Source organism: Micromonospora eburnea (genome assembly GCF_900090225.1).
In the GTDB taxonomy this organism is placed as follows: domain Bacteria; phylum Actinomycetota; class Actinomycetes; order Mycobacteriales; family Micromonosporaceae; genus Micromonospora; species Micromonospora eburnea.
Window position 1 is genome coordinate 2,677,034 of the sequence record NZ_FMHY01000002.1, and the last position, 461,373, is coordinate 3,138,406.

The 461,373-nt window shown below is 72.7% G+C and carries 342 protein-coding genes, 5 tRNA genes, 6 pseudogenes and 3 riboswitches (2 of these 356 only partly in view); of the genes and pseudogenes, 188 read left to right on the plus strand and 165 right to left on the minus strand.

The annotated features are described in order from the left end of the window. Window positions 1-1,177 carry the 3' portion of a beta-ketoacyl synthase N-terminal-like domain-containing protein gene (locus tag GA0070604_RS12590; RefSeq protein ID WP_091118127.1) on the plus strand. It extends 68 nt beyond the left edge of the window, so only the last 1,177 of its 1,245 coding nucleotides appear in the window; its start codon lies off the left edge, out of view; the stop codon is at window positions 1,175-1,177. Between the two features lie 12 nt (window positions 1,178-1,189). Here GA0070604_RS12590 and GA0070604_RS12595 read toward each other — a convergent pair whose 3' ends face one another. Both GA0070604_RS12595 and GA0070604_RS12600 read right to left on the minus strand, forming a co-directional pair. Continuing rightward, window positions 1,190-1,642 carry a hypothetical protein gene (locus tag GA0070604_RS12595; RefSeq protein WP_091118128.1) on the minus strand — a complete coding sequence of 151 codons (453 nt, stop codon included), beginning with the start codon at window positions 1,640-1,642 and terminating at the stop codon, window positions 1,190-1,192. A 116-nt stretch (window positions 1,643-1,758) separates the two neighbouring features. Continuing rightward, entirely contained in the window at window positions 1,759-2,160 is a 402-nt protein-coding gene (locus GA0070604_RS12600; RefSeq protein WP_091118129.1) for an MmcQ/YjbR family DNA-binding protein, read from the minus strand. Between the two features lie 120 nt (window positions 2,161-2,280). Here GA0070604_RS12600 and GA0070604_RS12605 point away from each other — a divergent pair, with 120 nt between their 5' ends. Together GA0070604_RS12605 and GA0070604_RS12610 are read left to right on the plus strand one after the other, a co-directional pair. Continuing rightward, the gene (locus GA0070604_RS12605; RefSeq protein ID WP_091118130.1) at window positions 2,281-2,832 is read left to right on the plus strand and encodes a dihydrofolate reductase family protein; all 552 of its coding nucleotides are present in this window, start codon (window positions 2,281-2,283) and stop codon (window positions 2,830-2,832) included. Window positions 2,833-2,900: 68 nt separating this feature from the next. Beyond that, window positions 2,901-3,155, plus strand: a complete 255-nt coding sequence (locus tag GA0070604_RS12610; protein WP_091118131.1) for a hypothetical protein — start codon at window positions 2,901-2,903, stop codon at window positions 3,153-3,155. 126 nt (window positions 3,156-3,281) lie between these two features. Here the strand turns inward: GA0070604_RS12610 and GA0070604_RS12615 are convergent, their stop codons facing one another. After that, window positions 3,282-4,718 (minus strand): glycine hydroxymethyltransferase, encoded by a 1,437-nt coding sequence (locus tag GA0070604_RS12615; protein WP_091118132.1) that lies wholly within the window; start codon window positions 4,716-4,718, stop codon window positions 3,282-3,284. An 18-nt stretch (window positions 4,719-4,736) separates the two neighbouring features. Then, window positions 4,737-4,825: riboswitch (ZMP/ZTP riboswitch) on the minus strand. A gap of 121 nt (window positions 4,826-4,946) precedes the next feature. After that, a complete protein-coding gene (locus tag GA0070604_RS12620) occupies window positions 4,947-6,431 on the minus strand; it encodes a S8 family peptidase (protein ID WP_091118133.1) in 1,485 nt (494 codons plus the stop codon). Between the two features lie 268 nt (window positions 6,432-6,699). Here GA0070604_RS12620 and GA0070604_RS12625 point away from each other — a divergent pair, with 268 nt between their 5' ends. The 3 genes from GA0070604_RS12625 to GA0070604_RS12635 all read left to right on the plus strand — a co-directional run bounded on the left by GA0070604_RS12625 (window position 6,700) and on the right by GA0070604_RS12635 (window position 8,394). Next, window positions 6,700-6,930 (plus strand): hypothetical protein, encoded by a 231-nt coding sequence (locus tag GA0070604_RS12625; RefSeq protein ID WP_091127066.1) that lies wholly within the window; start codon window positions 6,700-6,702, stop codon window positions 6,928-6,930. A gap of 104 nt (window positions 6,931-7,034) precedes the next feature. Beyond that, window positions 7,035-7,361, plus strand: coding sequence for a hypothetical protein (locus tag GA0070604_RS12630; protein WP_091127067.1), 327 nt, complete (start codon window positions 7,035-7,037; stop codon window positions 7,359-7,361). A 58-nt stretch (window positions 7,362-7,419) separates the two neighbouring features. Beyond that, on the plus strand, window positions 7,420-8,394 hold the full coding sequence (locus GA0070604_RS12635) for a DNA polymerase domain-containing protein (RefSeq protein ID WP_091118134.1): 975 nt from the start codon (window positions 7,420-7,422) through the stop codon (window positions 8,392-8,394). 3 nt (window positions 8,395-8,397) lie between these two features. Here the strand turns inward: GA0070604_RS12635 and GA0070604_RS12640 are convergent, their stop codons facing one another. After that, entirely contained in the window at window positions 8,398-8,904 is a 507-nt protein-coding gene (locus tag GA0070604_RS12640) for an Lrp/AsnC family transcriptional regulator (RefSeq protein WP_091118135.1), read from the minus strand. A 72-nt stretch (window positions 8,905-8,976) separates the two neighbouring features. Between GA0070604_RS12640 and pdhA the strand changes: the two genes are divergently transcribed. The 6 genes from pdhA (at window position 8,977) to GA0070604_RS12670 (ending at window position 16,361) form a co-directional block, all read left to right on the plus strand. Beyond that, window positions 8,977-10,176, plus strand: a complete 1,200-nt coding sequence (gene pdhA, locus GA0070604_RS12645; RefSeq protein ID WP_208602266.1) for a pyruvate dehydrogenase (acetyl-transferring) E1 component subunit alpha — start codon at window positions 8,977-8,979, stop codon at window positions 10,174-10,176. Further along, window positions 10,176-11,180, plus strand: coding sequence for an alpha-ketoacid dehydrogenase subunit beta (locus GA0070604_RS12650; protein WP_091118137.1), 1,005 nt, complete (start codon window positions 10,176-10,178; stop codon window positions 11,178-11,180). The genes pdhA and GA0070604_RS12650 overlap by 1 nt, the downstream gene beginning before the upstream one ends. Beyond that, window positions 11,177-12,574, plus strand: a complete 1,398-nt coding sequence (locus GA0070604_RS12655; RefSeq protein ID WP_091118138.1) for a dihydrolipoamide acetyltransferase family protein — start codon at window positions 11,177-11,179, stop codon at window positions 12,572-12,574. The genes GA0070604_RS12650 and GA0070604_RS12655 overlap by 4 nt, the downstream gene beginning before the upstream one ends. A gap of 97 nt (window positions 12,575-12,671) precedes the next feature. Continuing rightward, window positions 12,672-14,351: a right-handed parallel beta-helix repeat-containing protein gene (locus GA0070604_RS12660; RefSeq protein ID WP_091118139.1), complete on the plus strand. Its 1,680-nt coding sequence runs from the start codon at window positions 12,672-12,674 to the stop codon at window positions 14,349-14,351. Between the two features lie 198 nt (window positions 14,352-14,549). Beyond that, window positions 14,550-15,815, plus strand: coding sequence for a L,D-transpeptidase (locus GA0070604_RS12665; protein ID WP_091118140.1), 1,266 nt, complete (start codon window positions 14,550-14,552; stop codon window positions 15,813-15,815). Window positions 15,816-15,995: 180 nt separating this feature from the next. Beyond that, window positions 15,996-16,361 (plus strand): STAS domain-containing protein, encoded by a 366-nt coding sequence (locus tag GA0070604_RS12670; RefSeq protein WP_091118141.1) that lies wholly within the window; start codon window positions 15,996-15,998, stop codon window positions 16,359-16,361. 55 nt (window positions 16,362-16,416) lie between these two features. Here the strand turns inward: GA0070604_RS12670 and GA0070604_RS12675 are convergent, their stop codons facing one another. Then, complete coding sequence (locus GA0070604_RS12675) at window positions 16,417-16,785, minus strand: FKBP-type peptidyl-prolyl cis-trans isomerase (RefSeq protein ID WP_091118142.1); 369 nt, start codon at window positions 16,783-16,785, stop codon at window positions 16,417-16,419. Between the two features lie 170 nt (window positions 16,786-16,955). Further along, complete coding sequence (locus GA0070604_RS12680; protein ID WP_377592907.1) at window positions 16,956-17,531, minus strand: hypothetical protein; 576 nt, start codon at window positions 17,529-17,531, stop codon at window positions 16,956-16,958. Window positions 17,532-17,750: 219 nt separating this feature from the next. On the opposite strand from GA0070604_RS12680, the gene GA0070604_RS12685 reads away from it, so the two are divergent. After that, window positions 17,751-18,449, plus strand: a complete 699-nt coding sequence (locus GA0070604_RS12685; protein WP_091127069.1) for a CBS domain-containing protein — start codon at window positions 17,751-17,753, stop codon at window positions 18,447-18,449. A gap of 60 nt (window positions 18,450-18,509) precedes the next feature. On the opposite strand, the gene GA0070604_RS12690 is transcribed toward GA0070604_RS12685, so the two are convergent. The 4 genes from GA0070604_RS12690 to GA0070604_RS12705 are packed head-to-tail and all read right to left on the minus strand — an operon-like array spanning window position 18,510 to window position 20,334. Then, the gene (locus tag GA0070604_RS12690; protein WP_091118143.1) at window positions 18,510-19,103 is read right to left on the minus strand and encodes a hypothetical protein; all 594 of its coding nucleotides are present in this window, start codon (window positions 19,101-19,103) and stop codon (window positions 18,510-18,512) included. After that, window positions 19,100-19,618 (minus strand): DUF6286 domain-containing protein, encoded by a 519-nt coding sequence (locus GA0070604_RS12695; RefSeq protein WP_091118144.1) that lies wholly within the window; start codon window positions 19,616-19,618, stop codon window positions 19,100-19,102. The genes GA0070604_RS12690 and GA0070604_RS12695 overlap by 4 nt, the downstream gene beginning before the upstream one ends. A 21-nt stretch (window positions 19,619-19,639) precedes the next feature. After that, window positions 19,640-20,137, minus strand: coding sequence for an Asp23/Gls24 family envelope stress response protein (locus tag GA0070604_RS12700; RefSeq protein ID WP_091118145.1), 498 nt, complete (start codon window positions 20,135-20,137; stop codon window positions 19,640-19,642). Between the two features lie 14 nt (window positions 20,138-20,151). Then, window positions 20,152-20,334 (minus strand): hypothetical protein, encoded by a 183-nt coding sequence (locus GA0070604_RS12705; protein WP_091118146.1) that lies wholly within the window; start codon window positions 20,332-20,334, stop codon window positions 20,152-20,154. Between the two features lie 401 nt (window positions 20,335-20,735). Here GA0070604_RS12705 and GA0070604_RS12710 point away from each other — a divergent pair, with 401 nt between their 5' ends. Then, the gene (locus GA0070604_RS12710) at window positions 20,736-21,617 is read left to right on the plus strand and encodes a PDDEXK family nuclease (RefSeq protein WP_244161861.1); all 882 of its coding nucleotides are present in this window, start codon (window positions 20,736-20,738) and stop codon (window positions 21,615-21,617) included. A gap of 83 nt (window positions 21,618-21,700) precedes the next feature. On the opposite strand, the gene GA0070604_RS12715 is transcribed toward GA0070604_RS12710, so the two are convergent. Both GA0070604_RS12715 and GA0070604_RS12720 read right to left on the minus strand, forming a co-directional pair. Next, entirely contained in the window at window positions 21,701-22,948 is a 1,248-nt protein-coding gene (locus GA0070604_RS12715; RefSeq protein ID WP_091118147.1) for an MDR family MFS transporter, read from the minus strand. Window positions 22,949-23,185: 237 nt separating this feature from the next. Continuing rightward, on the minus strand, window positions 23,186-23,533 hold the full coding sequence (locus GA0070604_RS12720; protein WP_091127071.1) for a histone-like nucleoid-structuring protein Lsr2: 348 nt from the start codon (window positions 23,531-23,533) through the stop codon (window positions 23,186-23,188). A gap of 246 nt (window positions 23,534-23,779) precedes the next feature. On the opposite strand from GA0070604_RS12720, the gene lon reads away from it, so the two are divergent. Further along, a complete protein-coding gene (gene lon, locus GA0070604_RS12725) occupies window positions 23,780-26,116 on the plus strand; it encodes an endopeptidase La (RefSeq protein WP_091118148.1) in 2,337 nt (778 codons plus the stop codon). A gap of 146 nt (window positions 26,117-26,262) precedes the next feature. On the opposite strand, the gene GA0070604_RS12730 is transcribed toward lon, so the two are convergent. Together GA0070604_RS12730 and GA0070604_RS12735 are read right to left on the minus strand one after the other, a co-directional pair. Further along, window positions 26,263-27,984, minus strand: coding sequence for a DEAD/DEAH box helicase (locus GA0070604_RS12730; protein WP_091118149.1), 1,722 nt, complete (start codon window positions 27,982-27,984; stop codon window positions 26,263-26,265). Between the two features lie 82 nt (window positions 27,985-28,066). Beyond that, window positions 28,067-28,495: a nucleoside deaminase gene (locus tag GA0070604_RS12735; RefSeq protein WP_244161862.1), complete on the minus strand. Its 429-nt coding sequence runs from the start codon at window positions 28,493-28,495 to the stop codon at window positions 28,067-28,069. Window positions 28,496-28,712: 217 nt separating this feature from the next. Here GA0070604_RS12735 and GA0070604_RS12740 point away from each other — a divergent pair, with 217 nt between their 5' ends. From GA0070604_RS12740 to GA0070604_RS12775, 8 genes are all read left to right on the plus strand, one after another. Continuing rightward, on the plus strand, window positions 28,713-29,246 hold the full coding sequence (locus GA0070604_RS12740) for a 2'-5' RNA ligase family protein (RefSeq protein ID WP_091118150.1): 534 nt from the start codon (window positions 28,713-28,715) through the stop codon (window positions 29,244-29,246). Window positions 29,247-29,287: 41 nt separating this feature from the next. Next, on the plus strand, window positions 29,288-30,028 hold the full coding sequence (locus GA0070604_RS12745) for an ArsR/SmtB family transcription factor (RefSeq protein ID WP_091118151.1): 741 nt from the start codon (window positions 29,288-29,290) through the stop codon (window positions 30,026-30,028). 197 nt (window positions 30,029-30,225) lie between these two features. Beyond that, complete coding sequence (locus GA0070604_RS12750; protein WP_244161863.1) at window positions 30,226-31,278, plus strand: cytochrome P450; 1,053 nt, start codon at window positions 30,226-30,228, stop codon at window positions 31,276-31,278. Then, the gene (locus GA0070604_RS12755; RefSeq protein ID WP_091118153.1) at window positions 31,275-32,069 is read left to right on the plus strand and encodes an isocitrate lyase/PEP mutase family protein; all 795 of its coding nucleotides are present in this window, start codon (window positions 31,275-31,277) and stop codon (window positions 32,067-32,069) included. The genes GA0070604_RS12750 and GA0070604_RS12755 overlap by 4 nt, the downstream gene beginning before the upstream one ends. Window positions 32,070-32,200: 131 nt before the next feature. Then, window positions 32,201-33,166: a hypothetical protein gene (locus GA0070604_RS12760; RefSeq protein WP_091118154.1), complete on the plus strand. Its 966-nt coding sequence runs from the start codon at window positions 32,201-32,203 to the stop codon at window positions 33,164-33,166. A gap of 53 nt (window positions 33,167-33,219) precedes the next feature. Then, window positions 33,220-34,044 (plus strand): MerR family transcriptional regulator, encoded by an 825-nt coding sequence (locus GA0070604_RS12765; RefSeq protein WP_091118155.1) that lies wholly within the window; start codon window positions 33,220-33,222, stop codon window positions 34,042-34,044. Between the two features lie 64 nt (window positions 34,045-34,108). Continuing rightward, the gene (locus GA0070604_RS12770; protein ID WP_244161864.1) at window positions 34,109-34,588 is read left to right on the plus strand and encodes a DUF1203 domain-containing protein; all 480 of its coding nucleotides are present in this window, start codon (window positions 34,109-34,111) and stop codon (window positions 34,586-34,588) included. A 40-nt stretch (window positions 34,589-34,628) separates the two neighbouring features. Next, on the plus strand, window positions 34,629-35,561 hold the full coding sequence (locus GA0070604_RS12775) for a PfkB family carbohydrate kinase (RefSeq protein ID WP_244161865.1): 933 nt from the start codon (window positions 34,629-34,631) through the stop codon (window positions 35,559-35,561). A 78-nt stretch (window positions 35,562-35,639) separates the two neighbouring features. Here GA0070604_RS12775 and GA0070604_RS12780 read toward each other — a convergent pair whose 3' ends face one another. Continuing rightward, window positions 35,640-36,338 (minus strand): class I SAM-dependent methyltransferase, encoded by a 699-nt coding sequence (locus tag GA0070604_RS12780; RefSeq protein ID WP_244161866.1) that lies wholly within the window; start codon window positions 36,336-36,338, stop codon window positions 35,640-35,642. Window positions 36,339-36,558: 220 nt separating this feature from the next. Between GA0070604_RS12780 and GA0070604_RS12785 the strand changes: the two genes are divergently transcribed. The 4 genes from GA0070604_RS12785 to GA0070604_RS12800 all read left to right on the plus strand — a co-directional run bounded on the left by GA0070604_RS12785 (window position 36,559) and on the right by GA0070604_RS12800 (window position 41,870). After that, window positions 36,559-37,788, plus strand: a complete 1,230-nt coding sequence (locus tag GA0070604_RS12785; protein WP_091118157.1) for a sensor histidine kinase — start codon at window positions 36,559-36,561, stop codon at window positions 37,786-37,788. Beyond that, window positions 37,785-38,450: a response regulator gene (locus GA0070604_RS12790; protein WP_091118158.1), complete on the plus strand. Its 666-nt coding sequence runs from the start codon at window positions 37,785-37,787 to the stop codon at window positions 38,448-38,450. Before GA0070604_RS12785 ends, GA0070604_RS12790 begins: the two co-directional genes overlap by 4 nt. A 148-nt stretch (window positions 38,451-38,598) precedes the next feature. Then, window positions 38,599-39,384, plus strand: coding sequence for an ABC transporter ATP-binding protein (locus tag GA0070604_RS12795; RefSeq protein ID WP_091118159.1), 786 nt, complete (start codon window positions 38,599-38,601; stop codon window positions 39,382-39,384). 5 nt (window positions 39,385-39,389) lie between these two features. Next, window positions 39,390-41,870 (plus strand): ABC transporter permease, encoded by a 2,481-nt coding sequence (locus tag GA0070604_RS12800; protein WP_091127075.1) that lies wholly within the window; start codon window positions 39,390-39,392, stop codon window positions 41,868-41,870. A gap of 46 nt (window positions 41,871-41,916) precedes the next feature. Here GA0070604_RS12800 and GA0070604_RS12805 read toward each other — a convergent pair whose 3' ends face one another. Further along, on the minus strand, window positions 41,917-43,179 hold the full coding sequence (locus tag GA0070604_RS12805) for a nucleotide sugar dehydrogenase (protein ID WP_091118160.1): 1,263 nt from the start codon (window positions 43,177-43,179) through the stop codon (window positions 41,917-41,919). A gap of 117 nt (window positions 43,180-43,296) precedes the next feature. Continuing rightward, entirely contained in the window at window positions 43,297-44,673 is a 1,377-nt protein-coding gene (locus GA0070604_RS12810) for a serine/threonine-protein kinase (RefSeq protein WP_091118161.1), read from the minus strand. Window positions 44,674-45,207: 534 nt separating this feature from the next. On the opposite strand from GA0070604_RS12810, the gene GA0070604_RS12815 reads away from it, so the two are divergent. From GA0070604_RS12815 to GA0070604_RS34275, 9 genes and pseudogenes are all read left to right on the plus strand, one after another. Continuing rightward, window positions 45,208-45,849: an RNA polymerase sigma factor gene (locus tag GA0070604_RS12815; protein WP_091118162.1), complete on the plus strand. Its 642-nt coding sequence runs from the start codon at window positions 45,208-45,210 to the stop codon at window positions 45,847-45,849. Window positions 45,850-45,865: 16 nt separating this feature from the next. Beyond that, window positions 45,866-46,624 carry a hypothetical protein gene (locus tag GA0070604_RS12820; protein ID WP_091118163.1) on the plus strand — a complete coding sequence of 253 codons (759 nt, stop codon included), beginning with the start codon at window positions 45,866-45,868 and terminating at the stop codon, window positions 46,622-46,624. A 152-nt stretch (window positions 46,625-46,776) separates the two neighbouring features. Further along, window positions 46,777-48,012: an ergothioneine biosynthesis glutamate--cysteine ligase EgtA gene (egtA, locus tag GA0070604_RS12825; protein ID WP_091118164.1), complete on the plus strand. Its 1,236-nt coding sequence runs from the start codon at window positions 46,777-46,779 to the stop codon at window positions 48,010-48,012. Continuing rightward, entirely contained in the window at window positions 48,009-49,346 is a 1,338-nt protein-coding gene (egtB, locus tag GA0070604_RS12830; protein WP_091118165.1) for an ergothioneine biosynthesis protein EgtB, read from the plus strand. Before egtA ends, egtB begins: the two co-directional genes overlap by 4 nt. Window positions 49,347-49,362: 16 nt before the next feature. Next, a pseudogene (egtC, locus tag GA0070604_RS12835) lies at window positions 49,363-50,085 on the plus strand (ergothioneine biosynthesis protein EgtC); the annotation flags it as partial. 61 nt (window positions 50,086-50,146) lie between these two features. Next, on the plus strand, window positions 50,147-51,112 hold the full coding sequence (gene egtD / locus GA0070604_RS12840) for an L-histidine N(alpha)-methyltransferase (protein ID WP_091118166.1): 966 nt from the start codon (window positions 50,147-50,149) through the stop codon (window positions 51,110-51,112). A gap of 231 nt (window positions 51,113-51,343) precedes the next feature. Continuing rightward, window positions 51,344-51,931 (plus strand): TMEM165/GDT1 family protein, encoded by a 588-nt coding sequence (locus GA0070604_RS12845; protein WP_091118167.1) that lies wholly within the window; start codon window positions 51,344-51,346, stop codon window positions 51,929-51,931. 230 nt (window positions 51,932-52,161) lie between these two features. Next, entirely contained in the window at window positions 52,162-52,377 is a 216-nt protein-coding gene (locus tag GA0070604_RS12850; RefSeq protein ID WP_091118168.1) for a hypothetical protein, read from the plus strand. A gap of 91 nt (window positions 52,378-52,468) precedes the next feature. Further along, window positions 52,469-52,633 carry a zinc ribbon domain-containing protein gene (locus GA0070604_RS34275; protein ID WP_208602267.1) on the plus strand — a complete coding sequence of 55 codons (165 nt, stop codon included), beginning with the start codon at window positions 52,469-52,471 and terminating at the stop codon, window positions 52,631-52,633. 133 nt (window positions 52,634-52,766) lie between these two features. On the opposite strand, the gene nhaA is transcribed toward GA0070604_RS34275, so the two are convergent. After that, window positions 52,767-54,116 (minus strand): Na+/H+ antiporter NhaA, encoded by a 1,350-nt coding sequence (nhaA, locus tag GA0070604_RS12860; protein ID WP_091118169.1) that lies wholly within the window; start codon window positions 54,114-54,116, stop codon window positions 52,767-52,769. A 145-nt stretch (window positions 54,117-54,261) separates the two neighbouring features. Beyond that, window positions 54,262-56,118 (minus strand): nucleoside-diphosphate sugar epimerase/dehydratase, encoded by a 1,857-nt coding sequence (locus GA0070604_RS12865; protein ID WP_091118170.1) that lies wholly within the window; start codon window positions 56,116-56,118, stop codon window positions 54,262-54,264. A gap of 187 nt (window positions 56,119-56,305) precedes the next feature. Between GA0070604_RS12865 and GA0070604_RS12870 the strand changes: the two genes are divergently transcribed. After that, a complete protein-coding gene (locus GA0070604_RS12870; protein ID WP_091118171.1) occupies window positions 56,306-57,757 on the plus strand; it encodes a tyrosine-protein kinase domain-containing protein in 1,452 nt (483 codons plus the stop codon). Here GA0070604_RS12870 and GA0070604_RS12875 read toward each other — a convergent pair. After that, window positions 57,738-58,292 carry an arsenate reductase/protein-tyrosine-phosphatase family protein gene (locus GA0070604_RS12875; RefSeq protein ID WP_091127076.1) on the minus strand — a complete coding sequence of 185 codons (555 nt, stop codon included), beginning with the start codon at window positions 58,290-58,292 and terminating at the stop codon, window positions 57,738-57,740. The two genes, GA0070604_RS12870 and GA0070604_RS12875, sit on opposite strands and share 20 nt — an antisense overlap. A gap of 144 nt (window positions 58,293-58,436) precedes the next feature. Between GA0070604_RS12875 and GA0070604_RS12880 the strand changes: the two genes are divergently transcribed. From GA0070604_RS12880 to GA0070604_RS12910, 7 genes are all read left to right on the plus strand, one after another. Further along, window positions 58,437-59,666, plus strand: coding sequence for a glycosyltransferase family 4 protein (locus tag GA0070604_RS12880; protein ID WP_091127077.1), 1,230 nt, complete (start codon window positions 58,437-58,439; stop codon window positions 59,664-59,666). 158 nt (window positions 59,667-59,824) lie between these two features. Then, the gene (locus GA0070604_RS12885; protein ID WP_091118172.1) at window positions 59,825-60,244 is read left to right on the plus strand and encodes a protein-tyrosine phosphatase family protein; all 420 of its coding nucleotides are present in this window, start codon (window positions 59,825-59,827) and stop codon (window positions 60,242-60,244) included. A gap of 100 nt (window positions 60,245-60,344) precedes the next feature. After that, complete coding sequence (locus GA0070604_RS12890) at window positions 60,345-61,643, plus strand: D-alanyl-D-alanine carboxypeptidase family protein (protein WP_091118173.1); 1,299 nt, start codon at window positions 60,345-60,347, stop codon at window positions 61,641-61,643. A gap of 166 nt (window positions 61,644-61,809) precedes the next feature. Beyond that, the gene (locus tag GA0070604_RS12895; RefSeq protein WP_091118174.1) at window positions 61,810-63,570 is read left to right on the plus strand and encodes a lysylphosphatidylglycerol synthase transmembrane domain-containing protein; all 1,761 of its coding nucleotides are present in this window, start codon (window positions 61,810-61,812) and stop codon (window positions 63,568-63,570) included. A 45-nt stretch (window positions 63,571-63,615) separates the two neighbouring features. After that, window positions 63,616-64,833: an MGDG synthase family glycosyltransferase gene (locus GA0070604_RS12900; protein ID WP_091127078.1), complete on the plus strand. Its 1,218-nt coding sequence runs from the start codon at window positions 63,616-63,618 to the stop codon at window positions 64,831-64,833. Next, window positions 64,830-65,558, plus strand: coding sequence for a polysaccharide deacetylase family protein (locus GA0070604_RS12905; RefSeq protein ID WP_091127079.1), 729 nt, complete (start codon window positions 64,830-64,832; stop codon window positions 65,556-65,558). Before GA0070604_RS12900 ends, GA0070604_RS12905 begins: the two co-directional genes overlap by 4 nt. An 11-nt stretch (window positions 65,559-65,569) precedes the next feature. Beyond that, window positions 65,570-66,400, plus strand: a complete 831-nt coding sequence (locus GA0070604_RS12910; protein WP_141721281.1) for a DMT family transporter — start codon at window positions 65,570-65,572, stop codon at window positions 66,398-66,400. Between the two features lie 119 nt (window positions 66,401-66,519). Here the strand turns inward: GA0070604_RS12910 and GA0070604_RS12915 are convergent, their stop codons facing one another. After that, window positions 66,520-67,602 (minus strand): sensor histidine kinase, encoded by a 1,083-nt coding sequence (locus GA0070604_RS12915; RefSeq protein WP_091118176.1) that lies wholly within the window; start codon window positions 67,600-67,602, stop codon window positions 66,520-66,522. Then, window positions 67,583-68,236, minus strand: a complete 654-nt coding sequence (locus GA0070604_RS12920; protein WP_244161867.1) for a response regulator transcription factor — start codon at window positions 68,234-68,236, stop codon at window positions 67,583-67,585. The genes GA0070604_RS12915 and GA0070604_RS12920 overlap by 20 nt, the downstream gene beginning before the upstream one ends. A 259-nt stretch (window positions 68,237-68,495) precedes the next feature. Between GA0070604_RS12920 and GA0070604_RS12925 the strand changes: the two genes are divergently transcribed. From GA0070604_RS12925 to GA0070604_RS12950, 6 genes are read left to right on the plus strand one after another with little or no spacing between them, the layout of a single operon-like run. Further along, a complete protein-coding gene (locus tag GA0070604_RS12925; RefSeq protein ID WP_091118178.1) occupies window positions 68,496-73,721 on the plus strand; it encodes an IPT/TIG domain-containing protein in 5,226 nt (1,741 codons plus the stop codon). Window positions 73,722-73,731: 10 nt separating this feature from the next. Beyond that, on the plus strand, window positions 73,732-74,991 hold the full coding sequence (locus tag GA0070604_RS12930) for a multicopper oxidase domain-containing protein (protein WP_208602031.1): 1,260 nt from the start codon (window positions 73,732-73,734) through the stop codon (window positions 74,989-74,991). A 13-nt stretch (window positions 74,992-75,004) separates the two neighbouring features. Continuing rightward, window positions 75,005-76,306: a multicopper oxidase domain-containing protein gene (locus tag GA0070604_RS12935; protein WP_167363443.1), complete on the plus strand. Its 1,302-nt coding sequence runs from the start codon at window positions 75,005-75,007 to the stop codon at window positions 76,304-76,306. A 20-nt stretch (window positions 76,307-76,326) separates the two neighbouring features. Further along, window positions 76,327-79,296 (plus strand): multicopper oxidase domain-containing protein, encoded by a 2,970-nt coding sequence (locus GA0070604_RS12940; RefSeq protein WP_167363444.1) that lies wholly within the window; start codon window positions 76,327-76,329, stop codon window positions 79,294-79,296. Between the two features lie 58 nt (window positions 79,297-79,354). Then, window positions 79,355-79,822: a hypothetical protein gene (locus tag GA0070604_RS12945; RefSeq protein WP_091118181.1), complete on the plus strand. Its 468-nt coding sequence runs from the start codon at window positions 79,355-79,357 to the stop codon at window positions 79,820-79,822. Window positions 79,823-79,827: 5 nt separating this feature from the next. Beyond that, window positions 79,828-81,813: a copper resistance CopC/CopD family protein gene (locus GA0070604_RS12950; protein ID WP_141721282.1), complete on the plus strand. Its 1,986-nt coding sequence runs from the start codon at window positions 79,828-79,830 to the stop codon at window positions 81,811-81,813. A gap of 82 nt (window positions 81,814-81,895) precedes the next feature. Here the strand turns inward: GA0070604_RS12950 and GA0070604_RS12955 are convergent, their stop codons facing one another. Further along, window positions 81,896-82,915, minus strand: a complete 1,020-nt coding sequence (locus GA0070604_RS12955; protein WP_091118183.1) for a LacI family DNA-binding transcriptional regulator — start codon at window positions 82,913-82,915, stop codon at window positions 81,896-81,898. 298 nt (window positions 82,916-83,213) lie between these two features. Between GA0070604_RS12955 and GA0070604_RS12960 the strand changes: the two genes are divergently transcribed. The 13 genes from GA0070604_RS12960 (at window position 83,214) to GA0070604_RS13015 (ending at window position 91,171) form a co-directional block, all read left to right on the plus strand. Beyond that, entirely contained in the window at window positions 83,214-84,179 is a 966-nt protein-coding gene (locus GA0070604_RS12960) for an acetylxylan esterase (protein WP_091118184.1), read from the plus strand. 76 nt (window positions 84,180-84,255) lie between these two features. Beyond that, entirely contained in the window at window positions 84,256-85,110 is an 855-nt protein-coding gene (locus GA0070604_RS12965) for a M15 family metallopeptidase (protein ID WP_091118185.1), read from the plus strand. A gap of 103 nt (window positions 85,111-85,213) precedes the next feature. Continuing rightward, on the plus strand, window positions 85,214-86,272 hold the full coding sequence (locus tag GA0070604_RS12970; protein ID WP_091118186.1) for a zinc-dependent alcohol dehydrogenase family protein: 1,059 nt from the start codon (window positions 85,214-85,216) through the stop codon (window positions 86,270-86,272). 363 nt (window positions 86,273-86,635) lie between these two features. Next, window positions 86,636-87,025, plus strand: coding sequence for a hypothetical protein (locus tag GA0070604_RS12975; RefSeq protein ID WP_091118187.1), 390 nt, complete (start codon window positions 86,636-86,638; stop codon window positions 87,023-87,025). A 500-nt stretch (window positions 87,026-87,525) separates the two neighbouring features. Continuing rightward, complete coding sequence (locus tag GA0070604_RS12980; RefSeq protein ID WP_091118188.1) at window positions 87,526-88,521, plus strand: urea transporter; 996 nt, start codon at window positions 87,526-87,528, stop codon at window positions 88,519-88,521. A 177-nt stretch (window positions 88,522-88,698) separates the two neighbouring features. Beyond that, complete coding sequence (locus tag GA0070604_RS33915) at window positions 88,699-88,821, plus strand: hypothetical protein (protein ID WP_279615685.1); 123 nt, start codon at window positions 88,699-88,701, stop codon at window positions 88,819-88,821. Window positions 88,822-88,894: 73 nt separating this feature from the next. Beyond that, window positions 88,895-88,966, plus strand: a tRNA-Trp gene (locus GA0070604_RS12985). 207 nt (window positions 88,967-89,173) lie between these two features. Then, window positions 89,174-89,246, plus strand: a tRNA-Glu gene (locus GA0070604_RS12990). Between the two features lie 25 nt (window positions 89,247-89,271). Further along, window positions 89,272-89,345: transfer RNA gene (locus GA0070604_RS12995), tRNA-Gly, on the plus strand. Window positions 89,346-89,375: 30 nt separating this feature from the next. Further along, window positions 89,376-90,575, plus strand: a complete 1,200-nt coding sequence (locus GA0070604_RS13000; RefSeq protein WP_091118189.1) for an RtcB family protein — start codon at window positions 89,376-89,378, stop codon at window positions 90,573-90,575. A gap of 41 nt (window positions 90,576-90,616) precedes the next feature. After that, a tRNA-Arg gene (locus tag GA0070604_RS13005) sits at window positions 90,617-90,689 on the plus strand. 24 nt (window positions 90,690-90,713) lie between these two features. Then, window positions 90,714-90,786: transfer RNA gene (locus GA0070604_RS13010), tRNA-Gln, on the plus strand. 169 nt (window positions 90,787-90,955) lie between these two features. Continuing rightward, window positions 90,956-91,171, plus strand: coding sequence for a hypothetical protein (locus GA0070604_RS13015; protein WP_091118190.1), 216 nt, complete (start codon window positions 90,956-90,958; stop codon window positions 91,169-91,171). An 8-nt stretch (window positions 91,172-91,179) separates the two neighbouring features. Here the strand turns inward: GA0070604_RS13015 and GA0070604_RS33920 are convergent, their stop codons facing one another. From GA0070604_RS33920 to GA0070604_RS13040, 5 genes are all read right to left on the minus strand, one after another. Next, entirely contained in the window at window positions 91,180-92,082 is a 903-nt protein-coding gene (locus tag GA0070604_RS33920; protein WP_091118191.1) for a Gmad2 immunoglobulin-like domain-containing protein, read from the minus strand. After that, window positions 92,070-93,464, minus strand: a complete 1,395-nt coding sequence (locus GA0070604_RS13025; RefSeq protein ID WP_091118192.1) for a sensor histidine kinase — start codon at window positions 93,462-93,464, stop codon at window positions 92,070-92,072. The genes GA0070604_RS33920 and GA0070604_RS13025 overlap by 13 nt, the downstream gene beginning before the upstream one ends. 7 nt (window positions 93,465-93,471) lie before the next feature. Continuing rightward, window positions 93,472-94,152, minus strand: a complete 681-nt coding sequence (locus GA0070604_RS13030; RefSeq protein WP_091118193.1) for a response regulator transcription factor — start codon at window positions 94,150-94,152, stop codon at window positions 93,472-93,474. A 94-nt stretch (window positions 94,153-94,246) separates the two neighbouring features. After that, a complete protein-coding gene (locus GA0070604_RS13035; RefSeq protein ID WP_091118194.1) occupies window positions 94,247-94,801 on the minus strand; it encodes an AMIN-like domain-containing (lipo)protein in 555 nt (184 codons plus the stop codon). A gap of 117 nt (window positions 94,802-94,918) precedes the next feature. Beyond that, entirely contained in the window at window positions 94,919-96,220 is a 1,302-nt protein-coding gene (locus GA0070604_RS13040) for an MFS transporter (protein WP_091118195.1), read from the minus strand. A 67-nt stretch (window positions 96,221-96,287) separates the two neighbouring features. Between GA0070604_RS13040 and GA0070604_RS13045 the strand changes: the two genes are divergently transcribed. Beyond that, entirely contained in the window at window positions 96,288-97,295 is a 1,008-nt protein-coding gene (locus GA0070604_RS13045; protein ID WP_244161868.1) for a DUF5937 family protein, read from the plus strand. A 4-nt stretch (window positions 97,296-97,299) separates the two neighbouring features. Continuing rightward, window positions 97,300-97,728, plus strand: a complete 429-nt coding sequence (locus GA0070604_RS13050; RefSeq protein ID WP_244161869.1) for an NUDIX domain-containing protein — start codon at window positions 97,300-97,302, stop codon at window positions 97,726-97,728. A gap of 127 nt (window positions 97,729-97,855) precedes the next feature. Here the strand turns inward: GA0070604_RS13050 and GA0070604_RS13055 are convergent, their stop codons facing one another. Continuing rightward, a complete protein-coding gene (locus tag GA0070604_RS13055) occupies window positions 97,856-98,176 on the minus strand; it encodes a TraR/DksA family transcriptional regulator (RefSeq protein ID WP_091118197.1) in 321 nt (106 codons plus the stop codon). Window positions 98,177-98,246: 70 nt separating this feature from the next. After that, window positions 98,247-99,071: a rod shape-determining protein gene (locus GA0070604_RS13060; protein ID WP_091118198.1), complete on the minus strand. Its 825-nt coding sequence runs from the start codon at window positions 99,069-99,071 to the stop codon at window positions 98,247-98,249. A gap of 416 nt (window positions 99,072-99,487) precedes the next feature. Here GA0070604_RS13060 and GA0070604_RS13065 point away from each other — a divergent pair, with 416 nt between their 5' ends. Together GA0070604_RS13065 and GA0070604_RS13070 are read left to right on the plus strand one after the other, a co-directional pair. Then, window positions 99,488-99,685: a hypothetical protein gene (locus tag GA0070604_RS13065; RefSeq protein ID WP_091118199.1), complete on the plus strand. Its 198-nt coding sequence runs from the start codon at window positions 99,488-99,490 to the stop codon at window positions 99,683-99,685. 130 nt (window positions 99,686-99,815) lie between these two features. Then, window positions 99,816-100,052, plus strand: a complete 237-nt coding sequence (locus tag GA0070604_RS13070; RefSeq protein ID WP_091118200.1) for a cation:proton antiporter regulatory subunit — start codon at window positions 99,816-99,818, stop codon at window positions 100,050-100,052. A gap of 14 nt (window positions 100,053-100,066) precedes the next feature. On the opposite strand, the gene GA0070604_RS13075 is transcribed toward GA0070604_RS13070, so the two are convergent. Beyond that, a complete protein-coding gene (locus GA0070604_RS13075) occupies window positions 100,067-101,311 on the minus strand; it encodes a PucR family transcriptional regulator (protein ID WP_091118201.1) in 1,245 nt (414 codons plus the stop codon). Between the two features lie 58 nt (window positions 101,312-101,369). Then, a complete protein-coding gene (locus tag GA0070604_RS13080; protein WP_141721283.1) occupies window positions 101,370-102,446 on the minus strand; it encodes an ArsR/SmtB family transcription factor in 1,077 nt (358 codons plus the stop codon). Between the two features lie 113 nt (window positions 102,447-102,559). Between GA0070604_RS13080 and GA0070604_RS13085 the strand changes: the two genes are divergently transcribed. After that, a complete protein-coding gene (locus GA0070604_RS13085) occupies window positions 102,560-103,066 on the plus strand; it encodes a tetratricopeptide repeat protein (protein WP_091118202.1) in 507 nt (168 codons plus the stop codon). A 9-nt stretch (window positions 103,067-103,075) separates the two neighbouring features. On the opposite strand, the gene GA0070604_RS13090 is transcribed toward GA0070604_RS13085, so the two are convergent. Together GA0070604_RS13090 and GA0070604_RS13095 are read right to left on the minus strand one after the other, a co-directional pair. After that, window positions 103,076-103,792, minus strand: coding sequence for a methyltransferase (locus GA0070604_RS13090; RefSeq protein ID WP_091118203.1), 717 nt, complete (start codon window positions 103,790-103,792; stop codon window positions 103,076-103,078). 101 nt (window positions 103,793-103,893) lie between these two features. After that, complete coding sequence (locus GA0070604_RS13095; RefSeq protein ID WP_091118204.1) at window positions 103,894-104,490, minus strand: helix-turn-helix domain-containing protein; 597 nt, start codon at window positions 104,488-104,490, stop codon at window positions 103,894-103,896. Window positions 104,491-104,569: 79 nt separating this feature from the next. Here GA0070604_RS13095 and GA0070604_RS13100 point away from each other — a divergent pair, with 79 nt between their 5' ends. Continuing rightward, window positions 104,570-105,586: an NAD(P)/FAD-dependent oxidoreductase gene (locus tag GA0070604_RS13100; protein WP_091118205.1), complete on the plus strand. Its 1,017-nt coding sequence runs from the start codon at window positions 104,570-104,572 to the stop codon at window positions 105,584-105,586. 189 nt (window positions 105,587-105,775) lie between these two features. Here the strand turns inward: GA0070604_RS13100 and GA0070604_RS13105 are convergent, their stop codons facing one another. The 3 genes from GA0070604_RS13105 to GA0070604_RS13115 all read right to left on the minus strand — a co-directional run bounded on the left by GA0070604_RS13105 (window position 105,776) and on the right by GA0070604_RS13115 (window position 109,438). Then, complete coding sequence (locus GA0070604_RS13105; RefSeq protein WP_091118206.1) at window positions 105,776-107,011, minus strand: glycoside hydrolase family 16 protein; 1,236 nt, start codon at window positions 107,009-107,011, stop codon at window positions 105,776-105,778. Between the two features lie 382 nt (window positions 107,012-107,393). Next, window positions 107,394-107,879 carry an SsrA-binding protein SmpB gene (smpB, locus tag GA0070604_RS13110; protein WP_091127082.1) on the minus strand — a complete coding sequence of 162 codons (486 nt, stop codon included), beginning with the start codon at window positions 107,877-107,879 and terminating at the stop codon, window positions 107,394-107,396. A gap of 125 nt (window positions 107,880-108,004) precedes the next feature. Continuing rightward, window positions 108,005-109,438 (minus strand): glycoside hydrolase family 62 protein, encoded by a 1,434-nt coding sequence (locus GA0070604_RS13115; protein ID WP_091118207.1) that lies wholly within the window; start codon window positions 109,436-109,438, stop codon window positions 108,005-108,007. A gap of 485 nt (window positions 109,439-109,923) precedes the next feature. On the opposite strand from GA0070604_RS13115, the gene GA0070604_RS13120 reads away from it, so the two are divergent. The 9 genes from GA0070604_RS13120 (at window position 109,924) to GA0070604_RS13160 (ending at window position 121,082) form a co-directional block, all read left to right on the plus strand. Further along, window positions 109,924-110,247, plus strand: coding sequence for an NADH-quinone oxidoreductase subunit A (locus GA0070604_RS13120; protein ID WP_208602268.1), 324 nt, complete (start codon window positions 109,924-109,926; stop codon window positions 110,245-110,247). Then, on the plus strand, window positions 110,238-111,266 hold the full coding sequence (locus GA0070604_RS13125) for a hypothetical protein (RefSeq protein ID WP_091118209.1): 1,029 nt from the start codon (window positions 110,238-110,240) through the stop codon (window positions 111,264-111,266). Before GA0070604_RS13120 ends, GA0070604_RS13125 begins: the two co-directional genes overlap by 10 nt. Beyond that, window positions 111,259-112,197 (plus strand): complex I subunit 1 family protein, encoded by a 939-nt coding sequence (locus tag GA0070604_RS13130; protein WP_091118210.1) that lies wholly within the window; start codon window positions 111,259-111,261, stop codon window positions 112,195-112,197. Before GA0070604_RS13125 ends, GA0070604_RS13130 begins: the two co-directional genes overlap by 8 nt. Window positions 112,198-112,199: 2 nt before the next feature. Then, entirely contained in the window at window positions 112,200-112,763 is a 564-nt protein-coding gene (locus tag GA0070604_RS13135; protein WP_091118211.1) for an NADH-quinone oxidoreductase subunit J, read from the plus strand. Continuing rightward, window positions 112,760-113,062, plus strand: a complete 303-nt coding sequence (locus GA0070604_RS13140) for an NADH-quinone oxidoreductase subunit NuoK (protein ID WP_091118212.1) — start codon at window positions 112,760-112,762, stop codon at window positions 113,060-113,062. Before GA0070604_RS13135 ends, GA0070604_RS13140 begins: the two co-directional genes overlap by 4 nt. Next, window positions 113,059-115,029 carry a proton-conducting transporter transmembrane domain-containing protein gene (locus tag GA0070604_RS13145; RefSeq protein ID WP_091118213.1) on the plus strand — a complete coding sequence of 657 codons (1,971 nt, stop codon included), beginning with the start codon at window positions 113,059-113,061 and terminating at the stop codon, window positions 115,027-115,029. The genes GA0070604_RS13140 and GA0070604_RS13145 overlap by 4 nt, the downstream gene beginning before the upstream one ends. 3 nt (window positions 115,030-115,032) lie before the next feature. After that, window positions 115,033-116,523, plus strand: coding sequence for a complex I subunit 4 family protein (locus GA0070604_RS13150; protein ID WP_091118214.1), 1,491 nt, complete (start codon window positions 115,033-115,035; stop codon window positions 116,521-116,523). 15 nt (window positions 116,524-116,538) lie between these two features. After that, window positions 116,539-117,957: an NADH-quinone oxidoreductase subunit N gene (locus tag GA0070604_RS13155; RefSeq protein ID WP_091118215.1), complete on the plus strand. Its 1,419-nt coding sequence runs from the start codon at window positions 116,539-116,541 to the stop codon at window positions 117,955-117,957. 473 nt (window positions 117,958-118,430) lie between these two features. After that, window positions 118,431-121,082 (plus strand): M36 family metallopeptidase, encoded by a 2,652-nt coding sequence (locus GA0070604_RS13160; protein WP_244161870.1) that lies wholly within the window; start codon window positions 118,431-118,433, stop codon window positions 121,080-121,082. Between the two features lie 68 nt (window positions 121,083-121,150). On the opposite strand, the gene GA0070604_RS13165 is transcribed toward GA0070604_RS13160, so the two are convergent. After that, a complete protein-coding gene (locus GA0070604_RS13165) occupies window positions 121,151-122,767 on the minus strand; it encodes an ADP-ribosyltransferase domain-containing protein (RefSeq protein ID WP_208602032.1) in 1,617 nt (538 codons plus the stop codon). Window positions 122,768-123,010: 243 nt separating this feature from the next. Here GA0070604_RS13165 and GA0070604_RS13170 point away from each other — a divergent pair, with 243 nt between their 5' ends. Next, window positions 123,011-123,688 (plus strand): macro domain-containing protein, encoded by a 678-nt coding sequence (locus tag GA0070604_RS13170; RefSeq protein WP_091118217.1) that lies wholly within the window; start codon window positions 123,011-123,013, stop codon window positions 123,686-123,688. 71 nt (window positions 123,689-123,759) lie between these two features. On the opposite strand, the gene GA0070604_RS13175 is transcribed toward GA0070604_RS13170, so the two are convergent. The 6 genes from GA0070604_RS13175 to GA0070604_RS13200 form a co-directional block, all read right to left on the minus strand. Beyond that, window positions 123,760-124,383 carry a LysE family translocator gene (locus GA0070604_RS13175; protein ID WP_091118218.1) on the minus strand — a complete coding sequence of 208 codons (624 nt, stop codon included), beginning with the start codon at window positions 124,381-124,383 and terminating at the stop codon, window positions 123,760-123,762. Between the two features lie 4 nt (window positions 124,384-124,387). Next, window positions 124,388-124,900, minus strand: coding sequence for an acyl-CoA thioesterase (locus GA0070604_RS13180; RefSeq protein ID WP_091118219.1), 513 nt, complete (start codon window positions 124,898-124,900; stop codon window positions 124,388-124,390). Between the two features lie 34 nt (window positions 124,901-124,934). Continuing rightward, window positions 124,935-125,930, minus strand: a complete 996-nt coding sequence (locus tag GA0070604_RS13185; protein WP_091127084.1) for a ribonucleotide-diphosphate reductase subunit beta — start codon at window positions 125,928-125,930, stop codon at window positions 124,935-124,937. Window positions 125,931-125,965: 35 nt separating this feature from the next. Next, window positions 125,966-128,338: a ribonucleoside-diphosphate reductase subunit alpha gene (locus GA0070604_RS13190; RefSeq protein WP_377592960.1), complete on the minus strand. Its 2,373-nt coding sequence runs from the start codon at window positions 128,336-128,338 to the stop codon at window positions 125,966-125,968. A 171-nt stretch (window positions 128,339-128,509) separates the two neighbouring features. Next, window positions 128,510-128,725, minus strand: a riboswitch (cobalamin riboswitch). Between the two features lie 105 nt (window positions 128,726-128,830). Continuing rightward, the gene (locus GA0070604_RS13195; RefSeq protein WP_091118220.1) at window positions 128,831-130,255 is read right to left on the minus strand and encodes a M1 family metallopeptidase; all 1,425 of its coding nucleotides are present in this window, start codon (window positions 130,253-130,255) and stop codon (window positions 128,831-128,833) included. A gap of 133 nt (window positions 130,256-130,388) precedes the next feature. After that, window positions 130,389-130,784 (minus strand): nuclear transport factor 2 family protein, encoded by a 396-nt coding sequence (locus GA0070604_RS13200; protein WP_091127086.1) that lies wholly within the window; start codon window positions 130,782-130,784, stop codon window positions 130,389-130,391. A gap of 127 nt (window positions 130,785-130,911) precedes the next feature. Here GA0070604_RS13200 and GA0070604_RS13205 point away from each other — a divergent pair, with 127 nt between their 5' ends. Further along, the gene (locus GA0070604_RS13205) at window positions 130,912-131,754 is read left to right on the plus strand and encodes a helix-turn-helix transcriptional regulator (RefSeq protein ID WP_091118221.1); all 843 of its coding nucleotides are present in this window, start codon (window positions 130,912-130,914) and stop codon (window positions 131,752-131,754) included. A gap of 70 nt (window positions 131,755-131,824) precedes the next feature. Here the strand turns inward: GA0070604_RS13205 and GA0070604_RS13210 are convergent, their stop codons facing one another. Continuing rightward, on the minus strand, window positions 131,825-133,087 hold the full coding sequence (locus tag GA0070604_RS13210) for an NAD(P)/FAD-dependent oxidoreductase (RefSeq protein WP_091118222.1): 1,263 nt from the start codon (window positions 133,085-133,087) through the stop codon (window positions 131,825-131,827). Window positions 133,088-133,217: 130 nt separating this feature from the next. Between GA0070604_RS13210 and GA0070604_RS13215 the strand changes: the two genes are divergently transcribed. Further along, the gene (locus tag GA0070604_RS13215) at window positions 133,218-134,774 is read left to right on the plus strand and encodes a helix-turn-helix domain-containing protein (RefSeq protein ID WP_091118223.1); all 1,557 of its coding nucleotides are present in this window, start codon (window positions 133,218-133,220) and stop codon (window positions 134,772-134,774) included. Window positions 134,775-134,918: 144 nt separating this feature from the next. Next, on the plus strand, window positions 134,919-135,806 hold the full coding sequence (locus GA0070604_RS13220) for a DMT family transporter (protein WP_091118224.1): 888 nt from the start codon (window positions 134,919-134,921) through the stop codon (window positions 135,804-135,806). A 144-nt stretch (window positions 135,807-135,950) separates the two neighbouring features. On the opposite strand, the gene GA0070604_RS13225 is transcribed toward GA0070604_RS13220, so the two are convergent. Together GA0070604_RS13225 and GA0070604_RS13230 are read right to left on the minus strand one after the other, a co-directional pair. Then, entirely contained in the window at window positions 135,951-138,557 is a 2,607-nt protein-coding gene (locus GA0070604_RS13225) for a tetratricopeptide repeat protein (protein WP_091118225.1), read from the minus strand. A gap of 203 nt (window positions 138,558-138,760) precedes the next feature. After that, window positions 138,761-139,714 (minus strand): ion transporter, encoded by a 954-nt coding sequence (locus GA0070604_RS13230; protein WP_091118226.1) that lies wholly within the window; start codon window positions 139,712-139,714, stop codon window positions 138,761-138,763. 325 nt (window positions 139,715-140,039) lie between these two features. On the opposite strand from GA0070604_RS13230, the gene GA0070604_RS13235 reads away from it, so the two are divergent. Next, entirely contained in the window at window positions 140,040-140,687 is a 648-nt protein-coding gene (locus tag GA0070604_RS13235) for a DUF305 domain-containing protein (RefSeq protein ID WP_167363446.1), read from the plus strand. Between the two features lie 79 nt (window positions 140,688-140,766). Here the strand turns inward: GA0070604_RS13235 and GA0070604_RS13240 are convergent, their stop codons facing one another. Then, window positions 140,767-142,485, minus strand: coding sequence for an LVIVD repeat-containing protein (locus GA0070604_RS13240; protein WP_091127087.1), 1,719 nt, complete (start codon window positions 142,483-142,485; stop codon window positions 140,767-140,769). 650 nt (window positions 142,486-143,135) lie between these two features. Between GA0070604_RS13240 and GA0070604_RS13245 the strand changes: the two genes are divergently transcribed. Next, window positions 143,136-145,952, plus strand: a complete 2,817-nt coding sequence (locus GA0070604_RS13245; RefSeq protein WP_244161872.1) for a M36 family metallopeptidase — start codon at window positions 143,136-143,138, stop codon at window positions 145,950-145,952. A gap of 279 nt (window positions 145,953-146,231) precedes the next feature. Beyond that, complete coding sequence (locus GA0070604_RS13250) at window positions 146,232-147,542, plus strand: cation:proton antiporter domain-containing protein (protein WP_208602033.1); 1,311 nt, start codon at window positions 146,232-146,234, stop codon at window positions 147,540-147,542. Between the two features lie 450 nt (window positions 147,543-147,992). Here GA0070604_RS13250 and GA0070604_RS13255 read toward each other — a convergent pair whose 3' ends face one another. Both GA0070604_RS13255 and GA0070604_RS13260 read right to left on the minus strand, forming a co-directional pair. Then, window positions 147,993-148,427, minus strand: coding sequence for an MmcQ/YjbR family DNA-binding protein (locus tag GA0070604_RS13255; RefSeq protein WP_091127089.1), 435 nt, complete (start codon window positions 148,425-148,427; stop codon window positions 147,993-147,995). Window positions 148,428-148,683: 256 nt separating this feature from the next. Then, complete coding sequence (locus tag GA0070604_RS13260; protein ID WP_091118229.1) at window positions 148,684-150,972, minus strand: hypothetical protein; 2,289 nt, start codon at window positions 150,970-150,972, stop codon at window positions 148,684-148,686. Between the two features lie 147 nt (window positions 150,973-151,119). On the opposite strand from GA0070604_RS13260, the gene GA0070604_RS13265 reads away from it, so the two are divergent. From GA0070604_RS13265 to hypF, 5 genes are read left to right on the plus strand one after another with little or no spacing between them, the layout of a single operon-like run. Continuing rightward, entirely contained in the window at window positions 151,120-151,497 is a 378-nt protein-coding gene (locus GA0070604_RS13265; RefSeq protein ID WP_091118230.1) for a helix-turn-helix transcriptional regulator, read from the plus strand. Between the two features lie 10 nt (window positions 151,498-151,507). Next, complete coding sequence (locus GA0070604_RS13270; RefSeq protein WP_091118231.1) at window positions 151,508-152,122, plus strand: D-sedoheptulose-7-phosphate isomerase; 615 nt, start codon at window positions 151,508-151,510, stop codon at window positions 152,120-152,122. After that, window positions 152,119-152,352, plus strand: coding sequence for a HypC/HybG/HupF family hydrogenase formation chaperone (locus tag GA0070604_RS13275; protein ID WP_208602034.1), 234 nt, complete (start codon window positions 152,119-152,121; stop codon window positions 152,350-152,352). Before GA0070604_RS13270 ends, GA0070604_RS13275 begins: the two co-directional genes overlap by 4 nt. Continuing rightward, a complete protein-coding gene (locus tag GA0070604_RS13280; protein ID WP_091118233.1) occupies window positions 152,349-153,014 on the plus strand; it encodes a D-sedoheptulose-7-phosphate isomerase in 666 nt (221 codons plus the stop codon). Before GA0070604_RS13275 ends, GA0070604_RS13280 begins: the two co-directional genes overlap by 4 nt. A gap of 9 nt (window positions 153,015-153,023) precedes the next feature. Further along, window positions 153,024-155,351: a carbamoyltransferase HypF gene (gene hypF, locus GA0070604_RS13285; RefSeq protein ID WP_208602035.1), complete on the plus strand. Its 2,328-nt coding sequence runs from the start codon at window positions 153,024-153,026 to the stop codon at window positions 155,349-155,351. Between the two features lie 21 nt (window positions 155,352-155,372). On the opposite strand, the gene hypE is transcribed toward hypF, so the two are convergent. From hypE to GA0070604_RS13345, 13 genes are read right to left on the minus strand one after another with little or no spacing between them, the layout of a single operon-like run. Further along, window positions 155,373-156,524 (minus strand): hydrogenase expression/formation protein HypE, encoded by a 1,152-nt coding sequence (hypE, locus tag GA0070604_RS13290; protein WP_279615686.1) that lies wholly within the window; start codon window positions 156,522-156,524, stop codon window positions 155,373-155,375. Then, the gene (gene hypD / locus GA0070604_RS13295) at window positions 156,521-157,648 is read right to left on the minus strand and encodes a hydrogenase formation protein HypD (protein ID WP_091118234.1); all 1,128 of its coding nucleotides are present in this window, start codon (window positions 157,646-157,648) and stop codon (window positions 156,521-156,523) included. The genes hypE and hypD overlap by 4 nt, the downstream gene beginning before the upstream one ends. Window positions 157,649-157,660: 12 nt before the next feature. Continuing rightward, on the minus strand, window positions 157,661-157,933 hold the full coding sequence (locus GA0070604_RS13300; protein WP_091118235.1) for a HypC/HybG/HupF family hydrogenase formation chaperone: 273 nt from the start codon (window positions 157,931-157,933) through the stop codon (window positions 157,661-157,663). A gap of 21 nt (window positions 157,934-157,954) precedes the next feature. After that, a complete protein-coding gene (locus GA0070604_RS34280; protein ID WP_377592864.1) occupies window positions 157,955-158,056 on the minus strand; it encodes a DUF6893 family small protein in 102 nt (33 codons plus the stop codon). Window positions 158,057-158,093: 37 nt separating this feature from the next. Then, window positions 158,094-158,297, minus strand: coding sequence for a hypothetical protein (locus tag GA0070604_RS13305; RefSeq protein ID WP_091118236.1), 204 nt, complete (start codon window positions 158,295-158,297; stop codon window positions 158,094-158,096). Between the two features lie 14 nt (window positions 158,298-158,311). Next, window positions 158,312-158,923 (minus strand): DUF5947 family protein, encoded by a 612-nt coding sequence (locus tag GA0070604_RS13310; RefSeq protein WP_091118237.1) that lies wholly within the window; start codon window positions 158,921-158,923, stop codon window positions 158,312-158,314. After that, window positions 158,920-159,531 carry a hypothetical protein gene (locus GA0070604_RS13315; RefSeq protein WP_208602036.1) on the minus strand — a complete coding sequence of 204 codons (612 nt, stop codon included), beginning with the start codon at window positions 159,529-159,531 and terminating at the stop codon, window positions 158,920-158,922. Before GA0070604_RS13315 ends, GA0070604_RS13310 begins: the two co-directional genes overlap by 4 nt. Further along, complete coding sequence (locus GA0070604_RS13320; protein ID WP_244161873.1) at window positions 159,524-161,323, minus strand: nickel-dependent hydrogenase large subunit; 1,800 nt, start codon at window positions 161,321-161,323, stop codon at window positions 159,524-159,526. The genes GA0070604_RS13315 and GA0070604_RS13320 overlap by 8 nt, the downstream gene beginning before the upstream one ends. Next, a complete protein-coding gene (locus GA0070604_RS13325) occupies window positions 161,320-162,441 on the minus strand; it encodes an NADH-quinone oxidoreductase subunit B family protein (protein WP_091118238.1) in 1,122 nt (373 codons plus the stop codon). The genes GA0070604_RS13320 and GA0070604_RS13325 overlap by 4 nt, the downstream gene beginning before the upstream one ends. Next, a complete protein-coding gene (locus tag GA0070604_RS13330) occupies window positions 162,438-162,977 on the minus strand; it encodes a hemerythrin domain-containing protein (protein ID WP_091118239.1) in 540 nt (179 codons plus the stop codon). Before GA0070604_RS13330 ends, GA0070604_RS13325 begins: the two co-directional genes overlap by 4 nt. After that, the gene (locus GA0070604_RS13335) at window positions 162,977-163,333 is read right to left on the minus strand and encodes a hydrogenase maturation nickel metallochaperone HypA (RefSeq protein ID WP_208602037.1); all 357 of its coding nucleotides are present in this window, start codon (window positions 163,331-163,333) and stop codon (window positions 162,977-162,979) included. The genes GA0070604_RS13330 and GA0070604_RS13335 overlap by 1 nt, the downstream gene beginning before the upstream one ends. Beyond that, window positions 163,326-163,910 (minus strand): hydrogenase maturation protease, encoded by a 585-nt coding sequence (locus tag GA0070604_RS13340; RefSeq protein ID WP_091118240.1) that lies wholly within the window; start codon window positions 163,908-163,910, stop codon window positions 163,326-163,328. Before GA0070604_RS13340 ends, GA0070604_RS13335 begins: the two co-directional genes overlap by 8 nt. Then, window positions 163,907-165,355, minus strand: a complete 1,449-nt coding sequence (locus GA0070604_RS13345) for an NADPH-dependent FMN reductase family protein (RefSeq protein ID WP_091118241.1) — start codon at window positions 165,353-165,355, stop codon at window positions 163,907-163,909. The genes GA0070604_RS13340 and GA0070604_RS13345 overlap by 4 nt, the downstream gene beginning before the upstream one ends. Before the next feature lie 252 nt (window positions 165,356-165,607). Here GA0070604_RS13345 and GA0070604_RS13350 point away from each other — a divergent pair, with 252 nt between their 5' ends. Beyond that, window positions 165,608-166,450, plus strand: a complete 843-nt coding sequence (locus tag GA0070604_RS13350; RefSeq protein WP_091118242.1) for a S1 family peptidase — start codon at window positions 165,608-165,610, stop codon at window positions 166,448-166,450. A gap of 6 nt (window positions 166,451-166,456) precedes the next feature. Here GA0070604_RS13350 and recD2 read toward each other — a convergent pair whose 3' ends face one another. Together recD2 and GA0070604_RS13360 are read right to left on the minus strand one after the other, a co-directional pair. After that, window positions 166,457-168,661 (minus strand): SF1B family DNA helicase RecD2, encoded by a 2,205-nt coding sequence (gene recD2, locus GA0070604_RS13355; protein WP_091118243.1) that lies wholly within the window; start codon window positions 168,659-168,661, stop codon window positions 166,457-166,459. 64 nt (window positions 168,662-168,725) lie between these two features. Beyond that, the gene (locus tag GA0070604_RS13360; protein ID WP_091118244.1) at window positions 168,726-169,148 is read right to left on the minus strand and encodes an acyl-CoA thioesterase; all 423 of its coding nucleotides are present in this window, start codon (window positions 169,146-169,148) and stop codon (window positions 168,726-168,728) included. A 120-nt stretch (window positions 169,149-169,268) separates the two neighbouring features. On the opposite strand from GA0070604_RS13360, the gene GA0070604_RS13365 reads away from it, so the two are divergent. Both GA0070604_RS13365 and GA0070604_RS13370 read left to right on the plus strand, forming a co-directional pair. Further along, window positions 169,269-170,519 carry a D-alanyl-D-alanine carboxypeptidase family protein gene (locus GA0070604_RS13365; protein ID WP_091118245.1) on the plus strand — a complete coding sequence of 417 codons (1,251 nt, stop codon included), beginning with the start codon at window positions 169,269-169,271 and terminating at the stop codon, window positions 170,517-170,519. Between the two features lie 176 nt (window positions 170,520-170,695). Beyond that, a complete protein-coding gene (locus GA0070604_RS13370) occupies window positions 170,696-171,877 on the plus strand; it encodes a YncE family protein (RefSeq protein WP_167363448.1) in 1,182 nt (393 codons plus the stop codon). Between the two features lie 418 nt (window positions 171,878-172,295). Here the strand turns inward: GA0070604_RS13370 and GA0070604_RS34285 are convergent. After that, a pseudogene (locus GA0070604_RS34285) lies at window positions 172,296-172,835 on the minus strand (alpha-L-fucosidase); the annotation flags it as partial. A 188-nt stretch (window positions 172,836-173,023) separates the two neighbouring features. Between GA0070604_RS34285 and GA0070604_RS13380 the strand changes: the two are divergent. After that, on the plus strand, window positions 173,024-175,948 hold the full coding sequence (locus tag GA0070604_RS13380; protein WP_091127094.1) for an FAD-binding and (Fe-S)-binding domain-containing protein: 2,925 nt from the start codon (window positions 173,024-173,026) through the stop codon (window positions 175,946-175,948). A 106-nt stretch (window positions 175,949-176,054) separates the two neighbouring features. Then, entirely contained in the window at window positions 176,055-177,140 is a 1,086-nt protein-coding gene (locus GA0070604_RS13385) for a prenyltransferase (protein WP_167363449.1), read from the plus strand. A gap of 100 nt (window positions 177,141-177,240) precedes the next feature. Here GA0070604_RS13385 and GA0070604_RS13390 read toward each other — a convergent pair whose 3' ends face one another. Further along, complete coding sequence (locus GA0070604_RS13390) at window positions 177,241-178,758, minus strand: APC family permease (RefSeq protein WP_091118247.1); 1,518 nt, start codon at window positions 178,756-178,758, stop codon at window positions 177,241-177,243. Between the two features lie 195 nt (window positions 178,759-178,953). Between GA0070604_RS13390 and GA0070604_RS13395 the strand changes: the two genes are divergently transcribed. Continuing rightward, on the plus strand, window positions 178,954-179,607 hold the full coding sequence (locus GA0070604_RS13395) for a GOLPH3/VPS74 family protein (RefSeq protein ID WP_091118248.1): 654 nt from the start codon (window positions 178,954-178,956) through the stop codon (window positions 179,605-179,607). A gap of 72 nt (window positions 179,608-179,679) precedes the next feature. Here GA0070604_RS13395 and GA0070604_RS13400 read toward each other — a convergent pair whose 3' ends face one another. Then, the gene (locus GA0070604_RS13400; protein WP_091118249.1) at window positions 179,680-180,678 is read right to left on the minus strand and encodes a helix-turn-helix transcriptional regulator; all 999 of its coding nucleotides are present in this window, start codon (window positions 180,676-180,678) and stop codon (window positions 179,680-179,682) included. Window positions 180,679-180,801: 123 nt separating this feature from the next. Here GA0070604_RS13400 and GA0070604_RS13405 point away from each other — a divergent pair, with 123 nt between their 5' ends. Then, window positions 180,802-184,167 (plus strand): S8 family peptidase, encoded by a 3,366-nt coding sequence (locus GA0070604_RS13405; protein WP_141721285.1) that lies wholly within the window; start codon window positions 180,802-180,804, stop codon window positions 184,165-184,167. A gap of 177 nt (window positions 184,168-184,344) precedes the next feature. On the opposite strand, the gene GA0070604_RS13410 is transcribed toward GA0070604_RS13405, so the two are convergent. Together GA0070604_RS13410 and GA0070604_RS34290 are read right to left on the minus strand one after the other, a co-directional pair. Further along, window positions 184,345-184,620 carry a hypothetical protein gene (locus GA0070604_RS13410; protein ID WP_091118251.1) on the minus strand — a complete coding sequence of 92 codons (276 nt, stop codon included), beginning with the start codon at window positions 184,618-184,620 and terminating at the stop codon, window positions 184,345-184,347. 144 nt (window positions 184,621-184,764) lie between these two features. Continuing rightward, complete coding sequence (locus GA0070604_RS34290) at window positions 184,765-185,061, minus strand: DUF5919 domain-containing protein (RefSeq protein WP_091118252.1); 297 nt, start codon at window positions 185,059-185,061, stop codon at window positions 184,765-184,767. 97 nt (window positions 185,062-185,158) lie between these two features. Between GA0070604_RS34290 and GA0070604_RS13420 the strand changes: the two genes are divergently transcribed. Then, window positions 185,159-185,785, plus strand: a complete 627-nt coding sequence (locus GA0070604_RS13420) for a hypothetical protein (protein ID WP_091118253.1) — start codon at window positions 185,159-185,161, stop codon at window positions 185,783-185,785. A 44-nt stretch (window positions 185,786-185,829) separates the two neighbouring features. Here the strand turns inward: GA0070604_RS13420 and GA0070604_RS13425 are convergent, their stop codons facing one another. Both GA0070604_RS13425 and GA0070604_RS13430 read right to left on the minus strand, forming a co-directional pair. After that, window positions 185,830-186,432 carry a GNAT family N-acetyltransferase gene (locus GA0070604_RS13425; RefSeq protein WP_091118254.1) on the minus strand — a complete coding sequence of 201 codons (603 nt, stop codon included), beginning with the start codon at window positions 186,430-186,432 and terminating at the stop codon, window positions 185,830-185,832. Between the two features lie 143 nt (window positions 186,433-186,575). Further along, on the minus strand, window positions 186,576-187,553 hold the full coding sequence (locus tag GA0070604_RS13430) for a helix-turn-helix domain-containing protein (RefSeq protein WP_167363450.1): 978 nt from the start codon (window positions 187,551-187,553) through the stop codon (window positions 186,576-186,578). A 220-nt stretch (window positions 187,554-187,773) separates the two neighbouring features. Between GA0070604_RS13430 and GA0070604_RS13435 the strand changes: the two genes are divergently transcribed. Beyond that, window positions 187,774-188,733, plus strand: coding sequence for an MBL fold metallo-hydrolase (locus GA0070604_RS13435; protein ID WP_244161874.1), 960 nt, complete (start codon window positions 187,774-187,776; stop codon window positions 188,731-188,733). 29 nt (window positions 188,734-188,762) lie between these two features. On the opposite strand, the gene GA0070604_RS13440 is transcribed toward GA0070604_RS13435, so the two are convergent. Next, entirely contained in the window at window positions 188,763-189,626 is an 864-nt protein-coding gene (locus GA0070604_RS13440; RefSeq protein ID WP_091118256.1) for an SAM-dependent methyltransferase, read from the minus strand. A 289-nt stretch (window positions 189,627-189,915) separates the two neighbouring features. Between GA0070604_RS13440 and GA0070604_RS13445 the strand changes: the two genes are divergently transcribed. The 8 genes from GA0070604_RS13445 (at window position 189,916) to hpnH (ending at window position 200,245) form a co-directional block, all read left to right on the plus strand. Beyond that, the gene (locus tag GA0070604_RS13445) at window positions 189,916-191,382 is read left to right on the plus strand and encodes an MFS transporter (RefSeq protein ID WP_167363451.1); all 1,467 of its coding nucleotides are present in this window, start codon (window positions 189,916-189,918) and stop codon (window positions 191,380-191,382) included. 271 nt (window positions 191,383-191,653) lie between these two features. Continuing rightward, complete coding sequence (gene hpnC / locus GA0070604_RS13450; protein WP_091127096.1) at window positions 191,654-192,511, plus strand: squalene synthase HpnC; 858 nt, start codon at window positions 191,654-191,656, stop codon at window positions 192,509-192,511. Then, window positions 192,508-193,377: a presqualene diphosphate synthase HpnD gene (gene hpnD / locus GA0070604_RS13455; RefSeq protein WP_091118258.1), complete on the plus strand. Its 870-nt coding sequence runs from the start codon at window positions 192,508-192,510 to the stop codon at window positions 193,375-193,377. The genes hpnC and hpnD overlap by 4 nt, the downstream gene beginning before the upstream one ends. Then, on the plus strand, window positions 193,374-194,741 hold the full coding sequence (hpnE, locus tag GA0070604_RS13460; RefSeq protein WP_091118259.1) for a hydroxysqualene dehydroxylase HpnE: 1,368 nt from the start codon (window positions 193,374-193,376) through the stop codon (window positions 194,739-194,741). Before hpnD ends, hpnE begins: the two co-directional genes overlap by 4 nt. Further along, window positions 194,738-195,745: a polyprenyl synthetase family protein gene (locus tag GA0070604_RS13465; protein WP_091118260.1), complete on the plus strand. Its 1,008-nt coding sequence runs from the start codon at window positions 194,738-194,740 to the stop codon at window positions 195,743-195,745. Before hpnE ends, GA0070604_RS13465 begins: the two co-directional genes overlap by 4 nt. Next, entirely contained in the window at window positions 195,745-197,697 is a 1,953-nt protein-coding gene (shc, locus tag GA0070604_RS13470) for a squalene--hopene cyclase (RefSeq protein ID WP_091118261.1), read from the plus strand. Before GA0070604_RS13465 ends, shc begins: the two co-directional genes overlap by 1 nt. Continuing rightward, window positions 197,694-199,247 carry a 4-hydroxy-3-methylbut-2-enyl diphosphate reductase gene (gene ispH, locus GA0070604_RS34150; RefSeq protein WP_208602038.1) on the plus strand — a complete coding sequence of 518 codons (1,554 nt, stop codon included), beginning with the start codon at window positions 197,694-197,696 and terminating at the stop codon, window positions 199,245-199,247. The genes shc and ispH overlap by 4 nt, the downstream gene beginning before the upstream one ends. A 2-nt stretch (window positions 199,248-199,249) precedes the next feature. Next, complete coding sequence (gene hpnH, locus GA0070604_RS13480; RefSeq protein ID WP_244162192.1) at window positions 199,250-200,245, plus strand: adenosyl-hopene transferase HpnH; 996 nt, start codon at window positions 199,250-199,252, stop codon at window positions 200,243-200,245. 37 nt (window positions 200,246-200,282) lie between these two features. Here hpnH and GA0070604_RS13485 read toward each other — a convergent pair whose 3' ends face one another. Further along, window positions 200,283-201,032 carry an SDR family NAD(P)-dependent oxidoreductase gene (locus GA0070604_RS13485; protein WP_091118263.1) on the minus strand — a complete coding sequence of 250 codons (750 nt, stop codon included), beginning with the start codon at window positions 201,030-201,032 and terminating at the stop codon, window positions 200,283-200,285. Beyond that, on the minus strand, window positions 201,023-203,659 hold the full coding sequence (locus GA0070604_RS13490) for a wax ester/triacylglycerol synthase domain-containing protein (RefSeq protein ID WP_167363452.1): 2,637 nt from the start codon (window positions 203,657-203,659) through the stop codon (window positions 201,023-201,025). Before GA0070604_RS13490 ends, GA0070604_RS13485 begins: the two co-directional genes overlap by 10 nt. Before the next feature lie 201 nt (window positions 203,660-203,860). On the opposite strand from GA0070604_RS13490, the gene GA0070604_RS13495 reads away from it, so the two are divergent. From GA0070604_RS13495 to GA0070604_RS13510, 4 genes are all read left to right on the plus strand, one after another. After that, window positions 203,861-204,514 carry a phosphatase PAP2 family protein gene (locus GA0070604_RS13495; protein WP_244161875.1) on the plus strand — a complete coding sequence of 218 codons (654 nt, stop codon included), beginning with the start codon at window positions 203,861-203,863 and terminating at the stop codon, window positions 204,512-204,514. A 133-nt stretch (window positions 204,515-204,647) separates the two neighbouring features. Next, complete coding sequence (locus tag GA0070604_RS13500) at window positions 204,648-205,517, plus strand: DMT family transporter (RefSeq protein ID WP_167363453.1); 870 nt, start codon at window positions 204,648-204,650, stop codon at window positions 205,515-205,517. Window positions 205,518-205,624: 107 nt separating this feature from the next. Continuing rightward, entirely contained in the window at window positions 205,625-206,173 is a 549-nt protein-coding gene (locus GA0070604_RS13505; protein ID WP_244161876.1) for a DUF6194 family protein, read from the plus strand. A gap of 82 nt (window positions 206,174-206,255) precedes the next feature. Then, on the plus strand, window positions 206,256-206,705 hold the full coding sequence (locus GA0070604_RS13510; RefSeq protein WP_091118267.1) for a VOC family protein: 450 nt from the start codon (window positions 206,256-206,258) through the stop codon (window positions 206,703-206,705). 21 nt (window positions 206,706-206,726) lie between these two features. Here GA0070604_RS13510 and GA0070604_RS13515 read toward each other — a convergent pair whose 3' ends face one another. Further along, on the minus strand, window positions 206,727-207,980 hold the full coding sequence (locus GA0070604_RS13515) for a YncE family protein (protein WP_244161877.1): 1,254 nt from the start codon (window positions 207,978-207,980) through the stop codon (window positions 206,727-206,729). A 244-nt stretch (window positions 207,981-208,224) separates the two neighbouring features. Between GA0070604_RS13515 and GA0070604_RS13520 the strand changes: the two genes are divergently transcribed. Together GA0070604_RS13520 and GA0070604_RS13525 are read left to right on the plus strand one after the other, a co-directional pair. Next, window positions 208,225-208,680 carry an RNA polymerase sigma factor gene (locus GA0070604_RS13520; RefSeq protein ID WP_244161878.1) on the plus strand — a complete coding sequence of 152 codons (456 nt, stop codon included), beginning with the start codon at window positions 208,225-208,227 and terminating at the stop codon, window positions 208,678-208,680. After that, complete coding sequence (locus GA0070604_RS13525) at window positions 208,673-209,389, plus strand: hypothetical protein (protein ID WP_091118269.1); 717 nt, start codon at window positions 208,673-208,675, stop codon at window positions 209,387-209,389. The genes GA0070604_RS13520 and GA0070604_RS13525 overlap by 8 nt, the downstream gene beginning before the upstream one ends. On the opposite strand, the gene GA0070604_RS13530 is transcribed toward GA0070604_RS13525, so the two are convergent. The 5 genes and pseudogenes from GA0070604_RS13530 to GA0070604_RS13550 form a co-directional block, all read right to left on the minus strand. Next, entirely contained in the window at window positions 209,346-209,831 is a 486-nt protein-coding gene (locus GA0070604_RS13530; protein ID WP_141721286.1) for a hypothetical protein, read from the minus strand. The two genes, GA0070604_RS13525 and GA0070604_RS13530, sit on opposite strands and share 44 nt — an antisense overlap. Window positions 209,832-209,960: 129 nt before the next feature. Beyond that, window positions 209,961-210,245 carry a BON domain-containing protein gene (locus tag GA0070604_RS13535; protein WP_091118271.1) on the minus strand — a complete coding sequence of 95 codons (285 nt, stop codon included), beginning with the start codon at window positions 210,243-210,245 and terminating at the stop codon, window positions 209,961-209,963. Between the two features lie 155 nt (window positions 210,246-210,400). Further along, a pseudogene (locus GA0070604_RS13540) lies at window positions 210,401-210,946 on the minus strand (STAS domain-containing protein); the annotation flags it as partial. Window positions 210,947-211,012: 66 nt separating this feature from the next. Then, the gene (locus GA0070604_RS13545) at window positions 211,013-211,291 is read right to left on the minus strand and encodes a hypothetical protein (RefSeq protein ID WP_091118273.1); all 279 of its coding nucleotides are present in this window, start codon (window positions 211,289-211,291) and stop codon (window positions 211,013-211,015) included. 31 nt (window positions 211,292-211,322) lie between these two features. Then, complete coding sequence (locus GA0070604_RS13550) at window positions 211,323-211,730, minus strand: STAS domain-containing protein (RefSeq protein ID WP_091118274.1); 408 nt, start codon at window positions 211,728-211,730, stop codon at window positions 211,323-211,325. A gap of 152 nt (window positions 211,731-211,882) precedes the next feature. Here GA0070604_RS13550 and GA0070604_RS13555 point away from each other — a divergent pair, with 152 nt between their 5' ends. From GA0070604_RS13555 to GA0070604_RS13565, 3 genes are read left to right on the plus strand one after another with little or no spacing between them, the layout of a single operon-like run. Further along, on the plus strand, window positions 211,883-212,557 hold the full coding sequence (locus GA0070604_RS13555) for a response regulator transcription factor (protein WP_091118275.1): 675 nt from the start codon (window positions 211,883-211,885) through the stop codon (window positions 212,555-212,557). Then, window positions 212,554-213,906, plus strand: a complete 1,353-nt coding sequence (locus GA0070604_RS13560; RefSeq protein ID WP_091118276.1) for a sensor histidine kinase — start codon at window positions 212,554-212,556, stop codon at window positions 213,904-213,906. Before GA0070604_RS13555 ends, GA0070604_RS13560 begins: the two co-directional genes overlap by 4 nt. After that, window positions 213,903-214,466, plus strand: coding sequence for a GerMN domain-containing protein (locus tag GA0070604_RS13565; protein ID WP_091127100.1), 564 nt, complete (start codon window positions 213,903-213,905; stop codon window positions 214,464-214,466). The genes GA0070604_RS13560 and GA0070604_RS13565 overlap by 4 nt, the downstream gene beginning before the upstream one ends. Window positions 214,467-214,529: 63 nt before the next feature. On the opposite strand, the gene GA0070604_RS32360 is transcribed toward GA0070604_RS13565, so the two are convergent. Further along, a complete protein-coding gene (locus tag GA0070604_RS32360; protein WP_167363454.1) occupies window positions 214,530-214,688 on the minus strand; it encodes a hypothetical protein in 159 nt (52 codons plus the stop codon). 437 nt (window positions 214,689-215,125) lie between these two features. Between GA0070604_RS32360 and GA0070604_RS13570 the strand changes: the two genes are divergently transcribed. Continuing rightward, on the plus strand, window positions 215,126-215,569 hold the full coding sequence (locus tag GA0070604_RS13570) for a PPC domain-containing DNA-binding protein (RefSeq protein ID WP_091127101.1): 444 nt from the start codon (window positions 215,126-215,128) through the stop codon (window positions 215,567-215,569). A gap of 39 nt (window positions 215,570-215,608) precedes the next feature. Here GA0070604_RS13570 and GA0070604_RS13575 read toward each other — a convergent pair whose 3' ends face one another. Then, the gene (locus GA0070604_RS13575; RefSeq protein WP_091118277.1) at window positions 215,609-215,998 is read right to left on the minus strand and encodes a DUF2267 domain-containing protein; all 390 of its coding nucleotides are present in this window, start codon (window positions 215,996-215,998) and stop codon (window positions 215,609-215,611) included. A 163-nt stretch (window positions 215,999-216,161) separates the two neighbouring features. Here GA0070604_RS13575 and GA0070604_RS13580 point away from each other — a divergent pair, with 163 nt between their 5' ends. The 5 genes from GA0070604_RS13580 to GA0070604_RS13600 all read left to right on the plus strand — a co-directional run bounded on the left by GA0070604_RS13580 (window position 216,162) and on the right by GA0070604_RS13600 (window position 221,850). Then, entirely contained in the window at window positions 216,162-217,043 is an 882-nt protein-coding gene (locus GA0070604_RS13580) for an NAD(P)-dependent oxidoreductase (protein WP_167363455.1), read from the plus strand. A 268-nt stretch (window positions 217,044-217,311) separates the two neighbouring features. Further along, on the plus strand, window positions 217,312-219,594 hold the full coding sequence (locus GA0070604_RS13585) for an FAD-dependent monooxygenase (protein WP_091118279.1): 2,283 nt from the start codon (window positions 217,312-217,314) through the stop codon (window positions 219,592-219,594). Then, the gene (locus tag GA0070604_RS13590; protein ID WP_091118280.1) at window positions 219,591-219,905 is read left to right on the plus strand and encodes a putative quinol monooxygenase; all 315 of its coding nucleotides are present in this window, start codon (window positions 219,591-219,593) and stop codon (window positions 219,903-219,905) included. Before GA0070604_RS13585 ends, GA0070604_RS13590 begins: the two co-directional genes overlap by 4 nt. A gap of 2 nt (window positions 219,906-219,907) precedes the next feature. Then, the gene (locus GA0070604_RS13595) at window positions 219,908-221,206 is read left to right on the plus strand and encodes a cytochrome P450 family protein (RefSeq protein WP_091118281.1); all 1,299 of its coding nucleotides are present in this window, start codon (window positions 219,908-219,910) and stop codon (window positions 221,204-221,206) included. After that, window positions 221,188-221,850, plus strand: a complete 663-nt coding sequence (locus GA0070604_RS13600) for a TcmI family type II polyketide cyclase (protein ID WP_091118282.1) — start codon at window positions 221,188-221,190, stop codon at window positions 221,848-221,850. The genes GA0070604_RS13595 and GA0070604_RS13600 overlap by 19 nt, the downstream gene beginning before the upstream one ends. A 128-nt stretch (window positions 221,851-221,978) precedes the next feature. On the opposite strand, the gene GA0070604_RS13605 is transcribed toward GA0070604_RS13600, so the two are convergent. Further along, window positions 221,979-222,386 carry a nuclear transport factor 2 family protein gene (locus GA0070604_RS13605; RefSeq protein ID WP_091118283.1) on the minus strand — a complete coding sequence of 136 codons (408 nt, stop codon included), beginning with the start codon at window positions 222,384-222,386 and terminating at the stop codon, window positions 221,979-221,981. Window positions 222,387-222,961: 575 nt separating this feature from the next. On the opposite strand from GA0070604_RS13605, the gene GA0070604_RS13610 reads away from it, so the two are divergent. Beyond that, a complete protein-coding gene (locus GA0070604_RS13610; RefSeq protein WP_208602039.1) occupies window positions 222,962-224,500 on the plus strand; it encodes a vanadium-dependent haloperoxidase in 1,539 nt (512 codons plus the stop codon). Here GA0070604_RS13610 and GA0070604_RS13615 read toward each other — a convergent pair. Genes GA0070604_RS13615 through GA0070604_RS13640 form a run of 6 tightly spaced genes read right to left on the minus strand, consistent with a single transcriptional unit; the run spans window position 224,466 to window position 230,825 of the window. Further along, the gene (locus tag GA0070604_RS13615; RefSeq protein ID WP_091118284.1) at window positions 224,466-224,948 is read right to left on the minus strand and encodes an SRPBCC family protein; all 483 of its coding nucleotides are present in this window, start codon (window positions 224,946-224,948) and stop codon (window positions 224,466-224,468) included. The two genes, GA0070604_RS13610 and GA0070604_RS13615, sit on opposite strands and share 35 nt — an antisense overlap. Further along, the gene (locus tag GA0070604_RS13620) at window positions 224,945-225,877 is read right to left on the minus strand and encodes a TauD/TfdA family dioxygenase (protein WP_208602040.1); all 933 of its coding nucleotides are present in this window, start codon (window positions 225,875-225,877) and stop codon (window positions 224,945-224,947) included. Before GA0070604_RS13620 ends, GA0070604_RS13615 begins: the two co-directional genes overlap by 4 nt. After that, window positions 225,874-227,502, minus strand: coding sequence for an AMP-binding protein (locus GA0070604_RS13625; protein ID WP_091118286.1), 1,629 nt, complete (start codon window positions 227,500-227,502; stop codon window positions 225,874-225,876). The genes GA0070604_RS13620 and GA0070604_RS13625 overlap by 4 nt, the downstream gene beginning before the upstream one ends. Beyond that, window positions 227,492-228,202 carry a thermostable hemolysin gene (locus tag GA0070604_RS13630; RefSeq protein ID WP_091118287.1) on the minus strand — a complete coding sequence of 237 codons (711 nt, stop codon included), beginning with the start codon at window positions 228,200-228,202 and terminating at the stop codon, window positions 227,492-227,494. The genes GA0070604_RS13625 and GA0070604_RS13630 overlap by 11 nt, the downstream gene beginning before the upstream one ends. After that, window positions 228,199-229,578, minus strand: a complete 1,380-nt coding sequence (locus GA0070604_RS13635) for a class-III pyridoxal-phosphate-dependent aminotransferase (protein WP_091118288.1) — start codon at window positions 229,576-229,578, stop codon at window positions 228,199-228,201. The genes GA0070604_RS13630 and GA0070604_RS13635 overlap by 4 nt, the downstream gene beginning before the upstream one ends. Further along, window positions 229,575-230,825, minus strand: coding sequence for an aminotransferase class III-fold pyridoxal phosphate-dependent enzyme (locus tag GA0070604_RS13640; protein WP_167363456.1), 1,251 nt, complete (start codon window positions 230,823-230,825; stop codon window positions 229,575-229,577). The genes GA0070604_RS13635 and GA0070604_RS13640 overlap by 4 nt, the downstream gene beginning before the upstream one ends. 423 nt (window positions 230,826-231,248) lie before the next feature. Between GA0070604_RS13640 and GA0070604_RS13645 the strand changes: the two genes are divergently transcribed. From GA0070604_RS13645 to GA0070604_RS13705, 13 genes are all read left to right on the plus strand, one after another. Further along, window positions 231,249-232,598 carry an FAD-binding oxidoreductase gene (locus GA0070604_RS13645; protein ID WP_208602041.1) on the plus strand — a complete coding sequence of 450 codons (1,350 nt, stop codon included), beginning with the start codon at window positions 231,249-231,251 and terminating at the stop codon, window positions 232,596-232,598. 608 nt (window positions 232,599-233,206) lie between these two features. Then, a complete protein-coding gene (locus tag GA0070604_RS13650) occupies window positions 233,207-235,162 on the plus strand; it encodes an AfsR/SARP family transcriptional regulator (protein WP_244161879.1) in 1,956 nt (651 codons plus the stop codon). A gap of 152 nt (window positions 235,163-235,314) precedes the next feature. Then, window positions 235,315-236,679, plus strand: a complete 1,365-nt coding sequence (locus GA0070604_RS13655; protein ID WP_244162193.1) for an FAD-dependent monooxygenase family protein — start codon at window positions 235,315-235,317, stop codon at window positions 236,677-236,679. A gap of 96 nt (window positions 236,680-236,775) precedes the next feature. Next, complete coding sequence (locus tag GA0070604_RS13660) at window positions 236,776-238,107, plus strand: MFS transporter (RefSeq protein ID WP_167363457.1); 1,332 nt, start codon at window positions 236,776-236,778, stop codon at window positions 238,105-238,107. A 629-nt stretch (window positions 238,108-238,736) separates the two neighbouring features. After that, a complete protein-coding gene (locus GA0070604_RS13665; RefSeq protein ID WP_091118292.1) occupies window positions 238,737-240,014 on the plus strand; it encodes an NAD(P)/FAD-dependent oxidoreductase in 1,278 nt (425 codons plus the stop codon). A gap of 65 nt (window positions 240,015-240,079) precedes the next feature. Then, the gene (locus GA0070604_RS13670; protein ID WP_091118293.1) at window positions 240,080-241,339 is read left to right on the plus strand and encodes a cation:proton antiporter domain-containing protein; all 1,260 of its coding nucleotides are present in this window, start codon (window positions 240,080-240,082) and stop codon (window positions 241,337-241,339) included. An 11-nt stretch (window positions 241,340-241,350) separates the two neighbouring features. Continuing rightward, window positions 241,351-244,149 carry an AAA family ATPase gene (locus GA0070604_RS13675; protein WP_091118294.1) on the plus strand — a complete coding sequence of 933 codons (2,799 nt, stop codon included), beginning with the start codon at window positions 241,351-241,353 and terminating at the stop codon, window positions 244,147-244,149. A 49-nt stretch (window positions 244,150-244,198) separates the two neighbouring features. After that, window positions 244,199-245,869, plus strand: coding sequence for an NAD(P)/FAD-dependent oxidoreductase (locus GA0070604_RS13680; RefSeq protein WP_244161880.1), 1,671 nt, complete (start codon window positions 244,199-244,201; stop codon window positions 245,867-245,869). A 308-nt stretch (window positions 245,870-246,177) separates the two neighbouring features. Then, window positions 246,178-252,462: a type I polyketide synthase gene (locus GA0070604_RS13685; protein WP_091118295.1), complete on the plus strand. Its 6,285-nt coding sequence runs from the start codon at window positions 246,178-246,180 to the stop codon at window positions 252,460-252,462. 38 nt (window positions 252,463-252,500) lie between these two features. Further along, window positions 252,501-261,926 carry a type I polyketide synthase gene (locus GA0070604_RS13690; protein WP_167363458.1) on the plus strand — a complete coding sequence of 3,142 codons (9,426 nt, stop codon included), beginning with the start codon at window positions 252,501-252,503 and terminating at the stop codon, window positions 261,924-261,926. Window positions 261,927-261,937: 11 nt separating this feature from the next. Then, window positions 261,938-264,346: a type I polyketide synthase gene (locus GA0070604_RS13695; protein WP_091127105.1), complete on the plus strand. Its 2,409-nt coding sequence runs from the start codon at window positions 261,938-261,940 to the stop codon at window positions 264,344-264,346. Between the two features lie 4 nt (window positions 264,347-264,350). Continuing rightward, on the plus strand, window positions 264,351-265,145 hold the full coding sequence (locus GA0070604_RS13700; RefSeq protein WP_091118297.1) for a thioesterase II family protein: 795 nt from the start codon (window positions 264,351-264,353) through the stop codon (window positions 265,143-265,145). Beyond that, complete coding sequence (locus tag GA0070604_RS13705; protein ID WP_091118298.1) at window positions 265,142-265,723, plus strand: flavin reductase family protein; 582 nt, start codon at window positions 265,142-265,144, stop codon at window positions 265,721-265,723. The genes GA0070604_RS13700 and GA0070604_RS13705 overlap by 4 nt, the downstream gene beginning before the upstream one ends. Window positions 265,724-265,955: 232 nt before the next feature. Here the strand turns inward: GA0070604_RS13705 and GA0070604_RS13710 are convergent, their stop codons facing one another. After that, complete coding sequence (locus GA0070604_RS13710; protein ID WP_091118299.1) at window positions 265,956-269,993, minus strand: non-ribosomal peptide synthetase; 4,038 nt, start codon at window positions 269,991-269,993, stop codon at window positions 265,956-265,958. A gap of 397 nt (window positions 269,994-270,390) precedes the next feature. Here GA0070604_RS13710 and GA0070604_RS13715 point away from each other — a divergent pair, with 397 nt between their 5' ends. Both GA0070604_RS13715 and GA0070604_RS13720 read left to right on the plus strand, forming a co-directional pair. Then, window positions 270,391-271,845, plus strand: coding sequence for a SagB family peptide dehydrogenase (locus GA0070604_RS13715; RefSeq protein ID WP_091118300.1), 1,455 nt, complete (start codon window positions 270,391-270,393; stop codon window positions 271,843-271,845). A 176-nt stretch (window positions 271,846-272,021) separates the two neighbouring features. After that, a complete protein-coding gene (locus GA0070604_RS13720; RefSeq protein ID WP_091118301.1) occupies window positions 272,022-275,291 on the plus strand; it encodes an AfsR/SARP family transcriptional regulator in 3,270 nt (1,089 codons plus the stop codon). Here the strand turns inward: GA0070604_RS13720 and GA0070604_RS13725 are convergent. The 7 genes from GA0070604_RS13725 to GA0070604_RS13755 all read right to left on the minus strand — a co-directional run bounded on the left by GA0070604_RS13725 (window position 275,273) and on the right by GA0070604_RS13755 (window position 286,099). After that, window positions 275,273-276,094, minus strand: coding sequence for an ABC transporter permease (locus tag GA0070604_RS13725; protein WP_244161881.1), 822 nt, complete (start codon window positions 276,092-276,094; stop codon window positions 275,273-275,275). The two genes, GA0070604_RS13720 and GA0070604_RS13725, sit on opposite strands and share 19 nt — an antisense overlap. Continuing rightward, on the minus strand, window positions 276,091-277,056 hold the full coding sequence (locus tag GA0070604_RS13730; RefSeq protein ID WP_091118302.1) for an ATP-binding cassette domain-containing protein: 966 nt from the start codon (window positions 277,054-277,056) through the stop codon (window positions 276,091-276,093). Before GA0070604_RS13730 ends, GA0070604_RS13725 begins: the two co-directional genes overlap by 4 nt. A 156-nt stretch (window positions 277,057-277,212) precedes the next feature. After that, the gene (locus GA0070604_RS13735; protein ID WP_091118303.1) at window positions 277,213-278,835 is read right to left on the minus strand and encodes an ABC transporter permease; all 1,623 of its coding nucleotides are present in this window, start codon (window positions 278,833-278,835) and stop codon (window positions 277,213-277,215) included. Continuing rightward, window positions 278,832-279,749 (minus strand): ABC transporter ATP-binding protein, encoded by a 918-nt coding sequence (locus GA0070604_RS13740; RefSeq protein ID WP_091118304.1) that lies wholly within the window; start codon window positions 279,747-279,749, stop codon window positions 278,832-278,834. Before GA0070604_RS13740 ends, GA0070604_RS13735 begins: the two co-directional genes overlap by 4 nt. Before the next feature lie 64 nt (window positions 279,750-279,813). Further along, entirely contained in the window at window positions 279,814-281,334 is a 1,521-nt protein-coding gene (locus GA0070604_RS13745; protein WP_091118305.1) for a GMC family oxidoreductase, read from the minus strand. Window positions 281,335-281,389: 55 nt separating this feature from the next. Continuing rightward, entirely contained in the window at window positions 281,390-284,791 is a 3,402-nt protein-coding gene (locus GA0070604_RS13750) for a non-ribosomal peptide synthetase (RefSeq protein WP_091118306.1), read from the minus strand. 102 nt (window positions 284,792-284,893) lie between these two features. Continuing rightward, window positions 284,894-286,099: an NAD(P)/FAD-dependent oxidoreductase gene (locus tag GA0070604_RS13755; RefSeq protein WP_091118307.1), complete on the minus strand. Its 1,206-nt coding sequence runs from the start codon at window positions 286,097-286,099 to the stop codon at window positions 284,894-284,896. Between the two features lie 300 nt (window positions 286,100-286,399). Between GA0070604_RS13755 and GA0070604_RS13760 the strand changes: the two genes are divergently transcribed. Together GA0070604_RS13760 and GA0070604_RS13765 are read left to right on the plus strand one after the other, a co-directional pair. Then, window positions 286,400-287,287, plus strand: a complete 888-nt coding sequence (locus GA0070604_RS13760) for a helix-turn-helix domain-containing protein (RefSeq protein WP_091118308.1) — start codon at window positions 286,400-286,402, stop codon at window positions 287,285-287,287. Window positions 287,288-287,582: 295 nt separating this feature from the next. Beyond that, complete coding sequence (locus GA0070604_RS13765; protein ID WP_167363459.1) at window positions 287,583-288,005, plus strand: cellulose binding domain-containing protein; 423 nt, start codon at window positions 287,583-287,585, stop codon at window positions 288,003-288,005. Between the two features lie 48 nt (window positions 288,006-288,053). Here GA0070604_RS13765 and GA0070604_RS13770 read toward each other — a convergent pair whose 3' ends face one another. The 7 genes from GA0070604_RS13770 to GA0070604_RS13800 form a co-directional block, all read right to left on the minus strand. Next, entirely contained in the window at window positions 288,054-290,444 is a 2,391-nt protein-coding gene (locus tag GA0070604_RS13770) for an ATP-binding cassette domain-containing protein (protein WP_091118310.1), read from the minus strand. 193 nt (window positions 290,445-290,637) lie between these two features. After that, a complete protein-coding gene (locus GA0070604_RS13775) occupies window positions 290,638-290,961 on the minus strand; it encodes a VOC family protein (protein WP_244161882.1) in 324 nt (107 codons plus the stop codon). 178 nt (window positions 290,962-291,139) lie between these two features. Then, on the minus strand, window positions 291,140-292,564 hold the full coding sequence (locus GA0070604_RS13780; RefSeq protein ID WP_091118312.1) for an MFS transporter: 1,425 nt from the start codon (window positions 292,562-292,564) through the stop codon (window positions 291,140-291,142). Between the two features lie 108 nt (window positions 292,565-292,672). Further along, window positions 292,673-296,860: a non-ribosomal peptide synthetase gene (locus GA0070604_RS13785; RefSeq protein WP_141721287.1), complete on the minus strand. Its 4,188-nt coding sequence runs from the start codon at window positions 296,858-296,860 to the stop codon at window positions 292,673-292,675. 35 nt (window positions 296,861-296,895) lie between these two features. Further along, a complete protein-coding gene (locus GA0070604_RS32975; RefSeq protein ID WP_482194129.1) occupies window positions 296,896-307,677 on the minus strand; it encodes an SDR family NAD(P)-dependent oxidoreductase in 10,782 nt (3,593 codons plus the stop codon). Window positions 307,678-307,723: 46 nt separating this feature from the next. Continuing rightward, window positions 307,724-325,435, minus strand: a complete 17,712-nt coding sequence (locus GA0070604_RS13795; RefSeq protein WP_091118315.1) for a type I polyketide synthase — start codon at window positions 325,433-325,435, stop codon at window positions 307,724-307,726. Next, window positions 325,425-339,293, minus strand: coding sequence for a type I polyketide synthase (locus tag GA0070604_RS13800; protein WP_208602043.1), 13,869 nt, complete (start codon window positions 339,291-339,293; stop codon window positions 325,425-325,427). Before GA0070604_RS13800 ends, GA0070604_RS13795 begins: the two co-directional genes overlap by 11 nt. A 527-nt stretch (window positions 339,294-339,820) precedes the next feature. Between GA0070604_RS13800 and GA0070604_RS13805 the strand changes: the two genes are divergently transcribed. After that, on the plus strand, window positions 339,821-340,471 hold the full coding sequence (locus GA0070604_RS13805; protein ID WP_167363460.1) for a DUF1579 family protein: 651 nt from the start codon (window positions 339,821-339,823) through the stop codon (window positions 340,469-340,471). Window positions 340,472-340,620: 149 nt separating this feature from the next. On the opposite strand, the gene GA0070604_RS13810 is transcribed toward GA0070604_RS13805, so the two are convergent. Beyond that, on the minus strand, window positions 340,621-341,052 hold the full coding sequence (locus tag GA0070604_RS13810; RefSeq protein WP_091118318.1) for a DUF2000 domain-containing protein: 432 nt from the start codon (window positions 341,050-341,052) through the stop codon (window positions 340,621-340,623). A gap of 48 nt (window positions 341,053-341,100) precedes the next feature. Here GA0070604_RS13810 and GA0070604_RS13815 point away from each other — a divergent pair, with 48 nt between their 5' ends. Continuing rightward, window positions 341,101-341,919 (plus strand): helix-turn-helix transcriptional regulator, encoded by an 819-nt coding sequence (locus tag GA0070604_RS13815; protein ID WP_244161883.1) that lies wholly within the window; start codon window positions 341,101-341,103, stop codon window positions 341,917-341,919. Here the strand turns inward: GA0070604_RS13815 and GA0070604_RS13820 are convergent. After that, the gene (locus GA0070604_RS13820; protein ID WP_091118319.1) at window positions 341,916-342,647 is read right to left on the minus strand and encodes a helix-turn-helix domain-containing protein; all 732 of its coding nucleotides are present in this window, start codon (window positions 342,645-342,647) and stop codon (window positions 341,916-341,918) included. The two genes, GA0070604_RS13815 and GA0070604_RS13820, sit on opposite strands and share 4 nt — an antisense overlap. Before the next feature lie 383 nt (window positions 342,648-343,030). Further along, window positions 343,031-343,339, minus strand: coding sequence for a DUF5988 family protein (locus GA0070604_RS13825; RefSeq protein ID WP_244161884.1), 309 nt, complete (start codon window positions 343,337-343,339; stop codon window positions 343,031-343,033). A gap of 175 nt (window positions 343,340-343,514) precedes the next feature. Between GA0070604_RS13825 and GA0070604_RS13830 the strand changes: the two genes are divergently transcribed. After that, on the plus strand, window positions 343,515-344,273 hold the full coding sequence (locus GA0070604_RS13830; protein WP_341845339.1) for a thioesterase II family protein: 759 nt from the start codon (window positions 343,515-343,517) through the stop codon (window positions 344,271-344,273). Between the two features lie 190 nt (window positions 344,274-344,463). On the opposite strand, the gene GA0070604_RS13835 is transcribed toward GA0070604_RS13830, so the two are convergent. Then, on the minus strand, window positions 344,464-345,897 hold the full coding sequence (locus tag GA0070604_RS13835; protein ID WP_091118322.1) for an acyl-CoA carboxylase subunit beta: 1,434 nt from the start codon (window positions 345,895-345,897) through the stop codon (window positions 344,464-344,466). 303 nt (window positions 345,898-346,200) lie between these two features. On the opposite strand from GA0070604_RS13835, the gene GA0070604_RS13840 reads away from it, so the two are divergent. Next, entirely contained in the window at window positions 346,201-348,066 is a 1,866-nt protein-coding gene (locus GA0070604_RS13840; protein ID WP_091118323.1) for a 2-oxoacid:acceptor oxidoreductase subunit alpha, read from the plus strand. Further along, a complete protein-coding gene (locus GA0070604_RS13845) occupies window positions 348,059-349,093 on the plus strand; it encodes a 2-oxoacid:ferredoxin oxidoreductase subunit beta (RefSeq protein ID WP_091118324.1) in 1,035 nt (344 codons plus the stop codon). Before GA0070604_RS13840 ends, GA0070604_RS13845 begins: the two co-directional genes overlap by 8 nt. 39 nt (window positions 349,094-349,132) lie before the next feature. Here the strand turns inward: GA0070604_RS13845 and GA0070604_RS13850 are convergent, their stop codons facing one another. Beyond that, the gene (locus tag GA0070604_RS13850) at window positions 349,133-350,530 is read right to left on the minus strand and encodes an acyl-CoA synthetase (RefSeq protein WP_091118325.1); all 1,398 of its coding nucleotides are present in this window, start codon (window positions 350,528-350,530) and stop codon (window positions 349,133-349,135) included. 252 nt (window positions 350,531-350,782) lie between these two features. Continuing rightward, window positions 350,783-350,950: a hypothetical protein gene (locus GA0070604_RS32370; protein ID WP_167363462.1), complete on the minus strand. Its 168-nt coding sequence runs from the start codon at window positions 350,948-350,950 to the stop codon at window positions 350,783-350,785. Window positions 350,951-351,288: 338 nt separating this feature from the next. Between GA0070604_RS32370 and GA0070604_RS13855 the strand changes: the two genes are divergently transcribed. The 6 genes from GA0070604_RS13855 (at window position 351,289) to GA0070604_RS13880 (ending at window position 355,246) form a co-directional block, all read left to right on the plus strand. Continuing rightward, a complete protein-coding gene (locus GA0070604_RS13855; RefSeq protein WP_091118326.1) occupies window positions 351,289-351,657 on the plus strand; it encodes a DUF1622 domain-containing protein in 369 nt (122 codons plus the stop codon). 133 nt (window positions 351,658-351,790) lie between these two features. Continuing rightward, window positions 351,791-352,192, plus strand: a complete 402-nt coding sequence (locus tag GA0070604_RS13860) for a TOBE domain-containing protein (protein WP_091118327.1) — start codon at window positions 351,791-351,793, stop codon at window positions 352,190-352,192. Further along, the gene (gene modA / locus GA0070604_RS13865) at window positions 352,189-352,977 is read left to right on the plus strand and encodes a molybdate ABC transporter substrate-binding protein (protein WP_091118328.1); all 789 of its coding nucleotides are present in this window, start codon (window positions 352,189-352,191) and stop codon (window positions 352,975-352,977) included. The genes GA0070604_RS13860 and modA overlap by 4 nt, the downstream gene beginning before the upstream one ends. After that, window positions 352,974-353,768, plus strand: coding sequence for an ABC transporter permease (locus GA0070604_RS13870; protein WP_091118329.1), 795 nt, complete (start codon window positions 352,974-352,976; stop codon window positions 353,766-353,768). Before modA ends, GA0070604_RS13870 begins: the two co-directional genes overlap by 4 nt. After that, complete coding sequence (locus tag GA0070604_RS13875) at window positions 353,750-354,826, plus strand: ABC transporter ATP-binding protein (RefSeq protein WP_091118330.1); 1,077 nt, start codon at window positions 353,750-353,752, stop codon at window positions 354,824-354,826. The genes GA0070604_RS13870 and GA0070604_RS13875 overlap by 19 nt, the downstream gene beginning before the upstream one ends. A 150-nt stretch (window positions 354,827-354,976) precedes the next feature. Continuing rightward, a complete protein-coding gene (locus GA0070604_RS13880; protein WP_091118331.1) occupies window positions 354,977-355,246 on the plus strand; it encodes a hypothetical protein in 270 nt (89 codons plus the stop codon). On the opposite strand, the gene GA0070604_RS13885 is transcribed toward GA0070604_RS13880, so the two are convergent. Beyond that, complete coding sequence (locus GA0070604_RS13885; RefSeq protein WP_244161885.1) at window positions 355,152-356,027, minus strand: CDP-alcohol phosphatidyltransferase family protein; 876 nt, start codon at window positions 356,025-356,027, stop codon at window positions 355,152-355,154. The two genes, GA0070604_RS13880 and GA0070604_RS13885, sit on opposite strands and share 95 nt — an antisense overlap. An 89-nt stretch (window positions 356,028-356,116) precedes the next feature. Between GA0070604_RS13885 and GA0070604_RS13890 the strand changes: the two genes are divergently transcribed. From GA0070604_RS13890 to GA0070604_RS13910, 5 genes are all read left to right on the plus strand, one after another. After that, window positions 356,117-357,094: a zinc-dependent alcohol dehydrogenase gene (locus GA0070604_RS13890; protein ID WP_091118333.1), complete on the plus strand. Its 978-nt coding sequence runs from the start codon at window positions 356,117-356,119 to the stop codon at window positions 357,092-357,094. Between the two features lie 3 nt (window positions 357,095-357,097). Then, window positions 357,098-357,496 carry a 6-pyruvoyl trahydropterin synthase family protein gene (locus GA0070604_RS13895; protein ID WP_091118334.1) on the plus strand — a complete coding sequence of 133 codons (399 nt, stop codon included), beginning with the start codon at window positions 357,098-357,100 and terminating at the stop codon, window positions 357,494-357,496. A gap of 4 nt (window positions 357,497-357,500) precedes the next feature. After that, a complete protein-coding gene (locus GA0070604_RS13900; protein WP_091118335.1) occupies window positions 357,501-358,535 on the plus strand; it encodes a glycosyltransferase family 4 protein in 1,035 nt (344 codons plus the stop codon). A 233-nt stretch (window positions 358,536-358,768) separates the two neighbouring features. Beyond that, window positions 358,769-359,419: a GTP cyclohydrolase II gene (locus tag GA0070604_RS13905; RefSeq protein WP_091118336.1), complete on the plus strand. Its 651-nt coding sequence runs from the start codon at window positions 358,769-358,771 to the stop codon at window positions 359,417-359,419. Next, window positions 359,416-360,108, plus strand: coding sequence for a RibD family protein (locus tag GA0070604_RS13910; protein WP_091118337.1), 693 nt, complete (start codon window positions 359,416-359,418; stop codon window positions 360,106-360,108). The genes GA0070604_RS13905 and GA0070604_RS13910 overlap by 4 nt, the downstream gene beginning before the upstream one ends. Window positions 360,109-360,151: 43 nt before the next feature. Here GA0070604_RS13910 and GA0070604_RS13915 read toward each other — a convergent pair whose 3' ends face one another. The 4 genes from GA0070604_RS13915 to GA0070604_RS33925 all read right to left on the minus strand — a co-directional run bounded on the left by GA0070604_RS13915 (window position 360,152) and on the right by GA0070604_RS33925 (window position 362,813). Beyond that, a complete protein-coding gene (locus tag GA0070604_RS13915) occupies window positions 360,152-360,895 on the minus strand; it encodes an amino acid ABC transporter ATP-binding protein (RefSeq protein ID WP_091118338.1) in 744 nt (247 codons plus the stop codon). Further along, entirely contained in the window at window positions 360,892-361,677 is a 786-nt protein-coding gene (locus GA0070604_RS13920) for an amino acid ABC transporter permease (protein WP_091118339.1), read from the minus strand. The genes GA0070604_RS13915 and GA0070604_RS13920 overlap by 4 nt, the downstream gene beginning before the upstream one ends. A 42-nt stretch (window positions 361,678-361,719) precedes the next feature. After that, complete coding sequence (locus GA0070604_RS13925) at window positions 361,720-362,577, minus strand: ABC transporter substrate-binding protein (protein WP_091118340.1); 858 nt, start codon at window positions 362,575-362,577, stop codon at window positions 361,720-361,722. Window positions 362,578-362,681: 104 nt separating this feature from the next. Continuing rightward, window positions 362,682-362,813 (minus strand): hypothetical protein, encoded by a 132-nt coding sequence (locus GA0070604_RS33925; protein WP_279615687.1) that lies wholly within the window; start codon window positions 362,811-362,813, stop codon window positions 362,682-362,684. Between the two features lie 32 nt (window positions 362,814-362,845). Continuing rightward, a riboswitch (SAM riboswitch) is annotated at window positions 362,846-362,957 on the minus strand. Between the two features lie 104 nt (window positions 362,958-363,061). Between GA0070604_RS33925 and GA0070604_RS13930 the strand changes: the two genes are divergently transcribed. From GA0070604_RS13930 to GA0070604_RS13945, 4 genes are all read left to right on the plus strand, one after another. Next, window positions 363,062-363,604, plus strand: coding sequence for a GNAT family N-acetyltransferase (locus GA0070604_RS13930; RefSeq protein ID WP_091118341.1), 543 nt, complete (start codon window positions 363,062-363,064; stop codon window positions 363,602-363,604). Window positions 363,605-363,676: 72 nt separating this feature from the next. After that, a complete protein-coding gene (locus GA0070604_RS13935; protein WP_091118342.1) occupies window positions 363,677-364,087 on the plus strand; it encodes a hypothetical protein in 411 nt (136 codons plus the stop codon). A 79-nt stretch (window positions 364,088-364,166) separates the two neighbouring features. Beyond that, window positions 364,167-365,273 carry a transporter substrate-binding domain-containing protein gene (locus GA0070604_RS13940; protein WP_244161886.1) on the plus strand — a complete coding sequence of 369 codons (1,107 nt, stop codon included), beginning with the start codon at window positions 364,167-364,169 and terminating at the stop codon, window positions 365,271-365,273. Window positions 365,274-365,293: 20 nt separating this feature from the next. After that, entirely contained in the window at window positions 365,294-366,250 is a 957-nt protein-coding gene (locus tag GA0070604_RS13945; protein WP_244161887.1) for a hypothetical protein, read from the plus strand. Between the two features lie 68 nt (window positions 366,251-366,318). On the opposite strand, the gene pgi is transcribed toward GA0070604_RS13945, so the two are convergent. From pgi to GA0070604_RS13965, 4 genes are all read right to left on the minus strand, one after another. Then, window positions 366,319-367,953, minus strand: coding sequence for a glucose-6-phosphate isomerase (gene pgi / locus GA0070604_RS13950; RefSeq protein ID WP_091127109.1), 1,635 nt, complete (start codon window positions 367,951-367,953; stop codon window positions 366,319-366,321). Between the two features lie 191 nt (window positions 367,954-368,144). After that, entirely contained in the window at window positions 368,145-368,642 is a 498-nt protein-coding gene (locus GA0070604_RS13955) for a YcxB family protein (RefSeq protein WP_091118344.1), read from the minus strand. A gap of 140 nt (window positions 368,643-368,782) precedes the next feature. Then, window positions 368,783-369,367: a hypothetical protein gene (locus tag GA0070604_RS13960; protein ID WP_141721288.1), complete on the minus strand. Its 585-nt coding sequence runs from the start codon at window positions 369,365-369,367 to the stop codon at window positions 368,783-368,785. 418 nt (window positions 369,368-369,785) lie between these two features. Further along, complete coding sequence (locus tag GA0070604_RS13965) at window positions 369,786-370,301, minus strand: SigE family RNA polymerase sigma factor (RefSeq protein ID WP_244161888.1); 516 nt, start codon at window positions 370,299-370,301, stop codon at window positions 369,786-369,788. 111 nt (window positions 370,302-370,412) lie between these two features. Here GA0070604_RS13965 and GA0070604_RS13970 point away from each other — a divergent pair, with 111 nt between their 5' ends. Together GA0070604_RS13970 and GA0070604_RS13975 are read left to right on the plus strand one after the other, a co-directional pair. Further along, window positions 370,413-370,754, plus strand: a complete 342-nt coding sequence (locus tag GA0070604_RS13970; protein ID WP_208602044.1) for an alpha/beta fold hydrolase — start codon at window positions 370,413-370,415, stop codon at window positions 370,752-370,754. Between the two features lie 364 nt (window positions 370,755-371,118). Continuing rightward, complete coding sequence (locus GA0070604_RS13975; protein ID WP_091127110.1) at window positions 371,119-372,261, plus strand: IS110 family RNA-guided transposase; 1,143 nt, start codon at window positions 371,119-371,121, stop codon at window positions 372,259-372,261. Window positions 372,262-372,347: 86 nt separating this feature from the next. Here the strand turns inward: GA0070604_RS13975 and GA0070604_RS13980 are convergent, their stop codons facing one another. Both GA0070604_RS13980 and GA0070604_RS13985 read right to left on the minus strand, forming a co-directional pair. Further along, a complete protein-coding gene (locus GA0070604_RS13980) occupies window positions 372,348-373,577 on the minus strand; it encodes an IS110 family RNA-guided transposase (protein WP_091118348.1) in 1,230 nt (409 codons plus the stop codon). Between the two features lie 751 nt (window positions 373,578-374,328). Next, window positions 374,329-374,886, minus strand: coding sequence for a dihydrofolate reductase family protein (locus GA0070604_RS13985; RefSeq protein ID WP_091118349.1), 558 nt, complete (start codon window positions 374,884-374,886; stop codon window positions 374,329-374,331). A gap of 1,354 nt (window positions 374,887-376,240) precedes the next feature. Between GA0070604_RS13985 and GA0070604_RS13990 the strand changes: the two genes are divergently transcribed. The 3 genes from GA0070604_RS13990 (at window position 376,241) to GA0070604_RS14000 (ending at window position 378,676) form a co-directional block, all read left to right on the plus strand. Continuing rightward, the gene (locus GA0070604_RS13990; protein ID WP_244161890.1) at window positions 376,241-376,789 is read left to right on the plus strand and encodes a nucleotidyltransferase family protein; all 549 of its coding nucleotides are present in this window, start codon (window positions 376,241-376,243) and stop codon (window positions 376,787-376,789) included. Window positions 376,790-376,921: 132 nt separating this feature from the next. Then, complete coding sequence (locus GA0070604_RS13995) at window positions 376,922-377,971, plus strand: aldo/keto reductase (protein ID WP_091118350.1); 1,050 nt, start codon at window positions 376,922-376,924, stop codon at window positions 377,969-377,971. Between the two features lie 162 nt (window positions 377,972-378,133). Further along, a complete protein-coding gene (locus GA0070604_RS14000) occupies window positions 378,134-378,676 on the plus strand; it encodes an RNA 2'-phosphotransferase (RefSeq protein ID WP_091127112.1) in 543 nt (180 codons plus the stop codon). 27 nt (window positions 378,677-378,703) lie between these two features. On the opposite strand, the gene GA0070604_RS14005 is transcribed toward GA0070604_RS14000, so the two are convergent. The 7 genes from GA0070604_RS14005 to GA0070604_RS14035 all read right to left on the minus strand — a co-directional run bounded on the left by GA0070604_RS14005 (window position 378,704) and on the right by GA0070604_RS14035 (window position 385,720). Continuing rightward, complete coding sequence (locus GA0070604_RS14005; protein ID WP_091118351.1) at window positions 378,704-379,342, minus strand: hypothetical protein; 639 nt, start codon at window positions 379,340-379,342, stop codon at window positions 378,704-378,706. Beyond that, window positions 379,339-380,745 (minus strand): selenium-binding family protein, encoded by a 1,407-nt coding sequence (locus GA0070604_RS14010; protein WP_091118352.1) that lies wholly within the window; start codon window positions 380,743-380,745, stop codon window positions 379,339-379,341. Before GA0070604_RS14010 ends, GA0070604_RS14005 begins: the two co-directional genes overlap by 4 nt. 160 nt (window positions 380,746-380,905) lie before the next feature. Continuing rightward, window positions 380,906-381,421 carry an NUDIX domain-containing protein gene (locus GA0070604_RS14015; RefSeq protein WP_091118353.1) on the minus strand — a complete coding sequence of 172 codons (516 nt, stop codon included), beginning with the start codon at window positions 381,419-381,421 and terminating at the stop codon, window positions 380,906-380,908. A gap of 122 nt (window positions 381,422-381,543) precedes the next feature. Further along, window positions 381,544-382,134 carry an NADAR family protein gene (locus GA0070604_RS14020; protein WP_091118354.1) on the minus strand — a complete coding sequence of 197 codons (591 nt, stop codon included), beginning with the start codon at window positions 382,132-382,134 and terminating at the stop codon, window positions 381,544-381,546. Window positions 382,135-382,374: 240 nt separating this feature from the next. After that, window positions 382,375-383,046, minus strand: a complete 672-nt coding sequence (locus GA0070604_RS14025) for a peptidoglycan recognition protein family protein (protein ID WP_091118355.1) — start codon at window positions 383,044-383,046, stop codon at window positions 382,375-382,377. Window positions 383,047-383,164: 118 nt separating this feature from the next. Beyond that, complete coding sequence (locus GA0070604_RS14030) at window positions 383,165-383,911, minus strand: lysozyme (RefSeq protein ID WP_091118356.1); 747 nt, start codon at window positions 383,909-383,911, stop codon at window positions 383,165-383,167. Between the two features lie 318 nt (window positions 383,912-384,229). Then, complete coding sequence (locus tag GA0070604_RS14035; RefSeq protein WP_091127113.1) at window positions 384,230-385,720, minus strand: long-chain-fatty-acid--CoA ligase; 1,491 nt, start codon at window positions 385,718-385,720, stop codon at window positions 384,230-384,232. A 330-nt stretch (window positions 385,721-386,050) separates the two neighbouring features. On the opposite strand from GA0070604_RS14035, the gene GA0070604_RS32980 reads away from it, so the two are divergent. Continuing rightward, window positions 386,051-386,737 (plus strand): VOC family protein, encoded by a 687-nt coding sequence (locus tag GA0070604_RS32980; protein ID WP_091118357.1) that lies wholly within the window; start codon window positions 386,051-386,053, stop codon window positions 386,735-386,737. A 6-nt stretch (window positions 386,738-386,743) separates the two neighbouring features. On the opposite strand, the gene GA0070604_RS14045 is transcribed toward GA0070604_RS32980, so the two are convergent. Both GA0070604_RS14045 and rox (GA0070604_RS14050) read right to left on the minus strand, forming a co-directional pair. Beyond that, entirely contained in the window at window positions 386,744-387,772 is a 1,029-nt protein-coding gene (locus GA0070604_RS14045) for a hypothetical protein (protein ID WP_208602045.1), read from the minus strand. Window positions 387,773-387,968: 196 nt separating this feature from the next. Beyond that, window positions 387,969-389,396: a rifampin monooxygenase gene (gene rox / locus GA0070604_RS14050; RefSeq protein ID WP_091118358.1), complete on the minus strand. Its 1,428-nt coding sequence runs from the start codon at window positions 389,394-389,396 to the stop codon at window positions 387,969-387,971. A 380-nt stretch (window positions 389,397-389,776) separates the two neighbouring features. Here rox (GA0070604_RS14050) and GA0070604_RS14055 point away from each other — a divergent pair, with 380 nt between their 5' ends. Continuing rightward, window positions 389,777-390,445 (plus strand): MgtC/SapB family protein, encoded by a 669-nt coding sequence (locus GA0070604_RS14055; RefSeq protein WP_244161892.1) that lies wholly within the window; start codon window positions 389,777-389,779, stop codon window positions 390,443-390,445. A 124-nt stretch (window positions 390,446-390,569) separates the two neighbouring features. On the opposite strand, the gene GA0070604_RS14060 is transcribed toward GA0070604_RS14055, so the two are convergent. After that, entirely contained in the window at window positions 390,570-391,472 is a 903-nt protein-coding gene (locus tag GA0070604_RS14060; RefSeq protein WP_244161893.1) for a LysR family transcriptional regulator, read from the minus strand. A 109-nt stretch (window positions 391,473-391,581) separates the two neighbouring features. Here GA0070604_RS14060 and GA0070604_RS14065 point away from each other — a divergent pair, with 109 nt between their 5' ends. Then, complete coding sequence (locus tag GA0070604_RS14065) at window positions 391,582-392,544, plus strand: FAD-dependent oxidoreductase (RefSeq protein WP_208602046.1); 963 nt, start codon at window positions 391,582-391,584, stop codon at window positions 392,542-392,544. Window positions 392,545-392,595: 51 nt separating this feature from the next. Here GA0070604_RS14065 and GA0070604_RS14070 read toward each other — a convergent pair whose 3' ends face one another. The 4 genes from GA0070604_RS14070 to GA0070604_RS14085 are packed head-to-tail and all read right to left on the minus strand — an operon-like array spanning window position 392,596 to window position 397,902. After that, complete coding sequence (locus GA0070604_RS14070; protein WP_091118362.1) at window positions 392,596-394,431, minus strand: IucA/IucC family protein; 1,836 nt, start codon at window positions 394,429-394,431, stop codon at window positions 392,596-392,598. Continuing rightward, window positions 394,428-395,030, minus strand: coding sequence for a GNAT family N-acetyltransferase (locus GA0070604_RS14075; RefSeq protein ID WP_091118363.1), 603 nt, complete (start codon window positions 395,028-395,030; stop codon window positions 394,428-394,430). Before GA0070604_RS14075 ends, GA0070604_RS14070 begins: the two co-directional genes overlap by 4 nt. After that, complete coding sequence (locus GA0070604_RS14080; RefSeq protein ID WP_091118364.1) at window positions 395,027-396,322, minus strand: lysine N(6)-hydroxylase/L-ornithine N(5)-oxygenase family protein; 1,296 nt, start codon at window positions 396,320-396,322, stop codon at window positions 395,027-395,029. The genes GA0070604_RS14075 and GA0070604_RS14080 overlap by 4 nt, the downstream gene beginning before the upstream one ends. Before the next feature lie 47 nt (window positions 396,323-396,369). After that, window positions 396,370-397,902 carry a pyridoxal phosphate-dependent decarboxylase family protein gene (locus GA0070604_RS14085; protein WP_091118365.1) on the minus strand — a complete coding sequence of 511 codons (1,533 nt, stop codon included), beginning with the start codon at window positions 397,900-397,902 and terminating at the stop codon, window positions 396,370-396,372. Between the two features lie 210 nt (window positions 397,903-398,112). On the opposite strand from GA0070604_RS14085, the gene GA0070604_RS14090 reads away from it, so the two are divergent. Both GA0070604_RS14090 and GA0070604_RS14095 read left to right on the plus strand, forming a co-directional pair. Next, on the plus strand, window positions 398,113-400,161 hold the full coding sequence (locus tag GA0070604_RS14090; RefSeq protein ID WP_091127114.1) for a penicillin acylase family protein: 2,049 nt from the start codon (window positions 398,113-398,115) through the stop codon (window positions 400,159-400,161). Then, window positions 400,145-400,693, plus strand: a complete 549-nt coding sequence (locus GA0070604_RS14095; protein WP_091118366.1) for a GNAT family N-acetyltransferase — start codon at window positions 400,145-400,147, stop codon at window positions 400,691-400,693. Before GA0070604_RS14090 ends, GA0070604_RS14095 begins: the two co-directional genes overlap by 17 nt. A 58-nt stretch (window positions 400,694-400,751) precedes the next feature. Here GA0070604_RS14095 and GA0070604_RS14100 read toward each other — a convergent pair whose 3' ends face one another. The 5 genes from GA0070604_RS14100 to GA0070604_RS14120 all read right to left on the minus strand — a co-directional run bounded on the left by GA0070604_RS14100 (window position 400,752) and on the right by GA0070604_RS14120 (window position 406,127). After that, window positions 400,752-401,675, minus strand: a complete 924-nt coding sequence (locus GA0070604_RS14100; protein WP_091118367.1) for a siderophore-interacting protein — start codon at window positions 401,673-401,675, stop codon at window positions 400,752-400,754. Between the two features lie 61 nt (window positions 401,676-401,736). Then, window positions 401,737-403,845, minus strand: coding sequence for an iron ABC transporter permease (locus tag GA0070604_RS14105; protein WP_091118368.1), 2,109 nt, complete (start codon window positions 403,843-403,845; stop codon window positions 401,737-401,739). Further along, window positions 403,842-404,825, minus strand: coding sequence for an ABC transporter substrate-binding protein (locus GA0070604_RS14110; protein WP_091118369.1), 984 nt, complete (start codon window positions 404,823-404,825; stop codon window positions 403,842-403,844). Before GA0070604_RS14110 ends, GA0070604_RS14105 begins: the two co-directional genes overlap by 4 nt. Before the next feature lie 35 nt (window positions 404,826-404,860). Continuing rightward, the gene (locus GA0070604_RS14115; protein WP_091118370.1) at window positions 404,861-405,685 is read right to left on the minus strand and encodes an ABC transporter ATP-binding protein; all 825 of its coding nucleotides are present in this window, start codon (window positions 405,683-405,685) and stop codon (window positions 404,861-404,863) included. Between the two features lie 97 nt (window positions 405,686-405,782). Continuing rightward, window positions 405,783-406,127: an ArsR/SmtB family transcription factor gene (locus tag GA0070604_RS14120; RefSeq protein WP_091118371.1), complete on the minus strand. Its 345-nt coding sequence runs from the start codon at window positions 406,125-406,127 to the stop codon at window positions 405,783-405,785. 729 nt (window positions 406,128-406,856) lie between these two features. On the opposite strand from GA0070604_RS14120, the gene rox (GA0070604_RS14130) reads away from it, so the two are divergent. Then, complete coding sequence (gene rox / locus GA0070604_RS14130; protein WP_091118373.1) at window positions 406,857-408,401, plus strand: rifampin monooxygenase; 1,545 nt, start codon at window positions 406,857-406,859, stop codon at window positions 408,399-408,401. A 212-nt stretch (window positions 408,402-408,613) separates the two neighbouring features. Continuing rightward, window positions 408,614-409,531 carry an aminoglycoside phosphotransferase family protein gene (locus GA0070604_RS14135; protein WP_141721291.1) on the plus strand — a complete coding sequence of 306 codons (918 nt, stop codon included), beginning with the start codon at window positions 408,614-408,616 and terminating at the stop codon, window positions 409,529-409,531. Window positions 409,532-409,705: 174 nt separating this feature from the next. Here the strand turns inward: GA0070604_RS14135 and GA0070604_RS14140 are convergent, their stop codons facing one another. The 6 genes from GA0070604_RS14140 to GA0070604_RS14170 form a co-directional block, all read right to left on the minus strand. Next, window positions 409,706-410,017 (minus strand): hypothetical protein, encoded by a 312-nt coding sequence (locus GA0070604_RS14140; RefSeq protein ID WP_091118375.1) that lies wholly within the window; start codon window positions 410,015-410,017, stop codon window positions 409,706-409,708. Window positions 410,018-410,050: 33 nt separating this feature from the next. Further along, window positions 410,051-411,691 carry a SulP family inorganic anion transporter gene (locus tag GA0070604_RS14145; protein ID WP_091127115.1) on the minus strand — a complete coding sequence of 547 codons (1,641 nt, stop codon included), beginning with the start codon at window positions 411,689-411,691 and terminating at the stop codon, window positions 410,051-410,053. A gap of 74 nt (window positions 411,692-411,765) precedes the next feature. Continuing rightward, window positions 411,766-412,128, minus strand: coding sequence for an ArsR/SmtB family transcription factor (locus GA0070604_RS14150; protein WP_091118376.1), 363 nt, complete (start codon window positions 412,126-412,128; stop codon window positions 411,766-411,768). A 220-nt stretch (window positions 412,129-412,348) separates the two neighbouring features. After that, a complete protein-coding gene (locus tag GA0070604_RS14155; protein ID WP_091118377.1) occupies window positions 412,349-412,894 on the minus strand; it encodes a YciI family protein in 546 nt (181 codons plus the stop codon). A gap of 500 nt (window positions 412,895-413,394) precedes the next feature. Then, complete coding sequence (locus GA0070604_RS14165) at window positions 413,395-416,283, minus strand: ComEC/Rec2 family competence protein (RefSeq protein WP_141721292.1); 2,889 nt, start codon at window positions 416,281-416,283, stop codon at window positions 413,395-413,397. A gap of 355 nt (window positions 416,284-416,638) precedes the next feature. Next, complete coding sequence (locus GA0070604_RS14170; RefSeq protein ID WP_091118379.1) at window positions 416,639-417,445, minus strand: SDR family NAD(P)-dependent oxidoreductase; 807 nt, start codon at window positions 417,443-417,445, stop codon at window positions 416,639-416,641. 304 nt (window positions 417,446-417,749) lie between these two features. Between GA0070604_RS14170 and GA0070604_RS14175 the strand changes: the two genes are divergently transcribed. The 9 genes from GA0070604_RS14175 to GA0070604_RS14215 all read left to right on the plus strand — a co-directional run bounded on the left by GA0070604_RS14175 (window position 417,750) and on the right by GA0070604_RS14215 (window position 427,435). Next, the gene (locus tag GA0070604_RS14175; protein ID WP_208602047.1) at window positions 417,750-418,934 is read left to right on the plus strand and encodes an ABC transporter substrate-binding protein; all 1,185 of its coding nucleotides are present in this window, start codon (window positions 417,750-417,752) and stop codon (window positions 418,932-418,934) included. Window positions 418,935-418,937: 3 nt separating this feature from the next. Further along, window positions 418,938-419,900 carry a carbohydrate ABC transporter permease gene (locus GA0070604_RS14180; protein ID WP_208602048.1) on the plus strand — a complete coding sequence of 321 codons (963 nt, stop codon included), beginning with the start codon at window positions 418,938-418,940 and terminating at the stop codon, window positions 419,898-419,900. A 1-nt stretch (window position 419,901) separates the two neighbouring features. After that, entirely contained in the window at window positions 419,902-420,804 is a 903-nt protein-coding gene (locus GA0070604_RS14185) for a carbohydrate ABC transporter permease (RefSeq protein WP_091118381.1), read from the plus strand. Further along, window positions 420,801-421,865, plus strand: coding sequence for a Gfo/Idh/MocA family protein (locus GA0070604_RS14190; protein WP_167363463.1), 1,065 nt, complete (start codon window positions 420,801-420,803; stop codon window positions 421,863-421,865). Before GA0070604_RS14185 ends, GA0070604_RS14190 begins: the two co-directional genes overlap by 4 nt. Next, window positions 421,865-422,689, plus strand: a complete 825-nt coding sequence (locus tag GA0070604_RS14195; RefSeq protein ID WP_091118383.1) for an MBL fold metallo-hydrolase — start codon at window positions 421,865-421,867, stop codon at window positions 422,687-422,689. Before GA0070604_RS14190 ends, GA0070604_RS14195 begins: the two co-directional genes overlap by 1 nt. Further along, window positions 422,686-424,314: an N-acyl-D-amino-acid deacylase family protein gene (locus GA0070604_RS14200; RefSeq protein WP_091118384.1), complete on the plus strand. Its 1,629-nt coding sequence runs from the start codon at window positions 422,686-422,688 to the stop codon at window positions 424,312-424,314. Before GA0070604_RS14195 ends, GA0070604_RS14200 begins: the two co-directional genes overlap by 4 nt. A 5-nt stretch (window positions 424,315-424,319) precedes the next feature. After that, window positions 424,320-425,291 (plus strand): alcohol dehydrogenase catalytic domain-containing protein, encoded by a 972-nt coding sequence (locus tag GA0070604_RS14205; protein WP_091118385.1) that lies wholly within the window; start codon window positions 424,320-424,322, stop codon window positions 425,289-425,291. Between the two features lie 64 nt (window positions 425,292-425,355). Then, window positions 425,356-426,201, plus strand: a complete 846-nt coding sequence (locus GA0070604_RS14210) for an IclR family transcriptional regulator (protein ID WP_091118386.1) — start codon at window positions 425,356-425,358, stop codon at window positions 426,199-426,201. Window positions 426,202-426,292: 91 nt separating this feature from the next. Beyond that, window positions 426,293-427,435 (plus strand): alanine racemase, encoded by a 1,143-nt coding sequence (locus GA0070604_RS14215; RefSeq protein WP_091118387.1) that lies wholly within the window; start codon window positions 426,293-426,295, stop codon window positions 427,433-427,435. Window positions 427,436-427,622: 187 nt separating this feature from the next. Here GA0070604_RS14215 and GA0070604_RS14220 read toward each other — a convergent pair whose 3' ends face one another. From GA0070604_RS14220 to GA0070604_RS14255, 8 genes are all read right to left on the minus strand, one after another. Then, window positions 427,623-428,237, minus strand: coding sequence for a LutC/YkgG family protein (locus GA0070604_RS14220; RefSeq protein WP_091118388.1), 615 nt, complete (start codon window positions 428,235-428,237; stop codon window positions 427,623-427,625). Then, window positions 428,224-429,678, minus strand: a complete 1,455-nt coding sequence (locus tag GA0070604_RS14225) for a LutB/LldF family L-lactate oxidation iron-sulfur protein (RefSeq protein ID WP_091118389.1) — start codon at window positions 429,676-429,678, stop codon at window positions 428,224-428,226. Before GA0070604_RS14225 ends, GA0070604_RS14220 begins: the two co-directional genes overlap by 14 nt. Beyond that, window positions 429,675-430,400 (minus strand): (Fe-S)-binding protein, encoded by a 726-nt coding sequence (locus GA0070604_RS14230; protein WP_091118390.1) that lies wholly within the window; start codon window positions 430,398-430,400, stop codon window positions 429,675-429,677. Before GA0070604_RS14230 ends, GA0070604_RS14225 begins: the two co-directional genes overlap by 4 nt. A 40-nt stretch (window positions 430,401-430,440) precedes the next feature. Further along, complete coding sequence (locus GA0070604_RS14235; RefSeq protein ID WP_208602049.1) at window positions 430,441-430,845, minus strand: RidA family protein; 405 nt, start codon at window positions 430,843-430,845, stop codon at window positions 430,441-430,443. Further along, the gene (locus GA0070604_RS14240; protein WP_091118391.1) at window positions 430,842-432,095 is read right to left on the minus strand and encodes a glycoside hydrolase family 18 protein; all 1,254 of its coding nucleotides are present in this window, start codon (window positions 432,093-432,095) and stop codon (window positions 430,842-430,844) included. Before GA0070604_RS14240 ends, GA0070604_RS14235 begins: the two co-directional genes overlap by 4 nt. Window positions 432,096-432,137: 42 nt before the next feature. Beyond that, the gene (locus GA0070604_RS14245) at window positions 432,138-432,971 is read right to left on the minus strand and encodes an amidohydrolase family protein (RefSeq protein WP_091118392.1); all 834 of its coding nucleotides are present in this window, start codon (window positions 432,969-432,971) and stop codon (window positions 432,138-432,140) included. Between the two features lie 68 nt (window positions 432,972-433,039). Beyond that, a complete protein-coding gene (locus GA0070604_RS14250; RefSeq protein ID WP_091118393.1) occupies window positions 433,040-433,846 on the minus strand; it encodes an IclR family transcriptional regulator in 807 nt (268 codons plus the stop codon). Window positions 433,847-433,865: 19 nt separating this feature from the next. Further along, the gene (locus GA0070604_RS14255; RefSeq protein ID WP_167363464.1) at window positions 433,866-434,339 is read right to left on the minus strand and encodes a RidA family protein; all 474 of its coding nucleotides are present in this window, start codon (window positions 434,337-434,339) and stop codon (window positions 433,866-433,868) included. Window positions 434,340-434,520: 181 nt separating this feature from the next. Here GA0070604_RS14255 and GA0070604_RS14260 point away from each other — a divergent pair, with 181 nt between their 5' ends. After that, complete coding sequence (locus tag GA0070604_RS14260; RefSeq protein ID WP_091118395.1) at window positions 434,521-435,849, plus strand: aspartate aminotransferase family protein; 1,329 nt, start codon at window positions 434,521-434,523, stop codon at window positions 435,847-435,849. 78 nt (window positions 435,850-435,927) lie between these two features. Then, a complete protein-coding gene (locus tag GA0070604_RS14265; protein WP_341845340.1) occupies window positions 435,928-436,761 on the plus strand; it encodes a fumarylacetoacetate hydrolase family protein in 834 nt (277 codons plus the stop codon). A gap of 177 nt (window positions 436,762-436,938) precedes the next feature. Here GA0070604_RS14265 and GA0070604_RS14270 read toward each other — a convergent pair whose 3' ends face one another. The 5 genes and pseudogenes from GA0070604_RS14270 to GA0070604_RS32375 form a co-directional block, all read right to left on the minus strand. Continuing rightward, a complete protein-coding gene (locus tag GA0070604_RS14270; protein WP_091118397.1) occupies window positions 436,939-438,162 on the minus strand; it encodes an MFS transporter in 1,224 nt (407 codons plus the stop codon). A 331-nt stretch (window positions 438,163-438,493) separates the two neighbouring features. Beyond that, a complete protein-coding gene (locus tag GA0070604_RS14275; RefSeq protein WP_091118398.1) occupies window positions 438,494-439,165 on the minus strand; it encodes a type 1 glutamine amidotransferase domain-containing protein in 672 nt (223 codons plus the stop codon). A 122-nt stretch (window positions 439,166-439,287) separates the two neighbouring features. Further along, window positions 439,288-439,836, minus strand: coding sequence for a substrate-binding domain-containing protein (locus GA0070604_RS14280; protein ID WP_091118399.1), 549 nt, complete (start codon window positions 439,834-439,836; stop codon window positions 439,288-439,290). 211 nt (window positions 439,837-440,047) lie between these two features. Beyond that, window positions 440,048-440,182, minus strand: a pseudogene (locus tag GA0070604_RS14285) (LysR family transcriptional regulator); the annotation flags it as partial. 27 nt (window positions 440,183-440,209) lie between these two features. Further along, the gene (locus GA0070604_RS32375; RefSeq protein WP_167363465.1) at window positions 440,210-440,350 is read right to left on the minus strand and encodes a hypothetical protein; all 141 of its coding nucleotides are present in this window, start codon (window positions 440,348-440,350) and stop codon (window positions 440,210-440,212) included. 574 nt (window positions 440,351-440,924) lie between these two features. On the opposite strand from GA0070604_RS32375, the pseudogene GA0070604_RS14290 reads away from it, so the two are divergent. Beyond that, window positions 440,925-441,410: pseudogene (locus GA0070604_RS14290) on the plus strand (O-methyltransferase); the annotation flags it as partial. Here GA0070604_RS14290 and GA0070604_RS14295 read toward each other — a convergent pair. Genes GA0070604_RS14295 through GA0070604_RS14310 form a run of 4 tightly spaced genes read right to left on the minus strand, consistent with a single transcriptional unit; the run spans window position 441,351 to window position 444,838 of the window. Continuing rightward, entirely contained in the window at window positions 441,351-442,574 is a 1,224-nt protein-coding gene (locus tag GA0070604_RS14295; RefSeq protein WP_244161894.1) for an HAD-IIIC family phosphatase, read from the minus strand. The pseudogene GA0070604_RS14290 and the gene GA0070604_RS14295 sit on opposite strands and share 60 nt — an antisense overlap. A 20-nt stretch (window positions 442,575-442,594) precedes the next feature. Continuing rightward, the gene (locus tag GA0070604_RS14300; RefSeq protein ID WP_091118401.1) at window positions 442,595-443,701 is read right to left on the minus strand and encodes an acyl-CoA dehydrogenase family protein; all 1,107 of its coding nucleotides are present in this window, start codon (window positions 443,699-443,701) and stop codon (window positions 442,595-442,597) included. Beyond that, window positions 443,691-443,981, minus strand: coding sequence for an acyl carrier protein (locus tag GA0070604_RS14305; RefSeq protein WP_208602050.1), 291 nt, complete (start codon window positions 443,979-443,981; stop codon window positions 443,691-443,693). Before GA0070604_RS14305 ends, GA0070604_RS14300 begins: the two co-directional genes overlap by 11 nt. Then, window positions 443,978-444,838 (minus strand): 3-hydroxyacyl-CoA dehydrogenase family protein, encoded by an 861-nt coding sequence (locus tag GA0070604_RS14310; RefSeq protein ID WP_244161895.1) that lies wholly within the window; start codon window positions 444,836-444,838, stop codon window positions 443,978-443,980. The genes GA0070604_RS14305 and GA0070604_RS14310 overlap by 4 nt, the downstream gene beginning before the upstream one ends. Window positions 444,839-445,037: 199 nt before the next feature. Here GA0070604_RS14310 and GA0070604_RS14315 point away from each other — a divergent pair, with 199 nt between their 5' ends. The 4 genes and pseudogenes from GA0070604_RS14315 to GA0070604_RS32985 all read left to right on the plus strand — a co-directional run. Beyond that, complete coding sequence (locus tag GA0070604_RS14315; RefSeq protein WP_091118402.1) at window positions 445,038-446,813, plus strand: AfsR/SARP family transcriptional regulator; 1,776 nt, start codon at window positions 445,038-445,040, stop codon at window positions 446,811-446,813. Between the two features lie 33 nt (window positions 446,814-446,846). Then, a complete protein-coding gene (locus tag GA0070604_RS14320; RefSeq protein ID WP_091118403.1) occupies window positions 446,847-447,233 on the plus strand; it encodes a VOC family protein in 387 nt (128 codons plus the stop codon). Between the two features lie 23 nt (window positions 447,234-447,256). Then, on the plus strand, window positions 447,257-460,798 hold the full coding sequence (locus GA0070604_RS14325; protein WP_091118404.1) for a type I polyketide synthase: 13,542 nt from the start codon (window positions 447,257-447,259) through the stop codon (window positions 460,796-460,798). A gap of 58 nt (window positions 460,799-460,856) precedes the next feature. After that, a pseudogene (locus GA0070604_RS32985) lies at window positions 460,857-461,373 on the plus strand (type I polyketide synthase) (its annotated part continues 9,587 nt past the right edge of the window); the annotation flags it as partial.

Consider the following 461,373-nt stretch of genomic DNA (forward strand, 5'->3'; position numbering starts at 1 on the left):
CTGGGCCGCCGTGCTGGCCGGCACCCGGCGTACCAGGACGATCACCCTCTTCGACCCGGCCGGCTACCCCACCCGCGTTGCCGGGGAGGTGCCCGACTTCGACTCCGCCGGATACGCCGACACCCGGCAGCGGGTGCAGACCGACCGGTGGACCCATCTCGGGTTCGCCGCCACCCGGCTGGCCCTGGCCGACGCCGGACTGCCCGAGCGGGCCCCCGACCCGTACCGGTGGGCGGTCACCCTGGCCAGTTCCTCGGGTGGGAACCTGTTCGGGCAGCGGGAGCTGCAACGGCTCTGGGGCGGCCCGACCCGGACCGTCGGGGCGTACCAGTCGATCGCCTGGTTCTACGCGGCCAGCGTCGGGCAGCTCTCGATCCACCACCAGCTCAAGGGGCCGTGCGGGGTGACCGTCTCCGAGGCGGCCGGCGGGCTGGACAGCCTCGCCCACGCGGTGCGGACCGTCCGCCGGGGCACCCCGCTGGTGGTCGCCGGTGCGACCGAGTGCCCGCTCAGCCCGTACGCGTTGGCCTGCCAGCTCCGCTCCGGGCTGCTCAGCGACGTCGCCGATCCGCAGCGGGCGTACCGGCCGTTCGACGTCGGCGCCGGCGGCTACGTGCCGGCCGAGGGCGGCGCCGTCTTCGTGGTGGAGGAGCTGGTTCACGCGCTGGACCGGGGTGCCCGGATCTACGGTGAGATCACCGGCTGGGCGGCCACCCACGACGCCGCGCCCACCGATCCGGTCGCCGGTCCGGATCCGGTCCACTACGCCCGCGCGCTGCGGCTGGCCCTGGACCGGGCCGGCGTACGCCCGCACGACGTGGACGTGATCTGGCCGGACGCGCTCGGCGTGCCCGCGTACGACCGGGCGGAGGCGGCCGCCCTGCGCGCCGTGTTCGGCGACCGCACCCCGCCGGTCACCACCCAGAAGCCGCTCACCGGCCGGGCCCACCAGGGCGGATCGGCGTTGGACGCGGCGACCGCGCTGCTCGCCTTCCACCACGGCCTGCTGCCCGCCTCGGCCGGCCCGGAGCGGCCTGCGGAGGGGTGCGAGCTGACCTTCCTGCGCGCGCCCCGCCGACCGCGCAGCCGGATCGCGCTGGTCGGGGCGCGCGGTTTCGACGGCTTCAACAGCGCGCTGGTGCTGCGCGGCGCCGCGCCACCTCCGCCGCCGGAATAGCGCGTCGGGCGTTCAGGTGTCGTATTCGCCGCTGTCCCAGGGCTCGGTGAAGGCCATGTAGTCGCCCGGGTGCAGCTCCACCCACCAGGAGTCGTCCTCGTCCTCGGGCGGGGAGGGGAGCAGGCCGAAGGTGGTGCCGAACCGCTCGACCGCGAACGGCGCCACCTCGATGCGGTCGTACGTCACCGGCCCCAGCTCCGCCAGCCGCTGCTCGTACGTCCGTCGCCGGGCGTCGCGGTCCATCTGGTCGCGCGGGCCGAACGCGTCGATCGTGGCGTCGAGCAGCCGACCCGAGGCGTCGAAGAGATAGCGGGCGACGAACTCGGCGCCCCCGCCGGTCTCCGGGTCACCGGGCTCGAACGGCGTGGTGAGGAAGAACTGCCGGCCGTCGGCGGTGTGCCCGACGTGTTCGGCGTGGTAGTCGTCGTGGTTGATCGCGATGAGCTGCGGCGGCCCGTCGGTCATCGTGTCCTCCCTGCTGCCACCGGCCGGCGCCGACGGGCCCGCGGAGAATATCGGCCCGCACCGACACTCCGGCCGGCCGCCGGGATGGAGCCGCATCGACCGGGCCGGTCAGTCGATCAAGCACGTTCACCCCGTGCCGACCGGAACGTGGCGGCGAGCCGTTTCGGGGCACGGGCGTACCACGCCTCGGTGACCAGCTCGGTCAGCTCGGCGATCCCGATCCGGTCGAGGCGGACCAGCACCGCCGGATACCCGTCGAGGTGCGGGACGGTGAAGTAGACCTCGGGGGCGTCGGCGAGCAGCGCCTCCTTGACGCCCAGGTCGGGCACCCGGACGCCGAGAATCGGGCCGTCCGGGGTGGCGTCGCCGAGGGCCGCCCGGTCGGCGGGGCGCAGCGGACGGTCCCAGACGAAGGACTTGTCCCGGACCCGCCAGGCCGGCAGGTCGTCGTACGAGCCGCGCTCGGTCGTCTCGGGCAGGGCGAGCGCGATACGGCGTACGTCGTCCCAGGTCGCCATGCGGCGACGATACGCCCGCGGCGGGTCAGCGGCGCGGCGGGCGCACGGGTTGCCCGGCCTGCGGCCAGGCCGCACCCCTGGCAGACTGGCCTCTCACCCGCTGACCGGATTGGGGTGCGCGTGCGCAAGGTCATCGTCTGGATGTCGATCTCCCTCGACGGCTTCTTCGAAGGGCCCGGGGGCAACCTGAGCTGGCACCGGGTCGACGACGAGCTGCATCAGCACTTCAACGACGAGCTGCGCGGGATGAGCGCCTTCCTCCACGGTCGCCGCACCTACGAGCTGATGGCGGACTTCTGGCCGACCGCCGACCGCGACCCGGCCAGCACCGCTCCGATGCGGGAGTACGCCGGCATCTGGCGGGACATGCCGAAGATCGTCTACTCGCGGTCGCTGGACCGCGTCGCGTGGAACTCCACGCTGGTGCCGGAGGTCGTACCGGAGCAGGTGCGAGCGCTCAAGGAGCAGCCCGGCGGCGACCTGACCCTCGGCGGCGCGGAGCTGGCGGCCGCCTTCGCGCGGCACGGCCTGGTCGACGAGTGGCGGCTCTACCTGCACCCGGTCGTCGTCGGCGGTGGCCGGTCGCTCTTTCCCGCCGGCACGACACTCGACCTGGAACTGACGGAGACCCGCCGGTTCGGCAACGGGGTGACGCTGCTGCACTACCGGTGACGCCGCAGGGTCGCCGTTCCGCCACCCCCTGTGCTCCCGGTCGTCGGTCGACTGTAGATAATGGACGGATGGTTGCCTGGGAGTACGCGTTGCTGGTCCGCCGCTATCAGGGGCAGGGCCGCAATTTCACCGTCTCGTTCGTCTGGTACGGCCCGGACGGGTCGCGCACCGATGTGACCCCGTACGGAGACACCGCGGTCTCGCACCTCAACCGGGTCGGCCGGGAGGGCTGGGAGCTGGTCAACGCCGCCGAGGACGTGAACAACGTGCAGGGCAGCACCGAGGTCCACCGCTACTACCTCAAGCGCCCGCTGGGCCGCTGACCAGCCGGTGGAGCGAGCCCAGCGGTGGTGATCAAGAAGTTTGCGTCCGCAACTCCACTGAGGCGGACGCAAACTTCTTGATCAACGTGGGTGTGCGCCCAGGCGGGCGCGGGGAGCGCGGGTTGGTCAGGCGAGGTTGACGGAGGGGTAGAGGGGGAAGCCGGTCAGCAGGTCGCTGGCCTGCTTGCTCACCTTGTCGGCCAGCGTCGGGTCGAGCACGTACTTGGCCTTGGACGGGGTGCCGTCCGGGTTCGACCCCGGGGTGGTCTGGGTGAGCACGGTGTGGATCAGCTCGGCGGTGGCGTCCATCTCGGCGGTGCCGAGGCCCCGGGTGGTCAGCGCCGGGGTGCCGATCCGGATGCCGGAGGTGTACCAGGCGCCGTTCGGGTCCTGCGGGACGGCGTTGCGGTTGGTGACGATGCCCGAGTCGAGCAGCGCCTGCTCGGCCTGCCGGCCGGTGAGCCCGTAGCCGGAGACGTCGATCAGGACGAGGTGGTTGTCGGTGCCGCCGGTGACCAGCTTCGCGCCGCGGCGCAGCAGCCCCTCGGCGAGGGCCTGGGCGTTGGCGACGATGCGGGACGCGTAGTCGGCGAAATCGGGGCGGCGGGCCTCCGCGAGGGCGACCGCCTTGGCGGCCATCACGTGCGGCAGCGGGCCGCCGAGCACCATCGGGCAGCCCCGGTCGACCTGGTCGGCCAGCTCCGGGCCGCAGAGCACCATGCCGCCGCGCGGGCCGCGCAGCGACTTGTGGGTGGTGGTGGTGACGATGTGCGCGTGCGGCACCGGGTCGAAATCACCGGTGAAGACCTTGCCGGCGACCAGGCCGGCGAAGTGCGCCATGTCGACCATGAAGGTCGCGCCGACGGAGTCGGCGATCTCCCGCATGATCCGGAAGTTGACCTTCCGGGGGTATGCCGAGTAGCCGGCGACCAGGATCAGCGGCTTGAACTCGCGGGCCGCCTCGGCGACCTTGTCGTAGTCGACCAGACCGGTGGCCGGGTCGGTGCCGTAGCTGCGCTGGTCGAACATCTTGCCGGAGATGTTCGGGCGGAAGCCGTGGGTCAGGTGGCCGCCCGCGTCCAGCGACATGCCGAGCATCCGCTGGTTGCCCAGCTCGCGGCGCAGCGCGAACCAGTCCGCCTCGGTCAGCTCGTTGACCTGGCGTACCTGGGCCTTCTTCAGGGCGGGGGACTCCACCCGGTCGGCCAGGATCGCCCAGAACGCGACCAGGTTGGCGTCGATGCCGGAGTGCGGCTGCACGTACGCGTGCGCGGCGCCGAACAGCTCCCGGGCGTGCTCGGCGGCGAGCGCCTCGACCGTGTCGACGTTCTGGCAGCCGGCGTAGAAGCGCCGGCCGACGGTCCCCTCGGCGTACTTGTCGCTGAGCCAGTTGCCCATCGCCAGCAGGGTGGCGGGGGAGGCGTAGTTCTCGCTGGCGATCAACTTGAGCGACTCGCGCTGGTCGGCCAGCTCCGCCCCGATGGCATCCGCCACCCGCGGCTCGACGGCGCGGATCACCTCCAGCGCGCTGCGGAAGGCGGTGGATTCGGCGTTCAGCGACATGCGACCTCCTGATGACGTGCGGAAGGCCCAGGCGCTCGGCATGCGTCCTCGTGACGGGACCGCTCCCCGATGGTGCTCCATCCCACGCGCCAGTCACGGCCCGCGCCGATCCTACCGGGTACGCCGGGACCGGCCCGGCCGACCTCCGCCGGACGGGGCGATCGCGCCTGGGAAAACGGGTGGGGCCCGGCGATCACTCGCCGGGCCCCACCACAGGTGGCGCGATCGTTACTTCACCACGTTGTACGCGTCGACCATGCCGAAGCCGTAGAACCCGTTACGCGCGCCGCCGGAGCAGGTCGCCTCGTAGGTGTTCGCGTTGCCCGGCCACAGCGGCGTCGGGTTGTAGACGCCCTTCGGGCAGGGCATCCCGACCGCCGTGCGCTCCAGGAACGACGACAGCTGGCCCGGGGTCATCCCCGGGTGCGCCGAGAGGGCCAGCGCCGCGACGCCGGTGGCGTGCGGGCCGGACATCGACGTGCCCTGCTTGTACCCCCACCCGTTGGTGCGGGTGGCGGTGTTGAAGGTGGTCGACAGGATGGCGTCGGTGCTGGTCGAGCGCGCACCCTGGGTGCCGACCCGGCTGTCGCCGCCCGGCGCCGTCACGTTGATCACGCCCTGGCCGTACGAGGAGTAGTAGCTCTTCTCCCCGGTCGGGCCCACGGCCGAGACGGTCACCACGCCCGGCGCCTCGGCCGGCAGGTCGAGGCAGGCGTTGGTGAGGTTCTCGCGGTTCTCCGGCGTCCCGTTGTTCGGGCTGCCGGTGTCGGTGTTCTTGTGAGCGAGGTCGTAGTTTGAGTTACCCGCGGACGCGATGTTGAGCACGCCCTTGGACTGCGAGTAACGGATCGCTCGCTGCACGGCCTGCCACACCGGACGCTGGCGTGCGTCGTTGCGGCAGTTCAGCTCCCACGGGTCGATGTAGTAGCTGTTGTTGGTGAGCTGGAACCCGTGGTCGGCGGCCCACATGAACCCGCAGACCGCGGCCTCCGGGTAGATGTAGCCGTCGTTGTTGACGACCTTGACCGCCGCGACCTTCACCCCCGGCGCGATGCCGGTCACGCCGACGCCGTTGACGGCGGCGGCGATGGTGCCGGCCACGTGGGTGCCGTGGTCGGAGGTGGTCGGGTTCCAGGCCGCCTCGGTGGTGTCGGTGACACCGCCGATGCAGGACACGCTCTTGTCCTTGGCGATCTGGGTGGCCAGGTCGGGGTGGGTGCTGGAGATGCCGCTGTCCAGCACGCCGACGACCACGTTCGGGCTACCGGCGTTGACCGCGTGGGCCTGCGGGACGTGGATCATGTCCATGTCCCACTGCTGGGCGTACATCGGCTCCTTGGTCGGGTCACCGGTGGCTTCGGCGACGTCGGCCGCGGAGACCTCCACGGTCTCGCCCTCGTCGAGGGCGGTGCCCAGGCCGGCGGTGGACGCGACCGCGTCGACGCCCGCCCCCGCCACCGCGGTGGCGAAGTTCGGGTTGGTCGACCGGACGACGAGCACGCCGATCTGGTCGTAGCTGGCGACCACGGTGCCGTTGGCGGCCGCCACGCGGGCGGCGGCCTTGTCGGTCTTGCCGCCCTGCGGGGCGAGGACCAGGAACGTGGTCTCCGGCCCGGCGGCCACGGCCGGCGCCAGCCCGCCGATGGCGGCGAGGCCGATGCCGAGCGTCACCACGGACGCGGCGGCGAGTGTCTTGCGACGCAGGTTCTTCACACAGACTCCCAGGGGCTGATCGAGCCGGCCCCACTGCCTGGCGGGAAGCGGACCGGCGGCAAACGAGCAGGTTGCTCGCTTTCCGGGGGTCAGCGTAGGGATGGGGTGTTGTGTTACACACAGCCGAACGGATGAACAACAGCCGTCAGACGGTGACCGACGAGTGACGTAACCGCCCATTTCCAATCCGACGGCGGCGTGAACCGACGGCGGGCGGGTAAGCGCTGACGCGACCGGAGCCGAGACAGGGAGGTGTGTCGTGGCGACCATGACCAAGGAACAGATGAGCCCGGTGCGGGACAAGAACTACGACCTGATCCACACCGTGCAGATGTCGTTGGAGAACATCTACCGGATGGACACGTACATCGCCGACGCGGACGCGCGGGGCGACACGGAACTCGCCAACTGGTTCCGCAAGATCCAGGAGAACAACCGCAAGGCGGGTGACCAGGGCAAGCAGATGCTCATGACGCGCATGCAGCAGGAAGGGCGCTGAGCGCCCGGACCGTCAGGCCGACCGGCCGCTGCCCGACAGGGGCAGCGGCCGGACCCGTCGATGGCGCAGAATGTCTCCTCCGACGCGGCGGGATGGAGCCATCGATGACGGTTCTCAAGGGTCTGCGGGAAGCCCTGGTGCTGTTCGTGATCGCGCTGGTGCTGGTCGCGATCGTCGCCGGCATCTGGGTCGCGGTGTCCGGCGGGGAGTTCGTCACCCGGCTCGGCTTCGCTCTGATCGTGGTGGGGGCGCTGCTCGGGGTCACCGGTGACCTGACCCTCAGCCGGGTCGGCATGCTCGGCGCCCGGTCCGCCTTCGGGCTCGCGCCCGAGCAGGAGACCGGCGGTGGAGGCCGGATCCTCACCGGCGTCGGAGTCTTCCTGTTCGTCGGGCTGCCGCTGGTCGTCGTGGGCGTCCTGCTGATCTCCTGACCGGCCCGCCGGGTCGCCCACAGCCCGCGACCGCCCGTCGGCGGATACGGTGTGAGGCGTGGCGACCACGGCGGCCGAGGAGATCCGGGTGGGGGAGCGGCTGGTCCGCGTCTCCAGCCCCGACAAGCCGTACTTCCCCGAGCGCGGGCTGACCAAGCTGGACGTGGTTCGCTACTTCCTCGCCGTCGGCGACGGCATCCTGCGCGCGCTGCGGGACCGGCCGACCATGTTGGAGCGGTGGCCGCGCGGAGTGTTCGAGGGCGCGAAGATCGCCACCCGGCAGAGCAACCGCGGCGACGCGTTCTACCAGAAGCGGCTGCCGGCCGGGGCGCCCGACTGGGTACGCACCGCGCACATCACCTTCCCCAGCGGCCGGACCGCCGACGAGGTGGCCCCGAGCGAGCTGGCCGTGGTGGCCTGGGCGGTCAACCTGGGCACCCTGCGTTTCCACCCGTGGCCGGTCTCGGCCGGCGACGTGGAGCACCCCGACCAGCTTCGCATCGACCTCGACCCGATGCCCGGAGTGGACTTCGCCCAGGTGGTGCCGGTCGCCCACGAGGTCCGGGCCTTCCTGGACGAGCTGGGGCTGGTCGGCTACCCGAAGACCACCGGCGGCCGGGGCCTGCACGTCTACCTGTCCATCGAGCCGAGGTGGAGCTTCGGCGAGTGCCGGCGGGCGGTGCTGGCACTGGGGCGGGAGATGCAGCGCCGACGGCCCGACCTGGTCACCACCACCTGGTGGCGGGAGCAGCGGGACCGACCGGTCTTCGTCGACTACAACCAGATGGCCCGCGACCACACCATGACGTCGGCGTACTCGATCCGACCCACCCCGCGCGCCCTGGTCTCCGCCCCGCTCGACTGGTCGGAGCTGGACGACGTCCGGCCGGAGGACTTCGACGTGGTGAGCCTGCCGGCCCGGTTCGCCGAGCGGGGCGACCGGCACGCGGGCCTGGACGACCGCCGGTTCTCCCTGGATCCGCTGCTGGAGCTGGCCGACCGGGAGGGCCTCGCGGCGCCGCCGGAACGCTGAACGTCAATGCCAGGGGCTCTGCGTCCCGTCGAACTCCTCGAAGACCAGCCAGCTGCGCGTCGACAGCACCCCGGCGATGCTCTGCACCCGGTCGAGCACCACGTCCCGCAGGGTGGCGTTGTCCGGCGCGCGGACCAGGGCCAGCACGTCGTGCTCGCCGCTGAGCAGCGCCACGTGCTCGACGTAGCGCACCCGGGCCAGCTCGGCCGACACCTCGCGCCAGGTGTTCTGCTCGATGGTCAACGCGATGTACGCCGACGTACCCAGTCCGGCCGGTTCCGGTGCCACCCGCGCCCGAAACCCGGTGATCACGCCGTCCCGCAGCAGGCGCTCCACCCGGGCGTACGCGTTGGTGCGCGAGACGTGCACCCGTTCGGCCAGCGTACGGATGGAGAGCCGGCCGTCGTCGACCAGTTCGCGCAGGATCCGCCGGTCCACCTCGTCGAGCGGACCGGCCGAACGTCCCGTTCCGCCCGCCGCGCCCGGTACGGCGTTGGTCTCCTGGCTCATGAACCGCTCCTTATCCTGCCATTCGTCCCACGTTCAACCGCGAACTTGAGTCAATCATCCGAGGGCGTGAGCATAGGACCACCACAAGTCCAGGAGGTCCTCGCCGTGACGACCACACCCCAGGCGGTCCGCAGGGCATCCCCCCGCACTCGCCGGAAGGCCAATCCGGCCGTTCCCGACCCGTCGGCCGGCCTGCTGCCGCGTCCCGAGCCGGTTCGGCTGCTGAACCCGGACGGCACCGCGCTGCCGGCCCGCGACGACTACCCGGAGCCGCCTGTCGAGGCGCTGCGCGAGATGTACCGGCGGATGGTCGTCGGCCGCCGCTTCGACGTCCAGGCCACCGCCCTGACCAAGCAGGGCCGCCTCGCCGTCTACCCGTCCTCCCGGGGGCAGGAGGCATGCCAGGTGGGCGGGGTCCTGGCGCTGCGCGACACCGACTGGGTCTTCCCGACCTACCGCGAGTCGATGGCGCTGACCGCCCGGGGCATCGACCCGGTCGAGGTGCTCACCCTGCTGCGTGGCGACTGGCACTGCGGGTACGACCCGGCCGCCCGGCGCACCGCGCCGCAGTGCACCCCGCTCGCCACCCAGTGTGTGCACGCCGCCGGCCTGGCCTACGGCGAGTCGCACCAGGGGCGGGACACCGTGGCGCTGGCCTTCATCGGCGACGGCGCGACCAGCGAGGGCGACTTCCACGAGGGGGTCAACTTCGCCGCCGTGTTCAAGGCCCCGGTCGTCTACTTCGTGCAGAACAACAAGTACGCGATCAGCGTCCCACTGTCCCGGCAGACCGCCGCGCCGAGCCTGGCGTACAAGGGTGTCGGCTACGGCGTGCCGAGCGAGCAGGTCGACGGCAACGACCCGGTGGCCGTGCTCGCGGTGCTCACCCGAGCGGTGGAGCACGCCCGATCCGGCAAGGGGCCGTTCCTGGTCGAGGCGCACACCTACCGGATGGAGCCGCACACCAACGCCGACGACCAGACCCGCTACCGGGACGCCGAGGAGGTCGAGGCGTGGCGGGACCGTGACCCGATCGCCCGGCTGGAGGCGTACCTGCGCAGCCAGGGGGTGTTGGACGACGCGGCCGTCGCCGCGATCGCGGACGAGGCCGAGGCGTACGCCGGCGCACTGCGCGACCGGATGAACGCCCAGCCCACGGTTGACCCGCTGAGCCTCTTCGACCACGTGTACGCGGAGCCGACCCCGCAGCTGGTCGAGCAGCGTGAGCAGGTCCGCGCGGAGCTGGCCGCCGCCCAGGAGGGGGACGCCTGATGGCCACCATGACCATGGCGAAGGCGCTCAACGCCGCGCTCGCCGACGCGATGCTCGCCGACGAGCGGGTGGTCGTCTTCGGCGAGGACGTCGGGCAGCTCGGCGGCGTCTTCCGGATCACCGACGGCCTCCAGGCCCGGTTCGGCGACAAGCGCTGCTTCGACACGCCCCTCGCCGAGGCCGGCATCGTCGGGTTCGCCGTCGGTCTGGCCATGTCCGGGCTGCGGCCGGTGGTCGAGATGCAGTTCGACGCGTTCGCGTACCCGGCGTTCGAACAGATCGCCTCGCACGTGGCGAAGCTGCGCAACCGCACCCGCGGCGCGCTCAGCGTGCCGATCGTCATCCGGGTGCCCTACGCCGGTGGCATCGGCGGCGTGGAACACCACTGCGACTCCTCCGAGGCGTACTACGCGCACACCCCGGGCCTGAAGGTGGTCACACCGGCCACCGTCGAGGACGCGTACTCGCTGCTGCGTGAGGCGATCGACGACCCGGACCCGGTCGTGTTCATGGAGCCGAAGAAGCTCTACTTCTCCAGCGCCGAGGCGGAGCTGCCGGCCCGTACCGCGCCGTTCGGCCAGGCCGTCGTGCGTCGGGCCGGCACCGACGCCACCCTGGTCGCGTACGGCCCGGCCGTCCCGGTCGCCATGGAGGCGGCCGAAGCCGCCCGCGAGGAGGGCTGGGACCTGGAGGTCGTCGACGTACGCACCATCGTGCCGTTCGACGACGCCACGATCACCGCCTCGGTCCGCCGGACCGGCCGGTGCGTGGTGATCCAGGAGGCGCAGGGCTTCGCCGGGGTCGGCGCGGAGATCGCCGCCCGGGTGCAGGAGCGCTGCTTCCACGCGCTGCACGCCCCGGTGCTGCGGGTGTCCGGCCTGGACATCCCGTACCCGGCGCCGATGCTGGAGCACACCCACCTGCCCTCGGTGGACCGGGTGCTGGACACCGTGGCCCGCCTCCAGTGGGACGACCAGCCCGACGCGCGCTGGGTGGCGGCATGACGACCGCGCAGCAGACCCGGGACTTCCTCCTGCCCGACCTCGGGGAGGGGCTGAGCGAGGCGGAGATCGTCGAGTGGCGGGTCGCCGTCGGTGACGTGGTCACCGTGGACCAGACCGTGGTCGAGGTGGAGACCGCCAAGGCTGTCGTCGACGTGCCCTGCCCGTACGCCGGGCTGGTCGTCGCCCTGCACGGCGCGGCGGGCGAGGTCCGCCCGGTCGGCCAGCCGCTGATCACCATCGCGCCGCTGGACGGCGCGGACGGGGGCGACCCGCACGCCACCTACCGCGAGGAGGAGCGCGCCGGCTCCGGCAACGTCCTGATCGGGTACGGCACCGGCCACGGCGGCTCCGGCCGGCGGCGCCGCCGGCCCCGGCTGGCCCTCGCCCCGGAGCCCACCACCGCTGCGCCGGCTGCCGCCGGCCCGGCCCAGACCGCCGGGGCGTCGGCCGCCGGAGGCACCCCGGCGGCCGGCGGTCCGGCCGGCACCGACGGGCGCCCGGGTGCGGCCGTCCTGGTCATCTCGCCGATCGTCCGGCGTCTGGCCAGGGAACGCGGGGTGGACCTGGCGTCGCTGCGGGGCACCGGGCCCGGCGGGGTGATCCGCCGCGCCGACGTGGAGTCGGCCTCGGCTGCCCCGGCGGCCCTCGCCGCCGTGCCGGCTGCCCCGGCGGCGCACGTCGGGCTCGCCCCGACCGACGGCGGTGACGTGGTCATCCCGCTCACCGGCATCCGCAAGGCGATCGCCGACAAGCTCTCCCGCAGCCGGCGGGAGATCCCCGAGGTCACCATCTGGGTGGACGTGGACGCCACCGGGCTGCTGGAGACCCGGGCCGCCATCAACGCGGCCACTCCGGAGTCGCCGGTCAGCATCCTGGCCCTGCTGGCCCGCATCTGCCTCAGCGGGCTGCGGAAGTACCCGCAGCTCAACGCGCACGTGGACGCCGAAGGGCAGCGGATCGTCCAGTCGGCCGGGGTGCATCTGGGCATCGCCGCGCAGACCGACCGGGGCCTGATCGTCCCGGTGCTCCGCGACGCCCAGCGGCTGACCACCCGGGAACTGGCCGCCGCGCTGGTGGAGACCACCACCGCCGCCCGGGCCGGCACCCTCCCGCCGGCGCGGCTGACCGGCGGCACCTTCACCCTCAACAACTACGGGGTGTTCGGGGTGGACGGCTCCACTCCGATCATCAACCATCCGGAGGCGGCGCTGCTCGGCGTCGGCCGGATCGTGGACAAGCCCTGGGTGGTCGATGGTCAGCTCGCGGTCCGTAAGGTGACCCAGCTCAGCCTCACCTTCGACCACCGGGTCTGTGACGGTGGCGTGGCGGGCGGCTTCCTGCGCCACGTCGCGGATTGCGTCGAGCAGCCCGCGCTGCTGGTGGCGAACGTCTGACCTTCGGCCCGGGCCCTGCCTCCGCCCAAGGCCGTCCCGCCGTTTCTCCTCCGGCGGACCGGGAAAGCGAGCCCGGTCCGCCGAGGGGAGGAGACGGATGAGCTACCCGTACATGCCCTCCGCGGGCAAGGTGCCCCCGCACCCGGTCGCCGGGGCGCCGCTGCTGTGCAACGCGCGGGAGCATGGGTTGATCGGGGACGGGGCGACCAACGACCAACCGGCGTTCGCCGCGCTGGTGGACCAACTGGGGGACGCGTTCGCGGCCGACGGGCGGGTCCGGGTGATCTACTGCCCACCGGGGGTGTACTCGATCCGGGACGCCGGTACGGTCTGGCGCAGCGGATTCTCCCTGATCGGCGCCGGTCCCGGCGCGACCCGGTTCGTGCTGAGCAACTCCGGCAACCGGGCCGATCCCACCCCGCTGGCCTTCTACACGGCGGCGCTGCACGGCGCGGACCGAGAACGCTACCTCGCGGACTGCACCTTCGCCGATTTCGAGATCGACGGCTCCGGGGTGCCCTCGGCGGACTACAGCCCGCTGGCCAAGGGGCTGGGCGTGCAGTACGTCGTGCGGGGGGTGTTCCGGAATCTCTACATCCACCACACCGGCGCCACCGGCCTGGGCTGTGACTTCCTACAGGACTGCCTGATCGACGGGGTGCTGGTGGTGGGGTGCGGGCGGCTGGACAACGGCACCGAGATGGGCGGGGCGGGGATCGGCATCGGGGTCGGCGGGTGGGGCAGCGTCGAGCGGGCGAACATCATCAACTGCTCGGCGTTCAGCAACGGCACCCACGGGATCTTCCTGGAACTGCAAGAGGCCGGGGAGCTGCGGCCGCGCGGGTTCCGGGTCATCGGCTGTCATGCCCAGGGCAACCAGTGCGGCATCTCCGACTGGGGCGCCAACGGCCTGATCGTCTCCGCCTGCACGATGACCGGCAACCTGGAGGCAGGCTTCCACGTCTCGGCCAGGGGCACCACGGGCACCGCTGGTAAGGGCGGCATCCTCACCGACTGCGTGATCGACGGCAACGTGCGGGACGGGGTGAGCATCGGCAACACCCCCGGGCCGTACACCATCCGGGGCAACCGGATCAGTGGCAACGGCCAGCACGGATACCACCAGCACAGCCAGGACGGCACGGAGCCGGAGTGCGTCCGGGAGATCGTCATCGACAGCAACGACTTCTATGGCAACAGCCTGGACGCGATCCGGATCGACGAGCCGATCACCGACGCGATCATCGTGAACAACCGGATCCGAGGCAACGGCCGGCGGTGCGGCGCGGTCGCCCAGGGCCGAGGCGAGTCGGTGCGGTACAGCGCGAAGCAGGTGATCGACCGGCGGGCGGAGTGGCAGAACGACGAGCACCGGGGCAAGGTGGTCCGGGTCGGCGACCGCTTCGCCCAGGTGGCGGCGAACGACTCCACGACCCTCACCCTGGCCCCGATCCGCCCCGACGAGTTCACCGGCTGGAGCGCGGACGTCCCGACGCCCGGCACCCCGTATGAGCTGCCGGCGGCGCCCCCGATCCGGGCCGGCATCACCGTGAACGTCGCTCTCGACTCGGCCAGCATCCGAGGCAACAGGATCTGGGACGGCCGGCGGCCGGCCGCCCAGACCCACGGCTTCTGGATCACCGAGCGGGGCAGCTGCGTGGACTGCCGGGTCGAGGACAACGACCTGGCCGGGAATGCCGAAGGGCCCACCCGGCTGGACACCCCGCCGATCGGCGGCCGGTGGGAACGCAACCACGGCGACCAGGACTGGGACTGACCCGCCCTCTCCGGCATGCCGGTGTACGCCGGCCCAGCCGGCGGGCCGATCCGGGACATTCCCGCGGTGACGGACCTGGGCGGCGCGTCGACGACCAAATGGCCCGGGTTTCGCCAGCATTTATCGGGGAAGAGCGCCTGGGCCGGAGAAGTGCCGTACAGAATGTGGGCGAGAGGGAGTGGAAATGGGGGGCCGAATATGGACGTGAGGCGACGATTCACGCTATTGGCGGTAACCATGGCTACCACACCATTGGTTGTCGCCGGCTGCACGGCCGGGCCGAAGGCGATGAAGTCGGGCCAGGAGAAGAAGCCCCCGTCGCTGACCGTGACACCGGCGAACAGCACGAAGGACGTGCCGATCAGCGCCGAGGTGGGTGCCACCGTCAGCAACGGGAAGATCACCGCGGTCCGGCTCACCGACGACAAGGGCGCGCAGGTACCGGCCGAACCACGGGAGGACGGTTCGAGCTGGGTGCCCACCAAGCCGTTGCAGAATTCGCGGACGTACACCGCGGAGGTGACCGCCACCGGCGATTCCGGGAAGACGACCACAGAGAAGACGACGTTCACCACGTCGGCGCCGTCGAACAAGTCGCCGATCACCAGCACGCTCTACTTCACCGACAATGAGACGTACGGGACGGCGATGCCGGTGGCCGTCAAGTTCGACCCGGCGATTCCAAAGGAGGCCAGGGCGGACGTACAGCGAAGATTGTTCGTGAAGACGGACCCGCCGCAGCCGGGTACCTGGTCCTGGATTGCGGACGGCACTCAGGTCGAATACCGGGCCCCCGATTTCTGGAAGCCTGGTACGAAGATCAGCGTGCGCAGCGCCCTGCAGGGGCTGCCGATCGGCAAGGACGCCATCGGGGACGCGGACCACACCGCGACCTCGAAGATCGGCCGGCAGGTCTCGCTCGACATCGACAACGCCACCAAGCAGATGTCGGTCTACCAGGACGGCAAGCTGCTCCGGAAGATTCCGGTGAGCCTCGGCAAGGAGAGCACGCCCACCTCCAGCGGCAACATGGTGATCATGGAGAAGTTCGACCGGACCACCTTCGACACCCGGGGTGACCCGAACGGGGGCTACGTGGTCGACGTCGACGACGCGCAGCGCCTCACCTGGGGCGGCGAGTTCATCCACTCGGCGCCGTGGTCCGAGGGGGAGCAGGGCAGCGTCAACACCTCACACGGCTGCACCAACGTCTCGGCCGATGCCGCGCACTGGCTGATGGGCATCACCCAGGTCGGCGACCTGGTGACGGTCAAGGGCACCGAGGTGAAGCTGGACCAGGGCAACGGCTTCACCGCGTGGAACGTCACCTGGGACGATTTCGCCAAGGGCAGCGCGCTGCCGGTGCCGGCCGGGCTCAAGCCCACGCAGAGCGCGACGCCGCACCCGGGCGCGGTCGCCGGTGGCTCGGCGCCCGCACCCGCACCGTCGATCAGCGGCGGCTGAGGGACCTGGGGGGAACCACCGAGGGACGGCTTGCCATCGAGGTGGCGGGCCGTCCCCGCCGTGCTGGGGCGGGGCGCCTCGGGGGGTCACCCTGAGTCTCTCGGGGTCCTACCCGGGACGTTCCCCGATTACGGGTCTGAGCAGGCGAAAATGTCGGTCCCGACCGATAGGTTTGCCGGCATGGGGCAGCACAGCGACCGTTTCCACGTGCAGATCAGCGTCGGTGACCACGTGGTGGACGTCCGTGCCGTTGGCGAGATCGACATCGCCACGGTCGGGGCGTTCCGGGCCGCGCTCTGGGCCGCCCCGGCCCGGCCGGTGCTGCGGTTGGACCTCTCCGGCGTCCGGGTGCTCTCCGCCGCCGGGGTGCGGGCGCTGGTCGCGGCGCACCTGCGGATCCGGGCCCGCGGCGGCGAGCTGGCGCTGGTCGACCCCGATCCGGTGGTGGCGCGGGTGCTGCGCGCCACCGGCCTGCACCGGGTGCTGCCGATCCACGAGTCGGCGCGGGCGGGCGTGTCGGGGCTGGCCGAGCTGGCGGCGGTCTGACCCGACGGGCGGGGCCGCCGGTCCGACCGACGGCCCCGGGTGGATCAGTGGCGATTCAGCGGACGCCGAGCAGGTCGACCACGAAGACCAGCGTCTCGCCCGGCTTGATGAGGCCGCCGGCGCCCCGGTCTCCGTAGCCCAGGTGCGGCGGGATGGTCAGCTTGCGCCGGCCGCCCACCTTCATGCCGACCACGCCCTGGTCCCAGCCGGCGATGACGCGCCCGCCGCCGAGCGGGAACTCGAACGCCTCGCCCCGGTTCCACGACGCGTCGAACTCGCGGCCGGTCGAGTGGGCCACGCCGACGTAGTGCACCGTGGCGAGCTGGCCGGGGCGGGCCTCCGGGCCCTCGCCGACCGTGATGTCCTCGATGACGAGATCGGCGGGCGGCGCGCCCTCGATCGGGCCAACCTCGGGCTTCTCCATGAGCGGATCTCCTCAGTGGTTTCGGATGTGGTCCCCGTCGATCCTGCCGGATCGCGACCGGCCGATACGCGTCGGTCCCCGCCCGGCAAGGCGGGGACCGGTGGACGGACGAGGGGGCGGGCGCCACCTCCGGTGACGCCCGCCCGATGGGTGCTGCCGGCTCGTTCACCTCACCTGAGCCAGGGGAGCCGCTGGACGAGGGGGAGCTTCGCCCAGGCCCGGCCGAGCCCAAGGGTGTTGCCGGCGCCGACCAGGGCCAGGCCGGCCAGCAGACCCGCGTAAATGAGGTGGTCGTCGAGGAAGGGGTTGTTCGCCGGGGGCAGCACGGCCGTCCACATCATGACCAGCAGTACCCCGCCGGCGACCGCGGCGACCCGCATCCCGATGCCGAGGACCAGGGCGATACCGATGCCCACCAGCCCGGTCATGAACAGCCAGTCTGCCCAGGCCGCCCCGGCGATGCCGTGATAGAAGCCTTCGAGCGGGCCCTTGGTGCCGAAGGCCAGGAAGCCCTTGGTGGGGCTGCCGCCGTTGATCCAGGCGTTCTTCGCCGCGGTCTCGTGTCCCAGGCCGAACATCTTGTCCAGAAAGGCCCAGAGGAAGATCCAGCCGAGGGCGATCCGCAGTCCGGCGAAGACGTACCGGGCGGCCCGCTGCCGGACGGTCTCGACGTCGCGGGTGGTTCGAACCGCCGGAGCGATGGTGTTGGTGGTGATCCGCTCGATCGTCGCGGTCATGGTCTCCACGTCCCTTCTGGTGGTTCGTACCGCGCCTTTCCGGTGACACCTTCATTCCACCTCCACGGCCTGCCCGCCGGCAGGGCCGACCGGGCCGCCCCGGACCGGGACCTTGGACCCCTCCGGGTCCGGTCCGGTCGGCCTCCCCCGGCCTGCCGACCGCCTCTGACCACGGTGGTCTCTGCCGCCATAGCGTCGGCGGTGGAACAGCGGGCCGAGGAGGTCGTGATGCGTACATGGCAGGTGGGCGACGTGATGACCAAGGACGTCGCGACGGTGGGGGAGGAGACCCCGTACCGGCAGATCGTCGACGTGCTGATCCGGCGGGGCATCAGCGCGGTGCCGGTGGTGGACGACTTCCGCCGGGTGCTGGGCGTGGTCTCCGAGGCGGACCTGCTGCACAAGGTGGAACGGGCCGGGCAGCCCGACGAGCGGCGGGTCTTCGAGGGCCGGCGCCGGCGTACCGCCCGCGAGAAGGCGGGCGCGCTGGTCGCGAAGGACCTGATGACCGCCCCGGCGGTGACCACCTATCCGGAGGCGGCGCTGCCGGCGGCGGCCCGGCTGATGGAACGCGACGCGGTCAAGCGGCTGCCGGTGCTGGACGACCTCGGCCGGCTGGTCGGCATCGTGACCCGAAGCGATCTGCTCCGGGTGCATCTGCGCACCGACGCGGAGATCCGCGAGGACGTGGTACAGGAGGTGCTGCGCCGGGTGCTGGCGGTGCGGGACGGCCTGGTCACCGTCCAGGTCCGGGACGGCGCGGTCACTCTGGACGGCCGGTTGGACCGACGCAGCGCCGTCGAACTCGCCGGCCGGCTCGCCGCCCAGGTCAGCGGCGTCGTGCAGGTCCACAACGCGGTCGGGTACGACGTGGACGACACCACGCTGAGGGAGATGGACCCGGTGCACGCCACGCCGGTCGTCTGACCGTCGGTGCCGGCCGGCCCCGCCCCCGGGCCGGCCGGCGGCGTGGCCGGCCGGTCCGGTTCAGGTGCCGGCCCGGGCCGCGCGCGACCGGTACGCCGGACCGGCCGGGGGCGTCTCGTCCACCACCGCGGTCACGTCCAGGTGCGCCGGGCGGCAGCCGAGCGTCGCAGCGAACCGCCGGACCGCGGCGTCCACCTGGGCGCGGGCCACATCGAGACCGGCGGAGGGGTCCAGGCCCACCTCGACCCAGACGTCCGGCCGGGTGACCGGCCCGGTGAGCAGCACCCGGGCCCGGTGCACGCCCGGGGCGCGGAGCAGGTCCCGTTCCAGCGCGCCGGTGAGCACCTCGCTCGCCACCCGGGTACGCCCACCACCGTCCCCGGGATGCGTCAGGGTGCCGGTGAGCCGGCCCGGCACCCGCAGCCCGGCGGCGAGCAGCCGCTGCCCGAGCAGGGCCAGCAGCATCCCGCCGGCCGCCACCGCGAGGACGCTCCACGGCGTACCGGCCCGCCACCAGGTGACCGGCCCGGCCCCGAGCAACGGGCTGCCGCCGCCGGGGAGCCAACCCAGCCCGACCGCGGACCCGGTCGCGCCCGCCGCGATGAGCAGCAGGGCGAGCACCGTCCAGAGCAGCCGATGGGCGGCGTTGCTCACGTGGCCCGCCGATCGGGTAGGAGCCGGACCTCGATCGGGTCGCGGCGCGGGGCGGCCAGCCGATCGAGTTCCCAGCGCAGCGCGAACTCGACGTCGGCCCGGGCCGCCGGGTCGCCGGTCGCGGTCACCCGGGGCCGCCAGGTGTCCCCGCGCCGACGGAGGCGTACCCGGGCCCGGCGGACGCTCGGCACGGTCCGCGCCGTACGGGCCAGCCGCCGTTCGAGCGAGCGACGGTGCAGGTGCCAGCCGTCGTCCTCGGCGAGGCGCAGGCGGGCGGGGTGCCACCGGCGCAGCTCCGCGACGAGCAGGACCAGGCCGAGCAGGGTGACGCCGGCGGCGACCGCCCGGACCGGGGCGTCCTGCCAGCGGGTGGTGGTCAGGATGGCGTACCACCGGTGGGCCAGCGGGCCGGGATGGCCGGCCGCGGCGAGCAGGGCCTCGACCGCGACGAGCGCCCCGCCGGCGAGCAGGGCGACGGCGAGCAGCAGGGTGGCGACCCGGTTGACCGTCCGCACCTCAGCCTCCGACCGCCGGGCTCACGTCGCCTTCCAGGCGTCCGCGTCCGCGCTCGGCGCGTGGTACGCGGGGTCCGCCGGGTCGGGCAGGCACAGGTCCGCCACCGTGACGGTGGTCCCCTCGACGGTGAGCCCGGTCTCCGCCCCGACCCGGACGCCGATCCGGCGGCGTACCGCCTCGGCGACCGTCGGCAGGTGGGTGCCGTGGTCGACGACCAGGTCCAGGTCGACCCGGGCGACACCGCCGTGCACCCGGACGGTCGCCGCGGCGTCGCGGGCGGCCGGCGTGCGTCTCGCCGCGTCCTCGACCAGCCGGGCGATCCGGTCCTCCGTCCACGGCCGGACCGGGGCAACGGCCTCGCGCGCGGTGGCGGGCGGGGTCGCGGAGGCGGCCTCAGGCGTCGCCGTGGCCTTGGGCTGGGGCGTGGCGGGGGCCTCGGGCGTGCCCGCAGACCGGCGCGTGGCTGCGGGTACGGATTCGGGCGCGGCCGGGCCGCGCCGCGGCAGGATTCCGGTCATCGTCGTGCCCCCGCTCACCGGCGCCGGTCCGCGCGGTCGGCGAACCCGGGCGCGGTCACGTCGCCGTCGAGGACCCGGACCAGGAGCCAGCCGACCAGTCCGGCCAGGGCGGCTGCTGCTGCGGCGCCGATTCCGCCGAGCGCCCAGACCGCCACCAGCAGGAACCCGGCGAGGAACCCGAACTGTTGCCGCGTCATGTCCACCTCCGCTCAGCGGCGACTCGACCGGACGGGCGGGTACCCGTTCCCACGCCGCGCAGTCATCGCGCCCCACCGGCAGCGGTCGCTCACGTCGGAGCCGGGCATTCTTCCACCTCCATTCGGCGCAACTGGCGGTAACCGGACCCGGCGAGACCGCCAGAATCCCGCACCTGGAGTCGAGCATGGTCCAGCCGGGGACAAGGCGGGCAGGCCCGGAAGGAGCCCTGCGACCGGCCGCCCAGACAGCCGCGGAAAGGCGACGAACGGCACGACCCCCGGCCAGCCCGGATCGGAATGGAACAACCGGCCGGTGACGGTCCGAACCGGTCGGTTCCAGCACACCGGGTGCGCGCCGTCCATGATCGACCGCCTACACTCGGGCGTCGATCGAGCGACGGATGGGTCTGGCGAAGATGACGAGCAGCGGCAGCGTGGCGGCTTCCTGGCTGCGTCCGGTGACGGCGGGGAACGCCCCGCTCCGCACCCGCGCCGGTCATCTCGCGTACGCCTCGCGACGGCTGGGTGAGCTGGTGCAGGGGCGGCCGCCGGGTGTGACCGGGCACCAGTGGAGCACTGCCCTGCGGGAGGGCTTCGACCAGGTGGTCTGCGCGGCCGACACCGGCCGTCCGGTCTTCGCCGTGCAGGTCTCCCCGCCGGCGCCCGCCGGTTCCGCCGCCCGCCGCGCCGAGCGGATGACCAGTGTGGTCTGCGCCGCCGTCGGCCTGCCGCTGCTGCGGGTCGAGTCGTCGACGCTGCGCGGTGCCGAACACGCCCGGCGTCTCGCCGAGTACGTCATCGACGCGCGGAGCTACGCCGCCGGCTCGGGGCCGGAGAGCGGGGACGCCGTCGGGTTCCGGGAGATCGTCGGCCGGCTGCCCGACGGGCGCAGCGGGCCGGTGAACGACCTCGGGGCGCTGGCTCGGGCCGCCGCGGTCGACGCGTACGTCGAGCGACGCCTCGCCGACCCGATCGTGCGCGGCCTGCACGTGCGGTGGACGGGCGGCGCGGCCGAGGGGTGGAGCTGGATCGAGGTGCGGCCCGGCCGGTGCCTGGTCGAACGGGTCGAACTCTACGTGCAGCGGTTCTCCTGCGGGGTGGACCCGGGCCGGCTCGCCGAGGACCTGGCCGCCGTGGCGGTGGGGGAACGGCTACGTGACCTCGACGCCGTCGAGCCGTCGCTGGTCGACCGGGACGAGCTGCGCCAGCGTATCCGGGGGCTGGCCGCCCGGCGCGACGAGCTGGACGGCGGCTTCGCCTTCGACCACCTCTGGGCGGACTGAGCCACCGCGCGGGCTGACCCGGGGCGCGGACGTCCGGCTGGGTGGCCCGGCCCTTCCCGGCTGGCCCTTCCCGGCGGGGCGGGTCACACCGGCGCGGGCACCGGTCGGGCCGGGTCCGGCGCGGGCGCCCGCAGCCCCTCGATCTGTCGGGTACGCGCCGGACCGGCGAGCAGGTTGCCCAACGCCACCAGCAGGGCCAGCCCACCCAGCCCGAGCCAGAGCACGGTGTCGCCGAACCGGCTGGTGACCAGGCCGCCCACGGTCGGGCCGGCGAAGCTGGCGAAGGCGTAGCCGAGTGAGTAGACGCCCTGGTAACGGCCGCGTTGCGCGGCCGGGGAGAGGTCGGCGGTGAGCGCCGAGTTGGCGGGCGTCATCATCATCTCGCCGAGGGTCCAGACCAGCACGCTGAGGCCGTAGAGCAGGATGGTGTCGGCCATGGCGGTGACCGCGAACCCGGCGCCGATCACCACCGCCGCCACCGCGATGGTGCGGGAGCGGTCGAAGCGGGCGATCAGCCGAGGCACGAACAGCTGGCCCGCCACGATCATCAGCCCGTTCACCGCGATGACCGGCCCGTACGCCGACGCGGGCAGTCCGTCGGCCCGCAACGCCACCGGCAGCATGGCGTTCGCCTCGATGCAGAGCCAGATCAACCCGGTCAGCGCGGTGAAGGTGAGGAAGACCCGGTCGCGCAGCACCGTGCCGAGGCCGCCCCGGTCGGCTCGGTCGCGTTGCCCGACCGTCTCCGGCGCGGGCCGGGACTCGGGCACCTTGAGCGCGATCAGGGCGGCGGTGCCGAGCAGCACGGCCGCGTTGAGCACGAAGAGCAGCAGCGGCTCGGCCCGGATCAGCACGCCGGCGACGGTCGCGGCCACCGAGAACCCGATGTTGATCGCCCAGTAGTTCAGGGTCAGCGCCCGCAGCCGGTCGCGCTCGCCGACCACGTCGATGATGGTGGCGGTGAACGCCGGCCGGGCCACGCCGAGGAAGAGCCCGAGGGTCAGGGTGAGCGCCGCGATGGCGACCGGTCGGTCGGTCAGTCCCAGCCCGAGCGCGGTCGCCGCCGCGGCGACGTTGCCGGAAAGCATCGCCGGCCGCCGCCCCCACCGGTCCGCGACGATGCCGCCGAGCAGCGTGCCGAGCGCGCTGCCCGCCCCGTGCAACCCGATCACCATCCCGGCGTACGACGGGTCGAAGTGGCGCACCGAGACCAGGTAGACGCCGAGGTAGATGGCGACGAAGCTGCCCAGCCGGTTGATCAGGGTGGAGGCCCAGAGATACCAGAACGTGCGGGGCAGGCCGCCTCCGGTCTGTCGCCACCAGCCTGCCATGCGCTACCCCCGTGCTTGCTTGTGTAATGACCACTGGCCATGCCGGTCATTACAACCTAGAGGTACGACACGAGGTCGGTCTCGGGGTGATGATGGTGGCGCCGCTCACTGTGCGACTGCGGCAATGGATGCCGGCGAGCATGTCATCGATGAAAATTGTGAACGACGAAAAAGCCAACCGGGGCCCCGCTGATTTCTCAGCGTGACCCCGGCGTGCCCGACGGTGAACCGGGAGGCTCAGCGGTTCTTGTACGCCTCCACCACCGAGACGGGGATCCGGCCCCGCTCGGAAATCTCGTAGCCGTTCTTCGTGGCCCATTCCCGGATGGCGCGGTTCTGCTCCCGGTCCATTCCGGAGGTGGCCGCGCGGGCCGTGCGGCGCGCCGTGCGTACGCTCTCCACCGGTCCGCGACCGATCCGCCTGCCAGCGCTGATGTACGGGTCCAGGGCCTTGCGCAGGACGCCGGCGTTCTCGTCGGAGACGTCGATCGTGTAGGCCACGCCGTCCAGACCGAACTCGACGGTCCGATCCGCCTTTCCGCCGTCGAGGTCGTCGGTCAGAACAGTGATTACTTTCCTTGCCATCGCCATTGCTCCCTGAGTCGGGCGGGGTGTGGCTAAGAGTTTGACCTACGGTGCGGCAAATTCGCAACAATATCCGCCGGATCGCCATTCGGCGGGTCGGCTAATCCATAGCCCGGAATGGTGGGCCAACGCGTGGCGCGGCGCTCTCGGGCGGTTGGGGAGTGGTGTGAGTCACAACCCGGAACAAGGGCCACGCCTTGTTACTTGAGTCTGACACGCTCAACTCAAGATGATGGCAGGTGTTCGATGGCAACTCTTCCGGTACTTCCGCTGACCGACGCCGTCCTGCTGCCCGGCATGGTCATCCCGGTGACCCTCGACCCGACCACCCAGGCCGCGGTCGACGCGGCCCGCGCCAGCGGCGACAAGGAGCTCCTCGCCGTTCCCCGCATCGACGGCGACTACGGCCCCGTCGGCGTGATCGCCACGATCGAGAAGGTGGGCCGGCTGCCCAGCGGCGAGCCCGCCGCCGTGATCCGCGGCCTCACCCGCGCCCGGATCGGTTCCGGCGTGCCCGGACCCGGCGCCGCGCTCTGGGTCGAGGCGACCGAACTCGACGAACCATCCCCGGCCGGCCGGGCCCGGGAACTCGCCCGCGAGTACCGCGCGCTGATGACGTCCGTCCTCCAGCAGCGCGGCGCCTGGCAGGTCATCGACGCCATGGAACGGATGACCGACCTCTCCGAACTGGCCGACGCCGCCGGCTACGCGCCCTGGCTCAGCCTGGCGCAGAAGACCGAACTGCTCGCCGCGCCGGACGTCACCGCCCGGCTGGAGCTGCTGGTCGGCTGGGTGAAGGAGCACCTGGCCGAGCAGGAGGTCACCGAACGGATCAACAGTGACGTCCGCGAGGGGCTGGAGAAGTCGCAGCGGGAGTTCCTGCTCCGCCAGCAGCTCGCCGCGATCCGCAAGGAGCTCGGCGAGGACGAGCCCGAGGGCTCCGCCGACTACCGGTCCCGCGTCGAGTCCGCCGACCTGCCCGAGAAGGTCCGCGAGGCGGCCCTGCGCGAGGTCGGCAAGCTGGAGCGGGCCAGCGACGCCTCGCCCGAGGCGGGCTGGATCCGTACCTGGCTCGACACCGTCCTCGAGATGCCGTGGAACACGCGTACCGAGGACAACACCGACCTGGCCGCGGCCCGCGCCGTGCTCGACGCCGACCACGCCGGCCTGGCCGACGTGAAGGACCGCATCCTGGAATACCTGGCGGTGCGCAACCGGCGCGCGGAACGCAACCTCGGCGTGGTCGGCGGCCGCGGCTCCGGCGCGGTGCTCGCCCTCGCCGGCCCACCCGGCGTCGGCAAGACCAGCCTCGGCGAGTCCGTCGCCCGGGCGCTGGGCCGCAACTTCGTCCGGGTCTCCCTCGGCGGCGTCCGCGACGAGGCGGAGATCCGCGGTCACCGGCGCACCTACGTCGGCGCGCTGCCCGGCCGGATCGTCCGCGCGCTGCTCGAGGCGGGTTCGATGAACCCGGTCGTGCTCCTCGACGAGGTCGACAAGCTGGCCGCCGGCTACTCCGGCGACCCGGCCGCAGCCCTGCTGGAGGTGCTCGACCCGGCGCAGAACCACACCTTCCGCGACCACTACCTCGAGGTCGACCTCGACCTGTCCGACGTGCTCTTCCTGGCCACCGCCAACGTGGTGGAGGCCATCCCCGGCCCGCTGCTGGACCGGATGGAGCTGGTCGCCCTCGACGGCTACACCGAGGACGAGAAGGTGGCCATCGCCCGGGACCACCTGCTGCCCCGGCAGCGGGAGCGGGCCGGGCTGACCGCCGACGAGGTGACCGTCACCGACGAGGCGCTGGCCCGGATCGCGGGGGAACACACCCGGGAGGCCGGCGTACGGCAGCTCGAACGGGCCCTCGCCAAGATCCTGCGCAAGGTCGCCGTGGCCCTGGCCACCGACCCGGCACCGGTCCGGGTGGACGACGACAACCTGACCCGCTACCTGGGCCGGCCGAAGTTCACCCCGGAATCGGCGGAGCGGACCGCGGTGCCCGGCGTGGCCACCGGACTGGCGGTCACCGGCGCCGGCGGCGACGTGCTCTTCATCGAGGCGACCAGCATGGCGGGCGAACCGGGCCTGACCCTGACCGGCCAGCTCGGCGACGTGATGAAGGAGTCCGCGCACATCGCGTGGTCGTACCTGCGGTCGAACGGGCGGCGGTTCGGGCTGGACCCGAACGCCCTCGCCGGGCGGCGGATCCACCTGCACGTCCCGGCCGGCGCGGTGCCGAAGGACGGCCCGAGTGCCGGCATCACCATGGTGACCGCGCTGGCCTCCCTGGTTACCGGCCGGCCGGTGCGCCCCGAGTTCGGGATGACCGGCGAGGTGACCCTCTCCGGCCGGGTGCTGCCCATCGGCGGCGTGAAGCAGAAGCTGCTCGCCGCCCACCGGGCCGGCCTGACCGAGGTGATCATCCCGAAGCGCAACGAGCCGGACCTCGACGACCTGCCCACCGAGGTACGCGAGGCGTTGACCATCCACACCCTCGCCGACGTCGCCGACGTGCTCGCCCTGGCGCTGCGCCCGGCCGACGTCGACGCGGAGACGCTCGGCGGCCAGCCCCTCACCGCGGCCTGAGGTGTAAGGAGGGGCCCCCTGTTAACGCCTGGTGCAGAGCAGGGGGCCCCTCTTAACCACGCTCATGGAGCACCCGGTCCAGGTGTGGCCCAGAGTGTTAAGAAGGGGCCCTTCCTCTACCGAATGCGTTAAGAAGGGGCCCTTCCTTACCGGCGGTCGCGGCCGTCGCCGTCCCGATCCCGGCGTACGGTCGCCTTGCGGCCCTTGATGGTGCTGCCGCGCAGCCCCCGGATCACCTCGTCGGCGACCGCGTACGGGACCTCCACCAGGGAGAACCGGTCGGCGATCTCGATCGAGCCGATGTCCCGCCCGCTGACCTGGGTCTCCCCGGTGATCGCCCCGACCAGATCCTGCGGGCGCACCCCGGCCCGCCGGCCCAGGCCGATGAACACCTGGGTCGTACCGCCGGGGCGGGGGCGTCCCGCGGGGCGTCGCTCCCGGCCCTCGTACCCGCGCTGCTCCCGCGGCGGGCGGACCGTGACCTGCGGGATCTCCTCCTCCTCGTCGGCTGTGCCGGGGAGGGTCGCCTCGTGGGCCAGCCGCACCGCGGCGAGCGCGACCTCCATCATGTCGAACTCGTCGGTCAGAGACTCCACGATCGCCCGGAACGGCTCCAGGTCGTCCTCCAGCAGCGACTCCCGCAGCGCCGCCTGGGTCAGCTCCAGCCGCCGGGTCCGCAGATCCGCCACCGTCGGGATCTTGTCGACCGTGATCCGCTGGCCGGTGACCCGCTCGATGGTCTTGAGCATCCGATGCTCGCGCGGCTCCGCGAGGGTGATCGCCACGCCCTCCCGGCCGGCCCGGCCCACTCGGCCGATCCGGTGCACGTACGACTCCGGCGCCGAGGGGACGTCGTAGTTGACGACGTGGCTGAGCTGCTCGACGTCCAGCCCGCGGGCCGCCACGTCGGTGGCCACCAGCAGGTCGGCGGTGCCCGAGCGCAGCCGGCCCATCACCCGGTCCCGCTGCTCCTGGCTCATCCCGCCGTGCAGCGCCTCGGCCCGGTAGCCCCGGCCGTTCATCGTCTCGGTGAGTCGGTCCACCTCCTCCCGGCTGCGGCAGAACACGATCGCCGCGGTCGGCGACTCCACGTCCAGCACCCGGCCCAGCGCGGCCGGTTTGTGCGCCCGCGCCACGATGTACGCGCTCTGCCGCACCCGGGGTGCCTCGCCGGCCACCGGCTGCTCGCGTTCGATCTGGATGCGCACCGGGTCGGTCAGGTGCTGGCGGGCCAGTCCGTCGATACGCGTCGGCATGGTCGCCGAGAAGAGCACCGTCTGCCGTTCGGCGGGGGCGTGCTCCAGGATCGCCTCGATGTCCTCGGCGAAACCCATGTCGAGCATCTCGTCGGCCTCGTCCAGCACCACCGTGGCCAGCGAACCCAGCCGCAGGGTGCCCCGCGCGATATGGTCCAGCGCCCGGCCCGGCGTCGCCACCACCACGTCCACACCCAGGTCGAGGGCGCGCAACTGCCGGCCGATCGGCTGGCCGCCGTAGATCGGCAGGACCCGGGTGCCGAGGTCCTTGCCGTACCGGTGGAACGCCTCGGAGACCTGCACCGCCAGCTCCCGGGTAGGCACCAGCACCAGCGACGTCGGATCCCCGCCCGTGCGTTCGTCGGGCATCCGCTGTAGCAACGGCAGGGCGAAGGCGGCCGTCTTGCCCGTGCCCGTCGCCGCCTGCCCAAGCAGGTCCCGGCCGGCGAGCAGGGGTGGGATCGCCTCCCGCTGGATCGGGGTGGGCTCCTCGTAGCCGAGCGCGGACAGCGCGCCCAGCAGTTCGGCGCGCAGCCCGAGATCCGCGAAGGCGGGCGCCGCGTCGGCGTCGTCGGGGATGGTGGCGTCGGTGGGCGTTGGTGCGGAACTCATGCGCCAAGCCTTTCATCACCGCCGGCGGGCGGTCGCGGCGACCGGCACAACCGTCGGCCCGGCCACGTTCCGGGGGCTGGGGTCAGCCCGCCTCGAACGGTACGCGGGCCTCGGCGAGCAGCGCCGGACCGGCGTACGCGACCGGGGTGGGCGCCGGTGCCGGACGCAGCGCCGCCAGTTGCTCGGTGCTGAGCGCGTACACCACCCGGCCCAGGCCGGAGCGCTCGATCGCCGTCGCACACATGCCGCACGGCTGGCAGCTCGTGTACATGGTGGCGACCGCGGCCGCCTCGGCGCCCAGTTCCCGGGCCGCCCAGCGGGCCAGCTTCAGTTCCGGATGCGCGGAGATGTCGTCGTCGGTGCGCTCGGTGTTGACCTCCTCGGCCAGCACCCGCCCCTCGGCGTCGACCAGCAGCGACCCGAACGGGCCATCCCCCGCTTCCCCGGCGACGGCGGCCAGTTCGATGGCCCGGCGCAGGTGGCGTTCGTCGGTCTCGGTCAGCACGCTCATGCCGTCACCTCGCTGCGCTCGGCGTCGTCATGAGGCATTACCGCGCTGTGTTGATGATTCGCTCGCTGACGCTCGCTCATGCCGTCGCCTCGCTGCGCTCGGCGTCGTCATGAGGCATTACCGCGCTGTGTTGATGATTCGCTCGCTGACGCTCGCTCATGCCGAGAGCATCCCCCATGGGGCGTCGTGGCGCACCTGTGACGATTAGCCTGGCGTCGTGCGTACGGTCGAACTGCTCTGCTCGCCGGAGCTGGAGGGGACGGTACGGGCCGCCTGGCACCGGCTGGCCGAGGCGGGGCTGCCCAGCCTGGCGCGCAACGCCCACCCCACCAACCGCCCGCACCTGACCCTTGCCTCGGTCGACGAGTTTCCGCCCGGGGCCGAGCAGCGCCTCGCCGACCTCTGCGCCGCGGTGCTGCCCCTGCCCGTCCGGGTCGACCGGGTGGCGGTGCTCGACGGGAGCGCCCCGCTGGTCTGGCTGGTCCGGCCCGCGCCGCAGCTGATAGCCCTGCACGGCGCGGTCTGGGACGTGCTCGCCGAGGCACCCGGCCCGCGCCCGTGGCACCTGCCGGGGCGCTGGATTCCGCACCTGAGCCTGGCCCTGCGGTTCCGGGACGGCGACCGGCGCAGAGCCCGGGCGGTGGCCGGGCTCGACCGCCCCGCCGGGGAGTTCGTCGCGGCGCGCAGCTACGACAGCGACACCCGGACGGTCAGCGACCTGGCCCCGGCGGGCCCTCTCCTGCCCAGCTGATCCGGCCGGCCCGCGCCGTTCGTCGCGTGCCACCATGGGGCATGACCACGACCGGCACCGACGGCCGCTCGCTGGCCGGGCTCGCCGCGCTGCTCGCCGACCGTACCCGCGCCAGCTTCTGCCTGGCGCTGCTGGACGGGCGGGCCTGGACGGCGGGGGAGCTGGCCCGGTCCGCCGGAGTCGCCCCGTCGACCGCGAGTGACCACCTCACCCGGCTGGTGCGCGGCGGGCTGCTGGTGGAGGAGCGGCAGGGCCGGCACCGGTACGTCCGCCTTGCCGGCCCGTCGGTCGCCCAGCTCGTCGAGGATCTGGCCGGCCACGCTCCCGCCCCGCCGGCCCCACCCCGCACGTTGCGCGCCGTGTCGGCCGCCGCCGCCCTGGCGTACGCCCGGACCTGCTACGACCACCTGGCCGGCCGGCTCGGCGTGCTGGTGTACGACACGCTGCTGGCTCGGGGTGTGCTGGACCGGACGGGCGGGCCGGCGGTCACGCCGGACGGGGTGGCGTGGCTGGCCGGGATCGGCGTGCCGGTCGAGCCGCTGCGGGCCGGTCGGCGACCCCTGGTCCGCGAGTGCCTGGACTGGACCGAGCGACGCCCGCACCTGGCCGGGGCGCTCGGCGCGGCACTGTGCCAGCGCTTTCTCGATCTTGGCTGGACGGTACGTGGCACCGGCCGCGCGATCCGCCTCACCCCGGCCGGCCGCCCCGCCCTGGCCGCCGCCCTCGGCATCGCCCCGGCCGAGCTGGCCCCGCCCCGCGACACCGCGGCCCATCGCGCCTGACGCCCACCGCCACCACACCTGGCCGCCTTTGGTCGGCTTCGGGCGATGATCGACTCCGCTTCCCGCAGATGGCGGTCACCGGGCCGACCGAGACGACCACATGCCGCACACGGCGGCGATCAAGCCGGACCACCCCGGTGGCGGTGGGTCGGGACAGTTCGGCCGGGGCCGAAGGAAATGGGGCCTACGGTCGGGCGATGAGTTGGCCGTCGATAGCTGCCCCGCCCGACACGCCCGCGTGCGGACCGCCCGTACCCGTCGACGGCGGCTGGGTGGTCACCCGGCACGCCGACGTGCGTGCGGTGCTCACCGACCCGCGTTGCGTGGTGCCCGCCGCGTCCGGCGGGCCGCCCGGGACCCTCGCCTGGCTGCGCGGGACGGTCAGCCGGTTCAGCGACCCGGACCGGCACCCCGCCCGCCGGGCGATCGGCACCGCCGCGCTGGCCGGCCTCGATCCGGACGAACTGCGCGCGGCGGCCGCCCGGATGGCCGAGGAGTCGCTGAACGGCCTCACCATCCCGCCGGGCGGACCGGACAGCGCGGCGGATCAGCCCGCATCGGCCCGGGTCGACGTGATGGCCCGGCTGGCGCGGCGCGTACCCCTTGAGGTGCTGGCGGCGCGGCTGGGGCTGGCCGATCCGACGGCGGCCGGGCCGGCGGTGGTGACGGTGGCCGCTGCCTACCACCCCGGCGCGGACCCGGCGGCGGTGGCGCGTGCCGACGGGGCGGTGGCAACGCTGCTGGCGATGTCGCCACCGGCCCCGCCGGAGGTCGCCGCGAACCGGATCGGGCTGCTGGTCCAGGCCTGCGACGCCACGGCCGGTCTGATCGGTGCCGCCGCCCGGCACCTGCCCGCCGCGCCGGCGAGCGTGTCCACCGGCGACCTGCTGGCCGAGGTGCTGCGCCTCGACCCGCCCGTGCGGGCCACCCGGCGGGTCGCCACCGCCGCGCTATGTCTCGGCGAACGGGGGATCGAACCCGACGCCGCGCTGCTGCTTCACTTCGGCGCGGCCAACCGCGATCCGGTCGTGTTCGCCGAGCCGGACCGCTTCCGGCCCGGCCGCTCCGGCGGGTCACTGACCTTCGGCACCGGACCCCGCGGCTGTCCGGGCGAGCGGCACGCCCTGGCCCTGGCCGGCGGCGTGGTCGACGTGCTGCGCCGCCGCTGCCACCCCACCGCGGCCACGATCGAGTACGCGCCGCACCCCACCCTCCGCATCCCCACCAGCATCGAGGTGACCGTCCGATGACCGAGCGCGCCGCCGCGTTCCACGCCCTGCACCGGCCGGGCGAGCCGTTGCTGCTGCCCAACGCCTGGGACCACGCCTCCGCCGCAGCCCTCACCGCGCAGGGGCACCCGGCGGTCGGCACCACCAGTCTCGGGGTCGCCGCGGCCGACGGGAAGCCGGACGCGGCCGGAGCCACCCGGGCCGAGAACCTCGATCTCGCCCGGCGGCTCCGCGACCTGCCCGTCCTGCTGACCGTCGATGTCGAGGGCGGCTTCAGCGACGAGCCGGCAGCGGTGGCCGACTACGTCGGCGAGTTGGCCGCGCTCGGTGTGGTGGGGGTGAACCTGGAGGACGGCCGTCCGGACGGCTCCCTCGCGCCTCCGGAGCTGACCGCTGCCAAAATCGCCGCGATGAAGACCGTCGTGCCGGGTCTCTTCGTCAACGCCCGTACCGACGCCTGGTGGCTCGGGGTGCCCGAGCCGCTGGACGATGCCCTGCTCCGGGCTCGGGCGTACCGGGAGGCAGGGGCCGACGGCCTGTTCGTTCCCGGTGCGCCGGACGACACCGTCGGGCTGCTCGCCGCGGAGGCCGGCCGGCCGTTGAACGTGTTGTACCGCCCGGGTGGGCCCGGCCTGGCCGAGTTGGGCCGGCTCGGGGTGGCCCGGGTCAGCACCGGTTCCCTGCTGTTCCGGGCTGCCCTCGGCGCGGTGCTGGCGGTCGCGGACGCGGTGCGCGCGGACCGGCCCGGCGACCTGCCCGCCGTGCCCTCGTACGGGTGGGTGCAGGAGTTGACGGGGCGATTCGGTAGCTGACGCTCTGGATAAGGCGGCCTGTCTTCCTTAGGGGGGAATAGGAGGATTGTTCGGGGAACTGCCAATCTTGATGGTTACGGTGTGTCCAGGTTTAAGTCACGCCGTGTCCTGCCGGGAGAGGGGACCCGACCATGCGAGTGCCCAGCGGAGGCTCTGGCCCGCAGTCCGGGCCCGCCGTCGCGTCCACCGCTCCCAGCCGCCGGTTGCCCTCGGCCGCCGGCCGTCGTCCGGGCCCCGCGGCACCCGACCTGGCCGCCTACCGGGCGGCGGTGGCGGAGCTGCTGGTCGAGCTCGGTGCCCTGGCGGATGCCCCGTCGACCACCGCCCGTCAGGTGCTGCTCGACCAACGGCTGCGCGAGCCGGCCATCGCCGCCGTCCTCGACGCCACCCCGCAGGGGCTCGTCGGCGCCCGGGAGACCCTGCTGTTGGAGCTGGCCCGCCACCAACTCGACGCTCACGGCGCGGCGCACGACCTCACCGCGCTGGTCCGCATCTACCTGCTCTCCCGTATCGACGCGATGTGGTGGCGGGACACCCCGGCCCTCCTCACCGACCAGCAGGTCGACAGCAGCGTCGACCTGGTCGACCTGGAGTGGCTGCGCCGGCGCGGCCTGCTCGCCTTCTGCTACCAGGAGCAACCCGTGACCCTCGCCGGCCGTGGGCTGCGCGCGGTCCGGCGGAGGCTGCTGCCGGGCGCGACCCCGCGCACCGCCGGGCTGAGGTTCCGCCGGGCCCGGCGCGAGGTGGTGGCGCTGCTCAACGACATCGGTCGGGAGTTCGCCCTGGCCACCCCGCCGGCCACCCCGCCGCTGTGGGTCACCAGCCTGGCTCGCAGCGCCGAGCACCAGCTCCGGCTGCGCCGCCTCGGGTACGCGAGCATGGTGCCCAGCAGCCACTGCCTCGGCTGGGCGGCCGACCTGGAACTGACCTGGTTCCGCCGCTTCGGCACCCGCGACACCCTGGCCGACCTGCTGCTGGCCCGGCAGGAGGCCGGTGAGATCAACGTGGTCGACGAGGGCCAATACTGGCACGTCTGCCTCGCGCCCGCCGCCCGTCGCCGGTTCCGCCGGGCGTACGAGGCCGAGCTGGGGGTGTGAGGAGCCGCCGCGCTTGACTCTGACACCGTGTCAGGGACGAGCGTGAGGGGGCCATGTTCACCATCGGAGAGTTCGCCGCACTCGGCCGGGTGTCGGTCCGGATGCTTCGGCACTACGACGGCATCGCGCTGCTCCGCCCGGCCGTCGTCGACCCGCACACCGGTTACCGGTACTACCGGGCAGCGCAGTTGGGCCGGCTCAACCGGGCGATCGCCCTGAAGGACCTGGGGCTCACCCTGGACCAGGTCCGGGCCGTCCTCGACGACGAGGTCGACTCCGCCGAGCTGCGCGGAATGCTGCGGTTGCGCCGAGCCCAGCTCGCGGCGCAGGTCGCCGCCGACACCGCCCGGCTGGCCAGGATCGAGGCGAGGCTCCGGATGCTCGAAACGGAGGATCGGATGACCACCGAGGACGTCGTACTGAAGGAGATTCCGGCGGTGCGGATCGCGGAGCTGACGGCCGTCGCCGCCAGCTACCAGCCGACCGACATCGGCCCGGCGATCCAACCGCTCTACCCGGAACTGTTCCGCCGGCTCGACGAGGCGCACGTCCGCCCGACCGGACCGGCCATCGCCTGGTACGAACCCGAGGGCGGCGGGGAGATGGTCGTCGTGCACGCCGGGGCGACCGTCAGCGTCGACTCGGGAGCCGCCCGGGACTTCGCCATCGTCGACCTGCCGGCGGTCCCCACCGCCGCGACCCTCGTGCACCACGGGTCGATGGACGAGGTCGAGGCCAGCATGCAGGTGCTCGCCCGCTGGATCGAGGAGAACGGCTGGCGGGCCGAGGGGTACGCCCGCGAGGTCTACCTCGAATACTGCCAGGGGGAGCCGGAGAAGGGCGTGACGGAACTCCAGATCCCGGTCTCCCGCCGCTGACGCCGGGAACGCGAGGTCCGATCGCCGCCAGCACCCGCCGGGGGAGGCGGGCCAGGCTGGACGTGTGACGACGCGAGACGGGTACCTGATCCAGCCGATGCCGGCCGCGGCGTTGGCCGCGGTGCGACACGCCGGCCGTGATGTGTCCGGCCAGCCGCCGCAGCGGTTCACCGCCGAAGGGGGTGAACCACTGCGCTGCTGCCTGCGCGACGGCGTCGTGGGCGAGCCGCTGCTCCTCTTCGGGTACGCCCCGCCGCTCCCGGCCGGCCCGTACCGGGAGGTGGGGCCGGTCTTCGCCCACGACGCCGACTGTCCCGGTCCGGCCCACGGCACGGGGTATCCGCCCGAATGGCGGGGGCGACCCCAGGTGCTCCGGGCGTACGACCACCGGGGCCGGATCGTGGGCGGCCGGCTCCACGACGGCGGCGACCCGGAGGCCGTCATCGGCGAGCTGTTGGCCGATCCGGCGGTCGATCGCCTGCACAGCCGCAACGTGGTGTACGGCTGCTTCATGTTCGCCGTGCTGCGGACGGGAGGCCGGTGAGTGGGGGCGTGACCGGCGGTGGCCCGGGTATCAGCCGGGCGTGAGCGGACTGGACGCGCTCGTGGTGGGGCAGGTGTGCCGGGATCTCGTCCTGCTGGTGGACGAGGTGCCCGGCCCCTCCCGTACGACACCGGTGCGCCGCCGGCGGGAACTGCTCGGCGGCAAGGGGGCCAACCAGGCCGTCGGGCTCGCCCAGCTCGGCGTACGGGTCGGTCTGCTCGGCGTGGTCGGGGAGGACGAGGTCGGCGACCGGCTGCTGGGCCAGGCCCGCAGCGACGGGATCGACGTCGCCCCGGTGCTGCGCCGGCCCGGCACCCCCAGCGCGCTGATCGTCGACGTGGTGGACGCCCGGGCCCGGTGGCGCTACCTGGAGGACATCCCCGAGGCGACCCTGCTGACCGAGACGGACGTGACCGGGGCGGCCGAGGCGCTGGGCGCCGCTCGGGCCGTACTCGTGCAGCTTCAGCAGCCGCTACCGGCGGCGCTCGCGGCGGCCCGGTATGCCCGTGCGGCGGGCCGGCTGGTGGTGCTGGACGGCGCGCCGGACGACCCGGGCGGCGGCGCGGAGCTGCTCGCCCTGGCCGACGTGCTGCGTGCCGACGCCCGGGAGGCGGGCCTGCTCGTGGGCGACCCGCCGAAGGACGCCGAGTCCGGCCTGCGGGCGGGCCGGAAGCTGCTCGCCCGGGGCCCCTCGCTGGTCGCGGTCGAGGTGGCGGGGGTGGGGAACGCCTTCGTCTGGCCGGACGACGAGGTCTTCGTGCCGCTGAGCGACACGCCCACCGTGGACACCACCGGCGCCGGGGACGCCTTCGTCGCGGCGCTCACCGTCGGCCTGCTTCGCGGCGACCCGCACGAGCACGTCGCCCGGTACGCGGTCGCGGCGGCCGGGGCGACCGTCGGCCATCCCGGCGGGCGGCCCGCCCTCACCGCCGAGGCGATCGACGCGCAACTGGCCCGCCTCCCCGCCCGCTGATCCGGACGCGGCCCTCGCGATGCCCTGACGGGCCCGGCATCGCCCGGCCGTGTCGGTGGCGTCGGTGGGAACGGGAACTCAGCTCGCTTCGAGGACAAAGAAGATGAAGCACAGAAACGCCGTCCGGTCGCCGAGCTCGGGCGGGAAGAGCTCGCGCGGCGCGTCGGGGGAGACGGGCGGTTCACTGATGACCGAGATACGGAAGCCCGCCTCGGTGAACGCGTCCGTCATAGCGTGCAACGGTCGATGCCAGAACGTCAGGACCGCGTTCTGGCCATTGAAGGTGTATTCCTCGGAATACTGTGCGGTGTCGAAGTAGTCGGAATTCGGAAACGCCACCTCGTAGACGAGGGGATGGTTTACCGACAGAATGAGGCGGCCGCCTGGCTTCAGAACGCGCCGCAACTCGGCCAGGGGTGCCGCCCAGTCCCGCAGGTAATGCAGAACGAGGGATGCGACGACGTCATCGAACGCGCCGTCGGGGAATGGGAGTGGCTGGCTGAGGTCGGCCACGTGCAGCGCCGCGTTCTCGCCCAGCCGCTGCCGCGCCAGCTCGATCATCGCCGGGCTGGAGTCGAAGCCGGTCACGATGGCGCCCTTCGCGCGCAGCGCCGCGGACAGGGGCCCGGAGCCACATCCGGCGTCGAGGATTCGATGACCGTTGACGTCCCCGGCAAGATTGATCATCGCCGGGCGTTCGTAGTAGCCGTTAATGAGGTTGGACTCGTTATCCGTTGAGTAGCTTTCCGCGAAACTGTCATAGTGGTCGGCCTTCACCGCAACATCGTTACCGATGACGCTGGCAATGACAACAATTACTTGACGTTCTCCCGGCGGCATGAATGGCTGGGCCTGCCCAGCTGGGAGTGCTCTTTACGCCCGCACCACGGACGTTCGAGCCGCGTTACCGGCGGATCATCGCCGGCATCAGGGGGCGCGTCGTCGCCGGGCCGGCGGCCACGGGAGGCATCGAAGACCAGAACGCGCCGTACGCTGGGTGACCGTGGACCGCAGGATCTTTGGTCGGCCGCTACGCAGCGTCGCCTTCGACGTCGCCGTCTCCGGGCTGGTGGCGCTCTTCGCCGTCGCCGGGGTCGTCGCCCAGCCCGGCGGCTGGAATGCCACCCTGGTCGGGATCGGGATGGCGCTGGCCCTGCTGTTCCGGCGTACCCACCCGACGGCGGTGGCGGCGGTGGTGGGCGCCATGGCGCTCTCCCAGGTGATCCTCCGCTGGGGCCCGCTCGGCTTCGACATCGCCGTGCTGATCGCCCTCTACAGCGTCATCAAGTACGCCGACCGGCTGCGGGACGGGGTGATCGCCGGAGCCGTGGCCGCGGTCGGGGTGGTGCTGGCCGCGCTCCAGATGCGCGGGCCGGGGCTCTGGTGGGCCAACGCGATCTGGTTCGGGACGGTCACCGGCGTGGTGTGGCTGATGGGGCTGAACGTGCGGACCCGCCGGCTCTACGTGCTGAGCCTGGAGGAGCGGGCGGCCACCCTCGAACGCGAACGGGAGGCGGAGGCCCGGGCGGCGGTGGCCGAGGAGCGTACCCGGATCGCCAGGGAGCTGCACGACGTGGTCGCGCACAGCATGGCGGTGATGATCGTGCAGGCCGACGGGGTCCGGTTCACCATGGACCGCGATCCGGCCACCGCGCGGGAGGCGGCCAAGGTGGTGGCGGACACCGGCCGGCAGGCGCTGGAGGAGATGCGCCGGCTGGTGGGCGTACTGCGGGAGCCGAGCCGGCCGGAGCCGGTGGCCGCGCCGGACGCGGTGGCCGACCCCGACGAGCCGGCGCACCGCCGGCCGGCGCTGGTGGAGCTGCCCGCCCTGCTGGACCGCTTCCGCGCCGCCGGCCTGCGGGTCGGCCACGCCACCAAGGGCGACCCGGTGCCCCTGCCGCCGGGCCTGGAACTGACCGTCTACCGCGTGGTGCAGGAGTCGTTGACCAACGCGCTCAAGCACGCCGGGGTGGGCGCGTCGGTCGAGCTGAGCCTGGACTGGTCCGCGACCACCGTCGTGGTCCGGGCCGTGGACGACGGGCGCGGCCGCCCGGTGGTCCGGCCGGCGCCGTCCGGCGGGCACGGCCTGGTCGGCATGCGCGAGCGGGTCGGGGTGTACGACGGCACCCTCACCGCCGGCCCCACGCTGGCCGGGGGCTGGCGGGTCGAGGCGCGGCTGCCGCTACCGTCGGTGCCGGACACCGAGCAGGGGGAGGCGGCAGCATGACGGTCCGCGTGGTGATCGTCGACGATCAGGCGCTGGTCCGCGCCGGGTTCCGCATGGTGCTGGACTCCCAGCCGGACCTGGCGGTGGTCGGCGAGGCGATCGACGGCGCCGACGCGCTGCGGGTGCTCGACCGGGTCGAGGCCGACGTGGTGGTGATGGATCTGCGGATGCCGACCATGGACGGGGTGGAGGCGACCCGGCGGATCTGCGCACGACCGCCCGCCGGCCGTCCCCGGGTGCTGGTGCTCACCACCTTCGACACCGAGGCGGACGCGTTCGCCGCGCTCCAGGCGGGGGCCAGCGGATTCCTGCTCAAGAACGTCCCGCCGGAGGAACTGCTCGTCGCGATCCGGGTGGTCGCCGAGGGCGACTCGGTGGTGGCCCCGTCGATCACCCGGCGGCTGCTGGACCGGTTCGCCGGCCAGCTCGGCCCCGGCCCCACCGAGGACCCCCGGTTGGCGCAGCTCACCGAGCGGGAACGGGAGGTGCTGCTGCTCGTCGCGCAGGGGCTGTCCAACGCGGAGATCGCCGTCCGGGTGCACGTCGCGGAGGCGACGGTGAAGACGCATGTCGGCCGGATCCTGGCGAAGCTACAGCTCCGCGACCGGGTGCAGGCGGTGGTGCTGGCGTACGAGAGCGGCCTGGTCACCCCGGGCGGCTGACCCGGGGTACGACCTGGGTCGTACGGGTTCACCCGGTCGGGGGCGACCCGGGGCGTACCGAGGTCGAGCGCGCAGGTGGATCTCGATCACGGGTGCCGCCCATAGCGTCGGAGACGTCCGCTGAACGTTTCGAGACGGGGAGCACCACGTGTCCGTCGCACCCACCACGAGCACCGCCACCGGCGTCGCCGTAACCGCCCGTGCGCTGCGCAAGGAGTACGGCTCCGGGCAGTCCCGGGTCGTCGCCCTCGACGGCGTCGACCTCGACCTGGCCGCCGGCCGGTTCACCGCCGTCATGGGGCCGTCCGGTTCCGGCAAGTCGACCCTCCTGCACTGCCTCGCCGGCCTGGACCGGCCCTCGGCCGGCACGGTCCGGATCGGCGACGCCGACCTGGCCCGGCTCGACGACCGCCGGCTGACCCTGCTGCGCCGGGACCGGGTCGGTTTCGTCTTCCAGAAGTTCAACCTGCTGCCGACCCTCACCGCCGAGGAGAACATCGTGCTGCCGTCGGCCATCGCCGGCCGGCGGCCCGACCGGGCCTGGCTGCGGCAGGTGGTGGCCGCGGTCGGCCTCAGCGACCGGCTCGGGCACCGCCCGGCCGAACTTTCCGGTGGCCAGCAGCAGCGGGTCGCGGTGGCCCGGGCGCTGATCACCCGCCCGTGGGTGATCTTCGCCGACGAGCCGACCGGAAACCTGGACTCCCGCTCCGGGGCGGAGGTGCTGCGGCTGCTCCGCGAGGCGGTCGACACCCTCGGCCAGACCGTGGTCATGGTGACCCACGACCCGGTCGCCGCCGCGTACGCCGACCGGGTGGTCTTCCTCGCCGACGGCCGGATGGCCGACGAGTTGCACGCGCCGACCGCCGCGCAGGTCCTCGACACGCTCACCCGTCTCGAACCGGCCCGTGCCGGCGCGCCGCTGGTGGGGCGGTGACCGGCATGCTGCGCCTGACCCTGCGCCAGGTCCGCGCCGACGGGCTGCGCCTGCTCTTCTCCTGCCTCGCAGTCGTGCTCGGCGTCGCCTTCGTCGCCGGCACCCTGATCTTCACCGACGGTATGCGCGCCGGGGCGTACGCCCGGGCCGGCACCTTCGACCGGCACACCGACCTGGCCGCGTACGCCGGGAAGACGCTGCTGCCACCCGACCTGGTCGAGCGGGTGCGCGCGGTCGACGGGGTGGCCGCCGCCGACGGGGAACTGACCGGGACGGCCGGGGTGGTCGGCGCCGACGGCAAGCCGGTGCTCGGCTACGGGGTGCTGGCCGCGATCCCCGCCGACCCGGCCCTCCAGTCGTACGACGTGGTGGCCGGTCGGCTTCCCCGGCAGCCGGGCGAGCTGGTGCTCGACGCCGAGACCGTCGCCGATCAGGGCTTCTCCCTCGGCACACCGGTACGGGTCGGCGGGTCCGCGGGAGCGGCCCGGCCGTACACCCTGGTCGGCACGCTGGACGTGGCCGGCACCTCGCGCGACGTCGGCGGCCCGTACATCGGTCTGGTCGGTGCGGACGCGCTGGCCGTCGCCGGTGTGCCCGGCTACGACCGGATCATGGTGGCCGCCCGGCCCGGGATGGATCGGCAGGCGCTGGCCGACCGGGTCCGCGCGGTCGTCGAACCGGGCGTGACGGTCAAGGACCGGCAGACCATCCTGGACGAGGCCGTCGAGGACGCCGTCCGCGACGGGCGGCAGTTCGGGCTGTTCCTGCTGACCTTCGCCGCGGTGGCGGTGATCGTGGCCGGCTTCGTGATCGCCAACACCTTCGCCATCGTGCTCGCCCAGCGGACCCGGCGTACGGCCCTGCTGCGGATGGTCGGGGCCACCCGGGGCCAGGTCTTCCGGGCGACCCTGGCGGAAGCGGCGTTGACCGGGCTGCTCGCCTCGGCGTTGGGCGTACTGGCCGGCGTCGGGTTGGCCGCGGGCCTCGGCGCGCTGCTGTCCGCGCTGGACGCCCCGGTCGGCGGCGAGTTCTCCGTCACCGCCCGTACGGTGTCGCTCTGCCTCGGCCTCGGCGTGCTGCTCACGATGGTGTCGGCCGCCGTACCGGCGTGGCAGGGCACCCGGGTCGCGCCGGTGGCCGCGCTGACCGACGCCGCCGTGCAGCCCGCCCGGCGGGCCGGCCGGGTACGTCTCGCGGCCGGCGGGGTGCTCCTCGCCGCCGGGGTGGCGGCGCTGGTCGGCGCCGGCGCCACCGGACAGGTGCCGCTGGTCGCCGCCGGTGGGGTGCTGGCCTTCCTGGGCATCGTGCTGTTCGGACCGCTGCTGGTGCCGGCGCTGGTCCGGGTGCTCGGCTGGCCGGCCCGTCGGCTGTTCGGCGCCACCGCCGGGCTGGCCGTGGCGAACGCCGTGCGCAACCCGCGTCGGGCCGCCGCCACCGCCACCGCCATGGTGATCGGGATCGGCCTGGTGTCCGCGTTCGTGGTCGGCGCGGCGAGCGCGAAGGCCGGCATCGAGCGCGCGGTGGACCAGGAGATCGGGGTGGACTTCCTGGTCACCGGGATCGGCACGGAGCTGCCGGCGCCGCTCGCCGGTGAGCTGGCCGCCCGCCCGGAGCTGGGCATCGTGCACGAGCAGCGCAGCCACGTGGTCGACGGCGTCGAGCTGCGGGCCGCCCACCCGGCGCTGGTCCGCCGGACGCTGTCCGCGGTGGACGCGGGCGACCCGGCCGGGCTGGCGCCGGGGACGGTGCTGGTGCACCGCGAGTTGGCCGCCGCCCGGGACTGGACGGTCGGGTCGACGATCACGCTCGCCGGCCGGCCGTTCCGGGTGGCGGCCGTGGTGGCCGCCGAGGAGCCGATTCTCGCCGGCAGTCAGGTGCCCGCCGGGTACGTGGTCGACGTCGTCGACGCCGACTTCACCCGCCTCTTCCCGACCGAGCGGGGCTACCTGGCCGAGGTGGACCCCGCGGAGGGGGTCGCCCTGGACACCGCCCAGGCCGCCATCGAGTCGGTGCTCGCCGAATACCCGACGGTCAACCTGCTGCACCAGGCCGCGTACAAGAAGATGCTCACCGGGACCGTGGACATGCTGCTGACCTTCGTCACCGCGCTGCTCGGCCTGGCCGTGGTGATCGCACTGGTCGGCGTGGCGAACACGCTCAGCCTGTCGGTGGTGGAGCGCACCCGGGAGAACGCCGTGCTGCGGGCGGTGGGGCTCACCCGGGGCAGAATGCGGGCGGTGCTCGCCGTCGAGGCGGTGCTCACCGCGCTGGTCGGCACGCTGCTCGGCATCGCGTTGGGCACCGGTGTGGGCGCCGGCGGGATGGCGGTCCTGGCTCGGATCGGTGCCGACTTCGCCCTGGTGATGCCGTGGGGGCGGCTCGGCCTCGTCGTCGGAGTGGCGGTGCTGGCCGCGTTGGCCGCCAGCGTCCTTCCGGCCCGGCGGGCGCTGTCCCGGCCGGTGGTGGAGGCGCTCGGCGCCGAGTGACCGGAGCCGCTCCGGCCCCGCCTCGGCGGGGCCGGAGCGGGGCGCGTCAGAGCCGCTCGACCGTCGGCCCCTGGCAGCGGTTGCGGGTGTCGAAGACGTAGCGGGCGTGCCGGGTCACCAGGTCGTAGTCGAAGCAGTCGTGGTCGGTCACCACCACCACCGCGTCGGCCGCGCGGACCTCGTGCTCGGTCAGCTCCACCAGCGCCACCCCGTCCGGGACGTGGTGCGGCTCGGCGTACGGCTCCACGGCGAGCACCTCCGCACCGAGGCCGCGCAGCCGGGCCGCCACGTCCGCGGCGGGCGAGTCCCGCATGTCCCCGGTGTTGCGCTTGTACGCCAGACCGAGCAGCAGCAGCCGGGCGCCGGTGACGGCCCGGCCGCAGCGGTTCAGGCCCGCCATGACCCGCTGCGCCACGTGCTCGGGCATCTCGTGGTTGATGTCGTTGGCCAGCTCGATGAAGCGGAACTGCCGGCCGAGCCGGCGCCTCACCTGCCAGGACAGGTAGCAGGGGTCGATCGGCAGGCAGTGCCCGCCCACGCCCGGACCGGGCCGGAACGGCATGAACCCGAACGGCTTCGTCTCGGCGGCCTCGATCGCCTGCCAGACGTCGATGTCGAGCTGGTGGGAGAGCATCGTCAGCTCGTTGATCAGGCCGATGTTGACCTGGCGGAAGGTGTTCTCGATCAGCTTGGTCAACTCGGCCACCCGGGTCGAGTCGACCGGCACCGTCCGCTCGACCAGTCGCCGGTAGAAGGCGTCCACCCGGTGCAGCGAGGCGTTGTCCACCCCGGACACCACCTTCGGGGTGTTCTCCAACCGCCAGGTCGGGTTGCCCGGGTCGATCCGCTCCGGGCTGTAGCCGAGGTGGAAGTCGGCCGGGCTGCATAGCCCGCTGGTGGATTCCAGCAGTGGACGGAGCAGCTCCTCGGTGGTGCCCGGGTATGTGGTGGACTCCAGGATCACCGTGCAGCCGGGCCGCAGGTACGGCCCGATGTTCAGGCCGGCCTGCTCGACGAAGCCGAGGTCGGGAGTGCCGTCGCGCAGCGGTGTGGGCACGGTGATGACACAGAAGTCGAAGCCCTCCGCGTCGGCGTAGTCGCTGCTCGGGCGGTAGCGTCCGGTGTACAGGGCCCGCCCCAGCCGGTCGACCGGAATGTCCTCCACGTAGGACTCGCCGTTGGTGAGCAGCTTCACCCGGTCGGTGTCCACGTCGAGCCCGACGACGTCCATGCCGGCCTCGACCGCGCGTACGGCGAGCGGCAGTCCCACGTATCCCTGGCCGATCACGACCAGCTTCTCAGTACTCACCCGGGCTCCTCACGAGTACGTACGTACCCCGTCCGTCACCCTAGGTGGAGTTTGCGCGCTGTATGTCTGGTTTGGGCATTCTGCTGCTGTCGGGTCCTGTGCGACGGCCCCGGCGAGTCAGTTGCCCGCAGGCAGTCCGCCACCGCCGCCTGGCGGGGGCGTCGTCGGGTTGGTGGTCGGCGGTGAGGAGTTGTCCGTCGTCGGGTCCGGACTGCTCGGCGTCGTCGCCGAAGCGGGCGGGGTGGCCGACACCGCGTCCGACGGTGACGGCTCGACGGACGCGCTCGGAGACCCGGTCGGGGTCGGGGTGGAGGTCGCCGTCTCCGGCGGGCGGTTGCCCGGCCCCCGCCGGGTCGGCCGGTTGCTCTGCTCGGCGGGCGCCGACTCCTCGGCGACCGGCGTGTCGTCGCTGGAGGTGGTGGCCGGTGGTGGGGTCTTGATGGTGGTGGCCGGCTCGTCCGCGTCCCCGGAGGCGCCCAGCGCGGCGCCGAGCGCGGCCAGCGCCACAAGTACCGCGGCGGCCGCGCCGACCAGCGTTCCCCGTCGGCGACCCGGCCGGGCCGGTGACGGTGCCACGACTGGAAGATCGTCCCTGGTGTCCGCGACCCCGGCCGAGCTGCGTAACCTGACCGGCGCCGTCGGCGCCGTCGAGGTCGGCGAGTCGGAGGTCGCGGCCCGGGCCGCGGCGGCCATCGCCGCGCCGGTGGGGAAGCGCTTGGCGGGGTCCTTCGCGAGCGCCCGGGCGACCAGGTCGCGGACCGGCTGCGGGATGTCCGCCGGCAGTTCCGGCGGCTCGTCGTCCAGGTGGCGGACGGCCACCTGGAGCGGACTGTCGCCGGTGAAGGGCGGGCTGCCGGTGAGGCAGCAGTAGGTCACCGCGCCGAGCGCGTAGATGTCGGTGGCACCGGAGACGGGGCGGCCGGCCGCCTGCTCGGGGGCCATGTAGAGGGCGGTGCCGGGCACCGCGTTCGTGCTGGTGATGCTGGTCACGTTGGTCGACCGGGCCACCCCGAAATCGACCAGGGTGACGGCGCCGTTCGCCTGAACCAGCAGATTGCTCGGCTTCACGTCCCGGTGGACGATGCCCCGGGCGTGCGCGGCGTGCAGGGCCTCGGCGACCTGCGCCACGATCGACATCGTCTCGGCGACCTCGAGTCGGCCGGCCGCTTCGATCCGCTTGGACAGCGGCTCGCCCTCGACGAACTCCATGACCAGGTAGTCGGCCCGGCCGCCGTCGGGAAGCTCGTCCTGGCCGCAGTCGAAGACCTGCACCACGCCCGGGTTCCGCAGGGCGGCCATGATCCGCGCCTCGGCGCGGAAGCGGGCGATGAAGTCGGGATCGGAGACCAGCGCGGGCAGCAGGACCTTCACCGCGACCTGACGGCCCAGCACCAGGTCAGTGGCCCGCCAGACGTCGCCCATGCCGCCCGTGGCGACACGGTCGTTCAGCCGGTACCGGCCGCTGAGGACGACCTCCGATGACAACACCCCCATACCGTACCCAGACCGGTCGCAGAGTATTTCCCGTGATCTCACCCGTTCGGGCGACGGTCGATTCGACCCGTTTCGCCGAAACGGTCAGCGACCGCCGCCCCGATCGGCTGAGGGTCATGATTCGAGTACGATCGGCCAGGGAGGCGCCGACCGTTGGTCCGCTGTCCGGCCGGGCGGGCCGTTCGAGCTCCGCCGCAGCGTATGGCCGCTGATGTTCGTTACGCCGACCCGCCGCCGGTGCCCGGCGACAATTCTCACCTTCCTCCGATGGGCTGGCCGCTTGTCCGCCCGTCCATCCGCTCCTACCGTTAGCCCGGCTCTGGGGTGCCCCATGGCGCGGGTACGGTATGTCCGCCGACGGCCGTTACGTCGCGGCACCTGTCCATGTGCGTCCGTGCGTCTCCACGCCGAACGCCGATCAGGTCAGCGGGGGGCTGGTGGTGCGGGTGGTGATCCGGTCACCCGACCGTTCGTGCGCCGGATATGCCGGCACGCTCCGGTCCCGGGATTCGGCAGGGCGGAAACGGCGGGTCCATGACCGGTGACCTGAGCGAGGCGGCCACCGCGGCGCAGGCGGGCGACGAGGACGCCTTCCGCTTCCTCTACCGCAGCCTCCAGCCCGGCCTGCTGCGCTACCTCACCGCCCTGGTGGGCGGGGACGCCGAGGACGTCGCGTCCGAGACCTGGTTGCAGATCTCCCGCGACCTGCCCACCTTCACCGGCGGGGAGTTCCGGGCCTGGACGGTCACCATCGCGCGCAACCGGGCGATGGACCACCTGCGCCGGCAGCGGCGACGACCGTCCCTCCCGGTGCCGGTCCAGGCGCTCAGCGGGCTGGCCGGGGACGCCGACACGGCCGAGCGGGCCGGCGAGAGCATCGGCACCGAGAGCGCGCTGGCGCTGATCGCGACCCTGCCGCCCCGGGAGGCGGAGGCGGTCCTGCTGCGGGCCGTGATCGGCCTCGACGCGGAGACCGCCGGGCGGGTTCTCGGCCGGCGCCCGGGAGCCGTTCGTACCGCAGCGCACCGCGGCCTGCGCCGGCTCGCCTCGCTCCTGGAACGCACCGACCCCGTATCGCTGTCCGACCGGGCCGGGGAGGCCGCCCCGCCCCACCCCCGTACCGGCCGGGGGCGGCAGGCGCCGAACGCGCCGACGGCGGAGCCGGCGGATGGATGACGGTGGGGGGATTGGGATGAGCTTTCGCCGGCCCGACGACCGGGCGGAGTCCGAGCGTCTCCTCGACGCGGCCCGCGCCGGGCAGCCGCCACCCGGGGCCGACCCGCTGGCCCGGCTGCTCGCCGCGGCGAGCGCCCCGGGCGACTCGACCGAGCTGGCCGGTGAGGAGCAGGCGCTCGCCGCGTTCCGGGCGGCCCGGGCGAACCCGTCGGCGGCACCGGCGCCGGCACCCCGGTGGGGACGCTTCCGGGTCGGCGTGGCGGCCTGGACGGCCGGAATCGCCGCCGTCGCCACCGCCGGGGTCGCCGTCGCCGCGGTGAACCTGGACCGGTCCGAGGTCCCGACGCCGACGCCGCCGCCGCCGTCGACCGTCTCGGCCGGCACCTCCGCCGGCAGTACCGGCGCGGGTAGCCCGAGCCGGCCGGCCCAGTCCCGGGCGGCGAGCCCGAGCACCGGTGCCCCCGTGCCGTCCGCCGAACCCGGCCCGACCGGTTCCGGCGACCCCGGAAAGCCGGCGCCGCCCGGGAATCTCGCCGGCCACTGCCGGGCGTACCTGGCGAAGTCGGCCGAGCAGCGGGCGCGGGCGCTGGACACGCCGGGCTTCGCCGGCCTGGTCACGGCGGCCGGCGGAGCCGAGCAGGTCGAGGAGTACTGCGTCCGGCTCGTACCGGAGGCGGTCGGTAAGCCGCCGCCGGATGCCCGATCCACCCGGTCGCCCGAGGCCACGTCGATGCGGCCCCCCGCCCGTGCCACCGGAAAGCCGGACGCCGGCTGATCCCGACAGCCACCAGATTCCGGACAAACATTCATCTCTCCGGACGCGCGGATTCCGTCTGCTAGACACATGATGGTGGAAGCGTGTGCGACCGGTGACGGTGCGCGTCCTGGTCGACGCGGTGACCGCCACCCGGAGAGAGGAGCCGTCTCTTGGTGATGTCGCCGGAGTTGGACCGGGCCACCGTCCTGCGGGACGAGGCCGCGGCGGCCGGGTATCTCGCCAGGATCTGCTTCAAGACCGGCCCGCCCACCCTGACCGGTGTCGAGCTGGAATGGACGGTGCACGACGCCGCGGACCCGACCCGCCCGGTCGACCGCGAGCGCCTGCGCCGGGCGCTGGGGCGGCACAGCCCCGTCACCATCGACCCCACCAGCCCCGCCCAGAGACTCCGGCACGGCGGCGCCGTGACCGTGGAGCCGGGCGGGCAGGTGGAGATCTCCTCCGCGCCGCGACCCTCGGTCGCCGCGCTGATCCTGGCCACCGAGGCCGACATCGCCGAACTGACCGCCGCGCTGCACGCCGACGGTCTCGTTCTGGGCCGCAGCGGGATGGATCCCTGGCGGGCCCCGCTTCCGGTGCTGGAAACGCCCCGTTACCAGGCCATGCGATGCGTCTTCGACCGGCGCGGCCCGGCCGGTCGCGCCATGATGTACAGCACCGCCGGCCTCCAGGTCTGCCTCGACGCGGGGGAGCCGGCGCGGTTGGCGCAGCGATGGGCCGCCGCCCACGCGGTCGGGCCGCCGCTGCTGGCCGCCTTCGCCACCGCCGACCGCCACGCCGGCCGACGTACCGGATGGGCCTCCACGCGGATGGCCGCCTGGCTGGCCATCGACCCGGCCCGGACGGCCCCGGTCTGGTCGCCCGCCCGGCCCGACCGCGACCCGGTCGCCGCCTGGACGGAGTACGCGCTCGCCGCGCCCCTGCTCTGCGTACGCGACGACGGCCCGGACTGGACCCCGCCGGCCGGCGTCACCTTCGCCGACTGGCTGGCCGGAGCGCTGCCCCACCCGCCGACCACCGACGACCTGGAGTACCACCTCAGCACCCTCTTCCCGCCGGTCCGCCCCCGCGGCTACCTGGAGATCCGCTATCTGGACGCCCAACCGGGCCGGGAGTGGGCGGTGCCGCTCGCGGTGCTGGCGGCGCTCTTCGCCGACCCGGGCACCACCCGGGAGGCGCTGGCCGTCGCCGAGCCGGTCGCCGACCGTTGGCACGCCGCCGCCCGGTACGGGCTGGCCGACGCGCCGCTGGCCGACGCCGCGGCGGCGCTGTTCGAGCTGGCCCTGGCGGCCCTGCCCGGGCTGGACCTGCCGGCCGGACGCCACGAGGAGATGAGCCGAGGAATCCGGCGGCATCGCGCCGTCGTGGAGAGGAGGCACCGGTGACCACGACCGAACGGACGGATACGGACAGCGAGCGGCTGCGCAGCCGGATCGCGGCGGAACTGGACCGCACCCGGGCCCGCAGCGCCCTGCTGACCGACGCGGTGGACGACGACGACCTGGTGCGGCAGCACTCGACGCTGATGTCGCCGCTGGTGTGGGACCTGGCGCACGTCGGCAACCAGGAGGAGCTGTGGCTGGTGCGCGACGTCGGCGGCCGTGAGCCGGTGCGCCGCGACATCGACGACCTGTACGACGCGTTCAAACAGCCGCGCCGGGACCGACCGTCGCTGCCCCTGCTGCCCCCGGCCGAGGCACGGGCGTACGTGCGTACCGTGCGGCACAAGGTCCTCGACCTGCTCGACGGTGTCCGGTTCACCGACCGGAGGCTGGTCGAGGACGGCTTCGCGTTCGGGATGATCGTGCAGCACGAGCAGCAGCACGACGAGACCATGCTCGCCACCCACCAGCTGCGTGCCGGGGCGCCGGTGCTGGACGCGCCGCCGCCACCCGAGCCGCGCGCCCGGGTGGCCGGCGAGGTGCTGGTGCCGGCCGGGCCGTTCACCATGGGCACCTCGACCGACCCGTGGGCGCTGGACAACGAGCGCCCCGCGCACACCGTCGAGCTGCCGGCGTACGTCATCGACGTGGCGCCGGTCACCAACGGGCAGTACCGGGCCTTCGTCGCCGACGGCGGGTACGACGAGCCGCGCTGGTGGAGCGCGGCCGGCTGGCGGCACCGCGTGGAGGCCGAGCTGAGCGCACCGATGCACTGGCGGCGGGACGGCGACGGCTGGGCGTACCGCCGGTTCGGCCGGTGGTCGCCGGTACGCGACGACGAGCCCGTGGTGCACGTCTGCTGGTACGAGGCGGAGGCGTACGCGGCCTGGGCCGGCAAGCGGCTGCCGACCGAGGCGGAGTGGGAGAAGGCGGCCCGCTGGGACCCGGCGACCGGCCGGTCCCGGCGCTATCCGTGGGGCGACGAGGACCCGACGGTCGAGCACGCCAACCTGGGTCAGCGGCACCTGTGGCCGGCACCGGTGGGGGCGTATCCGGCGGGCGCGTCGCCGCTGGGCGTGCACCAACTCGTCGGCGACGTCTGGGAGTGGACCTCGACGACGTTCCGGGGGCATCCGGGCTTCGTCGCGTTCCCCTACCGGGAGTACTCGGAGGTCTTCTTCGGCGACGACTACCGGGTGCTGCGCGGCGGCTCCTTCGGCACCGACCGGGCCGCCTGCCGGGGCACGTTCCGCAACTGGGACTACCCGATCCGCCGGCAGATCTTCAGCGGCTTCCGCTGCGCCCGCGACGCCCGGACGGAAGAGGCGGCGGCGTGACCGGCGGTGCCGGCTGATGTGCCGCCACCTGGCGTACCTCGGTCCGCCGGTCAGCCTGCGGAGCCTGCTGTACGACCCGCCGTACGGGCTGCTGCGGCAGTCCTGGGTGCCCCGGGACATGCGCGGCGGCGGCACGATCAACGCGGACGGCTTCGGGATCGGCTGGTACCCGGGCGGCGGCGGCGACCCGGTGCGCTACCGGCGGGCACAGCCGCTGTGGAGCGACACCACCCTGCCGGAGCTGGCCGCGGTGACTGTCGCCGGTGCGGTGCTGGCCGCCGTCCGGTCCGCCACGGTCGGCATGCCGGTGCAGGAGACGGCCGCCGCGCCGTTCGCCGAGGGGCGCTGGCTGTTCAGCCACAACGGCGTGGTCCGGGGCTGGCCGGACGCGGTGGTGCCGCTCGCCGCGGAACTGCCGGTCCGTGACCTGCTGACGCTGGACGCGCCGACCGACGCGGCGCTGCTCTGGGCGCTGGTCCGGCATCGGCTGCGGGCCGGCGAGGACCCGGCGGCAGCGGTGGCCGCAACCGTGGCGGCGGTCAGCGCGGCGGCCCCCGGGTCGCGGTTGAACCTGCTGCTGACCGACGGCGAGACCGTGGTGGCCAGCGTGGCCGGGCACGCGCTGTCGCTGCGGCGTACCCCGGGGTCGGTGGTGTTGGCCTCGGAGCCCCTCGACGACGACCCGGGCTGGCGGGCGGTGCCGGAGGGGCGGTTGGTGGTGGCCACCGCGACCGGGGTGCACAGCCGGGACTGGTCGGCTGACGCGGACGTTTCCATATCTCAGCCAGAAGGGACAGCTCATGAGCGCGGAGCCACTGGAGATCTACCTGGAGGAGCAGGACCTCGGCCGCGGCCTGCGGGAGGACGTCCGGCTAGGGCTGACGGCGCGGCCGAAGTGGCTGCCGCCGAAATGGTTCTACGACGCGCGCGGCAGTGAACTGTTCGGGGAGATCACCCGGCTGCCGGAGTACTACCCGACCCGGGCCGAGCGGGCCGTGCTGGCCGAGCACGCCGACGAGATCGTCGAGTTGACCGGCGCGAAGACGTTGATCGAGCTGGGGTCCGGCTCGTCGGAGAAGACCCGGTTGCTGCTGGACGCGTTCACCCGGCACGGCGAGTTGGGCACGTTCGTGCCGCTGGACGTCTCGGTCAGCGCGCTGCGCCAGTCCACCGGGCAGATCGCCGCCGAATATCCCGGCCTGCGGGTACGCGGCATCGTCGGCGACTTCACCCGGCAACTGGACCGGCTGCCCACCGGCGGCCGGCGGCTGGTGGTGTTCCTCGGCGGGACCATCGGCAACCTGCTCCCGGTGGAGCGGGCCGAGTTCCTCACCGCCATGCGCGCCGCCCTGGAGGCCGGCGACTGGCTGCTGATCGGCACCGACCTGGTCAAGGACCCGAAGATGATCGTGCCCGCGTACGACGACGCCGCCGGGGTGACCGCCGAGTTCAACCGCAACGTGCTCCACGTGATCAACCGGGAGCTGGGTGCCGACTTCGACCCGGAGGCGTTCACCCACGTGGCGGTCTGGGACCCGGAGCACGAGTGGATCGAGATGCGGTTGCGTGCCGAGCACCCGATGCGGGTGCACGTGCTGGACCTGACCGTCGAGTTCGCCGCCGGCGAGGAGTTGCGTACCGAGATCTCGGCGAAGTTCCGGCCGGCGGGGATCGCGGCGGAGCTGGCCGACGCCGGGTTCGAGCGGCAGTCGTTCTGGACCGACCCCGGCGGGCTGTTCGGCGTCACCCTCGCCCGGGCCGACTGAAGGGCCGCGCAGAGCCGGGCGTTGTTCCCCCGCGCCGGCCGGGCCCCGGAGGTGGGCTAGGCTGGTCGGTGCGAAGGGGAGTAGCCCCCAATGTCGTGGTCGACATACTGATGCGTCCCGCATCCGGCCACGCGGCCCCGGCCTCGGGGCGGGCGAGACCTTCGACTCAGGCTGTCGCAGCCGGGTCGAGGGCACCCCATACCTCCTCCCGGCTTGATCGGGAAGGTTCAGATGGACGGTTTCCTCGTCGCGCTGCTGGTCAGCTTCGGCGTCATCTTCGTCGCCGAGCTGGGCGACAAGTCCCAGCTCATGGCACTGACGTTCGCCACGCGGTTCAAGCCCGTGCCGGTGCTCATCGGCATCACCGTCGCCACCGCGCTCGTGCACCTGGCGTCGGTGGGGATCGGGTACGGACTGCACGCCGCGCTGCCCACCAGCTGGATCTCGCTCATCGCCGGCGTGGCGTTCCTCGGCTTCGGCGCGTGGACCCTGCGCGGCGACAAGCTCACCGAGGAGGAGAAGCGTAAGGCGGAGAAGAGCAGCCGCAACGCCATCATCGCCGTCGGCGTCGCGTTCTTCCTGGCCGAGCTGGGTGACAAGACCATGTTGGCCACCATCACCCTGGCCACCAAGTACGGCTGGTTCGGCACCTGGCTCGGCTCCACCCTCGGCATGGTGGCCGCCGACGCGCTGGCGATCATGGTGGGCCGGCTGCTCGGCCGGCACCTGCCGGAGAAGGCCATCCGGTACGGCGCGGCGGTCCTGTTCGCCGTCACCGGCCTCTGGCTGATCCTCGAGGCGGTCGCCAAGCTGACCTGAGCCCCGCTCCCGGTTCCGCCGTCCCGCTCCAGGCCGGGCGGTGGTGGCGGAACCGGGAGCGGTGTCTCTCCGGTGCGGCGGTCCGCACCAGGCGCCGTGCCGGGCGGCGGCGTCGATGATCGTGCGCGCCGCGCCGGGTATGAACATCTCCGGCCCGCTGCGGCGCAGCGGAGCAGCGCATAGCGTGACCCACGAGAGGCGAACGCTGCCACGAGCGGGAGGTCCAGCGCATGAGCAGGCACGACGAGCCCAACGAGTACGGCTTCGCCGGTGACCCCACGGCCCCGGAGCCGCCGCCCGGCGGGCGCGCCGACGAGCAGGACAAGGCCGAGGCGGTCGCGGTGCCGGGCGACGACCTGATGGAGCCGTACGCCGAGGCGGTGGAGGAGGAGACCGAGGAGCCGGCGGAGACCGAGCGGGAGCGTACGGCCGAACACCGGCGCTGACCGGCGTACCCGCGCGCCGGTCGCGCTACCGGGCGCCGCCGCGGTTGCGGTCTCGTACAGGGCCGCCCGATACGGACGGACCCTCGCCCGCATCGACCGGTTCGCGCCCACGTCGCAGACGTGCTCGGCGTGCGGCCGGACCGACGGACCCAAACCGCTGTCCGTCCGGTCGTGGACCTGCCCCTGCGGGCGGTCCACGACCGGGACGCCAACCCAGCGATCAACGTGCTCGCGGCGGGACGCGCCGAGAGCGTGAACGCCTGTAAAGCGCAGGTAAGACCAGCATCCGTGCCGGCACCGCGCCGTGAAACGGCGAATCCACCCAGGCGTTGCGGGCTGTTCCGCCCGCAACGCGGAGGGAATCCCCGTCCCTTCAGGGCGGGAGACCGTCAAGCGGACTCCTCCTCGTACACGTCCGGCACACCGTCGCCGTCGGAGTCCCGGCTCTCCCGTTCCGAGATCCGCCGGTAGGCCCGGTTGCGTCGCCGCAGCACGCCGGAGGCGAGCGCGGCGGAGACCAGCGACCCGAACAGGACGGCCGCCTTCACCCCGTCGTTCTCCGGGCTGCCGGGCCCGAAGGCCAGCTCGCCGATGAGCAGCGAGACGGTGAAGCCGATGCCGGCCAGCAACGACAGCCCGAACATGTCCGCCCAGGTGATGTCCTCGTCGAGTTCGGCGCGGGTGAACCGGGCGAGCAGGAACGTCGAGCCGAACACGCCGATGCTCTTGCCGAGCACCAGCCCGGCGACCACCCCGAGCACCACCGGGTCGGTGAGCACGCCGGCCAGATCCACGTCGACCAGCGACACGCCGGCGGCGAAGAACGCGAAGACCGGCACCGCCAGGCCGGCCGAGACCGGCCGCCACCGGTGCTCCAGCCGCTCGGCCAGCCCCGGCCCGTGGCCCCGCCCGGCCTCGTCCGGTCCGTCGCCGCGCTCGGCCCCCTCCGGTCGGTTGCCGCGCTTGGCCAGCACCGGCACGGTGAAGCCGAGCAGCACCCCGGAGACCGTGGCGTGCACCCCGGAGGCGTGCACCAGGCCCCAGGCGAGCACGGCGAGCGGCACGAGCGCCCACCACCAGACCCGGCGCCGCCGCACCACGAGGGCGAAGACGGCGATCGGCACGAGCGCCCCGAGCAGCGGCAGGACGTGGAAGTCGGCGGTGTAGAAGACCGCGATGATGATGATCGCGAAGAGGTCGTCGACCACCGCGAGGGTGAGCAGGAACGCGCGTAGCCCCTGCGGCAGGTGGGAGCTGACGACGGCCAGTACGGCCAGCGCGAACGCGATGTCGGTGGCGGTGGGGATGGCCCAGCCGCGCAGGCCCGCCCCGCCCGCCGCGAGGGTCACCGTGACGTAGCACAGGGCGGGCATCGCCATGCCGCCCAGCGCGGCCACCACCGGCAGCGCGGCCCGCCGGGGATCCCGCAGGTCACCGGCGACGAATTCGCGCTTCAGCTCCAGGCCCACCACGAAGAAGAAGATCGCGAGCAGCCCGTCGGCGGCCCAGGTGGCCAGGTCGAGGTCGAGGTGCAGCGCCGTGCCGCCGGGCCATGGCACCCAGTCGGCGAGGGCGGCGTACGCGCCACGCCACGGTGAGTTGGCCCAGATCAGGGCGATGACCGCGCCGAGCAGCAGCAGCCCGCCACCGACGGTCTCGGTGCGCAGCACGTCGGCCAGAAAACGCGCCTCTGGCCAGGAACGGCGGGACAGCAGGTGCTCAGGGGCTCGGTTGGGCATGCGGTGTCACCTCGGATGATCGGGTTGTCGGGGACAAACGCCGACCAGACTTCCCGGCACACCGCCTCCGAGCCTATCCGGTCCGGTGCCGGCACCGCGAATCGGACGTTTCCTGGTCCCGGAGCAGGCGGCCCGCCGTCGGCCCTCAGCGCTGCCCGGGCAGCGTCGGCAGCGACGCGCCGGAGTCCTGACAGAGCGCCGCCAGCCGCTTGATCAGCTCGTCCGGGTCGGCGTACGGGTCCAGGCCGCGTACCTCCTCGGGAGGAAGCGCCGGCACCCGGACGTGCGAGATGAGCGGGTGCAGCGGACGGCGGTCCGTCTCGCCGGCGCCGAAGAGGTGCTCGTGCAGCTTCTCGCCCGGACGCAGCCCGGTGTAGACGATGTCGACCGGGGTGTCCGCCTCGGCGGCGAGTCGGCGGGCGAGGTCGGCGATGCGTACCGGCTCACCCATGTCGAGCACCAGTGCCTCGCCGCCCCGGCCGATGATGGCCGCCTGGAGCACCAGCTGCACCGCCTCCTGGGCGGTCATGAAGTAGCGCGTCACCTCCGGGTGCGTGACGGTGATCGGCATCCCGGCCCGGATCTGGGCCTGGAACGCGGTCAGCACCGAGCCCCGACTGCTGAGCACGTTGCCGAACCGGACGCTCAGGTACGACCCGCCGAACCGCTTGGCGTAGTGGGCGGTGAGCCGCTCGGTGATCCGCTTGGTGTGGCCGAGGACGCTGACCGGATTGGCCGCCTTGTCGGTGGAGATGTTGACGAACTGGGCCACGTCGCGGCACGCCTCCAGCACGTTGAGGGTGCCCCAGACGTTGGTCATGAGCGCCTCGCCGGGGTGCCGCTGGAGCAGCGTGAGGTGCTTGAGGGCCGCCGCGTGGAAGACCACGTCCGGCTGCCGGTCGGCGATGATCCGGGCGATGCTCTCCGCGTCCCGGATGTCCGCCAGGATCAGCTCGGGGCCGTCCAGCAGTGCCCGGCCGTGCAGCGACATCTGCAGGGCGTGTAGCGCCGACTCGTCCCGGTCCAGCATCATCAGCTCGTCCGGTTCGCAGCGGGCGATCTGCCGGCACAGCTCGGAACCGATCGAGCCGCCGGCCCCGGTGACCAGGATCCGGCGGCCGGCCAGGCCGTTGCGTTCCACGGCCAACTCGGCGACCCGCTGCGCCCGGCCGAGCAGGTCGGTGATCTGCATGTCCCGGACGTCGGTGACCGCGACCGGGCGGTCCAGCAGCTCGCGTACCGGGGGCAGCACCTTGAACGCGGCGCCGGCCTGAAGCGTGCGGTCCCGGACGTCGCGCAGCAGCTCGGCGTCGGCGCCGCTCATCGAGAAGATCACGGTACGGGCCCCGCTGCTCCGCACCACCGGGCCGATCTCCTCTCGGCCGCCGAGCACGCGCAGCCCGGACAGGCGCAGCCGCCGGTTGTCGGGATCGTCGTCGAGCAGGCCCACCGGCAGGTAGCGGCCCTGCGGGTCGTCGAGCAGCGCCCGCACCAGCCGCTCGCTCGCCGCGTCCACGCCGTAGACGAGGCACCGCTCGGTGCTGCGTACCGGTCGGCGGTGCCGTTCCTGGCGGGCCCGCCAGATGGAGCGCCCGGCGGCCATCAGCACCAGGGCGACCGTGCCGCCCACCAGTGGGGTGCTGACCGGCACCGGATGCTGGGTCCACGGCAGCAGTCCGACCAGCGCCACCAATGCGGCGATCGCCGCGGTGCTGGCCAGTCGGCGGGCCTCACCGGCGCTGCCGATCGGGTGGCGTCCGTGCGTCCGGAAGCGCAGCAGGGTGAGCGCCGCGTGGATCGCGGCGCAGGCGAGCGCCACGGCCAGCACCCGCGCGCAGTCGCGGGCGGTGAGTTCGAACTCGTACCGGGTCCAGGCCGCCCCCAGAAATCCCCCGCACCAGGCGGCGGCGTCCAGCGTTAACAGGGAGAGGGTGGCTACGCGGCGGGTGACCCAGTCGCGGGGTCGAGCGGCATTTGCGGCGGCGATGGCTTCGCGATCCATGGTTGCCCTCTGCGTGGGATCCGAAATTGGAAGGATTTAGACCGTCTATGCGCTTCTGGTCGTTTACATTCGTCGAGGCGCTTACCGTGACGGATAGGCGTTTTGGATCCTGGCACGTGTAGTAGGCGTCTTAGGGGGGTTTCGTGCAGTTTCATCGGCTGGTCGGCGTGTCGCGAGGGGGAACGTGATGGACGTCGTCAGTTACCTGCGCATGGTCCGGCGGCACTGGTGGATCGTCCTGATCACCGTGATGCTCGCGCTGGGGACCGCCGCACTCATCACGGTCCGCGCCCCGGTCCGCTACCAGGCCTCGGTGACCTTCTTCGTCACCACGCCCACCCAGGGCGTCACCGACGCCTACCAGGGCAGCCTCTTCCTCCAGCAGCGGGTCAAGTCCTACGCCGACCTGCTCACCAGCGACCGGCTGGCGCAGAACGTGGTGTCGGAGAACCCGCTCGGCCTCACCGCCGACCAGGTACGGAGCCAGACCAGCACCACCACCCAGGCCGGCACGGTCCTGCTGAAGGCCACCTTCACCGACACCAACCAGAACCGGGCCCTGAAGACCACCGAGGCGCTCTCCGCGAAGTTCGTCGAGCTGGTGCAGAAGGTGGAGACGCCGCCGGACGGCAAGTTGCCGCCGATCAAGATCGAGGTGGTGAACGGCCCCCGGGTGACCTCCAGCCCGGTGTCGCCGCAGCCGGTCCGGAACCTGATCCTCGGCGGCCTTCTGGGCCTGGTGCTCGGCGCGGGACTGGCCGTGCTGCGCGGGCTGGCCGACGTCCGGATGCGGGACGCGGCCGCGCTCCAGCGGGTGACCGGCAGCCCGCTGCTCGGCGAGATCCCGTTCGAGGCCAGCGCCAGGTCGGCCCCGCTGATCGTCGGCGAGGCGGCCAACTCGACGCGCGCCGAGGCGGTTCGCAAACTGCGGACCAACCTGCGCTTCGTCGACGTGCACGAGCCGGCCCGGGTCATCGCGGTCACCAGCGCCCTACAGGGCGAGGGGAAGACCACCATGGCCTGCAACACCGCCATCGCGCTGGCCGAGGCGGGCTGGCGGGTGCTGCTCATCGACGCCGACCTGCGCCGGCCCAAGGTGGCCGACTACCTCGGCGTGGACGGTGGGGTGGGCCTCACCGACGTGCTGGTGGGTGACGTCCAGGTCGGCGACGTGGTGCAACGGTGGGGCGACAAGTCGCTGCTGGTCCTGCCCAGTGGCGCCACTCCGCCCAACCCCAGCGAACTGCTCGGGTCCAAGGCGATGGCGGACCTGCTGGTGGCCCTGCGGGAGTCGGCGGACATCGTGGTCATCGACACGGCGCCGCTGCTCGCCGTCACCGACGGTGTCGTGGTGGCCGTGCAGGCCGACGGCGCGCTGCTGATCACCCAGCAGGGGCGGACCTCGCGCAGCCAGGTGGCCGCCGCCGCCCGCGCGCTCCACTCCGTCTCGGTACGCCTGCTCGGCTGTGTGCTCAACATGGCCAAGGTCGCCAAGGCGGACGCCTACCAGTACGAGGCGTACCGGGTGGTCGTGCCGCCCGCACCGTCCGTGCCCGCCGACCGGGCCCGGGTCGCCCGGCACGGCGAGTCAGCCGGGGTCGGCGACCGCACTCAGGAACTCACCCGGCTGTCCCGATGAGCGCCAGCACGGGTCGGATGGACCGCTCGATCTCTTCGGCGCAACGCCGGAAGTCGGCCGGTGAGCCACCGATCGGATCGTTCAGGTCGTCCGTGTCGGGGGCGGCGGGCTGCAGCCGCCCCCGGGCGCGGGTCGCCGCCTCGACCGCGGTGCGCAGCGGCGACCGGCTGCGCGCCCCGGTCAGCTCGGCCGCGCCGGCCAGCCGGCCGAACTGGCGCAGGGTGAAGGTCCGGTGCAGCGCGGCCGGCGCCAGCGCCGCGCAGACGGACCGTTGCCGCCGGGTCGCGGTGAGCACCAGGCCGGCCCCGATCAGATGCTCGGGGCGCAGCCGGCGGGTGCGGAAGGCCGTCGGGTCCGCGCCGGTCCCGGCCGCGATCTCGATCGCGTACGGGTGCATGACCGCCCCGTCGACCGCGTCGGTTCCGGCGCTGGCCACGGTGACCGGCAGGTCGGCGAGGAGCCGGCGGGCGATGTACTCCGCCATCGGGGACCGGCACATGTTGGCGTGGCAGACGAAGAGCACCCCGTCGACCATCTGCACCCCTCTCGTCGGCACGGTCGCGGGACGGATCGCCGCGACGGCGGTGTTCCGGCGGTCGTGGCCGGACGCGGAGGGGATGCGAGCATCGTACGGGGTGCGCCAGCTCGGGTGCCGTTCGGCCGCGCCGGGAGCCCGACCATGAAGATCGGCATTTTGTCGTACCACTTCCCGCCGGAGCCGGCGTTCATCCCGGGCAGCCTCGCCGAGGAGCTGGCCGCCCGGGGCCACGAGGTACGAGTGCTCACCGGCTTCCCCGACTACCCGGGCGGGCACGTCTACCCGGGCTGGCGGCAGCGCTGGCGGCACCAGACCCACAGCGAACGGTTGACCGTCCGCCGGGTGCCCCGGTACGCCGGGGGTGACGGTTCGGCCGGTACGCGGATGGCCAGCTGGCTCTCCTTCGCCGGCAGTGTGGCGCTGACCGGCCGGCGTTACCTCGGTGACGTGGACGCCCTGTACGTCTTCCAGCTTCCGGCGGTCACCTTCGCCGCAGCCGGCCTGCTCCGGTTGCTCGGGCGGGTGCCGACCGTGCTGCACGTGCAGGACGTCTGGCCGGAGGAGGACCAGCTCCGGGCCGGTGAGGCGCACCGGTTCTCCGGGCGGCTCGGCGCCACCCTGCGCCGGATCTACCAGGAGGCCGACGGCATCGCGGTCAGTGCCCCGGCGATGCGGGACCTGGTGGTCTCCGGCGGCGCAGAGGCGGGCCGGGTGCGGGTGGTGCTCAACTGGACCGATGAGCGGATCTTCCGGCCGACCGAGCCGAGCCGGGCGGCCCGGCGGCTGATCCGCCGGGACAACCGGTGCGTGGTCATGCACGCCGGGACCATCGGCGTACGCCAGGGCCTGGAGACCGCGGTACGCGCGGCGGCGGCTTTGGGCGACCGGATGGACCTGGTCCTGGTCGGCTCGGGAGCCGAGGAGCGGCGGGTGCGGGGGCTCGCCGCCGAGCTGCGGGCGGACAACGTCCGATTCGTCGAGCGGCGGTCGCCGCTGGACATGCCGGAGCTCTACGCGGCGGCCGACTACCAGCTCGTCATGCTGCGGGACCTGCCGGAGCTGCGTGGCATGGTGCCCGGCAAGCTCCAGGCGGCCCTCTCCTGCGCCTCGCCGGTGGTCGCCTCGGCCGGCGGCGACACGGTGGCGGTGGTGGAGCGGGCCCGGGCCGGGCTCTCCTGCCCACCGGAGGACTGGGCCGCGTTGGCCGACCGCTTCTGGCTGGCCGCGGCGATCCCACCGCCCGCGCGGTCCGAGATGGGCCGGCGGGGGCGCGACGCCTACCTGCGGGAGATGTCGCTGCGGGCCGGCGTCGACCGGATCGAACAGATGCTCCAGGAGGTCACCTCGCGGCCCGGCCGCCGGCGTCGCTGACCGCACCCACTCCAGGTGCGGCATCTGGGGGTATCCGGCCTTCGGGGAGACCGGGACCTGGCGCATCCGCGTCGCCCCCGGGCGGGGTGCCGTGCGGTCGGCGGCCATTCGGCGTCCGTGGGGCGTCCGACGGTCGGAGGACGATGCACAATGACCGGATGAGCGCGGGTCAGCAGTGGACGGACCGGGCCGGCCTCGTCGTGCTGCCCGGCGGCGCGACGGTACGCGGGCGGCGGCTCGCCGCCCCGGCTACGCCGGCCGACTTCGCCCTGCTCCTGGCCTCCGGGCCGGCTCCGGCCTGGCCGTACCGCCGGATCCGGTGGCCCGACTTCCTGGTGCCGAGCGACCCCGCCGACGCGGTGGACGCGCTGCGGGAGGCGTGGCGCCGGGCGTATGCCGGGGAGCGGGTGGAGGTCGCCTGCCGGGGCGGCGTCGGCCGGACCGGCACCGCGCTCGCCGCCCTCGCCGTGCTCGACGGGGTGGCGCCCGAGCAGGCGGTGCCCTGGGTGCGTGCCCACTACCACCCGCGCGCCGTGGAGACCCCGTGGCAGCGGCGGTGGTTGCGCCGGCTGCGCTGAGCGGTCTGCCGACGACCTCACGTGACCGGCCGGCGGGCGCGGCGTGGCGATCCCCGCCGGTGTCACCACCGGGCGATCTTGCGGGTTAGTCTCCCTGGTCATGGGAACTCGGGTTCTGGCCACCCTCACCGCTGCCGTTTTTCTGGGTACCGGGACCGCCGTCCCCGCCGCGCCGGCGGGACCGGGTGTCGTTCAGGCCGTGCCCGTCGCGGCGGCCGCCCGAGCCCCGATGCCCTGCCCGAAGGCGCCGGCACCGAAGGTGTCCCGCCCGCCCCGCCCGGTGCCGCCGCCGAACGTGGTGGAGGATCGGGTGGTCGGTGGCGAGCGGCTGGACACGCCCGGGTTGGTGGTGCCGGACGGCGTACCCGCGCCGCCGGCGGTCACCGCCACGACCTGGCTGGTCGCCGACCTCGACACCGGCGCCGTGCTGGGCGCCTGCGGTCCGCACGAGTACGGCACCCCGGCCAGTACCCAGAAGCTGCTGCTCGCGGCCACCATGCTGCCCCGGCTCGACCCGAAGCAGGTCGTCACCGTGACCCGCGACGACCTGAAGATCGAGCCGGGCAGTTCAGCCGTCGGCCTGCTCGTGGGCGGGAAGTACACGGTCGAGACGGTGTGGCTCGGGCTGCTGCTCAACTCCGGCAACGAGGCCGCCAACGTGCTGGCCCGCCTCGGCGGCGGCGCCGACGGTGTACCCGGCGGGGTTCGGGCGATGAACGAGGAGGCCCGCCGGCTCGGCGCCCGGCAGACCCACGCCGTCACCCCGTCCGGCTTGGACGGCAAGGGACAGTTCACCAGCGCGTACGACCTGGCGCTGATCGCCCGGGCGTGCTTCGCCAACCCGCTGTTCCGCCGTTACGCGCTGACCAGGAACACCCAGATTCCGGCCCAGCCGGCCCTGAAGAAGGGCGGCTTCCAGATCCAGAACGAGAACAAGCTCATCTACAACTACCAGGGTGCCCTGGGCGGCAAGACCGGCTTCACCCAACTGGCCCGGCACAGCTACGTCGGTGCCGCCGAGCGCGGCGGACGCCGCCTCGTGGTGACCCTGCTCGGCGCCGAGGCCCGCCCGGTACGCGGCTGGCAGCAGGGTGCCCAACTGCTCGACTGGGGTTTCTCCCTGCCCCGGGACGCGTCGGTCGGCCGGCTGGTCGAGCCCGGCGAGCTGGACTCGGCGACTGCGGACCCGGACGGCTCGCCGGCCGCGCCCGGCTCCACGTCGACGCCGTCGGCCCAGTGGCGGGGACCGGCCGGCACCGCGCTGCGCCGGATGGCCGACGGTGACTGGCGGATCATCCTGCCGGCCGCCGGCATCCTGGCCCTCACGGTCGGCGGTCTCGTGGCGGCACTGGTCGCGCGCCGGGGCCGGTCCCGCCCGGTCGGCCGCCGCCGCGCCTAGCGCCGCCCGCGGGGCTCCGGCCCCCTGACCGACTCCGTGTGCGGGATGTGGTGGTCCTGGCGGGTGCCGGTCACCGCTGTGTGCGCCACATGGGGTGGCGGCTTTCGCCGGAGGGACCGGTGCCGTTGCCGCCCGGCGGACGCCGGAATCGCCCTATGGTCGGAGCATGCGGGACAGCGGCGCGGCCGGCTCCGCCGTACGGGTCCGCCAGCTCCTCGCCGACCGGGGCGTGCCGGTACGCGCCGTCGCGCCGCTGCCCGGCGACGATCGCGGATCACACCCGTGGCGGGTCACCGTCGCCGACGGTCGCGACCTGTTCGTGAAACTGTCCGCCGGCCGGCAGCGGGACGCGGGACGCCTGCGCCGGTGGCGTCGGCGGCTGCGCTACCGCCACCTCGACGACCAGCCGGCGTACGACAGCGCGGCGGGAAAGGCCGGGCACGAGGCGCGCCTGCTGCGGCTCGCCCGGCGGGCCGGAGTCCGGGTGCCGCGCCTGCTGGCCAAGGACGTCGGCCCGGCCGGGGCGGGGCTGATCGTCGAGGAGTTCGCCCCGGGCCGGCCGCTGGACACGCTTGACCGGGGCGAACTCGGCGCGGACGCGCTCGCCGACGTCTGGCGGCAGGTCGCGCTGCTGCACCGGGCCGGGCTGGCCCACCGTGACCTGCGTGGTGCCAACGTGCTGGTGACCGACTCCACGGCCCGGCTCGTCGCGTTGGCCGCCGGCACCGACCGGGCCAGCCCCGAGCAGCGTGCCCGCGACCTGGTGGAGCCGCTGGTCACGCTCGCCGGGCTGGCCGGCGTACGCCACACCGTCGCCGCCGCCGTCGACCACCTGGGCGCCCCGGCGGTGGCCGACAGCCTGCCCTGGCTGCAACCCGCGCTGCTGTCCCGGCCCGCCCGGCACACGCTGGCCGCCCGCCCGGGCCTGCTCGACGATCTTCGCGCCGAGATCGCCCACCGCTGCCCGGGCCGTCCCGTGCGCACCGTCCGCGTCGTCCGGTTCGCCGGCCGGAACCTGTTCCTGCTGGCCATGCTCGGCGTCCTGGGGTACTTCCTGGCGACCGAGTTCAGCCAGTTCACCCTGGCGGTGCGGGCGCTGGGACGGGCCGACCCGGCGGCGGTGGCGGGCACCCTGCTGGCTGCCGCGGCGACGTACCCGCTGAGTGCCCTCGCGCTGCGCCTCGCGGCGGCCGGCCGGATCCCCGTCGGCACCACCGTTTCGGTGCAGGTGGCGGCCGGCTTCGTCAACCGGATCGCCCCGGGCGCCGTGGGCGGGTTCGCGCTCACCCTGCGCTACCTGCGCCGGCAGGGCCTGCCGTTGCCGGTCGCGGCCACCGCGGTCGCCATCGACCGGGCTGCCGGCTTCCTGGCCGTCGCCCTGTTGCTGCCGGTCCTGCTGCCCTTCGCGCGGGGCTCGGCGGAGCACCTGCGTGCCGCGGCCGCCGGTCGGGGCTGGATGGTGCTCCTCGTCGGGCTCGGCCTGCTGGTGCTGGTCGGCATCGCGATCGGCACGCCCCGCTGGCGGGCCCGCGCCCGCCACGCCGGCCGGCAGGCGCTCGACGCGCTGCGCTCGCTGGCCCACAGCGGGCGGATGCTGCGGCTGTTGGCGGTCGGCGTGGCGCTCACCCTGGCGTACGCGACCGCGCTCTGGCTCTCGCTGCTCGCCGTCGGGCTGCCCGCCGAACCGGCCCTGGTCGCCCCGGTGGTGCTGGTGTCCGTACTGGGCGAGGGGGTGGCGACCGCCGCGCCGACTCCGGGCGGGCTGGGCGCCACCGAGGCGGCCCTGATCTCCGGCCTGCTGCTCTACGGGGTTCCGGCCGGCACCGCGGTCGCCGGGGTGCTGATCTACCGGCTCGCCACGTTCTGGCTGCCGGTGCTGCCCGGGTACGTGGCACTGCGTCTGCTGGTGCGGCGACGCGCTGTCTGAGCGGCACCCGGCGTGGACGGCACGACTCTGGGTATGCGCCGCGACATGGAATCCCCGGGACGGATTGTCGTGGTCTCCGCCGATGTCGGCGGCGGTCACGACACGGCTGCCGCCGAACTGACGCGGCGGCTGCGCGGCCGGGGCCTCGTGGTGGACCGGCTCAACTTCCTGGACGTGCTGCCCCGCCCGGCGCACTGGGCCTTCAAGGAGATGTACCGGGGCATCCTGCGGTGGCTGCCGTGGGGCTACGACGTGCTGTTCGCGCTCGGCAACCGGTCCCGGTTCTCCGTTTCGGTGCTCCGGATGCTGCTCCGGCCGGTCCGTCACCGGATGCGCCGCGCCATCCCCGCGGACACCCGGGTGGTGGTGACGACCTATCCGTTCGCCAACCAGCTGCTCGGGCCGTTACGCCGACAGGGGCGGCTGGACGTTCCGCTCATCACGTACGTGACCGACTTCGTCCTCCATCCCACCTGGCACTCCCCGGGTGTCGACGTCTACTGCGCGGTGCGGCACGCGGAGGTGTATCCGGCCAGCGCGGCGGACGACATCGACATCACCGTGGTCCAGCCGCTGGTGTCCCCGGCCTTCACCGCCCCGGCGGCCGTCGACCGCCGACACGCCCGGCGCCGCTTCGGCCTGCCGGTGGACGAGCGGCTGGCCCTGATCGTGGCGGGTGCCTGGGGCGCCGGGGAACTCAAGGCCACGGTGGCGGAGGTCGCCGCGACCGGCCGGGTACGACCGGTGGTGGTGTGCGGGCGCAACGAGGTGCTGCGGCGGCAGCTGCGGGCCGACCACCCGTACGTCTTCGGCTGGGTGGACGACATGCCGACGCTGATGCGCGCGGTGGACGTGGTGGTGGAGAACGCCGGCGGCCTGACCTGCCAGGAGGCGCTCGCCTGCGGGGTGCCCGTGGTGACCTACCGCCCGATACCGGGGCACGGGCGGGCGAACGCCTCGGTCCTGGCCCGCTCCGGCCTCACCCGGTGGGTGCCCGATCGCGACCAGCTCGGACCGGTCCTGACGGCGCTGACCGGCGATCCCCGGAGTACGCGCGGCGCCGGCACCCGGCTGCCCGGACACCTGGCCCGCGCCGACCCGACCGAGTCGTGGCTCGACCCGGCGAGCGTCGTCGCCGAGGCGGCGAGCCGGGCCGCGAGCGCGGGGGGTCGGGAGCGTGGCCGGCGGGCCCTCGTCGACTCGGTCGGGGACGCGGCCGCGGTGGTCGCCGCGCTGCTCCAGTCCTCCGGCGGCCCGTGGTGAGCGGTGGTCCCAGCCGGGCCGGCTGGGCCGCGGCGGCGACCTTGCCGGCGCTGCACCTGGCGCCGGTGGTGACCGCGCTGCCGGCCGTACGACGCCGGTTCTTCCCCGGGCTGCACGGCGTCGGCCCGCCGGACCGGGTCGCGCTCACCTTCGACGACGGCCCCGACCCGGAGTCCACCCCCGGGTTCCTCGAGGTGTTGGCCGCGCACCGGGTCCGGGCCACCTTCTTCCTGCTCGGCGTGATGTTGCAGCGGTCGCCCGAGCTCGGGCGGGACATCGTCGCCGCCGGCCACGAGGTGGCGGTGCACGGCTGGGGGCACGACAACCTGCTGCTGCGTGGGCCGGGGGCCACCGTACGCGACCTGGCCCGCACCCGCGCGCTGATCACCGCCGTGACCGGCCGGGCACCCCGGTTCCTGCGCCCGCCGTACGGGCTGCTGACCGGCGCTGCCCTGGTGGCGGCGCGTCGGCTCGGGCTGGAGCCGGTGCTCTGGAGCTGTTGGGGCCGGGACTGGACCGCCACGGCCACCGCCGACACGGTGTACGACACCGTCCGGGCGGGACTCTCCGGCGGGGGCACGATCCTGCTGCACGACTCCTCGTGCACCGCCGCGTCGGGCGCCTGGCGGGCCGGGTTGGCCGCCCTGCCCCGGTTGCTGGCCGAGTGCCGGAGCCAGGGCTGGAGCGTCGGTCCGCTCGGCGGGCACCGGGATGTGGCCCAGTGATCATCGCGGTCGTGACCGCGCTCGTCGCGGCCTTCTGCTACGCGCTGTCCACCACCATCCAGCAGCGGGCGGCGAAGCGGCAGCCGCCTCGGCGGGCCTGGGATGTGCGGTTGCTGTGGCGGCTGCTGCGTACCCGGTCCTGGCAGTTGGGCTGGACGCCGAACGTGGGGGCTCTCCTCGCCCAGGCCGTGGCCCTGCGGCACGGCCCGTTGGCGGTGGTGCAGCCGTTGCTGTCCACCGGGCTGTTCATGGCCATCCTGATCGAGGCCGTCTGGTCCCGGCGGCCGGTGCAACGCCGTGACCTGGTGGCGACGGTGCTCGGCACGGCGGGCCTGGCCGCGTTCCTGGCCACAGCCGCCCCGTCGGCGGGGGTCGACGACCCGGCCGCCACCGCGTGGTGGTGGGTGTCGGCCGGGGCCGGCGGCGCCGTGGCCGCCTGCCTGGCGGCGGCCCGGCCGACCACCGGCGCGGCCCGCGGCGCACTGCTCGGCGTGGCCACCGGCATCCTGTACGGCCTGGCCGCGGCGTTGATCAAGGCGGTGGTGACCCGGTTCCACGGCGACCTGCTCGCACTGATCACTGATCCGCGGCTGGCGGCGCTGGTGGCGGTTTCGCTGGTCGGCGTGCAGGTCAACCAGAACGCGTTCCAGAGCGGGCGGATCGCCGCCCCGCTGACCGCGCTCACCCTCACCGAGCCGGTGACCGGCGTGGTCGTCGGGGTGACCGCGTTCCGCGAGAAGCTGTCGCTCGGCGGGTACGGAATCCCGCTCGTCGTGCTCGCGGCGGCCGCGATCGTGGCGGGCGTCTGGCTGGCCGCCGGCGCGCCGCGCAAGGCCCACTGACATCCGGGGCCGCGGACGTGCCCGTGGCGCTCCCCGAAAGAGCCGCTGCCCGTCCGCGCGCGCTCGGACCCCGCCCGGCCGTCCACGGCCGCCGCCCACGCTCGGTCCGACCGGCCCGGTCAGCCCGAGGCCAGGCTGATCGGCCCATCGGCGGACTCGGCGCGGACCGGTTCCGAACGGGCCGGGCCGGGCGGGGCGGGTTCCGGCACCCAGAGCCCGACCCGGGTGCCGATGCCCGGCCCGCCGCCGACGGTCATCCGACCGTCGAGCGTCGCGGCCACCGCACCGACGATGGCCCAGCCGAGTCCCGTTCCGGTGGCGGTGGGACGCCCCGGCCGCCCGGCGAGCAGGTCGGGTACGGCCTCCGGCGGGATGCCCTCTCCCGAGTCGATCACCTCCACCGTCCAGCCGGCCGGGTCCCGGCGGCCCACCAGCGCGATCCGGTCCCCGGGCACGGTGAACTTCACCGCGTTCTCGATCAGGCAGTCCAACGCGGCCTCCAGCCGCTCCGGGTTGACCCGGGTCGGCCCGATCGCCGACCGGCAGGACCATTCCCGGTCGGCGGTGGGCGCCCACCGCCGGGCGATCCGGGCCAGCTCGGTGTCCAGGTCGACCGGGCGCACCGGGTGCTGCTGCTCCAGCTGCATGAGGGTGACCAGCCGGTGCGCGATACGGGTCGCCTTGTCCAACTCGTCGAGTACCACCGCGGTGTCCGCCAGGGTCGGCGGGTCGTCGTGGGCGGTACGCAGCAGTTCGGTGTATCCGCGGGCGATGGTCAGCGGCGTACGCAGCTCGTGCGAAGCGAGCCGGACCAGCAGTTCCTGCCGGTGCGCCCGGTCCCGCTCGGCCTCGCCGATGCGGCGCATCTCGTGCAGCAGCACGTGCCGGCGGTGCACGTGCCAGGCCATCACGACGAAGATCACCGCCATCAGCGGTTCCTCGGCGGTCTCCTCCCAGCGGATCTCGCCGACCGCCGCGTGGTGGGCCAGGATCACGCCGGTCGTGGTGGTCACCGCCACCAGCGCGGCCACCATCCAGGACAGCGGCCAGGTGGTGAAGCCGTAGACCAGGGCCAGGCTGATCCAGACCAGGTGGAACGGCACCGTCTCCTGGCCGGGCAGGAACCACATCAGCGCCACGTTGATCGCGGCGAAGACGATCCAGACGTGGGCCAGCAGCCGGTCAACCGAGGGCGTACGCATAGCCCACCCCGCGCACCGTCTCGATCCGGTCCGGCCGGTCCAGCCGGCCGCGCAGCCGGCGGACCGACACGTCGACCACGTTGCTGCCCGGGTCGAAGTGCAGGCCCCACACGTCGGCCAGCAGCTCCTCGCGGCTGCACGGGCGGCCGGCCCGGCTCATCAGGTGCTGCAACAGCAGGAACTCGCGCAGCGGCAGGTCCACGCGTACCCCGTTGACGGTGGCCTGACGCCGGTGCAGGTCCAGCTGCGCCGGGCCGACCCGCAGCCACCGGCCCGCGTCTCCGGCGGACGCCCCGCGCATCCGGGCGCGTACCCGGGCCAGCAGCTCGGCGACCGCGAACGGTTTGCCGAGGAAGTCCGCCGCGCCCGCCTCCAGCACCGCCACCCGAGTGCTGATCTCCGGTATCGCGGAGAGCACCAGCACGGGTTGCTCGGGCCGCCGCTCCAGCAGCCGGTCCAGCACCTGGCGGCCGTCCAGACCGGGCAGCATCAGGTCCAGCACCACCAGGTCGAAATCCCGGCGCAGCGCCGCGTCCAGGCCGGATGTGCCGGACGACGCCCGCTCGGTCAGCAGGCCGCCACCCTCAAGTGCCCGGGTGACCAACCGTCCGATCCGCTCGTCGTCCTCGATCACCAGTACTCGCCCCACCGTGCCCCCACAGCCGTCGGTGACTTTCTGGCCTCCTCATGAAGCGCGCCTCGTGCTCGTCCACGCCACCGCCGAAACGGGCACATCTCTGTCGCGGTTCCGACAGCCGGTCGTGGGCCGGATGACGGTCGCATGACGAGGCCGTCATAAACCGACGTCGGAGCGGCGGCACCGCCCATGCTCCTCACACCAGCCCGGCCGCCACCGCCGTGGCCGTTCTCCGCTGACCGAGAGGGGTGAGGGCATGCCGCGCCGTTTCGTCTGGTCGCGCTGGTTCGTGTCCGCCAGTTGCCTGCTACTCGTCGGGTTCGTCGCACCGCCCGGTCGGGCTGCGGCCGCCGCCGACCCCACCACGGGTGACATCACCCTCAAGGTCGTCAGCGCCCGGACCGTCGGGCCGGCGCCACAGATCCAGCAGGGCGACCCGGTGACCGACTACCGCTGGATGATCACGGCGGACGACACCGGTGACCCGCACGACGCCTTGTCGCACTGCCTGCCGGCCCGGGCCGGGGTGGCCAGCGCGCCGGACTTCGCCGACCACTGCCGCTGGCCGTCCATCCGCAACACCCCGGGCGCGGTGCCGGTGGTGGCCCAGGGCGACCAGGAGACACTCTCCGCCGGCAAGGCGCTGGGCCGCCTGCCGGCCGGCCGCTACCTGATCTCGGTCACCGCCGACGGTTACAAGATCGACGGTGAGCACTTCACGGTCACGCCGGGCCGGACCACCGCGGTGAGCGTCGGCATGCAGCCGTACCCGCTGCCGCTCGGCACGGTCCGGTTGCGGATCTTCGAGGACAGCGTCCCGGTCGACGGCACCTACGAGGTCGGTGCCGAGCGGGGCCTGGCCGGCTTCACCGCCCACCTCGCCGACGTCATGGGGGAGGTGACGGTCGACTACTACGGCAACCCGCTCTGCACGGAGTACGAGCACACCAGGCCCGACGTCAGGCACCCGGCCGGGCAGGTCGTCTTCGACGACGGCAGGCCGGTCATCGCCAAGGAGTCCACCGGCTGCCGCAGCGACGCGAACGGCGACATCGTCATCCCCAACCTCGGCCCGAACCGGTACGCCGCCTCGGTCGTCGCCCCGAGCGGGCAGAGCTGGGTGCAGACCACGACCCTGGAGGGCGGCCACGACTGGGACGTCTGGGTGCAGGAGAACGACACCGGCTACGACACCGAGCAGAGCCTCGGCGGCGAGCTGGTGCCCTACGTGGACTTCGGCTTCGTCTCCCCGACGGCGCTCACCGGCACCGCCACCGGCGCGATCACCGGCACCGTGGTGCAGGTCTACACGTACATCGGCGGGCAGGGCGGCGTGACGGTGCCGGAGACCGGGGTGGCCGGCGGGAAGATCGCCGGCCCGGTGAGCCGCCCCTGGGTGGCCCTGTCCGACCTGGGCAACGGCGACCAGATGATCTACCTGGACCGGGGTGCCGCCGACGGTTCCTTCCGCATCCCGCACGTACCCGACGGCGACTACCAGCTGACCCTCTGGGACGGCCCGCAGGAGATGCTGCTCGACTCGTTCAACGTCACGGTCAGCGGCGGGAAGACGGTCGACGTCGGCACCAAGCCCCTCGCGGGCTGGTTCACCGAGATCACCGGCACGGTCTTCGTCGACACCAACGGCAACGGTCGGCAGGACCCCGGCGAGAAGGGTGTGCCCCGCTTCCCGGTGGTGGTCAAGGAACGCGACAACTCCCTGATGGACCAGGGCACCAACAGCGTGGTCACCGACAGCAACGGCCGCTACGCCATCAAGGAGGTGTACCCGCTGAGCAAGTGGCTGGTGCTGGAGGCGTTCCACACCCGCTACAGGACCACCGGCATCACCTACCAGGCGCCCAACGACCCGGGCCCGACCACATTGCTCGGCGCGGCCGTCGACGTCGACGTGCTGCCGATCATCGGGCTGTCGGGCCGGGTGGACTGGGGTGTGCAGCCGTACCGGGGAACGGAGAACGGCGGCATCGCCGGCACCGTCACCTACGACACCACGCGCAACGAGCTGGACCCGGCGTACGCGGTCACCGAGCCGTACCAGCCGGGCATTCCCGGCCTGAAGGTGCATCTGTACGCGGTGGTCCGGGACGAGAACGGGGATCCGGTCCGGGACGAGGACGGGTCGCTGAAGAAGGGCCCGGAACTCAACGACGCGTACACGTCGGAGACCTGGGAGCCCGGACGCGGCTGCACCGCGCGGATGTTCGACGGGCGCCCACTGACCGACCAGCTCGCCCTGCCGGACTTCGGCACCGAGGCGAACCGGATGTGCGTCGAGGCCCCGATGATGGGCTTCCAGACCGCGCCGACCGACAACGATCCGACGAACTTCGGGCAGACCGTCAACGGCAACTACGCGTTCGCCGACTCCAAGCTGAACCTGATCCCGCCGGGCGACCCGGCGAACCCCGGCCCGGGCCACGACCTGCCGCTGTACGCGCCGCTGCCGGACGGCCAGACCCAGCCGCTGGTGCCGGACGACTACCTGGTGTCGGTGGAGCTGGGCGAGAATCCGGTCGGCGGCGGGTCGATGTACCTGCCCACCCGGGAGGAGGACGTCAACGTCTTCGCCGGCGACGGCTACCTGCCCCAGGAGAACTTCCCGCCCTCGCCCGAGCAGGCCACCGACCAGCCGGCGCCGCCCGACCCGCAGCCCGACCCGGGTGAGCCGCCGTCGCAGGGCAACGGCATCAACTCGTCCTGCGCCGGTGCCCTGCACGAGGTGCACGTCACCGATCCCGCCTTCATCGACGGCGGCGGCAGCCCGTTCGAGGGCCGGCAGCGCCCGCTCTGCGACACCAAGCTGGTCGAGGTCCGGGCCGGGCAGGCCAGCGCGCCCAACTTCAGCCTCTTCACCCCGGTGCCGCTGCCCACCCACTTCTGGGGGTTGGTGATCAACGACCTCGGCCTGAGCCACGACAAGCGCAGCGTCAACTACGGCGAGGCCGAGGGCATCCCGAACCTCCCGGTCGGCCTGTACGACTGGGCCGGCCGCCTGGTGGACACCGTCGACACCGACTTCAACGGCATGTACGAGGCGATCGAGCCGTCGACCAGCACGTACAACTGCCCGCTGCCGGCCGGGCCGTGTCCGAACATGTACCGCTTCGTCGGCAACGACCCCGGCCAGCCCGGCCACCTGAACGCCAACTACAACCCCCGCTACCGCACCATCGGCACCAACTTCCAGGCCTGGCCCGGCCTCTACACGGTGACCGACACCGCGCCCACCTCGGTCGCGGCGGTCGGTGCCTCGCCCGGCTCCGGCCAGCTCGGCGCGGTGCAGTGCGACCCGGCCGGGGACAGCCCCCAACTGTTCGCGGTCTCCCGGCCCTTCCTGCGCAGCACCGACACCGACCGCCGAGTCACCATCACCGGCACCGGATTCGGCGCCCGCGGTCCGGGCAGCGCCGTCGCCTTCGACTCGGCCGGCACCGACCCGAGGGTGACCGTCAACTCCTGGTCCGACCGGAAGATCGAGGTCACCGTCACCGGCGGCTCGGTCGGCCCGGCGGAGGTGAGCGTGACCGCCGCCAACGGACGACAGACGGTCAACGGCCTCACCTTCCAGATCCTCGGCACCACGACCGGCAGCGGCCTCGGCGGCGCGGGCAACCCCCGGCTGTTCCAGGTCAAGCCACCCGGCTGGGCGACGCGTGCCGGGGAGACCACCTACTCGGGCGTGCAGGCGGCGCTGGAGGCGGCGGCTCGCGCCGGCGGCATCGGGGTCGTCGCGGTCTGGCCGAACACCCCGAGCTCGGACAATCCGGCCGGCGCCTACCTGGAGAACGTGGTCGTGCACTCCTCGGTGCGCCTGCAGGGTGTGGGCCCGGGCGGCCGGTACGCCGACGGCACGGTGGTCGCCGGGTCCATCCTGGACGGCCGGGCGTTCGCCATCGACAACCCGAACGGCACGGCGTGGATGACCCTGGTCGCGTCCCTCGCGCATGCCGGACCGGAGATGGTGCCGGACGGCGCGGTGGTGACCGTGCTGGCCCGTCCCGGCCAGTTCAGCTCGGGCAACGCGGTCACCATCGACGGGTTCCGGATCACCGGCGGCAACCAGTCCGACTTCCCGGGCAACATCAACCCGGTGACCGGCGGGGTGAGCACCCCGTACGGCGCACCGGGCGCCGTGGTGACCCAGGGCGGCGGCGTCTACCTGCACGGCGCGGCCCGCTACACCCGGATCACCGACAACGTCATCGTCGCCAACAGCGGCTCGTACGGCGGCGCGGTCCGGGTCGGCACGCCCTACCTGAACACCGGCAACGACCACGTCACCATCTCCCGTAACCAGATCCGGGACAACGGCGGGACGAACCTGGCCGGTGGCGTCGGCATCTTCGCCGGCAGCAACGCGTACTCGGTGGACAACAACGCCATCTGCGGCAACTTCTCCGCCGAGTACGGCGGCGGCATCAGCCACTTCGGCCTGTCTCCCAACGGCCGGATCGCGAGCAACCGGATCTGGCTCAACCAGTCGTACGACGAGGGCGGCGGCGTCATGATCGCCGGGGAGCTGCCGTCGGATCCGACGAAGCTGTCGCCCGGCTCGGGGACGGTGCAGATCGACGCCAACGTGGTGGAGGCGAACCTGGCCAACGACGACGGCGGCGGCGTCCGTCTGCTCCAGGCCGGCAACGTGCCGATCTCGGTGACCAACAACATGCTGGTCGACAACATCTCCACACACGAGGGCGGCGGCATCGCGCTCGACGACGCGCCGGACGTCCGGTTGGTCAACAACACCGTCGCCGGCAACATCACCACCGCGACCGCGGCCACCAGCGACGGCCGCGCCGCCCCCGCCGGCCTGTCCACCACCGCGAACAGCGCCCAGTTGCAGGCCACCCTGCGGGCGGGCGCGCCCACCTTCAGCGACCCGAAGCTGTTCAACAACGTGTTCTGGGACAACCGGGCCGGCGAGTGGACCGGCGAGTACGTCAAGGGCATCGGTGCCACCGACGCCCCGGCGGGGGACGCCGTCCGTCACTGGGACATGGGCTCCGCCGACGGGGTGGGCCCGCTCTCCCCGGCCAACTCGGTGCTTCAGGACACCACCGGCACCGCGCTCAGCAGCACCAACCGGGTCGGTGTCGACCCCCGGTTCCGCAGGCCGTTCCCGGTCTCGGTGCAGGTCCTCACCTCGCGTACCTTCCCGTCGTTCCGGCAGGCGGTGATCGTGCTCCAGCAGGTCCCGCTGACCGCGATGGGTGACTGGCACCTGGTCGACGCCACCTCGCCGGCCAACGACCTGGGGGTGCGCTCCCGTGCCTACGGCACGGTGACCGTCACGGCCCCGACGGTCGACATCGACGGTCAGGCCCGCAGCACCGCGCGTCCGGACGCCGGCGCCGACGAACTGCCCGGACCGCCCCCGGGCGGCCGGTCAGCACCGGTCGTTCCGGGCCGCCCGCACCGGGCGTACCCCGGACCGCCCGCCCATTCCACTCGTTGAGGAGGAGATCGTGACCGATCCCGTACGGCAGCGGAGCATCAGCCGGCGTGCCCTGCTGGCCGGCGTCACCGGTCTGGGCACCTGGGCGGTCCTGCCGGAAAGCGGCTCCGACGCCCAGCTGCGCGGCCCGGCGGCGGTGCTGCCGCGCGCGGTGCCCAACCCGACGGCGACCCTGCACCTGGCCGCCACCGACGGCTGGGTCTCCATGCCGCAGGGCTCCCCGCCGATCAGCCCGTTCTGGCCCGACCCGCTCGCCCCGCCCAACACCGACCTGTACGTCTTCGGCTTCCGCGACGTCACCGGCCTGTCCGCCACCGAGGTCACCGCCCAGCGTGGCAAGGCGCAGATCACCGCCCCGCTGCTCGGCTTCGACCAGGAGACCGACATCAAGATCAAGCTGACCAACCTCGGCCTGGCCCAGCGCCCCGACCTGGTCGACGGGCACACCGTGCACTGGCACGGCTTCCGCAACGCCATCCCGCTCTTCGACGGCGTGCCGGAACTGTCCATCTCGGTGCCGATCGGTCGCGAGTTCACCTACTTCTTCCGGCCGCACGACGCGGGCACCTACATGTACCACTGCCACTTCGAGGACGTCGAGCACGTGCAGATGGGCATGACCGGCATCGTCTACGTACGCCCCACGCAGAACGCCGGCACCGCCGACGTACCGCCCGGAAAGTACGTCTACAACGACGGCGACGGCACCACCCGGTACGACCGGGAGTTCGCGCTGATGCTCACCGAGGTGTGGGCCGAGGCGCACTACCGCGACGCGCACATCCAGACCACCGACTGGACCGACTACAAGCCGTCCTTCTTCGCCTTCAACGGTCGTTGCTATCCGGACACCCTCGCCCCCAACGGCGACCCGCTCAGTCCCGCCGCCGGGCGGTTGCGCTACCAGCCGATCTCCGCACTGGTCACCGCGAACGCGGGGGAGCGGGTGCTGCTGCGGCTGGCCAACCTCGGCTACTGGAACCACACCCTCACGGCGGACGGCATCGACCTGCTGGTGGTCGGCAAGGACGCCGCGCTGCTGCGCGGCCGGGACGGCAGCGCCGAGTACCAGGTGACCAACACCATCGAGATCGGGCCGGGAGAGAGCCGCGACGTCATCTTCACCGCGCCCGACGCCGGCACGTACCTGCTCTACGACCGCGACCTGATGTCGCTGGCCAACGCCGGCGGCGGACGGGGCGGGCACCTGACCGAGATCCGGATCTCGCCGCCCGGCACGCTCGCGGCACAGACCCGGGCGAACGCCTGAGATGGGGGTACCCATGCTTCGTCTCGACCGCGGCCGGTGGAAGCGGCTGATCGCGGTGCCGCTCGTCGCGGCCATCGTCGCCGTGCTCCTCGTCCCCGGGCCGCATCAGGTGGCCGCCAGCCCGCCGGCCGGCCTGGAATGCCTCACCTCCCGCGACAACGCCTTCGACCTCACCGCCACCGGCGGGTACGTGGCCATGCCGGACGGCAACACCATCTACATGTGGAGCTACGCGCCCAGCGGCGGCGAGTTCCAGCTGCCCGGCCCGACGATCTGCGTCGCCTCCGGCGTGAAGGTCACCGTCGTGCTGCACAACACCCTGCCGGAGCCCACCTCGGTCACCTTCCCCGGCCAGGTACAGGTACTCGCCGACGGTCAGCCGGCCCAGCCGGAGAGCGACACCTCCGGCAACCTCACCTCGCTCACCACCACCGCCGCGGCCGGCAACGGCTCGGTCACCTACACCTTCACCGCCGGCCCGCCGGGCACCTACCTCTACCAGTCCGGCACCGATGTTCAGAAGCAGGTGCAGATGGGGCTCTACGGCGCCCTGGTGGTCCGTCCGCCCGGCCACCCGGACCGGGAGAACGGCCGCGCCGACTCGGCGTTCGACCCGGACCACGAGTACCTCTACCTGCTCGGCGAGATCGACCCCGATTTGCACCTGGCCGTCGAGCGCCGGCGAGCGTACGACTTCACGAGGTACAAGGCCCGCTACTTCACCATCAACGGGCGCAGCATGCCGGACACCCTCGCCCCCAACCACGCCGACTGGCTGCCCGACCAGCCGTACGGTGCGTTGATCCACATCCAGCCGTACGACCCGACGAGCAACCCGAAGCCGGCTCTGATCCGCTACCTCAACGCCGGCTCGGTCAGCTACCCGTTCCACCCCCACGGCAGCGACGAGCAGCTCATCGCCCGGGACGGCCGGCCGGCGCAGGGTCCCGGCGGGCAGGACCTCTCGTTCTCCAACTTCCTCATCGACGTCGCGCCCGGGCAGACCGTGGACACGCTGATGGTCTGGAAGGACGCCGAACACTGGAACCCGAGCACGAACCCGATCCCGGTGCCGCTGCCGTCGTTGCAGGACCAGATCGTCGGCCCCGGCCCGGAGACCTGGTTCGCGGAGAACCCGTACCTCGGCGGGGAGCAGGGCGAGCTGCCGCCCGGAGTGGTGCAGAACAACCAGTGCGGCGAGTACTACCACGTCGCGCACAGCCACGCGCTGGAACAGGCCACCAACTACGGGGCGAGCTTCGGCGGAATGATGACGCTGATCCGCATCGACCCGCCCGCCGGATGCCCGGCATGACACGGCAGGGGAGGGCGACGATGACACTGACCCGTACGCCTCGGCTGGTCGCCGGAGTCGCGGCGGCGCTGCTGGTGCTCGGCCCGGCCCCGGCTCACGCCGCGGCCCGGCACCCCGCCGCATCCGCCGGGCCGGCGTCGGCGACCCTCGCCGGACCGCCCGGACCACCGCAGGGCACGTTGCCGCAGACGGGCTGCCAGCGGGCCGCCGGCACCGCCACCTGCGACCTGTGGGCCAAGCCCGGTTCGGTCGTGCTGCCCGGTGCCGCCACGCCGGTGCCGATCTGGGGCTTCGCCTCGACCGACGCCGCCGCGGCCACCCTGCCCGGCCCGGTGCTCGTGGTCGACCAGGGCGACCAGGTGACCATCACCGTGCACAACGGGCTCACCGACAACCTGTCGCTGGCATTCCCGGCGGTCACCGGGCTCGCCCCGGACCGCACCGGCGCCGCCCCCGGCGCCGCCCGCAGCTACACCTTCACCGCCGCCCGCCCCGGCACCTACCTCTACCAGGCCGGCCACACCGAGTACGGGGCCAGGCAGGTCGCCATGGGCCTGGTCGGCGCGCTGGTGGTCCGCGCCCCGGCGGTCGGCGGTCGGCCCAGCGCCTACGGGGACACCGCCTCCACCTATGACGACGAGGCGGTGCTGGTGCTCACCGAGGTGGACCCGGCGTTCAACGCCGCCCCGCGCACCTACGACATGCGGGCGTACGCCCCGAAGTACCGCCTGATCAACGGCAAGCCGTTCCCGGAGACCGACGTGGTCGCCACCGACGTCGGCCGCCGGGTGCTGCTGCGCTACGTCGCCGCCGGGCTGCAGCCGCACCCGATGACCCTGCTCGGCCTCGACCAGGCTGTCGTCGGGCAGGACGCCCGGCCGGCCGCGTACCCGGAGGCGGCGGTGACCCTGCCGCTGCAACCCGGGCAGGCGGTTGACGCCGTGGTCGACGTGCCGACCGGGCCGGACGGGCGGCGCTTCGCCCTGTACGAGTCCGGCGGGCAGCTCAACAACGCCGGCCAGCGCTACGGCAGCACCGTCAACGGGGTCAGCCCGCAGCAGGCCTTCGGCGGCATGCTGACCTTCCTGGACACCAACCCGCCGCCGATCAGCGGCGACCACACCGGCCCGACCTCGGCGAACGTCCGCGTCACCCCGAACCCGGCCAGCGTGCTGAACACGATCACCGTCACCGCCGACTTCACCGACGCGCGCAACGGCAACTCGGTGGTGGACCGGGCCGAGGCAGTCGTCGACGACCTGCGGATCGCCGAGGGCACCGGCGTCCCGTTCACCGCCGCCGGCTTCGGCGTCGGCCCGACCGTCGTCGGCGCCACCGCGGTCCTCCCCGGCGACCTGCTCGGCACCCTGACCCAGGGCAGGCACACCGTCTGGGTACGCGGCCACGACGTGGCCGGCAACTGGGGCGTGGTCGGCAGCACCACCCTGAACCTCGCGGTCACCGGCGCGGTCACCACCGCGGTCAGCCTCAGCCCGAACCCGACCAACGGCACCGGCGACATCGCGATCTCCGCCACCGGCGACGACCGTGGACTGGGCGGCACTGTCACCGACGCCGAGTACTTCGTGGACGCCACCGGGCCCAGCGGCAGTGGCCGCCCGCTCACCCTGGCCAACCCGGGCGCGGCGGTCAGCGCCGAGTCCGGCGGCATCCCCGCGGTGGTCGCCGCCGCCCTGGCCGAGGGGCGGCACAGCGTACAGGTGCACACCAGAGACTCGTTCAACTTCTGGGGCCCGTACGGCAGCGTCGACCTGGTGGTGGACCGGACGGTGCCGACCCTGCTGTCCGCCGCGGTGGACCCGGCCGTCACCGACGGTCGTACCGGCTCGGCGTCCGACCCGGCCCACCTGCGGATCAACGCGGCGTTCACCGACCCCGTCGGCGGCGGGGTGCACTCGACGATCGCGGGTGTGGAGGGCTTCCTCGACGTCGGCGGGGCGGACGGCACGGGGTTCACCTTCCTGGCCCTCGACGGGTCGTTCAACAGCGCCACCGAGAACACCTACGGGCTGCTGCCGCTGAGCGAGCTGACCGGGGTCGCCGACGGCACCCACCGGGTGCTGGTGCACGCCCGCGACTCGGCCGGGAACTGGGGGCCGCTCGCCGCGGTCACCTTCGTCCTGGACCGGACCGGGCCGGTGATCACCGCCCTCACCGCGACTCCGAACCCGACCGCCCGGGCGGCGACGCTCTCCCTGGCCGCCACCGCCACCGACGTCTCGGCGGTCACCGCCGCCGAATGGTACGAGGGCACCGACCCCGGCGTCGGCCACGGCCACCCGATGACGGTCAGCGGCAGCGCCGTCTCCGCCACGGTCGCCCTCAACGGGTTCAGCAAGGGCAACCACACGTTGTGGGTCCGGGCCCGGGACGCGCTGGGCCACTGGGGTACGGCCGCGTCGGTGACGGTCAACGTCGACCCACCCGACGCGATCTTCTCCGACGGGTTCAGCAGCGGCACGAGCGCGTGGTCGCAGGTGTCCGGCACGGTGTCGGTCAGCGCCGGCCAACTGGTCGCCGGCACGGTCGGCTACGTCGTGGACGACACCCCGGCCGCCGAGCGCACCATACACACCAAGGCCGACGTCATCCTCGGCACGTTCAACCCGCAGACCGCCGTGGTCACCGTCCACCAGCTGCGCAACGCCGCCGGCAGCCCGCTCGCCGTGGTGCAGTATCAGCGCGGCAACGGCGTCAACCAGTTCCGGCTGGGGCTGCTGCGGCCAACGGGGTGGGCGTACACCGGGTGGGTGAACGCGAGCGGTGGCACGGTCCGGCTGGACTGGACGTCGGCCACCACGGGCTCGGCCACTCTCCGGGTCGGCACGGCCACCATCGGCACCCTGACCGGCGACACCAGCGGCTACACGGTGGAGTCGGCGGCGCTGGGCCTGGTCGCCCGTACCGCCACCACCACCGGGTCGCTGAGCTTCGACAACTACGCCTCCACCCGCTACACCGCACCCTGAGCCGCCTGTGGGGCCGGGCGCGCCCGGCCCCACCAACCCTCCCCGAGGAGTCCTGACGATGGTCGCGATCCCGTTCCGCATCCCGCGTCCCCGCCTTGGCCGGGTGCTGCTGCCGCTGCTCGTCCTGGCGCTGGTCGCGGTGTCGATCGTCCGCTTCGGCGGGTACGCCGACGCCCGGCAGGGCTACACCGTCCCGCAGGACGGGCAGTTGGAGAGTGCCCTGGGCATCCGCTTCACCCAGGCTGCGGTGGTCGGCGACGGCGGCCTGGTGGAGCTGCGCTACGTGGTGCTGGACACCCAGAAGGCGTCGGCCTTCCAGAACGACACCAAGCACCCACCGCGGCTGCGCAACGAGCGCTCCGGCAAGCTGGCCTGGCGGACGGCCCTGATGAAACAGGGCCACGAGCTGCGCCCCGGCCAGAGCTACTACCTGCTCTACCTGAACAACGACAACGCCATCAAGCGCGGCGACAAGATCGAGGTCACCTCGGGCCAGCGCCGCCTGGCCCACGTCCCGGTGCGGTGAACGGGATGCGCCGTCGACTGGGCCGACTGGTCGCCGCTCTCGCCGTGGCGGGCCTGGCCGTGCTGGTCGGGCCCGCGCCGGCGCGGGCCCACGCGTACCTGGCCCACAGCGCGCCCGCGGACGGCGCCGTGCTGGACCGTGCGCCCGAGACGTTGACCCTGGCCTTCACCGAGCACGTGGAACTCTCCGCCGCCCGGGTCAACCTGGTCGACGGCGACGGCCGGCAGTGGGCGGTGACCGGGCTGGCGCTGCGCGGCGAGGACGGCGAACCGGCTGCGGACGCCGACACCGAGGCGCCGGTCACCCTGGTCGCCGGCCTGCCCCCGCTGCCGGCCAACACCTACCACGTCGCCTGGCGGACCCTCTCCTCCGACGACCTGCACACCACCAGCGGCACGCTGGTCTTCGGCGTGGGCCGGCAGGTCACCGCCGTGGGCACCGCCCGCCCGGTCGGCCCCGGCCCCCGGGAGACCGCCGCCCGGGCACTCGGGCTGGCCGGCCTCGCCGTCCTGCTCGGCGGTGCCGCGCTGGCCCTGCTGGCCACGGCCGGCGTCCGCCGCCCCGACCCCGCGTCCGCTGTGCTCCGCCGGCGGCTGCACACCGTTGCCGGGTACGCGGGCGCGCTCGCCCTGCTCGCCGCACCCCTGCAACTGGCCGTCCAGCTCTCCGGGGCGGGCGGCGGGTGGTGGCGGCTCCTGGCCGACCAGCTCACCAGCGGTCGCTGGCTGCTCCGTGAGGTCGGCACGGCACTGGTGTTCGTGATCGTGCTCCGGGCCGCGCACCGGACTCGACCCGGGCCGATCGCGGCGGTCGGTCCGCCCGGCGCCGCCGGCCGGTCGGCCGTCGCCCCCACGACCGTCGCCGTCGGTGTGGCGGGTGCGCTCGCCGCCGCCGCGGGCACCGCCCTGCTCGGCCATCCGATGGGCGGGCCACTGCGTACCGCCCTGGTCGGCGGTGTCCACGTGCTGGCGGCCGGCGGCTGGGCCGGCGCGGTGGTGGCCGCCGTGCTCGCCCTCCTGCCGTCAGCCCGGCGGTCAGCCGACCGGGCCGCCCAGCTCAGTACGCTGCTGCGCGCCTTCGCGCCGCTCGCCACCGGCTGCCTCACCGTGCTGGTGCTGACCGGGGTGCTGCTCACCGGTCCTCAGGTGGCCACCGTCGACGCCCTGCTCGGCTCTCCGTACGGGCTGTTGCTGCTCACCAAGGTCGCTACGGTCGGGGCGGCGGGACTGGTGGGCCTGCGGACCGCCCGACGGCTGCGGCGCGCCGACCTGCCCCGGCGGGGCCTGCTCGTCGAGGCGGGGCTGCTCGTGGCCGTCCTCGGACTGGCCGGGGCGCTGGCCGCCGCCGGACCCGGCCGGGGCCCCAGCTTCCCGGTGGCCGACGCCGGGCGGGCCGTGCCCCAGGTCAGCGGGCGGGTCGCCGATCTTGTCGACACGGTGGCCGTACGACCCAACCGGGCGGGCCGCAACATCGTCACCGTCGCCGTCGAGGACACCCGCCGCCCGGCCCCGGGGCCGGTGACCGGAGTGTCGCTACTGCTCACCGGCCCGAACGGGGAGCGGGCGGTGCACCCGGTCAGCCGGACTGGCGATGGCTGGGTGGTGACGGTGGACGACATCCGTACCCCGGGCCGGTGGCAGGTCGGGGTGACCGTGCTCCGCGACGGCCTGCCCCCGGTGACCGACACCCACCCCTGGCTGGTGCCGGCCGGCGAGGCGACCGCCAACTCCGTACGCGTCTCGGCGGCCCCGCTGCGACCGGTGCTGGACCGGGCCGCGTCGCTGGGCGCGCTGGTCGCGCTGGCCGTGGCGGCGGTCGCCGGCCGGCAGTGGTGGCGCCGGCGGCGGTCCGGCGTCGGCCCGACCCCGGAGCTGCCCGGCCCGGGCGGCGCCGAGCCGGACGACCTGGTCGCGGTCCGGGCCGGCCCGGACGAGCCGCCCGTCGGGGCTGATCGAGTGGCCGCCACCGGCGGCATCCCGGCCGGACCCTGACCTGCGCCCGGCGTGAGTGACCAACCCGGGTGCCGGCCGACGTTTCCGGACAGCGGCTGGACCGGGCCGTCGGCGGGCGCCGCTACCGAGGGCGAGCGGCGGAGCTGTCCCGGACCACGAGCTCGGTGGCCAGCTCGACCCGGGGCGCCTCGATCTCCTCGCCCTGGCCGAGGCGCAGCACCGTGCGGGCGGCGAGCCGGCCCATCTCGACCAGGGGCTGCCGCACCGTGGTCAGCGGCGGCGACGCCCACCGGGCCTCCGGCAGGTCGTCGAAACCGACCACGCTCACGTCGTCGGCGACCCGCAGCCCGCGCTGGCGGACGGCCTCGTACACCCCGAAGGCCATCTGGTCGCTGGCCGCGAAGATCGCGGTGGGCGGGTCGTCGAGGTCGAGCAGGGCGGACCCGACCGCGAAGCCCGAGGCGTGGTAGAAGTCGCCGGCCTGCACCAGCCGCTCGTCCAGCGGCGCGCCGGCCGCCTCCAGCGCCGCGCGGTAGCCGTCCAGCCGGGCCCGGCTGCACAGCAGGTGCGGGGGCCCCGCCACGAAGCCGATCCGGCGGTGCCCGAGCCCGAGGAGGTGCTCGGTGGCGGCGAGGCCGCCGGCCCAGTTGGTCGCGCCGATGCTGGGCACATCCGTGGCCGGCACGCCGGCCGGGTCGACCACCACGACGGGCACGTTGAGGCGGCGCAGCTGGGCGTGCACCGGCGGGATCAGGTGGGAGGTCACGACGATGACCCCGTCGGAGGCGCGGGCCTGCAGGTTCTGCAACCACTGCCGGGTCGAGGTGGAGTGGCTGTGTATCGCCGAGACGACGGTGCCGACCCCGGCGGCGTGGCCGACGTCCTCCACGCCGCGGATGATCTCCACGGCCCACGGGCTGTCCAGGTCGTTGAAGACCAGGTCGAGCAGGTCGGCCCGGCGCACGCCACGGCTGCCGCGGCGGCGGTAGCCGTGGTGGCGCAGCAGCTCCTCGACCCGTTCCCGGGTGCCGGGAGCGACGTCCGAACGCCCGTTGAGCACCCGGGACACGGTGGGCACGGAGACGCCGGCTTCCTGCGCGATCGCGGTGATGGTCACCCTGCGCTCGTCGTCCGCGCCCACTCGTGTCTCCTTCACCGGCCGGAACACCACCCGAAACCCTGCCGCCGAAGCTGCGGAACTGCCTGCCCGGGCCCGCGCTCATCTTGCCGTACGCCAGGGGGTTGACGACAAGTCGGGGCCGTTCTAGCGTTCCTCCAAGTTCCGGAAACGTACCGGAAATCCACCAGGGACCCTTCACCGACGGCGGTACGGCGTCAACAGCCCGGGGCTGTCGCCGCGGTCGCGCTGTCCCTGGTGCCCGCCACACCCGCCGGTCGCACCCCGACTTCACCCTGACCCCGGCGCGCTGAGGAGTCCGATGCACACCGACATGCCCGAGGCGGAGCTTCGCGGCTACCGCAGCGACCTGCGGGAGCCGGAGGACTTCGACCGGTTCTGGGCCGACACGATAGCGGAGGCCCGGGCGTCCGGCGGATCCGTCGAGGTGACCCCGCTTACCACCCCGCTGACCACGGTCGACGTCTGCGACGTCACGTTCCCCGGGTTCGCCGGGCAGCCGGTCAAGGCGTGGTTGCGGGTCCCGCGCGGTGTCGAGGGGCCGCTTCCCACCGTGGTCCAGTACGTCGGCTACGGCGGCGGCCGGGGGCACCCGCTGGAGAACCTGCTCTGGGCCTCGGCGGGCTTCGTCCACCTTCAGATGGACACCCGTGGTCAGGGCTCCGGCTGGAGCCGGGGCGACACCCCCGACCCGGCCGCGGCCGGCCCGGAGGCCCCGGGCGTGGCGACCCGGGGCATCGAGGACCCGCGTCGCTACTACTACCGGCGGCTCTTCACCGACGCGGTCCGGGCCGTGGACACCGCGCGGAGCCTGCCGGTGGTGGACGCGTCCCGGGTGGCGGTCCTGGGGCACAGCCAGGGCGGTGGCACCGCGCTGGCGGTCGCCGCGCTGGTGCCGGACCTGTCGGCCGTCGTGTCGTACGTGCCGTTCCTCTGTGACATCCCGCGGGCGATCGTGGTCACCGACGCCCGCCCCTACCGGGAGATCCGGGACTATCTCGCCGTGCACCGCGATCGGGAGGAGCAGGTGCTCCGCACCCTCGGCTATGTCGACGGGGTCGCCTTCGCCCGGCGGGCCACCGTACCGGCCCGCTTCTCCGTCGCGTTGATGGACGAGATCGTGCCTCCTTCGACGGTCTTCGCCGCGGTCAACGCGTACGCGGGGGAGAAGGAGCTGGCGGTGTGGCGGTACAACGGCCATGAGGCGGGCGGCATCGACGACGACGCGATGGCCCTGACCTTCCTCCGGCAGGCGCTCGGCCACTGACCGGCGGTCGCCCCGTCGGCGGGCCGTCGCCGCGTTGCCGGTCCGACGGCCCGCCGATGCTGGTAGACACGGCAGGATGGGACCGGGCAGAGGAACGGCGGCCCGCGCGACGGCGGCGCTGGCCGTCGCGGCCGTGGCGCTCACCGCCGGGTGCGAGCGGCCCGCGCCGCGCCCCGCGCCGACCCCCCAGCCGTCACCCACCGCGTCGCCGTCGGCCACGCCGGCCGGTCCCCGCGCCCCCGCCGACTTCGTCGACCTCGGCGACGTCGACCCGGGGATCCGCGCCGATGTCCGGTACGCCACCGCGCACAACTTCGTCGGCCGTCCGATCGCCGGCTACCCGGAACCGCGCTGCCTGCTCACCCGCCGGGCGGCGGAGGCCCTGCACCGGGTGCAGACCGCGGCCCTCGCCGAGGGCCACAGCCTCAAGGTGTACGACTGCTACCGACCGCAGCGGGCGGTGAACGACTTCGTCGCCTGGGCCAAGCTCCCCGGGGAGCAGCAGATGAAGGGCGAGTTCTATCCCGACCTGCCCAAGGACCGGCTCTTCGCCGACGGGTACATCGGCGCACCCACGGCGCACAGCCGGGGCAGCACCCTCGACCTCACCCTGGTCCCGGTGCCCACCCCGGAGCAGCCCGCGTACGTGCCGGGACAGCCGCTGGTCGCCTGCACCGCGCCCGTCGGTCGCCGCTTCCCGGACAACTCGATCGACATGGGCACCGGATTCGACTGCTTCGACGCGCGCGCCCACACCGCCGACGCCCGGGTGACCGGGGCGGCCCGGGACAACCGAGGGCTGCTCCAGCGGCTGATGACCGCGCAGGGGTTCGAGAACTACTCCCTGGAATGGTGGCACTACCGCTACGTCGACGAGCCGTACCCGGACACGTACTTCGACTTCCCGGTGGCCCGGTCCTCCTTGCCGTGACCCGCCGGGCGGGACCGAGGTCCCGGCCGGCGGGCCCTCCGGCCCTGCCCGCCGCCCACCCGTGGGAGAAGCGTGGGGAGTGACAACGGCGTGAGGAGGAGCCATGAAGGCACTCGTGTACGGCGGGCCCGGTGAGAAGTCCTGGTCCGAGATCCCGGATCCCACCATCGCCGACCCCCGCGACGCGATCGTCCGGGTCGACGCGGTCACCATCTGCGGGACCGACCTGCACATCCTCGGCGGCGACGTGCCCGAGGTCGAGGCCGGTCGGGTGCTGGGCCACGAGGCGGTCGGCACGGTCGTCGCGGTCGGCAGCGGCGTCACCAACCTCAAGGAGGGTGACCGGGTCCTCGCCTCCTGCATCTCCGCGTGCGGCGTCTGCCGCTACTGCCGGGAGGGCGTCTACGGGCAGTGCCTCGGCGGGGGCGGCTGGATCCTCGGCCACACCGTCGACGGCGTGCAGGCCGAGTACGCCCGCCTCCCGTTCGCGGACCTGTCCACGTACCGGCTGCCCGGGTCGGTCTCCGACGAGGCGGCCGTGCTGCTGGCCGACATCCTGCCCACCTCGTACGAGGTCGGCGTGCTCAACGGCCGGGTGCGGCCCGGCGACACGGTCGTGGTGGTCGGCGCCGGCCCGATCGGGTTGGCCGCCATCCAGACCGCCAGGCTCTACTCGCCCATCCGCATCGTGGCCGTCGACAGGGCGCAGAGCCGGCTCGACGCGGCCAAGCGGTTCGGCGCGGATCTCACCGTGCTCGCCGACGACGAGCCGCTCGACCTGGTCCGCCTGGTCACCGGCGGGCTGGGCGCCGACGTGGTGATCGAGGCGGTCGGCACTCCGGCCACCTTCGAACTCTGCACCACCCTGGTACGCCCCGGCGGCCGGGTGGCCAACATCGGCGTGCACGGCAGCCCGGCCACGCTGCACCTGGAGCGGTTGTGGATACGCGACGTCACCATCACCACCGGCCTCGTCGACACCCGGACCACGCCGACGCTGCTGAACATGCTGGTCGCGGGCCAGCTCGACGCCGCGCACATGGTGACCCACCGGTTCGCGCTCGACCAGATCGTCGAGGCGTACGACGTCTTCTCCCGGCCGGCCGAGACCGGCGCCCTCAAGGTCGTGCTCAACCGCGTCCCCGAGGGAGGCAACCGTTGAACCGACGGACCGCACGGACCCTCGGTGGGCTGGCCGTCATGGCGGTCGCCGCGCTGGTCGCCTACCCGGTGCCGGTAGGGCGCTGGCGTCGAGCCTGGCGGGCCCGCGCCTGACCGTCGCCGCGCCGTGCCTCCGGTTCCCTCCCCGGAGGCGCGGCGGTCCGCTCGTCCGGAGAGGTCGCGGGTGGACGGTGCGCCAGGTGTGGGCGATCCGGGCGTCAACCGATTGACCTCCCATGGCGGCCGAATCGGCTGTTCCTATTGCCGCGGGGTGGCCAGGAGGGACAGGATGGCCAGGCGTGCCGGAAACCTCCCCGTAACCCGCGCGCTGCTGGTCTCTGTCACGAGGAAGTGGGAGTCAGTCATGAGCGACGTGTCGAGCGCCCTGGGTGTGCGTCTCTACCCGGATCTGGTCGAGCGGGGCGGTCTGGCCCCCGCGCTCGTCGAGACGGCCGCCCGGCACCAGCTCGACCTCGGTCAGGTGACCGCCCCCGAGCGGGGGCGGGCCCGATTCACCGGCGCCGAGCTGAGCTCCGACCAGGGCGTCGTCCGTGTCGGCCTCGGCTCCCAGGCCCGCTACTTCATGATCGATCTACGGGTGGCGGGGCAGGTCGAGGCCCGGGGTGACGCCACCGACCTGCTCCAGGTGGCGCAGGTGGCCGACGCCTGGCGAGGCGGAGCGACGCTCCCCGACCTCACCGCGCGGTTTCCGTTCATGGAGGCGATGAAGCGCCACCCGGTCGCCCACGCGTAGCGGCCGGTCGGCCACCGGCCTGCCGGATCGCCGGTCGGGGGCGCCGCCTGCCGTCCACCGATCCGCCCGCGGCGGCGCCAGCGAACGGTAGCCAGTGCCCGGCTGGGGCGCTGCCGCCGAGGCTGCCCCTCGCTGCCCGGGCGTCGAGGCCGTCCGGCACCTTGCGATATTCGGGGTAAGCCGCGAAATGCGCCTCAAATCCCCTCGGTGTGCCTACGCTGGCGAGCAGGGGACAGACGTCCCGTCGGGCGTACGTGTTGCCGCGCCGAGGCCGGGCTGCCGTGTCTGGCCGCGGCCGGGCCCATGCGGCGGCTCGTCCCGACCGGCGACGCGCTGTCCGCGTTCGATGATCAATCAGGTTCGCCACCGATCGTGGCCGCGTCACAGCGCGTCAGGCCCGACGGACAACCGTGGCCGCCGCCCGCCCGAGGCCGTCGAGGCGGACACCCCGCCGGGCCCTCAGCCGGCGTCGAGCCGGACGACCATCGACAGGAGTGGGCATGAGCAGCATCGCCGAACCGTGGCGGCGACTCACCGGGCGTAACAAGGTGGTCGAGTTCGTCGACATGTGCCTGCGTGGCGCGGCGCAGGTGATGTTGCAGAACAACCCGCTGACCGGTCTGCTGATCCTCATCGCGATCGGGGTGGGCGCCGGTCTCGCCGGAGCGCCCCGGCTGGTCGGCGGCGCCATCGTCGGCGTCGCCGTCGGCACCGTCACCGCCCTGCTGCTGCGGGCGGACGCCGACTCCGTACGGCAGGGACTGTTCGGCTTCAGCCCGCTGCTGACCGGCATCGGGGTGCTGCTCTTCCTGCGCGGCGGCGCCCTGCTCTGGCTCCTCGTGGTCTTCGGGGCCGCGGCCACCACCATCACCACGCTCGCCCTGACCCCGGTCACGCGGACCTGGGGGCTGCTGCCGTTCACCTTCCCCTTCGTCCTGACCACCTGGGCCGTGCTGATGGGCGCCTACCAGTTTGCGGCGGTGACCGTGGCGACACCCGGCCGCCCGGCGCTGCCCGGAACGACGCACGTGGCGCCGGCGTCGCCGGTGGCCGACGTGGTCCCTGGCATGATCGAAGGCATCGCCCAGGTCTACCTGATCCCGAGCGCCGTCGCCGGGGCGATCATCGTGCTCGCGTTGGCCGTGAACTCGCTGCGTGCGGCGCTTTTCGCGATCATCGGCACGGTGGTCGCCACGCTCGTGGCGATCTGGTACGAGGCCGGGGCATCGGCCGTCGATGCCGGGCTGTGGGATTTCAACGCGGTGCTGACCGCCATCGCGCTGGGCGCGGTGTCCTACCGGCCCACGCTCGCGGCGATCCTCTACACGCTGTTCGGCATCATCGCCACGGTCTTCGTCCAGGCGGCGCTCACCACGGTGCTGGAACCGTTGGCGATACCGACACTGACCGCGCCGTTCGTCATCACGACGTGGCTCTTCCTGCTCGGGAAGCGGCATTTCGGCCCGGACCGGCCAGCGCCGGCGGCCGCACGATGAACTCCTTTCCGAGCTGAGACCGGAGGCAGGCTGCTGACCGCGGTGCCGTGTGGCGGGCCGCCGAACCGGAGCCGGACCGGCGCGAGAGCCCTCGCGAATATTCATTGCGGTGCCCCGGCGGTGCCCCCTACTTTGAGTGGGCAACGTCAACCGGTTCCACACCCCGGGGAGCACACCGTGTCGCAGCAGAATCGCACCTCGACCGAGCGGCCCACGCCGCGCGGCGGTGCCCTGCTGCCGGAACTCGGCCGGGGCCGCTGCCGACGGCAGCGGTGGCAACCGGGGTGGCGGCGCGACTAGCGCCAGCGCGAAGACCGCGCAGCCGCCCGCCCCGTGACCAGGGACCGGGCGGCTCCTTCTGTCACGGGGTCCGAGGGGCGTAGCTCAACGGAAGAGCACCGGACTCCAAACCCGACGGTTGCAGGTTCGAATCCTGCCGCCCCTGCTCGATCGTCCCGGCCGCCCGCCGGCGACGTCGCTCCTTCTCAACTCCACAGTGGACGGCATGAGCACCATCCCGGCCGGCGCCCGAGCGCCGGCCGGGCATCCGGGACGAGGGAGCTGGCTGACCCGCTCGCCTTGGGCGCGAGAGACACGCGGTTCGATTCCGCGGTCCCGGACTTCGGCGAACGGCGGTTCCGCCGTTCGCCACGGGCCGTTGGAGCAATTGGCAGCTCACCCGGTTCTCACCCGGGAGGCTACGGGTTCGAGTCCCGTACGGCCTACGCCTGGTCCCACCACGGACCACCCGCGGTTGTAGCGCAGTCAGGCAGCGCGTCACCTCGCCACGGTGAAGATCGCCGGTTCGAATCCGGCCAGCCGCTCGGACATCACCCCAGATCAAGGAGACGACGATGGGTTTCACCCCGCTGGCCGGTACCCGGGCGCCGGTCCGGGTCTGGACCGACCCGTACGCCATCGAGGCGCAGGCGGCCCGGCAGCTGCGCAACATCGGCGCGCTGCCCTGGGTGCACGGGGTCGCCGTCATGCCGGACGTGCACTTCGGCAAGGGCGCCACCGTCGGTTCGGTCATCGCGATGCGGCAGGCCGTGTCGCCGGCCGCGGTCGGCGTCGACATCGGCTGCGGCATGTCGGCGGTACGCACCTCGCTCACCGCCGCCGACCTGCCCGACGACCTCGCCGGGCTGCGTACGGCGATCGAGGCGGCCATCCCGGTCGGTTTCGCCATGCGTGACGACGCGGTCGACCCGCGCCGGATCCGCGGCCTGGAGCAGCGCGGCTGGGACGACTTCTGGCGGCGCTTCGCCACCCTCGACCGGAGGGTGGCGCAGCTGGAGACCCGGGCCCAGCGCCAGCTCGGCACCCTCGGCGGCGGTAACCACTTCATCGAGGTCTGCCTGGAGCGGGGTGGCCCGGACGACGGCCAGGTCTGGCTGATGCTGCACTCCGGGTCCCGCAACATCGGCAAGGAACTGGCCGAGCGGCACATGGCGGTGGCCCGTCGCCTGCCGCACAACGTCGACCTGCCCGACCGGGACCTCGCGGTGTTCCTCGCCGGCACGCCGGAGATGGACGCCTACCGCCGGGACCTCTGGTGGGCGCAGGAGTACGCGCGCCGCAACCGGGCCGTCATGCTCGCCCTGCTCTGCGGGGTGGTGCGCGACGAGTTCCCGCACGTGACCTTCGACGAGCCGATCTCCTGCCACCACAACTACGTGGCCGAGGAGACGTACGGCGGGGTGGACGTGCTGGTGACCCGCAAGGGCGCCATCCGGGCCGGCAAGGACGACCTGGGCATCATCCCGGGGTCGATGGGCACCGGGTCGTACATCGTGCGTGGCAAGGGCAACCCGGACGCGTACTGCTCGGCCTCGCACGGCGCCGGGCGGCGGATGTCGCGCGGGCAGGCGAAGCGGACGTACAGCACCGCGGACCTGGCCGAGCAGACGGCCGGCGTGGAGTGCCGCAAGGACGCCGGGGTGGTGGACGAGATCCCCGGCGCGTACAAGGACATCACCCAGGTGATGGCGCAGCAGGAGGACCTGGTCGAGGTGGTGGCACACCTCAAGCAGGTGGTCTGCGTGAAGGGATGAAAGACGATCGGCGCCCTCACGGGGGCGGGCGCCGGTCGCCCGCCCCGGTGGCGCAGCGGAGAGCGCGCCGGTCTACGAAACCGGAGAGCCCAGGTTCGAATCCTGGTCGGGGCACGGTCCGCCGCTCGGCGGACGCCATGCGAGCTGGTGCAACTGGCAGCACATCCGTCTCTGGAACGGAAGGTTGGAGGTTCGAGTCCTCCGCTCGCAGCGCTGCCCTCGTAGCCCAACTGTCAGGAGGCAGCGGCATGAGGCGCCGCGCCGATCTGCCGTCCACTGCGGGGTTGACCGCCGCCCAGTTTGCCGGGATAGCGGAGGCGGTGGGAACCGCACTTCGCTAACCCGCCCGCGCGGCCCTCCGCTTCGCTAACGTCAGTAGCGTGGCGATCGTGAGGGTGCGGCTGCGCGGCGGGCCGTACGACGGGGTGGCGGTGAGCTGGGACGTGCCGGATGCGGACGACCCGCCGATGACGTACGACCTCAAGCTGCACGGGCCCCATGAGGCGACGGAGAACGTGGAATACCACCGGGTGGAGCAGGCGCCTGACGGGGCGGCCGAGTGGATCTACGCGGTCCCCGGTGCCGCTGCCGGATAGGTGCGGCGCTAGCCACTGGCGGCCATGACGACGGGAACTGCCACGACGTCGACCCGGGAGCCGTCCTGGGGCGACACCTCGTACACCTCGATGGTGCCCGGTCCGGTGGTGGCCCGCCGGTAGCCGACGTTCATCCGGTAGGCGCCGCGGCAGCCGGAGCCGCAGGCGGCGAGGGTGAATCCGGTGCCGATCTCCCGGCCCGCCGCGTCCAGCACCCGGACGCTGACGGTCGCCTCGAAGACCTCGGCGGTCCCGGTGACGGTGACCGGGCTGGTGACCCGGTCGCCGACCGCCGGGGCGGTCACCACGATCGGCGGCAGCAGGTCGGCGTAGTCGTCGCGTCCGGTCGGTGCGGCGCCATCCACGGTGAAGGCCACCCGGCGTACGGCGGGAAACTGGGTCAACGTCCAGACCACCTGGGCCCGGCGGAGCCGGGCGGTCGCCGCGCCGCCGGTGTCGAAGCCGGCCGGCGGGACCAGCGTGGCGACCCCGCCGGCGATGTGGCTGACCTGCGTGCCGGGCGGGAGCAGGGTGGCCATGCCGGTGGCGGCCTCGGCCCCGGACGGGCCGGCGGCAAGCTCGGTGAGCGCCAGCCGGGAGGTGGCCAGGGTGGCGGGCCGGGTACGCCGGGCCGGCACGAGCCGGCCGTCGCGGGTGAACCACAGCTCCACGGTGATCGTCCCGTCCGGGCCGGGCGTCCTGCCGGTGGTCGGGCCGGTCGTGCCGGCGGCCGGGGTACGCGCACCGGACGAGGCGACGGCGGCGGGTGTGCCGGGTGCCGTGCCCGTCGGGGTGGCGCCGGGGGTGGGGGAGGGGCCGGCCGGGGCCGGTCCGAGGGTGCCGGTCCGGGCCGGGGCGCAGCCGGCGGTGAGCAGCAGCGGCGCCACGAGCAGGGTGATCAGGCATCGCATCGGTCACCTCCGGCGGCCGGTAGTTCGAGGCGCAGCCGGGTGCCCCGACCGACCTCGCTCTGCATCGTCAGGCGTCCGCCGAGCAGCCGGGTGTTCTCCAGCGCGATGGCCAGGCCGAGTCCGCTACCGGGTCCGGTGCGGGACGGGTCGACCTTGTAGAAGCGGTCGAACAGGTGCGGCAGGTGTTCGGCGGGAATGCCGGGCCCCCGATCGGTGATCTCGACGATCACCCACTCGCCGGCGTGCCGAACGTCGGCCCGCACCTCGGCGTCGCCGTGCTCGATCGCGTTGGACACCAGGTTGCCCAGCACCCGTTCCAGACGCCGGGGGTCGGTGGCGGTCGGCGGCGCCGCCCCGGCCACGGCCACCCGGTCGGCCCAGCCGCGCGCGTCGACGATGCCGTGCAGCAGCGCGACGACGTCGACGGGCTGGGTTGACACCACCTCCCGTCCGGCGTCCAGGCGGGAGATCTCCATCAGCTCCTCGACGAGCCGGCGCAGCCGGACCACGTCGGCGACGAGGAGTTCGGCGGCGCGGCGGGCGTCGGCGGGGAGCGTGTCGAGCTGGTCGGCGAGCAGCGACGCCGCCGCCACCAGGGCGGTGACCGGGGTACGCAGCTCGTGGGCCACGTCGGCGGTGAACCGCCGCTCCCGGGCCTGGGCGCGGGACAGCGCCTCGATCTTCGTTTCCAGCGCCTCGGCCATCTCGTTGAACGAGGCGGCCCAGGCGCTGAACTCGTCGCGGCCGCGTACCGGCAGCCGGGTGTCGAGCAGCCCCTCGGCGACCGCGCGGGCCGCCCGGCTGGCCCGGCCCACGGGTTCCAGGGTCCGCCGGGCCAGGGTGTTGCCCACTCCGGCGGCGAGCAGCAGCGCGGCCGCCCAGCCCACCGCCAGCGCCGTGCGGAGCTGGTTCAGGCCGTCGACGAGGTCGTCCTCGACCGTCACCACGTACAACTCGGCGGTGGAGCCCGGGATCCGTCCGCCGACCATCAGCAGGTGCGGCCGGGCGTTGCCGGCGGAGCGCTGGAAGCCGAGCTGCCCGGCGGCGACGCTGGCCCGCAGGGCCCGGCCGGGCGTCGGCGCGTACCGGGGGTTGGACGCCCGGGTGTCGCCGGCGACCAGCACCACGTGCCGTCCGTTCTGCTCGAAGCTGGCCAGCAGGTCGGCCCGGCGGGCGTCGGCCAGCGGCAGGAACTGTGCGGCGAGTACGAGCTGGTAGCGGGCGTCGGCCGCGGCGCGTTGCAGCGCGCCGTCGTAGCGGGCCTGCCGGAGCATCAGGTACGAGCCGCCGGCGAGTGCCCCGGCGGAGACTCCGGCGACGAGCACGAACGCGATGACGAGCCGGCGCCGCAGGCGTCCGGGTGTGATCGTGCCCGCCACCATCGCGCCGTCACCCCGTCGACAGCTTGTAGCCCGCCCCGCGCACCGTCCTGATCAGCGTCGGGGCGGCGGGATCGTCCTCCACCTTGGCGCGCAGCCGTTGCACCGCCACGTCCACCAACCGGGAGTCGCCGAGGTAGGTGTGCCCCCACACCCGGTCGAGCAGCAGTTCCCGGGTGAACACCTGCCCGGGGCGCCGGGCCAGCTCCAGCAGCAGCCGGAACTCGGTCGCGGTCAGGGTCAGCTCCCGGCCCGCCTTGCGGGCCACGAACCGGGCGGGGTCGATCTCCAGCGGCCCGGCCGTCACGGTGGTGTCGGTGACCGGGGCGACCGCCCGGCGTAGCACGGCACGGACCCGGGCGACCAGCTCCGGCACGTCGAACGGCTTGCGCAGGTAGTCGTCGGCCCCGCATTCCAGCCCGACGACCACGTCGATGGTGTCGGTGCGGGCGGTCAGCATCAGGATCGGCACCTGGCTGGTCCGGCGGATCTCCCGGCACACCTCGAAGCCGTCGAGGCCGGGCAGCATCACGTCGAGCACGATCAGGTCGACCGGCCGGGCCCGCCACGCGGCGAGGGCGGCCGGGCCGTCCACGGCGGTGTCCACCCGGAACCCGGCCCGTCGCAGACCGAGGGCGGTGACCTCCCGAATGGAGGCATCGTCCTCGACGACCAGCACGCGGCCCTCCATGACGCCACTCAGCGTAGTCCGGCCTGACGGCCCGGGATCCTGGCGCAACAGCCGGTGATGGGGGTCCGGTCGGCCCCCATCACCGGCGGCGGGATCACTCCTGCCACTGGTGGGCCACGTCGAGGACGATCCGGCTGTGCGTACCCGGACCGGTGAGCACGAAGACCCGGTACGGCAGTTGGGCGCGTACGCCCACGGCGAAGGTGGTGTAGCCCTCGAAGCTGCCACCGAAGACCACGTCCCGCAGCGTCCGGTAGCCCAGCGCGTTCGTCGCGTGGTCCCCGGTGCGGTACGGCACGGTGGCGACCTGACCGGCGTCGTACGCGGGCGCCCGCAGCGAGACCCGCAGCAGCGCGCCACCGGCGGTGTACGGCGACAGCGCCGATCCCTGCCCCTCGGTGTACGCCTCGCCGTACCCGACCGACCAGCCGTCCGCCGGGCCGGCGAACTCGAAGACCACCCGGTCCCAGCAGTCGTGCTGCCCGGTGCGCACGTCGACCAGTGGCGCGCTGCTGAGTGTGCCGTCCGACTTCGCCGCGCTGCCCCAGGTGATCCCGCAGTACGGGGTGGCCGCCGTGGCGCCGCCCGTGCCGGCGAGCAGCCCGCCGAGCACCAGGACCAGCGCCAGCAGTGTTCTCCTCAGTCTCATCGTGTCCTCCCGACGGTGTGGCGGGACCGCTCCGGTGGTCCCGGTTCCGACGGTCGGCCCGCCGTGCCACAGTCGCTTCGCGGTGGCGTAACCGCCCGGTAACAGCCGCCGGTCGGGCTACCGAGCGACCTGATCGAGGGTCGGGTGGCCACCGGCGCGGTCGACGGCCGGCAGTGTGGCCGGGTCGGTCAGTGCCCGCAGCGGCGAACGGAACACCGGCAGCCAGGCCAGCGCGGCACCGATCGCGCCGATCCAGAGGGAGGTACGCGGGCTCGCGTACTGGCCGAGCAGGCCGGCCAGCCCGGCACCCACCGCGATCGCACCGGTGAGCAGGAACCGGAAGGTGGCGTTCATCCGGCCGAGCAGCGCGTCCGGGGTGACCTGCTGCCGCAGGCTGACGCCGATCACGTTGCCGATTCCGGTCCGCCAGGCCAGCGCCAGCCAGCCGAACCCGGCCAGCCACAGCCACCCTCCCGTGTCGACCAGCGCGACCAGCGCGCCGGCCGGCGCCACCAGCAGGCCGGGCAACCACAGGGCCCGGCCGTGTCCGATCCGGGCGGCCAACGGACGCGCGGTCACCGCGCCCAGCAGGGCTCCGACCCCACCGGCGCCGAGGAAGAGCCCGAGTACGCCGGCCCCGAGCCCGAGTTCACGCAGGAAGACCACCGGCAGCATGGTGGTCATCAGGTTGACCGTGAGGTTGATGCCGGCCAGCGACACGACCAGCGGGCGCAGCAGCGGGTTGCCCAGCACGTGCCGTACCCCTTCGGCGAGTTGCCGGCCGAAGCCGCCCGCCGGCCGGTCGCGGCCGGGCACAGCCGCGCCGCTGGGGCGTACCCGGGTGAGGGCGAGCGCGGAGAGCAGGTGGGTGGCCGCGTTCAGGACCAACGCGAGCGGTGCGCCGAGCCACTGCACGAGCAACCCGCCGAAACCCCGGCCACCGATCTGCACGGTGGCGTTGGTGGTCACCAGCAGTGAGTTCGCCGCCACCAGCCGGTCCCGGCCGACCAGCTCCGGCAGGAAGCTCTGCGCGGCCACGTCGCCGAAGACCGTGCCCACGCCGGTGAGTAACACCACCACGTACAGCTGGCCGATGGTCAGCGCGTCGGCCCACCAGGCCAGCGGGATCGAGGCGTACAGGGCGGCGCGGGCCAGGTCGGCGGTGATCATCACGGTGCGGTGGGACGACCGGTCGACCCACACCCCGGCGGGCAGCCCGATCACCAGGAACGCGGCGGTGCCGAGCACCGCGAGCAGGCCCACCTGCCCGGGGGTGGCGGCGAGCACCGAAACGGCCAGCACCGGCACGGACAGGAAACCGACCTGGTGGCCCAGGCTCTCCGCAAGGTTGGCCGCGTAGACGTAGCGGAACGGGCGGGGCCAGCGGACCGTGGCCGGAGGGGCAGTGGTGGTGGTCATAGCGGCGACCCTGGCCGGTGCCGGCTCCGGAGTCGATAAGTTTGAGCTGGTTCGAATCCGTCGGGGGGTGCAGGTGCTGAGCGCCACGCTGGGGGTAGGGGACCTGGCCAACATCCGGTTCGCGGTGTCGCCACTGTGGGAGGCGGTCGCCAGCGTCCGGGTGGTCAAGCACCCCGATTGGTTTCCCGAGCACCTGCCCTGGCATCGGCAGGTGCAGCCGCGGCTGTCAGCAGTGGACTGGCGGCTCCTCGCCGACCTCGTGCCGGTGCCGACCGTGGTGATCCCGGGATTCGTCTGTTCGCCCCCGCCGGCCGCGCAGCCCACCATCGAGTGCGAACTGGCCGCGCTCGCCGCCACCCCGCCGGAGGTGGTCCGGGCCGGGCTGGACGAGTTGCCCGGGCCGCGCTCGCCCCGCCTCGCGGCGCTCTACGCCGACCCACCCGCCGGACTGGCCCGCCTCGCGGACACGATCGCCGCGTACGTCGACGCCGCGATCGCCCCGTACTGGCCGCGGATGCGGACCCTGCTGGAACGGGAGGTGCTCGTGGGGGCCCAGTTCATGGCCGCCGACGGTGTGCGCGGCCTGCTCAACCGGATCGACCGGTACGTCTCCTGGGACGACGGGACGTTGCACGTCGATCACCTGACCCGGGCGGGCGCGGTCGACCTGGACGGGCGGGGGCTGCTGCTGGTGCCGTCGGTCTTCGGTGGCTCACGGGTCTGGTCCAACCTGTCCGAGCGGGCCACGCAACCCGTGCTGCGCTACCCGGCCCGGGGGGTCGGGACGCTCTGGGAGCGCGGCACCGCCCCGGCCAGCGAGGCGCTCGCCCGCGTGCTGGGGCGTACCCGGGCCACCCTGCTGCACGAGCTGGCCGTGCCGTCCGCCACCACCGAGCTGGCCCGCCGGTGTGGCCTGGCCGCCGGAACCGTCTCGCATCACCTCACCGCGCTGCGCGACGCCGGCCTGGTCGGCACCCACCGGGCCGGGCGGTTCCTGCTGTACGCCCGGACCAGCTCCGCCGAGGCGCTGATCGCCGGTGCCGCGCCGACCGGCGAGACCGGCCAGGCAGAATGAGTCGGTGCCGCCACGTACCCCCTCGGTGTCCTGTGTCTTCGTCTGCCACGACGGTGCCGGCCGGCTGCTGCTGGCCCGGCGCGGCGCCGGTGCCCGCGACGAACCGGGCACCTGGGACACCGGCGCGGGCGCGCTGGAGTTCGGCGAGACGTTCGAGGCCGCGGTGACCCGCGAGCTGCGCGAGGAGTACCTCACCGCGCCGCTGGAGATCAGCCTGCTCGGCGTACGCAACGTGCTGCGCGAGGACCCGGCGTCGCACTGGGTGGCGGTGGTTTTCGCCGTCCGGGTCGACCCGGCGACCGTGGCCATCGGCGAGCCGCACAAGTTCGACCAGATCGGCTGGTACACCCGCGACGCGCTGCCCGCGCCGCTGCACTCGCAGCTCGCGCCCACCCTGGCCATGTTGCCGGACGCCCTGGACCGGCTACCGTGACCGGCCACCACCACCGGCCGGTCGCGCCCGGGCAGGCCCGCGCGATCAGCGCGGCCCGGGCGGACTGACCTCGCGGGTCGTCCAGACGACCGGTGGTGATCCGGGCCGGCGAGGTGGGCGATGTCGCTCAGCGATGCTGCCGTTCCTGACACGGGACGCAGTATCGGGCCGACGGTCGGATCTCCAGCCGGGCGACCGGGATCTCGCCGCCGCAGCTCTCGCAGCACCCGTAGGTGCCCTCGGACATGCGTCGTAGCGCGCCGGCGCTGTCCGCGATGCCCTGGCGGGCGGTCTCCATGAGGGCCCGCAACGTGTCGGGGTCGTGGCCGCCGTGGCCGGGCTCCCGGCTGTACGCGGTGAGCTCGATGAGCTGACCGGTGTGCGTCTGGAACTGCCGTTCGAGGATGTCGCGCAGGGCGGCGGTGCGGCTGCGGAGAGTGTCGGTCATGGCGTCGAGACCTTCCGTGGAGCGCGTCGGTGCGGGCCGGGATGAAGGTGCTGGGCGGTCGTGGTTCGGCTCAGTCGCCGGCGGCCGGGTGGCGGGCGGCGGCCGCGGCAGCCAGGCTCGCACCGGTCAGGGCGGCGGTGCGGGGGCCCGCGGCACGGTGCACCGGGGCGCCCGTCGTCGCGGCAAGGCGCTCTCTCAGGTCAGGTCGAGTGGCCCCGTCCCCGACCAGCACCAGCCCGCGGGCCAGGGCGGTGGCGGCCGCCGGCACCGCCTTGGGCCCGTGGGTCAGGTCCCGCACCAGGCGGGCGAGCCGATCGGCGAGCACGCCGACGGTGGCCCCGTCGGCGAGGTCACCGGTGCCGAGGTTCGCCCGCCGGCCGGCGACGACCTGACTGTCCCGCAGGACGGCCACCTCGGTGAGTTGGGCGCCGACATCGGCGACGAGCAGGGTGCCGGCGCCGGCCCCGGCACCGATGGCGGCGGCGCGCACGGTGTCGATGAACAGCAGTCGCGCGGGCGCGAACACGGCGTCGAGGACCCGCCGGGTGAGCTCCTGGTCGGCCGCCGTGGCCAGCAGCGGACGGCACGCCACGACCAGGGACCGGGCCGGCACGCCGACCCGGTGCTGTCGCAGTAGCTGGGACAGTGCCGTGGCGCAGCCGCGGCCGTCGACCACCCGGCCCCGCCGTACCAGCGGGTGCCGCCGGGCCGACCGGTCCGTCATCACGGTGGTGAGCGGTTCGTGGCCACCCAGCCGGATCCGCAACTGACCGCTGCCGAGGTCGACGGCGACCGGGCTGGGCCGGAAGGTGGCCGGGTAGTTGGCGCCGGTGCGTGCGGAGACGGTGCCAGCGGTGTCCAAGGGGCGACCGGCGGGGGCCTGGGCGACGGGCATGCTGACCTCTTCCTCCACGGTGGATATGACGATGCCGCCGCCCCGACGCGGGACGACGTGGGAACTGGGCGGGAGCACGCGGACCGGAGGGCCGCGCTCAACCGGCTCCGGTCAGCCGCTCGCGGTGCCGGGCGTGCCGGCCCACGTGGGCCGGCGGGGCAGGGGCCGAGGCGCCGGGCTGCGGAGCCACCTCGCTGGTCGTCATCACCCACCCCCTCCCCGGTCAGGAACCCTGTCGAACCTCCAGAGTCGGCCCGAAGTGACGGACCGACATGGCCTGCGGCCGGCCAACTTCCGGCGTCTTCATTGCCGGCCACCGGCGATCTGCCGCCACCGGCGGCCCGCTGGCGAGCCGGCCGCGGCAAGCGGGGCGAAGGGCGGCGACGGGACGCCGTCCGTGCGGCTATGGTGGCCGCATGGCAGAGCTTCGGCCCCGATTCGACGTCGCCTCGCGTACCGCGTTGGCGATGTTCGTCGTGGTGGCCGTGCTCATCGCGCTCCGGCAGGCCGGACGCATCATGGGCCTGTGCGTCGTGGTCCGGCCGGCGAGGGCCGTCGTGGGATGCGTCCCGGCCCGGTCGGCCGACCGGGCGCCGCCGGGCCTGCTCGCCTGAGCGCCCGTCCGCTTTCCGCACCCCTGGTCCGCACCCCTGGTCCGCGCCGCGCCCCGAGCCACCCGGCCGGGGCCGCCCGGCCGACCGGCCGCACCCGCGGCCCCACCAGCCCCTCCCGTACGGAGCACCAATGAAGATCGAACACACCCCACTGCCCGGTATCGGGATGCGACACACCTTCACCACCGCGCAGGGCCGCCGGGTCGGGGTGGTCGAATACCGCGGACTGGACCGCCGGGACGTCATCTACGACGACGCGGACGACCCGGACAAGACCTGCGGCCTCCGCCTCACCCGCTCCGAGGCGGTCACGCTGGCCGGCCTGCTGGGCCTGCTCGACGTGGTCACCGGCGAGCAGCGGAGCTGACGAGGCGCCGACCGCTAGGACGCGGGGCCGGGCAGCGGCTGGCGCGGCCAGTCCAACGCCCTCGCGCCGTACACCGCGGTCTGTAGCGTGAACCGGTCACGCGGGTCGTTCGGGTCGTATCCGCTGAGCGCCCTGATCCGGTCCAGCCGGTAGGTGACCGTGCGGACGGACACGTGCAACCGGCGGGCGGCGTCGGTGGCGACCCCGCCGGCGGCGAAGTACGCGTCCAGGGTGTCCAGCAACGGCTGGGCCCCGCCACGGGCGTGACGCAGCGGGCTGAGCGCCGCCTGGACGAGATCCACGATGGCGGGCTGGTCCCGTAACAGGACTCGATAGACGAGCAGGTCGCGGGCGTCGATGACGGGCGCGTCGGCGTTGAGCCGCTGCGCCGTCGTCAACGCCTCGCGGGCCTCCTCATAGGAACGGGCGATGCCGTACAGGCCGGGGTGCGGGCGGCCGACCGCCACCTGCCACGGGCCGCCTCGCGGCAGGCGGTCCAGCTCGGCGTGCATCAGTCGCCCGAGGTCGCCGGAGGCCTCGCGCCCGCGTACGCCCCGTTCGGACGTGACCGTGTCGGCGGGCGCGATCACCACGAGCAGCCCCTCCTTCGTCGCCACCAGCACGTCGCGGTCACCGAGCCGGTCGAAGATGACGCCTTCCAACGCGCTGATCGCCGCGTCAGTGTCCGGGAGACGCCGGCGCGGTGCGGCCAGCGCCACCTGGTGCACCCGGGCCAGGTCCAGGCCGAACGGCTCGGCGCGTTCCACCAGGCCACCCAGGTCGGAGTCGCCGCGCAGCAGGTCGTCGACGAGTTCCCGGCGCAGCGTCTCCTCCCGCCGCACCAGCTCCCGGCGGGCCTGCGCGTAGCCGTCGGCGAGGGTGGCCACCGCGCTGTCGACGACGTGCAGCACCGCCTCGGCCGAGGCGCGCACCACCTCGCTGTCGGTGGAGCTGGTCAACTGGGGTAGCTGCTGCCACAGCCGCCTGGCCGCCGACAGGTACAGCCGCACCGCCCGCCCCGCCGAGACGCCCTGCTCGGCGGCGCGCCGCCCCAGTACGCCCACGGCGTCGAGTTCGGCGCGCCGGGGTCGGCGCCCGGTGACCGCCGCCTCGGCGAGCAGCCACAGGTAGTCACCGAGCAGATCCACCGGCACCCCACCGGCGTCGGCGCTGGCGGCACGGGCGATCGCCGCCAGGCACGCGTCCCGCTCCGACCCGGCCAAATGGCCCCGGCCGGTCCGCCGGCCACCACCGGTCATCGCCTCGGCTCCTCCTCCGACCATGGCCGGCGTTGGCTGCCGAACCGATCCGGTCAGCCTATCGAGGCGAGTCGCCCCGCGACGCGCCCCGACGCCGGCCCGTCCTCGCGGCCCCGGCCGGCGAGTCCGCGCCGCGGCGTGCCCCGTCTCCGAGGTCTGGCACGGGCCAACCGAGGGCGGCTTCGCCGAGGGGCGTACGCCGATAGCGGATCTCGTGCCGGTGCCGCTCCCCGACGACGAATCCGGCGTCGCGCAGCACCGACAAGTGCTCGGACACCGTCCCGGCTGCCAGCGCGTGGCGGTGGGCCAGTGTCGTCGTGCTGGCCGGCTCGTCGAGGCTGAGCAGCAGCGCCGCCCGGGTTCTGCCGATCAACCGGCCCAGAGCCGTCTGCCGATCGGTGGAGAAGGGCTGCCAGAGCGTGCCGAGCCCGCGCGCCGGATAGATCACGGTGGGTTGCCACGGCGGGTCCACGATGACGACGACCTGATCCCACTTGAAGGCGCTGGGCACCAGGGCAAGCCCCTCGCCGCGCAGATCGCGATGCTCGTCGTCGCCGTACTCGCGGGTCAGCAGGCCGTTGTGCCAACGCAGTCGGGGATGGAGCTCGGCGAACAACCGGTCCAGGCCGCCTTCGGCGAGACGTCGGGTCTGAAAGCTCACATCGGCGTCAAGCAACCCGCGTACCTGCGGCCAGACCGGTTGGACCAAGACCTCCCATGCCTGCTTCACGAGGGAGACCAGCGTCTGGAGAACAGCGGCCGGGTCGCCCAGCAGGAGCCGTCCGGTCGCTGACTCGGCCGCCCCCGGGGTGTCCGCCAGTGACCGGCGCACCTCTGCGCGTACCCGATCATGGTCGGTGGCCGCCACGGCCGCGAGCTCGTCCTCGAACCTGGCGTGTGGGCTGACGGGCGGCGGTGAGAGGAAGTCGGGGGTGTAACCGCGACGCGGCTGGAGCAGGGCGATCGGCCGCAGGTCGAGTGCCCGCCTGTCGAGGGTGTCGAGCCACCGACGGTGGGGACCGACGCCTTCGCGCGGAGAGAGCAGGCGTATCGCGGACAGCGTCTCGAGCACGGGTGAGATGGCGAACCGGCAGCGCAGCAGGTCGGCGGGGCTGAACCGCAGCGTGACCGCCATCCGCCCCCCTTTCTGAGGAGAAGTGATTCGGCGGTTGCCGAATCACTGGCGGCGACGGTATCAGTGATCGCAGAGTTCTCCCGTCCGAGCCGACGATCATGAGGAGGACCAAGATGAACCCGAACGCCGAGTGGGAGCAGCGCAGCGCGGACCTGTGGGCTGCCTTCAACGCGGCGCCCGACGACTGGGACGAAGCGGAGTTCCGTGAGCGGGTCGACGCCCTCGCCGACGAGTTGGGGCCGGATCATCCGGTGGCGGCGTTCGAGCGGGCCTGCGCCTGGGACTCGACCGGTCATTCGGACAAGGCGGTTCCGCTCTACCGCAAGGCGCTGGAGCTGGGCATCGACGGCATCCGCCGGCGGCGTTCGGTGATCCAGATGTCCAGTTCGCTGCGGAACATGGGTCAGCCCGAGGAGAGCGTACGGCTGCTGACCGAGGAGCGCGAGCGCAGCCGCGACGAGCTCGACGACGCGGTCAGCGCGACGCTCGCGTTGGCGCTGACCAGCGTCGGGCGGGAGCGGGAGGCGGTGTCGATCGCCGTCGGGGCGCTCGCCAAGCACCTGCCGCGCTACCAGCGGTCAATGGCCAACTACGCCCGGCTCCTGGTCGCGCCCGACTGAGCGAGGTGATCATCGGCTCAGAGCGTCAGTGGCGGATGCCGGTCCTGGACCGCCCGCCGGGCGTCGCCAGATGGCCTCCCACTGCGTCCACTGCCCGGTCCCGGGGGGCGTCCGCTCGGTGCGGTGTGGCCGGAGCGGAAGCACCGGTGCCCACCCCTCGAAGAGCCGGTCCAGCTCGCCCCGGCTGAAGAAGTGGATGTCGAGGCCGCGCTTCGGCCCCGCTGTGTAGCGCACCGTGAATCCGCCGTCGGGGGCCTGCTCGACCACCTCGTGCGCCGGCCACACGTCCGTGCCGACCGCGTTGACCCGCACGCACATCACCCCGCCCGAGGCGACCCGGCGCTGGGCCGCGCGGACCTGCCGGTGCGCCTGGTCGCGATCGCCGTGCTGGAAGACCTGGATGCCGATCACCAGCGGCCACACCGTCCGGGCGGGCAGCGAGTCCAGGTCGCCGTGGCGCAGCCGTGCGGCCCGGTCCGGTCGCCGGTCCGCGAGCTGGCGGACCGCCTCGGCGGAGATGTCCAGGCCGAGCAGGTCGAGCCCGCCGTCCACCAGGGGCAGCAGGTTGCGCCCGTTACCGCAGCCCACGTAGAGGCCGTCCGTCGCCCCGTCCCGGCGGGCGGCGGCGAGGATGTCGGCGACGAAGGCAACCGGCGGCTCGTCCTGGTACCGGCCGCGCCGGTACTCGTCGTTCCAGACGTCGGCGGCGGATCGGGGGGCGCTCATTCGGCAACTCTGCCAGAGTCGGGCGCGGGCGCGCAGGCCCGAACGTCGCGGGACCCCGCCGCCGTTCCGACGGCGCCGGGTGCCCGCGACGAGACAACGCGCTACGGCCGGGCCGGCGGGGGTGCGGGTCGGGCGCGCAGGTGGGCGCGTTCGCCCTGCTGGCCGAAGAGGCTGAGGAACTCCACCGGTTCGCCGTCGGCGGCGCCGAACCAGTGCGGTACGCGGGTGTCGAACTCGGCCGCCTCGCCGGGGGACAGCACCAGGTCATGGTCGCCGAGGATGAGCCGCAGCCGTCCGTTGAGGACGTAGACCCACTCGTAGCCCTCGTGGGTCTTCAGGTCGGGCTCGCGCCGCCGGCCGTCGGCCGGGATCACCAGTTTGTAGGCCTGAATGCCGCCGGCCCGGCGGGTCAGCGGCAACATGGTCATGCCGTGGCGGGTGACCGGGCGCAGGTGGATACGCGGGTCGCCGGTGGGCGGGGCGTCGACGAGTTCGTCGAGCGTGACGCCGTGGGCCCTGGCCAGGGGGAGCAGGAGCTCCAGGGTTGGCCGGCGGGTGCCGGACTCCAGCCGGGACAGGGTGCTCACCGAGATGCCGGTCGCCGCCGACAGGTCGGCCAGCGTGGTGTTGCGCTGCCGGCGCAGCGCGCGCAGCCGGGGGCCGACGGTGGTGAGCGCCCGGTCGAGATCGTTGTCCACCCCACCAGTTTGCCAGAACGGCAAGAGAGTTTGCTGATCCCTCCGAGTGCCCGGATGGTTGTGCCCGGAGGTGGTCAGGATGACCGAGCAGCTCAGGGAGAGCTACGACGTGGTGGTGATCGGCGGGGGCGCCGCGGGGCTGAGCGGCGCGTTGACGCTGGCGCGGGCCCGCCGGTCGGTGCTGGTGGTCGACGCCGGCGCCCCGCGCAACGCCCCGGCCGACGGGGTGCACGGGTTGCTGGCCCGGGAGGGGATCCACCCGACCGAGCTGCTGGAGCGCGGCCGGGCGGAGGTGCGCGGCTACGGCGGCCAGGTGATCCACCGCGAGGTCGGCGCCGCGACGCGCGACGGTGACGGGCTCGCGGTGACGCTGACCGACGGCCGGGCGGTGCGGGCGCGCCGGTTGCTGGTGACCAGCGGGCTGGCGGACGAACTGCCGGACGTGCCGGGACTGCGGGACCGGTGGGGGCGGGAGGTGATCCATTGCCCGTACTGCCACGGGTGGGAGGTCCGGGACCGGGCCATCGGGGTGCTGGCCAGCGGGCCGCTGTCGGTGCATCAGGCGTTGCTGTTCCGGCAGTGGAGCGACGACATCGTCTTCTTCGCCCACGCCGCCAGGCCGACGGCGGAGCAGGCGGAGCAGCTGGCCGTCCGTGGCATCCGGGTGGTGGACGGCGAGGTGGCAGCCCTGGAGATCGTCGAGGACCGGCTGACGGGCGTACGGCTGCGCGACGGCCAGCTGGTCCGCCGTGAGGCCCTGGCAGTGGCCACGCGCATGGTGGCGCGCGCCGGTTTCCTGGCCCCGCTCGGGCTGCGGCCGGCGGCACACCCCTCCGGCCTGGGCGAGCACATCCCGGCGGACGCCACCGGCCGTACCGAGGTGCCCGGGGTGTGGGTCGCGGGCAACGTGACCGACCTGGCCGCCCAGGTCGGCGGCGCCGCCGCGGCCGGCACCGTGGCGGCGGCGGCGATCAACGCCGACCTGGTCGCCGAGGAGACCCGGCAGGCGGTGGCCGCCTACCGGGATCCGTTCTCGCCCGTGTCCGAGGCGCAAGTCAGCGAGCTGGTGGCGGGTGACCGCCGCCACGGCTGGTGAGTCAGGAGGAAGAACGGCCCGCCGCCTCGGTTCGGCGTCGCCCTGGGACGGCGGCCGGCTGGTCCACCGGGCAGCAACGACGAGTTCCGGACCGGTGCCGGACGCGCGGGCCCGACCTCGGCCGGAGGGCTGGCCGGCTACCCGGCCGGCCCTCCGGCGGTCACCGGGCCGGGCCCGGTGCGGCGCGGCTCAGCGTCGCCACTTCTGGTTCGCCCCACCGGTGCAATCCCAGATCTGGAGACGGGTGCCGTCGGCGGAGCTGACGTTGGTGGCGTCCAGGCACTTGTTGGACTGCGGGTTGACGATGTCGCCGGCCGAGGTGAACACCCAGCGCTGGGCGCCGGTGCCGTTGCAGTCGTAGAGCTGCACCTTGGCCCCGTTGGCGGTCGAGCCGCCCGTGACGTCCATGCACTTGCCGAGGGCGCGTACCGAACCGTCGGCGTTCCAGCTCCAGCGCTGCGCGGCGGTGTCGTTGCAGGTCCAGAGCTGGATCGGCGTCCCGTTGGCGGTGTTGGCGCTGGCGACGTCCACGCACTTGTTGCCGTATCCGACGATCTGGCCGCCGGTGCCGTCACCGCCGCTGTCCCAGGCCTGGACCCGGACGTAGTCGACGACCATCGTCTGCGGGAAGACCGTGCTGCCGTCCGGTGAGCCGGGCCAGTTGCCACCCACCGCCACGTTCATGATCATAAAGAACGGGTGGTCGAAGACCCATCGGTTGCCGCCCGCGTCCGCCGGGGTCTTGCGGGAGTACGCCACACCGTCGAGGTACCAGGTGACGGAGTCGGGCGCCCAGTCGACGGCGTAGGTGTGGAAGGCGTCGGCGAGGGCCTGGCCACCGGGCAGCGAGGTCTGACCGGTCAGCGGGTTGCCGCCGGAGTAGCCCGGCCCGTGCAGGCTGCCGTGCACGGTGGACGGTTCGCGGCCGATGTTCTCCATGATGTCGATCTCGCCGCTGTTGGGCCACGGGTTGGTGGCGATGTCGTTGCCCAGCATCCAGAACGCCGGCCAGATCCCCTGACCCCGGGGAATCTTGATCCGTGCCTCGAACCGGCCGTACGCCTGGGTGAAGGTGCTGGCGGTCAGCAGCCGCGCCGAGGTGTACTGGCAGCTGCCGTACCAGCAGGAGTAGCCGGACGGGTTCTCCCGGCGGGCGGTGATCACCAGGTTTCCGTTGCCGTCGAGGGCGGCGTTGCGGGTGTTCGAGGTGTAGTACTGCAGCTCGTTGTTGCCCCAGCCGCCGCCGCCGATGTCGTAGCGCCACTTGCCGGCGTCCGGCGGCGCGCCGGCCGGCCCGTTGAAATCATCGGACCAGGTGACCGCGCCAGGTGCCGCCAGGGCGGGCGTGCTCGTGGTCGCCGTGAACGCCACCGTGAGGCCCACGCTCGCGAGGGCCACGGCGGCGATGGTGCGGATACTGCGCACAGATGCCTCCCCATGGTCGGTCGTCCCGCCTCGACACGACCCGGCGGGCCGAACAGTTAACAAACCATAAAAATAGACATCTTTAAAGCTATGAATGAAGGTGTCGGGTGTCAAGAGAGCGCTCCCCGGTGGGGCAGCGGGGGTGCCGCCCGCCCGGCGGAGGCCATGGGTGGAGCCCTTCCCGGGTGCGGCATCCGCATTCGAGGTCGGTTTCGGGCAAGCGATGGGGGCGTCCGGGTTTGCGGCGGCGCGGCGTGTTCCGGGAGGAGGCCGGCCGGCCGTCGGCGTGAGATCACCGGCGACTCAGGTCAAAGGCGGTCGCCGAACATGCCCGGGCCGGCCGGTCGAACGCGTTCCGGGAAGGGCCGGCGTGGCGGCCGGCTCAGCGAACCTGGTGGCGTCCCTTGAGGCGGCGGCCCAACTCGCGGGCGATCTCCCGGTTGGCGTCCCGCTCGGCGAGGGCCTGCCGCTTGTCGTACGACTTCTTGCCCTTCGCCAGGCCCAGCTCGACCTTCGCCCAGCCGTTGGAGAAGTACATCGACAGTGGCACCAGGGTCAGGCCGCTCTCGCGCAGCTTCTCCAGGATCCGGGCGATCTCCACCCGGTGCAGCAGCAGCTTGCGGGTGCGCCGGGGCGCGTGGTTGGTCCACGTGCCGTAGCCGTACTCGGCGATGTGCAGGCCGTACAGCATGATCTCGCCGTCGCGCTCCTGGGCGAACGCGTCGACCAGTGAGACCCGCCCCTCGCGCAGCGATTTCACCTCGGTGCCGGCCAGCACGATTCCGGCCTCGTACGTCTTGAGGATGGTGTAGTCGTGCCGCGCCTTCTTGTTGGAGGCGACGAGCTTTCGCCCGTTCTCCCTGGCCACGCCCACCTCCCGCTTGTCGACGGGGAGCAGGATACCCGGCTGACCCGGGACCGGTGGCTTCGAACACCAGGCTCTGTCCGCAGCGGGGAGGGCCTGGCCGCCCGGGTGACGGCCAGGCCCCCGGGTCAGCAGGTGGAGTTGCTCTGGGTCAGCAGGCCGAGCCGCCAGGGCAGACCGTTGTAGTCGCCGCCCGCGTCGGGGTCCATGCCCTGGTACAGGTAGCGCAGGTTGCAGGGACTGATCGTCAGGGTCTGGTCGTAGCCACTGCGGATCATCTCGCCGTGGCTGATGTCGCGGGTCCAGGCCGTGCCGGTGAAGGTGACGTTGTTGGCCCGGGCGAACGGGTTGCTCTCGCTGTCGGCGAGCGGCTGCCACGGTCCGGTGATGGCCGGTGCGGTCCAGGAGCGGAAGTAGCGCCGGCCGTCGCTGCCGATCGCCTCGACGAGCAGCAGGTACTGGTTGCCGACCCGGTAGACGTTGGCCGCCTCGAACAGCCGGTTGCGGTTGCTGTCCTGCATGGCGATGACCGTGTTGGTGAATCCGTTGGGGAACTGCGCCAGCGTCGTCTGTGACCGGTAAAGGTGGCCGTTGTCGTCGGAGGAGAACAGGTAGCAGTTGCTGCTGTCGCAGATCACCCACATGTCGACCCAGTAACCGTTGCCGATGTTCTGCCGGATGATGTCCGGCATGGCGCTGTAGAAGTTCTTCGGCGCGCTCCACCCGGCCGGATTGCTGATGTCCGGGTTGGTGGAGTAGGAGGCGTTGCCGGTCTGGTAGACGAGATACCACAGCCGTTGCGGAGCGAAGTAGAACACCTGCGGCGCGGCGCGGTAGCCGGTGCCGATCGGAGACTGGTCGAGGTAGTAGAAGGGGGCCGAGCCGGCCTGGGGCCAGTCCGTGAAGCTGGTGTAGACAAGGTTGTAGCCGGACGACTGCGCGGTGCTGGCGAAGACGTGGTACTTGCCGTTGTAGTAGACCACCGACGGATCCTTGATGCCGGCGATGTTCCGGCCATCCGATTTCGGGCCGATCAGCGCACCGCTGGAACTCCAGCGGAAGGTGTTCGGCAGGCTGCCGCTCGGGGGCGGCGTCGTCGGCGGGGGCGTGCTCGGCGGCGGGGTGGTGCTCGGCGGCGGTGTGCTCGTGCCGCCGGTGCAGGTGACTCCGTTGAGCGCGAAGCTCGTCGGCGCGGGGTTGCTGCCGCTCCAGGAGCCGTTGAAGCCGAACGACACGCTGGCGTTGCTGCCGATGGTCGCGTTGTAGCTGACGTTCACGGCTGCGACCTGTGCTCCGTTCTGGGTGATGGCGGCGTTCCAGTACTGGGTGACGGTCTGGCCCGCGGCGAAGGACCAGGTGAGGGTCCAGCCCTGCACCGGATCCCCGAGGTTGGTGATGGTGACGTTCGCGCCGAATCCGCCCTGCCACTCTGAGGACACCGCGTAGGTGACCGAGCAGCCGGCCGCGGCGGCGCTGGCGGGCATGGTGACGGCGCCGGCGGTGGCGAGCAGACCTGCGGCGGCCGCGAGCAGCGCGACCCTGCCTTTCCAACTGGGATGCATCGAGGTCCTTCCGTGGTGATGAGCGCCCCGGCGGCGTGAGGGGATGGCGGACCAGCGAACCTGGTCCCGCTCGCCCGGGCGGTTCGGGCACGTCACCGAGCGTCGGCCGGGATCAGACCCGGCGCCCATCGAACAATCGGTGACTCCGAATGGATGGCGCGGCCTCGACTGCCGCAGAAAATAGCACGTCATCGATGGCGCGCTCAAGGCGCGGAGGGTGCATCGGCAGCCATGGTCCGGATCGCGGGGACCGCTGCGGCTCGTCCGAAACGCCGCTCCCGCTGGCGCCCGCCCCAACTTCGACGGCGCTCGCCGGCGCAACATCCGGCCCCTGGCGGCGAGTAGTGGTAGAAGTAGGTGACTAATCGGGTATATCGGTGGAAGTCGACCAGGCTGCGGGTGGCTCCCCGAGGCGCAAGCCCTGCACAGCTGGACTGGCAGACGACACCGCGAACGGGAGCGGAATGTACGCAGGGGCAGTGGGCATGGCCCTGGTGGCCGTGCTCATCGTCGCCGTCCTGCACCTGGCCCACCGGGCGCTGGCGATCGCCTCACCGCCGCTGGAGACCCTGCCCTTCCAATCCGGATGGCGGCCCGCCGAGCACGCGTTGTCGCGCTACCACGTCCGGTGGTACCTCGCGACGCTGGTCTTCCTCGCCTTCGACGTGGAGATGCTGTTCATGTACCCGTGGGCGGTGGTCGTCGGCCGGTTGGGGGCCTCGGCGGTCGTGGAGATGTTCGTCTTCCTCGGCGGGGTCTTCGTGGCGGTCCTCTGGGCCTGGCGGGAGGGCGCGCTGAGGTGGGTCTGACCGACGCGTGGGGCCGGGGCGCCGTCCGGCACGCGCACGTGCTGGTGGCGGAGCTGCCCGGGTACTGGACGACGCGGGTCGCCGTCGAGCGGCAGGTGCTCGCCCGGGGCTGGCGGCTCGCCCTGTCGCCCGGGGACGCCGACATCCTGGCCGTGTGCGGCCCGCCCCGGCCGCCCCTGCCGCAGCTCCTGGCACGACTGTGGGAGCAGCTGCCCGGTCCGCGTACCCGCGTCGAGGTCGACTCCCCGCAGGCGGTGCGCTCCGCACTCGACACGGCGGCGGCGGACCTGCTCGACACCGCCGCGCAGCGGGCCGACGGTCAGCTCCGCCGCCGCGAGCCACCGCCCGACATCCCGCTCGCGGCCGGCGGCGCGGACCGGGACGGCCTGGAACTGGACCTCCTGCACCTGCGGCTCGGCCCCGTCCTGGCGTACTGGCCGGCCGGGCTCGTCCTGGGCTGCACCCTGCAAGGCGACGTGATCGTGGACGCGGAGACCAGTCTGGTCGGCGTCGACGACTCCGCCCCGGCGCCGGACGCGTGGGCCACGGACGACTCACGCCGGTTCGCCGCCCGACGGTGCGACAACGCCGTCGGCCTGCTGGGGCTCGCCGGCTGGGACGACGCCGCCTCCCGCGCCCGCCGGATCCGGGACGCCCTGCTGTTCACCACCGACCCCGACCGGCCGGCACGGGAACTCGACCGGCTCCGCCGCCGGGTGGGCCGGTCGTGGTTGTTGCGGTGGTCGCTGCGCCAGCTCGGCCCGCTGGACGCGCCCGCACTCACCCGCCGCGGGCTGCCGGCCACCGCCACCGGAGACGTACGCGACCGGCTGCTCGCCATGCTCGACCGCGCCGCCGACAGTCTCGCCGGCCGACACCCCGTCGGGCCGCCGCGCCGTACCCCGGTCGAAGCGCTCCCTGACCTGGTACGCGGGTGGGACGTCGCCACCGCCCGGCTCATCGTCGCCAGTCTCGACCTCGAACCGCTCGTGGCCGGCCGCGAGGTGAGTCGTGTCTGAACCTGCCGTCACCGTGGTACCCGGCGGGTGGGCGCCGGTCGCCGCCGGGTTGCTCGGACTGCTGGCGGTCGCCGCCGCCGTACTCGACGGACTCCTGGCGGCCCGGGCGACCGGCGCCGGTACGTCCGGCCTGAGCCAGCCGTTCGGGGAGGTGGCCCGGCTGATGCGGCAGCGGCGGCGGACCACGGTCGCGGCGGACCGCCTGCTGTGGCGGGTCGGCGGGGCCGGCCTGCTGGTGATGGCGTTGCTGATCATCATGGTGGTGCCGCTGGGCGGGTGGACCCTGTTCGACCTCGACGTCGGGGTGGTCTGGTTCAACGCCATGGACGTCCTCGCCTGGGCGTTCGTGTGGCTGACCGGTTGGGGTGCCAACTCGGCGTACGCCCTGGTCGGCGGTTACCGCTTCCTCGCCCACGGGCTCGCGTACGAGTTGCCGCTGATGTTCGCGCTGGTGGCGCCTGCGGTCGGCGCGTCGAGCCTGAACCCGGGCGTGATCGCCGCCGCCCAACGGGGCCTCTGGTTCGTGGTCTGGATGCCGGTGGCCTTCGTCGTCTTCTGCATCGGGGTCCTGGCGATCGCGGTCTGGGGACCGTTCTCCCCGGCCCTGGGCGCTGACGTCGCCGGCGGGGTGGCCGCCGAGTTGTCGGGGGTGGACCGGCTGCTGTTCCTCGGCGGCCGGTACGCGCTGCTCGCCGCCGGGGCCGCGTTCGCGGTGCCGATGTTCCTCGGCGGCGGTGCCGGCCCGCTGCTTCCCGGCTGGGCGTGGGTGCTGGTCAAGGCGTTCGTCCTGCTCTGCGGGCTGGTGTGGTTGCGCCGCCGGCTGCCAGCGGCGCGGCCGGACTCGTTCCTGGAAGCCGGGTGGCTGGTGCTGCTTCCCGCGGTGCTGGTGCAGGACCTGGTCGTCTCGGTCGTGGCCGTGGGGAGGGGTTGAGCGTGCTCACTCACGTCGCGTTCTGGGTCCTGGCGGTCGTCGCCGTGTTCGCCGGCGCCGCCGTGTTCGTGGTCGACTCGATGGCCCGGGCCAGCTACTCCCTCGCCGTGTCCTTCGTCGCCGTCGGCCTCCAGGTGCTGCTGATGCAGCAGAACTACGTCGGCGTGGTGACGATCCTGATGATGGTCATGGAGATGGCCGTCATGGCCGTCTACATGGTCATGTTCATGGGCATGAACCCGGCCCTGATGCCGATGAGCATGGTCCACGACAACCGGCAGGCCCTGGCGGTGTCGATCGGCGTGTTCGTGCTTCTCGCCGCCGGGGTGCTGCTGGTGCCGTGGCCCACGCGGCGGGGCGGCCCACCCATCGACGCGACGGCGGCGTTGGGAGACGAGTTGATGGGCCCGAAGATGCTGGTCATGTCGGCCGTCGGCGTGGTCATGGCGGTCACCGTCGTGGCCGGCGTCGTGCTGGCCGCCCACCGCACCCGGTACGACCGGTTCGGCGACGACCTGCGCCGACGCCCGCCCGACGATCCGCAGCCGGGGGGTGTCGGCCGGTGACCTTGCAGACCGTGCTGTTGGTGGCGGCGGCGCTGTTCAGCGTCGGGCTCTACGGTGCGCTGTCCCAGCAGGTGGTGGTCATGGTCATGATGGGGCTGGAGCTGATGCTCAACGGCCTCATCCTGGCCGCCGCCGGGTTCTGGTGGTTCCTCGCCCCGGACCCGTCCGGGCAGGTGCTGCTGCTGGTCATCATCGTCGCGATGACCGTGGAGATGGCGATGGGCTTCGCCGTGGCCACGCACCTGCACCGGGTACGCCGCACGGACCTGACCGACCTGGCCGCGGACCTGTCCCGATGAGCCAGCTCGCGCAGGCCGCCCTGTGGACGCCGGTGGTCCTTCCCGCGGCGGCGGGCCTCGGGCTGGTCATGGCCGGGCGGGCGGAGCGGGTCGCCGTACCGGTCTCGCTCGCCGTCGCCACGGTCTCGGTGCTCGCGTCGGTGGTGGTCGCGGTGGCCCGGCCCAGCGGGTCGGTGCCGTTCGTGGCCGGTGTCGACTTCGCGCTCACCGTCGACGGGCTCACCGCGCTGCTCGCGCCCATGCTCGCCGTGGTGACCCTGCTGGTGCTGGCCGCCCCGGCAGCGGAGATCCGGCGTTCCCGGGCCCGCTTCCACGGCCTGATGCTGCTCTTCGCCGCCTCCGCCGCGCTCACCCTTACCGCGGCGACGCTGCCCACCCTGCTGTTCGCGTGGGAGATCATGGGCGCCGCCTCGTACGCGTTGATCGGGTTCTGGTGGCGTGACGAGGACCGGGTGTCGGGCGGGCTGACCGCGTTCCTCACCACCCGCGCGGCCGACCTGGGCCTGTACGTAGCCGCGGGCGCCGCGCTGGCGGGCGGCGCCGGTCTGGCCCTGGCCGACCTGCCGGGCAGCAGCCCGGGATGGCGGCACGTCGTCGCCGCCGGGATTCTCGTCGCCGCGCTCGGTAAGGCCGCGCAACTGCCGTTCTCGTTCTGGCTGTCCCGGGCGATGGCCGGCCCGAGCCCGGTCAGTGCGCTCCTGCACTCCGCGGCGATGGTGGCCCTCGGCGGCTACCTGCTGCTCCGGACGCAACCGCTGCTCGCCGTGACCGGCTGGGCCGCGCCGCTGACCATGTGGGCGGGGGCCGGGACGGCGCTGCTGCTCGGCGCGGTGGCGGTCGCGCAGCGGGACGTCAAGCAGCTGCTGGCCGCCTCCACCTGCGCCCAGCTGGGGTTCGTCGTGCTGGCCGCCGGCGCCGGCGCGGTGGCCGGCGGCACCGCCCAGCTGATCGCGCACGCGGCCACCAAGGCGCTGCTGTTCCTGGCGGCCGGCGTGTGGCTGACCGCGTTCGACACCACGCGGCTCGCCGGGCTCCGTGGGGTCGCCGCCCGGTGGCGGCCGGTCGGCTGGTCGGCCACCGTCGGGGCGGCGGCGCTTGCGGGAATCCCGCCGCTGTCGCTGTGGGCGACCAAGGACGCGGTCCTGGCCCGGGTCCTCGAACGGTCGCCGTGGCTGTACGCGGTCGGTCTCGCCGCGTCCGCGCTGTCGGCCGCCTACGCCGGCAAGCTGCTCGTCGTCATCTGGCGAGCGCGCTCGAACCAACGCGACGACGCCGACACCCGCCGCAACCAGAAAGCCGACACCTGCCGCAACCCGAAGGCCGACACCCGCCGCAACCCGAAGGCCGACACCCGCCGCAACCCGAAGGCCGACACCTGCCGCAACCGGAAGGGTGACGCCCGCCCCGACCCAACAGCGGCCGGTGCCGACGGCCCCCGGCAGGTGCCGTTGATCGTCCTCGCGGCGTGCGCCGCCGCTGCCGGTCTGCTGGTCCTGCCGCCGGTCGGCCCGATGGTCGCCCGGACCGTCGGATCGCCCGGCGGGGCCCGCGTTCCGCTGGTCGAGCTCGCGGTGTCGGCTGTGCTCGCCGTGACCGTCGTGCTGCTGGTCACCCGCCGTCCGGCCCCCGCGCCACGGTGGGCGCTGCGGTGGCTCGGGCTGGAAGCCGCCGCGCGGGTGCTGCTCGTCCGTCCGGTGCTGCGCTGCGCCGAGGCCCTCGCCCGCTTCGACGACCGGGTGCTCGACCGCGGCGTCGACCTCGTCTCGGCCGGGTCGCTGCGCCTGGCCGGGTGGGCCGGCCGGGTCGACGACCGGTGGCTGGACGGCGCCGTGGCGCGGGTCGCCGCCGGGACCCGCCGACTGGCGCAACTCGCCCGCCGGCCGCAGACCGGGCGGCTGCACCACTACTACCTCCAGGCCGTGCTCATGCTGCTCGCCGCCGTCATCGTCCTCGTCGCCTGGGGATGAACCGTGCTCAGTCTGATCGTCTTCCTGCCGCTGCTCGCCGCCGTGGCGCTGGCCACCGTGCCGCGTGTCGGCGACACCTTGGCGCGCTGGACCTGGGTCGCCGTGGCGGCCGTCGACCTCGGACTGGTCGCCGTGCTGTGGCTGCGCTACGACACGCCGCGACCCGGTCAGTTGGCCTTCGTCGAGCGGGCGGCCTGGATCCCGGGCGTGAACAGCAGCTACCACCTCGGGGTGGACGGCCTGTCGCTGCCCCTGGTGGCGATGACCGTGGTGATCTTCCTGGCCTGCGCCGGCTACGCGCTGCGTGAACGGCACCGCCCCCGCGGCCAGGCGGCGCTGTTCCTGTTCCTGCAGAGCGTCAGCCTCGGCCTGTTCGTGGCCGCCGACCTGATCCTGTTCTTCGTCTTCTTTGACCTGTCCCTCGTCGGCATGTACTTCGTCATCGCCGGCTGGGGCCACGGCGACCGCGCACGGTCGGCGCTGAAGTTCTTCCTCTACACCTTCCTCGGCTCCCTGGCGCTGCTGGTCGGCTTCATCGGCCTGTACGTCGCCGCCGACCCGCACACCTTCGACATGCCGCAACTGGCCGCCGCGCCGCCGTTGCAGGGCCGACCACTCGCCGGTGGACTGGTGCTCGCGGCGATCCTGCTCGGCCTGGTCGTGAAGACGCCGGCAGTGCCGTTTCACACCTGGCTGCCACCCGCGCACACCGACGCCCCGGCCGTCGGCTCGGCGGTCCTCGCGGGGGTGCTGCTGAAGATGGGCACCTACGGCTTCGTCCGTATCGCGATGCCGATGCTGCCGCAGGCCTGGCGGGCCTGGGCCGGGGTGGTGACCGTCATCGGCATCGTCTCGGTGATCTACGGGGCGCTGGTGGCGTTGGCCCAGTCCAACGTCAAACGCATGATCGCCTACACGTCGGTCAACCACATGGGCTACATCATCCTCGCCGTCGGCGTCGCCGGCCTGGCCGCCACCGGCACCGCGCAGGCCCGCGGCGTCGCGGTGGCCGGCGCGGTGACCCAGATGGTCAGCCACGGACTGATCACCGGCGCGCTGTTCCTGCTCGCCGGCGTCCTCCACGACCGCGCCCGCACGTACGACGTGCACGACTTCGGCGGGCTCGCCGCACCCGCACCCGCCTTCGCGGCGCTGTTCGCCGTGGGCGCCTTCGCCTCCCTCGGACTGCCCGCCTTCTCCGGTTTCATCGCCGAGTTCCAGATCTTCACCGGGAGCATCGCCGCCGCGCCCGTCACCGCCGTCGCGGTGCTCGGCATCCTGGTCACGGCGGCGCTGTTCCTCCGGGCGCTGCAACAGATCTGCACCGGCGAGACCGCCGGCAGGTCGGTCGGCTTCGCCGACCTGCGGGCCGATGAACTGTGGTCGGTCGGGCCGCTGCTGCTGCTCTCCCTGGTGATCGGGGTGGCCCCGCGCCCGTTGCTCGACGTCGTCGAGCCGGCCGCGCACGCCGTCGTCGGCCTGCTCGGGCGCTGACCCGTGGAGACGCCGATGCGCCCGCTGCTGCTGCTCCCCGAGATGCTGCTCGCCACCGGGGCGCTCACCGCCCTGATCGGCGGTTCCTTCGTCGCCCGTCGTCGGCAGCGGCGCGTCCGGGTCTTCACCGCCGCGGTGCTCGTCGCCGCGATCGTCGCGGCCGCGCGGCAACTGGCCGCACCGGCGACGAGCGCCTTCGGCGACTCGTTCGCCATCGACACCGCCACCGGGATCGCCCGCATCCTCGCGGCATCCGGCACCCTGCTCATCCTGGCCCTCGCCGCCGACGAGATCTCCGGCAGCGCGCGGGAGAGTGAGACGTACGCGCTGCTGCTCTTCTCCACCGCCGGCAGCGTGTTGCTCGCCGGCGCGAACGACCTGCTCGTCCTCGCCGTCGCCTACCTGCTCACCAGCATCCCGCTCTACGCGCTGATCGGCCTCGCCCGCACCGTCCCGGGTGCCGAGGCGGCCATGAAGGCGTACCTGATGGGCGCCCTGTTCGGCATCCTCCTGCTGCTCGGGGTGACCATCCTGTCCGGGTTCACCGGCGCCACCGGCTATCCGGAACTCACCGGTCGGCTCGCCGACGCGCCACGGGGGGCGGTGACCGTCGCGGCGATAGCCGTGATCGCCGGACTGATGTTCAAGGCCGGCGGGGTGCCCGGCCACTTCTGGGTGCCCGACGCGGCCGAGGCGGCCACCGCCACGGCGGCGACCTTTCTCACCACCGTTCCCAAGATCGGTGCGTTGGTCGCGACGTACCGGTTCGCCGTCGTGCTGCCCGCAGCGTCGCCCTGGCCGGTGCTGGTGGCGGCGCTCGCGGTGGCGGGCATGACGCTGGGCAACCTGGCGGCCTACTGGCAGTCCGATCCCCGGCGGCTGCTCGGCTGGTCGACCGTCAGCCAGGTCGGTTTCCTGCTCGTACCGGTCGTGGCGGCCGGACGCAGCGGCCTGGCCCTACCCTCGTTGCTGGTCTATCTCACCGGCTACACGGTGACCAACATCGCGGCGTTCGCCGTCGGCGCCGCCCTGCCGAGGCGTCGGCGGCTCGCCGACTGGCGGGGTGTGGCCGTTGGGCGGCCGGGACTCGCGGCCGCCCTGGTGGTGGCTCTGCTCGGCCTGGTCGGCACCCCGCCGGCCGCCGTGTTCGTCGGCAAACTCACCACCGCGACGGCCGCCTGGGACGGCGGCTACGCCTGGCTGACCGCCGCCGTCTTCGCCAACAGCGTGCTCAGCCTGTTCTACTACCTGCGCTGGATCGCGCCGACCTACCGGAGCGCGGGGCCGACCCCGTCCGAGTGGGGGGAACCGGTGCCGTCGAACGGCGAGCCGCCGCGACCATGGTCGACCCGGCTCGCCGTGCTGGCGGCCGCGCTCAGCCTCGTGGTGGGGGTCGCCGCCGGCCCGCTGTGGGATCTCGCGGCCCGCCAGTAGCGGTCGAACGGTCCACGCGGGTACGGCCAGGGCCTGCCGGTCCCACCGCCGCGACGGGTGTCCCTTTTGGCGGATCTGTCGGGCCGCGACAGGAGTAGGAGCTGCTGGTGGAAGATTCCGCCACTCGTCGGATGATCGACTTGCGGGCTGGGCATTAGCGTCGATGTATCCACCTCGCGCCGGCGCGACTACTGAACGTGGTCGTTGGGTGAGTGTCGCGGATGAGCGTGGCGGGCCGTCTGTGGCGGTCGTGGATCGGTGGTTCGTGCTGTCCTGTCCAACCCCCGAAGGGAGCAGCGGTGCCCCCGTATTTGTCTCGTGGTCGGCGCAACGCGGCGTTGTTGTTGTCCACGACGTTGGTGGCGTCCTTGACCACCTTGTCGACGAAGCCCGCGTGGGCTGATCCTGATCGGGCTGCGGTGAGCCCGGTTTTCCTGTCTGGTCCGAATGAGGGCGCGCCGAACGATATCGCGATGCGGTATCTGCGGGCGCATCCGGGTGACTTCGGTGTGGCCGGCGAGGATCTGTCGGATCTGGTGGTGTCGTCGAGTTACCCGAGCCGGCACAGTGGGGTGACGCACGTCAACCTGACGCAGCGGCATCGGGATCTGGAGGTGTTCGGCGCGACGGCGACGGTGAGTGTCGCGCGTGACGGCAGTGTCGTCTTCGTCGGTGACAGCCTGGTCCCGGGCCTGTCGGGCAAGGCTTCCGGCGACGTGTCGTTGGATGCGGTGGAGGCGGTGGAGGCGGCCGCCGACGCTCTCGACCTGGCCGAGCCGAAGAACGCGAAGGTGATGAGCCGCAGTGGTGGTGCGGCTCAGCGTACGACGGTGTCGGGCGCGGGTATTTCCGATCAGCCGATTCCGGCCAAGCTTGGTTGGCAGCCGACCGGGGACGGGTTGCGGTTGGCCTGGCAGTTGGTGATCGATGATTCGTCGGACGCCCACCTGTGGAACGCGGCGGTGGATGCGGAGACCGGCAAACTGCTCAACGCCGACGACTGGACCACCCACGACAGCCCCGAGAACCTGGCCACCACGCTGGGCCGCAGCGAGCCGCAGGCCGCGACCGTCGCCACCGCGAGCATCCCGGCCGCACGGGTCAGCCCGCCGAACCCGGCCGTCGACGGGTCGAGCTACCAGGTCTTCGAGTTCCCGAAGGGTGACCCGAACGACGGGCCGCGGACCGTGGTGACCAACCCGGCCGACGGCACCGCGTCGCCGTACGGCTGGCACGACACGGACGGCAAGCCGGGCGCCGAGTACACCACGACCCGGGGCAACAACGCGCACGCATACACCGATCAGGACGCCAACAACCAGGTCGACCCGGACAGCGCGCCGGACGGCGGCGCCGGCCTCAGCTTCAACTTCCCGGCCGACCTGAACGAGCACCCGCAGACCTACACCCAGGCCGCGGTGACGAACCAGTTCTACTGGTGCAACATGGTCCACGACATCGCCTACCGGTACGGCTTCGACGAGGCGTCCGGCAACTTCCAGGTCAACAACTACGGCCGGGGCGGCGTCGGCGGCGACGATGTGCAGTGCGAGGCGCACGACGGCTCCGGCGAGAACAACGCCAACTTCTCCACGCCGGCGGTGGACGGTGGCCGGCCCCGGATGCAGATGTTCCTCTGGCCCGGCAACCAGTTCGGTCTGCCGAACGCCGTGACGATCGACGGCGGCTCCGCCGCGGGCACCTACGAGGCGGAGTACGCGCGATTCACCCCCGCGCCCACCAGCGCCGGCTTCGCCGGCGAGGTGGTGGTGGTCAACGACGGCGTCGGAGCGACCGGCGACGGCTGCACCACCTACAGCCTGCCCACCGGCGCGATCGCCGTGGTCGACCGGACCAGCAGCTGCAACTTCTACACCCAGGTGGTCAACGCCGAGAAGGCCGGCGCCGCCGCGGTGGTGGTCGTCAACAACGTCGCGGGCAACCCGGCGGTGATGAGCGGTTCGATGAACCCGGCGGTCGGGATTCCGGCGGTCATGGTGAGCCAGGCCAACGGGAACTCCATCAAGGCCGGGCTGCCGGCCTCGGGGAAGGTCCACCGCAACCTGGCCCGGCCGGCGATGCGGGACGCCTCGTTCCGCTCGGAGACGATCTTCCACGAGTACGGCCACGGGATCTCCAACCGGCTGACCGGCGGCCCGACGGTCAACTGCCTGACCGGCGACGAGCAGATGGGTGAGGGCTGGAGCGACTTCCTCGCGATCACCGCGCTGCTCAATCCCGCGATCGACGATCCGGAGAACGCTCGCGGCTACGGCCAGTACGCGCTGTTCCAGGACAGCCGGGTGGGCGGCGGTATCCGGCCGCGGCCGTACTCGCGGAACATGGAGATCCAGCCGTTCACCTACGACAGCATCAAGACCGGTGGCTGGCTGAACGGCACCTCCCTGGCCGCGCCGCACGGCATCGGCCACGGCTGGACCTCGGTGCTGTGGGACATGACCTGGAACCTGATCGACCGGCACGGGTTCAACCCGAACATCTACGACCCGTGGAACAGCGGCGGCAACAACCTCGCGTTGCAGTTGGTCATCGACGGACTGAAGATGCAGGGCTGCGCTCCGGGCTTCGTGACGTCCCGTAACGCGATCATCGCCGCGGACGCGGCGTTGACCGGTGGGGAGAACGCCTGCATCATCTGGGGCTCGTTCGCCCGGCGTGGTCTGGGCTACAGCGCGGTGCAGGGCACCACGAACCGTAACGACAACAGCGAGGCGTTCGACACCCACCCGTCCTGCCGGGGTGACTTCGTCGGCCGCGCCGGGCAGCCGCAGCTGAACACCGTCATCGCCGGTGACGCCGCGCCGATGAAGTTCAAGCTGGCCGCCAACCGGGGTCTGGACATCCTGGCCAGTGGTTCGCCGTACTCGCGGCTGGTGGACTGCGACACGCTCAAGACCGTGAACCCGGACGGGCCGATCACGCCCCGGCCGACTCCGGTCGCGGCGCGTAACCCGGGTGGGTCGCACATGTCGGTCAACGCCAACGGTCAGTACAACTACCCGTGGAAGACCGACCCGTCGTGGGCCGGCACCTGCCGCGAGTTCGTGCTGACCCTCGACAACGGCTTCCAGTACCGCTCCTACTTCAAGTTCATCGCCGGCTGACCACCGGCACCGACCGAGGCCGGAGGGAGCGTCCCGACCAGGGACGCGCCCTCCGGCCCGTCCGCCGCTCAGGCAACCTGGCGCTGCTCGGCCAGTTCGGTCAGCCGTACGGTGCAGAGACCGTTGCGTTCGGCCTGCACGTCGGTCACCCGCAGCTGCGTACCGGGGGCGAGGATGAACTCCTCCTCGCCGGTGAACGCGGAAAACCTGCGGATGCCCACGGCCCGCGCGGGGCGTACCTCGAAGAGCGTCCGCTTGCCGCGGCGGCCGAGGAACGCCTGGGCGACGCTCAGCTTGGACGTGCACGACGACACCCCCCACCAGGTCACGGTCTGCCCGAGCGGGTACTGCGCCCGAAGGTCGAGCGACACCCCGCGCCACAGCGGCTCCTCGCGCGTGGGCAGCCGCGACACGGCGGAGAACAACAACCGCAGATACGGCAGGTACGGCACGATGCGGCTGCGGTCCGGGTGGCGCAGGGTGGCATTGATCTGCCGGTAGAACGCCGATTCGCAGGTGTAGAGGTGCAGGGCCGCCACCTCGTCGACGGACAGGCCGTCGGTCGCGCTGTCCAGCTGCTTCTCGCCGAACCGGTACGACTGCTCCACGTGCCAGTCGAGCCCGGACAGTAGCTCCGCCACCGGAGCGACGGCCTCGCGGAAGTCCATGAGCGGGGTGTCGAACACGCCGGTGATGGCGGGCAGGACCAGCCCCTCGTCCTTGACGCTGGCGAGCCGTTCGAGGTAGAGCTTGTGCAGCTCCATCGTGGTGGCGATGAACGCCGCCATGCGGTCGGCCGTGTCCGGGCCGGTGCCGCCGGCCTGCGCCGTGAGCTCGCGCCACCCCCTGCTGGGCAGCCAGTCGATTTCGTCGGCGCCCAGTGCCCTGAGTGCCGCGTTCACCTCGGCGAAGTGGTCCCCGTCGCAGAAGATGTCGCCCTGGGCGGCGGGGTTGGGGTGGTCGATGTGCCGGACCTCCACGCCCGGGTACTTCTTTTCGAGCCGGAGCACCACCCGCTTCAGGGCGCGGGCGTGCGCGCCCCACCACGCGAACACCACACCCCGGTCCTCCTCGTCGGCCTGCTGCTTGGCCTTGAGGATTTCCTCGACGAGGGTTTCGACGACCGGTCGCCAGAACGCGGTGTGCCGGTCGGTGGCCATCGCCCCGTCGCTGCTGGCGGTGAGTGCCGCGTTCAGCAGCAGCACGCCCTGCGTGAGCATCGCCTCGAACCACTCCGGCGGCTGCACCGTGTCGTGCTTCCTGAGCAGCGTGCGGATGTCGGCGATCGGCGTCTTCTTGGGGATGCCGTGCTTCCACATCGCCGCCGCCTTGATGATGCAGCGGATGGTGACGACCCGGCCGAACTGGCTGTCGTCCCAGTCGTGGAAGGTGTTGTCGAACATGGCGATGCCGGTGGCGCTCTCCGGCCGCGGGTACGGATTCTGGCCGAAGACGACGACCTTCCACTTGTGCGGCGGGTTCGGCTTGAGCGCCTGGAAGGTCAACTCCCGGACGGGTACGACCTTGGGGCCGCGACCCGGGCCGATGAACGAGGCGGCCTCCGGCTGCGCCTCGATGACCGGTTTCAGTAGTGGCAGCCACGGCTCACCACCGCCGGTGAAGAGTTCGGCGAGGGCCAGCGGGTCGTTCGGGTCGGGCGGCGTGGTGGCCTCGGTGTCGCTCAACGTGGGCTCCTGGGTGGCTGGCCGTGCCGGTGACGGCACGGTCGATCGCGGCGCGGGTGTGGTGCCGGGCGGCGCTACTCGGGGCGCGGCCCGCAGCATGGCAGACCCGTCCGACACGATCGCCGATGATCGGCCGGGCTCGATCGCTGAGGTCGGTGGTCGGCGTCGGATCCGCGTTTCCTGTCAGACGGGCCCGATAGCTTGATCCATGTTGGAGACGCCCCTTCCCCATGGGAGTGAGTCATGCCCCTCGAAGTCGTGAAACCACTGCTCAACGTGGTGTTGACGGACGTCAACGCCAGGGTGGTGCAGGCCTGGCGGGCGGCGTTCGCCGACACTCCGGAGGTCGAGATCCACAAGGGGTCGATCCTCACCCGGCGTGCCGATGCCTGGGTCAGCCCGACCAACTCCCGAGGGCGGATGGACGGCGGGGTCGACGCGGTCATCAAGCGGCACCTCGGGGCGGGCATCCAGCTTCGCGTCCAGCGGGCGATCAATGATCAGTTCGGCGGGTCGCTGCCGGTGGGCAGTGCCGTGTGTGTGCCGTCCGGGGCGATCAACCCGAGGTTCCTCATCTCGACGCCCACCATGGAGCACTCGGTGCAGAACGTGAGCGAGACGTTGAACGTCGCCCTGGCCTGTGCCGCCGCGTTCCAGGCCATCCACGCGCAGAACGACAAGGAGCCGGGCAGCATCCGGTCGGTGGCCCTGGTCGGCATGGGCGCGGCGACGGGCGGAGTGCCCCCGCGGGTGTGCGCCAACCTGATGTGGACCGGCTACACGCTGTTCAATGACCACTACTTCCGGGATTACGACGATCTCCGGAGGGCCATCGGTGAGCAACTCGACGACATCGAGAGCCGGCCCGAAGAGGAACGGGTGCGGGTGACGCCTCCCGCGCCGTCCCGCAGCCGTCGCTGACCAGCTCGTACGCGGGCCTGCCTCCGCCGCCCACCCGGGACACCCTGGGCGGGCGACGGCGGCCTCCGAGGTCAGCCGGCGGCCAGGCGCAGCCCGAGGGCGACGAAGGTCACCGCGCAGATCCGGTTGATCCGCCGCGACCACCGGCCGTCGGCCAGCCGTCGGGCCAGCCGCCCGGCACCGGCGCCGAGGGCGACGTCAACGGTGAGCTGCACCGCGACGAACAGCCCGCCGAGCAGCACGAGTTGAGCGGTGACGCCGCCCGCCGCCGGGTCGACGAACTGCGGCAGGAACGCCACGCTGAACAGGATCATCTTCGGGTTGAGCAGGTTGGTCACCAGCCCCCGCAGGAACGCCCGACCGGCCCGGCCGTCCTGCCCCTCCGCCACGACGCCGGGCCCACCGGCACCGCGCAGCGCCCGGACGCCCAGGACGATCAGGTACGCCGCGCCGGCCCACCGGATCACGGTGAACAGCACCGGCGACGCGGAGATCACCGCCGCCAGGCCGCACACGACCGCCGCGACGTGCACCGCTTCGCCGGCGGCGACCCCGAGCGCGGCCACCGCCCCGGCCCGGGTGCCGTAGCGGACGGCGTTGGCCAGGACGAACATCATGTCCGGCCCGGGAGTCACCATCAGCAGCGCGATCGCGGCGAGGTAGCCGGCGAGCGTCGCCATGGAGAGTCCGAACACCGGGTCAGCCCTCCTCGACGCCGTCGAGCAGCGCGCGCCGCAGGGCCAACCGGTGCTCCCGGCGGATCTCCGCCTCCCGGTAGCGGCGCCGGTCGCCGTCGGTCTCGGCAAGCAGCGCCGGCACCGGTCGTGGCTGGCCCGCGTCGTCCACAGCCACCATGACCAGGTGGGCGGTCGCCACGTCGGTGGGCGGCACCGCCCGGTCCCATCGGTCGGCGGTCACCTTGACCGCCACCTCCATCGAGCTGCGGCCGGCCCAGGTGATCCGGGCGTCCACGTGGACCACGTCGCCGACCCGGACCGCCCGGAGGAAGGCGGTCTCGTCGATGGCCGCGGTGACGGCCGGCCCGTCGGAGTGGCGGGCGGCGACGACGCCGGCGACAGAGTCGATGAGGTTGAGGATCCGGCCGCCGTGCACCGTGCCCATCAGGTTGGTGTGGTGTTGGTCCATGATCTGCGACAGGGTCAGATGCGACGCCGACGGTGGCCGGCCGGCGATGGTTCTGGTGTCTGGCACTGTGGTTCGTCCGTTCTCGGAAGACGGTGGCGGCTCAGAAGTCGTCGTCGAAGGCGACGGTGCCGGTCACCCCGACCTGATACGCCGACACCCGGCGTTCGAAGAAGTTGGACAGCTCCTGCACGTCCTGCAACTCCATGAAGGCGAACGGGTTGGCCGATCCGTAGTGGGGAGCGAGCCCGAACTGCGCCAGCCGTCGGTCGGCGACGTGCTGCAGGTACTCGCGCATGTCGGCCAGGGGCAGCCCGGGCACACCCTGGCCGAGCAGGTCCTCGGCGAACTGCACCTCACACTCGACCGCCTCGGTGAGCATCTGCCGGACCTGGTCGGCGAGGTCGTCGTCGAACAGGTCGGGCTCCTCCCGGCGTACGGTGTCGACGACGTCGAAGGCGAACGCCATGTGCATCGACTCGTCGCGGAACACCCAGTTGGTGCCGGAGGCGAGGCCGTGCAGCAGGCCACGGGAGCGCAGGAAATAGACGTAGGCGAAGGCGCCGTAGAAGAACAGCCCCTCGATGCAGGCGGCGAAGCAGATCAGGTTGAGCAGGAACGCCCGTCGGTCCTGTCTGGTCCGCAGCTCGCGGAGTTCGTGGATGGAGTCGATCCAGCGAAAGCAGAACTCGGCCTTGCGACGGATCGACGGGATGTTCTCGACGGCGGCGAACGCCGCGGCGCGCTCGGCCTCGTCGGGCACGTAGGTGTCCAGCAGGTTGAGGTAGAACTGGACGTGCACCGCCTCCTCGAACAGCTGGCGGGACAGGTAGAGCCGGCCTTCGGGGCTGTTGACGTGCTGATAGAGGTTGAGCACGAGGTTGTTCGCGACGATGGTGTCGCCGGTGGCGAAGAACGCGACGAGGCGGCTGACCAGGTGCCGTTCGGCGGGGGAGAGCCGGTCGAGGTCGGCCAGGTCGGCGTGCAGGTCGACCTCCTCGACGGTCCAGGTGTTGCGGATGGCGTCGCGGTAGCGGTCGAAGAAGTGCGGGTAGCGCATCGGGCGGAGGGTGAGGTTCATCCCGGGATCGAGCAGCATGGTCGTGGTCTCCGTGGTGGTGTCGGTCGGGGCGGTCACTGGCAGGCTTCGCACGCTTCGGGGTTCTCCAGCGAGCAGGCCAGCGCCTGCTCGTCGGTCGCCACGGGTGCGACGACGGCCGCCCGGGCCGGGACGGTGGCCTGCTGAATCCGGGTCGCCGGGCGGGAGCGCAGGTAGTAGGTGGTCTTCAGCCCGGCCTTCCAGGCGTACAGGTACATCGAGGAGAGCTTGCCGATGGTGGGTGCGGCCAGAAACAGGTTCAGCGACTGGGACTGGTCGATGAACGGCGCGCGGGCGGCGGCCAGGTCGATCAGGGCACGCTGCGGCAGCTCCCACGCGGTACGGAACAGCTCGCGCACCTCCGCCGGCAGTTCGGTGACCTCCTGGACCGAGCCGTCGGCCCGTTTGATCGCGCTCCGGATCCGCTCGGTCCACAGCCCACGCACCTTGAGTTCGGCGACGAGAGCGGTGTTGACCTGGAGGAACTCCCCGGACAGCGTCTCGCGCTTGAACAGGTTGGACACCTGTGGCTCGATGCACTCGTAGCAGCCGGCGATCGAGGCGATGGTCGCGGTCGGGGCGATCGCCACCAGCAGCGAGTTGCGCAGCCCGTACGCGGCGACCCGCTCCCGCAGCGCGGTCCACCGCTGCGCCTGCGTGCCGGCGACGCCCCACAGGTCCGGCTGCAACTGACCGCGGGCGGCCCTCGTCTCGGCGAAGGCCGGGTGCGGGCCGAACCGCTCGGCCAGGTCGGCGGAGGTCTCCAGCGCGGTCAGGTACAGCTCCTCGCTGATCCGGGTGGACAGCTCCCGCGCGCCCGGGGAGTCGAACGGCAGCCGCAGCGCGAAGAACACGTCCTGCAGGCCCATCAGCCCGAGCCCGACCGGCCGCCAGCGCGGGTTGCTCGCCGCCGCCTGCGGGGTCGGGTAGTAGTTGATGTCGATCACCCGGTCCAGGAAGGTCACCGCGGTGCGTACGGTCGCCCGGAGCCGCTCCCAGTCGATGCCTCCGTCGGTCAGGTGCGCCGCGAGGTTCACCGAGCCCAGGTTGCACACTGCGGTCTCGGCGTCGCTGGACACCTCGATGATCTCGGTGCACAGGTTCGACAGGTGCACCACGTTGCCCGGCTCGGCGGTCTGGTTGCACAACCGGTTCGCCGCGTCCTTGAACGTCATCCAGCCGTTGCCGGTCTGCGCGAGCGTCCGCATCATCCGCCCGTACAGCTCCCGGGCCGGCACCTGCCGCACGAAGCGTCCCCGCGCCTCCGCCGCCCGGTACGCGGCGTCGAACTCCGCCCCCCACAGGTCCGGCAGCTCGGGCACCTCGTCCGGGTCGAACAGCGACCACATCGCGTCCGCCTCCACCCGGCGCATGAACTCGTCCGGAACCCAGTTGGCCAGGTTCAGGTTGTGGGTACGCCGGGCATCCTCGCCGGTGTTGTCGCGCAGCTGGAGGAACTCCTCGACGTCCGGGTGCCACGGTTCCAGGTAGACGCAGGCCGCGCCCTTGCGCCGGCCGCCCTGGTTGACCGCCGCGACGCTCGCGTCCAGCGTCCGCAGCCACGGCACGATGCCGTTGGACCGCCCGTTGGTGCCACGGATCAGCGCGCCCCGGGAGCGGACCCGGGAGAAGGCGATGCCGATGCCGCCGGCGAACTTGGACAGGTTGGCCACCTGCGCGTACCGCTGGTAGATGGAGTTCAGCTCGTCGCGCGGGGAGTCGACCAGGTAGCAGGACGACATCTGGGTGTGCCGGGTGCCGGAGTTGAACAGCGTCGGTGAGCTGGGCAGGTACGCCAGGCTGGACATCAGCCGGTAGAAGTCGATCGCCTCGCCGGGGGTACGCGACAGGCCACAGGCCACCCGCAGCAGCCAGTACTGCGGCGTCTCCAACACCAGCCGGCTGGTCGGGTGCCGCAGCAGGTAACGGTCGTAGACGGTGCGCAGCCCGAAGTACTCGAACCGCAGATCCCCCGCCGGGTCGACGGCGTCGTCGAGCTTGCGCGCGTGGGCCGTGACGAAGGCGGCGGTCTCGTCGCCGATCAGCCCCTCGGCGTGTGCGCGCCGGATCGCCTGACTGAACGAGGCGACGCCCTGTCCGCGTACCTCCTTGTCGACGTATCCGGCCAGCAGGCGGGCGGCCAGGCGCGAGTACTGCGGTTCCTCGCCGATCAGCTCGGCCGCGGTCTGGATGGACAGCCGGTCCAGTTCGTCGGTGCTCGCACCGTCGTACAGGCCGCTGATGGTGCGGGTCGCCACCCGCAGCGGGTCGACGTCGGTGAGGCCGTCGGTCCACCGTTCCACCGCGCGGACGATCTTGTTGACGTCGACCGGTTCGCTGTCGCCGTTGCGCTTGCGGACGTGCATCTGCGGGCGGCGCTGCCCGGTCGGGGCGGCCTCGCCCGGCACCGTGCCGACGGCCGGGTGGACCTCGGTGACTGTCACTACTCACTCCTCGCGAGCTCGGGACCGGATGGTCCTCGGCGCGCGGGAGCGGACACCGGCGGGCACGCGCCGGCGTGGCGGTGCCCGGTGGCGTCGGCCGTCCCGCGCGGCCTCGGACCGTCGTACGCCCGTCGCGGGCGTACGACGCGCTGGCAGGTCTTCGGACTCGCGGGCCCGACCGGCCGGAACCGGTCTCCTACTGGCCGTCGCTTCCCAGACCACAGGGGGTCCAGTGCTGATGACGGCGGTCGTTCCCACTCACCGCTGCGGGGCAGTCCCGGATTCCCACCGGGTTCCCTCTTGCCTCGGCCGCCCGTGAGGGGCGGCCGAACCAGCTGCGTCAGACACCATATATGGCTGTGCCGGCACCAGAGCAACACCAGATGTCGCGTCGGAGTGTCGTCTTCGTCTCACGGCAGTGGCCCCGCGCCCGAGCGGTCGCGGGGCCCGCCGGCGTCACCAGGTCGTGGGCTTGCCCTGCTGGAACAGCCACACGTCGAAGAAGGCGCCGAGGTGCTGCCCGGATTCCTTCTCGGCCAGCGCGATGAAGTCGGCCGTCGAGGCGTGGCCGTGGCGGTTGTTCGCCGCCCACTCGCGCAGGATGCGGAAGAAGGTGTCGTCGCCGACCTTGCCGCGCAACGCGTGCAGGGTCATCGCACCCCGGTTGTACGGGATGCTGCTGAACATGTCCACCGGGCCCGGGTCGGCGAGGACCGTCTGCCAGAACGACGACGACGCGGCCCGACCGTAGTTGCTGCTGCTGTTGAACGTCTGGGTGACCGAGGCCCCGCCGTTGTACTCGGTGTACATCCACTGTGCGTACGTGGCGAAGCCCTCGTTGAGCCAGATGTCCGACCAGCGCTCCGGCGACACGCTGTCGCCGTACCACTGGTGGGCCAGCTCGTGGGCCATGGTGCTGACGCTCGCCGCGCCGGAGAAGACCGGCTTGGTCTGGGTCTCCAGGGCGTAGCCCACGTTCGGGGCCCGGTCGATGATCGCGCCGGTCGAGGCGAACGGGTACGGGCCGAACTTCGAGGAGAAGAAGTCGATCATCTTCGGGAGCTGGGCGACCGCACTGGCCGATCCGGCGACCTGCCGCGGGTCGACCGCGACGTACACCGGGATCCCGCCCGCCGTGGTCGTCTCGGTCACCACGAAGTTGCCGATGGTGATAGTCGCCAGGTAGCTGGCCATCGGCTCGGTCGAGTCCCAGACGAAGGTGGTCCAGCCGTCACTGGTCCGCTGGGAGAGGAGCTGCCCGTTGCCGACGGCGGTGAGCCCCTCGGGCACCTTGGCGGTGAACCGGAAGGTGGCCTTGTCGGTCGGGTGGTCGTTGGTGGGCAGCCAGGCCGGCGTGCCCTGCGGCTCACCGGCGACGAAGGCGCCGTCGTCGGTCGGCACCCAGCCTTCGATCGACCCGTCCGGGTCGGTGACCACGGCCGGTACGCCGGCGTACCGCACCACCACCGTGAACGTCTGCCCGGTCTTGAGCTTCGGACGCGGGGTGACGATCAGTTCCTGACCGTCGCGGGTGAAGGCGTGCGGGTGCCCGTTGACGGTCAGCGAGGAGATCTCCGGGCCGCGGAAGTCGAGGTTGAACCGGTCGAGGTCCTGTGTGGCGACGGCGGTGATCGTGGCGGTGGCGTCCATGAACCGGGTCGCCGGGTCGTACGAGAAGTCGAGGTCGTAGTGCTGGACGTCGTACCCGCCGTTGCCCGCGTCCGGGAAGTACGGGTCGCCGATGCTCGCCGCGCCGGCCGAGTAGCGGGGGGCGCCGGGGTTGCCCGGTGCCGCGCCGGCCACTTGCGGGGCCACCAGGGGCCCGGCGGCCACCAGAGCGACCGCGGCCATTGTGGCAGCGCGCAGGCGTGAATATGTCATGGGAATCCTCTCGATGGGAATCCTGGTGTCACATGATTACGCCTATCCATCCGCATCGGACGCGTGTTCGTCAAGCATCTGCGGGCCGAGCGAGGGGCGGTGGACGGGAACGCCGTCCCGTCCACCGCCGCCATCAGTTGTGGGCGTGCGCGTCGAAGCCCTCCGGTGCGCGGTCCAGGAACACGGTGACCGAGCTGATCCGGCCGTCCGGGTCGAACACCAGCACGTCGGTCCCGGCGGCGAAGGGCTTCCCCTCGTCGATTTCGATCTCCCACATCAGGCGGGCCCGGTCGTGGTGGACCTGCGGCTCCTCGCGAGGGCGGAACACCGCGGTCGGCATGCGCCCGGTGAACTGGTCGTGAAAGCCGATCAGCGCCTGCCGACCCGTGAAGACGCCGATCACCGCGTGGTACCCGACCTCGTCAGTGAAGGTCTCCGCGGCGAGATCCCGCTGCTCGTCGGGCTTCTCGGTGTTCCAGAAGCGGACGTACCGTTCGATGGTCTCCGCGTGTCCGGCGTCGGACGCCATGGCTGTTCCCTCCCTGCCGTTGGTGGTGCGGCGGCTGCCGCACCACCAACAGTGCGGCCGGAACCGGTCGGTGTCGATTACCTGCGAGGTCATTGCCAGGCGTCGGCCGACCGGCGAGGCTGGTGCCATGACCAGGAGTGAGCCCGTGGGGGTGCTGATCCGGCGCTGGCGCGAGCGGCGGGGCCGCTCGCAGCTCGACGTGTCGATGTCGGCGGAGCTGTCCGCCCGGCATCTGAGCTTCGTCGAGAACGGACGCGCCAACCCGAGCCGCGGCCTGATCGAGCGATTGTGCGACGAACTCGACGTACCGCTGCGGGAACGCAACGAGCTCTACCTGGCCGCCGGGTTCGCACCGATGCACGCCGAGAGCGTGTTCACCGATCTCGGCGCGGCCCGCGCGGCCGTGGAAGCCGTACTCACCGGCCACGAGCCGAACCCGGCGCTTGCCGTCAACGTGCGCTGGGAGCTGCTGGCCGCCAACCGTGCCATGGCGGCGTTCCTGCACGACGTCCCGGCGGAGCTGCGGACACCCCCGGTCAACGTGCTGCGGGTGACGATGCACCCGGACGGCCTGGCCCGGCGGATCAGCAACCTGGCGCAGTGGCGGGCGCATTTGCTGCGCCGGGTCCGTCGGCAGCTCGCCCGCACCGCCGCGGAGGGCCTGGCGGATCTGTTGAGGGAGTTGGAGAGCTATCCGGTGCCGGGGCGGAACGGCCCGGTCGCCGGCCGGGCCCCGACCGAGGACCTGGTCGTCCCCATGCGGCTGTCCACCGAGTACGGCGAGCTGGCTCTGCTCTACACCACGACGATGTTCGGTTCGCCTCGGGACGTGACGCTCGACGAGATCTCCATCGAGACGTTCTTCCCGGCGGATGCCGCCACGGCGGACACGCTCCGGGCGATGTCGGCGACCCCCGCCGGGGTGGCCGAGGCATCCCTGGCCGGGGCCGTGGAGAGCGGCGTGAGCTGAGGCGGGGTGACGATCGGCGTGTCGATGTGCCGGCGACCATCCGCGGTCGCCGGCACATCGAGCCGAGGCATCAGCGCAGCGGGCTGAAGGGCTGGAGCTCCACGGGCCGCCGGCCGGTGGTGATCTGCTCGGCGAGCAGCTCGCCGGTGAGCGGGCCGAGGGTGATGCCCCACATGCCGTGGCCGCCGGCCGCGAAGACCCGCGGTGACCTGGTCTCACCGATCAGCGGGAGCCCGTCGGGGGTGCACGGGCGCGAACCGACCCACTCGTCGATGCGGGCGTCCAGGTCGGCGCCGCGCAGCAGCGGTCGGGCGGCCTCGGCGATGGCCAGGACGCGGCGCCGGTCCAGCGGGGCCTCGGCGCTGCGGAACTCCATCATCCCGGCGACACGCAGCCGGTCGCCCAGCGGCGTGCACGCGACGCGCTGGGCCGGGAAGTACACCGGTCCCGAGGGGACGTGCTCCATCTTCACGCTGAAGCTGTATCCGCGGCCGGCCTGCACGACGGTCCGGATGCCGAAGCGCCGGCCCAACTGGCCGAGCCACGTGCCGGTCGCCAGCACCGCCGCGTCGTAGCGCTCGTCCGCGCCGTCGGAGGTGACCACCCGGACCCCGGCCCCCTCGTCGCGGATGTCCACGACGTCCGCGCCGGTCACCAGCGACGCGCCGCGGGCGACGACGGAGTCGGCGAGGGCGTGCACGTACTCCCCGGGGTTGACGAAGCGCTGACCGTGCAGCCGGATGGCGGCGCCGATGTTGTCCGACAGCGAGGGCTCCACCTCCCGCGCCTCGGCCCCGGTCAGGACGTCGAACTCGATCTCCTGGCCCGCGGAGTGGATATGCGCCAGTTCGTCCAGCAGGACCGATCGCTCGGCCTCGGTCCGGTACGCCGCGATGAACGATTTGGCCTCGTTCGTCATCGAAGCGACCCCGCCGGCCGTCAGCGTGTCGAACGCCTGGAACGCGCGCCGGTTCATCGGGATGTAGGCGCGCATCGCGTCCCGCCACTTCGCGGCGGTGCTGTGCCGGGTGAAGCCCACCAGGAACCGCAGCAGCCGAGCGTCGGCGCGCGGCGGCACGTAGACGGGGGACGACGGGCTCAGCACGGCGCGCAGCCCGTAGCGGAGCACCGCCGGCTCGGGCAGGGGGGTGGTGATGCCGGGGGTGAGCCAGCCCGCGTTGCCCCAGGAGGCGCCCGCCGCCACACCCTTACGGTCGAGGACGGTCACCTGCACCCCCCGTTCCTGGAGGAACCAGGCGGTGGCCAACCCGACCATCCCGGCACCGACGACGGCGACGCGTTGGGGGGTGGGAGCGGACTCGGTGGCAGGCATTGTTCTCTCCTTTGAGCAGCAAAGACCGGCCCAATCCTGTCGTCACCGCGCCGAGACGTCATTGTTCCGTCCGGCCAACGCTCACCCCGGCGACTGGTCGATATGAACAACGCCGAGGCATCATCGGGCGGTGATCACCGTGGCTGGCGTGGTGGAGGCGGTCGGCGCCGCTCTGCTCAAGGTCGTCGTCCCCGCCAAAGCGGCGGAGGTGCGCGACGTGACCCTCGCCGAACTCGACGAGGCGTCGGCCGGCCAGAGCGGCGACCTCGTGCTCGGTGCCGGCATCGCGACCCCGGACCAGGCGCTCGCCGTCATCGAGCGCTGCGCGGCGACCGCGGCGGCCGGCCTCGTCCTCAAGCCCCCGCTCAGCGTGCATCCCGATGTGACCTCGTCCGCCGCCGCCCGTGACCTGACCCTGGTCGAGCTGCAGAGCCACGGGTCCTGGGCCCAACTGGTCTGGCTGCTCCGCGGGGTGATCGACCGGGCCGCCGCGCCAGGCTCGCCCGAGACCGGGGAAACCGGGGTGTACGACGAACTGTTCGCCCTGGCCGACGCGACCGCCGCCATCGTCGACGCGCCGGTGACGATCGAGGACGCCCAGTACCGGGTGCTCGCCTACTCGTCGCGGCAGGACCGCACCGACCCGGCCCGGGTCTCGACCATTGTCGGGCGTCGCGTCCCCGGTGACGTGATCGCGCACTTCCGTTCCCGTGGCGTGTTCCGCAAGCTCGCCAAGGGGAGCGAGCTGATCTTCGTGCCGCAGGGCCCGGACGGGACGCTGCCCCGGCTCGTGATCCCGATCCGCGCCGGCGGTGAGCTGCTCGGCTCGATCTGGGCCGTCGTCGACGGCCCGGTGCCGGACGGGCGCCTGCGTGATCTTCAGGGCGCGGCCTCGGTGCTGGCGCTGCACCTGCTCCGCCTCCGGGTGCAGGCCGATGTCGCGCGCCGGGTGTCCGCCGACCGCCTGCGGGCCGCCCTGCGAGCCCCCGGTCGGGTGGGACGGGAGGAACTGGGCCTGCCCGCCGGACCGTGGCGGGTCGTCGCGCTTGAGGCGCACAGCGGGACCGCGGAAATGGTGCACAACCTCGCCCTGTGGGAGTCGATCACCCGCCGTCACGGTTGGCGTCAGCCGCTGATCGCGGACGTCGGGGACGTCCTGTTCGCCGTCGTGGTCGACGGAGGCGAGTCACCCGGCTCCTGGCTCTGGATGGAGCGGCTGATCCACGACGTCGCCGCGCACGAGCCGGGCCTGCGGGCCGCCTCCGGCAGCGTCGCCGGAGAGTTGACCGACCTGCCACGTTCCCGCGCCGAGGCGGCGGAGCTGCTCGCGCTGCACGGCTCGGCCCGGCAGCGCGGATCGGTGCTGCGCTTCGAGGACGTCTGGGCCGAGGTGGTCGTACACCGGGTGGTCACCGCGGTGCCGCAGGCCGATCTGCTGGTCGGCGGACCGCTGCCCGTCCTGGTGGCCCACGACCGGAAGCACGGCACCGACTACGTCGCCACGGTCGCCGCCTGGCTGGAGCAACAGGGCGACCCGAGGAAGGCGGCCCGGCAATTGCACGTGCATCCCAACACGCTCCGACACCGGATGCGCCGCATCGCCGAGGTCGTGCCCGTCGACCTCGACTCGCCGCGTACCCGGCTGGCACTGCAGGTCCAGCTCGCGGCGCTGCGCCCCGGGTCCTGACCGCGACCACCACGGCCGAGGCTTCGGGCCCCGGCGGACCGGCGGTGATCGCGGGCGGTGGTGCGTCGCGGTGCCGGGCGGTGCCGTGCGTCGGACGGGGCGGAAATCGGTGGTTTGGACGGAGGGGACGGGGTAGGCCCTTCGGTGGTCTTCATCCTGGCAATCGGTGCCGCCATGCTGCTCGGCGTCGGCTCGGCCGTGCAGCAGCGGGTCGCCTTCCAGGCCCCGGACGGCCTGGCGCTGCGCTTGGGGCTGTTGTGGCATCTCGCCCGGCAGCGGCTGTGGCTGTTGGGACTCTCGGCGACGCTGCTGGGCGGCCTGCTCAGCGGCGCCGCACTGGGGCAGGGTTCGGTCGTGCTGGTGCAGCCCGTCCTGGTGCTGCGCCTGCTGTTCGCCCTGTCGGCCTCGGCGCTGTGGTCCCGGCGTCCGCTCCGACGGCGGGACTGGGGGGTCGCGATGGCGGTCACCATGGGCATGGTCGCCTTCCTGGTGGCGGGTCATCCCGGGACCGGCAACCCCGAGGGGGTGCCACCCTGGGACTGGGCGGTGGCCGCGGCCGGTATCGGCACGCTGACCCTGCTGCTCGTACGCTCCGCGCGCCGGCTGCGACCCGCGCAGGAGGCGCCGATGCTGGCGATCGGGGCAGGCATGCTCTACGGGCTCCAGTCCGCCCTGACCCAGTCGGCCGTGCACCGACTGTCCACCCACGGGCTGCTGGGGCTGCTGACCAGCTGGCAGCCGTACACGGTGTTCATGATCGGACTGATCGGTACCCTGCTCGCGCAGAGCGCGTTCGACCTCGCTCCGCTGTCGGTCTCGTACCCGCCCCTGGCCGCGGCCGAGCCGCTCTCCGGTATCGCGATCGGGATCGGCGTGCTCGGCGGGACGCTGCGACTGACGCCGGGGGCGCTCGCCGTCGAGATCACCGGCCTGATCGTGATGACGCTCGCGGTGTACCTGCTGGCCGCGTCCCCACACATCGTCGGCCACCACCTCGACCCGGTGAGCGATCCTCCCGAGGACGCCCCGTAGCGGACGGGCGGACGGTCGTCGGTAAGCGTATTCAGGGCAATGCTCGCCCTCTTGGGCAGAAGTGAGAGCGATATGCCGTTGCGGCCTGCTTATGACTCGGCGGTATACCGGTTCACGATGAGGGGTCCCCTCGCCCTGCGCTCGTCAGGGCGAGCACACCCGGTCCGTCGGGCCGTCGTCGCCGAGCGCCGCCCGTAGCTTGGCGCAGGCATCCCGGTCCAGGCCGTCCAGCCGGTCCAGCGCCTCCCGCCAGTGCCGGCGGGCCTCGGTCGGGCGGCCGAGTCGCGCGTACGCGTCGCCCAACACCCGCAGCGCCAGGCCGATGCCGCGCTGGTGCCGGTACCGCCGGCAGATCTCCAACGACTCGGCGGCCCGCGCGATCGCCGCCTCGTGATCGTCGGCCAGCAGCGACGTCTCGGCGAAATTGACCAGCGCCTGGGCGTGCCACAGCGGATCCGTGCCGTCGGCGGCGATCGCCAGCCCCGCCCGGTGGTGCGCGACGGCCTGCCGGAACTCGCCCCGGCGCTGGTGCACCAGCGCGAGGTTGTCGAGGACGCTGGCCTCCTTGTAACGATCGCCGAGTTCACGCCGGATCGCGAGGGCCGCCTGCAGGTTCCGCAGCGCGCTGTCGAGGTCGCCCTTGTCGCGCAGCGCGTTGCCGAGGTTGTTGAGGCAGGCCGCCTCCCGCGTCCGGTCGCCCAGCTCGCGCTGCACGGCGAGGTTCCGCTCCAGCAGCGGGATCGCCTCGTCGAGCCGGCCCTGCCGCAGCAACGCCACGGCCACGATGTTCAACGCCAGCGCCGTGCCCGACCGGTCACCCAACCGCTGCGCCGCCTCGACCGCGAGCTGGCCGAACTGTTGCTGCTCTGCCGCGTACCCGGAGTAGTCGATGAACTTGACGACCACGATGGCGAGGTGCTGCACCGCGGCCAGCGTCTGCCCGCTCGCCACCTGCTGCCGTGCGATCATCAGCAGGTTGGTGTGCTCGCGCTCGAACCAGCCCCAGGCGTCCGCCGTGCCGGTCAACGGTTGGCCCGGCTGCCCGGTGGGGTCGTCCAGGGCGGCGAACGGCAGCCGCTCCTGCGGATAGAGCAGCCGCGCGGCCGCGGCGGTGGTGGCGAACAGCCACCCGGTCAGGCGGCTCAACGCCGCCTCCCGGTCAGCGGCCTCGTCGATCTCGTGGGCCCGCTCCCGGGCGTAGAGCCGGACGATGTCGTGGAACCGGTACCGACCGTCGCCGGCCGACTCGAGCAGGTGCGCGTCGACCAAGGCGTCGAGTGCCCGCTCGGCGACCGGCACCGGCAGGCCCGCGAGCGCCGCACAGCCGTACGCGGTGGCGTCGGCCCAGTCGGGCAGCGCCGCGAGGCGGAAGAGCCGGGCGGCGGTGCGGTGCTCGTCCTGCGGCCCGTCGCCGAACGCCTGGTAGCCGAGGTGCAGGCTGGCCCGCACGGAAAGGTCTCCCACCTCCAGCACGTCCAGCCGGCGTCCCTCGTCGTTCATCCGCTCGGCGAGGCCGCTGAGCGGCGCGTCGGGCCGCGCCGCGGCACGTGCCCCGATGATCCGCAGGGCCAGGGGAAACCCGTCACAGTTCCGGACGACCTGGGCCGCGGCATCCGGCTCCGCGGCGACGCGTTGCGCGCCACCGAGCCGGCCGAACAGGGCGAGGGCCGCCTCGTCCGGCAGCGGGTCGAGCCGGAGCCGGACGGTGGCGTCGAGATCGGCGAGCATCCACCGGCTGGTCACCAGCGTCGCGCACTCCGGGCCGCTGACCAGGAGTGGGCGGACCTGCGCGGCGGAGGCGGCGTTGTCGAGGACGACGAGCACGCCACGGTCGGCGGCCCAGGTGCGGAACAGGGCACTCGCCTCGTCCAGGGAGGCGGGCGTGGTCGGCACGCCCAGCGCGCGCAGGAACCGGGCCAGCACGTCGGCCGGCGCCGCCGGCGCGATTCCGGCGGTGGCTCCGTGCAGGTCGGCGTAGAGGCAGCCGCCGTCGTACCGGGCCGCGATCTGGTGCGCGACGTGCAGGGCGAGGGCCGACTTGCCGAGCCCGCCGGCGCCCGCGACGACGCACACGACGCCGTCGTGGGCGGTCTCGGCGATCAGGCGACGGGCCTCCGCGTCCCGTCCGAGGAGGATGGGCGGTGCCGGCGGCAGCTGGAACGGCACGGGCGGCCGGCTGCCGTCGCTCGGGGCCTGAGCGGGGGCCGGCCACGGCAGCGTGTGCGACACCCGCTCGCGCCCCGGGTCGGGCGCGCCGGCCCCGGCGACGCGCGCCTGGCCGGGCCAGCCGAGGTCGCTTCGAGGTACGCCGGTGCCGGCCACCAACCGCAGCACCGGGGACGCGCGGGGGGATGCCGGCGCCGGGCCCACGGGGTCGGGCGGGGCCACGCTCCGGCTCGCCGGGGCGGCGTTGTCGTCTCCGGGGTCGGCGGACCGGCGCCGACCGGCACCACGGCCCGTAGGGCGCGCGGCGGACAGCCGGGCCCATGCCCGCAACCAGAGCACCGCCCGATCGTCCGGTACGTCGCACGCCCGCAGCAGCGCCACCACCAGATCGCGACGGGGGAGCGTCGATCGGCCCAGCATGGTGGCCAGGGTGCTGGCGGGCAGGACGTCACCGTTGCGTTCTGCCCGGCGAGCGATCGTACGGTAGGCGAGGCCGGACTGGTCGCGCAGCTGGCGCAGCAGCGCGACGTACTGCTCGGGGCAGGACACGGTGGTGGGGTCGACGCCGAAGTCGGAGGCCGTCATGCGCCCTTCACCCCAGAAGTCATCTACCCGTTGCCGGTGCATGTACCGAGACAAGTATGTCAGTGCGCGACGGAGTTGCGGGCGGACCGCCGCTATGCGGGACGGTATCGGCGGTGCCGCGGCGGGACGACGTGGTGGCCGAGCGGCGGCGTCCTTCGGGTCTGTTCAGCTCGACGGGTCCGGTCCGCCTCAGCCGGTCGGCGTCAGCGGCCGGCCGCCGACTTCACCGACCTGCGCTTCGACGACCGACGCCGGCTGGTGACCCGACCCCGGGCCGAGGGAGGGCGGTCCAGTTGGTCGGCGCGGACCTCCGGCAACCGCCGCTCCAGGTCGTCGAGCATCGCGTGCAGCCGGGCGAGTTGTTCCCGTACCGACGGCTCGGGCTGCTCGTCCGGAGGGTCCGGCCGGGCGGTCCGCTCCGCTGCGGCGCGCTCGTCCTGGTGCGCCTCCTGCAGTGCGGTGAGCACCAGCCCGACGAGCAGGTTGGTCAGCAGGTAGCAGGCGGCGACCATGTAGGAGACGTAGTAGAGCACCGCCCAGTCGGTCACCTCGCGGCCGGCCTGCAACGTGTCGGTGATGCCGTCCAACGACAGCAACAGGAACAGCGTCAGCATCGCCTGCCCGACGGTGCCGTACCGCTCCGGATAGGCGGTGCCGAACAGGATCCAGCCGAGGATCGCATACCCGTACAGCAACAGGGCGGTGACCAGCAGGAAGCTGCCGAGGCCGGGGAGGCTGCGCCGGATACCGACGAGAATCACCCGCAGGCTGGGGAAGAGCCGGAACGCACGGGCGATGCGGGCCAGCCGCAACAGCCGCAGCACCGTGACGTTCTCCCGAACGCCGGGCAGCAGGGGCGCGGCGACGATCACCAGGTCGAACACGTTCCAGCGGTCCCGGAAGAAGCCGAACGGGGCGTCCAGGTGGGCCCCGAACCGGACGAGCAGCTCCAGCACGAAACAGGCCAGGCAGGCGTACTCCACCGCCCGCAGCGAGGCGCCGGCCACGGCGACCAGCCGACCGTACGTCTCCAGCCCGAGCGCCATCGCGTTGACGATGACCACCACGAAGCTGGCGAGGCTGAACCAGGAGGCGGCCACCAACGCCTCGCACGCCTCGGCCAGCCGGCGTGGTGAGGTCTGGGAAGTGTTCTTCATGGATCTCCTCGGCGGTCCCGGAACCGGACGGCAGCCTATGGCATGGCCGGATCGCCCGTCGGCCGGACCGACCACAAAGGACGGCGGTGCGCCGTGGGAGGCCGGCGGTCCGGCACCCGCCGTGGCGTCAGGGGCGGAGTCCGCGCGCACGGATTCCGCTCGATCGGCATTGGTCTTTCGGGTGAGTCGGCCATCCGTCGGCTCGTGGATGATCAATACGAAGCCGCTTGGAAGCCTGGTGACGGCGACGGACATGAGGCACTATGACTTCACTTCTGCGCAGCTCAAGTTAGGTACGTGAATCATGCCCCTGTCTCGTCGCCTGATGATTTCAGCTGTCATCGCCACCGTGGCCGTTGGCTCGGGAGTGGCCGTCGCCCTCTGGCCCGACAGCGATCCGCCGTACCGTCCACCGGTTTCGCACGTGGTCCAGCCGGGCGCCCCCGGCCAACCGGGCAGGTCCCTGTCGGCCAGCGAGCTGTCCCAGGTCTCGCCGCCCGGGTTCACCGCGGCCGACACCCTGTTCATCGAGGGGATGATCCCGCACCACGCCCAGGCGCTGGAGATGACCGCGCTTCTTCAGGGGCGTACCACCAACCCGGACGTGACCCTGCTCGCCAAGCGGATCGACGTCTCGCAGCGTGACGAGATCGCGCGGATGCAGCGGTGGCTCGACGAGCGGGGCGTGCCGAGCGTGGGGCCGCACACCGGCCACGCCGGGCACGAGCTCATGCCGGGAATGCTCACCGGCGAGCAGTTCGACCAGCTCAAGAAGGCGCGCGGCGCGGAGTTCGACCGGCTGTTCCTCACCTTCATGATCGGCCACCACCAGGGGGCGCTCAAGATGGTGGAGGAACTCTACGCGACCGGTGGCGGGCTGGAGCCGGCCAGCGACCAGTTCGCCCGTGAGGTCAACGCCGACCAGAGCATCGAGATCCAGCGGATGCAGGAGATGCTGGCCAAGCTGCGCTGACCTCCGCAGGAGACGGCAAAGGTGAAGGGCACCCCGACTCGATGGCTTCGAGTCGGGGTGCCCTTTCGTCAGGGGCGGGTCAGAGCGAGTCCGCCAGGTCCAGGACCGCCTTCTTCAGCTGCTGGTGCTCCGGCGCGCCCAGCTTGTTGGACAGCGCCCGCAGCTGCGCGGCGGCGGCGGACCGCTTGCCCTCAGCCGCGAAGCCCTCGGCCCGCTCCAGGAACATGTCGACCTGGGACTTCAGCGGGTGGCCGATGGCGTCGGCCCGCACCGCCTGGTCGTAGTACGCACGCGCGAGCGCGAAGCTCGGCGTCCAGGTGATCTTCGGCTGGCCCTGGGCGTTGAACTGGCCGAGCTGAACCTCCGACGCGGCCTTGATCTCCGCCTCGGACAGGTACTGGCTGGGCGTCAGCTTGAACACGTCGAAGCCGCGGGCGATCTCGTTGCCGTAGAGGGCGCCGTTGTACCAGTACGCCGACCAGAACCCGGCGAGCACGAGCGAGTTCGGGTTGACCGGTCCACGGTCGAAGTACGCGATCTCCTGCGGGTGGGCCGAGTCGGTGAAGTCGAACACCGAGATGCCGCCCTGGTACCAGGCCTGCATCATGATGTCGCGGCCGGGCACCGGGATCAGCGAGCCGTTGTGCGCGACGCAGTTCTCCTGCAGCGACTGCGGAACCGGCAGCTTGTAGTAGCTGGCGAACTTCATCTTCCGGTCGACGATGTCGAAGATCGCGTTCGCGCCCCACTCCGGCAGGTCGGTGTCGCGGCAGCGAGCACCGCTACCACCGCCCCACTCGTCGGTGAAGATGACCTTGGTGCCGTCGTTGTTGAACGTCGCCGAGTGCCAGTACGCGAAGTTCGGGTCGGACACCTCGTCGATCCGGCGGGGGTTCGCCGGGTCCGAGATGTCGATCAGGATGCCGTTGCCCTGGCAGGCGCCGGCGGCCAGCCCGATCTCGGGGTACGCGGTGATGTCGTGGCAGGCGTTGGTGTTCGGCGTGGGCGACCAGGTCGACCCGGACGGGTGCCGGGGCGTCTGGGGCCCGTTCTGCAGACCGTCGATCCGGCCGGTCGCCGGGTCGGTGAACAGCCGCGGCTCGTTCACCACGGCGGCCTGCTCAGGCGCCGCCACCGGCACCTTGATGACCTCGATCCGCCACCGCGACGGGTTGTCGCCGTCCGCGGCGTTGTTGTTGCAGCCCTCCATCGTCGTCGCCGGGCGCACCGAGGTCGTGCCCGAGACGTAGATGTAGATGTTGTCCGGGTCCTTCGGGTCGGTCACCACGGTGTGCGTGTGCGAGCCGCGGCAGAGCTGAACGGCCGCGACCTGCACCGGGTTGCGCACGTCGCTGGCGTCGAAGATCCGGACGCCCTGGAACCGAGTGCCGACATTGGCGTTCGTGCCGCAGTCGACCCGTCCGCGGCTCTCCTCGACCGACATGAAGACCAGGTTGTTGTGGACCGAGATGTCGCCCTGCCCGCCGGGGCAGACAACGCTGGTGACCAACTGCGGGTCGGTGGGCTTGGAGACGTCGATGATGTTGAAGCCGTTGTAGTTACCCGTGAACGCGTACTTGCCGCCGAAGCCGAGGTCCGAGTTGTAGAACCCGCCGTTGCCGGGGTTCGTCGGGTCGCCCATCCCCGCCGGCTTGTCGCGGTGGGCGACATGCTCGAGGTTGCTGATCGCCGACTCCGCGTCGAGCCAGCCGGCGCCGAGCCCGATGCGCGGATCGGGCTCAGCCGCCGACGCCGTGCCGGGCAGTACGCCGACCATGAGGATCCCTGCGGCCACCAGGCCGAGCGCTTGGCGCCCCCGGCGTGGCCCATTTCCCAATCGATGTTTCATCTGCCGCCTTCCGATTGAAAGACCTGACGCACTGTCCAGATGCTGGGAGAGGCGCGTCGTGTGAGTAAGGACCGTACCGGCCAGCGGTCATTGGTCAAGAAGTCAGCGAGGTATGCACGTATTTGCGTAAGTAAACTTAGTGCGGAGCTGCCACCTGAGGTAGGGCTGGTTCGTCCCAAAGCCGTCGGCGCGGGAGATCCGGTCCATCGCCGTCGAGCCAGGTCAGCACGCTACAAAGCAGACCGACCCGGCCGGACCGCCGTACGACGCCACCGAGGGGCTACGCCGCCCACCGATCACCGTCGATCGGGCGCGGCCGGCAGCGCTGCCGCTGGCAGGGCTTTTGCTGACCCTGGCTGCCGGGGGTGCGCCCGGATCGGTGCCGCGACAGGCGTAGGAGCTGCTGCTCGAATATTCCGCCAACCGTCGGATGATCGGCCCGCAAACCGCGCCGTAGCGTCGATGCAATTCACCCCGCCCGGGTCTGGCTACTGAACGTGGTCGTTGGGTGGGCGTCGCGGATGAGCGTGGCGGGCCGCCTGCGGCGGTCGTGGATCGGCGGTTCGTGCTGTCCTGTCCAACCCCCGAAGGGAGCAGCGGTGCCCCCGCATCTGTCCCGTGGTCGACGCAACGCCGCGTTGCTGTTGTCCACGACGCTGGTGGCGTCCATGACGACGCTGTCCACGAAACCCGCCTGGGCCGATCCTGACCAGGCCCCGGCGAACCCGATCTTCCTGACCGGCCCGAACGAGGGCGCGCCGAACGACATCGCCATGCGCTATCTGCGGGCGCATCCGGCCGACTTCGACGTGCGCGCCGCGGACGTGTCCGACCTGGCGGTGATGTCGAGCTACACGAGCCAGCACAACGGGGTGACGCACGTCAACCTGGTGCAGCGGTACAAGGACCTGGACGTCTTCGGCGCGGTCAGCACGGTGAACATCGCCCGTGACGGCAGCGTCATCCACGTTGGCGACAGCCTGGTCTCGGGTCTGGCGGAAAAGGCCTCCGGCGTGGCGTCGCTGGACGCGGTCGAGGCGGTGGAGGCGGCGGCCGAGGGCCTGGACCTGGCCGAGCCGAAGAACGCGAAGGTGATGAGCCGCAACGCCGGCACGGCTCAGACGACGGTTGTGTCGGGTGCGGGGATCTCGAATCAGCCGATCCCGGCGAAGCTCGGTTGGCAGCAGACCCAGGACGGTCTGCGGCTGGCCTGGCAGATGGTGATCGACGACTCCACCGACGAACACCTGTGGAACGCCGCGGTCGACGCCGAGACCGGCGAGCTGCTCAACGCCGACGACTGGACCACCCACGAAAACGCCGAGGAGATCGCCAGCAACCTGGGCCGCAGCGTGACGTCGACGTCGCCGCAGCTCAGCCCGGCGAACCCCGGCACCCGCAACCCCGTCCAGGACGGTTCGAGCTACCGCGTGTTCAACGCGCCCAAGGAGAGCCCGAACGACGGGTCGCGGAGCCTGGTCACCAACCCGGCGGACGGCACCGCGTCGCCGTACGGCTGGCACGACACCAACGGCACCCCGGGCGCTGAGTACACCACCACCCAGGGCAACAACGTCCACGCCTACCAGGACACGGACAACAACAACGCCCCGGACCTCGGCAGCAGCCCGGAGGGCGGGGCGAACCTCAGCTTCGATTTCCCGGCTGACCTGAACGAGCACGCGCAGAACTACCAGGACGCGGCGACCGCCAACCTGTTCTACTGGAACAACGTCATCCACGACGTCTCCTACCTGTACGGCTTCGACGAGGCGTCCGGCAACTTCCAGAGCAACAACTACGGCCGGGGCGGCACGGGCGGCGACTACGTCCGCGCCGAGGCGGCCGACGGCGGCGGCACCAACAACGCCAACTTCTCCACTCCGGCGGCCGACGGCGGCACTCCGCGGATGCAGATGTACCTCTGGCCGGGTACCCAGTTCGGCGACCCGAACCAGGTCGTCGTGGACGGGGTGGGCTCCTTCAACGCGTCCTGGTCGCGCTTCTCCCCGGCGCCCACGGCGGCTGGCCTGCCCGGGCACCAGTTCGTCTACGCCGGCACCGGCTGCACCGCGGCCGCGTACCCCGGCACGCTGCCCTCGGGCGGCTGGATCAGCGTGGTCGACGGCGGCACCACCGCCTGCAGCTATCTGCAGCGCACCCAGGTCGCTCAGGCCGCCGGTGCCAAGGCGCTGGTCATCGCCCACAACGCGGCGGGTACCGCGCCGGTGCTCACCGGGGCCATGACGGCCGCGCGGGTCACCATCCCGGCGGTCGCCGTGACCCAGGCCAACGGTGCCGCCATCAAGGCGGCCATCGCCGCCGGCACCGCCACCGGTACGGTTCGCAAGCACCCGGACCACCCGGGCATCCGCGACGGTGACTTCGACGCCGGCGTGATCCTCCACGAGTACACGCACGGCATCTCCCTCCGGCTGACCGGCGGCCCGGGCGTGAACTGCCTGACCGGCGATGAGCAGCAGGGTGAAGGCTGGAGCGACTACGTCGCCCTCACCATGCTGCTCGACCCGAAGTTCGACACGGCCGACGGCCAGCGCGGCATGGGCCCGTACGTGCTGTTCCAGGACGACCGCAGCGGTGGCGGCATCCGGCCGCGGCCGTACTCGCGGAACATGGAGATCCAGCCGTTCACCTACGACAGCATCAAGACCGGTGGCTGGCTGAACGGCACCTCCCTGGCCGCGCCGCACGGCATCGGCCACGGCTGGACCTCGGTGCTGTGGGACATGACCTGGAACCTGATCGACCGGCACGGGTTCAACCCGAACATCTACGACCCGTGGAACAGCGGCGGCAACAACCTCGCGTTGCAGTTGGTCATCGACGGACTGAAGATGCAGGGCTGCGCTCCGGGCTTCGTGACGTCCCGTAACGCGATCATCGCCGCGGACGCGGCGTTGACCGGTGGGGAGAACGCCTGCATCATCTGGGGCTCGTTCGCCCGGCGTGGTCTGGGCTACAGCGCGGTGCAGGGCACCACGAACCGTAACGACAACAGCGAGGCGTTCGACACCCACCCGTCCTGCCGGGGTGACTTCGTCGGCCGCGCCGGGCAGCCGGAGCTGAACACCGTCATCGCCGGTGACGCGGCGCCGATGAAGTTCAAGCTGGCCGCCAACCGGGGTCTGGACATCCTGGCCAGTGGTTCGCCGTACTCGCGGCTGGTGGACTGCGACACGCTCAAGACCGTGAACCCGGACGGGCCGATCACGCCCCGGCCGACTCCGGTCGCGGCGCGTAACCCGGGTGGGTCGCACATGTCGGTCAACGCCAACGGTCAGTACAACTACCCGTGGAAGACCGACCCGTCGTGGGCCGGCACCTGCCGCGAGTTCGTGCTGACCCTCGACAACGGCTTCCAGTACCGCTCCTACTTCAAGTTCATCGCCGGCTGACCACCGGCACCGACCGAGGCCGGAGGGAGCGTCCCGACCAGGGACGCGCCCTCCGGCCCGATTGCTTTGTCGAACGGCCGACGGCGCCCCTCGGCGGCTCGCGACCCTCCGGAGGCGACGCCCGATTCGGAACTGAGCCGGTTTCTTATCCGTGGTTGCTCTTCTGGTGGCAGCCCCGTCCCGGCCGTTGCTGGCCGAGCTGGCACATTGTTAGCCTCACCCGTAACGCATCGATGCCTGACAATCGGGCCTGTCGATTGCGGCCTTTCGGGGGGTGACGTGCAATCACTCGCTAGCAACAGCGAACTCACCATCGCCACGGTGTTGGCCGATGTCGCCATCGTTCTGATCGTCGGGCACCTCTTCGGCCGCTGGCTACGCCGGATGGGGCAACCGGTGGTCATCGGTGAGATCCTCGCCGGCATCGCGCTGGGCCCGAGCCTGCTCGGACTGCTGCCCGGCAATCCGACCGAGGTGATCTTCCCCGCTGCGGCCCGGCCGTATCTGAGCGCGATCTCCCAGGTGGGGCTGCTGCTCTTCATGTTTCTGGTGGGCTGGGAATTCGATCGCCGGGTGGTGGCCCGGCGTAAGGTGATGACCCTGTCGGTCTCGCTCGCCTCGATTGCTCTGGCGTTCACCCTGGGAGTCGGGCTGGCCTCGCTGATCTACGCCGACCATGCCATGGTCGCCGGCAAGCGAGTGCCGTTCGTGGTGTTTGCGCTCTTCCTCGGTGCGGCGATGTCGATCACCGCGTTTCCGGTGCTGGCGCGAATTCTCAAGGACCGAGGCCTGGTGAACACCGAGGTCGGTACGCTCGCCCTGGCCAGTGCGGCGATCGACGACGTGCTCGCCTGGTGCATCCTGGCGCTGGTCGCGGCGATCGCCGCCGCCCGCGACGGCACCGACCTGATCCAGATCGCCGCGCTCTCGCTCGCCTACGTCGCCGTCATGTCCGCCGTGGTACGCCCGCTGCTGGCGGCCGTCGTCCGCCGGGTCGCGTTGCTCAACCGGCCGGCCAACCTGGCGATCTTCGTTGCCGCCGGTGTGTTCCTCTCCTCCTTCGCGACCACCTGGGTCGGCATCCACGCCATCTTCGGCGCGTTCGCCTTCGGCTTCATCATGCCGCGCGAGCCCGCCGAAGAACTGCGGCAGCAGATCCGCGAACCGTTCGAGAACATCGGTATGGTGCTCCTGCCGGTCTTCTTCATCGTCACCGGCCTGGGCGTCGACATCGCCTCCTTGACGCTGGCCAACTACGTGGAGCTGAGCGCGATCATCCTGGTCGCCTGCGTCGGCAAGACCATCGGGGCGGCTACTCCGGCCCTGGCTCTCGGACTGCCCGGCCGGGACGCCCGTACCCTGGGCATCCTGATGAACACCCGTGGCCTGACCGAACTGATCGTCCTGAACGTCGGCGTGAGTCTCGGCGTACTCGACAAGCAGATGTTCACCATGATGGTGATCATGGCGCTGGTCACGACGGCGATGGCCGGACCGCTCCTGCCGAAACTGGCCAGGACGCCACCCACCGGCCGCGTCCCGGGCGCGCCCCGCGACAGTCTGGCCGCCAACGCGGCCAAGCGCACCTAACCACTCAACGTCCACACCCGACGGCGGCCCACGAGCTGCCCGGCGGCCGACGTGGCACGGCCCGGGCGAACCGGTCAGCGGCATGCGTCACGGCCTTTCCAGGGTGACCCGGCAGCGGTCAAGGTCCATGCTGTGGCGCGCGGCCACCGCGTGATCTTCGGTGGTCCTCACGGATCATCGGCGATCAACACGGTGGCCGCTCCCAGGCCCGCACGCCCCGCCGGAGCCGGAGCCAGGTGACGGTGGAGTATCAACCGCAAACACCGTCAGATCCGTACTCCAAAGTCAGGGCCGGCCACGTCATCGGTGGAAGAGCCCGTCCGGCCCCACCACGCATGGAGGAGTTGGAGTCGAGTGAGGTCAATGCGAAATTGCGAACATGCCTACCCCAGCGCTGACCCGTGGCGTTGACGCGAAAATAGTGGCCGCCCCGGCAGTGGGGCCGCTACGTCACTGATTGAGCCCGTTTTCGCGAGTGACCACCGGTGAGGGCGGGGCGATCTGGGCGACCAGCTTCCTGGGTGCCAGCAGGCAGTAGCTCTCGGTGAGCAGCTCGCCGACCTCGGCCCAGTCGGTCCCGTCGTCGACGGCCATGCCGAGAACGTCGGCAGCCCAGCCGGGCGCGTAGAAGGGATCGCCCTGCGCGAGGAGGGCGTGGACCTCGTCCACCGGCGACCGGAACGTCAGGACACAGACAGGCCCGGCCGCTCGGGTCCGCGCCATCTGATGGTCGGGCCCAACGGTGAGCAGGTGGGCGAAGGTCCGCTTGCGTACGCGCCAGCGGACACCCACCCAGGCCGGCTCCTCGTAGGTCTCGGGCAGCCCGAGGCAGATGGGCCGCAGCCGGTCGAGAAGCATGGGTGGTACGTCTGCGCGGCTGGTCACGGCGGACACGCTAACCGCGACCTCCGACAGTTCCGCCAGCGCGTACCCCGGCCGACAGCGCCTTGCCGAGCAGCAGTGCCGCTCGTGGCGCGGGCTGACCAGGAACTTGTCCTCGACGAAGGCCAGCGGCCCGGACCGCCGGCGCCGCGGGGTGGTGGAGGGCGCACCGGGCACCCGGGGTTCCGATTCCTGGCACCGCACGGATCCGGATCGGACGACCCGTCCCGTCCTCACAGGCGGAGGCGGAGGCGGAGGATCAGGGCGGCGGGGGCTCCGGTCCCGCCACGGGATTGTCCGTGCTGGCCTGGCGGGCCTGCTCGGCAAGGTGGCGCACGGCCGCCTGGTATTCCGGCTGCGTGTGGTAGGGCCAGTGGCGCTCGACCGGTGGTGGCACGGTGTCGGTCGGGTCGATGGCCACGGCACGCGGGTCGCGGAGCCGGACGTCGACGTCGCCGGCCGCCGGGATGCCGCAGCTCGGCAGCGCGCCCCGGTGGTGGCCGAAGATGGGGCCGCCGATCGGATCCGTGTCGCGCCAGAGGTTGCGCCAGCGCCAGTCGAGCCGGTCGCCCAGGTCGCACAGCGCCTGATCACCGAAGTACGCCGGGTACAGGCGGGCGTAGATGCGGCGCAGGGGGCAGCCGTAGGTCAGCAGGGCGACCCTGGGCAGGGCGGCTGGAGGCAGTTGCAGGATGGTGGCCGTGGCCAGCACCGAGCCGTGACTGTGTCCGGAGATGACCACCGGTCCCTGCGCGGCGAGCACAGACACCCGCTTGGCCAGTTCGGGCACGGCACGGGCGGCGTAGCAGGGCGGCGCGAAGGGGTGCACCGTCCGAGGCCAGAAGGTGCCCAGGTCCCACACGATGGCCACGAGGCGCCGGGTCTCGCGCGACCGGTACGCGCGGTAGCCGACGAGGACGAGGCCGACCACGAGCAGGCTGATGGTCCAGATTCCGGCGTCGGTGACGTACGCGGCGAGCATCCCGATGTCGTGCTGCCCGCTGAGCCGGCTCACCAGCTCGGTGGGACCGAGCCCGAGCAGGTCGAGCGCGACGGTGGCCAGACCCAGCGCGGAGACCACGAAGAACACGACCAGCAACGGGCCCAGTTCCTCGGTCACCTGGGACCTGGCGATGGCGGTCCGCACCAGGTTCACCCGGGCCGCGGCGTCCGGAGGCACCCGCGGGAAGTCCCGGTCGACGATGCGTTCGGCCAGGATGCGCCGGCGGCGGCGGGTGAGCAGGACGGTGGCGCCGGCCGCCGCGGTGACGATCAGCAGTGCGGCCACCCCGGCGAGCGCCGCCCACCAGTACGCGACCGGCGGCTGCAGGGGACCGTAGGCGGGCGGGTTCGGCCGGATCGGATCGGGGATGTAGCCCCGGTCGAGCTGGTCGGCGACGCGGAAGACCAGGGTGGCGGTGAAGGCCGCGGCGATGCTGACCGAGATGGCCGACACGACCGGCGTACCGAGCCCACGCAGCAGCGGCCGGCTCTCGGTCGGGCTCCGTTTCTTGGGCGTACGCGCGAGGGTGACCACGGCGATCGCCACCAGCAGGACGCCCTGCGTCGCGATCAGGCCGCCGGTGCTGCCCTCGTAGCCGGGCAGTTGCCCGACCACCCCCTCGTCCACCGAGCGGGTGGATATCGCGTACGCCAGGCTCAGGCAGGTCACCGTGGCGACGGTCGCCCACAACGGGCGCAGGAAGCGACGTGCCTGCGCCCGATCGGTCGGCACAGGCAGGCAGAGCAGTGCCGCGCAGAACAACACCAGCGCGGCGGTGGCGTAGAGCAGCATGATCCGGATCATGCCGTTCTTGCCGGAGGAGAGGCCGGCGAGCAGGCTGACGTCGACCGTGCCGGCACCGATTCCGACGTGGATCTGACGCAGCCAGGACGTGATCCGTTCGTCGTCCCAGAATCCGGGCGTGGCGAGGCTCTCGGTCAGCTCCGAGGGCTTCGGCTCCGCCGAGGTCGGGCTGAAGCCCTCGAACGCCTGGGCCGATCGGGCGCCGATCGTCCAGCACAGGCGCAGCGCGAACAGCGGAATCAGTGACAGCAGGGCCAGGCGTGGCCCCACCGGCAGCGCGACGAGCCAGGACAGGTAGGGCCGCCCCTGGCGGCACTGGGCGTACGGGACGCACTGCCAGCCGACGAGGTTCACCGTGACTCCGACGATCGCCAGCATGAGGGCGGCGGTGAGGCTGCCGGCGAGCAGCCGGCACAGCGCGCCGAGCAGACCGAACCGGTCGGCCGCCCTCGGGCGCAGCCAGATCGCGAGGTTGCCCAGCATGAACGGCAGCAGCAACAGCATGGACGCGGTGCGCACGGCGGCGCCGGCGGTCAGGGAACCCCAGCGGTACGCCTCGACGGCGACTCCGGCGGCGGCGCCGCCGGCCGTGCCGGTTTCCGGCCTGGGCCGGTAGAACCCGGCGAGCCGGTCCCCGGCCACCCGCACCACGATCGGGTGGTCGAGGATCTTGTCCGCCGACGCGCCGGACACCCCGTGCACCCGCAACTCGACGGCCTCGCCCCCAGGTGCTGTGCCCACGCGGTCAGGGTCACAGACCGGCGACCTCGCCCGCTGCCGAATCTGTTGATTCGTCCGGCTGAATGGGGAGGAACAGGCATATTCTGCCCCTGCCTGTGCTTAGCTGCACGGAGCCGACGGTGGTCCGTACGGGGGGAGGGATCAAGCATGCACGGGCGTGAGCTGCGGGGCCTGCTGTCCCCGTTCCTCCTGCTGCTGATCTTCGAACGGCCCGGTCACGGGTACGACCTGATCGAGCGGCTTGCGGCGATGGGCGTGTCGGACGTCGAGCCGGGCCACGTCTACCGGGTGCTGCGCGGCCTGGAACGCGACCGGTCGGTGACCTCGGTCTGGGAGACGGACGGTGCCGGGCCGGCGCGCCGGTGCTACACGCTGACCGCCCAGGGGCGCGACGACCTCCGCACGTGGGTCGCCCACCTGACGTACCTCAACCAGGTGGTCCACGCCTGCGTGCGGCGCTCGGCGGAAGCTTTCGACCGGGCGGCCGGCACCGGGCGTCACCATCCCCACGTCGTTCGAGGCTGACTGGAGGACCATGCGATCTCCCGTGACACCGGCGGTCGACGAGGCGTTCGCGCGCCGGCTCGCGCCCGGGGAGGCGCTCGCCGCCGACGCGGAGCGGATCGCGCGGACCTGCCACGAGATGGCCGTGCGGTTCCACCGCGGCGGCAAGCTGATCGTGTTCGGCAACGGCGGGCCGGCGACGGACGCGCAGCACATCGTGGTCGAGTTCGTTCACCCGGTCATCGTGGGCAAGCGGGCGCTGCCGGCGATCTCCCTGACGAACGACGCGGCCACCCTCACCGGGATCGCTCGGGCGGACGGCTTCGACGAGGTGTTCGCCGCGCAGCTTCGGCTGCTCGCCGCACCGGAGGACATCGCGCTCGGCCTGTCGGCCGACGGCCGGTGCGCCAACGTACGCCGCGGCCTCGTGACGGCCCGCGACCTGGGCCTGCTCACCGTCGGCCTGCTCGGCGGCGACGGCGGTGACATCGCCCGCGACGCGGTCGCCGACCATGTCGTCATCGCCCGCTCCGACGACCCGTGCATCGTCAAGGAGGTGCACGTGACGACCTATCACATCCTGTGGGAGTTGGTGCACGTGTTCTTCGAACAGCCGGGCCTGCTGGACCGGGAGGCGGTCCGGTGAGCGCGTCGGCCGGCCCGGTGCCGGAGTGCCACGGCGACGACCGCTGCATCACCTGCTCGGACGCGGCGGTGGCCGTCCGGGTCCGCGAGCTGACAGGCGACGGCCTGGCGGTGGTCGACACCGAGGCCGGCCCGGAGGAAATCAGCGTCGCCCTGGTCGAGGCGGTGCCGGGCGACATCGTGCTGGTCCACGCCAAGGAGGCGATCGCAGTGGTGGACGAGGTCCGATGAGCACCCGGGTCGAGGGGGCGCTCGGGGCGCTCTATCCGTTCCTCGACGAACGTCCGGCCGATGTGGACGCGGTACTCGCCGCGGTCGCGGCGTCCACCGCGGCGAAGGCGGCGGAGATCGTGGCGCTGCGCGGGTCGCTGGTCGCCGAGCACGGGCAGCGGCTGGTCGACTGCGCCCGTCGGTGCGCCGCGGCCTTCGCGGCCGGTGGCACGCTGTTCGCGTTCGGCAACGGCGGGAGCAGTACGGACGCGCAGGACGTCGCGCAGCTGTTCCTGCACCCGCCGAAGGCCGCCCGCCCGTTGCCGGCCATCTCGCTCACCCACGACGTCGCCCTGATCACGGCACTCTCCAACGACGTGGGATTCGACGTGGTCTTCGCCCGGCAGGTGGCGGCGTTCGGCCGGGCCGGGGACATCGCGGTGGCGCTGTCCACCAGCGGGGGGTCGGCCAACGTCCTGCGCGGGCTCGCGGAGGCGGCCCAGCGGGGCCTGGTCACCGTCGGCATCGCCGGATACGACGGCGGCCGGATGGCCGAACCCGACGTCGTCGACCACCTGTTCGTGGTGCCGTCCGCATCCGTGCACCGGGTCCAGGAGGCGCAGACCACCCTCTACCACGTGCTCTGGGAACTCATCCAGCAGGCCCTGGCCGGCGAGCTCTGACCGGCAGCCATGGACCAGGTCAGCGTGGCGCGGCTCCACGTCCGCGTCGAGGGCATCGTGCAGGGCGTCGGCTTCCGTCCGTTCGTGCACGCTCTCGCGGCGGAACACCGTCTCGCCGGCTTCGTCGGCAACGACACCGGCGGCGTCTTCGTCGAGATCGAAGGGGCCGGGCCCCGCCTGGCCGCCTTCGTCGCGGACCTGCGCCGCCGCGCGCCCGCGTTGGCCCAGGTGGAGCGGGTCACCACCGAGCCCGTCGTGCCGACCGGGCAACCCGGCTTCGTCATCGTCACCAGCGTCACCGGCGCCGGCCGGACCGCTCTGATCTCCCCGGACACCGCCACCTGCCCGGACTGCCTCGCCGAGCTGTCCGACCCGGCGGACCGCCGGCACGGTTACCCGTTCACCAACTGCACCAACTGCGGGCCGCGCTTCACCATCGTCACGGACGTGCCGTACGACCGTCGCGCCACCACCATGGCCGCGTTCCCGCTCTGCCCGGACTGCGCCGCCGAGTACGCGGACCCGACCAACCGCCGCTTTCACGCCGAGCCGGTGTGCTGCCCGGCCTGCGGCCCGACCCTGCGCCTCGTCACCGCGGGCGGCGACCCGGTCCCCGGCCCGCCGCTGGACGGCGCGGTGCGGTGGCTGCGCGACGGGCGGGTCGTCGCGCTCAAGGGGCTGGGCGGCTATCACCTGGCCGTCCGCGCCGACGACGAACAGGCCGTCGCCACGCTGCGGGCCCGTAAGCACCGCGAGGAGAAGCCGTTCGCCGTGATGGCCGCCGACCTGCCGGCGGCGCGGGCGCTGGTGGACGTGGCGCCGGCGGCCGTGCCGGTGCTCACCGGTGCCCGCCGCCCCGTGGTGCTGCTGCCCCGCCGCCCGGACGCCCCGGTCGCCGCGTCGGTGGCGCCGGACAACCGCGACCTGGGCGTCATGCTGCCGTACACGCCGCTGCACCAACTGTTGCTCGGCCGGCTCGGCATGCCGATCGTGCTGACCAGCGGCAACGTCTCCGACGAACCGATCGTCCACCGTGACGACGACGCCCGGGCGCGACTGGCGGGAATCGCCGACGGCTTCCTGACGCACGACCGGCGCATCCACGTCCGCGCCGACGACTCCGTGGTACGCGTGTTCCGTGGCCGGGAACTGCCGGTGCGGCGGTCCCGAGGGTACGTGCCCGCGCCGGTGACCGTGCCGTGGCGGTTCGACCGGCCGGTGCTCGCCTGCGGCGCCGAGCTGAAGAACACGTTCTGCCTGGCGAAGGGACGCCGCGCGTTCCTCTCACACCACATCGGTGACCTGGAGAACTACGAGACGCTGCGGGCGTTCACCGACGGCATCGAGCACTTCGGTCGACTGTTCGACATCCGGCCGCAGGTCGTCGCCCACGACCTGCACCCCGAGTACCTGTCGACGAAGTACGCGCTGCGGCGCGAGGGCATCGAGCTGGTCGGCGTGCAGCACCACCACGCCCACATCGCCGCCTGCCTGGCCGACAACGGCGAGCCCGGCCCGGTGCTCGGCGTCGCCTTCGACGGTCTCGGGTACGGCTCGGACGGCACCCTCTGGGGCGGCGAGCTGCTCGTCGCCGACCTGGCCGGGTTCCAGCGGGTCGGCCACCTCGACGCGGTGCCCCTGCCCGGCGGGCCGGCGGCGATCCGTGAGCCGTGGCGGATGGCCGCGGCGTACCTCGACGCGCTGTACGGCGACGCGCTGCCGGACCTGCCGGTGCTGCGGCGGCACGAGCGGCGCTGGCCCGCGGTGGTGGCGTTGGCGCGCAGCGGCCTGAACTCGCCGCGTACCTCCAGCGTGGGCCGGCTCTTCGACGCCGTTTCGGCGCTGCTGGACCTGCGCGATCACGTCAGCTACGAGGGGCAGGCCGCCATCGCCCTGGAGCAGCGGGCGGACCGCGACGAGCGCGGCGGCTACCGGGTCGAGGCGTCCGGCCCGGTGCCGCTCGCCGACGTCGGGCGCCAACTCGTCGGCCACGTGGTCGACGACCTGCTCGCCGGCGTGGACCCGGGCCGGATCGCCGCGCGCTTCCATTACGGTCTGGCGGACGCCGTGGTGCGGGCGGCGGCCGCCGCCCGGGACAGCACGGGCCTGACCAGCGTCGCGCTCTCCGGCGGCGTGTTCCAGAACGTGCTGCTGCTCGACCGCGTCGTGTCCGGGCTGGAGGCGACGGGGTTCCGGCCGCTCGTGCACTCCCGGGTGCCCCGAACGACGCCGGCATCTCCCTCGGCCAGGCCGTGGTGGCCGCCGCCCGCCACGCCGCCGGTTGATCAAGGAGTTTGCGTCGGGAATCAGGGCCGGCGGCAGACGCAAACCTCTTGATCAACAGCGGCGGGGGCGGCGTCAGCAGATGCGGGGGAGGGGGTCGCCGACGAGCAGGTCGACGACCCGGGTGCCGCCGAACGCGGTCCTGAGCAGCACGATGCCGGTCGGATCGGCGGCGACGTGACCGATGACGCTCGCGTCCTGGCCGAGCGGGTGGCGGCGCAGCGCCGTCACGGCCGCCTCCGCCTGCGCGCCGTCGACCACGGCGACGAAGCGTCCCTCGCAGGCGACGTAGAGCGGGTCGATGCCGAGCAGTTCGCAGGCCCCGGTGACGGCGGGACGCACCGGCACCATGGCCTCGTCGACGACGACGGCCACCTCCGCGGCCTGGGCGATCTCGTTGAGGACGGTCGCCACGCCGCCCCGGGTGGCGTCGCGCATCAGCCGTACGCCGGGTGCCGCGTCCAGCAGGGCCGCCACGAGACCGTGCAGGGGCGCGGTGTCCGAGACGAGATCGGCCTCGATGTCCAGCTCGCCGCGGGCGAGCATGACGGTCACGCCGTGGTCGCCGATCGGGCCGGAGACGATGATCGCGTCACCCGGCCGGACGTGCCCGGCGCCCAACGTCACCGGGCGCTCCAGCAGGCCGACCCCGGCGGTGTTGACGTAGCAGCCGTCGGCCTTGCCCCGCTGCACCACCTTCGTGTCACCGGTGACCACCTGGACCCCGGCCCGCCGCGCCGCCGCGGCCATCGAGGCGGTGATCCGTTGCAGGTCGGCGACGGGAAAGCCCTCTTCGAGGATGAACCCGGCCGCCAGGTACAACGGGCGCGCGCCGCTGACCGCGAGGTCGTTGACCGTGCCGTTGACGGCGAGGTCACCGATGTCACCGCCCGGGAAGAACAGCGGCGACACCACGTACGAGTCGGTGGTGAAGGCCAGCCGGTCGACGCCCGGGCACAACACCGCCGCGTCGTCGAGCGTCTCCAGGGTCGGGTTGCGGAACGCCTCGACGAAGATCCCCTCGACCAGGGTACGGGTGGCCTTGCCCCCCGCGCCGTGCGCGAGCGTGACCCGGGACTCCCTGATCCTCGGTCGGCGTCGGCGAGCCCGCTCGATTCGCTCCAGCACCTGCTGCTCCGGCGACAGCCGGCCGGCTTCCCGGTCGGTCAGGGCCGCGGCCTCGGCCACGGCGCGTTCGGCCCAGTCGGCGGTGCGTTCGGTCGTCACGCCCCCACCGCCTCGGTCAGCCGCTGCCGGGTGAACCGGCCGAAGTTGTAGTAGGCCGCGCAGGCGCCCTCCGAGGAGACCATGCACGTGCCGATGGGCGTCTCCGGCGTGCACGCGGTGCCGAAAACCTTGCACTCCCAGGGCTTGAGCACTCCCTTGAGGACCTCGCCGCACTGGCAGGCCTTCGGATCCGCCACCCGCACCCCGGGCACGTCGAAGAGCCGCTCGGCGTCGAAGGCCGCGTACTCGTCGCGCATCCGCAGGGCGGAGTGGGAGATGAAACCGAGGCCGCGCCACTCGAAGTAGGGGCGCAGCTCCATGACCCGGCCGATCGCCTCCAGCGCGCGCAGGTTACCGTCCCAGGGCACCACCCGGGTGTACTGGTTCTCCACCTCGCAGCGGCCCTCGGTGAGCTGCTTGAGCAGCATGAACACCGACTGCAGCAGGTCCAGCGGCTCGAACCCGGCGCACACCAGGGGCTTGCCGTGGTCGCGGGCGATGAACTCGTACGGTCGGCACCCGATGACCGTGGAGACGTGCCCGGGCCCGAGGAAGCCGTCGAGGCGCAGGTCCGGTGAGTCGAGGATCGCCTTGATCGCCGGCAGGATCGTGACGTGGTTGCAGAAGACCGAGAAGTTGCCGATCCCCTCGGCGGCGGCCCGCAGCACGGTCATCGCCGTTGATGGCGAGGTGGTCTCGAACCCGATCGCCATGAACACGACCCGGCGGTCCGGGTTGGTCCGAGCGATCTTCAGAGCGTCCAGTGGTGAGTAGACCATCCGGATGTCGGCGCCGGCCGCCTTGGCGTCGAAGAAGGAGCCGCTGCCACCGGGAACCCGCATCATGTCCCCGAACGCGGTCATGATGACCCCGGGCTCGTGGGCGATGGCGATGGCGTCGTCCACCCGGCCCATCGGGATCACACACACCGGGCAGCCCGGCCCGTGCACGAGCGAGACGTTCTCCGGCAGGTAGTCCTCGATGCCGTGCTTGTAGATGGTGTGCGTGTGCCCGCCGCAGACCTCCATGAACTTGTACTGCCGGCCGGGCTCGCACAACGCGGCGATCTGGGCGGCCAGTGCCTGGGCCTGCTCCGCGTCGCGGTACTCGTCAACGAAACGCATGTGGTCGTTTCCCTAGGTGATGTCGGACTCGGCGAGCGCTTGCAGCTCGTCGGTGTACGCCTGTCCGAGACCGTTCAACAGCGCCAACGTGGCGGCGGCCTCGGTTTCGTCGATCTTGGACATGGCGAACCCGACGTGGACGAGCACCCAGTCGCCGATGCCCACCTGGTCCTGGCCGAGCAGGCCGATGTTGATCGCCCGCCGGACGCCGACGACGTCCACGATGGCGAGGTCGTCGCGACCGGCCTTGATCTCGACGATCTCGCCCGGGATCCCTAGACACATCGGCTGATTCGCCCTCTCCGCTCACATTTTCTCGATCTTGATGTAGCGCCGCAGCGCGGGCAGTTCCTTCCAGAACAAACCGACAACGGCCACGCCGGCCAGCAGCGCGAACAGCTTCCGCATAGCTCACCTCTCCTTCGGTCCCGCCCCAGGGCTCCGGTCAGCCCGGCGGCAGGTTCGGCATGATCGGCAGGATCGGGTCGTGCTTCTTGGGCCGGATGCCGGTCGACCGGTGGGCGTCCACCGTCCCGTCATCGTGGTGGCCGGTCTGCTTCCGTCTCCGCGAGTTGCCCTCCTCCACGCCCTTGGTGTGCGCCGGCGCGTCGAGTTCGACATCGGGATCGCCCACTCGGATTTCGCCCATTCCCGCCCCCTCCATCAGTCGTTGCCGGCCGAACCGTGTCGTCGGCCGAGGTCGTCGAAGAACCGGGGGATCTCCCGCCACACCGCGGTGCCGCCCGACATGCCCGTCCAGTGCCGGCGGATGAGCGCCACCAGCCGGTAGCAGTCGTCGACCGGCACCACCCACTGCTGGCCGCCGCCGCGCGGCGTGCCCGTCCACACCAGCAGCGCCTCGACCCGTGGCTTCAGCCCGGCCAGCGCGGATGATCGCGTCTCGACGGCCCGCCAGGCATCAGCGTCGATCTCGGACTCCGTCGTGCCGAGCGGGCTCGGGTAGTGCCCGAGCACCCGACCGTCCCACTGCTTCACGAAGAATGCCAGGCCGACCGGCACGCCGAGCCCGTCGGCGGGCAGGCCCGCCAACCGTCTGCCACGGGAGGGGACGAGCTGGTACCGGCCGCCGCCGGCCGCCTCGCGTTCGAACAGCAGCGAGCACGGCCTGCACGCGCAGATCAGCTCCCCGTCCTGCTCGTCCCACACGTGCCGGTGTTCCGGGCCGACCAGCCCGGCGCACATGCCACAGCGGTCGGCCGCGGTCGAACGCTCCGCCGCACGACGGATCACCCGCCGCAGCGCGCCGGCCGTCACGCCGTTCCCCCGGGCGTCAGCGGTCCCGCCGCCTGCGGCATCCGGTCGCCCGCCGCCGGGCCGGACCGGCTGCCGTCCGGTCGCTGCCACAGCGTGGCGACCGGGATCAACGCCGGAGCCGCCGCGGGCGCCACCACGTCGACCGCGGACAGCTCCGGGGCGAACGTCAAAACCTGCTCCCGTACGAGGTCACGCAGGGCCGCGGCGCCGCACGAACTCGCCGACACACTGATCGTCGCCACCTCGTCCCGCACGCCGACGAGCGCGATCTCGGCGCCCTGTGCGCGCAACTGCGGCCGCAGGTCGTCGACGGCGCCGGCCACCCGCCGCTCCACCGGATCCGGATGGATGCGGTGCAACAGCAGCAGGTGCCGCAGCAGTTCGTCGCCGGTGAGCCGGTCGAGCGCCGGAGGGCTGGCGGCGGCGAGGTCGGTGACCCGGGCCAGCGCCTCGCCGTACACCCCGGTCAGCAGCTCGACGGCCTCCAGCGCCAGCTCCGCGGTGCGGCCGGGCGTCTGCTCAAGTTGGCCGAGCACGGCGTCCAGGCGGGCCAGGCGCGGTTCGACGGCCGCGTCGTCGAGCCGCTGCACGTCCGGCTGCTCAACCATGCGACGCGCCGAACATCGGCGAGTGGATCTTCTTCAGGGTACGGCCGCCGCCGACGTACATGTGCACACCGCACGGCAGGCAGGGGTCGAAGCTGCGTACCGCCCGCATGATGTCCACGCCCTTGAAGTTGTCCGGGCCGTTCTCCTCGAAGATGGGGGTGTTCTGGATCGCGTCCTCGTACGGCCCGGGGGTGCCGTAGCTGTCGCGGGGGCTGCCGTTCCACGGCGTCGGCGGATACGGGTGGTAGTTGGCGATCTTGCGGTCCCGGATCACGAGGTGGTGCGACAGGATGCCCCGGACCGCCTCGTGGAAGCCGCAGCCGATGGCCTCGTCCGGCACCTCGAACTCGGCGAAGACCCGCATGTCGCCGGCGCGCACCCGCTCCATCGCCCGCTCCACGAAGTACAACGCCATCGCGGCCGCGTACGCGATGAAGTAGGCCCGCGAGCGGTCCCGCTCCAGCGCGTTGGACCAGCGCGGGATCTTCCACTCCAACGTCATCTCGGGCAGGGTGCGGCTCTTCGGCAGCGAGATCAGCACGCTCTGCCCGGTCGACTTGACGTACGGGGTGTCGACCAGCTTCGCCAGCGCGGTGGTGTAGAGGCGGGCGAAGCAGCCGCCGCCGGTGTCCAGCGCGAGATGCTGCCCGCTGCTCTTGTCGAACCAGCGGGGGCTCATCACCCAGCTGTACCTGTCGTTGAAGTCGCGCTTGCCGGGATCCGGCAGGGTGGTCTGGTTCCAGGGGTGGCGGATGTCGACCGGATTGCCGAGCGGGTCGTACTCGACGAACGGCTCCTCCTGGCCGACCCAGTCCTGGTAGTACGAGCTGCCGAGCAGGATCCGCATGCCGAGGTTGATGTCGACCAGGTCCGTGGTGAGCAGCTTGCCGTCGACGACGATGCCGGGGGAGACGTGCATGGCCCGCCCCCAGTTCGTCATGGTCTCGTACCGGTAGTCGACGACGTCGGGGTTCTGGAACGAGCCCCAGCAGCCGAGCAGCACCCGGCGCCGGCCGACCTCCTCGTAGCCGGGCAGCGCCTCGTACCAGAAGTCGAAGATGTCGTCGTTCATGGCGACGGCCTTCTTGACGAAGTCCAGGATGTTGACCAGCCGGCTCAGGTAGTCGGTGAACAGCGTCGGCTGCGGCATCGTGCCGACACCGCCCGGGTAGACCGTCGACGGGTGGACGTGCCGGCCCTCCATCAGGCAGAACATCTCCCGGGTGGTCCGGCTGACCTTCAGCGCCTCCTTGTAGACCTCGCCCTCGAACGGGTTGTACGCCCGCATGATGTCGGCGATCGTCCGGTAGCCGTGGATGTCGCGGCCCGGTGCCGCGGTGGCCTCCGCGCGGGCGAGGACGCTGGGGTTGGTCTGCTTGACCATCGCCTCGCAGAAGTCGACGAAGACGAGATTGTCCTGGAACAGCGTGTGGTCGAACATGTACTCGGCGGCCTCGCCGAGATTGATGATCCACTCGGCCAGTGGCGGGGTCTTGATGCCGTAGGCCATGTTCTGCGCGTAGACCGAGCAGGTCGTGTGGTTGTCGCCGCAGATGCCGCAGATCCGGCTGGTGATGAAGCCGGCGTCGCGCGGGTCCTTGCCCTTCATGAACACCGAGTAGCCGCGGAACAGCGACGACGTGGTGTGGCATTCGGCGACCACCCGGTTCGCGAAGTCGATCTTTGTGTAGACGCCGAGGTTGCCGATGATCCGGGTGATCGGATCCCACGCCATCTCCACCAGTTCGCCGGGTTTGGTGGCGGTGGCCGGCTTCGGCTTCGTCGCGGTCAAGGTTTGTTCCTCTCCATCGCAGCCTGTCGGCGGGGATCCGCCGGGCCGTACGGACGCCACCGGGGGTTGTAGCCGCTGGTGAGCTCCGGACCGTTGTGGTGCCACTTCGGTTCGCGGTTGGCGGTGGCGTTGGTGAGGCCGCGCAGGCGGCGGATCACCGCGCCGTACGGCTTGATGAGCATCGTGGACAGGCTGCCGCCGGGCGGCATGTCCATGAACGGCATGAACCGGTCGGGGAAGCCCGGCATGGTGCAGGCGATGCAGATGCCGCCGACGTTGGGGCAGCCGCCCACACCGCCCATCCAGCCGCGCTTCGGGACGTTGCAGTTGATCACCGGCCCCCAGCAGCCGATCTTGACCTGGCACTTGGGGGAGTTGTAGTCCTTGGCGAAGTCGGCCTGCTCGTAGTAGGCGGCCCGGTCGCAGCCCTCGTGCACGGTCTTGCCGAACAGCCACTGCGGCCGCAGCATGTGGTCCAGCGGCGGAGGCGGGGCCGAACCGGCGGCATGGTAGAGCACCCAGGTCAGGGTCTCCATGAAGTTCTCCGGCTGGATCGGGCAGCCGGGCACGTTGACGATCGGCAGGCCACCCTGGGAACGGAAGTCCCAGCCGAGATAGTCGGCCAGACCCATGCACCCGGTCGGGTTGCCCGCCATGGCGTGGATGCCGCCGTACGTCGCGCAGGTGCCGGCGGCGACCACGGCCCACGCCTTCGGCGCGAGCTGGTCGATCCACCAGTTCAGGGTCAGCGGCTCACCGGTGCGCTCGTCGTTGCCGAACGACGTCCAGTACCCGTCGCCGTTGATGTTCTCGTTCGGGATCGAGCCCTCGATGACCAGGATGAACGGCTCGGTCATCTCCCCGCGGGCCGCCCGCCGGTACGGCGCCAGGAACTCCTCGCCGCCGGCCGCCGGCGACAGCACCTTGTTGTGCACGTTGACCTTCGGCAGACCGGGGATGAGCCCGAGGACGATGTCCTCGATGGCCGGCTGGCCGGAGGCGGTCATCGACACGGAGTCTCCGTCACAGCTCATGCCCTCGGAGATCCAGAGGATGGTGACCTCGTCGAACCCGTTCTCCTGCGGGATCACCGCGGTGCCGCGTACGCCCTGCGTCATGTGAGGGGCCTCCCTTGCATCCGGTCCCGCAGTCGGTCGTAGATGGCCGCCACCGGCGCCGCGAGAGCCAGCGCCGGCGGCTTGTCCGGCGCGTGCGGGTGCGGGCGCGTCGGGGCCCGCTGCTTGCCCTGGTCGATCTCCTGGCCCAGCTCGCGGAGGGCCTGCTCGTCGGCCTGCGAGCACAACAACGGCATGAGCTCGTTCTCGTCGTCGCGCACATGCCGCGCGACGGCGGACGCCAGCCGCTCCATCAGCCCGTCCTGCGCGGGATCGCCGGCCCGGCAGCGGTCCAGTTCGAGGAGCAACTCCTTGATCGGCCGGTGCCCGGCGAGGTGGCTGTCCACCTGCCCGTCGGCCAGCACCTTCGCGGCGAACGGGTAGAAGAGCACCTCCTCGAGCGCGGCGTGCTTCGACAACTCGCGAATCAGGATCTCCACGACGCCGCGGCGCTGTGCGTCTGATGCCGCCGCCCGGTAGTCCCGGAACAGCTGTTCCACCACGCGGTGGTCGTGCCGCAGCAGCTCGGTGGCGTCCATCAGACCGCCCCCAACTCGACGCTGGCCACGGTGACGGACTCCAGCACGACGTCGTCGCTGCCGGTGATGTCGATGTCGACGCCCCCGCACTGCGGGCAGGCCACCATCGCGAGGTGATCGGTGATCGGTCCGCTCCGGCCACAGCCATGGCAGCGCACCGTCATGGGTTCGAGCACCAGATCCACGGCGGCGTCCGCGACCACCGTGTCGACCGCGGCCACCTGGATGTTCTGCGTGACGACATCGGGGTCGACCAGGTGGCCGCCGATCCGTACCCGCAGAGCGGTGACCCGGCGCCCGGCGGCTCTGCGTACCGCCGCCGCGACGATCGCCTCGGACAGACCTGTCTCATGCATCGGCGGTCACCCCCTTCTCGGCTGCCGTCCGTTTCGGAATGTCCTGCCGCCTGCCTGCGGTGGCGAGCCATGCGGCTTCCTCCCGTGCGATGCCGACCACCGTCCGGACCGCCTCGTCGACCGCGCCGGCGACCGGCGCGGACAGCTCCATCCGCTCGTCGAGGACGGCGGGTTGGCAGCCCACCACGAGGACCCGCTCGACGGTGCCGCCGAGGCTGCGCAGCAGACGCAGCACCGACTCGGGATCCATGCCGTGCCCGTCGGCGGCCGGAGCCGCCAGCACGTCCGCCGGCCGCAGGGTCCAGCCGGGGTCGTCGAGGTCCACCTGTAGGACGGCCAACGTGCCCGGCGGCTCGTCCAACGGCAACGCGTCCACCAGGACCAGCACGTCGTGCCGGCCGTCCAGCAGATCGTAGGCCAGATGCATGCCCCGGATGCCGTAATCGGACACCTCCACCCCGGTGGGGAGTGCGATGTCCCGCAGCCGCCGGACGACCTCCACGCCGAACGCGTCGTCGCCGAGGAAGATGTTGCCGATGCCGGCGACGAGGACCCGGCCACCGCCGTCGCCGCTCATCGCGCGTCGACCTCTCCGGGCAACGCCCCGACCTCTCCGGGCGGCGCGTCAACCGGGCCGGGCAGCGGCTCGACCTCCTCGGGGCGGAAGTGACGCAGCCGGCCGTACCACTGGTGCAGGTCCGCGCCCGGGTCGTCGTCGACGGTCACCGCCAGGAAACGCGTCCCGTCCACGTCGAGGAGCACCTGCTCCACCCGGGCGGTGCGGCCGGCCAGGAACATGTCGTGCGCGTCCGTGCCCCGCCGGCGTGGTCTCAGCCGGACCCGGCTACCGCGCCCCAACAGGGTCCCCGCGACGCGGACGGTTTCGGCGTCCGGTTCGACCGCCGGTTCGGCGCCGGGCTCCCACCAGGGCGTCCGTTCAGCGGCCTCACCCGGTGGGCGGACGGGAGCCAGGGAGCGGATGGCGCCGTGCAGCCGTTCGAGAACCTCGGGCGGCATCGTCTCCACCCGGTCGAGGATGGCGGCGGCGCGGGGATCGGTGGCCCGGACCTCGCGCTTCTCGGCGTCGGAGAGGGTGAGCGTACGCAGTGACAGGATCTCGTCGATCTCGGTCGCGTCGTGCAGGTCACCCGGGCTCTCCGGGGCGATCCGTGGATGGTCGTAGAGGATGACGGGTGACGACAGGAGGGTGTCGGCGCTGCCCGGCTCGCCGGCGAGCACCGGAAAGGTGTGCACGTTCCGGCACTCCCGGGCCGCGGCCGCCGCCCATTCCGGCGGGTCGAGCAGCGACAGGAACCGGCCCTGGTCGACGGCGATCAGGGTGTGCGCCGCGAGCAGGCAGCACCTCAACGCCTCGGCACGCCGGTTGCCCGCGGGTGTCGTCCGGTCGGTGTTCTCGACGCGGACCGTGAGCCGCTGCAACCGGAAGGGCGTCCGACACTGGTCGACGGAGACGCGGACCGAGGCGGACAGCGGGGAGCGGCGGCGCACCACCCGTCCCACCGGCTCACCCCGGCTGTCGACCAGCACCTCGACGTCCTCGACTCCGGGCACCCGTACGTCGACCCGATGCCCGCGCCGCAGCTCGCCGACCGGCGCCTCGACGTCGAACTCCTGCGGGACCGCCTCGTCGAAGCTGAGTTCGGTGCGGTCGCCGGTGTCGATCCGGTCGACCGGCCGGTGGCCGTCGCCGGCCGTCCGCTCCTCGACCGTCTTGCGTTGCAGGTGCAGGAAGCGCAGCCGGATCCGGACGACCGCGCTCTCCGGGGACTCCATCAGGCATTCGGTCTGCTGCCACGGCGACTCTGCCGAGCCCGCCACGCCGCCGTCGACCAGGCCGTGCGCCGCCCCCCAGGCGGGAGGTACGAGAACACCGAACTGCCAGCGCACCCGGTTCTTCCCCGACGAGCGACGGTAGGGGTAGAGCAGGTAGCCCTCGTACAGGATCGCGTCGGCGACCGCTTCGGCGCTGCCGAAGCCGGCGCTCGACCAGCGCGGATCCATGCCGTCAACCCCCTCGGTGCGTGCCGTCTCCCCGGTCTAGCCCGGCGCGGGGGGCGTCCGTAAGTGCACGCCGTACCTAGGCGACGACCGCACCCACCGGACCGGGTGAGTGCCGCTGCCGGCGACGTGAATCGCGTGGCCGGCGAACGGCCGAACCAGCCGGTCGCCGGGACCGTGGCGGGGCTTGAGCGGCGGGTGGCATCGGTGGATGCTGAACAGACATCGGTCATCGTTGATTTGTAGGAGGCTCGGATGCGCCTGCTCCCGCTCGCCGCCCTCGTCCTGACCGCGGTGCTCACCGGCACCCCGGCCGCCGCCCATGCGCGGCCCGACCCGGAGCGGGCGTCCGTGGCGCTCGCCGAGGTGCGTACGCCCGGCACCGCGTGGGGCTTCGACCCGGCCAGCGGCCGGATGACCCTCACCGTCGACGACACCGTCGCCGGCACCGAGCTGGCGGCGCTGCGGGACACCGCGGCCCGGGCCGGTGCCGTGCTGCGTCGGGAACCCGGCCGGCTGCGTACCCTGATCGCCGGAGGCGAGGCCATCTACGGCGGCGGTGGGCGCTGCTCACTCGGGGCCAACGTCCGCAGCGGCAGCACCTACTACTTCGTCACCTCCGGGCACTGCACCAGCGCCGTCGGCACCTGGTTCGCCGACAGCGCCCACACCACCGTGCTCGGCACCGTCGTTGCCGGCAGCTTTCCCGGCAACGACTACGGCGTGGTGCGCTACACCGGCACGATCGCCCATCCCAGCGCGATCCACACCCACCCGGGCCTGCTCGCCGTCACCGGCGCGGGCACCGCCAACGTCGGCCAGACGGTCTGCCGCAGCGGTGCCGCCTCGGGCGTACGGTGCGGCATCGTCACCGGGCTGAACCAGACCGTCAACTACATCGAGGGCCTCGTGTACGGGCTGATCCGCACCAACATCTGCGCGGAGCCCGGCGACAGCGGCGGTCCCCTCTACGTGGCCTCGACCGGCACCGTCATCGGCATCCTCTCGGGCGGCACCGGCAACTGCATGGTCGGCGGCACCACCTACTACCAGCCGATCACGAAGATCCTCGACACGTACGGCCTGACCATCCCGTAGTGGGCGTCAGGTGAGGCGGTGGTCGAGGGCGGTGTGCCGGCGCCCGGCACCGACCGTGCGTACGGCGGCGGCCAGTGCCCGGCGGGAACCGACGAGCACGACGAGCTTCTTGGCGCGGGTGACGGCGGTGTAGAGCAGGTTGCGTTGCAGCATCATCCACGCGCTGGTCGTCAGGGGGATGACGACCGCGGGATACTCGGAGCCCTGGGAGCGGTGGATGGTCATGGCGTACGCGTGGGCGAGTTCGTCGAGTTCGTCGAAGTCGTAGTCGATGCTCTCGTCCTCGTCGGTGCGCACCGTGAGGGTCTGCTCCTCGCCGGAGAGGGCGGTGACGACGCCGAGCGTGCCGTTGAAGACGCCGGCTCGCCCCTTGTCGTAGTTGTTGCGGATCTGGGTGACCTTGTCGCCGATCCGGAACACCCGCCCACCCATCCGCCGCTCGGGTTGCCCTTCGCGGTGTGGGGTGAGGCGCTGCTGCAACAGGGTGTTGAGGGCGCCGGCGCCGGCGGGGCCCCGGTGCATCGGGGTGAGCACCTGCACGTCCCGGCGGGGGTCGAGCCCGAACTTCGCCGGTACGCGGGCGCAGGCGACGTCGACGGTCAGGGTGGCGGCGGCCTCGGTGTCGTCGCAGGCGAACAGGAAGAAGTCCGGCAGGCCGTGCAGGATGGGCGGGCGGCCGGAGTTGATGCGGTGGGCGTTGGTGACCACGCCGGACTGCGCGGCCTGGCGGAAGATCTGCGTCAGCCGTACCCGCGGGACGGCCGGGGCGGCGAGCAGGTCGCGCAGGACCTCACCCGCGCCGACGGAGGGGAGTTGGTCGACGTCGCCGACGAGGAGCAGGTGCGCCCCGGGCGGGACGGCCTTGACGAGCTTGTTGGCCAGGATCAGGTCGAGCATGGAGGCCTCGTCGACGACGAGCAGGTCGACGTCGAGGGGGTTGTCCCGGTCGTAGGAGGCTTCCCCGCCGGGGCGTAGCTGGAGCAGCCGGTGCACCGTGGCGGCGGGCTGGCCGGTCAGCTCGGAGAGTCGTTTGGCGGCGCGGCCGGTCGGCGCGACGAGGGTGACCTTGGCCTTCTTCGCGGCGGCCAGTTCGACGATCGAGCGGACGGTGAAACTCTTGCCGCAGCCCGGCCCGCCGGTCAGCACCGCCACCTTCGAGGTGAGGGCGAGCCGGACCGCCTGTTCCTGCTCCGGGGCCAGGTCCGCGCCGGTGCGCGCCTTCAGCCAGGTGAGGGCCCTGCCCCAGTCGACGTCGGCGAAATGGGGCAGCCGGTCCGCCCGGTCGTTCAGCAGCCGCAGCAGCGAGGAGGCGAGGGACTGCTCGGCGCGGTGGAACGGCACCAGGTACACCGCCGGCACCGGCTCGCCCGCACCACCGGGCAGCGTCTCCCGGACGACCCCCTCGTCGGCGACCAGGTCGTCGAGGCAACGGGTGACGAGATCGGCCGGCACGTCGAGGATCTTCGTGGCGTCGGCGACCAGTTCGGGCGCCGGAAGATAGCAGTGGCCGTTGTCGGTGGCCTCGGAGAGGGTGTAGCGCAGGCCGGCCATGACCCGCTGGGGGCTGTCGTGGGGAATGCCGACGGCCTGGGCGATGGTGTCGGCGGTCTTGAAGCCGATGCCCCACACGTCCGCGGCCAGCCGGTACGGCTCCTTCGTCACGACGTCGACGGACGCGTCGCCGTACTGCTTGTAGATCCGTACCGCCAGCGACGTCGACACCCCGACGCCCTGCAGGAAGACCATCACCTCCTTGATGGCCTTCTGTTCCTCCCATGCGGCGGTGATCTTCGCGGTACGCTTCGGCCCCAGGCCGGGCACCTCGACCAGCCGTGCCGGTTCGTCCTCGATCACCCGCAGGGTGTCCAGGCCGAAGTGGGCCACGATCCGTTCGGCGAAGACCGGGCCGATGCCCTTGACCAGGCCGGAGCCGAGGTAGCGCTGGATGCCCTGGATCGTGGCCGGCAGCACGGTGGTGTAGGAGTCGACCTCGAACTGCCGCCCGTACCTCGGGTGCGACGACCAGCGACCGTGCAGCCGCAGGCTCTCCCCGGGTTGCGCCCCCAGCAGCGCGCCGACCACCGTCAACAGGTCGCTGCCGCGCTCGGTGGCGACGCGGGCGACCGTGTACCCGGTCTCCTCGTTGACGTAGGTCAGCCGCTCCAACACCGCGTCCAGCACGGCCAGCGGAGGACGAGCAGAGACAGTCACCGGCCTATCTTGCCGGGTGGCCCCGTCCGGCTCGACACGGTGGTCGGCGACGGTGTGCCCGCGGTCAGAGGTTGAGCGGCCCCGGGGCGCTGGCCAGCTCCCGGAAGCGCTCGCGCGGGTCCGGCACCAGCCGCCGGGTGGACAGGTCCAGCAGCCCGGCCACCCCGGTCAGCGTGGCGACCGGGGTGCCGTCCGGCCGGGTGTAGTTCTGGTCGATGTGGAACGTCTTGCGCTCGCCCCAGCGGAACTCGCAGGACACGTCCACCTCGTCGCCACCACGCAGCTCGCTGAGGTAGCGGACGGTGACCTCCAGGGCGACCGGCCCCACGCCGCTGGCGATGAGCCGGTCCTGGGAGATGCCGGCGGCGCGCAGGCACTCCCACCGGGCGTGCTCGCCGTACTGGAGGTAGACGGCCTGGTTCAGGTGGCCCTGGGTGTCGAGCTCGTAGCCCCTGACGGTGATGCGTACCCGGAACGGATCTCCCATTCGCCCGAGCATAGGCGGACGATCCCGCGCGAGGCCGGCCCGGCGGCCGCTCGGCGGCACCGCCGGGCCGCTTTCGCCAATCGGACCGCACTCGCTCCGTGGGTGATTACCGTACGTGACATGGCCATCTTTCGTGTGACGCTCGGCGCGATCCTCGCCGTGCCCGCCGCAGTGGTCGTGCCAGCGGTGCCGACGGCAGCCGCGCCGTACGTGTCCTGCCCGGCTGTGAAGCCGCCGGTGCCCCCGCCCGCCGCGCCGTCCCCGCCGGCGGTCGACCGTGTCCAGGGGGCGGTCGGTGGGGAGGCGCTGGCGACGGCCGGGCTGGCCGTACCGGCGGGTGCGCCGACGGCGCCCGCGGTGACCGCGACCTCCTGGCTCGTGGCGGACCTCGATCGTGGGGTGGTGCTGGGCGGGTGCGGCCCCCACGAGTACCGGGCACCGGCCAGCGTGCAGAAGTTGCTGCTGGCGGAGACCCTGATGCCCCACCTCGACCCGGCCCAGGTGGTCGAGGTGAGCCGGGACGATCTGCGTGACCTCGATCCGGCCAGCTCGCTGATGGGGCTGGTGGAGGGCGGCCGGTACTCGATCGAAAGCCTGTGGCTGGGGCTCCTCCTCAAGTCCGGCAACGACGCGGCCAACGTGCTGGCCCGCGTCGGCGGCGGCAGCGCCGGCCGGCAGGGCGGCGTGCAGGCGATGAACGACGAGGCACACCGGCTGCGCGCGAACCAGACCCACGCGGCGACGCCCTCCGGCCTGGACGGCCCCGGCCAGTACACCAGCGCGTACGACCTCGCGCTGATCGCCCGGGCCGCGTTCGCCCGCGAGGACTTCCGGCGGTACATCGCCACCAGAACGGCGCAGATACCGGGCGAGTCGGGCACGCCGTCGCTCGCGCTCACCCACGACCTCACGCTGCTGGACCACTACCCGGGGACGCTCGGCGGCAAGACCGGCTTCACCGACCTGGCCCGGCAGACGTACGTCGGGGTCGCCGAACGCGACGGCCGGCGCCTCGCGGTGACCCTGCTCGGCGCGGAGACCGCGCCGCTGGGCAGCCTCGGCGAGGCGGCAGCCCTGCTCAACTGGGGCTACAGCCTGGCACCCGACGCGTACGTCGGCCGGCTCGTCACCCCCGAGGAGAAGAGGGACGACCACGCCGTCGCCGCCGCGCACGGCGAGCGGAGCGACGGGGCCGCTGGCCGGTGGTCGTGGTCGTTGCCGGCTGCCCTCGCCCTCGGCGTGGCCGTACTCCTGGCCGCATTCGCGCTGACGATTCCGTGGCGACGCATGACCGCGCGACGCCGGGCCGACGAACGGCGACGCGCCGAGGCGGCCGTAGCGCCCGTGGACCGCCGGGGCGGGGAGGTGTGAGAGGGTGCCAGACTGGTGATCCACGCCATGCGCCTGATCCACGCCATGCGCCTGATCGACTCCATGCGCCGCAAACGGCGGTCTCGGAAGCCGCCGAGACCACCACATGCCGCACACGGAGCCGACTCCGGTGAAACCGGACGATCGGCGGCAGCGCGGCAATTAGGCTGCCGAGAGTGACGACCTGGCGGCGGAGCGGGCTTCTGTCGGCGGTGCTGCTGCTTCTTCTCGGTGCGGCCTGCACCACCGCTGACACCAACCGGCAGCGGCCCCGAGCGACCCCGTCGACGTCGACGGCGGGGACGCCGTCCGGGGCGCTGGCCGCCGGGATGCCCGCGTACCCGAATCCCGGGAACGTGTACGCGGGCGCGGGGCCGAACATGCTGGCCGAACCGGTACGGGCCGACAAGGCGTTGGTCTACGTGCCGAACACCAACAGCGACGACGTGTCGGTCATCGACCCGAACACCTACCGGGTCGTCGGCACCTTCCCGGGCGGCCCCGAACCGCAGCACGTCATACCGTCGTACAACCTGCGGACGCTGTACGTCGCCTCCGACGAGGTCCCCGACGGCGGGCTCGTGCCGGTCGATCCGCGCACGGGCAAGCCGGGCGCGTTCCGGAAGCTGGAGGATGTTTACAACCTCTACTTCACGCCGGACGGCAGGCAGGCCATCGTGGTCGCCGAGGCATACCAGCGGCTGGACTTCTACGACCTGGCCAGCTGGCAGCGGGTGCGCTCGGTGCGGTTTCCCGAGTGCAAGGGCGTGAACCACATGGACTACTCCGCCGACGGCAAGATCATGATGTTCAGCTGCGAGTTCGCCAACCGGATGCTCGTGCTCGACACGGCCAGCCTCCGCAAGCTGCGCGAGTTCACCCTGCCCGCGGCGACCGACGGGATGCCGCAGGACACCCGCCTCACCCCGGACGGGCAGCACTTCCTGGTCGCCGACATGCACGCCAACGGCGTCTACGTATTCGACGCGCAGGCGACGCGGCAGACCGGGTTCGTCCCCACCGGCAAGGGCGCGCACGGCATCTACTTCAGCCGTGACGGCAAACTCGCCTACGTCACCAACCGGGACGCCGGCAGCATCACCGTGCTCGACCTGGCCACCCTGAAACCCGCCACCACATGGAAGATCCCCGGCGGCGGCAGCCCCGACATGGGCAGTCTGTCCGCGGACGGCACCACGCTGTGGCTGTCCGGCCGCTACCACAACGAGGTCTACGCCCTGCGCACCAGCGACGGCAAGCTGCTCGCCCGTATCCCGGTCGGCAAGGGCCCGCACGGTCTGACCATCTGGCCCCAGCCGGGCCGCTACTCCCTCGGCCACACCGCCAACATCCGCTGACGCCGCCGGGCATCGGGCTCAGCCGTGCCCGTCGCCCCGATAGAGGTCCAGTTCGCCGTCCAGTTCGCCGTCCAGCTCGACGGCCAGCACGGTGGCGTACTCGTCGAGTGCGGTGGGCGCGTCGAGGTAGAGCACCCGGGACGTCGGCGAAGCCGCCGACCACCCGGTGCGCCAGCCCGGCGCCGGTGTGCAGCACGGAGACCCGGCGTACGGCGTTGCGCAGGCCCCGCACCGCGACGAACTCCCGTGGCGCGTCGAAGCAGAACAGGTACACCACCCGGCGGTCCGCGGAGAGCGTGGACGGGCCGTAGTGGTGCCCGGGCGGCAACCCTGCCCGGGTGCCGTACACGGCGTCGCGGTTGCGGGCGATCCAGTCGCCCAGGCCCAGCAGCCGGTCGGTCTGCTCGGGCGTGATGGTGCCGTCCGCCTTCGGTCCGACGTCGAGCAGCAGGTTGCCGCCCGCGCCGATCACCTCCGCGAAGACGCGGACGAGCTGCCGTACCGACTTGTGGTTGCGGTCCGGTGGCCGGTAGCCCCACGAGTCGTTGACGGTCAGGCACAACTCCCACGGGCCGTCGGGCGCGGTGACGGGGAGACCCTGTTCGGGGGTGGCGTAGTCGCCGAAGCCGGTCAGCCGCCCGTTGACGACGGTGTGTGGCGCCCGGACCCGGATCCGTTCGCCGAGTTCGGCGAACCGCCACTGGCTCTCGTCGCGCTCCCACTGCCCGTCGAACCAGAGCAGGTCGGGCGCGAACCGGTCGAGCAACTCGTCGAGCTGCGCCCGGTGGAACGCCAGGAACCGCTCCCAGCGCTCGGGCGCCTCGCGACCCGGCGGCGCGTACGCCAGCGGGTTGTCGGAGTTGCCGTCCACGACCGGGCCCCGGACGGTGGCGTAGTCCGGATGGGACCAGTCCGCGTGGGAGAGGTAGAGCCCGACCTTGAGGCCGCGTCGGCGCATCGCCGCGGCGTACCCGGCGACCAGGTCGCGGCCGGCCGGTGCGCGCCGTACGACGGACAGGTCCCCGGCGTGCTGCGGCGGGCCGTGCGGCACCGGCGCGCAGGCGTGCGTGAGATGCTCGGACCGCTGCTCACGGGGCCGGTTTCGTCGACGGCGGGCACCCTCCGCGGCAACGAACGGGGGTGGTCATGAGTACGGATGCGGCCGGCGCGACGCGTCGGACACCGGACGCGGCGGCCACCCGCTCCCTCGTCGGCGCGCTGCGTCGCGCCGGCGTCGCCGAGGTCGACGACTCCCCACTGCGCCGATCGCTCTATTCCTCGGACGCGTCGCTGTACCGGATCGCGCCGCGGGTGGTCGTCTTGCCCCGGCACGCCGACGAGGTGCTCGCCGCGCTGGCCGTCGCCACGGCGCACGGGGTCTCGGTGACCATGCGCGGCGCCGGCACCTCGATCGCCGGCAACGCGGTCGGATCCGGCATCGTGGTGGACACCAGCCGGCACCTCGACCGGGTGCTGGAGATCGACCCGGAGGGCCGGACCGCGCTGGTCGAACCGGGTGTCGTGCAGTCGAGCCTGCAACGTGCGGCGGCCCCGCACGGCCTGCGGTTCGGCCCCGACCCGTCGACCCACAACCGGGCCACGCTGGGCGGGATGATCGGCAACAACGCGTGCGGGTCGCGGGCGCTGGGATACGGGCGCACCAGCGACAACGTCCTCGGCCTCGACGTGGTGGCCGGTACCGGCGAGCGCCTGCTGCTCGGTGCGATCGACGGCGCGACCGGGGACTCGCCGCTGCTGGCCGACCTCAGGCGGGTGGTCGGGGCGAACCTCGCCACGATCCGGACCGAGCTGGGCCGCTTCTCCCGCCAGGTCTCCGGATACTCCCTCGAACATCTGCTGCCCGAGCGGGGCTTCGACGTCGCCCGCGCGCTCGTCGGCTCGGAGGGCACCCTGGCCCTCACCCTCGCGGCCCGCGTACGCCTGGTCCGCGACGCCCCCGTACGCGTCCTGGTGGCTCTCGGCTACCCGTCGATGGTGGACGCCGCTGACGCGGTGCCGGCCGTCCTGCCGTACGCCCCGATCGCCTGCGAGGGCCTGGACGGGCGGATCGTGGACGTGGTACGCGCCCGCCGGGGCGCCGCCGCGGTGCCCGAGCTGCCCCGGGGCGGCGGCTGGCTGCTGGTGGAGCTGGCCGGTGACGTGCGGTCCGCGGTGCTGGACTCGGCGCGGCGGGTGGCCGCCGGGGCGGGCGCGCTCGACGCGACCGTGGTCACCGATCCCGCCCACGCGGCGGCGCTGTGGCGGATCCGGGAGGACGGGGCCGGGCTGTCCAGTCGTACGCCCAGCGGCGCGCCCGCCCACGCCGGCTGGGAGGACGCCGCCGTGCCGCCGGAGCGACTCGGCGCGTACCTGCGCGAGTTCGAGGCGCTGCTGGCCGACCACCGGCTGACCGGAGTGCCGTACGGCCACTTCGGCGACGGCTGCGTACACATCCGCATCGACTTCCCGCTGACCGCCGCCGGCGGTACGAAGGTCTTCAAGGACTTCCTGTACGCCGCCGGGGAGCTGGTCGCCCGGCACGGCGGGTCGATGTCCGGCGAGCACGGCGACGGGCGGGCCCGCGGCGAACTGCTGCCGCTGATGTACCCGCCCGACGCGATCGCCCTGTTCGAGCGGGTCAAGGCGATCTTCGACCCGCGCGACGTGCTCAACCCGGGCGTCATCGTCCGGCCGGCGCCCCTGGACGCCGACGTGCGGGTCGCCGCCGCGCCGCCGCTGCGCCGCGCCGAGCTGCCCACCCTCGCGCTCGCCTACCGGCACGACCGGGGTGACCTGTCGATGGCCGTGCACCGGTGTACCGGCGTCGGCAAGTGCCGCGCCGACACCACCGGGTCCGGCGGCGTGATGTGCCCGTCGTTCCTGGCCACGCGGGACGAGAAGGACTCCACCCGGGGCCGGGCCCGGGTGTTGCAGGACGTGGTCTCCGGGCGGCTCGGCCCGCACGGCTGGCGCTCCGCCGCGCTGCGCGACGCGCTGGACCTCTGCCTGGCCTGCAAGGGCTGCTCCGCCGACTGCCCGACCGGGGTGGACCTGGCCGCCTACAAGGCCGAGGCGCTGCACCAGCGCTACCGCGGGCGGCTGCGCCCCCGGTCGCACTACGTCCTCGGTCGGCTGCCGCGCTGGGCCCGGCTGGTGGGCCGGGTGCCGGCCGTGACCCGCGCGCTCAACGCGGCGCTGCGCTCGACCGTGCTGCACCCGCTCGTCACCTGGTCCGCCGGGGTCGACGCCCGGCGTACGCTGCCGAGCCTGGCCACCACGACGTTCCGGCGCTGGTTCGCCCGGCGCGACCGGCCGTCCCCGTCGGGGCGGCACGGGGACGTGGTGCTGTTCGTCGACACCTTCACCGACGCCTTCTCACCCGAGGTCGGGCGGGCCGCCGTGGCGGTGCTGGAGCGGGCCGGTTACCGGGTACACGTGACCGGGAAGCCGGTCTGCTGCGGGCTGACCTGGATCTCCACCGGCCAGCTCGACGGCGCTCGCCGGCAGGTGCGGGCCACCGTCGCCGCGTTGGCCCCGCACGTACGGGCCGGCGCCACGGTGGTCGGCCTGGAACCGTCCTGCACCGCGGTGCTGCGTTCCGACGCGCTCGAACTGCTCGACGGCGCGGACGCGGACGCCGCCGCCGAGGTCGCCGCGGCCACCCGTACGCTGGCCGAGCTGCTGACCGCCACTCCCGACTGGGCGCCGCCCGACCTGACCGGGGTCACCGCCGTCGCCCAGCCGCACTGCCACCAACACGCGGTGCTGGGCTGGGACGCCGACGCGGCGCTGCTGACGCGGTCCGGCGTCGCGGTCCGGCGGCTCGGCGGCTGCTGCGGCCTCGCCGGCAACTTCGGCGTCGAGCGGGGCCACCACGAGGTCTCCGTCGCCGTCGCGGAGCACGACCTGCTTCCCGCCGTACGCGCCGCGGGGGCCGACACCGTGGTGCTCGCCGACGGATTCAGCTGTCGGAGCCAGCTCGACGCGCTCGCCGACCGGTCCGGGGAGCACCTGGCCCAGCTCCTCGCCCGGCACCTGCCGCCGGAACCGCCGACGGGCCGGTCGGGCTGAGCGCCCGGGTGGACTCGGCTCGGTTGCCTTCCCGACACATCGGGCCACCTCCGTCGCTCGGCGGGTAGGTTCCTGTCACGGTCTGACTACCGGGAGGCGTATGTCCGTGGCCGCGACGCTCGAACCCCGCCTGATTCCGAAACCCCGCCATGAGGTGGCCGAGGCCACCTCGATCAGTGACCGGGCCCGTTGGAAGGGCCTGCTCCGGCTGGCCCGACTACGTTTCCTGCTCTACAACCTCCTGCCGGTGGGCCTCGCCGTGGCGGTGTCGGTCCATCAGGGTCACCCGCTCGACCTCACCTGGTACGCCGTCGCGCAACTCTTCGCGTGGACGGTCCACGTCATGACGCACTTCTGCAACGAGTACTTCGACCTGGAGGCCGACCGCGCCAACGTCTACTTCACCCCGTGGACCGGCGGCAGCCGGGCACTGGTCGACGGCATGGTCGCACCCATGGTGTCGCTCGGCGCGGGGTTCGTCCTGTTCGGACTGTCGACGCTGATGGTCGCGATCATGCCGTCCTGGCAGGCGCGCGTGCTCGCCACCGCGGCCGTCGTGCTGGCCTGGTTCTACACCGCGCCGCCGGTGCGGCTCAACTACCGGGGCGCGGGCGAGCTGACGGTCGCCGCGATCCTCAACGGCCTGTGGCCCGCCGTCGCGGTGGTGCTCCAGGCGGGCACCGTACCGATGCTCCTGCTGGCCGTGCTGGCACCCACGGCCGTGCTGCAGGTGGCGCGGATGATGGTGATGAACCTGGGGGACCGCCGGTCCGACGCCACGGTCGGCAAGCGCACCTTGCCGGTCATCGTCGGCTACCGGACGGCGGTACGCCTGATCGTCGGCGCGCAACCCGTCGCGTACGCGATGCTCACCGCCTTCGCCCTGCTCGGCTGGGTGCCGTGGCTGGTGTGGGCGGCGATGGCCGCCACCGCCCCGCTGTCGGTCTGGCTCGTCATCCAGCTCCGCGCCGGGGCGATGCGCGACCTCGACCCCCGGCGCATGACACCGGTGGTGTTCTGGGCCTCGAACCACGTCTCGCTGATCGTCGCGGCGGCCATGCTCGGCGTGATCCTGGACGCGGCGCGGGGCTCCGCCAGCACCGGTGCGCTGGCCGTGCTCGGCGCCGTCTTCGCCGGCTACGGGCTGCTGTTCGCGTACCGCCTGTGGTTGGCCCGCCGCCCGCGGGCCTGAGGGTGGCCTGCCGGGCCCGCCGGTTCGCGATACCTGGCCTGGCGTGACGGCCCGCCCGGCGATGTCGGGCGGGCCGTCACCCGGTGGGTCGGGGCGGCCCTCACCGCTGGCCGGCGTGCACCCACCGGTCGCGGGCCGGGTCCGGCGACGGGTGCAGGCCAGGCTCGTGCAGCCCGTCCTCGGCGACCCGCCCGATCCGGGCGTACGTCTGCGGGCGGGCCGACTTGAGGGCGAAGCCCCAGATGAGGCCGACCGCCCCGGCGAGCACCGGGATCGCCGGCAGCAGCCACCTGAGGTAGGCGGCGGTGCCGGGGTCGAGCAGCGCGTCGAAGTTGAACAGCAGCACCACCAGGACGACGCTGAGCAGGACCGTGCCGAGCACCGGCGCGAGCACCCGCTGCCAGAGGGTCTCCGGCCCCCGCCGGCCGCTGAAGAACCCGACCACGGCGGCGGAGGTCAGCGTCATCAGCAGCACCACCCCGACCGCCGCCGCGCCGGAGAACCACGTGAACAGGTCGATGATGGGGTCCCGATCCGCCAGCGCGAAGGCCATGAAGACGACCACCGCGAGCGTGCTCTGCACGAGCGAGCCGGCGAGGGGAGCACCGCTGCGGGGCGAGGTCGCACCGAGGAAGCGGGGCAGGACCCCCTCCCGGCCCAGCGCGAAGAGATACCGGGCGACGCCGTTGTGGAAGGAGAGCAGCGCCGCCAGCACCGAGGTGATGAACAGGACGTTCGCGATGTCGGCGACGACCGCGCCGGCGTACTGGTCCAGCGCGCCGAAGACGACGCCCGGGCCCGCGTCCGCGGAGGCCTGGGCCGCGTTCTGCGGACCGGTCAGCACGGTCAGCGCCCAGGCGGAGGCGGCGTAGAAGAGGCCGGTGAAGGCGACCGCGATGTAGGTGGCCCGAGCCACCGTCCGCCGGGGATCCTTGACCTCCTCGCTGTAGATGGCGCCGCTCTCGAAGCCGGTGAAGGAGGCGATCGTGAATGCCAGCACCGCGCCGAAGCCGGTGGTGAACAGCTTGCTCGGATCGATGCCGGCGTAGCTGACCGCGTCCGCCGCCGGGTGGGTGAGCGCCACCGCGTCGAAGATGAGTACGACCACGCACTCGAGACCGAGCAGGACCGCCAGGACGGTGGCGTTCAGGTCGATCCGCAGGACGCCGAGCAAGCCGACGAGCGCCCAGGCGAGCAGCGCCCAGACCCACCAGGCGAGATCCAGCCCCGCCTTGGTGGCGAAGAACTCCTGGAGGATCGCGCCGATCAGGCCGTAGAGACCGATCTGAATGGCGTTGTACGCCGCCAGGGCGACCGCCGAACCGGCCACGCCACCGGCCCGGCCGAGACCGTTCGCGATGTAGGCGTAGAAAGCGCCGGCGTTTGCCACGTATCTGCTCATCGCGGCATAGCCGGTGGCGAACACCGCCAGAACCGCGGCGAGCAGCACGTATCCGAGGGCGGCGCCGACATTACCACTGACGGCGAACATCGTGGTGACACCGCCGCCGAGAACGGTCAACGGCGCCGAGGCGGCGACGGTGAAGAAAACGAGGTGAGCGGTGCCGAGACGGCCACGGCGCAGCCCGCTATCAGAGAAAAACGAATCAGCCGACAAGACTTCTCCAGGGCGGTTGAGGGGGATGGAGCCCGTGTTAGAAGAGCCGGGAGCAGAGTATTGGTGATCACGGATCGTCACAACCCCGCTCCGCATGATCACCGGATCTGTCGACCGATCGTCCGAATTGAACTGCGCGTGGTCATGCCGTACCGTGCCGTGTCGATGCTCAGGCCGGCTGTTGAGGATGGACTCATGACCTACCCCAGCGCACACCCGACGTTCCGGCTCGCAGACGCGCTTTTTCTCATCGGCCATGATGAGTTTTCCGGCAAACCGCACGGCGCCCCGGATCGGCTCGATTGCGCCCTCGCCGGCGCCGCTCTCGCGGAACTGATGTTCGAGCGTCGGATTGCCGTCGAAGACGGCAGGATGGCCGCCATCGACGGACGTTTGTGGCAGGAGCCGCTGACCGATCTGTTGGCCACCGAGATCATGCGGCGAGAGGGCGCGCACCCGATCCGGCTGTGGATACGGTATCTGCGCGATCACCTCAACATCTGCGAGCGCGTCGGCACCCGGCTGGCGACCGCCGGGGTGGTGCGGCGGGAACAGGGGCGGTTGCTCGCCCGGTCCGTACGCTGGCCGGCGGTCGACCCCAACCACGCCGCCTCCCCACGGGTTCGGCTGACCGCGCTGATGATGCGTCAGAACGCCGCCGAAATCGATGTGGAATCGCTCCTGCTGGCCGCGCTCATCGAGGCGGTGGGCCTGGGCCCCAACGTCTTCGACGCGCCGGTGAGCGCCCGCATGCGGGAGTGCGGAAAGCTCCTGCCGCCGCCGCTGCACAGCCTGCTCGGCGCCGTCGTCGCCGCGCTCGACGCGACCACCGTCAGCGTGCGGCGCTGACCGGCCTGCCGTCGCCGTGCCGAGCGACCGCAGCGGCCGCTCCGGCCGGCCTCCGGTCCGCTGGTCCGACTGCTATCTGGCCGGCCAGCCCTGCCGGCCCAGCGCGACGCCGGCCTGGAACCGCGTGCTCACGCCGAGGCGCCGTTGGATCTCGGAGATCCGGCGGCGTACGGTCTGCGCCGACACCCCCAGCCGGGCGGCGATCGCCTCGTCCTTCATCCCGCTGACCATCAGGGTCAACACCGTGTCCTCATCGGCCGCCCGGGACCTGGTGGACAGTTCCTGGCCGTCGAACCGCAGTTGCACGCCGCGCTCCCAGTAGATGTCCCAGAGCGCGACAAGCGCGTCGAGCAGGGCACACTCGTGCACCACCAGGCCCGCGTCGGCGGCCCTGATCGGGTCCGACTGGACGAACGGCACCAGGGCGGTGCGGCGGTCGGACAGGGACAGCTTCATCGGTAGCCCCTTCACGACCCGTGCCTCCTCCCCGAGCGCAGCCATCTTCCGGGCGTGCTCGAGCATGCCAGGCTGCTTCAGCGCCTCCTCGTCGTAGATCCCGCGAGATGGCACGCCGCGGGCGAGCAGCCGCTCCTGCAACGACTCGGAGTCCTCGAACCGCTGCTGCGCGAACGGCGGCCGGACGAAGACGTCCAGGCTGCGGCGCGCGCCGAGTTGCAACTGTTTCCAGCGTTCGGCGTACGCCTCCCGGCTGGTCATGACCTCGATCAGCTCGGTGACCCGGTCCTGCTCAGCCGGCACGCGGTGCAGCGACGCGAGCCGCTTGGCGTCGAGGCGTACCCGGTGCAGCGCCTCCTCCCGCGAGCGGACCAGGACCTCGACCACGACGTCCGGCGGCACCGACTGGTAGCGGGCCGGGGAGCCGCTGCGTCGGGTGACCATCGCCTTGCCTTCCAGTTCGGACAGCGCACCGCGCAACCGCCGCTGGCCGAAGCCGGTCAATGCCCGCAGTTCGGTCACGCTCGCCCCGGGATTGGCCAGGAGTGACCGGTAGACCCGCTCGGCACTGTCGCTGACGCCCACCTCGCCCAGCACCCGGTCGTTGTCGCGCACGGCCCGGACCTCCCTTGATCACTTCTAGACAATGGTAACTATCGACCAACATCAGAGCCTTGACCTCCGCGCGCCCCGACCGCAGGTTTACGAGGGAATTCTGAAGATCCGTCGGGAGGAACCTTGCATCTCCGTAGACCCGCGCTGGCCGGTGCGCTGGCGCTCCTGATGGCCGGGGCGGCGACCAACGCCGCGTCGGCCAGCCCTGACCACAAGTCCGGGCTGAACCCGGTCGCCAACCCGTCCGCCACGGAGACCGTCACCCTGGTCACCGGTGACCGGGTCGTCGTGCAGGCCGGGCCGGACGGGCGGACCGCCTTCACCATCGAGGAGGCCGACCGCGACGGCGACGTCTCGTTCGAGACGCTCACCTACGGCGATGAGACCTACATCATCCCGTCCGACGCCGCACCGCTGGTCCCCGAGGTGCTGGACCGGGAACTGTTCAACGTCACCAAGTTGGCCGAGTACGACTACCACGAGTCGGTGCCGGTGATCGTCAGCTACGAACCGAAGGCTGCCCGCACCCTCGCCGCGCCACGGGGTGCCCGGGTTACGGCGCAGCTACCGAGCATCAACGCGGTCGCCGCCACCATCGACCGGAACGGGCAGTGGTGGCGTTCCGCGCAGCCCTCGGGTGCGGCCGGAGCCAAGAGCCTGGCCGGGACCGGAACGCTGGCCGGTGTGGACAAGGTCTGGCTCGACGGGCTGGCCACGGTCGAGCTCAGCGAGAGCGTACGGCAGATCGGCGCGCCCGAGGCGTGGGCCGCCGGCTATGACGGCGCCGGGGTCACCGTGGCCGTCCTGGACACCGGCATCGACGTCGACCACCCGGACCTGAAGGGCAGGGTGCTCGCCACGCAGGACTTCACCGACAGCGGGGGCCCGCGCGACTGGCACGGGCACGGCACCCACGTGGCGACGACCATCGCCGGCACCGGCGCGGCCTCCGGCGGCAAGTACACCGGTGTGGCACCGAAGGCGCAGCTGCTCGCCGGCAAGGTGTGCGCCCAGGAGGGCTGCCCGTTCTCGGCGATCATGCTCGGCATGCAGTGGGCCGCCATCCAGGGGGCGGACGTGGTGAACATGAGCCTCGGCGGCGGCTTCACCGACGGAACCGACCCACTCAGCCAGACAGTCAACGCCCTCACCGAGCAGTACGGCACCCTGTTCGTGATCGCGGCCGGCAACTCCGGACAGTACGGCGAGGGCACGGTCGAGGCGCCCGGCACGGCCGATGCCGCGCTAACCGTGGGCGCGGTCGACAAGGCCGACCAGCTGGCGTACTTCTCCGGCTACGGCCCGCGGGCGGGCGACTACGCGATCAAGCCGGACCTCACCGCCCCCGGCGTCGGCATCGTCGCCGGCCGCGCCTCCGGGACCGGCATGGGCAGCCCGGTGAACGACTATTACACCGCCGCCTCGGGCACCTCCATGGCAACCCCGCACGTCGCCGGCGCGGCGGCGCTGTTCCTCCAGCAGAACCCGGGCCTATCGCCGGCCGAGGTCAAGGCGGCGCTGGCGAGCACGGCGGTGCCGAACGGCGACCTTGAGGTCTACCAGCAGGGCGGTGGGCGGCTGGATATGCGCAACGCCGTCAACTCGCCGGTGCTGCCCGACCGGTCGCCGCTGAGCCTCGGCTACTTCGCCTACCCGCAGGGCGATACCGCCCCGGTGAACACCACGGTCAGCTACACCAACCGCAGCACGGAGACGGTCACCATCGACCTGGCGCTCGACGTCAAGAACCGGGAGGGAACCGCCGCGAGCGCCGACATGCTCACCGTCTCGCCGGCCTCGCTGATCATCAAGCCCGGTGGCACCGCCAAGGCCACCGTCACCCTGGACGTCCGCGTCGGCGCTGAGGGGATCTACGGCGGCTACCTGACGGCCAGCCGGAACGGTGGGGCTGTCAACCACATCCCGGTGGGTTACTACAAGGAAGGGGTGCGCTACGAACTGCGGGTGAAGGGGATCGACCGTAACGGCCAGCCCGCCAACGCGCTCGGCATGATCGACGTGCTGGACGTGAAGGACACCCGCCGGTTCATCGAGATCGACAACCGGTTCGACGACGGCACGGTCACGCTGCGGGTGCCACCGGGCACCTACTCGGTGGCCGGCTACATCTACACCCCGAACAAGCAGCAGGGCGCGTTGCCGGAACGGACCTGGGTCGGCGATCCCGAAATCAAGATCGACGCAGACACGACGCTGGTGTTCGACGCGCGGCAGGCCGCCCCGGTCAGGATCGTGACCCCGGAACCGGCCACTCCGACCGGCGTCGCGGTTCTCGGGTGGTGGCGCGAGACCGAATCGGGCTGGCCGTTCGCCCACAACATCCACGCATCCCCCTCCCTGGTGTCCGCGACGCCGACCGCGCCGGTCACTCGCGGCGACTTCGAGCTGTACACCCGACAGCGGCTCGTCGCCGGGCCGCAGAACTCGATCCTGTACGACCTGGTCGTGCCGTTCCACGGGCAGGTGCCCGCCGACCCGGCCTTCGTGGCCGATCCCGCCCGGCTGGCCCGGGTGAACAACCGCTACCACAGCGATGTCACCGGGCAGACCATGCTCGAGCTGCGGCACTTCTACCGACCCTGGTCGCTCGCGTCGAGCCAGGTCGCGACCATGCACGCGGCGCCGCAGGAACGGGTCGAATACCTGGTGGCCGAGGAAAACTGCTACGCGCAGTGGATGTACGGGGCGCTCGCGTACATCGGGGAACTGAGGGAGCCGACCACCTGTTACAAGCCGGGCGAGCGCCGCGACCAGAGCTGGTTCCGGCAGGTGGCCCGGCCCGGATTCAACGCTGGCAGCGAGCTTGAGCCGGGAGTGCCGACGACCCGCGACGGGGACCTGCTCACGCTCTTCGCGTACGAGTGGCTCGACTCCGACGGGCACTACGGCATGGCGGACAGCGGGGTCGACACCACTGCGATCCGCGTCTACGAGAACGGCAGGCTGCTCGGCCAGGGCCCGCGTGCCCAGGGCACGATCACGGTCAGCCCGGACCGGGCCGAGCACCGGATCGAGCTCGACGTGGCCCGCAAGGCGGCCTGGTGGACCACCTCCACCGAGACCCACACCGCCTGGACCCTCCAGTCGAAGGGCTCCACCTCGGGCCCGGTGGTGCTGCCGCTGCTGCAGGTCGACTACAACGTCCCGGTGGACCTGCGCAACACCACCGCACAGCCGAACGACCGGAAGGGCCCGCTGACCCTCGGTCTCACCGTCGGCCACCAGGCCGGCGCCGACAGCCCCGCAATCCGCGGCGCCAAGGTGTCGATCTCGTACGACGACGGCAAGACCTGGCAGAAGCGCCCCGTCCGAGACCTCGACGGCGGCCGGTTCGAGGTGACCCTCGACAACCGCGACCCGGCGGAGACCAACGGTTTCGTGGCCCTGCGGGTCGAGGCGTGGGACGCCGACAACAACCGGATCGAGCAGACGGTCATCCGGGCCTGGCAGCTGCCACCCGCCCGCTGATCCCATGACCCGTCGCTAGACGGCGGAAAAGCCCCACCGAGGTTGGCCGGTTGACGACAGTGGTCGTCAACCGGCCAACAGTTCGATCAGCTCGCCGATCCGCAGCACCGGGGAGCGGTGCAGGCGACCAAGGACGTTCTTCCCTCCTTATGCCGCTGGTGCGGTGACCATGAACGTCTACCGGGCCTGCTCTCCGGCTGGTTGTTCGTCGGTCTTCGCCCATCGCCTCATGTGCTGGTCGACGACGGCTCGCACCTGGCGGCGGAGGTCCGTGTGGCGCATGTCGCCCATCCCCTCGGCCTCGAAGACCGCGTCGGTGAAGCTGTCCACCTCCAAGGGAGGAGACTCGCGAAGCCGACGGTTCTCCGCAGGAGGCAGGCAGAAGCCCAGCTCGATGCACAGTTCGTCGAGGAGCCCTTGGACATCAGACTCCCGGTCGTCACGTTGGTCCATGCGGACAGCGTGGCAACTCCTGCCCCGAGCCGCCAGCCCGGCCAACGTCTCCGGTCACCGCTAGACGGGCCAGCTACGCCTGGGACATGGCGGCAGGAGTCGCCACGGCTTCCTCCGCTATTGGCAGCAGGTCCCGGTAGTCCGTCACAACGCCCGCCCGCGCTGCCATTGCGACTCGAAGACCTGCTCGAACATCGGGAACAGCCCGGTGCCGGGCCGGTCTCGGCGGATGACGAAAGCGCCGAGAGCTGGCCGGCGGGGAAGCCTTCCTCCAACTCGCGGGCCTGAATCGCCGAGCGGATCGAGAAACAGGCACCGGACCTGAGCGCCACTGGCCAGGAGAGCCTGCCAACGTCGGTCCGCGTAGTCCTGACAGAGAAGGGTGATGGACAGGCCGACGGTCTCTGGCCCCACCCGGCTATGGGAGGTCGGCTGCATCATTTGCCGTCGGCTGCCTGTTGCGGGCCTGTCGCTGACATCGAGATGTATGAGACCGTGATGTCGGTGTGTGATTGCTTCGGCACGTGGGGTGAGCGATATGGGGGTCGTCGACGAACCGTCGCGATGGTCGATCGAGAAGTTCGGACCGGACCTGGCGCGCGACCTCCGGTCGCGGATACCCAAGGCCCTGTGCCGCGCCGTCGAACTCGCGCAGCAGGCTCGGGAGGCTTCGGCCCTGGACACCGACCACGCGTTCGGCCCCGTCCGCTGGAAGCAGCAGTACGAATCCCTGCACGAGCACCTGCGGGACCTGCCCGGCGTGACGGACGTGCACCCGCCCGGCGCGCAGGTGCGCGTCACCATCTGCCGCGACCACCTGCTGCTGCCCTGGCTGTACGCGAGACGCCGCGGCGTCGACATGTGCAGGGTCGGTGGGCGGGTGCGCAGCCAACTGGTCCGCGACCTGCTCATCCTCTTCGGGCCGAAACCGGACTACGAGGAACCCATCCTGCCGGGCATGCCGCTCAACCCGGACGAGGCGCGCGACCGCACGCTCCTTCGACAGGCGATCGAGCAGTTGGCTTCCCGGCCCAAGGTGCTGCTCATCGGCTTCGCCTGCAACTCCGACGAGGGGTTGCTCGCGGTCTCCTGGGGCGAGGCCGCGCTCACGTCGGACAGGAGGCTGGAGTGGGGGCCGGTCGAGGACCTGATCACACCGAACTGACCACGGTCGCACCGGCACCCACCCCGCGTCGAGCTGGTGTCCGGTCAGGCGGGGTTACGCCACATCGGATAGAGGCTCGGTCCCTCCGGCAGATCCAGGGTGGGCGCACCGGACGCGAACCCGTGCCGCGCGTAGAGCGCCGCGTTCCGCGGCGAGCTGGCCTCAAGGTAGGCCGCCGAACCGATCTCGTCGAGCCGGGCGAGCTTGTGTCGCAGCAGGGCCGAACCCACACCCGTGCCCTGCCGGTCAGGGTGCACCGCGATGAACGGCAGATACCAGTGCGGCTCGCTCGGATGGTTCGCCGCCATCAGCCCGTCGAGGACGGCGAACCTCTTGGTCGCCTCCAGGCCGACCGACGCTTCGAGGGTTTGCAGCAGGTCCGATCCGTCGTCGGCCTCGTCGCCGCCGTCGGCCGGCAGCCAGAGCGTGACACCCTCGCCCTCGCCCGCCAGATAGACCTCACCCGCGTCGAGGACGAGGTCGACGAACGCGCCGAAGAACGCCGGGTGCGCCTTCGCCCGATGCTCCTCGTCGGGAAAGATCCATCCGCTGACCGGGTCCCGCATGAACGCTTCCGCCATGACCGTCGCGACGAGTTCGGCGTCGGCGTTCGACGCTCGCCGGATCTCTCCCTGCCAATCGGCCACTGTCTTCCCCTGCCTGGCGTCGTCGGGTCAACTGTTGAGCGCCGAGTAGGCTACCAGTTACAGCAGGGTGCAATGTGCCCGTTGAGAATCCATATCGGAGGGATCGGAAAGCCGCTGTGGAGAGACGGCGACCAGGACGGCGTTCAAAGATCACGGCCGCTTCGACGGGAGCGGAACGTCGCGCGGTACGCCTGGGGCGAGATGCCGAGTTCGCGCCGGAAGCTGTGCCGCAGGTTGCCGGCCGAGCCGATGCCGGTCCGGGCGGCGATCTGTTCGACCGACTCGTCACCGGTCTCCAGCAGCCGTTGCGCGGCGAGGATCCGCTCCCGCACCAGCCATCGGTGTGGGCTCATCCCGGTGAGCCGTTGAAAGCGCCTGGCCAGGGTACGCGGGCTCATGTGCACCCGGCCTGCCAGTGAGTGCAGCGACCACCGTTGCGCCAGGTGCTGGCGCATCCAGTCGAGCAGGTCCGGCAGCGGGTCACCCGGATCGGGGCTGAGCGGCGAGTCGACGAACTGGGCCTGGCCCCCGCTGCGATAGCCGGCCAGCACCAGCCGCCGGGCGAGGGCGGCGGCGGCATCCGCGCCGAAGTCTCCGCGTACGACGTGCAGCGCGAGATCCATCCCCGCCGACATCCCGGCGGCGCTGAGCACGCGCCGGTCGTCGACGAACAGGGCGCGCGGGTCCACCATCGCGGTCGGGAAGAGCGTAGCGAGCAGCGGGGCCATCGCCCAGTGCGTGGTGACCCGCCGGTGATCGAGCAGGCCGGCGTGACCGAGCACGAACGCCCCGGTGCAGATCGACATGATCCGTGCTCCACGCCCGTGGGCTCGGCGCAGGGCCGCCAGCAACGCCTGCGGCGGGACCTTCCGCTCCCTCGTCCAGCCCGGAACGACCAGCAGATCGGCGTGCTCCGCGTCGTCGAGCCCGTACGCCGCCCGGACGGTGACCCCGCCGTCGAGGTCGACCGCCCCCGGCACCAGTCCACAGGTGCGGGTCCGGTACCACGAGCCGAACCGGTCGGAGTAGTCCACGCCGAAGATCTCGTTGACGGTCACGTAGTCGAAGCTGCCCGCGCCGGGGTAGGCCAGCATGGCCACGCCGGGTCCGTCCAGCGGCATCCGGCGACCTCCTCCGCCTCCCGCGTCCGCCCGGCCGGGACCGGGTCGTGGCATCGATTCTAGGAACCGGAGCAGGCCGGAGCGGCGGTGAGATCCGGTCAGGTATCGGCAGGATCAGGTCGGCGCGGTGCCACGGTCGTACCGGCGTACCCGTGCCGGTTCTAGCGTCGGTCCCTGACGCGCCGGGGGTGTCGCCCGGCTCGAACGAGAGGTGGCTGCCGTGAACGAGACTTCCCCCCGGGTCAGGCGACGGACCCTTCTGCTCGCCGCCACCGCCTTGACGGCCGCCGGCGCCGGCGGCGTCGCCGATCCGGCGAGCGCCGGCCCGACCGGCAGGAAGGGGAGGCCCCTGGCGGCACGATCGGTTGGCGCGTTCGAGGTGATTCCGCTGCTCGACGCGGCCGGGCCGTTCTTCCTCGACCGGCAGGTGGCCTTTCCACAGGCGACTTCGCACGACTGGGACCTCGCCCGGGGCGTCGACCCCGGCGCGTTCGGCCCCGGGGAGACCTGGCAGCTCGACTTCCGTTGTTACGCGATCCGCGGGCCACGGGGCCGGCTGACGCTGGTCGACACCGGGGTGGGGCCCGACGGCAGTCCGGCCGGGGGGTGGGCGCCGACACCGGGCCGGCTTCCGTCCGAGCTCGAGCGTGCCGGGATCGACCCGGCGGACGTCGACGTGGTGGTGCTGACCCATCTGCACGAGGACCATTTCGGCTGGTCCGTCGGGCTGGACGGGACGCCGATGTTCCCCAACGCCCGCTACGTCGTCCAGCGGAGCGAGGTGGCCGCCCTGTCGGCCGGCGACGCGGCCCGGGCGTACGTCGTCGACCCGCTGCGCGCGACCGGCCAGCTCGACGAGGTCGATGGCGGCACCCGTCTCGCCTCCGCCCCTGGCCGGTCGGGCGGGTCGATCCGTGTCATCCCCACACCGGGGCACACCCCGGGCCACCAGTCGGTCGTCGTCGAGCACGGCCGCGAGCAGGTGATCGTCACCGGTGACGTGCTGGTGCACGCGGTCCAACTCGTCGATCCCGGGGTCGCCTACCGGTACGAGGCCGATCCCGAGGCCGCCCGCCAGTCCCGTCAGCGACTGCTCGCCGAGGCGAGAGCCTGCCGGACCGTGCTGGCCACCGCGCATCTGCGGCAGCCGTGGACCGAGGTGGTGCCGGCGCCGATGTGACGCCGGCCGACCTTAACGGGTGGCCGGGCTCAGGGCTTGCGGGCGACCGCCGCGTACATGGATGCCTGCGCGGCCGGAGGTCGCTGCTCCGGCGGCACCTCCGGACGCCACTCGGTGATCGGGCTGATGCCCGGCGGGACGAGCTCCAGGCCGTCGAAGAACGCCGCGAACTCGTCCCTGGTCCGGATGGCCATGTCGATCATGCTGGTCGCGATGGCCGGCGCGGCGTGGACGGCGACCTCCGGTGGCACCAGGTCGGTGGTGGCGTGCGAGATCACCACGTAGCTGCCTGAGGGGAGGGCCTCGACCAGCCGGCGGGTGATCCCGTAGGGGTCGTCGGCGTCGGTCAGGAAGTGCAGGATCGCCACGAGCATCAGTCCGACCGGCCGGTCGAGGTCGATGGTGGCGCGGACGTCGGGGTGACTCAGGATCCGCTCCGGGTCGCGCAGGTCCGCGTCGATGTACGCGGTGGCGCCCTGCGGTGTGCTCGTCAGCAGGGCACGTGCGTGCGCGAGCACGATGGGGTCGTTGTCGACGTAGGCGACCCGGGTGTCGGCGGCGATCTCCTGGGCGACCTCGTGCATGTTGGGGCTGGTGGGGATGCCCGTCCCGATGTCGAGGAACTGCCGGATGCCGGCCGTCCCGGCCAGGTACCGGGCGGCCCGGTGCATGAACCGGCGGTTCTCGATCACGGTGGTCCGGATCGGCGGGTACGCGGCCGCCACGGCGTCGCCGGACTGTCGGTCGGCCGCGAAGTTGTCCTTGCCGCCGAGCCAGTAGTCGTAGCGGCGGGCCGGATGCGGGACGGACGGGTCGATCCGCGCCGACGGCGGCTGCTCCGCCCCCGAGCGTACCCCTGATGTCGTGTCCGCCACCGCGACCTCCCCGTCCATAGTGGGCATCAACCGGGATCCTAGCCGGTGGACCCGTCCCCGGCCGTCCCTCCCGCGCCGCGCCAAGATCGTGTTCGATCCAGGAGCGAGTGGTATCGGAGAGCCTCGGCCGATGAGGGCCACCGCTTCCTCGACCGAGCGCGATCCGGGGAACCGCCGCAGGCCCGGGCGGCCCCTGGTGGCGAGGGCGCTGGTCGCCCTCACGGATTGCGACGTGGCGGGCCCGCCCGTGCGGCAGAGTCGGGGACGGGGCACCGACCGGTGTCCGAGAACGGCGGGTCGGGCGACGATGGCCAGGTCGGACGGGACAGGCCAGGACGGCAACCAGCGCGGTGGCGGCCGGCTGGCCGGCCGGCTGGCGGGCGGGCCGGAGGCGGTCCGTGCCGTGATCCTGCTCGCCCTGGTGCTCTCGCTGAACGGGGCGGACGTCGGAACGGTCGGCGCGGCGGCGATGCAGTTGGAGGCGGGGCTGGGCATCGACCACGCCCGGCTCGGCCTGCTGGCGACGGCGTCGTCGGGCGTGGGGGTGCTCGCGGTCGTGCCGTTGGGTGTGCTCGCCGACCGGACCAACCGGGTGCGCCTGCTCGTGATCACGGTCGCGTTGTGGGCGGTGGCCATGGTCGCCGGCGGGCTGGCACCCAACTACTGGTGGCTGCTTGGCACCCGGCTGCTGCTCGGTGCGGCCGTGGCCGCGTCCGGCCCGGTGGTGGTCTCCCTGATCGGCGATCTCATCCCACCCGCCGAGCGCGCGACGGTGCTCGGCTGGATTCTCACCGGCGAGATCGTGGGCGCCGGGTTCGGCCTGCTGGCCGGCGGCGAGCTCGCCGCGACGATCTCCTGGCGGGCCGCGTTCTTCCTGCTCGGGGTGGCCAGCGCGGGACTGGCGGTGGCGCTGTGGCGGCTGCTGCGTGAGCCGGCGCGGGGCGGTGCGGCCTGGCCGTCATCGCCGCGGGGCGGAGCCGAACCGGACCGGCCGAGCCCGAGGAGACCGAGCGCCGACCGTGCGCGGGCGGTGGTGTCCACCCACGGCATCGAGCCGGCTCGCGGCCGGGTGCTGCGGGAGGATCCGAACCAGTGGTCGGTCCAGCGGGCCATGCTTTACCTGTTGTCGATCCCGACCAACCGGCTGTTGATCCTGGCCTCGGCGACCGGATACTTCTTCTTCGCGGGGCTGCGCACCTTCGTCGTCGTCTTCGCCACCCGGCACTTCGGCATCTCGCAGACCGCGTTCGGTGGCCCGCTGCTGGTGATCGGGGCGGCGGCGCTCGCCGGTGTGGTGTTCTCCGGCCGGCTCGCCGACCGCGCGCTGGCCCGGGGCCGGGTCGGCGTACGGGTGGTCGTGCCCGCGGTCGGCTACGTCGCCGCCGCGATCTTCTTCTTCCCCGGGGTGTGGCTGCCCTCGCTGGTGGTGGCGCTGCCGCTGATCGCGCTCGGCGCGGCCGCCCTGGCGGCGGCCAATCCACCGCTGGACGCGGCCCGGCTGGACATCGTCCCCGGCCAGTTGTGGGGCCGGGCGGAGAGCCTGCGGACGGTCCTGCGGCTCGTGGCCGAGGCGGGGGCCCCGGCCACCTTCGGGTGGCTGGCCGACCGGCTCGGCGGAGCGGCCGGGCAGGCCGCGGGCATCGGTCTGCGCGACACATTCCTGATCATGCTCGGGCCGTTGGCGGCCAACGGGCTCATCCTGTTCGCCGCCCGGCGCGTGTACCCGATCGACGTGGCGACGGCGGCCGCGTCCCAGCGCCCCGCCACGGCCTGAGCCGGGGCTGTCCACGCCCCGCCTCGGCTCAGGGGATTTGGCGCGATTCAGGGAATTGGCACCGATCTGCATGGTTAAGGTGAATTCAAGCTGGCTCCGGGGGTCGGTGTTTCCCCGGCGCCACCCGCGCCGCCCATCGCCGCGCGCGGTCCGACCAACCGCTCCAACCCGCATCGGGCGGTACGCCCCACGACACCGGCGGCGTCTGCACCGGGCGCTGCCCGGACGAGCAGACACCGTCGGCCCCGTGCCCGGCCAGGAAGGAATGCTGATGAGCCAACGCACGGCCGTCGCGGCGGTTCGCCGGGTCGAGCAGGCCCGGTCGCGGGAGAACTTTCCGGTCGCGTTGCGGGTCCTGCCCGGCCGGTACCGCCGGCATCTGCTCGCGGTCTACGCATACGCCCGCCAGGTCGACGACCTCGGCGACGAGCCCCTGCCAGGCCCGGCCGACCGGCTCGCCGCCCTCGACGACATCGAGGCCGAGCTGCGGTCCCTGTACGCCGACCGTGCGGTGACCCACCCGGTGGTGCGGGCCCTCGCCCCGACCGTGGCCGAGTGCCGGCTGCCCCTCGACGCGCTGGTCCGGTTGATCGAGGCGAATCGGGTCGACCAGCGGGTGACCCGCTACGCCACCTTCGACGAGCTGGTCGAGTACTGCACCCTGTCGGCCAACCCGGTCGGCGAGCTGGTCCTGCACGTCTTCGGGCAGGTGGGATGGGACAGGGTCGCGCTGTCCGACCGGGTCTGCACGGCGTTGCAGCTCGTCGAGCACCTGCAGGACGTGGCCGAGGACCACCAGCGCGGCCGGATCTATCTGCCGGCGGAGGACATGGACCGGTTCGACGTCACCGAGGCCGACCTCGCCCGTCCCACCGCCAGCCGCCAGCTCCGGGAGCTGATCGAGTTCGAGGCGGAACGGGCCCGGGCGTGGCTCGACGCCGGCGCTCCGCTCGTGGCGGCGCTGCACGGCTGGGCCAGGCTCGCGGTGAGCGGCTACCTGGCCGGCGGTCGGGCGACCCTCGACGCGCTGGCCATGGCCGGCCACGACCCGTTGCCGGCCACCGTCCGCCCTCGGGGCCGGCGTGTCCTGCACCGCTGGCTGGCCGCCACCGTGAGGAGCGCCGGATGACCACGGTCTGCGACGTCGACACGGCCTACCGGCGCTGCGAGCAGATCACCCGCAGCCAGGCGGCCAACTTCGCGTACGGGATCCGGCTGCTGCCGCCGGTGAAACGTCGCGCCCTGTCGGCCATCTACGCCACGGCCCGGCGTATCGACGACATCGGCGACGGCACCCTGCCGCCGGAGGAGAAGCTGGACCAGCTGGCACGGACCCGGGAGGCGCTGCACCTGCTGCCCGGCGACGACGGCGGCGACCCGGTGCTCACCGCGCTCGCCGACGCCGCGCTCCGGATGCCGATCCCGCTGGCGGCCCTCGACGAGCTCATCGACGGCTGCGCCGCCGACGTGACCGGACGCACCTGCGACACCTTCGACGACCTGCACTGGTACTGCCGCTGCGTGGCCGGCTCGATCGGCCGGCTCTCGCTCGGGGTGTTCGGCGCCACCGACCCGGGCCGGGCCGAACCGCTCGCCGACGCCCTCGGGGTGGCGCTGCAACTGACCAACATCCTGCGCGACCTGGTCGAGGACCGGATGAACGGGCGGATCTACCTGCCGACCGAGGACCTGGACCGGTTCGGCTGCACCCTGCGGCTGGACGGTGCCCGGTTCGCCGACCCGCCCGAACGGCTGATCGAACTAGTCCGCTTCCAGGCCCGCCGGGCCGCCGAGTGGTACGACAACGGGCTGCGGCTGCTACCCCTGCTCGACCGGCGCAGCGCGGCCTGCACCGCCGCGATGGCCGGCATCTACCGCCGACTGCTCACCCGGATCGCGGCGGACCCGCTGGCGGTCACCCACAGCCGGGTGTCGCTGCCCGGCCGGGAGAAGGCGTGGGTGGCCGCACGCGCGCTCGTCGGACGTTCCGCATGACCGCCGCCCGGGTGCCGGACGGCGCCGGCAGCGTGTGCGTGATCGGGGGCGGCCTGGCCGGCATCGCCGCGGCGGTCCGGCTCGCCGACCAGGGACTGCCGGTGACGCTGCTGGAGAGCCGACCCGAACTCGGCGGAGCCACCTACTCCTTCCGTCGCGACGGGCTGACCGTGGACACCGGCCAGCACGTCTTCCTCCGGTGCTACCACGCCTACCGGGGGCTGCTCGACCGGCTCGGCGTCACCGACGACGTCGAGGTGCAACCACGGTTCGCGGTACCGGTGCTGCTTCCGGGGCGGGCACCGCACCTGCTGGCCCGCCGCCGGCTGCCGGCGCCGGCCCACCTGCTGCCGGGACTGGCCGGATACCGGCTGCTCACCCCCGCGGAGCGGCTCGCCGCGGTGCGGGCCGCCGCCGCGCTCCAGCACGTCGACCCGGACCTGCCGGAGACCGACGCGCGCAGCTTCGGCGACTGGCTCGCCGGCCACGGGCAGAGCGAGCGGGCCGTACGCCGACTCTGGGATCTGGTCACCGTGGCCGCGCTGAACCTGCCCAGCGCCCACGCGTCGCTGGCGCTGGCGGCCCGCGTGTTCCGCACCGGGCTGCTCGACAGCGCCGACGCCGGCGACATCGGCCGTCCGCTCGTCCCGCTGACCGACCTGCACGCCGTCCCGGCCCGGCGGCTGCTGCACGGGCTCGGCGCCCGGGTGCACACCCGGTCCCGCGTCCGGTGGATCCACCCGGAGTCCCCCGGCTTCCGCGTCGGCCTGAGCGACGGCGAAATCGCCGCGGACGCCGTCGTCCTGGCCGTGCCGCACCAGGTCGCCTCCTCGCTGGTCCCGCCGGCCGCCGCACCCGGCGCCGGCGACTGGCACCGGCTCGGCGCGGCGCCGATCGTCAACGTGCACCTGCGCTACGCGCACCAGGTCACCGAGCTGACCATGGCCGCCGCCGTGGAGTCCCCGGCACAGTGGATCTTCACCCGGCCCCTGCCGGGCGACGCACAGCAGGTGGTGGTGTCCCTGTCGGCCGCCGACACCGAGATCGACCGGCCCGCCGCCGAACTGGTGGCGGCCCAGCGCGCGGCGCTCGCCGCCCTGTTCCCCGCCACGCGGCACACCCCGGTACGCGACGCGTTCGTCACCCGGGAGCCGCGGGCCACCTTCCGGCAGGCACCTGGCACCCGGGCGTACCGGCCGGCCACGACGACCCGCCTACCCGGGCTGGTGCTGGCCGGCGCATGGACCGACACGGGCTGGCCGGACACGATGGAGGGCGCGGTGCGCAGCGGCCAGGAGGCCGCGGACGTCGTCGCCCGCCAGCTCGCGTCCCGGCCCCGACACCACACGGAGGCCGCACGATGACCATCGCGCACAGCCACAGCACCAGCCAAATCCACACGTACGTGGAACCGGCCATCCGGGTGTTGCTGGACCGGCTGGATTCGGGCAACCGGCTGGTGGCCGGCTACCAGATGGGCTACTGGAACGCCGACGGGTCACCCGCTGTCTGTCAGGGCAAGGGACTGCGCCCGGCGCTGGCCCTGCTGTCGGCCCAGGCGACCGGGGCCGAACCCGACGCCGGCGTACCGGCCGCCGCCGCGGTCGAGCTGACGCACAACTTCTCCCTGTTGCACGACGACGTGATGGACGGCGACACCGAGCGCCGCCACCGGCCCACCGCCTGGACCGTGTTCGGGGTCAGCTCTGCCATCCTCGCCGGTGACGCCCTGATCGGGCTGGCGTACGAGGCCCTAGCGGAGGTCCCCGGCGGCGGTGCGGCGGTGCGGCGGCTCGGCCTGGACGTGCGCGCCCTGATCCGGGGACAAGCCGCCGACCTGGCGTTCGAGCACCGCGACGACGTCACCCTCGACGAGTGCCTGGCCATGGCCGGTGACAAGACCGCCGCCCTGCTGTCCGGCTCGTGCGCGCTCGGTGCGCTGCTCTGCGGTGGCCCCGCCGCGCTGGTCGACGGGCTGTCCCGGTTCGGCCTGCACCTGGGGCTCGCCTTCCAGCTCGTCGACGACCTGCTCGGCATCTGGGGCGACCCCCGACGTACCGGCAAGCCGGTCGGCTCCGACCTGCGCGCCCGCAAGCGCACCATCCCCGTCGTCCGGGCGGTGACCGGTGGTGGCCGGGCCGGCCGGACCCTGGCCGAGCTGTACCGGTCGCCGGCCCCGCTGGCCGACGACGACGTGGCCCGCGCGACCGCGCTGATCGAGGCGACCGGGGCGCGCGAGTGGACGCGACAGCGGGCGGCGCGGGAGACCGAGCGGGCCCGGGCGGAACTGGCCGCCCTGGACCTGCCCGAGCACGTACGCCGCGAACTCGCCGACATCACCACCTTCATCACCGGACGGGATCACTGATGACCGAACTGCTTTCGCCGAAGCCCACCGGGTCCGTCATCGCCGCCCCGCCAGCGGGCGAGGCGCCATCCGACGCCGCCCGGGAAGCCCTGCGCCGCGCCCGCGACCACCTGCTCGGGTTGCAGGACGAGGCCGGCTGGTGGAAGGGCGACCTGGCCACCAACGTGACCATGGACGCCGAGGATCTCCTACTGCGGCAGTTCCTGGGCATCCGTACCGCTGAGCAGACCGCCGAGTCCGCCCGGTGGATCCGTTCCCAGCAGCGGCCGGACGGCTCCTGGGCCCTGTTCCACGGCGGCCCGGGGGACCTGTCCACCACCATCGAGGCGTACCTGGCGTTGCGGCTGGACGGTGACCCGCCCGAGGCCCCGCACATGGCGACGGCGGCCGCGTTCGTCCGTGAGCACGGCGGGCTGGCCGCCAGCCGGGTCTTCACCCGCTTCTGGCTGGCCCTGTTCGGCCACTGGCCCTGGTCCCGGTTGCCCGCCGTGCCGCCCGAACTGGTGCTGCTGCCGCCCTGGATGCCGTTCAACATCTACGACTTCGCCTGCTGGGCCCGGCAGACCATCGTCCCGCTGTCCATCGTCCGCGCGCTGCGCCCGGTGCGGAAGCTCGGCTTCACCGTCGACGAACTGCACGTCGCCGCCGCGCCGCCGCGGCCACCCCGGCTGCTCTCCCGGCCGGGCGTGCTGCACCGCCTCGACCGGCTCGCCGCCGGCTACGAGCGGATCGCCCGTGGCCCGCTGCGCCGCAACGCGCTGCGCCGGGCCGCCGAGTGGATCGTGGCGCGCCAGGAGGCCGACGGATCGTGGGGCGGGATCCAGCCGCCCTGGGTGTACTCGCTGATGGCGCTGCACCTGCTCGGCTACCCGCTGGAGCACCCGGTGCTGCGCAGCGGCCTGGCCGGGTTGGACCGGTTCACCGTGCGCCAGCCGGGCCCGGACGGCCCGATGCGCTGGCTGGAGGCCTGCCAGTCACCGGTCTGGGACACCGCGCTCGCTGTCACCGCGCTCTCCGACGCCGGGCTGCCGGCCGGGCACCCCGCCCTGGAACGGGCCAGCACCTGGCTGCTCAGTGAGGAGATCCGGGTGCGCGGCGACTGGGCGGTCCGCCGGCCGCACACCCCGACCGGTGGCTGGGCCTTCGAGTTCGACAACGACGGGTACGCCGACACGGACGACACCGCCGAGGTGATCCTGGCGTTGCGGCGTACCAACGTGCCGGCCGACGCGGCCGTGCTGCGGGCCACCCGATGGCTGCTCGGCATGCAGTGCCGCGACGGCGGCTGGGCCGCCTTCGACGCCGACAACACCCGAGAGGTGCTCGGCGATCTCCCGTTCTGCGACTTCGGCGAGGTCATCGACCCGCCCAGCGCCGACGTGACCGCGCACATCGTCGAGGCGCTGGCGGCAGAAAACCTCGCCGACACGGCGCCGGTGCGGCGCGGCGTGGCCTGGCTGCTGCGGGCGCAGGAGCCGGACGGGTCCTGGTTCGGCCGCTGGGGGGCCAACCACGTCTACGGCACCGGGGCGGTGGTGCCGGCCCTGGTGGCCGCGGGACTGCGGCCCGGGCACCCGGCGATCCGCCGGGCCGTCGACTGGCTGCGCTCGCACCAGAATCCGGACGGCGGGTGGGGCGAGGACCTGCGCTCGTACCGGGACCCGGCCTGGGTCGGGCGCGGCGAGTCCACCGCGTCGCAGACCGCGTGGGCGCTGCTGGCGCTGCACGCCGCCGGCCACGGGGCGGGGGAGGCCGCCACTCGTGGGGTGCGCTGGCTGGTCGACACCCAGCGCCCGGACGGTGGCTGGGACGAGCCGCAGTACACCGGGACCGGTTTCCCCGGCGACTTCTACATCAACTACGGCCTGTACCGGCTCGTCTTCCCGATCAGCGCCCTCGGCCGGATCCTGGACGCGCGCGCCACCGGCCTCGACGTCGAGGTGCTGCCGTGACCGCACCGGCGGCCGGACCACCCTGGACGCTCTACGCGCCGATGCGGATGGAGGCGTCGGCGCTGCGGCGCGGGCTGGCCCAGCAGGACTCACCTGGGCGACCGACGCTGCGCCGTACCGGCGTCGGGCCGCGGCGGGCCCGGGCGACCGCCGCCCGCCGCCCGGTTGGTAGCGCCGCCGTCGCCGTCGCCGGGATCGGGGGAGGGCTGGCCGCCGGGCTGGCGACCGGCGACGTCGTGGTGGCCAGCGAGGTACGCGTGGACCCGTCGGCGCACGACGGCCCCGCGCGTGTGGTGCTCCTGCCGGACGCCCCCCTCCTCGCCGCGGCGCTGCGCCGGCGCGGGTTGCGGGTGCACGTCGGGCCCGTGCTCAGCACCGACCGGCTGGTCGACGGGGCGGCCCGGGCCCGGCTGGCCGCGACCGGCGCGCTGGTCGCAGACTGCGAATCGGCGTGGCTGCTGGCCGGCCGGGGCGAGCGGCCCGCGGCCTGCGTCCGGGTGGTCGCCGACCCCGCGGCCGGGCCGCTGTACCGGCCGGCCACGCTCCGCCGGGTCCGCACCGCGCTGGCCGTGCTGCCCGTCGTGGCGTCGGCACTGGCCGAGTGGGCGGCGGCGAGCAGCCTGCGCCAGGTCGTGCTGGCCTCCCCCCGTTCCTTCTGCGCCGGGGTGGAGCGCGCCATCGCGGTGGTGGAGCAGGCGCTGCGCCAGCACGGCCCGCCGGTGTACGTCCGCAAGCAGATCGTCCACAACGCCCGGGTCGTGGCCGACCTGCGGGATCGCGGGGCGGTCTTCGTGGACGAACTCGACGAGGTGCCGGAGGGCGGCCTGACGGTCTTCTCCGCCCACGGGGTGGCGCCCGCGGTGCGCCAGGCCGCGGCTGAGCGGCGGCTGCCGGTGATCGACGCGACCTGCCCGCTGGTGGCGAAGGTGCACGCCGAGGCGCGCCGGTTCGCCGGCCGGGGCGACACCGTGCTGCTGATCGGGCATGCCGGCCACGAGGAGACCGACGGCACGCTCGGTGAGGCCCCGGGACGGATCCGCCTGGTGCCCGACCCGGCTGCCGCCGAGACGGTACGGGTGGACGACCCGAGCCGGGTGTCCTACCTGGTGCAGACCACCCTCGCGACCGACGAGGCGGCCGGGGTGGCCGAGGCCCTGCGTCGCCGGTTTCCGGCGCTGACCGGCCCCGGCTCCGACGACATCTGCTATGCCACCACCAACCGGCAGCAGGCCGTCACCGAGGTCGCCGCCCGGGCCGACGTCGTCCTGGTCGTCGGCTCGGACAACTCCTCGAACTCCCGGCGACTGGTGGAGGTGGCCGAGCGGGCCGGCACGCGGGCGTACCTGGTCGAGGACGTGAGCCAGGTGGACCTGCGGTGGCTCGCCGGTGCCGCGACGGTCGGTGTCTCCGCCGGCGCCTCGGCGCCGCCCGCGCTGGTCGACGAGGTCGTCGCCGCACTCACCGGGCTGGGGGCGAGGGAGGTGAGCGAGCACACCACGACCGTCGAGGACGTCGCTTTCACCCTGCCGAAGGAGGTACGTCAGCCGTGAGCATGCCGTTGCGCCAGAGCCTGCGGATCGCCAGCTACCTGATGGAACAGAAGATACGCGGCCGTAAGCGGTTCCCGCTGCTGCTGGAGTTGGAGCCGTTGTTCGCCTGCAACCTGAAGTGCGCGGGCTGCGGCAAGATCCAACAGCCGGCGAACCTGCTGAAGCGCCGGATGCCGGTGGCGCAGGCCCTGGCCGCCGTGGAGGAGTGCGGCGCACCGATGATCTCCATCGCCGGTGGTGAGCCGCTCATGCATCCGGAGATCCACACCATCGTCGCCGAACTCGTGCGGCGCAAGAAGTTCGTCTTCCTGTGCACCAACGCGGTCCTGCTGCCGAAGCACATCGACAAGTTCCGGCCGTCGCCGTACTTCGCGTTCACCGTGCACATCGACGGGCTGCGGGAACGGCACGACGCGGCGGTGTGCAAGGAGGGCGTGTTCGACGTCGCGGTGGCCGCCGTGCGGGAGGCCAAGGAGCGCGGCTTCCGGGTCACCACCAACACCACCTTCTTCAACACCGACACCCCCCAGACTGTCATCGAGGTGCTCGACTACCTCAACGACGACCTGCAGGTGGACGAGATGATGCTCTCCCCGGCGTACGCCTACGAGCGGGCGCCCGACCAGGAGCACTTCCTGGGCGTCACGGAGACCCGCGAGCTGTTCCGCAAGGCGTTCGCCGGGGGCCGACGCCGCCACTGGCGGCTCAACCACTCGCCGCTGTTCCTGGACTTCCTCGAAGGAAAGGTGGACTTCCCCTGCACGGCGTGGGCGATCCCGTCGTACTCGCTGCTGGGCTGGCAGCGGCCCTGCTACCTGATGGCCGACGGGTACGCCGCCAGCTACCGGGAGCTGTTGGACGGGACCGACTGGGACAGCTACGGCCGGGGGCGCGACGCGCGGTGCGCGAACTGCATGGCGCACTGCGGGTACGAGCCGACCGCCGTGCTGGCCACCATGTCCTCGCTGCGGCAGTCGCTGCGGGCCATGCGTAACTGAGTCCGCGTCCGGCCGCCCGGGCCGACGCGGTGCCGGGTCAGCCGAAGCGGGCCGCCAGGCGCCGGTACACCGCCGGTTGCAGCCCGCGTACGGCCACCGGCAGGCGCAGCCAGCCCGGCACGTAGACCTCGGCCCGGTTCCGGACGATCGCGTCGGCCAGCGCGTCGGCCACCCGCTCCGGGGGCAGCGGCCGGGGCCGACGACGTTGGTACGCCTGCCCCCGTCGGGCGAAGAACGGCGTGTCCACCACCCCGGGTACGACCACGCTCACGGTGATCCGGTGGCGGGCCAGTTCCGGCCGGAGGCTCTGCGCGAAGATGTCCAGACCCGCCTTGCTGGCCGCGTAGACGGCCTCCTCGGCCACGCCGAGCCGGCCGGCGATCGAGCCCACGAAGGCCAGGTGGCCGCCGTGGCGGCGCATTCCGGGCAGCAACGCCCGGGTCAGCTCGACGGGTGCACGCAGGTTCACCGCGATCAGCTCGTCGACGGCCGCGTCCGGCATCTCGGCGAACGCGCCGGCCCAGCCGATGCCGGCGTTGTTGACCAGCACGTCCACCCGGGGGTGCCGGGCGAGGACCCGCTCGGCCAGGTCCCGTCCGGCGCCGGGTGGGGCCAGGTCGGCCGGCAGCACGGTTGCCCCGGTCTCGGCGGCGAGCCGGGCGAGTCGTTCCAGGTCCCGGCCGGCGGCCAGCACCCGGCTGCCCGCCCGGGTGAGCCGCCGCACCAGCGCCGCTCCGATGCCCGAGGAGGCGCCGGTGACCAGGACCACCGCGCCGGTCAGGCGCACCGTGGCACCCCAGGCGGAGCCGGTCCGGTCCGCCCCGGCCCGGCTGGTTCGCCGTCCGGCACCCGCTCCGCCGACCGGCCGCCGGACGCGGCGGAACCGCCGGCGTCGACCTCGTGGAGCAGTTCGGCCAGGCTGGTGTGCAGGGCGCTGACGAACGCGGCCCCCCGGTCGGCCAGCGACTCGTCCATCAGCACGCCGATCTCGAAGGTCTTCCGGCACCGCAGCACTCCGACGCCGAGGGGTACGCCTTCGGCCAGGGCCACCACCGGGGTGGGGGCCAGCAGCGGGGCGCCGGCGAGCAGCCGGGTTTCCCACGGCAGCGCCATGTACGACACGATGACGTTCTGATGCCGGCTGGTGTAGACGCGTCGGGCGAATGCGGCGTGCAGCGGCGCGGGAAGGACGCCCATCGTCCGCATGACCAGGCCGGCCGCTTCGGCTTCCCCGCTCTCCAGGGCAGTGCGCAGCGACTGCCGCACGGCGGCGACCCGGGCCCGCGCCGGGAGGCGGCCCAGCGGCAGGTCGAGGGTGACCGCCCCGGTCCAGTTGCCCTGGGTGGGAGCTCGATGTCGCGGGTTGTTGGAGACCGCGAACATCGCCCGCAGCCGCGGCGGTGTGTCGGCCGGCTGGACGACGTTCAGCGCCGCGGCGGTGAGCGCGAGCATCAGGTCACTGGCGTGCGCCCGGCAGGCGCGCGCCGCGCGCAGCACCTCGGCCGCCGGCAGGGTCGCGGTGACCAGGCGGCGGGCCGGCGAACGGGCCGGACGGTTGAATCCGGTCGCCGGCGCCGGTCCCTGGGTGGCCAACCGGGCGAGACCGCGCGCGGCGAGCCCGAGCCGACGGACCGTCTCGCCCCGCTCGGGTGGGGCGATCGTCGCGGGCTCGACCGTACCCGACACCGTCCGCGCCGCGCCGTCGGGGCGGTCGAGCAGCCGTCCGATGAGGCCGATCGCGGACACCCCGTCCGCGAGGCAGTGGTGCAGTTTCACCGCCACCCGGGTACGCCCGTCCGGGAGGCCGCTGATCAGCAGCATCCGCCACAGCGGCCGGTCGCCGGCCAGCGGCTGGGACCAGAACCGGTCCAGGGCGGCACTGCCGTCGTCGCCGGGGCCGACCGTGACCTCGTCGAGGTGGGCGGCGGGATCGACGTGCCGGTCGACCACCCAGCCGGGGCGGTGCCACCGGCCCCGGTCGACCAGGCGGCGGCGCAGGGAGGCGATGACGGGTAACCGCCGCTCCAGCAGCGCGACGAGATCCGCCGCGGTGAGCGCCCGGCCGTCGCGGCGGGGGCCCAGCTCCAGCACGGTGCCGATCTGCTGGGCCACCGTCTTCGACTGCACGTGCAGGAAGAACGCGTCCTGGGACCGTACCGGCCAGCTGGGCGGGCCACCGGCCACCGGCGGGTGGGTGTCGCCCGCCGTTGCTTGCGCGTCGGCCAGCGCGGGCAGCCCGAGGTCCGGCAGGCGCGGGTGGGTCGCGGGTTCCGTCGGGGCGGTGGCCTGCCGGCCGACGAGCCGGCTGCGGACGCAGGCGACGAGGGCGTTGGGAGTGCTGGCCGTCTCGGCCAGGCCGGCGGCGGCCATCAGCGCCGCGTTGGCCACGCCGTGCGCGGCGATGGGCCGGTACATCACGATGGGCGTGCCGGTGGCCCATGCCTCCAGGGCGGTGGCCCCGCCCGCGTTGGTCACCACCAGCCGGGCGGCGCGCAGCAGGGTCGGCATGTCGTCGACCCAACGCCGCACCAGCAGCCGGTCGGCCGGCAGGCGCAGCGCGTCCAACCGGGCGACGAGTCGGTCGTTGTGTCCGCAGACGGCGACCACCTGCACCGCGTCGCCGATGCCGACCAGCGCCTGGATGGCCTCCTCGACGTGCCCGAAGCCGTACGAGCCGCAGGCCACCACCACCGCCGCCCGGCTCGGATCGAGGCCGGCGCGCCGGGCGGCCTCGGCCCGGTCACCGGGGTGGAACCGGTCGAGCACCGGTGGCGCGCAGACCCCCAGGCGTACGCCCGGTGCGGCGACCGCCGCCACCGGGAGCGCCGCCGGGTGGACCACCAGGTCCAGATCGAGGTTGGCGTAGACCCAGGACGGGTGCGGCGCGAAATCGCAGACCCACGCCCCGACCGGTACGCCGAGACCACGGTGCCGGCGCAGCCAGGCGAGTCCGGCGCTGCCCAGCGGGTAGGTGGAGACGATCAGGTCCGGGTCGAAACCCTCGACGACCGGGGCGAGCCCCCGGCCGGCCCAGGCCCCCGTGAACCACTTGGAGGCGGTCGCGAACCAGCGGTGCCGCCAGATCGACGCCCAGAAGAACTCGTACAGCCACGGCGTCGCGGCGACGTTGGTGCGGTAGGTGCGCCGGAACGAGCGGCCGACGCCCCGACCCATCACGTCGAGGGTGTCCACCCAGCCCACCCGGCTGCCCGGCCACAACGCACCCACCCGCTCGGCCAGGGCGCGCCCGGTGGCGTCGTGCCCGCCGCCGATGTTGGCCGACACGACCAGCACCCGCCGGGCGATCGGCTCGGTATCACCGTCCGGCGTTCCCGAGCTCGGGGCCTCGGTGCGGTCCGTGGCGGTCGACCCTCCGACGGCCAGGGGCAGCGCGGGGCGCGTGGTCGCTGACATGTCGGATGCTCCCAGGCAAGGCGCGGGGAGGGGCGTAAGGAACCGTCCCTCGGAGGCGTTCATCAGCTTAACTGCTGGTTTGCCCAAATATGGGATATCTTCGAAGATCAGATGCCCGTCGGGCAGCCTGCAGTGGGAGGTGCCGTGACAGGGGGAACACCGCGGACCGGGCGGGGGCGACGTCGTCCCCTGGGCGTACCCGTGCTGCGGCCGGTCCCGGGCGGCTGGTGGCTCGACGGCCTGCTCGTCGCCGCCCTCGCCGCGCTCACCGCGGCGCTGGTCTGGTGGTCGCCGCTGCTCGACGTGGACATCGCCGTACGGGACTGGTGCGACGGCCACCGACCGCCGCCGGTGACCGTGCTGATGCGGGCCTTCGACTATCTGGGGCAGGGCGGAGCGCTGATCGTCGTCACCCTGCTGGTGACCGGCTGGCTGGCCTGGCGTCACCGGACCGTGCGCCCCGTCATCCCGACCGGGCTGGCCCCGATCATCAGTACACTGCTGATTGTCGGGCTGAAGCGGTGGACCTCACGAGGCGCACCGCACCACGGCTCGGTACGCATGTTCAGTCACGGCCCGGAGGAGTTCTATCCGTCGGGGCACGTCAGCAACGCGATCGTCTACTTCACCGTGCTGGCGATGCTGCTCGCGCCGTACCTGCCCGTGCCGGCTCGCCGTCTGGTGCAGTGGCTGCCCGGCGTGCTGACCTTCATCGGCACGACCTACCTGGGCTACCACTGGTTCACCGACAGCATCGGTGGATACCTGCTCGGACTGCTGATCGCGCGGCTGCTCCTGCGGGTGCCGTGGCGGACCGTTCCCCTCCCGCGCTGGCTGGACCGGGCACCGCCCTGACCGGTGGGACCGCCGCGGCCACGCCGACCCCGGCCGGGTCCTCCGCGGCGTGACCGACCGGCCCGCCGTCCCGCCGAACGTCCGGCCGTCGCGGCGTACGAGAAGGAAGGCCAGCGAGCGCATGGTGAACGATGTGGGACAGATCTCGGCCGGTGCCGTGCTGGCCATCGGCGCCGCCGCGGCGTTCGGCGCGGCCTCGGTGCTGCAGTTCTGCGCCTCCCACGCGGTTCCTGAGGAGCGGGCCGGACAGCCGAGGCTGTTGGTACGCCTGCTCCGGATCCGGGGCTGGCGCTGGTCGACACTGCTCGCGGCGGCGGCCTTCGCCCTGCAGGTCGCGGCGTTGAGCATGGCGCCGCTGCTGCTGGTGCAACCGCTGCTGGTGACCGGCCTGGTGTGGTACGTCCTGTTGTTCGGCCTGCTTCAGCACCGCCGGCCGGACGCGCGGAGCCTGCTGGAATCGGGGTTGTGCCTGCTCGGGCTCGGCGCCTTCCTGGCGGTCGCGCAGCCGGCGCGCAGCCACGGCAAGGGGTTCGAGTCGTTCGGGTCTGCCGCGCTGCTCGGCGTCGTGGTGGTGGCCACCGTGGGCGGGTGCCTGCTGAGCGCCCTGAAGCTGGGCCGCAAGTGGCGACCGCTGCCGTTGGCCGTCGCCGCCGGTATCTGCTACGGCGTGACGGCCGGGCTGATCAGCAGCCTCGGGCTGCGGTTCGAGCCCAGCGCGCTGGCGGTGTTCGGCCAGTGGCAGGTGTACGCGATCGCCGTGCTCGGACCGTTCGGCGTGCTGCTGAGCCAGAACGCCTACCAGGCCGGCCCGATGGGTGCCCCGGCCCTGGCCACGATCACCGTCACCGACCCGTTGGTGTCCATCGCGGTCGGGTTGCTCTGGCTCGACGAGCGGATCAGGACCGGCCCCTGGATCGTGCTGGGCGAGGTGCTCGCGTTGGCGGTGGTGGTCGTCGCGGTCTCCCTCCTCGCCCGGCGGGCACCCCACGTCGCCGGCGCGTAGCGGCGCCGTCCGGTGGACATGTCCTGCGGTTTGAGGGTTCTGGTCGACCCGTGAGCGTAGACGATGGCTGAAGTCTCAAAGGGAAGTTCAGCGATACGATGAAGGCCATGGCTTCTTTCGCATCCACCCACCGGGCGTCCGACTTCGATGACGACGGCCTCGTCGCCGCGGTCGGTTCGGCACCGAGCGCCGACGACGTCGCCGACCGCATCCTCGCCCTGCCCGAGGTCGCCGTGGTCCAGGCCGACGAGGCTTCCGGCGCCCCGCCGTCCAGCTGGGGTGACCGGTTCTTCTTCGTCGGCGACGGGCGCCGCCAACCCTTCGCCACGATCGTCGGGCACGACACCGCCGGTTTCGACGACGACTTCCAGCTCGACCGGCCCGGCGTCTTCCGACTCAGCATCGAGCTCGGCCGCGAGGAGTTCCAGCGCCGGTTCGGCTACCCGCCGGCACGGTTCGCCGACCACCGCGCCTCGCTCGACCCCACCGTCCTCGACGAGATCGGCCCCCATCCCGTCTACGGCACCCACGGCTGGGCCTGCGTACTCAACCCTGTTCGGGCCCTGGCCGAGGTCGACCGGCTGCTCGCGCACGCCCACGGTCGGGCACTGGACCGGCACCACCGCTCGCTGCGCCGGCGGCAGAGCCGGGACTGACCGCGCGCCGAGGAAGCGGCCGGCCGGCACGTGTGCTGCCGGCCGCCACGGGTAACCGGGGTGCCGACCAGGGGAGGCGCCGATGACGCACGAAGCACCGGACTACTTCCGACCGGAGCACGGCATGGTGCTCACCCACCTGCTGATCGTGCGGGACGTGGACCGGTCCCGTGAGTTCTACCAGAAGGTGTTGGGTGCCACCGTGATACGTGAACGCGAGCCGGCGATCCTCCGGTTCCACAACGGCTACCTGGTGATCAACAACGAGGGTGGCCCCACCGACGACAAGCCGACCGTACGGGCCCAGGCGCCGGCGGACCCGGACTCGCTCAGCAGCGCGCTGAACATCCGCGTCAACGACGTGCGGGCCGTCTACGAGCAGTGGCGCTCGCGCGGCGGGCAGTTCCTGACCGAGCCCAAGGACCACGGGGTCGAGATTCGCTGCTACCTGCGGGACCCGGACGGCTACCTGATCGAACTCGGCCAGGCCACGGGCATCCTCGCGCAGATGGCGGGCACGTCCGCCGGCTGACCGGACCTGCACGACGCGTGGTCAGGCACGCCCGGCGAGGCCGTGCACGGCCACCAGGCCGGGCACCTCGGCTCGGCCGAGTTCCTTACCGGTGGCCGGATCGTGCCAGCTCACCGCATCGGTCTGGCCCACGTAGAGGCGGCTGCCGTCGGGGCTGAGCACGAGGCCGGTGACGGGTTCACGGACCGGCCAGCCGGTGACGTCGCGGAGGGCGTCGACGTCCACCACGCGTACCGCCGTCCCGGACGCGACGAAGAGGCGGTCGCGGCCGGCGGCGGCGTGGCCGGCGCCGGTGCCCCCGGCCAGGGTGGCCGTCCGGCGTACCGTGAGCTCCTCCGTGGAGATCTCCGCGATGCCGCCCGAGGTGACGTCGACGACGTGGAGCCGGTCTCCGTCCGGGCTGATCGCCAGGGCGTGGCCACTCGCGGGCGCCTCCCCGAACGGGTGCGGCAGGTCGACGCAGTACGCCCAGCGGTCGACGAGGTTCAGCGTGTGCACGAACGCGTGCACATTGCCCGGCCGGCCACTGATCAGGTCGCGCGTGTGCCGGTGATCGGGCTGATGCGTGTAGAGCGTGTAGAGGGTGGTGCGGTTCGGCGCGAGCACGGCCTGGCGCCCGTCGCCGCGCATCTCCTCCTCGGCACCGGGCGGGACCGGCGTCTTGGCTCGGGTGGACAGCGGGCCGGGCGTCCTCGTGGCGAGATCGACGACCCGGACCCGGTAGCGATCCGGTGCCCGGGCCGGCAGCCACTCGAGGACGAACAGTCCGGCGAGGTCTTCGGTGAACGCCTCCGGTACGAAGTTCCCCCGCAGCTCGAACCGGTGCCGGATCCCGGTGAGGTCGGCGATCAGCACCGGGGTCACGTCCCGCCCGTCCGGGCGTCCGCTCGTGGCGTTTCCGGCCTGAGAGGTGAGCGCCACCTGCGTACCGTCGGTCGAGACCGCCTGCGGCAGCCACCGTCCGGGCAGGGTGACCCGGGTGGAGGTGCGGCCGGTGGCGGTGTCGACCCGCCAGAACGTCGTGCCCGCGCCGTCGGGTGCGGTCGCGTAGACCGCCCGCCCGTCGGCGGTGGCGACCGCGCGCGGGATTGTCAGCCGCTCGCCACCGCGCAGTACGCCGAGACCGCCGTCGACCTCGACGAGTAGTGGGTCGGTGAGCGTGACGCTGCTCGGCTGTCGTTGCCGGACCGGGTCGCAGCCGATCAGCGCCACGGCACCGGTGCCGGCGAGCGCGGTCAGTACGGTACGCCGCGAGATCGTCTCTCCTGCCATCATGCCCGGGTGACACCGCGGAGACGGCCGAGGTTCCGCGGACGGTCGACGACGGCCCCAGGCCGCGGCGTCAGTCGCGCCGAGCTGGATTCGGCGGAACCCGCGGGGCCTGGCCGGTGTCAAGAGTTCGTCCCCACCGGAGGTTGTCCTGGACGACGCAGAGCTGGTCCCCCGCGCCCGGGCCGGTGACCTGGAGGCGTACGAACTCCTGGTCGCCCGGCACACCGCGTCCGCGTACCGGACGGCGGTGCTGCTCGGCGCGGGCCCGGACGCGGAGGACGTCATCCAGGAGGCGTTCGTGAAGGGACATCGCAATCTCTCCCGCTACCGCGGCGAGTCGTCCTTCCGCTCCTGGCTGCTGGCGATCGTGGCCAACGAGACCCGCAACCTGCACCGTTCGCGCAGCCGGCGGGACGGCCTCGTGCTGCGGGCCGCGGCGGCCCACCCGGTGTCGGAGGTCGCCGGGGACCTCGCCGTCGAGGCGGTCCTCGCCGGGGAACGTCGCGCCGCGCTGGTGCGGGCCCTGCGCCGGCTGCCGGTGCGGGACCGTGAGGTGATCGTCTGCCGGTTCTTCCTCGACCTGAGCGAGGACGAGACCGTGACGATGCTCGGCTGGCCCCGGGGCACGGTGAAGTCGCGGACCGCACGGGCACTGGTGAAGCTCCGCGGCCTGCTCGACCGCGAGGAGGTGCGGCGTGGATGACCTGGAGCGGGAGCTGCGCGACCTCGCCGGTTGGCTGCGGACCCCCGAGCCGCCCGAGGTGGCCGCCCGGGTACGGGCCCGGCTCACCGCACCCGAGCCCGCCCGACGCCGTTGGCGCTACCTCGTGGCGGCGCTCGTCGCGCTGGTCGTGGCGGTGCTGCCGCCGGGGCGGGCCGCCGTCGCCGACGCCGTGGCGGGGCTGCTGCGTTTCGCCGGCATCACCATCGTCTCGTCACCCGGATCGGCGCTGCCCACCGGTACCGCGTCACCGCTGCCGTCGCAGCGGTCCGCCGCCCTGGTCGAGGCGCAGCGGAAGGTGCACTTCCCGATCCGGCTCCCGGCCAAGCTGGGCCCACCCGAGGAGGTGCTGGTCGCCGACCCCGATGCCACGGGCGCCTGCCGGGTGGCCACGCTGTTGTATCGCGGCGGAGCGCTGCGAATCGACGCCTTCGACGGTCGGCTCGACCCGGCCTTCCAGAAGCAGGCCGGCGGGCCGGGGGTGGAGTGGGTCCAGGTCGACGGCGACTTCGCCATCTGGATCGGCGGTCCACACTCGGTGACCTACGTGGACCGGACGGGCGCTGTCCGGGTGGAGACCGCCCGGCTCGCCGCCTCGACCCTGATCTGGCAGGAGGCGGAGGTGAGCTACCGGCTCGAGGGTGACCTCACCATGTCCGAGGCGATCGAGATCGCCAACTCGCTCGACTAGGGCGTGATGTCCGGGCCGACCGTGCGGCGGCGACCAGCGCCAGCACGCCGGCGGCGAGGATCGGGCAGCCGATCGACAGGATGCCGAGCAGCCCGAACAGCACCATCACCACGCCCGACACCGTCAGCGCCAGCCTCCGTAGCGGCGCGGCGCGGGCCACGCCGTAGACCGAGCCGAGGGCCGCGCCGGTCAGCCCGCCGACAAACCAGGCCGCGACCTCGCCGCCCTGTCGAGCGATCAGTCCGGCGTAGAGACCGATCATGACGAAGGCGATCACGGCCGCGGCCGCCGGCAACGGATCCCAACGGTCGCGCCATCTGGAGGCCATGACCCATCGTCGCAGACCCGTCGCGCTCCCGGCATGGGCCGCACGTACCGTACCGGCGGGACAGGCGCGGAGTGTGTCGTCGGCGCGATCGTCAGGGAAGCCGTCGTGGTTCACCGGGAGGGACGCCGGTGCCCCGGCCCGGGTGGGCCGCCGGGCGGGCGCACCCCGCGGGGTCGGCGGGTGTCCGTTCGCCGCTGAGGTCGGCTGTCGTGCCCTCGGTTGCCGGCTCCGGACGACCCGAGCTCATCGTCGGCCACGACCCCGACCGTACAAGGTGAGTGCGTTGCAGACGTCGAAGACGCCGATAACGTCCCAGGCCAGGTCGCCGGCCGCCTGCCGGGTGGCCGAGTCGGCGACCATGCCGGTCAGGATGACCACCCGGTTCTGCACGCTCACCGAGATCTGCTGACGGCGGGTGGTCCAGTCGGCGCTCAGGCGTTGCGCCACCAGTGCGGCGAGGCGCAGGTCCTCGTCGCGGACCCCGTCGTCGCCGACGTAGGGATTGTGCTCGGGGTAGGGCCAGGGCATCACCTTGCGACCTCCGTGGTCGTCACCGGCGGCGCGGGTGCCGCCGAACTCGGCTGTACGGGCGGATGTTCCCCGCGGGGCCGACCCGGCCGCGCCGCGCCGGCCGTGGGCGCCGGGCGGGTGGACCCCATCGGCGGCCGGCTGGCGCGCCGGAAGGCGGCCGCCCGCGTGGGGATGACCGGGAAGACGCTGTCCAGCCGCATGGTGTGCAGCACGGTCCGGACGAAGCGGGACGGCGCCACCAGGCAGAGCACCTTGCCGTCCTGCCGGGCATCCTGGTGGGCGCGTACCAGCAGGCCGAGGCCCACCGACTCGATGGTGCGCACCTCGGCGAGGTCGACCAGCACCTGTCGGCCGAGGGTGACGGCTTCCGCCAGCGCCCGCCGGACCGGCTCCGCCGGTTCCGCGCTCCCGGCCGCCCGGTCGTCGCCGACCCCGTCGAGGTCGCCGACACCGAGCACGTCGTCGAACTCCGGGGTGCGGGCCGAGTCGGGGCCCTCGTCACCGCCGTCCGCTGGCTGGGCGGTGCAGCGGGGGCAGAAATGCGGGCCGGAGGCGAAGGGCGAGCCCGTCCAGCCGTGCTCGAACACCAGTGTCCAGACGACCTCGGCGTCGGGCAGGACGCAGGCGGTACCGGTGATCGTGTCGCCGCAGTCGTCGCAGATCAAGCTCATCAGGTGGTCCGCCGGTACGACCGTCATGCCTCTCCTCTCGCTTCGTGCCCGTGCCGACGTGTGGGCTCGGCGGTTGCCGGGTGGCGCGGCTGTTCAGGACCGGCGGGCGTCCTCGGTGCCCCGGCGCGCGGTGACGACGCCGAGCACCACCGCGGGGACCGCGAAGCCGACCTGGGCGAGCAGCCGCGGGAGCGCCTGGCTCTCGTCGACGCCGATCAGGCGGATGGTCACGGAGCCCAGCAGCGCGGCGGCCACGCCGAGGGCGACGGTCAGCCACACGGGGGCGGCCTTCGGGCCCGGCAGGACGAGCCGGCCCACGACGCCGACGCCGATGCCGATGGCGAGGGCGCTGAGGAGCGCGCTGCCGGTCACTGGTTCCTCCTTGGACTTCGCTCCCGCCGGGTCAGGACCGGGTGACGACCCGGGCCCGCCCGAGCGCTGGTCTCGCCGGCCCGGCGCCGACCGCGTCGCCGCGGGATGGTGGATGCGGGGTGCCACCGGCGACCGGTAACGGCTGGTCAGGACGGGCCGTGTCCAGGATGCGGCGGATCCGTGGGTGGGGATCGCGCAGCGTGAGCACGCCGCCTCGTCGGGTCATCCGGCGCTGGACGTCGAACAGCAACCCGATGGCCGCCGCGTCGAGGTGCCGACATCCGGACAGGTCGATCACGACCTCCGCGGGATGCAGGGACAGGACCCGGTCCAGGACCGCCCCGACCTCGGAGAGCCGGGACAGGTCGAGTTCCGCGGTGATGTCCAGCTCGACCCGGGGCACCCGGCACTCCGGTGGGAGCGGGTGGTGCGCGGTCACTGATGGCTCCTCTGTGGCTCGGTTAGTTGCTGTCTCACACCCTGGGCGCCGATCGTGGAGGTCGTCACGCGGCGGCATGACAGTTGTGTGACAAATCCGTGTCAGAGATCGGGGGGTTGGTGATCCCGCGCCCGGCCGGGGATGATGCCGGGGTGACAGCCGTACTGGTGATCGAGGACGACGACCGGATCCGGCTCGCGCTGTTGCTCGCGCTCGAGGAGGAGGGTTACACGGCGTACGGGGCGGCGAGCGCCGAGGAGGGGCTGCGCCGGCAACGCCAGGACCCGGCGGACAACGTGCTCGTCGACCTCATGCTGCCCGGACTGGACGGGTTCGAGTGCATTCGGCAGCTCCGCCGCGACGACGACGTACCCATCGTGGTGGTCAGCGCCCGGGACGACACGCACGACATCGTGGCCGCGTTGGAGGCCGGTGCCGACGACTACCTGGTCAAGCCGGTCGCGATCAAGGAGTTGTCCGCCCGGCTGCGGGCCCTGCGTCGCCGGGGGCGGGCCATCGTGGCGCCCGCCGCGGTGCAGGTCTTCGGTGACCTGGAGATCAGGGCGGACGCCGGCGAGGTCCGCCGCACCGGCCGGCCGGTCGCGGTCACCAGGACCGAGTTCCGCCTGCTCTGCGAGTTGGCCCAGCACGCCGGCAAGGTCCTGTCCCGCCAGCAGCTGCTACAGCGGGTGTGGGGATACGACACCGGCGACGAGCGGCTGGTCGACGTGCACGTGGGCCGGTTGCGGCAGAAGATCGAGGAGGATCCGGGCAACCCGCGACACCTGGTCACCCTCCGCGGTCTCGGCTACAAGCTCCAGCGATGAACCGACTCGGACTGCGCGCCCGGGTCACCGCCGCGTTCGCCATCGGCGCGCTGCTGCTCGCGGCGGCGATGGCCCTCTTCTCGTACGACCTGACCCGGCGGTCGCTGCTCGACGAGCGGGAACGCGCCGCGGTGCGGGCGGCGTACTTCGACGCCGCGGTCGTCCGTTCGGGCCTGGACACGGAGGCGCCGGACATCGCGGAGGTGCTCCGGTCGCTGGACACCGGCAGCGCCCGGCGTCCGCTGCTGCACCGCGACGGCGGGTGGTACGCGCGCAGCGCGGAGATCGGCGCCAGCGCCGTACCGCCAGAGCTCCAGCGGATGGTCCGCTCGGGCGAGCCGGCCGTGCAGCGGATCCGGACGGACGGGCAGCCGGCCCTGCTGGTCGGCGTCCCGCTCTCGTCGACCACCAGCTACTACGAACTCACCTCGCTGCGCGAGGTCGAGCAGACCGTCCAGTTGGTGGGGTTGACACTGACCGCGGTCGCCATCATGGTCGCCGGCTCGGGTGCCGCCCTCGGCTGGTACGCCACCCGGCACAGCCTCCGGCCACTGACCGCGGTCGCCGACGCCGCCGAGCGGATCGTCGCGGGTGACCTCAGCACGCGCCTCGATCCCGCCACCGACCCTGACCTCACCCGCCTCTCCACCTCCTTCAACCGGATGGTGGAGCAACTGGCGCAGCGCATCGAGCGGGACCGCCGGTTCGCCGCGGACGTCAGCCATGAACTGCGTTCTCCGCTGCAGACGCTGGCCGCCGCGGCGAGCGTGCTGGACCGCCGCCGCGAGCACCACGACGAACGTACGGCCACGGCCGCCGGACTCGTCGCCGACGAGATCGCCCGCTTCCAGCGGCTGGTCGACGACCTGATCGAACTGGCCCGTGCCGAGCAGCCGGCACACCGCGAGCGCGTCGACGTCGAGGTGCTCGCCCGGGATGCCTGCCGGGCGCAGGGGCTGCCGGAGCAGTTGGTGCGGTCCGACCCGGCCGGCGGTGAGTGGTTCGTCGACCGGCGTCGGGTCGCGCAGATCCTGCTCAACCTCGTGGAGAACGCCGTCCGTTACGCCGGAGGGCCGGTTGAGGTGCGGTTGACCTGCGACGACGACGGCACCGGCAGCATCGAGGTGGACGACGCCGGGCCCGGCGTGCCGGAGCCGGACCGCGAGGTGATCTTCGCCCGCTTCGTCCGGGGCCGGGCGGCCCACGCCCGTGCCGGCACCGACGGGACCGGTCTCGGTCTCGCGCTCGTCGCCGAACACGCGGCCGTGCACGGGGGCCGGGCAATGGTGACGGACCGCCCCGAGGGTGGCGCCCGGTTCCGGGTGGAGCTGCCGGGGTGCCGGCCATGACCCGACGCGTGCTGATCGTGGCCATCGCCACGCTCCTGCTGACCGGGTGCGGCGTTCCGGTGGACGACGCTCCCCGCCGCGTGTCGGGCCGGCCCGGTCCCTACAACAGCCCGACCGCCGGTAGCGCCGATTCGAACGCCGGTCGGGTGAGCGAGTCGCTCTGTTTCATCCGGGACGACCGACTCGGCACCGTGGTACGCCGCGTGGACTACCTGCCCGACGTCGACACGCACCTGCGGCACCTGCTGGCGGGGCCCGGGAACACGGAACGGGACGCCGGCTTCACCAGCGCCCTGACCGGCACCGCGTCGGTGGCCGGGGCCCGGCTCAGCGGCGGCGTCGCCGAGGTCGAGGTGGGCGGGGCCGGCGACGAGACCGGACGCAGCGACCAGATCCTCGCGTTCGGCCAGATCGTCTGTACGCTGACCAGCCGCGCCGACGTGCACGGCGTCACCTTCCGTCGGGACGGGCAGCCGTTGGACGTGCCACGGGCCGACGGATCACTGTCCCGGCTGCCGCTCACCGGAATCGACTACGCGCCGCTGATAAGGCGGCGCTGAAACCGCCACGGCATCGCGCCTCGACGCCGGCACCCCGCGGGATCCCGGCGTCGAGGCGTACGGTCAGCCCTTGGCCTGTCGCTTGGCCATCTCCGGCGACGTACCCTTGTCGACCTGCTTGAGCGCCTTCTGCAACTGGCCCTCGGTCATCTTGGAGTTGCCCTCGATGCCCGCGTTGTGGGCCTGCTGGCGCAGGTCGTGGAGTCGATCCTGGTTACCCATGTCAACCTCCCGCCTCAACGTCGGCGCGGCTACCGGATCCGCGCCGTGGCAACCGCTTGGCTTCCCGACCGCACCGGCGGCAAACCGCCGCAGGCGTCCACCCAGCGCTCCGGGCACCCGGCTACCGGATGTCCGAACACGAACCGGACATCCGCGGTGGGGGTCCCGGCCGCACCTGACGGACGCTGCGCGTCGCACCGGTGATTCACTCCATGTCCCGCAGACGGCGGCCTCCGCCGTCGCCGAGACCACTACCTGCCGCACATCGAGCCGACCGGGGCCCAGCCAGGGGCGGATAGACCCGGAAGTGCGGCGATCCAGCCTGTCCGGGCCCACCGCGTCGATAGCGTGGCGGGGGACCGGTGACCGCACGGCGGGCCGGCCGGGCGTACCGGGTGTGGAGCGGAGGTTCCCCGGCGGGCGGAATGAGGGTGATCATGAAAGAAGTCGAACTGGGCGACGGCGACCGGCGCGTACTGGTGGTGGTGGTCGACAAGGGCGAGGACGCGGTGGCCGCCGTGAACGAGGCGGCGCAGCGGCACGGTATCCGGGGCGCCCGGGTCACCGCCGTGGGCGGGTTCACCTCGGCGGACCTCGGCTACTTCGAGCGCGAGCAGCGGGACTACCGGACCATTCCGGTCCGGGAGCAGGTCGAGGTCCTGTCGCTGCTGGGTGACATCGCCGAGAACGAGGGGAGGCCGGCGCTGCACGTGCACGCGGTGTTGGGCCGCCGGGACGGCTCGACGGTCGGTGGCCACCTGCTCCGCGGCGAGGTGTGGCCGACCCTGGAGGTCATCATCTCCGAGGTCGGGGCGAGCCTCGCCAAGCGGGTCGACCCGGAGACCGGGCTGGCGCTGCTGGCGGGGACGACCAGCCCGTGAGCAGCGCCGGGCGGCAGGGGGAGCGCGTCGGTCCGCGTCTCAGCCCGACACGCCGGGCCGCCCGAACAGCGACGCGTAGCCGGACGGCAGTTGGGTCACCACGTCGTTGAGTTCCCCGCCGGACACGGCGTCGGCGATGGTCGACAGGACGGCACTCGCGTCCCACTCGGCGGTGCGCTCGGTCGCGCCGATCCCGTCACCGACCTTCCGGAGAAACTCCGTCACCCCGATGCGCGGCGCGCCACCCGGGGCCGATTTCAGGAAGTCGCCCATCTCCGCCGGCAACTGCGAGCCGAGCTGCCTCGCCTCGTCTGGCGTCAGCCGTTCCGCGAGGCAGGTCACCACCACGCTGATGACCTGCTGCGCCTCGGCGGCGCTGTCGTACTCCCCGCGTTCGCGAACCCGCGCCACGAACTCCTGATACTTCATGCCACCCCCATCCGACGCCACCCCGCGAGGGTGATCCTGACACGCCGGCCCGGCCCCGCGCCCCGCTTCGGTGGCATCCGGGCAGACGGCCGCCGGTGTCGCCATTCGGTGCCGTCACCGGCGGCGCTGACCTACGCTCCCGATGGGGAGATACGGGGGAACGATGACGGAGACGCGGCGGGTGGCGGTGCTCGGGCTCGGCGGCATGGGCGCCCCCATGGCCCGCAACATCCTCCGCGCCGGGCTGTCGACGGTCGTCTGGAACCGCCACCCGGAGCCCGCTCGCCGACTCGCCGACCAGGGCGCGGAGCTGGCCACGAGCCCCGCGGACGCGGCACGTGGGGCCGATGTGGTGGTCACCATGGTGACCGACGCGGACGCCGTCCGGTCCATCGCCTTCGACCAACAGATGCTGGCCGCGATGGCCGACGGCGCGGTCTGGGCCCAGATGAGCACCATCGGCGTCACCGACACCGAGCGCCTCGCCCGGCAGGTCGCCGCGGAGCACCCCAAGGTCCTCCTGGTGGACGCGCCGGTGGCCGGCAGCCGGGACCCGGCCGAGCAGGGCCGGCTCGTCGTCTTCGCGTCCGGGCCGGAGCAGGCCCGGGACCGGGTCGCCCCGGTCTTCGACGCGGTCGGGCAGCGTACGGTCTGGGTCGGACCGACCGGCGCCGGCTCCCGGTTGAAGCTGGTCAACAACCTGCTGCTCGCCTTCGTGGCGGAAGGGCTCGCCGCGGCGGTCGCGTACGGCGACGCCCTCGGGTTGGACCGCGCGGCGGTGCTGGCGGCCCTGCACGGCTCTCCGCTGGTGTCGCCCTGGGCGGCGGAGAAGGTGGAGCGGATCGGCCGGGACGACTACACCGCCCAGTACCCGCTGGCTCTCGCGGTCAAGGACGTCGACCTGGCGCTGCGCGAGGTCGACGCCGGCCGGTTCCCCGCAGCCGAGAGCCTGGCCGCCGAGTGGCGGCGGGCGATGGCGCAGGGGCTCGGCGCCGAGGACCTCACCGTGGTCACCCGCGCCCTGTCGCCGACGCGCCCGGCGTAACGGGCCGTCGCCGAACTCGGCGGGCGACCGCTACCGGTCGCGGCGCGGCGCCGAGCCGGAGTGCCATGCGCGGACCGTCGGTGGGTCCGTCGCGCGTGAATCAGCCGGTGCGTCCCCGCCGCGTCAACCGTCGTGGACTCGGCACCGGCCGGCGGTGACGGCGGGGTGACGCGACCTCCGGCAGGGTCGCAGGACGACGTCGTGGTGGTTCGGGTCGTACGCGCCCCGACCGGTCCACCGTCTCCCGCCGGCCGTTGAAGGAGTTCTGATGATCAGGACGATGGTCCGGATGCGCGCGCGTCCGGGGCTCGAACCCGCCGTGGAGTCGGTGTGGCGCCGGGTCGCCGGGAGGATCGGCAGCCTGCCCGGCGGCCTCCGGCAGGACCTGCTGCGGGACGCCATCGACCCGCGCGCCTACGTCGTCGTCACCGAATGGGCCGACGAGTCGGCGCTGCGCGCCTACCAGACCGGCCCGGTCGCGGCGGGTCTCGCCGACGCCGTCCGGCCGCTGGTCGAGGCGTACGGGCCGGAGAGCCATCGGGTGATGTACGACGGCGACCACGGGGGATCGAGGATCTTCGTGGACGTCGAGCTGACCGTGCCGGCCGACCGGCTGGCCGAGTTCGAGAGCGGATACGCCGAGGTCACCACCCGGATGGCCGGGGTGCCTGGGTACCTGCGCGAGGACCTGCTGCGCGAACCCGGCTCGGACGTCTTCCACATCTTCGCCGAGTGGGCCAGCGAGGCGGAGTTCCACCGCTGGATCCGCGACCCGGCCCACGCCGAACAGGAGGCCGGGCCGATCGCACCGTTCCTTCTCGACTTCCGGCGCCGCCTCTTCCACGTCGCGGCCGACCCCGGAAGCGGGCCTGAACCGACTACGGGCAGGGAGGCTGCTGCTGTGCACAGGACAACGGACGTACTCGTCGTCGGGGCGGGACCCACCGGGCTCACCGCCGCTGTCGAGTTGGCCCGGCGCGGCATCGACTGCCGTGTGATCGACAAGCTGGTCACCCCCGCCGGGCAGGCCGACAAGGCGATCGGGGTGCACTGCCGCACGATGGAGCTCTGGGAGGACCAGGGCATCGTGCGGGAGGCGATGGACGCCGGGATCTGGCTGACCGGGAACGTGGTGTTCGTCAACGGTGTCCAGACCCACCGGATGAGCTGGGAACTGCCGAACCTGCCGTACGCGCACCTCGGCCTGCCCCAGTACGAGACCGAGCGCATCCTCACCCAACGGCTGGCCACCCTCGGCGTACGCCCGCAGCGCGGCGCCGAGCTGATCGCGTTCAGCCAGGACGACGACGGCGTGCTCGCCACGGTCGCGACCGCCGACGGCGGCACCGAGACCGTACGCGCGAAGTACCTGGTCGGCTGCGACGGCGCGCACAGCCGGGTCCGCGAGCTGCTCGGGTTGACCTTCACCGGTGGGCTGGGCCGGTTCCCGCAGCTGTTCATGCTCGGTGACGTCGACGTGGACTGGGACATGCCGGACGGGCACCTGCTCCGGTTCCTGCATGAGACGGACGGCCGGATGGACGGCATGCTGGTGTGCGTCCCGCTGCGGGGCGAGGCCCGGTACCGGATCGCCACGCTGGCGCCGCCCCGGTTCTTCGCACAGACCGGCGGGCAGGACGCCCCGCCCGGGTTCAGCGAGGAACTCGGCGCGCCGACCCTCGCCGACGTCCAGCTCGCCCTCGACCAGTTGGCCCCGCCCGGCACGCGGGCGTCCAACCTGCGCTGGTCGTCGGTCTTCCGGATCAGCCACGGCATCGTCGACCGGTATCGGGACGGCCGGGTGTTCGTGGCCGGGGACGCCGCGCACCTGCACCCGCCCGCCGGCGGCCAGGGCATGAACACCGGCATCCAGGACGCCTGGAACCTGGCCTGGAAGCTGGCGCTGGCGGTGCGCGGGATAGCGGCGCCGGGGCTGCTCGACAGCTACGAGACCGAGCGACGCCCGGAGGGCGAGGAGATCGTCGGGCGCGCGGTCCGGATGGCCTTCACCGACGAGCTGGACCGCGAGGACCTGACGCGCCAGTTCCTCCAGGAGATGTCCATGCTGCTCAGCTACGCGGACAGCCCGCTGGTGGGGGAGTGCGTGTCCGACCCCGACGCCCTGCGGGGCGGCCCCCGGCCCGGCGACCGCGCCCCCGACGTCGGCGGCCTGCGCCGGCAGGGGGTCGGGCACCCACTGCGGCTGCGCGACCTGACCCGGGGCACCCGGCACACCCTGCTGCTCTACGCGGACGGCTCGGCGGACGAGGCGACGTTGGCCGCGGTGGAGAAGCTGTACGCCGAGCTGCACCGGCAGGTGGCCGAGGAGATCGACGGGTATCTGCTGCTCAGCCCGGACGCCCGGGCGCCGCGGCTGTTGGCCCCGCCGGTGGTGGGTGACGCCGGCGGCGAGTTCCGGACGACCTACGGGGTCAGCGGCGCCGCCCTGTACCTGATCCGGCCGGACGGGCACGTCGGGTTCCGCAGCCAGCCGATCGACGCCGACGCGCTCCGCAAGCACCTGTACCTGGTGTTCGGCGGTGCCCGATGACCCGGGTCCGCACCGTGCTCGCGATGCGTACCCGGCAGGGCTGCGAGGAACGGTTCGAGAAGGAGTGGCTCGCGGCGGCCGAGGAGATCCGTACGCTGGACGGCTGCCTGCACCAGGACCTGGTGCGCGACGCCGACGACCCGCGCAGCTATCTGATCATCAGCGACTGGGCGGACCGGGAACGGCTGGACGCCTTCGGCCGCAGTGAACACCGTGACCGGCTGCTGCGCGTGATCCGCGAGCTGCGCGAGTCCGCGCAGCGCAACACCTACCAGGTGCTGCACACCGTGCCCGGCGGGGCGGGGGAGTGACGATGACCGACCATGTCGTACGCGGAGCCGACATCTACACCGACGAGTTCGCCGCCGACCCCTATCCCACCTTCGCCGCGATGCGGGCGGACCGGCCGGTGTGCCCGGTCAGCTCGCCGCGCTTCGACTCGTACCTGATCACCCGCTTCGACGACGCCCGGGCGGCGCTGACCGATGCCCGGCTGTCCAAGGACCTCTACGGCCCCGGCCAGCACTACCTGCGGATCTTCGGGCCGAACTCGGAGGGCCTGAACAAGAACATGCTCAACTCGGATCCGCCCGAGCACACCAGGCTGCGCCGGATCGTGTCCCAGGCGTTCGCACCACGCCGGATCGAGGCGCTGCGGCCTCGGGTGGCGCAGATCGTGGATGACCTGCTCGACAAGGTGGTGGCGCGGGGACGGGCCGAGCTGATGCGCGACTTCGCGATCCCGCTGCCCATGACGGTGATCTGCGAGTTGCTCGGCATCCCGGCCGCCGAACACGAGCAGGTGCTCGGCTGGACCCAGGTGATCAGGACGTCCGGGTCGTCCCGGCGCAGCCCGGAGGAGGAACGGGCGGCCGTGCAGGAGGCCCAGCTGCTGCTGCACCACTACCTCGCCGACCTGGTGCGGGCCAAACGGGCCCGGCCCGCCGACGACATGATCAGCGCGCTGATCGACGCCTGCGACCATGACAGGACGCTGGCCGAGCCGGAACTGGTCACCACCAGCTTCCTGCTGCTCTTCGCCGGACACCAGACCACCGCGGACTTCCTCGGCAACGCGGTGCTGGCCCTGCTGGCCCACCCCGACCAGCTCGAACTGCTGCGCGTCACGCCCAGGTTGCTGCCCTCGGCGATCGAGGAACTGCTCCGCTTCGACGGCCCGCTGCCGGTGGCCAGCCCGCGGATCGCCACCGAGGACGTCGAGTACCAGGGGGTGTGCATCCCGCGTGGCTCGGTGGTCGGCGTCGTGATCAACTCGGCGAATCACGACCCGGCGCACTTCGCCGATCCCGACCAACTGGATGTCCGCCGGGTACGCGGCCCGCACCTGGGTTTCGGGTACGGCGTCCACTACTGCCTGGGCGTCTCGCTGGCCCGGATGGAGGCACAGATCGGCCTCGGCGCGTTGCTGCGCCGGCTGCCCGGGCTGCGGCTCGCGGTCCCGCTCGCCGAGGTACGCCGGCTGCCGGCCGCGTCGCCGTTCCGGGGCCTGCTGGAACTGCCGGTCACCTTCACCGCCTCGGCGCTCCCGCACCAGGCGCACTCCCGTGAACCGATCCCACCAAAGGAGCAGTCATGGTCTTCCGGAACGTGATCGTCTGCCACATGGTCCCCGGCAGTGAGCGCACCGTCGGCGACGTCTTCGGTTACTACGACCGGACCACCCGGCCACAGGACCTCGGCGTCATCGGGCGGATCCTGCTGTCGCACGAGGACCTCTATCTCCACGTCATCGAGCGCCGGCAGGACCCCAAGGTGTCGGGCCAGACCCGCGGGCTGCCCGCGTTCCAGAAGATCGCCGAGGCGATCGAACCGTACGTGACGCCGTACCCGAGGTACTGGAAGAACCCGTCCGACTCGGTGGCCAAGGAGTTCTACCGCTGGGCGCCGGACGGCGAGCCGCCCGCGGACACCACGCTGACCGTGATCGTCGGACGGATCAAGCCGGGCGCCGAGCCGGACGTGGCGCGCATCTTCGCCGAGTCCGACGCCGGGTCGCTGCCGGCCGAACTGGGCGTGACCGGGCGCTGGCTGTACTCGATCGACGACGTCTACGTGCACCTGCTGGAACAGGACGCGTCGATCGCCGAGGCCATCCGGCACAACCACCACAGGCCGGCCTTCAGCAAGGTGATGGAGGAGCTGGGACCGTACATCAGCCCGTACCGGCCGGAGGCCTGGCGGGGCCCGCAGGACGCGGTGGCCAAGGTGTTCTACCGGTGGCGCGCCGAGGACTGACCAGGACGTCTCCGCCGCCCACCGTCACGACCGCGCCCGACCGCCGTCCGGCGGTCGGGCGCGGTGCGGACACGCCGGTCCGCTGCTGGAGGGCCCGGCGGATCGTGGGTGGACGGACGGTGACCGGGTCAGGACGTCTTCTCGCCGCGGCTGGCCCGGACGATGCCGTCGGTGTCGGAGATGCCCTCGCCCTTGATCACCTTGCCGTCGCGCAGCGTCCAGAAGTGTACGAAACGCACGTTGAACTCGCCACCGTTGCGGAAGTGGCCGTACCACATGCCGATGGCGGCAGCCCAGCTGTCGCCGGAGACGCGGACCTCCTCCACGTCGAACCGGTTGTCGTCGAGCAGTTCCAGTGCGCCGGTGAAGTACTGCATCGCCCCGTCCAGGCCGCTGTAGTGGCCGGTCGACCAGGGCAGCGACTTCGGCGTGACGATCTCCGCGTCGGGGTGGAACAGGCTGACCACCGCCGGCGCGTCCATCCGCTTCAGACCGTCGTAGAGCGCCTCCACGACCGCCTCGACCTCAACTGCCATGCGATCCCCTCCCGGATGTGGCCGCCCCGCTCGGGCGGGTGATGCGCCGCCGGTCCGGCCCGGACCGACGCGCGGGAACGTGAGCCGAGCTCAGCCAAGCGCACCCGGTCAGCGTGGACAACCCCCTAGCGTCGCCGACCCCTATCCGGTGGCCGCGATGGTGGCGGCCGGCGCGGTCGCGTTCCGCTTCGTCCTGCTCCTACCAGGCGGCGTAGCGACCGGTGGGGCGTTGGTGGGCCAGTCGGGTGACGGCGGGACCGACGTTCGGACAGGGTTCCGGGATGTTGTCCGACCAGCAATCTGGGAGAAGACAGTGATCGCCCCCACTCTCAGGATGGGAATTGCGCCGAGAGGTCATGAGCCTCTCATCGTCGGTCCGGCTGCTCCGGATCGGCCCGACCGTCCTCGTCGGACCAGCCTCGCCACCAGTGATCGCGCGGCCCGTCGCCGCTTCCACCGCGTCGACCCCGCGTGGCCGGTGTCACGCCGGCCTTTCGCGTCGGCCGGTGGCAGCCCGGTCCATCACTCCCGCCTGCGTCGGTCGACCGCCGGCGCCCTCCCCAAAAGGACAAACCATGCAGGACTACTGGCTGGCCCGGGTGCGCCAGCACGCCACCTCCCGCCGTTCGATGTTGCTCGGCGCGGCCGGCGCCGGCGTCGGCCTGGCCCTCAGCGGGACCAGCGCCGTTTCGGCGGCCACGCCGACCAGCGCGTCCGCCGAGCCGCCGTTCGACTTCGACACCGGCAACGCGGCGGAGTCCGTGCTCGGCCCGTTCGCCGGCCCGGCGGTCTACGCCACCGTCGCGCCCAGCGACGCCACCCTGATCATCCGGTTCGCGAACATGCTGGAACTGTGCTGGTTCGACGCGATCGCCCCCTACCACCCGACGGCGGTGGGCATCTACACGCAACTGCCCCGCCGGCCGCGCGCGGAGGCGGCGACCAACCGCAACAAGAACATCGCCATCCTGTACGCCTCGTTCCGGGTGTTCAACAGCGTGATGCCGCAGTACGCCGACACCTGGCGGGAGATGCTCCAGTCGGTCGGCCTGGACCCGGCCGACGACAGCACCGACCCGAGCACCCCGGTGGGCATCGGCAACCTGACCGGCCGGGGCCTGGCGGCCGCCCGTGAACACGACGGCATGAACCAGCTCGGCGACCACGGTGGCCAGGTCTACCACCGGCAGCCGTACGCCGACTACACCGGCTACCGGCCCCGCAACACCGCGTACGAGCTGACCGACGCGTCGCACTGGCAGCCGGCCATCGTCACCAAGGGCAACGGCATCTTCCAGGTGCAGCAGTTCGTCACCCCGCAGCTGAAGCACGTCACCCCGTACAGCTACACCGACCCGAAAGAGTTCCTGGTCCCGCCGCCGACCGCCAGCAACCACCGCAACAAGGCGGCGTACAAGGCGCAGGTGGACGCCATGCTGGCCACCTCCGCCGGGCTCACCGACGAGCAGAAGACGAAGGCCGAGTTCTTCGACGACAAGTTCGCCAGCCTCGGACTCGCCGTCGGGGCGGCTCTCCAGAGCCGCAACCTGGGCCTGGACGAATGGGTGCACCTGCACGCGGTGGCGGAGACCGCGACCTTCGACGCCGCCATCGCCGCCTGGTACAACAAGAACATCTACGACTCGGTGCGCCCGTTCACCGCCATCCGCCACGTCTACCAGGGCCAGAAGGTGACCGCCTGGGGCGGCCCGGGCAAGGGCACGGTCAGCGACCTGCCCGCCGAGCAGTGGCGTGCCTACCTGCTCGTGGCCGACCACTCGGAGTACCCGTCCGGCTCGACCGCGCTCTGCGCCGCCGAGGTGCAGGCGGCCCGCCGCTATCTCGGCACCGACCAGGTGCGGTTCCGGTTCGAGCGCAAGGCCGGCTCCTCGCTGATCGAGCCCGGCATCACCCCGCGCGAGGACCTCGTACTGAGCTGGGACACCTGGACCGACTGGATGCACGACTGCGGGATGAGCCGCTACTGGGGCGGGGTCCACTTCCCGGCCGCCATCCAGGCGTCGTGGGAGATGGGCCGGAAGATCGGCGACCTGGCGTACGAGTTCGTGCGGCGGCAGATCAACGGTGAGGCGGTGCTGCGCACTCGACGCTGACCTTCAGCGCCGCGAGCGTACGCCGCATTCCGTCGCGGTTGTGTCGGGACCGGTCGCGGATCCCCGACGTCAGGGCGCCGATCCTGCGTCGGGCCGGTCCGCGCCGGTCCCACCACGACTGGACGACCTCCGTCCCGCCGTCCGCGGCGGGCGTCAGCTCGAACCGCCAGGTCGAGACCAGCGCCCCGCCCAGCCGCACGTCGAAGGCGAAACAGCGGCCCGGCTCGGCCGCCGTCACCGTGCACCGGGTGGTCCAGGAGCGCCACCGGCCCTGCCGGTTGTGGCCGCGGAAGGTGCTGCCCACGGCGAGCGGGGAGCCCGGGGCGTCGAGCGTCGCGCCGACGCACTCCGGGCTCCACTCACCCATCCGACGGACGTCGCTGACCGCCGCGTACACCGCGGCGGCCGGCGCCCGTACGGTGATCCGCTCCTGGACGACCTCCGTCATACCGCCGCGCGCAGCTCGTCGGAGAGGTAGCTCTGGGCGTTGTAGATGGTGCGGGCCGGGTCCAGGATCTCCCGCCGCCCGTGCATCACCCGGGTGTTGTCGATGAGCGCCACGTCCCCATCCTGCCACTCGATGTTCTCGGTCAGGGCCGCCGTACGCTCCTCCACCTCCCGCATCAGTTCCTCGGAGAATTCGGTGCCGTCGGCGAAGGTGATGCGGGGCTTCTCGTAGTTGTAGGACGGACCGAGGATGCTGTTGGCGAATGCCAGGCGGGACCCGAAGAGGGTGGGGTGGGCGGCCGGCACCTGGAACTCGTAGTGGATCGCGCCCCCGTCCAGCGGCTCGATGACGGTCCGGCCCGGCCCGGTGGCCAGCGCCCGCATGTCGTCCACCGTGATCTCCTCGGCGGGCTTGTCGTCGCCGAGCTGGTGCTGGACGAACGCCTTCCAGCGGTTCTCCTCGACCCGCCGGCTGTACGCGATGTCCTGCGCGGCGAACTGTTCGCGGGCCTCCTCGCTGAAGGCGTCCCAGACCCGGTAGCCGTCGCAGACCGTGGTCTCCGACCCCTCGGCCGCCGCCTTCTCACAGAAGAACCAGGTCAGATCGGGGGCGAAGGGGCTGTTGCCGTTCTCGATGTGCAGGCCGACCGCGGCCGTGCCGGCGTCGACCTTCTGCGCCACGTCCCCGCCGTGGAACTCCCGGGCCGGGTCGAGGGTGATCCGGCCGGAGATCGCGTGCACGAGGGCGGAGAAGAGCTCCAGGTCGGCGCGGAAGCCGCGGAACAGGATGAAGCCCGACTCGCGCAGCAGGCGGATGGTGACCAGCGGGTCGAGGTCGGTGAGGTCGGCGGTGGCCGGCCCGGTGCAGAGCAGTCCGTTGCCGGTGCCGTACCGGCTCATGGCGAACGTGGTCGTCAGCATTCCCGTCATCTCCCGAGCGTGTCGATGGGGGTGGGCGTCGACGCCGGCCGGTCGGTCGGCGAGTCCAGCGGCCGGCAGGGCAGCCGTCCGTCGGCGATGGCGGCCCTGATCTCGTCCCGCCGGGGCCGGCCGGTCACGGTGAAGTACCGCCCGTACAGCTCGTCGCTGGCGGGTAGGACGCAGGCGGCGGAGACCTGCTCCACCACGGAGAGCCGCTCGGCGCCGAGGGCCGCTATCCCGCGCCGGGCGCTCGCGTCGTCGGTCGTCTCGGAGACGAGGAAGAGCCCGTGCAGCGTCTGCATCCCGTCGCCGACGACCGCGCTGGCCCGGACGAACGGCAACGTCGCGTACTGCGCCTCCACCCACTCCGGGGCGATGTTGCGCCCGGCGGAGGTGACGATCACGTTCTTCTTCCGCCCGACGATGCGGATGTGGCCGGTCTCCTCGATCTCGGCCAGGTCACCGGTGTGCAGCCAACCGCCATCGTCGACGAGGCAGGCCGAGGGATCGGTGCCGGTGTAGCCGGCGAACAGCGACGAACTGCGCACCAGCAGTTCGCCGTCGTCGGCCAGGCGTACCTCGACGTGGTCCAGCGGCTGCCCGACCGTGCCGATCCGGCGGTGGCCCGGGACGTTCCAGGAGACGGTCGAGCTGTTCTCGCTGAGCCCGTAGCCCTCGTACACGAACAGGCCGTGCCGGTCCAACCGGTGCAGGGTGCCGACGTCGACCGGCGCGCCGCCGCAGCAGATCAGCGGGGCCTCGTCTCGGCCGAACAGCTCGGGTGCCACCGGTCGCCCCAGCTCCGCCGCCCGGTCCGCCCGGTCGGCCAGCTCCTCGGCCAGCGCGGGGGTGGCCACCAGCGCGGTCGGCCGGGCCGCCGGGGTGTAGCGCAGCACCCCGCTCGCGGCGAACGAGGACGTGCCGATGAGCGGCTCGTCCGGCGGCAGCAGCACCACCGTCCCGCCGTGGCAGATCACCAGGTAGATCGCGGCCACCTGCTCGATCAGCAGACTGAACGGGACGAGTGACAGGTACCGGGCGTACGCGTTCGCGGGCATCACCCGGTCCAGCGACCGGAGCAACGCGTCCAGGCCGGCCCCGCGGATGCGGACCCCCTTCGGTCGGGAGGTGGTGCCGGAGGTGTGCACCACCTTGCAGATCGCCTGCTCGTCCCGCCACGGGGAGTCCGGCCAGGGGCGCTCCGGCGGGGCCTGGCGGGCAGCGGAGAGCAGGTCGGGCAGTTCCACCGGCACCACCTGGCAGCCCGGCGGCAGCACTCGGCCGGCGTCCCACTCCGCCAGCCGGCGCCGGCCCGCCTCGTCCACCAGGCAGATGGTGGCCTCGCGGAGCAGGCTGTTCGCCTGCTCGGCCGAGAACGCCAGCGGCACCGGCACCTCCACCGCGCCGGAGAGCAGCAGCGCGAGGTCGGCGACCACGAATTCCGGGGTGTTGCCGGTGAGCACCCCCACCACCGGCCGGGTGTCGGCCAGGCGGAGCCGGTCGGCCAGTGCGCGGGCCGCGCCGACCCCGTCCCGGTAGGACAGGACGTCGCTGACGCCTCCGCTGTCGTCCAGCTGCGCCACCAACGTGCGCCCGTCCGTGGCCAGGCGGGCGAGCCGCTCCTCAATGAGCATCGGTCATCGTCTCCCCGGGCAGGTCCCGTCGTAGCGCCAGATCGAGGTTGTCGAAGCGGTATCGGCCGGTGCAGGCACGGACCAGCTCGCCGATCCGGTCCAGCGGCACCAGCCCGGTGGTCGGCGCCTGGTCGTAGTACGTCCCCCAGCGCAGCCGCTCGCCGGCGCTCATCCAGGTCGGCCGGGCCCGCCCGAGGGACACGAACGGCACGCCGAACTGCGGCAGCGCCGCGGCGAGCGGGGCGGTCGCGGTGCACAACGCGTAGCGCATGCCCTGGCACCAGGCGAGCAGCGGCAGCAGCCGGATCAACTCGGCCCCGCTGCCGCCGACGGCCACGAAGTTCCCGACCTCCACCACGTCGTGCCGGGGCACCGGCGCTCCGGCCACCCGCTGGAGCACCTCCTCCAGCGGCTGGTCGAGATAGCGTTCGGAGAAGAAGCCCTGGTGCGAGTGGAAGGTCATCCCGCCACAGGCGACGATCTCCTCGGGTCGGCCGGGACGGCGTCTGGTGGCGACCACGAAGCAGTCCGGCGCCGGGTCGATCAGAGCGTTGTAGATCTCGGCGTACCCGGTCCGGACGAACGCGGCGGCCGCGTCCCATTCGACTGACGGTGGTGTCACGACGCGGACCCGCAGGGCCTCCGCGCCGATGCTCGCCGCCGGCTCACCCAGGGTGGTGGCGGGTCGGGTCATCGTCATGCCGCCTGCCAGTCCATCCGGATCGGGGAACGCTGCAGCCGCAGCATCAGCCGCGGGGGGATCCGGTACTGCCGGCGCAGCAGCGCGGTGGCGGCCCGGGTGAGCGCGCGGGGCTGCCGGTCGAGCCAGGTCAGCGTCTCCTCCAGCGCGGCGAGTGCCTGGTCGATCTCCTCGGCGGTGCAGGTCAACGGCGGGTACGTGCGCAGCACCGGCTCGCTGATCTGCTCGTTGAGCGAGTGCCCGGTGTGCACGCCCCGCTGCCCCATGCCGATCGACACCATCAGCTCCACCGCCGGGTTGGCCGTCCGCAGGCCGGCCATCAGCCCGATCCCCGGCGCCGCCAGCAGGTGCTTCGGGTGCCGGCGTACGGCGGCCGCCAGGCCCTCGGTGAGGCGCGGGCCCAGCTCGGCGGCCCGGGCGGGCAGGTCCCGCTCGCGGACCTCGTCGATGGTGGCCGCCGCGGCGGCGACCGCGACGCCGGTGACCGAGGAGCCGGAGGCCAGCAGCGACGGGTGCCACCGTGGGTGCCGGCCGGCGGCCTCCACCACCGCGGAGCTCAGCGCGCAGACACCGACCGGGACGAAACCTCCGGTGAGCGCCTTGGACAGCAGCATGACGTCCGGCCGGACCCCGTCGTGTTCGACCGCGAACATCCGCCCGGTGCGACCGAAACCGGTCTGGATCTCGTCGGCCACGAACAGGGTGTCGGTGGCCGCGCAGGCGGCGGCGACCTCGCGCACGTAACCGGGCGGTGGGACGGTGAGGTGCGCGCCACCCAGCACCGGTTCCAGGAACACCGCCGCCACCGAACCGTCGGCCACCGCCGCGCGCACGGCCGCGGCGTCACCGTACGGGACCACGACGAGGTGCGTGCCGAGCGGTTCGAACGGCGCGCGGTGGTTGCGCTGGCCGAGCAGGGACAGGGCGGCCAGGGTCTTGCCGTGGTAGCTGCCTTCCGCGACCACGATCCGCTGCCGGTCGGGCCGGGCCAGCCGGACCGCGCGCAGCGCCGTCTCGCAGATCTCCGCTCCCGAACTGCCCAGCGCGAAGCGGTCGAGCCCGGCCGGCAGGATGTCCAGCAGCGCGCGGAACAGCGCGGCGGTGGCCGGGTGCACCGCGCCGGGCGGGATCGCGGAGGCCTGGCGGAGCGCCTCGGTGACCGCCTCAGCCACCCGCGGGTTGCCGTGGCCGACCAGGAACACGCCGTAGCTGGCGGCGAGGTCGAGCGCGGCGGTGCCGTCCTCGGCGTACACCTGGGTGCCGCTGGCGTGGCTCTCCACCGACCGTCCGGCGGCGGCCAGCATGGTCGCGGCGGTGGGGTTCCAGTGCCGGCCCAGTGCGGAGAAGATCCGCTGCCGGTCGTCCAGCGAGGTCATCGACGCACCTCCCGCTGGCCGTCGGGCCAGGTCGTCGCGAGCCGGTCGCCGGCGGCGGCGACCCGGTCGAGGAGTTCGGCCACGTCGTCCGGCGCGGCGGTGAGCGGGGGCAGCACGGCGATCACGTCGCCGTCCGGCGGGCGCACCAGCACCCGTTCGCGGGCCAGCTCGGCGACCAGCTCCCGGGCGGCGGCCGGGGAAACCGCGCGCAACCAGATCAGCGAGCCGTCGGCGCCGAAATCGGTCACCGCGCCGGTGTCGACCAGCGGCGCCAGCCGGGACCGGGCGAGGCCCGCGACGTCCTGCTGCCGGTCGGCGAGCCGATCGTCCGCGGCCACCCGGAGGACGGCCGCCACGGCGGCTGAGGAGAGCGGGTTGGCGCCGAAGGTCGAGCCGTGCAGGCTCGGATTGCGGCGGGCGTAGACCCGGTCGTAGGTGGCGCGGCTGGTGACCACGCAGCCGACCGGCACCGCGTCGGCGCCGAGTGTCTCGCCGAGCACCAGCGCGTCCGGCAGCACCGGTAGCTGGCTGACGGCCAGGTCGGTGCCGAGCCGGGCCGGCCCGGTGAGCCGTTCGTCGAGCACCAGCAGCGTGCCGCTGCGGTCGCAGGCCGCCCGGAGCCGCCGCCACCACTGCGGCGACAGGTCGGCCAGCCGGTGGCCGGGCGCCGCCGGGGCCACCACCACGGCGGCGACGTCGTCGCGGATTCGCTCGACCAGCTCGTCGGGGCGGTCGCGCGGCACGGCGACCGGGCGCAGCGGCTGGTCGGGCAGGAGCGGGAAGCCGTGGGTCAGCGACAGTCCGTGGACGAGGGTGCCATGCTCCGCGCCGGCGAATCCGGCCACCAGTCGCCGGGCCCGATGGGTGCCCTTGGCGAGCTTGAGCGCCGAGTCCAGCGCCTCGGCCCCGCTGTTGCAGAGGTAGGACACCGTCAGCGGATCCGGGCAGAGGTGGTGCAGCGCGGTGACCGCCTCGGCCAGTGGCCGGCTCACCAGGATCCGGCTGGAGAGCGCGACCCGGCCGGCCTGCTCGATGAGGCGGCCGGTCACCACCGGATGGCCGGGCCCGAAGCCGGCCGAGGCGGCGTCCAGCCACGAGGAGCCGTCGGCGGCCTCGATCCGGGCGCCGGTCTGTCGCCGGATGACGGGGGCGTCCGGCGCGGGCGCGCCGAGCAGGTGCCGGTGGACGACGGCGGCGTCGCCGAGGTCTGGCGCGTCGCGGGTTTCCAGGTGCGAATTGGTCGTCATGGGTTCACCAATCACGGGCCGCCGACTCGCGCGGAAAAGGACACGGGCGGCGCGGGCATAGGTGCCGCGGAATGGACGCGGTGCGGCGCCGGCGGCCCGGTCGACCCGCTCCAGCATGTCCCCCGATCCGCGAAAAGTCTTCGCGCATATTGCTGTCTTCGAGCGTATGTCCGCTTAGTCCGGTCGACCGGAAGCGATTCTCGATCTTGGAGGTTTGCGCAGGTCAGCGGGGTTCTGTGGGGGGCGGCGTCGCGCACCGGCGCGCGGCGGCGCGACTGAGTCATCTATCAGACATCTGCCGGATGGTTCCCGATCTATCGACGTACGCCACCCCGTTGCCCTTGTCGGAAAAGACGGTCAGCATCTGATTACGACGAGGTAACATGAGCTCGGGCCGGCCATACGCCCATTATGGTTGCTGTCATGAATGGGATTGCGGGACCTGTCCACCGTCCGGGTGACGCCGGCTACGATCTGCACCGCTCGGGGTACAACCGGGTCATCGAACATCGGCCGGCCCTGATCGTCGAGGCGGTGGACGCCGACGACGTGGCGGCCGCGGTGCGCCTCGCCGCCGCCGAGGGGAGACCGGTGGCGGTCCAGGCCACCGGGCACGGACCGGCGGTGCCGGCCGACGACGCGTTGCTCATCCACACCGGACGGATGACAGGCGTGCGGACGGACCTGGCGAACCGCACCGCGCGGATCGAGGCGGGCGTGCGCTGGCGCGACGTGCTGGCCGTGACCGCGCCACAGGGGCTCGCGCCGCTCAACGGCTCCAGCCCGGTGGTCGGCGCGGTCGGCTACACCATCGGTGGCGGGATCGGCATGCTGGGCCGGCGGTACGGCTTCGCGGCGGACCACGTACGGGCCGTCGAACTGGTGACCGCCGACGGCCAGGCGCGCCGACTCACGGCGGACCGGGAGCCGGAGCTGTTCTGGGCGGTGCGCGGCGGCAAGGGGAACTTCGGCGTGGTCACCGCGCTGGAGGTCGACCTCTTCCCCGTGTCCCAGCTGTACGGTGGCGGCCTCTACTTCGGCGCCGACGCGGTCCCCGACGCGCTGGCCGCGTACGCCCGGTGGACGGGTACCGTGCCGGACGAGATGACCTCCTCGGTGCTGCTGGTCCTGGTGCCGGACATCGAGGCCGCCCCCGCACCGCTGCGCGGGCAGTACGTCATGCACCTGCGGATCGCCTACTGCGGCGCGCCGGAGGAGGGGGAGCGGCTGGTCGAGCCGCTGCGGAAGGCGGCGTCCCCGCTGATGGACACCCTCGGTGTGCTGCCGTACGAGCGGGTCGGCTCGATCCACCATGAGCCCACCGATCCGGCGGCGAGCTACGGCCGGAACGTCGCCCTGCGGGAGCTGGAGCCGGCGGTCGAGACGCTGCTGGCCGCGGCCGGACCCGACGCCAACGCGCCGTACGCGGTCGAACTGCGTCACCTCGGCGGGGCGTACGCCCGTCCGCCGGTGGTGCCCAACGCGGTCGGCGGCCGGGACGCCGGCTTCAGCGTCTCCTCGATGTCCGTTGTCAACGGCACCGACCTGGAGACCCTGCGCGCGGCCCACGACGGCCTGCACGAGCGCCTGCGGCCGTGGCGCACCGGCGGCGGTCTGCTCAACTTCCTCGGCGTGCACGACGCCACCGAGGCCACCGTGCGGGCCGCCTTCGACCCGGCCGTGCACGAGCGGCTGGCTGCGGTCAAGTCCGTGTACGACCCGGGGAACCTCTTCCGGGTCAACCACAACATCCCGCCTCGCGGCGCGGTGTGATGACTGTTCCGAATTGACACCGAAACTGTTCACCTCGCATTTCTTCTAACTTCGGCGCGGTGTCCGGTAAACGCTGTGGCCCGGAAATGTTTCGGGCAGATGGCGCATTCGGTCGTATGCCGCATACTCCACATGTGGCGTTTGTCGGAAGCGCGACACCCATCTATTGCCACTGATGGCTACCCTCTGCAAGAATGTCCTCGCGCAGAGCAATTTAGGAGTGGTCGGGAAGGGCGCTGCCTGGCAAAGTCTTTCCCGATCCTGGTGATGTCACCGGCACCGGAGGCTGGCGTCCCGCCGTCGCCACCGCCGCCTTCCGCCCCGGTGGGCATCGTGTTAAGGGAACCGCAGGAGCTCAATTACCTACGATCAGAATCGACAAACAGGATGCGGCTGTCCGCCTCCGGACGAGAACGATTCGGCCCGCGGGCAGCTATTCGAACCGCCCATCTGAATGACGTTCGTGGATCAGTCTGGTCGCCTGGCGGGTCGACTGGTCGGAGCGCGAACACGGCGGGCGGCAACGATGGTGGTGGTCTGCCGCCGGGCCCACGGATCGGGTCGCCACCCGGCCCGGGGCTCCGCGCGGACGCTGGGGGAGGCGTTCGGTGCGACAAGTTCAGGAATCACTGTGCCTGGCCGTGCTCGGTCCGATGAGGGCCTGGCGCCACGGGGACGAGATCACGCTGGGCCCGCCCAAACAACGGGCGGTGCTCGGCCTGCTGGCCAGCCGGGTCAACGACGTGGTCGGCTTCGAGGAGATCATCGACGCGGTCTGGGGCAACGAGGTCCCACCAACCGCGGCCAATGGGGTGCACACCTACATCGCCGGCCTGCGCCGGGTGATCGAACCGGGTCGCAGCCGGCGGGACATGGGCGAGGTCCTGGTCTCCACCGGTGGCGGGTACGCCTTGTTCATGGATCCGGACGAGCTGGACACGACGCTCTTCGCGGCCCAGCGGCGGCGCGCCCGCCAGCTACGGGAGGCTGGCGACGGCACGAGTGCGGCGGAGACCTACCACGCCGCGCTGCGGCTGTGGCGCGGCGAGGCGTACTTCGGTGTCCCCGGGCCGTTCGCCGCCGTGGAGCGGACCCGCCTGCACGAGCTGCGGCTGAGCGTGGTGGAGGAGCTGGCCGAACTCCTGCTCGAACTGCACCGGCCGGCGGACGCGGTGACCGTGCTGTCCGAGGCCGTGGCCAAGGAGCCGCTGCGCGAGAAACTGCGCGGGCTGCTGATGCTCTCCCTCTACCGTGGCGGCCGGCAGGCCGACGCGCTGAGCCTGTACCGGGAGACCCGGCAGCTGCTCCTGGAGGAGCTGGGCATCGAACCCGTGCCGGAACTACGCGACCTGCACAACCAGATCCTGGTCGGGCATCCCGACCTGGACGACCCGGTGCCGGCCGAGTCGACGACCGAGGTCCCGGCCGGGGTCGAACCGCGCTCGGGTGAACTGCGCCGGCCGGCGCAACTTCCGTGCCGCCCGCGTGGCTTCGCCGGTCGGGCCTCCGAGCTGGGCCGGCTGCGCGAGCTGGTGGAGCGGGACCGGCAGTGCCCCGGCGCGACCACCGTCGCCGTGCTCGAGGGCGGCCCGGGCGTCGGCAAGACGGCGCTCGCCGTCGAGCTGGCCCACGAGATCGCGGCTGGTTTCCCGGACGGACAGCTCTTCGTCGACCTGCGCGGCTCCGCCCAGGACGGTGACCGGTCGTTGTCCGCGCTGGACGCCCTCGCCTTCGCGCTGGTCAGTCTGGGTGTAGAGCGGGGACGGGTGCCGGGCGACCTCTCCGCGGCCAGCGCGCTCTACCGCAGCCTGCTGCACGGCCGGCGGATGCTGGTGGTGCTCGACGACGCGGCGGACGCCGAGCAGGTCCGCCCGCTCATTCCCGGTGGTCCCGCCTGCGTCCTGGTCACCAGCCGGCGTCGGCAGCGCGGGCTGGCCGCGCGCGACGGGGCGTACCGGCTGACCCTCGGGCCGGTCTCCACCACGGAGGCCACCGACCTGTTGGCCAACCTGGCCGGGGCCGGTCGGCTGGCGGGCCGCGAACAGGACGTCGCCGAGCTCGCGGAACTGTGTGGTCATCTGCCCCTGGCGCTGCGGATCGCGGCCGGGGCGTTGGCGGCCGAGCCCAGCCTCACCCCGGCCGAACTGGTCCGCCGCTACCGCCTTCCACATACCCGGCTCGACCAGCTCGCCGTACGCGGTGACGCGAGCACCGACGTCCGGGCCGCGCTGGCCGTGTCCTACGCCGCACTGCCCCCCGAGACGGCCCGGGTGTTCCGGATGCTGGGCTGCTGCCCGAGCATGGTGGTCACCATCCAGATGGCGGCGGCCCTCGCCGGGCTGACCCACGCCGAGGCCCACCACCAGCTTCAGGTCCTCGTCGACCACCACCTGCTCGACGAGGTGAACGCCTGCCTGCACCGGTTTCCGCCGCTCGTCCGGATCTATGCCACCGAGTGCAGCGAGCTGGAGACCCGGGCCAGCCGGATGGCGGCCCTGGGCCGGATGCTCGGCCTGCGGCGCCGCGAGGAGACCGTCCCGCAGTTCGAGGAGACCGCCGCCTGACCGCGATCCCGAGTTGACGCGGCCGTGCAGACATCGACCAGAGAATCTTCAGACCGGCGGCGGCAGACTCGTCGCAGCGGCGGCAGCCCCACCGGCGGCGCTAGCCAATGGTCCCGCTCCCCGACTGCTAGCCATGAGGAGAGTCCGTGAGCATGATCGGTAGCCACGCCATCGTCGCAGGTGGCTCAATCGGCGGATTGGTCGCGGCCACCGCCCTCGCCCGCCGGTTCGACCGGGTCACCGTCATCGACCGGGACGGCCTGCCGACCGAACAGGCGCGCGACCGCCGGGGCGTACCGCACGGTATGCACGCGCACGCGCTGCTGATCAGCGGCCGGCTCGCGCTGGAGGAGCTGTACCCGGGCCTGACCGAGGAACTCATCGCGGGCGGCGCGGTGCCCTTCGACCCTGGCGCCGACCTGCTGTTCCACCAGATGGGCGCGATGCGGGTCCGGTTCACCAGCGGCATGCTCGGGATCAGCCAGACCCGCGCGTTCCTGGAGCTGACCATACGCCGGCGGGTCCTCCGGCTGCCCAACGTGACCATCCTGGACCGGCTCGCCGTCTCCGGCCTGGCCGGAGTCAGCGGACGGGTCACCGGGGTGGAGCTGGACGACGGTCGCACCCTCGACGCGGACCTCGTGGTGGACGCCACCGGCCGCAGCGGCGGGCGCTCGGACCGCTGGCTGGAGAAGCTCGACTGCCCGGCCCCGGAGAACGCCGTCGTCCGGATCGATGTCGGTTACGCCAGCCGGCTGTACACCCGCCAGCCCGGCGACCTGCCCGACGGCGCGCTGCTCGCGCTGATGGCCGCGGTGCCGCCCCACCACAAGCGGGCCGCCGCCGCCTTCGCGGTCGAGGGCAACCGGTGGGTGATCACCATCGGCGGCTGGCACAAGGATCACGCGCCCGCCGACCCGGCCGGCTTCCTCGCCTTCGCCGAAGGTCTGCCGTCACCGCACATCGCCCACCTGATCAAGAAGGCGGAGCCGCTCAGCGACATCGAGACCCGCCAGTTCCCGGCGGCCCGCCGCCGCTACTTCGAGCGCCTCCGCCAGCTGCCCGCCGGTTACGTCGCCCTCGGCGACACCGTCTGCAGCTTCAACCCCATCTACGGCCAGGGCATGACCGCCGCCACGCTGGAGGCGCTCGCGCTCGGCCGGAGCCTCGACAAGTTCGGCAACACCTCGGCCGAGATGGCCCGCCACTACTACCGCGCCGCCGCCAAGGTGTTGGAGACACCCTGGCGGATGGCCACCGGCGGCGACTTCGCGTATCCGGAGACCAGCGGCCCCAAGCCGCTGGGCACCGGCCTGGTCAACCGGTACGCCCGCGAGGCCTTTCTCGCCTCCCACGTCTCGCCCAAGGTGCATCGCGTCCTGCTCGACATGCAGCATCTGCTGGTCCCGCCGTCGGCGCTGCTGCGGCCGACCACGGTGGTGCGGTCACTGCTGGCCGCCCGCCGGTCGCCGGCCCGGGCGGCGGTGGCCGCACAGGTCGCCAGGCCCGCGTCCTGAGCGTTGCGGGACGGGCCGCGCGGTGTCCCGCCGGCCCGTCCCGCCGGGTGCCCACCGGTCGTCGGTCAGATCGTCCACTGTCGAGTGAGGAGTCCCGTGTCACCGTCGACCCCGCCCCGGCCGCGACGCTGGTGGGCACTGGCCGCGGTGGTGGCCTGCCTGCTGTTGATCGGTCTCGACACCACGACCGTCTTCCTGGCGCTGCCGGAGTTGATGACCGGGCTGCCCGCGTCGGCCGGTCAGCTCCAGGGCGTCTTCGTCGCGTACCTGCTCACGTTCGGCCTGCTGATGATGCCGCTCGGGGCGGCCGCCGACCGCCTCGGCCGGCGGCGGGTCCTGCTGGCGGGCCTGCTGCTCTTCGGGCTCGGTGCGGCCGGCGCGGCGCTGGCCGCGGACGCCTCCGCGTTGCTGCTCGCCCGCGCCGGCATGGGGCTCGGCGCCGCGGTGATCATGCCCACCGCGATGGCCATGCTGCCGGTGCTCTTTCCGCCGGCGGAACGGGCCCGCGCGTTCGCGGTCGCCTCCGCCGCGGTCAGCCTCGGTCTGTGCCTCGGTCCGCTGGTCGCCGGCGCGCTGCTGCAACACTACTGGTGGGGCTCGGTCTTCCTGGTGGACGTGCCGATCGTGCTGGTGGCCGCGGTGCTCGTGCTGGCGCTGTTTCCCGAGTCGCGGGCGCCCCGTCCGGCGGCCCGCGCCGACCGTCGGCCGAGCCGCCCGGTGCTGGTGCTGGCGCTGGTCTACGTGCTGATGACCGGGTTCCTGTTCGTGCTGACCCCGTACCTCGACGGCGTCGGGTCCGCCCGTGGGCTGGCGGCCGGAGTGCGGCTGCTGCCGCTGGTCGGGGCGCTGCTGGTCGGCGCGGCGCTCGGCGAGCGGCTCGGCGCGCGGGTCGGACCCCGGATACCCGCGGTGGCCGGTGCGCTGCTCCTCGCGGCCGGCCTGGGCGTCTTCGCCACGGTCGGCAGCGCTACCGCCGCCGCCCGGGTCACCGCCGGCCTGGTCGCCGTCGGGGCCGGCCTCGGCGCGATGCTCACCTCGGCGCTCCGGGCGGCCACCGCGGACTCGCCGGACGACCTGCTCGGCGTGGTCCGGTGGACCACCGCCGTCCGCCAGGTCGCCGGGGCGGTCGGTGTGGTGCTGGCCGGTACGACGCTGAGCCTGGTATACCGGGACCACCCGTCGGCGATCGGCGCACACCTCGGCGCTGCCCTGAACCGGGCGGCGGAGGCCGGCTCCGCCGGCGGCGGACTGCGGGCGGCCGCGCGGCTGGCCTATCTGGACGGTCTGCACGCGGCCGTGCTGGTGGGGGCGGGGCTGGCGCTGGTCGCGGCCGGGATCGCCGCCACCGGCCGGTTCGGGCCGCCCGCCGACCGCTCGGCCCGGACAGCGCGGCGGCCCGCTCCGGCCGTCGCGGACCGATCCGCCTGACACCGCCCCGGCGCCACCGGAGGGCGGCGGCGCGACCGTCCCGCGCCGCGCGGCTCCGCCAGCAGACGCGGGTGCCGGCCGCCGGTGGGGCCGGCCGGGTTGCGGGCCGTGCGGAGGCCGGCCGGGGTGCCGGAGCGGCCAGCGGCAGTCGACCCTTCCGCATCCGGTGGTGGCGATCGCCGACCAGTGTGCCGCCGCAGCGGGCCGGGGCGGTACGACGGCCGGTCCCATACATGGGATTCGGCCCGGGTTGGCGGACACCCCAGTCCCGCGGGGTGGGATTCGCCGGGACCAGCCGGACCGCCGGCGAGGCGGGGTCCCCGACCCCGCCCAGGGCCTGCCCGACATCGAATCGATGGGGGTTGACCTGCGCCGACGTTGGTGGACGCCACGGTCGGGGCGGTGTGTCGGTGACCGCCCGCCCGATGCCGACCAGCCACCGGATGGACGCGGGGCAGACATCGAGGGATGCCGTTAAGACCGCATCCAGAGGGTGTGCAGAGCCATTTGCGCAGACTGGCCTGGCGCACCCCGGGGACCCGCTCATGCGACCGCGGGGGCCGGTCGTCAGTCATCGGTCCGCCCGGGGCGCCCGCCCCTTCCGTGTCCCGATTGAGGGAGAGTTGCGAATGCCGTCCAATCTCTACGGAATCCCAGGCGACTTCGACGTCGTCGTCATCGGTGGCGGCCCCGCCGGCGCCACCCTCTCGGCGCTGCTGAGCGAACGCGGCCGCCGGGTCCTCGTCCTGGACCGCGAGCGCTTCCCGCGCTACCACATCGGGGAGTCGCTCATCCCCGGCTTCATGCGCCCGATGGAGGAGCTGAAGCTCCTCGACCGGCTGGAGCAGCGCGGCTTCGAGAAGAAGCACGGCGGCACGCTCGTCTGGGGCGCGCAGAAGATCCCGTGGGGCTTCTCGTTCATCGAGGGCGGCCCGTACAGCTACTCGTACCACGTCCGCCGGGCCGACCTGGACTCGATGATCCTGGACCGGTCGCGGGAGCTGGGCACGCACGTGATCGAGGAGGCCACGGTCAAGGAGGCCATCGAGGAGGACGGCCGGGTCGTCGGTGTGCGCTACACGATCCGCGGCTCCGAGGAGGTCCAGGAGGCCCGGGCGAAGCTGGTGGTGGACGCCTCCGGCCAGGCCCGCGTGCTCGGCCGCAAGCTGACCAACGTCAACTGGCACGAGGACATGCGCAACGTCGCGGTCTGGACGTACTTCGACAACGCGGCCCGGCTTCCCGGCGACGAGTACACCAACATCCTCATCGAGGGTCTGGAGGGTGGCTGGTTCTGGGGCATCCCGATCGACAAGGGCACCATGAGCGTCGGTTACGTCACCGCGTCCGCCGCCGCGGCCGCCTCCGACGACTCCCTGGAGGAGCTGTTCCGGACCCAGCTCGCCCGCTCCACCCAGCTCAAGGAGCTGCTGCAGAACGCGCGCCAGTCCAGCGGATTCCGGTCCGCCCGGGACTGGTCGTACACCTGCGACCAGTTCTACGGCCCGGGTTGGGCGCTGGTCGGCGACGCCGCCGCCTTCGTCGACCCGCTCTTCTCCACCGGCGTGGCGCTGGCCACCCTGGCGGGTAGCGCCCTGTCGAAGATCGTCGACAAGGTGCTGGAGCACCCGGAGATCGAGGAGCCCGCGCTGGAGCGGTACGCGACCGCGTACCGGGCGTTCTTCGAGGAGATCCGCGAGTTCGTCGGGAAGTTCTACGACCGGACGAAGTACAAGGAGTTCTACTGGGAGCAGGCCCAGACGATCGTCGACCCGAGCCGCGAGCGCGACCCGCGGGAGGACTTCGTCACCCTGGTCTCCGGTCTCAGCGGCCGTCACCCGCTGTTCAACATCAGCGTCGACGATCTCCTCGCTGAGCGCGCGGCGGCCACCCCGGTCGGAGCCTGACGTGTCACGCGGCAGCCGCCCCGGCGGCTGCCGCGTGGCCCCTTAGCGGACCTGAATGGGGCCTGATGACCAGCCACACGATCCAGATGTTGTTCGTCGACCTGGCGCTCATTTTGCTGCTCGCCCGCGGGTTCGGCGTGCTCGCCGTCCGGCTGGGACAGCCGCCGGTGGTCGGTGAGATCTTCGCCGGGATCCTGCTCGGGCCCACGCTGTTCGGCGGCTGGATCGCCGGGACGCTCTTCCCGCTCTCCGTCCGGCCGCTGTTGTCCGGCATGGCCGATGTCGGGGTGGCCCTGTTCATGTTCGTGGTTGGTCTCGAGCTGGAGCGCGGCATGCTGCGCGGAATGGGTCGCCGCAGCGCCGTGGTGGCGGCCGGGTCCACTCTGGTGCCCTTCGTCCTCGGACTCGGGCTCGGCTGGTACCTGCTGCGCGGCCAGGGCTCCGGGGACGCGGCCGCCTTCCTGATCTTCATCGGCCTGTCGGTCTCGGTGACCGCCTTCCCGGTGCTGGCCCGCATCATCACCGACCGACGGCTGGCCCGGACCACCGTCGGCGCCTTCGCGCTGGCCACCGCCGCCGTGGTGGACGTGGTGGCCTGGGTCGCCCTGGCCGCCGTGCAGGCGGCCATCGGCGGTGAGGAGGGGCACTGGCGGGTGCTGCTGCTCCTGCCGTACGTCGCGGTGATGTTCCTGGTTGTCCGCCCGTTGCTGGGCCGGTTGCTGGCCGGCGGCGATCCGGCGAATCCGGTCAGCGTTCCCCGGCTCGCCGCCGTGCTCAGCGGTGCCCTGCTGTCGGCGGCGGCCACCGAGGCGATGGGGATGCACTTCATCTTCGGCGCGTTCCTGTTCGGCCTGGTGATGCCCACCGGTGGCTCGGCGGAGCGCGGCGAGGCCATCCAGCGGCAGACCAGCCAGCTCACCGCCGTGTTGCTCCCGGTCTACTTCGTGGTGGCCGGGCTCAAGGTGGACCTCAGTGAAGTGGGCCTGGACGGGTTGCTGGACTTCGGCGTGATCCTGCTGGTGGCGGTCGGCGGCAAGCTCGGCGGCAGCTATCTGGCGGCGCGGCTGCAGGCGGTGCCGGCCCGTGCCGCGCTGGCCCTGGGCACGTTGCTGAACACCCGTGGACTCACCGAACTGATCATTTTGGGCGTCGGGTTGCGGATCGGGCTGCTCGACGGCTCCCTCTACTCGCTGATGGTCGTCATGGCGCTGGTCACCACGGCGATGACCGGCCCGATGCTCGCCTGGGTCTATCGCCGACCGGTCGAGATCACCACTCCAGAGAGGGCGTCGGACCTGGTGCCGGCGGCCCGGTCGTCGGCATAGGAGGAGGAACGATGGACCTGGTCGAACGTGGGCCGGAGCTGGCCGCGCTGACGGAGGTGCTGACCGCCTCGGCGGCGGGCACGGGTGGGGCGGTCCTGGTCAGCGGCGGCATCGGCTGCGGAAAGTCGGAACTGCTCGACGCCGTACGGAGCTGGGCCGAGCAGGACGGCTTCGTGGTGCTCGCCGCGGTGGGCTGCTGGGCCGAACGGGAGTCGCCGGGCGGTGTCCTCGGGCAGCTGCTCCGCTACGCCGAGACGGCCTGGGCGTCGTCCGGCCGGATCGCCGAGCTACTTGACGGGCTCGGCGCCGGCGGGCCGGTCCCGGAGGCGGAGCCACGCACCCTCGACGCGGCCACCACCGCCGCGCTGCACCACCTCTGCACCGAGGTGCTCCAGGTGGCCGAACGGGTTCCGGTCCTCATCTGCGTCGACGACGTGCAGTTCGCCGACGCGGTGTCCCAGCACTGGCTGATCCAGCTCCTCGGCCGGCTACGCAGCGCCCGGGTGGCGCTCGTCGTGGCCGAGTGCGTGCTGTCCCGGCCGACCAACCCGCGACTGCGCGCCGAACTGCTGCGCTTGCCGAACTACCGCCGGATCCCGTTGCACCGGCTGTCCCCGGCCGGCGTGGGCGAGGTACTGCACCGCCACCTGGACCCGGACACGGCCGTCACGCTGGCCGACGAGGCCCACCAGGTCAGCGCCGGCAACCCGCTGCTGGTTCGGGCGCTCGTCGAGGACCAGCGCGACGCCGACCGGCCGCCGGCCGTCGGCGCCCGGCTGCGGGTGGGCGAGGCGTACGGCGACGCGGTGCTCAGCTGCGTACTCCGCGGCCGCCCGGTGCTGATGCGGCTGGCCCAGGCGCTCGCCGTGCTCGACGAGGGCACCGACAGCGCGTCGCTGGCGGTCCGGCTGCTCGACGACGAGGAGCCGGCCACGATCCGCGGCGGCCTGGACGCGCTGGACGTCGCGGGCCTGCTCGACCGGGGAGCGTTGCGGCACCCGGCGGCCGCCTCCGCGCTGCGCGCCACCGTGCCGGCGCACGACCGGACCCGGCTGCACCGGCGCGCGGCCGAGCTGCTCTACGCCGACGGCGCGCCGCCGACCCGGGTGGCCCGGCACCTGGTCGCCGCCGAGCGGGGGCTGCCCGGCTGGGCGTTGCCGGTGCTGCGGTCCGCCGCCGAACGGCACCTGGTGGAGAACCGGGCCGCGGACGCGTACGCCTGTGTCGAGGCGGCGCTGCGGATCTGCGACGACGAGAGTCTGCGCGTACCGCTCAAGGCCCTGCTGACCAGCGCGGCCTGGCTGCTGAACCCGTCGATGAGCGCCCGGCACCTCGGGGAGCTGGCCGACGCGCTGCGGGAGGGGCGGCTCGGCGACCGGCACGCGCTGATGCTGGCCAAGTACCTGCTCTGGCACGGCCGCTTCGACGAGGCGGCGGAGGCGATCGAGCGGATCGTGGCCCGGGGCGAGGAGAACGATCCGGCCGGCTCGGCCGAGCTGCGCGCGACCCGGGAGATCCTCGCCGCGTCGTACCCGGCCCTGGTGTCCGGCCGGCTCCGCCCGCAGGAGCGGTCGACCGCCCGACCCACCCGCGACCCGCGGGTACGCAGCGCGGCGGCGCTGTCGTCCCTGCTCACCGGGGGTGACGAGGACGAGGCGGTGGCCGACGCCGAGGCGTGCATGCGGGCCATGCGGCTGACCAAGAAGACGCAGGAAGCGCTGATGTGCGCGGTGGCCACCCTCCAGTTCGCCGACCGGCTGCCCGCCGCGGCGAGCTGGTGCGACCACTGGCTGGCCGAGGCGCGGGCCTGGCAGGTGCCGCTCTGGGAGGCCGAGTTCGCCTCCATGCGTGCCAGCATCGCGCTGCGCCAGGGCAACCCGCTGCTGGCCCGGCAGCTCGCCGAGGCGGCGCTGAAACAGGTGCCGCTGGAGAGCTGGGGGGTGTGCATCGGCGGGCCGCTGGCCAACCTGGTGCAGGCCGCCACCGACACGGGTGACCACGAGGCGGCGTCGACCTACCTGGAGATGCCGGTGCCGGAGGGCATGTTCAAGAGCCGGTTCGGCCTGTACTACCTGCACGCCCGGGGCCGGTTCCAGATGGAGAACGGCCGCCCGCACGCCGCGCTCAACGACCTCGTCACCTGCGGGCAGCTGATGACCGCCTGGGGCTTCGACCAGCCGGCGCTGGTGCCGTGGCGGGCCGAGGCGGCCCAGGCGTACCTGCTCGCCGGCGATGTGGCGCGGGCCCGGACCCTCGCGCGCGAGCAGTTGGCCCTGGTCGGTACGCGGCCCTCGCGGACCCGGGGGATGTCGCTGCGGGTGCTGGCCGCGGTCAGCCCGCCCGGGGAACGGGCCGATCTGCTCACCGAGGCCGTCGAGGTGCTGCGCGGTTGCGGTGACCAGGCGCAGCTCGCCCAGGCGCTCGGTGACCTCGGCTGCCTGCACTACCAGGCCGGCCGCCCGGCCCGGGCCCGGCCGCTGGTCGAGACCGCGGCGAGGCTGGCCCGGGCGTGTGGGGCCCGGCCGATCCTGCGCCGGCTGCCGCTGGACGCGGGACCGCCCCGTCCCGAGCCCGCCGACCCGGCCGAGCAGGTCAGCCGGGTCGCCGCGCTGTCGCTGTTGTCCGGGGCGGAACGTCGGGTCGCGGCGCTGGCGGCGCGCGGCCACACCAACCGGGAGATCTCCCGCCGGCTGTGCATCACGGTCAGCACGGTGGAGCAGCACCTGACCCGGACGTTCCGCAAGCTCGGCGTCAAGACCCGGGCGGACCTGCCCGAAGAGATCGTGCTGGACATGGCGGTGGCGGGTTGAGGCCCGCCGGTCGCCGGGCCCCCGCACACCGTTTCCCCATGAGAAGGAGGTGAGGAGATTGCCGCTCAACAGCTCCGGCGCGGGGCGCGACGACCGGTACGACGTGGCGATCCTCGGCAGTGGTATCGCTGGCGGCATGCTCGGTGCGGTGCTGGCCCGCAACGGCGTCAAGGTGCTGCTGCTGGACGCCGGCACCCATCCACGGTTCGCGATCGGGGAGTCCACCATCCCGTTCACGTCCGGGATGACCCGGATCATCGCCGACCGCTACGGCGTACCGGAGATCAAGCCGCTGTCCAGCTTCCGCGGCGTGCAGAAGCACGTGTCGCGCAACTGTGGCCGCAAGCAGAACTTCGGCTTCATCTACCACCGCGAGGGCTCCCCGCAGGACCCGAAGCAGGTCAACCAGTTGGTCGTCCCGTCGATGCTGCGTACCGAGTCGCACCTGTTCCGGCAGGACGTGGACATGTACCTGTTCCAGGTCGCGGTCAAGTACGGCGCGCACACCCGGCTGAACACCCGGATCGTGGACGTGGAGATCGACCCGGACGAGGGCGCGGTGCTGCGATCGGACCGGGGTGAGGAGTTCCGGGCGAGCTACGTGGTCGACGCTGGCGGGTTCCGTTCGCCGCTGGCCGACAAGTTCGAGCTGCGTGAGGTGCCCACCCGGGCCCGAACCCACTCGCGCAGCGTCTTCACCCACCTCATCGGCGTCCGTCCCTTCGACAAGTCGCCGGCTGCCGCGCGCGGTCACGACCAGCCGAACCCGTGGCACCACGGCACGCTGCACCACGTCTTCGACGGCGGGTGGATGTGGGTGATCCCGTTCGACAACCACCCCGACTCGCTCAACCCGCTGGTGAGCGTCGGCCTGACCCTCGACCCCCGGGTGCATCCCAAGACCGACCTGCCCCCGGCCGAGGAGTTCCAGCAGTTCCTGAAGCGCTTCCCGGACATCGCCTGGCAGTTCGAGGACGCCAAGCCGGTGCGCCCCTGGGTCTCCACCGGGCGGCTCCAGTACTCGGCCAAGCAGATCGTGGGGGAGCGGTTCTGCCTGACCTCGCACGCGGCGGGTTTCATCGACCCGCTCTACTCGCGCGGCATGACGAACACCCTCGAACTGATCAACATCATGGCCTGGCGGCTGATCGCCGCATCCCGGGACGGCAACTGGGCCATGGAGCGGTTCGAGTACCTGGAGACGCTCCAGCAGGGGCTGTTCGACTTCCACGACGACATCGTCTACAGCTCGTTCGTCGCGTTCCGTGACTACGATTTGTGGAATGCGGTGAACCGCACCTGGCAGCTCGGCACCATGCTTGGGAATGTCGTCATCGAGGATGCCTACTTCCGCTATTCCCGTAGCGGGGATGACAAGGTCTTCCTCGCCCTGGAGGACAGCCGGCACCCGGGCTCGCCGTTCCCGGTCAGCGAGAAGTTCAGCGAGTTGGGCTTCTTCACCCGGCAGACCTGTCAGGCGGTGGAGGCCGGCAGCCTGTCCGCGAAGGACGGCGCCGCGCAGATCTTCGCCAAGATCGCCTCGGCCGACTACCTGCCCCCGTCGTTCGGCTTCGGCGATCCGGCCAACCGCTGCTTCAGCGCCTCCCCGACGAAGATGGCGCGTAACGCGGTGTGGAGCCGGAGCAAGGCTCCGAAGGAGATCGGCGGCATGATGACCCGGGCCACGGCCGGCCTGGTCCGGATGCGGCTGCGTCCCTGACCGCGCTTCGCTGCGCGACCTGGCGGCGGTCCCGGTGTGCTTCACCGGGACCGCCGCCGTCGTGTGTGCGGGTTCCTTCCACATTGCCCTTCGTCGTTTTCTGTGGCTGGTCGCGATAGGGGTTGGCCTCGGGTGTGAACAGGTCGAATCGGGGTTACCGCCCATTCGTCGCCCGCGTAGATTCTGGTGGCGGCGATAAATCAGCCGCCCCCCGTGGAAATCCCATAGCCTCGGCGACGAACGGTCGATCCCGCGCCCCGCAATTTCTGCATCTTCCGCCGTGGTCCCGTCGACGAAAAAGGCAGTGAATGGACGCGATGGCAGACTTCGACACGGCAGACCAGATCGCGATCGTCGGCATGGCCGGCCGGTTCCCTGGCGCCGACGACCCGGACGCCCTGTGGCGCCTGCTGGCCGGGCGCGGCGACGCCATCGTCGGCGTACCCGCGCAGCGGTGGGACGCCACGGCCCAACTGGACCCGGAACGTGAGATCCAGGCCGTGGGCGGCTTTCTCGACGGCGTGGACCAGTTCGACGCCGGATTCTTCGGCATCTCGCCCCGCGAGGCCGAGGACATCGACCCGCAGCAGCGGCTCATGCTGGAGATGACCTGGCGGGCGCTGGAGGACGCCGGGCAGCCGGCCGCCGCGCTCGCCGGCACCCGCACCGGCGTCTACGTCGGCGCGTCCTGGCACGACTACGAGATCGCCCGGCGGGACCGGGGCGCCCCGACCAGCCAGCACAGTCTGGTGGGCAACGCGCTCGACGTGATCGCCGCCCGCGTGTCGTACGCGTTGGGGCTGCGCGGCCCCAGCCTGACGGTGGAGACCGGCTGTTCGTCCTCGCTGGTCGCCCTGCACCTCGCCGCGCAGGCGCTGCGCTCCGGGGAGATCGACGCGGCCGTGGTCGGCGGGGTGAACCTGATCCTCGCGCCCGACGTGTCGATCGGACTGACCCACTTCGGCGGACTCTCCCCGGACGGCCGGTGCGCCGCCTTCGCCGCCGACGCGAACGGCTTCGTCCGCGGTGAGGGAGTCGCCGTCGTCCTGGTCAAGCGGCTGGACCGGGCGCTGCGGGAGGGTGCCCGGGTACACGGGGTGCTGGTGCGCTCGGTGGTCAACAACGACGGGGGCGGGGAGAGCCTGGTCACCCCGAGCCCGGACGGGCAGCGCGAACTGCTCCGCCTCGCGTACGGCGACGGAGCGGTGCCGCTGGACCGGGTCGGCTACGTCGAGGCCCACGGCACCGGCACCGGGCGCGGCGACCCGATCGAGGCCGGCGCCATCGGCGAGGTGCTCGGTCGGGACCGTACGGTCGGGCCGCTGCCGATCGGCTCGATCAAGACCAACATCGGCCACCTCGAGGCCGCCGCCGGGATGGCCGGCCTGTTCAAGGTCCTGCTCGCGCTGCGCCACCGCACGGTGCCGCCCAGCCTGCACTCCGCCACGTTGAACCCGGAGATCCCGTTCGACGAGCTGAACGTCACCGTGGTCCGGGAACCGCTGGCACTCCCCGCCGACGAGCCGGTCTACCTCGGAGTCAACTCCTTCGGCTGGGGCGGCACCAACGCCCACGTCGTGCTCGGCCCGGCCCCCGCGCGCGCCGGCACCGCGCTCGCCGAGCCGCCGGACACCGGGCTGCCGCCGATGGTGCCGCTCTCCGCCCGGCAGCAGCCGGCGCTGGCCCGGCTGGCCGGGGAACTCGCCGACCGGCTGCCCGGCACGGATGCCGACGTCGCCGAGGTCGCCGGAACCCTGGCCTGGCACCGGGACCACTTCCCGGTCCGCGCGGCGGTGGTGGCCGACCGGCCGGCCGCGCTGCGCGACGGGCTGGCCCGGCTCGCCGCCGCCGGCGCGGACCAACCCGAGGAGCCCGACCTGCCCACCGGCCGGGCGGTGCCGCACCGGCGCACCGCGTTCGTCTTCCCCGGTCAGGGCTCGCAGTGGCGGGGGATGGGGCGGGAACTCTACAAGAGCAGCCCGGTCTTCGCCGACGTGATCCGACGCTGCGCCGACGCGCTGCGCCCGCACGTCACCTGGGACCTGACCGCGGTCGTCGCCGACGAGGCGGGCGACGAGTGGACCACCCGCATCGACATGCTCCAGCCGACGCTCTGGGCGATGTCGCTCGGCCTGGCCGAACTGTGGCGGGCCAACGGCGTACACCCGGACCTGGTGCTCGGCCACAGCCAGGGCGAGATCACGGCAGCTACCCTGGCCGGCGCGCTCTCGTACGCCGACGGCGCGCTGCTGATGGCCCGGCGCAGCGCCATCGCCCGGCGCACCTCCGGGCGGGGCCTGATGCTCGCGGTCGACCTGGACCGCGACGGAGCCCGGGAGGCGCTGAAGGGCTTCGAGGACACGGTCTCCCTCGCCGTGCACAACGGGCCACGCTCCTGCGTGCTCTCCGGTGACCGGGACGACGTGTTGATGCTCAAGGAGCTGCTGGAGGCCGAGGAGGTCTTCTGCCGGCTGGTCAACGTCGACTACGCCTCGCACAGCCCGCAGATGGCGGAACTCCGCGACGACCTGCTCACCGCGTTGGCGCCGGTACGCCCGGTCGCCGGCGCCGTCCCGCTGCTCTCCACCGTCCAGGTGGGGCTGCTCGGCGGCACCGAACTCGACGCCGCGTACTGGGTGGAGAACCTCTGCCGCCCGGTGCTGTTCGCCGACGCCATGCGGCAGGCCTTCGACGACGGCATCACCCACGTCGTCGAGGTCAGCCCGCACCCGGTGCTCACCCCCGCGGTCGAACAGCTCGCCGTCGAGCGCGCCGAGCCGGTCGCCGTGCTGTCCACCCTGCGCCGGGACAACGGCACCGCCGAGGACATGGCCCGGGCGTTGGCCCGGTCGTACGTCGCCGGGCTGGCCCCCTTCGGCGGGCTGCCCCGGGGCCGCCGGGTGGACCTGCCGGGCTACCCGATGCAACCGGAGCGGTACTGGCCGGCGGCTCGGCCCCGGCGCAGCGGCGGCAGCCGTGGCTTCGAGGTCGAGCTGTCCCCGGCGCCCGGTCAGGTCGACACCTGGCACGCCCCGGTCGGACTGGCGCTGGGCGAGCAGCCCTGGCTGGCCGACCACCGGGTGCACGACGCGGTGGTGCTGCCCGGCACCGCCATGCTGGCGTTGTTGCTGCTGGCCGCCCGGGCGCGGACCGGCGGCCGGCCGGGCAGCCTCGACGAGGTGGCGTTCGCCCGGGAGGTCACCTTCGCCGGCGAGGACGTCCGACTGACCGTGGAGTGGCGCGACGACGTCACCGAGGGCGGCAGCGTACGCCTGCTGCACCTGCCCGACGGCGGCGGGAGCTGGACGGCGGCGGCCACCGCCCGTGCCTCGTACCGGCCGGTCACCGACCCGGCCGACGACTATCCCGCCTGGGCGGACGACGTGGCCCCGACCGACGCGGACGACTTCTACCGCGACTGGGCCGCCCGGGGACTGCGCTACGGCCCGGCGTTCCGCCCGGTACGCGCGCTGCGGGTGCATCCCGACGGCGCGGAGGCGGTCGGCGAGGTGGTCCTGGCCGACCGGCTACGGGCCGGCAACCGGCCGCACACCCCGCATCCGGCGCTCGCCGACGGCGCCCTCCAGGTGGCGCTCGCGCTCTGCCCCGGCGAGGACGCCGTGGTGCCGGTCGCGGTCGACCGGATCCTGCTCCACGCCGACCTCGACAACCCGCCGACCACCGTCCACTCGCACGTGGTCCGGCACGACACCGAGCACTACGACGTGCACGTCTTCGACGACCAGCGGCAGCCGGTGCTCACCCTGCGCGGGCTTCGGCTGCGACCGCTGACCCGGACCGTGGCCGGCACCGACGACGCGGCTCGGCTGCACCGGCTGACCTGGACGACGGGCGAGCCGCCCGCCGTGTCGGCGGCCACCGGCCGGTGGCTGGTCTGCGGACCGGCCGCGCGCGGCGAGCTGGTCACCGCCCTGCGCGCGGCCGGCGTCGACCCGGTCGACGACGGCAACGACCTGCTCGCCACCGACACCCGCGCGGAGGCGACCGGGGTGGTCTTCGTCGCGCCGGACGCCGACGCCGGGCTCGGTGCGCAGCGGCAGGGCCTGCTGCGGCTCACCGCCGTGGCCCGCGCCTGCGCCGGGCGGGGCGTCCCGCCCCGGTTCGCCGTGGTCACCACGCGGGCGCAGGCGGTCACGCCGGACGACCGGCCCGACCCGGGTGCCGCCCTGTACTGGGGCTACCTGCGGGCGCTGCGCCGGGAACACGGCGAACTCGACCCACGGCTGATCGACGTCGATCAAACCGCCCCCGACTGGGCCGCCCGCTGCGCGGCCGAGCTGCTCGGTGGGGAGGACGACCAGGTGGCGCTGCGCGCCGACGGGCGCCGGGTCGGCCGGCTGGCCCGCGGCGACCTCGCCGAGGAGGACGGCGGCGAGTTGTCCGCCCCGCGTACGACGGCGCAGCCGTTCCGGGTCACCGCCGCCCGGCCGGGACGGTGGGAATCCGTGGCCCCCGTCCCGCTGGCCCGGCGCGCGCCCGGCCCCGGCGAGGTCGAGGTGGAGGTCACCGCCACCGGGCTCAACTTCATCGACGTCATGAAGGCCGTCGGGACGTACCCCGACCCGTCCGGCGGCGCGGACGCGCTCGGCGGCGAGTGTGCCGGCCGGGTCGTCGCGGTGGGCGACGGAGTCACCGAGCCCCGACCCGGCGACCGGGTGGCCGCCTGCGCCTTCGGGTCGCTGGCCAGCCACGTAACCGTACGGGCCGAGCACACCCGGCCGGTGCCGGCGCAGCTGGCCGACACCGAGGCCGCGGCGCTGCCGCTGGCCTACGCGACCGCCTGGTACGCGCTGGCCGACCTGGGCCGCCTCGCGCCCGGCGAGACGGTGCTGGTGCACTCGGCCGCCGGCGGGGTCGGCCTGGCCGCGGTCCAGGTGGCCCACGCCCTCGGCGGCCGGGTCGTGGCCACCGCGGGCAGCGAGGCCAAGCGCGCCCACCTGCGGGCGCTCGGCGTGGCCGACGTCTTCGACTCGCGCGACCTGGGCTGGGCCGCGCAGGTCCGCGCGGCGACCGACGGCCGGGGCGTGGACGTGGTGCTCAACTCGCTCACCGGTGCGGCCATCCCGCTCGGGCTGGACCTGCTCGCCGAGGACGGCCGCTTCGTGGAGATCGGCAAGAAGGACATCTACGCCGGGCGGCCGATCGGCCTGGACGTCTTCCGCAAGGGCATTACGCTCAGCGCCGTCGACCTCGCCGGGCTGATGGACCGGCGGCCGGAGCGGTTCGCCCGGCTCCTCGCCGATGTCTGGCACCGGATCACCGACGGCACCCTGCCGCCGCTGCCCACCCGGGTCAGCCCGTTCGCCGAGGCGGCCGAGGCGCTGCGGGAGATGTCGCACGGCAACCACATCGGCAAGCTGGTGGTCGCCGACCCGACCACCGTCGGCACGGTCGCCGCGGTGCCGCTGCCGGCGGGACGCCTGCGCCCCGACACGTACCTGATCAGCGGTGGCCTCGGGGCGCTCGGCCTCTCCCTCGCCGAGTTCCTCGTCGCGCACGGGGCCGGCGCGCTGGTGCTGCTCGGCCGTTCGGCGCCGAACCCCGCGGCGCAGGCCCGGGTGGCGGCGCTGCGTCGCTCGGCCGCCGTCGAGGTGCTCCGGTGCGACGTCTCCGACGAGGCCGCGTTGCGTCGGGCGCTGGACGGAGTACGCGCCACCCTGCCGCCGGTGCGTGGAGTGTTCCACGCCGCCGGTCTGCTCGACGACGCCACCGTCGGCACGCTCACCGCCGAGCAGGTGAGCCGGGTGCTCGCGCCCAAGGTGGACGGGGCGCTGGCCCTCGACGCGGTCACCGCCGACGACCCTCTGGACCTGTTCGTCCTCTTCTCCTCGGCCGCCGCGCTGATCGGCAACGCCGGCCAGGCGGCGTACGGGGCGGCGAACGCCTGGCTGGACGCCTTCGCCGAGGCCCGGCGGCGGTCCGGTCGCCCCGCGCTCAGCGTGCAGTGGGGCCCGTTCGGCGACGTCGGGCTGGCCGCGGCCGACGAGAACCGGGGCGCCCGGCTCGCCGAGCGGGGCATGGAGAGCTTCGCCACCGACGAGGCGTGGCCGGCGCTGCTGCGGATGCTCGGCCGCGACGAGCCGGTCGTCGGGTACGTGCCGCTGAACCTGCGCCGCTGGTTCGACGCCTACCCGGACACCGCCGGGCTGCCCAGTTGGCAGTGGCTGCGAGCGGCGGCCCGGGACGGCGAGACCGCCGGTCCGTCGCACGGCTTCCGGGCCGCGCTGATGCAGGCGCCGGCCGCGGAACGGGCCCCGCTGGCCGAGACCAAGGTCCGCGAACTCGCCGGCCGGGTGCTGCGGCTGGACGCCGACCGGGTCGACCGGGAAACGCCGTTCAAGGACCTCGGCCTGGACTCGCTCATGGGCCTCGAACTGCGTAACCGGCTGGAGCAGGCGTTCGGCCTGCGGCTGTCGCCCACGCTGCTGTGGACGTACGGCACCGCCCGGGCGCTGGCCGGGGCGCTCTGCGAGCAGCTCACCCGGACCGCCGAGCAGTCCGGCGCGGAACAGACCGGGGCCGGCCCGGACGGCGACCCCGCCGACCAGCACGCGCCGAGCACCGCCGGCTGATGTCCGCGTCACCGCACCCGCCGCGAGGAACCGAGGTCATGGACGACACCGACAACGCCGCCGCCAGGCGGCAGGACGCCCAGCTCAAGCGGGCTCTGGCCACCATCCGTACGCTCCGCCGCCGGCTCGACGAGCAGGGCGGCGACCAGCCCGTCGCCATCGTCGGGGTCGGCCTGCGGCTGCCCGGCGGGATCGACGGCACCGAGGCGTACTGGGACGCGCTGGCCGCCGGGCGCGACCTGGTCGGCCCGATGCCGGCGCGGCGGCAGGGCCCGTTCGCCGCCGAGTGGGCGGACCTGCCGCAGCGCGGCGGGTTCCTCGACGAGGTGCTGGACTTCGACGCCGACTTCTTCGGCATCAGCCCCCGGGAGGCCCGCGCGCTCGACCCGCAGCACCGGCTCCTGCTGGAGGTCGCCTGGGAGGCGCTGGAGAACGCCGCCGCCCCGGCCGACCAGCTCGCCGGCCGGCCCGTCGGGCTGTACGTCGGCATCACCGGGCAGGACTACCGCGACTGGTTGCCCGGCGAGCCGGACGCCTACTGGGCCACCGGCAACGGGCACTGCTTCGCGGCCGGCCGGCTCGCGTACAGCCTGGGGTTGACCGGCCCGGCGATGGCCGTCGACACGGCCTGCTCCTCGTCGCTGGTCGCGGTGCACCTGGCCGTGCAGGCGCTGCGCCGGGGCGAGTGCGAGATCGCGATCGCCGGCGGAGTCAACCTGATCATGTCGCCCCGCTCGACCCGGCTGGTCGTGCAGACCCGGTCGCTGGCCCCGGACGGGCTGTGCAAGGCGTTCGACGCCCGGGCCAACGGCTTCACCCGGGGCGAGGGGGCCGGCGCGCTGGTGCTCAAGCCCCTCGCGCGCGCGGTCCGCGACGGCGACCGGATCCACGCCGTCATCCGCGGTTCCGCGGTGAACCAGGACGGCCGGTCCAGCGGGTTCACCGCGCCGAACGTGCTCTCCCAGGTGGCCCTGATCGAGCAGGCGCTCGCCGGGGCCGGGGCCGGGGCCGCCGACGTCGGCTACGTGGAGGCGCACGGCACCGGCACCGCGCTCGGCGACCCGATCGAGATGGAGGCGCTGGCCACCGTGCTCGGCCGGCGCAACGGGGGCGCCCCGCTGGCGGTCGGGTCGGTGAAGACCAACCTGGGCCACCTGGAGGCCGCGGCCGGGGTGGCCGGGCTGGTCAAGGCGGTGCTCTGCGTGCAGCACCGGCAGGTGCCGCCGGTGGTGCACCTGCGTACCCTCAACCCCCGCATCGACCTGGACGGCACGGGGATCGTGGTGCCGGACCGGCTGGTCGACTGGGCCGCCGATGCCGGGCGGCTGGCCGGGGTGAGCTCGTTCGGAATGAGCGGCACCAACGCCCACCTGCTCCTCGGCCCGGTCGAGCCGGACGAGCTGGCCGAGCGGCCGGCGCCACCAACCGGTCCGGTCGCCGGCTTCGTCGTCTCCGCCCGTACCCCGGCGGCGCTGCGGGCGCTGGCCGCCGCGTACGCGCAGCGGGTGCTGCGGCTGCCGGCGGCGGACTACCCGGCCTTCGCCGCCACCGCCAACACCGGGCGCAGCCGGCTGCCGGTCGCCGCCTGGATCGCCGCCACCGACCCGGCCGCCGCGTACGCCGCCCTCACCGCGCTGGCCTCCGGCGCCCCGCCGGTCGAGGTCGATCCCGCCGCGCTGGACGCGCCGGCCGACGGGCGAGCGGTGCTGGACCTGCCCAGCTACCCATGGCAGCGCCAGCGGCACGCCCCGGAACGGCCCGCCACCGGCGAGCCCGACCGTCCGGTGCCGGCCACGCACACCCACGAGGTGGCCTGGGTCGAGCTGGACCGACCGTCCCCCGCCGACCCCGCCGGCCCGGTGGTCCTCGCCGGTGACGACGCGTCGCTGCTCGCCGACCTGGCGGCCGCCGCGGCGGCCCGAGGCCGGGCCGGCACGCTGCTCAGCCCGGACCCGGTCGCCGCACCCGCCGGCTGGCGGACGGGGACGCTGCCGGCCGACCCCGGGGGCTGGGCGCGGTTCTGGGCCGGGCGGCCGGACGGACCGGCCGAGACCCTGGTGCTGGTACCCGCCGCGCATCCCGTCCTCGACACCGCCCCGGAGAACGACGCGGCCCCGGCCGTCGGGCCCGACGCTGCCGGCCCGGCCGACAGCGGAGGTGGCGCCGCCGACCCGACCAACGCCACGCCCGACGCCGACGACCCGGCCGATCCGGTACGGCGCGCGGCGGACACCGTCGCGGCGGTGACCGCGGCGGTGGCCGGCAGCGGGGCCGCCGGCCGCCGGGCGGTCGTGCTCACCCGGGGCGTCCGCCGCACCGGCCCGGCCGACGAGGTGTCGGCCACCACGCACGGGCTGCTGCACGGCCTGGCACCGGTGCTGGGCCTGGAGTTCGGCACGGCGTTCGGCGGGGTGGTGGATCTGCCCTGGCAGCCGGCCCCCAACGACCTCGATTCCGTGGTGGACCTGCTCGCCGCGCCGGCCGGACCGGTCCTGGAGGACCTGGTCGCGGTGCGGGGCGGGCGGTTCCACGCCGCCCGGCTGCGGGACGGGGCCGCGTCGCCGGCCCGCCTGCCGGTCCGCGCGGACGCCACCTACCTGGTCACCGGTGCGCTCGGCGCGGTCGGCCGGGAACTGGTGGCCGACCTGGTCCGGCGGGGCGCCCGCCGGCTGCTGCTGGTCGGTCGGCGCGCCGAGTCCGAGCTGGACGTCGACGCCCGGGAGCTGCTGGCCCGGCTGCGCGGCGACGGCATCGGGGTCGGCTACGTCGGGGGCGGGTGCGACAACGCCGACGCCCGACGGCAGGTGGTCGCGACGCTGCGCGGTATGCCGCCCCTGGGTGGGGTGCTGCACGCCGCCGGCACCATCGAGCGGGTGCCCGCCACCGAACTCGACCGCGCGCGGATCGCCGCCGCGTTGCGGGCCAAGGTGGGCGGCGCCTGGTGGCTGCACGAGCTGACCCGGAACCTGCCGCTGGACTTCTTCATCCTGGTCTCCTCGGTCTCGGCGCTGTGGGGCACCGAGGGCTACGCGGCGTACGCCGCCGCGAACGGCGGCCTGGACGCGCTGGCGGCGTACCGGCGCGCGTGCGGGCTGCCGGCGGTCAGCATCGCGTACGGGCCGTGGGCGGTGTCCGGGATGGCCGACGGCGACGCCCGGGAGCGGTTCGCCCGGATCGGGGTGGGTGCGCTGGACCCGGCCACCGGGTGCGAGGTGCTGCGGGACGAGGTGCCCGGCCCCGAGGGCTACCTGGTGGCCTGCCCGCTCGACCGGTCGCGGCTGGACAGTGTGCTGGGTGGGCTGCGTCCGCGTGGCCTGTTCGCCGCCGCGCCGGCCACCGCCGACGCGTCCACCGCCGTCGACCGCGGGCAGGAGCGGGAGCCGTCCGTGGCGGCGGAGCTGGACGCGCTGCCGGTGGGGGCCCGCCCGGCGGTGGCGCGCGGGCACGTGGCGCGGTTGCTGGCCGCCCAGCTCGGGCACCCGGAGGGCCACGTCATCCGCGAGGACGACGGATTCTTCGACCTCGGGCTGGACTCCATCATGGCGGTGGACCTGGCCCGCCGGCTCGCCGAGGCGTTCGAGGTCCCGCTACAGGTCGCCGACGTGTTCGACCATCCGACCGTCCACCAGTTCGCGGCGCACCTGCTCGCCCTGCGCGACGGCCCGGCGGCCGTACCCGTGCTGACCGGCCTCGCGCCGGCCGTGGCGGTCGGCACCCGGCCGGCGGATCACGCCCGGCTCCACGCCGTCGACGCGGCGGCCAACGGCGGGCCGGCCACCCTGGCCGCCGCCACCGCCACCGCCACCGCCACCGCCACCGCCGCCACCGCCGCCGTCGCGGCGTCCCGCGCCGAGGCCGCCGACCGCGACGTGGCGGCCGCCCCGAACGCCACCCCGGTCGCCGCGGTGGCGGCCCCGGCCGAGCCGGCGGCGATCGTCGGGATGGCCGGTCGCTTCCCCGGCGCCGACTCGGTGGAAGAACTGTGGGACCTGCTGCGCTCGGGTCGGGACGCGGTGGGCGCGGTGCCCCCGCAGCGCTGGAGCCACCGGACCTTCCACGCCGCCGACCGGGACACCGGTCCACGGATCACCACCGACCAGGGCGGTTTCCTGCGTGACGTGGCCCGCTTCGACGCCGCGTTCTTCGGCATCCCGACCCGGGAGGCGGAGAACCTCGACCCGCAGCAGCGGCTACTGCTGGAGTGCGCCTGGCACGCCCTGGAGGACGCCGGCATCGACCCGGGACGGCTGGCCGGAACCCGCACCGGCGTCTTCGTCGGGGTCAGCAACGGCGACTACGCCCGGGTGCTGGCCGGTGCCGGGGTGGACCGGCTCGACGCGTACTACAGCACCGGCACCGCCCTCAACGCGGTCGCCGGCCGACTGGCGTACGTGCTGGGCCTGGCGGGGCCGGCGCTCGCCGTGGACACCGCCTGCTCGTCCTCCCTGGTCGCCCTGCACCTCGCCGTCCGGGCGCTGCGTGCGGGAGAGGTCGACGCCGCCATCGTCGGCGGGGTCAACGTCATCGTCGACCCGCTCGCCTCGGTGGCGGTGAGCCGGGCGCACATGCTGTCCCCGGACGGCCGGTGCCGCACCTTCTCCGCCGACGCCAACGGGTTCGTCCGGGCCGAGGGGTGCGGGGTCGTCGTCCTCAAGCGACTCGCCGACGCCGACCGGGACGGCGATGCCGTGCTCGCGGTGGTTCGCGGCAGCGCGGTCAATCAGGACGGCAGCTCCTCCGGGCTGACCGCGCCGAACGGCCGCGCGCAGGAGCAGGTGATCACCGCCGCGCTCACCGACGCGGGTGTGGCCGGAGCGGCGGTGGACTTCCTGGAGGCGCACGGCACCGGCACCTCCCTGGGCGACCCGATCGAGGTGGGCGCGGCCTGGCGGGTGCTGGGACCGGGCCGTTCGCCCGACCGGCCGCTGCGCCTCGGCTCGGTCAAGAGCAACATCGGCCACTGCGAGTCGGCCGCCGGCATGGCCTCGGTGATCAAGACGGTGCTCGCCCTGCGGCACGACCGCATCCCCGCCAACCTGCATTTCACCGAGCCCAACCCGCACATCGACTGGACCGGCATGGACGTGCGGGTGGTGGCCGACGAGCTGCCCTGGCCGCGTACCGACCGGCCCCGGCTGGCCGGCGTGTCGGGCTTCGGGTTCACCGGCACCAACGCCCACGTCCTGCTCGCCGGCCCGGAGTCGGCCCCGACCCACCACCGGCCCGCAGATGCCGCGAACGGCTCGGCCCTGTCGGTGCCGGGACCCGGCCACACCGCGAACGGTTCGGCGCCAGTGGTCCAGCCCGACCACGCCGCGAACGGCTCGGTGCCGGTCCTGCCGCAGCCCGGGCACGCCGCGAACGGTTCGGTGCCGGTCCCCGTGGCGTCGCCCCCGACGGTCGAGGAGGGGACCGCCCCGGGCGTCCCGCTGCTCGTCCCGCTGTCCGCCCCGGACCCCGACGGGCTGCGGCGGCTGGTCGACCGCTGGCGGGAGCGGATCGCGGCCGCCCCCGAGGCGGACCTGCCCGCCCTGGCGGCGCTGGCCGGATCCGGCCGCGCCCATCTGCCGTACCGGGTGGCGCTGTCCGGCCGGGACCGGGCCCGACTCGTGGCCGCGGCCGAGCCGCCGGCCGACCCGGTGGCGGCGGCCCGGCCGCCCCGGATCGCGTTCCTCTTCTCCGGGCAGGGCAGCCAGTTCTTCGGCATGGGGCGCGAACTGTACGAGACCGAGCCGGTGTTCCGGGCGGTCTTCGACGAGTGCGACCGGCGGCTCGCGCCGACCCTCGGCGGCTCGCTGGCCGAGCTGGTGTTCTCCGGCGACGACCGGACCGCGATCAACGAGACCCGGGTCACCCAGCCGGCCCTGGTCACCCTTGAGGTGGCGCTGGCCGAACTCTGGCGCTCCTGGGGCGTGACCCCCGCCGTGGTGATGGGCCACAGCGTCGGCGAGATCGCGGCGGCCGTGGTGGCCGGAGTGCTGGACCTGCCCGCCGGCCTCGACCTGATCGCCGAACGGGCCCGGCTGATGCAGGCCACCCGGCCGGGCGCGATGCTCGCCGTGGCCGCCACCGAGGAACAGGTACGTGACCTGCTCGCCGGGACCGCCCTGGACGTGGCGGCGGTCAACGGCCCCGAGGCGACCGTGGTCTCCGGGCTGCCCGAGGAGATCGAGGCGCTGGCCGGGCGGCTGCGCGCCGAGGGCGTCCGGCACCGGGCGCTGAGCGTCTCGCACGCCTTCCACTCGCGGCTGCTGGACCCGGCGCTGGACGAGTTCCGGGCGATCTGCGCGGGGCTGAGCCACCAGCCGCCGACCATCCCGGTCATCTCCAACCTGACCGGTGCGGTCGCCACGCCCGACACCTACGACGCCGACTACTGGGTGCGGCACGCCCGCCAGCCGGTTCGCTTCCACGCCGGGGCGGGGCAGCTCGCCGCGCTCGACGTGGACGTCTGCCTGGAGATCGGCCCGGACCGTACCCTGGTCAACCTGGTCCGCGCCGCGGGCCTCGCGCCGGCCGGCGGGCTGGTGTCGTCGCTGCGCCGTGGCTCGGCCGACCGGGCCGCCCTGCTCTCCGCGGTGGGCGCGCTCTATCCGCTCGGCCAGGACGTGGCCTGGGACCGGGTGCAACCCCGCCCCCGACCGGGCGGGCGCGTCGAGGCACCGCGCTACCCGTTCGCCGAGACCCGTTACTGGGCCCCCGCCGCGCCGGCCGGGGAGCCGGTGCCGGCGGGCCCGCCGGCCGGCGCGCCGGCCTGGGGTACGCCGGTCCGCTCGCCGGCCCTGCGCGGCCGGGTGTTCCACACCGAGCGGAGCACGACGTACCCGCCCCACCTGGCCGACCACCGGCTGTACGGGACCGTCTCGGTGCCCGGCGCGTCGCAGACCGCCACCGCCCTCTCCGCGCTCGCCGGGGACGGTACCCCGCCCGCCCTCGCCGACCTGGTCTTCCCGCGGGCTCTCGTGCTGCACGACGGCGAGCGCTACGAGTTGCAGGTCATCGAGGCCGAGCCGGAGCACGGCGGCCGTACGGTGAGCGTGCAGAGCCTGGTCGACCCGGAGCGGAACCGCTGGCAGGAGCACCTCTCCGCCCGGCTGCTGCCGGACCCGGAGGTCGAACCCCGACCGGTGCCCGACCTCGCCGCCTTCCAGGCCGCCGCCGAACGGCACCTCGCCGGAACGGACTTCTACCAGCACTTCCGGGAGATGGGCTACCTGCTCGGCCCGTCGTTCCGCTGGATCGACGAGGTGTGGATCCGCGGCGACGAGGCCCTGGTCCGGTACGTCCAACCGGACCGGATGAACGAGGACCCGGCCGGCTGGATCATCCACCCCGGCCTGCTCGACTCCTGCCTGCAGAGCACGGTGACCTTCGGCGTCGCCCCGCACGTGGCGGACGGCGCGGCGGCGGACGCCGGCCGGAGCGGACTGGCGATTCCGTTCGCCGCCGCCCGGCTCACCCTGGCCCGCCGGCCCGAGCACGCCGGCGAACTCTGGGGACATGTACGGGCCCGGCACGCCACCACCGCGCCGGACGGCAGCCGGCAGGTGCACGAGGCCGACCTGCACCTGTTCGACGGGCGCGGGCGGACCGTGCTCGCGGTCGACGGGTTCCGGATCCGGCACGCCCCCCGGGAACTGCTGGAACGGTCGCTGCGGGACGCCGCCGTCCACGTACACGAGTTGGCCTGGACCGCGCCGGAGCCGGACCGGCCGGAGCCGGCCCCGGCGACGCCGGTGCGCGCCGCGGTGCTCGGTGACGACGTCCTGCCACCGCTCGCCGACGCGGTCGCGGAGCTGGCCGACCTCGTCGCGTACCCCGGCGAGGAGCCGCCCGACCTGGTGCTCGACCTGCGGTTCGCCGCCGCCGAGCCGGCGGCGTCGGCCGACGCGGCCCGGCAGGCCGTACGCCGGCTCGTCGACGACCTGCGGGCCGCCCCCGCGTCCGTGCCGTACCTGGTGGTCTGCGCCGACGGCGCCGAGGCCGCCCCGATGCGCGAGGCGCTGTGGGGGATGCTCGCCGCCGTCGAGGCGGAGCAGTCGGACCGCCGCCTGGTCCGGGTCGTGCTCGCCGCCGACGCCGAGCCGGGGCCCGCTGCCGGGCTGCTCCTCGACGAGCTGCGCCGCGGCCTGCCGGAGACCCGGCTGCGGATCGGCGGCGACGGGCTCCAGGTGGCCCGGCTGCGACCGCTGCCGGCCCCCGACGCCGACCTGCCCGACGCCGTCACCAGCGGCACCGCGCTGGTCACCGGTGGGCTCGGCGCGCTGGGGCTGAGCGTCGCCGGCTTCCTCGCCCGGCAGGGCGTCCCCGCGATCACCCTCGTCGGCCGCTCGGCCCCCGACCCGGCCGCCAGCGCGGCCATCGACCAGCTCACCGCCGCCGGCACCCGGATCAGGGTGGTACGCGGCGACGTCACCGACGCCGAGGACTGCCGTCGGATGGTGGCCGAGGCGGAACGTGACGGCGCGATCGGCAGCGTCTGGCACCTCGCCGGACGTACCGCCGACGGCGCCTTCGCGCAGCTCACCGAGGCCGCGTTCGAGGAGGTGTTCGCCGGCAAGGCGGCCGGAGCGGACCGGCTGATCGAGGCCATGGCCGGGCGGCGGCCCGCGGCGCTGGTGCACTTCTCCTCCGTCTCCGCGGTGCTCGGCTCGGCCGGCCAGGCCAACTACGCCGCCGCCAACGGCTACCTCGCCGGCCTCGCCACCCGGCTGCGCGGCCACGGCCTGCCGGCGGTGAGCATCGACTGGGGCCCGTGGACGCCCCGGGTCAAGGGCGGGCTGGCGGCCACCGAGGCGACCCGGCGGGCGATCGACCGGCTGGGCGTACGGGCCCTCACCGACGAGGAGGCCGAGAGCATTCTGCGCGCCGCGCTCACCGCCGGTCGGGACCGGATCGTCGCGGTGGCCGTCGACGCCCGCGAGTACGTCGACCGGGCGGCCGGCCACCCCAGGGCGGCGCTGCTGCTTCCGCTGCTCGACCGGGGCGCCCGGCCGGCGCCGGCCGCCGCACCCGTGATGCCGCGCGGCTGGCTGCGCGAGGAGTTGGACCGGACGGCCACCGACGAGCGGGAGGACCGGCTCCGGGCGGCGGTGCGGAGGGTGGCCGGCGACGCGCTGGGCGACCCGGGGGCGCTCGACGACGAGGCCGGCTTCGCCGATCTCGGTCTCGACTCGATCATGGTGATCGACCTGCGGACCCGGCTGTCGCACGCGCTTGCGGCGGACCTGCCCGCGACCGTGGCCATCGACCACCCGACCATCGCGCAGGTCGCCGCGTACGCGATCGACCTGCTCTATCCCGACGACGAACCGGCCGACGAGCCGTCCCACGTCGGCGGCTGGCCCGGCGCGTCCCACATCGGCGCGACGGACGACCCGGCCGGGACGGCCGACGACCTGGCGGACCTGTCGATCGACGAGCTGGTCCGGGCCGTCCGGGCGGACCTGGCCATGGAGGAGTGAGGGACGTGACCATGGACGCGACCGAGCTGCGGCGACTCGTGGAGGAGCAGCTTCGGCTCTCCCGCCGGCAGCAGGCCCGGATCCGCGAGCTGGAGCGGGAACGGCGGCCCCCGCTCGCCGTCGTCGGGCTCGGCCTGCGGTTCCCCGGCGACCTGCGTACGCCGGAACAGCTCTGGGACTTCCTACGCGGGGACGGGCACGCGGTCACCGGTATCCCGGCCGATCGGCCCGGGCTGCGGTCCGCGTACCAGCCGGGAGCGGCCCGGCCGGGGCGGTCCTACGTGGACCGCGCCGCCTTCCTGACCGACATCGGCCACTTCGACGCGGACTTCTTCGGCATCTCGCAGCGCGAGGCCGAGCTGCTCGACCCGCAGCAGCGGCTGCTGCTGGAGACGGCCTGGGAGGCGCTGGAGCGCGCCGGGATCGCGGTCCGCCGCGCCGACCGGCTGGACGTCGGGGTCTTCCTGGGCATGATGGCCTCCGAGTACGGCGAGCGGCTCGCCGTCCGGGAGGACAAGACGCCGCTCGACCCCTACTACGCCACCGGTGGCGGGCTCTGCTTCGGCGCCGGCCGGATCAGCTACGTGATGGGCTTCGCCGGCCCAGTGGTCAGCGTGGACACCGCCTGCTCATCCTCGCTGGTCGCGCTGCACCTGGCGAGCCGGGCGCTGCGTGCCGGCGAGTGCCGGTACGCGCTGGTCTGCGGCTCGAACCTGCTCTTGTCGCCGAACCTGATGGTGTCGCTGTGCCAGAGCCGGGCGCTGTCCCCGGAGGGCCGCTCCAAGTCGTTCCTGGCCTCGGCTGACGGGTACGGCCGGGGCGAGGGCGTCGGCGTGCTGGTGCTGATGCGGCTGGACGAGGCGGAACGGGAGGGCCGGCCGATCCTGGCCGTGGTGCGGGGCAGCGCGGTCAACCACGACGGCGCCGCCTCCGGGTTGACCGTGCCGAGCGGCCCCGCCCAGCAGGAGGTGGTCCGGGCGGCCCTCGCCGACGCGGGGGTGGGCGCGGCCGACGTGGGCTGGGTCGAGGCACACGGCACCGGGACGCTGCTCGGTGACCCGGTCGAGGTGGGCGCGCTGGACGCCGCGCTCGGCGACGCGGTCCGCGAGCGCGGCGTACCGCTCGCGATCGGCAGCGTCAAGGCCCGACTCAACCACCTGGAGGCCGCCTCCGGGGTGGCCGGGCTGATGAAGACCGTGCTCATGCTGCACCACGGTGAGATCCCGGCGGCGCTGAGCGAGTCCGACGGTCCGCTCAACGAGCACATCCCGTGGGACCGGCTCGGCTTCACCGTGCCCCGGCGCAACGCGCCCTGGCCGGCGGAGCTGCCCCGCCGGGTCGCCGGGGTGAACTCGTTCGGCATGAGCGGCACCAACGCGCACGTGGTGCTTGAGGCGTACCAGCCGGCGGGGGAGGAGGGCGGGACGGCGGCCCCGGACGGGCCGGAACTGCTCACCCTGTCCGCCCGGGACCCGCAGGCCCTGGCCACCCTGGGCGCGGCGGTGGTGGCGCGGCTGCGTACCACCGACCCCGCCGACCTGCCGGCGCTCTGCCACACCCTGCGCAGCGGCCGCGCGCCGTTCGGATACCGGGTGGCCGTCGTCGGTGGCACGGCCGACGACCTGGCCGTCCGGCTGGCGGCAGCGGTACGGCGGCCGGCCGAACCGGCCGGGCGGCTGCGTCCGGTCACGCTCTGGGTCGCTCCCGACCACACCGCTCTGGCGGTGGCGCTGGACGCGGTCCACGCCCGGTATCCCGGGCTGTTGCCGCGCGACGCCGGTACGGAGGCGCCCGACCGGTGGGTGGCCCTGCTCGGCCGACTCGGGGTCCGGGTCCGGTGCCGCCGGGACACCGGTCGACCGGCCGACGCGGCCCGTCTCCAGTGGCCGGGCGCGGACGGTACGGCGCGGGTCGCGCCGCTGGCCACCGCCGTGCCCGAGGCGGCTCCCGGGCTGCTGCTCGACGCCCTCGCCGCGCTTTTCCTGGCCGGGCTCGACGTCCGCTTCGACCACCTGCGACCGGCCGGCGCCCGGTTCCGGCCGGACCTGCCCACGTACCCGTTCCGGCGCCGCCGGTTCTGGGTCGACGAGCCGGTCGGCGCGGCGACCACCGCGTACGGGGAGTCCGGCGACGGCGGCGACGAGCCGTTGCCCACCGACCGGGCGGGCATCGAGGCGTACCTGATGTCCGAGCTGCGCGACGTGCTGCACGCCGAGGAGGAGCTGGACCCGAGCCGGTCCTTCCTGGAGACGGGCGGGGACTCCTTCGTCTCCACCCTGTTCATGACCCGGATCGAGGAACGGTTCCAGGTGGCGCTCACCCCGGACGACCTGCCCATCGACCGCCCGCTGGCGGCACTGCTGGCGACGATCGCCGACCACATCACCGGCCGACCGGTCGCGGCCGGGGAACGGGAGTGACCACATGAGCGCGTTCCTCCGGCCGCGGCCGGTTCCCGACCCCGACCTGCGCCTGGTGGTCTTCCACCACGCGGGCGGTTCCGGCAGCGCCTACTTCCCGGTCAGCCAGGGTGTCCCCGCGGAGTGGGACCTGCTCCTGCCCGACCTGCCCGGCCGGGGGCGCCGCCATCGGGAGGAGCCGCTGCGGGACATCCCCGCCATCGTGACCCGGATGGTGCAGGACCTGCTCGACTGGGCCGACGCGCCGTTGGCGCTGTTCGGGCACAGCCTGGGCGCGGTGGTGGCGGCGGAGACCGCCCGGGCACTCGGCGCGCTCGGCGTCGAACCGGTCTGGGTCGGGGTGTCCGGCCGGCCGGCCGCCGGCTACCGGGGACCGAAGGCGTCCCTGCCGTACGACGTCTCGGACGACGAGATGATGCGGCATCTGTTCGCGCTGGGCGGCATGCCGGACCGGATCCACGAGGTGCCGGAGTTCCGCGCCCAACTGCTCCGCCTGGTCCGCGCCGACCTCGGCGCGCTGGCCGCGTACGCGCCGCCCGCCCGGCCGCCGCTGACCGTGCCGCTCACCGCCTTCGGGGGTACGGAGGACGACTGGGCCCCGCCGGCGGCGATCGCGGCCTGGGCGGACGAGACCACGGGGCCGTTCCGGCGGCTACTCTTTCCGGGCGGCCATTTCCACTTTCTCGGCGCCGAGTTCGGGTCCTTCACCGCCGCGCTGGTGGCGGAGATTCGGGCGGCGCTCCGGTCCACCCCCGGCGTGGTCGCCGCCGCGTCACCCGGCATGAGGAGTGCACGATGAACACGACGGACCGGCTCGCCCCGGCGGATCCCGCGTCGGCGCCGAGCACCACTCCGGTCGACATGCGACCCCTGATGGCCAGCTTCCCGTCCGGCGTCACGGTGACCACCGCGCTGCACAGCGACGGCCGGCCGTGGGGGATGACCTGCACGTCACTGTGCAGCGTGTCCCTCGACCCGCCCATCCTGCTGGTCTGCCTGCGCTGCGGCAGTCCCACCCTGGAGGCCATCGCGGCCACCCGGTCGTTCGCGGTCAACCTGCTGCACGAGCAGGCCCGGGCCTTCGCCGAGCTGTTCGCCTCCGGTGCGGTCGACCGCTTTGAGCAGGTCCGGTGGCGCGCCGACGGCGACGCCGCCGGTCCGCACCTGCTCGACGCCGCGCACACCATCGCCGACTGCGACGTGGTCGAGGACAGCGTCGTCGGCGATCACGTCGTGGTGCTGGGCCGGGTCCGGGCGGTGACCCGGCTGCGTCCGCAACGCCCCCTGTTGTACGGGCTGCGCCGCTACGCCACCTGGTCGGACTCCGTCGACGGCAGCTACCTCTTCTCCGACGCGCAGGCCTTCGACTGGTCCTGACCGTCGCTGTCGTCTCCCCGCTGAGAACCGGTTGACCGGGTGGCCGCGACATGCGGGCCGCCCGGCGCGACACGTCGGGACGGTGACCGGCGCTCGCCCGCATCCCGGATGTAGTGGCCTCGGCGCGGCCTGAGGCCACCACATCCCGGATGCGGCACGACGTTGCACGGCGGGGCGACTGTAGGCGGTCTGGCCACCGCGCGGTGTGCCGCCGCAGAGGCGGCACCTCCGTTCAGGACGGTACGCCGAGCGCCTCCGGAGCGGCCTCGGTCGTCGCCCGCGCACCGGTTGGTCCGCTGTCGGCGGCGAACGCGGCGATGCGCTCGGCCAGCCGGGCCGAGGAGGCGGCCGAGACGATCGAGTGGTGGTCCTCCGGCCAGCGCTCGACCGTCAGGTCCGGGCAGATCGCCCGCCAGGCGGGCACCGGGTCGGGCCGCTCCACCCGGTCGGCCACGACGAGCAGCACCGGCGCCACGCCCGGGGTGGGCCGGTGGGCGGCCAGCGCGGCCAGGTTGTCGCCGTGCACCCGGACCAGCCGCCGGTATCCGGCATCGTCAACCTCGGCGGGCAGCAGCCCGGCCGCCCGCGCCGCGGTGTGCGCCGCCTCGGCCAGCCCGGCTTCTCCGGCGGTGGCGAGGGCGGCGGCCACCGGCTCCGGCAGCCGGCCGCCGGCCAGGTCGGTGAGGAACTCCCGGTGCCGCTCCCGGTCGTCGGCCGGTACGCGCAGGGTCCGGATGTCGCTGTCGACCAGGACCACCTGGGCGGCCTCGCCCTCGTCGCGCAGCTGGGCGGCCACTTCGTGGGCGAGCACGCCCCCCATCGACCAGCCGGCGAGCAGGTACGGCCCGTGTGGCGCCAGCCGGCGCAGCTCGGCCCGGTATCCGGCGGCCATGGCGGCCAGGCTCGGCGCGGCCAGGGCGTCGTCGCCGGCCAGCGCCCGGCTCTGGAAGCCGTACACCGGGCCCGTCCAGGCGCGGGCCAGGTCGGCGTACCGGGCGACCGATCCGCCGACGGGATGGCACAGGAACAGCGGCCGGCCGGCGCCGTCGGCCAGCGGCACGGCGCAGCGTACGGTGCCGTCGCCGGCGGCGAGCCGGGCGGCCAGGCCGCGTACCGTGGGCGCGTCGAAGATCTGCCCGAACGGCACCTCCGTGCCGAGTTCGCCGCGCAGTCGCTGCACCAGGCGCAGGGCGAGCAGCGAGTTCCCGCCCAGGGCGAAGAAGTCGTCGTCCGGCCGGATCGTCGGCACCTCCAGCAGATCGGCCCAGATCCGGCAGAGCCGCTCGGTCAGGGCGCTCGCGCGGTCCCCGCCGGCCGGGGCGGGAGCCGTCGTGGCCTCGTCGGGTACGTCGGCCCGCGCCGCGGCCTCGGCCGCCGCCAGCGCCCGGTCCAGGTCCACCTTGCCGTTACCGCTGAGCGGCAGCCGGTCCAGCAGGTGGATCCGCGCCGGCACCAGGTACGCCGGCAGCCGCTCGCGCAGGTACTCCCGCAGTTCCGCCGGCTCCGGCGCGGCGTCGGCCTCGGGTACCACGATCGCGACCAGCCGGCGCTGCCCGCCCGGGACCTGTTGAGTGGTGACGGCGCAGTCCCGCACCCCCGGATGGGTACGCGCGGTCGCCTCGATCTCGCCCGGCTCGACCCGGAACCCCTGCACCTTGACCTGCCGGTCCTCCCGGCCGAGGAACTCGATGGTGCCGTCGGGCCAGTAGCGGCCCAGGTCGCCGGTTCGGTACAGCCGTTCCCCGGTGGCCGGGTCGGTGACGAACCGCTCGGCGGTGCGGTCCGGGTCCCGCCAGTAGCCCCGGGCCAACCCCGCCCCGCCGATGTAGATGCCGCCGACCGCCCAGGGTGGACGCAACCGGAACCCGTCGTCGAGCACCCGCATGGTCTGGTTCGGTAGGGGCCGGCCGTACGGGATGCTCCGCCACGCCGGGTCGACGGCGTCGATCTCGTAGCTGTTGGACCAGATCGCCGCCTCGGTGGCGCCGCCCAGCGCCGTGACCCTGCCGCCCGGCCAGGTCTCGCGCAGCCGGTCGGGCAGGCCGGTGGGCACCCAGTCCCCGCTGAGCAGGAACGCCCGGATCGGCGGTCGTGACCCGGCCGGCCGGGTCGCCACCACCTCGACCAGCATCTGCGCCAGCGCCGGCACCGAGTTCCACACGGTCGCCCCGTGCCGGGTCGCGGCGTCCGCCCAGCCGAGCGGGTCCGGGCGGCTGCCCCCGGCGGGCAGCACCAGCGTCGCCCCGGCCGCCAGGGCACCGAACATGTCCCAGACCGAGAGGTCGAAGCTGAGCGACGAGATGCCGAACACCCGGTCGTCGGGGCCCAGCCCGAACCGCTGGTTGATGTCGAGCACGGTGTTGAGGGCGGCCCGGTGTTCCACCGCCACCCCCTTCGGGCGGCCGGTGGAGCCGGAGGTGTAGATGACGTACGCCAGGTCGGTCGCGGCCCCTGCGGGCCCGGCCGGCTCCCCGGCGGTCGACGCGGCGTCCGAGGCGGACGAAAGCCGGTCCACCTGGACCGCCGTGACGTCCCGGCCGGCCAGGTCGGCGGGGTGGTGCGACTGGACCAGCACCACCCGGGCCGCGCATTCGTCGATCAGGTGACCGATCCGCTCGGCCGGCAGGGCGACGTCGACCGGGCAGTACGCGGCGCCGGCGCGCAGCACGCCGAGGACGGCGACCACCTGCTCCCAGCCCTTGGCCATCACCACCGGCACCAGGTCACCCGGGCCCACTCCGTGCCGCCGCAGCAGCCCGGCCACGCCGGCCGAGGCCGCCGCCAACTCCCGGTAGCTCAGCGTGCGGGCGTCGGTGACCACAGCCGGGTGGTCGGGCCGTTCGGCGGCCTGGCGCAGGAAGCCGTCCTCCAGGCGTCCGGCCGGTGGCGGTCCGGCCGGCGCGTTGTCCCGGAGCACCACCGCGAGGTGGGCGGGCGGGACGGGCTCGACCGGCGTCGCGGCCTCCTGGCCGAGCGACCACAGCATCCGCTCGTACGCCTCGAACGCCAGGTCGGCCAGCCCGGCCGGGAAGGCGTCGTCCACCACGTCCCAGATGCAGTCCACACCCCCGTCCGCGGCGTCCTGGAGCTGGTTGTCGACCAGCACCTGTGGGGTACGCAGGTGGCTGTCGACCTGCCGGCAGACCGGGCGGCCCACCGCGTCGCCGCCGGGCCGCCGTGGCGCGAGCATGCTGTTGAAGACGTACGGCAGCGCCGCGCGACTGGTCCAGCCGCGGCGGGCGGCCAGTTCCCGGGTGATCCGCACGGCGGTGACGTCGCTGTGCGCCATGTCCCGCCAGAGCTGCCGCTGCAACTGGCGGGCCCGCTCCCAGAAGTCGTCGGCCACCCGCAGGTCCACCTCCAGTGGCAGGGTGGCGCTGAGCTGGCCCACCACGCCGGACAGTTCGGGGTGCAGGGTGGGCAGGTTCTGATGCAGCACGTTCAGGCAGAACCGGGGCTGCCCGGCCCAGCCGCCGAGGACCTCGGCGAAGACCTGCAGCAGCGCGGTCGGCGGCAGCACCCGTTGACGTCGTGCGGTGGCGCACAGCCGGTCCCACTCATCGGGGCGCAGGTGGCAGACCCGGCGGACCATCCGTACCGGGTCGATGCCGGCGAGCGGGCGGGCCAGCGGCAGTTGCGGGGCGTCCGGCAGGCTGTCCAGCCGCTGTTCCCAGTACCGCCAGTGCTCCTGGTACGGCTCGCTCTCCTGCCAGGCCGCCAGGTCTCGTACGCACTCCCGGAACGTTCGGGCCACCGGTGGCAGCGCCGTGCTCGGGTCCTGGTAGAGCTGCCACCACTCACCGAGCAGATGCCGGGTGGCGGTGGAGTCGAGCAGCAGCAGGCTCATCGCCAGGTGCAGCCGCCACCGGTGCCGGCGCAGCCGCTGGGCGACCACCTCGAACAGCGGCCACCCGGTCGGGTCCACGCCCTGCTCGGCCATCCGGTCCCGGACCTCGCACAGCGCCGCCTCCCGGCCGGCCGCCGGCAGCCCGGTCAGGTCGGTCACCGTCAGCGGGAAGGGGGTGATGCGCTCGTCCGGCAGGACCCGCTGCGCGCACTCCGGCAGGATCACCGTCCGGAGGTGCTCGTGCCGGTCGATCAGGCGGTCGACCGCCGCCCGGGCCCGGTCCGGGTCGAAGTCGACGACGTCCAGCTCCACGTACATCGTCGGCCGGAAGCCGCCGAGTTCGATCAACGGGCTGCTGCCGACGAGGTAGCCGGCCTGGAGGTCGGTCAGCGGGAAGGGGAGCCGCGACTGGGGGTCCGTCATCACAGGATTCTCCGGCGGGTACGGGTGTCGGTAGGGGTTCTCCGGGTGCCTCGTGGCCGGGGTGGCCGGCGTGTCTGGCCTGGTCAACGCGGGGCGGCGGGCGCTGGGCCCGGGCCCGGTGCGCCTAGAGGGTGGACCTCCCCGCCCCTGCTGTCTTCGCGCAGATTGCTCTTCCTACAGCCCTCGACATCGCCGCGCGCGATCGCCCGTCGGCCGGTGCCGTCCCCGTACGCCCGCCGGGGTGAGCCGCTGCCGGAGCGGCGGATTGTTCCCGAAAGGACGGCGCCGGGACATCTCCCAGATTGCTCTGATCGGCAGATCAGAGCCGCTTGTGACCGGCCGTTCCGGCCGCCTATCGTTCGCTCACCCTGCCCGCTCGTCGAGGGAGCGTACATCGATGAGTATCACCGTTCCCGCTGTCGCCGCCCCGCCGGAGGGGCTGCTCGCCGTCGGAGAATCCGTCGCCACCAACGGCCTGCCAACTACCGCGGCGGAGGCCGTTGACCGGCACCTGGCCGGCGCGGCCGAGCTGGAGCAGGCGGTCTGGGCGAGCGCCCGGTCCGCCCCGACCCGGCTGCGGGCGGCCGCCGGCCTGCTGCTGGCCGCAGTGGTCGCCACCGGCCTGAACTGGGCGCAGTCGCTGGCCTGGCTGCGGGGCGACGCCGACCCGGCCACGGACACCCCGGACGAGGGGAGGACGCCTCGGATCTCGGGCCCTGAGGGGCGCGCCGCGGCCGAGGCGGCGTTCCTGCGCAACGAGGCGGAGTGGACGGCCTGGTACCGCCGGACCCGGGAGGAGATCGGGTCGTCGGGCACCGAACTGGGGCAGTGGCGTCGGCACCTCTGCGACACGCTGGCGGACCTGCGCCGGCTGGAGCGCGCCAACCGACTCGACGCGCCGTCCGGGTCGATCTTCCGACGGCTGGTCGGGCTGCACCAGGAACGGCTCGGCCTCACCGCCGCCGAACGGGCCCAGGCCGGCTGGCTGGTCTCCCTGGTCCTGCTCCGCAGCGCACCCCGGGGCCCGTTCTTCGCCGACGGCCCACAGGCTCTGGACCGTCGCCTGCACGAGGAGACGAAGTACGCGCTCGCGACGATCATCGACCAGATGCCGGATCTGGTCGGCGCCGGCACCGAGGGCCGACAGCCGCTGCCCACGCGCGGCACCCCGCTGCCGCTGGCCCGGCCGGACGCGCCACCGTCGGACCTGCCCGGGCTGGCCGAGGCGCTGCTCGCCCGGCGCAGCGCCTACGGCACGTACGAGGGCCCACTCAGCGCCGACGAGCTGGGCCGGCTGCTCTTCTACTCCGCCGCGGTCACCGGTGAGAAGACCATGCCGGGCGCGGAGGCGCCGTTGTCGGTCCGGCCGCACCCGAGCGGCGGCAGCCGCTACCCGATCCGGCTGCTGCTCTACTGCCACGACGTGCAGGGCGTGCCGCGCGGGCTGTACCTGCACGACGCCGAGGCGCACGCGCTGCTCCCGCTCGACGACCGGGACCTGACCGGCGAGCTGATCCCGGCCGTGCCGGCGACCGACCCGCGGCTGCCCGCCACCAAGGCGGGCGGCAAGATCGACGCTGCCGGGTGTCCACTCTGGGTCTTCCTGGTCGCCGACCTGACCTACCAGCGGCTGCACTACGGGCTGCGCTCCTACCGGCTGGTGCTGCTGGAGGGCGGACATGTGGCACAGAATCTGTCCCTGGTCTCGGCCGGGCTGGGTCTGTCCAGCGTCGGCCTGTGCGGCTTCTACGACGACGCGCTGCACGGCGCGCTCGGCCTGGACGGGGTGAACTCCGCCGTGCTCTACACCTACCTGGTCGGCCGGGTGACCGCCCCGGCCCCGCCGGCCTGACCGGACCGGCCGCACCGCGCCGCGCTGCCCCGCGCCCGCCGCTGCCCCGCGCCCGCCGCTGGCCGGCGCGCGGGCCGCCCGGCCGGCGGGCCCGACAGCCCGCCGGACACGCCGGGCGGGCCGCCACGGCTTCGACGGTTCGTCAACGGCCGGGTACCCGGTGAGATGATGAACGTATGCAGGTTGGCATCCTCGGGCCGCTGGTGGTGGCCGCCGACGGGCGGCAGGTGGAGATCGGTGGCGCCCGGCTGCGTCGGCTGCTGATCCTGCTCGCCCTCGAGGTCGGCCGCACCGTGACCGTGGAGGCGTTGACCGAGGCACTGTGGGCGGAGACCGCCCCCAGCGACCCGACCAACGCCGTGCAGTCCCTGGTGTCCCGGCTGCGTCGGGCGCTGCCGGTCACCTCGGCCCTGCACTCCGCGCACGGCGGATACCGGCTGGCGCTGCCCCGGGAGGCGGTGGACGCGTACCGGTTCGAGCGGTTGGCCCGCGAGGGCCAGCGGGCGCTGCGGGCCGGGGATCCGGCCACCGCGACCACCCGCCTGGACGAGGCGCTGTCCCTGTGGCGCGGGCCGGCCCTCGCCGATGCCACCGACGCGCGGTACGCGGCGGCGGCCGCGGCCCGCCTGGAGGAGCTGCGACTCTCCGCCCTGGAGGACCGGGCCGAGGCCGACCTGGTCGCCGGCCGGGGCGACCAGCTCGTCGCCGAGCTGGAGGAGCTGGCCGCCCGGCACCCGCTGCGGGAGCGCATCCGGGCGCTGCTGATGAGCGCGCTCTACGGCACCGGCCGGCAGGCCGAGGCGCTGCGCTCCTACGAGGAGTTCCGGGCCCGGCTCGCCGAGGAACTGGGCGTCGACCCGTCCCCCCGGGTACGCGACCTGCACGTGGCGATGCTCCGCGGCGATTTCGCGCTGCCGACCGCCGCCGCCCCGTCGTCGGCTGCCGGGCCCGGGTCGGCGACCGTGCCCGGGGCGGCGCCGGCCGGGCCGCCGCCCGCACCCGTGGCCGCCCGGCCGGTCGTCCCGCCCGGCAACCTGCGCGCCCCACTGACGACCTTCGTGGGCCGCGACGGCGAGCTGCGGCGGCTCAGCGACCAGCTTCGGGACGGGCGGCTGGTGACCCTGGTGGGCCCGGGCGGTGCCGGCAAGACCCGGTTGGCCAGCACGCTGGCCGGTTCGCTGGCCGCCACCCACCCGGGCGGCGCGTGGCTGGTGGAACTGGCGGCCGTCACCGATCCGGACGACGTGCCGCAGGTGATCGTACGGGCGCTCGGCCTGCGCGAGGCGGGTCTGCTGGACGGCCCCGCGCCCCGGGGCGTGCTCGAGCAGCTGGTCGAGGCGTTCTCGGTCGCGCCGACGCTGCTGGTGCTGGACAACTGCGAGCACCTGGTGGACGCCGCCGCCCAGTTGGTCGACGAACTGCTCGGCCGTTGCCCCGAGCTGCGGATCGTGGCGACCAGCCGGGAGCCGCTGGGCATCGTCGGAGAGACGCTGTGTCCGGTGCCTCCGCTCGCACTGCCCCTTCCGGAGGCGGCCCGCGCCGAGGCCGTCGAGTCGCCGGCGGTGCAGCTCTTCGTCAACCGGGCGTCGGCGGTCCGGCCCGGCTTCGTGGTCACCGACGCCAACGTGGGCGCGGTGGTCGAGATCTGTCGTCGGCTGGACGGGCTCCCGCTGGCCATCGAGCTGGCCGCGGCCCGGACCCGTACGCTGCCTGTGGAGGAGTTGGCGGTCCGCCTCTCCGACCGGTTCCGGCTGCTCACCGGCGGCAGCCGGACGGCCACGCCCCGGCACCGGACGCTGCGCGCGGTGGTGGCCTGGAGCTGGGACCTGCTGGAGGAGGACGAGCGACGGCTGGCGCAGCGGCTGGCGGTCTTTCCCGGTGCCATCACCCCGCAGAGCGCGGCCCGCCTCTGCGCGCTGCCACCCGCGGTCAAACCGGCCGCGCTGGACCTGCTCGCCGCGCTGGTGGACAAGTCGCTCCTGCAACGGCTGGACGGGCCCCGGCCGCGCTACCGGATGCTGGAGACGATCCGGGAGTACGGCCTGGAGTGGCTGGCCGAGGAGGGTGAGGTGGCCGCCGCGCGGCAGGCGCACGCCGAATACTTCCTGCAACTCTCCGAGGAGGCGGAGCCCCGGTTGCGCGGGCCGGAGCAGGTGACCTGGCTGCCCCTGCTGACCGCCGAGCGGGAGAACCTGCTCGCCGCGTTCCACTTCGCCTGCGACACCGGCGACGCGGCGGTGGCGGTCCGGCTGGCCGCCGCGCTCAGCCCGCTCTGGACGGTGCAGAGCAATCACGCCGAGGCGGCCGCCTGGCTGCGGGCGGTGCTCGAGCTGCCCGGCGAGGCGCCGCCACCGGCGCGCCGGGTGGCCACCGCGGCCTACCTGTTCAACACCGTCCTCTCCGGCGGCCGGGTCGGAAATGAGGTCCCGATCGACACGCTGCTGGCCCGGCTGCCGGGGCCCGGTGGCTCGGACGATCACCCGGTCGCCGCCCTGCTCGACCCGGCGCTGGCGTTCCTGCGGGAGGACACCGCCGCCGGCCGGGCGGCCATCGACCGGCTGCGCGACCACCCCGACCAGTGGGCACGCGGTGCCCTCATGTTGCTCTCCGCCCTGTTGCACGGCCAGGACGGCGACACCGACGCGATGCACGCCGACCTGACGCGGGCGGCGGCGGCGTTCCGTGAGACGGGTGACCGGTGGGGGCTTTCGATGGCCCTCACCTTCGAGACGCATGTCCAACTCGTGCTCGGCGACTTCTCGGCGGCGATGACGGCCGCCGAGGAGGCCCGCACCCTGCTGCACACCCTGGATCCCGCGGACGACGCCGCGTTGCAGCGGGTCATGCTCGCGGTCGCGTTGATCTGGCACGGCGACCTGGCCCGCGCCCGGGACGAGCTCCGGGCGCTCGTCGCGCCCGCCGCCCGACCCGTCGCGGCCCGTTACCTGGTGCTGGCCCACATCTGGCTGGGTCACCTCGCCCGCTACGACGGCGCCTTGGACGAGGCGGCCCGCGAGTACGACCGGGCCCGGGTGGACCTGGACCGGCTCACCTTCGACGCCGCGGTGTACCGGGCGATGCACCTGTGCGCCTCGGCCCAGCTGGCGGTGGCCCGGGAGGCCCAGGAGACCGCCTGGGAGCACCTTGCCGCCGCGTTCGCCATCGCCACCGAACTCGGTTACGCGCCGGTGCTGGCGGAGATCGGCGTGGCTGCGGCGGCGGCCTGCCTGACGCGCGGGGAAGCGGAGCTGGCCGCCGAACTGCTGGGGGCGGCCAGCGCCCTGCACCGGGGCCCGGACTCGTTCCATCCTGATGCGACCGAGCTGGGCCGGCGGCTGGCCGAGGCGCTGGGCGGGGACGCCCACGCGGTCGCCGTCGAGCGGGGACGCTCACGGGACCGGGCGGACGCCCTCGCCCTCATCGGCGCTCAGGTACGCCGTCGGTAGGCGCGGACCGCCAGCGGCATGAAGAACACCAGCAGCCCGAGTGACCAGAGCAGGGTGCGCATCACCGGGCCGGCCACCGGCCCGCCGAGCAGCAGTCCCCGGCACGCCTCCATGGCGTGGCTGGCCGGGTTGATCTTGACCCAGGCCTGGAGCCAGCCGGGCAGGGTCTCGGTGGGCGCCACCATGTTGGTGCCGAAGGCGAGCGGGAACATGGTGAGGGTGACGATGCCCTGCACCCCGGCGGCGTCCCGGGACACCACGCCGGCCAGCACGTAACCCCAGCTCAGGCAGAAGCCGAAGAAGACCGTCAGCGCGCCCGCCGCGAGGGCCTGGAGGAACCCGGTCTCCACCCGGAAGCCGAGCAGGTAGCCGAACGCGAACACGGTGACCAGCGAGATCACGTACCGGATCAGGTCACCGAGGACCGAGCCGATCAGTGGCGCCGACCGGCCGATGGGCAGGCTGCGGAACCGTTCGAAGACGCCGGTGCGGATGTCGGCGTTCAGGCTCACGCCAGTGATCATGATGCCGGAGATGATCACCGTCATCACCAGCGCGGCCGGGAAGATGAACTGGAGGTAGTTCTTGGTGTTGCCGGAGACCGCACCGCCGAACAGGTAGACGAACATGACCAGGAAGATCACCGGGATGAGCACCGCGTGGGCGAGCCCCTCCGGGGTGCGGCGCACCTTGATCAGGCTCCGCCGGGCCAGCGCGAGGCTGTGCCGGAGCAGCCCGTACGGGCGTCGGACCGGCTCGGTGATCGCGCCGGCGGACTGGTTGGGGACACTGGTCGCGGTCACGCCGCCACCTCCTGCTCGCGCTCGGGCTCGGCGGTGTGCCGGCCGGTCAGGGTGAAGAACACCTCGTCCAGGCTGGGCAGCCGCAGGGACAGCTCGGTCACCGCGATGTTCGCCGCGGCGAGCTGGCGGACCACCTCGGTGAACGCGGAGTCGCCGACCACCGGCACCGTGATCACCCCGGGGCCGACCTGGTCGGGCACGTGCCCGGCGACGCTGCCCAGGATGGCCGCTGCCTCACTCACCTGCGCCGGGTCCGCCGCCCGCAGCTGGATGGTCTGCCCACCGACGATCTGCTTCAGCTCGTCCGGGCTGCCGTTGGCGATGACCTTGCCCTGGCCGAGCACGACGATGTCGTCCGAGAGGTTGTCCGCCTCCTCCAGGTACTGCGTGGTGAGCAGGACGGTGGTGCCGTCGCCGGCCATCGTCCGGATCATCCGCCAGACCTCGTCCCGCTTGGCCGGGTCGAGCCCGGTCGTCGGCTCGTCGAGGAAGATCACCTGGGGCCGACCGATCATGCTGGCGGCCAGGTCGAGCCGGCGCCGCATACCACCGGAGTAGGTGCTGACCCGGCGACCGGCCGCCTCGGTCAGCTCGAACCGCTCCAGCAGCTCGCCGGCCCGGGCGGTCGCCTCGGCCTTGCGCAGGTCGAGCAGCTGGCCGATGAGCACCAGGTTCTCCGCGCCGGTCAGCTCCTCGTCGACCGAGGTGTCCTGCCCGGCGATGCCGATCAGCCGGCGCACCCGGGCCGGGTGACGCACCACGTCAATCCCGCCCACCGTCGCGGTGCCCGAGTCCGGGCGCAGCAGGGTGGCGAGGATGCGTACCGCCGTGGTCTTGCCCGCGCCGTTGGGGCCCAGCACGCTCAGGACCGTGCCCGCCCGGGCCGCGAATTCGACGCCGTTGAGCGCTGTGTTCGTGCCGAAACGCTTGACGAGGGCCTCGGCCTGGAATCCGTACTGCATGAGCCAATGCTGGCAACGCCCGCTGGCAGAGCCCGCACAGATCGCTGTCACCTCGTCGAACGGCGGTACGGCCACCGCACGCCGCCGCACAGGGAGCGGGGCCGTGGCCGACATCGGGGAGTCGGCCACGGCCCCGCATCGGGGGGTGAGCAGGGTTCAGGCGGTGTCCAGGTCCCGCCGCCGGAAGGTGGCCAGACCGGCCACTCCCAGCAGCAGCACCAGCGCCCCCAGCCAGATCAGCGGCATCGCGGTCACATCGCCGCCGGGCAGCCGGGGAAGGTGGGTGAACGGGGAGACGTCCATGACCCACTGGTTGAGTTCGAGCACCGGGCCGAGCTGGGCGATCAGCAGGATCGCCCCGACGAAGAGCCAGGCGACGAGCGTGGCGCCGGGCAGCAGCCCGAACAGGGCCCCGGCCAGCGCGGCGGGAAGAAGCGCGGCGGGCAGCTGCACCAGCGACGCGCCGAGAATCCGGGGCAGCTCGCCACCCACGTCCCCGGACCGTGCCCCGTGCACCAGCCCGACCACCAGGCCGGCGGTGAGCAGCAGCACCACCACGCCGACCACGGCCACCAGCAGGTGGCTGAGCGCGTACCGGGTACGGGTCACCGCGGCGGCCAGCACCGGCTCCGCCCGCAGCCCGGATTCCTCGGAACGCAGCCGCAGCACCGCCGAGACCGCGTACGCGGCGGCAGCCAGGCCGAGGATCCGCAGCACCCAGACCAGGTAGCTGTCGACCAGCACGTCGGCGCCGCCGAGCTGGCGGATCGTCTTGGCCGCGGTGTCGTTGCTGCCGACCATGTCGGTGATGTCGTAGGCCAGCGAGCCGAGCACGGCGGCGCCGACGGCCACGCCGGCCGCCCAGGCGATCAGGCCGCTGCGCTGCAGCCGCCAGGCCAGGGCGAGCGGGGTGGCCAGCCCGGGCTTGGCGTCGGGCGGCCCGAGCCGCGCCGCCAGCAGGCCCGCGCCGATGTCCCGCCGCTGGCTCAGGGAGACCGCGACGCCGGTGAGCACCGCGCCGGTCACCACGGCCAGCCCCAGCACCCACCAGCGCTCCCCGGCGTACGGCCGGAGCTGGTAGAACCAGCCGGTGGGGGAGACCCAGGCGAGCTGCCGGGTGCCGCCGGTGCCGTCGTTCGCCACCGACGCCGAGTCGGCGATACCGCGCAGCAGGAAGGTGGCGCCGAAGACGGCCAGCGCGATGCCGTTGGCGGTGCGGGCGGCCTCCACCAGTTGGGCGGTCACCGCCGCGACGGTGGCGAAGACCAAGCCGACCATGGTGACGCCCAGCCCGTACGCCAGCGAGCCCGTGCCGGGCAGCCCGGCCCCCATCAGGCCGGCCGCGGTGCCCAGCCCGATCACCAGGTCGGCGACGCCGACCACGAGCAGGGCGGCGGCCAGCCTCGCGTGCCGGCCGACGGCGGCGGCGGTGACCAGCTCCGCCCGGCCGCTCTCCTCCTCGGTACGGGTGTAGCGGACGACCAGCATGAGGCTGGTGATCGCGACCAGCAGCAGCACCCAGACCGCGCTCTCCTTGACCACGATCCCGCCGAGGTGCTCGACGCCGATGCTCGGCCCGCTGAACACCGCGGCCGCCGGGTTGCTGCCGATGCCCTCGGCGTACTCGCGCTGCTTCTCCGCGCTGGCGTACACGTCGGCCAGCGACCCGGCCGGGCCGGCGGCGAGGCTGATCGCGAGCAGGGTCCACACCGGCAGGCCGATCCGGTCCCGGCGCAGGGCGAGCCGGGCGAGGCGCCACGTGCCCACCAGCTCACTCATCGGGCACCAACCTTCTCACCGCTGTGGTGCGGGCCGACATCGTAGTGGCGCAGGAACAGCTCCTCCAGCGTGGGCGGCTGGCTGACCAGCTCCCGCGCCTCGTGCTCGCCGAGGCGGCGCAGCACCTCCGGCAGCGAGTCCGGGTCGACCTGCAGGCTGATCCGGTCGCCGTCGACCGTGACGTTGTGCGTGCCGGGCAGCTCGCCCAGCCCGTTGGCCGCGCGGCCCAGCCGGGCGTGGATCGTGGTGCGGGTCAGGTGGCGCAGGTCGCTCAGCGTCCCGGTCTCCACGATCCGGCCGGAGCGGATGATGCTGACCCGGTCGCAGAGCTTCTCCACCTCGCCGAGGATGTGGCTGGCCAGCAGCACGGTACGGCCCTGCTGGCGGACCTCGGTCACGCACTGGCTGAACACCTCGGACATCAACGGGTCCAGGCCCGAGGTCGGCTCGTCCAGGATGAACAGCTCCACGTCCGAGGCGAACGCCGCCACCAGGGCCACCTTCTGCCGGTTGCCCTTCGAGTAGGCCCGGCCCTTCTTGCGCGGGTCGAGCTGGAAGCGGTCGAGCAGTTCGGCCTTGCGCTGTGGGTCCAGCCCGCCGCGCAGCCGCCCGAGCAGGTCGATGGTCTCCCCACCGGAGAGCCGCGGCCAGAGGCTGACGTCGCCCGGCACGTACGCCAACCGCCGGTGCAGTTGCGTGATGTCCCGCCAGGGGTCACCGTCGAGCAGCCGGACCGTGCCGGCGTCGGCGCGCAGCAGGCCGAGCAGGACCCGGATCGTGGTCGTCTTGCCCGCACCGTTGGGGCCCAGGAAGCCGTGCACCTCTCCGGTGCGCACGGACAGGTCGATGCCGTCCAGCGCCACCGTCTTGCCGAATCGTTTGACCAGGCCCCGGGCCTGGAAGGCGTCACTCATGCGGCGAGGTTCGCAACCGGTGCTGGCAGACGACGCACAGATCGCTGTCACCCGGTCGCCGGGCTCAGCACATCCAGTCGGCCGCCCGCTCGCCGAGCATCACGCAGGTCAGGTTGGGGGTGGACCGGGGAACGGACGGCAGCACCGAGGCGTCCACCACCCGCAGCCCGTCCACCCCGTGCACGCGCAGAAACTGGTCGACGACCGCCCCAGGATCGTCGGCCGGCCCCATCCGGGCGGTGCCGGTCGGGTGCCAGGACGGCGCGGTGAAGGTGCGTACCGCCCGGCGCAGCAGCGGCTCCTCCGCCACCATCCGGTCGGTCCAGAGCAGCACCCGGTCCAGCAGGCCGCGCATCGCCGGGGCCCGCAGGAGCGACCAGACCAGCCGGGCGCCGGTCATCAGCCGCTGCTCGTCACGGGGCTCCCGGGCCAGGTTGAGTCGGATCTCCGGCGGGCTGTCCGGGGCCGCGTCGCGCAGGTGGACGCTGCCCCGCGAGTCGCTGCTCATCAACATCACCGCCACCGACACCCCCGGCCGCCCGCGCAGCATCGGGCCAAGGGTGGGTACGTCCTCCGGCGCGACGTTGCAGTTGAGGAAGACCATCAGGTCCGGGTCGACGCCGTCGCTCGCCGCCCGGGCCACCACCGAGTGCCAGGGATCGCCGGCCCGGCACAACCCGGCCCGCGGCACCGCCCAGATGCCCAGCAGCGGGTGGTCGCTGAGGTTCGCGCCGACGCCGGGTAGGTCGACCCAGGGCCGGATGCCGAGCGCGGTCAACCGGTCGGCCGGCCCGATGCCGGAGCGTTGCAGCAGCAGCGGGCTGTTCACCGCGCCCGCGCACAGCGTCACCCGGTCGGCCTGGACCCGCACCGGCCGGCCCGCCCGCCGTACCTCGACGCCGGTGACCCGGGATCCGTCGCCGAGCAGTCGCAGCGCGGTGGTGTCCGGCCAGACCGTCAGGTTCGGCCGGTCCCGCGCGGCGGCCAGGTACGTCTCGGCGGTGCCCATCCGGCGGCCCTGCCAGGAATTCGTCGGCAGCGGCCCCACGCCCGGGGTCGGCGTGCCGTTCAGGTCCGCCACCGGCGGCAGGCCCTGCTCCCGGCAGGCGTCGACGAAGGCGTCGCTGATCGGCGTGGTGGCGCTCAGCCGACGGATCGGGACCGGCCCCTGGTCGCCGTGCTCCGGACCGGTCACGTCGTGGTCGGTCTCCAGCCGGAGGAAGTACGGCAGCACCTTCCACCAGGCCCACTCCGGGTTGCCGGCGTCCGCCCACTCGTCGAAGTCGGCCGGCACGCCGCGCAGCGCGATCGCGCCGTTCACCGCCGACGAGCCGCCCACCACCCGGCCCACCCGGTACGGCACCGGCCGCTCCCCGTCCGCCGTCTGGTAGTCCCAGTTCAACCCCGCCAGCGTCGGCCGGCCGAGCTGTTCCGGGCCGCTCTGCGTTCCGGTGCGGTCGGGTCCCGCCTCGATCAGCAGCACCCGCCGACCGGACTGCTCGGAGAGGCGGCTGGCGAGGGTGGCGCCGGCCGATCCGGCGCCCACCACCACGTCGTCCCAGCCGGTGTGCGCCTCGCCGGTCATACCGCCTCCCTGGTTCGCCTCCGCCGGGCGCGCCCGGTCGGCTCCGGTCTCGCGCTCACTGCCGCTCCCGCAGCAGGCTCCGCACCGTCTCGGCCAGTTCCGCCACGGTCGGGCTGTCGAAGAGCATCGGCAGGCCCTCGTCGGCGTCCGGCTCGATGCCGAACTCCTCGCGCAGCCGGCCCAGGATGCGCACCGCGTGCAGCGAGTCGGCGCCCAGCTCGAAGAAGTTCTCGTCCACCCCGAAGTCGTCGCGGCCCAGCGTCTCGCGCCAGATCTCGTGGACGGTCCGCTCCACCTCGTCCGCGGGCGGCCGGTGCCCGGCCGGGGGCAGCGACTCCCACGGTGACGGCAGGGCCGCCCGGTCCACCTTGCCGTTCGCGCTCAGCGGTATCCGGTCCAGCACCGGGTAGTGGTGCGGAACCATGTAGTCGGGCAGCACCTGGGCCAGCCCGGTACGCAACGCCTCGGCGGGCGGCGGCGTGGCCGGGTCGGCCGGCACCACGTATCCGACGAGCTGGCGGCGGCCGGTGCCCGGGTTCGTGTCCACCACGGTCACCGCCTCGGCCACCCCCGGCTGCCGGCTCAGCGTCGCGGTGATCTCGCCCAACTCGATCCGGAAGCCGTTCAGTTTCACCTGGTCGTCGTCACGGCCGAGGAACTCGATGGTGCCGTCCGGCAGGTAGCGGCCGAGGTCACCGGTGCGGTAAAGGCGCTCGCCGGTCACCGGGTGCCGCACGAAGCGTTCGCCGGTGCGTACCGGGTCGGCCCAGTAGCCCAGCGCCACGCCCACCCCGCCGATGTAGAGCTCGCCGGAGGTCCACACCGGGCAGGGGGCCAGCCCGGCGTCCAGGACGTGCATGGTCTGGTTCGCCATCGGGCGGCCGTACGGGATGCTCGTCCAGTCCGTGCCGACCACCCCGATCGGGTGGTGCACCGACCAGATCGACGCCTCCGTGGCGCCGCCCAGGCTGTGCACCGCGGCCTGCGCGTGGCGGGCCCGCACCGCGTCCGGCAGGCGTACCGGGATCCAGTCGCCGCTGAGCAGCACCACCCGTAGCGGCGAGTCCGCCGGGTCGGCGAACGCGGCCGGCGCGTCCGTCCAGGCCTGCATGAGCGCCGGCACCGAGTTCCACACCGACACCCGGTGCCGGCGTACCAGATCGCTCCAGTGCTCGGGGTCGGCGGCCCGCCCGGGCGCGGGCAGCACGATCGCGGCTCCCGCGGCGAGGGCCCCGAACACGTCGTAGACCGACAGGTCGAAGCTCAACGCCGACAACGCCAGCACCCGGTCGTCCGGGGTGACACCGAAGCGGGCGTTCACATCCTGCACCGTGTTCGCCGCGCCCCGGTGGTCGATCATCACGCCCTTCGGCCGGCCCGTGGAGCCGGAGGTGAAGATGACGTACGCCAGGTCGTCCGGGGCCGGGCCCGGACCCACGTCCGCCGGATCGGCGGCCCGCACCTCGGGATCGTCGAGGGTGACCAGGTGCAGGCCGGCCGGCCAGTCCAGCTCGTCGCGCAGCCGCGGCGTGGTGACCACGATCCGCACCCGACCCTGCTCGATCAGGTCGGCCCGGCGGGCTGCCGGCCAGGCCGGCTCGATCGGCAGGTACGCGGCACCGGCGCGGGTCACCCCCAGCACGGCGGGCACCTGGGCGGCGCAGCGGTCCGTCACCACCGCCACCAGCTCGCCGGTGCCGGCGCCGGCGCCGAGGTCACGCAGCCGGACCGCCAGCCGGCGGGCCCGGTCGACCACCTCGCCGTGGCTGAGCTCGCCGTCCGGCGCGATCACCGCGACCGCCCCGGGCTGCGCGGCGGCGCGCTCCTCGACCAGTTCGCAGAGGGTACGCGCGGGAAGCTCCGCAACCGTGTCGTTGACCCGCCGCCGCTGCTCCAACTGGTGGGCGGGCAACGGCACCGGAGCGTCCACCGCGTCCCAGCTCGCCTCGTCCTCGGCGAGCCGGCGCAGCAGGGTCTGGTAGCTGTCGAACATGTCGTCGAGCAGCCCGGCCGGGAAGAGCGTCTCCACCGCGTCCCAGTCCAGGCACAGGTCGCCGCTCTCCTCGGTCACCTGGTGATCCAGCCAGACCTGCGGGGTCTGGCTGATCCCGTAGCCGAACTCGCCGAAGAAGCGGGAGTCCGGCGGCCGGTTCTCCCGGTCGCCGAGGGCCAGGGCGCTGGTGAAGACCACCGGCATCGCGGCGCCCGGCCCGCCGCCGAGCCGCCGGGACCGTTCCCGCAGCACCCGCACCCCGCTGTAGGCGGAGTGTTCGAGGTCCTGGACGAGCTGGCGGTTGAGCCGGCGGGCCCGGTCGGCGAACGACTCGCCCGGCTCGGCGGTGGCGGCGAGCAGGGTGACCGAGGTGAAGTCGCCGATCACGTCGCCGATCTGCGGGTGCAGGGGCCGCCGGTTGAACAGGCTGAGGTTGAGGGTGAAGTTCGCCTGCCGCGACCAGGAGCGCAGGATCTGCGCGTACGCCGACATGACGGCGACCGACGGGGTGACCCCGTACCGCTGGGCGGTGCGCTTGAGCACGTCCCAAAGCGGGCGGGGCAGCCGGGCGCTGCGCCGGACGAACTCGACCGGGGCCGCCCCGGGGGCGCCGGCCCCCGCCCCGACGCGCAGCGGCAGGGCCGGCGCGGGCGGCAGGCTGTCCAGCCGGTCCCGCCAGTACGCCTCGGCGGCGCGGTACTCGCGACCCTCCCGGGCCGCCTCCTCGGCCAGGACGTAGTCCCGGTAGGACAGCGCCAGCGGCTCGGGCGTCGCGTCCGGCTCGGTGTAGAACCGCCGCCAGTCCCGGAACAGCAGTTGCAGGCTGAACGCGTCCATGATGAGCACGTTGATGCTGATGTGCAGCCGGACCCGCCGCTTGTCGAGGAGCGAGGCGCGGATGTCGAACAGCGGCCAGTGCTCCGGCGGCAGCAGCTGGTGCCCCATCTCCGCCCGGGTCTTGGACAGTACGGCCCGGCGCTCGTCGTCGGGGACCGCGCGCAGGTCGGCCACCGGCAGGTCGTACGGCGGCACGTCGGCCAGGATCCGCTGCCGCCCGTCCGGGTCGACCACCGCGCGCAGCATGTCGTGCCGGTCGATCACCCTGCGCAGGCTCGCCGCCAGCCGGCCCGGGTCGAGGTCGAGCCCGTCCAGCTCGAAGTAGTAGTGCGTGGCGACGCCGCCGAGTTGCAGCGCCGGGTTGCGCCCCACCCAGTAGGCGTGCTGGATGTCCGTCAGCGGGAACGGCTCGTACCGCTGCTCCGGCCGGGGCACGATCTCCGGCGGGGACCCGCTGTCGGCCATCCGGCGCAGCAGCGCGACCAGCGCGTCCCGGTGTTCCCGCAGCTCCTCGCGCAGCTGCGGGGTGAGCGCGCCGCTGGCGGCCCGGACGTCCAGCCGGTCGTCGACGAGGCGCAGCCGCACGCCGCGCCGGTGCAGTTCGGACAGTAGGTCAGGCGCCGTCATGGTCTCTCCTGCCAGTTGTCGGGGCCGGGCATGCGCAACCGGCGGGGTAGGTCGGGGCGGGGGGAGGGGTGCCGGCTGCGGCACCCGGGCGCTGCCGTCCGGTCATCCGGCCGCCCGGGCGCCGGCCGTGGTGCCCAGGGCCGCGGCCACCCCGTCGACGAACTCCGCCCAGCCGTACATGCCGGCGATGAAGCCGAAGAAGCGGTCCATCTGCTCCTGGTGCCCCTGGATCGCCCGGAGCACGTCGAGCAGTTCGTCGGTCGGCCGCAGCCGCGCCGCCTGTAGGTTGAAGTGGTACAACGGCAGCGACTCCCGGTCGCGCTGCACCGTGTAGTCGATCAGGGCCCGGTCCACCGGCCGCTCGCCGGCCAGCGCCGGATGCAGGTGCTCGGTCAGCAGCGCGGCGTGCCCGATGGCGTCGCTGATCCCCATGGCCCCGATCGAGTCCTTGTGGTAGCCGGCGTCGCCGACCAGCGCCCAGCCCGGCCCGCTGCCGCGGCGGAAGAAGTTCGGCAGCCGGCCGGTGCCGACGAAGCGCTCCTCGCGCCGGCCGGCCCGGACCCGTTCCAGGACGCTCGGCGCCGCGAGGGCCAGGGAGCGGAAGTACGACCCCTCGATGTCCTTGCGGACCTCGTCGAACTCCTCGCGTGGCGCCTGCACGACGACCATCACCAGCCCGTCGTTGGTGGGTACCGCCCCGACCAGGCGCCGGTGGTCGACGAAGACCTCGTAGTCGGCGGTGAACCCGCTCCAGTAGGTGTAGTAGACGCAGCACAGCGAGGGCACCGCCTCGTACTTCGGTGCCTGCACCTTCTTGGCCACCACCGAGTCCAGCCCGTCCGCACCGATCACCACCCGGGCCCGTTCGGTGAACTCGCCGTGCGGCCCCCGGGCCCGGATCCCGACCACCCGGTCGCCGTCCCAGAGCAGGTCGGTGACGTTGCACTCCTCGCGCAGCTCGGCGCCGGCCGCCTCAGCCGCCCGGACCAGCAGGGTGTCGAGTACGAACCGGCGCGGCCCGAAGCCGGCCCGGACGGGGCCGATGGCCGGCGCGCAGCCGGTGACCGGAACCCCGGCGAGCTGCCACCGGGACACCCGCAGCGGCGGGCAGCCGCTTTCCCGCAGCGCGTCCAGCAGGCCCCATTCGGCCAGCCTGGCGATGGTCGGTGGGTGCACGTAGTGGGTGGACATCGTGTCGCTGGGAAAGCTTGCCCGGTCCAGCAGCAGCACACGGTGCCCGGCGCGCGCCAGCAGCATCGCGGTGGTGGCACCGGCGCAGCGCGCACCGACGACGATCGCGTCGTACATGCGGACTCCTCAGAAGCACCCAGCAGGTGTCACCATGGTGCGACGCTCGGTGCTGGCGAGGCTATACGGAAAGCGTAAAGATATTTACGACACATCAATTTTTGGGGTGTGTTTCCGGGGTACCGGGACGGCGCCGTCCCACCACGGTGGAAGAACCCCCTATCGCCCGTTCCCCCTCCCCTTATCGTGGCGGTTGAGCAGCCCGGATTCCCCCTAGCGGCGCGTATTTGATTGACCGCCCAATTCGTGCGCACATACCGTCCACTGTCGGTGCACCAATATGTTCCGGGGGTTGGACTAATGGGGCAACCGGCCCAGGGGCGGTCGTTCGCCATTTCACCGGAGGACCGGGAGATTCTTGTCCGGCTCTCCCGGGGCCACCGCCGTGGCGGCGAGCCGCTGCGGGCCGCCATCGTGCTGGCCGCCGCGGCCGGCCTGTCGTACGCGGAGACCGCCCGCCGGCTGGCCACCACCCGGCCCACGGTGGCCACCTGGCTGCGCCGCTACGCCGAGGAGGGCGTGCCGGGCCTGCGGGACCGGGTGCGCCCCGGCCGTCGGCCACGGGTGCAGGACGCCGACGTGGTGCTGCGTACGCTGACCGCCGTCCCGCCCGCCGGTGACACCTGGTCCAGTCGGGCTCTCGGCGTCGACCTCGGCCTGTCCAACGGCACGGTGGCCCGGGTCTGGCGGCGGTGGGGGCTGCGTCCCGCCGAGCCGGCCGCGTTCCGCCTGCCCGGGCTGCCCGACCTGGCGCTGGCCGACGCGTACCTCGTCGGGCTGCACTGCGACTACCGCGACTGCCTGCTCGTGCTCGCCGCCGGTGCCGGTGCGGCCGACGCTGGTGCGGACTGCGTGCCGCCCATCGGTGGCCCGGATGACCTGCCGTCGGCGTCGCCGTCGGCGCTGGCCGACTTCCTCGCGATGGTCACCGAGCGTCGGCCCGGCGTACGCCTGCACGTGCTCGTCGGCGGAGAGGAGACCGGGCGACGCCCGGCCGTACGCGCCTGGGCGGCCCGCCACGGCCACCTGGTCCGGGTCGCCCCGCCGGAGCCGACCTGGACCGAGTTGGCGGCCGTGGCGGCCGGACTCACCGCACCGGTCGGCGGGCGGGCCGCCGCTGACCTGGGCGGCACACTGGTCACCGCGCTGCATGCGGCCTGGCGGACGGCCTGGTTCCGCGACCTGTGACGCGGCTGCCGAAGTGCGGGCGGTGGTCCGTGGTGCGCCCCGCGTCGACGGACGGTAACCGGAGCCCGCCTTCGGAGCTGATGTCACAAACGATTCGCCGCCGGGCACTGTCCGGCGCCCCGCCGGCAGGTGAGGCTGAATCGTTTACGACATCAGGTTCATAGCGTCCCGAAGGGCGATCACCGCCGCGCCGGCAGCCCGGGGGTGCTTCTGGCTGGGTGGGGGATCCCGCCCGGGACATCCATTGCCAATCATGGATGTATTCGCAGTTGGCAGTCCGGAAAAGAGGTGCGCCGTGCACAGTCGTCCGACCCGACCGGGCCGCTGGTTGGCCCGTACCCTGACTCTGCCGCTCCTCTTCGCCACCCTGGTCGCCAGCGGCACCACCGCGTACGCGGCGGAGGGCGCCGAGGCGGCGTCCACCTGCACGGCGCGGTACCGACGCGAGGGTGTGGAGGTGTGGGTGTCGTTCCGCAACATCGCCCCGACGACGGTGAACGGCTGGACCCTGAGCTGGGCGTTGGCGGACTCGCAGCAGATCTGGACGATCTGGAACGCCGCGCTGGTCAGTCACACGGGTGGCATCGCCACCGTCCGGGACCTGGGCTGGAACGCGAACCTCGCACCGGGGGTCGAGATGACCATCGGGTACATCGCCGGCGGCAACGCCCCGCCGAGCGGCTTCGCCCTGAACGGCGACCCCTGCCAGGCCGGATAGCGCGGCAGGGGTCGCCAGTTCGTCGTACGGTGCCCGCGAGGGCGTCGGTCATCCGCCGACGTAGGCCGCGAGGTGCTCGCCGGTGAGGGTCGAGCGGGCGGCGACGAGGTCGGCGGGAGTGCCCTCGAAGACGATCCGCCCGCCGTCGTGCCCGGCGCCGGGGCCGAGGTCGATGATCCAGTCGGCGTGCGCCATGACCGCCTGGTGGTGCTCGATGACGATGACCGACTTGCCGGCGTCGACCAGCCGGTCGAGCAGGCCGAGCAGGTGCTCGACGTCGGCGAGGTGCAGGCCGGTGGTCGGCTCGTCGAGGACGTACACGCCGCCCTTCTCGCCCATGTGGGTCGCCAGCTTCAGCCGCTGCCGCTCGCCGCCGGAGAGCGTGGTGAGCGGCTGGCCGAGGGTGAGGTAGCCGAGCCCGACGTCGGCGAGCCGACTGATGATGGCGTGCGCGGCCGGGATGCGCGCCTCGCCCACCGCGAAGAACTCCTCGGCCTCGCTCACCGGCATCGCCAGCACCTCGCTGATGTCCCTGCCGCCGAGCTGGTACTTCAGCACCTCGGCCTGGAACCGCTTCCCTTCGCACTCCTCGCAGGTGACGGCCACGCCGGCCATCATCGCCAGGTCGGTGTAGATGACGCCGGCGCCGTTGCAGTTGGGGCAGGCGCCCTCGGAGTTGGCACTGAACAGCGCCGGCTTAACGCCGTTGGCCTTCGCGAACGCCTTGCGGATCGGTTCTAGCAGCCCGGTGTACGTCGCCGGGTTGCTGCGCCGCGAACCGCGGATCGGTGTCTGGTCGACCGCCACCACGCCGTCCCGCCCGGACACCGAGCCGTGGATCAGGGAACTCTTGCCCGACCCGGCGACGCCGGTCACCACCACGAGGACGCCGAGCGGGATGTCCACGTCGACGTCCCGCAGGTTGTGCGCGTCGGCCCCGCGTACCCGCAGCGCTCCGGCCGCCTTGCGCACCGACGGCTTCAACGAGACCCGGTCGTCCAGGTGCCGCCCGGTGAGGGTGTCGCTCTTCCGCAGCCCCTCGACGGTGCCTTCGAACACCACCTCACCGCCCTCGGTGCCGGCGCGTGGGCCGAGGTCGACGACGTGGTCGGCGATCGCGATCGCCTCCGGTTTGTGCTCCACCACGAGCACGGTGTTGCCCTTGTCGCGCAGTTGCCGCAACAGGTTGTTCATGCGCTGGATGTCGTGCGGGTGCAGACCGATGGTCGGCTCGTCGAAGACGTAGGTGACGTCGGTGAGCGACGATCCGAGGTGGCGGATCATCTTGGTGCGCTGGGCCTCGCCGCCGGAGAGCGTGCCGGACGGCCGGTCGAGGCTCAGGTACCCGAGCCCGATGCCGACGAAGGAGTCGAGCGTGTCCCGCAGCGATGCGACCAACGGCGCGACCGACGGTTCGTCGAGGCCGCGGACCCATTCGGCCAGATCGCTGATCTGCATCGCGCACGCGTCGGCGATGCTGATCCCCGCGATCTTCGAGGACCGGGCCGTCTCGTTCAGCCGGGTGCCGCCGCAGTCGGGGCAGGTGGTGAAGGTGACCGCGCGCTCCACGAACGTCCGGATGTGCGGCTGCATCGCCTCCTTGTCCTTCGACAGCATCGACTTCTGCACCCGGGGGATCAGTCCCTCGTAGGTCATGTTGATGCCGGCGATCTTCATCCGGGTCGGCTCGTGGTGGAGGAAGTCGTTCAGTTCCTTCTTCGTGTACCTGCCGATCGGCTTGTCCGGATCCACGAAGCCCGACTCGCTGTAGAGCCGGTAGTTCCAGCCGCCCGGCTTGTAGCCGGGGATCATGAGCGCGCCCTCGTTGAGCGACTTGCTGGCGTCGTACAGCTGGGTCAGGTCGATGTCGGTGACCGAACCGCGACCCTCGCAGCGCGGGCACATGCCGCCGAGGATGCTGAACGAGCGCCGCTCCTTCATCGTCTGGCCCCCGCGCTCGATGGTGACCGCGCCGGCGCCGCTGATCGAGGCGACGTTGAACGAGAACGCCTGCGGTGAGCCGATGTGCGGCTGCCCGAGCCGGCTGAAGAGGATACGCAGCATCGCGTTGGCGTCGGTGGCGGTGCCGACCGTGGAGCGCGGGTCCGAACCCATCCGCTCCTGGTTGACGATGATCGCGGTCGTCAGCCCGTCGAGCACGTCGACGTCGGGCCGCGCCAGCGTCGGCATGAACCCCTGCACGAAGGCGCTGTACGTCTCGTTGATCATCCGCTGCGACTCCGCGGCGATCGTGTCGAACACCAGCGAACTCTTGCCCGAGCCGGATACGCCGGTGAACACCGTCAGTCGGCGCTTCGGGATCTCGATGCTGACGTTCTTGAGATTGTTCTCGCGCGCGCCGTGCACGCGGATCAGGTCGTGGCTGTCGGCAACGTGGGGCGCGGGCGACGGCCGCTGCGTCCTCGTGGCCATGCTCATCGTTTCTCCATCTGTCAGGCGGGGCGCCCGCGCGGTCTCCGTCGGCGTCGCCTGTCGCGACTTGACCGGATTCGCGCAGTACGTCTGGTTCTTCCGTCGGCGTCGTCGCGGCAACGGTACGCTGTCCGTCCGATCAGCGGACGGGTGACACACCCGGCCGGGCCGCACACCGGCCGGGCCGCCGATGCCGCCCTCAGGGTGACTGCCGCAGCCCGAAGACGTTGCCGTCGGCATCCCGGACGGTGGCGATCAGCATGCCGCCGCCGACGTCGCGCACCTCGCCCTGCAACGTGGCGCCCGCCTCGGTCACCGCCTCGATGGTGGCGGCGATGTCATCGACCTCCCAGTAGCCGACCGCCCCGGTCATGCCCTGCCGGTGCCCGTTCGGGTCGAGGCCGAGCTCCTGGTCGCCGGTCCGGAACCCGACGTAGTAGGCCTCGTCCGTGTACGGCGGCACGCCCAGCAGCGCCCCGTACACCGCCTTGGCCTGGCCGAGGTCACGCACCGGAAAGATCACGGTCCTGAGTCCTGATGTCATGAAACGCCCCCATGCTCGTCGTGCCACGTCGGCCGGACGAGGCCGCGTGACTGGCGATGTTCATGGCGGTCAGGCTAGTTGCGGCCGCGTGACCTGCGCTTCTTGATTCCTGATCGAAGCGGGGCCGCTGCCGTGGCAGCCCCCCGGACCCGCCCGTTCACCGGCGCGTGGTGGACGACCCGGCAACCGCGCCACCGGCCGGCCGCGCCGCCGGCACGTGCGCCACGTCCCGCGCCCGTACCCGGCCGAGGGTGAGCGCCACCCCGGCGGCGAGCAGCCCGCCCGCGGCGATCACCTGGTACGCGCGGTGGAACACGGCCGGCGAGGTGTCGCCGCCGTCGGCCAGTACGGTGATCAGGACGGCGACGCCGAGAACCGCGCCGACCTGCCGCAGGCAGGACGAGATGGCGACCCCGGTGGCGAAGCGGGTCCGGGGGAACTCGGCGAACGCCGCGTGCCCGAACCCGGGGAAGCTGAACGCCGCCCCCGCCCCGAGCAGCAGCGCCGCCGGCAGGAAGTCGGCGACGAAGTTCGGCTCGGCGGGCGCGCGGGCCAACAGCAACGCCCCGGCGCAGAAGAACAACCCGCCGGGCAGCGCCACCGCCCGGGGCCCGAACCGGTCGCCGAGCCGACCGACCAGCGGGGCAAGCGCGGCGGCCGCCACCGGGCCGGCGGTCAGCGCGCCGCCGGTGGCCAGGCTGTCGTAGTGCCACACCTGGGTCAGGAAGAGCACGTTGCACAGCAGCAGCGCGTTCATCGCGGCGGCGAAGACCAGGGAGCCGAGGTTGGCGACGCTGAACGAGCGGATCCGCACCAGCGCCGGCTCGATGATCGGGGCCGGGTGCCGGCCCGACCGTACCGCCAGGGCGACCAGCAGGGCCGCTCCGGCGGCGAGCGTGCCGCCGAACGCCGCCGACGTCGCCCCCCAGTCCGGCAGCCGGATCACCGCCAGGGCCAGCGCCCCGATCCCGCCGCCGAGCAGCAGCGACCCGACCACGTCCGGGAACGGCCCAGGGGTGGTGTCCCGGGTCTCCCGCAGCACCCGGACCGCCGCCAGCAGGCCGGGCAGCCCGATCACCAGGTTCACCAGGAACACCCAGCGCCAGCCCTGCCAGGCCACCAGCGCGCCGCCGACGGACGGTCCGGCGGCCCCGGCGACCGTGCCGGTGGCGGTCCACAGCGCGATCGCGGTGGCGCGGCGCGCCACCGGGAACTCGGGCAGCAGCAGACCGAGCGAGGTCGGCATGATGGCCGCCGCGCCGAGGGCCTGCACGCACCGCGCCGCGATCAGCACGCCCACCCCGGGGGCCAGCCCGCAGGCCGCCGAACCGACCAGGAAGAGCACCACCCCGGCGAGGAAGACCCGGCGCCGCCCCCACCGGTCGGCGAGCCGCCCGGCCGGGATCAGCACCGCGGCGAAGACCACGTTGTACGCGTTGAGCACCCAGGACAGGTCGTTCAGCGAACTGTCCGGGAAGGCGGTCCCCAGGGCGGGCATCGCCACGTTGACGATCGTCACGTCGAGCAGCGCCATCATCACGGCGACGGACGTGACCAGCAGGACTTTCCACTGACGGGCCACCGGAGTCCTCCTCGGGCGGGGCGGATCGGCCACCGGTGCCGGTCGCCCGGTGGGTCGGGGGGCCGGCGGGCCGGTCGGCACGCCGGTGCTGCGCGGGGGGGCCTCGGGTCAGGTTCGGGTGGCTTCGTTCAGCGCCACGGCGACCTGCTCCACGCCGACGGCGGTGAGCACGGTGTGGTGGGTGCCGGGAACCGCGACGGCCGTCATCCGCCCCCCGGTCAGCTCGGCCCAGCCCCAGTCGGGGCGGTCACCGTACGGGTGGTCGGCGAACTCGCTGACCCGGCCGTCGCGGGCCCGCAGTACCATCACGTCCGCGTCGATCCGGCCCGCGCGGTAACCGGCGCCGGCCCGCACCACCGCCTCGAAGACCGCGTACGTGGCGGTGAGCGTGCCGCCGGTCAGGTCGTCCACCGGCACGCCCTGCTTGGCCGCCAACCGCGCCGCCCCGTCCAACCGCTCGCCCGCCGGCAGCGCGGCCAGCTCGCGGAGCTGCTCGGGGGTGACCAGGCCGGGGTCGAAGCCCCGGTCGAGGTCCTCCACGAACCACAGCGGGATCTTCGCGTCGTCGATCCGCTGCGGCGTCACCGGGGCCGGGGAGTCGATTACCACCAGGTGCCGTACCTGCTCGCCGGCCTCCGCCAGTTGGCGGGCCAGTTCCGCCGCGATGACCGCGCCCGAGGACCAACCGCCGAGCAGGTACGGGCCGTGCGGCTGTTCCTGTCGCAGCGCGGCCAGGTAGAGGCGGGCCAGCTCGCCGAGGTCGGCCACCGGCTCCCGGCCGACCGCCGGCCCAGGCGCCTGCAGGGCGAGGCAGCCCCGGTCGAGCCGGGCGGCGAGGTCCCGGTAGCAGAGCACGTCACCGCCCGCCGGGTGCACCAGCACCCAGGGCGGTGCGCCGGCGTCCGCCGGATCGGTCAGCCGTACCAGCGGTGACCAGTCCGCCGGCGCGGAGTCCAGCCAGCGGGCCAGCCCGGCGACCGTCCGGCGCTCCAGCAGCGCCCCCAGCGGCACCCGGCGGCCCAGCCGCTGCGCGATCTGGCCGACCACCCGCAGCGCCGCGAAGGACTGCCCGCCCAGGTCGAAGAAGTCGTCCTCGACCCCGAGCCGGTCCACCGACAGGATCTCCCGCCAGATCTCGGCGAGCGCCACCTCGGTCGGGGTGCCCGGTGGCACGTGCCGCCGTTCGCCGCCGCCGTCGGCGAGGTCGACCGTCTCCAGCGCCCGCCGGTCCACCTTGCCGTTGCCGGTCAGCGGCAGCCCGTCGCGCACCACCACATGACTGGGTACCAGGTAGGCGGGCAGCCGGGCGGCGAGGAAGTCGCGTACGACGACCGGGTCGGGCCGGTCCCGGCCGTCCCGCCCCACGACGAAGGCGGCCAACTGCCGCCCCGCCCCGGAGGTACGGGCGACCACCGCCGCGCCGCCCACGTCCGGGTGCTCCAGCAGCGCGTGCTCCACCTCGCCCGGCTCCACCCGGAAGCCCTGGATCTTCACCTGGAAGTCCGCCCGCCCGAGGAACTCGATGGTGCCGTCGGGCAGGTACCGGCCGCGGTCGCCGGTGCGGTACAGCCGTTCCCTGGTGACCGGATGCGACACGAACGCGGCGTCGGTGCGGTCCGGGTCGTTGAGGTAGCCCATGGCCAGCCCGACGCCGCCGATGTACAGGTGTCCCGGCACCCAGGTCGGCGCGTCCCGGCCCAGCTCGTCCAGCACGTGCCAGGTCTGGTTGGTCAGCGGCCGTCCGTACGGGATGCTCACCCAGCCCGGGTCGACTCGCTCGACGGGATGAGCGATCGACCAGATGGACGCCTCGGTCGCGCCGCCGAGGCTGACCACCCGGGCGTTCGGCGCGATCGCCCGGATCCGGTCCGGCAGGGTCACCGGGATCCAGTCCCCGCTGAGCAGCACCAGCCGCAGGTCGGGCAGGCCCGCTCCGGTGGTCTCGGCCTCCTCGACGAGCAACTGCATGAGCGCCGGCACCGAGTTCCAGACGGTCACCTGCCGGTCCCGGGCCAGCGCCAGCCAGGAGGCCGGGTCGTGCCGGGCCGGGTCCGGCAGGACCAGGGTGGCACCGGCCGCGGCGGCACCGAAGACGTCGTACACCGACAGGTCGAAGCAGAGCGAGGAGATGCCGAGGAGTACGTCCCGCTCGGTGACGCCGTAGCGGGTGTTGACGTCGGTCACCGTGTTCAGCGGCCCGCGGTGGTCCAGCATCGCGCCCTTCGGCCGGCCGGTGGAGCCCGACGTGTAGATCACGTACGCCAGGTCGACCGGCTCGCGCAGCGGCGCGTACTCGAGCGCCGGCCCGTCGTCGGCCACCTCCTCGACCACGACCAGCGGCACCGGTACCGCGCCGGCGAGCGCCTCCCGCGTGTCCGCGCCGGTGACCACGGCGGTGGCGCCGGTATCGGCCAGCAGGTAGCCGATCCGCTCGGCCGGCCAGCCCGGGTCGATCGGCACGTACGCCGCGCCGGCCAGCAGCACGGCGTGCACGGCGACGAGCTGCGGCCAGTCCTTCCGGCCAGCCACCGCGACCAGGTCGCCGGGTGCCACGCCAGCCGCCCGCAGTGCCGCCGCGAGCCGACCCGCCCGCCGGTACAGCTCGGCGTAGCTGAGCGTGGTGTCTCCGGCGATCACCGCCGGCCGGGCCGGCTGGGCCGTGGCCCGCTCCGCCAGGGCGGCGTGCAGCAGCCCCGGCGGCGTCGGCGCGCCGGCCTCGTTCTGTCGGGCCCGGCGCTGCCGGTCGACGGCCGGAAGCAGGTCGAACGCCTCCCGCTCCCAGGCCTCGTCGCTGTCGGCCAGCGCCTCCAGCACGGCCCCGTAGCCGGCCAGCATGTCGTCCATGAGCCCGGGCGGGAACATCGCCTCCAGCACGTCCCAGACCGTCCACATGCTGCCGTCGCGCTGCTCCCAGAACTCGCAGTCCAGCAGCACCTGCGGGGTCTCCAGCAGGCTGTACACCGGCCGGTCGGTCTGCCCGACGAAAAGTGCGCTGCCCACCGCGTACGGGCAGACCGCCCGGCCGGGGGTGCGCCGGAGCTGGTTGACCGCCTGGAGGACCTTGACCCCGCTCCAGTGGACGTGCTGCATGTCCGCCAGCACCTGGGCCTGCAACCGGCGTGCCCGCTCGTGGAACGGGCCGCCCGCCCGCCAGTCCACCTCTAGCGGGTACAGCGAGGAGAAGTTGCCGATCACCTCGCCGATCTGCGGGTGCAGCGGCAGCCGGTGGGTGTTCATGTTGTTGATCAGGAAGTGCCGGGACCCGCTCCACGCCCCGAGGACCTCGGCGTAGACGGCACACAGGGCGTTGGTCTGGGACAGCCCCCGCTCGGCGGCCCGGCGGGTGAACGCCGCCCACCGGGCCGGTGAGAGCACGTGCTCCCGGCGTTCCAGGCGCGACCGGCGGCGGGTGTCCGAGCCGGGGGCCAGCGGCAGCTCCGGCGCCGTGGGCCAGTCGGCCATCCGGTCGCACCAGTATTTCTTCGAGGCCTGCCCCAGCGGCGACTCCTCGAGCCGGGCCAGCGCGAGCACACAGTCCCGATAGCTCAGGGTCAGCTCGGGCAGCGGCTCGTCCGGATGCGCGTAGTAGTGCAGCAGGTCCTTGAGGAACCGGCCGGTGCCGGGGGCGTCGCTGAAAAAGTTGTTGTTGTTCCAGTGCATCCGGACCCGCCCGCCGGACAGCAGCGAGAGCCGGACGTCCAACCAGGGCCACCGGTCCAGCGGCAGTTCCCGGCGCTGCATCGCGGCCCGGGTCCGCTCGATGCCGGCCCGCTGCCCGGCCTCGTCCCGCTCCCGCAGGTCGATCACCTCGACCGGGATCGGCTCCGGGTCGCGGACCGTCTGCAGCATCATGTCCTCGCGGACCACGACCAGGCTGTGCCGGTGCCGCCGCGCCGCCGCGTTCAGCGCCCGCTCGAACCGGGTCGGGTCCAACTCCGGGAAGTCCACCTCCATGTACTGGTGCGGCCGGACGTGGTATTCCAGGCCCTCCCGGCTCCCCACCAGAAAGGACATCTGGATGTCCGACGGCGGGAACGGCTCGTGCCGATCCGCCGGGTCGGGAGTGATCTCCGGCAGGGCCACCGCCCCGTCGGCGGCGTCCCGGTCACGGGACAACCAGCCGATCAGCTCCGACCGGTGCCGGGTGATCCGCTCGCGCAGCGCCGGCGAGAGGCGTCCCTTCGGGGCGCTCACGCTCAGCTGGTCCGCACCGACCAGCTTCAACCGCACGTCGATCCGGGCCAGGTCGGCCACCAGGGAGGCGACCCCGCCCGACCCCTCGTCAGCTCCGCTCACCGCAACACCCTCTCTCCAGATCGGACCGTCCGCGCTCACAGGATCAGCACCTCTGCGTCCTCGTCGTCGAAGTCGTCGTCATCGGCGGCGACGACGCTGCGCAGCGTCAGCTGTTGGCAGATCAGCTCCGCCACGTCCGCCGCCGTGCCACCGCCGAACAGTTCCGTCGGCGGTACGTCGGCCGCGTAGTCGACCAACAGCCGTTGGCGTAGCCGTACCGTGGTCAGCGAGTCCAGGCCCAGCTCGTTCAGCCGGGTCCCGGCGAAGGTGGGCCGGATCGCCTCCTGGTCGGCGGCGCTGAGGCCGAGCAGCAGCGCCACCCGCTCCAGCAGCCCGGCCAGCAGCAGCTCGCGAGCCGCCACCGGGTCCGTGACCGCGAGCACGGCCAGGTCCGGCGCGGCCGACCCCTCGGTGGTCACGGCGAGGTCGGCCGGGGTCACGTCCGCCAACAGCCGGTACGGCCGGGAGCGGGCGGCCGCGGTCAGCGAGCGACGCCAGTCCACCCGGGCCACACCCACCACCGGCTCGACCGGCTCCCCGGCCGCCGGGTCGAGGACCGAGCCCAACGCGGCCAGGGCCTCGGCGGTGGGGATCGCGTCCAGGCCGAGCGCGGCCAGCCGGCCCAGCACGTCCTGGTCGACGGCCATGCCGGCCTGCGCCCACGGTCCCCAGCCGACGCTGGTCGCCGGCCGGCCCTGCGCGCGCCGGTGCCGGGCCAGGCCGTCCAGGAAGGCGTTCGCGGCCAGGTAGTTGGCCTGTCCGGCGGAGCCGACCGTCGCGCCGAAGGCCGAGAACAGCACGAAGAAGTCCAGGTCGAGACCTTCCGTCGCCCGGTGCAGGTGCCAGCCGCCGCGGACCTTCGGGTCCAACGCCCGGCGGAACCGGTCCCAGTCCTGTTCGGCCAGGGCCGCGTCGTCGACGACACCGGCCGCGTGCACCACGCCGGCCAGCGGCGGCAGATCCCCGGCGAGCCCGGCCAGCGCGGTGGCCAGCGCGTCACCGTCCGCGACGTCCACGGCCAGGTGGCGTAGGCGTACCCCGCGCTCGCGCAGCGCGGCCAACAGCGGCGGTTCGACCGCCGGCACCCGCCGCCCGACCAGGACCAGGTCGGTCGCCCCCCGGTCGGCGAGCCAGCCGGCCACCACCTGTCCCAGCCCGCCGAAGCCGCCGGTGACCAGGTATGCCGCATCGGCGCGGAGCACCGGGCCCGGCCCCGGCTTCGGCAGCTCACGCTCCCGCAGCCGCGCCTCGTACCAGGCGCCGTCGCGTACCGCGAGGTGGGTGGCGCCGTCGGCGTCGGCGACCCGGTCGAGGACCGTGGAGAGCGCCGGCGCGGGTCCGGCCGGGTCGAGGTCCACCTGCACGCAACGCAGGTCGGGATGTTCGGTCAACACCGCGCGGGCCAACCCTCCGAGCACCGCCTGCGCCGGCGCTGGCACGTCGTCCACGGCCGGTGCCTCCGCGCCCGTGGTGCAGAACACCACGTCCGGCGCGTCGTGGCCGTACCCCCGCAGAACCTGCCGGAGCACGGACAGCGCGTCCCGGGCGGCCCGGTAGGCCGAGGCGGCGACGTCGTCGTCCGCGGCCACGCCGCCGTCCGGGCCGAGCAGCAGCCCGCGCAGCTTGACGCCCTCGGCGCGAGCCGCGTCGACGAGGCGGGCCAGGCCCGCCTCGTCGGCCGGATCCACCTGCACGGTTCCGCCGGCGAGGGACGCGGTCGCCGGCACCTGGACGCCGTCGGCCAGCACCAGCGAGGCGGCGGCGCAGCCGAGGCCGAGCAGCTGGGCGTGCCAGTCCGCGACGACCCCGGCGTCCCGGCCACAGACCAGCCAGGTGTCGCGTGGGCTGGCCTCGGCGCGGCGTGCCGGCCGGCCCGGCAGCGGGTGCCAGGTCACGTCGTAGCGGCGCAGCCGCGACCCGGCCAGGCCGGTGACGAGGGTACGCGGCAGCGCGCGCAGCCGTACCCCGGTCAGCTTCGCCACCGGCTCGCCCAGCGCGGTGACCAGGTCGAGGTCCATTGCCCGCTCGCCGTCCTCCGGTCCGCCCCGGGACCGGGCCCGGCACCAGACCCGGCCGGGCAGCCGGTCGTACACCTCGATCCGGTCGATGCCGGCGGGGAGCCAGAAGTCGTCCTCGCTGACCCCGAAGGCCGCGCCCACGTGCAGGCAGGCGTCGAGCACCATCGGGTGCAGCAGCCACCCGTCGCCGTCGCGTTCCGGTTCGTCCACCTCGATCAGGGCCAGCGCCTCGTCCCCGGAGCGCAGCAGCCGCTTCATCGCCCGGTAGCCCGGCCCGTACTCGACGCCGATCCGCCAGAGCCGGTCGTAGAAGCCGTCGAGGTCCTCGTCCGCCATGCCGGCCCGTACGCCGGCCAGGTGCAGCCGGTGCGGGGTGGGCGAGGTGCCGGCGTGCACGGCGGCGACGGTGACGTGCTGCGTCCACGGTGCCGACGGCTCGTCCGCCGGCCGGCTGAAGCAGCGCACCCGCTGCGCCCGCTCGTGCGGCTCTACACAGGACTGCAGGGTGAGCGTGGTTCCCTCGTCGCAGCGCAGGAACTCGTCGAAGGTGATCCCCGCCAGGCTCCACCGGCGCTCGGGGGAGTCGCCGCGGGCCGCGGCGAGCGCCCACTCGACGAGCGCGGTCGCCGGGAACACCGCCGTGCCGAGCAGCCGGTGCTGGTCGACGATGCGGAGCCGCTCGGGGGCGACGGTCCGGGTGAACCAGCGTCCGGCGGTCCCGGCCACGTCCAGCGGCGTGCCGAGCAGGGGATGACCGTCGGCCGGCTCGACCGGCGTCCGGACCGGCCCGCTGTCCGCGGTGGCCGGCAGCCAGTGGCGGGTGCGCTGGAACGGATAGGTGGGCAGATCGAGGTGGGCGTTGGTGTCGCTGGGCCGGCCGTTGAGGGTGGCGGCGGCGGTGAGCAGGGTGTGCTGGTCCGGCCGGTCCTTGTGCAGGGTGTGGACGGCGAGCGCCTCGGGTCGGGTGTGGGTGTGCAGGGCGGTGAGGGTGGCGTCGGGTCCGAGTTCGAGGAAGGTGTGTACGCCGTGTTGGTCGTGGAGTGTGGTGATGCCGTCGGCGTAGTGGACGGGGGCGAGGAGGTGTTCCACCCAGTAGTCGGGGTTGGTGAGTTGTTCGGTGGTGGCGGGTTGTCCGGTGACGTTGCTGATCACTGGGAGGGTGGGTGGGGTGTAGGTGAGGCTTGCGGCGGTGGTGCGGAACTCGTCGGCGATGGCGGCCATGTGGGGTGAGTGGAAGGCGTGGCTGACTTTGAGGGTGGTGGCTTTGCGTCCTTGTTCGCGCCATTGGGTGGCGAGTTGGTGGCAGGTGTGGTGGTCGCCGCTGATGACGATGTTGTGTGGGGTGTTGATGGCGGCGATGGTGACGCGGTCGTGGCCGTTGATGAGTTGTTCGGCTTCGTTGCGGGTGGCTTGGAGGGCGATCATCGCGCCGGGGGTGGTGATGCTGTTCATCAGGCGGGCGCGGGTGGTGACGAGTAGGGCGGCGTCGGTGAGGGTGAGGACTCCGGTGAGGTGGGCGGCGGTGATTTCGCCGAGGGAGTGTCCGGTGAGGTAGTCGGCGTTGAGGCCGAGTTGGGTGGTGGCGACCTGGTGCAGGGCGATGTGGAGGGCGAACAGGGCGGGTTGGGTGTAGGCGGTGGTGTCCAGCAGGGCGGCGAGGTCGGTGCCGGGTTCGGCGAACACGACGTCTTGGAGGCGGTGTTCCAGGTGTGGATTCAGGGCATCGCAGGCCTGGTCGAACGTGTCGCGGTAGACCGGGTTGGTGGCGTACAGGTCGGCGCCCATGCCCGGGTACTGGCTGCCCTGACCCGTGAAACAGAAGGCGACCTTCCCGCCGTCGTCGGTGGTGACGGTGGTGCTGAGGTGCGGGTGCGGCTCGCCGTTGGCCAGTGCGGTCAGCGCGGCGGTGAAGTCCTCGCGGCTGGCGGCGGTCACCACCGCCCGGTGCGCGAACCGGGTACGCCGCGCCAGCACGCCGGCGACCGCCGCCGGTGCGACCTCCTCGTCACGCAACCAGTCGAGCAGGTGCGCCGCCTGGTCGCGTAGCGCGCGTTCGGTCCGCGCCGACAGAATCCACGACGCCCACCCGTCCCACGGGTCGACGTCCGGCGCGGCAGCGGGCTCCGCCGGCGGCGCCTCTTCGAGGATCACGTGGGCGTTCGTGCCGCTGATGCCGAACGACGACACCCCGGCCCGGCGCGGGTGGCCGTTCCGCCGCCACTCGACGGGCTCGTCGAGGAGGCGGACATTACCGCTGGTCCAGTCCACGTGCGGGGTGGGGCTGTCGATGTGCAGCGACCGGGGCAGCAGGTCGTGGCGCAGGGCGAGGACCATCTTGATGATGCCGGCCGCGCCGGCGGCGGCCTGGGCGTGCCCGATGTTCGACTTGATCGACCCGAGCCACAGCGGCCGGTCGTCCCGTCGTTCCTGCCCGTACGTGGCCAGAAGTGCCTGGGCCTCGATCGGGTCGCCGAGGGCGGTGCCGGTGCCGTGGGCCTCGACGGCGTCCACGTCGGCGGGCGTTAACCTCGCGTTGGCCAGGGCCTGGCGGATCACCCGTTCCTGGGACGGTCCGTTCGGTGCGGTCAGCCCGTTGCTGGCCCCGTCCTGGTTGACCGCCGAGCCGCGGATGACCGCGAGGACGCGGTGACCCCGCTGCCGCGCCACCGACAGCCGCTCCAACAGCACCAGACCGACACCCTCGGAGAACCCGAATCCGTCCGCCGCCGCGGCGAACGGCTTGCACCGGCCGTCGGCGGCCAACCCCCGCTGCCGGGCGAACTCGATGAACCCGGTGGGGCTGGCCATCACGGTGACCCCACCCGCGAGCGCGAGTTCACACTCGCCGCCACGCAGGGACTGCGCGGCCAGGTGCACCGCCACCAGCGACGACGAGCAGGCGGTGTCCACGGTGACCGCCGGCCCCTCCAACCCGAGGGTGTACGCCACGCGCCCGGAGGCGACGCTGGTGGTGCTCCCGGTCAGCAGGTAGCCCTCGGCATCCGCCGAGGCGCCGGGCCGGCTGACGTACTCCTGATGGGTGAGTCCGGTGAAGACGCCGGTGGCGGTACCACGCAGCGTGGTGGGGTCGATGCCGGCCCGCTCGATGCTCTCCCAGGCCGCCTCCAGCAGCAGCCGCTGCTGCGGATCCATCGCGGTCGCCTCCCGCGGGCTGATCCCGAAGAAGGCCGGATCGAACTCGGCGGCGTCCCGGACGAAGCCGCCCTCCCGGGCGTACGTCGTGCCCGGGGTGTCCGGGTCCGGGTCGTAGAGGGTCGTCAGGTCCCAACCCCGATCGGTCGGGAACTCGCCGACCGCGTCGGTGTCCGTGGCCAGCAGTTGCCACAGCTGCTCCGGGGAGGTGACCCCGCCCGGATAGCGGCAGGCCATCCCGATGATCGCGATCGGTTCGGCCGTGGCGGTCGCCGCCGGCGCCGCTGCTCGCCGCTCGGTGGGCAGGTCGAGCAGCAGCGTCCGGAGCAGCGTTGCCACCGCCCGTATCGTCGGGTGGTCGAAGACGAGCGTCGCGGGCAGCCGCAGCCCGGTGGCGGTCCGGAGCCGGTTACGCAGCTGCACCGCCGTCATCGAGTCGAACCCCAGGCCCTTGAAGTCCTGCCCCACGTCGAGTCCGGCGGGGTCGACGTGCCCGAGCACCGCGCCGACGTGCGTCCGGACCAGGTCGACCAGGAAGGACAGCTGGTCTTCCGCCGAGCGCTCCGCGAGTTGCCCGGCGAGCGGGGACACCGCCGGGGCGGTCGTCGTGGCCTGCCGGAGCCCGGCCGGGGCGAACGCGCGCAGCACGGCCGGCAGGTCACCGGCGCGGGCCCGGGCGCGTACGGCCGAACGGTCGATACCGGCCGGCACCAGCACCGGCCGGTCGGTCGCCAGCGCGGTGTCCAGGAGCCGCACCGCCTCCTCGACGGGCAGCGCCGCGAGCCCGGCCCGGGCCAGCAGCCGCCGGTCGGCGTCTGACATCGCCCCGCTCATTCCGGTCTCGACGTCCCAGTAACCCCAGGCCAGGGCGGTGGCGGGCAGGCCCTGCGCGCGCCGGTGCCCGGCGAGGGCGTCGAGGAACGCGTTCGCCGCGGCGTAGTTGGCCACGCCGCTGGTGTTCAGGCTGCCGGCGATCGAGGAGTAGAGCACCAGGTGTGCGTCGGTGAGCCGGTGCAACTGCCAGGCGGCGTCGACCTTCGGCCCCAGCACGTCGTGCAGTTGCCGCTCGGTGAGTCGGTCCACCGGCCCGCCGTCGGTCAGCCCGGCCGCGTGGAAGACCGCGGTCAGCGGATGCGCCGGGTCGATGCCGGCGAGGAGATCACAGACCACCGCCGGGTCGCCGAGGTCCCCGGCGGCGACGGCCACCACCGCGCCGAGACCGGCCAGCTCCCGTACGACGGCGGCGGCGTCCGGGTGTTCCGGGCCGCGCCGGCCGACCAGCAGCAGGTGGCGGACGCCGTGCCGGGTGACCAGGTGCCGGGCGGTCAGCCGGCCGAGCGTACCGGTGCCCCCGGTGACCAGCACGGTGCCCTCGGGATCGAGCGGGACCGGCCCGGCCGGCTCGATCGCGGCCGGGGCCAGCCGGGGCGCGCGGAGCCCGCCGGCCCGCACCGCGAGCTGCGGCTCCGCGCCCAGCGTGGCGGTGCTCACGGCGGCGGCCAGCGCCCGGGTGCTCTCCGGACTGCCGTCGAGGTCGACCACGATGATCCGGTCGGGGTGTTCGGTCTGGGCGGAGCGCAGCAGTCCCCAACAGGCGGCGCCGGCCAGGTCGGTCACCGGCTCGTCGGCTCCGGTGCCGACCGCGCCGCTGGTGACCACGACCAAACGGCTGTCCGACAGCTCCTCCCGGGCGAGCCACGCCTGGACCGTGCGGAGCAGGCGACCGGTCCGCTCGTGCACGGCCGCCGGCACGTCTGCGTCGTCACCGGGGGACAGCGGCAGCACGAGTACCCCGGGCGCCGTCGCGCCGTCGCGCGCCGCCTCCCCGAGCTCTGCGATCACGGGTACGCCCGGCAGCCCGTCGGACACCCGCGCGGTGTCCCCACCGACCAGCACCCAGGACGAGGTCGACTCGGCGGGGGCCGGCGGGACGGGCACCCACTCCATCCCGAAGAGCCGGTCCGGTCGGGCGGCCCCGGCCGCGATCCGGTCGGCCGAGGTGGCCCGGGACAGCACCCCGGCGGCGCTCAGCACCAGCTCACCGGCCAGGTCGTGGGCGGCCAGCGTCAGCCGTTCCGGTGACTGGCGGGCCAGGCGTACCCGGAGGGCTGTCGCGCCCGTCGCGTACAGGCGGACCTGCTCCCAGGCGAACGCCTGACGGACGGTGTCCGCGTCCTCGTCGAGGACGGCCAGCACCGCCGGGTGCAGGGCCGCGTCGAGCAGCGCGGGATGCACGGCGTACCCGGTCACGTCCATCTGTTCGGGTAGCGCGACCTCGGCGTACAGGTCGTCGCCGGAGCGCCAGGCCCGGCGTAGACCCTGGAACGCCGGCCCGAACCGGTAGCCCGCCTCGGCCAGCCGCGGATACGCCCCGTCCAGGTCGACCGGTTCCGCGCCGGCCGGCGGCCAGGCGGCGAGCGGCGGCGGGGTTGGCTCGCCGTCGTCGCCGGTGAGCAGCCCGGTGGCGTGGGTCGTCCACGACGCCTCCGGCTCGTCGGCCGGTCGGGTGTGTACGGCGAACGTACGCCGTCCCGGCTGGTCGCTTCCGGTGACGGTGACCTGGACGTCGGTGGCGACGTCGGAGAGCGGCACCGGTGCTTCGAGGGTCAGTTCCTCCAGTAGTGGATACCCGGCGACGGCGCCCGCGTGCAGGGCGAACTCGACCAGGGCGGTCGCGGGCAGCAGGCCGGCACCGGCGATGGTGTGGTCGGCGAGCCAGGGGTGCGCCCGGCTGGAGAGGTGGCCGGTGAAGAGGTGCTCGCCGCTGGTGGCGGTGGTGATGGTGGCGGCCAGCAGGGGGTGGCTGGTGGCCTGTAGGCCGAGACGGCGTGGGTGGGCGGCCGGCGCGACGGTCGACCAGTACCGCTGGTGGTGGAACGGGTAGGTGGGCGGAATGACGGGCGCCTGCTCGGTGTGGGGGATGAGCCTGGTCCAGGTGATGGGGTGGTTGGTGTGGGTGTGGAGGTGGGCGGTGTTGGTGAGGAGGGTGTGCCAGGGGTCGGTGTCGCGGCGGAGGGTGTGGCAGACGGTGGTGTCGTTGTCGATGGTGGGGGCGAGGAGGGGGTGTGGGCTGATCTCGATGAGGGTGTGGTGTCCGTCGGTGGTGAGGGTTTGGAGGGTGGGGTGGAAGTGGACGGGTTGGCGTAGGTTGTCCCACCAGTAGTCGATGGTCAGTTCGGTGCCGGGGACGGCCTGTTGGCGGGTGCTGCTGTAGAACGTGGTGTCGCTGCTCTGGGGGCTGATGGCGACGCCGGTCAGCTCGGCTTGTAGTGGGTCGATGTGGGGGCAGTGGCTGGCGTAGCTGACCGGGATGATTTTGGCGGTCAGGCCGTGGCTGGTGAGGGCTTGGTGGGCGGCTTGGATGGCGTGGGGGGTGCCGGAGAGGACGCTGCTGGTGGGCGCGTTGTGGGCGGCGAGGTGCAGGCTCGCGGCGTGCTCGGGCACCAGTCGGGTCAGCAGGTCGGGTAGTTCGTCGGGGGTGGGGCCGGTGACGGCGAGCATGCCGCCGGTGCCTTCGATGGTGGTCAGCGCCTGTCCGCGGTGGGTGATGAGCCGTGCGGCCTGGTCGAGGGCGAGGATCCCGGTGGCGTGGGCGGCGGTGATCTCGCCCTGGGAATGGCCGATGACGGCATCAGGGTTGATGCCGTGGTGCCGCCACAGTGCGGTGAGCGCGGTGGTGACCGCGAACAGGACCGGTTGGACGACATCGACCCGGTCCAGGCTGGCCGCGTCGGGTTTTTCCAGGATCACGTCGAGCAGTGACCAGTCGACGTGCCGGCGCAGGGTGGCATCGGTGGTGTTGATGCTGTCACGGAAGACGGTCGAGGTGCGGTAGAGCTGGTGGGCCATGGCGGGCCATTGACTGCCCTGACCGGGGTAGATGAACCCGATCCTGCCACCGTCTCGGGCCTCACCGACGGTCAGGTTGTCGTGCTCGACCCCGTCGGCCAGAGCGGTGAGGGCTTCGCGCATCTCCTCGACGGTGCGACCGAGAACGACCGCCCGGCACGGGAACGTGCTACGCCCGACGAGGGCGTGGGCGACGCCGACCAGATCCAGGCCGTCCGTGTCAGCGGCCCAGTCCCGCAGCCGGCGGGCGTACTCCCGCAACGACGTGTCGGTCTTCGCAGACAGCAGCCAGGGCACCCACCCACCACCGGGCAGGTCGGTCAACTCGGCGTCGTCCCCGTCGGCCGGTGTCGTCGAGGTCGGGGTGGCATCCGGTCCGGTCTGTTCCGGCCCGCTGCCGGCCGGCTCATCGGCCGGGGCCTCCTCGATGATCAGGTGCGCGTTGGTGCCGCTGACGCCGAACGAGGACACCCCGGCTCGGCGCGGACGTCCGTTCTCCCGCCATTCGACCGGCTGGTCAAGGAGGCGGACATTACCGCTGGTCCAGTCGACGTGGGGGCTCGGCGCATCGATGTGCAGGGAACGGGGCAGCAGGCCGTGTCGCATCGACAGGACCATTTTGATCACCCCGGCGACGCCGGCGGCGGCCTGGGTGTGGCCGATGTTGGATTTGATCGAGCCGAGCCAGAGTGGCTGGTCGTTGCGGCGGTGTTGTCCGTAGGTGGCGAGGAGTGCCTGGGCTTCGATGGGGTCGCCGAGGGTGGTGCCGGTGCCGTGGGCCTCGACGGCGTCCACGTCGGCCGGCGTCAACCTCGCGTTGGCCAGGGCCTGGCGGATGACGCGTTCCTGGGATGGTCCGTTCGGTGCGGTCAGGCCGTTGCTGGCGCCGTCCTGGTTGACGGCGGAGCCGCGGATGACGGCGAGGATCCGGTGGCCGCGTTCCTGGGCCACGGAGAGCCGTTCCAGCAGCAGTAGGCCCACACCCTCGCCCCAGCCGGTGCCGTCGGCGGCGGCGGCGAACGGCTTGCACCGGCCGTCCGGTGCCAGGCCGCGCTGCCGGCTGAACTCGATGAACGGGCGCGGCAGGGCGAGGATGGTCGCGCCACCCGCGAGCGCCATGTCGCACTCGCCGCCGCGGATCGCCTGGACGGCGAGGTGCATCGCCACCAGCGACGACGAACACGCGGTGTCCACAGTTACCGCCGGGCCCTCCAGTCCCAGCACGTACGCGATCCGCCCCGATGCCACGCTGCCCGAGTTGCCGGTGACCAGGTATCCCTCCAGGTCGGGATCCGGCTCGCTCATCCGGGCCAGGTAGTCCTGCGAGATCACCCCGGCGAAGACACCGGTGGCGCTGCCGCGCAGGCTGGTCGGGTCGATGCCGGCCCGCTCGACGCTCTCCCAGGCGGTCTCCAACAGCAGCCGCTGCTGCGGGTCCATCGCCGTCGCCTCTCGCGGACTGATCCCGAAGAAGGCGGCGTCGAAGCCGGGGGCGTCGGCGAGGAACCCACCGTCGCGGGCGTACGTGGTGCCGGGCGAATCGGGGTCCGGGTCGTAGAGCGAGTCCAGATCCCACCCCCGATCGGTTGGGAACGGTCCGATCGCGTCGCCGCCCGCGGCGATGAGGTCCCACAGCTGCTCCGGGGTGTCGATCCCACCCGGATACCGGCAGGCCATCCCGACGATCGCCACCGGTTCCTGTGCCCGGTCCTCCACCTCGCGCAGCCGCTGCCGCGTCGAGCGCAGGTCGGCGGTGGCGCGCTTGAGGTAGCTGCGGAGCTTGTCTTCGTCGTTCAACATGCGTCCCCCTGGTCGGAGCCGGCAGGAATGATCATCAATCTGGTCACGACGGGGAACCGCCGAGTTCCTTGTCCAGTGCGCTGAACAGCTCCTCGTCGGTCGCCGACTCCAGGTCGACGACGTCGTCGAGGTCCGCGCCGGCCGGCCGTAGGCCGTCCAGCCGGCGCAACAGGTCCCGCAGCCGGTCCTCCGCCCGGCCCCGCTCCGTCTCGTCCATCGCGACCACCGCCAGCGCCGCCTCCACCCGGTCCAGTTCGGCCAGTACGGAGGTCGGCGGCGTCTGCTGCGTCGGCGCGAGCTGCCCGGCCAGGTACTCCGCCACCGCGGTTGGGGTGGGGTGGTCGAAGACCAGCGTGGCCGGCAGTTGCAGCCCGGTCGCGGTACGCAGCCGGTTACGCAGTTCGACCGAGGTCAGCGAGTCGAAGCCGAGGTCCTTGAACGGCGAGCCCTCCGGCACCGAGGCTGGTGAGCCCTGACCCAGCACCACCGCCACGTGACCGCGTACCAGGTCCAGCAGCAGCCGGGGCCGCTCGCCGGCGGGCAGCGCGCCGAGCTGTTCGGCGAGCGACCGGCCGCCGACCACCTGCTCCTCGGCGGCGCGCCGGGCGGGGCCGCCCACCAGCGCGGTGAGGATGGCGGGGAGTCGGGTCTGGTTGCGCAGGGTGGGCAGGTGCAGCTTGACCGGCACCAGGTTGGGGTGGGTGTGGGTGAGGGCCGCGTCGAGGAGCGCGAGTCCTTCCTCGGTTTCCAGGCCCAGGCTGCCGGCGCGGGCCATCCGTGCGCGGTCGACCTCGCTCAGATGGCCGGTCATGCCGGTCTTCTGCGTCCAGTAGCCCCACGCCGTGCTGGTGGCCGGCAACCCGAGATCCCGCCGGTGCTGGGCGATCGCGTCGAGGAACGCGTTCGCCGCCGCGTAGTTCGCCTGGCCCGGGGTGTCGATGGTCCCCGAGCTGGACGAGAAGAGGACGAAGTGGGTGAGGGGGTGGTTCCTGGTGGCCTCGTGGAGGTGCCACGCGGTGTCGATCTTGGGATCGAGGGTGGCGTGCAGTTGGGCGGGTGTGAGGTTGGCCAGGGTGGTGTCGTTGAGGGTGCCGGCGGTGTGGACGACGCCGGTGAGGGGGTGCCCGGTGTGGTCGATGTGGTCGATGACCTCGGCGAGTTGGTTCCGGTCGGTGGTGTCGCAGCGGCTGACGGTGATGGTGGCGCCGAGGCCGGTGAGCTGATGGATGAGGGCGGCCGCGTGGGGGTGGTGAGGGCCCTGGCGGCTGAGCAGGTGGAGGTGACGGACGTCGTGGTGGGTCAGGAGGTGGGTGGCGGTGTGCTGGGCGAGGGTGCCGGTTCCGCCGGTGATGAGGGTGGTGCCTTCGGAAGTCCCGGCCGACCCGGACCGGCGGCGCGCTGCGGCGGTCGGCGAGGGCAGCGTGAGGGCGATCTTGCCGGTGTGGCGGGCGTTGGCGAGGTACCGGAACGCGGTGGGGGCGTGGCGGATGTCGTAGGCGCGGGTGGGCAGTGGCGGCAGGGTGCCGTCGTGGAACAGGGGCTGGAGGTGTTCGTAGAGGGCGGCGATGTGGTCTTCGCCGGGGTCCATGAGGTCGAAGGCTTGGTAGATGGTGTTCGGATGTTCGGTGCCCCAGGCGAGTGGGTCACGGATGTCGGTTTTACCCATGTCGATGAGGCGTCCGCCTGGGGTGAGGAGGCGGCCGGAGGCGTCGAGGTGTTCGCCGGTGAGGCTGTTGAGGACGACGTCGATGCCGGGGGTGCGGTATTGCTCTTCGAAGTCGAGGGTGCGGCTGTTGGCGATGTGTTCGGGGGTGATGCCCAACGCGTGGAGGGTGGGCCATTTGGTGGGGTGGGCGGTGGTGTGGATGTGGGCGCCGAGGTGGCGGGCGACGTGGAGGGCGGCCTGCCCGACGCCGCCGGTGGCGGCGTGGATGAGGACGCGTTCGCCGGGTTGGAGGTGGGCGAGGTCGTGCAGGGCGTAGTAGGCGGTGAGGTAGGCGATGGGTGCGGTGGCGGCCTGGGTGAGGGTCCAGCCGTCGGGGATCGGGGTGACGAGGCGGTGGTCGGTGACGGCAGTCGCGCCGATGCCGTTGAACAGGCCCATCACCTGTTGGCCGAGGTGCAGGCCGGTGACGGCGCTGCCGATTTCGGTGATGGTGCCGGCGCCTTCGCCGCCGATGGGGCGGGGGTCGTTGACGATGCCGAGGGCGACGACGACGTCGCGGAAGTTGACGCCGCCGGCGTGTAGGCGGACGCGGACTTCGTGGGGTTGCAGCGGGGCGGCGTAGTCGGGGCAGTGAACGAGGCTGAGGTTGTCGAGGCTTCCGCCGGAGGTGGTTTCCAGCCGCCAGGTGTCGCTGTCGGGTAGGGGCAGGCCCGCTGTCTGGTGGGCGGGTTGGAGACGGGGGGCGTGCAGGCGGCCGTCGCGGATCGCGAGTTGCGGCTCACCACACCCCACCGCCCCGTCGAGGGCGGCGATGCTCTCCGCGTTCTCGTCCAGGTCCATGACGGTGATCCGGTCCGGGTGTTCCGCCAGGCCGGTGCGGAGCATGCCCCAGCAGGTGGCGGCCGCCAGGTCGCTGATCCGGTCGTCCACTCCGGTGCTCACCGCGCCCCGGGTCAGCACCACCAGCCGGCTGTCGGCCAGCGCCTCCTCGGCCAGCCACTCCTGCAACACCCGCAGCAGCGACTCGGTCGAGCCGTGGGTGGCTGCCAGCACGTCCACGTCCGCCCCGTCGACCACCGGACCGACGCCGGGCCAGGGCAGCACGACCGTCCGCACCGCCGGGCCGCCGGCCGTGACGGCCTCGCCGAGCGCCGCCATCGTCGGGTACGCCGACACCGTCCCGAACGCCGCCGACCAGCGGTCGACCGCCTCCGGGTCGTCGCTCAGCACCGCCACCGGGCCGACCTCGACGCGCTCCGCCGGCTCGATCGGCAGCCAGTCCACGTGCAGCAGCCACTGCGGGTCCACCCGTACGTCGCCGCGCTCCGCGCCGTCGACCGGTACCTCGCGCAGCACCAGTGACCGGGCGTCCAGCACCGGCTCGCCGGCCGGGTCGTAGACGATCAGCGCGGCCTGGTCCCCGCCCCGGCGCACCAGGTGCACCCGGACGCTGGTCGCCCCGGTGGCGTGCAGCCGTACGCCGGACCAGACGAACGGCAGCTGCACCCGGCTCACGTCACCATCGGCGGCGAGGGCCAGTACGTGCAGCGCGGCGTCCAGCAACGCCGGGTGTATGCCGTACCCGTCGACGTCGCCCCGCACCGTTTCCGGCAGCGCCACCTCGGCGTAGAGGTCGTCACCGGCGCGCCACGCCCGGCGCAGGCCCTGGAACGCCGGCCCGTACCGGTAGCCCAGCTCGGCCAACCACTCGTACACCCCGTCGACGGTCAGCGGGTCGGCGCCGACCGGCGGCCACTCCGTACCGGCGGCGGGCGGTGCGGTGCTGGGTTCGACGGTGAGCGTCGCGGTGGCGTGGTGCGTCCAGGCCGTCTCGTCGGTACGTCCCGAGGGACGGGAGTGGACCGTCAGGCGACGGCGGTCCTCCTCGTCCGGCGGGTCGAGGGTGACCTGCACGTCGGTCGGCTGTTCGGTGAGGAACAGCGGCTGGTGCAGGGCCAGCTCGTCGAGGTGCCGGTGTCCGGTGCCGGCGCCGGCGTGCAGGGCGAGGTCCACGTACGCGGTCGCCGGCAGCAGGCAGCCGGCCGTGATGGCGTGGTCGACGAGCCACGGGTGGCTGCGGGTGGAGAGCTGGCCGGTGAAGAGGCGCTGGCCGGTGGGGGTGGCCAGTTGGCCGGTGAGCAGCGGGTGCTGTGGTCCGTCCTGCCGCCGGTTGCGCCGCCCGGTGAGCCAGTACGGCTGGTGGTGGAAGGGGTACGTGGGTGGGGTGGTGTGGGTCTGGGTTGTCGGGAGTAGGTGGGTCCAGGTGATGGGGTGGTTGGTGTGGGTGTGGAGGTGGGCGGTGTTGGTGAGGAGGGTGTGCCAGGGGTCGGTGTCGCGGCGGAGGGTGTGGCAGACGGTGGTGTCGTTGTCGATGGTGGGGGCGAGGAGGGGGTGTGGGCTGATCTCGATGAGGGTGTGGTGTCCGTCGGTGGTGAGGGTTTGGAGGGTGGGGTGGAAGTGGACGGGTTGGCGTAGGTTGTCCCACCAGTAGTCGATGGTCAGTTCGGTGCCGGGGACGGCCTGTTGGCGGGTGCTGCTGTAGAACGTGGTGTCGCTGCTCTGGGGGTTGACGGTGGCCTTGGTCAGCTCGGCTTGTAGTGGGTCGATGTGGGGGCAGTGGCTGGCGTAGCTGACCGGGATGATTTTGGCGGTCAGGCCGTGGCTGGTGAGGGCTTGGTGGGCGGCTTGGATGGCGTGGGGGGTGCCGGAGAGGACGCTGCTGGTGGGCGCGTTGTGGGCGGCGAGGTGCAGGCTCGCGGCGTGTTCGGGCACCAGTCGGGTCAGCAGGTCGGGTAGTTCGTCGGGGGTGGGGCCGGTGACGGCGAGCATGCCGCCGGTGCCTTCGATGGTGGTCAGCGCCTGTCCGCGGTGGGTGATGAGCCGTGCGGCCTGGTCGAGGGCGAGGATCCCGGTGGCGTGGGCGGCGGTGATCTCGCCCTGGGAATGGCCGATGACGGCATCAGGGTTGATGCCGTGGTGCCGCCACAGTGCGGTGAGCGCGGTGGTGACCGCGAACAGGACCGGTTGGACGACATCGACCCGGTCCAGGCTGGCCGCGTCGGGTTTTTCCAGGATCACGTCGAGCAGTGACCAGTCGACGTGCCGGCGCAGGGTGGCATCGGTGGTGTTGATGCTGTCACGGAAGACGGTCGAGGTGCGGTAGAGCTGGTGGGCCATGGCGGGCCATTGACTGCCCTGACCGGGGTAGATGAACCCGACTCTGCCGCCGTCTCGGGCCTCACCGACGGTCAGGTTGTCGTGCTCGACCCCGTCGGCCAGAGCGGTGAGGGCTTCGCGCATCTCCTCGACGGTGCGACCGAGAACGACCGCCCGGCACGGGAACGTGCTACGCCCGACGAGGGCGTGGGCGACGCCGACCAGATCCAGGCCGTCCGTGTCAGCGGCCCAGTCCCGCAGCCGGCGGGCGTACTCCCGCAACGACGTGTCGGTCTTCGCGGACAGCAGCCAGGGCACCCACCCACCACCGGGCAGGTCGGTCAACTCGTCCGGCCCGTCGAGGGCGGGCACGGCGACCGGCTCCGTCGGGAACTCCTCGAGGATCAGGTGGGCGTTGGTGCCGCTCATGCCGAAGGCCGACACCGCCGCCCGCCGCAGGTGTCCGTTCGGCTTCCAGTCGACCACCCGGTCGAGCAGCCGTACGCTGCCGCTGTCCCAGTCGACGTGCGGGGTGGGGGCGTCGATGTGCAGCGAGCGGGGCAGCATGCCCTGCTGCATGGCCACCACCATCTTGATCACACCGGCGACGCCCGCCGCGGCCTGGGTGTGGCCGATGTTGGACTTGATCGACCCGAGCCAGAGTGGCTGGTCGTCGCGCCGCTGTTGTCCGTAGGTGGCGAGGAGTGCCTGGGCTTCGATGGGGTCGCCGAGGGTGGTGCCGGTGCCGTGGGCCTCCACGGCGTCCACGTCGGCCGGCGTCAACCTCGCGTTGGCCAGGGCCTGGCGGATGACGCGTTCCTGCGCCGGTCCGTTCGGTGCGGTCAGCCCGTTGCTGGCGCCGTCCTGGTTGACCGCCGAGCCGCGCACCACAGCGAGGATCCGGTGGCCGCGTTCCCGGGCCACGGAGAGCCGTTCGAGGAGCACCAGACCGACGCCCTCGGAGAACCCGAAACCGTCCGCCGCCGCCGCGAACGGCTTGCACCGGCCGTCCGGCGACAGCCCTCGCTGCCGACTGAACTCCACGAAGCCTCCGGGCGTGGCCAGCACCGTCACCCCGCCCGCGAGCGCCAGGTCGCACTCGCCGTTACGGATCGCCTGTGCCGCCAGATGCATCGCCACCAGCGACGACGAACACGCCGTGTCCACGGTCATCGCCGGGCCCTCCAACCCCAGCGTGTACGCGATCCGTCCCGACGCCAGCGCGGTCGTCGCCCCGGTCATCAGGTAGCCCTCGTAGTCCTCGGGCACCTCGTCGAACCGGGGCCCGTAGTCGTTGTCGATGACCCCGGTGAAGACGCCCGTCGCGGTGCCGCGCAGGCCGGCCGGGTCGATGCCCGCCCGCTCCACCGCCTCCCAGGCGGTCTCCAGCAGCAGCCGCTGCTGCGGGTCCATCGCCGCAGCCTCCCGGGCGTTGATGCCGAAGAAGGCCGCGTCGAAGCCGGCGGCATCGGCGAGGAACCCGCCGTGCCGGGTGTACGTGGTCCCCGGCGTGCCGGGTTCCGGGTGGTAGATGGCCTCGATGTCCCAGCCCCGTCCGTCCGGGAACTCGCTGATCGCGTCGCCCTCGGAGATCACCAGCTGCCACAGCTGCTCCGGTGAACCGATGCCGCCCGGGTAGCGGCAGGCCATGCCGATGATCGCTACCGGTTCGTCGACGGCGGCCACCCGTACCGGCGCCGCGGCGCGGGCCGCCGGAACCCCGGAGACCAGCTCCCGCAGATGATCGACCACCGCTGTCGGGGTGGGACGGTCGAACACCAGCGTGGCCGGCAGCGTCAGGCCGGTGGCCGCGCCGAGCCGGTTGCGCAGCTCCACGGCCGTGAGGGAGGTGAACCCGAGGTCCTTGAACGCCTGCTCCGGGTCGACGGCGTCCGCCGACTCCAGGCCGGCCACCGTCGCCACGGCCCCCAGCACCAGGTCGTGCAGGGCCTTGCGCTGCTCGGCCGGCGGGCGGGCGGCCAGCCGCTCCGCGTACGTCAGCGGGCCGGCGTCGTCAACGGCGTCCCGCAGCCGGGCGCGGAACAACCCGCGCAGCGGCGCGGGCACCGGCCCGGCCGGCTCGCTGACCCGTCCGGCGAGCAGTACCGCCGCGCCGGTGGCGAGGGCCAGGTCGAGCGGGCCCGACCCGGATGCCGGAACGACACCGTCGGGCCGTGGCGCGTCGGCCGCCCCGCCGGCCACACTGACCGCGGTCAGCCCGTACGCCCGCCGGTGGTGGGCCAGCGCGTCGAGGAACGCGGCGTCGCCGCCACGGGCGCTCTCGCCGGGGGTGCCGAGCGTGCCGGCCACGTCGGAGAGCAGGACGAACGCCGCCAGGTCGAGTTGGCGGGTCGCCTCGTGCAGCGCCCACGCGGTCGCCGGGTCGCCCCCGGCGTGCAGCACGGCGGTGACCGGGTGGGCCGGGTCGACGGTGGCGAGCAGGTCGGTCAGGGCGTCGGGGTCGGTGGTGTCGCCACCGGTGACGGTGACCTGGGCGCCGATCCCGGTCAGGGCACCGACCGCCGGTGCCGCGTCGACGGTGCCGGCCAGCAGCAGGCGCCGTACCCCGTGCCGGGTGACCAGGTCCCGCGCCGCCGCGACGGCCCGCGCGTCGCCGGTCACCAGGACCGTGCTGTCCGGGCCGAAGCCGGCGGTGACCGGGGCGTCGACGGCCGTCCGGACCAGCCGGGGCACGAGCACCGCGCCGGTACGCAGGGCGAGCCGGGGTTCGCTGGCCGCGACGGCGGCGGCCACCGCCCGGTCCTGGACCGCCTCGCTCTCCGGGAGCCCGTCGGTGTCGACCAGGACGATCCGGCCGGGCTCGGCGGCCTGCGCCGCGCCGGCGGCACCCCACACCGCCGCCGCCGGCAGGTCGCGCGGGTCCTCGCCGGGCAGCGCCGCGACGGCGTGCCGGGTCAGCACCACCAGGGGCGGCCCGGCCGGGTCGCCGACCGCCGACTGGAGGAGCGCCACCGCTCGGCCCGCGGCGTTCACCGGGTCGGCCAGTTCGGCCTCCGGCGTCCGGTACGACCAGACGGTGCCGGCGGCATCGGACACCCCAGCGGGCTCGGGCACCGGCCACTGCTCCCAGGCCAGGGCGTACAGCTCCGGTGCCGGACCGGTGGCAGCCAGCCGGTTGACGGGCAGTTTTCCGGTGTCGATCGCGGCGGTGAGTACCGGCTGACCGGCCGGGTCGTAGCCGGCGAGGGTGAACCGGCCGTCCCCGGCCGGCCGCAGCAGCACCCTTAGCGCGGTGGCGCCGGTGGCCAGCAGCCGCACCTCGGACCATCCGATGACTGTCGGCGTCGCGTCGGGCTGCCGGATCCCCAGGTCGGCCAGCAGCGGATGCAGGGCCGCCTCCAGCAGCGCCGGGTGCAGCGCGTGCTGCGTGGCCTCCGCCCGCTGTTCCTCGTCGAGGGCGACCTCGACGACCAGCCCGCCGTCCTGTCGCCAGGCCTCGCGCAGGCAGCGCAGGGTCGGTCCGGGTCGGTGGCCCGCCGCGCCGAGCCGGGCGTACACGTCGGTGACGTCGACCGGTTCGGCGCCAGCCGGCGGCCAGACCGGCGCGGCCGGCGGCGCGGCCGGCGGCGCGGCCGGCGCGGTGGTGCCGAGAATCCCGCCGCCGTGCCGGGTCCACGCCGCATCCGGCTCGCTCTCCGCGTCCCGCGCGTGGATGGTCACGGTACGCCGGCCCGCGTCGTCGGCCACCGCCACGGTGACCTGCACCTGTACGGCCCGGCCGTCGGGTACGGGCAGCGGCGTGGGCACGGTCAGCTCCGTGAGGTACGGGTGCCCGGTGCTGACGCCGACGTGTAGCGCCAGGTCCAGGAAGGCGCTCGCCGGCAGCAGCCGGGTCGCCAGTACCCGGTGGTCGTCGAGCCAACTGGTGCCGGCGGCCAGCCGTCCGGCGAGGACCGTGCCGCCCTCGCTGGCCAGGTCGAGTCGGGTGGTCAGCACGGCGTGCCGGGTGGGGTGCAGTCCCAGGTCGGCCGGGGTGGTCCGGTGGGTGCCGGACAGCCAGTGCCGGGTGGACTGGAACGGGTAGGTGGGCAGGTCCAGCTGGGGGTGACCGCCGGCCGGGCGGGCGTCGAGCGCCGCGGCGGCCGCGAGCAGCGCACGCGGGCCGGGCCGATCCTTGTGTAGGGCGGAGACCGCGACGACGTCGCTCAGCGTCTGCTGGTGTAGCGCGGTGAGGGTGGCGTCGGGTCCGAGTTCGAGGAAGGTGTGTACGCCGTGTTGGTCGTGGAGTGTGGTGATGCCGTCGGCGTAGTGGACGGGGGCGAGGAGGTGTTCCACCCAGTAGTCGGGGTTGGTGAGTTGTTCGGTGGTGGCGGGTTGTCCGGTGACGTTGCTGATCACTGGGAGGGTGGGTGGGGTGTAGGTGAGGCTTGCGGCGGTGGTGCGGAACTCGTCGGCGATGGCGGCCATGTGGGGTGAGTGGAAGGCGTGGCTGACTTTGAGGGTGGTGGCCTTGCGTCCTTGTTCGCGCCATTGGGTGGCGAGTTGGTGGCAGGTGTGGTGGTCGCCGCTGATGACGATGTTGTGTGGGGTGTTGATGGCGGCGATGGTGACGTCGTCGTGGCCGTTGATGAGTTGTTCGGCTTCGTTGCGGGTGGCTTGGAGGGCGATCATCGCGCCGGGGGTGGTGATGCTGTTCATCAGGCGGGCGCGGGTGGTGACGAGTAGGGCGGCGTCGGTGAGGGTGAGGACTCCGGCGAGGTGGGCGGCGGTGATTTCGCCGAGGGAGTGTCCGGTGAGGTAGTCGGCGTTGAGGCCGAGTTGGGTGGTGGCGACCTGGTGCAGGGCGATGTGGAGGGCGAACAGGGCGGGTTGGGTGTAGGCGGTGGTGTCCAGCAGGGCGGCGAGGTCGGTGCCGGGTTCGGCGAACACGACGTCTTGGAGGCGGTGTTCCAGGTGTGGGTTCAGGGCGTCGCAGGCCTGGTCGAACGTGTCGCGGTAGACCGGGTTGGTGGCGTACAGGTCGGCGCCCATGCCCGGGTACTGGCTGCCCTGACCCGTGAAACAGAAGGCGGTCCGGCCGGGGTCGCCGGTGCTGCCGGTGACGACGACGGGATGCGGTCGCCCCTCGGAGAGCGCGGCCAGCGCGGCGGCGAACTCGTCACCGGTGCGGGCCACCAGCACGGCGCGGTGCGGGAAGCGGGACCGCCGGGCGAGCGCGTCCCCGACCTCGGCCGGGGTGACATCCTCCTCGTGTTCGGCCAGCCACCCGCCCAGCCGCCCGGCGTACGCGCGTAGCGCCGGCTCGGTCTTCGCCGACAACACCCACGACACCCACCCGTCCCACGGGTCGACGCTCGGTGTGACGGCTGGCGTCGTGGCGGGCGCCTCCTCGATGATCACGTGGGCGTTGGTGCCGCTGACGCCGAACGAGGACACCGCCCCGCGCCGTGGGTGCCCGTTCCGCCGCCACTCGACGGGCTCGTCGAGGAGGCGGACGTTTCCGCTGGTCCAGTCGACGTGGGGGCTCGGCGCATCGATGTGCAGGGAACGGGGCAGCAGGCCGTGTCGCATCGACAGGACCATTTTGATCACCCCGGCCACACCGGCGGCGGCCTGGGTGTGGCCGATGTTGGATTTGATCGAGCCGAGCCAGAGTGGCTGGTCGTCGCGGCGGTGTTGGCCGTAGGTGGCGAGGAGTGCCTGGGCTTCGATGGGGTCGCCGAGGGTGGTGCCGGTGCCGTGGGCCTCGACGGCGTCGACGTCGGCCGGCGTCAGCCTCGCGTTGGCCAGGGCCTGGCGGATGACGCGTTCCTGGGATGGTCCGTTCGGTGCGGTCAGGCCGTTGCTGGCGCCGTCCTGGTTGACGGCGGAGCCGCGGATGACGGCGAGGATCTGGTGGCCGCGCTCCTGCGCCACCGACTGCCGCTCCAGCAGCAGTAGGCCCACACCCTCGCCCCAGCCGGTGCCGTCGGCGGCGGCGGCGAACGGCTTGCACCGGCCGTCCGGTGCCAGTCCCCGCTGCCGGCTGAACTCGATGAGCATGCCGGGGGTGGCCATGACGGTGACGCCACCGGCGAGCGCCATGTCGCACTCGCCGTTGCGGATCGCCTGCGCGGCCAGGTGCATGGCGACCAGGGACGACGAGCAGGCGGTGTCCACGGTGACCGCCGGTCCCTCCAGCCCCAGCAGGTACGCCACCCGCCCGGACGCCACGCTCGTCGTGTTCCCGGTCAGCATGAACCCCTCGTACGCCTCCGGCGCCTCGTGCATCCGGGGTCCGTACTCGTCGAAGGCCAGGCCGGTGAAGACACCGGTGGCGCTGCCGCGCAGGCTGGTCGGGTCGATGCCGGCCCGCTCGATGCTCTCCCAGGCGGTCTCCAGCAGCAGCCGCTGCTGCGGGTCCATCGCCGTCGCCTCACGCGGGCTGATCCCGAAGAAGGCGGCGTCGAAGTCGGTGGCCCCGGCGATGAAACCGGCCTCCCGGGCGTACGTGGTGCCGGCGTGCTCCGGGCGCGGATCGTAGAGCCGCTCCAACCGCCAACCACGGTCGGTCGGAAACTCCCCGATCGCGTCCCGGCCCGAGGCCAGCAGCTCCCACAACTCCTCCGGGTTGCCGGCCCCGCCCGGGTAGCGGCACGCCATCCCCACGATCGCGATCGGCTCGTCGGCGGCCGCTGTCCGCACCACCCGCGCCACTGCCGCCGGCTGCCCGGCCCGGCCCGGCAACCGGCCGGCGAGGTACTCGACGACGGCCGCCGGGGTGGGGTGATCGAAGACGAGGGTGGCCGGCAGTTGCAGATCGGTGACCGTGCTCAGCCGGTTGCGCAGCTCGACCGAGGTCAACGAGTCGAACCCCAGGTCGCGGAAGGCCCGCCCGAGCTGGATGGATTCGGCCGTCGCGTGGCCGAGTACGACCGCCACCGTCGTACGCAGCAGATCCTCCAGCGCGGCCCGCCGCTCGTCCGCCCCGAGACCGGCCAGGCGGTCCATCAGGGCGCCCCCGGCGTCGTCCCCGTCCCCGGCGACCGCCCGCCGGCTGGGCGCGCCGGCGAGGGCGGTGAGGATGGCGGGGATGTGCGGTTGGTTGCGGAGGGTGGGGCGGTGGAGCTTGACGGGGGCGAGGGTGGGGTGGGTGTGGGTGAGAGCCGCGTCGAGAAGGGCCAGACCCTCGTTCGTGTCGAGTCCGAGGCTGCCGGTTCGCGCCATCCGCGCCCGGTCCACCTCGGTCAGGTGCGCGGTCATCGCGCTGGTGTCGTTCCAGTAACCCCAGGCCAGGGCGGCCGCCGGCAGCCCGTCGGCACGCCGGTACTCCGCCAGCGCGTCCAGGAAGGTGTTCGCCGCCGCGTACCCGGCCTGGCCACCGGTGCCGAGGGTCCCGGCGAACGCCGAGAAGAGGACGAAGTGGGTGAGGGGGCGGTTTCTGGTGGCCTCGTGGAGGTGCCACGCCGCGTCGACCTTGGGACCGAGGGTGGCGTGGAGGTTGTCCGGGGCGAGGTTGGTGAGGGTGGTGTCGTTGAGGGTGCCGGCGGTGTGGACGACGCCGGTGAGGGGGTGCCCGGTGCGGTCGATGTGGTCGATGACCTCGGCCAGTCGCGCCTGGTCGGTGATGTCGCAGCGGCTGACGGTGATGGTGGCGCCGAGCCCGGCGAGCTGCTGGACGAGACGGGCGGTGTCCGGGTGGTGAGCCCCCTGGCGGCTGAGCAGGTGGAGGTGGCGCGCTCCATGGTGGGCGACGAGGTGAGCCGCGGCATGTTGGGCGAGGGTGCCGGTTCCGCCGGTGACGAGGGTGGTGCCGTGGGCGTCGACCGGTGCGGCCGGGAGGGTGAGGGCGATCTTGCCGGTGTGGCGGGCGTTGGCGAGGTACCGGAAGGCGGTGGGGGCGTGGCGGATGTCGTAGGCGCGGGTGGGCAGTGGCGGCAGGGTGCCGTCGTGGAACAGGGGCTGGAGGTGTTGGTAGAGGGCGGCGATGTGGTCTTCGCCCGGGTCCATGAGGTCGAAGGCTTGGTAGGTGGTGTTCGGATGTTCGGTGCCCCAGGCGAGTGGGTCACGGATGTCGGTTTTACCCATGTCGATGAGGCGTCCGCCTGAGGTGAGGAGGCGGCCGGAGGCGTCGAGGTGTTCGCCGGTGAGGCTGTTGAGGACGACGTCGATGCCGGGGGTGCGGTATTGCTCTTCGAAGTCGAGGGTGCGGCTGTTGGCGATGTGTTCGGGGGTGATGCCCAACGCGTGGAGGGTGGGCCATTTGGTGGGGTGGGCGGTGGTGTGGATGTGGGCGCCGAGGTGGCGGGCGACGTGGAGGGCGGCCTGCCCGACGCCGCCGGTGGCGGCGTGGATGAGGACGCGTTCGCCGGGTTGGAGGTGGGCGAGGTCGTGCAGGGCGTAGTAGGCGGTGAGGTAGGCGATGGGTGCGGTGGCGGCCTGGGTGAGGGTCCAGCCGTCGGGGATCGGGGTGACGAGGCGGTGGTCGGTGACGGCGGTCGCGCCGATGCCGTTGAACAGGCCCATCACCTGTTGGCCGGTGTGGAGGTCGGTGACGGCGCTGCCGATTTCGGTGATGGTGCCGGCGCCTTCGCCGCCGATGGGGCGGGGGTCGTTGACGATGCCGAGGGCGACGACGACGTCGCGGAAGTTGACGCCGCCGGCGTGTAGGCGGACGCGGACTTCGTGGGGTTGCAGCGGGGCGGCGTAGTCGGGGCAGTGAACGAGGCTGAGATTGTCGAGGCTTCCACCGGAGGTGGTTTCCAGCCGCCAGGTGTCGCTGTCGGGTAGGGGCAGGCCCGCTGTCTGGTGGGCGGGTTGGAGGCGGGGGGCGTGCAGGCGGCCGTCGCGGATCGCGAGTTGCGGCTCACCACACCCCACCGCCCGGGTCAGCAGCTCCGACACGTCGTCCGTACCGGTCGCGTCGAGGTCGACGATGATGATCCGGTCCGGGTGCTCGGTCTGGCTGGAGCGCACCAGCCCCCAGCAGGCGGCGCCGGCCAGGTCGCTGATCCGGTCGTCCACGCCGGTGCTCACCGCACCCCGGGTCAGCACCACCAGCCGGCTGTCGGCCAGCGCCTCCTCGGCCAGCCACTCCTGCAACCGCAGCAGCAGCGACTCCGTCAACCCGTGTGTCGTTCCCAGCAGGCCGGCATCCTCGTCCTCGCCGCCGGGGGCCCAGCAGGGCACCACCACGGCCTCGGCACCGATGGCACGTACGGTCTCCACCGAGTCGGCGACCCGCGCCGCCGGGAGGATCCGACGCAGCAGGTCGGCGGCGGCCTCGTCGGCACCGAGCGCGGCGAAGTCGAGCGCCCCAGGCTGTTCGACCGCCGCCTCGACACCGGCGAGGACTGGCCAGTCCAGGTGCAGCAGCCACTGCGGATCCAACCGTGGCGCGGCCGGCCCGCCGGCCTGGCGCGGTATCTCCCGCAGCACCAGCGACCGGGCCGTCAGCACCGGCTGTCCGGCCGGGTCGTGCACGGCCAACTCGGCGCGGTCGGCGGCGGTGCGGGACAGGCGTACCCGCAGCGACGTCGCCCCGGTGGCGTGCAGGCGCACTCCGGACCAGACGAACGGCAGCCAGACTCCGTCCCGCACGTCGTCGGACACCCCCAGGACGTGCAACGCCGCGTCCAGCAACGCCGGGTGTACGCCGAACCGATCGACGTCGGCGCGTACGCCCTCCGGCAGCGTCACCTCCGCGTAGAGGTCGTCACCCGAGTGCCACGCCCGGCGCAGGCCCTGGAACGCCGGCCCGTACCGGTAGCCCAGTTCCGCCAACTCGTCGTACAGGCCGGCCACGTCCAGCGGCTCGGCTCCGTCCGGCGGCCATGCGGTCGGCCACTCCGCCACCCCGGCCGCGATGGTGGTCAGCCGGCCCGAGGCGTTCATCGTCCAGGCCGCGTCGGTCTCCCCGGCCGGGCGGGAGTGCACCTCCACCACCCGCTGCCCGTCCGTCGGCTCGGCGAGGACGACCTGCACCTCCACGGCGCCGTCCGCCGGCAACGCCAGCGGGCTGTGCAGGGTCAATTCGTCCAGGTACGGATGCCCGCCGGCCAGCCCGGCGTGCAGCGCCATGTCGACCAGGGCCGTGGCCGGCAGCAGGCACCGGTCGGCGATGGTGTGGTCCACCAGCCACGGATGGGTGGCCGACGACAGCCGCCCGGTGAGGAGCGTACGGGCATCGCTGGCCAGGTCGAGCCGCCCGCCGAGCAGCGGATGGGTGCTCGGCCGCAGCCCGAGGTCGGTCGGTCGGGCGGTGGCCCCGGTCACCAGCCAGTGCCGGGTGTGCTGGAACGGGTAGGTGGGCAGGTCCAGGTGAGCGCCGGCATCGGCGGGCCGGCCGCCGACGCTGGCGGCGGCCGCGAGCAGGGTGTACTGGTGGGGCCGCTTCCGGTGCAGGGTGGGAACGGCGACGACGTCGCTCAGCGTCTGCTGGTGTAGCGCGGTGAGGGTGGCGTCGGGTCCGAGTTCGAGGAAGGTGTGTACGCCGTGTTGGTCGTGGAGTGTGGTGATGCCGTTGGCGTAGTGGACGGGGGCGAGGAGGTGTTCCACCCAGTAGTCGGGGTTGGTGAGTTGTTCGGTGGTGGCGGGTTGTCCGGTGACGTTGCTGATCACTGGGAGGGTGGGTGGGGTGTAGGTGAGGCTCGCGGCGGTGGTGCGGAACTCGTCGGCGATGGCGGCCATGTGGGGTGAGTGGAAGGCGTGGCTGACTTTGAGGGTGGTGGCCTTGCGTCCTTGTTCGCGCCATCGGGTGGCGAGTTGGTGGCAGGTGTGGTGGTCGCCGCTGATGACGATGTTGTGTGGAGTGTTGATGGCGGCGATGGTGACGCGGTCGTGGCCGTTGATGAGTTGTTCGGCTTCGTTGCGGGTGGCTTGGAGGGCGATCATCGCGCCGGGGGTGGTGATGCTGTTCATCAGGCGGGCGCGGGTGGTGACGAGTAGGGCGGCGTCGGTGAGGGTGAGGACTCCGGCGAGGTGGGCGGCGGTGATTTCGCCGAGGGAGTGTCCGGTGAGGTAGTCGGCGTTGAGGCCGAGTTGGGTGGTGGCGACCTGGTGCAGGGCGATGTGGAGGGCGAACAGGGCGGGTTGGGTGTAGGCGGTGGTGTCCAGCAGGGCGGCGAGGTCGGTGCCGGGTTCGGCGAACACGACGTCTTGGAGGCGGTGTTCCAGGTGTGGGTTCAGGGCGTCGCAGGCCTGGTCGAACGTGTCGCGGTAGACCGGGTTGGTGGCGTACAGGTCGGCGCCCATGCCCGGGTACTGGCTGCCCTGACCCGTGAAGCAGAACGCCACCCTGCCGGGCTGGTCCACCGTGCTCGTGCTCAGGTGGGGGTGCGGCTCGCCGTTGGCCAGTGCGGTCAGCGCGGCGGTGAAGTCCTCGCGGCTGGCGGCGGTCACCACCGCCCGGTGCGCGAACCGGGTACGCCGCGCCAGTGCCTCCGCGACCGTGGCCGGCGCGACGTCCGGATGCCCGGCAAGCCAAGCCGCCAGGCGGGCGGCGTGGTCGCGGAGCGCGTCCCCGCTCCTGGCCGACAGCAGCCACGACGCCCACCCGTCCCACGGGCTGGCGGGGGCCGGCGCGTCCGCGGTCTCCGCCGCAGGGGCCTCCTCAAGGATCACGTGCGCGTTGGTGCCGCTGATGCCGAACGACGACACCCCGGCCCGGCGCGGCTGCCCGCCCGGCGTCCAGTCCACCGCCCGGTCGAGCAGCCGCACCCGACCGCTGTCCCAGTTGACGTGCGGGGTGGGGGCGTCGATGTGCAGCGAGCGGGGCAGCAGGCCGTTCCGCATCGCCTGGACCATTTTGATCACGCCGGCGATGCCGGCGGCGGCCTGGGTGTGGCCGATGTTGGACTTGATCGACCCGAGCCAGAGTGGCTGGTCGTCGCGGCGGTGTTGTCCGTAGGTGGCGAGGAGTGCCTGGGCTTCGATGGGGTCGCCGAGGGTGGTGCCGGTGCCGTGTGCCTCGACGGCGTCGACGTCGGCGGGGGTCAACCTCGCGTTGGCCAGGGCCTGGCGGATGACGCGTTCCTGCGCCGGTCCGTTCGGCGCGGAGAGCTGGCTGCTCGTACCGTCCTGGTTCAACGCCGAGCCGCGGATGACCGCCAGGATCGGGTGCCCGAGCCGGCGCGCCCGGGACAGCCGTTCCACCAGCACCAGACCGACGCCCTCGCCCCATCCGGTGCCGTCGGCCCCCGCCGCGAACGGCTTGCACCGTCCGTCGGCGGCCAGCCCCCGCTGCCGGGCGAACTCGACGAAGTTGTCCGGTGTGGTCATCACCGCCACACCGCCCGCGAGGGCCAGGTCACACTCCCCGTTACGGATGGCCTGGCTGGCCAGGTGCAGCGCGACCAGCGAGGACGAGCAGGCGGTGTCCACCGTGACCGCCGGCCCCTCCAGGCCCAGCACGTACGCCACCCGCCCGGACACCACACTGGACGTGTTGCCGGTGAGCAGGTAGCCCTCGATCCCCTCCGGCGCCTGGTGCCGCTCGTGCAGCCGGGGCCCGTAATCCTGGGCGACCACCCCGGTGAAGACGCCGGTGGTGCTGCCGCGCAGCGTGGTCGGGTCGATGCCGGCCCGCTCGATGGTCTCCCACGCGGTCTCCAGCAGCAGCCGCTGCTGCGGATCGGTGGCCAGCGCCTCCCTCGGGCTGATCGCGAAGAAACCGGGATCGAAGTCACCCGCGTCGTAGAGGAAACCGCCCTCCCGCGTGTACGTGGTGCCCGGGCTGTCCGGATCCGGGTCGTAGAGGGTGGCCAGGTCCCAACCGCGGTCGGTCGGGAACTCGCCAACCGCGTCGGTGCCGGAGGCCAGTAGCTGCCACAGCTCCTCCGGGGAGGTGACCCCGCCCGGATAGCGGCAGGCCATCCCGATGATCGCGATTGGCTCCCGCGCGCGTTCCTCGACCTCCTGCAGGCGCTGGCGGGTCTGGTACAGATCCGCGGTGGCCCGCTTGAGGTACGCGACCAGCTTCTCCTCATTCGCCATCCGTGGCCACCTCACCGGTGAGATCGAGCTGCGTGAGTTCAACGTCCAGGTCCTGGTCGAGCAGGTGGAAGAGCTCCTCCGGCGTGGCCGAGAGGATGTCGCCGGCGAGCGCCGGCCCCGGCTCCACGCCGGTGAGCTGGTGCAGGAGTCCTCGGAGGCGGGCGACCAGCGCGTCCCGCCCGGTTGAGGTGTCGCCGTTCAAGGCCCGTACCGCTGTCTCCAGCCGGTCCAGTTCGGCCAGTGCCAGCTCTGCCGGGTCGGGCTGCCGCGGTGCCAGCTGGTCCCGCAGGTACGCGGCCAGCGCGACCGGGGTCGGGTGGTCGAAGACGACGGTGGCGGGCAGGGGCAGACCGGTGAGCCGGCTGAGCTGGTTGCGGAACTCCAACGCGGTCAGCGAGTTGAGACCCAGTTCGAGGAAGCCGCGGTTCTCCCCGATCCGCGAGGCGTCGGCGTGCCCGAGCGCCTTCGCCAACTGGGCGCGGATCAGCTCCGTCAGCGTGCGCTGCTGCTCGGTGCCGTCCTGGTCCCGCAGCAGGGGGACCCACTGGGTGGTGGCGGCCCCGGTCGTGTTGGTGGGTTGGGTGAGGTGGGTGGGGAGGTTGGTGGGGTTGAGGTGGGCGGTGATGGGGGTGGGGTTGGTGGTGGTGAGGGCGGTGTTGAGGAGGGTGAGGGCGTGGGGGGTGGTCAGTGGGGTGATGCCGGTGTTTTGGAGGCGTTGGAGGTCGGTGTTGTGTAGGTGGGCGGTGAGGGTGCTGGTGTCGGTCCAGTAGCCCCAGTTGAGGCTGGTGGCGGGTTGGTTGTTCTGGTGGCGGTGTTGGGCGAGGGCGTTTTGGAAGGTGTTGGCGGCGGCGTAGTTGGCTTGGCCGGGGGTGCCGAGGGTGGCGGCGATGGAGGAGTAGAGGAGGAAGTGGGTGAGGCAGTGGTGGTGGGTGAGGGTGTGCAGGTGCCAGGTGGCGTCGACTTTGGGGTCGAGGGTGGTGTGGAGCTGGTGGGGGGTGAGGTTGGTGAGGGTGGCGTCGTGGAGGGTGCCGGCGGTGTGGATGACCGCGCCGAGTGGGTGATCGCTGTGGTCGATGTGGTTGATGACCTCGGCTAGGTGTTGCCGGTCGGTGGTGTCACAGGTGGTGATGGTGATGGTGGCGCCGTGGCTGGTGAGGTGGTGGATGAGGTGGGCTGCGTCGGGGTGGTGGGGGCCCTGTCGGCTGATGAGGTGCAGGTGGCGGGCGCCGTGGTGGGCGATGAGGTGGATGGCGGTGTGCCGGGCGAGGGTGCCGGTGCCGCCGGTGATGAGCGTCGTACGCTCCGGGTCGAACGGTCGCGCTGCTGGTGCGGGGGCCGGGCCGGGGTGGCTGCGCGGTGACGCGGCGGAGGATGGACCGGTGTCGGGGGCGAGGCGGGCGGCGTGCGGCACACCGGCCCGGAGGGCCAGCTGCGGGTGACCGCCAGCGAGGGCGGCCGCGAGTGTGCTGAGGCTTCGCGGGGTGCGGTCGGTGTCGACGAGGGCGATGCGGTCCGGGTGTTCGGTCTGCGCGGTACGGACCAGACCCCAACAGGTGGCGGCCGGCAGGTTGGTCAGCTCGTCCTGGGCGTCGACGCTGATCGCGCCGGTGGTGAGGACGGTCATCCGGGCGCCGGTGAAGGCCGACTGGGTGAGGAAGGCCTGCAGGGTGTGCAGGAGTTGTTCGGTGGCCTGGTGCACGGCCGCCGGCACATCGGCGTCGTCCTCGGCGGTGTGGTCGGCCAGCGGGACGACGACCTGCGCGGGGGCTGCGACTTCCCCGCCGGTGACGGCCTGCTGAAGGGCGTCCAGGTTCGGATAGCAGGGCAGGTCCCACCCGGGCACCGGGCCGCCGATGGTCACCCACCCCTGCATGGCGGCCGGACCGGTGGGCGGCGTGACCGGCACCCAGTCCAGCCGCCACACCTGTCCCCGCGCGGTGGCCTGCCCAGGCAGGTCGTCCACCGGCACCGGCCGGAACTCCACCTTCGCCACCGACAGCACCGGCGACCCGGTCCCGTCCACCGCCACCAGCGCGCACCCGTACGTACCGTCCGACCGCAGCCGGATCCGAAGGTCGGTCGCTCCCGCCGCGTGCAGCCGTACGCCCGACCAGGTCATCGGCAACGCCACCGCACCCTCGCCGGCCGCGCCGTCCGGCGTGGCGAGCCGCATCGCGGCGTCCAACAGCGCGGGGTGCAGGACGTGGCCGTTCACGCCGTCGACGCGTACCTCCGCGGCGAACTCCCCGTCGCGCTGCCAGCCGGCGACCAGGCTGTCGATGCCCAGTTCCCAACCGTCCGCCGCCGCCCGTTCCCGCGACGCGGCCAGGTCGACAGCGGCCCACCCCGACGGTGGCCAGGTGGCCTCCGGATCGTGGGCCGGCGCGTCCGACGAGGAGAGGAGGCCGGTGGCGTGTCGGCTCCAGACCACCTCTGCGTCGGCGCTGTCGCCTACGGCCCCCACGTGGACCGTGATCGGCCGCCGGCCGGAGCCGTCGGCGGCTGTCACGGTCACCTGAACCCGTAGGTGTCCCTGCTGCGGCAGCACCACCGGTTCCCGTACGGTCAGCTCGTCGACCTGGTCGCAGCCCACCTGGACCGCCGCGTGCAGCGCCAGATCGAGTGTGGCGGTCGGCGGCAGCAGCATCGCGCCCCGCAGTCGATACTCGGCGAGCCAGGTCTGCTCACCGGCGCCCAGCCGGCCGGTCAGCACGACGTCCGGCGTACCGGCCAGTTCGAGGGCCGCCGGCAGGACCGGGTGTGCGCTGGGCCGGAGCCCGAGGTGCTGGGTGTCGGTGGCCGGGTTCGCGTTGAGCCAGTAGTGCCGTCGTTCGAAGGGGTACGTGGGTGGGGTGGTGTGGGTCTGGGTTGTTGGGAGTAGGTGGGCCCAGGTGATGGGGTGGTTGGTGTGGGTGTGGAGGTGGGCGGTGTTGGTGAGGAGGGTGTGCCAGGGGTCGGTGTCGCGGCGGAGGGTGTGGCAGACGGTGGTGTCGTTGTCGATGGTGGGGGCGAGGAGGGGGTGTGGGCTGATCTCGATGAGGGTGTGGTGTCCGTCGGTGGTCAGGTGTTGGAGGGTGGGGTGGAAGTGGACGGGGTGGCGCAGGTTGTCCCACCAGTAGTCGATGGTCAGTTCGGTGCCGGGGACGGCTTGTTGGCGGGTGCTGCTGTAGAACGTGGTGTCGCTGCTCTGGGGGCTGACGGTGGCCTTGGTCAGTTCGGCTTGTAGTGGGTCGATGTGGGGGCAGTGGCTGGCGTAGCTGACCGGGATGATTTTGGCGGTCAGGCCGTGGCTGGTGAGGGCTTGGTGGGCGGCTTGGATGGCGTGGGGGGTGCCGGAGAGGACGCTGCTGGTGGGCGCGTTGTGGGCGGCGAGGTGCAGGCTCGCGGCGTGTTCGGGCACCAGTCGGGTCAGCAGGTCGGGTAGTTCGTCGGGGGTGGGGCCGGTGACGGCGAGCATGCCGCCGGTGCCTTCGATGGTGGTCAGCGCCTGTCCGCGGTGGGCGATGAGCCGTGCGGCCTGGTCGAGGGCGAGGATCCCGGTGGCGTGGGCGGCGGTGATCTCGCCCTGGGAATGGCCGATGACGGCATCAGGGTTGATGCCGTGGTGCCGCCACAGTGCGGTGAGCGCGGTGGTGACCGCGAACAGGACCGGTTGGACGACATCGACCCGGTCCAGGCTGGCCGCGTCGGGTTTTTCCAGGATTATGTCGAGCAGTGACCAGTCGACGTGCCGGCGCAGGGTGGCGTCGGTGGTGTTGATGCTGTCGCGGAAGACGGTCGAGGTGCGGTAGAGCTGGTGGGCCATGGCGGGCCATTGACTGCCCTGACCGGGGTAGATGAACCCGATCCTGCCGCCGTCTCGGGCCTCACCGACGGTCAGGTTGTCGTGCTCGACCCCGTCGGCCAGAGCGGTGAGGGCTTCGCGCATCTCCTCGACGGTGCGACCGAGAACGACCGCCCGGCACGGGAACGTGCTACGCCCGACGAGGGCGTGGGCGACGCCGACCAGGTCCAGGCCGTCCGTGTCAGCGGCCCAGTCCCGCAGCCGGCGGGCGTACTCCCGCAACGACGTCTCGGTCTTCGCAGACAGCAGCCAGGGCACCCACCCACCACCGGGCAGGTCGGTCAACTCGGCGTCGTCCCCGTCGGCCGGTGTCGTCGAGGTCGGGGTGGCATCCGATCCGGTCTGTTCCGGCCCGCTGCCGGCCGGCTCATCAGCCGGGGCCTCCTCGATGATCAGATGCGCGTTGGTACCGCTGATGCCGAAGGAGGAGATGCCGGCCCGCCGTGGCTGCCCGTTCGGCTTCCACTCGACGGGCCGGTCGAGCAGGCGGACGTTGCCGGCGGTCCAGTCGACGTGGGGGGTGGGGGCGTCGATGTGCAGCGAGCGGGGCAGTGTGCCGTACCGCATCGCCTGGACCATTTTGATCACGCCGGCGACCCCGGCGGCGGCCTGCGTGTGCCCGATGTTCGACTTCACCGAGCCGAGCCACAGCGGCTGGTCGTCCCGCCGCTGCTGGCCGTACGTGGCCAGGAGGGCCTGGGCCTCGATCGGGTCGCCGAGGGTGGTGCCGGTGCCGTGGGCCTCCACGACGTCGACGTCGGCGGGGGTCAACCTCGCGTTGGCCAGGGCCTGGCGGATGACGCGTTCCTGCGCCGGTCCGTTCGGTGCGGTCAGCCCGTTGCTGGCGCCGTCCTGGTTGACCGCCGAGCCGCGGAGAACGGCCAGGATCTGGTGGCCGCGCTCCTGTGCCACCGACTGCCGCTCCAGCAGCAGTAGGCCCACACCCTCGCCCCAGCCGGTGCCATCGGCGGCGGCGGCGAACGGCTTGCACCGGCCGTCCGGTGCCAGGCCGCGCTGCCGGCTGAACTCGACCAGCACCGTTGGGGTCGCCATCACCGTGACCCCACCCGCGAGGGCCAGGTCGCACTCACCGTTGCGGATGGCCTGTGCTGCCAGGTGCATCGCCACCAGCGACGACGAACACGCCGTGTCCACGGTGACCGCCGGCCCCTCCAACCCCAGGGTGTACGCGATCCGCCCCGAGGCGACACTGCTGATGCTTCCCGTCAACAGGTGACCCTCGAAGCCCTCCGGTGCCCGCTGGATCCGGCCTCCGTAGTCGTCGTACATCACTCCGGTGAAGACACCGGTCGCGCTGCCGCGCAGGCTGGTCGGATCGACACCGGCCCGCTCGACGCACTCCCACGCCGTCTCCAGCAGCAGCCGCTGCTGCGGATCCATCGCCGTCGCCTCACGCGGACTGATCCCGAAGAACTCCGCGTCGAACCGGGCCGCCTCGTACAGGAATCCCCCGTGCCGGGTGTACGTCGTCCCGGTCCGCGCCGGGTCTGGGTCGTAGAGACCGGCCAGGTCCCAGCCGCGGTCCTCCGGCAACCCGCCGATCGCGTCACTGCCGTTGATCACCAGGTCCCACAACTGCTCCGGACTGCTCACCCCACCCGGGTACCGGCAGGCCATCCCCACGATCACCACCGGGTCGTCCAGCGCCGTCGCAGGCGTGGGCGCGACCGCCGTCCGCTCCGTCCCGTCGGGTACGGCGGAGACCCGGGCCAGTAGTTGACCGACCACCGCGGCGGGGGTGGGGTGGTCGAAGACCAGCGTCGCCGGCAACCGGAGACCTGTCGTGGCGCTTAACCGGTTGCGCAGCTCCACCGACACCAGCGAGTCGAACCCCAGCTCCTTGAAGGCCCGGTCCAGCGGCACCGCCGAGGCGGAGGGCAGGCCGAGCACCGTCGCCACCGCGTTCCGCACCAGTTCGCGTACCGCTTCCTCGCGGGCGGGCTCGGGAAGGCCGGCGAGCTGCTCCCGCCACCGGCCGCCGGACGGGGTGGTCCGGCTGGGTTGGGTGAGGTGGGTGGGGAGGTTGGTGGGGTTGAGGTGGGCGGTGATGGGGGTGGGGTTGGTGGTGGTGAGGGCGGTGTTGAGGAGGGTGAGGGCGTGGGGGGTGCTCAGTGGGGTGATGCCGGTGTTTTGGAGGCGTTGGAGGTCGGTGTTGTGTAGGTGGGCGGTGAGGGTGCTGGTGTCGGTCCAGTAGCCCCAGTTGAGGCTGGTGGCGGGTTGGTTGTTCTGGTGGCGGTGTTGGGCGAGGGCGTTTTGGAAGGTGTTGGCGGCGGCGTAGTTGGCTTGGCCGGGGGTGCCGAGGGTGGCGGCGATGGAGGAGTAGAGGAGGAAGTGGGTGAGGGGGTGGCGGTGGGTGAGGGTGTGCAGGTGCCAGGTGGCGTCGACTTTGGGGTCGAGGGTGGTGTGGAGCTGGTGGGGGGTGAGGTTGGTGAGGGTGGCGTCGTGGAGGGTGCCGGCGGTGTGGATGACCGCGCCGAGTGGGTGATCGCTGTGGTCGATGTGGTTGATGACCTCGGCTAGGTGTTGCCGGTCGGTGGTGTCACAGGTGGTGATGGTGATGGTGGCGCCGTGGCTGGTGAGGTGGTGGATGAGGTGGGCTGCGTCGGGGTGGTGGGGGCCCTGTCGGCTGATGAGGTGCAGGTGGCGGGCGCCGTGGTGGGCGATGAGGTGGATGGCGGTGTGCCGGGCGAGGGTGCCGGTGCCGCCGGTGATGAGCGTCGTACGCTCCGGGTCGAACGGTCGGGCCGTGGGTGGCGTGGTGCCGTCCGGACCGAAGGGTTGGGCGGTCGATGAGGTGGTGTCGGGGGCCAGGTGCGCGGTGTGCGGGGCGCCGCCACGAAGGGCCAGCTGCGGCCGGGGGCTCGCGACCGCGGCGGGCAGCGCGGCGATGCTCTCATCGGTGTGGTCGGTGTCGACGAGGGCGATGCGGTCCGGGTGTTCGGTCTGCGCGGTACGGACCAGACCCCAACAGGTGGCGGCCGGCAGGTTGGTCAGCCGGTCGTTCGCACCGACGCTGACCGCGCCGGTGGTGAGGACGGTCAGCCGCGCGTGGGTGTAGGCCGGTTGGCCGAGGAAGGCCTGCAGGGTACGCAGCAGCCGCTCGGTGACCTCGTGCACGGCCGCCGGCACATCGGCCTCGTCGTCGCTGCTGTGGTCGGGCAGCGCGAGGACGACCTGCTCCGGCGTCGGGACCTCTCCGCTGGCGATGGCCTCGTGGAGGGCGTCCAGGTCGGGGTAGCAGGGCAGCTCCCAACGGTACGTCGGCGTACCGACGATCACCCAGCCGTCGGTGGCCGCCCGGCTGGCGGGCAGGGCCACCGGCGTCCAGTCCAACCGCCACAGGCGACCGTCGTACGTCTGCCGGCTCGCGTCGAGCTGCGCCGCGGTGACCGACTGGAAGGCCAGCGAGTCCACCGAGAAGATGGCTTGACCGGCGTCGTCGTGAACGGAGAGGGCGATCTCGTGTGGTCCCCGCCAGCTGAGACGAACTCGCGCCGTGGCCACTCTGGTGCTGCGGAGCCGGCGTACCCCGGACCAGGAGAAGGGCAGCCACAGCCGACCGGGTTCCCGGGACACGATCGCGTCAACGGCCAGGTGCAGCGCCGCGTCCAGCAGCGCCGGGTGCAGGCCGTACCCGTCGGTGTCGCCGGGCTCGGGCAGCGCGACCTCGGCGTACAGGTTCTCGCCGGACCGCCAGGCTCGGCGTACGCCCTGGAACACCGGTCCATAGTGGTAGCCGGTCGACGCGAGCCGCGGGTACAGGCCGTCCAGGTCGACGGGGATGGCGCCGGAGGGGGGCCAGGCCGTCAGCGGGCTCGGTTCCGGCTCGTCCGTGCCGTCGTCGAGGGCAGCGGTGGCGTGATGGGTCCAGCTGACCTCGCCGGGGGCGTCGGAGAGCCGGGAGTGGACGGTCAGCATCCGTCGGCCGCGCTCGTCCGGGGCGCCGACGGCGACCTGGAGGTCGGTCGGCCGCTCGCCGAGGCTGAGCGGGCTGTGCAGGGTGAGCTCGTCGAGGTGGTGATGCTCGGCGGCCGCCCCGGCGTGCAGGGCGAGGTCCACGAACGCGGTCGCCGGCAGCAGGCAGCCGGTGCCGATGGTGTGGTCGACCAGCCAGGAGTGGGTGCGGGTGGAGAGCCGCCCGGTGTGTACGTCCTCGCCGTTGCCGGCGGTGGTGAGCGCGGCGCCGAGGAGCGCGTGGGTGCTCGGCCGCAGTCCGAGCTGTTGCGTGCCCGCGACGGGAGCCACGTTGAGCCAGTACGGCTGGTGGTGGAAGGGGTACGTGGGTGGGGTGGTGTGGGTCTGGGTTGTTGGGAGTAGGTGGGCCCAGGTGATGGGGTGGTTGGTGTGGGTGTGGAGGTGGGCGGTGTTGGTGAGGAGGGTGTGCCAGGGGTCGGTGTCGCGGCGGAGGGTGTGGCAGACGGTGGTGTCGTTGTCGATGGTGGGGGCGAGGAGGGGGTGTGGGCTGATCTCGATGAGGGTGTGGTGTCCGTCGGTGGTCAGGTGTTGGAGGGTGGGGTGGAAGTGGACGGGGTGGCGTAGGTTGTCCCACCAGTAGTCGATGGTCAGTTCGGTGCCGGGGACGGCCTGTTGGCGGGTGCTGCTGTAGAACGTGGTGTCGCTGCTCTGGGGGTTGACGGTGGCCTTGGTCAGTTCGGCTTGTAGTGGGTCGATGTGGGGGCAGTGGCTGGCGTAGCTGACCGGGATGATTTTGGCGGTCAGGCCGTGGCTGGTGAGGGCTTGGTGGGCGGCTTGGATGGCGTGGGGGGTGCCGGAGAGGACGCTGCTGGTGGGCGCGTTGTGGGCGGCGAGGTGCAGGCTCGCGGCGTGTTCGGGCACCAGTCGGGTCAGCAGGTCGGGTAGTTCGTCGGGGGTGGGGCCGGTGACGGCGAGCATGCCGCCGGTGCCTTCGATGGTGGTCAGCGCCTGTCCGCGGTGGGTGATGAGCCGTGCGGCCTGGTCGAGGGCGAGGATCCCGGTGGCGTGGGCGGCGGTGATCTCGCCCTGGGAATGGCCGATGACGGCATCAGGGTTGATGCCGTGGTGCCGCCACAGTGCGGTGAGCGCGGTGGTGACCGCGAACAGGACCGGTTGGACGACATCGACCCGGTCCAGGCTGGCCGCGTCGGGTTTTTCCAGGATCACGTCGAGCAGTGACCAGTCGACGTGCCGGCGCAGGGTGGCATCGGTGGTGTTGATGCTGTCACGGAAGACGGTCGAGGTGCGGTAGAGCTGGTGGGCCATGGCGGGCCATTGACTGCCCTGACCGGGGTAGATGAACCCGATCCTGCCGCCGTCTCGGGCCTCACCGACGGTCAGGTTGTCGTGCTCGACCCCGTCGGCCAGAGCGGTGAGGGCTTCGCGCATCTCCTCGACGGTGCGACCGAGAACGACCGCCCGGCACGGGAACGTGCTACGCCCGACGAGGGCGTGGGCGACGCCGACCAGATCCAGGCCGTCCGTGTCAGCGGCCCAGTCCCGCAGCCGGCGGGCGTACTCCCGCAACGACGTGTCGGTCTTCGCAGACAGCAGCCAGGGCACCCACCCACCACCGGGCAGGTCGGTCAACTCGGCGTCGTCCCCGTCGGCCGGTGTCGTCGAGGTCGGGGTGGCATCCGATCCGGTCTGTTCCGGCCCGCTGCCGGCCGGCTCATCAGCCGGGGCCTCCTCGATGATCAGGTGCGCGTTGGTACCGCTGACACCGAACGAGGACACGGCAGCCCGACGAGGCTGCGGGCCTGGCTTCCAGTCCACCGGTTGGTCGAGGAGGCGTACCTTTCCGGCGTCCCAGTTCACGTGCGGGGTGGGCGCGTCGAGGTGCAGGGTGTGCGGCAGCCGGTGGTGCCGCAGCGCGAGGACCAGCTTGATGACGCTGGCCACCCCGGCGGCGGCCTGGGTGTGGCCGATGTTGGATTTGATCGACCCGAGCCAGAGTGGCTGGTCGTCGCGGCGGTGTTGGCCGTAGGTGGCGAGGAGTGCCTGGGCCTCGATGGGGTCGCCGAGGGTGGTGCCGGTGCCGTGTGCCTCGACGGCGTCCACGTCGGCCGGCGTCAACCTCGCGTTGGCCAGGGCCTGGCGGATGACGCGTTCCTGGGATGGTCCGTTCGGTGCGGTCAGGCCGTTGCTGGCGCCGTCCTGGTTGACGGCGGAGCCGCGGATGACGGCGAGGATCCGGTGGCCGCGTTCCCGGGCCACGGAGAGCCGTTCCAGCAGCAGTAGGCCCACACCCTCGCCCCAGCCGGTGCCGTCGGCGGCGGCGGCGAACGGCTTGCACCGGCCGTCCGGTGCCAGGCCGCGCTGCCGGCTGAACTCCACGAGCATGCCGGGGGTGGCCATCACCGTGACACCCCCGGCCAGGGCCAGGTCGCACTCGCCGTTACGGATCGCCTGTGTCGCCAGGTGCATCGCCACCAGCGACGACGAACACGCCGTGTCCACGGTGACCGCCGGCCCCTCCAACCCCAGCACGTACGCGATCCGGCCGGACGCCACACTCGTCGTGTTGCCGGTCAGCACGTACCCGCCGACGTCTCCCGACGCCTCGTGCATCCGGGGGCCGTAGTCCTGCGGCATGGCGCCGACGAACACGCCGACCCGCTCACCGCGCAGGCTGGTCGGGTCGACGCCGGCCCGCTCGACGCTCTCCCACGCGGTCTCCAACAGCAGCCGCTGCTGCGGATCCATCGCCGTCGCCTCACGCGGACTGATCCCGAAGAACTCCGCGTCGAAGCCGGGGGCGTCGGTGAGGAACCCGCCCTCGCGGGCGTACGTGGTGCCGGGCCTGTCCGGGTCCGGGTCGTAGAGTCCCTCCAGGTCCCAGCCCCGGTCGGCGGGCAGCGGGCCGATCGCGTCCCGGCCCTCCACCAGCAGCTCCCACATCTGCTCCGGGGTCGCGACCCCACCCGGGTACCGGCAGGCCATTCCCACGATCGCCACCGGCTCGTCCAGGGGAACCGCCGGTGCGAGCGCCGCCACGGGAGCCGGGCCGCCGGCCGCCAACCGGTCGACGAAGTCGACCAGCCGGTCCGGCGTCGGATGGTCGAAGGTGATCCCGGCCGGGAGGTCGAGGCCGGTCGCCGCCGCGAGGTCGTTGCGGAACCGCACCGCCATCAGCGAGTCGAAGCCCAACTCCTTGAACGTCCGGGTCGGGTCGATACCACCGGCCGTCTCGTGGCCGAGGGTGAACGCGAGCCGGTCGAGCACCGTGTCGCGGACCAGCCGCTGACGGTCCGGCTCGTCGAGGGCGCGTACCCGGTCGCGTAGCGGCGGCACCTCGACCGCGGCCTGGGCCGCCGTGCCCGAGCCGTCCGCCGTCCCGGGCACCGGTACGGGCGGCCGTGGCGCCTCGGCCGGCGTGTCCAGCCAGTGATGGCGGCGTTGGAACGGATAGCCCGGCAGGTGCGGCGGGTCGCACCGGGCCGCGTCAACCGGCCAGACGTGGCCGGCGTCCACGACGTGCACCGCCGCGGCGGCGGCGCGCCACGTACGACCCGCGGGCTGCTCCGGATGCAGGACGTGCGCCGCGGTGACCGCGCCCGGCAACGTCTGGACATGCAGGGTGGTGAGCGTCCCGTCCGGCCCGAGCTCCACGAAGGTGCGTACGCCGTGTTGGTCGTGCAGCGTGGTGACACCGTCGGCATAGTGAACGGGAGCGAGGATGTGCTCCACCCAGTAGTCGGGGTCGGTGAGTTGTTCGGTGGTGGCGAGTTGTCCGGTGACGTTGCTGACCACCGGCACGGAGGGCGGAGCGTAGGTGAGGCTTGCGGCGACGGTGCGGAACCCGTCGGCGATGGCGGCCATGTGGGGTGAGTGGAAGGCGTGGCTGACCTGTAGCGCGGTGGCCTTGCGCCCCTGTTCCCGCCATTCGGCGGCCAGCGTGTGGCAGGTGTCGTGGTCGCCGCTGATGACTGCGGTGTGCGGTGTGTTGACCGCGGCGATGGCGACCCCGGACCGGCCGCCGATCAGGGCCGCTGCTTCGTCGCGGCTGGCCTGGAGGGCGATCATCGCGCCGGGCGTGGTGACGCTGTTCATGAGTCGGGCGCGGGTGGTGACGAGCAGGGCGGCGTCGCCGAGGGTCAACACCCCGGCGAGGTGGGCGGCGCTGATCTCGCCGAGCGAGTGCCCGGTCAGGTAGTCGGCACGCAACCCCCACTCACGGGTGGCGACCCGGTGCAGGGCGACGTGCAGGGCGAACAGCGCCGGTTGGGTGTAGGCGGTGGTGTCCAACAGGGCCGCGAGGTCAGTGCCCGGCTCGGCGAACACGACGTCCTGGAGACGGTGGTCCAGGTGGGAGTTCAACGCCTCGCACGCCTCGTCGAACGCGTCGCGGTAGGCGGGTTCGCTGGCGTACAGGTCGGCGCCCATGCCGGCGTACTGGCTGCCCTGGCCGGTGAAGCAGAAGGCGGTGCCCCGAGCGTCGGCGGCCACACCGGTGACCGCGAGGGGGTGCGGCCGCCCGTCGGCGAGCGCGCCGAGCGCGGCGGCGAACTCGTCCCGGCCGACGGCGGTGACCACCGCCCGGTGCGGGAAACGGGTCCGCCGGGCGAGTGCGTCCCCGACCGCGGGCGGCGAGACGTCCTCCTGCGTGGCCAGCCACGCCCCGAGCCGTCGGGCGTACGCGCGTAGCGCCGGCTCGGTCTTCGCCGACAGCACCCACGACGCTCCGCCGTCCCCGGCCGCCTCGATCGGCGCGCCGGCCGGAGCGTCGCGGACCACCAGGTGGCAGTTGGTCCCGCCCATGCCGAAGGACGACACGCCAGCGCGCAGCGGCCGGTCGGGCGAGGGCCAGTCGGTCAGCTCCCGCTGCACTCGCAGGCCGAGCTCCTCCAGCGGAATGTCCGGGTTGGCCGAGACGAAGTTCAGACTCGGTGGCAGCTTGCGGTGCCGTACGCAGAGCGCCAGCTTGACCAGGCCCACGACGCCGGCGGCCGCCTCCAGATGCCCGACGTTGGTCTTGGCGGAGCCGACCAGCAGCGGGCCGGCCGTGCCGCGTCGACGGCCGAGGACGGCACCCAGCGCGGCCGCCTCCACCGGATCGCCCACCCGGGTCCCCGTGCCGTGCAGTTCCACGTACTGCACCTCGGCCGGGTCCACCCCGGCGCGTCGGTACGCCGTGGCCAGCACCTGCTCCTGCCCGTGCCGGCCGGGCACGGTCAGCCCCTCGGTCGCGCCGTCGTTGCCCACCGCCGAGCCGTCGATCACGCAGTAGATCCGGTCGCCGGCTTCGACCGCGTCCGCCAGCGGCTTGAGCAGCACGAGCGCCGCGCCCTCGCCGCGCGCGTAGCCGTTCGCCCGCGCGTCGAAGGTGAAACAGCGCCCGTCGGGGGAAAGGCCACCGAACTGTTCGGCGCCGATCGCGCTCTCCGCCAGTACGGCGAGGTTCACGCCGCCGGCGAGGGCCGTTGTGGACTCACCGTTGCGCAGGCTCTCGCAGGCCAGGTGAACGGCGACCAGGGAGGAGGACTGCCCGGTGTCCACCGCCAGGCTCGGGCCGTGCAGGTCGAACAGGTAGGAGATCCGGTTGGCGAGGATGCTGCGGTGCAGGCCGGTCACGGTGTGCGGGGTGATCAGTTCGGCCCCACCTTGATAGGTGAGGTGGGCGTAGTCGTCCCAGATCGCACCCACGAAGACGCCGACGGGGGTGCCGGCCAGGGCCGCCGGGGTGGTCCCCGCGTCCTCGACAACCTCCCACGCCAGTTCCAGCATCAGCCGCTGCTGCGGATCCATCGCCGCGGCCTCGCGGGGTGAGATGCCGAAGAAGTCGGCGTCGAAGCCACCGATGTCGTCGAGGAAGCCGCCCTGGCGTACGGCCCCGTCGTCGACCGGGCCGCCCCACCGGTCCGGTGGCACCTCTCCCAGGGCGCTGGTGCCCGCGCTCAGCAACCGCCAGAAGGCACCCGGATCCGCCGCCCCGGGCAGTCGACATGCCAGCCCGACCACCGCCACCGGATACGGTCGACCGGTTCCGTCGGGAGCCGTCGCGTCAGGTCCGGTCATCTGCCTTCCCCCATGTTTGGTTCCTCTTCTGGTGGACGGGCGACGCAATCCGACATACCTTTCCGGAAAGCGCTTTTCCACATTTGTGAGGGGGCAGGACAGCCCGGCCTGACCGCAAATATGATGGCGTGGCGTCGGCATGGACAATTTCCTGCCCAGTCGACAAGGATAGGGATCGGCAATCAGGCCCGGATAGTCCCCTAGTACCCCTACTTCGACCCCCTGGGAGCAGCGTACGACCCCTGCTCACCCCAGTGCGGTAACGGTTTATGTCGCCCGAACCGCACGGTTGCGCCCCGACACCGCGCGCCGGCGTCGCGTATCCCCGCGCTTGTGTCTTGACTCGCCGGGGGCCCTTCATTACGTTCCCGTTCGACACCTTTTCGTGCCGGCCGGGCCTTCCCGTTACTTCCTCCCGATCGTGGCGAACGACGTCGCCGGCGCTTGAGGCAGCACGTTCCCGCAGGCGAGGAATTGCGGCCGGTCGATCGGTGTCGGCACCCGCTTCCAACCATTCGGGAGGAATAATGATTTCTCGGAGAGCGGCGGTTCCCGGCCGTACCCGGTCGCGGCTGCGCCGTGGCCTGGCCCTCGGTGCGACGGCGGTGCTCGGCGCCATGGTGATCGGCGCCGGAGCGCCGAGCAGCGCGGCGCCGGAAACCTTCCCCAACCTCGACGACGACGCCTTCGCGCTCAGCGGTTCCGCCACCGCGCCGCCGACCCAGATGCGCCAGCTCGACTTCATGCTCGGCAACTGGAAGTGCACGGTGACCACCCAGATGCACGGCCAGCCGCCGGAGACCGGCACCACCTACGTCTCGGTGCGGAAGATCCTGGGCGGGCACTGGTACGAGCTGCGCTCGCTACAGATGCCGACCGCGACCAACCCGCAGCGCCTCGTCGGTCGGCAGGTCTATGGCTGGGACCCGGCGGCGCAGCAGTTCACCACCTACTACTACGACGACGCGGACGGTCAGGGCGCCGGCACGGCTCCGCAGGTGACGGCGGGCCACGCCGTGTTCACCGGCACCTACCTGTTCAACGGCTTCCGCCACATCGGTCGGGACGACCTCTACTCACCGGCCCCGGGCAAGCTCTACAACGACATCTCGGTGGCGTTGGAATCTGCTCCGGAGGAGCTGTTCCCGGCCGGCACCTCCCGCTGCAACCGGCTCTGATCGTCAACCGGGCGGGTCGGATCGCCGACCCGCCCGGACGCGTTGCCGTACGGGTGCCGGCCGGTCGCCGACCGCGCCGACGGGCGCACGCCCGCGCGCTGCTCGCGTTCCGCACGACCTTCGTTCCTCGCCGTCGAACCGGATACGCGTCAGCCGTGCATGCCGGCGCCCTTCAGCACCTTGTCGACCGAGTTGCGGGGCCCGTAGACGCCCATCCCGACGAGATCGAGCTGCTCGGTGGGGACGGCCCGCACGGCGGCCCGGTTGTCCCGGTCGTTGTTCGTGGCGAACAGGTCCGAGGTGAACACCGACACCGGCAGGTTACGGCCGAGCGCCCGCCCGTGCGCCGCCCGGAGCAGTTCCTTGCCGCCCTCGAAGACCAGCACCGGTTGGCGGAACATCGACAGGTACGGCACGCCGCTCGCGTCTTCGTAGGGCTCGCCGATCACCTCGGGTATCGCCGTCCCGATGCCGCTGACCAGGAATGCCGTGATGTTCAGGCGCTGCCAGGTGAGCAGGTCGTCGCGGAGCAGCACGGCGATTTTGGTGTCGAAGCGCACGGGTTCGGTCGCAGTTGGCATGAACCGAGGATCCGCCTGCCGCCCGCGGCGGTCTTGTACGTTCTTGACGTGGCGACGAGGAGGGCTTGCCCCGCGGGCGCAAAGATCTCAGCGTGGCGGCCGCGTCTGGACGGCGTGGTGGAGGTGCTGCACGCCCACTTCACCGACCACGCCTATCCGATGCACGCGCACGGCGCCTGGGCGTTGCTTATCGTCGATGAGGGCGGGATCCGTTATGACCTCGACCGGCACGAGCGCGGTGCGTTCGGCGACCTGGTCACCCTGCTTCCCCCGCACGTGCCGCACAACGGCGTGTCGACCAGCGCGCGCGGCTTCCGCAAGCGGGTCCTCTACCTCGCCCCCGACCAACTGCCGGACGCGCTGGTCGGTGCCTCGGTCGACAACTCGGCCTTCGTCGATCCGCCGCTGCGTCGGGCCATCTCGCGGCTGCACGGCACGATCTGGCAGCCCGGCGAGGATCTGGAGGCGGAGAGCCACCTGGCGGAGATCACCGAGCGGCTGGGGGCCCGGCTCGGCCGCCCGGCCCTGCCGGCCCGGCTGGACCGCACTCCTGCGCACCGGCTGCGCGACCTGCTGGAGGACAACGTCGCCGCCGGGGTGTCGCTGCGGGATGCGGCGCGCATCCTGCACTTCCACCCGGCCTACCTGGTGCGCTCGTTCAGTCGCGAGTTCGGCATGTCCCCCCACCAGTACCTGATCTCCCGGCGCGTCGACCTGGCCCGCCGGCTCATCCTCGCCGGCGAACCGCTCGGGTCGGTCGCCGCTGCCAGCGGCTTCTACGATCAGCCACACCTGATCCGCCACTTCAAGCGGATCCTGGGCGTCAGCCCGAAGAGCTTCGCCCTCGACCGATCCGGGAGACACTAGGCCGCGACGCGGAGCCGTTCGATGCCGGGCAGCACGGAGAGCAGCGGGGGATACCGCCAGTCGGGCGGCCGGATGGTCAGCTCGACCTGCACGTGCCGCCCAGGGATGATCCGCAGCTCGTCGGAGATCCCCAACAGCAGCGACGGCGTGGTGTGGCCGTCGGTGGTCGGCCCGACGGCGGCCGCGAGGAGATACCACCGGCCGGCCGGAACGGTGGCCAGCCGGAACGGCCCAGGCTGCTCGATCAGTCCGGAGGTGACCGGACGCCCCCGGGGAACGGGGCTGTCGAAGACGCCGACGAAGATCGGCGAGTCGGCCGGCGGGACCGCATGAATGCCGCCGGAGAGGCTGCCGGTGGGCCGCTCCTGGAGCGGCTGGCTGGCGGCGCTGTTCTCGGGAAGCGGTTCGCCCTGCGCGACCCGGCGGTAGGCGGTGGGGGAGAGCCCCACGCACTCGGTGAACCGGCGGGTGAAGGTGCCCAGGCTGCCGTAGCCGACCTGGATGCTGATGTCGGCCACGCTCAGGGTGGTGGTCGAGAGCAGGTGTTTCGCCTCGTGGATGCGGACCGCGGAGAGGAAGCGCCCCGGCGTTACGCCGGTGACCCGACGAAAGGTCCGCAGAAAGTGGAACTTACTTATCATTGCGGACCGGGCCAGGTCGTCGAGGCTCAACGGCTCCTCGTACCGGTCACGAATGGCGTCAATGGCTCGGCGGATGCCGTCTTTCACGTCGCCCCCCGCAAGAAAGGTCTCCTAACGGCGAGTCTCCTGCCGTCCGCTGCCAGAACGCGCACAGATCACTGTCATGCGGCTGGACTCGACGACAGTTCCGTGAAGGCGTGCTTCGCCGCCTTCAAACGGAAGAATGGCCCCGTACCGCGCCGTAATGTCGCCGCAATCCTAGCACCCCGTGAGGTGTCAATCGCGGTGAGTGTTCAAAGTGGGCGGTCCGGTTGGCGGCATCCTCCCGCGCAGGCGGGAAATGGGTTGTTGGTGGCCTCCGGGCATTCTGCCGGGAATTGCGCATTGGCCGAGCTGTGACGGACCTGGGTGGTCTGTCTAGTTTGGACCATGCTGCTCGACCGAGGGCTCCCCGGTCGAGCAGCCGCCGGTCACTCGGCCACGCGGGTGCGGGTGGTCCACCGGAACACCACCGGGCTCGGCGACGACGTCGAGCTGCCACCGTCCCGTTCGAAGTGCTCGTAACCGCCCCGGTGGTGAATCTTCACCTTCTCGCCATCTCGCGGCAGCCGCTGGGTCCGCACGGTCGCCGGCAGGTCGCTCGGTCCGCCGACGAGAACCGCCTCGATCATGTTTTCGACGACGTTTTCGGACGAACTGGTCATCGCTGCCCCCATGCTGCGGGAAATGTTTGCGAATCGACAGCCTTCATCATCGTCGGCGGTTGTGGGATTGGGCACCCGTAATGCACCCCTATCCTGGGGTGGGGCTGGGGGAATGGCGGTTATGGTCGCTGATCGGCCGGTCGGCCCAGGGGCGGCCAGCCAATACAATCCACCGAGGCGGTATCGCCCGCCGCCCAGCCGGGTTCCCGGACCGGGCGGGCCGGCCCCCTTTTCAGGACGGTGAATGCAGGTGACGACGGCTTTTTCCCAGGACGTCTGGACGCGCCGCTACCACGAGGCTGGCCCGGACGCGATGCGACTGATCTGTTTCCCGCACGCGGGCGGGTCGGCCAGCTTCTACTTTCCGGTGTCCCGCGCGCTCGCGCCGCGCGTCGAGGTGCTGGCCGTGCAGTACCCCGGGCGCCAGGAGCGGCGCCGGGAACCGGCGGTGAACTCCATCCACGAGCTGGCCGACCAGATCGCCGCGGCGCTCCCGTACGAGGACTGGCGACCCACCGCCTTCTTCGGACACAGCATGGGCGCGACCCTGGCCTTCGAGGTGGCCGATCGGCTCGAACGTGACCGAGGGCTGTCGCCGGTGCACGTCTTCGCCTCCGGACGCCGGGCGCCGAGCCGGGTCCGGGTCGAGAACCTGCACCAGCAGGGCGACGACGCGATCGTGGCCGAGCTGCGGCGGCACAGCGCCACCGACGACCGGCTGCTGGACGACCAGGAGCTGCTGCGCATGATCCTCCCCGCGCTGCGATCCGACTACCACGCCATCGAGACCTACCGGGCGCGCCCGGGCGCCCGGCTCCGCTGCCCGCTGACGGTGCTGGTCGGTACGGCCGATCCGCTGGTCACACCCGACGAGGCGGAGGCGTGGCGAACCCACACCACCGGCCCCACCGACGTGCGGTACTTCCCGGGCGGGCACTTCTATCTGACCGAGCGGATGCAGGAGGTCCTCGCGGTGATGACCGAGGTACTCACCGCGGTCCCGCGCTGACCGCCAGCACATCGCCGCCCGGCGTCGTCACGACGCGGGGCGGCGGCGCGTACCCCGGACCCGCTGGCGCCGCCACGGCCCGCCGGCCGGGGTGACCGGCGGGCCACCCCGACGGTCACCGTCCATCCGCCGGACCTCGCCGTGCCCCCGAGGGGCCGCCGCCGAGCAGCCCTCTCGGGGTGGGACGACGTCAGAGCGGGATGTTGCCGTGCCGGCCCCGCCGATGCCGCGCGGCGGTGAGCGCCTCGGCCAGTCGCCGCCGGGTGTCCGCCGGGTCGATCACCTCGTCGATCACCCCGAGCGCGAGCGCCCGCCCCACCCCGCCGGACTCGCGGCGGTGCTCCTCCAGCAGCCGGGCACGCAGCTCGTCGACCTGCTCCGGCGGCGCCGCCGCCAGCTCCCGCCGGTGCAGCACACCCACCGCGGCCTCCGCGCCCATGACCGCCACCTCCGCTTCCGGCCAGGCGAAGACCGCGGTCGCGCCCAGCGAGCGGGAGTTCATCGCGATGTACGCCCCGCCGTACGACTTGCGGGTGATCAGCGTGACCCGGGGCACCTCGGCCTCGGCGAAGGCGTGCAGCAGCTTGGCGCCCCGCCGCACCACCCCCTCCCACTCCTGCCCGACGCCGGGCAGATAGCCGGGCACGTCGACCAGGACCACCAGGGGTACGCCGAGCGCGTCGCACATCCGGACGAAGCGGGCCGCCTTCTCGGCGCTCTGCGAGTCGAGGCATCCCCCCTTGCGCAGCGGGTTGTTGGCCAGCACGCCGACGGTCCGCCCGGCGAGCCGACCCAGCCCGATCACCATGTTCCGCGCCCAGCCCGGTTGCAGTTCCTCGAACGGCGGCGCGTCGCCGTCCTCGTCGAGGAGGTGCCGCACCAGCGGGCGTACGTCGTAGGCCCGCCGGCTGGAGGCCGGCAGCAGCGCCCGGAGATCCCGCCGGTCGGCCACCAGGCCCAGGTCGACGTGACCGGGCCGGGCGAGCAGTTCGGTGATCCGCCGGGCCCGGGCGAACGCCTCCGCCTCCGATGTGGTCGTCGCGTGCGCCACTCCGGAGCGCTGGGCGTGCACCGCCGGGCCACCGAGAGACTCCATGTCGACCTGTTCACCGGTGACGCTCTGCACCACGTTCGGGCCGGTGACGAAGACCCGCGCCGCGTCCGACATGATCACGAGGTCGGTGAGCGCCGGACCGTACGCGGCCGCGCCGGCCGCCGGCCCGAGGACCACCGAGATCTGCGGGATCCGCCCGGACGCCTTGGTCATCATGGCGAACATCCGTCCGACGCCGTCCATCGACTCGACGCCGTCGGCCAGCTTCGCGCCGCCGGAGTGCCAGAGGCCGACGACCGGCCAGTGTTTCCACAGCGCGAGCCGGATCGCGTCGATGATGTGCTGCGCGCCGGCGGCGCCGAGCGCTCCGCCCATCCGGCTCGCGTCCGTGCAGTAGGCGACGACCGGGAAGCCGTTGATCCGGCCGCGGGCGGCGCTCACGCCGCTGTCGTCGGCGGGGTGCAGCGGCACCACGGTGCCCGGGTCCAACAGGCGTCCGAGACGGGTGCCGGGCCGCCGGTCGGCGTGGACCGCCTCGTCGGTGCGGGGTGCGGTGATGGTGACCGTCATGCTGGATCCTCCCCAGCGCGGGCTGGACTGGGCCTGCGGCTCACGCTAACGACGCCGTCCGCCGTCGCTGAACCCCTAGCCCGACACGAATCGGACGCGGTCGGGGGTGGATCGGGGTGTGGGGGTAGGGGTTGCCGAATCCGGGTGTACGCGCTTCGCTGTCCCCGGCGCCCGTACGCGTCGGCGGACCTCCGCCCGCCGGGTGACACCGCGAGCGGGTCGGCCGACTGGGGCCGACCCGGGGCGTTGCGCGCGCCGCGAAGGCCGACACGGCAGGCCGGCCGTACCGGGTGGAGGACCGACATGACCTTGGCGCCGAGCAGTCGCAAGCAGATCCGTCAGTTGGACCGGGTGGTGATCCGGTTTGCCGGTGACTCGGGTGATGGTATGCAGCTCACTGGTGATCGGTTCACGTCGGAGACGGCCCAGTTGGGTAATGATATTTCGACGTTGCCGAATTTCCCGGCGGAGATTCGGGCGCCTGCTGGGACGTTGCCGGGGGTGTCGAGTTTCCAGGTTCATTTCGCTGATTACGACATTTTGACGCCGGGGGACGCGCCGAATGTGTTGGTGGCGATGAATCCGGCGGCGTTGAAGGCGAATCTGGCGGATCTGCCGCGTGGTGCGGACATCATTGTGAACACGGATGAGTTCACGAAGCGGAATCTGACGAAGGTGGGTTACACGTCCTCGCCGTTGGAGGACGGTTCTCTGGACGGGTATGTGCTGCATCCGGTGGCGTTGACGTCGATGACGGTTGGTGCGCTGGCTGAGCATGCGGTGTCGAAGAAGGACGCGGAGCGGGCGAAGAACATGTTCGCGCTCGGTTTGTTGTCGTGGATGTATTCACGGCCGTACGCGTCGACGCTGCGGTTTTTGGAGCGGAAGTTCGCGGCGCGGCCGGAGTTGGTCGCGGCGAACGTGGCGGCGTTCCGGGCGGGTTGGAATTTCGGGGAGACCACGGAAGACTTCTCGGTGCGGTACGAGGTGGCGCCGGCGCGGATGTTGCCGGGCACCTACCGCAACATCACCGGTAACCAGGCGTTGTCGCTGGGTTTGGTGGCGGCGGGGGTACGGTCGGGGTTGCCGGTGTTTCTGGGCGCGTATCCGATCACGCCGGCCTCGGACATTCTGCACGAGTTGAGTAAGCACAAGCGGTTCGGTGTGGTCACGATGCAGGCCGAGGACGAGATCGCCGCGGTCGGTGCCGCTCTGGGCGCCTCCTACGGTGGCTCGTTGGGGGTGACGACGACCAGCGGCCCGGGTGTGGCGCTCAAGAGTGAGACGATCTCCCTGGCCGTGGCGTTGGAGTTGCCGCTGGTGATCGTGGATGTGCAACGGGCGGGTCCGTCCACGGGGATGCCGACCAAGACCGAGCAGGCCGACCTGAACATGGCCCTGTACGGCCGTCACGGTGAGGCGCCGGTCGCGGTCATCGCTCCCCGCTCGCCGGCGGACTGCTTCTACGCCGCCCTGGAGGCGGCGCGGATCGCGTTGACGTACCGCACCCCGGTGATCCTGTTGTCGGACAACTACGTCGCCAACGGCTCCGAGCCGTGGCTGCTGCCCGACGTCGACTCGCTGCCCGACCTGCGGGTGCAGTTCGCCACCACCCCCAACGGGGAGGACGGGACCACGTTCCTGCCGTACCTGCGTGACCCGCACACCCTGGCCCGGCCGTGGGCGGTGCCGGGCACCGCCGGCCTGGAACACCGCATCGGTGGCCTGGAGAAGGCCGACAAGACCGGTGACATCTCCTACGACCCGGCCAACCACGACTTCATGGTCCGCACCCGCGCCGCCCGCATCGACACCATCCCGGTGCCGGACGTGGAGGTCGAGGACCCCGACGGCGACGCCCGCGTCCTCGTCCTCGGGTGGGGCTCCACCTACGGGCCGATCGGTGCGGCCTGCCGTGGCCTGCGCCAGCGTGGCCTACCCGTCGCGCAGGCCCACCTGCGACACCTCGCCCCGCTACCGGGCAACCTCGCCGACGTGCTGGCCGCCTACGACCGGGTCGTCATCCCCGAGATGAACCTCGGCCAACTCGCCCACGTGATCCGGGCGAAGTACCTGGTCGACGCGATCGGCTACAACCAGGTCCGCGGCCTGCCGTTCACCGCCGCCGAGCTGGAGACGATGCTGGAAGAGGTCTGCAAGAATGTCTGAACCCGTCGCCCTGAAACTCACCGCGAAGGACTTCAAGTCCGACCAGGAAGTCCGCTGGTGCCCCGGCTGCGGCGACTACGCCATCCTCGCCGCCGTCCAGGGCTTCATGCCCGAACTGAACATCCCCCGCGAGAACATCGTGTTCATCTCCGGGATCGGCTGTTCCTCCCGATTCCCGTACTACATGAACACCTACGGGATGCACTCCATCCACGGCCGCGCCCCCGCGATCGCCACCGGCCTGACCGTCACCCGCCCCGACCTGTCCGTATGGGTCGTCACCGGCGACGGCGACGCCCTGTCCATCGGCGGTAACCACCTCATCCACGCCCTACGCCGTAACGTCAACCTGAAGATCCTGCTGTTCAACAACCGCATCTACGGCCTGACCAAGGGCCAGTACTCACCCACCTCCGAAACCGGGAAGATCACCAAATCAACCCCGGTCGGATCAGCCGACGCCCCGTTCAACCCGCTGTCGCTCGCACTCGGTGCCGAAGCCACCTTCGTCGCCCGCACCATCGACTCCGACCGCAAACACCTGCAATCAGTGCTCCGCGCCGCCGCGCAACACCAGGGCTCCGCGTTCGTCGAGATCTACCAGAACTGCAACATCTTCAACGACGGCGCTTTCGACCCCCTCAAAGAGCCCGCCACCCGCGACGACCATTTGATCCGCCTCGAACACGGCCAGCCGATCACGTTCGGCCAAAACGGCGAGCACTGCGTCGTCCACCCACCCGGCGGGTTCGGCCTCGAAGTCCGCGACACCGCCACCACCCCGGCCGACCAGATCGTCGTCCACGACACCCACGTCACCGACCCCGCCTACGCCTTCGCCCTGTCCCGCCTGCCCGGCCCCGACCTACGAAACACCCCCATCGGAGTGTTCCGCAGCATCACCCGCCCCACCTACGACAACCTCGTCCAGGAACAGGTCACCACCGCCAAAGCCAAAACCGACGAAACCCCAGAACAACAACTCGCCGGCCTCCTCGCCAGCGGCGACACCTGGACCATCAGCTGACCCACCTGCCGCGCCGCGGCCGGTGCGATGCGGTGTGGCTCAGCCCAACCGCGACTTCTGCACCTTGCCCAGCGCGTTGCGCGGCAACGCGTCGAGGAAGTGGACCCGGCGGGGGCGCTTGTGGACGGCCAACTGCCGTGCCACGAAATTGACCAGCTCCGGCTCGGTGGCTCCGTCCGCCACCACGTACGCCGTGACCTGCTGTCCGAGTACCCGATCGGGAACGCCGACGACCGCCGCCTCGCGTACCGCCGGGTGGGCCAGGAGCGCCTCCTCCACCTCCCCGGCCCCGATCCGGTAGCCCCCGCTCTTGATCAGATCGACGGAGGCCCGCCCCACGATCCGGTGCCGGCCGTCCGCCGTGACGGTCGCGATGTCACCGGTACGGAACCAGCCGTCGTCCATCCGTACCGCGGCGTCGGCGTCCGGCCGGTTGAGATAGCCGTCGAACAGGGTGGACCCGCGCACCAGCAACTCGCCCATCCCGTTCCCGTCGGCGGGCACCGGCGCGCCGTGCTCGTCGACCAGCCGGGTCTCCACGTCGGGCAGGGGCCACCCCACCGTGCCGGCCACGGATGCCCGGTCCGCCCGCGCGCTCACCGTGATCAGCGTCTCGGTCATGCCGTAGCGTTCCCGCACCCGTTGCCCGGTGAGCGCGTGGAGCCCGTCGAAGACCGCCACCGGCAGCGCCGCGCTGCCGGACACCAGCAACCGGGCACCCCGCAACGCCCGGGCGGCGGACGGATCGGCGCAGACCCGGGACCAGACGGTCGGCACCCCGAACAGCAGGGTGCCGCCGGCGGCGGCGTACCGCTCCGGTCGCGGACGACCGACGTGGTCGAGCCGGCCGCCCAGCCGCAGCGGGCCCAGCACACCCAGGACCAGACCGTGTACGTGGAACAGCGGCAGCCCGTGCACCAGCAGATCGTCCGGCGTCCAGCACCAGGCGTCGGCCAGTCCGTCAAGGCAGGCGGCGATCGCCCGGCGGGACAGCAGAGCGCCCTTCGGGAGCCCGGTCGTCCCGCTGGTGTAGAGGATCAGCGCCGGTCGGTCGTCCGCCGGCTCGGGATGGCGGCTCGCCGACCGGGTGCGCAGCGACACCGGCACCACCGGCAGGTTGTCGGTATCTGCGGCGACAGCGTCCGGTGCCAACATCGCCTCCGCGGCGGAATCCCGCAGGATGTGGCCACGCTCCATCGGCCCCGCGTCCGGGGGCACCGGCACCACGGTCACGCCGGCCAGCAGCGCCCCGACGACGCCCACCACGGTCTCCAGCGTCGCGGTCGCCACCACCGCGATCCGGTCCATCCCACGGATCCGGTCGGCCACCGCGGACGCGCTCTCCCACAGGTGCGTGCCGGACATCGACCGTCCGGCGACCCGGATCGCGTCCGGGCGCTCGTCCGGAGCCTGCGCCAGTGCCGTCAACAGGACCATGGCACCCGCTCCGCCATGGGCGTCCTCCCGGCTCGGCCGCCCCTACGCGGGCGGGCGGCTGCGGCACCGCGCCGCGGCCATCGTCGCCAGCCAACCGCACCGGTGCCGATGGGGCAACCCCTGCTTCTGGCCCCTCAGCCGGCAGTCGCTGTGACCCACGCCAACGCAGTGCGGTCGGTGTCCGCCACCGGCTGGGACGCCCGGTGGGCGCGGTGCCGGCCGGGACGCCCGGTGGGACCAGCCGGCCGGGCCTCACTCGTCGCCGACGGTCTCCGTCTCGCCGTCGTGCTGGAACTGGGCGGCCAGGTGCTCGTCGGGCTGCGGGGCCTGCGCCACCGTGTGATGGGGATCCCCGTCCGGGGAGAAGAGCACGTCGTCGGTCTTGCTGGTCTTCTCCTGCTCCTCTTCGGGCTCCATCACGTTGGCTCCTCGTCATCGCCGTCGCCGTGCTGACCGCGGCCGGGCCGGGGCGGTCCGTGGTACCCACCCTAGGCCGGTGCGGAGCGCCGTCGCAGGCGTTCAACGCCCGCCGTGTTCCCGTCCGAAGCGCCGAAAAGGACCCGCCGGCGGCGGAGCATGCGCGATGGTGGGTTCCGTCGGCCTCGTCCGGAGACGGCCGGTTCGGTGGGGGCCTCCGGGTCGGTCGGCGCGTGTCCGGCCAGCCGTGCCGGTCCGGCGGCGCCGGCTGGTGGCGCGGCCGAGGCTCCGGGAGCCGGATCGGCCACGGCGGGAGCGGAGCCGGTTGCGGAGGTGCTCGGGTGCCGACGAGGGAGATCGCCCAGCGGATCGGGAGCCTGTTGGACCTCGCCGGGGTGCTGGTCATCGCCGTCGGTGTCCTCGCCGCCACCGTGGTGTTCGTGGCCCGGTGGTGGCGTACCCGTCAATTCGTCGACGCCTACCGCCCCTACCGGCAGGGGGTCGGTCGAGTCATCCTGCTGGGCCTGGAGTTCCTGGTCGGCGGGGACATCATCCGTACGGTGGCGGCCTCGCCCACCTTCGCCAGCGTCGGCGTGCTGGCGCTGATCGTACTGATCCGTACCTTTCTGAGCTTCTCGCTCGAGGTGGAGCTCAACGGCCGCTGGCCGTGGCGGGGGAAGGACTCGGTGAGCGGTCGCGGCGGCCGATGACGACGGGTCCCGGCGGGGCCGCAGGTCAGATGCCGGGCCACCGCAGATGCCAGGGCTGTGCCATGTCCAACCTGGCTGCTGCGAGACGTAGGGGGTCTTCCAGGCCGCACATGCGGACCGGTAGGGTGGCCGGGTGACGGTGTTTCGGATCGGTGAGGCCGCCGAACTGCTCGGGGTCAGCGCGGACACGGTCCGCCGCTGGATCGACGGGGGTCGGTTGCCGGCGACCCGTGACGAGCACGGCCACCGGGTCGTCGACGGGGTCGACCTGGCCGCGTTCGTCCGCGCTCCGGGGCACCCGGAGCTGTCCTCCGCCCGTAACCGGCTGCGCGGCATTGTCACCGCCGTTGTGACGGACACGGTGATGGCCCAGGTCGACATCCAGGCCGGGCCGTTCCGGATCGTGTCGCTGATGAGCCGCGAGGCCGTCGACGACCTCGATCTCCAGGTCGGCTCGGTGGCCGTCGCCGTGATCAAGTCGACCACCGTCGTGGTGGAACGCGCTCCCGCCGCGAGAGGAAGGACCAGCCCGTGACCGTACGGTGGATCCGCGCCGCCCTCGTCGGGGCGGCCGCGCTGACGCTCGCCCTGAGTGGCTGCGGCGGTGGCGACGACGCCTCGGCCGGCAAGAAGGGCGGCGGCCCGGTGACCGTCTTCGCCGCCGCCTCGCTCACCGAGTCCTTCACGAAGCTCGGCAAGGACTTCGAGGCCGCCCACCCCGGCACCACCGTCACCTTCAACTTCGCCGGCAGCTCCGCGCTCGCCACCCAGATCGCCCAGGGCGCCCCGGCCGACGTGTTCGTCGCGGCGTCGCCGGCGACCATGAAGACCGTCACCGACGCCGGTGACGCCGCCGGTGACCCGGTCACCCTGGTCCGCAACCAGCTCGTCATCGCCGTGCCCAAGGGCAACCCGCACCGGGTCGGCGGGCTGGCCGACCTGGCCCGACCCGGGGTGAAGGTGGCGCTCTGCGCCGAGCAGGTGCCCTGTGGCGCGGCGGCGAGGACGGCCCTCGACGCGGCCGGCGTACGACTCACCCCGGCCACCCTCGAACAGGACGTCAAGGGCGCGCTCGCCAAGGTGAAGCTCGGCGAGGTCGATGCCGCCCTGGTCTACCGCACCGACGCCCGCGCGGCCGCCGCCGAGCTGGACGCCGTCGAGTTTCCCGAGTCCACGCAGGCGGTCAACGACTACCCGATCGTCGTGTTGAAGCACGCCGGAAATCCGGACGGCGCACGGGCCTTCGTCGAGTACGTCCGCTCCGACGCGGGCCGGGCCGTGCTCACCGCCGCCGGTTTCCAGACCCCGCACGACCAGTGACCGCACGCCCCCGGCAACGGGTGCCGCTCGCCCTGCTGCTCCCCGCCGGCCTCGGGCTGTTCTTCCTCGTCCTGCCGCTGCTCGGGCTGCTGGTCCGCACGCCGTGGACCAGTCTGCCCCGACGCCTGGCCCAGCCGGGCGTGCTCACCGCGCTGCGGCTGTCGCTGGAGACCGCCACCCTCGCCACCCTGCTCTGCGTCGCCCTCGGCGTACCCCTGGCGTGGCTGCTCGCCCGGGTCGAGTTCGCCGGCCGGCGGCTGGTCCGGGCCCTGGTCATCGTGCCGCTGGTGCTGCCACCGGTGGTCGGCGGCGTGGCGCTGCTGCTGGTCTTCGGCCGGCGTGGGCTGCTCGGCTCCTGGCTGGACGCCACCTTCGGGGTGACCCTGCCGTTCACCACCGCCGGGGTGGTGCTCGCCGAGGCGTTCGTCGCCATGCCGTTCCTGGTCATCGCCGTGGAGGGCGCGCTGCGCGGCGCCGACCCCCGGTACGAGGAGGCGGCGGCCACCCTCGGCGCCGGGCGCTGGACCACCTTCACCCACGTCACCCTGCCGCTGGTCGCCCCCGGCGTGGCCGCCGGCGCGGTGCTCTGCTGGGCCCGCGCGCTCGGCGAGTTCGGCGCGACCATCACCTTCGCCGGCAACTATCCTGGGCGGACCCAGACCATGCCGCTCGCGGTCTACCTGGCCCTGGAGACCGACCTCCAGGCGGCGATCGTGCTGAGCCTCATCCTGCTCACCGTCTCCGTCGGCATCCTTGCCGGGCTGCGGGACCGTTGGGTGAGCGCCCCGTGACCGCGCCGCCGCTGCTCGACGCGCACCTGGTCGCCGACCGGGGCGCCTTCCACCTCGACGTCCGGCTCCGGATCGCCGCCGGCGAGGTGGTCGCCCTGCTCGGCCCGAACGGCTCCGGCAAGACGACCGCTCTGCGCATCCTGGCCGGGCTGCACCCGCTCGACGCCGGGCACCTCACGCTCGACGGGGTGGATCTCGATCGGCCCGAGCGGCGGACGTGGACCCCGCCGGAGCGGCGACCGGTGGGCGTGGTGTTCCAGGACTATCTGCTCTTCCCGCACCTGACCGCGCTGGACAACGTCGCGTTCGGGCCGCGCCGCCGGGGTGTCGACCGGCGTACCGCCCGCGATCGGGCGCAGGCCTGGCTGGACCGGGTGGGCCTCGGCGGGCAGGCCCGGCACAAGCCGCGCCAGCTCTCCGGCGGGCAGGCCCAGCGGGTCGCCCTGGCCCGGGCGCTCGCCGTCGAGCCGACCCTGCTGCTGCTCGACGAACCCCTCGCGGCGCTGGACGCGCGGACCCGGCTGGACACCCGCGCCGAACTCCAGCGGCATCTCGGCGACCACCCGGGGGCCACCCTGCTGGTCACCCACGATCCGCTGGACGCCCTGGTGCTCGCCGACCGGCTGGTGATCGTCGAGTACGGGCGGGTGGTGCAGGAGGGGGACGCGGCCACCGTCACCGCCCGGCCCCGCACCGATTACGTGGCCCGGCTGGTCGGGCTCAACCTGCACCGGGGCCGCGCCGACGGGCACACGGTCACCGTCGGTGGGCTCACCCTCACCGCGGCCGACCGGGTGCACGGGGACGCGTTCGTCGCCTTTCCGCCCGCCGCCGTCGCGTTGCATCCCACCCGCCCCGACGGCAGCCCGCGCAACGTGTGGCCGGCCAGCGTGGCCGGGGTGCAGCGGCACGGCGACAACCTGCGCGTCCAGCTCGACGGGCCGGTCGCCGTCACCGCCGACGTCACCCCCGCCGCAGCGGCTCACCTCGGGCTGCACACCGGCCAGACGGTCTGGGCGGCGGTGAAGGCGGCGGAGACCCGGGCGTATCCCGCCTGACCTGGTCGTCACTCGCCCGGACCGGCGGCGGCGCGACCATCGTCGCCGCGATCGGCGTGACCAATGACACGTGTCCCCGCCGCGCGCTCGGGGGAGAGTTGAATTCTGCCTGGTCATCGAACCGGGGAGCGCCGACGAAAGGGGTACGGGGTGCCCGAGACGACCCGCATTTGGCCGAGCCAGGACGCGGTCCTGCCCGAGGACGTGACCGACCCGCTGCTGTGGCGGCTGGCGTACGACGTCGCCGTGGCGCACCAGCCCGACGCGGCGGGCCACTGTGCCAGCCTGCTCTGCGCCGGCCAGGGCACGCCCTGCGCGCCGCTGGTCAACGCCCGGCGGGCGATGCTCCTGGCCCGGGGCGGGGCACCGGGGTCCGCGCCGGTCCCCGCGCAGTGGGACTGGCGGCGCGAGGCGGCCTGACCGGCGCCGGCACGGCTCCGGGCGGCCGGGGGCGGGCGGTCGGTGATCGGCCCCCGGTGTGGCGGGCCGGGCGGGCGGCCCCGGCCGCCGTGACGGCGGGACGGTGCCGCCACAGCCAGGCCACGTCGCGGCCGAACGACTCGACCAGCAGGGCCAGCGCGCCCGCGATCAGCGCGGTGGCCGCCACCGGGGGCAGCGCCTCGCTGGTCGCGACCAGCAGCACCACCCCCTGGATCGCCGCGACGACCTTGCACCAGTACCGCGGCGGCGGCGTGCCCCGCAGCCAGGGCAGCAGCCAACTCGCCGCGACGAAGGCGTACCGCATGCCGCCGATGGTCAGCACCCAGCCGCCGACGGACGGCGCGAGGTGGACGCTGAGCAGCAGGATCAGGAACGCGTCGACCTCCATGTCGAAGCGCGCGCCCAGGGCGCTCGCCGTGCCCGTACGCCGGGCCACCCGGCCGTCGACCGCGTCCAACGCCAGCGCCACGGCGGTCAGCGGGACCAGGACCGGCGGCGCCGGCCTGTCCCAGCCGGACACGACCAGGGCCAGCACCCCGCCGACCAGCAACGCCCGGGCCAGGGTCACCCGGTCGGCCGGGCCGAGCCGGTCCGCGCCGGCGGCCCGGAGGCCGCGCTGGAGCAGCCCGCCGAGCGCCACGCCGTAGGCCAGGCCGGCGACCCACCCCGACACGCCGATCTCCGCGGTGCCGGCGAGCCCGCCCAGCAGGACGAACTGGACGACAAGCCCGACCAGCGGGCCATTTCGCGTCGTGGACACCCAGCCTCCGTGTCTAGGATCGACAACCCTGGTAGTCAACAGGGGACACCCGGCCATCGGGTTCGGTCCACGGCGGAAAGAGGAACTTCGTGACCGGCGACGCCCAGGCATTCTGGCTCCGCGCCCCCGGCGAGGGCGAGATCCGCCGGGTCGAGCTGCCGCCGCACGGCCCTGGTGAGGTGCTGGTCCGGACCCGCTACTCCGGCGTCAGCCGGGGCACCGAGACCCTGGTCTTCACCGGCCGGGTCCCCGTCGACCAGTACGCCGGCATGCGCGCCCCGTTCCAGGAGGGCGACTTCCCGGCCCCGGTCAAGTACGGCTACCTCAGCGTCGGCGTCGTCGAGCAGGGACCGGACCGGCTGCGCGGGCGTACGGTCTTCTGCCTGCACCCGCACCAGACCGCGTACGTGGTGCCGGCCGACGCCGTGGTGGTCGTACCCGAGAACGTGCCGGCGGCCCGGGCGGTGCTCGCCGGCACGGTGGAGACGGCGGTGAACGCGCTCTGGGACGCCGCGCCGCTGATCGGCGACCGGGTGAGCGTGGTCGGCGCGGGCATGGTCGGCTGCTGCGTCGCCGCCCTGCTCGCCCGCTTCCCCGGCGTACGCGTCCAGCTCGTCGACGCGGACCCGGCGCGGGCCGCGGTGGCCGCCGCGCTCGGGGTCGAGTTCGCCCTGCCCGCCGACGCGGCCGGCGACCGGGACCTCGTGGTGCACGCCAGCGCCACCGCCGAAGGGCTGCAACGCGCCCTCGACCTGCTCCGCCCCGAGCGCGCCGTGCTGGAGCTGAGCTGGTACGGCGACCGTCCGGTGACGCTCGCCCTGGGTGGGGCGTTCCACTCGAAGCGGCTCGGCATCCGCAGCAGCCAGGTCGGCACCGTGTCGCCCCGGCGGGCCGACCGCGGCTACGCCGACCGGCTGGCGCTGGCCCTGGAACTGCTCGCCGACCCGGTGTTCGACACGCTGCTCACCGGCCCGTCCCGCTTCGCCGAGCTGCCCGACGTGCTCGACCGGCTCGCCACCGGCCGGCTGCCCGCGCTCTGCCACCTCATCACCTACCCCGAGGAGTGAACCGTGTTCAGCGTGACCGTCCGGGACCACATGATGGTCGCCCACAGCTTCCGCGGCGAGGTGTTCGGGCCGGCCCAGCGGCTGCACGGCGCCACCTTCGTCGTCGACGCCACCTTCCGCCGGCCGGAGCTGGACGCCGACGGGATCGTGGTCGACATCGGCCTGGCCACCGAGCAGCTCAAGGCCGTGCTCGGCGCGCTGACGTACCGCAACCTCGACGACGAACCGGCCTTCGCCGGGGTGAACACCACCACCGAGGTGCTGGCCCGCACGGTCGCCGACCGGCTCGCCGAGGCCGTGCACGCCGGCCGCCTCGGCGCGGGCGCCCACGGCCTCGCCGGGATCACCGTCACCCTGCACGAGTCGCACGTGGCCTGGGCCAGCTACGAGCGGTCCCTCTAGCCGAATGACGCTCGTCCACGTGGTGCTGCCCGGCGACATCGACGACCCGGCCGCGCCCAGCGGCGGCAACGCGTACGACCGGCGGGTCTGTCGGGGGCTCGCCGCGCTCGGCTGGACCGTTCGGGAGCACCCCGTGCCCGGCGGCTGGCCGCATCCCGAGCCGGCGGCGCGGGCCGCCCTCGCCGGGCTGCTCGCCGCGCTGCCCGACGCGGCGCTGGTCCTGCTCGACGGCCTGGTCGCCTCCGTGGCGCCGGAGGCGCTGGCCCCGCACGCCCGGCGGCTGCGCCTGGTGGTGCTCGTCCACCTGCCCGCCGAGGACGAGGCCGAGGCCCGGTCGCTGGCCGTGGCGGCCGGCGTGATCGCCACCAGCGAGTGGACCCGCCGCCGACTGCTCGACCGCTATCCGCTCCCGGCCGACCGGGTGCGGGTCGCCACGCCGGGCGTGGACCCCGCACCGGTCGCCCCCGGCTCGCCGGCCGGCACCCGGCTGCTCTGCGTCGCGGCCCTCACCTCGCTCAAGGGGCACGACGTGCTCGCCGCCGCGCTGGCCACCCTCGCCGATCTGCCCTGGAGCTGTGACTGCGTCGGTCCGCTCACCCGGGACCCGGGCTTCGTCGACCGGCTGCGCCGGCAGCTCGCCGACACCGGCCTGGCCGGCCGGGTCCGGTTGCCCGGCCCGTCTACCGGGGCCGCCCGGGACGCCGCGTACGCCGCCGCCGACCTGCTGGTGCTGCCGTCGCGGCGGGAGACGTACGGGATGGCGGTCACCGAGGCCCTCGCGCGGGGCGTACCGGTGCTCGGCAGTGACACCGGCGGGCTGCCCGAGGCGCTCGGACACACCCCCGGCGGCCACCGGCCGGGCCTGCTGGTGCCACCCGGTGACCCGGCGGCGCTGGCCGGCGCGCTGCGCCGCTGGCTCACCGAGCCGGACCTGCGGGACCGGCTGCGTCGCGCGGCCCGGCAGCGGCGGGACACCCTCACCGGCTGGGCGGTCACCGCCGACCGTCTCGCGGCGGCCCTGACGGAGGCGGCGGCTTGACCACCCGACTTTCACCCGGCATCGACTGGTGCGGTTGCGCGAGCCCGCCGGCGCGGCGGCCGGGGGCCGTGCCGCCGCTCGGCGGTGCCGGCCGGTGCCGGCGGCCTGGCACGGCGGTGCTGCGGGGTCGGATCACCGCGCGCACGGCCGGCAACTGTCGGTCATCCCGCCTACGGTGATGGTGCGAGGTGCGCGTTGCCGGCGCGTCCGGCAGCCCCGGACGAAGGAGTGCGATGGACGAAACGCTGCCCACGGCCACGGTTCGGACCCAGGTCACGGTCCCACTGCGGTTCCCCGACGGGTATGTCACGACCGCCCGGGTGCACTCCTTCCACGGCCTCGTCGACGGTCGGGAGCATCTCGCGTTCGCGCTCGGCGACCGGGCCGCCGGGGACCGGCCGCTGCCGGACGCCGGTGCGCCGCTGGTCCGCCCGCACAGCGAATGCCTCACCGGCGACGTGTTCGGCAGCCAGCGCTGCGACTGCGGTCCGCAGCTGCGGGAGGCGGTCGAGCGGATCGCCGAGGCTGGCGGATACCTGCTCTACCTGCGCCAGGAGGGCCGGGGCATCGGCCTGTACGCGAAACTCGACGCGTACGCCCTCCAGGACGGAGGGCTGGACACGTACGAGGCGAACATGGCGTTGGGCCGGGGCGCCGACGAGCGCGACTACACGGTGGCCGCGCAGATGCTCGCCGCGCTGGGCGTGAGCCGGGTGGCGCTGCTCAGCAACAACCCGGACAAGGCGGCCCAGCTCGACCGGCTGGGCGTGACGGTGGTCGACCAGGTGCCGACCGGCGTGCACCTGTCCCCGGCGAACGCCAACTATCTGGCGGCGAAGGCGACCCACGCCGACCACGCCCTCGACCTGCCCTTCGTGCCGTGACCAGCCGGCCGTACGTGCTGCTGAGCTGCGCGATGTCGATCGACGGTTACATCGACGACGCCACCACCGAGCGGCTGCTGCTCTCCAACGACTCCGACCTCGACCGGATCGACGCGGTCCGGGCCGCCTGCGACGCGATCCTGGTCGGCGCGGCCACGGTCCGGCGGGACGATCCCCGGTTGCTGGTGCGTTCCGAGCGGCGGCGGGCCCACCGGGTGACGCGTGGCCTGCCCTCGTCGCCGATGAAGGTCACCGTCACCAGCAGCGGCGACCTCGACCCGACGGCGCGGTTCTTCGCGCTCGGTGACGGGGTGAAGCTGGTCTACTGCCCGACCGGCGCGGCGGAGAAGGCCCGGGAACGGGTGGGTGGGGTGGCGACCGTGGTCGACGTCGGCGATCACGTCACCCCGCGGGCGATGCTCACCGATCTCGCCGGCCGGGGCGTACGCCGGTTGATGGTGGAGGGCGGGGGCAACGTGCACGCCCAGTTCCTCACCGCCGGTCTCGCCGACGAGCTGCACCTGGTGGTCGCGCCGTTCTTCGTCGGGGACGGTCGGGCGCCCCGGTTCGTCGGGGACGGTCGCTTCCCGTGGCATCCGGGCCGCCGCGCCCGGGTCGTCGAGGTACGCCAGATCGACGACGTGGTGCTCACCCGGTACGCCCTCTCCGACCGCTGCCCACCGACCTGACCGGCAGTGGCCGGGGCGCCGGGCCAGCCGGACGCTCCGGCCGTCAGAGCACCTGGGACAGGAACCGGCGCAGCCGCGGGTGCTCCGGGGCCTCGAAGACGGCGGCCGGCTCGCCGGCCGCAAGGACGACGCCCCGGTCCATGAAGGCCACCGTGTCGGCGACCTCGCGGGCGAAGCCCATCTCGTGGGTGACCACCACCATGGTCATGCCGGCGGCCGACAGGTCGGCCATCACCCCGAGCACGCCCTTGACCAGCTCCGGGTCGAGCGCCGAGGTGGCCTCGTCGAAGAGCATCACCTGCGGGCGCAGGGCCAGCGCGCGGGCGATCGCCACCCGCTGCTGCTGCCCGCCGGACAGGTGCGCCGGTCGGGCCTCGGCCTTGCCGGCCAGCCCGACGAGCTCCAACTGGTCGCGGGCCACCTGCACGGCCTCGTCCTCGGAGAGCTTCTTCAGCTTGCGCAGGGCGAGGGTGATGTTGCGCAGCACGGTCATGTGCGGGAAGAGGTTGAACTGCTGGAACACCATGCCGATCCGTTGGCGCAGCGCGTCCGGGTCGTCGCCGAGCACGCTGCGGCCGTCCAGCAGCACGTCGCCGCGGTCGGGCTCGATGAGCCGGTTGATGGTGCGCAGCAGGGTCGACTTGCCGGAACCGGACGGGCCGATCACGCAGGCGGTGCCACCCCGGGCCACGTCCAGGTCCGCGCCGCGCAGCACCTGGTGGGCGCCGAAGGACAGGTGCACGTCCCGGACGGCGAGGCTGACCGAGGTGGCGGTGACGGTGCTCATCGCGGGTCCTTTCCGGGTGGGGTCGCCGTGCCGGCGGGAACGGGGTCGAGGTCGAGGTCCGGGTCGGGGAGGGCGGCCGCGCGGCCCTGGCGCAGCCGCCGGTCGATCCAGTTGACGGCGTGGGTCAGCGGCACGGTCAGCACCAGGTAGAACAGGCCGGCCAGCAGCAGCGCCGACTCGTTGCCGGTGGTGGCCGCGTAGTCCTGGCCGATCCGGAACAGCTCGCGCTCGCTGGCCACCAGGCCGAGGAAGTAGACCAGGCTGGAGTCCTTGATCAGCGCGATGAGCTGGTTCACCCAGGCGGGCAGCACCCGGCGTACGCCCTGCGGGACGATCACCAGGCGCATCGCCTCGCCCCAGGAGAAGCCGAGCGCCCGGGCGCCTTCGAGTTGGGCGGCCTCGACGCTCTGGATGCCGGAGCGGAAGATCTCGCCGATGTAGGCGGCGGCGATCAGCGACAGCGCCAGGATGCCCAGCGGGTAGGGGTTCGGCCCCCACACCTGCATCCCGAACGGCGCCAGGCCGACGCCGATGAGCAGGATGGTCGCCGCCGCCGGCAGGCCGCGGAACACGTCGGTGTAGACCCGGGCCGGCCACCGCAACCATCGGGTACGCGAGATGCCCGCGATCGCCAGCAGCATGCCCAGCACCGAGCCGAGCAGGGCGGCGGAGACCGCCAGGATCAGCGTGTTCGGCAGCCCGACGGTCAGCATCTCGGGCAACGCCTCGCGCATGGCGTCCCAGTCGAAGAAGGTCTCCCACAGGGTGCTCAACGGATCCATCAGATGTCTCTCCTACCGCCCCGCTCGCTCGTCCGGACTACCTCAGGAAGCGGCCGACGGCGACGGCACCGCGACCGTGCCGCTGCCCGGCTTGAAGTCGGCCGGGATCGGCCGGCCCGGGTAGTACTGCGCCTGGAGGCGGGTCCAGGTGCCGTCGGCGATCACCTCGTCGAGGCCCTTGTTCAGCGCCTCGCGCAGCTTGTCGTTGCCCTTGGCGACGGCGTACGCGGTCGGGGCGGGGCTGAGCTGCTTGGCGGCCACCTTGATCTTGCCGTTGCTGTCGTCGGCGGACTTGTCGCCGATCTCGGCGGGGGCGATCCAGGCGTCAGCGGTGCCGGCCTTGAGCTGGTTGATCGCGCCGTTGTAGTCGGGCACCCGCACCGGGTTGAGGTTCTCCCGGGTGGCGTAGTCGTCCTGCACCGTGCCCTGTACGACCACGACCCGCTTGCCGGCGAGCTGGTCGAAACCGGTGATCGTGGAGTTGGCCGGCACGTCGAGTCCGAAGTAGCCGAAGTCGTAGCCGTTGCCGAAGTCGACGGTCTTCTTGCGAGCCTCGGTGATCGTGATGGACGAGCTGCCCACGTCGAACTTGCGGTTGTTGACCTGGGAGAGCAGGGCCGAGAAGTCGGTGCCGACGAACTCGACCTTCAGGTCCACCTTCGCGGCGACCGCGGTGAGCAGGTCGTTGTCGAAGCCGGTGAACTTGCCGTCCTTCAGGTAGACGTTCGGCGGAGCGTCGGTGAGCGTGCCGGCCCGCAGCACGCCGGGCTGGAGCAGGCCGTACGGGTTGTCGGCCTCGCTGGTCGTGCCCCCGTCGCCGCAGGCGGTGAGCCCGGTGGCGGCCAGTACGGCGGCGGCGCCGAGCGCGGCGACGCGGGTCAGGGCGGGAAGGAATCGCACAGGTGTCTCCAGGGTCCGATGGCGACGTGGGCGCACGCCGCCGACGGCACGCCCGGGTTCGGGCGAGCCGCAAGGGTGGATCAGGTTAAGGAGGAGGTGGTGCGTCAGCGCGCGCCGGCGCGGCGACAGGAGTCGCTGTACACCCGCATCAGATCAACGTGCCGGCGCTTGACCAGCGCGAAGTCGGCTGGGTAGGCGACGCCGTCGACGGGCGGGGTGCGAAGTTGAGCAGACATGGTTCCCTCTGGTCGGTGATGACCTGGGTACCAGGCCACGCTTGCACCGGCGTGTTGCCGGTGCCTGGTCCTCACCCGGGGCACCCCACCGCGGAGGAGGGTTGCCGGCCAGCGAGCCGGGGCTTGGCGCTGGCGCTCATGACCTGCCGAAGAGGCTAGCAGCAGCTTCCCGCGGGACGTCCAGCCGTTATGACCAGCCTCACGTGCCGTGCCTTACGGCGGCCCGGTCGGGCTGCTAGTTTTCTCCGGTGTTCGCCCTACCTCTGACCGACGACGCCGAGCTGCGGCCGCTCGAACCGTGGCACTCCGGCGAGTTCCTCGCCAACCTCGACCGCTGCCGGGAGCACATCGCCCCCTGGGTGGGTGCGTCCTTCGTCGCCACCGACGCCGACTCCGCCCGCCGCGTGCTGCAGAACTACGCCGACCGGTGGGCCCGCGACGGGGGCGGCATCTGGGGTATCTGGCAGCGCGGCACCCTGGTCGGCGGGGTGCTGTTCGTGTCGTTCGACGTTACTCAGGGCGTCTGCGAGGCCGGCTGCTGGCTGGAGGCCGACGCCGAGGGACAGGGCCTGGTCACCCGCGCCGCCCGTGTGATCATCGACTGGGCGATCCGGGAGCGGGGCATCCACCGGGTGGAGTGGGAGACCAAGGCCGGCAACGAGCGCAGCATCGCCGTCGCACGGCGGTTGGGCATGCGGCGCGACGGGGTCCGCCGCGAGGCCGCCCCGGGGCCGACCGGCCGGGCCGACCTGGAGCTCTGGTCGGTGCTGGCCCCGGAATGGAAGCCCTGACGGCGGGCCACCGCGGGCAGGACCGGGACCACACGGCGGAGTTCTGTCGTACCCGTACGTCAATATCTGTCCATGGCTGCCCCCGCACTGGCCGACCGGTCCCCTCAGCCGCGCGCCCTGCCGCTGCGCGAGGTCCGCACCCGGCTCACCCAGCTCGTCGCCCTCGCCGAGCTGACCGACACGATCACCGTGGTCACCCGCGACGGCGACCCGCGTCCGGTCGCCGCCATCGTGCCCGCCTCGGCGGCCCGCACGGCGGCGCAGGCCCGGGCCGACGCCGAACGACTGGCCGCGATCAGCGCCGGCTGGTCCCGCCGCCTCGAGGAACTGCACCGGCAGAGCAGCCGGCGGCACGCGGCCGAGCGGCGCGCGCTGACCGACGCTCTCGCCGAGGTCTGGGCCGAGCTGGACCGCCGCGCCCCGGCCGGTGACCCGGCACTCGCCCGGCTCCGCGCCGCTCACGCCGAGCTGTTGCGGGACTGACCCGCCAGGGTCCGGCGGATCCTGGTCCCGATCCGCCACAATGGAGCGTCTTCCGGGCGGCGGAGGTGGGAGGTCGGACGTGAGCCAGATCAGCGAACCGGGCGTCAGCCCGCCGGAGCCGCTCGTCGCGCCGGGCGGCGCCGCCCGGTTCCGGCAGTTTCGGTTGTCGGCCCTGCTCGTGGTGCTCCTGGTGCTCGTGGTCGCGGTGGTCGGCGTGGCCACCGCCACCGGCCCGCCTACCCTGGGCGAGCTGCGCAGCCAGGCCGGCCTGGACGGCAAGCAGGAACTCCTGATCGGGGTCAAGGACGACCAGCCCGGGGTGTCTCAGCTCATGGAGGACGGGAGCTACCGCGGCTTCGACATCGACATCGCCTACATGATCGCGGCCGACCTGGGGTTCAAGCGCCGGCAGGTGAGGTTCCTGCCGATCGAGAGCGAGGATCGGGCGCGCCGGCAGGCGTACGACGGGACGAAGTTCGTCACCGTGGACCTGGTGATCGCCTCGTACAGCGTCACCCAGCAGCGCAGGGAGCAGGGCGTTGTCTTCTCCGAGCCGTACCTGGCCACGGAACAGTCGGTGCTGACGCTGCGCAGCTATCCGGGCCGGGTCGACGGGCTGGGCGACCTGCGCGGCCGTAAGGTCTGCACCCTGGCCACCTCCACCTCGGAGCTGCGGCTGCGGTCGTACGGGGCCCAGGCCAGCGGCAAGAACCGGATCAGTGAGTGCGTGCAGGAGCTCTACGACGGCAAGGTCGACGCGGTGACCACGGACGCGGCGATCCTGTCCGGCTTCGTGGCGCCACCGGCCCCGGACGCGGTGCCGATGCACCCGTTGCGAGGGGTGAAACCGCTGCGGCACTGGGACATCGGCGAGGATCTGGAGGAGCGGTGGGGGGTGAACACCGGCCCGAAGCCGGCGATGAAGGAACTGGTCGACTGGTCCCTCTACCAGGCCGCCTCCCGGCCCGGTAAGGACGCCTGGGACGCCGCGTTCGAAGCGAACCTGGCCCGGGAGCAGCCCGCCAACCGGCCGCAGCAGGTGGCGGTGGGGCAACAGCCGGAATGTCGGAAGGTGAGGGTACGTCAGTGGCCGTGGGAGTCGATGGTTCTCGTCCCCTCGAGCCCCGCCCGCCGGGCGGCCCGACGCGCCGACCGGGCGCGCAGCAGGGGCAGCAGTGGCTGCTGACGCTGCTGCCGGCGTTCCCCGTGCTGCTGCTGGTGCTGCGCCTGTGGCAGCTCAGCCGGCAGGACATGCCGACCATGCTGCTGCTGGTGCAGTACGTCAGCCCGCTCGGCCTGCTCAGCGCGCTGCTCATCGCCCTGGTCTGGGCGTTCCCGCTGGTGGTGCTCGGCACCGGCGTGCTCGGATCGGTGCTGCGGGTCAGCGCCCCGGAGCGGTTCGACCCGGACCGGTCACTGCTGGCGTACGTGACCGCCCGTACCCCGGGCTGGGTGCTGGCCGCGGCGTCGGTGCTGGCGGCGCTCACCTGGCAGATGCGCTTCCTGCCGGCACTGCTGATGATCGTGCTGTGGCTCGTCGGGCTACGGATCCGCCGCCGCTATCCGGACCGCGCTGACCTGCTGCTCGCGCTGGGGCTGGTGCTGCCGCTGCTCGCCGGCCTGGTCGCGTACGTCTGGCTGGCCCCGGCGATCGTCTCCGCGCTGCGTCACGGTGAGCTGGCCACGGCGGCGCTGCTCGGGGTGCCGCCGGCGGCGGCCGTGGTGCTCACCGGGCCGATCCCGCGCCGGTCCGCGCCGCTGCTGACCCAGCTGGCGGCCTACGTGGTGGCCGCGGTGGTGCCGCTGGTCAGCGGCACGGTGTTCCTGCGGGTGCCGCTGCTGCCGTCGGTGGCGGTCGAGGTCGGGCCGCCGCCGCCCGAGCCCGCGGTCGAGGTGGTGCCCGGGCAGGCGATCACCGTGACCGACCGGATGACGATCGTGCTGGACGGGAACGGCCGGGTCCGGTTTCTGCCCAACGAGGAGGTCCGGGCCCAGATCCTCTGCCCCGGCCCGGAACGGCTCCCGGTCAGCGAGGTGACCGTGCACGGCTGGCCGGTCGAGCGGACCGCGCTGGACTGGCTGATGCCGAGGCAACGACCCGAGCCGGCGGACAGCCGCTGCTCCGGCCGGCTGGAGGTGCCGCCCCGCCCGGCGGGCGGCTGACGCCCTCGTGGCCGGTCGACCGTGCCGGCGGCGACGACCCGACCGGGTCGCCGCCGCCGGCGTACGCCTCAGTCCCGGCCGCGCTCGGCCCGGTAGCGGCGGATCAGCGCGGCGGTGGAGGAGTCCACGTCGCCGAGGTCCGGGGCGGCTCCGGTGAGCTTCGGCGCGAGCTGGTTGGCCATCACCTTGCCCAGTTCCACGCCCCACTGGTCGAACGCGTTGATGTCCCAGACCGCCGCCTCGGTGAACACGATGTGCTCGTAGAGGGCGATCAACTGGCCCAGGGTCGACGGGGTCAGCTTCGGCGCGATGATCGACGTGGTCGGGTGGTTGCCGGCCATCACCCGGTGCGGCACCACGTCGGCCGGGGTGCCCTCCGCCTCGACCTGTTCCTTGGTACGCCCGAAGGCGAGCGCGGCGGTCTGCGCGAAGAAGTTCGACATGAACAGGTCGTGCATGTCCCCGAGATCGTGGTTGGGCTGACTGAACGCGATGAAGTCGGCCGGTACGAGCCGCGTCCCCTGGTGGATCAGCTGGTAGAAGGCGTGCTGGCCGTTGGTGCCGGGCTCGCCCCAGAAGACCTCCCCGGTCGGGTACGTCACCGGGGTGCCGTCGACGGTCACCGACTTGCCGTTGCTCTCCATGGTGAGCTGTTGCAGGTAGGCCGGGAACCGGTGCAGGTACTGCGCGTACGGCAGCACCGCGTGGGTCTGCGCGCCGAGGAAGTCGGTGTACCAGACGTTGAGCAGCCCCAGCAGCGCCGGCAGGTTCCGCTCGACGGGCGTGGTGCGGAAGTGCTCGTCGACGGCGTGGTAGCCGGCCAGCATCTCCCGGAACCGCTCCGGCCCGATCGCCAGCATCACCGACAGCCCGACCGCCGAGGGCAGCGAGTACCGGCCGCCCACCCAGTCCCAGAAGCCGAACATGTTCTCCGGGTCGATGCCGAAGTCGCGGACCCGTTCCTCGTTGGTGCTGACCGCGACGAAGTGCCGGGCGATCGCGGAGTCGTCCGCGTCCAGGCCGGCGAGCAGCCAGCGCCGGGCCTGGTTGGCGTTGGCCAGGGTCTCCTGGGTGGAGAACGTCTTGGAGACCACCACGAACAGGGTGCTGGCCGGGTCCAGGTCGGTGGTCTTGTCGTGGATGTCGGTCGGGTCGATGTTGGACACGAACCGGCAGGCGATTCCCGCGTCCCGGTACGCCTTCAGCGCCTCGTACGCCATCACCGGACCGAGGTCGGAGCCGCCGATGCCGATGTTGACCACGGTGGTGATCCGCTCGCCGGTGTGTCCACGCCAGTTGCCCGACCGCACCCGGTCGGCGAAGGCCGACATCCGGTCCAGCACGGCGTGCACGTCGGCGACCACGTCCTGCCCGTCGACCACCAGGGCGGCGTCGCGTGGCAGGCGCAGCGCGGTGTGCAGCACGGCCCGGTCCTCGGTGGAGTTGACGTGCTCGCCGGCGAACATGGCGGCGATCCGGTCGGTCAGCCGGACCCGCTCGGCGAGCGCGGTGAGCAGGCGCAGCGTCTCGTCGGTGACCAGGTTCTTGCTGTAGTCCACGTGCAGGTCGGCGACGTCGCCGGTGAGCCGGTCGCCCCGCTGCCCGTCGGTGGCGAACAGCTCCCGCAGGTGGGTGCCGCGCAGCGCCTCGGCGTGCTTGCGCAGGGCCTGCCATTCGTCCGTGGTGGTGACGTCCACAGCCATCAGGTCGATCTTCTCCTTCACGACGAGGTCTGCCAGCGGGCCGTCGTCGCCCCGCTGCCGGCGACCCCATCAGCCTGCCATCCGCAGGAGGCCGGCGCGACGCGACCCGACATCGCCCACCTCTTGGACGTCGACTTCCGGGCACCCCCTGGTTGGGACACCTGTGCTACTCCTCGGCTCTGTGTGGGCGTTCACCGAGGCGGGAGCAGCCCCCGTTCGACCATGTAGGCCCGCAACGTCTCGGCGTCCTCGTCGGACATCAGGCGGCGTGGGATCACGGTCGCCGGCATCCGGCCGACGTACACGATCCAGAATTCAGAGGTGTCCCTCACCTGGGTGACCCCGTCCCAGGCGATGCCGCCGGACTCCGAGCCGCTGCGCATCATGATGTTGTCGTCGGTGATGTCGTACGCGCCCTCGACGGCGTAGCGACTGGAGCGTCGCCGGGCGCGCGACCGCACCCACGGCGAGTACAACATCGACAACAGGCCAGCCACGACCAGTGTCAGGCACAGCGACGAGACCCGGTCGCCCCACGCGAACCCCCGCGAGACGGCGAAACCGATCACCCCGACCGCCGCCAGCACCGCGCCGATGTAACCGTACCTGCGCAGCCGTACGCTGCTCAGCGCGGCGGCCACGCGGCCCGGGTAGGTGGGATCGGCTGGGACGTCGAAACGGATGTGCACGCCAGAACGATAGTGCTGGTTCAGCCGTGAAGACATGGTGTACGAGCTGAGCCGCGCAGCCGGCCCCTGACCAGCGGAATTGAATCTACCGGTCAGGGGCCGATCTTCGAGGGCTCATGCCCGCGGGTGGGAGTAGTCGGTCAGTCCTTGGTGGCGCGCTCGGTTGCGGCGCGGTCGCTCGCCACGATGAGGTCGAGCAGTTCCTTGCCCAGCCCGGCCGGTACCCGGACGCGACCACCGCCGGTCGAGACCGCCTGCGGGCAGGTCGCGTCACCCAGCACCACTGTGACGCTGCCGAGGTAGATTCCGACCGCGCCGGGCCCTTGCAGTGTGCATTCCTCACCGGCGGGCACGGGGTCGCGCAGCTTGGCGAGGGTTGTCCGGATCTGGGTCAGGGTCTTGGCGTCCGTCGCGACGACCATGCCGTTGCTGGGCGGCGCGTCGGTGGTGGCGCTGCCGAAACGATCGGGCAACGCCAGACCGCCAGAGGCCGGGGCCGCCGGGCCCGCGGGCCAGGTGACGTGCTTGAGCAGCTGCTCGCGACCCCTCTCGTCCCCGGAGATGAAGGCGGTCGTCGCCTGGATCTCGTCGGTGAAAGCGCGGTAGCCCCACATGGACGAGAGGTTGCGCATGCCAACCTGCTCGATCTGAAGTAGCTGCCCGTCCTTGACCACCAGCTTGTTCGGGCTGACTATCGGGGCGACGCCCGCTCGCACGACCGCCATCCACACCTGACCATCTGACTTGCACATGGAGGGTGTGTTCCTGGGCGGGCCAGGCCGAAATCCAAGATCCCACCGCTCGGCGAGGTAGACGGTGTGCGGCTCGGCGATGCAGGGGTCGAAGGTGGTGACCTCGCTCGTCCGCCAGCCCTTCGGGACGGCGACCGACAGGCCCCCAGGCTTACCGTGGTCCCGGGCGTCGCGGCGGCCTCGGACCGGTCCGGGGGCGCTGTTCCGAAGGGCAGGGCCACGACGGCCGCGGCTGCGGCCGCGACGGCAGCGAAGCCGGCAGTTCCCCAGGCACGGCGGCGGCGCTGCATGCTGCGCCGACCGAGGCTGACCAGCCGGAAGGTGGGATCGGCCTCGGTCGGCGTCACGGAGGCGGCTGCCCGTTCGAGTAGCTCTCTGGCGTGGGTGGGATTCACGGGGTCTCCTTGGAAGATTCGACGAATAGGCCGCTGGCGCGTAATGCCGCCAGGGCACGGGACGTACGGCTCTTGACCGTTCCCACCGCGACGCCGAGGATTTGCGCCACCTCGGCCTCGGAGGCGTCGGCCCAGCACCGCAACACGAGCACCACCCGCTGGTCGGCGGGCAGCCGGCGCAGACTGGCGAGCACCTGCACGCTGAGATCCGACTGATCCGCGAAGCCACGACCAGACGCATCTGGCAGCTCCTCGGTCGGCACCTCGCCGTGCCAGCGCCGGCGCCTGGCCCGCGTCGCGGTACGGACCATCACCTGCCGGACGTACGCCTCTGGTCGGCCGTCCGGCGCGCCCAACCGATGCCACGACCGATAAGCCGCGATCAAACCCTCCTGCGCGAGATCCTCACCCAGCCGGCCGTCACCGGTCAGCAGCGCGCCGAAGCGAACGATCTCGCGGTACCGGCTGGCGACGAAGTCCTCGTAGCCGGCGGGTTCCGCTCTGCGAAGCAAGCCCATACCTAAGTAAGGGCCCTGGACCTGCCCGGTGGTTCCCACTGCCTGGCCGCCGGCCAGCAGGTGTCGATCGCTGGGCGCCCGGCCGAAGCGACCCGCCTCGCCTTATTGCGGGCAGTCGCCTCGCCCGGCTACCCGTTCGACGAGCAGGATGCCCGCCTCCGCGTAGAACGCGAACTCGACGCCGGCCTGCCCAGCGGCGTCCGCGACAGCCGCGCCCAGGCTCGGCAGATCAGCGCTACCTGGCACGGCCCGAGCCTGCGCAACCTCCGCGTGCCCACCCTGGTGCTGCACGGCGAGAAGGACCCTCTGATCCGCCCCGCCGCCGGCCGCCGCATCGCCGCGTCGGTGCCAGACGCCCGCTACGTCGAGCTGCCCGGCATCGGCCACGACCTCCCTCGGGAGATCTGGCCTACCGTGACCCAGGAGATTCGCGCCCGGATTGACTGAGACTCTTCCAAGTCTGAAGGAGATCGATAACCGTACTGACGAAAGCCCACTTTTCTGACCGTGGCGTCACTGCTCATGGTCACCCGTAACGTCCTCAATTTGGCTACTTGTTTCATTGACCTGCGACCGTGGCCCGGCCAGGCTTCGGTCGAGGCGCCCGGGCTGTCGCTCTCAATTCGGCTGCCCACGCTGGTCGTGTGGCTCTCATCTGGCCTGCGCGGCCCGGGCGTCGCCCCAGGGCGGGGAGAGGCTCAAGAGGGGTTTGCTCGGCTCGAAGTAGCGTTGCCCTCCCGGCTCGACAACCGAGGTGGATCGAGCATCGGAGGACGCGTTGAGTGGCACGTCAGATCGTGTGGTCATCGGGATGGACCCGCACAAGCGCTCTGCCACGATCGAGGTCATGACCAGCGACGAGACCGTCGTCGGCGGCGGCCGGTTCGACACCGGCCGGGACGGCTACGCGGCGATGAGGAAGTACGCCAGGCAGTGGCCGCACCGGGTCTGGGCGATCGAGGGCTGCCAAGGCATTGGCCGGCACATCGCCACCCGGCTGCTGGCCGACGACGAGCAGGTCGTCGACGTGCCACCGAAGTTGTCCGCCCGTGCGCGGGTGTTCGCCACCGGGCAGGGCCGCAAGACCGACGCCACCGACGCCCACTCCATCGCGCTGGTCGGCACCCGCATGGCCGGGCTGCGCCCGGTGGTCAACGATGAGCAGTTGGCTCTGCTGCGGATTCTGGTCGACCGGCGCCGCTCCCTCGGCGAGGACCACACCCGCATGGTCTCCCAGCTGCACCAACTGCTCCTCGAACTCATACCGGGTGGGGCGAAGAAGAGTCTGTCCGCCGCCCAGGCCAAGGCACTACTGGCCACGGTCCGGCCTCGGGACGCGGTCGGCAAGGCTCGAAGGCGGGTCGCCGCAGAGCTGATTGGTGACCTCGAACGGGTCTACCGGCGCTCCAAGGAGGCAGACAAGGAACTGAAGGAACTGGTCGCCTCCACCGGCACCACGTTGATGGACCTGCACGGCATCGGGCCGTCCGGCGCCGCCCGGCTGCTGGTCGAGGTCGGTGACATCACTCGGTTCCCGAACCGGGCCCACTTCGCCTCCTGGAACGGCACCGCCCCCATCGACGCGTCCTCCGGCGAGCAGGTACGCCACCGGCTTTCCCGTGCCGGGAACCGGCAGATCAACCGGGTGCTGCACATCATGGCCACCGTCCAGCTGCGCAATCCCACCGAAGGACGCGCCTACTTCGACCGGAAGAAAGCCGCCGGCAAGACATCGATGGAAGCGATGCGCGCCCTGAAACGGCGCCTGTCCGACATCGTCTACCGATGCATGATCAACGACGCCACAGCCGCGGCGGCGGGCCCGGGAGGACAACGGGGAACGACCACTGACTCCAGCGTGACCGGCTCTCATCCCCCAGCCGGCTCTTCGGAGAAGTCACTTCCCGGACCCGCCGAAACCCAGGATAGAACTCTCCTCCCGGCGGTGTCTTGACACAGAGGGGAGCCACGTCCGGATGCAGGCACTCGCGATCCGGTTACCTTCCGTAACGAGCGCTTCGCGGCATGAGTAGCCCTGTGTCAAGCGGTGGTCGCCAGGACGGCCTGCAGAGCTCGGTGGCGGGTGGGGTCGTAGGGGACGCGGTCTTGCCAGCAGCGCCAGATCACGTGCAGCCAGGCGCGGGCGAGGATTCGTGTCGCGTGGGGGTGGTCGTGGCCCCGAGCTCGGGCTCGTTGGTAGAGGTCGGCGGCCCAGGGGTTGGCGTGGTGGGAGTCGCCGGCGAAGTCGATGACCGCGCCGCGGAGTTGTTTGTCGACGGCCCAGCGGAAGCCGACGACTTTCACTTTCCCGGACTGCCTGGTCGAGGGCGCGGCGCCGGCCAGGCAGGTGAGCGCCTCCGGTGTCGGGAAGCGGCCGCGGGCGTCACCGATCTCAGCCAGAAGTCGGGCCGCTCGCACGATCCCGGCCCGGGGCAGGGACGTGAACACCTCCGCGTCGGGATGCTGGAGCAACTGGACCTCGATCTGCTCCTCCAGCGCGTTGATCTGCTCGCGCAGGGTAGTAAGCCCAGCTACCAACGCCGCGGTGACGTGCGCCCGGGCGGTGGCTTCAGGACCGGTGGTCCCGCGGGTAGCCGCACGCAGATGGGCGTGCAGCAGCCCGGCTCGTGCCGGGTTGGGGTAGGAGACCCTGCGCAGCCAGTTCTGCAGTCTGCGTGGCGACAGCCAGTCGACCTTGTCCTGAGTCGGGAACCGGGTGAGGAAGCTCAGGGTGATGGCGGAGTCGATGTCGCGGAACAGCCCGATCACGCCGGGGAGAACGTGTTCGAGGTGGGCTCGGAGTTGATTGGCCATCGCGACCCGGGCGGCGATGAGGTCCTTGCGGGCGCGGACGGTCATCCGCAACGTGAGTGTCGCGGGAGAGTCGGGGGTGAGGGGACGCAGGCGGTGGTGATCGGTGCGGACGGTGTCGGCCAGGACGTAGGCATCGAAGCGGTCGTCCTTGTTGCCGGCTGCCCCGTAACGGCGGCGCAGGTGCTTGATCTGGTTCGGGGCGATCACGTAGACCGTGAGCCCCGCGTCGAGGAGGGCCTCGACGACGGGCCCGTCAGGCCGTTCGATACCGACCTCGAGTACACCGGTCTGCTGCAGGCGGCGCAGCAGCTTCCGCAGCCCCGTAGCGGTGTGTTCGACGATCATCCGTTGAACCTCGACACCGTCGGGGCCAACGATCGCGAGGGCGTGTTCGGTGCTGGCCCAGTCGATGCCCGCGGTTGGTCGACGCATCGAGGGGTCGTGTTCGACACTCATGGTGTCCTCCTTGCTGTTGCAGCAGCAGGTGGGCACCCAGTGGTCTCAGGACACGGAAGCGGGTCGCTCACTGATCGGCGCTCGACGGCGCTCAGCCCTGTCGCCAGTCATACGTGTCCTGGGACCACCGGGCCCCGCGGAACTCATGCCGGACCTCTCAGGGTCGAGCGGACAAGGCGGTGGCCCGGTAGGGACCAGGTGCGCCGACGACCCGAAATCGCCGGCACCAGACACGGTGCCCGACGAGACCGCCGACAGGAAGAGTCTGCGCAGTGAGCGGATGCCTTCAATAAGCGATGGCCGGCGGCGTGGTGACGGCGATGGACCAAATCTGGACGAGTCGTCCGCCGTCGTAGCCAGCTCAGGATTCGTCGGCGTCGGGCCCCGGCCGGCCGCGGAAGAACGACCTGAGGGCGTAGCCGACCAGGCGCATCCATAGCGGGGGCCGACCCGCCTCCCCCGATCCGCCCTGGCTTTGGTCGTGGAAACGGGGCCCAGATAGCCGTCTCTTCTGGGCCCAGGGCGAAGGGTTTCTTCATGACCAATATGCGGCAGTTTGGGTCCCGCCCTGAAGGCGTCGGCGAGTAAGCGCAGGACGGGCCATGATCCCCTGCGCCGCTGGTGGCGTGCACGGAACCCTCGACCGGCTCTTCGAAGACGTCCTCGCCTTCGAGGAGTCGTTCGGCGCTGCGCGGCGAGCGCGAGAGAGCACCGTGCTGCCGGTGAGCTGGCGGCGATGGACTTCTGTGATTCAGCGCGCGCGGCGGTAGTGCATGGCCACCGCGCCGTTGCGGAGCGGCTCCGCCGAGAGTAGCTCGAGCCGGCGTGTGCCGGGCAGTCCGCCCTGGTACAGGGTCGGGCCGTGGCCGGCGATCCTGGGATGGACGAGCAGCTGGTACTCGTCGATCAGGTCTAGCCGGTCGAGCTCGGTCGCGAGCTTGCCGCTTCCGAGGAGGACCCCGGCCGGAGTCGCGTCCTTGAGCTTCTGCACGCTCTCGCGCAGATCGTCGGCGATGTGGTGGCTGTTGGTCCACGGGAAGTCGTTACGCGTCGACGACACCACGTACTTGGGTTTGGTCTCCAGCTTGACCGCCCACTCGCGCATGGCCGGCGGCGCCTCCTGGTCGCCGCGCGCGACGGCTGGCCAGTAGCTCTCCATCATCTCGTAGGTGACGCGACCCCACAGCATTGCCCCGCACTCGTCCAAAAGACGGGTGAAACGGGCGTGCGTCTCATCGTCGGCGATCCCCTCCTGGTGGTCGACGCAACCGTCCAGGGTGAGGTTGAGGCTGAAGGTGAGGAGACCCATAGCCGGCGAGTCTAGCGCCACGACACGGCGTCGCGGCCGGTGCGGGCGTAGCGTCAGCGAGCTCGAGATACACGCGCCTCGTCTCGTTGAAGTCGTCGGTCTGGACGAGCCTGCGCTCACTCGTGGACGTCGCCAGCTCGACCTCGGCGACGATGCGACGCGCCAGGTGGGTCTTGCCCGTCGGCGAGCACCACCGGACGGTCTGTCTGCCAGTTCCCGCTTGGCGAGTGCTCGAAGCAGTCGAGGTCGATGACGCGCGGGTTGCTTGACAGAAACCTGAAGCATTCCTCACGACCCCGTGGCGATAAGGCCAAGCACCCACGACCAGGGCGGGCCCCAAACTCACGCCCAGCGAAACCCGCTGGAAGACGCCGAGAGCCAAACTCGCGCCCATTCAGGACCGCAACTCGCGCTCAGAACCACGCCCCAGCCCGCGACGTTGCTTCCGGATTCGTAGCTGACTGGCGATTCATGGGTCCGCGTCGCCGGTGCTGCGCTCGTACGCCTTCATAGCGACATACAGCAGCGGCTCTGCTTCCCGCCGGGCGAACCGTCTCAGCTCTCTCGGATCCGCGAGAATTCCTCAAAGCGAGGATCTCCCAAGCCTGACGGGTGGCGAGTTCGTCAGCCAGCCGCTCGAAAGCATCGTCATCCGGCTCGGTTGCCCATGCTGTCGACGAGGCGCCAGAACTCTTCCTGCTCCATCCAAAGATCATCTCAGGTTCGCCACTAGTAATCGCAACATCCGCTCTTCGGCATGTCCGCAAGGGAACCGCACCGAGGCTGACCGAATGCACCGCGTAGCTTGCCGAATCATCCTCACCTGCATGATGAGTGGACGCCGGCATTGCAACGTCTTCAATACGGTGCGTGCCGTAGGGTGGCAGAGAGTACGCGCGAGCCAGCTGGAAGTGCATATGCACGTGCTTGACGACCCTCATGGCCTCTCGCCGAGGGCGCGGGCATTTCTGCACCGCGTCGGGCTCCGACGCCTCGATGAGGCACGACCATCGGCGAAGCATCTGCAGGTGCCAGACCGGCCAGGACGGCTGGTTGGGTCCCCGCCCGACGAGTTGATCGCCCGGCGGGAGTGGTTCGTCGCCCGGTTTGGCGGACTGCACTACGACGTCCGTCGCCGCGTCCGTGTCGGCGACTGGAGCCACGAGTCCAGAACGATGGTGCCCCACCCCGCGTCCGGGCAGCGCCTGACCCGGTCCCGCCGGCCGGATCCTCGGGGGCCGCCGCTTGCCGGCGCTCGTGAGCGGATGTCTGCGGTGATGATCGCGCCGACGCACGTCGGTGACAGACCGCGAGCGGTGTGTACGCCCGCTGGCCTAGGGTCCCTGGGGTGGTCATGGGTGCGCAGGACGTGGTGGGCGTGATCGAGTCAGACCCGGGAGCGATGAGCGTCCTTCGGGCTGCGGCCGACCTTGGACTACCGGACTGGTGGATCGGCGCCGGCTTCGTACGCAATCGGGTCTGGGACGCGATCAGCGGCCGTCCGCCCTCGCCGGAGCGCGACGTGGATGTCGCCTACTTCGACCCGGAGAGGCTGGACCCACGCGAGGACGCAAGCGCCGAAGCCCAAGCCGTGGTGGCCCTGCCCGGGGTGCCGTGGGAAATCCGTAATCAAGCGCGGATGCACCTGCGCAATGGCGACGAGCCCTACACGTCCGCCCTGGACGCGATATCGCGCTGGCCCGAAACGGCAACGTGCGTCGCGGTCACGCTGCGGGGTGACTCTGTTCGCCTGGTGGCCTGCCATGGGCTGGCTGACCTTGTGGGAATGGTTGTCCGCCCCTCCCCGGCCTTCGACAACGCAGCGGGCCGCGCGAAGGTACAGCACCGCGTGCGGGTCAAGGGATGGCTCGACCGATGGGCCGGACTGCGGCTGGAGATCTAGCGCTCTCACCGGGAGCTGCCGGCCGTGTCCGGGCCGGTCCGGTTGACCTCGAGTGCACTCGAAATCCTACGGTGGCCGGACCGCCCGCCAACCGAATTCGGCGGGCGCGAACCTCCGTGGGAAGGAACAACTGTGCGCTATCGCGTACTCGGCGGCACCGGCATCCAGGTGAGCGTCCACTGTCTCGGCACGATGATGTTCGGCGCGGTCGGCAACCCGGACCACGACGACTGCGTACGCATCGTCCACGCCGCCCTCGACCAGGGCGTCAACTTCGTGGACACCGCCGACATGTACTCCGCGGGTGAGTCGGAGGTCATCGTCGGCAAGGCGCTGCGCGGCCGCCGGGACGACGTGGTCCTCGCGACGAAGGTGCACTTCCCGATGGGGGAGGGGCCCAACCGGGGCGGCAACTCGCGGCGCTGGATCATCCGGGAGGTCGAGGAGAGCCTGCGCCGCCTGGGCACCGACTGGATCGACCTCTACCAGGTGCACCGGCCCGACCACACGACCGACGTCGAGGAGACCCTCGGCGCGCTCACCGACCTGGTGCGGGCCGGCAAGATCCGCGCCTTCGGCTGCTCCACCTTCCCGGCCGAGGAGATCGTGGAGGCGTACCACGTCGCCGACCGGCGCGCGCTCGGCCGGTTCCGCACCGAGCAGCCGCCGTACTCGATCATGGCCCGGGGGATCGAGACCGGGGTGCTCCCGGTTTGCCAGCGCTACGGCATGGGAGTCCTGGTGTGGAGCCCGCTGGCCTCCGGTTTCCTCTCCGGCCGCTACCGGCAGGGGCGGCCGGTGGACATGACCGCCGGTCGGCCGGCGATCACCCCGGCCCGGTTCGATCCGGCGCTACCCGGCAACGCCGCCAAGTACGCCGCCGTCGAGAGCCTGGCCGCGCTCGCCGAGGAGGTCGGGTGCAGTCTGCCGGAGCTGGCTGTCGCATTCACGGTCGCCCACCCGGCGGTCACCTCGGCGATCATCGGGCCGCGCACCATGGAGCAGTTGGAAGGGCTGCTCAAGGGCGCCACGCTCACCCTCGACGACGCCGTGCTGGACCGGATCGACGAGATCGTCCCGCCCGGCACCAACCTCTACCAGCCGGACGGGGCCTGGTCGCCGCCAGTGCTCACCGACCCGGCGCGCCGGCGCCGCCCGCTGCCGGATCGGGCCGCCGCCTGACCTGGCCGCGGAGTGGCTGACCCCGACGCGGGTGACGAGGTCGCGGGATGGTGTGCGCGCCCGACCGGATCGCCGCCCTGGAGCCGGTCGGGTGCGCTGCCGCCGGTCGACCGTGGTCGATAACGGGTGGAGCGGGCCGGGGCGGGGCGGCACACTGTCGGCGTGGATCATCGTGATCTGGTCCGGGTGAGCAAGCGGATGTCCCTGGCGTTGCGGCACCGTCCGGACCGGTTCGGCCTGACTCTCGACCGGGCCGGCTGGGCGCCGGTCGCCGACCTGCTCGCCGCGCTGCGGATCACCCGCACCCAGTTCGACGCCGTGGTCGCCGGCAACGACAAGCGGCGTTTCGCCGTCGAGCGCGGGCCCGACGGCGTCGACCGGGTCCGGGCCAACCAGGGCCATTCCGTCCCGGTCGACCTGGGGCTGGCCTCGGCGACCCCGCCCGACCGGCTGTTCCACGGTACGAGCGACAGTGTGGTGCCGGCGATCCGCGTCGAGGGGCTGCGCCGGGGCCGCCGGCACCACGTGCACCTGTCGCCGGACGTGGAGACCGCCCGGCGGGTGGGCGCCCGGCGAGGCGGTGCGGTGGTGGTGCTGACCGTTGACGCCGCCGCGATGGCCGAGAACGGCTACGTCTTCTACCGCACCGCCAACAGTGTTTGGCTCACCGACGCGGTGCCGCCCGCGTACCTGAGCGTGCCCTAGGCAGGTGCTGCGACCCGGGGTGGCGGCTCAGGTCGCGCCGATCAGCGTCACCACACCGGCGGCCACCAGCACCCCGGCCCAGAGCCGGTCCACGTTGAACCACGCGCGGCGCAGCACACCGACGCCGAACACCTGGTACACGAGCAGGGCCACCGCCGACGCGACGCCGAGCATGGCCACGGTGTGCACGCCCGCCGCCGCCAGCCCGGTCAGCGCACCGGCCGGCGCGGCGGCGAGGTGCCCGGCGTGCGGTCCCGCGTCCACCGACGGTTCGGCGAGCAGCACCGGCAGCAGCATCAACCCCGCGCCGTGCGCCGAGGACATCAGGAAGGACCAGGCGGCGAGTTGGGGCGGTGACAGGCGCATCCCCGCCCAGCGGAAGTGCCGCTCGGAGAGCAGCCGCCACAGCCCGAACCCGACCAGCAGCACGCCGCCGCCGATTGCGACCGCCGTGCTCGCCGTCGCCGAACGGGTCGCGGTGACCAGCGCCGCGACCACCGCTACCGAGGCGAGGTGGCCGGCCGCGATCGGCGGCAGCGCCCCCAGCAGCGCCGCCCGGCGGCGTTCCTGTAGACCCCGGGCGACCGCGAACAGCCAGCCCATCGCCGGGTTCACGCCGTGGAACGCGCCGAGGCCGGCCAGCGCCGCCCAGGTCACACCGGTCACGGGAAGCAGTACGAGTCGGAGGACGCGTCGCCGCCCTGCAACCGAGTCTGGTGCACCCGCAGCCCCCGGAAGTCGTCACCGCGCGGGAAGAAGCGCGGGTCGGGAGTCAGGCCGCCGCGTTCCGGATCGACGTCCAGCTTGGCCAGCCAGGCACCCACCCCCTCAGGGTAGAACTGGTCGTCCCACGAGCCGTACAGGGAGTTGCTGACGTAGACCCGTCGCCCGTCCCGGCTGATCTCGACCATCTGCGGGCCACCGGAGAGCGGTTCGTCGGGGAAGGCGGGGTGGGCGGTCCGCGCGACGATGCCGCCCAAGCGGACCGAGCCGGTCCGCACCGGGTGCAACGGGTCGCTGACGTCGTACTGGATCAGCTCGCCGGTACCCCAGCAGGAGACGTAGAGGAACCGGTCGTCCACGGATAGGTCGATGTCGGTGACCAGGGGTGGCACCGCACCGAAGGGCTTGAGCAGGTCGGGCAGGTCGGCCGGGTCGGCCGGCTCGGCCGGGATGTCGATCACCTTGGTCACCGCCCAGGCGTCGCCGTCGCGGTGCCAGAGCCAGATCGAGGCGGAGAGGTCCTCGACGCTGACCACCACGCCGACGAACCCGTACGTCTTCGTCGGGTCGTGCGCCGGGCGTAGCTCCAGGGGCATCTGGTACTGGTCGCCGAGGTCGACGCGCTGCACGTGCCGGCGCTTCGCCAGGTCCCAGAAGTGGATGGCGTGCCCGTACCGGCGGCCGAGCAGCAGCTCGCCGATGATGCCGTCCTCGACCATCGACGGCGTGCCCCATTCGCTGGTGACCAGCACGTCCCGGGTGTAGTGCCACCAGAAGTCGTACGCCAGGAACTGCGGTCCCCGGTCGGCTTCCCACGCTCCGCGTACCTCGAACGAGGTGTGGTCCAGTACGGCGATGCCGCCCGGCCCCTCCTGCCCGTCGGCGCCGCCCAGCGCGGAGACGTAGATGCCGTCGGGCCCGCAGTGCACGGTGTGCGGGCGCGAGTATCCGGCCCGTCCGGCGAGCTCTTCGGGGCCGATCACCTTGACCAGCCGGGGCTGTCGCGGGTCGGGCCCGGTGTCCAGGACGTGGATCCGGGACGACCGCAGTCCGGGCACGATCAGGTAGCGCCGTTCCACGTGCGGATGGGGCGCGGTCGGGCAGAGTGCGCTGCTGCACGCGTTCCAGCCGAAGTGGTGCAGCTCGTCGCCGGTGAAGGGCAGTTCGGTCCAGCCCACCACCTGCCCGTACGCGTCGGAGTCGGGGTCGGTGTCGAGCACCGCGATGGCGTCGGGGCGCTGCGCCGTCCGGTCGAAGGCGGCGACGTACGCCAGCTTCTCGGCGGGTGCGGTGAGCGCCTCGCGAGGCGAGGGATAGAAACTCGGGTCGGGGATCCAGCGGGTCATGGCGCCTCCGCTCTGGGCTCAGGGGTGGCTACGCCGAGGTGTTCGAACATCCGGCGAGCGGAAGTAACCTATCAACCCGGTAGGACTTATGGGTAGTCTGCCGGTGGCGGTGAGCGGGACGAGTCAGCGAGTTGTTGCCGGCGGGGGAGGGGCCGGTGGCTCAGACCGGCGACTGACCGGCCAGGAAGTCGGCGAGCACCCGGGTGTGGGTGGAGAAGGCCAGCTCGACCGGCTCGGTGACGACCAGCCACTCGGTGGCCTCCTCGGTCGGCGTCGATGGCGGGAGGTCCCCGACGGCCCGTTCCGGCAGGACGCCGAAGACCATCATGGTGCCGCCGGCCGGCGCCCCGTGCACCGCGAACAGCCGCGCCTGCCCGACCTCGGCCAGCAGGCCGGTCTCCTCACGCAACTCCCGGACCAGCGCCTCGTCCCACTCCTCGCCGTACTCGATGAAGCCGCCGGGCAGCGCGAGCTGGCCGCGGGCCGGCTCGATGTCCCGGCGGACCACCACCACGCCGAGCCCGGCCGGCGTCCGCACCGGTAGGACCGCCACCGCGACGGGCAGCGGATTGCGCCACACCGTGCCGCCGCAGGTCGCACAGACGCGGGGCCAATCGGCCTCCGCCGGGTAGGCGGCGCCGCAGTACGAGCAGTACGAGTACGGTGCGACGGTCACGCCGCAGCACGTTACCCGCCCGGCCCCGGGCCGTCAGGCGTCGGCCCCGACCGGGTGGCGGCGTCCCCCTCCGGCGTGAACCAGAACGACTTGCCGAACCGCCGCCCGCTCACCCGCGTCGGTCACGCCAGGGCCTCGCGCAGCGCGGCACGGGCTTCCATCAGCGCGAAGCCGAGCAGGTTCTCGCCCCGCCACCGCGCGGGATCCGCGGCGCGCGGATCGTCGGCGGCCAGGCCGATGCCCCAGATCCGGTCCACCGGGCTCGCCTCGACCAGCACCCGTTCACCGGTGCCGAGCAGGAATCGGCCCAACTCCTCGTGCTGGCCGAACTTGGCCACGTTGCCGGCCACCACGAGCTCGTAGCGGCGGGCCACCCAGGTCGCCTCGTCGAAGCCGCGGACCTGCCGGCCGAGGGCCTTGGCCCGCTGCGGATGCCCGGCGGCGAGGATGCGGTCGGCCACCTCCGGGTCGCCGAACAGGGTGGCCTTCTGCCACATCATCCAGTGCTCGGCGGTGGCATAGGTCCGGCCGTCCACGATGAACGGCGCGGGCCACCACTGGCTCAGGCAACCGGCGCCGACGCCGCCGTCGCGCTGCGGGCGGTGGCCCCAGAAGTGCAGGAACTTTGTCGGCCGGCCGGACTGGACGACCGCGAGGAGTTCGGCGACGGATCGGGGCGACATGGCCGAGAGTCTGCCCGAGGTCACCGACATTCCGCCTTCACGTTTCGTCCCGCCCCAAAATCCGAGGGCCCGGCGGACACCGCCGCCGACGGGCCTGGCCGAACGTGGGAATGGCCGGTGGAGACCATGACGCTGTGGCGGTCCCCGGCTCCACCCACCTGCGCCGCCAGCTCGTGCTGATCATGGAGCTGTGGTCGGGTCCGAGAGCGGCGAACGGCCACCAGACGGGTGCCACAACTCCATGATCGACGGGCGAGGACGGGATGCCGGTCAGCCGCCGAGGCGGGCGGCGACGGCGGTGCGTAGTTCGGGCAGTCTGTCGTGCAGCAGGCCGGGGCACTGGGTGTTGTTGAAGTCCTTGTGCCCGTAGATCTCGCTGGACGGGATGCCGTACTGCTGGCAGGTGAACGCGCAGAACCACACCAGGCTGTCCCAGAGCGCCTTCGGCGGCTGCACGTCGAGGTAGATGCCGTCGTTCTCGATGCCGATGGCCTGGCTGTTCTGCCCGACGCAGTGCGCGCCCTGCACCATGGTCTGTCCGTGCAGCAGCGCGTACAGGCTGCCGTGCCGGCCCTCCGTCAGGTAGCCACCGCGGCTGTTGGTGAAGTGCTGCCCGGAGTCGAGCCAGCCGTTGGTGTCCATGTGCAGGTTCTGGATGTCACGCGAGTTCCGGTATGCCTGCGCCAGGCTGTAGTCGGTGGTGTTCGGAAATGCCGTGTGATGAATGATGATCTTGTTGGGGCGGCTCTGCACCACGCTCACGTTGGTCGAGGGTGGGCGGGCACCCCAGGTCGCGCAGTTGGCGATCTCCGGCTGGTCGATCCGGGTGGCGACGGCCCGCGCGTCGTGGTCGCCGATCTGGGTGAGCGCGGTGGCGCCGGCGGCGGCGCCGAGCAGGACCGCGCCGCGCAGCACGGCCCGGCGGGGCACGGGAACGGACATCGGGACCTCCTATCGGGACGGATGCCGCCGGTGGCGGGCGGCTGCTTCCGGGTCACGGCGTGGCGTCAGAGACGCCGGGCCGGAGTGGCCGGAAGGGCAACCCGCCACCGGACCTGGGTCAGCAGGGTCCGTTGCAGGCCAGCACCTTGAGCCGGTCCAGGGTGCCGTTCCAGACGTTCTGGTCGCCGGGGAAGGTGCCCGAGTCGGCCCACTGCCAGAAGGAGTAGACCCCCCAGCCGGCCGGCAGGGTGCCGACGCTGCTGGAGTAGCGGGCGATCCAGAGCGGGTTATTGGCGGCGAACTGCGAGGTGTTGCCGGTGCAGGTGCTCCACCAGTCGGTGGTGGTGTAGATGGTGGCCCACCGGCCGGTGCGGGCGTAGTACTGGTTGACGAACGAGGCGATCCAGCTACGCATCGAAGCCTGGCTCAGCCCGTAGCAGGTCGCGCCATACGGGTTGTACTCGATGTCGAGCGCGCCCGGCAGGGTCTTGCCGTCCTTGGACCAGCCGCCGCCGTGGTCGACGAAGTAGTTGGCCTGGGTGGCGCCGCTGGAGACGTCCGGCCGGGCGAAGTGGTACGACCCGCGGATCATGCCGACGTTGTACGAGCCGTTGTACTGCTGGGCGAAGTACGGGTTGGTGTAGCCGGTGCCCTCGGTGGCCTTCACGTACGCGAACCGGGCGCCGTTGTTCCAGGCGGCGGACCAGTTCACGTTGCCCTGCCAGCCGGAGACATCCATGCCGGGCAGGCCGGCCGGCGCGGCGCTGGCGGGCGTCGCGCCGACCAGGGCCGAGGCGGCCATGGCGACGGTGGTGAGCAGGGCGGCGCCGGCCGTACGCAGCGCTGATCGCAGGGGACGTTTCATCTTTCCTCCCTGGGGGTAGCCGCGGTGCGGCAGGTGAAAGGAACTGTCAGTATTAGGTCACAGGGTGGAGAGAAATTTCAATAGACGCATGGAAGATCGTCGCTTAATTTGAGGTGTCGCCCCCGTCAGCTGGGCCGGGCGCGCGTCCCGATCGACGGCGGCCCTACCCGCGTCCTGCCTGACGGCCGGGAGGTCGAGGCGCTCTGGCGGCTGCACGAGGATCCGCGGGCCGGCGGCGCTGCCGCAGCCCGTACGCGCCCTGCCGGTGACCGTCGCGGTGCCAGGTGGCGGCCACCGCGACGGCTCGGCCCGCGACCGTCAGCCGGCGGCCGGCGGCGGGACGGTGATGGAGCGCTTGAGGATCTTGCCGGTGGGCCCCTTCGGCAGGGCCGGCACGACCCACACCTGGCGCGGGTACTTGTACGCCGCGAGCTGTCCCCGCACGTACTCCCGCAGCTCCTCCGGCGTGGCGGAAGCGCCGGGACGCAGCGCGACCACCGCCACCACCTCCTCGCCGAGGGTCGGGTGTGGGGTCCCGAGGACCGCCGCCTCGGCGACGGCCGGGTGCTCGTAGAGCACCTCCTCGACCTCGCGCGGGTACACGTTGAAGCCGCCGCGGATCACCAGGTCCTTGGTGCGGTCGACGATGCGGTAGTAGCCGTCGGCGTCCCGGGTGCCCAGGTCGCCGGTGCGGAACCAGCCGTCGACGATCGCCTCGGCGGTCGCCTCCGGCCGCTGCCAGTAGCCCTTCATGACGTTGTGCCCGCGGATCACGATCTCGCCGATCTCGCCGGTCGCGGCCGGCGTGCCGTCGGCGGTGCGCACGTCCATCTCCACGCCGTCGATCGGGGTGCCGATGGTGCCCGGCTTGCGTGGCCGGTCCGGATGGTTGAACGAGGCGACGGGTGAGGTCTCGGAGAGGCCGTAACCCTCCAGGATCACGCAGCCGAACTTCTCCTCGAACCGGCGCAGCAGCTCCACCGGCATCGCCGCCCCGCCGGAGACGCAGGTCCGCAGCGCGGACAGGTCCGGCTCGCCGTCGCCGGCGGCGGCCAGCAGCGCCGCGTACATGGTCGGCACCCCGGCGAAGACGCTGGCCCGGTCGCGGACCAGGACCTCCAGCGCCTGCGCGGCGTCGAAGCGTGGCAGCAGGGCCAGGCAGGCCCCGACGGCGACCGCGCAGTTCAGCGCGACGGTCTGGCCGAACGAGTGGAACAGCGGCAGCGCGCCGAACATCACGTCGTCCGCGTCCAGCCCGAGCAGGGTCGCCCCGGTGACCTCGACGTTGCGGCGCAGGTTCTCGTGGGTCAGCTCGGCGCCCTTCGGCTGCCCGGTGGTGCCGGAGGTGTAGAGGATGACGGCGGTGTCGTCGCCGGCCCGCTCGACCAGCCCGGCCGCCGGCTCGTACCCGGCCAGCAGCGCGGCGAGACCGTCGGGCGTCACGATCGTGCTCACCCCGTCGGCCCGGTCGACGCCGGCCTGCTCCGTGGTGTGCCAGGCGAGGATGCCGCGCGCCCCGGAGTCCTCCAGGTAGTAGTCGACCTCCCGGGGCTTGAGCAGCGGGTTCATCGGTACGACCACCGCGCCGGCGCGCAGGATGCCGTAGTAGCCCACCGCGAACTCGGGCACGTTCGGCAGCATCAACGCCACCCGGTCGCCGGGGACCACCCCCTGGGCCCGCAGGTAGCCGGCGCACCGGGCCGAGGCGTCGTCCAGCTCGGCGTAGCTGACCGTCCGGTCGCCGAGCCTGAGGGCCGGCCGCCGCGGGTCACGGGCGGCCGAGTCGACGAGGATCGAGGCGAGGTTCATTTCCTGCTCCTTCACGCGCCGTTCAGTGCCGGACGATGGCGGCGGTCGGGCCGCCGGTCGTCGGGATCGGGTATCGGCCAGTTCGGTGACCGGGTGCGGCGATCGTTCCCGCCAGCGTGCGACGAGCGGTTCGGGCAGCGGCCCGGGTGTCCGGCCGAATATGCCACGCGGGGCGTGTCGCGCACCAGGGGCGGCCAGCTCGGCCAGGTCGGCCCGGAACGAGTCGGCGTCGACCAGCAAGTCTTGCGGTTAGACGCGGGCGGCCGTGCGGCCACAGAAACCTGATCCCCAAGACGTGATTTACACATCGGCAATGGGTACAGTGGCGCGGTGCAGAACGGAGTGCGGGCCCAGGTGCCGGTGCTGTACGTCGCGGACACCGACGCCGCGCGACGCTTCTACGAGCTCTTCGGCTACTCCGAGCTGCTCAGCGGCGGTGACGGCGAGTCCCGCTGGTCGTACCTGCGGTGTGCGGAGCAGGCCCTGCTGCTCGCCGAGGTCACCCCACGCCTGATCACCGTCGAGCTGCCCCTGCTCATCTACCTCTACGTGGACGACCTCGCGGCGGTGGTCGACCGCCTGGCCGCCGCCGGGCACGCCGTCGAGCGGGCCGGACACCCCGAGCACGCCCCAGGCGGTGAGTGCCGCACCACCGACCCCGACGGCACCGTGGTCGTTTTCGGACAACGCCAGGCCGTACCCGAGCAGTCCCGCGGCCCGCATGACGGCGGGATGGCCCCGTTCTCGCTGATCCGCGAGGCCGCCGAGCGGGTCAGCCGACGGGGCGGCGCGCCGGCCCGCTGCCAGATCGGCGGCCCGCGCGGCGAGGCGTGCACGGCGCCGGCCGAGGTGAAACTCGCCGACTCCTGGGGCGACACGGTGTGGGGCTGCCTGCCCCACGCCGACGAGACCCTGCTCAGCGCACGGGGTGCGTTCCTGGCCACCCAGGACGGGACGGGACTCGCCGCGTTCCTGCGCGCCCGGCGGGCCCAGTCGGGCGACACGGTACCGGGCTGAACCGCCTCAGCGCCGGTCCTCCGGACCGGGCTGCGGCACACCGCCCTCGGCCCGCGGGGCCTCGGCGGGCCGCCCGGCCGCGTCCCTGGCCCGCCCGGGCGGCTTCCTCGTCGGCCCGGCGGCCTCCGTCGGCTGCTGCGCCGCCCGGTCCGTCTTCTGCGCCGCCCGGTCCGCCTGCTGTGCCGATCCGGACGCCTGCTGCGGGACGATGTCGATGGCGGTGAACGGCTCGAAGATCCCCTCCTGACGGTCCCGGTCCCGCATCAGGTCGGCGCTCCACCGTGCGGCGGCCTGCCGCTCCGCGGCCATGTGCCGTCGGGCCCGAGCCAATTCCTCGCTTATCGTCCTCGCCTCCTCGCCGCCCGCGGGGTCGTCGACGAACTCCTTCGCGATCGTCACCCAGCGGCGGTTCAACTCCTCGGCGTACCGGGCCCGCTTCAGGTACAGCTCGTACTGACACTCCAGCTCGATCATGCGTTCCCAGTACGGCCGCAGCGCCTGCTGGACCCGCTCGTCGTGGCGTACCCACACCTCCGGTCGGCACTCGACGCTCACGCCGCCGTGGGCGTACCGCCACGGCCCCTCCGCGGCGAGCGCCGCCTGTAGGGCCACCTCCAGGTCACCCGCCCGGTGCGGCGGCAGGTCGCGGGCCCGGTCCGCCGCGGCCCGCCGCAACCGCTGGATCACGGCCGGCAGGAAGTAGCGCGCGTACCAGGTCAACGTCTCCGTACGCAGGCCGGTCGCCGACCAGGTGAGCACGGCCCGGACGCTGAACGTGAACACGTGCCCCTTCGCGGCGACCGTGATCGGGCCCGCCCTCTCCCGGTGCTCGACGACCTCGTCCGGCGGGGGAGACAGCACCTCGCCCTCCGCCGCCGCCTGCAGCCTCCGCCACGCCGGCAGCAGGTGGCCCCACAGCGTACGCGCGACCGCCATCAGCCGGGGGCCCGCTCGGCGGACCTGCTCCCGCCCCCGGTCCATCCACCGTGGCCGCCGGCCCGGCGGGTTCGCCCTCCCGCCCGACACGTCGGTCATCTTCCCCTCCTCCGCACCGTCAGCCGGTGCCACCGTCCGGCGGCGGGTGACTGGTCGAGGGGGTCGCGCTATCGGCGCGGACCAGCCGGGACGTGTCGACGGTGACGAACGTCGACCCACGCTAACAAGGCGGACGGCCGGCCGCCCGCAGCCGCGCGGGCGCACCTCGCGCACCCGGCTCGCCATCCCCCGGGATTCACTCGACGGCGGCGCCGAACCACCGACGCAGCTGGTCGAGCAGATCCTGCTGCTCGTCACCGACCCACGCCACGTGGCCGTCCGGCCGTAGCAGCACGGCGGGCACGTCCAGTTCCTCGCTGGCGTCGACGACGTGGTCGACCCGGTCCGCCCAGCCCGCCACCGAGAGCCGGCCGGTCTGGTCCAGCAGCACTCCGCGGCCACCGTGTGTCAGCTCGTAGAGGCGGCCCCGCTTCAGCCGTACGTCCCGCATCCGCCGGCCGAGCAGGTGGTGGCCTACGCCGAAGTCGTAGCGGACCCCGATCGCGGTGATCTTCTCGACGAGGTACCGGTTGACCTCCTCGAAATCCATCAGTTCCGACACCAGCCGGCGCACCGACCGGGGGCCCGGCTCGGTGGACAGCAACTCCATCTGCGCGCGGGTGTTGTCCAGCACGTCGGCGGCCACCGGGTGCCGTTCGGTGTGGTAGCTGTCCAGCAGATCCGCCGGTGCCCAGCCGTTGACCTCGGCGGCCAGTTTCCAGCCGAGGTTGAACGCGTCCTGGAGGCCGAGGTTGAGGCCCTGCCCGCCGGTCGGCGGGTGGATGTGCGCAGCGTCGCCGGCCAGCAGCACCCGGCCGGTCCGGTAGCGCTCGGCCTGCCGGGTGGCGTCGCCGAAGCGGGACAGCCAGCGCGGTGAGTGCACGCCGAAGTCAGTGCCGGCCAACACCCGCAGCTGTTGCTTGAACTCGTCGAGGGTCGGCGGGACCGAGCGGTCCTCGGCCACCCCCTCGGCGGGCACGACGACCCGGTACACCCCGTCCCCGATGGGCCCGAGGCCGAACCGCTTCTGGGTCTTGCGTACGTCGGCCACCACGGCGGCCAGGGTCTCCGGTGGCACGGCCACCTCCATCTCGCCCAGCAGCGTCTCGACCCTGGTGGGCTCGCCGGGGAAGCCGACGCCGAGCAGCTTGCGTACCGTGCTGCGGCCGCCGTCGCAGCCGACGAGGTAGCGCGAGCGCAACCGCGCGCCGTCGGCCAGCTCGACGGTCACCCCTTGATCGTCCTGGCTCAGCCCGACCACTTCGCGGCCGCGCCGGATCTCGGCACCGAGTTCGGCGGCCCGCTCCGCCAGCAGCCGGTCGGTGGTGGTCTGCGGGATGCCGAGGACGTAGGGATGCGCGGTGTCCAGGCCGTCGGGCGCGGGCTTGTCGATGCCGGCGAAGAAGCCGCCGACCGGGTACTGCCGGCCGTGCGCGAGGAACCGGTCCAGCAGACCGCGCTGGTCGAGCAGCTCGATGCTGCGCACGTGCAGTCCGAGGGCACGGACATATCTGGCCGGCTCCGTTTCCTTCTCCAGTACGAGCGCGTGCACGCCGTGCAGCCGCAACTCACTGGCCAGCATCAGGCCCGTGGGTCCACCGCCGGCAATGATCACGTCAAACATGAGGCCCCTAATTGTTTTCGGTCAGCTGCTCCGCGCAGTCCAGCGGCGCGTATTTGCGAAATCCGTACCTGGCGAGTCGCTGTTTTCCGCAGGTTCTGGCTCCGGCCGGAGATTCTGCGCCACGAACCCGGTCTTGTCGCAAGGCCCCCTGTGCGCTATATGTTAAGAGCGGCAGGGAATTGCCGCTCTTCATGCTTCTCTGTGTCCCGCTGGGCAAACGTTCGATCAGGGTGGCCCGCGCGAGCCGGCAGCTGGTGCGCGGCACCGGCCAGCGAGGATCAGGCGTGCAGCATCTGACCTGGTAGCCGCCGCACACGCCCTAGCCTGGACGCATGACGGCGTGGGCATTCGGTGAGCCATCCGGCCAGGGCTGGCCGCAGGTGCTCGACCTGGTCCTGGCTTTCGTGCTGTCGGCCGCTATCGGGCTTGAGCGCGAGATCCGGCAGAAGAGCGCCGGCCTTCGTACGCACACGCTTGTCGGCTTCGGCTCGGCCCTCATCGTGCTGGTTTCCAAGTACGGCTTCACCGACGTGTTGGGAACTCACGTCACGCTCGATCCCTCGCGGGTGGCGGCGCAGATCGTTTCTGGCATCGGGTTCATCGGTGGCGGCCTCATCTTCGTTCGCCGTGATGCCGTTCGGGGGCTGACCACGGCGGCGGTCGTGTGGGTGGCCGCCGCTGTCGGGATGGCGGCCGGCGCCGGGTTGTGGCTGCTCGCGATCGTGGTGACCGCCGGGCACTACCTCGTCGTGTTCGGGCTCACCCCGCTCGCGGCCAAACTCCCCCGCTCCCGGTCCGCCCCGGCCCGGCTTCGCCTGGTCTACCTGGACGGTCGAGGCACCCTGCGTGACGTGCTGACCGCCTGCGCCAGCCACGGGTTCACCATCGTTGATACCGCGATCAACCAGCAGGACGCCGGTCCCGACCCCCGTGCGATCGCTCTTCGGCTCACCGTTGAGGGCCGCCGTGACATCGGGGATCTGAAATCTGCCCTGGCCGCACTCGACGGCGTTATCGCCGTCTCATCGGACGACGGGATCGTCCGATGAGCCGGCGGGCATGCTGTCGGAGTCGGTCCGGTGGTTATCAGAATCGGACACACAGCCTCCTGCCGGCCAGGTCTGCCCGTCGGGATCGTTGACGGCGGCCGCCGTGGCCGGCGCCCAGCCGGCCTCAGTCGAGCAGGGCGAGGAGTCGGCGCAGGGCCGGGTTCGTGCTGTCACGTGGCCAGGCCAGGGCGACGTCCACGGTGGGCACCGGGGCGGTGAAGCGGCGTAGCCGTACGCCGCGCAGCCGCAGCGCGCGGGCCCGGCCGGCGGGGACGGCCGCGACCACGTCTCCCTGCGCCACCGCCCGGAGCAGTTGCTCGTCGTCCGGCTCCTGTCGGACGAGCCGGAAGCCGCCGTGCGGCCAGACCTGGGCGATGGTGCGGTCGAACATGCCGGGGCCGTTCTCGCGCGGCCACATGACGGCCGGCAGGTCGACCACCTCGGCCCGGCTGATCCGGCGGCGGCCGGCGGCGAGGGGGTGGCCCGCGGGCAGGGCCAGCAGCAGCTCCTCGGTGTCGACGGTCCGGCAGGCCAACGCCGGCTCGTCGACCGGCGGACGGACGAACGCCGCGTCGAGCCGGCCGGCGAGCAGCCCGGCCACGTTCGGCGCCGTCCAGGCCGTCTCCGGGACCACCTCGACGTCCGGGTGGGCTGCCCGGAACCGGGCGACCAGCGCGTCGACCCGGCCGCCGCGCGCCGACCGGGTGTACGCCAGCCGGAGCCGACCGCCCCGCCCGCGTACCAGGTCCCGGATGCGGACGGCGCCCGCGTCCACCTCGGCGAGCAGCCGGGTGGCCTCTTCGGCGACCCGCGCCCCCACCTCCGTCAGGGTGCAGCCCCGGCTGGTGCGGTGCACGAGCGGCACGTTGAGCTGGCGTTCCAGGGCCCGGATCTGCTGGCTGAGCGCGGGCTGGGCGACGCGCAGCCGGGCGGCCGCCCGGGTGAAGTGCAGCTCCTCGGCGAGCACCGCGAAGTAGCGCAGCCTGCGCAGGTCCAACCAGGCGTCCAGGATCGGCGGGTCGGACATCGATCGATTATAAGCGCTGCTTATCGCCGCCTGTTGGATCCGTCTTGGACGGTGACCCGCCGAGGCGGCGACGATCCGAGTCCAACGGCACGAGCGAGGGGAGCGGATGATGACGGCAGCGACGGACGTGGTGGTGGTCGGCGGCGGGATCGTCGGGCTGACGGCCGCGGTGACCCTTCAGCAGCGGGGCGCGCGGGTGACCGTGCTGGCCGCCGACGACCCGGCGGACACGGTGTCCACGGTGGCCGCCGCGGTCTGGTACCCGACCCACACCGACCAGGACCCCCGGGTGCTGCGCTGGGCGGCGGAGACGCACACGGAGCTGGGCCGCCAGGCGGCGGACGGCGTGCCGGGGGTGGTCGACCGGCCGACCCGGATGCTGCTGCGCCACCCGTACGCCGGTCCGCCGTGGTGGGCGGAGGCGTGCGGGGACCTGGTGGCCGAGCCGGCGCGGCCGCCGTACACGGCGCTGCTGCGGTTCACCGCGCCGACGGTGGAGATGACGCCGTACCTGGCCTGGCTGCGGCAGCGGCTGGAGACCGGCGGCGGCCGGGTGCTGCGCCGTCGGGTGCGGCAGCTGGCCGACGCGTTCGCCACCGCGCCGGTGGTCGTCAACGCGACCGGGCTGGCCGCGGGCCGGCTCGCCGCCGACCCGGCCGTGCATCCGGTGCGCGGGCATCTGGTGCTGGTGGCGAACCCGGGGCTGACCGTCTCGGTGCGCGACGAGGACGACCCGGCCGGGATCACCTACGTGCACCCGCGCCGGCACGACGTGGTGCTCGGCGGCACGTACCAGCCCGGGGTGGGGCACACCGCGCCCGACCCGGACACGGCGGCGGCGATCCGGCGCCGGTGCGTGGCGCTGGTGCCGGAGCTGGCCGACGCGCCGGTGCTCGGCGAGCGGATCGGGCTGCGGCCGGCCCGGCACGGCGGCCCCCGGGTCGAGGTGGACCCGGACCCGGCGGGCCCGGCCGGCAGCCGGCTCGTGCACGCGTACGGGCACGGCGGGGCGGGGGTCACCCTGGCCTGGGGGTGTGCCGCCGAGGTGGCGGATCTCGCCCTGGGCGGCTGATCGGGGAGGCCCGCCCGGCAGGGGAGGCCCGGATTCCCCTGCCGGGCCGGGTCAGCCGCCGCCCGTACGGGCCGACCGGACCCAGGCGGCGATGGGGTTGCGGAGGGTGCCGACGAGTTGCAGGGCGGCGGAGGGGTCGGCCAGGTCGACCATCTGCTGGTTGTCGCGGAGCTGGAGCCGGTTGAGGCAGGACAGGGCGAACTCGTCGGCGAAGAGGTCGTACCGCCGGAACCGGTCGGCCAGGTGGGGCACCCGGTCGCGGTAGTCGACGGCGCAGCCGGCCACGGTCCGCCAGAACGCCTCCTCGGTCAGCACGCCCTCGGTGGCGAGCAGCGCGGCCAGGTGCCGGAAGAAGCAGTCGAACACGTCCGTGAAGATCGACAGCAGTCGCATGTCCTCCGGGACGTCCGCCTGGATCCGGCGTACCCGCTCGGGCAGGGGCACCGCCGGGTCCATCACCACGATCTCCTCGGCGATGTCCTTGAAGATCACCCGTGCCACGCGCCCGCCGTTCAGCACCAGGATGACGTTCTCGCCGTGCGGCATGAACGCCAGGTCGTACGCGTAGAAGGCGTGCAGCAGCGGGACCAGGTACGCGTCCAGGTAGCGGCGCAGCCACTCCTCGGCGGGCAGTCCGGACTCGGCGATCAGCGCGGCGGCCAGCGAGCGGCCGTCCCGATCGGTGTGCAGCAGCGACGCCATGGTGGCCAGCCGCTGCCCCGGCTCCAGGCTTGGCACCGGGCTCTCCCGCCACAGCGCGGCGAGCATCTTCCGGTAGGGGGAGTGGCGGTCGGTGGCCGCCTCGAACTGCCGGTGCCGGTAGCCGATCGCGGCGCGTTCCCGCAGGATCGTCAGCCCGGTGGATCTGATCAGGTCGTCGCCGTCGAGCAGGTCGGCGAGCCAGTCGTTGATCGCCGGGGTCGCCGCCATGTACGCGGCGGACAGTCCGCGCAGGAAACCCATGTTCAGCACGGACAGGGCGGTCTTGACGTAGTCCCGGTGTGGCGCGGTGACGTTGAAGAAGGTCCGGATCGACTGCTGGGCGAGATGCTCGTCCGGGCCCTCGCCGAGGTAGACCAGCCGACGGGTGGCCACCTCGCCGGCGAAGGTGACCGAGATCCGGTTCCACCACTGCCACGGGTGGACCGGGAGGAGCAGGTAGTGGGCCGGGTCGAGACCGAGGTCGGTGAGGGTGGCGGCGAACCGGGCCAGGGTCTCGCCACCGAGTTCCTGCCGGATGTGGGTGTCGTAGTCCAGGTCCGCCGTGCAGGTGAAGGTGGCGTGGTCGCGGTGCGCGGCCAGCCAGAGCAGGCGGACCGGCCGGCCGGCCTCCGGGGCGTACCGGTGGTAGTCGCGAAGCCCGAAGCCGAGCCGCCCGTTGTTGGCGACGAAGCAGGGGTGCCCCTCGGTCATGCCGGTCTCGATGGTTTGGAAGTCGGCTCGGGCCAGTTCGGCGGCGGGCACCGGCGGTCGGCTGAGCTTGTACGCCGTACCGGCCAGTGTCGAGGTGATCTCCTCCAGGTAGACCGGCAGCACCTGGTCGGAGAGGCCGAGCGCGCCGCGCAGTTCGGTGCAGAACTCCAGGGCGTCCAGCGGCAGCTCGTACCCGTCCCGGTGTCGGGTGATGCTGTCCGGGTCGACGTGCCAGTGCTCCAGGGCCAGCATCCGGGCGGTGAACCGGTATTCGACGGTGTCGTCGTCGCTGCGCACCACGTACCGGTCGGCGTCGAGCGGCTCGGGGGTGAGCAGCCGCTCGTGGGCGAACTCGGCCAGCGCCTTGCGGACCAGCAGCCGGTTGGCGCGGTCCCAGTGCTCCGGGCTCAGGTGCGCGACCGACCGGTCCGGGGCGGGCGACGGGTCGGTCGCGGGGGAGTGGACGGGGTTCACGCGGGGGCTCCTCCGGGGACGGCCGGACCGCCGGTGGTCAGGCCGGTGGCGTTCTCGAACATGGCGCGGGTGCAGACGCTGAGCAGGGCGTCCTTCTCCGGTTTGGCGACCGGGCCGAGCACGGTGAAGCCGACCGCGGCGTTGAGGGCGTGCACCTTGCTGTTGCGCACGTCCGGTTCCACCACCACCCGCCGGGTCGCCGGGTCGGCGAAGAGCCAGGCCATGACCGTGGTGATCACGGCGAGGGTGAAGCCGTGCACCGGTGTGCCGGTGGGTGCGCAGAGAAAGTGCATGCCGACGTCACCCTCCGCCGCGTCGTGCAGGCCGACCAGTTCGACGTGCGCGGGGTCGTACCGTTCGGCGAGGAAGGCCGGGCGGTCCCGCCACAGGCCGACGAAGGCGTCGTGGTGCGGGTGGGCGTGGATGCGCCGGTACTCGTGCGCGACCCGGGCCGGGTCGGCGTCGAGCATCATCCAGAACGCGGCCTTCGGGTGGGTCACCCAGCCGTGCAGCAGCGCGGCGTCCGCGTCCGGGTCGAGCGTACGCAGGGCGAACGCCCCGAGCCGCGGGTCGGTACGGCGGTAGACGACGGTGGTCACGACGCCGCCCCCGCCGGTACGCCGAACTCCTGGAACGTGGTGCGCCGCTCGATCGGGTAGTGCTCCCGTCCGGTCAACTCCCGGATGATCCAGGAGTTGCGGTACGGGCCCATGCCCAGGTCGGGTGAGGTGATGCTGTGCGTGTGGGTGCCGCCGTTCTGGAGGAAGATCTCCCGTCCGGCATGGTCGATGGTGTAGTTGCGGGCCACGTCGAATCGGCCGTGCTCGTCCCAGCGGATCCGGTCCCGCACCGGCGCCAGGAACTCCGGCACCTGGTAGTGATAGCCGGTGGCCAGGACCAGTCCCGCGGTGTCCAGGGTGAAGTCCCGCTCCTGCTCGACGTGGCGCAGGCCGAGCGTGTAGCGGCCGGTCGACTCGTCGTACCGGGCGCTGGTCAGCTCGGTGTTGGTGAGCAGCCGGGTACGCGCCGGCCCGGCCAGGCTGCGGGCGTAGAGCAGGTCGAAGATGTCGTTGATCAGGTCGGCGTTGATCCCCTTGAACAGGCCCTTTTGCTCCGACTCCAGCCGGTAGCGGGTCGGCTCGGGCAGGGCGTGGAAGTAGTCCACGTAGTCGGGGGAGGTCATCTCCAGGGTGAGCTTGGTGTATTCGAGGGGGAAGAAGCGCGGCGACCGGGTCACCCAGTTGAGCTGGTAGTGGTGGTTGCCGAGTTCGGTGAGCAGTTCGTGGTAGATCTCGGCCGCGCTCTGTCCGCTGCCGACGACGGTGATGCTGTCCCTGGCCCGCAGCGCGTCCCGGTGCTCCAGGTAGCGCGAGTTGTGGATCACCTCGCCGCCGAGCCCCGCGCAGGCCGGCGGCAGGTACGGCGGGGTGCCGGTGCCCAGCACCAGGTGCCGCCCGCGACACGTCACCGTCTCCCCGCTCGCGGCGACGGTGGCGCGGACGGTGTAGCCCCCGTCGTGGTGCTCGACCGAGGTGACCTCGTGGCCGAAGCGCAGGCCCGGCAGCTTCCCGGCCGCCCAGCGGCAGTAGTCGTTGTACTCCTGGCGCAGCGGGTAGAAGCTCTCCCGGATGTAGAACGGATAGAGCCGCCCGGACTCCTTCAGATAGTTGAGGAAGGAGTACGGCGAGGTCGGGTCGGCCAGGCTGACCAGGTCGGCGATGAACGGCGTCTGGAGCCGGCTCGACTCCAGCAGCATCCCGGGGTGCCAGTCGAACTCCGACCGGGCCTCCAGGAAGACACCGTCCAGGTCGGCGATCGGCTCGGCCAGGCAGGCCAGCCCGAGGTTGTACGGGCCCAGGCCGATGGCGATGAAGTCGTGGGTGGTGGACATGTGGCTCTTTCTCCAGGCGGGGGACGCGGGGACGAAGACGCGGCCGGTCAGCCGACGTGGCAGGGGCGCGCGGGGACGTCAGCGCTCTTCGTCTGGACGTACCGGCTCGCGTGGGCGGCGACCAGGTCGAGGACGTGGGCGATGTCGTCTACGGTGGTCTCCGGGTTGAGCAGGGTGAGCTTCAGGTAGTGCGCGCCGTCGACCCTGGTGCCGGCGACCAGGGCGGCGCCGGAGGCGGCCAGCGCCTCGCGGGCGTACAGGTTGGCGTCGTCGGCCAGGTGGTGCTCGGCCGGCAGGTACCGGAACACCACGGTGCTCAGCTGCGACCGGGTCACCACCTCGAAACGGGGGTCGGCGGCGAGCAGCCGCCAGGCGTCGGCGGCGAGGTCGAGCACCTCGTCGAAGAGCGCCCCGATCGCGTCCGGGCCCATGATCCGTAGGGTCAGCCAGAGTTTGAGGGCGTCGAAGCGGCGGGTGGTCTGCAGGCTCTTGTCGACCTGGTTGGGGATGCGCTGTTCGGCCATCCGCTCGGGGTTGAGGTAGTCGGCGTGGTAGGTGGCGTGGCGCAGCACCGCGCGGTCGCGGACCAGCAGCGCGCTGGAGCTGACCGGCTGGAAGAAGGACTTGTGGAAGTCCACGGTCACCGAGTCGGCCCGCTCGATACCGGTGAGCAGGTGCCGGCGGGTCGGCGAGACCAGCAGCCCACAGCCGTACGCGGCGTCGACGTGCAGCCAGACCCCGGCGGCCCGGCACAGCTCGGCGACGGCCGGCAGCGGGTCGATGGTGCCGAAGTCGGTGGTACCGGCGGTGGCGACCACGGCCATCACGAGCCGGCCGTCCCGCCGGCAACGGGCGATCTCGTGGGCCAGCGCGGTGGTCCGCATCCGCCGGTCGGGGTCGGTGTCGACGGTGACCACCGCGTCCCGGGCCAGCCCGAGCAGCTTCGCCGACTTCTGCACACTGAAGTGCCCGGCCTCGGAGGTGAGGATGCACAGCCGGGGCAGCAGTTCCTCGCGCGGTCGCGGCACCGCCGCCACGGCCTCCTCCCGGGCCAGCAGCATCGCGTGGAGGTTGGACTGGGTGCCGCCGCTGGTGAAAACCCCGTCGGCGGTGGGGCCGAGACCGATCCGGTCGGCCGTCCAGTCGATCAGGCGGCGTTCGATCAGCGTCCCGCCGGCGCTCTGGTCCCAGGTGTCCAGGGAGGAGTTCACGGCGCTGAGCACCGCCTCGCCGAGCAGCGCCGGGATCGCCACCGGGCAGTTGAGGTGTGCCAGGTAGCGGGGGTGGTGGAACCACACCGCGTCGCGCAGGTAGACCGATTCCAGTTCGTCGAGGGCGGCGGCCGGGTCGGCCAGCGGCCGGTCCAGGTCGACCCGGTCCACCTCGGGGGCGAGTCGGGCCGGGGTGATCCCGCTGAACGGGCGGTCGACATTGGCCACCCGGTGGGCCACCCGGTCGACCGCGACGGCCAGCAGGTGCCGGTAGTGGTCGACCGTGCCCTGGTGGAACAGGTGCGCGCGGATGGCCATCGACGGGCCGCTCGTCGGTGCGGCCTCGGCAGGCTGCCCCTGCAGGTTCATGGGTTTCCTCAGCGGTCGCGTGGACACGACGGAACGCCCAAACCGACCACCCGGAACGGGCCGCCGGCACGAGCGAAAGTTAGGTTACCCTAACCTAACTTCCCGTCAAGGAGTTGCCGCCGCCTCGCGGGGAGTCATCGCGTCGCGCGCGATTGCATGCGCCATGGAGATTTCGTAGGTTAGGCAAACCTAATAGATGGGGGAGTGGCGTTGACGCATCGGGTCTACCGCGATCCGTGGGGAATACCCCACCTGCGGGCCGCCGACCCCCGTACGCTGGCCTTCGCCCAGGGCCGCGTCACCGCCCTCGACCGGACCTGGCAGATCGAGGTGGAACGGCACCGGTCACAGGGGAGCAGCGCGTCCTTCCTCGGCCCGGAGGCCGTCGACTGGGACCGGTTCGCCCGGCAGGCCCGACTGGCCGACACCGCCCGCCGCTGCCACGACAACCTCGACCCGGACACCGCCGCCTGGCTGGGCGCGTACGTCGACGGGGTCAACGCCGGCCTCGCCGCCGGTGCCCGGCGGGCCCCGCAGTTCGCCGTCACCGGGCTGGCCCCCGGCCGGTGGCTGCCCTGGACCCCGCTGGCCGTCTGGCTCACCCACCACGTCCTCTTCGCCGGCTTTCCGGCCAAGCTCTGGCGCACCGAGGTCGCCCGGCGCCTCGGCGAACACGCGGTTGACTGCTTCGCCACCGACGGCCCGGGCACCTCCGGCAGCAACGGCTGGCTGCTCACCGGGACCCGCACCGCCAGCGGCGCGCCGATCGTCGCCGGTGACCCGCACCGTTACATCGAGGACCCGGGCATCTACCAGCAGATCCGGCTCGCCTGCCCGGCGTACGACGTGGTCGGTCTCGCCGTGCCGGGCGTGCCCGGCATCGCCCACTTCGGCCACACCGGCACGGTGGCCTGGGCGATCACCAACGCCGTGGCCGACTACCAGGACCTCTACGCCGAACGGCTGCGCCGCCGGGACGGCACGGTCGAGGCGCTCGGCCCCGAGGGCTGGCGGCCCGCCGACGCCCACGTCGAGACCGTCGAGGTGGCCGGCGGCGACCCGATCGACATCGAGGTGATCGAGACCGACCGCGGCCCCGTCGTCGCCGGCGGGCCCGACGCCGACCTGGCGATCAGCCTCCGGTACCCGCCCCGGGTCCGCGGCGACCTCGGCTTCGCCGCGCTGCCCGCCCTGCTCGCCGCCACCCGGGTCGCCGACGTGGACGCCGCCTGCGACCACTGGGTGGAACCGGTCAACGTGGTGCTCGCCGCCGACACCGCGGGCGGCCTGCTGCACCGGGTCGCCGGAGCCGTGCCGGTCCGCGACCGCACCAACCGGCTGCTGGTCGTACCGGCCTGGGAAGCCGGGCACGAGTGGCGCGGCTGGCACGCCATGCCCCGTGCCGACGTGGCCGACCTCGCCGTGATGGCGAACGAGCGGGGGATCGCCGCGCCGCTCGGCGTCGAGTTCGCCCCACCGCACCGGGCGGACCGGATCCGGGAACTGCTGACCGGCCGCAAGGACTGGTCGGCCGGGGAACTGACCAGCGTCCACACCGACACCCGGCTGGCGTCGGCCGAACCGCTCCTGACCCTCCTCGCCGGCCTGGACGGGCTCAGCCCGGCCGCGGTCGCGCTACGCGGCCGGCTGCTCCGCTGGGACCGGGAGATGCGCGCCGACAGCGTCGACGCCGCCGCCTTCGCCGCCGTACGCGCCGCCCTGGTCCGTCGCCTGGTCGCCCACCCGGCGCTGGCCCCGCTGGCCGACCTGTCGCGCCACCCGCCGATCTTCCAGCCGTGGCTGGGGCTGGCGTCCAGGGTCGGCCTCGCCCTGGAGACCCTGTTGCGGGCCGATCTGCTGCCCGCCGCCGACCTGGCCGACGCGGCCCGCGCCGCCGTCGAGGAGGCGGCGGACGCGACCCCGGTGTCGTGGGGCGAACTGCACCGGCTCGCCCCCTGGCAGGCGTTGCCCGACCCGGCGGCGCCGACCCCCGGCCTCTCCGGCGACCACGACTGCGTGCTGGCCACCTCCAGCGTGCCCGGTGTCACCCACCACTGCTTCCGGGCCTCCGCCGCCCGCTACGTCTGGGACCTCGCCCGACGCGACGACAGTCGATGGGTCGTCCCGTTCGGAGCCTCCGGGGTGCCCGGCGACCCGCACCAGCGTGACCAGTCGCCGTACTGGCTGCGCGGCGGCCTCATCCCGGTCGTCACCGACTGGCACCGGCTCACCGAGGAAAGCGATGACCACGACCACTGACCCGACCTGGCTGCGGCACGTCGACGGCTTCGGGGAGGTGCTGATCCGCCCGGTCGACCCGGCCGCCGACGCCGACCTGATCCACGACTGGGTGACCCGGGACCGCGCCCGGTTCTGGGGGATGCGCGATGCCAGCCGGGCGCGGGTACGGGAGATCTACTCCTACCTGGACTCGCTGACCACCCACCACGCATACCTGATCCACCGGGACGGCCGCCCGGTGGGGCTGTTCCAGACGTACGAGCCGGCGGCCGACCCGGTGGGCGAGTGCTACGACGTCCGGCCCGGCGACTTCGGCATCCATCTGATGGTCGCCCCGCCGGACGGCGGCGCCGAGCGGGGCTTCACCGGCGTCGTCCTCGCCGCCTTCCTGGAGTTCGTGCTGGCCGAGCCGAGCCGCCGGCGGATCGTGGCCGAGCCGGACGCCCGCAACGACCGTGCCATCGCCCGGCTGATCCGGGCCGGATTCGTACCCGGGCCGCAGATCGACCTGCCCGACAAGCGCGCCCAGCTCCTCTTCCTGGACCGCTGACCCGACCCGGCCCCGGCCCGGCCCCGGCCCGGGTCAGCGGGCCGGGGTCGAGCCCCGTTCAGGAGTCGGCGCGGCCCAGCCGCCAGTAGCCCATGAACGCCACCGCGCCCCGGTCGAGGCCACGTTCGGCGACCAAATGCCGCCGCAGTCGACGGATGACGCCCGCCTCGCCGGCCAGCCACGCGTACAACGGTGCGGGGGCGGAAGACGGCGGCACCTCCCAGAGGATCTCCCGGTCCACGTCCACGTCGGTCACCGCCCGGGGGCCGCCGGCGACCGCTGGCGCGAGAGCCGGGAGGGCGGCCGGCAGCAGCTCGGCGGCGAGCGCCGCCACGGCCGGCACCAGGCGGCTGCCGTGTTCGCCGCCGGTCCTGGCCAGCCAGGTCACGGAGACACCCGCCGGCACGGTCACCGGCAGCGCGTCCCCCGGATCGGGCACCTCGACCAGCGCGTGGCCGCATGCCTCCGCCGGGAGCCGTTCCAGGATCGCGCAGATCGCGGGCGCGGCGGTCTCGTCCCCGGCGAGCAGCAGCGTCCCGCCCCGTGGCGGGTGGAACTCGACGCCCCCGTGCAGACCCGGGTAGCCGGCGTCCGGCCCGACCAGGGCGAGCCGGTCGCCGAGCCGGGCCCGCCGCGCCCAGCGGGTCGCCGGCCCGCCGTCGCCGTGCAGGACGAGGTCCACGTCCACCTCCTGAACCTGTGGACGGACCGCGCGGACCGTGTAGGTGCGGACCGGGCTGCGCCGCTCGACGGGCAGCTCCCGCCACCGCTGGTACCAGTCGGGCCCCTCCGGCAGCTCCGCCACCCGGCTGCCGGGCAGCGGCAGCGCCAGCTTGATCCGTTGGTCGTAGCCGTTGTCGGCGAACCGGTCCAGGTCCGCTCCGGTGAAGGTGACGCGTAGGAACGACGGGCTGACCCGACGCAGCGCGCGGACCTCGACGTGGAAGACGCGCCAGGGCGCGACGGAGACAGTGCTCGGCATGACAGCCTTCCTCAAGCGGCTGCCGACCGTCCGGCGGCCCCGCCGTACGGTGGACAGGATCTCATCGGGGGCGGGCCGGGGTGGCGCGCGAGCGCCACAACAGCCAGACGAAGTACGGGGTGCCGATCATGGCCACGACCAGTCCGGCGGGGATCTGGGCGGGCGCGATGGCGGCGCGGCCGAGGGTGTCGGCGAGGCTGACCACGACCGCCCCGAGCAGCACCGCGACCGGTAGCACCCGGGAGTGCCGGCCGCCGACGAGGGCCCGCGCCGCGTGCGGGGCGACCAGGCCGACGAAGCCGATCACGCCGACCGCCGAGACGGCCGTGGAGGTGAGCAGCGCCGCCGCGCCCAGGGCGAGCAGCCGGGCGCGTTCCAGCCGGACCCCGAGCACCCGGGGCGTGTCGTCGTCCAACGCCAGCAGGTCGAGTTCCCGGCGGGCCGCGATCACCGCCGGGATGCTGAGCAGCAGGGCGATCGCCACCGGCAGCACCTGCGGCGCGGTGCGCCCGTAGGTGGAGCCGGAGAGCCAGGTCAGCGCCTTGCCGGTGTTCCACGGGTCCGAGGTGACGATGATGAAGGTGATGATCGCGGTGCCGCCCTGCCAGACGGCGAAGCCGATCAGCACGAGCCGGTCGGAGCTGAGGCCGCGGTGCCGGGCCAGGCCGTAGACCAGGGCGAACGCCACGATCGCGCCGACGCCGGCCGCCCCGGAGATGGCGGCCACCCCGGCCAGCGGGGCGAAGGTCAGCAGGGATACCGCACCGATCCCGGCTCCGCCGGTGATGCCCAGGATGCCCGGCTCGGCGAGCGGGTTACGGCACACCGCCTGCACGGTGGTGCCGGCCACCGCGAGCGCCGCGCCGGCCAGCGCCGCCGCCGCGACCCGCGGCCACCGCTGGTCCAGCACGAAGGTGTACGCCGGACCGGTGCGCCCCCGCACCCAGTTGACGATGTCGCCGAACAGCACCCAGGTGTCCCCGGCGAGCATGCCGAGCACCACCGCCCCGACGGCCGCCGCCGCGCAGACCGTGACCACGGTGAGGTGGAACGCGCGGGACCGGACGGCGGCGTGTCCGCCCGGGGGCCGGCGGGTCGGACCGGCGTCCCGGTGCCGTCGGGCCAGCCAGACCAGCAGCGCCGCGCCGAAGAGGGTGGTGACCACGCCGGTCGGCACGTCCACGCCGGCCTGGCCGCCGAGCACGGCCCGCAGCAGCACATCGGAGCCGAGCACGATGACCACCCCGACGATGCCCGACAGCGGCAGGAGAATCCGGTGCCGGTGCACCCCGGGCAGCACCCGGCCGAGCAGCCGTACGATCACCGGGGCGCAGAGCCCGACGAAGCCGATCGGTCCGGCCAGGGTCACCGCGGCGGCGGAGAGCAGGACGGCGAGCAGGACGACGGTGAGCCGGGTACGCCGCACGTCCAGCCCGAGCACGGTGGCGGTGTCGTCGCCCAGGGCGAGGATGTCCAGCCGGTGCCCGAGCGCCACGAGCAGCACGACGGCGAGGCCGATGACCGGGGCGAGTTGGGTGAAGGCCGCCAGGTCGGCCTGCACGAGCGAGCCGTTGCCCCAGGCGAAGAGGCCGATGGTGGCCTGTTCGAAGAGGAGCATCAGCAGCATGGTGAGCGAGCTGAGGGCCATCGCGGTCGCCGAGCCGGCGAGGATCAGCCGGGTCGTGGCGGCCTGACCGCCGCCTGACAGCGCCAGCACCAGCCCGGCCGCGGCGAGCCCACCGCCGAACGCGAGCCCGCCGGCGGGCAACGCCGGCAGTGCGAGCCCGAACGCCGCCGCGGCGACGATCGCCAGGTGCGCTCCCGCGTTGACCGCGAGGGTGTCCGGGGAGGCGAGCGGGTTGCGGGTCAGCGACTGGAGGGCGGCCCCGGCGAAGCCCAGCGCGACGCCGACGGCCAGCCCGGCGAGCAGCCGGGGGATGCGGGAGGCCACCAGGACCCGGGCGGTTTCGTCGTCGGCGCCGGTGAGCAGGCGCAGCAGGTCGAGCGCCCCGACCGAGGAGGTGCCCTGGGTGAGATGCGCCATCGCGACCAGCACGAGTAGCGCGGCGGCGAGGGCGAACACGCCGGCGACCCGGCGGCGGGAGATTGGCCCGGTCGGGGCCGGCCGGGTGGCCGGCTCCGACCGGTTTGGTGTGCTGAGCCGGCTCAAGCCGCGTAGACCTTCACGAACTGGTCGAGGTACTGCATGGCGGAGAGCGGGCCGCCGAAGGTCCAGATGCCGTCCGGCATCCGGTGCAGCTTGTGCTGCTGCACGAACGGTAGCGACTTCCAGATCGCGTTGCCCGCGAGCCCGTCGGCGAAGACGTCGTCGCCGTCCGAGGCGTTGTAGAAGAAGTGCAGGTTCTGTGCCTTGAGGACGGTCAGCCCCTCGACGTCGGTCTGGCCCAGCCCCCACGTCTCGTCGGTCTTGCCGGTCCAGGCGTTCTTCAGGCCGAGCTGGATGCCGAGTTGGGAGACGTACGCGCCCTGGCCGAACATCCGGATCGACACCGTGCTGCCCTCCTTCCAGCCGTCGGCGATGGCGAACTGCTGGCCGGCCGCGCCGGCGTCGGCGATCTTCTTCTTCCCGTCGGCGATGGCGGCGTCGAGGTCGGCGAGGAGTTCTCGCGCCTCGGCGGTCTTTCCGGTCGCGGCGGCGATCATGTGGAGGTCGGACCGCATCCGGCCGAGATTGTCCGAGGCGTCGCTGCCCCTGGTAACCAGCACCGGCACGTACTTCTCGAGCTGGGTGACCAGCGCGGAGCCCCGCTCGGCCTCCATCACCACCAGGTCGGGCCGCAACGCGACGATCGAGTCGACGCTGGGCTCACCCCGGGTGCCGACGTCCTTGACGTCCGGGTCGAGCTTGGCGGCGCTGACCCAGGTGGCGTACCCCTTGGGATCGGCGACGCCGACCGGCATGACGCCGAGGCCGACCAGCATCTCGACCTCACCCCACTCCAGTCCGACGACCTTGGTGGCCGGGGCCTTCAGGGTGATGCTCTGGCCACGGCTGTCGGTGACGGTGACCGGGCCGCTGGGCGCGGCGTCGGAGGAGGACGGCTCGGGGGCGGGGTTCTCGGTGGTGCCGCAGGCGCTGAGCAGCAGCGCGGCGGCGGCGGCCAGGATGGCCGCACGCGTACGCATCATGGGTTTCTTCTCTGTTCGTGGATCGGTTGACGAGGTCAGGCGACGGCCCGGGTGGTGTGCCGCCCGACGGGCCGGGTGGACAGCAGCCCGGTCATCGGGTCGACGGTCACCTCGATGCGGATTCCGTACGTCTCGGTGAGGGCGTCCTCGGTGAACACGTTCCGCGGTGCGCCGGCGGCCCGGACGCGCCCGCGGTGCAGGAGCACCACGTCGTCGGCGACGGCGGCGGCCTGGTTGAGGTCGTGCAGGACGACCCCGACGGCGATGTCGCCGGTGTCGGCCAGGTCCCGCATCAGGTCGAGGATCTCCACCTGGTAACGCAGGTCGAGGAAGGTGGTCGGCTCGTCGAGCAGGAGCACGGCGGTGTCCTGAGCCAGGCAGGTGGCCAGCCACACCCGCTGCAACTCCCCACCGGAGAGCTCGTCGACCGGCCGGTCCGCCATGGCGGCGACGCCGGTGACCGTCATGGCCCGATCGACCGCGACCGGGCCGTCGGGGTCGTCGGCCCGCCACCGACCCCGGTAGGGGTGCCGCCCGTAGCCGACCACGTCCCGCACGGTGACCCCGTTGGGGGTGGGGCGGCTCTGGGCGAGCAGGGTGACCCGGCGGGCGAAGTCCCGGGCGGACAGGGTGCGGGCCGAGGTGCCGTCGGCGAGCAGAACCTCGCCCCGCTCCAGCGGGTGCAGCCGGGCCAACCCGCGCAGCAGCGTGGACTTGCCGCTGCCGTTCGGTCCCACCAGCGCCGTCACCGCGCCGGGCCGCAGCGTGATCGCCGCATCGTGCACCACGGTCGCGCCGTGGTAGCCCAGACGCAGGCCCACGCCCCGAAGTCCCTCGGCGCGGCTACCCCCACCACTCATGCGGTTAGGTTAACCTAACCTTAGTTGGCGGTGTCAAGGCACTCGGATTCCCGTCACCCCTGCTGTTCCGTCCCCGCGGCCGCTCCGAAGGGCTCGCTCACGCCTGGTCGGTCCGCTCGGCGGCGCGCAGATCACCCAGTAGTTCGGCCTGACTGCTCAACACCTCGGTCAGGATCCGCCGTGCGACCGCCAGCAGCTCCGCCACCTGCGGGCTGACCATCGAGTAGTAGACGGTCGAACCGTCCCTGCGGGTCACCACCAGGTTCGCCCGGCGCAGCACCGCCAACTGTTGCGACAGGTGCGCCGCCTCGATGCCCACCTGCGGCAGCAACTCCGACACCGCGTGTTCCCGCTCCGCGAGAAGTTCCAGCACGCGAATCCGTGCCGGATGCCCCAACGTCTTGAAGAACTCGGCCTTGGCCTGATACAGCGGCGTACTCACGGGCCCACCCCTTTCTGGGGAGACACGCTACGAGCCGCCCCTCATCCACTCGGACGGGCCCGGCGTGAGCCGGCTCCTCGTCCTGTCGACCGGCAACCAGATTAGATCTAACGACTTGCTAAAGTCGGCAAGTCGTGAGGGCGCCGGGAGGCCGACCGCCGCACCGGCGTCGGTGCGCCTGGTTCGGTCAGCCCGGCGATCGACCACCCGCGGCCCCCGGCCGACGGAGCACTCGCCGAACGTGGCTTCCTCGCCACGCGACGGCTCGTAGACCGGCATGGCCCGCCGGCCCATCTCTCGTACGGCGGGCCATGCCGTCAAGGCTTCGGGCGCCGGCGGCCTCGCCGTCCACGAGCGACACTCCCGGCCCCTTCCAGGGGCCGCTGTCGGCACCGGCGTTGCTCCTTCAGAACCCATCATGTCGAGGCCGTGGGCGGTCGGTCCGGCGGGCTGGCGTCGCGCCCGCCGATGCCTCCAACGGAGCGCCCCCCTTGACGGACGGCGTCGAACGGTTGGGCGATCTGAGCGTGATCACCTGGCGGAGAAAAGGCCTGGACGGGACGATGCTCGGGCTTGTAGCCTGCCACCGACCGTGACGCCGCCCGAGGAGGTGAGACCCATGAACGCTGTATCGATGTGGGTGCTCTCCCTTTCCGTCGCGGTCGGGCCATTGACATAGGTGTCGCCGGGAGCGCCTCGCCAACAAGGCACTCCCGAAGGGCAACACCTATGCACTCTGCACAGTTCACCGCCGAGCCGTCGTCGAACGATATGGTCGAGCGCGACGCCATCGCGGGTGACGTCCCCGGACTCCCAACGCCGGCCTCCGGCGCCGATCGCCCGCACCTCACGTTCGACGTGATCATTGCCGGGTGTGGGCCGACTGGTGCGATGCTCGCGGCCGAACTGCGGCTGCACGATGTACGGGTACTCGTTCTGGAGAAGGAAACCGAGCCCGTCTCGTTCGTCCGCATCGTCGGCCTGCACATTCGCAGTATTGAGCTGATGGCAATGCGCGGGCTGTTGGAGCGCATGCTCGAACACGGAAGAAAGCGTCCGGCCGGTGGCTTCTTCGCCGCCATCCCCAAGCCCGCGCCCAAGGGCCTGGATTCCGCGTACGCCTATCTGCTGGGCATCCCGCAGCCGGTCATCGTTCACCTGCTCGAAGAACACGCGATCGACCTGGGCGCGCAGGTCCGGCGCGGCTGTGCGGTGGCCGGTCTCAAGCAGGACGACGAGGGTGTGACCGTCGAGCTGGCCGACGGGGAACAGCTGCGTTCGCGTTACCTCGTCGGCTGTGACGGCGGGCGCAGCACGGTGCGCAAACTGCTCGGCGTCGGCTTCCCCGGCGAGCCCTCGCGGGCCGAGACGCTGATGGGCGAGATGGAAGTGGGTGTGTCGCAGGAGGAGATCGCCGCCAGGGTGACCGGAATCGGCGAGACCCGTCAACGGTTCTGGCTCCGGCCCTTCGGCGCAGGGGTCTACAGCGTCGTGGTCCCCGCCGCGGGGGTCAGCGATCGCGCGGAACCGCCCACCCTCGATGATTTCAAACAACAGCTGCGCGCCATCGCCGGAACCGATTTCGGCGTACACTCGCCGCGCTGGTTGTCCCGCTTCGGGGACGCCACCCGGCTGGCCGAACGTTATCGGGTCGGGCGGGTACTGCTGGCCGGCGATGCGGCACACATCCATCCACCCACCGGCGGACAGGGCCTCAACCTGGGCGTTCAGGACGCATTCAACCTCGGCTGGAAACTGGCCGCGCAGATCCGCGGCTGGGCGCCGGAGACACTGCTGGACACCTACCAGGCCGAACGCCGTCCGGTCGCCGAGGACGTGCTGGACAACACCCGCGCCCAGATGGAACTGCACTCCACCGAACCGGGCCCGCAGGCCGTGCGCAGGCTGCTCACCGAACTGATGGACTTCGACGAGGTCAACCGCTATCTGATCGAAAAGATCACCGCCATCGGCATTCGCTACGACCTCGGTGCGGGCCCCGACCTGCTGGGCCGCCGCCTGCGCGACATCGACGTGAAACAGGGCCACCTCTACGGTCTGCTGCATCACGGCCGCGGCCTGCTGCTGGACCGCACCGAACGCCTTACCGTCGGCGGCTGGTCGGACCGGGTCGATCACCTCGGGGACCCCACCGCGGTGCTGGATGCCCCGTGCGTCCTGCTACGCCCCGACGGCCACGTCGCCTGGATCGGCGACGATCAGCAGGACCTGAACGATCACCTCTCCCGCTGGTTCGGCAAGCCCGCCAACTGATCTCGGGGCCAGGAACTGGGAGTGGTCGGCGTTCCGGTCGGACGTCCACCGGTGCTGGCATGGCGGAAAGACGCCATGCCAGCACCGGTGCCCGGTGGTCCACCCGCCGTGCGACTTGCCGAGTCCTTCCCGTCGCCGCGTCACTGCTGCTGAGCCCCGGTCGGGCGGAAAGGAGTGTTGCCCGGCACCCGGGCATCACTAGCATCCCGGCCGTGGACGACATGCGCTGGCGCGATCCGGAGTGGCTGACCCGGGTGCAGGATTGGATCGACGAACGGCTCGGCGAACTCGCGGTGACGCGGACCGGTCCGCCCGTCCAGCCGCACGTCTACCCGTGGTCGACGGTGCTGCGGGTACCGACGGACCGCGGTGACGTCTGGTTCAAGGCCAACACCGAGACGCTACGGCACGAGGGCGACGTCGTGCGGCGGATCGCCGCCCGCCGTCCCGACGTGGTGCCGCCGCTGCTGGCCGCTGACAGTGCCGCCGGTTGGATGCTGATGGCGGACGCGGGGGAGACGCTGCGAGTGGTGACGCAGCGCGAGCAGAGCCTGGATCGGTGGCGGGACGTGCTGCCGCTCTACGCCGGAGTCCAGCTCGACCTGGCCGAGGACGTCGACGACCTGCTCGCCCTGGGGGTGCCCGACCTGCGGCTCGCCACCCTCCCGAAGGCGTACGAACGCCTGGTTGACGAGGTCGGCGCGGACCGGCGCTTCCACGACGCGGCACCGATGGTGGCCGACCTGTGCGAAGAGCTCGCGGGGTACGGGCTGCCGGAGCTGCTGCAGCACGACGACCTGCACGACGGCCAGGTCTTCGTCCGCGACGGCCGCCACCTGGTGATGGACTGGGGCGACGCCTGCGTGTCGCACCCGTTCTTCACCCTGTCGGTCACCCTGGAAGGTGGGTTGGCGTGGGGCCTGGAGGATGTCTGGAACTCCGTCGACACCGCGCCCTTCCGGGACGCGTACCTCGCGCCGTACGCCGAACGGTTCGCCGGCGACCTGGTGGCCGCCGCCCGGGTGGCGCTGCGCCTGGGCTGGGTCTGCCGTGCCGTCAACGGGCACATGCCGGGCGACGAGGAGCGGACCCTGACCCGGCTGCGGATGTTCCGCGACGGGCGGCCGTAGCCGGCCGGCGGTCGACAGGGGTGTCGGCCGTCCGGTGGCCGGCCCCTACTTCGGATCCCGGCTCGACCGCCGAGATCTGTCGGGGTCTGGACATCCCGGCTAATGTGGGCCATACCGTCCATTCACGACAGGCGTGGACAGCCGGACCAGAGCCGACGATCCAGGAGTCATGCCCTAGTGCTGGCTGCCGGGCAGCCGGGCGGCACCCCGCGAGATTCTGAACAGCCAGAGGAGCATGACCCGCAGCAGCGCGGTCAGGCTGGTGCGATCGCCGGCGCGCTGCAGCTCGCGGGCGCGACTGGCCACGACGACGAGCCGGTCGCCGTAGGCGGGCCACAGCGGGGCCTGCTGCCGGAGGCGAACCGCGAGCCCGGCCAACTTCGCGGCCACTCTGCGATCCTGCACCGGCAGGAGCTCAAGGTCGGGCAGCAGGCCGACCCGTACCGCCAGATAGGCGTCCCACGCCGCATGTCGGGCCGGATCCATCTCCGCGTTCGCCTTCCTGGTGCGGTTCCGCCGTCACGGCTGGACGGCGGGGTCGACAACGTCCGGCGTGGCGGCGGCCAGGACGCCGGTGCGACGCAGATGGGCGCGCGCCGCGTCGATCGCCTCTGCCGTGCCGGGAAAGACGCGCCCGGCCGCACCCAGCCGGTCGAGCACGCCGACCGCGTCGAGGATCTTCTCCTGGTCCGCGCGGACACCGGAGACGAGGACGGTGATGTCGCGGTGTTCGAGACGCTCGATCGCGTCGCGTAACACCAGCGCGCCGGAGCCATCGATCGTCGACACCCTCGACATCCGCAGGATGATCACCCGTACGTCCGCCACCTCGGACAGTTCCAGCAGGAACCGGTGGGCGGCCGCGAAGAACAACGGCCCGTCGAAGCGGTAGGCCACGATGTGCTCTCGGAGCAGGGCGGCCTCCTCGAGGTGATGGTCCGCGATGTCGAGCGGGACCTCCTCCAGCCGAGCCGCACCCGCGATCTTGCGGATGGCCAACGCGGCGGCGACGAGCAGGCCGATCCCGACGGCGGCAACCAGGTCCAGGGCGAGGGTGGCCACCGCGGTCAGCGCCAGGATGAGCGCGTCGGAGCGGGTCGCGCGGGCCAGCGCGGCCAGCGAGCCCACCTCGACCATCCGCACCGCTGTGGCCAGCAGCACCCCGGCCAGCGCGGCAACCGGGATGTACGCCACCAGCGGCGCGGCGGCCAGCATGATCACCGCCAGGGTGATCGCGTGGGTCAGCGCGGCGAGTCGCGACTGGGCGCCGGAGCGGACGTTGACCGCCGTACGGGCGATCGCGGCCGTCGCCGGTACGCCGCCGAAGAGCGGGGTCACCAGGTTCGCCACCCCCTGACCGAACAGCTCCCGGTCCGGGTCGTGGCGCTGGTTCACCGTCATCCCGTCGGCGACGGTCGCCGACAGCAGGCTCTCCAGTGCGGCCAGGGCGGCGACCGCCAGCGCCGAGGTGAGCAGGGTCGGCACGACGGTCAGGTCCAGGAAGCCCAGCGACGGGCTGGGCAGCGTGGCGGGCAGGACGCCGATGCGGGCGATGTCGAGCGACAGCAGCTGCGCCACCACGGTGGCCACCGCCACCATGATCAGCGAGAACGGCACCGTGGGCCGCCAACGCGCGCCGGCCAGCATCACCGCCGCCACCCCGAGCGCCACGGCCAGCGCGGACCAGTGCGGACGGCCGGCGAACTCGACCAGCGCCCGCCAGGCCACCACGCTGACGTTCTCGCCATCCGGGGCCGGCACTCCGAGCGCGGCAGGCACCTGCTGCAGGAAGATCACCGCGGCGATGCCCACGGTGAAGCCCTCCACCACCGGCGCCGGAACGTAGCGCACGTACCGCCCGGCGCGGAGCAGGGCCAGTGCCAGCAGGATCAGGCCCGCCATCACTCCGACGGTGAGCACGCCGCCCGGCCCGTACCGCCCCACGATCGGCACCAGCACCACGGTCATCGCCCCGGTGGGCCCCGACACCTGCAGGTTCGATCCGCCGAACAACGCGGCGAGGGTGCCGGCCACGATCGCCGTCACCAGGCCCGCGGCGGCCCCCAGACCGGACGACACCCCGAATCCCAGCGCCAACGGCAGCGCCACCACCGCGACGGTGAGCCCGGCGACCAGGTCGCGGCGGGGCTGCCGGCGCATCGCCGCGACGTCCGCGCGCCCTGGCAGCAGCGCGGCGACCTGCCGCCAGGTCGACCGGGCGAACACGGCGGGACTCACCGCGGGACCGACAGCGACTCGTCGTCGGCGTCGTCTCGGTCCCCTCGAAGGCTTTCGAGCAGCTCCGCCTGGCCCGCGAGCATCTCGGTGAGGAAGCGACGAGCAGCCCGCATGAGGTCCGCGACGTCCGGCCCCGCGAGGGCGTAGATCACCGCCGACCCCTCCCGCCTCGACGTCACGATCCCTGCCCGACGCAGCACCGAAAGCTGCTGAGACAGGCTCGACGCCTCGATGTCCACGTCCGCCAGCAGGTCCCGTACGGTCATCGGCCCGTCACCGAGCAGCTCCAGCACCCGGATACGCACCGGATGCCCGAGCGTGCGGAAGAACTCCGCCTTCCTCTCGTAGAGCGGTAGCACACGCGTCCTCTCGCCAGACTGACAGCCTAGGCAATTGAAGACCTCTTCAAGTCGCTAAGCCAGTTGGCCCCGGCCAAAGTGATCCGAAACACTCTCCGCGACAACCCGCTGACGGCCTGGGGTCATGCGGGCGGTGGCCTGTGCCGGCAACCGGCCGTCATCCTCGCCGGCGTCCGCGAGAACCACGTCGGGCCGACGCGCTGACGTCAGCCTCGGGTGGTTACCGCCGCCCGCCGAACTGCCAGTTGTGTACCTCGATGTCGGCGTACCGGTTGGAGGTCAGCACGGCGCGTGCCCGGTCCGGATCCGGTGCCCGGACGAGCGCCGCCGTACCCAGCCAGAGGGTGCCGTCGTCGGACAGCAACGGCCCGTACGCGATCAACTCGTCCCGGTCGGTCGGCACCGCGAGGTCGGCGGCCTGCCCCGCGCCGAGGCCGAGCACCAGGTACCGGTTGCCGTCGGTCCTTCCGCCGGGAAAGTCCCACATGGTACGCCCCAATACGTTGCGCCACCGGCGCAGCAGCACGTCCCGGTACGCGCCGGCCTGGTAGCCGGGTTCGTCGAAGGCGAACGCCCGCGCGGCGGTGGGGTCGGGCAGGTCGACGATGTGCACGCTGCCGGTGGGCGTGCCGTCGTCGGCGAGGGTCGGGCCGCGAGCGATTATCTCCGCCGAGTAGCGGTCCATGTAGGACCAGTGCTCCTCCAGCAGATCGTGGCGCAGTGCCACCGAGCCGAGGCGGTCGCGGTGGTAGCAGAAGAACTCCATGCCCCAGAGTCTGACCTGCCCGGGGTCGGGAGGGTGCGTCGGGCGGCACCCTGATGAGCCGATGAAAGGTCGTCGTGTGGCGGCGTGGGCGGTCAGGTCGGCCAGGGTGCGTGGCCGGGGTCCGTCGGGTGTGGGCCGCGTCGCGCCGCACGAGACCGGCACCGCCTCCGGCCTGCTCAACAGCTCACGCCAGATCGGCGCCTCACTCGGACTCGCGGCCCTCGGCACGCCGCCCAGCAACCGCACCGGCCACATCGCAACGCCCAAAGCCTTCACCAACGGACACGCCCTCGGCCTCACGCTCAGCGCCGCGCTCATCACCCTCATCGTCCCACGCCACACCCCCCGACACCCTCCGCCGAGCAGGCCGGACACGAGGAACCGCTCGTACCATCGGCCAAGCCCTGACCGGCACTCTTGCCAGGCGACGGGCGATCCCAACACGGCCCGTCGCCCGGCCAGGCGAACCGTGAGCGGGTAGGGTGCCGTCGGTTCGCGGTCTACGGGTTCCCGCCGCTCCGGCGCCGGGCCTCCTCGTAGGGGTCCGGCCCGTCCAGCGTGACCAGCTCGCCCGGTCGGACGTAACCCCGCCCCTCTCCGTTGGAGGCGATGGCCAGTTCGTCGTCGATGTTTCCGCTGCGGTCCCATGACTTGCGGCCCGTTCGCTCGACCCAGAAGAACTGGGACAGCCGCCGGTAGGTGGGCAGGTCGGCGGCTGCCACCACCTCCAGCGGCCCGCGGGCATTCGCCGGGTACTCGGACCTCCCCCGGTGCAGCAGCCTCGGTCTCGTGTCGTCGAAGTCGATCGCCCGCAGACGGCCGGCGGCGTCGTACACCAGCACCTCACGGTCGCTGCCGAACACTGCGGTGTCCTTGGCCGTGCGTACCTGGCGCGGCCCCGCCGCGAGCAGCGCCTCGTCGATCCGGTGCTGCTGGCCCGCTTCGAGATGCTGGTGTAGCTGGTCGAGCCGCGCGCTGAGGCCTGCCTCGAGGTCGTCGACGCGGAAGTACGCGTAGTCGGTGTTGTCGTCCTTCCAGGCGCGGATTCCCCAGCCGTTGTCGAAGCGTTTGAACGCGGGTCCCCCGGGCAGGCTCGAGTTGAAGGCGTGCCAGTCGGCCAGAGTGGTCAACTCCGCGATCATCCGGACCAGCAGCCGGCGAAGGTCCGAGCCGGCGAACGCGGTGACCACGACCATGTCGAACTCCGGTACGCCGCTGGGCCGCTGGTCGCTGCGGGCGGCCTGCTGCACGAGACTCTGGTCGGTGATCGGCACCCGGTTCCACCCACTCCACGCGCTTCGCTTCACCAGGGCCAGCACGGGGTCGACGCCACGCGTCATCCACCAGTTCCACGTCGCCACGCCCATATGCCTGCTGGCCGCGGTGCGGGCCGATCTCGCCTCGCTGGCCCGCCGGTAGGTGTCCGCCGCGTCCAACCCGATCCGCACCACCTCGAGGCCGAGCAGGACGGCCCCTCCGACCCGGGTCCGCACCGGCGTGTACACCGTGCCGTCCGGCCGGTACGCCTGGCGCACCCCGTGCATGGCGCTCTCCGCGAGCTGGTTGAGTTGCATCTGCCGGGCCAGCGACTCCACGAGCACGGAACGCAGCTCGGCGCTCATCGCGCGGCGGGCCAGCCGTGCTGATCCCTCCGCGGTCGCCCTCTCCAGCTCCGGCGTCCATTCCGCGCGGACCGCGGTTATCGCGGTCCGGACGTGCTCGTCCACCACGGCGGTGCCGAGCACGCCGCGCGCGTTGCGTATCAGCTCGGTGTGCACCGCCCGGCAGCGGAACAGCTCATTGACGTTCTCAGCCTCTACCGCCGCCATCATCTGCACCGCGTTGAGGTGCATCCGTTGGTAGAGATTCATGCCTCTCTGGTGCCCTTCCAGGTTCGACCGTTCCCGCGCCAGAGCGGCGCGCTGGGCCTGGACCTGGGTGTTGATCTGCGCCAACGCGGCCGTCGCCTGGGTCAGGTTCGCGGAGCTGTTCACGCCTCCGGCAGCGGTCGCCGCAGCGTGCAACTCGGTCCAGTAACGGGCCGTCGACGCGCGAAGGTCGGTCTCCAGGGTGTTGAGGCTGGTCTCCGTCGCGGTGACCGAGGCGGTCAACGAGCCCGGCGCGGCACTCGCGCCGTACGCCGCCCTGAGCGACTCGGCGGCGGCGCGGAGGTCGGCGATCTCGGCCAGCCCACCGTACGCGTTGCGAAGCGACGTGTTGCCGCGCTGGATCTCCTGCGCGGCGAGCTGCAGTCCCGCCATGTTGACCGTCACCCGCTCCAGCCGGCCGCCGGTCGCGCGGGTCGCCTGAGCCTGTCCCGGCGGTGAGGGATCGCCGCCGATCGCCTCCGGCGAGAGCCCGGCTGTGTTGAGGAAGTTGAAGGTCCGGCTGCGAGCCTGACGGCTGGTCTGCGAGAAACTCTGCGTGGTCTGCGCCACCAGGCGCAACGCGTCTCCACCGGACTCGTAGGCCAGCTCCAGCATCCGCAGGAACCCCGCGGTGTTGTCGGCGCCGGCCTGCTCGCCGAAGTGGTGCGGAACCTCCATCAACCGCAGGTTGCGCCCGGGCCCCCCGAGCATCCGCCGGAAGGCGTCGGCGCCGATCGAGTTGACGATCTCGGTGAACTGGTGGCCGTCCGCGTCTGCCGTGAACACCATGCGCTCGCCGCTGACCATGTCGTGCACGACGACGACCGGGCTGCTGGCGTTTCGGTTGAAGCCGGCCCCCGGACGGGTCAGCGCGTCATGCGCTGCCACCGAACGGTAGGTGGTGAGCTCCATGTTGCCGATCACGCGTCGCTGGATGTGCACCCCGCCGGTCGTCCCGCCGACGTTGATCTCGATGAGCTGCTGGCCGGGTTGGACCGTCAGGCTCGACACCTTCCACGCGCCGCCTTCGGCGGTGCGCAACTGCTGCACCGTGACCTCGACCGCTGTCGCGGAGAACCGGGCGTCGGTCAGCAGCGCGCGGACCGCGTTGTAGTGGTCGGCGTCGGCGTGGGAGACGACGACCCGCTCCGGTACCGTGGCCTGCGCCCGGGTGAACGCGCCGACCGACTGGACCAGTCGTTGCACGCTCGGGGCGGTCGCGCTGAACGAGTTGCCCGACCCCGCGTCGAAGAGGATGCTGCCTCCACCTCCAATGGAGGAGAGCAGGACCGCCCGTCCCTTTGCGTCCGGCTGGAAGAAGAAAGCCTGTACGCCGGGCTGCGCAGGCGTGGCCGCTCTGGGCCGTATCTCGAACCGGGTGACGCGCGCACCGTCGAACCGGTCCCCGAACCGCATGCCCAGGATGACCGGTTGCGCGGCCCCGACGGCGAGTCCCTGGGGGAATCCGCGCGCCAGGAGCTGCCTGTCCTCGTCGGTGATGAGCAGGCCCGCAGCGGACAACGCCCTCTCGGACTCGGCGTCCAACGCGGGGCCCGGCGCCGGGACATCGCCTCTGGGCGGGTGCTGACGCTGCACCGGAGGTGGCTGAGCCAGCAGGCCGCTGACGGCACGGTTGCCGGCGCTGCGTTGCAGAGCGGCGAGGCCCGCCAACCGTCCCGGCCGCGGCTGCGTATGCTCACGGCCTGTGCCGGGCACCGGCGCGCGCTCGTGCGCCCACACCATTGACCCATTCTAGGAGGGCTGACCTGCCCGAACGCGCACTCTTCGTCGGCGCGGTCGGCCGCCTGGACGAGTCGAGGCGGGTTCCGCGGATGGGTGGGCCACGCAGGACGCCCGAGGTGGACACGCGGCTCGGTCAATGCCGTGGCGGGAGCCGTAGGCCGGCCATTCCGCCGTCGACCTCGATGGCTGTTCCAGTGAGGAACGACGCTGCGGGCGACACCAGGTAGCAGATCGCGTCCGCCACCTCGTCGGCGGTGGCCAGCCGGCCCATCGGCTGCCGCGCCACGAGTTGGGCCAGTCCGCGCTCGGGGTCGGCTGCGCCGCTGAGCAGCCGGTCGATCCACGGGGTGGCAACGGTCCCGGGGCTGACCGCGTTCACCCGGATGTTCTCGCCACAGTGGTCGGCGGCCATCGCCCTGGTGAGCGCCAGTACCGCGCCCTTGCTGGCGCTGTAGAGGGCACGCTGCGGAAGGCCTGCGGTCGCCGCGATCGATGCGACGTTGACAATGCTCGCCCTGTCGGATCGACGCAGGTGCGGTAGGGCGGCCCGAGACACCCGGGCGATCGCCACCACGTTGACGTCGAGCACCCGGGCCCACTCCTCGTCCGGGTTCGCGGCGACGTCACCGACGGCGGAGACGCCAGCGATGTTCAGGACGGCATCCAGCCCGCCCAGGGTCGCGGCCGCCGCGGCCACCGCGGCCGTCACCGCCTCGGCGTCGCGTAGGTCCGCGACGATGTCGTCGCCCGCTGGGCCCGAAGCGGCGGCGTCGCCCATCGACCCGAATTCGCTCATGCCGCCGGGCGCCGGCCCGGACGGGCGTACGTCCAGACCGATCACCTGGGCTCCGTGTGCCCGCAGTCGGGCCGCCGTCGCTGCGCCGATCCCGGAGGCGGATCCGGTCACCAGCGCGCGGAGGCCCCGCAACGAATCGTCCATGAGTCACCTACTCACCCGCCCCGAGGGCGGCCTTCGGTCCGTCCCGTACCAGGTTGGACACCGTCAGTTAAGGCCCGTGATCCATTGACTCCGCCACGACGCCGCTGCTAGACAGTACACAGCTAGGGACTGGAGATCACATATGCGAACCAACTTTGGTCGACCCTCGGGCTCCCCGAGCCCCATGGATCGCAGATCGTTTTTGCGGTTGGCCGGCGCGACGGGTCTGGCGGCCGCACTGGCGCCCGCGTTGAGTGCGTGTTCGTCCTCGTCGTCCCAGCCTTGGAACGGCGAGCTTGAGTTCATGGGCTGGGACTTCCAGCCCGACACGATCAAGCGGCTCGTGGCCGCCTGGGCTGACGCCAACGGCACCCCCACCAACGTCCAGACCATCCCCAACGTCGGTTACTCGGCGGCGCTGCAGACCCGACTGCGTGGCGGAAGCGCGATCGACGTCTACTACAACTTCGCCTACAACACGCAGAAGTTCATCAAGCAGAACTGGGCCGCCGAGCTGAACGGGCTCAGTGACGTCGACACGATGGTGAGCGAGATGTTCCCGAGTGCCCGCGAGCGGCACGTGACCTCCGACGGGAAGATCATCAGCGTTCCGTACTTTTCCGCCGTCTACATGAACCAGTACAACAAGTCGTTCGTCGAACGGGCCGGCTTCTCCGCGCCGCCGACCAGCCTGGCGGAGACCTACCAGCAGGCCAAGAAGATGAAGGCCGACGGCATCTGCGCCACTCCGTACATCGCATACTGGATCAAGGAGTTCTGCGAGGAGTACCTGCACGTCTATCTGCTGGCACAGGGGGTCACCCCCTTCGACGAGCAGGGCGAGCCGGTCTTCGCCGACGACCCGAAGGCGGAGGAGGCCTTCGCGTGGTGGCAGACGATGTACACCGAAGGGCTGACGCCGCGGTCGCTGCTCAACGACGACCCCGGCAAGCTCAGCGGTGAGCTGGCCCAGGGGCGCGCCGCCTTCTACGTCCTGCACCACTACTTCCTCACCAGCGTGCGTGACCTGAAGGGCCCCGAGTCGAACAACATCGAGCAGGCGCCGGTGGTCGACGGACAGACCCTGCAGATCGGCGAGGTGCTCCAGCTGGGCTCCAAGTCGAGCGAGGCGCGCGACAAGGCGTGGAAACTCATGAAGCACTACGGCTGGAAGGACCAGGACGGCAAGTTCACCGTCTCCACCGAGTGGGCGAAGGCCGGCGGCCTCGCCGCCCCGTACCCGGCGTTCTTCACCGACCCGGCCACCGTCGAGGCGTTCCCCGACTACTACGACCTGTCCAAGCTGTCCCAGACCTTCGAGAGCGGCTCCAACGTGGTACCCGCGCGCACCCTGCCCTGGTACCCGACCTTCCAGGCCAAGGTGGGGGACCTGGTGCACGCGATGCTGCTGGGCCAATCCGAGCCCAAGGCGACCGTCGCCGCGCTCGCCGACGCCGCCCGCCGCGCCAAGGCCGGCGGAGGTCTGTAACCGGTGACCACGACCGCACGTCCACAGGACAGCGCTCTCGCTCCGGCAGGCGACTCGCCTGCCGGAGCACGGCGGCGGGACAGCCTGACCGCATCGCACGCGCGCTTCGGGCGCAGCATCGTGGCCCCGTCCGCGATCGTGCTGGTGCTGCTCCTGCTCGTACCGACGATCCTGACGGCGCTGTACAGCTTCTACGACGTCCCGGCCAGCGGCGAGGGGCTGGGGGAGTTCGTCGGGCTGGCCAACTACAAGGTGGTCTTCGGCAGCTCGGTCTTCTGGGCATCGCTGAGGGTCACGCTGATCTTCAGCGTGGGCTTCGTCGTGTTGTCCACCGTGATCGGCCTGGCCGCCGCCATGCTGCTCAACCAGAACTTCCGTGGCCGGGGATTCGCACGCGCCCTGCTCGTCCTGCCGTGGGCCACGCCGTGGCTGGTGATCGGCGTCCTGTGGAAGTGGTACGCCGACGGCAGCGTGGGCGGCCTCAACGGGATGCTGATGCGGCTGAACCTGATCGGCGAGTACGTCGAGTTCCTCTCCGACCCGAACTGGGCGATGGTGATCGCGGTGGTCGCGGCGGCCTGGCGGCAGTCGTGCTTCGCGGCCATCCTCTTCCTGGCCGGACTGCAGACCCTGCCGCACATCCACCACGAGGCGGCCGCGATCGACGGCGCCGGTGTGTGGAAGCGGTTCCGCCACGTCACCCTGCCCTGGCTGCGGCCGGTACTGGTGACCGTGACGGTCCTCAACATCATTTACGCGTTCCTGCAGTTCGACGTCGTCTACGCCCTCACCCAGGGCGGCCCGGGCGATGCCACCCAGGTGTTGAGCATCCTCATCTACCGGCAACTCTTCGTCGTGACCGACATCGGAACCGGATCGGCGCTGGCGGTGATCCTCGGCCTTCTCGCGCTGCTGGGCGGGCTGCTGACGGTACGGCTGCTGTACGGCAGGCAGGAGGAGAACTGACATGTCCACCCTGCAAGGACGACTGCCTCGCCGTGGTCGCAAGCGCCGCGGTCGGGGGCTGGGCGGCACGATCCTCATCTACCTGGCCGTCGCGGTCTTCGCGGCCTGGATCCTGCTGCCGCTGTGGTACGCGCTGACCAGCAGTCTGACCACCGCCGACCAGTTGAGCGTGCGCCCCTACCCGCTTGTCCCCGGTGAACTGACCCTCGACAACTTCCGCAGCGTGCTGACCGGCGACACCGGCTCCTCGACGCTGGGCTCCAGCGATCTCGGGGCCCGGCTGGTCCCGGCCATCGGCCAGAGCGTCCTGGTGAGCGGCCTGCTCGTGGTGGTCAACCTGCTCGTCGGTGGCCTCGGCGCGTACGGGCTGTCCCGGTACCCGTTCCGGGGCTCGAACGCCTTCCACCTGGGCATCATCGCGACCCGCGTGGTTCCGGCCATCGCGATCATCGGGCCGTTCTTCATCCTGCTGCGCAACGCGGAACTGCTCAACACCCCCTGGGCCCTGGTGATCAGCTACAACGTGTTCACCCTGCCGTTGGCGATCATGGTGTTGAAGAACTACTTCGACCAGTTGCCGCGGGAGATCGAGGAGGCGGCCATGGTCGACGGCACCTCCCGGCTCCGGGCGCTGTGGCTCATCGTGGTGCCGCTGGCCCGTCCGGGTCTGGTCGCCGCCGGGGTGCTCATCTTCCTGGAGGCCTGGAGTGAGTTCTTCTACGCGCTGGTGCTCACCAACCAGTTGACGGTTCCGCCGCTGCTGGCCGGCCTGCAATCGGTACAGCAGTTCAACTGGAACACCCTGGCGGCCGCCACGATCATCGTGATGATCCCACCGGTCCTGCTCACCCTGTTGTTCCAGCGCCACGTCGTGGGCGCTCTCGCCGCGGGGTACGACAAGTGAGCCGCCGGATCCGCGCCGGGGTGCTCAGCGCGGGCGCCTGGTCGGAAAGCACCCACCTGCCGGCCCTGGCCAACGCCGAGGACGTGGACCTGGTGGTCGTCTCGCGACCCGACGGCGACCGGGCCCGCGAACTGGCCGAGCGGTTCGGCGCCGACGGAGCGGAGACCGACTGGCGGGCCGCGTTGACGTACGACCTGGACGCGGTGATCGTCAGCAGCCCGCCGGTCGCGCACGAGGAGATGGTCACCGAGGCCCTGCGCAGCGGAGCCCACGTGCTGTGCGAGAAGCCGTTCGCGCTGGAGGCGGGGTCGGCTCGGCGAATGGTCACGGCCGCCCGCGACAACGGTCGGGAACTGCTCGTCGCGTTCGGCTGGTCGGCCACCCCGGTCTTCACCCGGGCCCGAGCGCTCCTCGAACGCGGTGGGCTCGGCGACGTGGAGCACGTCGCGATGCATCTGGTCGTCGCCACCCGGGAACTGCTGCACGGCAGCGAGGACGGCGGTTGGGGCGGGTCCGGCGGATCGCAGACCGCGACCTACACCGATCCCGCGGTCTCGGCCGGGGGAGCGGCGGCGGTTTCCATGAGCCACGAACTCGGCATGCTGCTGTGGCTGCTCGACCGCCGGGTCACCGAGGTGACCGCCCGGACCCATCCGGCCGGGCATCGGATCGACCTGCACGACTCGGTCCTGCTGACCTTCGAGGGCGAGGTGACCGCGACGGTCTCCTGCGCCAGCACCCACCCGGTCACCACCCGTCCGGAGTGGTACCTCGGGATCCAGGGCAGCGCGGCGGACCTGTGGATCGATTCGGCCCTGGACCGCTGGCGGGTGCGTTTCGCCGACGGCACGATCGACGAGTCGCGGACGGCCGGCGACGGCGCGTACTCCGCGCAACTACCCACCCAGACCTTGATCGACATTGCCGCCGGTCGGCTGCCGGCCGCGCCGGCAGGGATGTCCGGTGACCTGGCGGCGCGGGTGGTCGAGGTGACCGACGCGATCTACCACAGTGCGCGGGTGGGTGGCGCGGTCCGGCTACCCGAGGGGAAGGAATCCTGATGAGCACCGGCGACGCAGCCACCCCGGGGACGTACGCCGTGCGGGCCGCGCACGTCGGGACGCTGCCCGTACCCGGGTGGGAGGTCTACTTCGGGCGCAACGACACGACCTTTCACGACCTGGCGTTCTACGTCTGGTTGGTGACCGACGGTGAGCGCGTCGGGCTGGTCGACCTGGGCCTGCCGGCCGACCCCGCCGACCGGTCCGCACTGGTCACCGCCTGTCAGGACGTCGATCCCCGATCGTTGTTCCGCGACACCCGAGGTCTGGCAGCGGCGATGCGGGAGCTGGCGGTCCAACCGGAGGACGTGGACTTTGTCTGTGTCACCCAGACCGTCACCTACCACACCGGCGGTCTCGACCTGAGCCTGCTGCCCCGGGCCCAGGTCTACCTGGCTGCCGCCGGTGTGCTGGAGATGCTGACCGACCCGCCCGGACATCCGTCGCCGGATCTCTACTTCACCGCGACGGGCTGGTCGGCGCTGCGGGAGTTGGCCGTGGCCGGCCGGCTGACGCTGGCCCGGGACGCGGTCGAGGTGGCACCCGGGATCGTCTTCGAACCGACCGGCGGGCACCACCCAGGGTCGGCGGCGGTCCGGGTGCGGACCGCCGACGGGACGCTCGGACTGCTCGAAACCGCGTTCCTCCAGGGCAACGTCGACGGCATCATCCCGGTGGGGATCAGCGAGGACGCCGCCCGGTGCCGCGAGGTGATCCGCCGCTACCGGGCGGAGTGCGACGAGGTGATCGCCCTGCACGACCCGGTGCACCTGGCACGGTTCGGCGATGCTCGCCGCTCCGAGGAACCGGCGAGGGCGGCATGACCGCCGCCGAACTGGTGGTACGCGGTGGCACAGTGGTCGACGGGCTGGGCTCGCCGCCCGTCGACGCCGACGTCGTCATCGCGGACGGACGGGTGACCGCGCTCGTACCGCGCGGTACCCGGGTGGCTGCCGACGGGGTGGTCGACGCCGACGGGCTGGTGGTGACCCCCGGGTTCATCGACATGCACTCCCACTCCGACGTGCAGATATTCGCCGAACCCGACCACCCCGCCCGGCTGTTGCAGGGAGTCACCACCGAGGTGCTGGGGCAGGACGGGCTCAGCTACGCTCCGGTCGACGACGAGACGCTGGCGAGACTCCGTACCCAGCTCAGGGGGTGGAACGACGATCCGCCCGGCTTCGACTGGGCGTGGCGTTCGGTCGCCCAGTACCTGGACCGGCTCGACTCCGGTGTGGCCGTCAACACCGCGTACCTGGTGCCGCAGGGCACGGTGCGGCTGCTGGTGGTCGGCGCGGAGAACCGCCCGGCCACCGCCGACGAGCTGGCGCGGATGCGCCAGGTCGTTCGGCAGGGCCTGGCCGAGGGCGCGGTGGGGATGTCCTCGGGTCTGACCTACGTCCCCGGCATGTACGCCGACACCGACGAACTGGTCGCGCTCTGCGAGGTGGTCGCCGAGGCCGGCGGCTACTTCTGCCCGCACCACCGCAACTACGGCTCGCACGTGCTGGAGTCGTACGACGAGTGCCTCCAGATCGCCCGCCGGACCGGGGTGGCACTGCATCTGGCCCACTGCCACGTCAGCTTCCCGGTCAACCAGGGCCGGGTCGGCGAACTGGTGGCGATGCTCGACGACGCCGCGGCCAGCGGGGTGGACCTCAGCTTCGACGCCTACCCCTACCTCGCCGCCATGACGTCGCTGCACGCGCTGCTGCCGGGTTGGGCCCAGTCAGGCAGCACCGAGGAGCAGTTGGCCCGGCTGACCGACGCGGGCGTACGGGACCGGCTCACCCACGAACTCGATGTGCTGGGGACCGACGGCAACCAGGGCCTGCCGGTGGACTGGTCGACGATCGTGGTCTCCGGCATGGCCGGGGCACCCGGCTACCCGGACGTGGTGGGGCACAGCATCGCCGACAGCGCCCGCACGCGGGGCGTGCCACCGGCGCACCTGTGCCTGGACCTCATCGCGGCCAGCCGCTTCGGCGCGTCGTGCCTGATGTACGCCGGCATCGAGGAGCACGTGCGCACGTTGATGCGCCATCCGCGACACACCGTCGGCAGCGACGGGATCCTGGTCGGCGACCAGCCCCACCCGCGCGGTTGGGGCAGCTTCGCGCGGGTCCTCGGCCGGTACGTCCGCGAGGAGCAGGTCCTCGACCTCGTCGAGGCGGTGCGGCACATGACCTCGTCGGCGGCCGACCGGATCGGCGCACCCGACCGGGGCCGGATCCAGGTCGGGGCCGCCGCCGACCTCGTCGTGTTCGACCCGCGAACGGTCGTGGACCTCGCTACCTACGAGGACCCACGGCAGCCCCCGGCCGGCATCCCCCACGTCATCGTCAACGGGACGGTCGCGGTCCGCGACGGCCGTCTCACCGGAAGTCGGTCCGGGCGCGTCGTACGGCGTACCCGTCCGGCCACCCTCACCAGCAAGGAGATCTGAACCTGATGCAGGCAGTCGTCTACACCGCGCCGATGGAGCTGACCGTCCTCGATGTGCCGGAGCCCACCCCGAAACCGGGTGAGGTCCTGGTCGACGTGCGGGCGGTGGGCATCTGTGGTTCGGAACTGGAGGGCGTGGCCACCCGCAGCCCATTCCGGGTACCGCCGTTGATCATGGGACACGAGTTCGCCGGGGTGCGGGTCGACACCGGGGAGCACGTCGTGGTCAACCCGGTGGTCGCCTGCCTCACCTGCGACCTGTGCGACCGGGGTCTGATCAACGTGTGCCGGAACCGGCAGATCCTCGGCATCCAGCGCCCCGGCGGGTACGGCGAGTTCGTGGCGGTACCCGAGCAGAACCTGGTGGCCGTCGACTCGGCGGTGCCGTTCACCACGATGGCGTTCACCGAGCCGATCGCCAACGCGGTGCACGCGATGCGGCTGGTCCAGGCGCACGACCCCTGGCCCCAGCGCGTCGGCATCATCGGCTGCGGTGCCATCGGGATGGCCCTGGCGCTGGTGGCCAAGGCCCGGGGCGTGCCGCACATCGAGATCACCGACCTTTCCGAGGCCAGGCTGGAAAAGGCCCGTGCCCACGGCATCGTGCCGGCCGGGCCCAGCCTCACCGGCGAGGACTACGACGTCATCCTCGACTCCGTCGGCAGCGCCGCGACCCGGGGAGCGTCGTTGCGCCTGGTGCGCCCGGGCGGGACGGCGGTCTGGGTCGGCCTGCACGGTCCCGATGCCGAGCTGGACGGCCTCGCCATGATCCGCCGGGAGGTCCGGGTCCTGACCGCCTTCTGCTACGACCGCAACGACTTCGAGGTCGCGGCGCGGCTCGTTGAGTCGACGGGGCCGGAATGGGAGGCGCGGACCCCGGGCTGGGTGGCCACCGCCCCGTTGGCCGAGGGCGCGAAGACCTTCCTCAGCCTGCTCGACGGGCCGACGGACGCGGTCAAGACGATGCTCGTGCGATGATGCCCGGTCGATTCACACGCGTGCCGACCACCGGCGGCCCCGAGGCGGGAACGAGTGGGACAGGATGAGCACCGGAGGGGACATGGTGGAGAAGCACAGTGGCCTGAGCGCGGTCAAATCCGCGAGCCGGGTGCTGGACGTGCTGGAGCTGCTGGCACAGCATCAGCAGGGACTGACCTTCCCGGAGCTGGTGGAACTGCTCGGTTTTCCCAAGAGCAGTCTCCATGCCCTGCTGTGGACCTTGCACGATCGTGGTTGGGTCGCCCTCGACGAGGACACCCGGCGGTACCGCACCGGGGTGCGGGCCTGGGAGGCCGGGCAGGGGTTCGTGCACGGTGTGGACCTGGTCCGGGTCGCGGATCGGCACCTGCGTAACGCGCGAGCGGAACTCGACGAGACCGTCCAGCTCGCGATCCTCGACGGAACCGACGTCGTGTACGTGGCCAAGGTGGAAGCCAACCACCCGTTCCAGCTCGTCTCGCGCGTCGGGATGCGGCTGCCCGCGTACGCGACTGGGCTGGGCAAGGTCCTCCTGGCCGCGTTGCCGCCGGCGGAGCTCGAGGCGCGGTTCGAGGCGTTCAACTTCGAGCGCTTCACCGACCGTACGCTGACCTCCTTCGCGGACCTGGTCGACCGACTCGCCCAGATCCGTAAGGACGGGTTCGGTGAGGACGACGGGGAGTACACCGAGGGCATCTTCTGCGTGGCCGCGCCGGTGCGGGATCACACCGGCGCGGTCGTGGCGGCCCTGAGCTGTAGCGCGCCTCGGCCCCGGCTCGACGCGCGCGAGGTCGATCCCCAACGGATCCGCGAGCTGGTCCGGGCGCACGGCCACGCCCTGTCCACCGACCTCGGCTGGTCGGGAGCGACCAGCGGCACCAACCCGCGTATCCCGAGCACCCGACGCTGACGCAGCCAACCGTCCGCGCGGGCCGCCCACCGTCAAGCGGTGCCTTCCGGCGCCGCCGCCAGCACGTCATCACCACCTACCGGGAGCACCAGTGACCGCCACGCACCCCGATGCCCTCGCCGTACCCGCTGACCTGGAGACCCCGAGCCTGGTCGTCGACCTCGACGTGCTGGAGCGCAACCTCGACGAGATGGCAAACCTGTGCCGCGGGCACGGCGTGGAGCTTCTGCCGCACGCCAAGACACACCGAGTGCCGCAGATCGGGCTGCTGCAGATCGCGCGTGGCGCGGACGGGCTGTGCGTCGCGAAGCTGGGCGAGGCGGAGGCCTTCGCCGACGCCGGCGTCTCCCGGATGACCGTCGGCTATCCGGTGGTGGGGCGGGACAAGGCGCTGCGGGCCCGCCGGCTCGCGGAGCGGGTCGACCTCACCCTCGGAGTGGACAGCGTCGACGGCGCGCGCTCCATCGGCGAGGTCTTCGCCCAGGACGGTCGCGAGATCAAACTGATCCTCATCGTCGACAGTGGCCTGGGCCGGGTTGGCGTCCAGCCGGGCGAGGCGGCGATGGCCACCCGGCTCATCAACGAGGTCCCCGGGGTGCGGGTCACCGGGGTGATGACCCACGAGGGCTGGGTGTACGCCGCACCCGACCGGGCGGACCTGCACGCCCGCTCCCAGGCGGCGGCGGCGCTGATGGTCGGCGCCGCCGAGTCGATCCGGGCCGACGGCACGCCGCTGCCGACCGTCTCCCTCGGTGCGTCGGCCTCGGCCCGCCTCGCCGCCGGGATGCCCGGGGTCACCCAGATCCGCCCCGGCATCTACGCCTTCAACGATCTGGGGCAGATCGCGCTCGGCAACGCCACCACCCAGACCTGCGCCGTCCGGGTGCTGGCCACCGTGGTCAGCCACCCGGACCCGCGGCGGGCCTGCATCGACGCGGGTTCCAAGGCGTTGAGCCAGGACGGGCTGCCCGCCGCGGCGCACCTCGGGCGGTATCCCGGGCACGGGCTCCTGGTGGGGCTGCCCGGCTGGCGTATCGAGCGGCTCTCCGAGGAGCACGGCTGGCTGCGCTGGCACGGCCCGGGCGAGCCGACTCCGCTGCGGGTCGGCCAGCGGGTGCAGGTCGTACCCAATCACGTGTGCACCGTCTTCTCCAGCCTGAACGAGGCGACCGCCGTGCGCCAGGGCGAGGTCGAGGCGACCTGGACGACGATCGGTCCCGGCGCGTCCCGCTGACGAACCCAGTGGCCGGCGCGGGCAGGCCGATGGCAGGGTGGCGAGCCAGCTGGGTCGCGGGGTGTGGACGCCGCTCGTAGGCCGCGGGCGACCGCTGGCGGTGCGGCCGCCGACGGGTCGGGCGGGGACGGTGCGGACGGGCGACCGATTCGGCGAGGCCGAGCAGCAGCGGCTCGTGCTGCGTGTGTCAGTCGACGATGAGGACGTCGAGGCGCCGCGGACCGTGCACTCCCTCGACCCGGGACAGTTCGATGTCGCTGGTGGCCGACGGACCGGAGACGAGGGTGAGCGGGCGGGTCGGCTCGGCCAACCGGGCGAGCGCCTCCGGCACGCCGAAGACGATCTGGTCGGTGGCCACCACACAGAGGTGATGATCGGGGATCAGGCTGAGCAGCCGACGCCCCTGGCCGGTGCCGGCGTCGAGCATGATGGTGCCGGTCTGGGCGACCGCCACCGCGCAACCGGTGAGCACCGCCCGCCCCGGTGCGTCGAGGTCGGCCACGGCCAACGGCGGGTCACCGTCGCGCACCAGTTTTCCCCGGTACGCCGACAACCACGCGTCGGGAATGCCCGGCGGGACGATGGTGGCGGTGGCGTCGGCCAGCAGTTCGGCGACGGCCGAGGGCAGCTCGGGTGCGGCACAGCGGCGTACCGTGGCCCGGTAGTCGGCCAGTCGGTCGGCCAGCAGCGCGACCAGGTCCTCGTCGGCCGGTCCGGTCCGGCGGTAGTCACGCGGCACCGTCACCGGTGTGGTCGGGCGGGCGGCACGGAGCCGGGCCAGGATCTGTTCACGTGCGTTCATGCGTACGCCACCATTCCCGGAAAGTCTGCTTCGGCGGTAGGGGCAGGTCCCGGCTGGCCGTCCAGCCGGACAGCGGCCAGGGCAGGCGGCGCAACGCTCCCCGCCGGCCGGCCACGGCCCGCAGCGGGTAGGCACCCCGGCGGGCGGCGCGCAGCGCGGCGGCATAACGCTTGCGATCGCGCATCACCCACGCCATCGACCGGAATGCGGTGCGCTCGACCGACGGCCGGTCCCGGGTGGCGTCGACCCCCCGCTGCCGCAGGTGCACCAGCACCTCCGGAATGTTGATCCGCACCGGGCAGGCGTCGAAGCACGCGCCGCAGAGCGTCGAGGCGTACGGCAGGGTGCGGTTGGCTCCGCCGTGCGGGCCGGTCATCTGGGGCGAGAGGATCGCCCCGATCGGCCCGGGATAGACCGACCCGTACGCGTGACCGCCGACCCGCTCGTAGACCGGACACACGTTGAGGCACGCCGAGCAGCGGATGCACCGCAGCGCCTGACGCCCCGTCGGATCGGCGAGGGTGGCGGTACGGCCGTTGTCGACCAGCACGATGTGCACCGTCTGCGGTCCGTCGCCCGGCGTCACCCCGGTCCACATCGACGTGTACGGGTTCATCCGCTCCCCGGTGGACGAGCGGGGCAGCAGTTGGAGGAAGACCTCCAGGTCCGCGAAGCTGGGCAGGATCTTCTCGACGCCGACCACGGAGATCAGCGTCTCCGGCAGGGTGAGGCACATCCGGCCGTTGCCCTCGGACTCGACCACGACCAGGGTGCCGGACTCGGCGACGGCGAAGTTCGCGCCGGAGACGGCGACCCGGGCGGACAGGAACCTGGCCCGCAGGTGCCGGCGGGCCGCCTCGGCGAGCGCCGCCGGCTCGTCGGTCAACGCGGCGGCGTCGACCCCGGGCATCCGGCCGGCGAAGATGTCGCGGATCTGGCCCCGGTTGTAGTGGATCGCCGGCACCAGGATGTGCGAGGGGGTGTCCCCGGCGAGCTGGACGATCAGCTCGGCGAGGTCGGTTTCGATCGCCTCGACTCCGGCCGCCTCCAGGGCCTCGTTGAGCCCGATCTCCTGGGTCGCCATCGACTTGACCTTGACGACCTCGCTGGCGCCGGTCTCCCGTACCAGGCGGGTCACCAGGGCGTTGGCCTCGGCGGCGTCCCGGGCCCAGTGCACCGTCGCGCCGGCCTCGGTCGCCGCCTTCTCGAACTGCTCCAGCAACTCCGGCAACCGGTGCAGCACGTCGTCCTTGATCGCCGCGCCGGCCTGGCGCAGCTCCTCCCAGTCGGGCACCTCACCGACCACCTGCGACCGCTTGTCGCGGATCGTGTGGGTGGCCCGGCGCAGGTTGGCGCGCAACTGTGCGTCCCGCAACTCGGCTGCGGCGGCCACCGGGAACGGTTGACGCGCGGCGATGTTGCCCGAGCCGTACGCCGTCACGACAGGCCTCCCGCCAGGATCTCCGCGTAGTGGACCGCCCGGACCCGGGTGCCCCGCCGGGACAGCCCGCCGCCGATGTGCATGAGACAGGAGTTGTCCGCCGCCGTCACGTACTCGGCGCCGGTGTCGCAGACCGCCGCGCACTTGTCGGCGAGCATCGCCCCGGAGACCGCGGCGTTCTTCACCGCGAACGTTCCGCCGAAACCGCAGCACTCGTCGGCGCCGGGCAGCTCGACCAGGTCGATGTCACGTACCTGGCGCAGCAGGGTGAGCGGGCGGTCCCCGAGTCGCAGCATCCGCAGCCCGTGACAGGTCGGGTGGTAGGTCACCCGGTGCGGGAACCTCGCCCCGGTGTCGGTCACCCCGAGTACGTCGACCAGCAGCTCGGACAGCTCGTACGTCCTCGGGGCGACCTGGGCGACCGCTGCGGACAGCCCCGGATCGTCCTCGGCCAGCCGCGGGTACGCGTCGCGGACCATCGCCGCGCAGGAACCGGACGGGGCGACGACCGCCTCGTAGCCGCCGAAGGTGTCGACGTAGTTGCGTACCAGGGGCACCGCCTCGGCCCGGTACCCGCTGTTCGCGTGCATCTGGCCGCAGCAGGTCTGGGCCATCGGGAACTCCACGGTGTGGCCGAGGCGCTCCAGGATCCGGACCACGGCCTGTCCGGTGCGGGCGAACATCAGGTCGTTGACGCAGGTGATGAAGAGTGCGATGCGCATCTGGTCTCGTCTTCGGGAAAGGGGGTCGGGGCTCGGCGGATCAGCCGGCTTCCGGCAACACCGCGAGCGCGTCCACCTCGATCAGCATCGACTCCTGTGGGAGCGTGACGAAGACCGTGGTCCGGGCCGGGAACGGCTCGGTGAAGAACTCGCGGTACACCTCGTTCATCGGCTCGAAGTGCGCCCGGTCGGTCAGGAACACCCGGACCTGGAGCACGTCACCGGCGGTGGCGCCGGAGGCGGCGAGGGCCGCCAGCACGTTGGCCATCGTCTGCCGGGTCTGCTCGGTGATGTCCGGCGAGAGGTTGCCGTCGGCGTCGAAGCCCCCCTGTCCGGCCACGGCCACCATGGTGCCGATCCGTACGCTCGGCGCATACGGGCCGCCCGGCGGGGGAGTGTTTGGCGACTCGGCAGCGATGCGGCGGTTGGCGGGTCGTGCGGTCACGGTTGTCTCCTGTCGGTGTCCGGTCGGTCCGCGAGTCGTCCCGGGTCGGAATGGTTCGCGAGTCGGGCCGCGACCTCCGGCACCCAGCCGAGCACCGCGGCCGGCGCCATGGCGAGGTTGTAGAGCGCGAAGCGCGCGATGCCGACCGCGAGGCCCTGCTCGATCTTGGCCCACAGGGTGTCCACGTCCCGGTGGTGGCTGTTCCAGATGGTTTGTAGCATCTGCAACCGGCCCGGCGGCATGAGCGCGGTGGCGATGTCGAGGTCGCGGGCCACGTCGGCCGGATCGGGGTGGTACGGCATCAGGGCGACACCGTCGGCGATCGCCGCGATCGAACCGAGGTCCAGGCCCTCCATCCAGTTGTGCGCCGCGGGCCGTGCCCACACCGCCGAGCCGGAGACCACCCGTACGCCGTGCCGGTGCCCGCGCTCGACCACCCGATGGAGCAGGTCGTTCACCACCTCGCAGCGCATCCGCAGGTAGGCGGCCAGATCTGGCCGGCTGACCAGCAGGGTGGCGAGTTCGGAGCCGTCGTCAGGGGTACGGACCCCGGCCAGGGGAGCGTTCCAGTCCCGACCGAGCCGGTCGGCGACCCAGCTCCGCAGCGCGGTGGCGTCGATGCCGCGCTCCTGCCCCGCCGCCAGGCAGGACGGGCAGAAGCAGAGCGAGAGCAACAACCGGCGGGCCGGGTCCAGTCGTACCGCCCACAGCTCGTGCGGGTGGCCGTGTCCGGCCAGGGTGTAGGAGAGGCTCTCGATCATGAGCTCGTCGAAGTGGCCGGTGGCCGCCACGGCGGTGGCGAGTTCGACCACGTACTGCGCCACCTCGGGATTCGCCGGGCACAGCCCATGTCCGGATCGGTCACCGAAGCAGTTCTCCAGGGCCTGTTCCGGGTACTCCTCGGCCAGCTTGGACTGGTGCAGGGCGATGGTCCAGCCGGTGAGCGCCATCCCGTGTTGCCGGGCGGCGGCCGCCAACCGGGGGTAGAGGTCGGGCTGTCGGCGGGCCAGTTGGCCCGGGCTCGGGGCGAGCATGCCGAAGGCCGAGGTGTCCAACGGCAGGTGGGCGACGTTCGGCTCGATGACCACGTGCACCCCGGCCGTCCGGCGGGGGCGGATGGTCTCGGCGGAGTGGTAGGCGGTGGCCACCTCGATTCGGCGCACCCCGAGGGCGGCGAGTTCGGCGACGGCTGCCTCGGGACTGGGGTCGGTGAGGTCCCACGGATAGGCGAACATGCCCAGCTCGGTCACGGACGCTCTTCCCTCCTCGGTTCGTGGTTCGGGCTGCTGGCCTCAGACGGAGAGGCCCAGCAGGGCGAGGGTGTCCTGTTCGAGGATCTGTTCGACGGTCTCGGTACGCACGTGCGGCAGCGTGCCGGCGCGGATACGGGACAGCTCGAACAGTCCCCGGATCGCGTCGTCGGGCCGCCACAACGGGAAGTCGGAACCGAAGAGCAACTTGTCGACCACGCCCCACTCCTGGGCCCGGACCAGCGCGTGGTACCCGTCGAACGGCCGGGACCAGCTCGCCGACACATCGGCGAAGACCTTCCGGTTCTTCCGCAGCACGGCCAGCGTCTCGCGCTGCCAGGGGTGCCCGATGTGGGCCATGATCTGCACCAGGTCCGGGTGCCGGCGGGCCACCTCGTCGATCACCAGCGGCAGGCTGAGCCGCAGGTCACCGACGGGGCTCGGGGTGGTGCCCACGTGCCACAGCAGCGGCAGCCGGTGCGCGGTGGCCGCGGCGAAGAAGGGGTCGTGGCGCGGGTCGGCGGCGTCGAAGAGCGCCAGCACCGGATAGAGCTTGATGCCGGCCAGCCCGAGCCGGACCCCCTCGGCCATCTGGTCGAGGACATCCGGGTCGGTCGGGTCGAGCGCCATGAAACCCACGGTGCGGGTACGGGTGGCCGCGCAGAACCGGGCGACCTCCTCGTGCGGGGTGGCCACGCCGGCCGCGGTCGCCCGGATACCGAAGACCACGGCCACATCCACGCCACGCATCGCGTCGTCGTAGTCCTCGGGGGTGATCCGTGGCCACGGCCCGCCGTAGACCGGCTGCCAGTGGTCGTGCCACTCACAGCCCCAGTGCTCACCGCGCATGAAGTGGGTGTGAACGTCGATCAGCACAGGTGGCCTCCGGTGGTCGGGCAGTACGGGGGGTCAGGATGGGCCGGGTGTCGCCGGAGCGGGCGTGGTCAGGACAGGGCGCGCCGGGCGAAGCTGAGCGCGTACTTGAGCTGCGGTTCCTGGGCCAGCGCTCGTGCGGTCTCGGTCAGGACGTCGACGATGGAACGCTGCGCGGGCCCGGTGAGTTCGGCCAGCGGGCCGGTCACGCTCACCGCCGCCATCACCTCACCGCCGATGGCCAACGGTACGGCGAGACAGCCCACCCCGAGGTCGCCCTCACCGTCGTCGACGGCGTAGCCGCGACGACGGATCGTGGCCAGCTGCCGCTCCAGTTCCGTACGTCGGGTGACGGTGCGGTCGGTGCGCGCCGGATACGGCTCGGGCGGTAGGTGCGCGTCAAGCGCGTCGGCGCCGAGGTGGGCGAGGAGGACCTTGCCCAGGCCGGTGTGGAACGCCCCGTCCCGGCTGCCGGTGGTGGCGCGGAACCGCAGCGCGCGTTCCGGCTCCACCACCGTCAGGTGTACGACGTCGGTGCCTTCCAGCACGCCGAGGTTGGCTGTTTGGCCGGTCCGTTCCGCCAGCGCGGTCAAGGCCGTGGTGGCGTACGCGGACAGGTCGAGCGCCTCGGCGTACGCGTCGGCCAGGGGCATGACCGCCTGCCCCAGCCAGTAGGTCGGCCGATCGTCGACGCGGATGACGTATCCGAGGTCCTGGAGCACGGAGAGCAGCCGGACCAGGGTGCTCTTGGGCAGTTCGGTTCCGGTGTGCAGCTCGGACAGCCCCAGGGGGCGCCCAGCCCGGGCGAACTCCTCAAGAATGGTGAGTCCACGCGCCAGTGCCGCTGCGTGGTAGCCACGCTCCTCGTTCGAGGTCATCGCCCGGACCGCCGCGCCGCTATCGGCTGACCGAGTCGCGCAGCACCAGCACCGCGTCCGCCTCGACCGGGCTGCCCAGCGGTAGCGCCGCCACGCCGAGCGCGGTACGCACGTGGGCGGAACCGCCGAGCACCTCGGTGAACACGTCGGTGGCGGCGTGGGCGACCAGGTGCTGGGCGTGGAAGTCCGGCGTTGAGGCGACGTAGACGGTGATGCGGAGCACCGATTCCACCGTGTCGAGTCCGACGGCCTGCTCGGCCTGGGCGAGGAGGTTCAACGCGCACTGCCGGGCGCACCGACGGGCGGTTTCCAGATCGACGTCGGCGCCAACGGTGCCGGTGGCCACCAGCCCGTTCTCCGCCGCCGCGACCTGACCGGAGAGCCACAGGAGGTTGCCCTCCTGGCGGAAAGTCGCGATCGTCGCCGGCACGTCCACCGGGCGGGGTTCGGCCGCCCGCGCCTGCTCCAACCGGGCGATACGACTCTGGGACACGGGAACCTCCGGGTATGTGTGCGCGGCGTGTTCCCTCCCGCTCGCGTCCTGATGGCAAGAGATGGAACAGGGTTTTGCGCTGGTGGTCCACACTATCGTGACCAGAAAGCTGCCTTGTCAAGGCCCTTCATGTTCCTGCTACGGTCAGACGTGGAACAGGATTTCATGTTAGGAGCAGGGCATGAGCACCAGTACCGATGACGGACATCCGCGCGGTCGTGCGCTGTGGGAGCGCGCGCGACAGGTGATTCCGGGCGGGGTCAACTCCGCGACCCGTCTGATCGGCCGGCCGTACGCCTTCACCCGCGCCGAGGGCGCCTACCTCTGGGACGCCGACGGCAACCGCTACGTCGACTACCACGCCGCCTTCGGCGCAATCCTGCTCGGACACCGCGATCCCGCGGTGGACGCCGCGGCGGCCGCTGCCACCGCGCAGATCGACCTGGTGGGCCTGGGGGTCACCGAACACGAGGTCCGGATGGCGGAGACGCTGCGAGAGGTGCTGCCCTCGGCCGAGATGACGATCAGTTGCATGAGCGGCAGCGAGGCGACCGCCCAGGCCGCCCGGCTGGCCCGGGGCGTCACCGGCCGGCGCTACCTGGTCAAGGTCCAGGGCGGCTTCCACGGCTGGCACGACCCGTTCGCGCGTAACGTCATCTCACCGCCGGAGCGTGCCTACCGGCTCGACCCGCTCTCCTCCGGCATCCTGCCCGACTCACTGTCCGGCACCCTGATCGCCGAGTACAACGATCTCGAATCGGTCGAGACCTTCTTCCACGCGTTCCCGGAGCAGATCGCCGCGATCATCGTCGAACCCATTCCGCACAACGTCGGGGCGTTGCTGCCCGAGCCGGGCTACCTGGAGGGGCTGCGCGCCATCACCGAACGGGAGGGCGCGGTCCTGATCTTCGATGAGGTGATCACCGGCTTCCGGCACGCCCTCGGGGGCTACCAGCAGATCGCCGGGGTCACCCCGGACCTGACCACCTTCGGCAAGGCCATGGCCAACGGGTATCCGGTCGCGGGCCTCGGTGGCTCCCGCGCGTTGATGGAGAACTTCAGCTCCGCCGGAGGCTCGGTGCTGTTGGCCGGAACGTACAACGGCCACCCGGTCGGCGCCGCAGCCGCGCTGGCCACGATCGACCGGCTCCGTGACACCGACCACTACCCCCGGGTACGGCGCCTCGGTGACCTCATGCGGGCCGGACTGGCCGAGGTGATCAGCGAACTCGGGATCCCCGCCCAGGTCGTCGGGGAGGGCTCGGTGTTCGTGGTGTACTTTGTGCCCGAACCGGTGCGCGGCTACCGCGACCTGCTCGGCAACGACGACGACGCGTACCGGGAGTTCCACCGCCGGATGACCGACAGCGGATTCCTCATGCTGCCGATGTCGCTCAAGCGCAACCACATCTCCGGTGCGCACACCGAGGACGACGTGACTCGCACCATCGATGCGGCCCGCACCGTCCTGACCGACATGTGCGCCGACGGCTTCTTCAGTGGACGGTGAGCCGAACCACCGGCCATCCCACTGTCATCACCCCCGAGAGAGAAAGCGAACGAAATGAGATTTCTGCGCGTAGGCCCCGTGGGCGGTGAGCGGCCCGTCCTGCTCACCGACGACGACACCCACTTCGACCTGCGGCCACTGACCGACGACATCGACGGTGGCTTCCTCGCTGCCGACGGAGTTCAGCGGACCCGACGGGCGCTGGACGCCGGTGAACTGCCCGCCACCTCGATCAGCGGAGAGCGGATCGGTGCACCCCTGGCCAACCCGGGCGCGGTGCTCTGCATCGGAATGAACTATGCCGAGCACGCCGCCGAGTCGGGCGCCGAACCTCCGGAACACCCGGTGCTGTTCTTCAAGACCCCCAACACGGTGGTCGGTCCGAACGACGACGTACTGCTGCCGCCCGGTGCCGAGAAGGTCGACTGGGAGGTCGAACTCGCGGTGGTCATCGGCCGGCGCGCCCGCTACCTGGACAGCCCGGCGGACGCGCCCGGGGTGATCGCCGGCTACGCCCTCGCCAACGACGTGAGCGAACGCGCGTACCAGCTCGACGTCTCCGGCGGCCAGTGGTCGAAGGGCAAGTGCGCCGAGACCTTCAATCCTCTCGGGCCGTGGCTGGCCACCGCCGACCACGTCGGTGATCCGCAGGCGTTGCGTATGCGTAGCTGGGTCAATGACGAGCCCCGGCAGGATTCGTCCAGCAAGGACATGATCTTCGGGGTGTACGAACTCGTCTGGTCGTTGAGCCAGTACATGGTTCTCGAACCCGGTTACGTGATCAACACCGGCACTCCGCAGGGTGTGGCCCTGTCCGGTCGGTTCCCCTACCTCGACGAGGGGGACACGATCCGGATGGAGATCGACCGGCTCGGCAGCATGACCCAGCGGGTACGCCGCGCCACCCGCTGACCGGGTTCCACGCCGATGGTGTCGCCCTTGCCGCCGGCCGGGTCTGGGGCCGATTGCGGCGCCTGTTACGGATGCTGCCGCGGGCGACCGGCGGTCAGGTCGGGTTTCCACGCGACCTGACCGCCGCCCCGACCCGGGGTCCAACCCATCCGTCGCTCCGGCAACGCGAGAGCACCCTCATGCCGGCGTGCGTTGACCGGGCGTCGCCGGTTCCCCTTCCTCGGCGGTGCCGGCCCGGTCCCGCCGGTCGTGCGCCGAGACACCCCACAGCACCACCGCCCCGAGCAGGGCGGCGACGGGCGCGATGGCCAGCCCGTACCGCAGGCCGGTCGACACCAGTGGGCCGGCGAGCGCCGAGCCGGCGGCGCTGCCGATCACGAACGCGGTGGCTACCCACGCGAACGACTCGGCCACCGTCCCCGGCTCGGCCAGCCGCTCGGCGGTGAGGAAGATGGCGGTCAGCGTCGGCGGCAGTGCCAACCCGCTGACCACCAGCAGGCCGGCCATCGGCACCGGACCCGGGGCGAGCAGCAACGGAAGGTATCCGGCAGCCAGACCGGCGGCCAGCAGCGGCAGCCGGCCCGGTCCGCCCGGCCGAGCCCGGGTGTAGAGCAACCCGCCGGCCAGCGCGCCGGCCGCCTGCGCCGCGAGCAGCCAACCGCTCAGTCGCCGGTCGCCGACCGCCTCCGCGTACCCGGTCACCGCCACCGCGATGCTGCCGACCGCCGCACCGATACCGACCACCCCGGCCACCATGACCGCGAACCGGGGTACGCGCAGCGGCCCCGCCCAGTGCCGTACCGCCGGAACCCCGCGCCACGCCCGGGCGGCCGGCGCCATCGCGTACGCCGCGGTGCCGACGAGTTGTGCCACCGCGGCGGCGACCAGCCCGGCGGCCGGCCCGCCCAGGGCGACCGCGCCCAGGGTGACCAGCGGGCCCACCACGAAGATCACCTCCTGGACCGCGATGTCGAGCGTGTACGCCGTCGGCACGGCGGTCGCCGGAAGCAGACTGGGCCAGAGGGTCCGCAGGCAGGCCTCCAACGGTGGCGTACCGAGCCCGGCCACCGCCGAGCCGATCACCGCACCCGTCAGGTGGCCGCCGGTCAGCGCCACCACGCTGAACCCGAGGCCGGAGAGGACCGCCGACCCCCACAGCACCGGCGGCTGCCGCCACCGGTCCACCGCCCGGGCCAGCAGAGGCGTGCCCACCGCCATGCCCGCCGTGTAGGCGGCGACCAGCAGACCGGCGGTGGCCAGACTCAGCGACTGCCGGGCGAACAACAACAGGGCCAGCGGTCCGCTGGCGGTGGGCAGCCGGCCGACCTGGCTGCTGACGAGGACCCGTAGGACCTGGGGTGCGCGCAGCACCACCCGGATTCCGGAACTGTCGACGGACATGAGGCATCGCTCCCGGTGCACGCTTCGGGGTTGGGGAAGAAGGGCGTTCGGATCCGGGAGCGGATCAGGGAGCGAAGTCGGCCCGCTCGTGGTCGTTGCCGTACAGCGGCAGGGCGGGCGTGATCCACTGCGCGTACGCCGCCGCGACGGCCTCCACCGGAATCACCTGCCGACGGTACCCCATCTGCCGGGGCGATGCGGTGCCCGTCGCGGTGGACTCAATGCGGTGTCCGTCGCGGGCACGATCGCGAGCGGGTGTCCGGCCTCCACCCATCTGCCTGTCCGCCCGCCGGCCGGGCACGCGCGGCAGAGCAGGTCTTCATCGAGACAGTCACCGGGCGCTCAGCGCAGCCCGAGCGACGCCAGCGGCCGACTGCGGGTTCTGACCGGTGACGAGCCGCCCATCGCTCACCACGTGCTCGGTGAAGTCCGGGCCGGAGACATGGTTCGCGCCCTTGGCGGCGAGCGCGTCGGCGAGCAGGAACGGCACGATGTCGGTGAGCCCGACCGCGGCTTCCTCGCTGTTGGTGAAGCTCGCCACCCGCTTGCCGGCGACCAACGGTTCACCGCCGGTGAGGGTGAGGTTCACCAGCGCGGCCGGGCCGTGGCAGACCGCGGCGATCACGCCGCCGGCCTCGTAGACGGCGCGACCGACCCGCTCGACGTCCGGCGAGGTCGGGAAGTCCCACATGGTGCCGTGGCCGCCGACGAAGAACACGATGTCGTAGTCGGACGGATCGACATCGGCAAGGCTCGGCGTGTCCGCGAGTTGGGCGGCGATGTGCGGGTCGGCCAGGAACTCTCGCTGCGTGGGGTCGTCCTCGTCGCGGCCGTCCTCGGGAGGCGTGCCGCCGGCGATCGAGGCGATGTCCACCACGTATCCGGCGTCGGTGAAGACCTTCCACGGGTCGGCGGCCTCGCCGACGTAGTAGCCCGTCCTGCGGACCCCTCCGAGGTCGTCGTGACTGGTGAGGACGAGCAGAGCACGGGAGGTGTCGGTCATGGGAACGCCTTCTCTCGGGAACGTATGTCGGCCCCTCCGGGCGTGTTCCAGGCTAGAAAGCAGCACCCTCACGGGCGTAACCGAAAGACCGATACCGGGTATCGGCAACTCGGCAACCCGGGTCAGCTCGCGGCGTCGCGAGCGATCGCCGTGATCGCCTCCCGCACCGTCGCGATCACCGGGTCCGGCAAGCCGCGGGGCCGGCGGGTGGCGATGAACAGCGTGTTCAGCGGGGCCACCTCCGGTGCGTGCAGCAGCGTGAGGGACGCTGCTCTCAGGTGGTCATTGACCAGATAGTCCGGAAGCACCGTCATGCCTGCGCCATCGAGCGCGAGCCGTAGCAGTGTGCGCAGGTCGGGGGCGATCAGGCGGACCGAGAGCCCGGAGGGACGGCGGCCGAAGACGCTTCGCCAGTATCGGCGGATGATCGGCAGCTCCGGCCCGTAGGACAGCAGCGGGACCGAGTCCACTCCCTCCTCGGCCGCCTGCTCCTGCCAGCGCGGATGGGCGACCAGCGCGAACTCCTCGTCGTAGATCGGCTCGACCGACAGACCCGGACCACGGGCCGGGAGCGCGCTGACCAGCACATCCGTCGCGCCCGCCCGGAGACCGTCGATCAGCTCGTCGGCCAGGCCGAACCGGGCTGCGATCCGGACCCCGGGACGGGACACGGGCCGGCAGCGCGGGCAGGATCACCTCGGACAAGAACTCTGCCGGGCCACCGACGAATACCGTGCGCCCGCCACCGTCGCCCTCGTCGGCGGCGCTGACCGATGCGGCCAACGCATCCACTGGCGCGGCGATCCGTGCCGCGAGTTCGATGCCGCGATCCGTGGCCCGCACGCCCGACGGGCTGCGATCCAGTAGGCGATACCCCAGGCTCCGCTCCAAACGGGCGATCTGCTCGGACACCGAGGACTGCGCGGTTCCCAACTCGCCGGCCGCGGCCGAGAACGAACCCGCACGGAACACCGCGATGAACACCTTGAGCGCATCCCAGGAGACGTTCCGCTCCATCAGCTCACCTTCCTCGCGCCTGAACCGTCATCCTGCCGCGCGGGCGGAGTACGTGAGCATGCCGAGGCCGCGTGGCCGGGGCGGGGCGCCGGCCAGTTCGTCGGCGCGGACGCCGCCGCCGTCGGTCGGAGTCTTCTGGCCCCAGGCCACGGCCAGGGCGTAGCCCATGTGCCGGCCCCGCAGCGACGCCGAGACCTGCTGTCCCTGCCGTAGCCTCGTCAGCGGTCACCCGCCGGGGGCCGGCGCATCGCCGAAATCCGCCGACTCATCAACACCCTCGTCCTCGCCACACCGCCAGCACCAACGCACACGCTGCGCTGGTCGATCTGGCCTGTACAGTGATCCGAACAACTTCGTACAGACAGACTTCTTTTGCTGCCTGTGTGGGCGTGACATGCTGATGGCGTATTCAAGGATCGCTTGTCGACCCTTTCCCGGCGGACGCCGCTCTACGGGTTGAGGGGTGGTTCTGGCGAATGTGATCTGGTGGATTGATGTTAACCGCGGCACACATCAGGTTCGGCTTCCTCGCGCCGCTGGAGGTCGCTCTCTCGCTTCCGCGCGTCGGGGCGTTCGATTCGTGTAGGACCCGTGCGCGGACAGCCCACCCACTGACGAGAAGGGTGTCAACGTGGCCGGTCAGACTGGATTCCCGCCCGAGTTGCTGGCGTACGTCCGTCAGGTGTCCCTGCGGGAGACCGACGTGCTGCGGGAGTTGCGTGCGGAGACCGAGGCATATCCCATGGGCGAGGCCATGCAGGTGATGGCGGAGGAAGGCCAGCTGCTGGCCCTGCTCGTCAGCTTGACCGGGGCGCGCTCGGTGTTGGAGATAGGTACGTTCACCGGCTACAGCACCTTGTGGATGGCCGGTGCGCTGCCCCCGGGCGGGCGCCTCGTCACGTGCGACATCACTGATCGATGGCCGGCAATCGGTAAGCCGTACTGGCAGCGAGCCGAAATGGCCGACCGCATCGACGTTCGAATTGGTGATGCGGGGGAGACGCTGGCCGAACTGTTGGCCACCATGGGTGGCGAGTCGTTCGACATGGTGTTCATCGACGCGGACAAGGCGAATTACCGGGCGTACTACGAGAGTTCGCTCGCGCTGGTGCGTGCAGGCGGGTTGATCGTGGTGGACAACACCGTTTTCTTCGGACGGGTTGTCGACTCAGACGCGCGGGACCCGGACACCGTGGCGGTGCGGGAATTCAACGCTTTCCTCCACGGCGACAGCCGGGTGGACATCGCGATGCTCAGCATGGCCGACGGCGTCACGTTGGTTCGCAAGAGGGCGTTCTGACCGCGGTGCCGGGGGCTGGACGACGTGGTCCGCCACGAGGTCGACGGCGTCGAGCCGCAGGGCCGCCGGTGCGGGGCGCCGAGCCGCGACCACGTGCAGGCGCTGGATCCCGTCAGTAGTGGGGCAACCGGCGAGGCATGCGCACGGGTCGTCGGTAAGGCCCGCGAACCGGTAGGTGACCTCCATCAGCCGGTTGCGGTCCGTCGGGCGGAAGTCGGCGACCAGGTGGGCGCCCGCCCGCGCGGCCTGGTCGATCACCCAGCCGAGGATCGCCGTGCCCGCACCGAAGGACACCACCCGGCACGACGTCGCCAGCAGCTTCAGGTGCCACCTGTCCGGCCGGACCTCCAGCATCACGACGCCGATCGCCCCGTGGGGGCCGAAACGGTCGGTGAGGGTCGCGACGAGCACCTCGTGGTCGGACGAGCCGATCAACTCGCGTAGCGCGGCCCTGGAGTAGTGCACGCCGGTCGCGTTCATCTGACTGGTGCGCAGGGTGAGCTCCTCGACACGGGCGAGTTCGGCCTCCTCGGCCCGCTGGATCGTCATCCTCAACTCGAGTGAGCGCAGAAACTCCTCACTCGTGCCTTGGAACGCGGACTGCGCGGTCTCCCGCTGGAGGCCGGCCTGGTACATGTGCCGCCTCCGCCGTGAGTCGACAGTGACCGTGCGGGGCGTGAACTCGGGGAGGTCCAGCAGGGCGACCGCCTGGTCCGATGAGTAGCACCGAACGTCCGGGAGATGGAAGGCGACCTCGGCACGCTCGGCGGGCTGGTCGTCGATGAACGCGATCGTGTTGTGCGCGAACCCCAGCCGGTCGGCGATTCTGCGGACGGCCTCGGACTTCGGCCCCCAGCCGATCTGCGGCAGGACAAGATAGTCGGCCATGCCGAGCTCGACGAGACGCGCGGTGGCCGGTTCCGGGTCGTTCTTGCTCGCCACCGACTGCAGGATGCCGCGTGCGTCGAGCTGGTCGACGACCGCGCGCACCTCGTCGGAGACCGGCGTGCTGTCCCCCTCGAGCAGGGTGCCCTGCCACAGGGTGTTGTCGAGATCCCAGACGAGGCATTTCACCAGCGTTGTGTCACTCACGAAGAACTCCCGATTCGCTGCTACGGCAGGGTTAACGCGTGTTCCGCGAGGATCAGCTGGCAGACCTCGCTCGTGCCCTCGATGATTTCCATGAGCTTCGCGTCCCGGTACGCGCGGGCAACGACGTGGCCGTCGCGCGCGGACGACGAAGCGAGCACCTGCACCGCCGTGGCGGACGCCTTGGCGGCATTGGTGGCACTGACGTGTTTGGCGAGGATGGTGGCCGGGACCATGTCGGGCGAACGCAAGTCCCAGCTGCGGCTCGCGTGTTCGCACGTCCTGGCGGCGACCTGCTCCGCCACCCAGAGGTCGGCGAGGTGCCTGGCGACGAGCTGGTGCTCGGCCAGTGGTTTGCCGAACTGCTCGCGTGCCGTGGCGTGTGCGGTCGCGGCACGCAAGCAGGCGCGCAGGATGCCGACACAGCCCCAGGCCACCGAGATCCGCCCGTAGGCGAGTGCCGTCGTGACGAGCAACGGCAACGACAGGTCATGCCCGCCGAGCACGTTCCCGGCCGGCACCCGTACGGCGTCCAACGTGACGGCGGCATGCCCTGCGGCACGACACCCGAGCGGGTTGGCGACCGGCTCGACGCCCACACCGACCGCCGATGTCGGTACCACGACCGCAGCCGCACCGTCCCCGTACCGCCCGATGATCACGAGCAGATCCGCGTAGGCGGCCGCGGTGACCCAGACCTTGTGTCCGGTTAGGACGACGTCGTCGCCGTCCCGACGGATCTCGGTGCTGATGGCCGACAGGTCGCTGCCGGCATCCGGTTCGCTGAACCCGACGGCCGCCAACCTGCCGCCGACGAGCATGGGCAGGAACCTGTCCTGCTGTTCCTGATCGGCGAGGCGGGCAATCGTCCAGGCCACCATTCCCTGCGAGGTCATGACGCTGCGCAGGGAGCTGCACCTGCTGCCGACGTGGGCGGTCAGCTCGCCGTTGTCCAGGCTGCTCAGCTCAAGGCCGCCGTGCCGCGTCGGAACCTGCGCGCTCAACAGGCCCCGACTGCCGAGCTCCCGGAGCACCGGCTCGGGAAGGCGACCCGACACGTCCCAGGCGCCGGCCTGGTCGCTGACGAGCGTGTCGATGAGCTCACACCCGTCGGCGAGCTCAGACCCCATCGGACGACGGCTGCCGCAGGCGCGCCACCAGTTCGGTCATGGCGCGGATCGACCGAAAGTTGTCCATTTTCAGGTCGGCGCCGACGATCGACACGTCGAAGGACCGTTCCAGGTGGACGACGAGCTCCATCGCGAACATCGAGTTGGCCACGCCACCGGAGAAGATGTCCTGATCCGTGGTCAGCGTCGTCTTGAGCCTCTTTTCCAGAAAGACGCGCAGCTCATCCTCGACCGTGACGGCGGCCGGTGAGCTCAGCTCGACGGCGGGATCGGTTGTCACGACGGCACCTCTCCATAGTCGTAGAAGCCACGGCCGGCCTTGCGGCCCAGGTGTCCGTGGCGGATTCGGTGGATCAGCTCCGGCGCGGGGCGGTAGCGGTCCTCACCGGTTCGTTCGTGGAGCGCGATCAGGGAGTCGGCCAGGTTGTCCAGGCCGATCAGGTCGGCGGTGCGCAACGGTCCGGTCGAATGGCCGAGACATCCCTCAAGCAGGGCGTCGACGTCCTCCACAGCGGCGACGCCCTCGCCGACGATCCGCGCCGCGTCGTTGATCATGGAGTGGAGCAACCTGCTGGTGACGAAGCCCGGAGTGTCCCGTACGACGATCGCGCGCCGGCCCAGTGCGTCCAACAGCGCGATGACGGCGGCCATCGTCTCGTGGGAGGTGCGTGGCCCACGCACGACCTCCACCATCGTGATCAGGTAGGCCGGATTCATGAAGTGTGTGCCCACGAGGTCTTCCGGTCGGGGCAGGTCCGCCGCGAGCTCGTCGATCGGGATGCTGGAGGTGTTGGAAACCAGCGGCGTGCCCGGCCCTACCACGGTGGCGGTCTCGGCCAGCACCTTTCGTTTGAGCTGGGACTCCTCCGTCACGGCCTCGATGACCGCGTCCACGACGCCAACATCTCGGATCGACGTGGAGATCGACAGGTTCCCGGGCGGCCGCCCCGTTGGCAGCACGCCGAGCATCTGCGCGTGCCGGAGTTGGTCGGGAAGCCGGTCGCGGGCGCGGGCCAACACGTTTTCGTCGACCTCGACGAGGAAGACGTCCATCCCGTGCCCGACGGCCATCGCGGCGATGCCCGACCCCATGACGCCGGCCCCGAGCACGGCGAGCGACTGTGGTTTTCGGTCCACTGTGCCTCACAACGGTTGCGATTCGCGCACTGGCGAACACCGGACAGGTGTCGCCGCAGCCGTGGTCACATTGACGGCAACGGAATCGAAGCTACCACCTCCGAGCGGCCTGGGAACCATATATGCGCAGCCTTATGCGGTCGGCTATGCGCTCTCTCGGCCATGATGAGCAGACGTTCAGTCGCAAACAAGGAGACCGATGGATTTCCGGATTTTGGGTACTCTCGAGGTCGCTGCGTCCTCGGGTGCGTCCATCCGGTTCGGTGGCCCCATGGTGCGGACGTTACTGGCCGCTTTGTTGGTACGAGCCAACAAGTCCGTGGGGGCGAAACGGCTCATCGACATCATGTGGGACGGACGCCCACCGCGCACCGCGATGTCCACCGTGCACGCATATGTGTGTCGACTGCGTTCTCGGCTGGCCGAAGCGGGTGCCGACGGCGCCGACCGGATTCTTACGGACGCACAGGGCTATCGCATCCGGGTCGCTGAGCACGAATTGGACGCAACGGTTTTCCGGCACCACGTGAACCGGGCCCGATCCATCAGGGAAAGGGGCGACGCGGCAGCCGCCGCGGAGGAGTTCCAGGCGGCACTGCGGTTGTGGCGCGGTCCCGCTTTCATGGACATCAGGTCCGGGTTCGTCCAGCCGCACGCGGTCAGCCTGAACGAGACGCGAATGGAGGTGGTGGAGGAGCGGCTGGCCATCGCACTCGAGACGGGCGCGCCAGAGGTGGTCGCAGAACTCCGCAAGATGGTGCTGATGTACCCGTCGCGTGAGCGGCTCACCGGTCTGCTGATGCTCGCGTTGCACCGCGCCGGCCGGCCCGCCGAGGCGCTGCAGGCATTTCACGCCATCCGTGAGAGGTTCCGCGATGCGTTGGGCATGACGCCGGGCCGGGAGCTGCGGGCACTGCACCAGCAGATCCTGAGCGACACAGTCACCCCAGCGGCGCCAGCGCGCGTCCAGTTCGCCGCCAACCGTAACCTTCCGCCGGACCTGGTCGACTTCACCGGCCGCCGGGCCGAGGTCCACCGGCTGACGCGAGGGCTTGCCGACACCGGCGCCGTCGCGGTGCACTCGATCACCGGCATGGCCGGGGTCGGCAAGACGGCCCTGGCGGTGCACGTCGCGCATCTCGCGGCCGACCGTTATCCGGACGGGCAGCTCTTCCTCGACCTGCGGGCGCACGGTGCCGACTCCGGCCCGCTGCCCCCCGCTGCCGCGCTGGAGACGCTGCTGCTCATGATCGGGGTTCCTCGCGCGTCGCTTCCAGACACCCTGGAGGTGCGAGCGGCGTTGTGGCGCACCCAGATGGCCGACCGGCGGGCGGTGGTCGTGTTGGATGACGCGGCCTCGCTCGCGCAGGTCGAGCCCCTGCTGCCCGGCAACAGGGACTGTGCCGTCCTGGTGACGAGCCGGCACCAGTTGGCCGGCCTCGCGTCGACCGATACCGTGCCCGTCGAGCCGTTGCCACTCGGCGACGCCACGGATCTGTTCGCCGCCATCGTCGGCCGAAACCGCCCGGTGCCCGGTCGAGACGAGATGCGCGACACCGCCGCGCTCTGTTCATGCGTCCCGCTAGCGGTTCGCGCCGCGGCGGAACGGCTCGTGTTCCGCCGTACGTGGACTGTCGGCGACCTCAATCGCTGGCTCGCCGACACCCGCGCCGTGCGGCCGGAAAGGGGCGCCCGAGACGCGGCGATGGGCAGCGCCCTCGCCTACTCGTTCCACCATCTGGATGTGGATTCGCGAGAGCTGTTGGTGTCGCTCGGCGCATATCCGGACAGCGTCTTCGACGTCGACTCGGCCGCCGCATGGGTGGGTGTGCCGACCGAGGAAATCCGCCAACGACTGGAGCTGCTGGTCGACCGAAACCTGCTCGAGTCACCTCACTACGGAACCTACCGGTTCAACGCGCTCGTACGCGCCTACGCCTGTGATCAGGCTGTTGCTGTTCGCGGCGCCGCCTGATCGATCAACAGAAGGAAGCAAAGGAGAAGCGTAATGTCCCGCATTTACAATGGTGTCTCGGTATTCGAGATCTCGACGGATGACCCGGAGGCCGCGGAGCGGTTTTACGGCGAGGTTTTCGGCTGGACGTTCTCGGCAGGACATGGCAACCCCTACAGCCTGATCAGGACCCCGGACACCAACGGGCTGATGGGCGGGCTCTGGGACAACCGAACTGAGAAGGCCGAGAACTGGGCGATCATCGGTATTCAGGTGGAAGACGTGGAGGAGACCTGTGCGAAGGCCCTTGCCGTCGGCGGAAAGCTGTACGGACCGCCGATGACCAGCCACGGCGGTGAGGGAGTCTTCGCCCACCTGCTCGATCCGTCCGGCAACCACATCGCGGTCTACTCCATGCGAGAGGACCAGCCCGAGTCCTGATTTCCCTGGCAAAGCGGAGGCCAGTGGTGGACGAGGAAAAGTACGCGAGATACCTCAAGCGGGTAACCGGCGACCTGTACCGGACCCGGGAGCGACTACGCGATCTCGAGGAGCGAGGCCGCGAGCCGATTGCCGTGGTGGGCATGGCCTGCCGGTACCCGGGCGGGGTCCGCTCGCCGGAAGACCTGTGGCGGCTGGTGTCCGCCAGCCGGGACGCCGTGTCCGGGTGTCCGGCCGACCGCGGATGGCAGGCCACGCCGTCTGTCCCGCTCGACGGCAGTTTCCTGCCCGACGTGGCCGACTTCGACGCGGGATTCTTCGGAATAGCGCCGCGTGAGGCCCGCGCCATGGATCCGCAGCAGCGGCTGCTGCTCGAAACGGCGTGGGAGCTGTTCGAACTGGCCGGGATAGACCCGATGGCGTTGCGCGGCAGCGACAGCGGCGTCTTCGTCGGGCTGACCGACCAGGACTACGGCGCTGCGGCACGGGCGCCCGACAACGGGCTGGCAGGTCACCTGCTGACGGGTCTCACCACCAGTGTCGCCTCCGGGCGGATCGCGTACACCTTCGGTTTCCAGGGACCGGCGCTGACGGTGGACACCGCGTGTTCGTCCTCGATGGTGGCAGTACACCTCGCCGGCCAGTCACTGCGAGAGGGCGAGTGTTCTCTCGCGGTGGCCGGCGGCGCGGCGGTGATGACCACTCCCGCGGTGTTCCACGAGTTCGCCCTGCAGGGTGGGTTGGCCGGAGACGGGCGGTGCAAACCGTTCGCGGCGGCAGCCGACGGTACGGGGTGGGGCGAGGGCGTCGGGCTCGTCCTGCTGGAGAGGTTGTCGGACGCCAGGCGCAACGGGCGCCGCGTACTGGCCTTGCTGCGTGGCTCCGCGGTCAATCAGGACGGCGCATCCAACGGATTGACCGCGCCGAACGGCGCCGCGCAGGAACGGGTGATCCACCAGGCTCTCAGCAACGCCCGGCTGACGCCGTCCGAGGTGGACGCGGTGGAGGCGCACGGCACCGGAACCGAGCTCGGCGATCCGATCGAGGCGCGTGCCCTGCTGGCGACGTATGGCAGGAGCCGACCGGCGGACCACCCGCTGTGGCTGGGGTCGGTCAAATCGAACATCGGCCACACCCAGGCCGCGGCGGGCGTGGCCGGCCTAGTCAAGATGATCATGGCCATGCGGCACGGCGTCCTGCCGAGAACACTGCACGTCGATCGCCCGACCCCGCACGTCGACTGGTCGTCCGGCGCGGTCCGCCTGCTGACCGAGCAGATCGCGTGGCCGTCGACGGGGCGCCCCCGGCGGGCCGCGGTCTCGTCGTTCAGCATCAGCGGCACCAACGCGCACGTGATCGTCGAGCAGGCACCCGAGGCGGAGGAGGGCGCGGACCGGCCCGTGGACGGCGCGTATGTCCCGTGGCTGCTGTCGGCCAAAACCGAGGAGGGGCTGCGGCAGCAGGCGCGCAATCTGGTTCAGCACGTGGACGAACGCGCCGGCACCGCGGACATCGGCCTGTCACTGGCTACGACCCGGGCCCACCTCCGGACGCGCGCGGCCGTCGTCGCACGTGACCGTGCCGGGTACGTCGCGGGCCTCACCGCGCTGGCGGACGGTGTCCCCGCGACGGGCGTGAGCGTGGGCACGGCGGGGCCGGGCCAGGGTGGCACCGCGTTCCTGTGCGCCGGTCAGGGGTCGCAGCGGTTGGCCATGGGACGCGTACTGGCCGAGGCGTACCCGGTGTTCGGCGACGCGTTCGGTGAGATGTGCGCGCTGTTCGACGGCAGGCTGGACGTGCCGCTGCGGGAGGTCGTCTTCGCCAGGGAGAGCAGCCGGGAAAGCGAGCTGCTCGACCAGACGGTCTTCACCCAGGCGGCGTTGTTCGCGGTGGAGGTCGCGCTCATCCGCCTGTTCGCGTCCTGGGGCCTGCGACCGGACGTCCTGGCCGGTCACTCGATCGGCGAGGTGGCCGCCGCGCACGTCGCGGGCGTGCTCACCGCTGCCGACGCCGCCGTCCTGGTGGCGGCCAGGGGACGACTGATGCAGGCGCTGCCGACCGGGGGCGCGATGGTGGCGATCAACGCCACCGAGCCGGAGGTCACGGCATCCCTGGCCGAGTACCTGGACCTGGTCGGCATCGCCGCGGTGAACGGCCCGCGTTCGGTGGTGATCTCCGGCGCCGAGGACCCGGTGCTCCGGGTCGCCGCGACGTGGCGGGCGCGCGGGACGAGGACCAAGCGACTGACGGTGAGCCACGCCTTCCACTCGCCGCTGATGACGCCGATGCTCGCCGAGTTCGGCGAGGTGGTCGGTGGTCTCACGCTGTCACCGCCTCGGGTTCCGGTCGTCTCGACCCGCACCGGCGCGGTGGTGACCGACGAGATGGCGACCGCCGGGTACTGGGTCCGGCAGGCGCGCGATGCCGTGCGGTTCCACGACTGCGTCAACACCCTGAAGAGCCTCGGGGTCACGAGGTTCGTCGAGATCGGTCCGGACGGGTCGCTGAGCGCGATGGGCCGCGAGAGCGCCGATGACGGTGCCGCCACGTTCATCCCCGTACTGCTCGGGGGCGATGAGGTCGCGGCCGTGAACACCGCGGTGGCGCAGGCACACGTGGCCGGTGCCGCGGTCGACTGGGCCGCGTTCTTCCCCGATGACGCGCGGCGGGTCGGCCTGCCGACCTACCCGTTCCGGCGACAGCGCCACTGGCCGGGGCCGCCCCGGCAGTCCATCGACAGCTGGGGTTACCGGATTGGCTGGACGCGACTGCCCAGTGGCGAGCGACCGAGCCTGTCCGGCAGGTGGCTGCTGGTCAGCGGTGCGGCGAATCCCTTTGCCGACGCCGTCGACATGACGCTGCGTGAGCACGGCGCCGACGTGGTGCGCGTCCCGGTGGAGCAGTCCGAACGCGATCGGGACACCCTTGCCGCCCGGCTCCGCGCGGCGTGCCAGGACCAGGGCGCCGTCGGCGCGGTGTCGTTGCTGGCCCTCGGCGAGGACCCCGCCGGCGCGACCCTGACGCTCGTGAACGCGTTTGGTGCCGCGGGCGTGTCGGCCAGGCTGTGCTGTGTCACCCGGGGCGCCGTCGCGACGAGCGACGCGGATCCGGTGCCCAGCCCCGAGCAGGCCGCGGTGTGGGGCCTCGGCCGGACCGCGGCACTCGAACACACCACGCGTTGGGGTGGCCTGGTAGACGTCCTCGACCTCGACACCGACGACGCTCGCGGCCTGCTGGCGTACGCGTTGTCCAGAGCCGGCGGTGAGGACCAGGTCGCGATCCGCCCGGCCGGCATCCTCGGCCGCCGCCTGCATCGCACAACGGTGACCGAACCGGCGGGTGAGCCCTGGGCGCCCACCGGCACCACGCTGCTTGTCGGCGATCTGGGCGGGCTGGACGCCGAGTTCGTCCGCTGGCTCGACGACTGCGGGGCCGAGCATGTGGTGCTGGCGGGCGCCGTCGACCGAACGCGGCTGGCGCGGATGCTCGCCGAGCTGCCCGCTGAGCACCCGCTTACCACGGTCATCCACGTCGGTGGCCCCGGTCTGCCGGTCACCCTGGCCGAACTCGACGCGGCCTCGCTCCGAGAGCGGCTCACCGGGGACACGTCTCCCGACGCCCTTCTCGCAACGGTCGGCGAACACGCGTCGCTCCGGACGGTCGTGCTGTTCTGCCCACTCGCCAACGTGTTCGGCGGCGTCGGTTACGGCGCGCAGGCGGCGGTCGCCGCGCACTGCGACTCGCTTGCCCTACGGCGAGACGGGCAGGGCGTGCGGATCCTGTCGCTGACCTGGGGGCGGTGGGCCGGCCAGCACAGCGCCGGTGACGCGGACGGCCACGGGCTGCGAGAGATCGCCGTGCCGCTGGCGCTCGCCGCGCTGCGGGCCGCGATGGGATCCGGGCACCGTACGCTGCTCGTCGCCGACCTTGACTGGACGCGGTTTCTCCCCTCGTACACCAGCCTGCGCCCGAGCCGCCTGGTCGCCGACCTGCCAGAGGCGCGGGTCGCGGAGGCCGGCGGGGACGGACCACCGGACAATCGGATCGCGCAGCGGCTGGCCGGTCTCTCGGCCGCCGACGGCGACCGGCTGCTGCTCGACCTCGTTCGTGCCCACGCCGCCGCCGTGCTCGGGCATTCGTCCGCGAACGAGGTGGGGCCGAGCCAGTCCTTCCGCGACGCCGGGTTCGAGTCCCTGACGGCCGTTCGGCTGCGGGACGAGCTAGCCACGGCGACCGGTCTGCGGCTGCCGGCGACGATGGTCTTCGACCATCCGACGCCGCGAGAGCTGGCTGCCTTCCTCCGCACGTGTGCCACCGGTGTGCCCGAGGACGCGCCGGTGCAGCAGCGGGACGCCGGGGCCGCACACGACGAGCCCATCGCGATCGTCTCCATGGCGTGCCGCTACCCGGGCGGCGTGGCGACCCCGGAGGACCTCTGGCAGCTCGTGCAGGCGGGCGGCGACGCGATCGGGCCGTTCCCGACGGACCGCGGCTGGGACCTCGACCGGCTCCACCATCCCGATCCGGACCGGCAGGGCGCCTCGTACGCCCGCTCCGGCGGGTTCGTCCACGAGGCGACCGAGTTCGACTGCGACTTCTTCGGCATCTCCCCACGCGAGGCCCTCGCGATGGACCCTCAGCAGCGGTTGCTGCTGGAGGCGTCGTGGGAGGTGTTGGAGCGGGCGCGAATCGACCCGCGTTCGATGCGCGGCACCCAGACCGGCGTTTTCGCCGGCATATCCGGGCGGGACTACGCCGGCAGCCTGGCCGGCACCCCGGATCATGTGGCCGGGCTGCTGCTGACCGGGAACGCGACCGGCGTGGTGTCCGGACGGGTCGCGTTCACGTTCGGGTTCGAGGGGCCCGCGGTGACGGTGGACACGGCGTGTTCGTCGTCGCTGGTGGCGTTGCATCTCGCGGCGCAGTCGTTGCGGAGCGGTGAGTGCACGCTGGCGTTGGCCGGCGGGGTCACGGTCATGTCCACGCCGATCGAGTTCGTCGAGTTCTCCCGGCAACGAGGTCTGGCGCCGGACGGCCGGTGCAAGTCGTTCGCCGCCGCGGCGGACGGGACAGGTTTCGGTGAGGGCGTCGGTGTCCTGCTGCTGGAGCGGTTGTCGGACGCGCGGCGCAACGGGCATCAGGTGTTGGCGGTGGTGCGTGGTTCGGCAGTGAATCAGGACGGCGCATCGAACGGTCTGTCCGCGCCGAACGGTCCGTCGCAGCGGCGGGTGATCCGGCAGGCGCTGGCCAACTCGGGCCTCCACGTGTCCGACGTAGACGTCGTGGAGGCACACGGTACCGGCACGACGCTGGGTGATCCGATCGAGGCGCAGGCGCTGTTGGCCACCTACGGCCAGCGTGATCCGGAACAACCCCTGTGGTTGGGCTCGGTGAAGTCGAACATCGGGCACACGCAGGCGGCCGCGGGCGTGGCCGGTGTGATCAAGATGGTGCTGGCACTCCAGCACCGCCGGTTACCGAAGACGATGCACGTGGATGAGCCGACGCCACACGTGGACTGGTCGACCGGTGCGGTGCGGTTGTTGACCGAGGAACAGGAATGGCCACCGAACGGCCGGCCGCGACGTGCCGGGGTGTCCTCGTTCGGAATCAGCGGCACCAACGCACACGTCATCATCGAGGAGAGCGAACCCACCGCCCAACCACCGGACACGTCCCGGACTCCCTCGCTGGTGTTGTGTGCCCTGTCGGCACGCAGCAGCGACGCCCTTCGGGCACAGGCACTGCGGTTGGCCGACACGCTCACCGGGAATCCGGACCTGCGACCGGCGGACGTGGCCGCGGCCCTCGCCACCCGTACGCGGTTTGAGCACCGCGCGGTTGTCGTCGCCGGAGACAGGGAGGACCTGCTGCGGGGGCTGACCGCTCTCGCGCGCGGGAAGCCAGCCACGAACCTGGTCTGCGGTGTCGCGTGCACGCGGGACGGCGCGGACCTGGCACCCGTTCTCGTGTTCCCCGGCAAGGGCGCGCAGCAGATCGAGACCATCGCCCGCCTGCTCGACACCGCGCCGATCTTCGCCGAGTCGATCGCCGGGTGCGAGCGTGCGCTGGCGCCGTTGGTGGACTGGTCCCTGGTTGACGTCCTGCGCCGCGCCGATACCGCACCCCCGTTCGAGCGCGATGACGTGCTGCAACCGGTCCTGTGGGCCGTGATGGTCGCGCTGGCCGACCTGTGGGGCAGCTTCGGGGTCCGGCCGGCCGCGGTCGTCGGGCCCTCGCAGGGTGAGATCGTCGCCGCCACCGTTGCCGGGGCGCTGTCCCTGGAAAACGCCGCCCGCGTGGTGACAACTCGCGGCCGCGTGGTGATGCCACTGCGCGGCACCGGTGGCCTGATGTCGATCGCGCGGCCGGCGGGCGAGGTGCGCCGTCTGCTCGCGGAGCGGCCATCGAGCCTGGAGATCGCGGTCATCAACTCTCCTGCTGCGGTGGTGGTGGCCGGCACGCCCGAGGACCTCGACGACCTGCGGGCGGTGTGCGAGGCTCGGGGAATCCGCGCCCGCCGGATGCCCGCCGACTACGCGTCGCACACCAGGCAGCTGGAACAGGTGCGTCCCGCGATGGTCGGCGCGCTCGAACCCGTCCGGCCGCGGTCGACGACGATCCCGTTCTGCTCCAGCATCGCCGGGGATGTGATCGACGCCGCGACGCTCGATGCTGAGTACTGGTATCGCAACCTGCGTTGCCCGGTGCGGTTCGACAAGGCGGTCACCACGCTGGCTCGGCGGGGGCACCGGGCGTACGTCGAGGTCGGCACCCACCCCGTTCTGCTGGCCGCCACCCAGGAGAACGTCGAGGCGGTCCTGGGCTCGGGCCATGATGAGGCTGTCGTGGTCAAGACCCTGCGCAACGACACCGACGCCCTGTGGCAGTTCCACCTTTCCGTTGCCGAGGCACACGTCCGCGGAGTCCACGTGGACCTAACCGCCGGACTTCCGGCAGACCGCGGCGGTGTCGTGCTGCCGACGTACCCCTTCCAGCGACGGCGGTACTGGCTGGCGTCCGACGGCGAGGAACAGCCGGTACAGCGGGTGAGCGGCACCGACGAGTCCTTCTGGACGGCGGTCGAGCGCGCGGACCTGACGGCGCTGACCACGACGCTCGGGGTCGACGGTGACCAGCCGTTCCGCGCGGTGCTGCCCGCGTTGGCGCTGTGGCGTGGAAACAGCCGGGACAGATCGACGATGAACTCCTGGCGTTACCGGGAGACGTGGACCCGGCTCGGTGAGTCGCCTGCGACCGGGCTGCCGGGCACCTGGCTGGTCGTGACGCCCGACGAGCAGGCGTTCGCCGAGCTGGCACTGTTGCGTGCCGAGGGCACTGATGTCGTCGAGCTCCGGATCGAGTCCCGATGTCCCGACAGGCACGAGCTGGCGGAGCGGCTGCGGACCGCCTCTACCGGGCACGATTTCGCCGGCGTGCTGTCCGCGTTGGCCCTCGACGAGGAGAGGGTCGGCCCGTCAGCCGCCGTGCCGAGAGGCTTCGCCAACAACGTCACGCTGATGCAGGCGTTGGGCGACGCCGATGTCGAGGCGCCGTTGTGGTGTTTCACCCGGGGTGCGGTCGCGACCGGCGCCACCGAGCCGCTGCCCGCCCCGGCGCAGGCCCTGGTGTGGGGCCTCGGCCGGGTCATGGGGCTGGAACACCCGGATCGCTGGGGCGGGGTGATCGACCTGCCGGTCGGCGGCACCACTGACCGTACCGGCGTGCGGAGGATGGTGTCCGCGGTGCTCGTCGAGGACGAGGACCAACTCGCGGTGCGCGACTCGGGTGTGTACGTCCGGCGGCTGGCGCGGGCGCCGCTGGCCGAGAGGGGCACGCGTACCTGGCGGCCGAGCGGCACCGTGCTGATCACCGGTGGCACCGGTTCCCTCGGTGCGCACGTGGCGAGATGGCTCGCCCGCAGCGGCGCGGAGCACTTGGTGCTCACCAGCCGCCGCGGGCAGGAGTTCCCAGGCGCGACGAAACTCGCCGCTGAACTGGCTGGCCACGGGTGCGCGGTGACGACCACCGCGTGTGACGTCGGGGACCGGGACGCGGTACGCCGGCTTCTGGCCGACCTGCCGCCGCGCCACCCGTTGACCGCGGTCGTTCACGCGGCCGGCGTGCTCGACGACGCAGTGGTCGAGGACCTGACGACGGAACAGATCGACCGGGTCCTCCACGCCAAGATGACGGCGGCGCTGAACCTGCACGAGCTGACCTCGGACCTGGATCTACAGGCCTTCGTGCTGTTCTCCTCGGCCGGCGCCACGTTCGGCGCGCCTGGGCAGGGCAACTACGCGCCGGGCAACGCCTTTCTGGATGCGCTGGCGCGGCACCGGCGGGCGGCCGGCCTGCCGGCGACCTCGGTCGCCTGGGGCGCCTGGCAGGACTCCGAATCGGCGAGAGGTGCGGTGCGGAGCACGCTCGACCGGTTCGGGACGCCGGCGTTGGACACCCGGCTGGCCATCGAGGCGCTGGCGCAGGTGCTCGCCCACGACGAGGTGCACACGTTCGTCGCGGACATCCGGTGGAACCGCTACCTCGGGGCAAGGACCGCCGTGCGGCCCAGCCCGCTGTTCGACGACATACCCGAGGTTGCGGCGTTGCGTGTGAATTCGTCGGCGAACGACGCGGACACGTCGTTCGCCGCGCGCATGGCCGCGTCGACCGGTGCGGAACGGGACCGCATGCTCGTCGAGACGGTGCGTTCGCACACCGCCTCGGTGCTCGGCTACGACTCGCCGGACGACGTCGGGACCAGGCGCGCCTTCACCGACGCCGGGCTCGACTCGGTGATGGCCGTTGAACTGCGCAACCGGCTCGTCCGCGACACCGGGTGCGCACTGTCCGCGACCGTGGTGTTCGACCACCCGACCCCGGCCGCCCTCGCCGAACACCTCGGGTCGCTCCTGGCCAACGAGTCCAGCGGTGCCGCGACACCGGCGCGGGCCGCCGTACCGGTGGGGGAGCCGATCGCGATCATCGGCATGGCATGCCGCTATCCGGGCGGAATCGAGTCCGCCGAGGAGCTGTGGCAACTGCTGGTCGCCGGCGAGGAAGCACTGTCCGAGCTGCCTGCTGGGCGTGGCTGGCCGCCCGGCGCCGAGTACCGTACCGGGGCTGGAGAACATCTTCGTATCGCCACCGGTGCGGGTGGGTTCCTGCACGACGTGGCCGGCTTCGATGCCGGGCTGTTCGGCATCAGCCCGCGCGAGGCGCTCGCGATGGATCCGCAGCAGCGGTTGTTGCTCGAGGTGACCTGGGAAGCCCTGGAACGGGCCGGGATCGACCCGACTTCCGTGCGGGGCAGTCATACCAGCGTCTTCGCGGGGGTCGCGGGCAGCGACTACGCGACGGTCCTGCGGGCAGCATCCGACAGCACCGACGGGCACCTGATGACCGGCAACGCGACGAGTGTCGTGGCCGGCCGCGTCTCCTACGCGTTCGGTTTCGAGGGGCCGGCGGTGACGGTGGACACGGCGTGTTCGTCGTCGTTGGTGGCGTTGCATCTGGCGGCGCAGTCGTTGCGGGGTGGCGAGTGCTCGCTGGCGTTGGCCGGCGGGGTCACGGTGATGGCGACACCCGAGGTGCTGGCCGAGTTCTCCCGCCAGGGCGCGCTCGCGGCGGATGGCCGGTGCAAGGCGTTCGCCGAGAGTGCGGACGGCACCGGGCTGGGTGAGGGTGTCGGAATCCTGTTGTTGGAGCGGCTCTCCGACGCGCGGCGGAACGGGCACCCTGTTCTGGCGGTGCTGCGTGGTTCCGCGGTGAACCAGGATGGCGCGTCGAACGGGTTGACGGCGCCAAACGGGTTGGCGCAGCAGCGGGTCATTCAGCAGGCGTTGGCGAACGCCGGCTTGCGGCCGTCCGACGTCGATGTTGTCGAGGCGCACGGTACCGGTACCGCGTTGGGTGATCCGATCGAGGCGCAGGCGTTGTTGGCGACGTATGGTCAGCGGGATCCTGATCGGCCGTTGTGGTTGGGGTCGGTGAAGTCGAACATCGGGCACACTCAGGCCGCTGCCGGTGTGGCTGGTGTGATCAAGATGGTGCTGGCGCTCCGGCATGGTCGTTTGCCGAGGACTCTGCATGTGGATGAGCCGAGCCGGCATGTGGACTGGTCGGCTGGCGCGGTCCGGTTGTTGACCGAGGAGCGGGACTGGTCGGCGAACGGCCGGCCGCGGCGAGCCGGGGTGTCGTCGTTCGGGATCAGCGGCACCAACGCACACGTCATCATCGAGCACGTTCCCGACGAGGCCGGTGACACCGGTGAGCACCGCGGGCTTCCGCTGGTGCCGTGCGTGGTGTCCGGTCGAACCGATGCCGCCATGCGTGCCGGCGCGCGGCGGCTCCACGACGCCGTAGCCGCCGATCCCGACCTGTCTCTCGTCGATATCGGCTTCACCGCCGCAACCACCCGGGCGGCGCTCGAACACCGCGGTGTCGTCCTCGCGACGGGCCGGGAGGAACTGCTCGCCGGCCTGGACGCGCTCGCGGACCGCCGTCGTACCCGAGCCACGTTCGAGTCAACGGCGTCGGATCGCCTACAGGCTTTTGTCTTTCCCGGGCAGGGGGAGCAGCGTCCCGGCGTCGGCGCGGCGCTGCACGCCCGGTTTCTGGTGTTCGCCGACGCGTTCGACGAGGTGTGTGAGCATTTCGACCGTTGGCTCGACCAGCCGTTGGCCACCGTGATGTTCGCCGGCCCCGACTCGGCGTTGGCCCAGCGCACCGACTACGCCCAGGCCGGTGCCCTGGCGCTCGGCATCGGGCTGTACCGATTGCTCGGATCGTGGGGTGCGGCGCCGGACTACGTGATGGGCCATTCCATCGGCGAGGTGGTGGCAGGTTGCGTCTCCGGACTGCTGCCGATCTCCGACGCGGTTGACCTGGTGGCGGCGCGGGGCCGGCTGATGCGGGCACTGCCGCCCGGCGGGGTGATGGTCTCGTTACGCGCCACCGAGGACGAGGTCGTGCCGCTGCTCACCGCCGGGGTGTCGCTTGCGGCCGTGAACGGCCCGAACTCCGTTGTGCTGTCCGGCGACGAGGACGCGGTCACGGCTCTCGTGGACAGGTTCGCCGAACGGAAGACCCGACGGTTGCGGGTGGGGCACGCGTTCCACTCGGCCCGCATGGACGGGATGCTCGACGAGTTCCGCGGCGTGGTCGAGGGCGTGTCGTTCCGCCCTGCCGCGATCCCCCTGGTGTCGACGGTGACCGGCCGGGTCGCCACAGCCGAAGAACTGGCCGATCCGGAGCACTGGGTGCGCAACGTCCGGGAAACCGTGCGTTTCGCCGACGCGGTGACCACACTTGCCGGTCTCGGTGTCGGCCGCGTCCTCGAACTGGGCCCGACGGGTGTGCTGTCCGCCATGGGCGCCGAGTGCGTCGAGGACGGCATGCGGTTCGTCCCCGCCCTCCGGGCCGATGCGGCGGAGCAGCAGTCCGTCGTCCGGGCCGTGGCCGAACTGCACGCCTGTGGCGCTTCCCTCGACTGGCCCGCCTTTTTCGCCGGCACCGGGGCGCACCGGACCGTCCTCCCGACCTACCCGTTCCAGCGGCGCCGCTACTGGCCGACAGTACGCCAGGAGGCGATCGGCGGCGGCACCTGGCGCTACCGGGTCAGCTGGAAACCGGTGCCCGACGAGCATCAGCCGAAGCTGCATGGGACCTGGCTGCTTGTCACACCCGACGGTCGGGACACGGGCTGGACCACGCGGGTCGCCGACGGCATCGCCGCCAGGGGAGCGGAGGTGGTCCCGCTCCGCATGTCCGACGTACGCCCCGAACGAGCGATTCTCGCCAAGCGGTTGGCCGACCTCACGGACGACACCGCGCCGGCGGGGATCGTGCTGGCGGCGCCGGTGCGGGACGGCGCCGACCCGGCGCGACCCGTGGCGGAGATGGTGCTGTTGGTGCAGGCGCTCGGCGACGCCGGCATCGAGAGTCCGCTGTGGTGTGTCACGTCGGGCGCGGTGTCCGTCGGTGACACCGATCCCGTGACTGATCCGGTCGGCGCCCAGTTGTGGGGGCTGGGCCGGGCCGTGGCACTGGAGCACCCGCGCCGGTGGGGCGGCCTGGTGGACCTGCCGGAACGCGTCGACGACCGCGCTGTCGACCGGCTTGTCCACGCGTTGTGCGGCGCGTCGGGTGAGGACCAACTGGCCGTGCGCGCCGACGGGCTCCACGCCAGACGACTGGCGCCGGCCGAGCCAGCAGGACCGAGTGACCGGTGGCAGCTCTCGGGCACCGCGCTGGTGACCGGTGGGACCGGGGCGCTCGGGGCACGGGTGGCTCGCTGGCTGGCTGGCAGGGGCGCCGATCACCTGGTGCTGGTCAGCCGTCGCGGTATGGCCGCCCCGGGCGCGCCCGAGCTGGCCGCCGAGCTGACTGCCGGGGGAGTACGGGTGACGATTACGGCGTGCGACGTCGCCGATCATGCGGCACTCGCCGCCGTCATCGAGGGGATTTCCGACGACTGCCCGCTCACCGCGGTCGTACACGCGGCGGGCGTGCTCGCCAACGCGCCGGTCGACGCGCTGGACGTGGCTGCGGTGGACGCGGCTATCGACGGTAAGGTCCGGGCCGCCATCAACTTGCACGACCTGACCAAGGCCCACGACCTGACCGCGTTCGTCCTGTTCTCCTCGATCGCCGGGGTGTGGGGCAGCGGGAACCAGGGCCTCTACGCGGCCTCGAACGCCTTCCTGGACGCGCTCGCGTCGCAGCGCAGGGCCGAGGGACTGCCGGGGACCTCGATCGCCTGGGGCGCCTGGGACGGCGGCGGGCTGGCCACGGGGGCGCCCGCGGTGCAGTTGCGCCGCAGGGGAATTCGCGCCATGGCGCCCGAGGCGGCCGTGCGTGAACTCGGCGCGGTGCTGGACCAGGACGAGACCTTCGCCGTCGTCGCGGACGTGGACTGGGCGAGGTTCGTGCCGTCCTTCACGGTCAACCGGCGCCAGCCCTTGATCGAGGATCTGCCCCAGGTCCGTCGCCTGGCCGCGGAGGAGGAGACCGGGCAGGACCGCCGGGACACGAACGGCACCCCGCCGTACGTCGCACGGCTGGCCGGCCTGCCAGCCGAGGAGCGCGCCCGCGTCCTCGCCGAGCTGGTGCGCGACACGATGGCCCGGGTGCTCGGACACGACGGCACCGGGGAGGTCAGCGCGGACGCGGCCTTCCGGGACCTCGGCCTCGACTCGCTCACCGCGGTGGAGATGCGTACCGAACTGGCCGACGCGACCGGCCTCAAGCTGCCCACCACGGTGGTCTTCGACCATCCGACGCCGGCCGCGCTCGCCGCCCACCTGGACGCCGAGCTGCATACGGGCGTCGCGGTGGCCGACCTGCCGGTGCTGACACAGATCGAAGCTCTGGAGGCCGCGCTCGCCCGGGTGACCCGGCAGGACACCGCCAGGACCAGGATCACCACCCGGCTGCGCCACCTGATGCTGGCATGGGGCGGCGACGCACCTGATGAGTCCGGCGAGGCGGTCGCGGGCCGGCTGGCGACGGCCACGGACGAGGAGATGTTCGACTTCATCCAACGGGAGCTGGGGACGGGCTGATCCGGTCTCGCCCCGCCAGCTCACGAGCCCCAGGAAGCAGCCCATGGCGAACGAGGACGAACTCCGCAAATACCTGCGGATGGTCACCACCGACCTGCACCAGACTCGCAAACGGCTTGCCGACGCCGAGTCGAGGGAGTGCGAGCCGATCGCGGTGGTCGGGATGGCGTGCCGATATCCCGGGGCGGTGCGGTCACCGGAGGACCTGTGGTCGCTGGTCGCCGGCGGCATTGACGCCGTCGGCGAGTTCCCCGGCGACCGGGGTTGGGACCTCGACCGGCTGTACGATCCCGACCCCGGCCGGAAGGGCACCTGCTACACCCGCAACGGCGCTTTCCTGGAGGGAGTCGCGGACTTCGACGCCGAGTTCTTCGGCATCTCCCCGCGGGAGGCCCTGGTGATGGACCCGCAGCAGCGGTTGTTGCTGGAAGTCGCCTGGGAGGTGTTCGAGCGGGCCGGCATCGACCCGAGCTCTGTGCGGGGCAGCCGGACCGGTGTGTTCGCCGGCGTGTCCGGTCGGGACTACGGCGGCGACCTCTCCGACCCGCCGGATGGTGCGGACGGCTACCTGCTGA

Bases quoted from the DNA above. Each gene is read 5' to 3' on its own strand.
- GA0070604_RS12595 (WP_091118128.1), bottom strand. From the start codon at position 1,642: ATGACCGACGGGCCGCCGCAGCTCATCGCGATCAACCACGACGACTAC.
- GA0070604_RS12600 (WP_091118129.1), bottom strand. From the start codon at position 2,160: ATGGCGACCTGGGACGACGTACGCCGTATCGCGCTCGCCCTGCCCGAG.
- GA0070604_RS12610 (WP_091118131.1), top strand. From the start codon at position 2,901: ATGGTTGCCTGGGAGTACGCGTTGCTGGTCCGCCGCTATCAGGGGCAG.
- GA0070604_RS12615 (WP_091118132.1), bottom strand. From the start codon at position 4,718: ATGTCGCTGAACGCCGAATCCACCGCCTTCCGCAGCGCGCTGGAGGTG.
- GA0070604_RS12625 (WP_091127066.1), top strand. From the start codon at position 6,700: ATGACCAAGGAACAGATGAGCCCGGTGCGGGACAAGAACTACGACCTG.
- GA0070604_RS12630 (WP_091127067.1), top strand. From the start codon at position 7,035: ATGACGGTTCTCAAGGGTCTGCGGGAAGCCCTGGTGCTGTTCGTGATC.
- GA0070604_RS12640 (WP_091118135.1), bottom strand. From the start codon at position 8,904: ATGAGCCAGGAGACCAACGCCGTACCGGGCGCGGCGGGCGGAACGGGA.
- GA0070604_RS12650 (WP_091118137.1), top strand. From the start codon at position 10,176: ATGGCCACCATGACCATGGCGAAGGCGCTCAACGCCGCGCTCGCCGAC.
- GA0070604_RS12655 (WP_091118138.1), top strand. From the start codon at position 11,177: ATGACGACCGCGCAGCAGACCCGGGACTTCCTCCTGCCCGACCTCGGG.
- GA0070604_RS12660 (WP_091118139.1), top strand. From the start codon at position 12,672: ATGAGCTACCCGTACATGCCCTCCGCGGGCAAGGTGCCCCCGCACCCG.
- GA0070604_RS12665 (WP_091118140.1), top strand. From the start codon at position 14,550: ATGGACGTGAGGCGACGATTCACGCTATTGGCGGTAACCATGGCTACC.
- GA0070604_RS12670 (WP_091118141.1), top strand. From the start codon at position 15,996: ATGGGGCAGCACAGCGACCGTTTCCACGTGCAGATCAGCGTCGGTGAC.
- GA0070604_RS12675 (WP_091118142.1), bottom strand. From the start codon at position 16,785: ATGGAGAAGCCCGAGGTTGGCCCGATCGAGGGCGCGCCGCCCGCCGAT.
- GA0070604_RS12685 (WP_091127069.1), top strand. From the start codon at position 17,751: ATGCGTACATGGCAGGTGGGCGACGTGATGACCAAGGACGTCGCGACG.
- GA0070604_RS12700 (WP_091118145.1), bottom strand. From the start codon at position 20,137: ATGACCGGAATCCTGCCGCGGCGCGGCCCGGCCGCGCCCGAATCCGTA.
- GA0070604_RS12705 (WP_091118146.1), bottom strand. From the start codon at position 20,334: ATGACGCGGCAACAGTTCGGGTTCCTCGCCGGGTTCCTGCTGGTGGCG.
- GA0070604_RS12710 (WP_244161861.1), top strand. From the start codon at position 20,736: ATGGGTCTGGCGAAGATGACGAGCAGCGGCAGCGTGGCGGCTTCCTGG.
- GA0070604_RS12715 (WP_091118147.1), bottom strand. From the start codon at position 22,948: ATGGCAGGCTGGTGGCGACAGACCGGAGGCGGCCTGCCCCGCACGTTC.
- GA0070604_RS12720 (WP_091127071.1), bottom strand. From the start codon at position 23,533: ATGGCAAGGAAAGTAATCACTGTTCTGACCGACGACCTCGACGGCGGA.
- lon (WP_091118148.1), top strand. From the start codon at position 23,780: ATGGCAACTCTTCCGGTACTTCCGCTGACCGACGCCGTCCTGCTGCCC.
- GA0070604_RS12730 (WP_091118149.1), bottom strand. From the start codon at position 27,984: ATGAGTTCCGCACCAACGCCCACCGACGCCACCATCCCCGACGACGCC.
- GA0070604_RS12735 (WP_244161862.1), bottom strand. From the start codon at position 28,495: ATGAGCGTGCTGACCGAGACCGACGAACGCCACCTGCGCCGGGCCATC.
- GA0070604_RS12745 (WP_091118151.1), top strand. From the start codon at position 29,288: ATGACCACGACCGGCACCGACGGCCGCTCGCTGGCCGGGCTCGCCGCG.
- GA0070604_RS12750 (WP_244161863.1), top strand. From the start codon at position 30,226: ATGAGTTGGCCGTCGATAGCTGCCCCGCCCGACACGCCCGCGTGCGGA.
- GA0070604_RS12755 (WP_091118153.1), top strand. From the start codon at position 31,275: ATGACCGAGCGCGCCGCCGCGTTCCACGCCCTGCACCGGCCGGGCGAG.
- GA0070604_RS12760 (WP_091118154.1), top strand. From the start codon at position 32,201: ATGCGAGTGCCCAGCGGAGGCTCTGGCCCGCAGTCCGGGCCCGCCGTC.
- GA0070604_RS12765 (WP_091118155.1), top strand. From the start codon at position 33,220: ATGTTCACCATCGGAGAGTTCGCCGCACTCGGCCGGGTGTCGGTCCGG.
- GA0070604_RS12790 (WP_091118158.1), top strand. From the start codon at position 37,785: ATGACGGTCCGCGTGGTGATCGTCGACGATCAGGCGCTGGTCCGCGCC.
- GA0070604_RS12800 (WP_091127075.1), top strand. From the start codon at position 39,390: ATGCTGCGCCTGACCCTGCGCCAGGTCCGCGCCGACGGGCTGCGCCTG.
- GA0070604_RS12810 (WP_091118161.1), bottom strand. From the start codon at position 44,673: ATGGGGGTGTTGTCATCGGAGGTCGTCCTCAGCGGCCGGTACCGGCTG.
- GA0070604_RS12815 (WP_091118162.1), top strand. From the start codon at position 45,208: ATGACCGGTGACCTGAGCGAGGCGGCCACCGCGGCGCAGGCGGGCGAC.
- GA0070604_RS12820 (WP_091118163.1), top strand. From the start codon at position 45,866: ATGAGCTTTCGCCGGCCCGACGACCGGGCGGAGTCCGAGCGTCTCCTC.
- egtD (WP_091118166.1), top strand. From the start codon at position 50,147: ATGAGCGCGGAGCCACTGGAGATCTACCTGGAGGAGCAGGACCTCGGC.
- GA0070604_RS12845 (WP_091118167.1), top strand. From the start codon at position 51,344: ATGGACGGTTTCCTCGTCGCGCTGCTGGTCAGCTTCGGCGTCATCTTC.
- GA0070604_RS12850 (WP_091118168.1), top strand. From the start codon at position 52,162: ATGAGCAGGCACGACGAGCCCAACGAGTACGGCTTCGCCGGTGACCCC.
- nhaA (WP_091118169.1), bottom strand. From the start codon at position 54,116: ATGCCCAACCGAGCCCCTGAGCACCTGCTGTCCCGCCGTTCCTGGCCA.
- GA0070604_RS12865 (WP_091118170.1), bottom strand. From the start codon at position 56,118: ATGGATCGCGAAGCCATCGCCGCCGCAAATGCCGCTCGACCCCGCGAC.
- GA0070604_RS12870 (WP_091118171.1), top strand. From the start codon at position 56,306: ATGGACGTCGTCAGTTACCTGCGCATGGTCCGGCGGCACTGGTGGATC.
- GA0070604_RS12875 (WP_091127076.1), bottom strand. From the start codon at position 58,292: ATGGTCGACGGGGTGCTCTTCGTCTGCCACGCCAACATGTGCCGGTCC.
- GA0070604_RS12880 (WP_091127077.1), top strand. From the start codon at position 58,437: ATGAAGATCGGCATTTTGTCGTACCACTTCCCGCCGGAGCCGGCGTTC.
- GA0070604_RS12885 (WP_091118172.1), top strand. From the start codon at position 59,825: ATGAGCGCGGGTCAGCAGTGGACGGACCGGGCCGGCCTCGTCGTGCTG.
- GA0070604_RS12890 (WP_091118173.1), top strand. From the start codon at position 60,345: ATGGGAACTCGGGTTCTGGCCACCCTCACCGCTGCCGTTTTTCTGGGT.
- GA0070604_RS12895 (WP_091118174.1), top strand. From the start codon at position 61,810: ATGCGGGACAGCGGCGCGGCCGGCTCCGCCGTACGGGTCCGCCAGCTC.
- GA0070604_RS12900 (WP_091127078.1), top strand. From the start codon at position 63,616: ATGGAATCCCCGGGACGGATTGTCGTGGTCTCCGCCGATGTCGGCGGC.
- GA0070604_RS12915 (WP_091118176.1), bottom strand. From the start codon at position 67,602: ATGCGTACGCCCTCGGTTGACCGGCTGCTGGCCCACGTCTGGATCGTC.
- GA0070604_RS12925 (WP_091118178.1), top strand. From the start codon at position 68,496: ATGCCGCGCCGTTTCGTCTGGTCGCGCTGGTTCGTGTCCGCCAGTTGC.
- GA0070604_RS12935 (WP_167363443.1), top strand. From the start codon at position 75,005: ATGCTTCGTCTCGACCGCGGCCGGTGGAAGCGGCTGATCGCGGTGCCG.
- GA0070604_RS12940 (WP_167363444.1), top strand. From the start codon at position 76,327: ATGACACTGACCCGTACGCCTCGGCTGGTCGCCGGAGTCGCGGCGGCG.
- GA0070604_RS12945 (WP_091118181.1), top strand. From the start codon at position 79,355: ATGGTCGCGATCCCGTTCCGCATCCCGCGTCCCCGCCTTGGCCGGGTG.
- GA0070604_RS12950 (WP_141721282.1), top strand. From the start codon at position 79,828: ATGCGCCGTCGACTGGGCCGACTGGTCGCCGCTCTCGCCGTGGCGGGC.
- GA0070604_RS12960 (WP_091118184.1), top strand. From the start codon at position 83,214: ATGCACACCGACATGCCCGAGGCGGAGCTTCGCGGCTACCGCAGCGAC.
- GA0070604_RS12965 (WP_091118185.1), top strand. From the start codon at position 84,256: ATGGGACCGGGCAGAGGAACGGCGGCCCGCGCGACGGCGGCGCTGGCC.
- GA0070604_RS12970 (WP_091118186.1), top strand. From the start codon at position 85,214: ATGAAGGCACTCGTGTACGGCGGGCCCGGTGAGAAGTCCTGGTCCGAG.
- GA0070604_RS12975 (WP_091118187.1), top strand. From the start codon at position 86,636: ATGAGCGACGTGTCGAGCGCCCTGGGTGTGCGTCTCTACCCGGATCTG.
- GA0070604_RS12980 (WP_091118188.1), top strand. From the start codon at position 87,526: ATGAGCAGCATCGCCGAACCGTGGCGGCGACTCACCGGGCGTAACAAG.
- GA0070604_RS13000 (WP_091118189.1), top strand. From the start codon at position 89,376: ATGGGTTTCACCCCGCTGGCCGGTACCCGGGCGCCGGTCCGGGTCTGG.
- GA0070604_RS33920 (WP_091118191.1), bottom strand. From the start codon at position 92,082: ATGCGATGCCTGATCACCCTGCTCGTGGCGCCGCTGCTGCTCACCGCC.
- GA0070604_RS13025 (WP_091118192.1), bottom strand. From the start codon at position 93,464: ATGGTGGCGGGCACGATCACACCCGGACGCCTGCGGCGCCGGCTCGTC.
- GA0070604_RS13030 (WP_091118193.1), bottom strand. From the start codon at position 94,152: ATGGAGGGCCGCGTGCTGGTCGTCGAGGACGATGCCTCCATTCGGGAG.
- GA0070604_RS13035 (WP_091118194.1), bottom strand. From the start codon at position 94,801: ATGAGACTGAGGAGAACACTGCTGGCGCTGGTCCTGGTGCTCGGCGGG.
- GA0070604_RS13040 (WP_091118195.1), bottom strand. From the start codon at position 96,220: ATGACCACCACCACTGCCCCTCCGGCCACGGTCCGCTGGCCCCGCCCG.
- GA0070604_RS13055 (WP_091118197.1), bottom strand. From the start codon at position 98,176: ATGACCGACACTCTCCGCAGCCGCACCGCCGCCCTGCGCGACATCCTC.
- GA0070604_RS13060 (WP_091118198.1), bottom strand. From the start codon at position 99,071: ATGCCCGTCGCCCAGGCCCCCGCCGGTCGCCCCTTGGACACCGCTGGC.
- GA0070604_RS13065 (WP_091118199.1), top strand. From the start codon at position 99,488: ATGGCAGAGCTTCGGCCCCGATTCGACGTCGCCTCGCGTACCGCGTTG.
- GA0070604_RS13070 (WP_091118200.1), top strand. From the start codon at position 99,816: ATGAAGATCGAACACACCCCACTGCCCGGTATCGGGATGCGACACACC.
- GA0070604_RS13075 (WP_091118201.1), bottom strand. From the start codon at position 101,311: ATGACCGGTGGTGGCCGGCGGACCGGCCGGGGCCATTTGGCCGGGTCG.
- GA0070604_RS13080 (WP_141721283.1), bottom strand. From the start codon at position 102,446: ATGGCGGTCACGCTGCGGTTCAGCCCCGCCGACCTGCTGCGCTGCCGG.
- GA0070604_RS13085 (WP_091118202.1), top strand. From the start codon at position 102,560: ATGAACCCGAACGCCGAGTGGGAGCAGCGCAGCGCGGACCTGTGGGCT.
- GA0070604_RS13090 (WP_091118203.1), bottom strand. From the start codon at position 103,792: ATGAGCGCCCCCCGATCCGCCGCCGACGTCTGGAACGACGAGTACCGG.
- GA0070604_RS13100 (WP_091118205.1), top strand. From the start codon at position 104,570: ATGACCGAGCAGCTCAGGGAGAGCTACGACGTGGTGGTGATCGGCGGG.
- GA0070604_RS13115 (WP_091118207.1), bottom strand. From the start codon at position 109,438: ATGCATCCCAGTTGGAAAGGCAGGGTCGCGCTGCTCGCGGCCGCCGCA.
- GA0070604_RS13120 (WP_208602268.1), top strand. From the start codon at position 109,924: ATGGCCCTGGTGGCCGTGCTCATCGTCGCCGTCCTGCACCTGGCCCAC.
- GA0070604_RS13145 (WP_091118213.1), top strand. From the start codon at position 113,059: ATGAGCCAGCTCGCGCAGGCCGCCCTGTGGACGCCGGTGGTCCTTCCC.
- GA0070604_RS13155 (WP_091118215.1), top strand. From the start codon at position 116,539: ATGCGCCCGCTGCTGCTGCTCCCCGAGATGCTGCTCGCCACCGGGGCG.
- GA0070604_RS13160 (WP_244161870.1), top strand. From the start codon at position 118,431: ATGCGGTATCTGCGGGCGCATCCGGGTGACTTCGGTGTGGCCGGCGAG.
- GA0070604_RS13170 (WP_091118217.1), top strand. From the start codon at position 123,011: ATGCCCCTCGAAGTCGTGAAACCACTGCTCAACGTGGTGTTGACGGAC.
- GA0070604_RS13185 (WP_091127084.1), bottom strand. From the start codon at position 125,930: ATGCTGCTCGATCCCGGGATGAACCTCACCCTCCGCCCGATGCGCTAC.
- GA0070604_RS13195 (WP_091118220.1), bottom strand. From the start codon at position 130,255: ATGACATATTCACGCCTGCGCGCTGCCACAATGGCCGCGGTCGCTCTG.
- GA0070604_RS13200 (WP_091127086.1), bottom strand. From the start codon at position 130,784: ATGGCGTCCGACGCCGGACACGCGGAGACCATCGAACGGTACGTCCGC.
- GA0070604_RS13205 (WP_091118221.1), top strand. From the start codon at position 130,912: ATGACCAGGAGTGAGCCCGTGGGGGTGCTGATCCGGCGCTGGCGCGAG.
- GA0070604_RS13210 (WP_091118222.1), bottom strand. From the start codon at position 133,087: ATGCCTGCCACCGAGTCCGCTCCCACCCCCCAACGCGTCGCCGTCGTC.
- GA0070604_RS13225 (WP_091118225.1), bottom strand. From the start codon at position 138,557: ATGACGGCCTCCGACTTCGGCGTCGACCCCACCACCGTGTCCTGCCCC.
- GA0070604_RS13230 (WP_091118226.1), bottom strand. From the start codon at position 139,714: ATGAAGAACACTTCCCAGACCTCACCACGCCGGCTGGCCGAGGCGTGC.
- GA0070604_RS13235 (WP_167363446.1), top strand. From the start codon at position 140,040: ATGATTTCAGCTGTCATCGCCACCGTGGCCGTTGGCTCGGGAGTGGCC.
- GA0070604_RS13265 (WP_091118230.1), top strand. From the start codon at position 151,120: ATGCACGGGCGTGAGCTGCGGGGCCTGCTGTCCCCGTTCCTCCTGCTG.
- GA0070604_RS13270 (WP_091118231.1), top strand. From the start codon at position 151,508: ATGCGATCTCCCGTGACACCGGCGGTCGACGAGGCGTTCGCGCGCCGG.
- GA0070604_RS13280 (WP_091118233.1), top strand. From the start codon at position 152,349: ATGAGCACCCGGGTCGAGGGGGCGCTCGGGGCGCTCTATCCGTTCCTC.
- hypF (WP_208602035.1), top strand. From the start codon at position 153,024: ATGGACCAGGTCAGCGTGGCGCGGCTCCACGTCCGCGTCGAGGGCATC.
- hypD (WP_091118234.1), bottom strand. From the start codon at position 157,648: ATGCGTTTCGTTGACGAGTACCGCGACGCGGAGCAGGCCCAGGCACTG.
- GA0070604_RS13300 (WP_091118235.1), bottom strand. From the start codon at position 157,933: ATGTGTCTAGGGATCCCGGGCGAGATCGTCGAGATCAAGGCCGGTCGC.
- GA0070604_RS34280 (WP_377592864.1), bottom strand. From the start codon at position 158,056: ATGCGGAAGCTGTTCGCGCTGCTGGCCGGCGTGGCCGTTGTCGGTTTG.
- GA0070604_RS13305 (WP_091118236.1), bottom strand. From the start codon at position 158,297: ATGGGCGAAATCCGAGTGGGCGATCCCGATGTCGAACTCGACGCGCCG.
- GA0070604_RS13315 (WP_208602036.1), bottom strand. From the start codon at position 159,531: ATGGTTGAGCAGCCGGACGTGCAGCGGCTCGACGACGCGGCCGTCGAA.
- GA0070604_RS13325 (WP_091118238.1), bottom strand. From the start codon at position 162,441: ATGACGCAGGGCGTACGCGGCACCGCGGTGATCCCGCAGGAGAACGGG.
- GA0070604_RS13330 (WP_091118239.1), bottom strand. From the start codon at position 162,977: ATGGACGCCACCGAGCTGCTGCGGCACGACCACCGCGTGGTGGAACAG.
- GA0070604_RS13335 (WP_208602037.1), bottom strand. From the start codon at position 163,333: ATGCATGAGACAGGTCTGTCCGAGGCGATCGTCGCGGCGGCGGTACGC.
- GA0070604_RS13340 (WP_091118240.1), bottom strand. From the start codon at position 163,910: ATGAGCGGCGACGGCGGTGGCCGGGTCCTCGTCGCCGGCATCGGCAAC.
- GA0070604_RS13345 (WP_091118241.1), bottom strand. From the start codon at position 165,355: ATGGATCCGCGCTGGTCGAGCGCCGGCTTCGGCAGCGCCGAAGCGGTC.
- GA0070604_RS13350 (WP_091118242.1), top strand. From the start codon at position 165,608: ATGCGCCTGCTCCCGCTCGCCGCCCTCGTCCTGACCGCGGTGCTCACC.
- GA0070604_RS13360 (WP_091118244.1), bottom strand. From the start codon at position 169,148: ATGGGAGATCCGTTCCGGGTACGCATCACCGTCAGGGGCTACGAGCTC.
- GA0070604_RS13365 (WP_091118245.1), top strand. From the start codon at position 169,269: ATGGCCATCTTTCGTGTGACGCTCGGCGCGATCCTCGCCGTGCCCGCC.
- GA0070604_RS13380 (WP_091127094.1), top strand. From the start codon at position 173,024: ATGAGTACGGATGCGGCCGGCGCGACGCGTCGGACACCGGACGCGGCG.
- GA0070604_RS13395 (WP_091118248.1), top strand. From the start codon at position 178,954: ATGACCTACCCCAGCGCACACCCGACGTTCCGGCTCGCAGACGCGCTT.
- GA0070604_RS13410 (WP_091118251.1), bottom strand. From the start codon at position 184,620: ATGGACCAACGTGACGACCGGGAGTCTGATGTCCAAGGGCTCCTCGAC.
- GA0070604_RS34290 (WP_091118252.1), bottom strand. From the start codon at position 185,061: ATGATGCAGCCGACCTCCCATAGCCGGGTGGGGCCAGAGACCGTCGGC.
- GA0070604_RS13420 (WP_091118253.1), top strand. From the start codon at position 185,159: ATGGGGGTCGTCGACGAACCGTCGCGATGGTCGATCGAGAAGTTCGGA.
- GA0070604_RS13430 (WP_167363450.1), bottom strand. From the start codon at position 187,553: ATGCCGCTGGACGGACCCGGCGTGGCCATGCTGGCCTACCCCGGCGCG.
- GA0070604_RS13440 (WP_091118256.1), bottom strand. From the start codon at position 189,626: ATGGACGGGGAGGTCGCGGTGGCGGACACGACATCAGGGGTACGCTCG.
- GA0070604_RS13445 (WP_167363451.1), top strand. From the start codon at position 189,916: ATGGCCAGGTCGGACGGGACAGGCCAGGACGGCAACCAGCGCGGTGGC.
- hpnC (WP_091127096.1), top strand. From the start codon at position 191,654: ATGAGCCAACGCACGGCCGTCGCGGCGGTTCGCCGGGTCGAGCAGGCC.
- hpnD (WP_091118258.1), top strand. From the start codon at position 192,508: ATGACCACGGTCTGCGACGTCGACACGGCCTACCGGCGCTGCGAGCAG.
- hpnE (WP_091118259.1), top strand. From the start codon at position 193,374: ATGACCGCCGCCCGGGTGCCGGACGGCGCCGGCAGCGTGTGCGTGATC.
- GA0070604_RS13465 (WP_091118260.1), top strand. From the start codon at position 194,738: ATGACCATCGCGCACAGCCACAGCACCAGCCAAATCCACACGTACGTG.
- shc (WP_091118261.1), top strand. From the start codon at position 195,745: ATGACCGAACTGCTTTCGCCGAAGCCCACCGGGTCCGTCATCGCCGCC.
- hpnH (WP_244162192.1), top strand. From the start codon at position 199,250: ATGCCGTTGCGCCAGAGCCTGCGGATCGCCAGCTACCTGATGGAACAG.
- GA0070604_RS13490 (WP_167363452.1), bottom strand. From the start codon at position 203,659: ATGTCAGCGACCACGCGCCCCGCGCTGCCCCTGGCCGTCGGAGGGTCG.
- GA0070604_RS13505 (WP_244161876.1), top strand. From the start codon at position 205,625: ATGGCTTCTTTCGCATCCACCCACCGGGCGTCCGACTTCGATGACGAC.
- GA0070604_RS13510 (WP_091118267.1), top strand. From the start codon at position 206,256: ATGACGCACGAAGCACCGGACTACTTCCGACCGGAGCACGGCATGGTG.
- GA0070604_RS13515 (WP_244161877.1), bottom strand. From the start codon at position 207,980: ATGATGGCAGGAGAGACGATCTCGCGGCGTACCGTACTGACCGCGCTC.
- GA0070604_RS13535 (WP_091118271.1), bottom strand. From the start codon at position 210,245: ATGCCCTGGCCCTACCCCGAGCACAATCCCTACGTCGGCGACGACGGG.
- GA0070604_RS13560 (WP_091118276.1), top strand. From the start codon at position 212,554: ATGAACCGACTCGGACTGCGCGCCCGGGTCACCGCCGCGTTCGCCATC.
- GA0070604_RS13565 (WP_091127100.1), top strand. From the start codon at position 213,903: ATGACCCGACGCGTGCTGATCGTGGCCATCGCCACGCTCCTGCTGACC.
- GA0070604_RS32360 (WP_167363454.1), bottom strand. From the start codon at position 214,688: ATGGGTAACCAGGATCGACTCCACGACCTGCGCCAGCAGGCCCACAAC.
- GA0070604_RS13570 (WP_091127101.1), top strand. From the start codon at position 215,126: ATGAAAGAAGTCGAACTGGGCGACGGCGACCGGCGCGTACTGGTGGTG.
- GA0070604_RS13575 (WP_091118277.1), bottom strand. From the start codon at position 215,998: ATGAAGTATCAGGAGTTCGTGGCGCGGGTTCGCGAACGCGGGGAGTAC.
- GA0070604_RS13580 (WP_167363455.1), top strand. From the start codon at position 216,162: ATGACGGAGACGCGGCGGGTGGCGGTGCTCGGGCTCGGCGGCATGGGC.
- GA0070604_RS13585 (WP_091118279.1), top strand. From the start codon at position 217,312: ATGATCAGGACGATGGTCCGGATGCGCGCGCGTCCGGGGCTCGAACCC.
- GA0070604_RS13590 (WP_091118280.1), top strand. From the start codon at position 219,591: ATGACCCGGGTCCGCACCGTGCTCGCGATGCGTACCCGGCAGGGCTGC.
- GA0070604_RS13595 (WP_091118281.1), top strand. From the start codon at position 219,908: ATGACCGACCATGTCGTACGCGGAGCCGACATCTACACCGACGAGTTC.
- GA0070604_RS13600 (WP_091118282.1), top strand. From the start codon at position 221,188: ATGGTCTTCCGGAACGTGATCGTCTGCCACATGGTCCCCGGCAGTGAG.
- GA0070604_RS13605 (WP_091118283.1), bottom strand. From the start codon at position 222,386: ATGGCAGTTGAGGTCGAGGCGGTCGTGGAGGCGCTCTACGACGGTCTG.
- GA0070604_RS13610 (WP_208602039.1), top strand. From the start codon at position 222,962: ATGCAGGACTACTGGCTGGCCCGGGTGCGCCAGCACGCCACCTCCCGC.
- GA0070604_RS13615 (WP_091118284.1), bottom strand. From the start codon at position 224,948: ATGACGGAGGTCGTCCAGGAGCGGATCACCGTACGGGCGCCGGCCGCC.
- GA0070604_RS13620 (WP_208602040.1), bottom strand. From the start codon at position 225,877: ATGACGGGAATGCTGACGACCACGTTCGCCATGAGCCGGTACGGCACC.
- GA0070604_RS13625 (WP_091118286.1), bottom strand. From the start codon at position 227,502: ATGCTCATTGAGGAGCGGCTCGCCCGCCTGGCCACGGACGGGCGCACG.
- GA0070604_RS13630 (WP_091118287.1), bottom strand. From the start codon at position 228,202: ATGACGATGACCCGACCCGCCACCACCCTGGGTGAGCCGGCGGCGAGC.
- GA0070604_RS13635 (WP_091118288.1), bottom strand. From the start codon at position 229,578: ATGACCTCGCTGGACGACCGGCAGCGGATCTTCTCCGCACTGGGCCGG.
- GA0070604_RS13640 (WP_167363456.1), bottom strand. From the start codon at position 230,825: ATGACGACCAATTCGCACCTGGAAACCCGCGACGCGCCAGACCTCGGC.
- GA0070604_RS13645 (WP_208602041.1), top strand. From the start codon at position 231,249: ATGAATGGGATTGCGGGACCTGTCCACCGTCCGGGTGACGCCGGCTAC.
- GA0070604_RS13655 (WP_244162193.1), top strand. From the start codon at position 235,315: ATGATCGGTAGCCACGCCATCGTCGCAGGTGGCTCAATCGGCGGATTG.
- GA0070604_RS13665 (WP_091118292.1), top strand. From the start codon at position 238,737: ATGCCGTCCAATCTCTACGGAATCCCAGGCGACTTCGACGTCGTCGTC.
- GA0070604_RS13670 (WP_091118293.1), top strand. From the start codon at position 240,080: ATGACCAGCCACACGATCCAGATGTTGTTCGTCGACCTGGCGCTCATT.
- GA0070604_RS13675 (WP_091118294.1), top strand. From the start codon at position 241,351: ATGGACCTGGTCGAACGTGGGCCGGAGCTGGCCGCGCTGACGGAGGTG.
- GA0070604_RS13685 (WP_091118295.1), top strand. From the start codon at position 246,178: ATGGACGCGATGGCAGACTTCGACACGGCAGACCAGATCGCGATCGTC.
- GA0070604_RS13690 (WP_167363458.1), top strand. From the start codon at position 252,501: ATGGACGACACCGACAACGCCGCCGCCAGGCGGCAGGACGCCCAGCTC.
- GA0070604_RS13695 (WP_091127105.1), top strand. From the start codon at position 261,938: ATGGACGCGACCGAGCTGCGGCGACTCGTGGAGGAGCAGCTTCGGCTC.
- GA0070604_RS13700 (WP_091118297.1), top strand. From the start codon at position 264,351: ATGAGCGCGTTCCTCCGGCCGCGGCCGGTTCCCGACCCCGACCTGCGC.
- GA0070604_RS13705 (WP_091118298.1), top strand. From the start codon at position 265,142: ATGAACACGACGGACCGGCTCGCCCCGGCGGATCCCGCGTCGGCGCCG.
- GA0070604_RS13710 (WP_091118299.1), bottom strand. From the start codon at position 269,993: ATGACGGACCCCCAGTCGCGGCTCCCCTTCCCGCTGACCGACCTCCAG.
- GA0070604_RS13715 (WP_091118300.1), top strand. From the start codon at position 270,391: ATGAGTATCACCGTTCCCGCTGTCGCCGCCCCGCCGGAGGGGCTGCTC.
- GA0070604_RS13720 (WP_091118301.1), top strand. From the start codon at position 272,022: ATGCAGGTTGGCATCCTCGGGCCGCTGGTGGTGGCCGCCGACGGGCGG.
- GA0070604_RS13730 (WP_091118302.1), bottom strand. From the start codon at position 277,056: ATGCAGTACGGATTCCAGGCCGAGGCCCTCGTCAAGCGTTTCGGCACG.
- GA0070604_RS13735 (WP_091118303.1), bottom strand. From the start codon at position 278,835: ATGAGTGAGCTGGTGGGCACGTGGCGCCTCGCCCGGCTCGCCCTGCGC.
- GA0070604_RS13740 (WP_091118304.1), bottom strand. From the start codon at position 279,749: ATGAGTGACGCCTTCCAGGCCCGGGGCCTGGTCAAACGATTCGGCAAG.
- GA0070604_RS13745 (WP_091118305.1), bottom strand. From the start codon at position 281,334: ATGACCGGCGAGGCGCACACCGGCTGGGACGACGTGGTGGTGGGCGCC.
- GA0070604_RS13750 (WP_091118306.1), bottom strand. From the start codon at position 284,791: ATGACGGCGCCTGACCTACTGTCCGAACTGCACCGGCGCGGCGTGCGG.
- GA0070604_RS13755 (WP_091118307.1), bottom strand. From the start codon at position 286,099: ATGTACGACGCGATCGTCGTCGGTGCGCGCTGCGCCGGTGCCACCACC.
- GA0070604_RS13760 (WP_091118308.1), top strand. From the start codon at position 286,400: ATGGGGCAACCGGCCCAGGGGCGGTCGTTCGCCATTTCACCGGAGGAC.
- GA0070604_RS13770 (WP_091118310.1), bottom strand. From the start codon at position 290,444: ATGAGCATGGCCACGAGGACGCAGCGGCCGTCGCCCGCGCCCCACGTT.
- GA0070604_RS13795 (WP_091118315.1), bottom strand. From the start codon at position 325,435: ATGGCGAATGAGGAGAAGCTGGTCGCGTACCTCAAGCGGGCCACCGCG.
- GA0070604_RS13800 (WP_208602043.1), bottom strand. From the start codon at position 339,293: ATGACCGGACCTGACGCGACGGCTCCCGACGGAACCGGTCGACCGTAT.
- GA0070604_RS13805 (WP_167363460.1), top strand. From the start codon at position 339,821: ATGATTTCTCGGAGAGCGGCGGTTCCCGGCCGTACCCGGTCGCGGCTG.
- GA0070604_RS13810 (WP_091118318.1), bottom strand. From the start codon at position 341,052: ATGCCAACTGCGACCGAACCCGTGCGCTTCGACACCAAAATCGCCGTG.
- GA0070604_RS13835 (WP_091118322.1), bottom strand. From the start codon at position 345,897: ATGACGGTCACCATCACCGCACCCCGCACCGACGAGGCGGTCCACGCC.
- GA0070604_RS13840 (WP_091118323.1), top strand. From the start codon at position 346,201: ATGACCTTGGCGCCGAGCAGTCGCAAGCAGATCCGTCAGTTGGACCGG.
- GA0070604_RS13845 (WP_091118324.1), top strand. From the start codon at position 348,059: ATGTCTGAACCCGTCGCCCTGAAACTCACCGCGAAGGACTTCAAGTCC.
- GA0070604_RS13850 (WP_091118325.1), bottom strand. From the start codon at position 350,530: ATGGTCCTGTTGACGGCACTGGCGCAGGCTCCGGACGAGCGCCCGGAC.
- GA0070604_RS13900 (WP_091118335.1), top strand. From the start codon at position 357,501: ATGACGCTCGTCCACGTGGTGCTGCCCGGCGACATCGACGACCCGGCC.
- GA0070604_RS13905 (WP_091118336.1), top strand. From the start codon at position 358,769: ATGGACGAAACGCTGCCCACGGCCACGGTTCGGACCCAGGTCACGGTC.
- GA0070604_RS13915 (WP_091118338.1), bottom strand. From the start codon at position 360,895: ATGAGCACCGTCACCGCCACCTCGGTCAGCCTCGCCGTCCGGGACGTG.
- GA0070604_RS13920 (WP_091118339.1), bottom strand. From the start codon at position 361,677: ATGGATCCGTTGAGCACCCTGTGGGAGACCTTCTTCGACTGGGACGCC.
- GA0070604_RS33925 (WP_279615687.1), bottom strand. From the start codon at position 362,813: ATGTCTGCTCAACTTCGCACCCCGCCCGTCGACGGCGTCGCCTACCCA.
- GA0070604_RS13935 (WP_091118342.1), top strand. From the start codon at position 363,677: ATGGCTGCCCCCGCACTGGCCGACCGGTCCCCTCAGCCGCGCGCCCTG.
- pgi (WP_091127109.1), bottom strand. From the start codon at position 367,953: ATGGCTGTGGACGTCACCACCACGGACGAATGGCAGGCCCTGCGCAAG.
- GA0070604_RS13960 (WP_141721288.1), bottom strand. From the start codon at position 369,367: ATGGCGGTCGTGCGAGCGGGCGTCGCCCCGATAGTCAGCCCGAACAAG.
- GA0070604_RS13975 (WP_091127110.1), top strand. From the start codon at position 371,119: ATGGACCCGCACAAGCGCTCTGCCACGATCGAGGTCATGACCAGCGAC.
- GA0070604_RS13980 (WP_091118348.1), bottom strand. From the start codon at position 373,577: ATGAGTGTCGAACACGACCCCTCGATGCGTCGACCAACCGCGGGCATC.
- GA0070604_RS13985 (WP_091118349.1), bottom strand. From the start codon at position 374,886: ATGGGTCTCCTCACCTTCAGCCTCAACCTCACCCTGGACGGTTGCGTC.
- GA0070604_RS13990 (WP_244161890.1), top strand. From the start codon at position 376,241: ATGGGTGCGCAGGACGTGGTGGGCGTGATCGAGTCAGACCCGGGAGCG.
- GA0070604_RS14010 (WP_091118352.1), bottom strand. From the start codon at position 380,745: ATGACCCGCTGGATCCCCGACCCGAGTTTCTATCCCTCGCCTCGCGAG.
- GA0070604_RS14020 (WP_091118354.1), bottom strand. From the start codon at position 382,134: ATGTCGGTGACCTCGGGCAGACTCTCGGCCATGTCGCCCCGATCCGTC.
- GA0070604_RS14025 (WP_091118355.1), bottom strand. From the start codon at position 383,046: ATGTCCGTTCCCGTGCCCCGCCGGGCCGTGCTGCGCGGCGCGGTCCTG.
- GA0070604_RS14030 (WP_091118356.1), bottom strand. From the start codon at position 383,911: ATGAAACGTCCCCTGCGATCAGCGCTGCGTACGGCCGGCGCCGCCCTG.
- GA0070604_RS14035 (WP_091127113.1), bottom strand. From the start codon at position 385,720: ATGAACCTCGCCTCGATCCTCGTCGACTCGGCCGCCCGTGACCCGCGG.
- GA0070604_RS14045 (WP_208602045.1), bottom strand. From the start codon at position 387,772: ATGACCGACGTGTCGGGCGGGAGGGCGAACCCGCCGGGCCGGCGGCCA.
- rox (WP_091118358.1), bottom strand. From the start codon at position 389,396: ATGTTTGACGTGATCATTGCCGGCGGTGGACCCACGGGCCTGATGCTG.
- GA0070604_RS14060 (WP_244161893.1), bottom strand. From the start codon at position 391,472: ATGTCCGACCCGCCGATCCTGGACGCCTGGTTGGACCTGCGCAGGCTG.
- GA0070604_RS14065 (WP_208602046.1), top strand. From the start codon at position 391,582: ATGACGGCAGCGACGGACGTGGTGGTGGTCGGCGGCGGGATCGTCGGG.
- GA0070604_RS14080 (WP_091118364.1), bottom strand. From the start codon at position 396,322: ATGTCCACCACCCACGACTTCATCGCCATCGGCCTGGGCCCGTACAAC.
- GA0070604_RS14085 (WP_091118365.1), bottom strand. From the start codon at position 397,902: ATGAACCTGCAGGGGCAGCCTGCCGAGGCCGCACCGACGAGCGGCCCG.
- GA0070604_RS14095 (WP_091118366.1), top strand. From the start codon at position 400,145: ATGACCACGACCACTGACCCGACCTGGCTGCGGCACGTCGACGGCTTC.
- GA0070604_RS14100 (WP_091118367.1), bottom strand. From the start codon at position 401,675: ATGCCGAGCACTGTCTCCGTCGCGCCCTGGCGCGTCTTCCACGTCGAG.
- GA0070604_RS14110 (WP_091118369.1), bottom strand. From the start codon at position 404,825: ATGATGCGTACGCGTGCGGCCATCCTGGCCGCCGCCGCCGCGCTGCTG.
- GA0070604_RS14115 (WP_091118370.1), bottom strand. From the start codon at position 405,685: ATGAGTGGTGGGGGTAGCCGCGCCGAGGGACTTCGGGGCGTGGGCCTG.
- rox (WP_091118373.1), top strand. From the start codon at position 406,857: ATGCACTCTGCACAGTTCACCGCCGAGCCGTCGTCGAACGATATGGTC.
- GA0070604_RS14140 (WP_091118375.1), bottom strand. From the start codon at position 410,017: ATGGATCCGGCCCGACATGCGGCGTGGGACGCCTATCTGGCGGTACGG.
- GA0070604_RS14145 (WP_091127115.1), bottom strand. From the start codon at position 411,691: ATGCGCCGGCAGCCCCGCCGCGACCTGGTCGCCGGGCTCACCGTCGCG.
- GA0070604_RS14155 (WP_091118377.1), bottom strand. From the start codon at position 412,894: ATGGAGTTCTTCTGCTACCACCGCGACCGCCTCGGCTCGGTGGCACTG.
- GA0070604_RS14170 (WP_091118379.1), bottom strand. From the start codon at position 417,445: ATGGACGATTCGTTGCGGGGCCTCCGCGCGCTGGTGACCGGATCCGCC.
- GA0070604_RS14175 (WP_208602047.1), top strand. From the start codon at position 417,750: ATGGGCTGGGACTTCCAGCCCGACACGATCAAGCGGCTCGTGGCCGCC.
- GA0070604_RS14185 (WP_091118381.1), top strand. From the start codon at position 419,902: ATGTCCACCCTGCAAGGACGACTGCCTCGCCGTGGTCGCAAGCGCCGC.
- GA0070604_RS14195 (WP_091118383.1), top strand. From the start codon at position 421,865: ATGAGCACCGGCGACGCAGCCACCCCGGGGACGTACGCCGTGCGGGCC.
- GA0070604_RS14200 (WP_091118384.1), top strand. From the start codon at position 422,686: ATGACCGCCGCCGAACTGGTGGTACGCGGTGGCACAGTGGTCGACGGG.
- GA0070604_RS14205 (WP_091118385.1), top strand. From the start codon at position 424,320: ATGCAGGCAGTCGTCTACACCGCGCCGATGGAGCTGACCGTCCTCGAT.
- GA0070604_RS14210 (WP_091118386.1), top strand. From the start codon at position 425,356: ATGAGCACCGGAGGGGACATGGTGGAGAAGCACAGTGGCCTGAGCGCG.
- GA0070604_RS14220 (WP_091118388.1), bottom strand. From the start codon at position 428,237: ATGAACGCACGTGAACAGATCCTGGCCCGGCTCCGTGCCGCCCGCCCG.
- GA0070604_RS14230 (WP_091118390.1), bottom strand. From the start codon at position 430,400: ATGCGCATCGCACTCTTCATCACCTGCGTCAACGACCTGATGTTCGCC.
- GA0070604_RS14250 (WP_091118393.1), bottom strand. From the start codon at position 433,846: ATGACCTCGAACGAGGAGCGTGGCTACCACGCAGCGGCACTGGCGCGT.
- GA0070604_RS14260 (WP_091118395.1), top strand. From the start codon at position 434,521: ATGAGCACCAGTACCGATGACGGACATCCGCGCGGTCGTGCGCTGTGG.
- GA0070604_RS14270 (WP_091118397.1), bottom strand. From the start codon at position 438,162: ATGTCCGTCGACAGTTCCGGAATCCGGGTGGTGCTGCGCGCACCCCAG.
- GA0070604_RS14275 (WP_091118398.1), bottom strand. From the start codon at position 439,165: ATGACCGACACCTCCCGTGCTCTGCTCGTCCTCACCAGTCACGACGAC.
- GA0070604_RS32375 (WP_167363465.1), bottom strand. From the start codon at position 440,350: ATGGGCTACGCCCTGGCCGTGGCCTGGGGCCAGAAGACTCCGACCGAC.
- GA0070604_RS14300 (WP_091118401.1), bottom strand. From the start codon at position 443,701: ATGGGGTCTGAGCTCGCCGACGGGTGTGAGCTCATCGACACGCTCGTC.
- GA0070604_RS14315 (WP_091118402.1), top strand. From the start codon at position 445,038: ATGGATTTCCGGATTTTGGGTACTCTCGAGGTCGCTGCGTCCTCGGGT.
- GA0070604_RS14320 (WP_091118403.1), top strand. From the start codon at position 446,847: ATGTCCCGCATTTACAATGGTGTCTCGGTATTCGAGATCTCGACGGAT.